The organism is Stenotrophomonas sp. YJH_SMC_127 (genome assembly GCF_059372445.1).
The window spans coordinates 109,924-498,252 of record NZ_JCAFVO010000003.1; the positions used below are offsets into that span (position 1 = coordinate 109,924).

General features: G+C 67.2%; 342 protein-coding genes, 4 tRNA genes and 3 pseudogenes (1 of these 349 only partly in view). 193 read left to right on the forward strand and 156 right to left on the reverse strand.

What is annotated here, in order from left to right:
- Positions 1-322, forward strand: the 3' portion of a protein-coding gene (locus AC5QAB_RS08875; protein ID WP_004151683.1) for a bacteriohemerythrin. Its footprint begins 140 nt before the window's first position; only the last 322 of its 462 coding nucleotides appear in the window; the start codon falls outside the window, past its left edge; it ends in the stop codon at positions 320-322.
- Here the strand turns inward: AC5QAB_RS08875 and AC5QAB_RS08880 are convergent.
- Together AC5QAB_RS08880 and AC5QAB_RS08885 are read right to left on the reverse strand one after the other, a co-directional pair.
- Entirely contained in the window at positions 303-1,604 is a 1,302-nt protein-coding gene (locus AC5QAB_RS08880; RefSeq protein ID WP_032961593.1) for an MFS transporter, read from the reverse strand. The genes AC5QAB_RS08875 and AC5QAB_RS08880 overlap by 20 nt on opposite strands.
- Positions 1,605-1,804: 200 nt before the next feature.
- Positions 1,805-3,301, reverse strand: coding sequence for an aldehyde dehydrogenase (locus AC5QAB_RS08885; RefSeq protein ID WP_241884755.1), 1,497 nt, complete (start codon positions 3,299-3,301; stop codon positions 1,805-1,807).
- Positions 3,302-3,404: 103 nt separating this feature from the next.
- Between AC5QAB_RS08885 and aptA the strand changes: the two genes are divergently transcribed.
- From aptA to AC5QAB_RS08915, 6 genes are all read left to right on the forward strand, one after another.
- Entirely contained in the window at positions 3,405-4,757 is a 1,353-nt protein-coding gene (gene aptA / locus AC5QAB_RS08890; protein ID WP_241884754.1) for an omega-aminotransferase AptA, read from the forward strand.
- A 62-nt stretch (positions 4,758-4,819) separates the two neighbouring features.
- Positions 4,820-5,698 carry a ParB N-terminal domain-containing protein gene (locus tag AC5QAB_RS08895; protein WP_014646555.1) on the forward strand — a complete coding sequence of 293 codons (879 nt, stop codon included), beginning with the start codon at positions 4,820-4,822 and terminating at the stop codon, positions 5,696-5,698.
- Positions 5,699-5,816: 118 nt separating this feature from the next.
- Positions 5,817-7,103 carry a DUF445 domain-containing protein gene (locus AC5QAB_RS08900; protein WP_049405926.1) on the forward strand — a complete coding sequence of 429 codons (1,287 nt, stop codon included), beginning with the start codon at positions 5,817-5,819 and terminating at the stop codon, positions 7,101-7,103.
- A gap of 246 nt (positions 7,104-7,349) precedes the next feature.
- The gene (locus AC5QAB_RS08905; protein WP_241884753.1) at positions 7,350-7,664 is read left to right on the forward strand and encodes a DUF3649 domain-containing protein; all 315 of its coding nucleotides are present in this window, start codon (positions 7,350-7,352) and stop codon (positions 7,662-7,664) included.
- Positions 7,661-9,298 carry a PepSY-associated TM helix domain-containing protein gene (locus AC5QAB_RS08910; protein ID WP_032961598.1) on the forward strand — a complete coding sequence of 546 codons (1,638 nt, stop codon included), beginning with the start codon at positions 7,661-7,663 and terminating at the stop codon, positions 9,296-9,298. The genes AC5QAB_RS08905 and AC5QAB_RS08910 overlap by 4 nt, the downstream gene beginning before the upstream one ends.
- Positions 9,295-9,624, forward strand: a complete 330-nt coding sequence (locus tag AC5QAB_RS08915; RefSeq protein ID WP_046429772.1) for a DUF3325 domain-containing protein — start codon at positions 9,295-9,297, stop codon at positions 9,622-9,624. Before AC5QAB_RS08910 ends, AC5QAB_RS08915 begins: the two co-directional genes overlap by 4 nt.
- A gap of 120 nt (positions 9,625-9,744) precedes the next feature.
- Here AC5QAB_RS08915 and rlmKL read toward each other — a convergent pair whose 3' ends face one another.
- Complete coding sequence (gene rlmKL, locus AC5QAB_RS08920) at positions 9,745-11,883, reverse strand: bifunctional 23S rRNA (guanine(2069)-N(7))-methyltransferase RlmK/23S rRNA (guanine(2445)-N(2))-methyltransferase RlmL (RefSeq protein ID WP_495233353.1); 2,139 nt, start codon at positions 11,881-11,883, stop codon at positions 9,745-9,747.
- Positions 11,884-12,028: 145 nt separating this feature from the next.
- Positions 12,029-12,556, reverse strand: a complete 528-nt coding sequence (locus AC5QAB_RS08925; protein ID WP_197561731.1) for a hypothetical protein — start codon at positions 12,554-12,556, stop codon at positions 12,029-12,031.
- 72 nt (positions 12,557-12,628) lie between these two features.
- Between AC5QAB_RS08925 and AC5QAB_RS08930 the strand changes: the two genes are divergently transcribed.
- Positions 12,629-13,195, forward strand: a complete 567-nt coding sequence (locus AC5QAB_RS08930; protein WP_049405919.1) for an N-acetylmuramoyl-L-alanine amidase — start codon at positions 12,629-12,631, stop codon at positions 13,193-13,195.
- A gap of 250 nt (positions 13,196-13,445) precedes the next feature.
- On the opposite strand, the gene AC5QAB_RS08935 is transcribed toward AC5QAB_RS08930, so the two are convergent.
- From AC5QAB_RS08935 to AC5QAB_RS08945, 3 genes are all read right to left on the reverse strand, one after another.
- Positions 13,446-14,348: a sulfurtransferase gene (locus tag AC5QAB_RS08935; RefSeq protein ID WP_032960239.1), complete on the reverse strand. Its 903-nt coding sequence runs from the start codon at positions 14,346-14,348 to the stop codon at positions 13,446-13,448.
- Entirely contained in the window at positions 14,345-15,148 is an 804-nt protein-coding gene (locus AC5QAB_RS08940; protein WP_053495261.1) for a CoA pyrophosphatase, read from the reverse strand. The genes AC5QAB_RS08935 and AC5QAB_RS08940 overlap by 4 nt, the downstream gene beginning before the upstream one ends.
- Positions 15,149-15,325: 177 nt before the next feature.
- Entirely contained in the window at positions 15,326-16,027 is a 702-nt protein-coding gene (locus tag AC5QAB_RS08945; RefSeq protein ID WP_014646545.1) for an FKBP-type peptidyl-prolyl cis-trans isomerase, read from the reverse strand.
- Between the two features lie 167 nt (positions 16,028-16,194).
- Here AC5QAB_RS08945 and AC5QAB_RS08950 point away from each other — a divergent pair, with 167 nt between their 5' ends.
- The 3 genes from AC5QAB_RS08950 to nth are packed head-to-tail and all read left to right on the forward strand — an operon-like array spanning position 16,195 to position 18,027.
- Positions 16,195-16,977: an enoyl-CoA hydratase-related protein gene (locus AC5QAB_RS08950; protein ID WP_197562210.1), complete on the forward strand. Its 783-nt coding sequence runs from the start codon at positions 16,195-16,197 to the stop codon at positions 16,975-16,977.
- Between the two features lie 4 nt (positions 16,978-16,981).
- A complete protein-coding gene (locus tag AC5QAB_RS08955) occupies positions 16,982-17,335 on the forward strand; it encodes a hypothetical protein (protein WP_049407490.1) in 354 nt (117 codons plus the stop codon).
- Positions 17,335-18,027 (forward strand): endonuclease III, encoded by a 693-nt coding sequence (gene nth, locus AC5QAB_RS08960; RefSeq protein ID WP_197562211.1) that lies wholly within the window; start codon positions 17,335-17,337, stop codon positions 18,025-18,027. The genes AC5QAB_RS08955 and nth overlap by 1 nt, the downstream gene beginning before the upstream one ends.
- Before the next feature lie 81 nt (positions 18,028-18,108).
- Here nth and AC5QAB_RS08965 read toward each other — a convergent pair whose 3' ends face one another.
- The gene (locus AC5QAB_RS08965) at positions 18,109-19,341 is read right to left on the reverse strand and encodes a porin (RefSeq protein ID WP_014646541.1); all 1,233 of its coding nucleotides are present in this window, start codon (positions 19,339-19,341) and stop codon (positions 18,109-18,111) included.
- 553 nt (positions 19,342-19,894) lie between these two features.
- On the opposite strand from AC5QAB_RS08965, the gene pstS (AC5QAB_RS08970) reads away from it, so the two are divergent.
- From pstS (AC5QAB_RS08970) to rnt, 11 genes and pseudogenes are all read left to right on the forward strand, one after another.
- Positions 19,895-20,911 (forward strand): phosphate ABC transporter substrate-binding protein PstS, encoded by a 1,017-nt coding sequence (pstS, locus tag AC5QAB_RS08970; RefSeq protein ID WP_014646540.1) that lies wholly within the window; start codon positions 19,895-19,897, stop codon positions 20,909-20,911.
- Positions 20,912-21,327: 416 nt separating this feature from the next.
- Entirely contained in the window at positions 21,328-22,416 is a 1,089-nt protein-coding gene (pstS, locus tag AC5QAB_RS08975) for a phosphate ABC transporter substrate-binding protein PstS (RefSeq protein WP_241884748.1), read from the forward strand.
- 79 nt (positions 22,417-22,495) lie between these two features.
- Positions 22,496-23,464 (forward strand): phosphate ABC transporter permease subunit PstC, encoded by a 969-nt coding sequence (gene pstC, locus AC5QAB_RS08980; protein ID WP_005412771.1) that lies wholly within the window; start codon positions 22,496-22,498, stop codon positions 23,462-23,464.
- Positions 23,464-24,327 (forward strand): phosphate ABC transporter permease PstA, encoded by an 864-nt coding sequence (gene pstA / locus AC5QAB_RS08985; RefSeq protein WP_014646538.1) that lies wholly within the window; start codon positions 23,464-23,466, stop codon positions 24,325-24,327. The genes pstC and pstA overlap by 1 nt, the downstream gene beginning before the upstream one ends.
- A 19-nt stretch (positions 24,328-24,346) precedes the next feature.
- On the forward strand, positions 24,347-25,177 hold the full coding sequence (gene pstB, locus AC5QAB_RS08990; protein WP_005408788.1) for a phosphate ABC transporter ATP-binding protein PstB: 831 nt from the start codon (positions 24,347-24,349) through the stop codon (positions 25,175-25,177).
- A 76-nt stretch (positions 25,178-25,253) separates the two neighbouring features.
- The gene (phoU, locus tag AC5QAB_RS08995) at positions 25,254-25,961 is read left to right on the forward strand and encodes a phosphate signaling complex protein PhoU (protein ID WP_005408787.1); all 708 of its coding nucleotides are present in this window, start codon (positions 25,254-25,256) and stop codon (positions 25,959-25,961) included.
- 236 nt (positions 25,962-26,197) lie between these two features.
- Positions 26,198-26,551, forward strand: coding sequence for an HvfA family oxazolone/thioamide-modified RiPP metallophore (locus AC5QAB_RS09000; RefSeq protein WP_014646537.1), 354 nt, complete (start codon positions 26,198-26,200; stop codon positions 26,549-26,551).
- Positions 26,538-27,413 (forward strand): HvfB family MNIO-type RiPP peptide maturase, encoded by an 876-nt coding sequence (locus AC5QAB_RS09005; RefSeq protein WP_164076948.1) that lies wholly within the window; start codon positions 26,538-26,540, stop codon positions 27,411-27,413. The genes AC5QAB_RS09000 and AC5QAB_RS09005 overlap by 14 nt, the downstream gene beginning before the upstream one ends.
- A complete protein-coding gene (locus AC5QAB_RS09010) occupies positions 27,406-28,161 on the forward strand; it encodes an HvfC family RiPP maturation protein (protein ID WP_495233354.1) in 756 nt (251 codons plus the stop codon). The genes AC5QAB_RS09005 and AC5QAB_RS09010 overlap by 8 nt, the downstream gene beginning before the upstream one ends.
- A gap of 24 nt (positions 28,162-28,185) precedes the next feature.
- Positions 28,186-28,705 (forward strand): annotated as a pseudogene (locus AC5QAB_RS09015) (HvfX family Cu-binding RiPP maturation protein).
- A 131-nt stretch (positions 28,706-28,836) separates the two neighbouring features.
- Complete coding sequence (gene rnt / locus AC5QAB_RS09020; protein ID WP_041863214.1) at positions 28,837-29,487, forward strand: ribonuclease T; 651 nt, start codon at positions 28,837-28,839, stop codon at positions 29,485-29,487.
- A gap of 162 nt (positions 29,488-29,649) precedes the next feature.
- Here the strand turns inward: rnt and AC5QAB_RS09025 are convergent, their stop codons facing one another.
- The 3 genes from AC5QAB_RS09025 to AC5QAB_RS09035 form a co-directional block, all read right to left on the reverse strand.
- A complete protein-coding gene (locus AC5QAB_RS09025; RefSeq protein ID WP_041864114.1) occupies positions 29,650-32,676 on the reverse strand; it encodes a ligand-binding sensor domain-containing diguanylate cyclase in 3,027 nt (1,008 codons plus the stop codon).
- A gap of 176 nt (positions 32,677-32,852) precedes the next feature.
- On the reverse strand, positions 32,853-34,262 hold the full coding sequence (locus AC5QAB_RS09030) for an ATP-binding protein (RefSeq protein ID WP_495233355.1): 1,410 nt from the start codon (positions 34,260-34,262) through the stop codon (positions 32,853-32,855).
- Positions 34,263-34,268: 6 nt separating this feature from the next.
- Positions 34,269-34,997: a response regulator gene (locus AC5QAB_RS09035; RefSeq protein WP_004151313.1), complete on the reverse strand. Its 729-nt coding sequence runs from the start codon at positions 34,995-34,997 to the stop codon at positions 34,269-34,271.
- 204 nt (positions 34,998-35,201) lie between these two features.
- On the opposite strand from AC5QAB_RS09035, the gene AC5QAB_RS09040 reads away from it, so the two are divergent.
- The 3 genes from AC5QAB_RS09040 to AC5QAB_RS09050 are packed head-to-tail and all read left to right on the forward strand — an operon-like array spanning position 35,202 to position 39,834.
- Positions 35,202-36,443 (forward strand): efflux RND transporter periplasmic adaptor subunit, encoded by a 1,242-nt coding sequence (locus tag AC5QAB_RS09040; protein ID WP_329855757.1) that lies wholly within the window; start codon positions 35,202-35,204, stop codon positions 36,441-36,443.
- Positions 36,440-38,398, forward strand: a complete 1,959-nt coding sequence (locus AC5QAB_RS09045; RefSeq protein WP_329855755.1) for a MacB family efflux pump subunit — start codon at positions 36,440-36,442, stop codon at positions 38,396-38,398. The genes AC5QAB_RS09040 and AC5QAB_RS09045 overlap by 4 nt, the downstream gene beginning before the upstream one ends.
- Positions 38,395-39,834 carry an efflux transporter outer membrane subunit gene (locus AC5QAB_RS09050; protein WP_164076951.1) on the forward strand — a complete coding sequence of 480 codons (1,440 nt, stop codon included), beginning with the start codon at positions 38,395-38,397 and terminating at the stop codon, positions 39,832-39,834. Before AC5QAB_RS09045 ends, AC5QAB_RS09050 begins: the two co-directional genes overlap by 4 nt.
- 77 nt (positions 39,835-39,911) lie before the next feature.
- Here the strand turns inward: AC5QAB_RS09050 and rlmB are convergent, their stop codons facing one another.
- The 3 genes from rlmB to rnr form a co-directional block, all read right to left on the reverse strand.
- On the reverse strand, positions 39,912-40,655 hold the full coding sequence (gene rlmB, locus AC5QAB_RS09055) for a 23S rRNA (guanosine(2251)-2'-O)-methyltransferase RlmB (protein WP_005408775.1): 744 nt from the start codon (positions 40,653-40,655) through the stop codon (positions 39,912-39,914).
- Positions 40,656-40,816: 161 nt separating this feature from the next.
- Positions 40,817-41,299, reverse strand: coding sequence for a GFA family protein (locus tag AC5QAB_RS09060; protein WP_014646528.1), 483 nt, complete (start codon positions 41,297-41,299; stop codon positions 40,817-40,819).
- Positions 41,300-41,383: 84 nt separating this feature from the next.
- On the reverse strand, positions 41,384-43,843 hold the full coding sequence (gene rnr, locus AC5QAB_RS09065; RefSeq protein WP_049442198.1) for a ribonuclease R: 2,460 nt from the start codon (positions 43,841-43,843) through the stop codon (positions 41,384-41,386).
- A gap of 128 nt (positions 43,844-43,971) precedes the next feature.
- On the opposite strand from rnr, the gene AC5QAB_RS09070 reads away from it, so the two are divergent.
- Positions 43,972-44,056 (forward strand) — tRNA-Leu (locus tag AC5QAB_RS09070).
- A gap of 207 nt (positions 44,057-44,263) precedes the next feature.
- Positions 44,264-44,348: transfer RNA gene (locus AC5QAB_RS09075), tRNA-Leu, on the forward strand.
- Between the two features lie 56 nt (positions 44,349-44,404).
- Here AC5QAB_RS09075 and AC5QAB_RS09080 read toward each other — a convergent pair.
- On the reverse strand, positions 44,405-45,151 hold the full coding sequence (locus tag AC5QAB_RS09080; protein ID WP_164166033.1) for a sulfite exporter TauE/SafE family protein: 747 nt from the start codon (positions 45,149-45,151) through the stop codon (positions 44,405-44,407).
- Positions 45,152-45,249: 98 nt separating this feature from the next.
- Between AC5QAB_RS09080 and AC5QAB_RS09085 the strand changes: the two genes are divergently transcribed.
- Together AC5QAB_RS09085 and AC5QAB_RS09090 are read left to right on the forward strand one after the other, a co-directional pair.
- Positions 45,250-46,149, forward strand: a complete 900-nt coding sequence (locus AC5QAB_RS09085) for a LysR family transcriptional regulator (protein ID WP_495233382.1) — start codon at positions 45,250-45,252, stop codon at positions 46,147-46,149.
- A 50-nt stretch (positions 46,150-46,199) separates the two neighbouring features.
- Positions 46,200-46,284 (forward strand) — tRNA-Leu (locus AC5QAB_RS09090).
- 153 nt (positions 46,285-46,437) lie between these two features.
- Here the strand turns inward: AC5QAB_RS09090 and emrB are convergent.
- Genes emrB through emrR form a run of 4 tightly spaced genes read right to left on the reverse strand, consistent with a single transcriptional unit; the run spans position 46,438 to position 51,158 of the window.
- Positions 46,438-48,024: a multidrug efflux MFS transporter permease subunit EmrB gene (gene emrB / locus AC5QAB_RS09095; RefSeq protein ID WP_005408769.1), complete on the reverse strand. Its 1,587-nt coding sequence runs from the start codon at positions 48,022-48,024 to the stop codon at positions 46,438-46,440.
- 7 nt (positions 48,025-48,031) lie between these two features.
- On the reverse strand, positions 48,032-49,213 hold the full coding sequence (gene emrA, locus AC5QAB_RS09100) for a multidrug efflux MFS transporter periplasmic adaptor subunit EmrA (RefSeq protein ID WP_032956867.1): 1,182 nt from the start codon (positions 49,211-49,213) through the stop codon (positions 48,032-48,034).
- An 11-nt stretch (positions 49,214-49,224) separates the two neighbouring features.
- Positions 49,225-50,718, reverse strand: a complete 1,494-nt coding sequence (gene emrC / locus AC5QAB_RS09105; RefSeq protein WP_046429738.1) for a multidrug efflux transporter outer membrane subunit EmrC — start codon at positions 50,716-50,718, stop codon at positions 49,225-49,227.
- Positions 50,715-51,158, reverse strand: a complete 444-nt coding sequence (emrR, locus tag AC5QAB_RS09110; protein ID WP_014646521.1) for a multidrug efflux system transcriptional regulator EmrR — start codon at positions 51,156-51,158, stop codon at positions 50,715-50,717. Before emrR ends, emrC begins: the two co-directional genes overlap by 4 nt.
- 172 nt (positions 51,159-51,330) lie before the next feature.
- Between emrR and AC5QAB_RS09115 the strand changes: the two genes are divergently transcribed.
- The 3 genes from AC5QAB_RS09115 to AC5QAB_RS09125 all read left to right on the forward strand — a co-directional run bounded on the left by AC5QAB_RS09115 (position 51,331) and on the right by AC5QAB_RS09125 (position 55,032).
- Positions 51,331-52,212, forward strand: a complete 882-nt coding sequence (locus AC5QAB_RS09115; protein ID WP_046429737.1) for a helix-turn-helix domain-containing protein — start codon at positions 51,331-51,333, stop codon at positions 52,210-52,212.
- A 60-nt stretch (positions 52,213-52,272) separates the two neighbouring features.
- Positions 52,273-54,516, forward strand: coding sequence for a DNA topoisomerase IV subunit A (gene parC / locus AC5QAB_RS09120; protein WP_288494573.1), 2,244 nt, complete (start codon positions 52,273-52,275; stop codon positions 54,514-54,516).
- Between the two features lie 216 nt (positions 54,517-54,732).
- Positions 54,733-55,032, forward strand: coding sequence for a hypothetical protein (locus AC5QAB_RS09125; protein WP_032956864.1), 300 nt, complete (start codon positions 54,733-54,735; stop codon positions 55,030-55,032).
- 512 nt (positions 55,033-55,544) lie between these two features.
- Here the strand turns inward: AC5QAB_RS09125 and bfr are convergent.
- Positions 55,545-56,033, reverse strand: a complete 489-nt coding sequence (gene bfr, locus AC5QAB_RS09130) for a bacterioferritin (RefSeq protein ID WP_005408763.1) — start codon at positions 56,031-56,033, stop codon at positions 55,545-55,547.
- 123 nt (positions 56,034-56,156) lie between these two features.
- Between bfr and AC5QAB_RS09135 the strand changes: the two genes are divergently transcribed.
- Positions 56,157-58,484 (forward strand): penicillin acylase family protein, encoded by a 2,328-nt coding sequence (locus AC5QAB_RS09135; RefSeq protein ID WP_495233356.1) that lies wholly within the window; start codon positions 56,157-56,159, stop codon positions 58,482-58,484.
- Positions 58,485-58,566: 82 nt separating this feature from the next.
- On the opposite strand, the gene AC5QAB_RS09140 is transcribed toward AC5QAB_RS09135, so the two are convergent.
- The gene (locus AC5QAB_RS09140; RefSeq protein WP_495233357.1) at positions 58,567-59,955 is read right to left on the reverse strand and encodes a cation:proton antiporter domain-containing protein; all 1,389 of its coding nucleotides are present in this window, start codon (positions 59,953-59,955) and stop codon (positions 58,567-58,569) included.
- A 101-nt stretch (positions 59,956-60,056) separates the two neighbouring features.
- The gene (asnB, locus tag AC5QAB_RS09145; protein WP_164109057.1) at positions 60,057-61,748 is read right to left on the reverse strand and encodes an asparagine synthase B; all 1,692 of its coding nucleotides are present in this window, start codon (positions 61,746-61,748) and stop codon (positions 60,057-60,059) included.
- 339 nt (positions 61,749-62,087) lie between these two features.
- Here asnB and AC5QAB_RS09150 point away from each other — a divergent pair, with 339 nt between their 5' ends.
- Positions 62,088-62,966: a tetratricopeptide repeat protein gene (locus tag AC5QAB_RS09150; RefSeq protein WP_032956859.1), complete on the forward strand. Its 879-nt coding sequence runs from the start codon at positions 62,088-62,090 to the stop codon at positions 62,964-62,966.
- Positions 62,967-63,086: 120 nt separating this feature from the next.
- Here AC5QAB_RS09150 and dapE read toward each other — a convergent pair whose 3' ends face one another.
- From dapE to map (AC5QAB_RS09180), 6 genes are read right to left on the reverse strand one after another with little or no spacing between them, the layout of a single operon-like run.
- Positions 63,087-64,214: a succinyl-diaminopimelate desuccinylase gene (gene dapE, locus AC5QAB_RS09155; RefSeq protein ID WP_495233358.1), complete on the reverse strand. Its 1,128-nt coding sequence runs from the start codon at positions 64,212-64,214 to the stop codon at positions 63,087-63,089.
- Positions 64,211-64,582 carry a Spx/MgsR family RNA polymerase-binding regulatory protein gene (locus AC5QAB_RS09160; protein WP_197602840.1) on the reverse strand — a complete coding sequence of 124 codons (372 nt, stop codon included), beginning with the start codon at positions 64,580-64,582 and terminating at the stop codon, positions 64,211-64,213. Before AC5QAB_RS09160 ends, dapE begins: the two co-directional genes overlap by 4 nt.
- A 31-nt stretch (positions 64,583-64,613) precedes the next feature.
- Positions 64,614-65,480 carry a hypothetical protein gene (locus AC5QAB_RS09165; protein WP_495233359.1) on the reverse strand — a complete coding sequence of 289 codons (867 nt, stop codon included), beginning with the start codon at positions 65,478-65,480 and terminating at the stop codon, positions 64,614-64,616.
- 2 nt (positions 65,481-65,482) lie between these two features.
- Positions 65,483-66,562: a 2,3,4,5-tetrahydropyridine-2,6-dicarboxylate N-succinyltransferase gene (gene dapD / locus AC5QAB_RS09170; protein ID WP_049403826.1), complete on the reverse strand. Its 1,080-nt coding sequence runs from the start codon at positions 66,560-66,562 to the stop codon at positions 65,483-65,485.
- The gene (locus tag AC5QAB_RS09175) at positions 66,562-69,171 is read right to left on the reverse strand and encodes a [protein-PII] uridylyltransferase (RefSeq protein ID WP_495233383.1); all 2,610 of its coding nucleotides are present in this window, start codon (positions 69,169-69,171) and stop codon (positions 66,562-66,564) included. The genes dapD and AC5QAB_RS09175 overlap by 1 nt, the downstream gene beginning before the upstream one ends.
- A gap of 20 nt (positions 69,172-69,191) precedes the next feature.
- A complete protein-coding gene (gene map / locus AC5QAB_RS09180) occupies positions 69,192-69,977 on the reverse strand; it encodes a type I methionyl aminopeptidase (RefSeq protein WP_005412748.1) in 786 nt (261 codons plus the stop codon).
- A 230-nt stretch (positions 69,978-70,207) separates the two neighbouring features.
- On the opposite strand from map (AC5QAB_RS09180), the gene AC5QAB_RS09185 reads away from it, so the two are divergent.
- The 24 genes from AC5QAB_RS09185 to AC5QAB_RS09300 all read left to right on the forward strand — a co-directional run bounded on the left by AC5QAB_RS09185 (position 70,208) and on the right by AC5QAB_RS09300 (position 98,355).
- Positions 70,208-70,738, forward strand: coding sequence for a Csu type fimbrial protein (locus AC5QAB_RS09185; protein WP_032956855.1), 531 nt, complete (start codon positions 70,208-70,210; stop codon positions 70,736-70,738).
- Positions 70,738-71,487 carry a fimbrial biogenesis chaperone gene (locus tag AC5QAB_RS09190; protein WP_134966233.1) on the forward strand — a complete coding sequence of 250 codons (750 nt, stop codon included), beginning with the start codon at positions 70,738-70,740 and terminating at the stop codon, positions 71,485-71,487. The genes AC5QAB_RS09185 and AC5QAB_RS09190 overlap by 1 nt, the downstream gene beginning before the upstream one ends.
- Before the next feature lie 7 nt (positions 71,488-71,494).
- Positions 71,495-73,864, forward strand: a complete 2,370-nt coding sequence (locus AC5QAB_RS09195; RefSeq protein WP_197561856.1) for a fimbria/pilus outer membrane usher protein — start codon at positions 71,495-71,497, stop codon at positions 73,862-73,864.
- Positions 73,861-74,898 carry a Csu type fimbrial protein gene (locus tag AC5QAB_RS09200; protein WP_032956852.1) on the forward strand — a complete coding sequence of 346 codons (1,038 nt, stop codon included), beginning with the start codon at positions 73,861-73,863 and terminating at the stop codon, positions 74,896-74,898. The genes AC5QAB_RS09195 and AC5QAB_RS09200 overlap by 4 nt, the downstream gene beginning before the upstream one ends.
- A 152-nt stretch (positions 74,899-75,050) precedes the next feature.
- Complete coding sequence (locus AC5QAB_RS09205) at positions 75,051-75,266, forward strand: hypothetical protein (RefSeq protein WP_041863203.1); 216 nt, start codon at positions 75,051-75,053, stop codon at positions 75,264-75,266.
- A complete protein-coding gene (locus AC5QAB_RS09210; protein WP_197561857.1) occupies positions 75,266-75,964 on the forward strand; it encodes a molecular chaperone in 699 nt (232 codons plus the stop codon). The genes AC5QAB_RS09205 and AC5QAB_RS09210 overlap by 1 nt, the downstream gene beginning before the upstream one ends.
- Positions 75,965-76,184: 220 nt before the next feature.
- Positions 76,185-76,991 (forward strand): 30S ribosomal protein S2, encoded by an 807-nt coding sequence (gene rpsB / locus AC5QAB_RS09215; RefSeq protein ID WP_005408748.1) that lies wholly within the window; start codon positions 76,185-76,187, stop codon positions 76,989-76,991.
- Between the two features lie 125 nt (positions 76,992-77,116).
- A complete protein-coding gene (gene tsf, locus AC5QAB_RS09220; RefSeq protein WP_032956847.1) occupies positions 77,117-77,992 on the forward strand; it encodes a translation elongation factor Ts in 876 nt (291 codons plus the stop codon).
- 258 nt (positions 77,993-78,250) lie between these two features.
- Positions 78,251-79,789, forward strand: coding sequence for a sensor domain-containing diguanylate cyclase (locus AC5QAB_RS09225; protein WP_032956845.1), 1,539 nt, complete (start codon positions 78,251-78,253; stop codon positions 79,787-79,789).
- A gap of 121 nt (positions 79,790-79,910) precedes the next feature.
- The gene (pyrH, locus tag AC5QAB_RS09230) at positions 79,911-80,639 is read left to right on the forward strand and encodes a UMP kinase (protein ID WP_014646500.1); all 729 of its coding nucleotides are present in this window, start codon (positions 79,911-79,913) and stop codon (positions 80,637-80,639) included.
- Between the two features lie 96 nt (positions 80,640-80,735).
- Positions 80,736-81,290: a ribosome recycling factor gene (frr, locus tag AC5QAB_RS09235; protein ID WP_014646499.1), complete on the forward strand. Its 555-nt coding sequence runs from the start codon at positions 80,736-80,738 to the stop codon at positions 81,288-81,290.
- Between the two features lie 5 nt (positions 81,291-81,295).
- Positions 81,296-82,063 (forward strand): polyprenyl diphosphate synthase, encoded by a 768-nt coding sequence (uppS, locus tag AC5QAB_RS09240; protein WP_032956844.1) that lies wholly within the window; start codon positions 81,296-81,298, stop codon positions 82,061-82,063.
- Positions 82,060-82,896 (forward strand): phosphatidate cytidylyltransferase, encoded by an 837-nt coding sequence (locus tag AC5QAB_RS09245; protein ID WP_495233360.1) that lies wholly within the window; start codon positions 82,060-82,062, stop codon positions 82,894-82,896. The genes uppS and AC5QAB_RS09245 overlap by 4 nt, the downstream gene beginning before the upstream one ends.
- Positions 82,897-82,898: 2 nt before the next feature.
- Positions 82,899-84,089: a 1-deoxy-D-xylulose-5-phosphate reductoisomerase gene (locus AC5QAB_RS09250; protein WP_049403801.1), complete on the forward strand. Its 1,191-nt coding sequence runs from the start codon at positions 82,899-82,901 to the stop codon at positions 84,087-84,089.
- Positions 84,090-84,144: 55 nt separating this feature from the next.
- On the forward strand, positions 84,145-85,503 hold the full coding sequence (gene rseP, locus AC5QAB_RS09255) for an RIP metalloprotease RseP (protein ID WP_032956841.1): 1,359 nt from the start codon (positions 84,145-84,147) through the stop codon (positions 85,501-85,503).
- 74 nt (positions 85,504-85,577) lie between these two features.
- The gene (gene bamA / locus AC5QAB_RS09260; RefSeq protein WP_049441550.1) at positions 85,578-87,941 is read left to right on the forward strand and encodes an outer membrane protein assembly factor BamA; all 2,364 of its coding nucleotides are present in this window, start codon (positions 85,578-85,580) and stop codon (positions 87,939-87,941) included.
- Between the two features lie 381 nt (positions 87,942-88,322).
- Positions 88,323-89,345 carry a UDP-3-O-(3-hydroxymyristoyl)glucosamine N-acyltransferase gene (gene lpxD / locus AC5QAB_RS09265; RefSeq protein ID WP_014646493.1) on the forward strand — a complete coding sequence of 341 codons (1,023 nt, stop codon included), beginning with the start codon at positions 88,323-88,325 and terminating at the stop codon, positions 89,343-89,345.
- Positions 89,342-89,800, forward strand: a complete 459-nt coding sequence (gene fabZ, locus AC5QAB_RS09270) for a 3-hydroxyacyl-ACP dehydratase FabZ (protein WP_005415845.1) — start codon at positions 89,342-89,344, stop codon at positions 89,798-89,800. Before lpxD ends, fabZ begins: the two co-directional genes overlap by 4 nt.
- Positions 89,801-89,816: 16 nt before the next feature.
- The gene (lpxA, locus tag AC5QAB_RS09275; protein ID WP_014646492.1) at positions 89,817-90,608 is read left to right on the forward strand and encodes an acyl-ACP--UDP-N-acetylglucosamine O-acyltransferase; all 792 of its coding nucleotides are present in this window, start codon (positions 89,817-89,819) and stop codon (positions 90,606-90,608) included.
- A 53-nt stretch (positions 90,609-90,661) separates the two neighbouring features.
- Positions 90,662-91,864: a lipid-A-disaccharide synthase gene (gene lpxB / locus AC5QAB_RS09280; protein WP_134967132.1), complete on the forward strand. Its 1,203-nt coding sequence runs from the start codon at positions 90,662-90,664 to the stop codon at positions 91,862-91,864.
- Positions 91,861-92,520 carry a ribonuclease HII gene (gene rnhB / locus AC5QAB_RS09285; protein WP_014646490.1) on the forward strand — a complete coding sequence of 220 codons (660 nt, stop codon included), beginning with the start codon at positions 91,861-91,863 and terminating at the stop codon, positions 92,518-92,520. Before lpxB ends, rnhB begins: the two co-directional genes overlap by 4 nt.
- Positions 92,521-92,757: 237 nt before the next feature.
- A complete protein-coding gene (gene dnaE, locus AC5QAB_RS09290; RefSeq protein WP_014646489.1) occupies positions 92,758-96,348 on the forward strand; it encodes a DNA polymerase III subunit alpha in 3,591 nt (1,196 codons plus the stop codon).
- Positions 96,349-96,412: 64 nt separating this feature from the next.
- Positions 96,413-97,282 (forward strand): hypothetical protein, encoded by an 870-nt coding sequence (locus tag AC5QAB_RS09295; protein ID WP_014646488.1) that lies wholly within the window; start codon positions 96,413-96,415, stop codon positions 97,280-97,282.
- Between the two features lie 113 nt (positions 97,283-97,395).
- Positions 97,396-98,355 carry an acetyl-CoA carboxylase carboxyltransferase subunit alpha gene (locus AC5QAB_RS09300; RefSeq protein ID WP_014646487.1) on the forward strand — a complete coding sequence of 320 codons (960 nt, stop codon included), beginning with the start codon at positions 97,396-97,398 and terminating at the stop codon, positions 98,353-98,355.
- Between the two features lie 139 nt (positions 98,356-98,494).
- Here the strand turns inward: AC5QAB_RS09300 and AC5QAB_RS09305 are convergent, their stop codons facing one another.
- On the reverse strand, positions 98,495-98,950 hold the full coding sequence (locus AC5QAB_RS09305; RefSeq protein ID WP_014646486.1) for a CopD family protein: 456 nt from the start codon (positions 98,948-98,950) through the stop codon (positions 98,495-98,497).
- A gap of 149 nt (positions 98,951-99,099) precedes the next feature.
- On the opposite strand from AC5QAB_RS09305, the gene AC5QAB_RS09310 reads away from it, so the two are divergent.
- Together AC5QAB_RS09310 and AC5QAB_RS09315 are read left to right on the forward strand one after the other, a co-directional pair.
- A complete protein-coding gene (locus AC5QAB_RS09310; protein ID WP_014646485.1) occupies positions 99,100-99,690 on the forward strand; it encodes a class I SAM-dependent DNA methyltransferase in 591 nt (196 codons plus the stop codon).
- A 93-nt stretch (positions 99,691-99,783) separates the two neighbouring features.
- Complete coding sequence (locus AC5QAB_RS09315) at positions 99,784-101,091, forward strand: polyhydroxyalkanoate depolymerase (RefSeq protein ID WP_142234457.1); 1,308 nt, start codon at positions 99,784-99,786, stop codon at positions 101,089-101,091.
- Between the two features lie 110 nt (positions 101,092-101,201).
- On the opposite strand, the gene AC5QAB_RS09320 is transcribed toward AC5QAB_RS09315, so the two are convergent.
- Positions 101,202-102,191, reverse strand: coding sequence for a sensor domain-containing protein (locus AC5QAB_RS09320; protein WP_014646483.1), 990 nt, complete (start codon positions 102,189-102,191; stop codon positions 101,202-101,204).
- The gene (locus AC5QAB_RS09325; protein ID WP_004150914.1) at positions 102,188-102,553 is read right to left on the reverse strand and encodes a PadR family transcriptional regulator; all 366 of its coding nucleotides are present in this window, start codon (positions 102,551-102,553) and stop codon (positions 102,188-102,190) included. Before AC5QAB_RS09325 ends, AC5QAB_RS09320 begins: the two co-directional genes overlap by 4 nt.
- Positions 102,554-102,689: 136 nt before the next feature.
- On the opposite strand from AC5QAB_RS09325, the gene AC5QAB_RS09330 reads away from it, so the two are divergent.
- Positions 102,690-103,592, forward strand: a complete 903-nt coding sequence (locus tag AC5QAB_RS09330; RefSeq protein ID WP_197561824.1) for a peptidylprolyl isomerase — start codon at positions 102,690-102,692, stop codon at positions 103,590-103,592.
- 588 nt (positions 103,593-104,180) lie between these two features.
- On the opposite strand, the gene AC5QAB_RS09335 is transcribed toward AC5QAB_RS09330, so the two are convergent.
- Positions 104,181-105,053, reverse strand: a complete 873-nt coding sequence (locus AC5QAB_RS09335) for a DMT family transporter (RefSeq protein WP_014646481.1) — start codon at positions 105,051-105,053, stop codon at positions 104,181-104,183.
- Positions 105,054-105,168: 115 nt separating this feature from the next.
- Between AC5QAB_RS09335 and AC5QAB_RS09340 the strand changes: the two genes are divergently transcribed.
- Positions 105,169-106,113, forward strand: coding sequence for a LysR substrate-binding domain-containing protein (locus tag AC5QAB_RS09340; RefSeq protein WP_014646480.1), 945 nt, complete (start codon positions 105,169-105,171; stop codon positions 106,111-106,113).
- A 68-nt stretch (positions 106,114-106,181) separates the two neighbouring features.
- Complete coding sequence (locus AC5QAB_RS09345; RefSeq protein ID WP_005408721.1) at positions 106,182-106,475, forward strand: hypothetical protein; 294 nt, start codon at positions 106,182-106,184, stop codon at positions 106,473-106,475.
- A 31-nt stretch (positions 106,476-106,506) separates the two neighbouring features.
- Here AC5QAB_RS09345 and AC5QAB_RS09350 read toward each other — a convergent pair whose 3' ends face one another.
- Entirely contained in the window at positions 106,507-107,322 is an 816-nt protein-coding gene (locus AC5QAB_RS09350; protein WP_197557382.1) for a DUF4349 domain-containing protein, read from the reverse strand.
- Positions 107,319-107,675, reverse strand: a complete 357-nt coding sequence (locus tag AC5QAB_RS09355; RefSeq protein WP_014646478.1) for a GFA family protein — start codon at positions 107,673-107,675, stop codon at positions 107,319-107,321. The genes AC5QAB_RS09350 and AC5QAB_RS09355 overlap by 4 nt, the downstream gene beginning before the upstream one ends.
- Before the next feature lie 112 nt (positions 107,676-107,787).
- Here AC5QAB_RS09355 and AC5QAB_RS09360 point away from each other — a divergent pair, with 112 nt between their 5' ends.
- Both AC5QAB_RS09360 and AC5QAB_RS09365 read left to right on the forward strand, forming a co-directional pair.
- Entirely contained in the window at positions 107,788-109,596 is a 1,809-nt protein-coding gene (locus AC5QAB_RS09360) for a DUF885 domain-containing protein (RefSeq protein WP_032956825.1), read from the forward strand.
- 145 nt (positions 109,597-109,741) lie between these two features.
- Positions 109,742-110,740: a polysaccharide lyase gene (locus tag AC5QAB_RS09365; RefSeq protein WP_197561823.1), complete on the forward strand. Its 999-nt coding sequence runs from the start codon at positions 109,742-109,744 to the stop codon at positions 110,738-110,740.
- A gap of 9 nt (positions 110,741-110,749) precedes the next feature.
- On the opposite strand, the gene agp is transcribed toward AC5QAB_RS09365, so the two are convergent.
- From agp to AC5QAB_RS09380, 3 genes are all read right to left on the reverse strand, one after another.
- Positions 110,750-111,973 (reverse strand): bifunctional glucose-1-phosphatase/inositol phosphatase, encoded by a 1,224-nt coding sequence (agp, locus tag AC5QAB_RS09370; protein WP_164109069.1) that lies wholly within the window; start codon positions 111,971-111,973, stop codon positions 110,750-110,752.
- 120 nt (positions 111,974-112,093) lie between these two features.
- Complete coding sequence (gene smrA, locus AC5QAB_RS09375) at positions 112,094-113,926, reverse strand: multidrug efflux ABC transporter SmrA (protein WP_032956816.1); 1,833 nt, start codon at positions 113,924-113,926, stop codon at positions 112,094-112,096.
- Positions 113,927-114,082: 156 nt separating this feature from the next.
- Positions 114,083-115,645, reverse strand: coding sequence for a serine hydrolase (locus AC5QAB_RS09380; protein ID WP_495233361.1), 1,563 nt, complete (start codon positions 115,643-115,645; stop codon positions 114,083-114,085).
- Positions 115,646-115,755: 110 nt separating this feature from the next.
- Here AC5QAB_RS09380 and AC5QAB_RS09385 point away from each other — a divergent pair, with 110 nt between their 5' ends.
- On the forward strand, positions 115,756-116,199 hold the full coding sequence (locus AC5QAB_RS09385) for a VOC family protein (RefSeq protein WP_014646472.1): 444 nt from the start codon (positions 115,756-115,758) through the stop codon (positions 116,197-116,199).
- On the forward strand, positions 116,196-117,071 hold the full coding sequence (locus AC5QAB_RS09390; RefSeq protein WP_197562126.1) for a DUF72 domain-containing protein: 876 nt from the start codon (positions 116,196-116,198) through the stop codon (positions 117,069-117,071). Before AC5QAB_RS09385 ends, AC5QAB_RS09390 begins: the two co-directional genes overlap by 4 nt.
- Here the strand turns inward: AC5QAB_RS09390 and AC5QAB_RS09395 are convergent.
- On the reverse strand, positions 116,992-117,606 hold the full coding sequence (locus tag AC5QAB_RS09395) for a Pr6Pr family membrane protein (protein WP_032956806.1): 615 nt from the start codon (positions 117,604-117,606) through the stop codon (positions 116,992-116,994). The two genes, AC5QAB_RS09390 and AC5QAB_RS09395, sit on opposite strands and share 80 nt — an antisense overlap.
- Before the next feature lie 79 nt (positions 117,607-117,685).
- Here AC5QAB_RS09395 and AC5QAB_RS09400 point away from each other — a divergent pair, with 79 nt between their 5' ends.
- A complete protein-coding gene (locus AC5QAB_RS09400) occupies positions 117,686-118,633 on the forward strand; it encodes a DMT family transporter (RefSeq protein ID WP_014646470.1) in 948 nt (315 codons plus the stop codon).
- Between the two features lie 30 nt (positions 118,634-118,663).
- Here AC5QAB_RS09400 and AC5QAB_RS09405 read toward each other — a convergent pair whose 3' ends face one another.
- The 6 genes from AC5QAB_RS09405 to AC5QAB_RS09430 form a co-directional block, all read right to left on the reverse strand.
- Positions 118,664-119,824, reverse strand: a complete 1,161-nt coding sequence (locus AC5QAB_RS09405) for an AAA family ATPase (protein WP_014646469.1) — start codon at positions 119,822-119,824, stop codon at positions 118,664-118,666.
- A gap of 142 nt (positions 119,825-119,966) precedes the next feature.
- Positions 119,967-121,037: a sensor domain-containing diguanylate cyclase gene (locus AC5QAB_RS09410; RefSeq protein WP_495233362.1), complete on the reverse strand. Its 1,071-nt coding sequence runs from the start codon at positions 121,035-121,037 to the stop codon at positions 119,967-119,969.
- Between the two features lie 144 nt (positions 121,038-121,181).
- The gene (locus tag AC5QAB_RS09415; RefSeq protein WP_014646467.1) at positions 121,182-121,904 is read right to left on the reverse strand and encodes a pseudouridine synthase; all 723 of its coding nucleotides are present in this window, start codon (positions 121,902-121,904) and stop codon (positions 121,182-121,184) included.
- 34 nt (positions 121,905-121,938) lie between these two features.
- Positions 121,939-123,603 carry a sensor domain-containing diguanylate cyclase gene (locus tag AC5QAB_RS09420; protein ID WP_075075649.1) on the reverse strand — a complete coding sequence of 555 codons (1,665 nt, stop codon included), beginning with the start codon at positions 123,601-123,603 and terminating at the stop codon, positions 121,939-121,941.
- 109 nt (positions 123,604-123,712) lie between these two features.
- Positions 123,713-126,136, reverse strand: a complete 2,424-nt coding sequence (locus AC5QAB_RS09425; RefSeq protein ID WP_049418832.1) for a putative bifunctional diguanylate cyclase/phosphodiesterase — start codon at positions 126,134-126,136, stop codon at positions 123,713-123,715.
- A 218-nt stretch (positions 126,137-126,354) separates the two neighbouring features.
- Positions 126,355-128,292 (reverse strand): DEAD/DEAH box helicase, encoded by a 1,938-nt coding sequence (locus AC5QAB_RS09430; RefSeq protein WP_046429684.1) that lies wholly within the window; start codon positions 128,290-128,292, stop codon positions 126,355-126,357.
- A 266-nt stretch (positions 128,293-128,558) separates the two neighbouring features.
- On the opposite strand from AC5QAB_RS09430, the gene AC5QAB_RS09435 reads away from it, so the two are divergent.
- The gene (locus tag AC5QAB_RS09435; protein ID WP_014036469.1) at positions 128,559-128,780 is read left to right on the forward strand and encodes an RNA-binding S4 domain-containing protein; all 222 of its coding nucleotides are present in this window, start codon (positions 128,559-128,561) and stop codon (positions 128,778-128,780) included.
- Between the two features lie 11 nt (positions 128,781-128,791).
- On the opposite strand, the gene ubiM is transcribed toward AC5QAB_RS09435, so the two are convergent.
- The 4 genes from ubiM to AC5QAB_RS09455 form a co-directional block, all read right to left on the reverse strand.
- Positions 128,792-129,970 carry a 5-demethoxyubiquinol-8 5-hydroxylase UbiM gene (ubiM, locus tag AC5QAB_RS09440; protein WP_197561983.1) on the reverse strand — a complete coding sequence of 393 codons (1,179 nt, stop codon included), beginning with the start codon at positions 129,968-129,970 and terminating at the stop codon, positions 128,792-128,794.
- 79 nt (positions 129,971-130,049) lie between these two features.
- A complete protein-coding gene (locus tag AC5QAB_RS09445) occupies positions 130,050-130,439 on the reverse strand; it encodes an MAPEG family protein (protein ID WP_046429692.1) in 390 nt (129 codons plus the stop codon).
- A gap of 11 nt (positions 130,440-130,450) precedes the next feature.
- Positions 130,451-130,996, reverse strand: a complete 546-nt coding sequence (locus tag AC5QAB_RS09450; protein ID WP_069117380.1) for a DUF4019 domain-containing protein — start codon at positions 130,994-130,996, stop codon at positions 130,451-130,453.
- A 58-nt stretch (positions 130,997-131,054) separates the two neighbouring features.
- Positions 131,055-132,218, reverse strand: coding sequence for a COG3904 family protein (locus AC5QAB_RS09455; protein WP_197561982.1), 1,164 nt, complete (start codon positions 132,216-132,218; stop codon positions 131,055-131,057).
- Positions 132,219-132,689: 471 nt separating this feature from the next.
- On the opposite strand from AC5QAB_RS09455, the gene AC5QAB_RS09460 reads away from it, so the two are divergent.
- The 3 genes from AC5QAB_RS09460 (at position 132,690) to AC5QAB_RS09470 (ending at position 136,011) form a co-directional block, all read left to right on the forward strand.
- Positions 132,690-134,168: a DNA-3-methyladenine glycosylase 2 family protein gene (locus AC5QAB_RS09460; protein WP_495233363.1), complete on the forward strand. Its 1,479-nt coding sequence runs from the start codon at positions 132,690-132,692 to the stop codon at positions 134,166-134,168.
- Positions 134,165-134,656 carry a methylated-DNA--[protein]-cysteine S-methyltransferase gene (locus AC5QAB_RS09465; RefSeq protein WP_197561981.1) on the forward strand — a complete coding sequence of 164 codons (492 nt, stop codon included), beginning with the start codon at positions 134,165-134,167 and terminating at the stop codon, positions 134,654-134,656. The genes AC5QAB_RS09460 and AC5QAB_RS09465 overlap by 4 nt, the downstream gene beginning before the upstream one ends.
- Before the next feature lie 104 nt (positions 134,657-134,760).
- Positions 134,761-136,011 (forward strand): alkaline phosphatase family protein, encoded by a 1,251-nt coding sequence (locus tag AC5QAB_RS09470; protein WP_100449663.1) that lies wholly within the window; start codon positions 134,761-134,763, stop codon positions 136,009-136,011.
- Positions 136,012-136,141: 130 nt separating this feature from the next.
- On the opposite strand, the gene AC5QAB_RS09475 is transcribed toward AC5QAB_RS09470, so the two are convergent.
- Positions 136,142-136,321 (reverse strand): 30S ribosomal protein THX, encoded by a 180-nt coding sequence (locus AC5QAB_RS09475; protein WP_004150462.1) that lies wholly within the window; start codon positions 136,319-136,321, stop codon positions 136,142-136,144.
- Positions 136,322-136,431: 110 nt separating this feature from the next.
- Positions 136,432-136,845, reverse strand: coding sequence for a MerC domain-containing protein (locus AC5QAB_RS09480; protein WP_008264835.1), 414 nt, complete (start codon positions 136,843-136,845; stop codon positions 136,432-136,434).
- Positions 136,846-136,981: 136 nt separating this feature from the next.
- Here AC5QAB_RS09480 and AC5QAB_RS09485 point away from each other — a divergent pair, with 136 nt between their 5' ends.
- The 5 genes from AC5QAB_RS09485 (at position 136,982) to AC5QAB_RS09505 (ending at position 143,414) form a co-directional block, all read left to right on the forward strand.
- On the forward strand, positions 136,982-139,192 hold the full coding sequence (locus AC5QAB_RS09485; protein WP_197561363.1) for a TonB-dependent receptor: 2,211 nt from the start codon (positions 136,982-136,984) through the stop codon (positions 139,190-139,192).
- A gap of 168 nt (positions 139,193-139,360) precedes the next feature.
- Positions 139,361-139,810 (forward strand): hypothetical protein, encoded by a 450-nt coding sequence (locus tag AC5QAB_RS09490; protein WP_197561362.1) that lies wholly within the window; start codon positions 139,361-139,363, stop codon positions 139,808-139,810.
- A gap of 201 nt (positions 139,811-140,011) precedes the next feature.
- A complete protein-coding gene (locus AC5QAB_RS09495; RefSeq protein ID WP_014646454.1) occupies positions 140,012-140,578 on the forward strand; it encodes a TetR/AcrR family transcriptional regulator in 567 nt (188 codons plus the stop codon).
- Positions 140,578-142,251 (forward strand): MFS transporter, encoded by a 1,674-nt coding sequence (locus AC5QAB_RS09500; RefSeq protein ID WP_197561361.1) that lies wholly within the window; start codon positions 140,578-140,580, stop codon positions 142,249-142,251. Before AC5QAB_RS09495 ends, AC5QAB_RS09500 begins: the two co-directional genes overlap by 1 nt.
- Before the next feature lie 8 nt (positions 142,252-142,259).
- On the forward strand, positions 142,260-143,414 hold the full coding sequence (locus AC5QAB_RS09505) for an HlyD family secretion protein (RefSeq protein ID WP_197561360.1): 1,155 nt from the start codon (positions 142,260-142,262) through the stop codon (positions 143,412-143,414).
- A 111-nt stretch (positions 143,415-143,525) separates the two neighbouring features.
- Here the strand turns inward: AC5QAB_RS09505 and AC5QAB_RS09510 are convergent, their stop codons facing one another.
- From AC5QAB_RS09510 to creB, 7 genes are all read right to left on the reverse strand, one after another.
- Entirely contained in the window at positions 143,526-144,017 is a 492-nt protein-coding gene (locus tag AC5QAB_RS09510) for a Fur family transcriptional regulator (RefSeq protein ID WP_004150412.1), read from the reverse strand.
- 34 nt (positions 144,018-144,051) lie between these two features.
- Positions 144,052-145,455 carry a glutamate--tRNA ligase gene (gene gltX, locus AC5QAB_RS09515; protein WP_197561359.1) on the reverse strand — a complete coding sequence of 468 codons (1,404 nt, stop codon included), beginning with the start codon at positions 145,453-145,455 and terminating at the stop codon, positions 144,052-144,054.
- Positions 145,456-145,609: 154 nt separating this feature from the next.
- The gene (locus AC5QAB_RS09520; protein WP_014646450.1) at positions 145,610-147,202 is read right to left on the reverse strand and encodes a M20/M25/M40 family metallo-hydrolase; all 1,593 of its coding nucleotides are present in this window, start codon (positions 147,200-147,202) and stop codon (positions 145,610-145,612) included.
- 154 nt (positions 147,203-147,356) lie between these two features.
- Positions 147,357-147,767, reverse strand: a complete 411-nt coding sequence (locus AC5QAB_RS09525; protein ID WP_014646449.1) for a hypothetical protein — start codon at positions 147,765-147,767, stop codon at positions 147,357-147,359.
- A gap of 10 nt (positions 147,768-147,777) precedes the next feature.
- Positions 147,778-149,097, reverse strand: a complete 1,320-nt coding sequence (gene creD, locus AC5QAB_RS09530) for a cell envelope integrity protein CreD (protein ID WP_197561358.1) — start codon at positions 149,095-149,097, stop codon at positions 147,778-147,780.
- 81 nt (positions 149,098-149,178) lie between these two features.
- On the reverse strand, positions 149,179-150,639 hold the full coding sequence (creC, locus tag AC5QAB_RS09535; RefSeq protein WP_197561357.1) for a two-component system sensor histidine kinase CreC: 1,461 nt from the start codon (positions 150,637-150,639) through the stop codon (positions 149,179-149,181).
- A 3-nt stretch (positions 150,640-150,642) separates the two neighbouring features.
- On the reverse strand, positions 150,643-151,368 hold the full coding sequence (creB, locus tag AC5QAB_RS09540) for a two-component system response regulator CreB (RefSeq protein ID WP_197561356.1): 726 nt from the start codon (positions 151,366-151,368) through the stop codon (positions 150,643-150,645).
- A 35-nt stretch (positions 151,369-151,403) separates the two neighbouring features.
- On the opposite strand from creB, the gene AC5QAB_RS09545 reads away from it, so the two are divergent.
- The 4 genes from AC5QAB_RS09545 (at position 151,404) to AC5QAB_RS09560 (ending at position 157,179) form a co-directional block, all read left to right on the forward strand.
- Complete coding sequence (locus AC5QAB_RS09545; RefSeq protein ID WP_134967354.1) at positions 151,404-152,261, forward strand: 23S rRNA (adenine(2030)-N(6))-methyltransferase RlmJ; 858 nt, start codon at positions 151,404-151,406, stop codon at positions 152,259-152,261.
- A gap of 95 nt (positions 152,262-152,356) precedes the next feature.
- Positions 152,357-152,902, forward strand: coding sequence for a GNAT family N-acetyltransferase (locus tag AC5QAB_RS09550; RefSeq protein WP_014646444.1), 546 nt, complete (start codon positions 152,357-152,359; stop codon positions 152,900-152,902).
- A 149-nt stretch (positions 152,903-153,051) separates the two neighbouring features.
- On the forward strand, positions 153,052-156,516 hold the full coding sequence (gene mfd, locus AC5QAB_RS09555) for a transcription-repair coupling factor (protein WP_164109811.1): 3,465 nt from the start codon (positions 153,052-153,054) through the stop codon (positions 156,514-156,516).
- A 45-nt stretch (positions 156,517-156,561) separates the two neighbouring features.
- Positions 156,562-157,179: an HD-GYP domain-containing protein gene (locus AC5QAB_RS09560; RefSeq protein WP_053494648.1), complete on the forward strand. Its 618-nt coding sequence runs from the start codon at positions 156,562-156,564 to the stop codon at positions 157,177-157,179.
- A 199-nt stretch (positions 157,180-157,378) separates the two neighbouring features.
- Here AC5QAB_RS09560 and AC5QAB_RS09565 read toward each other — a convergent pair whose 3' ends face one another.
- Complete coding sequence (locus AC5QAB_RS09565) at positions 157,379-159,472, reverse strand: M13 family metallopeptidase (protein ID WP_126411861.1); 2,094 nt, start codon at positions 159,470-159,472, stop codon at positions 157,379-157,381.
- Between the two features lie 137 nt (positions 159,473-159,609).
- Between AC5QAB_RS09565 and AC5QAB_RS09570 the strand changes: the two genes are divergently transcribed.
- Positions 159,610-160,071: a hypothetical protein gene (locus AC5QAB_RS09570; RefSeq protein ID WP_227863652.1), complete on the forward strand. Its 462-nt coding sequence runs from the start codon at positions 159,610-159,612 to the stop codon at positions 160,069-160,071.
- Positions 160,072-160,181: 110 nt separating this feature from the next.
- Here the strand turns inward: AC5QAB_RS09570 and gpmA are convergent, their stop codons facing one another.
- Positions 160,182-160,931 (reverse strand): 2,3-diphosphoglycerate-dependent phosphoglycerate mutase, encoded by a 750-nt coding sequence (gene gpmA, locus AC5QAB_RS09575; protein WP_014036448.1) that lies wholly within the window; start codon positions 160,929-160,931, stop codon positions 160,182-160,184.
- Between the two features lie 93 nt (positions 160,932-161,024).
- On the opposite strand from gpmA, the gene nfi reads away from it, so the two are divergent.
- The gene (nfi, locus tag AC5QAB_RS09580) at positions 161,025-161,699 is read left to right on the forward strand and encodes a deoxyribonuclease V (protein WP_014646440.1); all 675 of its coding nucleotides are present in this window, start codon (positions 161,025-161,027) and stop codon (positions 161,697-161,699) included.
- Positions 161,700-161,737: 38 nt separating this feature from the next.
- On the opposite strand, the gene AC5QAB_RS09585 is transcribed toward nfi, so the two are convergent.
- Together AC5QAB_RS09585 and AC5QAB_RS09590 are read right to left on the reverse strand one after the other, a co-directional pair.
- The gene (locus AC5QAB_RS09585; RefSeq protein WP_032958024.1) at positions 161,738-162,718 is read right to left on the reverse strand and encodes a cation diffusion facilitator family transporter; all 981 of its coding nucleotides are present in this window, start codon (positions 162,716-162,718) and stop codon (positions 161,738-161,740) included.
- Between the two features lie 183 nt (positions 162,719-162,901).
- Entirely contained in the window at positions 162,902-165,151 is a 2,250-nt protein-coding gene (locus AC5QAB_RS09590; protein ID WP_495233364.1) for a TonB-dependent siderophore receptor, read from the reverse strand.
- 287 nt (positions 165,152-165,438) lie between these two features.
- Between AC5QAB_RS09590 and AC5QAB_RS09595 the strand changes: the two genes are divergently transcribed.
- A complete protein-coding gene (locus tag AC5QAB_RS09595; RefSeq protein ID WP_032958025.1) occupies positions 165,439-166,854 on the forward strand; it encodes a GGDEF domain-containing protein in 1,416 nt (471 codons plus the stop codon).
- A 95-nt stretch (positions 166,855-166,949) separates the two neighbouring features.
- Here the strand turns inward: AC5QAB_RS09595 and AC5QAB_RS09600 are convergent, their stop codons facing one another.
- Entirely contained in the window at positions 166,950-168,152 is a 1,203-nt protein-coding gene (locus AC5QAB_RS09600; protein ID WP_495233365.1) for an MFS transporter, read from the reverse strand.
- An 89-nt stretch (positions 168,153-168,241) separates the two neighbouring features.
- On the opposite strand from AC5QAB_RS09600, the gene AC5QAB_RS09605 reads away from it, so the two are divergent.
- From AC5QAB_RS09605 to map (AC5QAB_RS09675), 15 genes are all read left to right on the forward strand, one after another.
- Positions 168,242-168,691 carry a winged helix-turn-helix transcriptional regulator gene (locus AC5QAB_RS09605; RefSeq protein ID WP_197561352.1) on the forward strand — a complete coding sequence of 150 codons (450 nt, stop codon included), beginning with the start codon at positions 168,242-168,244 and terminating at the stop codon, positions 168,689-168,691.
- Between the two features lie 73 nt (positions 168,692-168,764).
- A complete protein-coding gene (locus AC5QAB_RS09610; RefSeq protein ID WP_197561351.1) occupies positions 168,765-169,892 on the forward strand; it encodes a metallophosphoesterase in 1,128 nt (375 codons plus the stop codon).
- 133 nt (positions 169,893-170,025) lie between these two features.
- Positions 170,026-170,709 (forward strand): response regulator, encoded by a 684-nt coding sequence (locus tag AC5QAB_RS09615; protein ID WP_014646433.1) that lies wholly within the window; start codon positions 170,026-170,028, stop codon positions 170,707-170,709.
- Positions 170,706-172,085, forward strand: a complete 1,380-nt coding sequence (locus AC5QAB_RS09620; protein ID WP_049419408.1) for a sensor histidine kinase — start codon at positions 170,706-170,708, stop codon at positions 172,083-172,085. Before AC5QAB_RS09615 ends, AC5QAB_RS09620 begins: the two co-directional genes overlap by 4 nt.
- Before the next feature lie 80 nt (positions 172,086-172,165).
- Complete coding sequence (locus AC5QAB_RS09625) at positions 172,166-173,002, forward strand: alpha/beta fold hydrolase (RefSeq protein WP_197561350.1); 837 nt, start codon at positions 172,166-172,168, stop codon at positions 173,000-173,002.
- A gap of 1 nt (position 173,003) precedes the next feature.
- Entirely contained in the window at positions 173,004-173,363 is a 360-nt protein-coding gene (locus AC5QAB_RS09630) for an EamA family transporter (protein WP_032958030.1), read from the forward strand.
- Positions 173,360-173,758 (forward strand): DMT family transporter, encoded by a 399-nt coding sequence (locus AC5QAB_RS09635; protein ID WP_032958031.1) that lies wholly within the window; start codon positions 173,360-173,362, stop codon positions 173,756-173,758. Before AC5QAB_RS09630 ends, AC5QAB_RS09635 begins: the two co-directional genes overlap by 4 nt.
- 10 nt (positions 173,759-173,768) lie before the next feature.
- Positions 173,769-174,977, forward strand: coding sequence for a DegT/DnrJ/EryC1/StrS family aminotransferase (locus AC5QAB_RS09640; RefSeq protein WP_014646428.1), 1,209 nt, complete (start codon positions 173,769-173,771; stop codon positions 174,975-174,977).
- A gap of 168 nt (positions 174,978-175,145) precedes the next feature.
- The gene (locus AC5QAB_RS09645) at positions 175,146-175,862 is read left to right on the forward strand and encodes an MtnX-like HAD-IB family phosphatase (RefSeq protein WP_014646427.1); all 717 of its coding nucleotides are present in this window, start codon (positions 175,146-175,148) and stop codon (positions 175,860-175,862) included.
- A 63-nt stretch (positions 175,863-175,925) separates the two neighbouring features.
- Positions 175,926-177,326, forward strand: coding sequence for an aspartate aminotransferase family protein (locus AC5QAB_RS09650; protein WP_014646426.1), 1,401 nt, complete (start codon positions 175,926-175,928; stop codon positions 177,324-177,326).
- Positions 177,327-177,354: 28 nt separating this feature from the next.
- Positions 177,355-178,419 (forward strand): GNAT family N-acetyltransferase, encoded by a 1,065-nt coding sequence (locus AC5QAB_RS09655; protein ID WP_197562160.1) that lies wholly within the window; start codon positions 177,355-177,357, stop codon positions 178,417-178,419.
- A gap of 3 nt (positions 178,420-178,422) precedes the next feature.
- Entirely contained in the window at positions 178,423-179,307 is an 885-nt protein-coding gene (locus AC5QAB_RS09660) for an arginase family protein (protein WP_164109827.1), read from the forward strand.
- Positions 179,308-179,446: 139 nt separating this feature from the next.
- A complete protein-coding gene (locus AC5QAB_RS09665; RefSeq protein ID WP_197561611.1) occupies positions 179,447-179,806 on the forward strand; it encodes a bleomycin resistance protein in 360 nt (119 codons plus the stop codon).
- Between the two features lie 68 nt (positions 179,807-179,874).
- On the forward strand, positions 179,875-180,087 hold the full coding sequence (locus tag AC5QAB_RS09670) for a ParD-like family protein (protein ID WP_014646422.1): 213 nt from the start codon (positions 179,875-179,877) through the stop codon (positions 180,085-180,087).
- A 7-nt stretch (positions 180,088-180,094) separates the two neighbouring features.
- Positions 180,095-180,877 (forward strand): type I methionyl aminopeptidase, encoded by a 783-nt coding sequence (gene map / locus AC5QAB_RS09675; protein ID WP_032958075.1) that lies wholly within the window; start codon positions 180,095-180,097, stop codon positions 180,875-180,877.
- On the opposite strand, the gene AC5QAB_RS09680 is transcribed toward map (AC5QAB_RS09675), so the two are convergent.
- Positions 180,874-181,488 (reverse strand): LysE/ArgO family amino acid transporter, encoded by a 615-nt coding sequence (locus AC5QAB_RS09680; protein ID WP_014646420.1) that lies wholly within the window; start codon positions 181,486-181,488, stop codon positions 180,874-180,876. The two genes, map (AC5QAB_RS09675) and AC5QAB_RS09680, sit on opposite strands and share 4 nt — an antisense overlap.
- A gap of 106 nt (positions 181,489-181,594) precedes the next feature.
- On the opposite strand from AC5QAB_RS09680, the gene AC5QAB_RS09685 reads away from it, so the two are divergent.
- The 5 genes from AC5QAB_RS09685 (at position 181,595) to AC5QAB_RS09705 (ending at position 187,269) form a co-directional block, all read left to right on the forward strand.
- On the forward strand, positions 181,595-182,488 hold the full coding sequence (locus tag AC5QAB_RS09685; protein WP_100449648.1) for a LysR family transcriptional regulator ArgP: 894 nt from the start codon (positions 181,595-181,597) through the stop codon (positions 182,486-182,488).
- A gap of 78 nt (positions 182,489-182,566) precedes the next feature.
- The gene (locus AC5QAB_RS09690) at positions 182,567-183,967 is read left to right on the forward strand and encodes a TolC family protein (RefSeq protein ID WP_014646418.1); all 1,401 of its coding nucleotides are present in this window, start codon (positions 182,567-182,569) and stop codon (positions 183,965-183,967) included.
- The gene (locus AC5QAB_RS09695; RefSeq protein ID WP_049419414.1) at positions 183,960-184,973 is read left to right on the forward strand and encodes an HlyD family secretion protein; all 1,014 of its coding nucleotides are present in this window, start codon (positions 183,960-183,962) and stop codon (positions 184,971-184,973) included. The genes AC5QAB_RS09690 and AC5QAB_RS09695 overlap by 8 nt, the downstream gene beginning before the upstream one ends.
- Positions 184,958-186,145: an ABC transporter permease gene (locus AC5QAB_RS09700; RefSeq protein ID WP_197561612.1), complete on the forward strand. Its 1,188-nt coding sequence runs from the start codon at positions 184,958-184,960 to the stop codon at positions 186,143-186,145. Before AC5QAB_RS09695 ends, AC5QAB_RS09700 begins: the two co-directional genes overlap by 16 nt.
- The gene (locus AC5QAB_RS09705; RefSeq protein ID WP_014646415.1) at positions 186,142-187,269 is read left to right on the forward strand and encodes an ABC transporter permease; all 1,128 of its coding nucleotides are present in this window, start codon (positions 186,142-186,144) and stop codon (positions 187,267-187,269) included. Before AC5QAB_RS09700 ends, AC5QAB_RS09705 begins: the two co-directional genes overlap by 4 nt.
- Before the next feature lie 131 nt (positions 187,270-187,400).
- Here the strand turns inward: AC5QAB_RS09705 and AC5QAB_RS09710 are convergent, their stop codons facing one another.
- Together AC5QAB_RS09710 and AC5QAB_RS09715 are read right to left on the reverse strand one after the other, a co-directional pair.
- On the reverse strand, positions 187,401-187,769 hold the full coding sequence (locus AC5QAB_RS09710) for a glycine zipper 2TM domain-containing protein (RefSeq protein ID WP_014646414.1): 369 nt from the start codon (positions 187,767-187,769) through the stop codon (positions 187,401-187,403).
- 166 nt (positions 187,770-187,935) lie between these two features.
- A complete protein-coding gene (locus AC5QAB_RS09715) occupies positions 187,936-190,158 on the reverse strand; it encodes a methyl-accepting chemotaxis protein (RefSeq protein WP_197561613.1) in 2,223 nt (740 codons plus the stop codon).
- Between the two features lie 1,169 nt (positions 190,159-191,327).
- Between AC5QAB_RS09715 and AC5QAB_RS09720 the strand changes: the two genes are divergently transcribed.
- The 4 genes from AC5QAB_RS09720 (at position 191,328) to AC5QAB_RS09735 (ending at position 196,991) form a co-directional block, all read left to right on the forward strand.
- Positions 191,328-191,720, forward strand: coding sequence for a barstar family protein (locus AC5QAB_RS09720; protein ID WP_032958053.1), 393 nt, complete (start codon positions 191,328-191,330; stop codon positions 191,718-191,720).
- 135 nt (positions 191,721-191,855) lie between these two features.
- Positions 191,856-194,447, forward strand: a complete 2,592-nt coding sequence (mutS, locus tag AC5QAB_RS09725) for a DNA mismatch repair protein MutS (RefSeq protein WP_197561614.1) — start codon at positions 191,856-191,858, stop codon at positions 194,445-194,447.
- 189 nt (positions 194,448-194,636) lie between these two features.
- Positions 194,637-196,280: a catalase gene (locus AC5QAB_RS09730; protein ID WP_049404383.1), complete on the forward strand. Its 1,644-nt coding sequence runs from the start codon at positions 194,637-194,639 to the stop codon at positions 196,278-196,280.
- A gap of 108 nt (positions 196,281-196,388) precedes the next feature.
- On the forward strand, positions 196,389-196,991 hold the full coding sequence (locus AC5QAB_RS09735; protein ID WP_014646409.1) for a DUF937 domain-containing protein: 603 nt from the start codon (positions 196,389-196,391) through the stop codon (positions 196,989-196,991).
- Positions 196,992-197,029: 38 nt separating this feature from the next.
- On the opposite strand, the gene AC5QAB_RS09740 is transcribed toward AC5QAB_RS09735, so the two are convergent.
- Positions 197,030-197,437, reverse strand: coding sequence for an RNA-binding S4 domain-containing protein (locus tag AC5QAB_RS09740; RefSeq protein WP_014646408.1), 408 nt, complete (start codon positions 197,435-197,437; stop codon positions 197,030-197,032).
- A 9-nt stretch (positions 197,438-197,446) separates the two neighbouring features.
- Positions 197,447-197,686: a hypothetical protein gene (locus tag AC5QAB_RS09745; protein ID WP_197561615.1), complete on the reverse strand. Its 240-nt coding sequence runs from the start codon at positions 197,684-197,686 to the stop codon at positions 197,447-197,449.
- A 62-nt stretch (positions 197,687-197,748) separates the two neighbouring features.
- Between AC5QAB_RS09745 and AC5QAB_RS09750 the strand changes: the two genes are divergently transcribed.
- The gene (locus AC5QAB_RS09750) at positions 197,749-199,209 is read left to right on the forward strand and encodes an MATE family efflux transporter (protein WP_197561616.1); all 1,461 of its coding nucleotides are present in this window, start codon (positions 197,749-197,751) and stop codon (positions 199,207-199,209) included.
- 69 nt (positions 199,210-199,278) lie between these two features.
- Here the strand turns inward: AC5QAB_RS09750 and AC5QAB_RS09755 are convergent, their stop codons facing one another.
- The 10 genes from AC5QAB_RS09755 to ffh all read right to left on the reverse strand — a co-directional run bounded on the left by AC5QAB_RS09755 (position 199,279) and on the right by ffh (position 206,347).
- Positions 199,279-199,686, reverse strand: a complete 408-nt coding sequence (locus AC5QAB_RS09755) for a DUF1801 domain-containing protein (RefSeq protein WP_197561617.1) — start codon at positions 199,684-199,686, stop codon at positions 199,279-199,281.
- A 35-nt stretch (positions 199,687-199,721) separates the two neighbouring features.
- Complete coding sequence (locus AC5QAB_RS09760; protein ID WP_197557396.1) at positions 199,722-200,156, reverse strand: DUF1801 domain-containing protein; 435 nt, start codon at positions 200,154-200,156, stop codon at positions 199,722-199,724.
- Between the two features lie 79 nt (positions 200,157-200,235).
- Complete coding sequence (locus tag AC5QAB_RS09765; protein WP_032956354.1) at positions 200,236-200,616, reverse strand: DUF6404 family protein; 381 nt, start codon at positions 200,614-200,616, stop codon at positions 200,236-200,238.
- Positions 200,617-200,698: 82 nt separating this feature from the next.
- Positions 200,699-201,100: a 50S ribosomal protein L19 gene (gene rplS, locus AC5QAB_RS09770; RefSeq protein ID WP_005415736.1), complete on the reverse strand. Its 402-nt coding sequence runs from the start codon at positions 201,098-201,100 to the stop codon at positions 200,699-200,701.
- A gap of 154 nt (positions 201,101-201,254) precedes the next feature.
- The gene (gene trmD / locus AC5QAB_RS09775) at positions 201,255-202,013 is read right to left on the reverse strand and encodes a tRNA (guanosine(37)-N1)-methyltransferase TrmD (RefSeq protein ID WP_032956355.1); all 759 of its coding nucleotides are present in this window, start codon (positions 202,011-202,013) and stop codon (positions 201,255-201,257) included.
- An 8-nt stretch (positions 202,014-202,021) separates the two neighbouring features.
- Positions 202,022-202,534 (reverse strand): ribosome maturation factor RimM, encoded by a 513-nt coding sequence (gene rimM / locus AC5QAB_RS09780; RefSeq protein WP_005408595.1) that lies wholly within the window; start codon positions 202,532-202,534, stop codon positions 202,022-202,024.
- A gap of 44 nt (positions 202,535-202,578) precedes the next feature.
- The gene (rpsP, locus tag AC5QAB_RS09785; protein ID WP_005415733.1) at positions 202,579-202,839 is read right to left on the reverse strand and encodes a 30S ribosomal protein S16; all 261 of its coding nucleotides are present in this window, start codon (positions 202,837-202,839) and stop codon (positions 202,579-202,581) included.
- A gap of 97 nt (positions 202,840-202,936) precedes the next feature.
- The gene (locus AC5QAB_RS09790) at positions 202,937-203,749 is read right to left on the reverse strand and encodes an aminotransferase class IV (RefSeq protein ID WP_197561618.1); all 813 of its coding nucleotides are present in this window, start codon (positions 203,747-203,749) and stop codon (positions 202,937-202,939) included.
- Positions 203,746-204,822, reverse strand: coding sequence for an NAD(P)H-dependent flavin oxidoreductase (locus AC5QAB_RS09795; RefSeq protein WP_046429548.1), 1,077 nt, complete (start codon positions 204,820-204,822; stop codon positions 203,746-203,748). The genes AC5QAB_RS09790 and AC5QAB_RS09795 overlap by 4 nt, the downstream gene beginning before the upstream one ends.
- A 148-nt stretch (positions 204,823-204,970) precedes the next feature.
- Positions 204,971-206,347, reverse strand: coding sequence for a signal recognition particle protein (gene ffh, locus AC5QAB_RS09800; protein ID WP_014036403.1), 1,377 nt, complete (start codon positions 206,345-206,347; stop codon positions 204,971-204,973).
- A gap of 122 nt (positions 206,348-206,469) precedes the next feature.
- Here ffh and AC5QAB_RS09805 point away from each other — a divergent pair, with 122 nt between their 5' ends.
- The gene (locus tag AC5QAB_RS09805; RefSeq protein ID WP_014646399.1) at positions 206,470-207,264 is read left to right on the forward strand and encodes a cytochrome C assembly family protein; all 795 of its coding nucleotides are present in this window, start codon (positions 206,470-206,472) and stop codon (positions 207,262-207,264) included.
- Positions 207,265-207,364: 100 nt separating this feature from the next.
- Here AC5QAB_RS09805 and AC5QAB_RS09810 read toward each other — a convergent pair whose 3' ends face one another.
- The 4 genes from AC5QAB_RS09810 to radA form a co-directional block, all read right to left on the reverse strand.
- On the reverse strand, positions 207,365-207,829 hold the full coding sequence (locus AC5QAB_RS09810; protein WP_495233366.1) for a YqhG/Tai3 family protein: 465 nt from the start codon (positions 207,827-207,829) through the stop codon (positions 207,365-207,367).
- 92 nt (positions 207,830-207,921) lie between these two features.
- Complete coding sequence (locus AC5QAB_RS09815) at positions 207,922-210,228, reverse strand: tetratricopeptide repeat protein (RefSeq protein ID WP_049404403.1); 2,307 nt, start codon at positions 210,226-210,228, stop codon at positions 207,922-207,924.
- 48 nt (positions 210,229-210,276) lie between these two features.
- Positions 210,277-212,136 (reverse strand): ATP-binding protein, encoded by a 1,860-nt coding sequence (locus AC5QAB_RS09820; RefSeq protein WP_197562111.1) that lies wholly within the window; start codon positions 212,134-212,136, stop codon positions 210,277-210,279.
- 137 nt (positions 212,137-212,273) lie between these two features.
- Positions 212,274-213,650, reverse strand: coding sequence for a DNA repair protein RadA (gene radA, locus AC5QAB_RS09825; protein WP_014646395.1), 1,377 nt, complete (start codon positions 213,648-213,650; stop codon positions 212,274-212,276).
- A 149-nt stretch (positions 213,651-213,799) separates the two neighbouring features.
- Between radA and AC5QAB_RS09830 the strand changes: the two genes are divergently transcribed.
- On the forward strand, positions 213,800-215,857 hold the full coding sequence (locus AC5QAB_RS09830) for a putative bifunctional diguanylate cyclase/phosphodiesterase (RefSeq protein WP_049404407.1): 2,058 nt from the start codon (positions 213,800-213,802) through the stop codon (positions 215,855-215,857).
- 220 nt (positions 215,858-216,077) lie between these two features.
- On the opposite strand, the gene cyoD is transcribed toward AC5QAB_RS09830, so the two are convergent.
- The 4 genes from cyoD to cyoA are packed head-to-tail and all read right to left on the reverse strand — an operon-like array spanning position 216,078 to position 220,094.
- On the reverse strand, positions 216,078-216,419 hold the full coding sequence (gene cyoD / locus AC5QAB_RS09835) for a cytochrome o ubiquinol oxidase subunit IV (RefSeq protein ID WP_005415725.1): 342 nt from the start codon (positions 216,417-216,419) through the stop codon (positions 216,078-216,080).
- On the reverse strand, positions 216,419-217,057 hold the full coding sequence (gene cyoC, locus AC5QAB_RS09840; RefSeq protein WP_014646393.1) for a cytochrome o ubiquinol oxidase subunit III: 639 nt from the start codon (positions 217,055-217,057) through the stop codon (positions 216,419-216,421). Before cyoC ends, cyoD begins: the two co-directional genes overlap by 1 nt.
- Positions 217,054-219,051 (reverse strand): cytochrome o ubiquinol oxidase subunit I, encoded by a 1,998-nt coding sequence (cyoB, locus tag AC5QAB_RS09845; protein ID WP_032956371.1) that lies wholly within the window; start codon positions 219,049-219,051, stop codon positions 217,054-217,056. Before cyoB ends, cyoC begins: the two co-directional genes overlap by 4 nt.
- 2 nt (positions 219,052-219,053) lie before the next feature.
- On the reverse strand, positions 219,054-220,094 hold the full coding sequence (cyoA, locus tag AC5QAB_RS09850; protein WP_014646391.1) for a ubiquinol oxidase subunit II: 1,041 nt from the start codon (positions 220,092-220,094) through the stop codon (positions 219,054-219,056).
- A 355-nt stretch (positions 220,095-220,449) separates the two neighbouring features.
- On the opposite strand from cyoA, the gene AC5QAB_RS09855 reads away from it, so the two are divergent.
- Together AC5QAB_RS09855 and AC5QAB_RS09860 are read left to right on the forward strand one after the other, a co-directional pair.
- Positions 220,450-221,085: a GyrI-like domain-containing protein gene (locus AC5QAB_RS09855; RefSeq protein ID WP_053494910.1), complete on the forward strand. Its 636-nt coding sequence runs from the start codon at positions 220,450-220,452 to the stop codon at positions 221,083-221,085.
- Positions 221,086-221,098: 13 nt separating this feature from the next.
- Positions 221,099-221,434: a hypothetical protein gene (locus tag AC5QAB_RS09860; RefSeq protein WP_014646389.1), complete on the forward strand. Its 336-nt coding sequence runs from the start codon at positions 221,099-221,101 to the stop codon at positions 221,432-221,434.
- A gap of 93 nt (positions 221,435-221,527) precedes the next feature.
- Here the strand turns inward: AC5QAB_RS09860 and AC5QAB_RS09865 are convergent.
- From AC5QAB_RS09865 to AC5QAB_RS09890, 6 genes are all read right to left on the reverse strand, one after another.
- Positions 221,528-221,603, reverse strand: a tRNA-Thr gene (locus AC5QAB_RS09865).
- A gap of 116 nt (positions 221,604-221,719) precedes the next feature.
- On the reverse strand, positions 221,720-222,325 hold the full coding sequence (locus AC5QAB_RS09870; protein WP_197561600.1) for a hypothetical protein: 606 nt from the start codon (positions 222,323-222,325) through the stop codon (positions 221,720-221,722).
- Positions 222,322-223,296, reverse strand: coding sequence for an RHS repeat-associated core domain-containing protein (locus AC5QAB_RS09875; RefSeq protein WP_495233367.1), 975 nt, complete (start codon positions 223,294-223,296; stop codon positions 222,322-222,324). The genes AC5QAB_RS09870 and AC5QAB_RS09875 overlap by 4 nt, the downstream gene beginning before the upstream one ends.
- Before the next feature lie 7 nt (positions 223,297-223,303).
- The gene (locus AC5QAB_RS09880) at positions 223,304-228,691 is read right to left on the reverse strand and encodes a hypothetical protein (protein WP_495233368.1); all 5,388 of its coding nucleotides are present in this window, start codon (positions 228,689-228,691) and stop codon (positions 223,304-223,306) included.
- A 221-nt stretch (positions 228,692-228,912) separates the two neighbouring features.
- Entirely contained in the window at positions 228,913-229,914 is a 1,002-nt protein-coding gene (locus tag AC5QAB_RS09885) for a 2-hydroxyacid dehydrogenase (RefSeq protein ID WP_197561603.1), read from the reverse strand.
- Between the two features lie 97 nt (positions 229,915-230,011).
- Entirely contained in the window at positions 230,012-232,885 is a 2,874-nt protein-coding gene (locus tag AC5QAB_RS09890) for an autotransporter domain-containing protein (RefSeq protein ID WP_197561604.1), read from the reverse strand.
- Between the two features lie 232 nt (positions 232,886-233,117).
- Between AC5QAB_RS09890 and AC5QAB_RS09895 the strand changes: the two genes are divergently transcribed.
- Genes AC5QAB_RS09895 through AC5QAB_RS09915 form a run of 5 tightly spaced genes read left to right on the forward strand, consistent with a single transcriptional unit; the run spans position 233,118 to position 239,132 of the window.
- Entirely contained in the window at positions 233,118-233,651 is a 534-nt protein-coding gene (locus tag AC5QAB_RS09895) for an RNA polymerase sigma factor (RefSeq protein WP_075076110.1), read from the forward strand.
- A complete protein-coding gene (locus AC5QAB_RS09900) occupies positions 233,648-234,616 on the forward strand; it encodes a FecR family protein (protein WP_032956381.1) in 969 nt (322 codons plus the stop codon). Before AC5QAB_RS09895 ends, AC5QAB_RS09900 begins: the two co-directional genes overlap by 4 nt.
- A 14-nt stretch (positions 234,617-234,630) precedes the next feature.
- Entirely contained in the window at positions 234,631-237,426 is a 2,796-nt protein-coding gene (locus tag AC5QAB_RS09905) for a TonB-dependent receptor domain-containing protein (RefSeq protein WP_197561605.1), read from the forward strand.
- A gap of 45 nt (positions 237,427-237,471) precedes the next feature.
- Positions 237,472-238,428, forward strand: coding sequence for a hypothetical protein (locus tag AC5QAB_RS09910; RefSeq protein WP_046429530.1), 957 nt, complete (start codon positions 237,472-237,474; stop codon positions 238,426-238,428).
- Positions 238,425-239,132 carry a hypothetical protein gene (locus tag AC5QAB_RS09915; protein WP_049441217.1) on the forward strand — a complete coding sequence of 236 codons (708 nt, stop codon included), beginning with the start codon at positions 238,425-238,427 and terminating at the stop codon, positions 239,130-239,132. The genes AC5QAB_RS09910 and AC5QAB_RS09915 overlap by 4 nt, the downstream gene beginning before the upstream one ends.
- Positions 239,133-239,192: 60 nt before the next feature.
- Here AC5QAB_RS09915 and AC5QAB_RS09920 read toward each other — a convergent pair whose 3' ends face one another.
- The 10 genes from AC5QAB_RS09920 to murJ all read right to left on the reverse strand — a co-directional run bounded on the left by AC5QAB_RS09920 (position 239,193) and on the right by murJ (position 251,956).
- Positions 239,193-239,882, reverse strand: a complete 690-nt coding sequence (locus AC5QAB_RS09920; RefSeq protein ID WP_197561606.1) for a lysoplasmalogenase family protein — start codon at positions 239,880-239,882, stop codon at positions 239,193-239,195.
- A complete protein-coding gene (locus AC5QAB_RS09925; RefSeq protein WP_197561607.1) occupies positions 239,879-241,762 on the reverse strand; it encodes a M61 family metallopeptidase in 1,884 nt (627 codons plus the stop codon). Before AC5QAB_RS09925 ends, AC5QAB_RS09920 begins: the two co-directional genes overlap by 4 nt.
- A 178-nt stretch (positions 241,763-241,940) precedes the next feature.
- Positions 241,941-242,624, reverse strand: a complete 684-nt coding sequence (locus tag AC5QAB_RS09930; protein ID WP_197561608.1) for a hypothetical protein — start codon at positions 242,622-242,624, stop codon at positions 241,941-241,943.
- On the reverse strand, positions 242,624-243,496 hold the full coding sequence (locus AC5QAB_RS09935) for a hypothetical protein (RefSeq protein WP_197561609.1): 873 nt from the start codon (positions 243,494-243,496) through the stop codon (positions 242,624-242,626). Before AC5QAB_RS09935 ends, AC5QAB_RS09930 begins: the two co-directional genes overlap by 1 nt.
- Positions 243,480-244,247 (reverse strand): Fic family protein, encoded by a 768-nt coding sequence (locus tag AC5QAB_RS09940; RefSeq protein ID WP_197561610.1) that lies wholly within the window; start codon positions 244,245-244,247, stop codon positions 243,480-243,482. Before AC5QAB_RS09940 ends, AC5QAB_RS09935 begins: the two co-directional genes overlap by 17 nt.
- Positions 244,248-244,998: 751 nt before the next feature.
- Entirely contained in the window at positions 244,999-245,949 is a 951-nt protein-coding gene (gene ispH / locus AC5QAB_RS09945; RefSeq protein ID WP_005408565.1) for a 4-hydroxy-3-methylbut-2-enyl diphosphate reductase, read from the reverse strand.
- A gap of 27 nt (positions 245,950-245,976) precedes the next feature.
- A complete protein-coding gene (lspA, locus tag AC5QAB_RS09950; protein WP_014646377.1) occupies positions 245,977-246,501 on the reverse strand; it encodes a signal peptidase II in 525 nt (174 codons plus the stop codon).
- Entirely contained in the window at positions 246,501-249,332 is a 2,832-nt protein-coding gene (gene ileS / locus AC5QAB_RS09955; protein ID WP_197562088.1) for an isoleucine--tRNA ligase, read from the reverse strand. Before ileS ends, lspA begins: the two co-directional genes overlap by 1 nt.
- The gene (locus tag AC5QAB_RS09960) at positions 249,329-250,276 is read right to left on the reverse strand and encodes a bifunctional riboflavin kinase/FAD synthetase (protein ID WP_197562089.1); all 948 of its coding nucleotides are present in this window, start codon (positions 250,274-250,276) and stop codon (positions 249,329-249,331) included. Before AC5QAB_RS09960 ends, ileS begins: the two co-directional genes overlap by 4 nt.
- A gap of 75 nt (positions 250,277-250,351) precedes the next feature.
- Positions 250,352-251,956, reverse strand: coding sequence for a murein biosynthesis integral membrane protein MurJ (gene murJ / locus AC5QAB_RS09965; RefSeq protein ID WP_126412567.1), 1,605 nt, complete (start codon positions 251,954-251,956; stop codon positions 250,352-250,354).
- A 117-nt stretch (positions 251,957-252,073) separates the two neighbouring features.
- Between murJ and rpsT the strand changes: the two genes are divergently transcribed.
- Positions 252,074-252,343: a 30S ribosomal protein S20 gene (gene rpsT / locus AC5QAB_RS09970; protein ID WP_005408560.1), complete on the forward strand. Its 270-nt coding sequence runs from the start codon at positions 252,074-252,076 to the stop codon at positions 252,341-252,343.
- A 165-nt stretch (positions 252,344-252,508) separates the two neighbouring features.
- Here rpsT and cgtA read toward each other — a convergent pair whose 3' ends face one another.
- From cgtA to rplU, 3 genes are all read right to left on the reverse strand, one after another.
- Positions 252,509-253,561 carry an Obg family GTPase CgtA gene (cgtA, locus tag AC5QAB_RS09975; protein WP_014646373.1) on the reverse strand — a complete coding sequence of 351 codons (1,053 nt, stop codon included), beginning with the start codon at positions 253,559-253,561 and terminating at the stop codon, positions 252,509-252,511.
- 193 nt (positions 253,562-253,754) lie between these two features.
- Positions 253,755-254,018, reverse strand: a complete 264-nt coding sequence (gene rpmA / locus AC5QAB_RS09980) for a 50S ribosomal protein L27 (protein WP_005408558.1) — start codon at positions 254,016-254,018, stop codon at positions 253,755-253,757.
- A gap of 18 nt (positions 254,019-254,036) precedes the next feature.
- The gene (gene rplU, locus AC5QAB_RS09985) at positions 254,037-254,345 is read right to left on the reverse strand and encodes a 50S ribosomal protein L21 (protein ID WP_005408557.1); all 309 of its coding nucleotides are present in this window, start codon (positions 254,343-254,345) and stop codon (positions 254,037-254,039) included.
- A 318-nt stretch (positions 254,346-254,663) separates the two neighbouring features.
- Here rplU and uvrA point away from each other — a divergent pair, with 318 nt between their 5' ends.
- The 4 genes and pseudogenes from uvrA to AC5QAB_RS10005 form a co-directional block, all read left to right on the forward strand.
- Positions 254,664-257,657, forward strand: coding sequence for an excinuclease ABC subunit UvrA (uvrA, locus tag AC5QAB_RS09990; protein WP_197562174.1), 2,994 nt, complete (start codon positions 254,664-254,666; stop codon positions 257,655-257,657).
- The gene (locus tag AC5QAB_RS09995) at positions 257,657-258,064 is read left to right on the forward strand and encodes an acyl-CoA thioesterase (RefSeq protein WP_197562173.1); all 408 of its coding nucleotides are present in this window, start codon (positions 257,657-257,659) and stop codon (positions 258,062-258,064) included. The genes uvrA and AC5QAB_RS09995 overlap by 1 nt, the downstream gene beginning before the upstream one ends.
- Positions 258,065-258,161: 97 nt before the next feature.
- Positions 258,162-258,887 (forward strand): hypothetical protein, encoded by a 726-nt coding sequence (locus tag AC5QAB_RS10000; protein ID WP_049419389.1) that lies wholly within the window; start codon positions 258,162-258,164, stop codon positions 258,885-258,887.
- Between the two features lie 45 nt (positions 258,888-258,932).
- Positions 258,933-259,013: pseudogene (locus AC5QAB_RS10005) on the forward strand (enolase); the annotation flags it as partial.
- Between the two features lie 72 nt (positions 259,014-259,085).
- On the opposite strand, the gene AC5QAB_RS10010 reads toward AC5QAB_RS10005, so the two are convergent.
- Complete coding sequence (locus AC5QAB_RS10010) at positions 259,086-259,532, reverse strand: copper chaperone PCu(A)C (protein WP_041863160.1); 447 nt, start codon at positions 259,530-259,532, stop codon at positions 259,086-259,088.
- Between the two features lie 34 nt (positions 259,533-259,566).
- Between AC5QAB_RS10010 and AC5QAB_RS10015 the strand changes: the two genes are divergently transcribed.
- The 4 genes from AC5QAB_RS10015 to AC5QAB_RS10030 all read left to right on the forward strand — a co-directional run bounded on the left by AC5QAB_RS10015 (position 259,567) and on the right by AC5QAB_RS10030 (position 263,260).
- Positions 259,567-260,343 (forward strand): enoyl-CoA hydratase/isomerase family protein, encoded by a 777-nt coding sequence (locus AC5QAB_RS10015; RefSeq protein WP_014646368.1) that lies wholly within the window; start codon positions 259,567-259,569, stop codon positions 260,341-260,343.
- A gap of 87 nt (positions 260,344-260,430) precedes the next feature.
- On the forward strand, positions 260,431-261,351 hold the full coding sequence (gene tesB, locus AC5QAB_RS10020) for an acyl-CoA thioesterase II (RefSeq protein ID WP_005408551.1): 921 nt from the start codon (positions 260,431-260,433) through the stop codon (positions 261,349-261,351).
- A gap of 4 nt (positions 261,352-261,355) precedes the next feature.
- Positions 261,356-261,865, forward strand: a complete 510-nt coding sequence (locus tag AC5QAB_RS10025) for a pathogenicity-like protein (RefSeq protein ID WP_197562205.1) — start codon at positions 261,356-261,358, stop codon at positions 261,863-261,865.
- 177 nt (positions 261,866-262,042) lie between these two features.
- A complete protein-coding gene (locus AC5QAB_RS10030) occupies positions 262,043-263,260 on the forward strand; it encodes an RNA polymerase sigma factor (RefSeq protein ID WP_164109940.1) in 1,218 nt (405 codons plus the stop codon).
- 51 nt (positions 263,261-263,311) lie between these two features.
- Here the strand turns inward: AC5QAB_RS10030 and AC5QAB_RS10035 are convergent, their stop codons facing one another.
- A complete protein-coding gene (locus tag AC5QAB_RS10035) occupies positions 263,312-263,872 on the reverse strand; it encodes an EF-hand domain-containing protein (protein WP_014646365.1) in 561 nt (186 codons plus the stop codon).
- A gap of 156 nt (positions 263,873-264,028) precedes the next feature.
- Between AC5QAB_RS10035 and AC5QAB_RS10040 the strand changes: the two genes are divergently transcribed.
- A complete protein-coding gene (locus AC5QAB_RS10040) occupies positions 264,029-264,784 on the forward strand; it encodes an arginyltransferase (RefSeq protein ID WP_032961379.1) in 756 nt (251 codons plus the stop codon).
- A gap of 38 nt (positions 264,785-264,822) precedes the next feature.
- On the forward strand, positions 264,823-266,037 hold the full coding sequence (locus AC5QAB_RS10045; protein WP_197562186.1) for an endonuclease/exonuclease/phosphatase family protein: 1,215 nt from the start codon (positions 264,823-264,825) through the stop codon (positions 266,035-266,037).
- An 83-nt stretch (positions 266,038-266,120) separates the two neighbouring features.
- Here the strand turns inward: AC5QAB_RS10045 and purT are convergent, their stop codons facing one another.
- Entirely contained in the window at positions 266,121-267,308 is a 1,188-nt protein-coding gene (gene purT, locus AC5QAB_RS10050; RefSeq protein WP_164165390.1) for a formate-dependent phosphoribosylglycinamide formyltransferase, read from the reverse strand.
- Between the two features lie 137 nt (positions 267,309-267,445).
- On the opposite strand from purT, the gene AC5QAB_RS10055 reads away from it, so the two are divergent.
- The 5 genes from AC5QAB_RS10055 to AC5QAB_RS10075 are packed head-to-tail and all read left to right on the forward strand — an operon-like array spanning position 267,446 to position 270,144.
- Positions 267,446-268,327: an SPFH domain-containing protein gene (locus tag AC5QAB_RS10055; RefSeq protein ID WP_014646361.1), complete on the forward strand. Its 882-nt coding sequence runs from the start codon at positions 267,446-267,448 to the stop codon at positions 268,325-268,327.
- A gap of 45 nt (positions 268,328-268,372) precedes the next feature.
- Complete coding sequence (locus AC5QAB_RS10060) at positions 268,373-268,552, forward strand: type II toxin-antitoxin system antitoxin (protein ID WP_014646360.1); 180 nt, start codon at positions 268,373-268,375, stop codon at positions 268,550-268,552.
- Positions 268,549-268,728, forward strand: a complete 180-nt coding sequence (locus AC5QAB_RS10065; protein WP_014646359.1) for a DUF4177 domain-containing protein — start codon at positions 268,549-268,551, stop codon at positions 268,726-268,728. The genes AC5QAB_RS10060 and AC5QAB_RS10065 overlap by 4 nt, the downstream gene beginning before the upstream one ends.
- A gap of 3 nt (positions 268,729-268,731) precedes the next feature.
- On the forward strand, positions 268,732-269,325 hold the full coding sequence (locus tag AC5QAB_RS10070; RefSeq protein WP_014646358.1) for a PH domain-containing protein: 594 nt from the start codon (positions 268,732-268,734) through the stop codon (positions 269,323-269,325).
- Between the two features lie 9 nt (positions 269,326-269,334).
- A complete protein-coding gene (locus tag AC5QAB_RS10075; RefSeq protein ID WP_140222747.1) occupies positions 269,335-270,144 on the forward strand; it encodes a M15 family metallopeptidase in 810 nt (269 codons plus the stop codon).
- A 154-nt stretch (positions 270,145-270,298) separates the two neighbouring features.
- On the opposite strand, the gene AC5QAB_RS10080 is transcribed toward AC5QAB_RS10075, so the two are convergent.
- From AC5QAB_RS10080 to AC5QAB_RS10095, 4 genes are all read right to left on the reverse strand, one after another.
- Entirely contained in the window at positions 270,299-270,670 is a 372-nt protein-coding gene (locus tag AC5QAB_RS10080) for a DUF423 domain-containing protein (RefSeq protein ID WP_014646356.1), read from the reverse strand.
- Positions 270,671-270,774: 104 nt separating this feature from the next.
- On the reverse strand, positions 270,775-271,848 hold the full coding sequence (locus AC5QAB_RS10085; RefSeq protein ID WP_014646355.1) for a polyketide cyclase: 1,074 nt from the start codon (positions 271,846-271,848) through the stop codon (positions 270,775-270,777).
- A 234-nt stretch (positions 271,849-272,082) separates the two neighbouring features.
- Complete coding sequence (locus AC5QAB_RS10090; RefSeq protein ID WP_006424175.1) at positions 272,083-272,724, reverse strand: response regulator; 642 nt, start codon at positions 272,722-272,724, stop codon at positions 272,083-272,085.
- Entirely contained in the window at positions 272,724-273,920 is a 1,197-nt protein-coding gene (locus AC5QAB_RS10095) for a sensor histidine kinase (RefSeq protein WP_032961359.1), read from the reverse strand. The genes AC5QAB_RS10090 and AC5QAB_RS10095 overlap by 1 nt, the downstream gene beginning before the upstream one ends.
- Before the next feature lie 150 nt (positions 273,921-274,070).
- On the opposite strand from AC5QAB_RS10095, the gene AC5QAB_RS10100 reads away from it, so the two are divergent.
- From AC5QAB_RS10100 to AC5QAB_RS10120, 5 genes are read left to right on the forward strand one after another with little or no spacing between them, the layout of a single operon-like run.
- Complete coding sequence (locus AC5QAB_RS10100; RefSeq protein WP_014036357.1) at positions 274,071-274,667, forward strand: GNAT family N-acetyltransferase; 597 nt, start codon at positions 274,071-274,073, stop codon at positions 274,665-274,667.
- Positions 274,613-275,455, forward strand: coding sequence for a septum site-determining protein MinC (gene minC, locus AC5QAB_RS10105; RefSeq protein WP_197562017.1), 843 nt, complete (start codon positions 274,613-274,615; stop codon positions 275,453-275,455). Before AC5QAB_RS10100 ends, minC begins: the two co-directional genes overlap by 55 nt.
- Before the next feature lie 37 nt (positions 275,456-275,492).
- Positions 275,493-276,302 (forward strand): septum site-determining protein MinD, encoded by an 810-nt coding sequence (gene minD, locus AC5QAB_RS10110; protein WP_005415682.1) that lies wholly within the window; start codon positions 275,493-275,495, stop codon positions 276,300-276,302.
- A 2-nt stretch (positions 276,303-276,304) separates the two neighbouring features.
- The gene (gene minE / locus AC5QAB_RS10115; RefSeq protein ID WP_005408532.1) at positions 276,305-276,565 is read left to right on the forward strand and encodes a cell division topological specificity factor MinE; all 261 of its coding nucleotides are present in this window, start codon (positions 276,305-276,307) and stop codon (positions 276,563-276,565) included.
- A gap of 46 nt (positions 276,566-276,611) precedes the next feature.
- The gene (locus AC5QAB_RS10120; RefSeq protein ID WP_197562018.1) at positions 276,612-277,091 is read left to right on the forward strand and encodes a hypothetical protein; all 480 of its coding nucleotides are present in this window, start codon (positions 276,612-276,614) and stop codon (positions 277,089-277,091) included.
- Positions 277,092-277,162: 71 nt separating this feature from the next.
- Here the strand turns inward: AC5QAB_RS10120 and AC5QAB_RS10125 are convergent, their stop codons facing one another.
- From AC5QAB_RS10125 to AC5QAB_RS10135, 3 genes are all read right to left on the reverse strand, one after another.
- Entirely contained in the window at positions 277,163-278,407 is a 1,245-nt protein-coding gene (locus AC5QAB_RS10125) for a DUF819 family protein (protein WP_032961385.1), read from the reverse strand.
- A 140-nt stretch (positions 278,408-278,547) separates the two neighbouring features.
- Positions 278,548-280,626, reverse strand: a complete 2,079-nt coding sequence (locus AC5QAB_RS10130) for a prolyl oligopeptidase family serine peptidase (RefSeq protein WP_197562047.1) — start codon at positions 280,624-280,626, stop codon at positions 278,548-278,550.
- 241 nt (positions 280,627-280,867) lie between these two features.
- Positions 280,868-282,832 carry an OPT family oligopeptide transporter gene (locus AC5QAB_RS10135; RefSeq protein WP_241884125.1) on the reverse strand — a complete coding sequence of 655 codons (1,965 nt, stop codon included), beginning with the start codon at positions 282,830-282,832 and terminating at the stop codon, positions 280,868-280,870.
- Between the two features lie 276 nt (positions 282,833-283,108).
- Here AC5QAB_RS10135 and AC5QAB_RS10140 point away from each other — a divergent pair, with 276 nt between their 5' ends.
- The 3 genes from AC5QAB_RS10140 to AC5QAB_RS10150 all read left to right on the forward strand — a co-directional run bounded on the left by AC5QAB_RS10140 (position 283,109) and on the right by AC5QAB_RS10150 (position 286,755).
- Positions 283,109-283,651, forward strand: coding sequence for a hypothetical protein (locus AC5QAB_RS10140; RefSeq protein WP_234413132.1), 543 nt, complete (start codon positions 283,109-283,111; stop codon positions 283,649-283,651).
- A gap of 91 nt (positions 283,652-283,742) precedes the next feature.
- Positions 283,743-284,891 (forward strand): acetyltransferase domain-containing protein, encoded by a 1,149-nt coding sequence (locus AC5QAB_RS10145; protein ID WP_495233369.1) that lies wholly within the window; start codon positions 283,743-283,745, stop codon positions 284,889-284,891.
- A gap of 109 nt (positions 284,892-285,000) precedes the next feature.
- On the forward strand, positions 285,001-286,755 hold the full coding sequence (locus AC5QAB_RS10150; protein ID WP_014646346.1) for a peptide MFS transporter: 1,755 nt from the start codon (positions 285,001-285,003) through the stop codon (positions 286,753-286,755).
- 9 nt (positions 286,756-286,764) lie between these two features.
- On the opposite strand, the gene AC5QAB_RS10155 is transcribed toward AC5QAB_RS10150, so the two are convergent.
- The 3 genes from AC5QAB_RS10155 to AC5QAB_RS10165 all read right to left on the reverse strand — a co-directional run bounded on the left by AC5QAB_RS10155 (position 286,765) and on the right by AC5QAB_RS10165 (position 291,086).
- Positions 286,765-288,162, reverse strand: coding sequence for a hypothetical protein (locus AC5QAB_RS10155; RefSeq protein ID WP_197562050.1), 1,398 nt, complete (start codon positions 288,160-288,162; stop codon positions 286,765-286,767).
- Between the two features lie 136 nt (positions 288,163-288,298).
- Positions 288,299-290,287 carry an alpha/beta hydrolase family protein gene (locus AC5QAB_RS10160; RefSeq protein ID WP_032961341.1) on the reverse strand — a complete coding sequence of 663 codons (1,989 nt, stop codon included), beginning with the start codon at positions 290,285-290,287 and terminating at the stop codon, positions 288,299-288,301.
- Between the two features lie 163 nt (positions 290,288-290,450).
- Entirely contained in the window at positions 290,451-291,086 is a 636-nt protein-coding gene (locus tag AC5QAB_RS10165; RefSeq protein WP_005415673.1) for a LysE/ArgO family amino acid transporter, read from the reverse strand.
- Between the two features lie 137 nt (positions 291,087-291,223).
- On the opposite strand from AC5QAB_RS10165, the gene AC5QAB_RS10170 reads away from it, so the two are divergent.
- The 4 genes from AC5QAB_RS10170 (at position 291,224) to AC5QAB_RS10185 (ending at position 297,161) form a co-directional block, all read left to right on the forward strand.
- On the forward strand, positions 291,224-292,129 hold the full coding sequence (locus AC5QAB_RS10170) for a LysR family transcriptional regulator ArgP (protein WP_049406408.1): 906 nt from the start codon (positions 291,224-291,226) through the stop codon (positions 292,127-292,129).
- 185 nt (positions 292,130-292,314) lie between these two features.
- On the forward strand, positions 292,315-292,761 hold the full coding sequence (locus tag AC5QAB_RS10175) for a GNAT family N-acetyltransferase (protein WP_014646343.1): 447 nt from the start codon (positions 292,315-292,317) through the stop codon (positions 292,759-292,761).
- Positions 292,762-292,952: 191 nt separating this feature from the next.
- Entirely contained in the window at positions 292,953-294,641 is a 1,689-nt protein-coding gene (gene mqo / locus AC5QAB_RS10180) for a malate dehydrogenase (quinone) (RefSeq protein WP_046429482.1), read from the forward strand.
- A 327-nt stretch (positions 294,642-294,968) separates the two neighbouring features.
- Positions 294,969-297,161, forward strand: a complete 2,193-nt coding sequence (locus AC5QAB_RS10185) for a TonB-dependent siderophore receptor (RefSeq protein ID WP_049406405.1) — start codon at positions 294,969-294,971, stop codon at positions 297,159-297,161.
- Positions 297,162-297,287: 126 nt separating this feature from the next.
- Here the strand turns inward: AC5QAB_RS10185 and AC5QAB_RS10190 are convergent, their stop codons facing one another.
- Positions 297,288-297,608 carry a hypothetical protein gene (locus AC5QAB_RS10190; RefSeq protein ID WP_032960776.1) on the reverse strand — a complete coding sequence of 107 codons (321 nt, stop codon included), beginning with the start codon at positions 297,606-297,608 and terminating at the stop codon, positions 297,288-297,290.
- 153 nt (positions 297,609-297,761) lie between these two features.
- Here AC5QAB_RS10190 and AC5QAB_RS10195 point away from each other — a divergent pair, with 153 nt between their 5' ends.
- On the forward strand, positions 297,762-298,709 hold the full coding sequence (locus AC5QAB_RS10195) for a nucleoside hydrolase (RefSeq protein WP_197562044.1): 948 nt from the start codon (positions 297,762-297,764) through the stop codon (positions 298,707-298,709).
- Between the two features lie 4 nt (positions 298,710-298,713).
- Here AC5QAB_RS10195 and AC5QAB_RS10200 read toward each other — a convergent pair whose 3' ends face one another.
- From AC5QAB_RS10200 to AC5QAB_RS10225, 6 genes are all read right to left on the reverse strand, one after another.
- A complete protein-coding gene (locus AC5QAB_RS10200; RefSeq protein WP_197562043.1) occupies positions 298,714-299,973 on the reverse strand; it encodes an MFS transporter in 1,260 nt (419 codons plus the stop codon).
- Positions 299,974-300,051: 78 nt separating this feature from the next.
- Entirely contained in the window at positions 300,052-301,065 is a 1,014-nt protein-coding gene (locus tag AC5QAB_RS10205) for a hypothetical protein (RefSeq protein ID WP_197562042.1), read from the reverse strand.
- Positions 301,066-301,190: 125 nt separating this feature from the next.
- Positions 301,191-302,504 carry an ATP-binding protein gene (locus AC5QAB_RS10210; protein WP_197562041.1) on the reverse strand — a complete coding sequence of 438 codons (1,314 nt, stop codon included), beginning with the start codon at positions 302,502-302,504 and terminating at the stop codon, positions 301,191-301,193.
- A complete protein-coding gene (locus tag AC5QAB_RS10215; RefSeq protein ID WP_032960784.1) occupies positions 302,501-303,241 on the reverse strand; it encodes a response regulator in 741 nt (246 codons plus the stop codon). The genes AC5QAB_RS10210 and AC5QAB_RS10215 overlap by 4 nt, the downstream gene beginning before the upstream one ends.
- A gap of 57 nt (positions 303,242-303,298) precedes the next feature.
- Positions 303,299-303,844 (reverse strand): redoxin family protein, encoded by a 546-nt coding sequence (locus AC5QAB_RS10220; protein WP_049406394.1) that lies wholly within the window; start codon positions 303,842-303,844, stop codon positions 303,299-303,301.
- Positions 303,845-303,847: 3 nt separating this feature from the next.
- On the reverse strand, positions 303,848-304,636 hold the full coding sequence (locus AC5QAB_RS10225; protein WP_495233370.1) for an alpha/beta fold hydrolase: 789 nt from the start codon (positions 304,634-304,636) through the stop codon (positions 303,848-303,850).
- A 341-nt stretch (positions 304,637-304,977) separates the two neighbouring features.
- Here AC5QAB_RS10225 and AC5QAB_RS10230 point away from each other — a divergent pair, with 341 nt between their 5' ends.
- From AC5QAB_RS10230 to AC5QAB_RS10250, 5 genes are all read left to right on the forward strand, one after another.
- Positions 304,978-305,622, forward strand: coding sequence for an HvfX family Cu-binding RiPP maturation protein (locus AC5QAB_RS10230; protein ID WP_197556993.1), 645 nt, complete (start codon positions 304,978-304,980; stop codon positions 305,620-305,622).
- A 95-nt stretch (positions 305,623-305,717) separates the two neighbouring features.
- A complete protein-coding gene (locus AC5QAB_RS10235) occupies positions 305,718-306,194 on the forward strand; it encodes an HvfA family oxazolone/thioamide-modified RiPP metallophore (protein ID WP_197562039.1) in 477 nt (158 codons plus the stop codon).
- Positions 306,195-306,248: 54 nt separating this feature from the next.
- Positions 306,249-307,094 carry an HvfB family MNIO-type RiPP peptide maturase gene (locus AC5QAB_RS10240; protein WP_197562038.1) on the forward strand — a complete coding sequence of 282 codons (846 nt, stop codon included), beginning with the start codon at positions 306,249-306,251 and terminating at the stop codon, positions 307,092-307,094.
- The gene (locus tag AC5QAB_RS10245) at positions 307,087-307,821 is read left to right on the forward strand and encodes an HvfC family RiPP maturation protein (protein ID WP_197562037.1); all 735 of its coding nucleotides are present in this window, start codon (positions 307,087-307,089) and stop codon (positions 307,819-307,821) included. Before AC5QAB_RS10240 ends, AC5QAB_RS10245 begins: the two co-directional genes overlap by 8 nt.
- An 82-nt stretch (positions 307,822-307,903) precedes the next feature.
- Positions 307,904-308,542 (forward strand): ferric reductase-like transmembrane domain-containing protein, encoded by a 639-nt coding sequence (locus tag AC5QAB_RS10250; RefSeq protein ID WP_197562036.1) that lies wholly within the window; start codon positions 307,904-307,906, stop codon positions 308,540-308,542.
- 55 nt (positions 308,543-308,597) lie between these two features.
- Here the strand turns inward: AC5QAB_RS10250 and AC5QAB_RS10255 are convergent, their stop codons facing one another.
- From AC5QAB_RS10255 to AC5QAB_RS10275, 5 genes are all read right to left on the reverse strand, one after another.
- Positions 308,598-309,734, reverse strand: a complete 1,137-nt coding sequence (locus AC5QAB_RS10255; protein ID WP_049441145.1) for a metallophosphoesterase — start codon at positions 309,732-309,734, stop codon at positions 308,598-308,600.
- Between the two features lie 120 nt (positions 309,735-309,854).
- Entirely contained in the window at positions 309,855-311,396 is a 1,542-nt protein-coding gene (locus AC5QAB_RS10260; RefSeq protein ID WP_053494605.1) for a TerC family protein, read from the reverse strand.
- A gap of 43 nt (positions 311,397-311,439) precedes the next feature.
- On the reverse strand, positions 311,440-311,664 hold the full coding sequence (locus AC5QAB_RS10265; protein WP_012479411.1) for a helix-turn-helix domain-containing protein: 225 nt from the start codon (positions 311,662-311,664) through the stop codon (positions 311,440-311,442).
- Positions 311,664-312,131, reverse strand: a complete 468-nt coding sequence (locus AC5QAB_RS10270; protein ID WP_041864087.1) for a DUF2975 domain-containing protein — start codon at positions 312,129-312,131, stop codon at positions 311,664-311,666. Before AC5QAB_RS10270 ends, AC5QAB_RS10265 begins: the two co-directional genes overlap by 1 nt.
- 209 nt (positions 312,132-312,340) lie before the next feature.
- Positions 312,341-312,922, reverse strand: a complete 582-nt coding sequence (locus tag AC5QAB_RS10275; protein WP_032960801.1) for an NMCC_0638 family (lipo)protein — start codon at positions 312,920-312,922, stop codon at positions 312,341-312,343.
- 145 nt (positions 312,923-313,067) lie between these two features.
- On the opposite strand from AC5QAB_RS10275, the gene AC5QAB_RS10280 reads away from it, so the two are divergent.
- Both AC5QAB_RS10280 and AC5QAB_RS10285 read left to right on the forward strand, forming a co-directional pair.
- Positions 313,068-313,379, forward strand: a complete 312-nt coding sequence (locus AC5QAB_RS10280; RefSeq protein ID WP_004147836.1) for a metalloregulator ArsR/SmtB family transcription factor — start codon at positions 313,068-313,070, stop codon at positions 313,377-313,379.
- Between the two features lie 24 nt (positions 313,380-313,403).
- Positions 313,404-314,798, forward strand: coding sequence for a DUF2867 domain-containing protein (locus AC5QAB_RS10285; protein ID WP_197561536.1), 1,395 nt, complete (start codon positions 313,404-313,406; stop codon positions 314,796-314,798).
- Positions 314,799-314,836: 38 nt separating this feature from the next.
- Here AC5QAB_RS10285 and AC5QAB_RS10290 read toward each other — a convergent pair whose 3' ends face one another.
- Entirely contained in the window at positions 314,837-315,268 is a 432-nt protein-coding gene (locus AC5QAB_RS10290) for a pyridoxamine 5'-phosphate oxidase family protein (protein WP_126411823.1), read from the reverse strand.
- Positions 315,269-315,553: 285 nt separating this feature from the next.
- Here AC5QAB_RS10290 and AC5QAB_RS10295 point away from each other — a divergent pair, with 285 nt between their 5' ends.
- Positions 315,554-315,991, forward strand: coding sequence for a hypothetical protein (locus AC5QAB_RS10295; protein ID WP_049418964.1), 438 nt, complete (start codon positions 315,554-315,556; stop codon positions 315,989-315,991).
- 36 nt (positions 315,992-316,027) lie between these two features.
- Complete coding sequence (locus tag AC5QAB_RS10300) at positions 316,028-316,534, forward strand: PaaI family thioesterase (protein ID WP_197561535.1); 507 nt, start codon at positions 316,028-316,030, stop codon at positions 316,532-316,534.
- A 9-nt stretch (positions 316,535-316,543) separates the two neighbouring features.
- Here AC5QAB_RS10300 and AC5QAB_RS10305 read toward each other — a convergent pair whose 3' ends face one another.
- From AC5QAB_RS10305 to AC5QAB_RS10320, 4 genes are all read right to left on the reverse strand, one after another.
- Entirely contained in the window at positions 316,544-318,286 is a 1,743-nt protein-coding gene (locus tag AC5QAB_RS10305; RefSeq protein WP_197561534.1) for a GGDEF domain-containing protein, read from the reverse strand.
- A 164-nt stretch (positions 318,287-318,450) separates the two neighbouring features.
- Positions 318,451-319,476 (reverse strand): AI-2E family transporter, encoded by a 1,026-nt coding sequence (locus AC5QAB_RS10310; RefSeq protein WP_032961540.1) that lies wholly within the window; start codon positions 319,474-319,476, stop codon positions 318,451-318,453.
- 106 nt (positions 319,477-319,582) lie between these two features.
- Positions 319,583-320,635, reverse strand: a complete 1,053-nt coding sequence (locus AC5QAB_RS10315) for a sensor domain-containing diguanylate cyclase (protein WP_032961538.1) — start codon at positions 320,633-320,635, stop codon at positions 319,583-319,585.
- A gap of 138 nt (positions 320,636-320,773) precedes the next feature.
- Positions 320,774-321,781: a LacI family DNA-binding transcriptional regulator gene (locus tag AC5QAB_RS10320; protein ID WP_046429416.1), complete on the reverse strand. Its 1,008-nt coding sequence runs from the start codon at positions 321,779-321,781 to the stop codon at positions 320,774-320,776.
- A gap of 95 nt (positions 321,782-321,876) precedes the next feature.
- Between AC5QAB_RS10320 and AC5QAB_RS10325 the strand changes: the two genes are divergently transcribed.
- From AC5QAB_RS10325 to AC5QAB_RS10345, 5 genes are read left to right on the forward strand one after another with little or no spacing between them, the layout of a single operon-like run.
- Positions 321,877-322,929: a TIM barrel protein gene (locus AC5QAB_RS10325; protein WP_197561533.1), complete on the forward strand. Its 1,053-nt coding sequence runs from the start codon at positions 321,877-321,879 to the stop codon at positions 322,927-322,929.
- A gap of 27 nt (positions 322,930-322,956) precedes the next feature.
- Entirely contained in the window at positions 322,957-324,174 is a 1,218-nt protein-coding gene (locus AC5QAB_RS10330) for an MFS transporter (RefSeq protein ID WP_197561532.1), read from the forward strand.
- Positions 324,175-324,186: 12 nt separating this feature from the next.
- Positions 324,187-325,311 (forward strand): Gfo/Idh/MocA family oxidoreductase, encoded by a 1,125-nt coding sequence (locus AC5QAB_RS10335; RefSeq protein ID WP_197561531.1) that lies wholly within the window; start codon positions 324,187-324,189, stop codon positions 325,309-325,311.
- 19 nt (positions 325,312-325,330) lie between these two features.
- Positions 325,331-326,194, forward strand: coding sequence for a sugar phosphate isomerase/epimerase family protein (locus tag AC5QAB_RS10340; RefSeq protein ID WP_075076559.1), 864 nt, complete (start codon positions 325,331-325,333; stop codon positions 326,192-326,194).
- 18 nt (positions 326,195-326,212) lie between these two features.
- Positions 326,213-326,509: a c-type cytochrome gene (locus tag AC5QAB_RS10345; RefSeq protein WP_032961525.1), complete on the forward strand. Its 297-nt coding sequence runs from the start codon at positions 326,213-326,215 to the stop codon at positions 326,507-326,509.
- A 30-nt stretch (positions 326,510-326,539) separates the two neighbouring features.
- Here AC5QAB_RS10345 and AC5QAB_RS10350 read toward each other — a convergent pair whose 3' ends face one another.
- From AC5QAB_RS10350 to AC5QAB_RS10375, 6 genes are all read right to left on the reverse strand, one after another.
- Positions 326,540-327,298 carry a 3-keto-disaccharide hydrolase gene (locus AC5QAB_RS10350; RefSeq protein WP_164165340.1) on the reverse strand — a complete coding sequence of 253 codons (759 nt, stop codon included), beginning with the start codon at positions 327,296-327,298 and terminating at the stop codon, positions 326,540-326,542.
- The gene (locus tag AC5QAB_RS10355) at positions 327,298-327,873 is read right to left on the reverse strand and encodes a gluconate 2-dehydrogenase subunit 3 family protein (protein WP_197561530.1); all 576 of its coding nucleotides are present in this window, start codon (positions 327,871-327,873) and stop codon (positions 327,298-327,300) included. Before AC5QAB_RS10355 ends, AC5QAB_RS10350 begins: the two co-directional genes overlap by 1 nt.
- The gene (locus AC5QAB_RS10360) at positions 327,873-329,558 is read right to left on the reverse strand and encodes a GMC oxidoreductase (protein ID WP_197561529.1); all 1,686 of its coding nucleotides are present in this window, start codon (positions 329,556-329,558) and stop codon (positions 327,873-327,875) included. The genes AC5QAB_RS10355 and AC5QAB_RS10360 overlap by 1 nt, the downstream gene beginning before the upstream one ends.
- A 26-nt stretch (positions 329,559-329,584) precedes the next feature.
- Positions 329,585-330,481 carry a TIM barrel protein gene (locus AC5QAB_RS10365; RefSeq protein ID WP_197561528.1) on the reverse strand — a complete coding sequence of 299 codons (897 nt, stop codon included), beginning with the start codon at positions 330,479-330,481 and terminating at the stop codon, positions 329,585-329,587.
- Between the two features lie 210 nt (positions 330,482-330,691).
- Positions 330,692-331,474: an SDR family oxidoreductase gene (locus AC5QAB_RS10370; protein ID WP_049404956.1), complete on the reverse strand. Its 783-nt coding sequence runs from the start codon at positions 331,472-331,474 to the stop codon at positions 330,692-330,694.
- On the reverse strand, positions 331,471-331,797 hold the full coding sequence (locus tag AC5QAB_RS10375) for a nuclear transport factor 2 family protein (protein WP_049404957.1): 327 nt from the start codon (positions 331,795-331,797) through the stop codon (positions 331,471-331,473). Before AC5QAB_RS10375 ends, AC5QAB_RS10370 begins: the two co-directional genes overlap by 4 nt.
- Positions 331,798-331,895: 98 nt before the next feature.
- Between AC5QAB_RS10375 and AC5QAB_RS10380 the strand changes: the two genes are divergently transcribed.
- Positions 331,896-332,807, forward strand: a complete 912-nt coding sequence (locus AC5QAB_RS10380) for a LysR family transcriptional regulator (protein WP_049404958.1) — start codon at positions 331,896-331,898, stop codon at positions 332,805-332,807.
- 121 nt (positions 332,808-332,928) lie between these two features.
- Here the strand turns inward: AC5QAB_RS10380 and AC5QAB_RS10385 are convergent, their stop codons facing one another.
- On the reverse strand, positions 332,929-333,504 hold the full coding sequence (locus AC5QAB_RS10385; RefSeq protein WP_006423759.1) for a single-stranded DNA-binding protein: 576 nt from the start codon (positions 333,502-333,504) through the stop codon (positions 332,929-332,931).
- A gap of 291 nt (positions 333,505-333,795) precedes the next feature.
- Here AC5QAB_RS10385 and AC5QAB_RS10390 point away from each other — a divergent pair, with 291 nt between their 5' ends.
- The 3 genes from AC5QAB_RS10390 to AC5QAB_RS10400 all read left to right on the forward strand — a co-directional run bounded on the left by AC5QAB_RS10390 (position 333,796) and on the right by AC5QAB_RS10400 (position 339,456).
- A complete protein-coding gene (locus AC5QAB_RS10390) occupies positions 333,796-334,827 on the forward strand; it encodes a substrate-binding domain-containing protein (protein WP_197561526.1) in 1,032 nt (343 codons plus the stop codon).
- A gap of 129 nt (positions 334,828-334,956) precedes the next feature.
- Positions 334,957-335,859, forward strand: coding sequence for an ABC transporter ATP-binding protein (locus AC5QAB_RS10395; protein ID WP_069117470.1), 903 nt, complete (start codon positions 334,957-334,959; stop codon positions 335,857-335,859).
- Between the two features lie 12 nt (positions 335,860-335,871).
- A complete protein-coding gene (locus AC5QAB_RS10400; protein WP_197561525.1) occupies positions 335,872-339,456 on the forward strand; it encodes a M1 family aminopeptidase in 3,585 nt (1,194 codons plus the stop codon).
- A 115-nt stretch (positions 339,457-339,571) separates the two neighbouring features.
- Here the strand turns inward: AC5QAB_RS10400 and AC5QAB_RS10405 are convergent, their stop codons facing one another.
- The 5 genes from AC5QAB_RS10405 to AC5QAB_RS10425 all read right to left on the reverse strand — a co-directional run bounded on the left by AC5QAB_RS10405 (position 339,572) and on the right by AC5QAB_RS10425 (position 345,931).
- On the reverse strand, positions 339,572-339,889 hold the full coding sequence (locus AC5QAB_RS10405) for a hypothetical protein (protein ID WP_049404961.1): 318 nt from the start codon (positions 339,887-339,889) through the stop codon (positions 339,572-339,574).
- 142 nt (positions 339,890-340,031) lie between these two features.
- A complete protein-coding gene (locus AC5QAB_RS10410; protein ID WP_032960680.1) occupies positions 340,032-340,418 on the reverse strand; it encodes an SseB family protein in 387 nt (128 codons plus the stop codon).
- Positions 340,419-340,539: 121 nt separating this feature from the next.
- Positions 340,540-342,255, reverse strand: coding sequence for an alpha-amylase family glycosyl hydrolase (locus AC5QAB_RS10415; protein ID WP_046429396.1), 1,716 nt, complete (start codon positions 342,253-342,255; stop codon positions 340,540-340,542).
- Positions 342,255-343,742: an MFS transporter gene (locus AC5QAB_RS10420; RefSeq protein ID WP_164165326.1), complete on the reverse strand. Its 1,488-nt coding sequence runs from the start codon at positions 343,740-343,742 to the stop codon at positions 342,255-342,257. Before AC5QAB_RS10420 ends, AC5QAB_RS10415 begins: the two co-directional genes overlap by 1 nt.
- Entirely contained in the window at positions 343,739-345,931 is a 2,193-nt protein-coding gene (locus AC5QAB_RS10425) for a Six-hairpin glycosidase-like protein (RefSeq protein ID WP_164165324.1), read from the reverse strand. The genes AC5QAB_RS10420 and AC5QAB_RS10425 overlap by 4 nt, the downstream gene beginning before the upstream one ends.
- A 237-nt stretch (positions 345,932-346,168) precedes the next feature.
- Between AC5QAB_RS10425 and AC5QAB_RS10430 the strand changes: the two genes are divergently transcribed.
- A complete protein-coding gene (locus AC5QAB_RS10430) occupies positions 346,169-348,223 on the forward strand; it encodes a glycoside hydrolase family 97 protein (protein WP_164165322.1) in 2,055 nt (684 codons plus the stop codon).
- A gap of 275 nt (positions 348,224-348,498) precedes the next feature.
- Positions 348,499-351,255, forward strand: a complete 2,757-nt coding sequence (locus tag AC5QAB_RS10435) for a TonB-dependent receptor (RefSeq protein WP_164109883.1) — start codon at positions 348,499-348,501, stop codon at positions 351,253-351,255.
- Positions 351,256-351,465: 210 nt separating this feature from the next.
- Here the strand turns inward: AC5QAB_RS10435 and AC5QAB_RS10440 are convergent, their stop codons facing one another.
- Positions 351,466-353,079 carry an alpha-glucosidase family protein gene (locus AC5QAB_RS10440; RefSeq protein WP_014646287.1) on the reverse strand — a complete coding sequence of 538 codons (1,614 nt, stop codon included), beginning with the start codon at positions 353,077-353,079 and terminating at the stop codon, positions 351,466-351,468.
- Between the two features lie 214 nt (positions 353,080-353,293).
- On the opposite strand from AC5QAB_RS10440, the gene AC5QAB_RS10445 reads away from it, so the two are divergent.
- Positions 353,294-354,292, forward strand: a complete 999-nt coding sequence (locus AC5QAB_RS10445) for a polyprenyl synthetase family protein (RefSeq protein WP_014646286.1) — start codon at positions 353,294-353,296, stop codon at positions 354,290-354,292.
- Between the two features lie 173 nt (positions 354,293-354,465).
- On the opposite strand, the gene AC5QAB_RS10450 is transcribed toward AC5QAB_RS10445, so the two are convergent.
- Positions 354,466-355,257 carry a dienelactone hydrolase family protein gene (locus AC5QAB_RS10450; RefSeq protein ID WP_049404968.1) on the reverse strand — a complete coding sequence of 264 codons (792 nt, stop codon included), beginning with the start codon at positions 355,255-355,257 and terminating at the stop codon, positions 354,466-354,468.
- A 133-nt stretch (positions 355,258-355,390) separates the two neighbouring features.
- Here AC5QAB_RS10450 and AC5QAB_RS10455 point away from each other — a divergent pair, with 133 nt between their 5' ends.
- Complete coding sequence (locus tag AC5QAB_RS10455; RefSeq protein WP_164165320.1) at positions 355,391-355,984, forward strand: SMI1/KNR4 family protein; 594 nt, start codon at positions 355,391-355,393, stop codon at positions 355,982-355,984.
- Positions 355,985-356,061: 77 nt separating this feature from the next.
- Here AC5QAB_RS10455 and murD read toward each other — a convergent pair whose 3' ends face one another.
- The 3 genes from murD to AC5QAB_RS10470 form a co-directional block, all read right to left on the reverse strand.
- On the reverse strand, positions 356,062-357,471 hold the full coding sequence (gene murD, locus AC5QAB_RS10460) for a UDP-N-acetylmuramoyl-L-alanine--D-glutamate ligase (RefSeq protein WP_164165318.1): 1,410 nt from the start codon (positions 357,469-357,471) through the stop codon (positions 356,062-356,064).
- Entirely contained in the window at positions 357,452-358,804 is a 1,353-nt protein-coding gene (gene murL, locus AC5QAB_RS10465) for a UDP-N-acetyl-alpha-D-muramoyl-L-alanyl-L-glutamate epimerase (protein WP_164165316.1), read from the reverse strand. The genes murD and murL overlap by 20 nt, the downstream gene beginning before the upstream one ends.
- A gap of 76 nt (positions 358,805-358,880) precedes the next feature.
- The gene (locus AC5QAB_RS10470) at positions 358,881-361,475 is read right to left on the reverse strand and encodes a bifunctional aspartate kinase/diaminopimelate decarboxylase (protein ID WP_014646279.1); all 2,595 of its coding nucleotides are present in this window, start codon (positions 361,473-361,475) and stop codon (positions 358,881-358,883) included.
- A 75-nt stretch (positions 361,476-361,550) separates the two neighbouring features.
- Here AC5QAB_RS10470 and AC5QAB_RS10475 point away from each other — a divergent pair, with 75 nt between their 5' ends.
- A complete protein-coding gene (locus AC5QAB_RS10475) occupies positions 361,551-362,423 on the forward strand; it encodes a PhzF family phenazine biosynthesis protein (protein ID WP_014646278.1) in 873 nt (290 codons plus the stop codon).
- 130 nt (positions 362,424-362,553) lie between these two features.
- Positions 362,554-363,432: a PhzF family phenazine biosynthesis protein gene (locus AC5QAB_RS10480; protein WP_495233371.1), complete on the forward strand. Its 879-nt coding sequence runs from the start codon at positions 362,554-362,556 to the stop codon at positions 363,430-363,432.
- 166 nt (positions 363,433-363,598) lie between these two features.
- On the opposite strand, the gene AC5QAB_RS10485 is transcribed toward AC5QAB_RS10480, so the two are convergent.
- Positions 363,599-364,030: an OsmC family protein gene (locus tag AC5QAB_RS10485; RefSeq protein WP_014646276.1), complete on the reverse strand. Its 432-nt coding sequence runs from the start codon at positions 364,028-364,030 to the stop codon at positions 363,599-363,601.
- A 371-nt stretch (positions 364,031-364,401) separates the two neighbouring features.
- Between AC5QAB_RS10485 and AC5QAB_RS10490 the strand changes: the two genes are divergently transcribed.
- The 4 genes from AC5QAB_RS10490 (at position 364,402) to AC5QAB_RS10505 (ending at position 366,632) form a co-directional block, all read left to right on the forward strand.
- Entirely contained in the window at positions 364,402-364,800 is a 399-nt protein-coding gene (locus tag AC5QAB_RS10490; protein WP_010483539.1) for an HU family DNA-binding protein, read from the forward strand.
- Between the two features lie 254 nt (positions 364,801-365,054).
- Positions 365,055-365,363: a DUF3861 family protein gene (locus tag AC5QAB_RS10495; protein ID WP_014646275.1), complete on the forward strand. Its 309-nt coding sequence runs from the start codon at positions 365,055-365,057 to the stop codon at positions 365,361-365,363.
- A gap of 56 nt (positions 365,364-365,419) precedes the next feature.
- On the forward strand, positions 365,420-365,953 hold the full coding sequence (locus AC5QAB_RS10500) for a hypothetical protein (protein WP_032957813.1): 534 nt from the start codon (positions 365,420-365,422) through the stop codon (positions 365,951-365,953).
- An 82-nt stretch (positions 365,954-366,035) separates the two neighbouring features.
- Positions 366,036-366,632, forward strand: a complete 597-nt coding sequence (locus AC5QAB_RS10505) for a YceB family lipoprotein (RefSeq protein WP_014036282.1) — start codon at positions 366,036-366,038, stop codon at positions 366,630-366,632.
- Positions 366,633-366,704: 72 nt separating this feature from the next.
- Here the strand turns inward: AC5QAB_RS10505 and AC5QAB_RS10510 are convergent, their stop codons facing one another.
- Both AC5QAB_RS10510 and AC5QAB_RS10515 read right to left on the reverse strand, forming a co-directional pair.
- Complete coding sequence (locus AC5QAB_RS10510) at positions 366,705-367,247, reverse strand: type 1 glutamine amidotransferase domain-containing protein (protein WP_032957815.1); 543 nt, start codon at positions 367,245-367,247, stop codon at positions 366,705-366,707.
- Positions 367,248-367,409: 162 nt separating this feature from the next.
- Complete coding sequence (locus AC5QAB_RS10515; protein ID WP_057494206.1) at positions 367,410-367,877, reverse strand: SET domain-containing protein; 468 nt, start codon at positions 367,875-367,877, stop codon at positions 367,410-367,412.
- Positions 367,878-368,087: 210 nt separating this feature from the next.
- On the opposite strand from AC5QAB_RS10515, the gene AC5QAB_RS10520 reads away from it, so the two are divergent.
- The 5 genes from AC5QAB_RS10520 (at position 368,088) to AC5QAB_RS10540 (ending at position 373,389) form a co-directional block, all read left to right on the forward strand.
- Positions 368,088-368,543, forward strand: coding sequence for an SUF system Fe-S cluster assembly regulator (locus AC5QAB_RS10520; RefSeq protein ID WP_005408436.1), 456 nt, complete (start codon positions 368,088-368,090; stop codon positions 368,541-368,543).
- Positions 368,544-368,559: 16 nt separating this feature from the next.
- Positions 368,560-370,035: a Fe-S cluster assembly protein SufB gene (gene sufB, locus AC5QAB_RS10525; protein ID WP_495233372.1), complete on the forward strand. Its 1,476-nt coding sequence runs from the start codon at positions 368,560-368,562 to the stop codon at positions 370,033-370,035.
- A 74-nt stretch (positions 370,036-370,109) separates the two neighbouring features.
- Positions 370,110-370,874 (forward strand): Fe-S cluster assembly ATPase SufC, encoded by a 765-nt coding sequence (sufC, locus tag AC5QAB_RS10530; protein ID WP_032957818.1) that lies wholly within the window; start codon positions 370,110-370,112, stop codon positions 370,872-370,874.
- Positions 370,874-372,136: a Fe-S cluster assembly protein SufD gene (sufD, locus tag AC5QAB_RS10535; RefSeq protein WP_401732452.1), complete on the forward strand. Its 1,263-nt coding sequence runs from the start codon at positions 370,874-370,876 to the stop codon at positions 372,134-372,136. Before sufC ends, sufD begins: the two co-directional genes overlap by 1 nt.
- Positions 372,133-373,389 carry a cysteine desulfurase gene (locus AC5QAB_RS10540; RefSeq protein WP_032957821.1) on the forward strand — a complete coding sequence of 419 codons (1,257 nt, stop codon included), beginning with the start codon at positions 372,133-372,135 and terminating at the stop codon, positions 373,387-373,389. The genes sufD and AC5QAB_RS10540 overlap by 4 nt, the downstream gene beginning before the upstream one ends.
- 396 nt (positions 373,390-373,785) lie before the next feature.
- Here the strand turns inward: AC5QAB_RS10540 and AC5QAB_RS10545 are convergent, their stop codons facing one another.
- Positions 373,786-374,436, reverse strand: a complete 651-nt coding sequence (locus AC5QAB_RS10545; protein WP_164109867.1) for a transposase — start codon at positions 374,434-374,436, stop codon at positions 373,786-373,788.
- A gap of 208 nt (positions 374,437-374,644) precedes the next feature.
- Here AC5QAB_RS10545 and AC5QAB_RS10550 point away from each other — a divergent pair, with 208 nt between their 5' ends.
- From AC5QAB_RS10550 to AC5QAB_RS10610, 13 genes are all read left to right on the forward strand, one after another.
- The gene (locus AC5QAB_RS10550) at positions 374,645-375,184 is read left to right on the forward strand and encodes a GNAT family N-acetyltransferase (protein ID WP_495233373.1); all 540 of its coding nucleotides are present in this window, start codon (positions 374,645-374,647) and stop codon (positions 375,182-375,184) included.
- Complete coding sequence (locus tag AC5QAB_RS10555) at positions 375,181-375,513, forward strand: non-heme iron oxygenase ferredoxin subunit (RefSeq protein WP_014646265.1); 333 nt, start codon at positions 375,181-375,183, stop codon at positions 375,511-375,513. Before AC5QAB_RS10550 ends, AC5QAB_RS10555 begins: the two co-directional genes overlap by 4 nt.
- Before the next feature lie 202 nt (positions 375,514-375,715).
- A complete protein-coding gene (locus AC5QAB_RS10560; RefSeq protein ID WP_005408427.1) occupies positions 375,716-376,120 on the forward strand; it encodes a hypothetical protein in 405 nt (134 codons plus the stop codon).
- Positions 376,121-376,272: 152 nt separating this feature from the next.
- Positions 376,273-378,564 carry a TonB-dependent receptor gene (locus AC5QAB_RS10565; protein WP_495233374.1) on the forward strand — a complete coding sequence of 764 codons (2,292 nt, stop codon included), beginning with the start codon at positions 376,273-376,275 and terminating at the stop codon, positions 378,562-378,564.
- 68 nt (positions 378,565-378,632) lie between these two features.
- Positions 378,633-379,352: a tetratricopeptide repeat protein gene (locus AC5QAB_RS10570; protein ID WP_014646262.1), complete on the forward strand. Its 720-nt coding sequence runs from the start codon at positions 378,633-378,635 to the stop codon at positions 379,350-379,352.
- A 10-nt stretch (positions 379,353-379,362) separates the two neighbouring features.
- Complete coding sequence (locus AC5QAB_RS10575; protein ID WP_014646261.1) at positions 379,363-380,040, forward strand: Fe2+-dependent dioxygenase; 678 nt, start codon at positions 379,363-379,365, stop codon at positions 380,038-380,040.
- A gap of 162 nt (positions 380,041-380,202) precedes the next feature.
- Positions 380,203-380,604, forward strand: coding sequence for a hypothetical protein (locus AC5QAB_RS10580; protein WP_495233375.1), 402 nt, complete (start codon positions 380,203-380,205; stop codon positions 380,602-380,604).
- 145 nt (positions 380,605-380,749) lie between these two features.
- Positions 380,750-383,170 carry a TonB-dependent receptor domain-containing protein gene (locus AC5QAB_RS10585; protein ID WP_495233376.1) on the forward strand — a complete coding sequence of 807 codons (2,421 nt, stop codon included), beginning with the start codon at positions 380,750-380,752 and terminating at the stop codon, positions 383,168-383,170.
- A gap of 191 nt (positions 383,171-383,361) precedes the next feature.
- The gene (locus tag AC5QAB_RS10590) at positions 383,362-384,000 is read left to right on the forward strand and encodes a PepSY-associated TM helix domain-containing protein (RefSeq protein ID WP_014646258.1); all 639 of its coding nucleotides are present in this window, start codon (positions 383,362-383,364) and stop codon (positions 383,998-384,000) included.
- Between the two features lie 26 nt (positions 384,001-384,026).
- Entirely contained in the window at positions 384,027-384,545 is a 519-nt protein-coding gene (locus AC5QAB_RS10595) for a DUF2271 domain-containing protein (RefSeq protein ID WP_005408420.1), read from the forward strand.
- Positions 384,546-384,659: 114 nt separating this feature from the next.
- A complete protein-coding gene (locus AC5QAB_RS10600; RefSeq protein ID WP_495233377.1) occupies positions 384,660-385,463 on the forward strand; it encodes a DUF4198 domain-containing protein in 804 nt (267 codons plus the stop codon).
- A 52-nt stretch (positions 385,464-385,515) separates the two neighbouring features.
- On the forward strand, positions 385,516-386,487 hold the full coding sequence (locus tag AC5QAB_RS10605; RefSeq protein WP_495233378.1) for an FAD:protein FMN transferase: 972 nt from the start codon (positions 385,516-385,518) through the stop codon (positions 386,485-386,487).
- Positions 386,484-388,088 (forward strand): sulfite reductase subunit alpha, encoded by a 1,605-nt coding sequence (locus AC5QAB_RS10610; RefSeq protein WP_495233379.1) that lies wholly within the window; start codon positions 386,484-386,486, stop codon positions 388,086-388,088. The genes AC5QAB_RS10605 and AC5QAB_RS10610 overlap by 4 nt, the downstream gene beginning before the upstream one ends.
- 117 nt (positions 388,089-388,205) lie before the next feature.
- Here the strand turns inward: AC5QAB_RS10610 and AC5QAB_RS10615 are convergent.
- Positions 388,206-388,329: pseudogene (locus AC5QAB_RS10615) on the reverse strand (IS110 family transposase); the annotation flags it as partial.

Sequence of the window (388,329 nt, forward strand, 5' to 3'; positions counted from 1 at the left end):
CGACGAAGTGGTGGACTACACCATGTCGCACTTCGCGTTCGAGGAAGAACTGATGGAGGAAGCGGGCTATCCGTTCTGTGCCGCGCACAAGCGCGTGCATGAAGTCTTCATCAAGCGGGTATCGGAGTACCGCATGCGCTTCCAGGCCGGCGAGGACATCAGCGATGAACTACGCACCATGCTCTCGCGCTGGTTGTTCAACCACATCCGCGGCGATGACCAGGCCTACGCCGAACAGGTCAAGGCGCACTTGAACCAGTTCGCCCGCGAACACCAGGGCGGCGGTTGGCTGGGGCGCACGCTCAAGCGCTTCTTTGGCTGAGCCGCAGCGCGCGCCGGTGCAGGGCCACCAGCGCGCACAGGGTCGCTGCCGCAGTCAGGCACAGGTAGTAGCCGACCGCGACCAGGCCGAAGCGTTCGGCCAGCCAGGTGGCCAGGTACGGCGCCGGCGCCGCACCCAGAATGCCGGCCAGGTTGAATGACAGCGAGGCGCCGGTGTAGCGCACTTCCACCGGGTAGATCTCGGCCAGGAAGGTGCCGCAGGGGCCGTAGGTCAGCCCCATCAGGAACAGGCCCAGGCACAGGAACGCCGTGACCAGCCAGGGACTGTGCGGCTGGAACAGCGGAGCGAACAGCACGCCGAAGCCGATGATCAGCACGCTGGCCACGATCATCGTGCGACGCGTGCCCCAGCGGTCGCCATAGCGCGCCGACAACGGGATGCCCAGCGCGAAGAACAGCATGCCGGCCATCTGCATCAGCAGGAACTGCTCGCGGCTGTAGCCCAGCACGGCGGTGCCATGGCCGAGGCTGAACACGGTCATCAGGTAGAACAGCACGAAGGTGGCGAACGCCCCCAGCGTGCCCAGCAGCATCGCCACCGGATGGTCACGCAGCACCGTCCACATCGGCAGCCGCACCGGCGCCTTGCGCTCCAGTGCCTGCTTGAAGTCGGGCGTCTCATGGATGTTCAGGCGCACCCACAGGCCCAGGCCGACCAGCAGCGCGCTGGCCACGAACGGAATACGCCAGCCCCACTGCAGGAAGTCGTCCTGGCTCAGGCAGCGGCCGAGCGCCAGGAAAATGCCCGCCGACAACAGGAAACCGATCGGCGCGCCCAGCTGCGGGAACATGCCGTACCAGGCGCGCTTGCCCGGCGGCGCGTTCTCGGTGGCCAGCAGCACCGCCCCACCCCACTCGCCGCCCAGCCCCAGGCCCTGGCCGAAGCGGCACAGCGCCAGCAGCGCGGGCGCCCACAGGCCAATCTGCGCGTGGGTCGGCAGCAGACCGATCAGCACCGTAGACAGGCCCATGGTCAGCAACGCGGCGACCAGGGTGGCCTTGCGGCCGATGCGGTCGCCGAAATGGCCGAACACCGCCGAGCCGACCGGCCGTGCGATGAACGCCACCGCGAAGGTCGCCAGTGACTGCAACAGCGCCGCCTGTTCGCTGCTGTCCGGGAAGAACAGGTGCGGGAACACCAGCACCGCGGCCGTGGCGTAGATGTAGAAATCGAAGAATTCGATGGTGGTGCCGATCAGGCTGGCCAACAGGACGCGGCGGGGAGAGTTCACGGGCGGTGCGGCAGCGGTGATCGTCGACATCGGCAACACGGGTAACGGCGGATCGCCCGATTCTGCCACGGGCCGGTGGCCGCACGGGACGATGGTTTCAGCCGACACCGATGCCAATAAGGGTGCCAGGCGCCATTGTTCTGCAGGTCCTCGCCCCTGCTCGACCACATTCCACGAAATGCAGCCGAGCATCGGCTCGGCTCTACATGTGGGCGCAAGCCCCGGCGCTGTTACAGCTGGATCCAGGTGGCCTTGATCTCGCTGTACTTGTCGAACGCATGCAGCGATTTGTCGCGCCCATTGCCGGACTGCTTGTAGCCACCGAACGGGGCGGTCATGTCACCGCCATCCCAGCCGTTCACCCAGACGCTGCCGGCGCGCAGCTGGCGTGCGACGCGATGGGCGCGGCCCAGATCGCGCGTCCACAGGCCGGCGGCGAGGCCGTAGCGGCTGTCATTGGCCAGGCGCACCGCTTCGGCTTCGTCGTCAAAGCCGAGCACCGCCAGCACCGGCCCGAATACTTCCTCGCGCGCCAATGCCTGGTCGGGGCTCACTTGATCGAATACCGTGGGCTGCACATAACAACCGCCCGCCTCGACATCGGCGCGATGACCGCCCAGCAGCAGGCGGGCGCCCTCGCTTTCGGCACGCACGATATCCCCCATCACCTTGTCCAGATGCGCGGCATCCACCAGCGCGCCCATCGGTGCGTCGGCGTCAAGCGGGTGGCGCGGCTGCATGTGCTGGCCGTAGGCAACCACCTGGTGCACGAAATCCTCGCGGATCGAGCGCTGCACCAGCAGCCGTGACCCGGCAGTACAGACCTCGCCCTGGTTGAAGAAGATGCCCCGTGCCACCGCCTTCGCAGCGGCATCCAGATCGGGGGCATCGGCAAACACCACGTGCGGGCTCTTGCCACCACACTCCAGCCAGACCCGCTTGAGGTTGGACCGCCCTGAATACTGCAGCAGCCGCGCGCCGGTGGCCGTGGAGCCGGTGAACGCCAGCACGTCCACATCCATGTGCAGGGCCAACGGCTCACCGACGCGCGCACCGTGGCCCGGCAGCACGTTCAGCACGCCCTCCGGCAGGCCCGCTTCGGTGGCCAGCGCCGCCAGCCGCAACGCACTCAGGGGCGAGCGCTCGGAAGGCTTGAGCACCACCGAGTTGCCCATGGCCAATGCAGGCGCGATCTTCCAGCACGCCATCAGCAACGGGAAATTCCACGGCACGATCGCCGCCACCACGCCGGCGGGCTCGCGCGTGACCAGGCCCAGCTCATGCGGGCCGGTGGGCGCGACCTCACCGTACAGCTTGTCCACCGCTTCGGCCGTCCAGCGCAGGCAGCGCACCGCGCCGGGCAGGTCGATACGACGCGCATCACGCACCGGCTTGCCCATGTCCAGGGTTTCCAGCAGGGCCAGCTCGTCCGCGTGTTTTTCCACCAACGCCGCCAACGCCAGCAGCACGCGCTTGCGATGGGCCGGGCTGGCCTGTGACCAGTGGCCCGCATCGAAGGCACGCCGCGCCGCGCCCACTGCGCGCTCCACGTCCTGTGCATCGCAGTCGGCGACCACCCCCAGCACGCGACCATCAATCGGGCTGATGCAGTCGAAGCGCGCGCCGCTGGCAGCGTCGGTGTAACGACCCTCGACAAAGGCCTGTCCGGGTATCGAAAGCTGCTGGGCCAGCGCCTGCCAGTGGCTGCGGTCGGGAAAGTCGGCCATGTCGGGCTCCTCGGAACAGTTTCCCCGGTTATACCGGCGCGGCCGCGACTCCACCGTGACGTGGCTGCGCTACATTTCCCCCATCGGACCCGATGGAGCTGGCATGAAGCGTTCCGCGAGCGACCTGCACGATCTGGCCACCCAACGCCCGGAGTCATTGGAGGCGTACTGGATGCCGTTCACCGCCAACCGCCAGTTCAAGGCTGCGCCGCGTGTGCTGGTGCGTGCCGAGGACATGCACTACGAGGATGTCGACGGCCGCCAGATCCTCGATGGCACCGCCGGCCTCTGGTGCTGCAACGCGGGCCATGCACGGCCGCGCATCGTCGAGGCCATCGTCGAGCAGGCGCGCACGCTCGACTATTCGCCGGCCTTCCAGATGGGCTCGCCGCCGGCCTTCGCCCTGGCGCAGCGGCTGGCCGCACTGGCGCCGGGCCCGCTCAACCATGTGTTCTTCACCAGCTCCGGTTCCGAGGCGGTGGATACCGCGATGAAGATCGTGCTGGCCTACCACCGCCAGCGCGGCGAGGGCCAGCGCACGCGCTTCATCAGCCGCGAGAAGGCCTACCACGGGGTGGGTTTCGGCGGCATGGCGCTGGGCGGGCTGCCCAACAACCGCAAGCCGTTCGGCCTGCAGCTGGGCGGCGTCGACTACCTGCGCCACACCCTGGACCTTCCGCGCAATGCGTTCAGCAGGGGCCTGCCGCGCCAGGGCGCGGAGCTGGCCGATGACCTGGAACGGCTGATCGCGCTGCATGATGCCTCGACGATTGCCGCCGTATTCGTTGAACCCATTGCCGGCTCAGCCGGGGTGATCCTGCCCGCACCGGGTTACCTGCAGCGCCTGCGCGAACTGTGCGACCAGCACGGCATCCTGCTGGTGTTCGACGAGGTCATCACCGGTTTCGGCCGGGTTGGGATGCCCTTCGCCGCGCAGCGCTTCGGGGTCACCCCGGACCTGCTGACCTTCGCCAAGGCGGTCAGCAACGGCGCGGTACCGCTGGGTGGCGTGCTGGCCAGCGACGCCGTGCATGCAACCCTGATGCAGGCACCGCCACAGGCCATCGAGCTTTTCCATGGCTATACCTGTTCGGGGCACCCGCTGGCCTGCGCCGCGGCGCTGGCGACGCTGGAGGTCTATGCCGAGGAGCGTCTGTTCGAGCGCGCCATCGAGCTGGGCGAGTACTGGCAGGAACGACTGCATGCGCTGCAGGGCCTGCCCAACGTGATCGACATCCGCAACTTCGGCCTGGTCGGCGCGGTTGAGCTGGCGCCTCGCCGCGATGCGCCGGGCAGCCGGGGCTACGAGGTCTACCGGCGCTGCTTCCACGACGGCCGACTGCTGGTGCGCTGCACCGGCGACATCATCGCACTGTCGCCGCCGCTGATCGTGGACAAGGCGCAGATCGACCAGATCACCGGCACCCTGGGCGAGATGATCCGGGCCACCGCCTGAGCCGGGCCGATGGTGGCGAGCGGGTACAATGGGCGGTTCCGCTCCTGCTCGCTGCCGTGCCCATGGATATCGTCGTCAAAGAAGAACTCAAGGCCTACATCGACCCGCTGACCGCGGACGAACATGACGCGCTGGAGCGCAGCATCCTGGCCGAAGGCTGCCGCGATGCGCTGGTGTTGTGGGGGAATGTACTGGTCGATGGCCATAACCGTTTCGGCATCTGCCAGAAGCATGGCCTGCCCTTCAATACCGTGCAGAACACCCGCTTCCAGAGCATGGAAGACGTGCACCTGTGGATGATCGAACAGCATCTGGGCCGCCGCAGCGTGTCCGACTTCCAGCGCGGCGTGCTGGCGCTGCGCAAGCGCGACATCCTGGCCGCCCGCAAGCAGGTCGAGCAGGCGCAGCTGCAGCGCGAGAGCGATGGCACCGCCGACGTCGCCGATGAGACCGGTGAAGACAGTCCGCCGTGGGAACCGGCACCGAAGATCAGCCGCGCCGAGCTGGCGCGCGAAGCCAAGCTGAGCACCAGCCAGGTCGGCATGATCGAGCGCATCCACGCCCAGGCCGCCGCCGAGGTGGTGGAAGCGGTCAAGGCCGGCGTGATCTCGATCAGCGCCGCCGCCGCCGTGGCCGACCTGCCGGAAGAAGAGCAGCGCGCCGCCGCCGCCGGTGGCAAGGACGAGCTGAAGCAGGCCGCCAAGCGCGTGCGCGAGTCCAAGCGCAAGCCGCGCGCACCGAAGCCGGAAGCGGCCGAGATGGACTTCGAGGAACCGGACGAGGAGCAGATCGCCAGCCGCGACGCCGAGGTGCTGTCGGCGCTGGAACAACTGGGCGAGGATGCCCCGGCACTGCGCCGCCGCGTCGTCGCGCTGACCCGCGAGAACGACACCCTGCGCGCGCAGCTGGCTGCGTTGCGCAAGCAACTGGAAGCGCTCTGAACCAGCGGGTAGTGCCGGCCGCTGGCCGGCAACCCCATGAACGTTCCGCGTGCGTAGCGGATGCCGGCCAGCGGCCGGCACTACCAGATGCTCATGCCGTGCCGGTTAGACTTCCGGCATGACGCCTGCCCACGATCCGCGCCGCGCTCAGCTGCGACGCCTGAAAGCCCTCGCACTGGGCCTGCTGCTGTTGATGCTGGCCGGATTCGCGGTCAGCCACTGGCAGGGCGAACGCGGCATCTGGGCCTGGGTCTCGGCGTTCTGCGAGGCCGCAGCCGTGGGCGCACTGGCCGACTGGTTCGCCGTCGTCGCGCTGTTCCGGCGCCCGATGGGCCTGCCGATTCCGCACACTGCGATCATCCCGCGCAGCAAGGAACGCATCGGCGACAGCCTCGCCCTGTTCGTGCGTGACCAGTTCCTGGAACCGCAGGTGCTACTGGCCAAGCTGCAGGTGTTCGATCCGGCCAGCCGCCTCGGCAGTTGGCTGGCAGACCCGGCGCGCTCGCGGATGCTGGCCGACATGGCACGCGGCTGGGCCCTGCAGGCACTGGACTTCTTCGACGAGACAGCGGTGCGCCGGCAGCTGCATGCGTTCGTGGTGCAGCAGCTGCGGCAGTGGAATGCCGCCGCCACCGCCGGTGAGCTGCTGGCCCTGCTGACCGCCGACGGGCGCCACCAGCGCGTGCTGGACGAGGGCCTGCAGCGGCTCGGCCGCTGGCTGGAACAGCCAGAAGTGAAGGAACGCGCCTCGCAGCTGATCGTGCGCTACATCCAGCGCGAATGGCCGACGCTGTCGAGCACGGTGAACTGGGTGAAGCCGATCGATGAGATCGGCGACAGCCTGGCCGAGCGCCTGGCGCGGGCGGTGCTGGAAGAACTGCAGCAGGTACTGGCCGAGCCGCAGCATCCGCTGCGCCAGGACTACGAGACCTGGCTGCAGAACTACGTGCAGCGCCTGCGCGAGGACCCGGCCCTGGCCGAGCGCATCGAACAGCTCAAGCAGGAAATGATCGACCACCCCGCCCTGCAGGACTATGTGCAAGGGCTGTGGGCGCGCATCCACGCCAGCCTGCGTGACGACCTGCAGCGCGAGGACTCGGCGCTGGTCGGACACCTGCAGCGCAGCCTCGCCTCACTGGGCGCCAGCCTGCAGGCCGACCCGGCCCTGCGCGAGGCCCTCAACCAGCACCTGCTGGAAGGTGCGCAACGCCTGACCGGCCGTCTGCGCGAGGGTGTGACCACGCATATCGCGCAGACCGTGAAGGGCTGGGACGAGCGGCATCTGGTCGAACAGCTGGAACTGAGCGTGGGCCGCGACCTGCAGTTCATCCGCTTCAACGGCACGCTGGTGGGTGGGCTGATCGGCCTGTTGCTGCATGCGGCGACAGTGGTGTTCAGGTTCTAGGCCTCGGTGCGCCCCCGGATCATCATGCTTGATTCATAAAATGCGAATGCCTATCATTTACTGATCGGTTTGTACGCTTAGCCAAGCGGGCGCGGAAGACGCGCCCATCGCCCGTGTACATCCCCGACCTCTGGATTGCCCGCCTGCGCGGGCAGTGCTTCGTCGATGGGACACGCTGGGCGACATGCGCAGGGCGCAAGGGGGCCGCGGACGCGTTCCATCCCCTCCCCTACCTGCAGGAACGCCGTGGACCGCTCGCCCGCAACCGCCAGCCCCCGCACCTTCTTCTCCAATCCACGCTGGGGCGTGCTGTCACGCTCGCTGGCCGCGATCTTCGGCGGCTACGCGCTGGCTTCGGCCACCAGCGTGTTCTGCGCGGTGGCGCTGCCCGGTGCGCGCGGCCAGACCGTGCTGACCGGCATGCTGCTGGCCATCCTGGTGGCCGCGTGCGCAGCGCTGTGGGCGTTCGCGACCCGCAGCGCGCTGCGCGCCTGGGTGGGCATCCTCGCGCCCGCGCTGCTGATGGCCACCATTGCGCGCCTGCTGGGGGCCTGGGCATGAAGAACGGGTTCCGCCAATCGATGGCCTGGCTGCACACCTGGACCGGCCTGCTGGTCGGCTGGTTGCTGCTGCTGATCTTCATGGCGGGCACCGCCAGCTACTATCGCGAGGAAATCAGCCGCTGGATGCGACCGGAACTTCCGTCCAGCCAGGTCAGCATCGATGTCGCCGCGCAGCGCGCCGTGGATTACCTGCAGGCCAATGCGGCGCAGGCCGGGAACTGGTTCGTCACCCTGCCGCAGCCGCGCAACCCGGCCATGCAGATGTTCTGGCGGTTGCCACCGGAGCTGGCCGATCCCAGTCGCGGCCGTCGCGGTGGCTTCGGCGAAGCCACGCTGGACCCGAATACCGGCCAGGCACTGAAGGCACGCGAAACGCGGGGCGGTGATTTCTTCTACCGCCTGCATTTCGACCTGCACTACATCCCGGTGCTGTGGGCGCGCTACCTGGTCGGCTTCTGCGCGATGTTCATGCTGGTGGCGATCATCACCGGCGTCATCACCCACAAGAAAATCTTCAAGGACTTCTTCACCTTCCGCAAGGACAAGGGCCTGCGTTCCTGGCTTGATTTCCACAACGTCAGCGCGGTGATGGCCCTGCCCTACCACGCGATGATCACCTACACCGGCATCGTCACCCTGATGATCATGTACCTGCCGTGGGGGGTGAAAGTCGCCTACCCGCAGGACGAAGACAAGTTCTTCAGCGAAGCCTTCGGCGGCATGCCGGAGGTGACCGCGCCGGCCGAAGGACGCGCCACGCCGCTGCCGATCGCGCAGCTGCTGGACAGCGCACGTGCGCACTGGCACGGTGTGGAAGTGGCCGGCTTCACCGTGTCCAACCCGGGGGCGGCCAATGCGGTGATCGACATCCGCCAACGCGACGGCAAGCGCCTGTCCACCGACACTCCCGCCGTTCGCTACAACATGGTCAACGGCACGTTGCTGGAAGAGACGCCTCCATCCGGCGGCGCTACCGCCACCCGTGGCGTGCTGTACGGCCTGCACCTGGCGCGCTTCGCCGATTGGGGCCTGCGTGCACTGTTCTTCCTGTCCGGCCTGGTCGGCTGCCTGATGGTGGCCAGCGGCGTGGTGCTGTGGGCGGTGAAGGAACGGCCGAAGCATGCCAAGAGTGGGCGCACCGGCTTCGGCCTGCGCCTGGTCGATGCGCTGAACATCGGCACCGTGGCCGGCCTGCCGATCGCTTTCGCGGCCTACTTCTGGGGCAACCGCCTGCTGCCGCTGGACATCGCCGAGCGCGCGAGTGCGGAGGCCAACGTGTTCTTCTACGCCTGGGGCGGCGCGCTGCTGGCCGCCTTCATCTGGCCGAAGCGGATGATGTGGGCGTGGCAGCTGTACCTGGGTGCGGCTGCGTTCGCGCTGGTACCGGTGGTCAACGCGCTGACCACGCACGCGCATCTTGGCATCACATTGCGCAGCGGTGACTGGGTACTGGCTGGCGTCGATCTGTCGATGATCGCGTTCGGTGCGATGCTGGCGCTGTGCGGCTGGCGCATGCAGCGCTGGACGCCACCGCTGAGCGCGGCCGAGAAGAAGAAGCGCGCCGCCGCCGCAGCAGCACCCAGGGCCCCGGTGGACGCTGCGGAAACCGCCGAAGCGGAGGCCAGCGCATGATGCTGCTGGCACTGGCCCTGTCGTTCTCCGCGTTCACCGCGTTGTCGCTGGCGATGGAAAAGCACCAGCACGACCTGCACGGCAGCGCCGCAGCCACGCCCGCACGGCGCACCCAGTGGCGCGTGCTGGGCTGGGCCCTGCTGACGGTGGCGTTCGCGCTGTGCGTGATCGACCACGGCTGGGCGATGGGCCCGGTGCTGTGGCTGGGCACGATGACACTGGGCGGTCTGGCGCTGTCGTTCGGGCTGTACCCGTACCGGCCGAAGTGGATCGCGGCGTTGGCGATCGTGCTGCCGGTGCTGGGGCTGGTGGTGGCGGTGCTGTAGCCGGGCCACCGGGGTCGGATCCCTTTCGCGAAGCGCAAGGGCTCTGACCCCTGGTGCGTAGATCCGGATGGGGTCAGAGCCCCTGCGCTTCGCGCAGGGGATCCGAGCCCGGGCGTCGCGTTACCCCAACCGCTTCAATTCCCACGCGCGGTGGATGCGCGCGTTGCGCTCGAAGTCCGGGCCGATGGTGCGCGCGGTGATCTCGCGGCACTGGGCGAATTCGGCGATGGCGTTCTCTTCCAGCTTGAAGCGGCGGAAATTGTTGGAGAAGTACAGCACGCCGCCCGGCGACAGCCGCGCCACGGCTGCACGCAGCAGCTTGATCTGCTCGCGCTGCACGTCGAAGTCATCGGCGCGCGCGGAGTTGGAGAAGGTCGGCGGGTCACAGAAGATCACGTCGTACTGGCCACGGTCGCCCTCCAGCCACGCCATCGCGTCGGCCTGCACCAGCAGGTGCTGGTTGCCGCCCTGCCCGTTCAACGCCAGGTTGTCGTAGCACCACTGCAGGTAGGTCGCCGACAGATCGACGCTGGTGGTGCTGGCGGCACCGGCCACCGCCGCCTGCACGCTGGCCACGCCGGTGTAGCAGAACAGGTTGAGGAAGCGCTTGCCACGTACCTGCTCGGCCATCATCCGGCGCAGCGGGCGGTGGTCGAGGAACAGGCCGGTGTCCAGGTAGTCGAACAGATTCACCTGCAGCAGTGCATTGTTCTCGCGCACCACGATGAATTCGTCACGCTGCTCGAAGCGGCCGTACTTGCTGCCGCCCTTGCCGCGCTCGCGCGACTTCATCGAGACCTGCTCGGGCGGCACGCCGAACACTTCGCGCGCAGCGGCCAGCAGCTCGTTGCGGCGGCGGCGCACGTCGTTCTCGGGAATGGCAGCCGGTGCGGCGTATTCCTGCACGTGCAGGAAGGTACGGCGCTTGCCGCCGTCTTCCTCGTAGACGTCGATGGCGGCCGCGTACTCCGGCAGGTCGGCGTCATAGGCGCGGAAGCAGGTGATGTCTTCGCGGGCACGCCAGCTCTTGAACTTCTTCAGGTTCTTGCGCAGGCGGTTGGCCACCATCTGCGCGCCTTCGCTCAGCTCGCGCGGCTGCGCCGGGTCACGGCCCGGCACGGCAATCGGGTCGCAGACGATCAGCGCACATTCCAAGGCACCGTTGAACATCTGGTACTTCTTGCCGGCGCGCAGGCCGGTGGCGAAGGCCAGTTCGTCGTTGCCGCACAGCAGGCTGGCGCGCCACTGCGGCACCGCCTTCTGCAGGGCGTTGCCCAGCGCGCGGTACAGCGCCGGATCGGCGGCCAGGCGTTCGTCGTACGGCGGGTTGCAGACCACCGCACCGATCTCCTGTTCCGGCGCGGCCAGGTCGGCCACGTCGGCGCGGGTGAAACGGATCGCGTGGGCGACGCCCGCGACTTCGGCATTCTCGCGCGCCGCCTGGATCGCGGTCGGGTCGATGTCGCTGCCGTGGATGACCGGCTTCAGCGCGGCCAGGCCGGCCGCTTCGCGCTCACGTGCTTCGCTCTGGATGGACTTCCAGGCGGCCTTGTCGAAGCCCAGCCAGCGGCTCGGCGGCAGGCTGCCATGCCGCATCAGGCCAGGGGCAACGTCGGCGGCCATCAGTGCGCCTTCGATCAGCAGCGTGCCGCTGCCACACATCGGGTCCAGCAGGCCACCACCGGCGGCATGCAGGCGCGGCCATTGCGCGCGCAGCAGCAGCGCAGCGGCCAGGTTTTCCTTCAGCGGTGCCTCGTGGGCAGCACCGCGCCAGCCACGGCGATGCAGCGGGCCACCGCCGAGATCGATCGACAACGAGGCGCGGCCCTTGCGCAGCGACAGGTTGACGCGCACGTCGGGCAGATCGGTGTTGACCGAGGGACGTTCCAGGCCTTCATCGCGCATGCGGTCGACGATGGCGTCCTTGATCCGCTGCGCGGCGAAGCGGGCGTGGGTGATCTTGTCGCCGGACACGTGCGCGTCCACCGCCAGGGTCATCTCCGGCGTGATGTGCTCGTGCCACGGCAGCGCACGCACGCCGTCGTACAGGGCCTGCTCGTCCGGGCACTCGAACTCGTCGATGGGCCACAGCACGCGGCTGGCCAGGCGCGACCACATCACGATCCGCAGCGCCTGCGCCAGTTCGCCCTCGGCGTTGACGCCGGCAATGGTCGCAGTGGCCTTGCCAAGGCCCAGGGCCGACAGTTCATCGGCAAGCAGGTATTCCAGGCCCTTGGCGCAGGAGACGAAGAATTTCACGGGATCGGTTCGCAGGTGGTCGGGCGCGGCACAGGGGCCGGGCCGGTCGGAAAGGAGGGCCGTAGGCACGGCCGGCAGGCCCGCGCCGGGGGCGGCGGGGCTGCCATTGTAGTCAATGCGGGCGGGCGCGCCGTGCGCCCGGGCTTCACAGTTGCCGCAGCAGGCGCTCGAAGGCCTGCGCGGAAGCCTCCACGTGGCGCTCGAGGCGGTGGCCGTCGTCGACCAGCAGCAGCTGCGCCGAGCGCGCCTGCGCCCACGCGATCACTCCCGCTGCTGGCACCACGTCGTCATGCCAGGCCTGGACCACGGTGGTCGGCACGGCGGCGGCGTTCAGCGCCGGCATCGGGCCCATGGTGGTCGGCGGCACCATCAGGAACAGGCCGGCCACCGGTACCTGCAACGAGGCGATGGCGGAAATGTAGGCGCCCAGGCTGGAGCCGGCCAGCACCACCGGCCCCTGCCGGGCCGCGATGGCGGCGCGCTCGACCAGGCGGCGCAGGCGGGTCGGCACGTCGCCTACCCGGCTGACCTCGCTCATCGCGTCCAGGTCGGTGTAGTCCGGGCGCTCATGGGTCCAGCCCAGGCGCTGCGCCACGTCGGCCAGCGCGGTGACCTTGGTCGCCTCCGGGCCGCTCTCGAAACCATGGGACAGGATGCAGTGGCCGCGGCTCATGCGCGCGCTCCGTGGGAGCGGGTCGGCGGCGAAAGAGGAGGCAGGTTCATGCTGCAATGCTAGCATCGCCGGATGCCCAACCCGCTCCTGCCCGGCCTGCAGCTGCAGCCCCTGCCCTACCACGACCGACTGCCGCTGCGCGACCCGGCCACGCTGGAGATGGTGGTGATCCACTGCACCGAGCTGCCCGATCTGGCGATGGCCCGCGAGTACGGCGAGCGCGTGCTGTACGACAGCGGCGCCGGCAACAGCGGCCACTTCTACATCGACCGCGATGGCAGCGTGGTGCAGTACGTTGCACCGGAACGCGTGGCCCATCACGTGCGCGGCATGAACGCGCATACGCTGGGCATCGAGCTGGTCAATACCGGGCGCTATCCGGACTGGTTCGACAGCCGCCACCAGGCGATGGACGAGGCGTACACCGAGGCACAGCTGCAGGCGCTGGAACAGCTGCTGCTGGCGCTGGTGGCGCACTACCCGTCGCTGCGACGGATTGCCGGGCATGACCAGCTGGACCTGGAACGGGTGCCGGCCAGCGACGATGCGACGTTGACGGTGGCGCGCAAGCGCGATCCGGGGCCGTTGTTCCCGTGGGCGCGGGTGCTGGCGAAGGTGCCGTTGCAGCCGGTTGGGTAAGCGGCAGGGCTGCGCCCTGCACCCGCAGAGGCAACGGCAACGGCAAACGCTGGCATTCCGTGGGATGGCGGGGTGGGTCCGGTTGCGGACACCCCCGCAACCGGACCCACCCCGCCTTCGGCAGTTCTCCGCGGTCCTTCGAATCGACACGGGGTCGGATCCCGTTGCTACGCAACGGGCTCTGACCCGATTTTCGGTTGATGGGGTCAGAACCGTTCTCCGTTGGAAAACGGATCCGCCCCCGCGCGGCTCAGGCGCCGGTCGCCACCGGGCGGCTGCTGTCGCTGACCCACCCGCTCCAGGAGTCGGCGTAGATGCGCGCACCGGACAGGCCCGCCGTTTCCATCGCCAGCAGCAGATGGCAGGCGGTCACGCCGGAGCCGCACATCAGCACCACCTGCTGCGGATCGCGGTTGCCGATCACGCCCTGCAGTTCGGCGCGCAGCGCCTGTGGGTCGCGCAGGTGGCCATCGAGTACGTTCAAGGCGAACGGGCGGTTGACCGCGCCCGGCACGTGGCCGGCGACCGGGTCCAGCGGCTCGACGTCACCGCGGAAGCGCTCACCGGCGCGCGCGTCGACCAGCCAGCCCGGCGCGTGCTTCAGCCGTGCGCTGATTTCATCGGCGTTGGCGATCTGGGTGGTGTCGAAACGGCCCGGGTAGGCAGGTAACACCGTCACTTCAGTCGGCCCGCTCGCCAGCGCGTGACCGGCGGCCTGCCAGGCGGCAATACCGCCGTCGAGCACGGCCACCCGGGTGTGCCCGATCAGCCGCAGCAGCCACCACAGGCGCGAGGCGGCCATGCTGCCGTCGCTGCCGTCGTAGACCACCACCTGGGTTTCGGGACCGATGCCCCACGTACCGAGCTTCGCGGCGAACGCATCGCTGTCCGGCAGCGGGTGCCGGCCATGGCCGCTTCGGGTCAGATCCGACAGATCACGGTTGAGATCGGCATGCACCGCAGTCGGTATGTGCCCTGCCAGATACTGGCCGCCCGCCGCCTGCGGATCGGCCAGCGAAGCACGCGCATCGACCACGCGCACGGCGGTGCTGGCGGTGGCACGCGCGTCGACGACGCGCACGCCTGCGCCCAGCGCAGCGGCAAGGGTGGTGACATCGACCAGGGTGGTCCACGGCGGATCGATCGGCTTCATTGCACTTGCTCCAGGCGACGACGCAGGTTGTAGAGAATGGCAGCGGTCGCGCCCCAGATGCGCTGGCCCGGCCAGCCATACTCCAGGACGTGGCGGACCCGGCCGCGATGAGTGATTTCGACCTGGCGCAGGCTGTCGGGCGCCATCAGATAATCCAGCGGCACCTCGAACACTTCGGCCACTTCGCTGGGCTGCGGCACCGGCACGAAATCCGGATCCACCACCGCCACCACCGGCGTGACCCGGTAGCCGGTGATGGTGACGAAGGGATCGAGATACCCCAGCGCCTGCACCTGGCCGGGCGCCAATGCGATTTCTTCCTGGCTCTCGCGCAGCGCGGCCGCCAATGCGTCGCGGTCATCGGGCTCGGTGCGGCCGCCGGGAAATCCGACCTGGCCCCCGTGCGTGCGCAGGGTTTCGGTGCGGCGGGTCAGGATCACCTGTGCGCCGTTGGCGCGCGGGACGATGCCGGCCAGCACCGCAGCCTCCACCGGAGGCCCGGGCGGCAGCAGGTCGATCAGCTCACTGCGGTTCCAGCCGTCGCCGGCCGGCGGTTGGGCCAAGGGGTGCAGCGCGCGCATCAGTCGCTCGTGGTCGGCCAGCGAGCCACGCAGCGATTGCTGCAGTTGTTCGCGCAGGGGCTGCACGCGGTGCAGGATGCGGCTGCGTTCCTCGTTGCTCATCGACGACCACCGCGCGATCTCATCGATATGCCGCGCGCAGCCGGTGCATTGCCGGTGCGGATCCAGCGTGCACACTCCGATGCAGGGACTTGCGACAACACGCGCCGTTTCTTCCATTGTTTGCACCCGGCAACAGTAGCGCGATCGGGCTGAATTTGCGCGGGTGGCCCGGCCCAACGGTAGAGTCGACTGTCAGTCGACGCTCGCGCGCAGCGCGGGCGTTTCACCGCCAGGGGCTGCACAAACAGAAACGCGCCGGTGGGATCACCGGCGCGTTTCGTTTGCTGTTTCGATTTACTTGACGCTGACCAGCTTGATCTCGAACTGCACAGCCACGTTCGGCGGGAACGGGGTGCGCGGGTCGGCACCGTAGGCCTGGTCCGGCGGCAGGGTGACTTCCCACTTCGAGCCGGCCGGCATCTGCAGCAGGGTCTCGCGCATGGCCTTCATTTCAACTTCGCTGACCTTGATCGACGGGATCTGCTGGGCCGGGCGGGCTTCGGTCGGGCGCTGGCCGTACGGGAACGGACCGGCCACTTCCAGCTGCACGGTGCTGGCCTGGGTCGGCTTGGCGCCCTTGCCGGCTTCGATCACGCGGTACTGGACGCCGCTCGGCAGGGACTGCACGCCGGCCTTGGCCTTGTTCGCCGCGATGAACTGATCGCTCTTGGTCTTGTTTTCGGCAGCCGCCTTTTCGTACTCGGCCTTGGCAGCCTGGGCACGGCCCTGCTCGCGCTTCTGGAACGCTTCAACGGCCGGCTTCAGCTGCTCGGCGGTGATCGCCGGCTGCTTCTTGGCGTAGGCATCCTGCAGGCCCTTCACCACCGAGTTGATGTCCAGCTGCTCACCGCGACCGGTCAGCTCCGCCAGGTTGTTGCCGTAGTCGTAACCGAAGTAATAACTCAGCTTGCCCTTCTCGGACGCGATGTCCTGGGCGAAGGCATTGCCCGTCAGGGCCAGGGCCGCGACGGCGACCGCGATAGAACGCAACTTCATCAAACAGTTCTCCAGGGGTGGTAACTCAGGGACGTTCTTCGCCGCCCTGAGGCGACGGGTTAGGATAACGGGCGCAACGTGTAACCGCTACTCACGATGCAGGCTATGACCCGTCTGCGTTTGCAGAGTTCAATATCACTTTTTTTTAACGTTCCAGGAGTTTCCCCGTGGCCGATGCCCTGATCGCTGTTGCCGACGACGGCGCCATCCGCACCGTGACCGTCCAGCGCCCGGACAAGCTCAATGCCCTGAACGCCGCGACCCTGCAGGCGCTGGCCGATGCCTTCAGGGACGCCGCTGCCGATCCGGAGGTGCGCGTGGTGGTGTTGACCGGGGCGGGCCCGAAGGCCTTCGTGGCCGGTGCCGACATCGCGGAAATGAACACCCTCAGCGCCGTTCAGGGACGTGATTTCTCGCTGCTGGGCCAGGCCCTGATGCGCCAGATCGAACGCATGCCCAAGCCGGTCATCGCACGCGTGAACGGTTTCGCGCTGGGCGGCGGGCTTGAGTTGGCGATGGCGTGCCACCTGCGCATCGCCGCCGATACCGCCAAGGTCGGCCAACCGGAAATCAATCTCGGCCTGATTCCCGGCTTCGGCGGCAGCCAGCGCCTGCTGCGCCTGTGTGGCCGCGCCACCACCCTGGAGCTGTGCCTGCTGGGGGCGCCGATCAACGCCGCGCGTGCGCTGGAACTGGGCATCATCAACGAAGTCGTGCCGGCCGACGCGCTGGACAACCGCGTGCAGGACGTCGCCCGCCAGCTGGCACGCTCAGCACCGCTGGCCCTGCGTGGCCTGCTCGACGCGGTGCACGTGGGCGGCGAATGCAGCCTGGAGGCCGGGCTGGAATACGAAAGTGCGCAGTTCGGCCTGCTGTTCGCCACCGAGGACATGCGTGAAGGCACCAATGCCTTCCTGCAGCGCCGCCCGCCGGCCTTCCAGAACCGCTGACGCCATGGCATCCCGACCCAACCCCGCGCAGCTGTTCGCCCGGGTCCAGGCAGGCGATCTCGATGGCGCCCTGCAGGCGGGGCTGATGGACTACGTCGCCCGTGCCGGCGACGAACAGCTGCTGCCTGGCCACCCGGACCTTCCGCAGCGGCTGCAGCAGGCGCAGCAGCAACTGCGTACGGCCTGGGCCGCACGCGAACGCTATCGCGCCCGCGCGGTGCGCCTGGCCCGCCGCGAAGCCGAGCGCGATGCACGTCGCACCCCGCCCCCGGCACCGGACGTGAAGCCCCCCCTGCCCGCCGCGGCGGCCGCGATTCTCGCCCGGGCCAAGGCCCGCGTCACCGGCAAGGAGCCGTAATGGCCACCGCGAAGAAGACTGCCCACGCACCGGCGCGGCGCGGCGGCCGCATGCCGCGCGCCGACGTGGTGGAAATGTTCACCCGCCTGCGCGAGCTCAATCCGCACCCGAAGACCGAGCTTGAGTACAGCTCGCCGTTCGAACTGCTGGTGGCCGTGGCGCTGTCCGCCCAGGCCACCGACGTCGGCGTCAACAAGGCCACCCGCCGCCTGTTCCCGGTCGCCAACACGCCGGCGAAGATCCTCGCGCTCGGTGAGGATGGCCTGAAGCCGTACATCGCCACCATCGGGCTGTTCAACGCCAAGGCGAAGAACGTGATCGCCACCTGCGCGATCCTGCTGCAGAAGTACGGCGGCGAAGTGCCGCGCGACCGCGAAGCGCTGGAAGCGCTGCCCGGTGTGGGCCGCAAGACCGCCAACGTGGTGCTCAACACCGCCTTCGGCGAGCCGGTGATGGCGGTGGATACGCATATCTTCCGCGTCTCCAACCGTACCGGCCTGGCCCCCGGCAAGAACGTGCGCGAAGTGGAGGACACGCTGGTGAAGGTGATTCCGGCCGAGTTCCTGCTCGACGCGCACCATTGGCTGATCCTGCATGGCCGCTACGTGTGCAAGGCGCGCAAGCCGGATTGCCCGGGCTGCGTGATCGCCGACCTGTGCCGGTTCAAGGAAAAGACCACAGCCGAGACGTGACGCGGATCGTGTTGTGACGAAACGAAGACGGCGGGCACCAGGCCCGCCGTCCGCGTGTATGGACAAGGGTGCTTCAGGAGATCAGAACGACAGGTCGCCCCAGACGCCGAATTCCTTGGTCTTGTCGTTCTTCTTGTCGCTGGCGTTGGCCAGGTGCGTGTACTTGTACACGGTCGACAGCTTGAGGTTCTTCATGACCGGGAACTCGACGCCGACGTTCCAGTACTTGTCGCTCAGGGTCGGGTCCAGGGTCTTGCTGACGTCGGTGTCATCGTAACGACCGAACACGTTGATGCCGCCGTCGGTCACGCGCACGCTGCCCCACACCGACCAGCCACTGGTCTTGTCGGTGGCAACGGTCAGCACGTTGTTGAGGTTCTTGGCCTGGAAGTACTCGCCGCCGACGCGGAAGTTGCTGTCGGCGTAGGCCACCATCGCGTTGGCGCGGGTGTAGGTGTTCTCGGCGCTCTGGATGTCGGTTTCCTTGCCCAGCTTGCCGCTGTAGCCGCCGACGGCGACCACGAAGTTCTCGTTCGGGGTGTAGGCCACGCGGCCTTCCACGTCCATGCCCTTGCTGCGGGTCGGGTTCTTGTAGCCGGCGCCGGACACGACCGAGACGGCGTAGTTGAAGTTGTTGCCCAGGTTGCCGAAGCCATGCAGGCCCCAGTCGGACGAGTTGCCGTACTTCAGGCGGTCGGTCAGGGTGTTCTCGACATAGCGCATGCCGTAGAACTTCTCGACGTACGGGATCCACGGCATGTCGGCGGCACCGACGCGCAGGTTGAAGGCCGGGTCGAAGCTGCCCTGCACGTAGGCCTTCTTGACGAACAGTTCGGTGTTGCCGATGGCCGAGCTGTACTGGAAGTCGGTGGTCAGGTTGGCCGACCAGATGTCGTTGAACTTGTGGTCGACGGTCAGGTAGAAGCGCTTGACGTCCAGGCCGGTGCCGCTGGCGGCGGTGTCCTTGCCGTTGCTGGTCTTGTCGATGTTGGTCAGGTCGAAGAACATGCGACCGCCAATCTTGTTGTCATTGACCAGCTTGGCCAGCTTGTCGACGCTGGTCTGGGTCTTCTGCGCACCTTCCAGGGCCTGCGCCTGGGTGATGTTCACTTCGGACTGCGCGTCGGACTGCGCCTGCAGCGCCTGCGAATCGTTCTGCAACTGCTGGACCTGGGCCTGCAGCGCAGCGATCTGTGCCTGCAGCTGCTGCAACTGTGCCTGGGACACGCCCGAGCTGGCGGGGGCTGCGAAGGCGTCGGCGGAAACCAGACCGAGGCTTGCAACGACCGCGGCGGCGAGCAAATGGGAACGCATTTGGATTTCTCCAGAGGGTTGGAATGGCTTGGGCAGAACGCCACGCCGGCAGGCCGGTCAAGCGTTTTGCGAACGTTCCGTTAAAACCATGACAGCCGAATGACAGATTGAGCACCAACCCCAGATTTCTTCGTGCGGTCATGCGTACGACTCATTTGCGCGCACATGCTTATCGATCCGTTGCGCCCCATGGCGTGGTGTATCGGCACCGACACGCGGGCAAGCCGCCGGGTCACCCTGGTCCGCACCGCCCGGCTTCGCGCGGATGACGCGGAATCCCTGCGCAACGCCAGGCGACGACCGCGCGAAGGGAGGCAGCCGTCACCTCATCGGCCACCTATGCAAGGTGACCGCAACCGGCGCCGGCGCACCTCCCTTGTGCCCGCACGACCGCCTCAGCCGCTGCGCGAAACCTTCACGGCCCGCGCTGCGCAAGCGTCAGCCAGCGCTGTAACGGATGCGTCATACAACGGTCCCCGCGCTGTCATCGAACCGTTATGGAATGTGCGCCGGGCGGGTAACCCCGCATTCCAATCAACCCAGGAGCCACCCCGTGATCCACGCCTTCAAGTCGCGCGTTGCCGTTGCCGTCTTCGCAGCGTCGTCCGTGTTCGCCGCCAACGCCGCTGAAATCACCGGCGCGGGCGCCTCGTTCATCTACCCGGTGATGTCGAAGTGGTCGGCCGACTACAACGCTGCCACCAGCAACAAGGTCAACTACCAGTCGATCGGTTCCGGCGGCGGCATTGCGCAGATCAAGGCCAAGACCGTTGATTTCGGCTCTTCCGATGCACCGCTGAAGCCGGAAGAACTGGCCGCCTCGGGCCTGGCCCAGTTCCCGTCGGTGATCGGCGGCGTGGTGCCGGTGGTCAACGTGGCCGGCATCGCCCCGGGCGCACTGAAGCTGGACGGCACCGTGCTGGCCAACATCTTCCTGGGCAAGATCAAGACCTGGAACGACCCGGCCATCGCCGCGCTGAACCCGGGCGTGACCCTGCCGAGCGCCAAGATCACCGTCGTGCACCGCTCGGATGGTTCGGGCACCACCTTCAACTTCGTCAACTACCTGTCCAAGGTCAGCCCGGAGTGGAAGAGCTCGGTCGGTGAAGGCACCTCGGTCCAGTGGCCGGCCGGCATCGGCGGCAAGGGCAACGAAGGCGTTGCTGCCTACGTGAAGCAGATCAAGGGCGGCATCGGCTACGTCGAACTGTCCTACGCACTGCAGAACAAGCTGTCGTACACGGCGATGAAGAACGCTGCCGGCAGGTTCGTCCAGCCGAGCGATGCATCGTTCGCCGCCGCTGCCGCCAGCGCCGACTGGGCCAGCGCCAAGGACTTCTACCTGGTGATGACCAACGCCCCGGGCGCCGAGTCCTGGCCGATCACCGCCACCAACTTCATCCTGGTGCACAAGAAGCCGAAGAACGCTGCCAACGGCAAGGCCACCCAGGAGTTCTTCCGCTGGGTCTACAAGAGCGGCGACGCCCAGGCCCGCCAGCTGGACTACGTGCCGCTGCCGGACAGCCTGGTCCGCCAGATCGAGACCTACTGGTCGCAGAACCTGAAGTAAGCACGTTCCCCCGCAGGAACGGGGCCGGCGGGTCCTCTCTCCCCCGCCGGCCCCAACCGGGCGCGAGATCCTCGAGATCTCGCGCTCTTCTTGTTTTCGGGGATGCATGCATCTGCCTCTGCAGCGCCGAGCCCACGCTCGGCTGGGTGCTGGAGCGTGCGGACCGACGGTCCGCACCTACCGAGGGCAGGGAGCCGTCGAACATGGCTTGACTCCACAAGGGCCAACCGGCCGCCATACCGGTGCGCAGATCCGGGGTCTCCGGGGCTCTGCCGGATGGGGGCCAACCCGGTGAAACCCTTGTCAGAACGTGATCCAGGACACCTCTGTCATGGTCGTAATACGGCTGTAACAAAAACATCATTTCATAGCCGCATCCGCCGACCACGTCGGCTCTTCCCCGCTATGGAGTGACCATGAAACTGCACTCGGCCGGCCTTGCCGCCCTTTCCCTGGCCATCGCCCTGGGCCTGTCGGCCTGCGGTGGCGACAAGCAGGCCGCGCAGCAGCCGGCGGCCGACGGTGCCGCTGCCCCGGCCGCTGCCGGTGCCAAGGTGACCGCCGAAGTGTCCGGCGCGGGCGCGTCCTTCATCTTCCCGCTGGTCTCCAAGTGGTCGGCCGACTACAACGCCAGCACCGGTGCCAAGATCAACTACCAGTCGATCGGCTCCGGCGGCGGCATCGCCCAGATCAAGGCCGGCACCGTCGACTTCGGCTCCTCCGACAAGCCGCTGAGCAGCGAAGAGCTGGCACAGGCCGGCCTGGCACAGTTCCCGTCGGCCATCGGCGGCGTGGTGCCAGTGGTCAACATCGAAGGCCTGGAAGCCGGCAAGCTGCGCCTGAGCGGCGCCCTGCTGGCCGACATCTTCCTGGGCAAGGTCAAGACCTGGAACGATCCGGCCATCGTCGCCGCCAACCCGGGCGTGAAGCTGCCGGACGGCAAGATCACCCTGGTCCACCGTTCGGACGGTTCGGGCACCACCTTCAACTTCTCCAACTACCTGTCCAAGGTCAGCTCGGAGTGGAAGAGCAAGGTCGGCGAAGGCACCTCGGTGCAGTGGCCGGACGGCGTCGGTGGCAAGGGCAATGAAGGCGTCGCTTCGTACGTGAAGCAGATCAAGGGCTCCATCGGCTACGTCGAGCTGGCCTACGCGCTGCAGAACGGCATGCCGTACACCGCCATGCAGAACGCCGCCGGCAACTGGGTCGAGCCCAGCGCGGAAACCTTCGCCGCGGCGGCCGCCAGCGCCGACTGGGCCAGCGCCAAGGACTTCAACCTGGTCATCACCAACGCCCCGGGCGAGCAGGCGTGGCCGATCACCGCCACCAACTTCATGCTGATGCAGAAGCAGCCGAAGGACGCCAAGCGCAACCAGGACACCCTGGCCTTCTTCAAGTGGGCCTTCGAGAACGGCCAGGCCCAGGCCAACGAGCTGCACTACGTGCCGCTGCCGGCCGAACTGGTCAAGCAGATCGAGGCCTACTGGGCGACCGACCTGAAGTGACGGACTCGACGGTGCCCGCCCCGCGCGGGCACCGCTTCCACGCCGTGCCGCCCCGCCCCTTCCTGGCCCTGCCGTCCCCATGAATGCCATCGCCCAGCCTGTAGCCGCCCCGTCCACGCGTGATGCGCGTGATGCCCGCAACGACAAACTGTTCCGATGGGTGCTGGTCGGCACCGTCATCTTCGTCCTGATCGCCCTGGCCTGCGCCGCGCTGTCGATGCTGTGGGGCGGCCGCCATGCCCTGCAGATGCAGGGCCTGAGCTTCTTCTTCTCCGCCGACTGGAATCCGGTCGAGAACAAGTTCGGCGCGCTCGCCCCGATCTACGGCACCCTGGTCACCGCCGTCATCGCGATGGTCATCGCCGTGCCGGTCAGCTTCGGCATCGCCTTCTTCCTCACCGAAGTCGCGCCACGCTGGCTGCGTGGCCCGGTCGGTACCGCCATCGAACTGCTGGCCGGCATTCCCTCGATCATCTACGGCATGTGGGGCCTGTTCGTGCTGGTGCCGGTGATGACCGAGTACGTCACGCCGTTCCTCAACGAGACCCTGGGCGAATGGCCGATCATCGGCCCGATGTTCCAGGGCCCACCGCTGGGCATCGGCATGCTCACCGCCGGCTTCGTGCTGGCGATCATGGTCATTCCGTTCATCTCCTCGGTGATGCGCGAAGTGTTCCTGACCGTGCCGACCCGCCTGAAGGAATCGGCCTATGCGCTGGGCTCCACCAAGTGGGAAGTGAGCTGGGACATCGTGCTGCCCTACACCCGCTCGGCGGTGATCGGCGGCATCTTCCTCGGCCTCGGCCGCGCCCTCGGCGAGACGATGGCGGTGGCCTTCGTGATCGGCAACAGCGTGCGCCTGTCGCCGTCGCTGCTGGAACCGGGCACCACCATTGCTGCGCTGATCGCCAACGATTTCGGTGAAGCCACTGAAACCTACCGTTCGGCCCTGCTGCTGCTCGGCTTCGTCCTCTTCATCGTCACCTTCGTGGTGCTCGCCATCGCCCGCCTGATGCTGATGCGCCTGTCCCGCAAGGAGGGCAACTGATGTCCAGCACCGCTGACTCCCTGTACCTGCGCCGCCGCATCGGCAATGTCGTTGCGATCACCGCTTCCTGCGCCACCGCGCTGTTCGGTTTGTTCTTCCTGGGCTGGATCCTGTTCACCCTGGCCTCCAAGGGCCTGGCCGGCATCAACCTGGATCTGTTCACCAAGATGACGCCGCCGCCGATGCAGGAAGGCGGCCTCGCCAACGCCTTCTTCGGCAGCGCCGTGATGTGTGCGCTGGCGATCGGCATCGGCACCCCGCTGGGCGTATTGGCGGGCACCTGGCTGGCCGAGTACGGCAACGCCCGCAAGGCCGGCACCGTGGTCCGCTTCGTCAACGACATCCTGCTGTCGGCCCCGTCCATCGTGCTCGGCCTGTTCGTCTACACCCTGTACGTGATGCAGACCGGCGGCAACTTCTCGGCGTTCGCCGGTGCGCTGTCGCTGGCCTTCATCGTGCTGCCGGTGGTGGTACGCACCACCGACGAGATGCTGCGCCTGGTGCCCTCGCAGATGCGCGAAGCGGCCCTGTCGCTGGGCATCCCGCAGTGGAAGGTGATCGTGCAGGTGCTGTACCGCAGTGCCTCGGCCGGCATCATCACCGGCATCCTGCTGGCACTGGCCCGCATCTCCGGCGAGACCGCACCGCTGCTGTTCACCGCCTTCGGCAACCAGTACTGGAACAACAACATCTTCCAGCCGATGGCCTCGGTGCCGGTGGTGATGAACCAGTTCGCCGGCAGCCCGTATGAATCCTGGCAGGTGCTGGCCTGGGCCGGTGCCCTGGTGCTGACTGTCTTCGTGTTGCTGGTCAGCCTTGCCGCCCGCGGCATCCTGCTGCGCAACCGTATCTCCCATGACTGACCTTTCCGTGGATAACGCCATGAACGACCTTTCCAACGCCGTGCCGATGCAGCGCATCGCCGTGCCGTCCTCGCACGAGAGCCTGCACACGCCGTCGCCGGTGAAGCTGGCTGCGCGTGGACTGGACTTCTACTACGACAAGTTCCACGCCCTGAAGGGCATCAACCTGGAAATCCCGGAAAAGCGCGTGACCGCGCTGATCGGTCCTTCCGGTTGCGGCAAGTCGACCCTGCTGCGCATCTTCAACCGCATCTACGCGCTGTACCCGAAGCTGGAAGCGCGCGGTGAAGTGCTGCTGGACGGCGAGAACATCCTGTCGCCGAAGTACCCGATGAACCGCCTGCGCAGCAAGGTCGGCATGGTGTTCCAGAAGCCGGTGCCGTTCCCGATGACCATCTTCGAGAACGTGGCCTACGGCATCCGCCACCACGAGAAGCTGAGCAAGGCCGACATGGCCGACCGCGTCGAGCAGGCGCTGCGCCAGGGCGCGCTGTGGGACGAAGTGAAGGACAAGCTGGGGCAGAGCGCACTGGGCCTGTCCGGCGGCCAGCAGCAGCGCCTGTGCATCGCCCGTGCCGTGGCCCTGCGCCCGTCGGTGCTGCTGCTGGACGAGCCGACCTCGGCGCTGGATCCGATCTCGACCAGCCGCATCGAGCAGCTGGTGGAAGAGCTCAAGCACGAGTACACCATCGTCATCGTCACCCACAACATGCAGCAGGCCGCGCGCGTGTCCGACTACACCGCCTTCATGTACCTGGGCGACCTGATCGAGCACGACCGCACCGAAGTGATCTTCTCGCAGCCGTCGCAGCGGCAGACCGAGGACTACATCACCGGCCGCTTCGGCTGAAACGTCAGTCGAGCACGGCTCGACCCTGCAGACACCATCAGTCGAGCGTGGCTCGACTCTACAGAGTGGAACAACCATGAACCTTCCCAACGACCACATCGTCAAGAGCTACGACGAAGAGCAGCAGCGCCTGGTGGCCGAGATCGTGCGCATGGGCGAGATGGCCGTCGCCCAGCTCGAAGCGTCGATGGACGTGATCGAGAAGCGCGACGAGAACGCTGCCCATCGCATCATCGCCAACGACGAGGCGATCGATGCGCTGGAACAGCAGATCAGCCACGACGTGATGCGCCTGGCGCTGCGTGGCCCGATGGCGCGCGACCTGCGCGAGATCCTTGCCGGCCTGCGCATTCCGGCCGACATCGAGCGCATCGGTGACTACGCTGCCAACGTCGCCAAGCGCTCGATCGCGCTGGGCAAGGTGCCGCCGCTGCCGCAGATCCAGGGCCTGCGTGCACTGGGCCGCCTGGCCGCGCAGCAGGTCCGGCGTGCCATTGCCGCCTACCGCGACAACGATGCTGATGCCGCGCTGGAACTGCGTGAGGACGACGCCCGCCTGGACGCGCAGTACACCGCGCTGTTCCGCGAGCTGCTGACCTACATGATGGAAGACCCGCGCAACATCACCCCGTGCACGCACCTGCTGTTCATGGCCAAGAACCTGGAGCGCGTGGGCGACCACGCCACCAACATCGCCGAGAACGTATGGTTCCTGGTGCATGGCGAGCAGCCGCTGCCACCGCGTGAAAAGCGCGACGAGACCTCCAGCACCGGCCAGCCCTGACGCTGCACTGCAACACCGGAGTCGACTCCAAGGTGGCCGCTGTCCTGGTGACAGCGGCCTTCTTTTTTGGGGTGTTCCCCCGCATTGGGCGCGCCGGGCTTGCCCGGTGCGGACCTGCCGGATGCTTCTGTAACAGATCTCACGAAAATTTGAGTTCTTGGCGAGGATTCGTTGAGTAGGATCGCTGCACCATCGATTCACCCCGGGCACCTGCCCACCACCCAGGAGTAAGACCGATGAGCAGTTCCAACAAGACCCTGTCCCTGCTGACCGCTACCGCCCTGGCCGCCGGCCTGGGCATGACCGCCAGCGCCTCGGCGCTGAGCATGAGCGACCTCGCCCAGGGCTACCTGGTGGCCGGCCAGGCAGCCAAGGCCAGCACCGATGCCAAGGCCGCCGATACCAAGATGGCAGCCGACGCGACCAAGCACGCCGAAGGCAAGTGTGGTGCCGACGGCAAGACCGGCGAAGGCAAGTGCGGTGCCGACAAGGGCAAGGCTGCCGGCGCAGCGGGCGCCAAGGCCAAGACCGGCGACACGAAGTCGGCTGAAGGCAAGTGCGGCGAAGGCAAGTGCGGTGGCAAGCACTGACGTCCGCGCCAGCCTGGTCCACCCGCAGTCGCCGCTTCGCGCGGCGGCTGCAGGGTTGGGCCTGCGCCGGGCGCTGCTGCAGGATCTGCGTGACGCTCCGGCAGGCGACTTCGACTTCCTGGAATGCGCGCCGGAGAACTGGATCCATGTCGGCGGCCCGGCCGGTGATGCCCTGGCCGAACTGGCACACCGCCATCCGCTGAGCTGCCACGGCCTGTCGCTGTCGCTGGGCGGCAGTGCCGCCCTGGACACCCAGCTGCTGGAGCAGGTCGGCCGGTTCCTCGAAAAGCACCGCGTACCGCTGTACAGCGAGCACCTGAGCTACTGCAGCGACGACGGCCACCTGTACGACCTGCTGCCGATTCCCTTCACCGACGAAGCCGTGCGCCATACCGCGCAGCGCATCCGCCACGTGCAAGACCTGCTCGGCCGCCGCATCGCGGTGGAGAACGTGTCCTACTACCTGGCGCCGGAACCGGCGATGGACGAGCTGGCGTTCACCAATGCGGTGCTCGCCGAAGCCGACTGCGACCTGCTGCTGGACGTCAACAACGTCTACGTCAACGCCTGCAACCACGGCTACGATGCCGATGCCTTCATCGCCGGCCTGCCCGCGCAGCGCATCGTCTGCCTGCACGTGGCCGGGCACCTGGACGAGGCACCCGACCTGAAGATCGATACCCATGGCAGCGCGGTGATTGATCCGGTCTGGGAGTTGCTGGCGCGTACCTATGCACGCATCGGCCCACGCCCCACCCTGCTCGAACGCGATTTCAATTTCCCGCCCTATGCGGAACTGCAGGGCGAACTGCAGACCATCCGCCGCCTGCAGGCCGCACACGCCGGGGCTGCACATGGCTGACGCTATCGACACCCTGCGCGCGCAGCAGCACGCGTTCACCACGCACCTGCGCGATCCACAGGCGGTGCCTGCACCGGCCGGCCTGGATGCACGCCGGTTGGCGGTGTACCAGCACCTGCTGTTCAACAACCTGCTCGGGCTCCTGAGCAACGGTTTCCCGGTCTGCGTCCGCCTGCTCGGCGAACCGGCATGGAGCGCGCTGGTGCGCCACTACTTCGCCACCCATCGCTGCCAGACCCCCCTGTTCACCGAGCTGGCCGCCGAGTTCGTGCAGTGGCTGCAGGCACAGCCGCAGCTGCCGCACCCGGGGCTGGCCGAACTGGCCCACTACGAGTGGGTGGAAACCGCGCTGTACCAGTTGCAGGCCGAGCCACTTCCTGCGCCTGGCGATGTCGATCCGCTGCGGGTGCCGCTGCAGCGTTCGCCGCTGGCGTGGCCGCTGCTGTACCAGTGGCCGGTGCACCGTCTCGGTGCAGAGGATGCGCCGACCCAGCCCCTCCCAGAACCCACCGGCCTGCTGGTCCGCCGCGAAGCCGACGGTGAAGTGCGATTCGCCGCGCTCAGCCCCTTGGCGGTGCACCTGCTGTCCAGCATCGGTGAACAGCCTGGGCTGGAAGGCCGTACGTACCTGCAACGCCTCGCCACCACGCATGGGCTGGCCGAAGACGCGCTGGCCGGCCCCGGTGCCGCGCTGCTGCGGCAGTTCCTGCAGGCCGGCGTGATCGGCCCGCTCACCGCCCCGCCCTGACACCCCATTTGCGGAGATCCCCTGATGAACCTTCCGACCCTGGCCGCCGCGCGTGGCCAGCTGGACCGTCGCCCCCTGGTTGGCCCCGCTCGGCCTGCGCCTGCTGCTGGCCTGGGAATTCTTCGAATCCGGCCGCGAGAAGCTGCGCGGCCAGAACTGGTTCGCCGACCTGCAGGACGCCTTTCCATTCCCGTTCGACCAGTTGCCGGCCACCCTGAACTGGCAACTGGCGACCTGGTTCGAACTGCTCGGGGCGGCCTGCCTGCTGTTCGGTTTCGGCACCCGTTTCGCCGCCGCGAGCCTGCTGGTGCTGACCGTGGTGGCCACCTATGCGGTGCATTGGCCGATGGAGTGGAACTCGCTGGCCGACCTGGCCATGGGCTATGCGATCAGCGACCAGGGCTTCGGCAACTTCAAGCTGCCGGTGCTGTTCATGGCCATGCTGCTGCCGCTGATCTTCACCGGCGCCGGCAAGCTGAGCGTGGACGCGTGGCTGGCGCGGTGGTCTCCCTCGGCCACACCTGCGCGGCCAGCGGTTCGGTAGATGCCGACCTTGGTCGGCGCGTCATGTGCCAACCAAGGTTGGCACCTACCGGGTTCTGCGTTCGTGCCACCACGGTGGCTGGCATGGGCTGCGTGGCCGGGCGCTCAGGGCTGCTCTGATAGAATTCACGCATGACTGACCCCATCCCCGCACCTGCCGCCGTTCCCGATTCCGCAGTTCCCCAGGCGCAGCGCGCGATGTCACAACGCTTCCGCGGCTTCCTGCCGGTGGTGGTGGATGTGGAAACCGGCGGCTTCGACAGCCAGCGCAATGCGCTGCTGGAAATCGCTGCGGTGCCGATCGAGATGGACGAGAACGGCCTGCTCTACCCCGGCCAGACCGCCAGTGCCCACGTGGTCCCGGCCGAGGGCCTGGAGATCGACCCGAAGTCGCTGGAAGTGACCGGCATCATCCTCGACCATCCGTTCCGGCTGGCCAAGGAAGAAAAAGCGGCGTTGGACCACATCTTCACCCCGGTGCGTGCGGCGATGAAGAAGTACGGCTGCCAGCGCGCGATCCTGGTTGGCCACAACGCCCATTTCGACCTCGGCTTCGTCAACGCGGCCGTGGCGCGGACCGGCCACAAGCGCAACCCGTTCCATCCGTTCAGCGTGTTCGACACGGTCACCCTGGCCGGTATCGCCTACGGCCAGACCGTGCTGGCGCGTGCGGCCACTGCCGCCGGGCTGGGTTGGGATGCGAATGAAGCGCACAGCGCGGTATATGACACCGAGCAGACCGCGCGGCTGTTCTGCACCATCGCCAACGCCTGGCCGCGGTAAGACAGCGCTTTCTGTAGAGCCGAGCCATGCTCGGCTGCACCTTTTTCCGCGCTGCCGCGCGGTAGTCGAGCACGGCTCGACTCTACAGGCCGACGTCGTTCCATCGATGCATGGTGGCGAATCAATCGCCGCACAGTAGATCCACGCCATGCGTGGATGCGATCAACCAATGCTCGTACGATCGCGGCCGTCGCTCTTGGCGCGGTACAGCGCGCGGTCTGCGCGCTGGTACAGCAGCGCCGGGGTGCGGTCGTCGGCATCCAGCTCCACCAGCCCCGCACTGAAGGTCACGCGCAGGCCTTCCACACCGGCCCAGTCGGGGTGGTCATGGAACAGGCCGCGCAGGCGCGCGCACAGCTGCGCGGCTTCCTCCAGGCGGGTGTCGTTGAGCAGCAGCGCGAACTCTTCGCCGCCGGTGCGCGCCGGCAGGTCGGAGTCGCGGCTGGCGGCTGCGATCAGCGTCGCCACCTGCACCAGCACGGCATCGCCGATGCTGTGGCTGTGGCGGTCGTTGACGTCCTTGAAATGGTCGATGTCCAGCACCACCAGGCACAGTGGATGACCACTGCGCTGCGAACGGGCGAAGTCACGCGCCAGCGTCTCGTCGAAGCCGCGGCGGTTGGCCAGCCCGGTCAGCGCATCCTCGCGGGCCTGGCGCTCGAAGGCTTCGGCCTGGCGCGCTAGGCGCTCGGCCAGCTCGGTCTTTTCCTGGTTCAGCGCCTGCAGGTGCACGGTCTTGGCCTGCAGGTCGAAGGTCGCGTCGTCCACCCGCCGCGCCAGGCGCAGGTTGCTGGCCTTCAGCTGCTGCAGCAGCAGGCGGTACAGTGCCACCAGGCCGGCCAGCAGCAACAGCCCGCCCAGCGCCTGTACGCTGCGCCGCTGCCACCAGAACGGCTCGACGCTGAAGCTCCACACCGCCTCCTGTTGGCCCCAGCTGCCGCCCGGATGCGCCGCAGCCACATGCAGGGTGTAGTCGCCCGGCGGCAGGCCAACGAACTCGACGCTGCGCTGCGGGCCACGCTCGACCCAGCCGGCATCGAGGCCATCCAGCCGCGTGCGGTAGCGGATCCGGTCGGACATCAGGTAGCTCAGGCCGACATAGCTCACCGCCAACCGGCGGCCACCGGGAATGTAATTGCGGTCCGGTCCCTCCCAGTGCACCGGCGCACCATCCACCTGCACGCTCTCGATCGCCGCCGGCGGCGATGGCCGCTCGCGGAAACGCTGCAGGCGTTGCGGGTCGACCGTGCTCAGGCCACCGGCGGTGACCACCCAGAACGTGCCATCCTGGCGCAGGATCGCCGATGGACTGGAGCTGCCATTGGCCTGTGCATTGGCCATGCCGTCGATCTCGTTGTAGCGCTCCAGCACCACCCGCGGCGTGCGGCCATCGGCCACCGCATTGAGGGTGGCCATGTCGGTGCGCAGCACACCACGGTTGCTGCTGATCCAGACATTGCCGAGGCGGTCCGGCACCAGCTGGAACACCGCGTCCACCGGCATGCCCTGCTCCAGGCCGACCCGCGCCAGCGCACCGTTGCGCCAGCGGTACAGGCCACGATCACTGCTGATCCACATCGCATCGCCCAGCTGGTGGAAGCCGAACACGCTGCGGCCGCCCCCCAGCGGGGCCAGGTCGATCGACTGCACGTGGTCGCCACGCAGCACGCGGATGCCTTCGATGGTGCCGATCCACAGGTTGCCCTGGTGGTCATGCTCGAGCGCGGTAATCAGGCCGCCGGGCATACCCGGCACGTTCGAGACCTGCACCCGGTCGCCGTCGATGCGCACCACGCCCTTCTGCGTGCCGGCCCAGACCACGCCCTGCGGGTCAACGGTGATCGCACGGATGTTGCCGCCCGGCATGCCGTCAGCCGCCGCATAGTTGTGGCGCAGGCCCCCATCGCGACCCAGCCGGTAAACGCCGTCGCCGAAGGTTCCCACCCACAGGTCACCGTCCGGCCCCTGTGCCAGGCTCAGTACCGAGGGCGCCTTGCCGCCGCGGTTGTGCAGCGGTACCGCGCGGAAACGACCGTCGCGGGTCTGGAGGTCAAGGCCGCTGGCGCTGCCGACCCACAGCTGGCGGTCGCGATCCTCGAACACCGTGCGCACGTAGTCGCCACTGAGCCCATCGCGCTCGGTGAAGCTGCTGAACAGTGTTTCGCGCAGGCGGTACAGGCCCCCATTGGCTCCCACCCAGATGCTGCCTTCGGCATCCTCGCGCAGGCTGACCACGCGTCCGCCCGGCAGGTTCAGGCCGGCCGGCAGCCGCTCCAGGCCATGGGCGGAAATGCGCAGCAGGCCCTGGTTCTCGGTACCCAGCCACAGATCGCCATGCCGGTCCTGCAGCATCGAGGTCATGTGCAGCTGGCCCGGCAGGCGGTGCACCAGCACCAGCTGGTCGTCCTCCACCCGGTACAGGCGCTCGCCGGCGACGATCCACAGCGCGCCATCCGGTGCCCGGTACGGCCACGACAGGCCGCTGCCGGCGCCCAGCCCCCACGCGGCGGGCGCGCGCTTGAGCACGCCGTCGTTGTCGCGCAGCACCAGCCCGTCGAGCGTGCCGACCCATACCCGGTCCTGTGCATCGACCACCAGCTTGGTGAAGCTCATTGCCATCGGCAGGTCCGCCGCCGGTGCCTGGTAGACGATGCCGGCATCCGGCGTCAGGTAGCCGATGCCCTTGCCTTCGTACAGCAGCCACAGCCGGCCCTGGCTGTCCATCTGCATGGACTGGATCAGCACCTGCGGTGTACCGGCCTGGTGCTCCCAGACCCGCCATTGGCCGTCGCTGCCGCGGTGGCTGACGTTGCCGCGCGAATCGCTGATCCACAGCCCGCCCTGGCGGTCGACGAACAGTGCGCCGATGCCGTTGTCGCGCAGGCCCGGGCGCGTACTGCGGTCGAACACGGTGAAGTCCAGTCCGTTGTAGCGCACCAGCCCTTCCCAGGTGGCGAACCACAGATGGCCCTCCGGCGTCTGTGCGATGTCGCGCAGCGAGTTGTGCGGCAGGCCGTTGCGCGAGGTCCATACGTCGATGGCGTAGTCGCGCAGCGGGGGCGCGCCCTCCTGTGCCGCCAGCGGCAGCGCGAGGGCCAGCAGCAACCACAGCAGGCCCTGCCGCAGTGCCCGCCTGAATCCTGATGCGCGGCGCTCCACCCAGCGCCCCTCGTCCCCCTGCCCGCCCATCACCGCAGCAGCGGCGGCCAGGTGCGGCTGCAGGGCGCGGCAGCGTGCGGGAACAGCCGGGCAGCGCGCACTGGCATGCCGGCGGGAACGGGCTGGCTCATCGAGGGGAGACTGGGGAGATGGGCAGATGATAGGCCAAACCCCGGCCCCGGCGTCACCGTCCGCGGCCCGCCGGCTCAGCCGGCGCGGCCGGGCGCCACCACCTGGGCACTGGCCGGCCACTGCACCACCGCCTCCAGGCCACCTTCGGCCCGGTTGCGCAGCCACAGCCGCGCGCCGTCCTTCTCGGCCAGGGCGCGGGCGATGGTCAGGCCCAGGCCGGCCCCGCCGGTCTGGCGCGAACGCGAGGTTTCCACCCGCACGAACGGATCGAACACCGCCTCCAGCTGCGCTTCGGCCAGGCCGGGACCGTCATCGGCCACCACTACGGTGATCGCACCGCCGCTGCGCTCGACCCGTACCCGCGCCCGCTGCGCGTACATCACCGCGTTGTCCACCAGGTTGGAGAACAGGCGGTGCATGGCCAGCGGACGCAGCATCAGCACCGAACCACTGCCCCCCTCGAAGACCACGTCGGCGCCGCCTTCGGCGGTGTCCTCGACGATGCTCTCCAGCAGTGAATCCAGGTCGAGTGCGGCGCGCTGCTCGGCACTCTCGGCACTGCGGGCCAGTTCCAGGCCCTCGCGCACCAGCGCCTGCATCGCCGCCAGGTCACCGATCAGGCGCTCGCGCAGGGCTTCGTCGCTGACATTCTCCAGGCGCAGGCGCAACCGGGTCAGCGGCGTCTGCAGGTCATGGGTGATCGCCGCCAGCATCTGCGTGCGTTCGGCCAGGTGCCGCTGCAGGCGGTGCTGCATGGCGTTGAAGGCTTCGGCGGCGCGCTGCACTTCACGCGGCCCGCGCAATGGCAACGGGTCGCGCTGCAGATCGTCGCCGAGATCCTCGGCAGCGGCGGCCAGTTCCTGCAGTGGCGCACTGGCCATGCGCGCAACGATATAGGCCAGCACGGCAATCGCCAGCACCAGCAGGGTCAGGAACCACGGGTCCACGGCGAGGATGCCGTTGTGCGCCACCGCCGGCGAGTCCAGCGCCAGTTTCAGCAGCGTGCCGTCGTTGAGGGTCACGTCCACCGCGCGGCACTTGGGCGGGATGAACGCCGGGTCGCGTTCGCGCGGCGGCCGCCGGTGACCCGGCGGTGGCGGCGGCAGCAGGTCCTGCAGCTTGGGAATGCAGGAGCGGAACGAAGCGAAGTGCACATGCGCGCGCGACACCGGTCCGGGGCGGTCTTCCAGCACTTCCATCAGCGCCGTGTCGGCACGCCCGAGGCGGGCTCCGGGCTGCAGCGCGCGCACGCTCGGCCCGCCGATCGCCAGCAGGCGCTCGCGCAGCTCCGGATTGCCGTCCAGCAGGTTGACGTAGCCCTGCAGGCGGTCGGCGATGCGGTTCAGGTTCTGCCGCTCGAACTCCTGCTGGCGCTTGGAAGTGGCCAGCATGGTCGCGCCGATCGCAGCCACCGCCATGCCCAGCAGCAGGATCACGAACAACCGCCCGACCATCGAGGACAGGAAATGGCGCAGGCGCTTCATCGCGGCTTATTCCAGGTTGACCGCGGAGGCCAGCACGTAGCCCTCGTTGCGCACGGTCTTGATCAGTCCGTCCGGGCCACCGTCGTCGCCCAGCTTGTTGCGCAGGCGGCTGACCTGCAGGTCGATCGCGCGGTCCTGTGCCTCGTAGTTGCGGCCACTGCTGAGCGCGACCAGCTGCTCGCGCGACAGCACCTTGTTGGCGTGCGCGATGAACACCCGCAGCAGGCGGAACTCGGCGCCGGACAGCACCACCACGCGGTCATCCGGATCGACCAGGTGGCGATGCTCCAGGTCGAACACCCAGCGCGAGAAGCGCGCACGGCGCACCGCCAGCGGCTCCAGGTTGGCCGGCAGCGCCTCGGTCCGGCGCAGCACGTTGCGGATGCGTGCCAGCAGCTCGCGCGGTTCGAACGGCTTGGCCAGGTAGTCATCGGCGCCCATTTCCAGGCCCAGCACGCGATCGATCGGCTCGGCGCGTGCGGTCAGCATGATCACCGGCGTGTTCGAGCGCGCACGCAGGTCGCGGCACAGGGTCAGGCCATCCTCGCGCGGCAGGTTGAGGTCGAGCACGATCAGGTCCACGTGCTCGCGGTCCAGCAGCTGGCGCATGGCGGTGCCATCGGCGGCAGTGCTCACCTGGTAGCCGGCGCGGCCGAGCTGCTCGGCCAGCAGCGTGCGGATGTCGTTGTCGTCGTCGACGATCAGCAGTCGATGCATCGGGTTTTCAGTCTCCATGTCGCGATCATCCCGTGTCGGCAGCTGAACCGCATCCGGGGCAATGCGTACCAGTGTATCCACCCACGGGCGGGATACCTGTGGTTACGCGTATTCACCGACAGTGTTACATACAGACATACCCCGAGGATTGAGCCGTCCATCGCCCGGTCTTCACAATGCCCGCCAACGCCGCACGCGCGGCCCCGAGAGTGAAGCCACGACGTGACGTTCCGCCTGCTGCCCGCGACCCGCCGGAGTCGCCTGATACTGATCGCCCTGCTTGCCCTGATCGTCGCCGCGACCGCCTGGTGGCTGCTGCGCAAGCCCGCCGCGCCGGCGGTGGCCACCTCGCCGGTCAGCCGCGGTGACATCGAGCAGACGGTGGACGCCACCGGCGTGATCGATGCCTACAAGCTGGTCAGCGTCGGTGCGCAGGCCTCGGGCCAGATCAAGTCGCTGAAGGTGCAGCTGGGCGACACCGTGAAGGAAGGCGACCTGATTGCCGAGATCGACGCCACCACCCAGCAGAACCAGGTGCTCAACGCGCAGGCCTCGCTGGACCAGGTCACCGCCCAGCGCGCCGTCCAGCAGGCCACCCTGCGCCAGGCCGAACTGGAATTCGCGCGCCAGCAGCAGATGCTGGCCGCCGAGGCCACCTCGCGCCAGGAATACGATGCCGCCGAGGCGCAGCTGAAGACCGCCCGTGCCCAGCTGCAGTCCTACGAGGCGCAGATCAAGGGCCGCGAAACCGAGCTGGGCACCGCCCGCGCCAACCTGGCCTACACCCGCATCACCGCGCCGATGGACGGCACCGTGGTGGCGGTGGTGGCCGAGGAAGGCCGCACGGTGAACGCCAACCAGACCGCGCCGACCATCGTCATGCTGGCGCGGCTGGACGTGGTCACCGTCAATGCGGAGATCTCCGAGGCCGACGTGGTCAAGATCAAGGCCGGCATGCCGGTGTACTTCACCACGCTCGGCGACCCGGACCGCAAGTACCACGCCACGCTGCGCCAGATCAATCCGGCGCCAGCCTCGATCGCCAACGAGAATTCATCCAGCTCCAGCAGCTCCTCCAGTTCCAGTTCCAGCAGCGCGGTCTACTACAACGCGCTGTTCGACGTGGAGAACCCGGATGGCACGCTGCGCATCGACATGACCGCGCAGGTCTCGGTGCTGCTCAAGCAGGCCAAGGACGTGCTGATGGTGCCGGCAGTGGCGCTGGGGCCGAAGCGCCGTGGCGACGAGCGCATGGTGCGGGTGCTGGACGACAAGGGCCAGCCGCAGCCGCGCAAGGTCACGGTGGGCATCAACAATGGCGCCTCGGCCGAGATCCTGTCCGGGCTGAAGGAAGGCGAGCGCGTGGTGGTTGGAGAAGCGGGTGCGGCCGGTGCCAGCGCCGGCGGCGGCAACCGCGGCGGCATGCAGATGCGGGTTGGCGGCCCGGGCATGGGGCGCCGATGAGCACGACGGCGCCGCTGCTGCGCCTGCGCGACCTGCGACGTGAATTCCCGGCCGGCGATGATGTGATCGCCGTGCTGCGCGACGTCAATCTCGACATCCACGCCGGTGAGATGGTGGCCATCGTCGGCCAGTCCGGCTCGGGCAAGTCGACGCTGATGAACATCCTCGGCTGCCTCGATCGTCCCACCCGTGGCAGCTACCAGGTGGCCAGCCGCGAAACCGGGAAGATGCAACCGGACGAACTGGCCGAACTGCGCCGCGAGCATTTCGGTTTCATCTTCCAGCGCTACCACCTGCTCGGCGACCTGGATGCGCGCGGCAACGTGGAAGTGCCGGCGGTGTACGCCGGCAGCCCCGGCCCGGTGCGCAACGCGCGTGCCGAGCAACTGCTGCAGCGGCTGGGCCTGAGCGACCGCATGCATCACAAGCCGGGCCAGCTGTCCGGTGGCCAGCAGCAGCGCGTGTCGATCGCACGCGCCCTGATGAACGGCGGCGAGGTGATCCTGGCCGACGAACCGACCGGCGCGCTGGACACGAAATCCGGCGAGGAAGTGATGGCGATCCTCGGCGAACTGCATGCCGAAGGCCACACCATCATCATCGTCACCCACGACATGAGCGTGGCCGAGCACGCGCAGCGCATCATCGAAATCCGCGATGGCGAGATCATCGCCGACCGCGCCAACCCGAATGCGCCGACCTACCGTGCGCAGCGCGAGGCCAGTACCGGCGTCGCCCACGGCAACAGCTGGCGGGCCGCGCGCGACCGCTTCACCGAAGCGTTCCGCATGGCGCTGCTGGCGATGAACGCACATCGGCTGCGAACCTTCCTGACCATGCTCGGCATCATCATCGGCATCGCCTCGGTGGTCTCGGTGGTGGCGCTGGGCAATGGCTCCCAGCAGCAGATCCTGCAGAACATCAGCGCGCTCGGCACCAATACCATCGACGTCTATCCCGGCCGCGGTTTCGGCGACATGCGCTCGGCGCGCGTACAGACGCTCAAGGCCAGCGATGCCGATGCACTGGCAAGGCAGAGCTACGTGGACAGCGCCACCCCCAGCGTATCGACTTCGGTCACCGCGCGTTACCGCAACCAGTCGTCCACCGCCCAGGTCAGCGGCGTTGGCGAGCAGTTCTTCCGGGTCAAGGGCGTGACCCTGCTCAGCGGCAGCTTCTTCGATGCCGATGCGGTCAAGGGCCTGGGCCAGGTGGCGGTGATCGACGAGAACACCCAGTCCCAGTTCTTTCCCGATGTCGACCCGGTCGGCCAGGTGATCCTGCTCGGCAACGTGCCGGCGCGCGTGGTCGGCGTGGCCAAGCGGCAGAGTTTCGGCTTCGGCGGCAGCACCAGCCTCAGCGTGTGGGTGCCGTACACCACGGTGATGTCGCGCATGCTCGGCCAGAGCCACGTGTCCAGCATCACCGTGCGCGTGGACGATGACACGCCGATGGACGCCGCGCAGGAAGCGATCACCCGCCTGCTGACCCTGCGCCATGGCACCGAGGATTTCTTCCTCAGCAACAGCGCCGAGATCCGCGAGACCATCGAGCAGACCACGCGCACGATGACCCTGCTGATCGGTGCCATCGCCGCCATCGCGTTGCTGGTCGGTGGCATCGGCGTGATGAACATCATGCTGGTATCGGTGACCGAGCGCACCCGCGAGATCGGGGTGCGCATGGCCGTCGGTGCACGGCAGAGTGATATCCGCCAGCAGTTCCTGATCGAAGCGGTGCTGGTCTGCCTGCTCGGCGGCGTGCTCGGTATCGGCCTGGCCCTGCTGCTGGGCTCGATGATCGGCCGCTTCGCCAGCGACTTCCAGGTGCTGTTCTCCACCGCCTCGATCGTCGCCGCGTTTGCCTGCTCGACCCTGATCGGCGTTGCGTTCGGCTTCCTGCCAGCGCGCAACGCCGCGCAGCTCGACCCGGTGGAGGCCCTGGCCCGCGAATGAAGATGATGACCCGACTGCCCTTCCCCGCTCCCCGGCACCTGCTGCTGGCCGGTGCCGTTCTACTCGCCCTGTCCGGCTGCGCGTCGGTCGGCCGCTACCCGGTGCACGACCCGGCCGTGGCGGCGCAGTATGGACGTGGCGATGCCACCCTCAACGCGCCAGCCGATGACCCGCGCAGCAGCCTGGATACACCGGGCCGCGACATCCGCCAGGACACCTGGTGGACCGGCTTCGGCGATGAACGCCTGGACCGTCTGGTGGCGCAGGCGCTGGCCGCCAACAGCGATCTGGCCGCCGCCGGCCTGGCCGTGCAGCGTTCGCGCCTGCAGGCCGGCCTGGCCAGCAACGCACTGTGGCCGCAGCCCTCGTCATCCGGCGTGAGCGGCAGCGCCAGCCGCGCCACCGACCAGTCTGATGATTGGCGCCGCAGCTATTCCACCGGCGTCTCGCTGGGTTGGGAAGTGGACCTGTGGGGCCGCCTGCGCACCCAGCGCGACATCGCCCGCTGGGAAGCCGAGGCCAGCGAGGAAGACCGGCAGAACACCGCGCTGCTGGTGATCAGCGACACCATCACCCAGTACTGGAACCTGGCCTACCTCAACCAGTCGATCGCCACCGGCCAGGCCAACCTGGAGCGCCTGGAACGCACCCGCGAACTGGTGCAGGCCCGCTTCGACGCCGGTGCGGTATCGCGCCTGGAAGTGCGCCAGGCACTGCAGAACCTGCAGTCGCAGCGGTCCTCGCAGAGCGCGCTGGAACAGCAGCGGGTGGAGGTGCGCAACGCGCTGACCGTGCTGCTGGACGGCACGCCCTGGCCCCAGCAGGACGAACCACAGGACCTGCTGGGCGCACGCAGCCCAGCCATCAGCGAAGGCCTGCCGACCGATCTGCTCGGCCGCCGCCCCGATCTGCGCGCGGCCGAACTTCGCCTGCGCAACAGCCTGAAGACCATCAAGGTCACCGCCACCCAGTACTACCCTGCGCTGAGCCTGACCGGCAGCCTCGGTTCCAGCGCGACCTCGCTGGGCGATGTGCTGCGCAACCCGGTGGCCACGCTGGGCGCCGGCCTGTCGCTGCCGTTCCTCAACCTGCAGCGTGCGCAGCTGGATACCGATATCGCCGGCACCACCTACCAGATCGCCGCCAGCAACTTCCGCAAGACGCTGTATACCGCGCTCTCGGAAGTGGACAACGCACTGTCGGCGCGCGAGCAGCTGGCGCGCCAGGTGGCGGCCTCGCAGGCTTCATACGACGAAGCGGTGGAAGTGGAACGCGCGCAGGAAGTGCGTTACCGCGTGGGTGCCACCGATCTGCGCACCTGGCTGGAAGCGCAGCAGACCCGGCGTGATGCCGAACTGTCGCTGGCACGCGCGCGCCAGGGCCAGCTCAACAACGACGTGACGCTGTTCAAGGCGTTGGGCGGCAGCGCGGGGTGAGGCGGGACATGAAACGGGGTCAGATCCCTTTTCCCATTGGAAAAGGGATCTGACCCCGATCACATCGCGCTGGCCGATCAACCGCGCTGGCGCACGGCCTCGAACAGGCTGACGCCGGCGGCGACGGAGACGTTCAGGCTCTCGATCTCGCCCGGCATCGGGATCTTGACCAGGCCATCGCAGTTCTCGCGGGTCAGGCGGCGCAGGCCATCGGCTTCGCCGCCCAGCACCAGCGCGATGTTGCCCTTCAGGTCCAGCTGGTACAGCGAGGCCGTGGCTTCACCGGCCAGGCCGTAGATCCACACGCCCTGCTTCTGCAGGTCCTTCAGGCAGCGCGAGAGGTTGGTCACCGCCACCACCGGGATCAGGTCGGCGGCACCGGCCGAAGTCTTGCGCACAGTGGCATTGACCGTGGCCGACTTGTCCTTCGGGATGATCACCGCGGTCGCCCCGGCGGCAGCGGCCGAGCGCAGGCAGGCGCCGAGGTTGTGCGGGTCCTGCACCTCGTCGAGCACCAGCAGCAGGGCCTTGCCCTCGGCCGCGGTGACCAGCCCTTCCAGCTCGTTCTCGCTGTAGGTACGGGCGGCGGCGTAGCGCGCGGCCACGCCCTGGTGGCGCACCGAACCGCCAACACCGTCCAGCGCCTGGCTGTTCACCTTGCGCACATCGATGCCCTTGCGGCGGGCGTTCTCTTCGATCTCGGTCAGGCGCGGGTTCTTCGCACCGGCCTCGACCAGCACTTCGCGGACGTTCTCGGCGTCGTTCTCGATGGAGGAGGCGACGGCGTTGACGCCGACAATCCACTGGCTGTTCTTGCTCATGCGGGCGGGGACCGGAAAGGGGGTGGCTATGGTAGAGCATCGGCAGGCCGGGCGCTGCGACCGGCCGCCCCTCTGTAGCGCCGAGCCCATGCTCGGCTGGCGGGGGGCCGATGAAGCCTGAACCCGGAGCAGCCGAGCGTGGGCTCGGCGCTAGAGGGGCGTTACCGACTGCGCGGCGGCCAGTGCGGGGTGTCGTGGTCGGGGTGCTGGTGGGAGACGATGGTGGCCAGGAACTCCAGCGCGGCGACGTCGTCCTCGGTGCGCCGCGCCGGCAGGCCGGACAGGCTGTCGACGAACGGCAGCTTGCGCTCCACCCCGTACTGGATCGTCGGTGGCAGGCGTTCCGGCTCATCGAAGGCGCCGGCAGCCACGGCCACGCCATCCGGGGCTTCATAGGTCAGGGGTGTACCGCAGTCGGCGCAGAAACCACGCCGCACCACGTTGGACGACTGGAAATAGCGCGGCTGGCCGCGGGTCCAGCTGAACTGCACGCCGCGCACGGATACCAGCGGCGCGTAATAGGCACCGAACGCCTTCTGGCACATCCGGCAATGGCAGATCGAGCTGTCGGTGAGCTCGCCACGCGCCTGGAAGCGGACCGCGCCGCACTGGCAGCCGCCACTGTATTCGGGTTGGCCTTGCATGCTGGGGTTCCTCCGGAACGTCGTGCCAACCAAGGTTGGCACCTACCAGTTGCGGTAGGTGCCAACCGTTGGTCGGCACACCTTTCAATACTTCTTCTTGGTGCGCTTGGCCGGCTTGCCCCGCTCGGGCGGCGGCGGCAGGCCATCGCCCTCGTCCTCGCCCTTGTGCTCGACCAGGCGGAAGTCGATCTTGCGCTCTTCCATGCTGGCCTTCAGCACCAGGATCCGCACGCGGTCACCCAGCCGGTAGCTGCTGCCGCGGCGTTCGCCGGTCAGCGTTTTGCGGGTGGCGTCGAACTTGTAATAGTCCTGCGGCAGCTGGGTCACATGCACCAGGCCCTGCACCTTGGACTCGTCCAGTTCCACGAACAGGCCGAAGCTGGTCACGCCGCTGATCACGCCGTCGAACTGGCCGCCCACGTGCTTTTCCATCCACGCCGCGCGGTAACGCTCGTCGACCTCGCGCTCGGCTTCGTCGGCACGGCGCTCGCGCTCGGAACACTGCAGCGCCAGGGCCGCCATTTCGCGCGCGTTGTAGGTGAACTTGTCCAGCGGCTTGCCGGACAACGCATGCTTGATCGCACGGTGCACCAGCAGGTCGGGGTAACGGCGGATCGGCGAGGTGAAGTGCGCGTACGCCTCCAGCGCCAGGCCGAAGTGGCCGTGATTCTCCGGGCTGTAGATCGCCAGGCTCTGGCTGCGCAGCAACACCGATTCCAGCAGCGTGGCATCGGGGCGGTCGCGGATCTTCTTCAGCAGCTTGGTGTAATCGCCCGGGCGCACCTTCGACCACGGCGGCAGGCTCAGCTTGAACTCCTTGAGGAATTCCAGCAGGTCGGCGTACTTGGTTTCCGGCGGCTTCTCGTGGATGCGGTACGGCGCCGGCACATGGCGCGACAGCAGGTACCTGGCGGCCTCGACGTTGGCCGCGATCATGCACTCCTCGATCAGCTTGTGCGCGTCGTTGCGCACCAGCATGCCGGCCTGGGTCACTTCACCACGGTTGTCCAGCACGAAGCGCACTTCACTGCTTTCGAATTCGATGGCACCGCGCTTGGCGCGTGCCTTGGACAGCACCTTGTACAGCTGGTGCAGGCGCTGCACCTGCGGCAGCAGGTCGCCCATCCAGGCCTTGGTATCGGCATCGTCCTCGCCCACCGCCTTCCACACCTGGGTGTAGGTCAGGCGCGCATGCGAGTTCATCACCGCCTCGTAGAAGCGCGAATGCGTGACCAGGCCATCGCGGTCGATCTGCATGTCGCAGACAAAGCACATGCGGTCGACCTTCGGCATCAGCGAGCAGATGCCGTTGGACAGTGTCTCCGGCAGCATCGGCACCACGAAGCCCGGGAAGTACACCGACGTCGCACGCTTCTGCGCCTCTTCATCCAGCGGCGTACCAGGGCGAACGTAATTCGAGACGTCGGCAATCGCCACCACCAGGCGGAAACCCTCGGCATTCGGCTCGCAGTACACCGCGTCGTCGAAGTCCTTGGCATCCTCGCCATCGATGGTGACCAGCGGCGTGCTGCGCAGGTCGACACGGTCGCCAATCATCGCCGGCTCGACCACCAGCGGCACCGAGGCCGCTTCGTCCAGCACCTCCTGCGGGAACTCGAACGGCAGCTCGTGGCCATGGATGGCGGTCTCCACCACCAGCGACGCGGTCAGCTTGTCGCCGAGCACCGCGATGATGCGGCCGATCGGCGGGCGGCGGCTGTCCGGCGCCTGGGTCAGTTCACAGACCACCAGCTGGCCGTCGCGCGCACCACCGGTCTGGTCCGGCGGCACCTGCACGTTGCGCTGCACGCGCTTGTCGTCGGGCACCACGTAGTTGATGCCCATCTCGATGCTGAAGCGGCCGATCAGGCGGGTCATGCCGCGCTCCAGCACGCGGGCGATGCTGCCTTCGCGACGGCCACGGTGATCGATGCCGGTCACGCGGGCCAGCACCTTGTCGCCGTGCATGACCTTGCGCATTTCATAAGGCGGCAGGAACAGGTCGTCGCCGCCCTCGACCGGGCGCAGGAAGCCGAACCCTTCCGGGTTGGCGATCACCACACCGGTGACCAGGTTCAGGGTCTGGATCGGGGCGAAACCGCCGCGACGGTTCTGCACCAGCTGGCCGTCGCGGACCATCGCACCGAGCCGGCGCGACAGCGCCTCGGCCCGGTCCGGAGCGGTCAGGCCCAGGCGCGCGCCCAGTTCCTCGGCGGTCTGCGGCCCTTCGCAACGCTCCAGCAGGGCCAGGATGGCCTCGCGGCTGGCGATGGGCTGTTCGTACTTCTCCGCTTCGCGAGCGGCATAGGGATCGTCGATCACCTTGCCGGCCGGCGGCAGCTTGCGGCCCGGGGCCGGGCCCGGTGCATCGGTACTGCGGACCTTGCGGCCGCGTGGCGGTGCACCGCCTTCATTCAATTCGGGGAACCAGCCCGGCAGCGGCTTGCCCGGCTTGGTGGTGCGGGCTGCACCCGCCTTGGCGCCCTTGTTCGGGGCCTGGCTGCGGGACTTGCTCCCGCCCTTGCTTGGTTTTTTGGTAGTCATCGCCCTACATGGTAGCCGCTGGCGGCGTGCAGAACGGGTCAGCGGTCGCCTTCAAGCGATCGCGTCAAAAACATTCAGGAAGTCGTTGACAGCCTGCGGATTCATCTTCACAATTGCGCCTCTGGAACGCCCAGGTGGCGGAATTGGTAGACGCACTAGTTTCAGGTACTAGCGGGTAAAACCGTGGAGGTTCGAGTCCTCTCCTGGGCACCAACGAAAAAACTCCTCGCTTCGGCGGGGATTTTTTTTGCCTGTGATCCGGCAGCCGGGGTCGGATTCCTTTCCAGAGGAAAGGGCTCTGGCCCCAAGCGAGTGAGATGGGGGGCAGAGCCCGTTTCGCATGCGCAACGGCAACCGACCCGGGATCAGCAAAAAGTGTTGACACCCCCGTCACGGCACCCCATAATCTCGCTCCTCGACGCCCAGGTGGCGGAATTGGTAGACGCACTAGTTTCAGGTACTAGCGGGTAAAACCGTGGAGGTTCGAGTCCTCTCCTGGGCACCACGTCGAGAATGAGAAAAACCCGCGAAAGCGGGTTTTTTCATGCCCCGGATCCGGCATCAGAACAACGGCCGCAGCACCAGTTCCAGCCCGAGCAGCAGCAGGAACCCCAGGAAGCAGGCGCGGAACACGCGGGCACTGATGCGCTGCCGGATCACCTGGCCCAGCCACATGCCCAGCAGCGCCGGCAGCACCGCCAGCGCACTCAGCCCCAGCTGCTGGATGCCGAACGCACCGTGCAGCACCAGACCGGTGGTCAGCGAAATCGTCGACACGGTGAACGCCAGCCCGAGCGCCTGCACCAGCTCCTCGCGCTGCAATCCCAGCGACTGCAGGTACGGCACCGCCGGCATCACGAACACACCCGTCGCCCCCGTCACCACGCCGGACAGCGCACCCACCAGCGGCCCCAGCCAGCGCTCGCGCCGCTGCGGCACGCGGAACACCGGCGCGAGCAACGCATAGGCGGCATAGACCACCAATGCCACGCCCAGCGCAATGCGCGACCAGGTGCGATCGACCCGCACCAGCAGTGCGGCCGAACCCAGCGTCACCACCACCACGGCAAGCATCATCGGCCACAAACGCCGCACGATGTGGCCCAGCGACGGCCCGGACAGCAGTTGCCACGCATTGGTGACGAAGGTTGGAATGAACAGCATCGACGCCGCCGCCACCGGTGACAGGGTGCTGCCCAGCAGGCCCATCGCCACCGTCGGCAACCCCATCCCTGTCACACCCTTGACCACGCCGGCCAGCACGAACACCACCACCAGCAGCAAATAGAAGTATGTCGATTCATGCATGGCTTCATTGGACCGGGCCCTCGCCAGGCGCACAATGCGGTCTTCCCGGCCCAGCCTTCGGCTGACCCGAAGGCGCCGGATCAGCAATGAGGCACGACATGCGGATGGACATCGCCGACCTGCGCCTGTTCCTGGCAATCGCCGAAGCCGGCAGCATCACCGCCGGCGCGGCACAGGCAAACCTAGCATTGGGTTCAGCCAGCGAGCGCCTGCGCACGATCGAAGCCGATGCCGGCACCGCGCTGTTGCACCGGCACCCACGCGGCGTCAGCCTGACCGAGGCCGGCGCCGCCCTCGCCCACCACGCACGCCTGATCCTGCAGCAGCAGGCACAGCTGCGTGGCGAACTACAGGCGTTCGCGCAGGGTGCGCGCGGCACCCTGCACCTGTATGCCAACACCGCCGCGCTGACCAACTACCTGCCCTCGCGGCTCGCGCCGTGGCTGGCCGGACGCCCACGCCTGCATGTCGAACTGCTGGAGCGCACCAGCCCTGAAGTCGTACGCGCGATCAGTGCCGGCCAGGCCGAAGCCGGCATCATCAGCGATGCGGTCGACGCTGCCGGCCTGCAGCAGCATGTGGTCGCCGAAGATCCCCTGGTGATGCTGCTGCCGGCCGACCACCGCTTCGCGACCCGGCGCAGCCTGGCTTTTGCCGAGGCTGCCGGAGAGACCTTCGTTGCCCTGGCCGACGGCAATGCACTGCAGACCTACATCGAGGACCAGGCGCGCGACATCGGGCGCCGCCTGGATGTACGCATCCGCATGAAGACCTTCGAAGGCGTGTGCATCATGGTCGGCCACGGCATCGGCGTCGGCATCGTGCCGCGGACCATCGCGCGCCAGCATCGGCGCAGCACGCACACCGTCGCCGTACCGCTCGCCGATGCGTGGGCGCAACGACGCCTGTGCGCGTGCTTTGCCGAGTGGACACGACTGTCATCGGCGATGCGCAGCCTGCTGCATCACCTGGGCGTGCAGCCCCAGAAAAAAGCGTGAAATGTTGTTGACACATCTTCTGTCGCTCCCCATAATTCATCTCCTGAGTCGCCCAGGTGGCGGAATTGGTAGACGCACTAGTTTCAGGTACTAGCGGGTAAAACCGTGGAGGTTCGAGTCCTCTCCTGGGCACCACGACTCAAGATGATCAAACCCGCGAAAGCGGGTTTTTTCGTTTCCGGGGCCTGGGAATTCACGCCCCGAGATCCACCCATGCGTGGCGTGGATCCACCAAAAGAAAAACCCCGCCTTGCGGCGGGGTTTCTGCGTTTCAACAGCAATGAGCGGTCAGTGCCCGCCACCGGCGGCAGCACCTGCACCCGCGCCGAACGGCGGCTTGGCCAGCCACAGGAACGTGATGATCGCCAGGAAGATCCAGCCCAGCAGGAAGAAGATGTCGTTGAAGCCCATCTGCGATGCCTGGTGGTTGATCATGTTGTTCAGTACCGCTGCACCGTGTTGCAGGTCGCCCTGCCCCATCGCCGTCACCTGGTCCTGCATGCCGGGCTGATAGGCCGAGATGTGCTCGGTCAGGTCGGCATGGTGCACCTGGGTACGCCGCGCCCACAGCCACGTCGTCAGTGACGCCGCGAAGCTGCCACCCAGCGTACGCAGGAACGTGGCCAGGCCGGAGCCCGCCGCGATCTCGCGCCCATCCAGGTCCGACAGCAGGATCTGCAGCACCGGCATGAAGAACAGCGCGACGCCGATGCCCATGATCAGCTGCACGCCGGCCACGTGCATGTAGTCCACCTGCAGGTTGAAGTTCGAACGCAGGAAGCTGGTCATCGACAGCACGATGAAGGCCACCGTGGCCAGCATGCGCATGTCGAAGCGCGATGCGTACTTGCCGACGAATGGCGTCATGATCACCGGCAGGATGCCGATCGGCGCGGTCGCCAGGCCTGCCCAGATCGCGGTGTAGCCCATGTCACGCTGCAGCCACTGCGGGATCAGCAGCGCCACGCTGAAGAACGCCGCGTAGGCCACCACCATCGCCAGCGTACCGGCGCGGAAGTTGCGGTGCCGGAACAGCTTCAGGTCAACGATCGGATCCTTGTCGGTCAGCTCCCAGATCAGGAACACCGTCAGCGTCACCACCGCCACGCAGGCCAGCACCACGATCTTCATCGACGAGAACCAGTCCTCGTCGTTGCCCAGGTCGAGCACCAGCTGCAGGGCACCGACACCGATCACCAGGGTGACCAGGCCGACGTAGTCCATCTTCGGCTTCTCGATCTGCTCCGGGCGTCCCTTCAGCTGGTTGCCCACCACCAGCGCGGCGAAGATGCCCAGTGGCACGTTGATCAGGAAGATCCATTCCCAGCTGTAGTTGTCGGTGATCCAACCACCGAGGATCGGACCGCAGATGGGCGCCACCACCGTGATCATCGCCAGCAGCGCCAATGCCTGTCCGCGTTTCTCGCGCGGATAGATCGAGACCAGCAGCGACTGCGTGATCGGGTACATCGGGCCGGCCACGAAACCCTGCAGCGCACGCGACAGCACCAGCATGCCCATGCTCTGCGCCAGGCCGCACAGCAGCGAGGTGATGACGAAGGCCAGCGTGGCCCAGACGAACAGCTTGCGCTCGCCGAAGCGACGGCTGAGCCAGCCGGTCAGCGGCAGCGCGATGGCCGTGCTGACCGCGAACGAAGTGATGACCCAGGTCGCCTGCTGCGAGCTGGCGCCGAGATTACCGGCGATGGTCGGCAGTGAAACGTTGGCGATGGTGGTGTCGAGCACCTGCATGAACGACGCCATCGCCAGGCCCACGGTGCACAGGGCGACGCTGGGTGGCAGGAACCCGGAGGCCGCACCCGGCGCCGCCGGTGCACCCGGAGCGCCGGGTGCGGCTGGAGCTTGTGCGGACATGGCGACCTCAGCCCACCTTTGCCTGTTGCTGCGGCAGGTTGCCCTGGATGATCGTGTGGATCACCTCATCGGCATCATGCAGCTGCTTGGCATATACGTCGGTGTCGAACACGGTGCCCTTGGCCGGGGTGCTCGGCAGTACTTCACCCTTCTGGTCGCGCAGGCTCACTTCGGCCTTCATCGACAGGCCGATGCGCAGCGGGTGTTCGGCCAGCTGCTTGGCATCGATGGCGATGCGCACCGGCACGCGCTGCACGATCTTGATCCAGTTGCCGCTGGCGTTCTGCGCCGGCAACAGCGAGAACGCCGAGCCGGTACCCAGGCCCAGGCTCTGGATGCGGCCCTTGTACTTCACGTCACCGGCATACAGGTCCGACTTCAGCTCCACTTCCTGGCCCAGGCGCATATGGCGCAGCTGGGTTTCCTTGAAGTTGGCCTCGACCCACATCTGCTCGGTCGGCACCACGGCCATCAGGGCATTGCCCGGCTGCACACGCTGGCCCACCTGCACCGAACGACGGGCAACGTAGCCGGTGACCGGCGCGACGATGCCGGCGCGGGCGTTGTTGAGGAAGGCCTGGCGCAGCTGCGCGGCGGCGGCCTGCACGTCCGGCTGGGTGGCGATCACGGTGTCGTCGACCAGCGCGCGGTTGCGCTCGACGGTCTCGCGCGAACCGGCAACGGCCGCTTCGGCCGCAGCCAGCTCGTCGCGGGCGTGGGCCAGTTCTTCGTTGGAAATGGCGCCAGTGGCGGCCAGATCCTTGCGGCGGGCGAAGTCCTCGCGCACGCGCTTCAGGGTCACCTGGCGGGCGTTCAGGTCCGCCTGCGCGCCTTCCACGCTGCGGTACAGGCCACGGGTCTGGCGCACGGTCTTGGCCAGGTTGGCTTCGGCCTGCTGCAGCGCCACCGAAGTGTCGGACGGGTCCAGCTGCACCAGCAGCTGGCCGCGCTCCACGCGCATGCCGTCATCGGCATTGATGGCGACCACGGTACCGGCCACCAGCGGGGTGATCTGCACCTGGTTGCCCTGCACGTAGGCATCGTCGGTCTCTTCGAACCAACGGCCGAACATGAAGTACCACAGCGCCAGGGCGGCAAGCAGCAGCACGACGATCACGAACAGGCCGCGCAGCAGGTTGCCGCGGCGGTTGGGGGCGGCCGGGGCCGCGGTGTCTTGGGTCTGGCTCATGGCGGGCGTCTTCAGGAATGCGAGGAATCGGAATGGGAGGCGATCGGTGCGCGGTCGGTGTCGGCGGGCTGGAAACCACCGCCCAGCGCCTTGCTCAGGCGCACCGAGGTCTGCACCTGCTGCGACTGCAGGCCGGCCAGCTGCTGCTGCGACTGCAGCAGGGTGGACTGCGCGGTCAGCACGTCCAGGTAGCTGCCGATGCCGGCGCGGTAGCGCTGCTGGGCCAGGTCGAAGGCCGAGCGTGCGGTGTCCACTGCCTGCTGCTGCGCGTGCGCCTGCTGCGCCAGCGAGCGCACCGCGTTGACCTGGTCGGCGACGTCGCGCAGTGCATCGAGCACGGCCTGGTTGTAGTTGGCCACCGCCAGGTCGTACTGCGCGTCGGTGTTGGCCAGGTTGGCGCGCAGCTTGCCGCCTTCGAAGATCGGCAGGCTCAACGCCGGGCCGATGTAGGCGAAGGTCGAGCTGCTCTTCAGCAGGTCACCCACGTTCGGGGCGACCACGCCGGCCAGCGCGGTCAGGTTGAAGCTCGGGTAGAACTTGGTCTTGGCGACCTTGATCTGCTTGTCGGCCGCTTCCACGCGCCAGCGCGCAGCCACGATGTCGGGGCGACGGCCGAGCAGTTCGCTGGGCAGTACGCCCGGCAGCTGCAGTGCCATCGGGTTCAACGGCTGCGGGCGCTGGATCGACAGGCCACGGTCCGGCCCCTTGCCGACCAGTGCAGCCAGTGCGGTGCGGGCGGCGTCGATGCGCTGCTGCGCGGCCAGCACCTGCTGCTGCGCGGCCGGCACGCGGGCCTCGGCCTGGCGCACCTGCAGATCGCTGTCGATGCCGGCGCTGCGGCGCTGGCGGGTCAGCTGCAGCGATTTCTGCGAGCGGGTCAGTTCTTCCTCGGCCACGTCGTTGAGCTGCCACGCGTAGGCCAGGTCGGCATAGGCCTGGGCAATGCCGGTGGACAGGTTCAGGCGTGCGGCCTGGGCTTCAACGGTGGCGGCATGCGCGCCATCCACGGCGGCTTCCCAGGCAGCGCGCTTGCCGCCCCACAGGTCCACGCCGTAGCTGAAATCGAAGGCGACCTGGCTGCTGCCGCCATAGCGGCCGCCCATCTCGCTGCCGACCATCGACTCGGGCAGGCGCAGGCCAGTGTAGCCGCCGGACACCGACAGGCTGGGCAGCTCGTCGGCGCGCGCGGTACCGACCTGGGCCTGGGCCTGGCGCAGGCGCGCGTCGGCGGCGTCCAGGCTCGGATGACCGGCCAGGCCTTCGGCGACCAGTGCGTCCAGCTGCGCATCGCCCAGTGCCTTCCACCAGTCCTGCGCCGGGAAGCCGGCGGCGCTCAGGTCGGTGTCAGCCAGGGTGCGTTCACTATGCAGGCTGTCCACGTCAAGCACGTGGCCCTGCGGGTTGAGGCCACGACTGCTGGCGCAGGCGGCCAGGGCCAGCGCCAGCGCTGACACCAGCAGCGCGCGCCCGGACCGGCGGAGAGTGGAATGCGGGATCGGGTTCATGGGGTCGTCAGTGAATCGCGGATTCGGGTAAGGAGGGACAGCAGCAGCGTGCGCTCGTCGGCGGAAAGATCACGCAGCGCGTAATCCATCACCGCGTCGCCGCGCAGCTTCAGCCGCGCCCACAACGCACGGCCTTCGTCGGTCAGCACGATCTGCAGTGCCCGCCGGTCCTGCGCATGCGCCTCGCGGCGGACGCAGCCCAGCGCCTCCAGCTTGTCCAGCAGGCGGGTGACCGCGCTGGGCACCTGGTCGATGGCCTGGGCCAGTTCGTTGGCGGTGCAGGGCGCCATGTGGGAAAGCACCTTCAACCCGATGTAATGGGTGAAGCCGATTCCCAGATCTTCTTCCGCCATGGACGCGTCGAGTTGGCGCACCAGGCCGTCGCGCACCTGGCGCAGCAGCAGGCCGAAGCTGGGGGGAGTGGTTGCAGGACAGATCATGGGGGAGCATTCTCTTCCAAAAAAAATATTTCTCAATGGAAATATTCGATCTGGCATCGAATGCTGTGTTGCAGCAGCGGGCTCGATCAGTGAAGGCGCCTACCTTAATGATCTGGTCAGGTGGCCCGGTAGTACAATCCAGCCAATGGATGTCACATTTCAGCCAGCGGACATGATGAACAAGGCAGAAATTCAGGTTCCCAAACGCCTGCTCAGAGATGAGGCACTGGACTGGTTCGAGCGCAACGACGGCCCGCCGGTCATCGCCTTCCGCTTCGACAGCCAGCAGGGTCTGGCCCGCGAGGTCGACTGGCACCACCACCAGCGTGCCCAGTTGATCTGCGTCGAACGCGGCCTGCTGACCACCCGCACCTCGCATGGCACGTGGTCGCTGGCGCCGGGCTCGGCCGGCTGGATGCCGCCGCTGGAACCGCACACCGTCACCCTCGACGGCCCGTTGCGCGGCTGGGGCATGGCATTGGCTGCACCGGCCTGCGCCACCCTGCCCGCCGACCCCTGCGTGCTGGGCCTGTCCAAGCTGGCGCAGGCGCTGGCCGACCGCATCTGCGAATGGCCGCTCGGCCATGACACCACGCCCGAGCGCCAGCACATCATCGACGTGCTGCTGGACGAGATCCGCACCGCGCCGCGCCAGCGCATGCACCTGCCGATGCCGCACGACCGGCGCCTGCTGAAGATCGCCTCGCAGTTGCTGGCCGACCCCTCCGACGAACGCAGCCTGGCCGAATGGGCGCATTGGGCCGGTCTGTCACCGCGCAGCCTGACCCGTCACTTCCGCGACGAGACGACGCTCAGCTTCGCCCAGTGGCGGCAGCAGGCGCGCCTGTCAGAGGCCCTGCGCCAGCTGACCGACGGCCGCAGCGTGGCCGACATCGCCCACGCGCTGGGCTTCAGCAGCGCCAGCGCGTTCGTTACCGTGTTCCGCCGCCACTTCGGGCTGCCGCCCGGTCGCTACCTGGCACGGGCCGGGCACGGCCTGGAAACCGGGCTGGACCCTGCGCGCGGCTTGGCATCCCCCGCCGCATCCGGATAATCACAGGATTGCGAGCGGCGACCGCCGTCGCCGCCTCCCGACAACAGGTAACAACGCCGCATGACCGAACTTGCCCGCCCCGTGTTCCACGGATTCGAACAACTGCCGCTGCGCGAGTACGCCGAACGCGCCTACCTCGACTACTCGATGTATGTGGTCCTGGACCGCGCCCTGCCGTTCATCGGCGACGGCCTGAAGCCGGTGCAGCGCCGCATCATCTATTCGATGAGCGAGCTGGGCCTGAATGCCGCGTCCAAACCGAAGAAGTCCGCGCGCACCGTCGGTGACGTCATCGGTAAGTACCACCCGCACGGCGACAGCGCGTGCTACGAGGCCCTGGTGCTGATGGCACAGCCGTTCTCGTACCGCTATCCGCTGATCGAGGGCCAGGGCAACTTCGGCTCCAGCGACGACCCGAAGTCGTTCGCGGCGATGCGTTACACCGAATCCAAGCTGACCCCGATCGCCGAAGTACTGCTGGGCGAACTGGGCCAGGGCACCACCGACTGGGCACCGAACTTCGACGGCACCCTGCAGGAGCCGACCTGGATGCCGGCACGGCTGCCGCACCTGCTGCTCAACGGCACCACCGGCATCGCCGTGGGCATGGCCACCGACGTGCCGCCGCACAATCTCAACGAGATCGTCAGCGCACTGCTGCACCTGCTGGACAACCCCGATGCCAGCGTGCGCGACCTGTGCGAGCACGTGCAGGGTCCGGACTACCCGTCCAGCGCCGAGATCATCACCTCGGCCAACGACCTGCGGAACATCTACGAGACCGGCAACGGCAGCGTGCGTGCACGTGCGACCTTCACCAAGGAGGCCAGCAACATCGTGGTGACGGCGCTGCCGTTCCAGGTGTCGCCGTCGAAGGTGATCGAGCAGATCGCCGCGCAGATGCGCGCCAAGAAGCTGCCGTGGCTGGAGGACATCCGCGATGAGTCCGACCACGCCAACCCGGTGCGCGTGGTGCTGGTGCCGCGTTCCAACCGCGTCGACGCCGACCAGCTGATGGGCCACCTGTTCGCGACCACGGACCTGGAGCGCAGCTACCGCGTCAACCTCAACGTGATCGGGCTGGACGGCCGTCCGCAGGTGAAGAACCTGAAGATGCTGCTCAGCGAATGGCTCACGTTCCGCAGCAACACCGTCACCCGCCGCCTGCAGCACCGCCTGCAGAAGGTCGAGCGTCGCCTGCACCTGCTGGAAGGCCTGCTGGTCGCCTTCCTCAACCTGGACGAGGTGATCCACATCATCCGTACCGAGGACGAACCGAAGGCGGCGCTGATCGCGCGCTTCGGCCTGTCCGAGGAACAGGCCGAGTACATCCTGGAAACCAAGCTGAAGCAGCTGGCCCGCCTGGAGGAGATGAAGATCCGCGGCGAGCAGGACGAACTGGCCAAGGAGCGCGAGAAGATCCTCGGCATCCTCGACAGCAAGGCCAAGCTGAAGAAGCTGATCCGCGACGAACTGACCGCCGACGCCAGGAAGTTCGGCGACGCACGCCGCTCGCCGCTGGTGCAGCGCCAGGCCGCGCAGGCCATCGACGAGACCGAGCTGGTGCCGAGCGAGCCGATGACCGTGGTGCTGTCGGAGAAGGGCTGGATCCGAGCGGCCAAGGGCCACGACGTCGATGCGTCCGCCCTGTCCTACCGCGACGGCGACGCCCTGCAGGGCGCAGTGCGTGCGCGCAGCACCCAGCAGGTCGCGTTCCTCGACAGCGAAGGCCGCGCCTACTCGACGCCGGTGCATACCCTGCCCTCCGCGCGTGGCAATGGCGAACCGCTGACCGGCCGCTTCTCGCCGGCAGCGGGTACCAGCTTCGTGACCCTGGCCAGTGCCGAGCCGGATGCCCGCTTCGTGCTGGCCTCCAGCCACGGCTACGGCTTCGTCACCCGCTTCGAGAACCTGATCGGTCGCAACAAGGCCGGCAAGGCGATGCTGAACCTGTCGTCCGGCTCGTCGGTGCTCACCCCGTCGATGGTCGCCAACGTGGCCACCGACCGCATCGTGGCGGTGACCAGCTCCGGCAACCTGCTGGCGATCGCCGCCAACGACCTGCCGGAACTGGACAAGGGCAAGGGCAACAAGATCATCGAGATCCCGAAGGCCAAGCTCGCCACCGAACGCGTGGTCGCCATCGTGGCGATCAGTCCGGGGCAGACCCTGCAGGTGCGCAGCGGCCAGCGCACCATGGGCCTGAAGTTCAACGAGCTCGACGCCTACCTCGGCGCCCGTGCCACCCGCGGCCACCTGCTGCCGCGCGGCTGGCAGAAGGTGGAAGGGCTGTCGGTGGAATGACCGCCGCGGGGGTCGGATCCCGTTCCGACGGAATGGGCTCTGACCCCGGACTATCGCTCCTGGTAGGTGTCAACCTTGGTTGACACGCCCTTGCGGGTAGACGCCAACTTGGATTGGCGTCAGTCGACGAACAAGGCATAAGCGACAATTGCTGACCAGTTGCACGCAAATAGCCGGGGAAATCCCGGCTATTTGCGTTTTTTGGATCACAATCAAATGATTGATGCCAACACAAACCACCAGATGATTCCTTCAACCATTCACGTTCAGGGCCTTGGCGAACTGCACATCGTTGGGGATCGCGATACCGGCTGGTTCGCCCAAGGACACCTGCCTGCCGGGGACGGCACTTTCTTCTCGATCCAGATGTCAGAAGACGGTCAGCTGATGGCTGGAGTCGGCTTCGTGATGGAACAGCTCTCTAAACTCCCAGTGCTGCAACAGTACGCATTGGATCATCTCGCCGCACACTTCCCAGTCGAAGCTTTCATCAGGGGAAGGCCCTCTGGCCTCTGAGCCAGAGATTACGTTCTGGGAGCTGGAAAGGTGGTCGATGCTCTTTGCAGAGGGACGGCTACCCATCTGCTACCCCTACGGAGTTCTGGTCGACTTCATTGGACTGACTCCCGTGGGATACCAGGATCTCTCCGATGCAGAGGAGATATGAAACCCCGTCTCTGACTTGAATCTCCGTCGTCGTGCCATGCATCCCGAGCGAGGGGTCAGAGCCGTTTTCGTCGAAAACGGATCTGACCCCAGGCACGAAAAAGCCGGGGCATTCCCCGGCTTTTTCGTTGTCGGCTGGCGGGCGGTGGAGCGGCTGGCGGGCGAAGGCTGGCTGGCGGTGCTCCGGTGCTGGCGGGCGACAGAACGCTGTGCTGCTGGTAGAGCCGACCGCTGGTCGGCTGCTTTTGGCTCCTGGTAGAGCCGACCGCTGGTCGGCTGCTTTCTGCAGAGCAGCCGACCAGCGGTCGGCTCTACCGGAAGGCAGCCGAGCATTGGCTCGGCTCTACAAAAACGATGCCCGCTCAGTGCGCCGGGGCGCCGTTGCCGTCGATCTTGCTCAGCTGGTACAGCTCCAGGCCGATGCGCTTGATCAGGCCCAGCTGCTGCTCCAGCCACCAGGCGTGGTCTTCCTCGGTGTCCTTCAGCTGCGCCAGCAGGATGTCGCGGCTCACGTAATCGCCCTTCTCCTCGCACAGCTTCATGCCGGCGGCGAGATTGTTCCGAACGGCGTATTCAGTATCGAGATCCTTCTGCAGCATCTCCTCCACGGTCTTGCCCGGCTCGGTGGCATGCGGGCGCATGTCCGGGTCGCCACCCAGGAACAGGATCCGGCGGAGCAGCGCATCGGCATGCTGGGTTTCCTCTTCCATCTCGTGGTTCAGGCGCTCGTACAGCGCGAACAGGCCCTGGTCCTCGTAGCGGCGGGAATGGATGAAGTACTGGTCGCGCGCAGCAAGCTCGCCGCGCAGCAGTTCCTTCAGGCAGGCGATGACGTCCGGGTTGCCTTTCATGGGGGGCTCCTGTGAATCGATGCGGCATAGGGTGCCGCATTTCAAAATACGGTGATCTAATCGGAATCAGTCGCAGTTGCGCCTGCGGCTACAATCGGCCCACGAGTTCGGAAAGGACGTGCGATGCGACGTACATGGCGTTGGGTGCTGGGCGTGTTGATCGCCATCGTGCTGGTCACCGCACTGGTGCTGTGGCTGCTGCTGCGCGGCAGCCTGGCCGACCTGGACGGCGAGCATGCGCTGCCGGGGCTGGCCCAGCCGGTCACCATCGAGCGCGATGGGCTGGGCGTGGTCACCATCACTGCCGGCAGCCAGACCGACGCGATGCGTGCGCTCGGCCGCGTACACGCGCAGGAACGTTATTTCGAGATGGACCTGATGCGCCGCAGTGCCGCTGGCGAGCTGTCGGCGCTGTTCGGGCCGAAGGCCATCGACGCCGACAAGCGCATGCGCGTGCATCGGCTGCGTGCACGCACCGAGGCGAATCTGCAGGCCGCACTGGGCGACAACGGCACGGCCGTGCGCGCCTACGTGGATGGCGTCAACGAAGGCCTGGCCGATCTCTCCGTGCGCCCATGGGCCTACCTGCTGCTGCGGCAATCACCACAACCGTGGCAGGCCAGCGACAGCGTGCTGACCGGGCTGGCCATGTATGCCGACCTGCAGGACCCCGGCAACCAGACCGAGCTTGCGCTCAGCCGCATCCGCGCAGTGGTGCCGCCGGCGCTGTACGCACTGATCGCCCACGACGGCACCGAATGGGATGCGCCGCTGTTTGGCGAACCCACCGGCAACGCCGCCCTGCCCGATGCCAGCCAGCTGGACCTGCGCACATTGAAGGGAAAAACGGGCACTGAGCAGGAAGAGGGCGACGTCATCGGCAGCAACAACTTCGCGGTGGCCGGCGCGCTTACCGCCGACGGCCGCGCCATCGTTGCCGACGACATGCACCTGGGCCTGCGTGCACCCGGCCTGTGGTTCCGCGTGCGCCTGCGCTACCCCGACCCGCAGGCCGCCGGCGGCCAGGTCGATGTCACCGGCTTCTCCCTGCCGGGCCTGCCGGCGGTGATCGTCGGCAGCAACGGGCACGTCGCCTGGGGCTTCACCAACAGCTACATCGACACGGCGGACTATCGCACGGAACCGGCCAGCGCCGCCGTGACCGTGCACGAAGAGCGCATCGCCGTGGCCGGCCAGGCCGACGTGCTGTTCGCGGTGCGCGAAACCGACTGGGGGCCGATCCTGCATACCCATGCCGATGGCAGTGGCGACGCCCTGCGCTGGGTCGCACACCTGCCCGGTGCCGTACGCCTGGATTTCGCTGACCTGGCCCGCGCCGGTGACCTCGACGGTGCACTGCACTTCGCCGACCGTGCCGGCATCCCCGCACAGAACTTGGTGGTCGGTGATCGCAGCGGGCGCATTGCCTGGCGCCTGATCGGCGCTCGCCCGGACCGCGGCCCCGGCTGTGCACCGGCCGGCTTCAATGCCGCCAGCAACCAGGGCTGCACGCCGTGGCCGATCCGCAGCGATGCCTCGCCGGCATTGATCGATCCCCCCAACCATCGCCTGTGGACCGCCAATGGACGCGTCCTCGACGGCGAGGCACTCGCCAGCGTCGGCAACGGCGGCTATGACCTGGGTGCGCGGGCGCGGCAGATCCGCGACCTGCTGGCAATCCAGGAGCGCTTCGACGAGCACGACCTTCTGGCGATCCAGCTCGACGACCGCGCGGTGTTCCTGCAGCGCTGGTGGGCTCTGCTGCACGACGTCATCGAACGCAGTGACGATCCTGCGCTGAAGCGTTTGAAGGAGGCCAGCCATCAATGGTGCGGGCGCGCCTCGGCCAGTTCGGTCAGCTACCGGGTGGTGCGTGAATTCCGCACGCAGGTCATGGCCACGCTGTCCGATGCACTGCTGGCCCCGGCCAACGCGCAGCTGGGCGATGCCTACCTGGACCCACGCCTGGCACAGCTGGAAGGCGTGGCCTGGCCGATGCTGGAACAGCGCCCGGCCAACCTGCTGCCACCGGCCTTCGACAGCTGGGATGCGCTGCTGATCGACGCCGCCCGCCGTACCGAGGGTGAGCTGGCCAAGCAGGGGCCGCTGGCCAAGCGCAGCTGGGGTGAACGCAATACCGCGGCGATCTGCCACCCCATCGCACGGGCGCTGCCGGACATCGCCAAGCGCTGGCTGTGCATGCCCGCCGACCGCCTGCCCGGCGACCGGGACATGCCGCGCGTGCAGACGCCGAACTTCGGCGCCTCCGAGCGCATGGTTGTCTCGCCCGGCCACGAGGCCGACGGCATCGTGCACATGCCCGGCGGCCAGAGCGGCCATCCGCTGTCACCGTACTGGGGTGCCGGCCACGAGGACTGGGTGCATGGGCGCCCGACACCGTTCCTGCCGGGCAAGACGCAGCACGTGATGACACTGGTGCCAGCGCGGTAGTGCCGGCCGCTGGCCGGCATCCATGCAGGTGTGTCCAGCATCACCAGGTTGCCGGCCAGCGGCCGGCACTACCGTTCAACGTTCAGGCCCTGCGCCGTTCGATCAGGTTCAGCAGCGGCCCGGTCATCGCCGTGGTCACCAGCGCCATGATCACCAGCACCGCGAACAGGCGGTCACCGAGCAGGCCCAGCTCATACCCCAGGTTGAGCACGATCAGCTCCATCAGGCCGCGGGTGTTCATCAGCGCGCCCAGCCGCCACGCTTCGCGCGTGGGCATGCCGGCACTGCGCGCGGCACTGAAGGTGCCCAGCAGCTTGCCCGTCGTGGCCACCGCGATCACCACCACGCACAGCACGATGTCGCTGGCCTGCAGCGCATCGGCGCGCATGCGCAGCCCGGTCATGGCGAAGAACAACGGCAGCAGCAGCGTGACCGCGAACGGCTCGACACGTGCCATCAGCAGGTCACGCAGCTGCGCGTTCGACGATACCGCGACACCCGCAGCGAACGCGCCGAACAGCGCGTGGATGCCCAGCATCTCGGTGACCAGCGCACTGCCCAGCGACAGCAGCAGGATGCCGAGCAGCCAGCGCCCCTCACGGCCCGGCGCAATCTGCCGGCGCGCGAACCACGGCTTCACCAGCCCCAGCATCAGCGCCACGAACGCGACCACGCACACCAGGTTGAGGCTGGCCGGCAACCAGCCGCTGGCCTGGGCGGCAGCCACGATCAGCGCCAGCAGGCACCACGCGGTGGCATCGCCCAAGGCAGCGCAGGCGATCGCGGTCTGCCCCAGCGGCGTCTGTGTGATCCCGCGGTCGGCCAGGATGCGCAGCAGCACGGGGAAGGCCGTGATGCTCATCGAGATGCCTACGAAAAGTGCGAATGCGGTGAAGCCCACACCCTGTGGGCCGTGCTGCGGATACAGCCAGATCGCCAAGGCGACGCCGAGCACGAACGGCACTGCAATGCCGGCATGGCCGACGGTAAACGCGAAACGCCGGCGGCCACGCAGCGCCGCCAGGTCCAGTTCGGCACCGGCCACCAGCAGGAACATCAGCACGCCCAGCTGGCTGAGCATGCCCAGCGGGCCCAGCGAACTGGCCGGGAACAGCGCACCATGCAGCTGCGGCAGCAGGCTGCCAAGCACCAGCGGCCCCATCATCAGGCCAGCGGCCATTTCGCCGATCACCGCCGGCTGTCCCATGCGCTTGAGCAGCGCCCCCGCGCCCTTGGCCACCAGCAGCAGTACCAGCAGCTGCAGCAGGAACAGGCCCAACGGAGACGCCAGATGCTGCACCCAGCCGCCTTCGGCGGCGACCGAGGCACGGGCAACCGCCTCGGGCGCCGCCGGCCCGGCATACCGCGCCAGCAGCACGCCAGCCAGCAACGGAACCCCGGCCCAGGCCAGGTAGCGCCATCCCCATTTCGTGTGCGGCGCGTTGCCGCCTGCCTGTACGTCCATGAACATTCCCCAATGTGCAGGGGGCGATCATACAAAAAGGGGACGGAGGGGATTAAGGCGTTAATGGCACAAACGACTTAATCCCCTCCGTCCCCTTTTGGGGGTGCTCAGGCCAGTGCCTGCTCGTGCACGCCGGCGATCGCGCGACCGGAGGGATCTGCCGCAGCGGCGAAGCTGGCGTCCCAGGCGATGGCCGCGGGCGACGAACAGGCGATCGACTTGCCTCCCGGCACGGTCTCGGCCGCTGCCCGGCTCGGGAAGAACTGCTCGAACAGGTGGCGGTAGTAGTACGCCTCCTTGGTCTGCGGCGGGTTGTGCGGGAAGCGCTTGTCGGCGGCCGCCAGTACACGGTCGCTCACCTGCGCCTCGGCATGTGCCTTCAGCCCATCGATCCAGCCATAGCCCACGCCATCGCTGAACTGTTCCTTCTGCCGCCACAGGATGCTGTCCGGCAGGTAGCCGTCGAACGCCTCGCGCAACACGGCCTTCTCGATACGGCGGCCGCCAAAACCGGCACCGACCATCTTGTGTGCGGCATCGAAGCGCATTGCCACATCGAGGAACTCACGGTCGAGGAACGGCACGCGCGGCTCCACGCCCCAGGCCATCATCGACTTGTTGGCGCGCAGGCAGTCGTAGTTGTGCAGGGCGTCGAGCTTGCGTACCAGCTCGTCGTGGAATTCACGCGCATCCGGTGCCTTGTGGAAGTACAGGTAGCCACCGAAGATCTCGTCGCTGCCCTCGCCGGAGAGCACCATTTTCACGCCCATCGCCTTGATCCGCCGCGCCAGCAGGAACATCGGCGTCGATGCGCGGATGGTGGTGACGTCGTAGGTCTCGATGTGGCGGATCACCTCCGGCAGCGCATCGAGGCCTTCCTCGAACGTGTACTCGAAACCGTGATGCACGGTGCCCAGCGCTTCGGCGGCGATCGCTGCGGCGGCCAGATCGGGCGAGCCCTTCAAGCCGATCGCGAACGAGTGCAGGCGCGGCCACCAGGCTTCGGTCTGTCCCCCATCCTCGATGCGACGACGTGCATAGCGCGCGGCCACCGCCGCCACCAGCGACGAGTCCAGGCCACCGGACAGCAGCACGCCATAAGGCACATCGCTCATCAGCTGGCGCTCCACCGCATGCTCGAACGCCTGGCGCAGTTCAGCCAGATCGGCCCGGCGGCCCTGCACGTCGGCGTAGTCGCGCCACGGTTGCTGGTAGTAGCGCACCAGCTCACCGCTGGCACTGTCGAAATAGTGGCCCGGCGGGAACTGCGCGACATCGGCACAGGTATCGACCAGCGCCTTCATTTCCGAGGCCACGCGCAAGCGCCCCTGGGCATCGTGGCCCCAGTACAGCGGCACCACGCCCACCGGGTCGCGCGCCACCAGCACGCGTCCACTGTCACGGTCCCACAGCGCGAAGGCGAAGATGCCGTTGAGCTGTTCCAGCCACTGCGCCGGCGCGCCGCCCTGGCGGTAGAGCGCGTTGATCACCTCGCAGTCCGAGCCAGTCTGGAAGTCGTAGGTGGTGGTCAGCGCCGCCTTCAACGCCTGGTGGTTGTAGATCTCGCCGTTCACCGCCAGCGCCAGCTGGCCATCGGCCGACAGCAGCGGCTGCGAACCACCGGCCGGATCGACGATGGCCAGCCGTTCATGGACCAGCAGCGCACCTTCGTCGAGGTACACGCCGCTCCAGTCCGGGCCACGGTGGCGCTGGCGTTGCGACAGTTCCAGCGCGTGCCGGCGCAGGGTGGGAAGATCGTCACCGGCCTGCAGGCCGAAGATTCCGAAGATCGAACACATGGGGGAGCTCCTGTTGGGGAATTTCACGGGTGGGAGGGTGTTCGACCGGCCATCCAGGCCCGGGTGGGACTACGCCCGGGCACAAAAAAACCCGCATCGACCGATGCGGGTTTTCTGGTGTCCGGGCGTGTGTTGCTGTCTATCTACCCAGGGCGCAGTCCCGCATCGGCCGCGCACGATTATTCGCGCGCAGATTATTGCGGTTGTTGTTATTGACGGCGGTGGCCAGGCGGATCGACATGGCATTGACCCTACCCCGCTTTCCGGCATGGTGCAACCGTTGCGTTGGCAACCACTCCCCGGCGCGCATAATGGCCGGCCGTGAAACGTGTAATGGAAATGCAACACCGCACTGGACGCAACGCGGCGCTGGCCGCCCTGTTCTGCCTGGGCCTGGCCGCCTGCCAGACCCTGGCCCCACCCTCGCCCCTGCCGCCGGCCCAGCTGCAGGGCCTGGAGCAACACGGCACCGACGGCAGCTTCGAGGGTGCCTTCAATACCGCGGAAACCTTCGAACGCTTCAACGATCCGCGCGCCATCGCCTACTACGAGCGCGCCGCCGCGGTCACACCCTGGACCTTCCACAACACCAAGGCGGAAGAAGCACTGGGACGGATCTTGATCTCCGGCACGCTGCGGCATGCCGACAGCCCCCACATCAATCCGGCGCCGGTGCTGCGTGCGTCCTGGCGACGCGGAGAACGCGCCTACCTGGCGGCGGCCTACCACGGCAATCCCTATGCGTTCTACGAACTCGCCAAGGCCTATCGTCAGCGAGGCGACGCGCAACAGGCGCTGCGCTGGGACCTGCGCGGAATGATCTACGAGCGCTACCCGAGTTCATCGTCACGGCTACCGGATGCGGTGGCCGCACAGGATGGCACCGTGCATCCACTGGTTGCGCAGATCCAGCGCCGCGCCGAGCGTGGCGATGCCGAAGCGCAGGTAGACCTGGGCGCGCTGCTGGAAAAGGGCATGGGACTGCCGCGCGATCCCGCACGTGCGCTGCAGCTGTACCAGCGTGCCGGCGAGAAGGGCAATGTGTTCGGCCAGTACTTCGCCGGACTGCTGCTGGGCCGCGGTGCACCGGGCGTGGAGAAGGACACCGACGCAGCCGCACGCTGGTTCGCCCGGGCCGAGACGCAGCACTTCTACATGGCGGCGCCGAGCTACTGGGAAAAAGCGGTCGAGCCGCCGTTCTTCATTTTTTCTGAGTAGAGCCGAGCCACGCTCGGCTGGGCATTCCCTGCAGAAGCAGCCGAGCATGGCTCGGCTCTACAGGAAAGCAGTGCCGGCGAAAGGCGTGCCGACCAACGGTCGGCACCCAGCGTCGCAGGTTCACGCCAGCAGCCGCTCCACCAGCCGCTGGTACAGCCCCGGCAATGCCTCCAGATCGGCCACGCGCACGTTCTCGTCCACCTGGTGGATGCTGGCGTTGACCGGCCCCACTTCGATGCACTGCGCGCCCAAGGGCGCGATGAAGCGTGCATCGGAGGTGCCGCCGCCGGTGCTTTCTTCCGGTGCACGGCCGATGTGCTCGGCCAGCACCGCACGCGCGGTGGCGCGCAGCGTGCCCTCCGGGGTGTAGAACGGCTCGCCGCTGCGGTGCCACTTCAGCGTGTACTGCAGGCCATACCGTTCCAGCAGCGCGGTGATCTCCGCTTCCAGCTTCGATGCATCCCAGTGCGGGTTGTAGCGGATGTTGAAATCCACCTCGAGCTCGCCGGGAATCACGTTGCTGGCACCGGTACCGGCATGGATGTTGGAGACCTGCAGGCTGGTCGGCGGGAAACTCTCGTAGCCGTCATCCCAGCGCCGCGCACTCAGCTCGGCCAGGGCCGGCGCCGCCTGGTGGATCGGGTTGCGTGCCTTCTCCGGATACGCCACGTGGCCCTGCACGCCCTGCACGCGCAGCTTGGCCGACAGGCTGCCGCGACGCCCCACGCGCAGCAGGTCACCCAGCGTCGCAGTTGAGGACGGCTCGCCGGTGATGCACCAGTCGATGCGCTGGCCGCGTTCGGCGAACAGGCGTGCGACGTGGCGCACGCCATCGATGGCGTCGCCTTCCTCGTCGCTGGTCAGCAGCACCGCCAGCGTGCCGGGATGATCGGGATGCGCGGCAACGAACTGCTCGGCGGCCACCACGAACGCCGCCACGCTGCCCTTCATGTCGGCGGCGCCACGGCCATACAGCACGCCATCGCGGATCTGCGGGCTGAACGGATCGCTGGCCCAGGCCTCACGAGGGCCCGTCGGCACCACGTCAGTATGGCCGAGCAGCACCAGTACCGGCGCGCCCTGGCCGTGGGTCGCCCACAGGTTGTCGACCTCACCCAGCCGCAGGTGATCGCACTGGAACCCGGCCTGCTTCAGGCGTGCCGCCAGCAGCGCCTGGCAACCGGCATCATCGGGCGTCACCGAGGGCCGCGCGATCAGCTCGCAGGTCAGGTCGAGCACCGCGCTCATGCGTCACCCACGCCGAAGCGGGCCTTGAAGCCGTTGTCGCTGAAGCCCTGGCTGACCGTGCCATCGGCCGTGACCACCAGCGGGCGCTTGATCAGCTGCGGGTACTCGCGCAGCAGCAGCTTCCATTCGGCCTCGGAATCGGCGGCCTTGCGGTTGTCCGGCAGCTGCCGCCAGGTGGTGGAGGACCTGTTGACCATCGCGGCCAGGCCACCCAGCTGCGCGGCCCACGCCAGCAGCATTTCCGGGCTGGGTTTGTTGTCGCGGTAGTCGACGAAGGTGTACGGCACGCCGAAGCGGTCCAGCCACTTGGTCGCCTTCTTGCAGGTATCGCAGTTCTTCAAACCGTAGACAGTGGTGCTCATGGCCATCTGTGATGCTGGAAAACAGAGGGCCAGAATCTCACAACAGGCGCTCGGACACGACCCGGAAAGGTACCCTTGGCAGCTGGAAGGCCAGCCCCTCGTGCAGCGCCACGCCCATCGCCTGCAGGCGCCGGCACTGCTGTTCGCCTTCCAGCTGCAGCGGTTGCAGCTGCGCGATGTCCACCGGCAGAGCAATGCGGGTGCTGGCCCAGCGCTGGTCGCAGGTGCGGGCGATGGCCTCGTCCTGGCAGGTCAGGAAGCGCAGCAGGGCCTGATGGCCGCCGAAGGCCGCCGCCCACCCGGCATCGTCCCAGCCCGCAGCGCCCTGCCACTGCAGGTGCAGCGCCGGCGCACTGCCCCGCCCGCCCTCGATCAGGGTGTACCCACCGCCATCGGCGCGCACCACGTGCGCGAAGCGCACCGACAGATGCGGCTGCATGGCATCGCTGAAAGCGCGCGCGCCGGCGACGAAGGCCAGCTGGTCCATCACGTTGCGATCAAACAGCACCACCGGCGTCCCGTCCCGATCGTCGTCACGACGCAGGTACCAGCGCCAGTTGCTCTGCCGGGGAGACGGCATCAGCGAGCGCAGCGGCCCGGCCAGCGCGGGCCCGAAGTGGCCGTGCCGGTAGCTGAGGATGGTGTAGGGCGTGCGTCCGGCATGGACCACGTAGTGATGGCCTGGTGGTGGCATCGGCGCTTGGCGTACGTCGACCCACCAGCTCACGTAGACCACGTCGCGCACATCGCTTACCAGCGCCGGCATCGGCCAGCGCCGCGACAGCGCGCGGCGCAGCCGGGTCCAGCGTGGAGCGTGCAGCAGGCGCGGCAGCATCCACCCGAACAGGGTGTCGGACGGATGCTGGTAGATCGCGGACTGCGCCAGATCCTCCGGCGCCGTCATCTTCAGTCAGCCAGGCCGCGCAGCAGGTCGTTGACGCTGGTCTTGCTGCGGGTCTTGGCATCAACCTGCTTGACGATCACCGCGCAGTACAGCGAGTGGGTGCCGTCCTTGCTCGGCAGCGAGCCGGACACCACCACGCTGTACGGCGGAATGTAGCCGTAGGTGACCTCGCCGGTGGCACGGTTGTAGATGCGGGTGCTCTGGCTGAGGAACACGCCCATGCCGATCACGCTGTGGTGGCCGACCACCACGCCTTCCACCACTTCCGAACGCGCACCGATGAAGCAGTGGTCCTCGATGATGGTCGGGCTGGCCTGCAGCGGCTCCAGCACGCCACCGATGCCGGCGCCGCCGGACAGGTGGCAGTGCTGGCCGATCTGCGCGCACGAACCGACGGTGGCCCAGGTGTCGACCATGGTGCCTTCGCCGACATGGGCGCCGATGTTGGTGAAGCTCGGCATCAGCACCACGTCCTTGCCGAAGTAGGTACCGCGGCGGGCGATCGCGCCCGGCACCACGCGCACGCCACCACGGCGGAACTTCGCTTCGTCATAGCCGGCGAAGCGCGATTCGACCTTGTCCCAGAACGGCGCCGGGCGTGCATCGACCACCGCCATGTCGTTGACGCGGAAATACAGCAGCACGGCTTTCTTCAGCCACTCATTGACCTTCCAGCCGCCCTGGCCGTCCGGCTCGGCGACACGGAACTCACCGCTCTCCAGGCCGTCGATCACGCGGTTGACCAGCGGCTTGGTCGACCCTTCCAGCTCGTGCAGGGTCAAGGTGGCGCGGCGCTCGAAGGCGCTCTCGATGCCGAACTTGAGTTCTTCCACGCCCGGTGCCGACGGCTTGCGCAGCGACTTGCGGGCGATGGTTTCGGCGCGGACGGCTTCGGCGCTCTTGGCCGGGGCCGGCTTCTTCACAGCACGCTTCACTGCAGCCGTTTTCTTCGCCGGGGCCTTCACCGCAGCGGCCTTCTTCGGCGCAGGGGTCTTCTTCGCGGCCGGTGCGGCAGCAGCGGGTTTCCGGGCCGCTGCGCTCTTGGGGGTCGCGGCGGTCTTCTTGGCGGGCTTGGTGGCCATCAGGCGGGGTCTCCGGCGTTTCGATCAGGGTCCAGGCAGGCCAGCATCGCGTCATGCAGCTGCTGCCGGGCAGGTTCAGTCAGGGGGAGGTCGTGTTCGTCACTGATCACGAAGGTGTCTTCGGCGCGTTCGCCGAACGTGGCAATGCGCGCATCATGCACGCGCAGGCCCTGGTTGCGCAGCACGAACGCCACATCGGCCAGCAGGCCGGGACGGTCGGGGGCGACCAGGGCAAATCGGGTTGCGCCCGGTTCATCGCGGAACTCGATGCGCGGGGCGAAGCGGAAGTGCCGCAGCTGCCGCGGTACCACCCGGCGCGACGGCCGCAGGCGCGACAGGTCACCGCTGAGTGCCTCGCGCAGCGCCGCTTCCAGGTTGGCACTGCTGCCATCGGCAAAGGTGTCGGCCGGGTTCACTTCGAAGGTATCGAAGATGGTGTCGGCCGGACCGTCCAGCACGCGCGCGCGATGGATGCCGTAGCCCTTGCGGTCCAGGGTCATCACGATCGCGGCAAACAGGCCATCACGGTCGGGCGAGTGCACGAACACTTCCAGCGCCGGGTCGTCGACGCTGATCCGGCGCACCTTCACCAGCGCCTGGCCCTGCTTCACCGGCACCAGTGCGGCGGCCTGCCAGGCCAGCTGCTCGGGGCGCAGGCGGATGAAGCCCTCATCCGGCATCACCGCGAACTGGCGGTCGATGGTGGCATCGTCGTAACCCTGCTCGCGCACCAGTGCGCGCACGCTGTCACGTGCCTCGGCCACGCGCTCGGCGGCCGGTACCGGGTGCTCCAGCCCCTCGCGCAGCGCGCGCCGGGTGGCAAAGTACAGATCGGCCAGCAGGCGGTCCTTCCAGGCATTCCACAGTTTCGGGCTGGTGCCGGCGATGTCGGCACAGGTCAGCAGGTACAGGTAATCCAGGCGGTCGCGGCTGCCGACCAGGGTGGCGAAGCGATGGATCACCACCGGATCGGCGATGTCCTGCTTCTGCGCGGTCACCGACATGCGCAGGTGCTGTTCGACCAGCCATGCCACCAGCTCGGTATCGGTGCCACTGAGCGCATGCGCCTGGCAGAACGCGCGCGCGTCCACCGCGCCCAGCTCCGAGTGGTCGCCGCCGCGGCCCTTGGCGATGTCATGGAACAGGCCGGCCAGCAGCAGCAGTTCCGGCTTGCGCAGGCGCGGCCACACTTCGTGCGCGATCGAGAAGCGCTCGTCGGCGCGGCTGCTGGCGAACTGGCCGATGTTGCGCAGGACCATCAGCGTGTGCTGGTCGACCGTATAGACATGGAACAGGTCGAACTGCATGCGCCCGCTGACCTGGGCAAACGCGGGAATCCACTGGCCAAGCACGCCCAGCCGCGCCATGCGCGAAAGCGTATCGACCGGACGCTGGCCGCGCAGCAGGGCCAGGAACTGCTCGCGTGCATCGGCATCGGCCTGGTCATAGGCCGGCAGCAGCGGCAGCGACTCGGCCAGTGCACGCGCAGTGAGCGAATGCAGGCCGCGTACCTGCGGGTTGTTGGCCCAGCTGGAAAACAGGGCGAACACCTGGCCGATGTCGCCGCGTGGCCAGTCGGCCTCGTTGGCGGCCAGGTAACCACGGCGCAGGGAAAAACCCACGGTCAGCGGCTCCGGCTGGGCCTCGCCGTCGAACTGTTCCTCGAAGCGCTGCAGCAGCCGGTCGCTGATCCGGCGCACCACCAGCGCGGCGCGGTAGAAGCCCTGCATCATCTTCTCGACGCCGAGGTTCTCGGCATCGTCTTCGAAGCCCAGCCGCGCGGCCAGGGTCTTCTGGTAATCGAAACGCAGGCGCTCTTCCGGACGGCGCGCGACCAGGTGCAGGCCGAAGCGCAACCGCGCCAGCACTGCACGTTCGCGCTTCAACGCCGCGGCTTCGTCGGCGCCCAGGTGGCCGAGCCCGACCAGGGCCTCCAGGTCGCGCACGCCGAAGGCACGCAACGCCATCCAGCCCAGCGTATTGAGATCACGCAGGCCACCGGGGCCATCCTTCAGGTCCGGCTCCAGGTTGTCGGCGGTATCGCCGAAGCGCTGGTGGCGGTTGCGCAGCTCTTCCAGCTTGGCCAGGAAGAAGGCGCGTGCCGGCCACAGTTCGCGGTCGTCGATCGCCTCGCGCAGCGCGCGGCGCGCAGCATCATCGGCCAGGATCGGGCGCGCCTCGATCAACGCGGTCAGCACGGTCTGGTCAGCCGCCGCCTCCCGGCACTGCAATGCAGAACGCACCGCATGGCTGACAGCCAATCCGCAGTCCCACAGCAGCGCGAACAGGCGCGCCAATGCCGCCTCGTGCGCCAGTTGTGCCGGCGGATCGCCGAACACCAGCAGGTCGATGTCCGAACGCGGGAACAGTTCACCGCGGCCATAGCCGCCGACCGCGAACAGCGACAGGCCGCTGTCGGCCGGCAGGCAGCGCTGCCAGGCCAGGCGGATCAGATGGTCGGCAGCGCGCGCGCGCAACGCCAGCAGGCGCTCGATGTTGTCGCCCTGGTCGAAGCGGCGGTACAGGCGCGCGTCGGCCTGCTGCAGCGCCTGGCGCGCGGCAGCAGCCCAATCCGGGTCGTCGAGCGACGCGGCCGGCGTGTCCAGCAGCGAACTCGCCGGCAGCATCTTCAGGAAACCTGCGACTCGCCTGGCGACAGGGTCAGCACGTCCACGCCGGTCTCGGTGACCGCGATCATGTGCTCCCACTGCGCCGACAGCTTGCGGTCCTTGGTCACCACGGTCCAGCCATCCGGCAGCACCTTGTTGTAGCGGGTGCCCTCGTTGATCATCGGCTCGATGGTGAAGGTCATGCCGGGCTGCAGCACCAGGCCCTGGCCCGGGCGGCCGTAATGCACCACCTGCGGCTCGTCGTGGTAGACCTTGCCGATGCCGTGGCCGCAGTACTCGCGCACCACGCTGAAACGCTCGCCTTCGGCGTAGCTCTGGATGGCATGGCCGATGTCGCCCAGGGTGGCGCCCGGACGCACCGCACGGATGCCGCGCCACATCGCTTCGTAAGTGGTTTCCACCAGGCGGCGGGCCATCACCGACGGGGTGCCGACGAAGTACATGCGGCTGGTGTCGCCGTGCCAGCCGTCCTTGATGACGGTGACGTCGATATTGATGATGTCGCCATCCTTGAGCACCTTCCCTTCACTGGGGATGCCGTGGCAGATGACATTGTTGACCGAGGTGCACACGGTCTTCGGGAAGCCGCGGTAGCCGACGTTGGCCGGAATGGCACCCTGCACGTTCACGATGTGGTCGTGGCAGATGCGGTCCAGTTCCTCGGTGGTGACACCGGGCTTGACGTGGGGGGTGACGATGTCGAGCACTTCGCTGGCCAGGCGGCCGGCGATGCGCATCATCTCGATTTCCTGCGGGGTTTTCAGATTCACGCTCATGGCACCCATTATCGCCGATCCGGCCGCAATCTGAACGAACGCCGCCCAACTGGCGATCCGGGCCATGCACGATTCCGGCAAGGAAAGTGAAAGCGTGATGGCCTCCACTCTTGCGCCTGCCTATTTATCACGGATTACAGACACTTACGCCTCCTAAGCTGGACCCACTGTCGTCAAAGCGGCGCCGAACGTGCCGTCTTCGCCTTGTTCAACGGACCTTCGGGTCAGGGAGGTTGTCCATGCGATCCCCAGTTCGATCCCCGCTGACATGGGTCATGGCCGGGCTGCTGCTTTCCAGCCCGGCGCTGGCCGCCGACACCACCACCTTCAACGTCACCCTGGTGGTCACCAAGGCCTGCACCATCACGGCGGCGGCCGCCACCAACGTCGACTTCGGCACGGCGGCCTCGACCACCGCCACGCCCACCCTGGGCCAGGGTACGGTGACCGCGCAGTGCTCGGCACTGACGCCCTACACGATTGCGCTGAACGCGGGCGCCAACGCCGGCACCGCCAACGACGTCACCACCCGGCGCATGAAGAACACCAATGCCGCGGTGACCGCCAACAACTATGTCGGCTACCAGCTCTACCAGGATGCCGCACATACCCTGGTCTGGGGCGCCACAACCGGCACCAATACCCAGGCCGGCATCGGCACTGGCCTGGCCGTGCCCTACATCGTCTATGGCCAGATCCTGAACCTGAGCACCAACAACCCGGCCACCGGTAACTACCTGGATACGGTTACCGCCACGATCACCTATTGATGGAGCACGCCCGCATGGCCGGACCCCGCCCGTGGCGCGCCACCGGCGTGGCGCTGCTCGCCCTGTACCTGCTGGCCCCCGCCGGTGCCGGCGCCACCAGCCTGCAGGTCGCCCCGACCAGCCTGCAGCTGGAAGCCCGCCAGCGTGCCGGCGAGCTGTGGCTGACCAACAGCGGCACCTCACCGGTGACGCTGCAGGTGCGCGTGTTCCGCTGGGTGCAGCAGGACGGCCAGGAACAGCTGCTGCCCACCGATGAAGTGATGGCCACGCCGCCGATGCAGGAACTGGCCGCCGGCCAGCAGCAGCTGGTGCGGGTGATGCGTCCGGACAGCGAGCCACCGCCTGCACAGCGGCACTACCGGCTGATCGTGGACGAGGTACCCGACCTGGCCACCCGTGCCGAGGGCATGCAGTTCGTGCTGCGCTATTCGATCCCGGTGTTCGTGCAGCCTTCGGCCGGCCGCCTGGCCCCACGACTGCAGGCGCGCCTGATGAAACTGGCGGACGGCCGCAATGGCGTGGAAGTCGCCAATACGGGCGACAGCTACGCACAGATCGCCGATCTTGCGCTGGGCAGCGCCGCGCGCCCGCGCATTGTCCATCCCGGGCTGCTGGGCTACGTGCTGCCGGGCCAGGTGATGCGCTGGCCGATCGAACGCACGGCGATCGACCGCGACAACGACCAGATCACGGCCAAGCTCAATGGCGAGTCGGAACAGACGCCACTGTCGCCCCCACCGGCTCGCTGAGGCGTTGATGGGCGCGCTGTTGGCGGCCCTGGCTCCCGCGGCGACCGAGGCCGCCGATGTGTCCGGCGTGGCGGCCGTTGATGTATCCGGCGTGTCGGCCGATGCCATCCTGCCTCCCCCGACCCCGCTGACCGCCAGCCAGGCGCTGTACCTGGATGTGTCGCTCAACAGCACCCCGCGCGGCCTGCTGCCATTCACCGAGAACCGCGGCCGGCTGCAGGCCAGCCCCGAAGTGCTGCGCCAGCTTGGCTTCAACGCCAGCGGCGATGCGCCGGTCTACCTGGACCAGATCAGCGGTGCGGTGGTGCGCTATGACGCGCACATGCAGACCCTGGCACTGGACGTGCCGCTGGACCAGCTCATCCTGCCCACCACCGTGCTCAGCCGCCCGCAGACGCGCGCGCCCACCGGCAACGCCTCGCCCGGCGCGCTGCTCAACTACGACGTCTACGGCAGCCGGGTGGACACGCTCGGCAACCTCAGCCTGAGCGCGGAGCTGCGCGTGTTCGGTATCGGCAACGGCACCTTCGAAAACACCGCCATCAGCCGCCGCTACCAGCAACCCGGCGACCGCCATTGGCGCGGCGAGAGCGTGCGCCTGGACACACGCTGGAGCCTGGATTTCCCGGACAGTGCAACCACGCTGGAGGTCGGTGACTTCTACAGCGGCTTCGTCGACTGGACCCGCCCGGTTCGCCTGGGCGGCCTGCAGATCGGCCGCAACTACGGGCTGCAGCCCTACCGCGTGCTCACGCCCACGCCCAGCTTCCTCGGCCAGGCGGTGGTGCCCTCCACGGTCGAGCTGTATGTCGATGGCCTGCGCCAGTACAGCGGCCAGGTGCCGGTCGGGCCCTTCCAGCTGGCGGCGCAGCCCGGCATCAGCGGCACCGGTAACGCGCAGGTGGTGGTGACCGATGCGTTCGGCCGCATGCAGACGCTGGATTTCAGTTTCTATGGCACCCAGCAGCTGCTGGCCAGGGGCCTGTCGGACTGGTCGGCCGGCGTCGGCCACCTGCGCGAGGACTTTGGCCAGCGCTCCTTCGCCTATGACGATCGCACGGTGGCCAGTGCCAGCTGGCGCGGCGGTGTCACCGACACGTTCACCGGCGAGGCGCATGCCGAAGGCGGCGGCGGCCTGGCCCAGGCCGGTGTCGGTGGCTGGTGGCTGCTCGGCGCCGCTGGCGTGTTCAATGCCGCCTATGCACACAGCGGCTACCACGGCCTGCAGGGCGGGCAATGGGCACTGGGCTACAGCTGGAACAACCGTCGTTTCAACGTCAATCTGCGCAGCGTACGCAGCCATGGCGATTACCGCGACCTGGGCGCACTGCAGGGCAACCTGCCGCCGAGCATCAGCGAGCAGGCCACGCTCGGTCTGGACCTGCTGCGGCTGGGCACGCTCAGCGCCAGCTATCTGCGCCTGCGCTACCCGGATGGAGACGACAACCGCTATGCCAGCCTGTTCTGGTCACGTACCTGGAGCCAGCGCTGGTCGGCCTATCTTTCGGTAAACCAGAACCTGGACCGCAGCGACGACCGCAGCATCTACCTGTCGGTGACTGCCAGCCTGGGCAACAACCGCCAGGCCAGCCTTTCGAGCCAGCGCAACGGCGACAGCCAGAGCTGGGTGGCGGACGTGACCCAGCCAGTGCCGGGCGATGGCAGCGCCGGCGGCGTCGGCTGGCGCGCGCAGCTGCGCCACGGCGAGGACGGCAACGGCGGCCTGGCCGAGGTCGGCATCCTCAACGATGTCGGTCGCTACTCGTTCGGCGCCTCGCGCCAGGGTGGACTCAACTATGCCTACGCCAGCGCCAGCGGCAGCCTGGTGTGGATGGGCGGGCACGCCTTCGCCACGCGCGAGGTGTCCGATGCGTTCGCGGTGATCAGCACCAATGGGGTCGGCGGCGTCCCGGTGCGGCTGGAGAACCGCCTGATCGGCGTCACCGATGATCGCGGCCTGCTGCTGGTCAGTCCGTTGCTGTCCTGGCAGCGCAACCGGGTCTCGATCGACACCCTGGACCTGCCCGAAGACATGCGCGCCGACCGCATCGAGGACTGGGTGACCCCGCGCCAGCGCGCCGGCACCCGCGTGACCTTCCAGCTGCGCTCGCGGCCGTCACTGAGCCTGACCCTGCTGGCAATGGACGGCCAGCCTCTGGAGGTCGGCAGCGAGGTGCGGTTGCCCGATGGCCGCCAGGCCACGGTCGGCTACGACGGCCTGCTCTATCTGGAAGACGTTGCCGCCGGCAGCGTGCTGTACGTCACCACCAGCCGCGGCCCCTGCCGCGTGAAAGTGCCGGACCTGCCCAAGGTGGTGGCGTCCGGCGCGCGGCCGAAGCCGGCGCCGCAGCAGTGCATCCCGGAGGTGGCGCCATGAGGGTGCTGCTGCTCGTCCTGCTGCTCTGCGTCGGCCTGCTGGCAGCGGCGCCCGCCGGTGCCACCGCGGTCTGCACGGCGGTCGCCAATCCGACCCTGCCGTTCGGCAACATCAACAGCAATGCACCCGGCCCGAGTACGGCCAACCTCAACATCACGGTGACCTGCACCACCGCCGCGCTGAGCCTGCTGGCCACCACCGGCGTGCGCGTCTGCGTGGGCATCGGCGCAGGCAGTGGCGGCGGCAGCAGTTCCACCTTCCGCACGATGGCCACCTCCAGCAGTGACACCCTGAATTTCCAGCTGTACAACAACGCCAGCTTCGGCCAGGTCACCGGACTGGTGCCGCGCGGCACGCCACCTGCGCAGGAACTGACCATGACCTACAACGTGCCGCTGGTGACGGGCGGCAGCGGTGCGCAGTCCATACAGCTGTTCGGGCAGATCCCGGCCAACCAGATCCTGGCCTCCGGCGCGTACAGCAGCACCTTCAGCGGGGCCAACGTGGTCCTGACCTGGGCCTGGAACGAAGTCCTGCTCGGTACCGCCACCGTGCCCGCCACCTGCAATGGCGGCGCCACCGGCACCAACAGCGCCAGTGCAGCCTTCAGCTTCACCGCCACCGCCAACGTGCTGCCGCAATGTGGCAGCTACGTCACCACCACCATGGACTTCGGCAACGTCACCGGCGGCATTCCGGCCAACATCGACCGGACCGCCACCCTCACCCTGACCTGCCTGAAGAACACTGCCTTCCAGGTCGGCCTCAACAACGGCCAGAACAATCCCACCGCCACCACCACCCGGCGCATGGCCACCACCCTCGGCGGAAGCACCTATTACCTCGCCTACGAGTTGTACCGGGACTCGGCGCGGAGCCTGCGCTGGGGCAATACCCTGACCGTCGACACGGCCAGCGGCACCGGTACCGGCAGCGCGCAGCAATTGACCATCCATGGCCGGGTGCCGCCGGTCAGTGGCCAGCCGCCGGCCGGCACCTACAACGACCTGGTGACGGTGACGATCACCTACTGACCGGCGTGCCGACCAACGGTCGGCACCCACCGGACGAAGGCCGTGCCGAGCGCCGGCTCGGCGCTACAGTTCCGGCACATCCCGCCGATACCGCGCAGCAAGTCTTTCAGCATGGTGGATGGCAGGTGGTTCGCACATTCCTGATCGGGGCGATGCTGGTCGCCAGCCTGCCGGCATGGGCCGAACCCAGCAGCCCCCTGCAGATCCGGCTGACCGTGGTTGAATCCTGCAGCGACGATGGCGGCGGCATCCGCTGCCCGGCACCGCACCAGCGCAGTGACGCACCCCAGGCGCCGCGCCAGGTCCGCGAGCTCGCACCACCGGCGACGGACGAGAACGCAACACCCTCCGTGACCCTCATCTACTGATGCGCGCGTTGCTGATCCTGCTGGCACTGCTGCTGGCACTGCCTGCCGCAGCGCTGGAGCTGTTGCCGACCACCCTGCAGCTGCCGGCCCAGGGCGGCAGCGCCGAACTGTGGTTGCACAACCCCGGGCCCGGCCGCTGGCAGGGCCAGGTGCAGGTGCTGGCGTGGGATCAGCAGCTGGACGCCGAACGACTGCACCCCAGCGATCAGATCCGGGTCAGCCCGGCGCGGCTGGACCTGGCCCCAGGCAGCACCCAGCGCGTCTGGCTGTTACCAGGCGATCCGCCAGCGACGGCCGCTGAACAGGCCTATCGGGTCGTACTGGCGCCGACGTTGCCGGGGTTGCCGCGCTATTCGCTGCCGCTGTTCCGCGGCCCAGCGGGGCCAGCACTGCAGGCCCGGCTGCTGGGCCGCGTCGAGGCCCACGGGTCTCTGGCCGTACTGCGACTCAGCAATGCCGGTACCCTGCACGGCCGCCTGCACGATCTGCGCTTCATCACGGGGGACGGCCAGGCAACGCTGCTGACGGCTGGCCTGGCCGGCTACATTCTGGCGGGCCATGAACGCCGCTGGCCCCTGCCTGCCCGCGCCGATGGCTATGCAGGCGGCCGCTTCCAGGCACGCCTGCAGGACGGCCGCGAGGTCGATCTGGCCGCAACTGACCCTGCAATTGCAGCAAGGGCCCCCAGCGGGCTATAATCGACCGGATTCCTGCCGCCAGCGTGCGCGGGAACCCGTCCACACCGGACGTCACCGGTGAATCCACACCTGCTGCCCCCATCCGTGCCGGGGTGCTCCGCAAGGAGTTCGGCCACGGAGGCAACAGGGAAGCCCAACCCCGGAACCGATCGCGCTTCCACGCGTCCCGCATACCTATCCCCGCGGGCGGAATCGCTGGTTCCATATCAGGAGTATTGCAATGCCCCAGGTCACCATGCGTCAGATGCTGGAAGCCGGCGTCCACTTCGGCCACCAGACCCGCTACTGGAACCCGAAGATGGCTCCGTACATCTTCGGCGCCCGCGGCAAGATCCACATCATCAACCTGGAAAAGACCGTCCCGCTGTTCAACGACGCGATGAACTTCATCTCGTCGGTTGCCCAGAAGCGCGGCACCGTCCTGTTCCTGGGCACCAAGCGCAGCGCCCGCGAAACCATCAAGGAAGAAGCCGAGCGTTGCGGCATGCCGTTCATGAACCAGCGTTGGCTGGGCGGCACCCTGACCAACTTCCGTACCGTCAAGCAGTCGGTTGCCCGCCTGAAGGAACTGGAAGCCGGTGAAACCGACGGCACCTTCGAGAAGCTGGTCAAGCACGAAGTGCTGGGCCTGCGTCGCGAGCGCGACAAGCTGGAAGCCTCGCTGGGCGGCATCAAGGACATGAACCGCCTGCCGGACGCCATCTTCGTGATCGACATCGGCCACGAAGACATCGCGATCAAGGAAGCCAAGAAGCTGGGCATCCCGGTCATCGCCGTGGTCGACACCAACTACAACCCGGAACTGGTTGATTACGCCATCCCGGGCAACGACGACGCCATCCGCGCTGTGCAGCTGTACGCCCGCGCCGCTGCCGACGCCGTGCTGGAAGGCAAGGCGGCTGCCCCGCACGCCGCTTCGGTGCGCGAGGAAGAATTCGCTGAAGCCGCTGCTGAAGGCGAAGAGAAGCCGGCCCGCCGCGCTCCGGCCAAGAAGGCTGCCAAGAAGGGCGACGACGCCCAGGCCTGATCCAGGCCCCGGGTGGACGCCCGGCGTCCACCCTCCCTGCACGCAGCCATCGGCGCGTGACAGGACCGTGTCACACGGGCCGGCCACCATGCCGGCCCAACCCCTTTCTTTCGTGAGGTAATCCCGTGGAAATCACTGCTTCCCTGGTCAAGGAACTGCGCGAGCGCACCGGCGCCGGCATGATGGAATGCAAGAAGGCGCTTACCGAAGCCAACGGCGACATCAACGCCGCTGCTGAAGCCATGCGCAAGTCCGGCGCCGCCAAGGCCGACAAGAAGGCCGACCGCGTGGCCGCCGAAGGCCGCCTGGGCCTGGCCCAGGACGGCGGCAAGGCCGTGCTGGTCGAAGTCAACTCGGAAACCGACTTCGTCGCCAACGATGACAACTTCAAGTCCTTCGTCAACGCCGTCGCCGCTGCTGCCCTGGCATCGGGCGCCAACGACGTCGAAGCCGTGAAGGCCGCCACGCTGGCCGACGGCCGTACCGTCGAGGAAGCCCGCGCCACCGCCGTGCAGACCCTGGGTGAGAACATCCAGATCCGCCGCATGGTCAAGGTCGACACCACCGGCAACATCGGCGCCTACGTCCACACCAACGGCAAGGTCGGCGTGCTGGTCGACCTGATCGGCGGCGACGTCGAGCTGGCCCGTGGCCTGGCCATGCACGTGGCCGCGCTGAAGCCGCCGCACAACAAGGCTGCGGACGTCCCGGCCGAGTTCGTCGAGAAGGAAAAGGAAATCGAGCTGGCCAAGATGACTGATAAGGACAAGGCCAAGCCGGCCGACATCCTGGAAAAGATCATCAGCGGCAAGATCAACAAGATCGTCAGCGACGTGACCCTGTACGGCCAGACCTACGTGCTGGGCGACACCACCGTCGAGCAGGTGGTCAAGGCCGCCGGCGCGGACGTGGCAGGCTTCAAGCTGCTGATCGTCGGCGAAGGCATCGAGAAGGTGGTGGAAGACTACGCCGCCGAAGTTGCCAAGGCGATGCAGGTCTGATTCCAGCCTTCCGGCTGTGAAGCGACCAGAAGGAGCCGCGGGAAACCGCGGCTCTTTTTTTATGCATGGGCCCAGGGATCAACCCATGGCCCACCGGTGGGTGCGCACCGTTGGTGCGCACAACCGGCACCTTTGCGTTGCGCGCGAATCAAGCCGATACTCGGCGCAGGGAATCCACAGTCATTTAGCAGGAACGAAAATCGCGGACTGTGATGCATTCCTAGGTATTCTTGTCCTAATGGAATTGAACGACCCGACATGCCTCCCGAGCTGACAGCTGCCCTGGCGCTCTGCCGCAACCTGCCTTCGCCACCCGGTATTGCCCTGCGCATCATCGAACTGGCCCAGGACCCGGAAGCGGACATCGCCACCGCTGCCGACATCATCGCCATCGACATGGCGCTGAGCGCTCGCATGCTGCGCATCGCCAATTCGCCGCTGTACGCCAGCCGCCGCCGGATCGAGAACCTCGGCCAGGCGCTGACCATGCTGGGCCTGAACGCCACGATCAGCCTCGCCCTCGGCTTCACTGTCACCCAGGGCCTGACCGGCGGCACCGGCGCCGACCACGACCTGCGCCAGCGCGCCTGGAAGCGCAGCATCCTCAGCGCCCTGGCTGCCAGCCAGCTGGGCCAGGCGCGCGGCCTGCGCCGGCTGGAAGAACTGATGCTGGCCGGCCTGCTGCAGGACCTGGGCGTACTGTGCCTGGCCCAGGCCGAGTCGGAGCGCTACCTGCCGCTGCTGCGCGAGGCACGCGACAACACCGACCTGGTCGCCCGCGAACGCGAGGAACTGGGCTGCAGCCATGCCGAGGTCGGCGCGTGGGTGGCCGAGCAATGGGGCCTGCCCCGCTACCTGGTGGAGAGCATCAGCCACAGCGAGGACGAGGACGTCGCCGAATCGCCGTTCCAGGCCTGCGTGCAGCTGTCCGGCGCGGTGGCCGACATCTGGCTGGACAGCGACGCCGACGCCGCGCGTGAGCGCGCCCTGCAGCAGGTGCACGACCGCCTGGAGCTGGACAGCGCGCGCTTCGACCAGGTCCTCGCCCGCATCAGTGAAGCCCTGCCCGACATCGCCAGCCTGTTTGATGCCGGCCTCAATTCACCGGCGCGGGTGCGCGAGCTGATCGATCACGCGCAGGAGCTGGCCACGCTGCGCAACCTGCGCGAACTGCAGGACGCCGACCAGGCACGACGCCGCGCCGACGAGTTCGAGGCGCGCGCCAAGCGCCTCGCCGACCAGGCCCATCGTGACGCGTTGACCGGCGTGCTCAACCGCCGCCAGCTGGAAGCGGTGCTGGAGCAGGAATTCCTGCGCGCCGGCCGCCAGGGCTGGCCGTTGTCGGTGGCCTTCATCGACCTGGACGACTTCAAGAAGATCAACGACGCCCACGGCCACCTGACCGGCGACGAGGTACTGCGCGCCTTCGCCGGCAAGCTGCAGGGCCAGCTGCGCAACAGTGACACCGTCGCCCGCTTCGGCGGCGAGGAATTCGTCGCGCTGCTGCCAAACACCAGCGAAAGCGTGGCCCTGGACGTGATCCGCCGGGTGCTGGCCAATATCGTCGCCACGCCGATGGCCGAGCTGGAGGGCGGGCCGCTGTTCGTCACCTTCTCCGCCGGCGTGGCCACCCAGGGTGGCTACGAGCGCTTCGCCGACGTGCAGGACCTGCTGCGCGCAGCCGACGACGTGCTGTACCGCTCCAAGAACCTGGGCCGCAACCGGGTGATCGCCCGCTCGCCAGGTGCCCTCGGCCACGACGAGCTGTCGGCCACCGCTGGCGCCGAGCTGGGCTGAACGGAAAGCCCCGTTTGACCGGGGCGAACGACCGGATTCTGCGCCGCAGTGCACAAAACACTTTGGCACGACGCCGCATGCGCGTAGAATCGCCCGCGATTTCCACGCACCCGAGGTCCTCATGTCCAAGCTCGCCTATCGCCGCATCCTTCTGAAACTGTCCGGGGAGGCGCTGATGGGAGACGAGGACTACGGCATCGACCCGAAGGTCATCAATCGCCTGGCCCGCGAGGTCATCGAAGCCCAGCAGGCCGGTGCCGAAGTGGCGCTGGTGATCGGCGGCGGCAACATCTTCCGCGGCGCCGGCCTGGCCGCCGGCGGCATGGACCGGGTCACCGGCGACCAGATGGGCATGCTGGCCACGGTCATCAACGCCCTAGCCATGCAGGATGCCCTCGAGAAGCTGGGCGCCAAGGCCCGCGTGATGAGCGCGATCAAGATCAACGACGTGTGCGAGGACTACATCCGCCGCCGCGCCATCCGCCACCTGGAAAAGGGCCGCCTGGTGATCTTCGCCGCCGGCGTCGGCAGCCCGTTCTTCACCACCGATTCCGGCGCCGCCCTGCGCGCGATCGAGATCGGCGCCGACCTGCTGCTGAAGGCCACCAAGGTCGATGGCGTGTACGACAAGGACCCGAACAAGCACAGCGATGCGGTCCGCTTCGACAGCCTGAGCTACGACGAAGTGATCCGCCGCGGCCTGGAAGTGATGGACACGGCGGCCTTCGCATTGGCCCGCGACAGCGACCTGCCGATGCGCGTGTTCGACATGGGCCAGCCGGGCGAGCTGCTGAAGATCCTCAACGGCGCGAACATCGGCACCCTGGTCCAGGGCCGCGACCCGGCCTGAGCCTGAGCGCGAAGCGGCGATCGGGCCGATTCAGGCCCGGCAGCGTCCCGTATTCGCCTATAATCGCCCGATTCCAGATACATCCAGGACCGGGCGATGCTCAACGACATCAAGAACAACGCGCAGACGCGCATGGCCAAGAGCATCGACGCTCTGAAGCACACCCTCACCTCCATCCGGACCGGGCGTGCCACGCCTGCCCTGCTGGACCGCGTGACGGTCAGTGCCTATGGCAACGCCAGCACCCCGCTGAACCAGGTTGCCTCGATCTCCAACGCCGACGCGCACTCGCTGCTGGTCACGCCGTTCGACAAGGGCATGATCAAGGAGATCGAAAAGGGGCTCTACAACGCCGAGTTCACCCCGAACACCCTCGGCACCGCGATCCGCATCAACATGCCGCCGCCGACCGAAGAGCGCCGCAAGGAGCTGGCCAAGCAGGTGCAGAAGGAAGGTGAAGGCGCCAAGATCGCGATCCGCAACATCCGTCAGGACGCGAACAAGGAAATCGCCAAGCTGGTCAAGGACAAGGCGATCAGCGAAGACGAGAAGAAGCGCGGCGAAGACGACATCCAGAAGCTGACCGACGCCAACATCAAGGACGTCGACAAGGTCGTCGCCGACAAGGAAAAAGAACTGCTGTCGGTCTGAAGTCGATGCCTTCAGCCCCGCCTCCGTTACCGGCCGCCCTGCCCCGCCACATTGCCATCATCATGGATGGCAATGGGCGCTGGGCACAGCAGCGCCGTCGCCCCCGCGTGATCGGCCACCGTGCCGGCGCGCGCGCGGTCAACCGCACCATCGAGCGCTGCCTTGAACTGGGCATTCCGGCGCTGACCCTGTTCGCCTTCTCCAGCGAGAACTGGGGCCGGCCGCAGGAGGAAGTGGATGCGTTGATGAAGCTGTTCCTCGGCGCGCTCGACCGCGAGGTGGACGAGCTGCACCGGCGCGGCGTGCGCGTACGCTTCATCGGCGAACGCGAGCGCTTCGGTGCCGGGCTGGTCAGCCGCATGCAGCTGGCCGAACAGCGCACCGCCGACAACACCACCCTGACCCTGTCGATCGCGGCCAGCTATGGCGGCCGCCAGGACATCGCCCGCGCCGCGCGCGCCCTGGCCGTCGAAGTGGCGGCCGGTCGCCTGTTGCCCGAGCAGATCGACGAATCGCTGCTGGGCAGCCAGGTCGCCCTTGCCGACCTGCCGCCGCCGGACCTGTTCATCCGCACCGGCGGCGACACCCGCATCAGCAACTTCCTGCTGTGGCAGCTGGCCTACACCGAGCTGTGGTTCACCGAGGCCCTGTGGCCGGACTTCGATGCCGGGCAGCTGCAGCAGGCGCTGGACGCCTATGCCGGCCGCGAGCGTCGTTTCGGCCTGACCAGCGCCCAGATTGCCGCACTGGCCACCGAGACTTCCAGCCCATGACCAAGACCCGAGTCCTCGCCGCGCTGATCATGGCGCCGGTTGCCATTGCGGCGATCCTGCTGCTGCCCACGCAATGGCTGGCCGCCGCCGCCGCTGCGGTGCTGCTGATCGGCCTGTGGGAATGGCTGAAGCTGGCCGGTATCGAAGACACCCTGGCACGCACCGTACTTCTGGTGCTGAACCTGCTGCTGATGGTGCTGCTGGTCTGGGCCGATGGCAGTACGCTGGTGCTGTTCCAGATAACCACGCTGGCCGGCGTTGCCTGGTGGCTGGCCGCGCTGGTCTGGCTGCGCTTCTTCAATTTCGGTGCACAGCCGTCGGCGCCCTCGCGCATCCTGAAGATGCTGGCCGGCACGCTTGCCATCGTGCCCGCCTGGGCCGCGCTGGTGCTGATCCATGCCGGTGGCGATCCGCCGGGCAAGCAGGGCCACCTGTGGCTGCTGGCTGCACTGGCACTGGTGTGGGCGGCCGACTCGGGCGCCTACTTCGCCGGCCGCCATTTCGGCAAGCACAAGCTGGCCCCGCGGATCAGCCCCAACAAGACCTGGGAAGGCCTGTTCGGCGGCCTGCTGGCCGGTGTCGCCGTGGCCGTCGGCCTGGGCTGGGTGGCCGGGATCGATACCGCACACCTGCCGGGCCTGCTGATCACCGCGGTCGTGGCCGTGTTCGCCTCGGTGCTGGGTGACCTGTTCGAGAGCCTCATCAAGCGCCACGCGGGCGCCAAGGACTCGGGCCACCTGATCCCGGGCCATGGCGGCGTGCTCGACCGGGTCGACGGCGTCCTCGCCGCCGTCCCGGTGTTCGCGCTGGGCAAGGAAATCTTCGGGTTCTGACCATGAATGCTGCTGCAGACCTGCGCCGGGTCGCCGTATTCGGCGCCACCGGCTCGATCGGTGCCTCCACGCTGGACGTGATCGCCCGCCACCCGCAGCGCTACCAGGCGACCGTGCTCGCCGCCGGACGCCAGGTGCAGGGGCTGCTGGCGTTGTGCCGCCAGCACAAACCCGCGCACGCGGTGATCGCCGACGAATCGCTGTTCGCCGAACTGCGTGACGGCCTGCGCGACGCCGGACTGGCCACCGAAGCCCATGCCGGCCATGCCGCGCTGGACCAGCTGGCCGCCAGCGACGCCTGCGATACCGTGGTCGCGGCCATCGTCGGCGCTGCCGGCCTGTCCTCGACCCTGGCCGCGGCCGCCGCCGGCAAGCGCATCCTGCTGGCCAACAAGGAATCGCTGGTGCTGGCCGGCGAACTGCTGACCCGTACCGCCGAACGTGCCGGCGCCGAAATCATCCCGATCGACAGCGAACACAGCGCGATCTTCCAGTGCCTGCGCTCGCGCGACGCCAGCGTCGACGGCGCCGGCGTGCGCCGGATCCTGCTGACCGCCTCCGGCGGCCCGTTCCGTGGCCGCAGCCGCGCCGAACTGGCCCAGGTCACCCCGGCCCAGGCCGTTGCCCACCCGAAGTGGTCGATGGGACCGAAGATCTCGGTCGATTCGGCGACGTTGATGAACAAGGGCCTGGAAGTCATCGAGGCCCACCACCTGTTCGGCGTGCCCGGTGAACGCATCGAAGTGCTGGTGCACCCGCAGAGCCTGGTCCATTCGCTGGTCGAGTTCGTCGACGGCTCGACCCTGGCGCAGATGGGCCTGCCGGACATGCGCACCACCCTCGCCGTTGGCCTGGGCTGGCCACAGCGCATCGAATCGGGCGTGGCCGGGCTGGACCTGCTGGCCCAGGGCCGGCTGGATTTCGAGGCCCCGGACACCGACGCCTTCCCCTGCCTGGCCCTGGCCTGGCAGGCCATGCAGGCCGGCGGCACCGCACCGGCGGTGCTGAATGCTGCCAACGAGGAGGCGGTTTCAGCGTTTCTTCAGGGCCGGATCGGTTTCCTGACGATCCCGGCGCTGGTTGCTAACGCTCTTTCAACACTGCCGACGCAAGCAGCCGATACACTGGAGGTCCTGTTGTCCGCCGACCAGCGGGCACGCCAGCTCACCCTGAACGCCATCGACGCCGCCTGAACGACCGCCTCGCCCAGCATGACGCCGCCGCCCCTGCCCGCCACTGTGAGCCTGCATGACTGACTTCATCGGATCGGTCTGGTGGATGATTGTCAGCCTCGGGCTGCTGGTCACGTTCCACGAGTTCGGGCATTACTGGGTCGGACGCCTGTGCGGGGTCAAGATCCTGCGTTTCTCGGTCGGCTTCGGCCAGCCGCTGTGGTCGCGCCGCGACCGGCATGGCACCGAGTTCGCCATCGCCGCCATTCCGCTGGGTGGCTACGTGAAGTTCCTCGACGAACGCGAGGTCGAAGTCCACCCGCACGAGCGCGGCCAGGCCTTCAACCACAAGACGGTCTGGCAGCGCATCGCGATCGTTGCCGCCGGCCCGATCGCCAACCTGCTGCTGTGCATCCTCCTGCTGTGGGCGATGTTCGTGATCGGCAAGCAGGATTACTCGCCCACCGTCGGCCGCGTCAGCGGCATCGCCGCCAGTGCCGGCCTGGCCAGCGGCGACCGCGTGCTGCGCGTGGACGACCGCCAGGTGGTCACCCTCGGCGAGGCCAGCATGGCACTGACCGCGGCCGCGATGGACCGCCGCGACGTGAAGCTGGAAGTGCTGGATACGGCCGACCAGGTGCGCACGCGCACCCTGCCGCTGTCGCAACTGCCGGCGGGTTTCGATGAGCGGCGGGTGCCGATCCTGGCTGGCATGTACTGGCAGTCGTGGCTGCAGCCCGCGCTGGTCGAGTCGCTCACCGCAGACTCCGTGGTGGCCGGGCAACTGCAGCCGGGCGACCTGATCGTGGCCATTGACGGCCAGCGCATCGACGGCGCCGACCAGGTGATCGGCGAGATCCAGGCGCTGGGCCGTGCCGGTGGCCCGGGCATGATCGAGGTCCTGCGTGGCGGCGAGCGCCTGGCGCTGGAAGTGACGCCACGCAAGGGCCAGGACGCCAAGGGCGGCCCCACGTGGCAGATCGGCGTTCAGTTCCCGACCAAGTTCAGCCCCCCCTACGACACCCTCCTGCGCTACGGCCCCCTGGACTCGGTCACCGTCGCGGTACGCGAAACCGGGCGCCTGGCGGCCGACTCGCTGGGCATGATGGGCCGCATCGTCACCGGCAAGGCCTCGCTGCAGAACGTTTCCGGGCCGGTCACCATCGCCCGCGTGGCCAATGTCTCGGCCAAGCGCGGCCTCGACTGGTTCCTGCAGTTCCTTGCCCTGCTGTCCCTCAGCCTGTGCATCATCAACCTGCTGCCGATCCCGATCTTGGACGGCGGCCACCTGCTGTATTACCTTATCGAGTTGGTCAAGGGCAGCCCGCTGAGCGAGCGTGCCATCGCCGCCGGCCAATACATCGGCCTGGCGTTGCTGGCCGGGCTGATGGGGTTGGCGTTCTACAACGACATCCTCGGCCTGGTCCCGCGATGAACTTTTCCATGTTGTTGCCGTCTACAGCGTCGGCATCCCGCACCAATGAAATCGACCTTCCTACCGGACGTGACATGACGCGACTCCCCAATCGCCGCCTGCTGGCCCTCGCCCTCGCCGCCGTCACCGGCGCTCCCGCCCTGGCCCAGGCAGCCGAGCCCTTCACTGTCAGCGACATCCGCGTCGATGGCCTGCAGCGCATCAGCTCGGGCACGGTATTCACCTACCTGCCGGTGGAACGTGGCGAGACGGTCACCGACAACAAGGTCGGCGAGACGATCCGCGCCCTGTACAAGACCGGCTTCTTCGAAGACGTGCAGCTGGACCGCCAGGGCACGATCCTGGTGGTGACCGTCAAGGAACGTCCGGCGATCAACAAGCTGACCGTGACCGGCAACAAGGACATCAAGTCCGACCAGCTGCTCAAGGGCCTGTCCGACATCGGCCTGACCGAGGGCGGCACCTTCGATCGCCTGAGCCTGGACCGCGTGACCCAGGAACTGCGCCGCCAGTACAACGACCGTGGCAAATACAACGTCGACATCACCCCGACGGTGAGCCCGCTTGACCGCAACCGCGTGGACATCGCCATCGCCATCAAGGAAGGCAAGGCGGCCAAGATCCGCCACGTCAACCTGGTCGGCACCGAAAAGTTCGAGAGCAAGGACATCCTGGAGACCTGGGAGTCCAAGGAGCACAACTGGGCGTCGTGGTACCGCCGTGACGACCAGTACTCCAAGGAAAAGCTGTCCGGCGACCTGGAAAAGCTCAACTCCTGGTATCTGGACCGCGGCTACGTCGATTTCAGCATCGATTCCACCCAGGTCTCGATCAGCCCCGACAAGCGCGACATGTTCCTGACCGCGGGCGTGACCGAGGGTGCGCAGTACAAGATCTCCGAGATCAAGGTCAGCGGCGACACCATCCTCCCGCAGGAGGACGTCGAGCGCATGGTGATCCAGAAGTCCGGCGACACGTTCTCGCGTGCCCTGCTGGAATTCAGCTCGGACACCATCACCAATTCGCTGTCCAACATCGGCTACGCGTTCGCCAAGGTGAACCCGATCCCGACCACCAACCGCGCCGAGCAGACCGTCGCCATCAACATGCAGGTCGTGCCCGGCCCGCGCGTGTCGGTGCGCCGCATCCTGTTCCGTGGCAATACCCGCACCTCCGATGAGGTGATGCGCCGCGAAATGCGCCAGTTCGAGAACAGCTGGTACTCGCAGGCCGCGATCGACCGCTCCAAGATCCGCCTGCAGCGCCTGGGCTACTTCGAATCGGTGGAAGTGGAGACCCCGGCCGTCAGCGGCAGCAACGACCAGGTCGACGTCGTCTACAACGTCAAGGAAACCACCTCGGGCAGCTTCGTGTTCGGCCTGGGCTACTCGCAGTCCTACGGCATGACCACCTCGGTGCAGCTGTCGCAGAACAACTTCCTCGGCGGCGGCAACCGCGTGTCGGTCGAAGCCTCGCGCAGCAGCTATCTGCAGCGCTACGGCTTCAGCTACACCAACCCGTACTTCACCGATGACGGCGTGTCGCTGGGCTATAACCTGTCCTGGCGCGAACTGGACTACTCCGACTTCAATACCGCGCAGTACAACAGCACCAATGGTTCGGCGCAGGTGGTGTTCGGCGTGCCGCTGACCGAGACCGATACCGTCTCGCTGATGTTCGGCATCGACAGCAACCAGATCACCACCTACCAGGGCTCGACCCCGCAGTCGATCATCGACTACATCAACGCGGTCGGTCAGCGCACTTTCCACGCCTGGCGCACCGAGCTGGGCTGGGCGCGCGACTCGCGCAACGACTACTTCATGCCGACCCGCGGCACCTACCAGCGCATCGGCCTGGAAACCACGCTGCCGGGTTCGACCATCGAGTACTACAAGCTGAACTACCAGATCAGCAAGTACTGGCCGATCATGCCGTCGCTGGTGATCAACACCCGCGCGGAAATCGGCTACGGCGATGCCTACGGCAACGACTACACCCGTACGCTGACCAATCCGGATGGCACCACCCGCACCGTTACCGCCAGCGGCCTGCCGTTCTTCGAGAACTTCTACGCCGGTGGCACCAACTCGGTGCGCGGCTTCGAGGACAACACCCTCGGCCCGCGCGAAGTCACCACCGGTTATCCGGAAGGCCAGCCGCTGGGTGGTTCGCTGAAGACCGTCGGTTCGGTCGAAGCCTACTTCCCGCGCCTGTTCGACAGCCCGTCGGCACGCGTGTCGGCCTTCGTCGACTTCGGCAACGTCTACAACGGCACCCAGAACTTCAAGGCCAACGAGCTGCGCGTGTCCACCGGCGTGGCCCTGCTGTGGCGCGCCCCGGTCGGCCCGATCTCGATCAGCTACGCCTTCCCGCTGAAGAAGGAAGACGATGACAAGATCGAGCGTCTGCAATTCACGTTCGGTGGCCAGTTCTGAGGAACGTTGTTCCCCAGAACTGATCCACCTCCGGTGAATTGCCCGCGCATTTCACCTATCCCCCGCGCCGCTGGCGCGCCCCCCTTAACAAAGGGGGGCTCTCCACCAGACGGGGTGCGAAGCGCCGGGCATTGCCCGGCGTTTTCGTTTTGCAGATGACACTGCACGGCACGGGCTTTTGGCCGCGCTCGCGGGAAATTGTCCAGAGGCGGCGGGTGGCCCTGGACAGGACCGTTGGCGCCATGAATGGCGCCATCGAGCACCATGGAGGGGGTTTTGCGTGTCCTGGCCAGGGCCACCCGCCGCCTCCCGCCCGTACCAGGCAGGCGCCAAGCCCTGCCCCCGCATGACCGAAATGGCGCCACACGTTAAACTCCCGCCGTGAATACTCCCACCTACACCGCCCAGCAACTCGCCGAGCAGTTCGGCCTGCAGGTCCATGGCGACCCCGCCACCGCCATCCATGGCGTGGCCACCCTCGCCCATGCCGGCCCTGGCCAGCTGACCTTCCTTGCCAACCCGCGCTACCGCGCCCAGCTGGCCGACAGCCAGGCCTCGCTGGTGGTCCTGCGTGCCGACGACGCCGAGGCCGCCCCGGGCACTGCGCTCGTCGCCAAGGACCCGTACACCGCGTTCGCCAAGATCGCCGCGCTGTTCGACATCGCGCCGACCCGCCCACCGGGCATCCACCCCAGCGCAGTCATCGACCCCAGCGCCCAGGTGGCCGCCAGCGCCCATATCGGCCCGTTCGTTTCGGTCGGTGCGCGCAGCGTGGTCGGCGAGAACTGCATCATCGGCACCGGCAGCGTGATCGGCGAGGACTGCAGCCTGGACGCCGGCTGTGAACTGATCGCCCGCGTGACCCTGGTCACCCGGGTCACGTTGGGCAAGCGCGTGCGCGTGCATCCCGGTGCCGTGCTCGGCGCCGACGGTTTCGGCCTGGCGATGGACGCTGGCAAGTGGATCAAGGTGCCGCAGCTCGGCGGCGTCCGCATCGGCGACGATTGCGAGATCGGCGCCAATACCTGCGTCGACCGCGGCGCGCTGGAAGACACCGTGCTGGACGAGGATGTGCGCCTGGACAACCTGGTGCAGATCGCCCACAACGTGCAGATCGGCGCGCATTCGGCCATCGCCGGCTGCACCGGCATCGCCGGCAGCGCCAAGATCGGCCGCTACTGCCTGCTTGGCGGCCACGTTGGCGTGGTCGGCCACCTCGAAATCTGTGACAAGGTCGTGATCACCGGCAAGTCGGTGGTCCGCAACTCCATCCATGAGCCAGGCGAATACTCGTCCGGCACCCCGTTGACCGACAACCGCACGTGGCGCAAGAACGCCGCGCGCTTCAAGCAGCTGGACGCATTGGCTCGCCGCGTCCTGGCTGCTGGCAAGGAGAAAGAATGAACGATTCGCTGCAGCTTCCGATCGATGTCTGCCAGATCCAGGAACTGCTTCCGCACCGCTACCCGTTCCTGCTGGTGGACCGGGTGCTTGAACTCGACGTCGAGGCCAAGCGCATCCTGGCGCAGAAGAACGTCAGCATCAACGAGCCGTTCTTCCAGGGCCACTTCCCGGGCCGCCCAATCATGCCCGGCGTGCTGATCATCGAAGCGCTGGCGCAGGCCGGCGGCGTCATGACCCAGCTCACGCTCGGCCGCGATGCGCAGTCCAAGCTGTTCTACATGGTCAAGGTGGAAAACGCCCGCTTCAACAAGCAGGTCGTGCCCGGCGACGTGCTGATGCTGGACGTGCAGATGAAGCGCCTGATCCGCAACATGGGCTGGTACTACGGCGAAGCCAAGGTCAACGGCGAAGTCGTCGCGTCGGCCGAGGTCATGTGCGCCGGCGCCAAGGGCTGATCCACTGGAGGCAGCAATGACTGACAACGCACCGCGGATCCACCCCACCGCCGTCATCGATCCGGCCGCGCGCCTGGCCGACGATGTGCAGGTGGGCGCCTTCACCCTGATCGGCCCCGATGTTGAAATCGGCGCCGGCACGGTGGTGGGCCCCCATTGCAGCATCCACGGCCCGACCCGGATCGGCCGCGACAACCGCTTCGTCGGCCACGCCGCGATCGGTGGCGAGCCGCAGGACAAGAAGTTCGCCGGTGAGCGCACCGAACTGGTGATCGGCGACCGCAACGTGTTCCGCGAGTTCGTCACGCTCAACCGTGGCACCGGCGGCGGCGGCGGCATCACCACCATCGGCAACGACAACTGGATGCTGGCCTACACGCACGTGGCGCACGACTGCCATGTCGGCAATTTCTGCGTGTTCTCCAACAACACCACCCTGGCCGGCCACGTGACCGTGGGCGACTACGTGATCATCAGCGGCTTCGCCGGTGCCCACCAGTTCTGCCGCATCGGTGCGCATGCCTTCCTCGGCATGGGCGCGCTGACCAATGGCGATGTACCGCCGTTCACCATGGTCGGTACCGATTCGCTGGGCCGCCCGCGCGGCATCAACAGCGAAGGCCTGAAGCGCCGCGGCTTCGACGCCGACCGCATCTCGGCCATCAAGCGTGCCTACCGCACGCTGTACGTGGCCGGCCTGCCGTTGGCCGAAGCCAAGCAGCAGCTGACCGAACAGGCGCGTGACAGCAATGACGTGAAGGCCATGCTGGACTTCATCGAGCACGCCGAGAGGCCCTTGCTGCGATGAGCAGCACGACCGGCCAGGCGGCGGCCGGCGCCGCGGTGATTCCGTTGGCCTCGATGGCCGGCAGCGTTCCCGCACAGCGGGTGCTCAGCGAGCGCCCGTTGCGGATCGCGCTGGTTGCCGGCGAAGCGTCCGGCGACCTGCTCGGTGCGGGCCTGGTGCGTGAACTGAAGGCGCGCTTCCCGAATGCCGAGTTCGCCGGCATTGGCGGCGATGCCATGCGCAGCGCCGGCTGCCAGACCTGGCACGATGCCAGCGAGCTGGCGGTGATGGGCCTGACCGAAGTGCTGCGCCACCTGCCGCGGCTGCTCAAGCTGCGCTCGGCGTTCCGCCAGCGCGCCCTGGAATGGCAGCCGGACGTGTTCATCGGCATCGACGCACCCGACTTCAACCTGGGCATCGAGCGCTGGCTGAAGCAACGCGGCGTGCGCACCGTGCATTACGTCAGTCCCTCGGTCTGGGCCTGGCGCGAGAAGCGCGCCGAGAAGATCGGCAGCAGCGCGGACCTGGTGCTGTGCCTGTTCCCGATGGAACCGCCGATCTATGCCAGGCACGGCATCGACGCACGCTTCGTCGGCCACCCGATGGCCGATGACATTCCGCTGCAGGGCAACCGCGAGGAAGCCCGTGCCGCGCTCGGGCTGCCGACCTCGGCCAAGGTGCTGGCGGTGTTGCCGGGCAGCCGCCTGGGCGAGATCTCGCGCCTGGGCGAACCCTTCTTCGAAGCCGCCTGGCAGGTCTCTGAACGCATTCCGGGCCTGCATGTGGTGGTGCCTGCCGCCAACCCGGCCTGCCGGCAGCTGATCGAAGAACAGCTGTCGCGCTCGGCATTGCCGGTGGCCTACTCGCACGTGCTGGATGGCCAGGCGCGCAACGCGATGATCGCCGCCGACGTGGTGGTGCTGGCCTCCGGCACCGCGACCCTGGAAGCCATGCTGGTGAAGCGGCCGATGGTCGTCGGTTACCGCGTCAACGAACTGACCTATCGCCTGGTCAAGGCGCTGGGCCTGATCAAGGTCGACCGCTTCGCCCTGCCCAACATCCTGGCCGGCCAGGACCTGGCGCCGGAGCTGATGCAGCACGACTGCACGCCGGACAGGCTGGCCGCGGCCATCCAGCAATGGTTCGACCACCCGCAGCGGGTGATCGACCTGCAGGACACGTACGTGCGACTGCACGAGCGCCTGCGCCGCAATGCTTCGGCGCGTGCCGCCGATGCCGTCGGCGAACTGCTGATGCGCGACCAGGCGCAGGCATGAGCCGCCGTCACGCCGCAGCGGCCAGCCTGGCCCTGTTCGACGGCGCGACGGTGGTCGAGCCGGAACGCCTGGTCGCCGGTGTCGACGAGGCCGGACGTGGCCCGCTGGCCGGGCCGGTGGCAGTGGCGGCGGTGGTATTCGATCCGTCACGGCCACGCATCAACGGCCTGGACGATTCCAAGCAGTTGACGGCGGCCCGCCGCGAGCAGCTGCATGACCGCATCATCGAGCGTGCCCTGGCCTGGCACGTGGTGCTGGTGGACGTGGACACCATCGACCGCCTGAACATCTACCAGGCCACCCTGCAGGGCATGCGTGACGTCGTTGCAGCGGTTGCCCATGTGGCCGGCTTCGCCCGCATCGATGGCAACGTGGTGCCCAAGGGCCTGGTGCTGCCGGCGCAGGCGCTGGTCGGCGGCGATGGCATCGACCGCGCGATCATGGCCGCCTCGATCCTGGCCAAGGTTTCGCGCGACCGTTACATGCAGGACGTGCATACCCGCCACCCGCAGTACGGCTTCGAACAGCACAAGGGCTATGGCACCCCGGCCCACCTGGCCGCCCTGCGCGAGCACGGCCCCTGCATGGAGCACCGGCGCAGCTTCGCCCCGGTGCGTGAGTGCCTGGGCCTGACGCAGGCGGCGGCCATCGCCTGAGCCTGCTGGAGTTGTAGAGCCGAGCCCATGCTCGGCTGCTGTGGACAGCCGAGCATGGGCTCGGCTCTACAGAAGGCGGCCTCCCGCACGCCTGAATCCGGCGCCACGCCGTGCCCCTGTCAAGCCTTGTGGCAACCCCCTGCCCTCGCTACCCTGACCGGGCATTCCAGCGCTTCCCGACCCCGGCGACGATCGTCCGTCAGCACCCGGGGCCCGCGCGCTCCAACCTGGTCCGGCATGTCCAACTCCCGCTTCGTACATCTCCACGTCCACACCGAGTTCTCGCTGGCGGACTCCACCATCCGTGTGCCGGCCAAACCGGACCAGGCGGACCCGAAGAAGGCCAAGCAGGCCAACCTGCTGTCGCGCTCGGTCGAACTCGGCCTGCCCGCGCTGGCGGTGACCGACCTCAACAACCTGTTCGCCCTGGTCAAGTTCTACAAGGCCGCCGAAGGCGTGGGCATCAAGCCGATCGCCGGTGCCGACGTGCTGATCGCCGAGGAAGGCCAGGACCCGTGGCGGATGACCCTGCTGTGCCGCGACCGCGAGGGTTACCTGAGCCTGTCGCGGCTGCTGACCCGCGCCTGGATGGAAGGCCATCGCCCCGAGGGCGGCGTGGCCGTGCACCCGGACTGGCTGAAGGCCGGCAACGCCAACCTGTTCGCATTGGCCGGGCGGCAGAGCCTGGCCGGGCGCCTGGCGCTGGACGGCAAGCATGAACTGGCCGAGCAGCAGCTGGCCGACTGGCAGCGCGTGTTCGGCGATGGCCTGCACCTGGAGCTGACCCGCACCGGCCGCGAGGGCGAGGAAACCTTCAACCAGTTCGCGCTGATGGCCGCGGGCCAGCGTGGCCTGCCGGTGGTGGCCAGCAACGACGTGCGCTTCCTGTCGCCGTCGGACTTCAGCGCGCACGAAGCGCGCGTGTGCATTTCCACCGGCCGCGTGCTGGACGACCCCAAGCGCCCGCGCGAATACAGCGACCAGCAGTACCTGAAGTCGGCCGAGGAGATGTGCGCGCTGTTCGCCGACATCCCCGATGCGATCGACAACACGCTGGCGCTGGCCGAGCGCTGCAACATCGAGATGCGGCTGGGCACCTACTTCCTGCCCAACTACCCGGTGCCGGACGACGAGACGCTGGACACCTGGATCCAGAAGATGTCGCGCGATGGCCTGGAAGAGCGCCTGGAGAAGAATCCGCTGGCGCCGGGCAAGACCCGCGAAGAGTATTTCGAGCGCCTGGAATTCGAGCTCAACACCATCATCAAGATGGGCTTCCCGGGCTACTTCCTGATCGTGGCCGACTTCATCCAGTGGGGCAAGAACCAGGGTATTCCGATCGGCCCCGGCCGTGGTTCGGGTGCCGGTTCGCTGGTGGCGTGGGCGCTGAAGATCACCGATCTGGACCCGCTGCCGTACAACCTGCTGTTCGAGCGCTTCCTGAACCCGGAACGCGTGTCGATGCCCGACTTCGACATCGACTTCTGCATGGACCGCCGCGACGAGGTGATCGACTACGTCGCCCGCAAGTACGGGCGCGAGCGCGTCAGCCAGATCATCACCTACGGCACCATGGCCGCCAAGGCGGTGGTGCGCGACTCCGGCCGCGTGCTCGGCTTCCCGTACGGCCTGGTCGACGGCGTCTCCAAGCTGATCCCGAACATCCTCGGCATCCACCTGAAGGATGCGCTGGGCAAGGGCAAGGAAGGCCCGAGCTCTGAGATGGCGTCGGCCGAACTGATCCAGCGCTACGAGACCGAGGACGATGTCCGCGACCTGATCGACCTGGCGCTGCAGCTGGAAGACCTGACCCGCAACGCCGGCAAGCACGCCGGTGGCGTGGTGATCGGGCCCGAGCCGCTGAGCGAGTTCTGCCCGCTGTACGCCGAACACGACGAGAACGGCCTCGGCAAGAACCCGGTCACCCAGTTCGACAAGAACGACGTGGAAGAAGTGGGCCTGGTGAAGTTCGACTTCCTGGGCCTGCGCACGCTGACCATCATCGACTGGGCGGTGAAGGCGATCAACAAGCGCCATGAGCGCGCCGGCATCCCGCCGGTGGACATCGCCGCGATCCCGCTGGACGACACGCCCACCTACAGGGACATCTTCGCCAACGGCAATACCGGCGCGGTGTTCCAGTTCGAATCCTCGGGCATGCGCCGCCTGCTGAAGGACGCGCGCCCCGACCGTTTCGAAGACCTGATCGCGCTGGTGTCGCTGTACCGCCCCGGCCCGATGGACCTGATTCCCTCCTTCAATGCGCGCAAGCACGGCCAGGAAGAGATCATCTATCCCGATCCGCGCACCGAAGCCATCCTGAAGGACACCTACGGCATCATGGTGTACCAGGAGCAGGTCATGCAGATGGCGCAGATCGTCGGCGGCTACTCGCTGGGCGGCGCCGACCTGCTGCGCCGCGCGATGGGCAAGAAGGTACCGGCCGAAATGGCCAAGCACCGCGAGATCTTCCGCGAAGGTGCAGCCAAGGGCGGCGTCGATGGCCCCAAGGCCGACGAAATCTTCGACCTGATGGAGAAGTTCGCCGGCTACGGCTTCAACAAGTCGCACGCCGCTGCCTACGCGCTGGTCAGTTACCAGACCGCCTGGCTGAAACGCCATTACCCGGCTGAGTTCATGGCGGCCACGCTGTCGTCCGATCTGGACAACACCGACAAAGTGGTCGGCTTCCTCGACGAGGTGCGCAACCTCGGCCTGACCGTGCTGCCGCCCAAGGTGAACCAGTCGGCCTTCATGTTCGAAGCGGTGACGCCGGACACCATCCAGTACGGCCTCGGGGCGATCAAGGGCGTCGGCCAGGGTGCCTGCGAGGCGGTGGTCGAGGAGCGGCTGAAGGGCGGCCCGTTCAAGGACCTGCTCGACTTCTGCACGCGCGTTGGTTCGGCCAAGCTCAACAGGCGCACGCTGGAAGCGATGATCAACTGTGGTGCGTTGGACGAGCTCGGCCGCAACCGTGCTTCGCTGATGCTGCAGCTGCCGGAGGTGATCAAGGCTACCGACCAGATGGCCCGCGAGCGGGCTTCGGGACAGAACTCGCTGTTCGGTGGCCCGGACCCGAGCGCGACCACGATCCAGCTGGACCTGCCCGAAGCCGAGGAGTGGCCGCTGCTGCAGCGCCTGAACGGCGAGCGCGACACGCTGGGCTTCTATCTCAGTGGCCACCCGTTCGATCCCTGGCGCGACGATGTGCGCGATCTGGTCGGCAACGACCTGGGTTCGGTGGAGAAGATCTGGAGCGCCAACAGCGGTGGTGGCGGCGGCGGCGAAAAGCGCTGGCGCCCGGAAGTGCAGACGGTGCTGGCCGGCCAGGTGGTCGGCGTGCGCCGCAAGGGCGAAAGCCAGATCTTCATCCAGCTTGAGGACGGACGTGGCCGCGTCGAGTGCAGCGCGTTCTCCGACGCGATGGCCGAGTTCGGCCACCTGATGACCAAGGACCGCATCCTGGTGGTCAAGGGCGGCCTGCGCGAGGACGAGTTCAACGGCGGCTTCGCGCTGCGCATCCGCCAGTGCTGGGACTTCGATGAGGTCTGCGCCAACTACGCCACGCGGCTGTCGCTGCGCCTGGACCTGCGCCAGCAGCGCCCGGTCTGGGAGCGCATCGATGCGCTGCTCGACCGCCATCGCCCGGGACGGACGCCACTGCGCCTGGACCTGCTGCTGAAGGGGCCGCACGGCGGCGTCGCCGGCATGCTCGATGTGTCCGGGCAGAGCGCGGTACGCATCGATTCCAAGCTGATGGAGGCGCTGCGCGCCGACCCGGCCGTGCGCACGCTGAAGGTGCGCTACAGCCCGCCATGGGCCAGCTGAGGCTGGCTCCCTGGCTGTGCTGTCTCCCCTGTTTCCCCGTTCCAAGTATCAAGGACGATTGCCGATGAAGACCCTGCTGTTCCCGTTCGCTGCCGCACTGGCCCTGGCCGCCTGCTCCCCGTCGAAGATCGAGTTCCAGATCGACAACCCGACCGACACGCCGCTGGCGTTGAGCATCGACGGCCAGGACCTGCCGGTGGCCGCACAGGGCTCGCGCCCGGTCTCGCTCGCTGTCGGCGAGCATCGCCTGCATACCGACAAGCTCGGTGATGTGCGCTTCATCGTCTACGTCGACGGTCGTGGCGGGCTGATCAATCCGACCCTCAGCGAGTATGTGATCGCCCGCGAGATCTACGTCACCGACGAGAGCAAGGTGAAGAACTTCGGCGTCGGCAACAGCGGTATCCAGCTCGGCGGCGTCGACTTCGAAGGCCCGTTCGAGAAGCGCCACGACCTGTTCATCGACAAGACCTGGACCTACGGCGTGCGCGAACCCTTCCCCAAGGAAAAGGTGGTGGCCCACGTTGATTCCAGCGGCGGCCAGATCGTGGCCAAGGTGTTCACCGCTCCCGACTTCATCGCTTACGTGGAAGAAGGCATGGGCGAGCCCGGCGCGTTCAAGCGCGAACAACCAGGTGGCTACGTGGCCCCGGCCTACAGCCTGGAACCGGCCCCGGCCAGCCTGCCGGCGCTGGTGCCGGCCTTCGAGGCCCACGCCGCGCCCCTGCGCGAGGTCTACGCGCGCTGGCTGAAGGCCACCACCGCCGATGAACAGAAGGCCCTGCGCAAGCAGGATTTCGCCGCGCAGATGGCCTTCACCTCGGCCACTGCCACCCTGGGCAGCGGCCTTGGCCGGGAAGCCAACGAGGCCTACAACGACTTCGTCTCCCAGCGCAGCCAGTTGATGGGCCGCAGCGCCCTGGTGGTGCCCTGAGCTGACTGGCGCCCCCTGCGCGGCTGCGCTACCGTCGCCTTCCAGACGAAGGCGTACGGGTGGTTTGCACGCATTCGGCTAGAATTCCCCCCTTCTTTACACGACGGCTTCCGATGAATCCGAACTACCTCGACTTCGAGCAACCCATCGCCGACCTGGAAGCCAAGATCCAGGAGCTGCGCAACGCCAGTGCCGGGCCGGCGGTCAATGTCGAGGCGGAAGTGCACGCGCTGCAGGACAAGCTGCGCATGCGCACCGCGCAGATCTTCCGCAACCTGACCTCGTGGCAGGTGCTGCAGCTGGCCCGCCACCCGTCGCGCCCGTACACCGCCGACTACCTCCGCGTCATGTTCGATGAGTTCCAGGAGCTGGCCGGTGACCGCGCCTTCGCCGACGACAAGGCGATCATGGGCGGCCTGGCCCGCATCAATGGCCGCGCGGTAATGGTGATCGGCCACCAGAAGGGCCGCGACACCAAGGAAAAGATCAAGCGCAACTTCGGCATGCCCAAGCCGGAGGGTTACCGCAAGGCACTGCGCCTGATGAAGATGGCCGAGCGCTTCGGCCTGCCGGTGCTGACCCTGATCGACACCGCCGGCGCCTGGCCGGGCATCGACGCCGAGTCGCGCGGCCAGTCCGAAGCGATCGCGCGCAACCTGATCGAGATGGCCGAGCTGAAGGTGCCGATCATCTGCACCGTGATCGGTGAAGGCGGCTCCGGCGGTGCGTTGGCACTGGGTGTGGGCGACCGCACCGTGATGCTGGAATACGCGGTGTACTCGACCATCACCCCGGAAGGCTGCGCCTCGATCCTGTGGAAGGACGCGGGCAAGGCCAAGGAAGCGGCCGAACAGCTGGGCCTGACCGCGCCGCGCCTGAAGAGCCTGGGCCTGGTCGACAAGGTCGTGCGCGAGCCGACCGGTGGCGCCCACCGCAACCCGACGCAGATGGCCAAGCGCCTGAAGGCCGTGCTGCTGAACGAACTGGACGCGCTGGACAAGCTGTCCACCGAACAGCTGCTGGAACAGCGCTACACGCGCCTGCGCAGTTACGGCACGTACGAAGCAGCCTAAGCCCGGTAGTGCCGGCCGCTGGCCGGCAACACGAGGTGATTGCAGAAATGAAAGAGCCGGGCATTTGCCCGGCTCCTTCGTTTGCGCCCTGACAGCATCCACGCATGGCGTGGATCTACCGGACGCAGGTGACCCCGCCTCAGAACGGCTTGGCCAGCACCAGCCACACGATCGGAATGAACGCCAGCAGCGGGATCTCGTTGATCCAGCGCAGCGCGCGCGACGACGGCAGCGCCCGGCCCTTGGCCACGCCCTTGAGCAGGCGGCCGGTCCAGCCGAAGTACACCAGCAGCACCACCACCAGCCCCAGCTTGGCGTGCAGCCAGCCGGCAGCTCCCGGAGCCACCATGGTCGGGAAATCGGGGATGACCTTGTAGCCCAGCCACAGCACCAGGCCGAGCAGGAACGCCAGGCCGAACATCGAGTGGCCGAAGCGGTACAGGCGCAGGCCCATCAGCTGCAGGCGCTCGGTCACCGCCGGCTGGCCCGCGGTCTCGGCCAGGTTCACCAGGATGCGCGGCAGGTAGAACACCGTGGCCATCCACGCCACCACGAACACGATGTGGAAGGTCTTGACCCAGTAGTAGCTCTGCATGCGCTCGCTCCGGCGGCTGGCGTAGGTTGGCGGCCATTCTCGCATGCCGTGGCGAAGCCGCCGCAGGCACGCGCGCCGCGACACATCGACGCATGGCGCGCCGCAACACCGTACGATAGGCGCCGTTTTCCCCGATCGCGCACCGCCCCATGGACAAGACCTACGACGCCGCCTACTTCCAACGCTGGTACCGCCGTGCCGACATCGGCGGCAGCGCCCGCCTGGCGCGCAAGGTGGCGTTGGCCGTGGCCAGCGCCGAGTACTACCTGGAGCGGCCGATCCGCAGCGTGCTGGATATCGGCTGCGGTGAAGGCGCCTGGCGCGCGCCGCTGCTGAAGCTGCGTCCGAAGGTCGAATATCTCGGCTTCGACAGCAGCGAGTACGCTGTGCGCCGCTACGGCAGGACCCGCAACCTGCACCTGGCCCGCTTCGGCGACTTCGCCTGGCTGCGGCCCTGCGCCCCGGTTGACCTGCTGGTGTGTTCGGACGTGATGCACTACGTGCCCGACCGCGAGCTGCGTGCAGGACTGGCCGGCGTGGCCGAGCTGACCGGCGGCGTGGCCTTCCTGGAGACCTTCGCCGCCGAGGACGCGTTCGAAGGCGACCACGACGGCTTCCAGGCCCGACCGGCGCGCTGGTACCGCCGCACGCTGGCCCGCCAGGGCCTGCAGCCGGTAGGGTCGCACTGCTGGCTCGGCCCCGCCCTGGCGGGCGATGCGGCCGCGCTGGAACGGATGTGAATCCGGATTCATTATTTTCAGCCGACTTAACCTGCGGGACACCTGGATGGGATATGCTGCGCGGCAACATATGACCATACATATTCGGTCGTCATGCTCTATCAACTGCACGAACTGACCCGCAACCTGCTCGCCCCCTGGGTGCACCAGGCCCAGGCCAACGCCAGATTCTTCGCCAACCAGGGCCATTGGTGGTCGCAGATGCCCGGTGCTGATCGCCTGGCGGCGGTCAATGAACTCTTCCACCGCATCGGCAAGGATTACGAGAAGCCCGAGTGGGGCATCAACGAAATCGACGTCGATGGCGAGCGCGTGCCGATCGTCGTGCACGAGGAAGTGAGCAAGCCGTTCTGCAAGCTGCTGCGCTTCAAGCGCCACAGCAATGAAGCCGACCAGCTGCACACCATGCTCAACCAGCCGTTCGTGCTGGTGGTGGCGCCACTGTCCGGCCACCACGCCACGCTGCTGCGCGACACCGTGCGCACGCTGCTGCGCGACCACCGCGTGTACGTCACCGACTGGGTCGACGCGCGCATGGTGCCGGCCAGCGAAGGCGAGTTCGGGCTGGATGACTACATCGCCTACATCCAGGAGTTCATCCGCCACCTCGGCGTCGAACGCCTGCACGTGGTGAGCGTGTGCCAGCCGACCGTACCGGTGCTGGCCGCGGTTTCACTGATGGCCAGCCGTGGTGAACCGACGCCGCGCACGCTGGTGATGATGGGTGGCCCGATCGATGCGCGCTGCAGCCCGACCGCAGTGAACAACCTGGCCACGCAGAACCCGCTGTCGTGGTTCGAGAACAACGTCATCCACACCGTGCCGGCCAGCTATCCGGGTGCCGGCCGTCGCGTGTACCCGGGCTTCCTGCAGCACGCCGGCTTCCTGTCGATGAACCCGAGCCGCCACTTCAGCTCGCACTGGGATTTCTACACCGACCTGGTCAAGGGCGACCTGGAAGACGCCGACGCGCACCGTCGTTTCTACGACGAGTACAACGCGGTGCTGGACATGCCGGCCAAGTACTACCTCGATACCATCCGCGTGGTGTTCCAGGACTTCCTGCTGCCGCGTGGCGAGTGGGTGGTCAACGGCGAGAAGGTCGATCCGTCGGCGATCCGCGATACCGCGCTGCTGAGCATCGAAGGCGAGCTGGACGACATCGCCGGCCTTGGTCAGACCGAAGCCGCGCAGGCGCTGTGCACCGGCATCACTGCGGACCGCCGTGAGCATTTCATCGTCGAAGGTGCCGGCCACTACGGCATCTTCAGCGGCCGTCGCTGGCGCGAGGTGGTGTACCCGAAGGTGCGCGACTTCTTCGCCGCGCATGCCGAAGCCCCGGCGGCGAAGGCCGCGAAGAAGAAGAGCAACGTCACCCCGTTGCGGCGCAAGGCGGGGTAATGCCCCGCCCGGGGTCGGATCCCTTTCCAACGGAAAGGGCTCTGACCCCAGCATGATGGGATCCGGGGTCAGAGCCCTGTTCTGCGAACAGGGATCCGACCCCTGGCCTGTTACAACCGCACCAGCAGGTTCTTGGCAATCAGCCCATGCAGCTTGCCGATGCCGCGTGCCAGGTGCATCGTCAGCACCAGCAGCAGTGCGCCCGCCGCAGCAACCGCGATCGCCACCAGCGGCGAGGCCGCCATCGGCAGCACATTCACGTCGTTGATGTACACGCCGGGGATGTCACCACTGAAGATCGCCGCGACCGGCGCCCAGATCAGGCTCAGCGACAGCGACAGCAGCGTCACCGCGATGGTGAAGTAGATCACGCCCAGCGGCAGCATCAGCACGAAGTACAACAGCGTCAGCCAGGTACGGCCATCGGTGAACATGTCGCCGATGCGCTGCAGCCAGGTGCGGCTGCGGTCGGTGTAACGCGGGCGGCGCGGCATGCGCTCGCCCAGCAGCGCTTCCACCAGCCGTCCTTCCAGCAGCGCCAGCCCGCGCACCGAGCCGAAGAACAGCACGGTCAGCGGAATGCCGATGATCAGGATCAGCAGGCCCAGCGACAATGACAGGCCGGTCACCACCCAGGTGAAGAAGAAGATGCCGGTGGCCAGCGACAGCAGCATGTAGAACAGCGCACCGTAGGTGTGCGGATCGGTCACCACGCCGAAGAAGCGCGCCAGCAGCGAACGCTGCACCGGCGCCTGCGGCGGTGAGGCCGGCTCGACGCCACTGGCTTCCGCCGCTGCACGCAGCACCGGCGCGGTATCCGCACGCGGCGTACGCAGCGCGCGGTTCACCGTCACTTCGGTCTCGCGGTAGATGTCGGCCACTTCATCCGGCGCGCCATAGCTGCCGGCAACGTCGGCGATCACCTCGGCCTCGCTGCGGCCGGGCTGCGCCGCCAGCTCCGAGCGCAGGTATTCCTCGGCGTCGTACAGCGCGTCCTGCACCATCGCCGGATCGGCACCTTCCAGCGCCGCGCGCAGCTGCGCCAGGTACTGCGGGATGGTCGTGGGCAGGGCGCGGCCTGCCAGGCTCGGGTCGTTCATTGCGGTACCCCCTCCAACACGGAATCGACGGAATCGCGGGTGGCCTGCCAGGCCTGGCGCCACTGCGCCAGCACCTCGCGGCCACGTTCGTTGATGCGGTAGTAGCGCCGCGGCGGCCCGCTGCTGGACGGCTCCACATGGCTTTCCAGCAGGCCGGCGCCCTCCAGGTTGCGCAGTACCGGGTACAGCGCGCTCTGCTTGCCGCTCAGCACGCCCTCGCCCACCCGCTCCAGTTCCTTGGCAATGAGGTAGCCGTACAGCGGCTCCCCGGCCCGGGCCAGCACCGCCAGCAGGGCCAGCGACACCGTTCCGGCGCTGAGCTCCTTCTGGAACTTCTTCAGGTGGACATCGTCCTCGGACATGACCGGCCCTCCACTACGTTGAAGTCCACAGTAGTGCGAAGTTCGGTATAGCGAATGTGTCGTTAGTCACTCTGCCGGTTGGCGCGGCTGCGCGGCTCGCGCAGAATCGAAGCCTTGTTCATGTTCCGGGGTTCCCATGCCGCACCGTCGTCGCCTTGCCCTGACCGCCCTCGCCCTGGCCTGCCTGCTGCCCGCCCTGGCCAGCGCGGCCACGCCCTACCGCAGCCCTCAGCAGATCCTCGACGCCTCGGCGGCCAGCGACTGGCGCACCCCGGACCCGGCCAACCTGCTGTACATGGACCTGCCGGCCGGTCGGGTCATCATCGAGCTGGCACCGCAGTTCGCCCCGCGCCATGTCGCCAACATCCAGACCTTCGCCCACGAGCATTTCTGGGACGGCACCAGCATCTACCGCTCGCAGGACAACTTCGTGGTGCAGTTCGGCGATGCCGACGCCGATGACGCAGGCAAGGCCAAGCCGTTCGGCAGCGCCGCGCGCAAGTTGCCGGCCGAGTTCGAGCGCGCCAGCGCCGGCCTGAAGGTCAGCGTGCTGCCGGACCGCGATGGCTGGGCCGCGCAGACCGGTTTTGTCGACGGCCTCCCGGTCGGCCAAGACCCGCAGGCCGGCAAGGCCTGGCTGGCACATTGCTACGGCATGCTGGGCGCGGGCCGCAGCAACGAGGAAGACAGCAGCATCGGTGCCGAACTGTACGTGGTGACCGGACAGTCGCCGCGCCAGCTGGACCGCAACATCACCCTGGTCGGTCGCGTGCTGAAGGGCATGGAGCTGCTCAGCGCAACGCCGCGCGGACCGGCGCCGATGGGCTTCTACACCGACCCGAAGCTGCGTACGCCGATCATGTCGATCCGCCGCGCCAGCGATGTGCCGGCGGCCGAGCGCACGCCGATCCAGGTACTGCGTACCGACTCGAAGACCTTTGCCGATACGGTGGAGGCGCGGCGCAACCGCGTGGATGATTTCTACAAGCGCCCGGCGGGGCATATCGATCTGTGCAATATTCCGGTGCCGGTGCGCTGATGGTTTCCTGCGCGTGACGCGTGCTGAAGGTGCTTCACTGTTCATGGGCGTTACTTTTCTTTGTACGCAAAGAAAAGTAACCAAAAGAAACGCGCCGCCAGGTCGCGAGCCGCCGTGCTTCGCACGCCGGTCCCCTGCGCTTCTCCGTGAATCAGGGGACGGTATGCAGAAGGCAGCCGACTAGCAGTCGGCTCTACAGGACATCGGCACCTCTTCGCCCCTGATTCCCCTGCGATGCTCGGGTCGCTCAAGGCGGACCCAGTTCAAAGGCCACAGCTGCACCCAGAAGATCCACGCAATGCGTGGATGCTTTTGCTGTTGATCTTGACCTTCCAGTCCGCCTTGAGCGAGCCGAGCACCGCAGGTCTGGCGAGGGCGAAGAGGCGCGGGTGTCTGAGCGCAGCGAGTTCCCGCGCCGTCCCTCGACGGGCCGAGGAGCGCAGGGCACCGGTGCGCAGCACCGGCTCGCGGCCTGGCGGCGTGTTTCTTTGGTTACTTTCTTTGCACGAGCAAAGAAAGTGACACCTCTCCGCAGGCGCGGAAAAGAGCTGCCGGGCAGCGCCCGGCACTACCAGTGCGTCGGCGCGCTCAGCCCTTCTGACTCACCGCCACGCTCCCCAGAATCAACACACCGGCAATCAACATCTGCAACGTCACCGGCTCACCCAGGAACAACCACGCAAACGCCGCACCGAACAGCGGAATCAGGTAGGTCACCGTCGACGCCCGCGACGGGCCGATACGACCGATCAGGCGGTAGAACATCAGGAACGCCAGCCCGGTGCAGGCCACGCCCAAGGCAATCGCCGCGCCCCACGCCTTCAGCGGAATCGCCGCCTGCGGCCAGTGGGTCACCGCCATCGGCAGCATCCACAGCGAGGCACACGACAGCGTTGCAGCAGCGGCCGCCGCCGAGGGCAGGCCGGTCATGTGCCGCTTCACCAGGTTCACGCCCAGGCCGTACAGCAGCGAGGCCGCCGCACCAGCCAGCACTGCAGTGCCGATGCTCAGGCCCGAGACTTTGGCCGTGGCCAGTACCACCACGCCGGCGAAGCCGACCAGCAACGCGCCCGCGCGGCGCATGCCGATCTTCTCGCCGAAGAACAGGAAGGCGATCAGCGCGGCAAACAGCACGGTCATCGCATTGCAGATGGCGCCGATCGCCGCAGGGGCTCGCTCGGCCGCGTAGGCGAACAGCACGAACGGCAGCGCCGAGTTGATCAGCCCGATCGGTGCGAGCCACAGCCAGCGCCGCGGTGGGAACTGCGCGCGGGCACGCCACAGGAACGGCAGCAGCACCAGCGCGCCCAGCACCAGCCGCACCTCGACCAGCGCGAACGGGCCGAACGACGGCACCGCCACCCGCATGAACAGGAACGAGCAGCCCCAGATGGCGCCCAGCAGGGTCAACTCCAGCGGTGTGCGCCAGTCGCGCTCGGCTGCCTGTGGGACCGCATTCATGCCTCGCCTCCGTCCATCGTCAATTCCTCGTCAAGGCAGACAGGATCGGGCGCAGACGCCTGCCGCACAAGCGCGTAGTATCGCTGCCAGCCACAAATATGGTTTGAGGCTCGACATGCAGCTACGCCCTTCCCTGCTCCCCGCACTGGCCGTGTTCGCGGTCGCCGCGCGCCACCAGAACTTCGCCCAGGCCGCGCAGGAGCTGCACCTGACCGCCAGCGCGGTCAGCCACCATGTGCGCCGGCTGGAAGAAGTGCTGGAAGTGCGCCTGTTCCTGCGCCACGCCCGCGGCGTGCGCCTGACCGCCGAGGGCCGGCAACTGGCCGACGCCGCCAGCGCTGCCTTCACCGATGTTGCGGCCGTCGCCCATCACCTGCAGCCGGATGCCGACAGCGTGCCGTTGCGGATCACCACGCTGCGCTCGCTCTCCTACTGCTGGCTGCTGCCACGGCTGCCGCGCTTCACCCAGGCCCATCCGCACATCCGCATCGAGCTGCACACCGGCAGCGGCCTGGATCGCTACGACGACAATGGGCCGGAAGTCGGCATCCGCTACGGTCTGGGCCAGTGGCCGGGCCTGCGTGCGCAGCACCTGATGGACGACTACCTGTTCCCGGTGGCCTCGCCGGCGCTGGCCGGGGTCGAAGCACTGGTCGATCCGGCGCGCATCGCCGACCTGCCGCTGCTGACCGACCTGTCGCCGCAGGGCTGGCGCGACTGGTTCCGTCATGCCGGCGTGCGCCCGCCCTCGCCGCTGCCGCCGATGCACACCTTCGCCGACAGCACCGATGCGATGCGTGCAGCGGTGTACGGCATGGGCGCGGTGCTGGCACGTACCCACATCGCGCAGCCCTACCTGCAGCGCTACGAGGTGGTACGCCTGCCCGGCCCGGCGCTGAAGGCGCGCTATGCGTATCACGTGGTGCACGCCGAAGGACAACCGCCGAGCCCGGCCGCACGCCTGTTCATCGACTGGTTGCTGGAGCAGGCGCAGGACGAACGCACGCCGATTCCCGCATTGCCGGACAGCCTGCTCGGACGCCCGGCCACACGCGCCTGACTGCGCCCTCACCCGTTCTTTGCCCGGCGCTGGCTAGGCTGCAGGCAACTCCACAACGTACCTACGCCATGGCCATGCTGCGACTGCGCATCACCGGAACCGAAGACGACGCCCGCGCCATCAGCGACCTGCTGCTCGGCCTGGAGGGCATCGAACATGTCGAGGAAACCGACGACCTGATGCCGCACATGGACGACGACGATTCCAGTTCGGCGGGGCTGTCCGATGACATCGGCCCGGGTATCCACGAGCTGGAAGTGGAAGTCGGCAATGAAAGCACCGCGCAGAAGGTGCGCGACGCGGTGCAGGAACTGGCGCTGGAGCTGGATGTGTTCGTCGAGTACGAGACCGACGAGGGCTGACGCCGGCTCCCTGCCGGCATCAGCCGTCACCTCAGCGGGTGGGCGGCAGCGTGCGACGGCGGCGACGCCACCACGCCCGCACACCCCAGGCCACGACCAGGGCCAGCACACCCACCGGCAGCAACGCGGCGACGGCGCGGATCAGGAACGCAATGCTGCCGCTGAGGATGCTGCCCGACTCGCTCAGCGCCTCGCCGATCTCGCTGCGGCTGCGCTGGCCCGAGGTGGTGTCGACGTGGATCGTCACCAGCTGGGTATCGATGCGCCGACGCTGCTGTGCGGCATCCTTGTTGGCCTGCTCGACGCCTGCTTCGATCTCCGACAGCCGCGTGGTGATCGCCATCAGGTCCTCGATCTTCAGGTCCTTGCGGTCCTGGTAGGACAACAGCCGCGCGTGTTCTTTCTCCAGCCGGGACTTGGTCAGCGCGGTGTCCGCTACTTCCTGCGCGAGGTCCTCCGCGCGCGTGTTGCGCGACTGCAGCGTGCCGCCCTCACCGGCCATCGCGATCAGCGGCTCGGTGCCCTTCGGCGCGATGCGCACCTTCACTTCACCGCTGGGCTGCTCGCCGCCGCGCTGGTCGACCTGCAACACTGCACAGTCGCCGAACTTCGCGCTCTGGCAGGCCTGGGCGATCTGCTGGATGCGCGGTGCGATCTGCGCCGCCTCCAGCTGCACCTGCACGTCATGTTCGTAGGCCAGGAATGCGCCTTCCGGCGAAGCAACAGCGGCATCGGCCGCGGTCGCGCCCGCCTCTGCAGCGCGCTCACCGTTCTTGGCGCAGGCTGCCAGTGCCAACAGCAGCACCGGCACTGCCAGCGTGCGCGTCCACGCGCACAGCGGCCTCACAGCGCGGCTCCGTTGTAGGAGGTCACCGAAAGACCGGCCAGATCGACCTGCGGCACGCAGCGAACGTTCACCGCCACCATCGGTGTGCCGGTACGCGGATCGATCGCTTCGCTGTAGGGGGCGATACCGCATTGGCGGCAGTGGTGGTGGTCGATATGCGCCTTGTTGAAGTGGTAGGTGGCAACGTCAGCCGGATCGGTGGCCAGCTGGAACGCCTCGCGCGGGGCGAACCACAGCAGGCTGCCGCGACGGCGGCACATCGAGCAGTTGCAGTCGATGACGTCGCTGATCGGCGCCTCGGCCTGTACGGTGAATGCGATCCTGCCGCAATGGCAGCTTCCCTGGTATTCCATGTCCTGCGCTCCTTTGGAGGGTCCTTGAAAATGCCCATGGTAATCCTATGGCACGGGGACAAAGCAGCGACGGGGCCCTATGCTCAGGGTTTGACCCCGTACAGGAATGCCGATGCGCCCGCATCTTCTTGCCCTCGCCCTGGTCGCTGCGCTGGCCGGTTGCCAGCCTGCCGACGCCCCGACCAACGCTTCCACCCCGGCCACCAGCCAGCAGGCCGGTGACGCGGCGGTCGATGCCGCCTTCGCCGATCTGTCCAAGCGCGCCCTGGACACCTGGATGCAGCTGTCGCCGGTCAGCGCCACCCAGATCGGTGACCACCGCTACGACAGCGAACTGGACGACCTGAGCGCCGCCGGCCAGCAGAAGACCGTGGCCGCCTACAAGGCGCTGCTGGGCGAGCTGGACAAGATCGAGGTGGCCAAGCTGGGCCGCGAGAACCAGGTGGACGCGGCGATCCTGCGCAACCAGCTGCAGTCGGAAATCTGGAACGCCGAGGTGCTCCAGTCCGGCAAGTGGGACCCGCAGCTGTACAACGGCATCGCCGGCAGCGCGATCTATGGCCTGATGGCCCGCGAGTTCGCGCCGCTGCCGGAACGCCTGAAGTCGGCGACCGCGCGCATGGAAAAGCTGCCGGCGATCTTCGCCCAGGCACGCGAGAACCTGGATCCGGCCCGCGTTCCGAAGATCCATGCCGAGACGGTGGCCAAGCAGAACAAGGGCATCCTCAGCATCGTCGATACCTTCATCACCCCGCACATCGGCGAACTGCCGCAGGCCGACCAGCAGCGCCTGCAGGCCGCCATCGACGGCCTGAAGAAGGCCGTGGACGAGCAGCAGACCTGGCTGGACAAGACCCTGGTGCCGAACGCCAAGGGCGACTTCCGCATTGGTGCGGAAAAGTACGACCAGAAGCTGAAGTTCGCGCTGAGCTCCTCGCTGTCGCGCCAGGAGATCGGTGAGCGTGCACGCGCCGAACTCAAGCGCGTGCGCGAGGACATGTACGGCATCGCGCAGACCGTACTGAAGGACAAGCCGGGTGCGCCGGAGATGCCGGCCCAGCCGACCGACGAGCAGCAGCAGAAGGCGATCGAGGCCGCACTGGAACTGGCCTACGCCGACAAGCCGGCGCGCGACAAGGTGGTCGATGATGCCAAGGCCGCGCTGGAGCAGTCCACCGCGTTCGTGCGCGAGCACGACCTGGTGACCCTGCCCGATGCGCCGGTGGACATCATCCTGATGCCGGAATTTCAGCGTGGCGTGGCCGTGGCCTACTGCGATTCTCCGGGCCCGCTGGACAAGAACCTGAAGACCTTCTACGCCGTGTCGCCGATTCCGGACGACTGGAACGAGAAGCAGGTCGACTCTTTCCTGCGTGAATACAACTCGCGCATGATCCACCTGCTGAGCATCCACGAAGGCACCCCGGGCCATTACCTGGAAGGCTGGCACTCGGCCAAGTTCCCCTCCACCCTGCGTGCGGTGCTGCGTTCGGGCCTGTTCGCCGAAGGCTGGGCGGTCTACACCGAGCGCATGATGCAGGAGCAGGGCTACCTCGACAACGACCCGCTGTTCCACCTGGTGCAGCTGAAGTTCTACCTGCGCACGATCTCCAACGCGATCCTCGACCAGGGCGTGCACGTGGACAACTGGGATCGCGAGAAGGCGATGCACCTGATGACCCACGACGCGTTCCAGCAGGAAAGCGAAGCGGCCGGCAAGTGGGTGCGCGCGCAGCTGACCTCGGCGCAGCTGCCGACCTACTTCGTGGGTGCGCAGGAACACTTCGACACCCGCAAGGCGGTGCAGGAAAAGCTGGGCGACAAGTTCAACCTGAAGGCGTACCACGACCAGGTACTGTCCTACGGCGCACCGCCGGTGCGTTTCGCACGCCAGCTGATGCTGGACCAGCCGATCGAGTGATCGAACCGGTGTGAGGTGAAACGGAGCGGCCCGGGCAAACCCGGGCCGTTCTGTTTGTGCAGCATCGCCACGCCATCGCCGCATCACATGCCGGCAACATGGCCGGGCGCATCGTTCGCCGGATTCCCCGTTCCGCCGGTTTCCAATGTCTCTCCCCTTGCTTCGCCTCGCCCTGCTGCCCACGCTGCTGGCCAGTGCGGGTGCCTTCGCTGCCTGCCCCCCGCCGCCGCCCGGCCAGCCGGAGATCCGCGCCCTGGGCTACTACACCGACAAGGCCGGTTCGGTGATCGACCCGGTACTGCACCAGCAGAACAAGGACGCCACCGCGCCGCTGGACCGCTATGCCGCGGATGTGGCGCGCATGAGCGATGACTACCTGCGCACCGGTGACCGGGCGGCGGCGCAATGCACACTGGCCTGGCTGGGTGCGTGGGCCGACGACGGCGCCATGCTCGGGCAGATGATCCGGGTCAACAACAACCAGTCGTTCTACATGCGGCAGTGGATGCTCGATGCGGTAGCGATGGCCTACCTGAAGGTGCACGACCAGGCAGATGCCCGGCAGCGCGCGCGCATCGATCCGTGGTTGCAGAGGCTGGCCCGGGCCAACCTGGCGTACTGGAACAATCCGAAACGGCGCCGCAACAACCACTACTACTGGGGCGGTCTGGGCGTGCTGGCCACCGGACTGGCCACCGACGACGATGCCCTGTGGCAAGCCGGCCACGCCGCCTTCCAGAAGGGCGTCGATGACATCCAGGACGATGGCAGCCTGCCGCTGGAGATGGCGCGCGGGCAACGCGCCCTGCACTACCACGACTACGCATTGGCGCCGCTGGTGATGATGGCCGAGCTGGCACGGCTGCGCGGCCAGGACTGGTACGCCAGCAGGGATCGCGCCATTGACCGCCTTGCCCGCCGCGTCATCGAAGGCAGCAAGGACCCTGCATGGTTCAACGAACACACCGGCGTTGCACAGCTGCCCCTGCAGGCCAGCGGCTGGGTCGAGTTCTACCGCTTGCGCTCACCCGATGGCGGCCTGTTCGATGCCGCGCATGCACGCGGACCGTTCCGTTCCCCACGGCTGGGCGGCGACCTTACGTTGATGGCTGCGCAGGGCATCGTGCGCACGCCGCTGCGATAGCCCCCTGTTTCAGCGACGGGCCCGCTGTAGCAGCTGCTGGAACTGCGCACGGCTGCAGCCCTGCCGGTCACAGCCCGGCAAGGGCAGTGCGACGCGCCCCGGCGGCTGTGCCTCGTTCAGCGGCACGGCATCGCGCAGCTGCGCGGTGATCGGATAGACGTAGGCCAGGCGGAAACGCTCGCCACCGCCTTGGCGGTCACGCCAACGCTCGAACTGCAGCAGGCCACCGATCGGCGTCTTCTCGAACTGGCCTGGCAGGCTGTAGTCACCGATTCCTATCGCCGCCAGCACCGAACCGATATTGGAATCATGGCCGACCAGCAGGGTCACCTTCGGCGACGCCGGATCACCGAACGACGCATCCACGCGCGCCAACAGCGGAGCGGCCACGTCACGCGCCACCGCGGGTGTTCCGAACAGGATGTCCTGGTAGCGGTTGCGGATCTGCGCCAACGCCATCCATTGGCCTTCCGTGTTCAAGCGGCCCCAACCTTCGCGCGGAACGCCACTTCCCTGGTAATGCTCCATCAGCAGGGCATCGACCAGACCGCTGGCCAGTGCCAGTGAACCCGAAGCGCGTGGCTCCTTGCCCGGCTCCGCATTGAAGGTCGTGTCGCCCAGCACCAGATGACAGTCGCTGCGCCCCGTACAGGCCGCCGACTGCGGGTAACGGGTAATTTCCTCCACCACGGACAGTGCGGGTGCCAGATCCGATGCTGTCAGCGCCTGCTGCATTGCCGCCAGCGCGCGCTTGCGGAATGCCGCGTCATCGTTGTGGATCACCGGGTCGAACAGCGGATCCATCGTCCCCAGCGCCATGCGCTGTTCGACCGCAACATGGCAGCCCGGAAACGCACCGGCAATGAAGAACTGCGCGGTGGCCTGGGTACGCTGCAGGCTGTTGGCATGGGCGTGGAAGTCAGCCGGCTGCGGGCAACCCGACGCCGGCAACAATTGCGCCTGGCGCAGCCACTGGCCGATGTAGCGCCCCATGTAGACCTCCAGCACGCCGCCCTTGGTGGTCAGCTCGCCGGGGCCTACATCCCAGCGTGGCCAGCGTTCCGGCGTGGCATGGGCAAGGGCGCCCGACGCCACCACCGGCGCGCGCAGGTTGTGGCGGCTGAGCAGGACGACCTGCTCGAGCTGGTCGCCTTGCACCGGTGTCGGTGCCGCGGCTGCGGCCGTGGTGGCCAGAATGAGTGCCAGCAACAAGGAGCGTACGGGTCGGATCATGCAGGTCTCCGGAAACACGCTGGGGTCAGAGCCCTTTCCTGCGGAAAGGGATCCGACCCCAAGGCATACGTGGCCAGGGTCGGATCCTGCTCGCAGAGAAGGCTCCGACCCCGAAAGCAATCATTGATCGGCGGCCACAAAACCACCGGTCTGCCGCGCCCACAGCCGCGCGTACAGACCACCGGCGGCGATCAGTTCGGCGTGGCTGCCGGTCTCGACGATGCGGCCCTGGTCCATCACCACCAGCCGGTCCATGCGTGCGATGGTCGACAGCCGGTGCGCGATCGCGATCACCGTCTTGCCGCCCATCAGCTCATCCAGGCTGTCCTGGATCGCCGCTTCCACTTCCGAGTCCAGCGCCGAGGTCGCTTCGTCCAGCACCAGGATCGGGGCATCCTTCAGCAGCACGCGGGCAATGGCGATGCGCTGGCGCTGGCCACCTGACAGCTTCACGCCACGCTCGCCGACATGTGCGTCGTAACCACGACGCCCCTGCCCATCCACCAGCGTGTCGATGAAGGCTTCGGCACGCGCCTTGGCCACCGCAGCGCGCAACTGCTCATCGGTCGCGTCCGGACGGCCGTACAGCAGGTTGTCGCGGATCGAGCGATGCAGCAGCGAGGTGTCCTGGGTGACCACGCCGATCTGCTGGCGCAGACTTTCCTGAGTGACGTAGGCAATGTCCTGGTCGTCGATCAGGATGCGGCCGCTTTCCAGGTCGTACAGGCGCAGCAGCACGTTGACCAGGGTCGACTTGCCGGCACCGGAAGGACCCACCAGGCCGATCTTCTCGCCCGGCTTCACCACCAGGTCCAGGCCTGCGATCACGCCACCCTTCTTGCCATAGTGGAAGTGGATGTCCTGGAAGTGCACGCCACCGCGGGTCACCTGCAACGGCACCGCGTCCTCGCGGTCCTGCACGGTCAGCGGCTGGGCGATGGTGGTGATGCCGTCCTGCACCGTACCGATGTCCTCGAAGATGCCATTGATGGTCCACATGATCCAGCCGGACATGTTGTGGATGCGGATCACCAGGCCGGTCGCCAGCGTGATCGCACCGACGGTGATGTGGCCGCCATTCCACAACCACAGCGCGAGCCCGCAGGTACCGGCAATCAGGAAACCGTTGACGATGGCGATGGTCAGGTCCATGCCGGTGGTCACCCGGGTCTGCGCGCGGTGCTTGACCGCCAGTTCCTGGATCGATTCGGCCACATAGGCCTGCTCGCGCCCGCCATGGGCGAACAGCTTCAACGTGGGAATGTTGGTGTAGCCATCGACGATGCGGCCCATCGCCTTGGAACGCGCTTCGGACGCAATCCAGGCCCGTTCCTTCGCGCGCGGCACGAAGTAGACCATGATCACCGCATAGGCCAGCAGCCACAGGATCAGCGGCACCATCAGCCGCCAGTCCGCCTGCGCGAACAGGTACAGCGCGGTGCCGGTGTAGACCACGATGTACCAGAGCGAGTCGACCATCTGCACCGCCGACTCGCGCAGCGAGGTACCGGTCTGCATCACCCGGTTGGCGACGCTGCCGGCGAAGTCATTCTGGAAGAAGCTCAGGCTCTGCCGCACCACGTAGTTGTGCATCAGCCAGCGCGAGCGGTTGCTCAGGCCGGGCACGATCGCCTGGTTGACCAGCAGGTTGTGAAGGCCGACCAGGATCGGCCGCGCGATGACCGTGATGAACAGCATCCAGCCCAGTTCATTGGCATGGCGCTTGAAGAAATCGGCCCCCGGTTGCTCGGCGACCATGTCGACGATGCGGCCCAGGTAATCGAACATCGCCACTTCCACCAGCGCCAGCAGCAGGCCGGCGATCAGGGTCGCCAGCAGCACCGGCCACACCGGGCGCAGGTAGTGCAGGTAGAACGGCAGCACCTTGCGCGGTGGCATGCGCCCATCCACGGGCGGGAACACCGGGATCAGGGATTCAAACCAACGGAACATCGCACTCCCTCGCCTCTTGCAAGCGGCGAAGTATCCCACGCCGGATGTGTACGCCAGCCGATGATCGCCGCCACTCCGGTAGTGCCGGCCGCTGGCCGGCACCCTTGCGGCATTTCGGAAGATCATGAGGTTGCCGGCCAGCGGCCGGCACTACCTTCATTCGTTGACCGGAGTGAACAGCAGGTCCTGGAAATCGAAGCTGAAATCAGTCAGGTCGGAGATCGACTGCATGCGCACCTCACGCACCTTGCCGTCCGGGTCCAGGCTGAAGTTCACGAATGCATCGGCGTTGAGCGAGCGGTCATCCCAGCGCACGATGAAGGTGTCGTGCTGCCAGTGCTCCAGGCGGCCGCTCAGCTGCGCGGTCTTCATGAAGCGCAGGCGCAGGCCCTTGTCCGCGGCACTGACCTGCATGTCGCCATACCAGCGGTCGCGGAAGGTGCCGGTGTAGCCGGCCAGCGGCAGCGACGGCCTGCTGCCCTTGTCGCGCGCGCTCTGATGCTTGGCCCAGGCCTCGTCGGCCTTGTCCTGGCCCTTGGCCACGGCCTTGGCATAGGCGTCCACCCAGTCGTGCTTGTCGCCGCCCAGATAGGCATCAAGCACGCTCAGGGTGATCGCGTTGAACGCCGCGCCCACTTCCTGGTTGGTCAGCACCACCACGCCCAGCTTCTCGCCCGGCACCAGGGTCAAGCGCGAGACCATGCCCGGCCAGCCACCGGTGTGCCAGACCAGTTTCCGGCCGCGATAGTCACTCAGGCTCCAGCCTTCGCCATAGCCGGCAAAGTTGGCCCGTGCCGGTGCCAGCTCCGGCACGCTCGGCGCCGGGATCGACTGCGGGGTGATCATCCGCCACATCTGCTGCTGGCTCTTTTCGCTGAACAGCGCAGTGCCGTCGGCCAGCTTGCCTTCGGCCAGCTGCACCTGCATCCAGCGCGCCATGTCGTGCGCACTGGAATAAATGCCACCGGCGCCGGCATTGTTCGACCAGGTCAGCGGTGCGACGGTGCGCAGGTCCTTGAAATCGTACTTGGCGTGGCCGACCGCCGCCGTGTCACCTGGCTTCAGGTGGTCGGCGTTGTAGCGCGTGCCGGCCATGCCCACCTTGTCGAAGATGCGGGTCTGCAGGAACTGCTGGTAGCTCACGCCCGAGACGTGCTCGATCACCTGCTGGGCGACCGCGTACAGGATGTTGTCGTAGGCATAGCTTTCGCGGAAGCCGCCCTTCAGCGGCACCTTGCCCAGCCGCTGCACCACTTCGGCGTTGCTGTAGGACGTGGTTGGCCAGAACAGCAGGTCACCGGCGCCCAGGCTCAGGCCGCTGCGATGCGACAGCAGGTCGCGGATCGTCATCTGCCCGGTCACGAACGGGTCGGACATGCGGAACGACGGCAGGTGGTCGATCACCTTGTCGTCCATCTTCAACTTGCCCTCTTCCGCCAGCAGGTTCAGCGAGGTGGCCGTGAACGCCTTGGTGTTGGACGCAATGGCAAACAGCGTATCGGCCTGCACCGGTTCCGGCTTGCCCTGCTCGCGCACGCCCCAGCCGCGCTCCAGCACCACCTCGCCATCCTTGACCACCGCTACGGCAATGCCGGGCACGTCGAACTGCGCGCGCACGCGCTCGACGGTCGCATCCAGGTCCTGCAGCGGCGGCGGGGTCGCCGCGCTCGCCATGGTCGTGCACGCCAGCAGCACGGCTCCTCCGATCCAGGGTTTCATCCAGCACGATCTCCGAACAGGGGTGGCGGCCATGTGCAGGCCGTCACCGGGGTTTCGCGGGATGGTAACGTCCGGCGGCGCATCCTGCCCTGTGCCATAGGAGGGGTGTCATGGGCGAGAACGGCCAACCCAGCAGCGGCTCCACGATCATTCCGTGCCTGCGCTATCGCGACGCGCAGGCCGCCATCGACTGGCTGCAGCGCGCCTTCGGCTTCCATGCCCAGGCCGTCTACGCCGATGGCGATACGGTCTTCCATGCGCAGCTCACCTTCGGCAGCGGCATGATCATGCTGGGCTCGGCCAGCAACCAGAGTGCGTGGAGCAAACACGCTGCCCTGCCTGACGAGGTCGGCGGACGCCAGACCCAGAGCGCCTGCGTGATCGTCACCGATGCCGATGCGCACTACGCGCGGGCCAAGGCCGCCGGTGCCCGCATCGTCATCGACATCGCCGACCAGGACTATGGCGGGCGCGGCTACGCCTGCGCCGACCCGGAAGGCTACCTGTGGTGGTTCGGCAGCTACGACCCGTGGCGCACGGACCACGGCCAGTGACCACGGCCGGCAGGCAGGCAGAGATCCGCTGCGGCATCGGCGGCTGGGTGTTTCCCGAATGGCGCGGCGGTGTGTTCTATCCAGCAGGCCTGCCGCAGCGGGAAGAACTGGCCCACGCCAGCCGTGCCCTGCGCTGCATCGAGATCAACGGCACGTTCTACCGCACGCCAACTGCGGCCCAGTGCGCGCAATGGGCTGCGCAGACACCCGACGGTTTCCGCTTCTCGATGAAGGCGCCGCGCTACCTGGTGCAGCGACGCGACCTGTCCAGCACCGTGGACGCGGCCACACCGTTCCTGCAGGCGTCACTCGCGCTCGGTGACCGGCTCGGCCCATTGCTGTGGCAGTTCGATCCACGGCATCCGGCCGACGCCGAAGCACTGGAACGGCTGATGGCACAGCTGCCTAAGCAGCTGGACGGGGTGCCGCTGCAGCATGCGCTGGAGGTCCGCAACGCCGAGGCACATGGCCCGGCACTGGTCGACGCCGCCCGCCGCCATGGCGTGGCGCTGGTGATCGAGGACAGCGACGAGGCGCCATTGCACGGTGATGTCAGTGCCGGTTTCGTCTATGCGCGGATCAAGCGCAGCCAGGCCCGCTTGAACGAGGGCCTGCCGGCGCCCGTGCAGCAACGCTGGGCCGAACGCGCACGCCGCTGGTCACGCGGTGAACCAGTGGATGACCTGCCCTGCCTGGCCGGGCCCGCTGCGGAGGCCCCGCGCGAGGTCTACCTGCTGTGCATCGGCGCAGGCAAAGCGCGCAACCCGGCGGCAGCGATGGCCCTGCAGCGCCTCATCGACAGCGCCAGCGGTCCAGCCCCCACAGCAGGGTCCACCCCACCACGAACACGCTCGCAACGCGCAGCACGTTGAGCAGGAACGCCGCCAGCCCCAGGCGTTGCAGTTCGAGGAACGGATACGGCGCCTGTCCTGTCACTTCGGCCACCAGCATCGCCCAGCCCAGGTACACCAGCGGTACCAGCAGCACCCCGCCCAGTGCGCGCCAGCGCAGCGCGCCATGCGGCAGCAGCCACCACCACCCCAGCAGGTACAGCGCCGGCACAGCGTAGTGCAGGCCGGCATCGACCCACCATTGCAGCCCGGTGGGTTGCCACAGCCCCTGCAACGCCAGCACGTAGATGCACGCGGTCACCCCGATGCACAACGCGATCGCCGCGGCGACAGTCGCGTTCAGCACACCCGCACGGATCAGCCGGACGCATCCCAGGCACACCGCCAGGTTGCTGAGAATCGTGAAGTAACCAACGAAGCGCAGCGTCGCCATGCCGACCCCGGCAGCCGCCCCGGGGCCATGCAGCAGCAACAGGTATTGCAGCAGCAACGAGGTGGCCGCCATCAGTGCAGTCAGCGCTGCCCATGCACGCTGGGCGGAACGGTTGGCAGCCATTGCGGGGTTCCCCTGGCGAGTTTCCGCGAGCATGCCACAGGCATCGCCGGCGGCCGTGCCATTGCCGCACAATAGGCGGATGAGCACACCCGACACCCGCAAAGCGTTGTGGCAGATTCACTTCTGTGTCCTGCTGTGGGGCGTCACCGCCATCCTCGGCAAGCTGATCACCCTGCCCGCACTGCCGCTGGTGTGGTGGCGCATGCTGCTGGTGACGGCGATGCTGGCGCTGCTGCCGCGGGTCTGGCGTGGACTGCGTACGCTGCCAGTGCGGCTGGTGGCCGGTTATGCCGGCATCGGCGCCCTGGTCGCCCTGCACTGGCTGACGTTCTACGGTGCGGTAAAGCTGGCCAATGCGTCGGTGGCCGCCACCTGCATCGCGCTGGCGCCGGTGTTCACCTCGATCATCGAACCGTGGGTGGCCAAGCGCCCATTCCAGCTGCGTGAACTGGCGTTCGGCCTGGCGGTGCTGCCGGGTGTCGCGCTGGTGGTCGGTGGCGTGCCCGACGGCATGCGCCTGGGTGTGCTGATCGGCGCGATCTCGGCGCTGCTGGTGGCAGTGTTCGGCTCGCTCAACAAGCGCATGGTCAGCCACGCAGATCCGCTCACGGTCACCGCGCTGGAGCTGGGTGCGGGCACCCTCACCCTGACCCTGCTGGCGCCGCTGATGCCCTACCTGCTGCCTGCGCTGGCCAGCCCGTTGTGGGTGGTCCCGGACCTGCACGACGGCATCCTGCTGCTGGTGCTGGCCGGGTTCTGCACGCTGCTGCCGTTTGCCCTGGCCCTGGTCGCACTGCGCCACCTGAGCGCCTACACGGTGCAGCTGGTGACCAACCTGGAGCCGGTCTATGCGGTGGTGCTGGCGGTGGTGCTGCTGCGCGAGCAGCACGAAGTCACCCCGTGGTTCTACCTCGGCGTGGCGATCATCGTAGGCGCCGTGTTCCTGCATCCGCTGCTGAACCGCCGCAAGCCGGTGCAGCATCCGGAGATTCTTGGCACGGCCGAGGCGCGCAACATCGCCGATTGAGTGCATCCACGCATGGCGTGGATGGCCGCATCAACGCTGCGGCCAATGCCAGGCCGGCGCATCCAGCAGGCCCTGCCCGCTCAACAGCGTGCGGCCCTGTTCCTTGTACAGATGCAGCGAATGGCACCCTGGCGCCTGTTCCAGCGCCGCGATCAGCCGGCTGGCGTGCGACACCACCCATACCTGGCTGCGCGCACTGGCTGCGATGATCAGCCGCGCCAGCGCCGGCAGCAGGTCCGGATGCAGGCTGGTCTCCGGCTCGTTGAGCACCAGCAGCGGCGGTGGACGCGGCGTGTGCAGCGCAGCGGCCAGCAGCAGGAAGCGCAGCGTGCCGTCGGACAGTTCGGCCATCGACAAGGGCCGCAGCAGCCCAGGCTGGTGGAAACGCAGCGCCAAGCGTCCATCCAGCTCCTCGAAGCCGACCGTGGCGCCCGGGAACGCATCGTCGACGCTGCGTGCCAACGCCACCGGGTCACCGATCTCGAGGATGGTAACCCAGGCCGCCGCCAGATCCCGGCCGTCGTGATGCAGCACCGGCGTGCGCGTGGCCATCGCCGGTTGCCGCGCCGGGGCATCGGCATCACTGCGGAAATGATCGTAGAAGCGCCAACGCCGGATGTACTCGCGCAGGGCGATGGTTTCCGGCAGGCGCTGCGGATCGCCGACCTGGGTGAACAGGCTGTCGAACAGCGACAACCTGTCATCCACCAGATCCCAGCCGCGCGCATGGCGTTGCCGCACCATCGCTCCACGACGGTCGACCAGCAGGTTGGCGCTGCGCAGGAACGGGCCGGCCCAGATCGCCTCGGCCTTGATCTGCGGGTCCAGTGCGAAGGCCGATCGACTGGGCGGCGGGTAGCCCAGATCGATGGCGTAGCCGAATTCGTCAGTGGCGAAGCCCAGCTTCAATCCCACCGATTCCTGGCGTGGGCCGCCCTGCAGGGGGATCTCGCCGGCCGCAACCCGACGGTCCATCTTTTCCGGACCCGCCCACAGCGCCGAGCCCAGCCCGCCTTCGCGGGCCAGCACCGCCGCGACGCCGCCCTGCGCGGTCTCTGCCAGCAGGCGCAGGGCACGGTACAGGCTGGACTTGCCACTGCCGTTGTCACCGGTCACCACGTTCAACTGCTGCAACGGCAGTACGAGCCCGTGCAGCGAACGATAGTGGGCGATGGCCAGGGTCTGCAGCATGGTCGGCGTCCGGGGAACCAGGGGATCATGCTGCCCGGTTCTGATCGCAGGAGCTGCGACGCGATGTGAATCGGTGACAGCATCCACGCGTCGCGTTGATCTACTGGAGCGGCATCCGTTTACCGCGCGGGTGGCAGATGCTTCAGCCGGCCACTTCCACCCGGTTGCGGCCATTGCCCTTGGCCCGGTACAGCGCCTTGTCGGCACGTGCCAGCGTGTCATCCACGCTTTCACCGGGCTGGTGCTGGGCCACTCCAATACTGATCGTGACCGGGAATCCCAGCGGCAGATCAGCCACGGCCAGGCGCAGGAACTCGCACTGCAGTTCGGCGGTGCGCAGGTCGGTAGCCGGCATCACCGCCACGAATTCCTCGCCGCCATAGCGCGCGGCCATGCCGCGACCGGCGAAATGCGAACGCAGCAGCGCGCCCAGTTCGGCCAGCACGCGGTCACCGGTGGCGTGGCCCTGGAAATCATTGATGTGCTTGAAATGGTCGATGTCCAGCAGCGCGACGCAGGCCACCCCGGGCTGGTCTCCGTTCACCGCCACCGCCTCTTCCAGCGCTGCCGCCATCGCACGGCGGTTCGGCAGGCCGGTCAACGCGTCGGTGCGGCTCTGCTCGGCCAGGTCGGCATTCTGCGCGAGCAGCACGTCCTGGTACTCAGACAGCAGTCGCTCGTAGTCATCGCGCTCCAGCATGTGTTTCTGGATGTCGAGCGCGAAGCGGCGCAGTTCCATCACCAGCATCACCTGCCGCGACAGCGCCGCCAGCGCTTCAGCCTTGTCGCTGGCCAGGTGCTGTGGCTGCGCATCGAATACGCACAGCGTGCCCAGCGGCAGGCCATCGGAGCTGATCAGAGGCGCGCCCGCATAGAAGCGGATGTGCGGATCGCCCACCACCACCGGATTGTCGTGGAAGCGGATGTCCTGCAGCGCGTCCTCGACCACCATGACCTGCTGCGGTTGCAGGATCGCGTGGCCGCACATCGATTCGCTGCGCAGGTTTTCTGCCGCATCGATGCCCTGGATCGACTTGAACCATTGCCGCTCGACGTCGATCAGGGTCACCGCCGCCATCGAGGTGCCGCAGACCGCCTTGGCGATCACCACCAGGTCGTCGAAGGATTTTTCACGCTCCGAATCGAGGATACGGTAGCGGTACAGCGCCTCAAGCCGAAGGGCTTCATTGGCAGGCTTGTCGGGCTTGATCATGCAGCGTCACGTTCCGGCAGGTCACCGCGAAGTCTAGCTGATGCCGGTGCGTAATCCGCACAACGGGTAGTGCCGGCCGCTGGCCGGCATCCCGCGCTCATTGGATGCCTGGTGCGGCCGGCCAGCGGCCGGCACTACCGCGCGTTACCAGTCCAGCTGCCTCGGCAGCAGGCCCTGCAGCTCCTGCTCGGTCAGGTTGCGCCACTGGCCCGGCTTCAGCGCACCGATCTTGATGTTGTCGATGCGCACGCGACGCAACTGGGTCACCCGATAGCCGAACTCGGCCGCCATCAGGCGGATCTGTCGGTTCAGGCCCTGCTGCAGGGTGATGCGGAAACCGAACTTGGCGATGCGCGAGGTCTTGCACGGCAGCGTCATCTGGTCGTGGATGCGAACGCCACGGGCCATGCCACGCAGGAACTCGTCGGTGACCGGCTTGTTCACCGCCACCAGGTACTCCTTCTGGTGGCCGTTCTCGGCGCGCAGGATCTGGTTGACGATGTCGCCGTTGCTGGTCATCAGGATCAGGCCTTCGGACTCCTTGTCCAGGCGGCCGATCGGGAAGATGCGCTGTTCATGGCCGACGAAGTCGACGATGTTGCCCTTGACCGAGGTCTCGGTCGTGCAGGTGACGCCGACCGGCTTGTTCAGCGCGATGTAGACATGGCGGCGGGCACCGGGCTTGCGGGCCACGCGCGCGCGCAGCGGCTGGCCGTCGACCAGCACCTGGTCTTCCTCGCCCACCACCGCGCCGGTGCCGGCCGGATGGCCGTTGACGGTGACCCGGCGGGCGGCGATCAGGCGATCGGCCTCGCGGCGGGAGCAGAAGCCGGTGTCGGCGATATGTTTGTTGAGTCGGGTGGTCATCGCCCTATTATCCGGCATCCCCGCCCGCTGCGCTTCATGCCGGAGGCGGCGGATCGAGTTCTTCGCCGTCGAATACCCGGTTGCGGCCGGCACGCTTGGCCACGTACATGGCGTGGTCGGCCCGGCGCAGCAGCGCGGCGAGATCGTCCTCGCCCGGCCGCCACTGCGCCAGGCCGATGCTGGCGGTGACCTCCAGACCGGGCACCTGCAGCGCCCGAGCCGCCTCGGTGAGGTGCTGGCGCAGGCGATCCAGGCGCGCCGATGCCGCCTCGCGCGGCATGCCCGGCATCAGCAGCAGGAACTCTTCGCCACCCATCCGCACCACCTGGTCCTGGCTGCGGACCGCGGCACGCAATGCACGTGCCACCGCCACCAGTACCTGGTCACCCACGGCGTGGCCATGGCGGTCATTGATGTCCTTGAACAGGTCGATATCGAGGAAACCGATCACCAGCGGGCCGCGCTCGCGATCGACCCGCTCCAGGTGCCGTGCCAGCTGCTGCAGCCCGGCACGGCGGTTGGGCAGCCCGGTCAGGCCATCGGTCTCGGCCAGCTGGCGAAGTTCATCGCGCTGCTGGCGCAGGCGGCCCAGCCGCTGGTTCAGCGCATAGGCAGCCATCATCAGCAGCCAGGTCACCGACAGTTGCAGTGCCTCCACGCGGTACTCCAGCAACCACGCAGCGCGGCAGGCGTCTGCCAGGATCAACACCAGCATCGGTGCCAGCGCCGCCAACCCCGCCTGCGCCCAGCGGTCGCCGCGCAGCCATGCCCACACCCCGGCCATCAATGCCAGGCCGCAGCCCAGCAGGTAGGACACCTGCAGGCCCTGCGCCACCCAGGCCAGGCTGTCCCGCTGCAGCCAGGGCACCCACGCGGCCAGCGCCAGCAATCCCCACAGCGCCAGCAGCTGCATCGGGCGCGATCGCGGCAGCAGGCGGTCGCCGCCGTTCAGTCGCCACAACGCGGGCAGCACCAGCGCCTGGGATGCAGCGGTCAACGACAGCAGCCACCACGCGCTGCGCTCACCCACCGGCAGCCATGGCTCGGGGTAGCCGCTCAGCCCGCCGAGAATGGCCTGCCACAGCACCAGCACGGTGGTACCGGCGATGTAGACCAGGAAACTGCGGTCGCGGGTGGTAAGGAAGGCCATCAGGGCCGACAACGCCAGTGCGATTGCCACGGCGATGCAGGCCGCGCGCACCAGCAGGCGGGCGGTATCGTTCTGCTGCACGGGACTGGGCGCGCCCAGCCGCAGGGTCGGTACCCAGCGCGCCTTCAGCGGCGTCTGCCATGACACCAGGAACGGTTCATGGCTGCCCGCCGGCGGCACCGCGACCAGGCCGATGCCTGCGCGGAACCGGGAATCACGGGTACGGGCATCGTGCATGTTGCCGCAGATTTCGCGATCCCCATGCTGCACGCGGACTTCGCCCGCGAACACATTGAACACGTCCAGTGCCTGCGGCTGGCCCGACCAGCCGCCCGCTGGCGCGGACACCTGCACCTGTTGCCGTGGCCCCGCCAGCATCTCCGGCGTGCATGCGCGATGCGGGGTGGGTTCATCGGTCGCCGCACCGACCAGCAGGTAGTCACGCCCGGCTTCGGCTACAGCCGCCGACAGCGGCCACGGCATTGCCAACCACACCAGCAGCACGACCAGCACCGCTCCCGTTCCGTACTGCCCCTGCCTGCCGCCCACGCCACGTCCTGTTCCTGCTTACGCCCGCGCCCACTGCGCGTCGCCCCTGCCGGGCATTATCGCAGCCGCGGCTGCAGCCCACGTGTAGACCAAAGTCGCCGACGGGCGTTCAGCCAGCGGCGGGCGGACCTTTCACCGCCACCAGGCGCACCGGCCGCAGGTCGGCCAGGGTCATCCGCTCCAGCGGTTGCGGCCGCTCGACCGCATAACCCTGCAGGCCCTGCACCCCAAGCCGGGTCAGCGCGGCGGCGACGTCGGCAGTCTCCACCCATTCGGCCACCACCTCCATCTGCAGCTCGCGCCCCAGTTCACTGATCGCGCGCACGGTGGCATGGCTGACCGGATCGGTATCCATGTCGCGCACGAAGGCCCCGTCGATTTTCAGGATGTCGGCCGGCAGCTGGCGCAGGTAGCCGAACGAGGACAGCCCGGAACCGAAATCGTCCAACGCCATCCGGCAGCCACGCGCCTTCACTGCATCGATGAAAGCACGCGCCTGGCTGAGGTTGCTGATCGCAGCGGTCTCGGTGATCTCGAAGCACAGCTTGGAGGCCAGCGCGCGGTTGCGCTCCAGCAGGTCGCAGACGAAGGCGAGGAAGCCGGGCTCGGCGATCGACTGCGCCGAAACGTTGACATTGCACAGGCCCAGCTGCCGCACGTGTGCCGGGCACACCTGCAGGTGCCGGAACAGCAGGCCAAGCACGTGCCGGTCCAGCGCCACGGCCATGCCATAGCGCTCCACCGCCGGCATGAACTGGCCCGGCAGGTGCAGGCTGCCATCGCTGCCACGCATGCGCACCAGTACCTCGTAGTGCAGGTAGGAGGGATCGCCGACGCGGGCGATGCGCTGCGCATACAACACCATGCGGTTTTCGGCCATGGCCAGGCTGACGCCCTGCAGCCGCTCGGCTTCCTGGCGCCGTTCCTCCAGCGCCATGCGGTTCTCGTTGAAGCAGTGCACGCGGTTGCGGCCGGCCTGCTTGGCCGCATAGCACGCGCTGTCGGCGGCGCTCATCAGCCAGTTCACATCCGGCGCATCGGCGCTGACCTCGACCACGCCGATGCTGCAGCTCAGCTGCGGGCTGCCTTCGCTGACCGGGAACGTCGCCTGCCCCAGGTTGCGGATTACCCGCTGCAGCACGCGCTTGGCCTCGTCCTGCCCGGCATGGGCCAGGAACACGGCGAACTCGTCCGCGCCCAGCCGGCCCACCCAGTCACCATCGCGCACCGCCGCCACCAGGTAGTCGGCGAAGCTGCGCAGCATCTGGTCGCCGGCGGCGTGACCGAAGCTGTCGTTGACCAGCTTGAAATGGTCCAGGTTGATGTAGCACAGCGCGTGCGTGCCACCTTCGCTGCGCACCTGCAGCAGCGCGCGTTCCAGCAGCCGTTCGATCTCGCGGCGATTGATCAGGCCGGTCAGCGGGTCGTGGCTGGCGTGGTGCTCGATCTCGCGCGCCAGTGCATGGTTCTGGCTGACGTCTTCGATGATGGCGAACACCGACAGGCCACCGCCGGTGCTGCGCACGCCGGTGCCGCTCCAGCGGCCCCAGACAAGGCTGCCATCGCGACGGCGGAAGCGCAGTTCGCTCGGGCGCAGCTGGCGGTCCCAATCGATGCGGCCCACCCCATCGATGACCAGCTCGCCGTCCATCAGCAGGTCGCCCAGCGACAGCTGCAGCAGCATGTCACGACGATGGTCGAGGATATCGGCCATCGCCTGGTTGGCCTCGATCACCTTGCCTTCGGCATCGAGCTTGAGCATGCCGACGTTGGCCTGGTAGAACGCCGCGCGGAAACGGCTCTCGTGTTCGGTCAGGTCCTTGCCGACGCGGCGCGCCAGGGCGACCGCCATCAGGCTGATCGCCAGCACCGACAGGCCCGCCACCATCAACGTGGCCAGCCTCACCAGCGTCGCCATCCGCAGCAGCGCCTGCGAGAACGCCTGGCTCTGCACCTTCATCCGCTGGTCCAGGTCACGCAGCTGCTGCAGGTAGTGGTCGCGTGCGGCAACGGGCACCAGGTTGCCGTCGTGCCGCAGCTGCAGTTCATCGATCAGTCGCTGCAGCGCCATCAGGTCGCCATCGGTCTGCCGCCACAACGCGCTCGCTTCGCGGAATGCACCGATGTCGCGCGCGTAGCGGAACGAGAACACCAGGCGTGGGATGTCGGCACGCGCATTGCCGCCCTGCAGGAAGCCCTGCCTGGCCTTCTCCTCGTCCGGTTCGGCCTGTTCCAGCGCCAGTCGCGCCTGCAGATCGCCCAACGGCACCTGCAGGGCCTGGCGTGCGTCGTCCAGGTCCTCGGCATCGCCACGCGCCAGGTAGCGACTGAGTGCGGCGGTGGCATCCTGCTGGCCACGCGACCAGTAGCCCTGGCCGGCGATCCAGGCAGTGGAGGCCGCCTGCAGTTCCTGGATCAGGGCGGACAGTGCGACCAGTCCGATCGCCATGCCGGTCAACAACGCAAATCGCAGTCCCAGCCCCCGGGTCATCGGCACCCGCCGGCTGTGTTGGTCCGTGCCACTCCTACCCATCCCGGATCCCCCTGAATGTGCTGCGGTGACAACCTCCTTAGGAACCGGCTCAGCCTAGGACCGGCAATGTGTGGGCCATGCGAAAAAGGGGACGGAGGGGATTAAGTCGTTCTTGGCACAGGCGCATGGCCAGCCAGATACGACTTAATCCCCTCCGTCCCCTTTTTCTGTCCGCCGGCCCGGGGGCTGGCGGTGGTGTGGACGGCTGCGGGTGCGGCTTAGAAGCTGCGCGGGCCGCGCGGCTTGAAGCCGTCACGACGCGGCGGGCGACTGTCGCGGTCACCGCCGCGGTCGCCACCATGGCCGCCCGGGCCGCCACGACGCGGGCCACCCGGACCGCCCGGGCCACGCTTGTCGAAGCGCGGCTTGAACGGGCGCGGGGCCGGGTTGGTGTCTTCACCCGGAGCCAGCGCACGCATCTGCAGCTGCTGGCCGGACACCCAGACCTTCTGCAGGTGCGACAGCACGTCCGGCGGCATCTGTGCCGGCAGGTCCAGCAGCGAGAAGTCGTCGTGGATGTCGATGCGGCCGATGAAGCGGCTTTCCAGGCCGGCTTCGTTGGCAATGGCGCCGACGATGTTGGCCGGCTTCACGCCATGCTGGTGACCGACCGAAATACGGTAGGTCTCCATGCCCTGCTCCGGTGCACCACGCGGCGGAACCTCACGGCGCGGACGCTGTTCAAAACCACCTTCGGCGTCGTCACGGCGCGGCCCACGCTCGAAGCGCGGACCCCGTTCGTTGCGGTCGAAGCGATCACCACGTTCCGGGCGGTCACCACGGTCGAAGCGCTCGCGCGGTGCGCGCTCTTCGCGCGGGGCACGCACCGGCGGCTGCAGCAGGAACGGGGTATCGCCCTGCAGCAGCTTGGCCAGCGCGGCAGCGATCTCGATGGCCGGCACGTTCTGCTCGTTCTCGAAGCGCTCCAGCAGCTGGCGGTAGAAGTCCAGGCCACCGGCGCCGAGGGTTTCGCTGATGCGCGAGGTGAACTTGTTGATGCGGGTGTCGTTGACCGCTTCCACGCTCGGCAGCTGCATCTCTTCGATCGGCTGGCGGGTGGCGCGCTCGATCTGGCGCAGCATGCCCTTCTCGCGCGGGGTGGCGAACAGGATCGCCTCGCCGCTGCGGCCGGCACGACCGGTACGGCCGATGCGGTGCACGTAGCTTTCGGTGTCGTACGGGATGTCGTAGTTCAGCACGTGGCTGATGCGCTCCACGTCCAGGCCGCGCGCGGCCACGTCGGTGGCGACCAGGATGTCCAGCTTGCCTTCCTTCAGCATGGCGATGGTCCGCTCACGCTGGGCCTGCTGCATGTCACCGTTGATGGCGGCAGCGGCCAGGCCACGCGCCTGCAGCTTGCTGGCCAGTTCTTCGGTGCCGGCCTTGGTCCGCGCGAAGATGATCATCGCGTCGAACGGCTCGACTTCCAGGATGCGGGTCAGCGCGTCCAGCTTGTGCATGCCGCTCACCCACCAGTAACGCTGGCGGATGTTGGCCGAAGTAGTGGTCTTGGCCGCGATGGTCACTTCCACCGGGTCCTGCAGGTAGGTCTGCGCGATGCGGCGGATCTGCGGCGGCATGGTGGCCGAGAACAGGGCCACCTGGCGCTGCTCCGGCAGCTTCTTCAGCACCGCTTCGACGTCGTCGATGAAGCCCATGCGCAGCATTTCATCGGCTTCGTCCAGCACCAGCGTCTTCAGCTCGGACAGGTCCAGGGTGCTGCGGTCCAGGTGATCGATCACGCGGCCGGGGGTACCGACCACGATATGCACGCCGCGGCGCAGGGCCGACAGCTGCTGGCCGTAGGGCTGGCCGCCGTACACCGGCAGCACGCGGAAGCCGGGGATCTTCGACGAATAGGACTGGAACGCCTCGGCAACCTGGATGGCCAGTTCGCGGGTCGGCGCCAGGATCAGGGCCTGAGGCTTGATCTGCTGCAGGTCGATGTTGGACAGTACCGGCAGTGCAAAGGCAGCGGTCTTGCCGGTACCGGTCTGGGCCTGGCCCAGCACGTCGCGGCCTTCCAGCATCGCCGGGATGGTGGCGGCCTGGATCGGCGACGGGGTTTCGTAGCCGATGGCGGTGACGGCCTGCATCACGGGCTCGGACAGGCCGAGCTGCGCAAACTGCAGCGGCGCTTGGGAATCTTGGGACATGGGGAACTCCGAAGGCACTGCCGTCTTCCTGGCAGTGCGATAAAAAAGGTGATGGTCCGCGCTTTGGGCGCCCTTCTTATCGCGTGCCCTGGCGCTGCTCGGTCGGAGGAGATTTCACTCGCTCAGAGCGGAATGATACCGCATTGATGCTGAACGAGGCATACAGCTTTCCTCACAGATGCCGTCGGGCCCGTGCTGGCGCACAATACGCGCCCTCTTCCCGGCCCGGCCGCTGGCCTGCGCCCTCTTCCCAGGAACCCCGCTCCATGCAGATTCTCGAATTCGACCTCGACGGTGACTACGTCGAACTCAAGCAGCTGCTCAAGCTGGCCGATCTGGTCACCAGTGGCGGCGAGGCCAAGATGGTCATCAGCGAGGGCCAGGTACGGGTGGACGGGGAAGTGGAACTGCGCAAGGCCTGCAAGATCCGCGCAGGCCAGGTGGTCGAATTCGCCGACAGCCAGATCCGGGTGCTGGCTGCAGGCTGATCTGAAGCTGTTCAGGCCACGCGCTGGGTCAGGTGCGAGGCAATCAGCTGCCTGAACGGTGCCACGCCCTGCGCCAGGCGCAGGCCGGCCGCACGCAGCAGGCGCGCCGGGCGACGGTCGTCGGTGTACAGGCTGGCGATCGCATTGGTGGCCTCGTACAGCGGCCGCGACGCCAGCCGATGACCACGCTGGTAACTGGCCAGCATGCCGGCGGCGGCAATGTCGGCACCACGGCGCTGCTGCGCGACGATGCCCTGCGCCAGCCGCTGTGCGCTGGCCAGGCCCAGGTTGAAGCCATGCGCGGTGACCGGATGCATGCCGACTGCGGCATCGCCGATCAGCGCAGAACGCTCGCCGACGAAGCGATCCGCGTACACACCCACCAGCGGATATGCCTGCGGCGTGGCCACCGGCTGCATCCGGCCCAGGCGGTGTTCGAAGCAGGCACTGATGGCCTCACCGAAGGCCACCTCGTCCATCGCCAGCAACGCCTCGATCTGCCGCGGCGGCAGCGTGATCACCGCCGATGCCTGGCCCTCGTTGAGCGGCAGCAGCGCCATCGTGCGGCCGTAGCCGAACCACTCCCAGGCGGTGTGGTGATGGTTGCGCTCGACCTGCATGCGGCACACCAGCATCGACTTGCCGAAGTCGCGCATCTGCGCACCGATGCCGAGTATGCGGCGGGTGGCGGAGAAGCGGCTGTCAGCGGCCACCAGCAGCCGCGCATGCAGTTGGCTGCCGTCATCGAGTTTGACCACGTGGCCTTGCGCATCGGCCTGCACGCCCAGCACCTTGCGCCCGTCGAACAGCTCCAGGCCGTCCTGGCCCTGCACGGCATCCCACGCGGCGCGACGGATCAGATGGTTGGGTACCAGCCAGCCCAGCGGCTGGCCGTCGACCTGGCTGCTGGCGAAGGTCAGCGCGAACGGCGAGCCGCCGTTCATCACCCTGGCATCGCGCAGATCAGCAATTTCAGCGTGCGGCAGGCGCTGCCACAGCCCCAGCTGCTCCATGCTCTGCCGCGAGGCATGGGTCAACGCGATCTCGCGGCCATCAAAGGCGGCCTCGGCCAGCGCCTGGCGCGGCTGCACTTCGACCAGCCCGACCTGCAGCCCGCTGCCGGCCAGCGCGCGCGCGAAGCACAGACCTGCCGGTCCGGCGCCGACCACCACCACGTCCATCCTGCGCATGCGCGCCTCCTGCCGTTGATCCAATCCGCGCCAGCATAGCGCCGCGCGCCTGAGCGGCCTTGATCTGGATCAGGCCGACTTACAGAAGTGCGAACACCAGCGCCAGGATCGACAGCAGCGACACCAGCCACACCAGGCTGCGCACGTAGGGCACGCCTGCGGCGTACAGGGGCAGATAGACCACACGCGCCCAGAAGTAGGCCTGCGCCGCCAGTGCAGTGGTGTCGTTGCCGCGACCGGCCACGACCACTGCGATGGCGGCGGCGGCGAAGAACGGAAACGTCTCCAGGAAATTGGCCTGCGCACGCTGCAGGCGACCGGCCAGCGGGCTGAGCGGCTTTGCATCGCCATCGCGTGCCGAAGCATTCCACTTCATCCCGCGCTCGCGGGTGACCACCGTGGAGGTGGCGAAGATGTACACGAAGCCCAGCAGTACCGACCAGGCCAGCATCGTCAGTTCAGTTGCCATCATTCACCTCCTCAGGGTGCCGACGCGCGCAGGCTGTAACCGGCCAGGCGCCACACCTGGTCCTCGTCGAAACGGAACGAGACCAGCTCGCGCACCGGCTGTGCGCTGTTGGCGAAACGGGTCGGGAAGCTGACGTTGATGTACAGCCCTTCCGGCACTGCTGCACCGGCGCTGTACTTGACCCGGGTGATGGTCGGCTGGCCACGCCCGGCCAGCGCACCCAGGCGCGTGCGCTCGGCGGCCAACTGGCTGACGAAAGCGGCCTTCGGCACCGCACGACGCGCGACGGCCGAAGCGCCATCCCACAATTCGCCGGCGCGGTTGGCGTCGACCAGTTGCGCTGCCTTCACTGCGGCGGCGCCCATTTCCGCGTCCTGTTTCTGCACCTGCGCCTGTTGAGCAGCGGTCAACGCAGGGGAACCGGCGGTAGCGGGCTTCGCAGCTGCCGGCGAGGCTGGTGCCGGGCGTGCCGGGGCCGGTGCAGGCGTGGCCGGCGCAGGGGCCTGCGCCAACACGGTCAGGGGCAGCAGGGACAGCAGCAGGAACGCGCGCTTCATGGACACCGCCGGTTTTCTGGAGAGAACCGCAGTCTACGCCAGCGCGGTGACTACGCCGTCAGCGTGCCGGAGCGTTGCCCTCCACCGCTGCCGCATCAGCTTGCGCGGCGGGCGCGGCGGTGTTCGCTGGCGGCTGCTCGGCCACCGGCGGCGGCTCCGACGGTGCCGGTGGCAGCGTCGCCACATCGATCTCCGACAGCGGGCTTTCGTCCGGGCATACCGCATCCGGGAAACCGAAGCGCTGCTTCAGGGCCTGGCCGCAGCTGTTGATCGATTCCATGTCGGCGCCGTCGCGCTTGCACTGCTGGTCGAAGGCGATCAGGAACGCGTCCTTGCGCTGCACGAAGTCATCGCCGCAGGCGCGCATCTGCTTGATCCGTTCCAGATCGTCCTGCACCGCGTTGGTGCCATCCAGGCCGTACTGGCGCAGCTCATCCGGCGTCAGCAGGCGCAGGCTGCGATTGGGCACGGTCATCATCAGATCGGCCACGCCCACCGCCACGCCATTGCGCTGCAGGTAATCCTTCACGTTGTCGTAGACTTCGTGCAGCTCGCGGTTGAGCTCGGCGCGCGAGGTGGCCTTGGAGCTGATCCGCATCATGCGGTGGATGCCGACCTTGCCCGACAGCAGGCGGTTGTCACCGGCAGCCAGCACGAACACGCAGGCGCTGTGGCAGATGGAGCCTTCGCGCACCCAGATGGTCCAGCCCGATTCACCGATGCTGTCACCGGCCACGATCGCCGACTCCACCTGGCCACCACTGGAGTCCAGGTCGAGGATGCGCTTGTGGATCTTCAGTTCGTCAGCGACCACCGCCAACCGCCACATCATTTCGGCGAAGCCCGGATTGATCTTGCCGGCGTAACGCACGCGCATCAGCCCACGCTCGGCACACGGCGCCAGGGCCTGGGTGATCTGCTCGCGCTGCAGCCCTTCCAGTTCGGCACCGTCGCCGGCATCGCCCGCATATTCCGTGCTGCAACTGACCCACGCACGCCCATTTTCCAGCTGCGCCTGCGGCCACGGCCGACCCGCCTGGCTGCGCGGTGGTGCCGGTGCCGGTGGCGCGTCGGCGGCATTGATCGAAACCATGTTCTCGCCATCACTGGCCGGCGCCCGCGCTGCCTTGTCGGCAGCGGTCACGTTGCCCGGATTCTCCAGCTGACTGCAGCCCGCCAGGGCCAGGCACAACAGGGGCAACCAGCGGAATTTGGCGAACATCGGGCAACCGGGATTCATGGGACCAAGAGCCACAGTCTACCCGTCCAGGCCGCGCATTCAGCGCGTGGCACTGAACCCCTTCTGACCCTTGGGAAAGCGTGTCGACCAAGGTCGACACCTACCAACAGCCTCAGGAACCTGTCGAAGGCGTGGTGGGTCCGGTGGCAGGGGTGCGAGCGGCATGGATGCCGTGACCAAGTCCCCAGGGGTGAGGGCGCTTTGCTTGCGAAGCACTGCTTCGCAAGCGCCCGAACGCACAGCCGCCAGCGGCTGGGCCGGTCTGGGGGGTTAACGGCGTCCCCTGCCACCGGACCCACCACGCCATCCCACAGGAATCCCGCTTCTGCTGTTGCTGTTGCCGGCCAGCGGCCGGCACTACCGCGGGTCCGGGCGCAGCCCGGCGTGACCCCCTTCAGCATCCATGTCCGAATGTGGCGAGTATCCCCGCCCGCACCCGCCTAGACTGCCGCCATGGACACCGCCCTCGCCCTCGACACCGCCGCCTGCGACCGCGCCCGCCTGGCCCGCGACGCACGTTTCGACGGCGTGTTCTTCACCGCCGTGCGCAGCACCGGCATCTATTGCCGCCCGGTCTGCCCCGCACCGCCCCCGAAGCCGCGCAACATCACCTACTACCCGACCGCCGCTGCTGCCGCCGCCGCCGGCTATCGCCCGTGTCTGCGCTGCCGCCCGGAGCTGGCACCACAGGCCCAGCAGGCACTGGCCGGGCAGACCGTACAGCGCGCCCTGGCCCTGATCCACGGCGGCTTCCTGCAGGAGCAGCCGGTGGCCGATCTTGCTACGAAGCTCGGCCTCAGCGCGCGCCAGCTGCAGCGCCTGTTCGTCGAACGCCTGGGTGCGACGCCCGGGCAGATCCACGCCACCCATCGCCTGCTGCTGGCCAAGCAACTGCTGACCGAGACCACGCTGGCGGTGACCGACGTCGCACTGGCCGCCGGATACAACAGCCTGCGCCGCTTCAATACCGCATTCCTGCAGGGCTGCGGCATGGCCCCCACCGCACTGCGCCGCCAGCATCAACCGCTGGCCGCCGACGATGGCGGCCTGGTGTTGCGCCTGGGCTACCGTCCGCCGCTGGACTTCCCGCGCATGCTGGCGTTCCTGCGCAAGCGCAGCCTGCCCGGCATCGAGCTGATTGGCGAGGACAGCTATCAGCGCGTGCTGGGCACGCCGGAGCGCCCCACCCTGCTGCGCGTCACTGCCGACCCGAAGCGCCCGGAGCTGCGCCTGCAGCTGGGTGCGGTGGATCCGCGCCTGATCCCGGACATCGTGCGCCGCGTGCGTCGCGTGTTTGATCTGGATGCCGACCTGCAGCAGGTGCACGCCGCATTGGGCGAGGAACCCTTGCTGGCGCGCGGTATCGCCGAACGCCCCGGGCTGCGCGTGCCCGGCGGCTGGGATGGCTTCGAAGTGGGCGTGCGCGCCGTGCTCGGCCAGCAGGTTACTGTTGCCGCCGCCACCACCTTCGCGCGGCGGCTGGTCGATGCCTATGGCGCGCACCTGCCGGGCATGTCGTCCGACTTTGATCGCCAGTTCCCGGCACCCGAGGTATTGGCCGAGGCGCCTCTGGAATCAATCGGCCTGCCGCGCAGCCGCGCCGCGACCGTGCGTGCACTGGCCACCGCCTGCGCCAGCGGCCAGCTCGACTTCGGGCCCGGCCAGGCGCTGGAAGAGTTTGTTGCCCGCTGCGTGGCACTGCCCGGCATCGGCCCATGGACCGCGCAGTACATCGCTTTGCGTGGCCTCGGCCAGCCCGATGCCTTCCCGGCCGGCGATCTTGTACTGCAGCAGGTCATCGGCCACGCGCAGGGCCAGCGCCTGAGCGAACGCGCAACCGAAGCGCGCTCGCAACCGTGGCGTCCCTGGCGCGCCTACGCCGTGCTGCACCTGTGGCACCTGTCCGGCACATTCGTTGGAGAACCGACATGACACTGTTGTTCGATCGTTTCGACAGCCCGATCGGCGTGTTGACCATCGCCGGCGACGAGCGTGGCGTGTCACACGTGCTGTTCCCGGAGAACCGCCACCCCGCGCGCGGGCGTGATGACTGGCATTACGCACCGGATGCCTTGCCGGAAGCACGCGAGCAGCTGCTGCAGTTCCTGCACGGCGAGCGCAACAGCTTCGACCTTGTGCTGGCGCCGCGTGGTACGCCGTTCCAGCTGCGCGTGTGGCAGGCGCTGGCGCTGATTCCGTTCGGCCAGACCTGGAGCTACCTGCAACTGGCGCAACACCTGGGACAGCCCAGCGCGACCCGCGCGGTGGGCGCGGCCAACGGGCGCAACCCGTTGCCGATCATCCTGCCCTGCCACCGCGTGATCGGCAGCAACGGTGCACTGACCGGTTTCGGCGGTGGCCTGGAAACCAAGGCCGCGCTGCTGCGGCTGGAACAACGCCAGGCCCCGCTGTTCGCCTGAACATCGGGGTCAGATCCCTTTTCCCGTGGAAAAGGGATCTGACCCCGGGCGATCCTGGCGCGTCATGTCTTGGGCCGGTAATTGCACCGGCTTATCATGCACGGATGACTTCCGTACGCCTGACCTGTTCGCTGGCGCTGCTGCTGCCATTGGCTGCCTGCACCACTGCGCCTGCCCCTACCGCCTCCGTTCCCACGTCCGTCGCATCGGCCGCACCGCCGAAGCTGCTGCTGATCTCCATCGACGGCCTGCGCGCCGATGCGCTGGACCGCGGGCTGACCCCGAACCTGCAGCGGATGATCGACGGCGGCGTGCGCGCCCGCTGGATGACACCGTCCTATCCTTCCCTGACGTTTCCCAACCACTACACCATCGTCACCGGCCTGCGCCCGGACCACCATGGCATCGTCAACAACAGCATGGACGATGAAGCGCTGGGCCGTTTCGAGCTGAGCAACCGCGAGGCCGTCACCACCAGTGCCTGGTGGGGCGGTGAACCGATCTGGGTCGGCGCCGAGAACGCCGGCGTGCGCACCGCCACGACGTCGTGGCCGGGCAGTGAATCGGAAATCCGTGGTGTGCGCCCCAGCCAGTGGCGCATCTACGACGGCAAGGAACCGCTGGAGCAGCGTGCCGGTATCGTGCTCGACTGGCTGGCACAGACCGACGCCGATGCCCCGCGACTGACCACGCTGTACATGGAGCACGTGGACAAGGCCGGGCACAACTACGGCCCCGGGTCGAAGCAGTACGCCGACGCCATCGCACGCGCCGACCTGATCGTCGGCCAGGTGCTCGACGGCCTGCAGCAGCGCGGCCTGGTCGCCACCACCAATGTGATCGTGGTGTCCGACCACGGCATGGCCAGCGTCGCCGACGGCCACGTGATCGCCACCGAATCGATGGCCGACCCGTCCATCGCGCGCAACGTCAGCCAGGGCCAGTCGGTGGGTTTCGCGCCAGTGGCCGGTCGTGAGGCTGAGGCCGAACGCGCCCTGCTCGGCCGCCATGCGCACTACGAGTGCTGGAAGAAGGAGAACCTGCCGGCGCGCTGGCACTACGGCACGCATCCGCGGGTTCCGGCCATCGTCTGTGCGATGGATGAAGGCTGGGATGCGCTGCACCGCGAGAAGATCGCCAAGCGCGCGAAGCAGGACCGTGGCTCGCACGGCTACGACAATGCCCTACCGTCGATGCGTGCGGTGTTCGTGGCCAGCGGCCCGTCGTTCCGCCAGGGCCTGGTGATCGACGGCTTCGACAATGTCGACGTCTACCCGCTGCTGGCCCACCTGCTGCAGGTGCCGGCCGCGCCGAACGATGGCAATCCGGAAACGCTGAAGCAGACCCTGCGCTGAATTCCCTGTAGAGCGAGCCCATGCTCGGCTGCATTACGCCAGCCGAACATGGGCTCGGCCCTGCAGGAACGCGCATAAAAAAACGCGGCGCCAGGCGCCGCGTTTTCCTTGGACCGGTCGGTCGGCCTGATCAGGCCTTGGCGACGGCCTTCTTCGCCACGGCCTTCTTCGCCGGAGCCTTGGCCACGGTCTTCTTGGCAACCGGGGCGGCGGCGCCTACGGCGACCTTGCTCGCGGTGTGCGAACGGGCGTTGCCGTAGCTGGCGTTGTAGCGCTTGCCCTTGGCGGTCTTGCGGTCACCCTTACCCATGTCTTCAACTCCTCAAGTGTGAAATCTGGTTACCCCGTACTGACACGGGTTCGGCGGGGCCGCCTTGCTGGGCGCCCCCGCGCACGATCGGAAATCCTATCACGGCGTGCCTAGTGCGCGCAGCTTGCGTCGTGCACGTGGCCGTGGTTGAGGCGCAGGTTGACCAGGTGGGCAACGCCCACCAGCAGGCCGCCGATGGTCATCACCACCGCATGCGGCACCGCATTGTGGTGCAGCGGGTCGTACAGCACGCCGGCCCACAGCGCGACCAGGCCGGGGATCAGGAAGCCGAGCGCACGCAGCGCACCGTGGCGGCGATAGCCCCAGACCAGGCTGAACAGCCCGAGCAGGGTCACGAACACCACCAGCGCCTGTTCCACGCCATCGCTCAGCCAGAACGACAGGCCCAGCGACGGCGCCGCCGCCAGCAGCACGGGGATCACCGCGCAATGCACTGCGCACAGCATCGAACCAGTGGCACCGAAACGGTCGAGCAGGTGGCGCAGGCGTGAGGACAGGGACATGACTTCCAGCAGGGTCGGCGAATCGTTATGGAATAATATAACATCCCTCTCCGAACCGCACGGTTTCCCCTCCCCCTGTCCCCTCGACGGGATTCGTGCGCCCTGCGATTGATACATTGTAACAAAGGACCTGCCCATGCCCGCCCACACCCCTCGGCTCAAGCCGCATTCCCTGGCCCTGGCCCTCGCCGCCCTGTTGCCGTCCGTCGCCTTTGCAGCCGGCCAGGACACCTCCCACCGTGACCGCCACCTGACCGAACTCTCCTCGGTACAGGTCACCGCGTCGCCGCTGCAGGGCGATGCCGAATCCCTGGCGCGCCCGGTGGACGTGCTGGCCGGTGAGCGCCTGGACGAGCAGAAGGCCGGCACCCTGGGCGATACCGTGGCCAAGCTGCCCGGCGTACAGAGCACCTTCTTCGGCCCCGGCGTCGGCCGCCCGATCATCCGCGGCCAGGAAGGCCCGCGCGTTGCCGTGCTGTCCAATGGCATGGGCAACATGGACGCCTCCACGGTCAGCGCCGACCATGCCACCAGCATCGAGCCGTTCCTGGCCGACCAGATCGAAGTGCTGAAGGGTCCGGCCACGCTGCTGTTCGGCAGCGGCGCCATCGGTGGTGCGGTCAATGTGGTGGATGGCCGCATCGCGCGCGAACTGCCGGAGCGCCCGCTCAGCGGCCGCGCCGAGCTGCGCGGCAACTCGGTGAACAATGAGCGCAGCGGCATGTTCCGCCTCGATGGTGTCAGCGGCAATGTCGTGCTGCACGTGGATGGCCTGGTGCGCAATGGCGACGACTACCGCATTCCCGGCTACGCGGTGATCGACAGCCTTGAAGACCACCATGACCACGATCACGACCATGATCACGATGCAGCCGAGGGCGAAGAACCGCGCCGCGGCCGCCTGGACAACAGTTCGATCCGCACCCGCGCCGGCGGCGTCGGCGCAACGTGGCTGGGCGACGGTGGTTACTTCGGTGTGTCGGCCAGCACCTATCGCACCAACTACGGCATTCCCAACGGCGCGCACGTGCATGCCGATGGTGATGACCATGGCCATGACCACGGTCACGACCACGGCGATGAAGAGGAAGGCGGCGACGAGCATGACGTGCGCATCGACATGGTGCAGAACCGCTTCGAGACCAAGGCCGGCATCTACAACCCGGTCTCGTTCCTGAAGAACATCAACGCACGCGTGGCTTACACCGACTACGAGCACGTGGAGCTGGAGGCCGGCACGCCGTCGACGCGCTTCACCAACCGTGGTATCGAAGCGCGCCTGGAAGCCGTGCAGCAGCAGATCGGCGGCTGGGACGGCGCGTTCGGCCTGCAGTTCGGCAACAGCGATTTCGGCGCCAAGGGCGAAGAGGCGTTCGTACCGGATACCGGCACCAGGAACATCGGCCTGTTCGTGCTGCAGGAAAAGCAGTTCGGCCCGTTCAAGCTGGAACTGGGTGGCCGCCACGACCAGGTCAAGCTGGACCCGACCGGTGACTACCGTCGCCGCACGTTCGGTGCCACCAACCTGTCTGCCGCCGGTATCTGGAAGCTCAACGATGCCGTTGACCTGCGCATCGGCGTGGACAGCTCAGAGCGTGCACCCACCAACGAAGAGCTGTACGCCGCCGGCGCGCACATCGCCACCCGCTCGCTGGAGATCGGCGACGCCAACCTGAAAACCGAGCGCGGCCAGCGCGTCGAACTGGGCATCCATACCCACAGCGATCGCCTGGACTTCTCCGCGTCGGTCTACCAGACGAAGTTCAAGGACTTCATCTACCTCGCCGACACCGGTGTTACCGAAGGCCTGCCGGTCCGCGCCTGGACCCAGCAGGACGCGGTGTTCCGCGGCGCCGAGGCCGAAGCGCTGGTGCACCTGTTCGAGGGTGGCGCCGGTGACTGGGATCTGCGCCTGTTCGGTGACTATGTGAAGGCCAAGCTGGATGGCAGCGGCAGCCGCAGCCTCGACATCGCCGTACCGCACGGCGACCACAACCACAATTACAACGTGGAGCTGGCCAACACCGGCTACCTGCCGCGTATCGCCCCGGCCCGCGTCGGTGCCGACCTGCGCTGGTCGAAGGACGGCTGGCGCGCCTCGGTCGGTGCGGTGCGTTACAGCCGCCAGAAGGACGTTGCCCAGAACGAAGCCCCGAGCGACGGCTACACCCTGGTCGACGCGCATCTGGCCTACCGCTGGGATCGCAACGCGGGCAACAGCTACGAGGTGTTCCTGGATGGCAGCAACCTGACCAACCGCGAAGTGCGCCCGCATACCTCGCTGCTGCGCGACTACTCGCCGCTGCCGGGCCGCGGCGTCGCATTCGGGATCCGCGCGTTCTTCTGATCTGCCTACGCCGTCGGAACATTACCTGAGGGGGCCGAAAGGCCCCCTTTTTTGTCGTATATGGCATGAACTGGTAGAAGCGGCGCACTACCGACGCGTCACCATCTGCTACGCGGCTAGACTCAGCCCGGTGTCAATCCAATAGATAAACTGAGCGGAAACATTTGCATGGCCCTGAGTCTCGATGCCGAACTGGAAGAACGCTTCCTTGCAATCGCCAAACGCGGGAGAACCGCTTGGCTGGCCGGCGACATTGCGGAGGCAGAGCATCGCTTCCTTGAAAGCTGGGACATGATTCCGGAGCCGAAATCTGCTTATGACTACGGCCAGATTACATCGTATGGAATAGCTGTCTTCTATCGCGATACCGCTCAGTTTGAGAACGCCAGAGCGTGGGCGATGGTCGCCAGAGGCATCTATGGAGAGGGCGAAGGCGCGACCGAGTACATGGACGAACTCGCCGCTACCATCCAGTTCGAGTCCGGAGACCTGGATGGGGCCTACACACTATTTGAACCGCAGTACCGGAAGTACGGCCGTCGTGTCTTTGAGGGCCACAAGAAGGGGTTCATTGATTTCATCAAGAGCAGGAAGAAAACTGGAAAGGTGGATCAGTGAGCTGCTAGCCAGCTCCCATCCGCTCCAGATACTCATCCACGCATGGCGTGGATCTACCGCCCCCTCCGGGAGCCAGGGGGTTCCTGCGTATCGCCGCGACACCATCACGCATCCGTCACAAAGATGTGCGTACGACAACAAGCGGACAATCCCGTCACTCAAAGTCTCGCCAATCGGACACTTTTGTCCGAAAATAATTCCATGACCGCTCAACGTGCCGATGCAGCTGCCCGCCGTGCCCTCATCCTCGACGCCGCCGATCATGTCTTCGGCCAACATGGCGTCACCGCCCCGCTGGATCTGGTGGTCGAACGCGCCCAGGTGGGCCGCGCCACCCTGTACCGCAACTTCCCCGACCGCACCGCGCTGATCCAGGCGCTGCTGCAGCGCACGGTCGACCGCATCCGGCGTCAGGTCGAACAGCTCGGCGACCGTGACGACGCCCTGTTCGAGGTGTTCGAGGGCATGGCCCAGCGCATCATCGATTCACCGGCGCTGGCCGATTACTGGCGTGCGGTTGATTCGGACGTGCCGTCCATGCGCGCCGCGCGCGAGACCGTGCGCGACCTGCTGGAGGAACCGATCGCGCGCGCCAAGGCCGCCGGGCTGTGCCGTGACGACCTGGAAAAGACGGATATTTCACTGATCTCGGGCATGCTGGGTGCGGCCCTGCGCGGCAAGACCCGCGACGAGCGCGCCCAGTTGGCCGGGCGTGCCCTGCAGCTGCTGCGTGGGGGTCTCCAGGGAGCTGCCAGCGAGGCCCGTTGATGGTCCAGCCGTATCTGAAGCCGGTTCCGGATTGGGAGGAGCATGAGAAGCCGACCATGCCCGGCTCGGCGTCGATGCCCTGGCACCCGCCGTACCGGCGCGCGGCCTATGCGCTGGTATCGTTGCTGGTGGCGATCACCGGCGGCCTCGGCAATGCGCTGGTCACCGCCAACCTGCCGTTCCTGCAGGGCCAGCTGGCGCTCACTCCGACCCAGGGCAGCTGGCTGGTGGCCGCGTATGCGATGGTGAATGTCACCGCCAACCTGCTGGCCTTCAAGTTCCGCCAGCAGTACGGCATCCGCCTGTTCGCCGAGATCGGCCTGGGCATGTATGCGGCGCTGGCGGTGCTGCACCTGTTCGTCGGCAGCTTCGAGACCACGATGCTGACCCGAGCCGCCAGCGGCTTCGCGGGTGCGGCCTGTTCTACGCTGGGCACGCTGTACATGCTGCAGGCGTTGCCACGGCGGTTCACCGGCAACCTGCTGGTGATCGGTGTCGGCCTGTCGCAGCTGGCGGTGCCGATTGCCTGGATCGTGTCGCCGGGCCTGGTCGATACCGGCCAATGGCACCAGCTGTACTCCTTCGAAGCCGGCCTGGCCCTGTGCGCGTTCGCGGCAGTGGTGGTGCTGAAGCTGCCGCCCGGCATCCAGGTGAAAGCCTTCGAGCCACTGGACTTCCTCACTTTCGCCCTGCTCGCGCCGGCGGTCGCGCTGCTGGTGATCGTGCTGGCGCAGGGCTACACCCGCTGGTGGCTCAACACCCCATGGCTGGGCTGGGCGCTGGTCGCCTCGATCGTGCTGTCCACCACCGCCTTCATCATCGAACACTACCGGCGCAATCCGCTGCTGCAGATCCGCTGGCTGTCGAAGTTGCCGGTGCTGCACTTCATCGTCGGCGCGTTCCTGATCCGCTTCCTCACCACTGAGCAGTCCTACGGCGTGGTCAACCTGATGCGCACGCTGGGCATGGGGCCTGACCAGATGCGGCCGTTGTTCGTAGTGATCCTGGCCGGGGTGATCGTCGGCATCGCCGGCGCCTCGCTCACCTTCGGACCGAAGCGGCTGATCGCGCAGCTGCTGATGGCGATCCTGCTGCTGGGCGCCGCCGCGTTCTTCGACCAGCACCGCACCAGCCTGGACCGGCCGCACGACTTCTACGCCAGCCAGTTCCTGGCCTCGGTCGGTGCCGGCATGTTCATGGGCCCGCTGATCATGCTCGGCATCTCCGCCGCGTTGAAACAGGGCGTCGACCACATGATCACCTTCCTGGTGACGCTGTCGATCACGCAGACCCTGGGTGGCCTTGCAGGTTCGGCGGTGCTGGGGACCTTCCAGCTGCATCGCGAGCAGCTGTATTCCAGCGCGCTGACCAGCCAGCTCGATCCGGCCGATCCGGTGGTCGCGCAACGGCTGCGCATCCAGCAGCAGCTGTACGCTGCGCAGATCACCGACCCGGTGCTGCGCAGTGCGCAGGGCAGCGCGCAGTTGGCGCAGACCACGCGCCGCGAAGCCAACGTGCGTGGCTTCAATGACGTGTTCACGCTGAGCGGCTGGCTGGCGATCGGCTTCCTGTGCTGGTTGCTGCTGCTGTCGCTGCGCACCGCCGTGCTCAAGCAATGGCGCAAGCGCCACCCCGCCCTTTCCACCGCGTCCACGCCGGCCGCGTCCCGTTGAGTCCTCCCATGCCTCCCGTCCCGCCCCGCCCCGACGACACCGACAACGTCACCCCACCGCCGCCGACCGACGCGGCGCCCGCGCCCACGCCGGTAGAACCCGCGGTCGCGCCGAAGTACCTCAAGCCCAGCGCCCGCAGCGTAGTGGTGATGGTGGTAGTGGCCTTGCTGGGCATTGCGCTGATCCTGCGCGCCTGGCACCTGTGGCCGTTCACCAGCAGCGTGATGGTGACCGACAACGCCTATGTACGCGGCCAGATCACGGTGATGGCGCCGCAGGTGAACGGCTATGTGACCGAAGTGCTGGTGAAGGATTTCCAGCATGTGAAGCAGGGCGAGCCGCTGCTGCGCATCGATGACCGCATCTATGCGCAGCGCGTGGCCCAGGCGCAGGCGACGCTGGACAGCGCGCGCGCGGCGCTGGCCAACTCGGACCAGTCACAGGCGCAGAACCGCGCACAGATTGCCTCCGCCCGCGCCACGCTGTCGGCTGGCCAGGCCGAACTGCAGCGTTCGCGCAATGAATTGAAACGCTACGAGGAACTGGCGGCGCAGCAGCTGGTGTCCATCAACGACCGCGACAAGTTCCGCACCACCCAGGCGTCGGCACAGGCCAGCGTGCAACAGTCGCAGGCGCAGATCCGCATCGCCGAGGAAACGCTGGTGTCGACCCAGGTCGCGCGCAAGAGCCTGGAAGCGCAGGTGGAAAGCGCGCAGGCGCAGCTGGAACTGGCCCGCATCGACCTGGCCAACACGGTGATCCACGCACCACGCGACGGCCAGATCAGCGAAGCCAGCGTACGCGTGGGCCAGTACGTCGCTGCCGGTTCGCAGCTGCTGTTCCTGGTACCTGACACGCTGTGGGTGGTGGCCAACTACAAGGAAGGCCAGACCTGGGGCATGGCGATCGGCCAACCGGCGACGTTCTCGGTGGACGCGTTCCAAGGCCAGGTGCTGCGGGGCCGCGTGCAGGAGATCGCCCCAGCCACCGGGTCGGAATTCAGCGTGCTGCGCCCGGACAATGCCAGCGGCAACTTCACCAAGGTGGTGCAGCGGCTGCCGGTGCGGATATCGATCAACAGGGATCAGAAGCTGGCAAAGCAGCTGCGGCCCGGCATGTCGGTGATCGTGCGGGTGGATACCCGGTCCAAGCCGATGGACTAGGACGCAGGCCCTGCCGCACCGGTATGAAACGGGGTCAGATCCCTTTGCCACTGGCAAAGGGATCTGACCCCGTTTCCAAAATGCCGGCCAGCGGCCGGCACTACCGTTGCGTTAGCCGGCGCAGCGCGCGCAGAGGCCATGCACTTCCAGCGTCTGTGCCTGCGGCTGGAAGCCCAGCTCCTTGGCGCGCTTCTCCAGCTGGGTGACGATCTCGCGGTCTTCCAGTTCCACCGCGCTGTGGCAGCTGTTGCAGATCAGGAACGGCACCGAATGCGCGGCACTGCTGGGATGGTGGCAGGCCACGAAGGCATTCACCGATTCCAGCTTGTGCACGAAGCCATTGGCCATCAGGAAGTCCAGCGCGCGGTACACGGTAGGCGGGGCATCGGCGCCCACGCCCTTGCCGTTGCGCACCCATTCCAGCAGCTCGTAGGCCTTGACCGGCTTGCCGGCCTCGGCGATCAGCTTCAGCACGTTGGCGCGGATCGGGGTCAGGCGCAGCCCGCGTTCGCGCGAGACACGCTCGACCACCGCCACGAAATCCGATGCGTCGTGGACGTGGTGGTGCGGGGCGGTACAGGCAGTGGCGGTCTTGGCGGGCATGCGTGTTCTCCGGTTCGGGCCTGGCAAGGATGCCTCAGGCCGTTGCTACCTTGGTGATGGCCACATCAATGCGTTTCAAGGCCTGCTCGCGGCCGGCCAGGTACACGGTATGGGAGATGTCAGGACTGACCTGGGTGCCGGTGATCGCCACGCGCAGCGGCTGGGCGACCTTGCCCATGCCGATTTCCAGCGCTGCGGCCGTGTCGTGCAGGGCGACGCCCACCGACTCGGCGGTCCACTCCGGCAGCGCCGCCAGCAGCTCGCGGGCCTTGCCCAGCGCCACCTCGGCACCGGCCTTGAGGTGCTTGGCCACCGCCGCTTCGTCGTACCCGGTCAGCGGCTGGTACCAGACCACGGCCTTCTCGGCCATTTCCTTCAGGGTCTGCACGCGTTCACGCAGGGCGATCACCACATCCTCCGGGGCCGGGCCGGCGGCCACGTCCAGGCCCAGCTTCTGCAGCTGGTAGACCAGGTGCGGCACGATGGCGGCCACGTCCTCGGTCTTCAGGAAGTGCTGGTTGACCCAACCCAGCTTGGCCATGTCCAGACGCGAGGCCTTGGAATTGCAGTCCTTCACGTCGAACAGGTCGATCAGCTCCTGGCGGCTGAACAGCTCCTGGTCACCGTGGGACCAGCCCAGGCGGGCCAGGTAGCTCAGCAGCGCATCGGGCAGGTAGCCGGCGTCCTTGTACTGCATCACGTCGGCCGCACCGGTGCGCTTGGACAGCTTGGCGCCCTGCTCGTCCAGGATCATCGGCATGTGGCCGAACTTCGGCACCGGCGCACCAATGCCCTCGTACAGGTTGATCTGGCGCGGGGTATTGTTGATGTGGTCGTCGCCGCGGATGACCTCGGTGATGCCCATGTCCCAGTCGTCCACCACCACCGCGAAGTTGTAGGTGGGGTAGCCGTCCGGGCGGAAGATGACCATGTCATCCAGCTCGCTGTTGGCGATCTCGATGCGGCCCTTGATCAGGTCGTCGAACACCACCGTACCTTCCAGCGGGTTCTTGAAGCGGATGACGCGGTTCGGGTCGTCCTTGTACGGCAGGCCCAGTTCGCGTGCAGCGCCGTTGTAACGCGGCTTTTCCTGCCTGGCCATGGCGGCCTCGCGCATCGCGTCCAGCTCTTCGCGGGTTTCGTAGGCGTAGTAGGCCTTGCCGTCGGCGATCAGCTGCTCTGCCACTTCCCGGTAGCGGCCGACGCGGTCGGTCTGATAGATCGGGCCTTCGTCGTAGTCCAGGCCCAGCCACTCCATCGCCTCCAGGATGGCGTCGATCGCGCCCTGGGTGCTGCGTTCACGGTCGGTGTCCTCGATGCGCAGCACGAACTCGCCGCCACGGTGGCGGGCCTCCAGCCAGCAGTACAGCGCGGTGCGGGCACCACCGATGTGCAGGTAGCCGGTGGGACTGGGGGCGAAGCGGGTGCGGCAGGTCATGGACGGCTCGAGGAACGGGAATCCCCCGATTTTACCAGCCCGCCGCCCCCGACGGAAAAAGGGGACGGAGGGGATTAAGTCGCGATTGCCCAGCCCGTGGGTACTGCAACCGGGAAACGGAGGGGAGATGCGACTTAATCCCCTCCGTCCCCTTTTACGGTTCCACCTTGCGCGGGAACGGCTGCTCGCGCATCGCGGCGTTGTAGGCGAACGAGGCGACGATGGCTGCGGCCTGCTTCAGGTCTTCCGGTTCGGCGTGGTCCCAGGTGTCCAGGTGGCTGTGGTGGACATTGGTGAAGTAGTCCAGCCGGTCCTGGATGAACTGGAAGCCCGGCAGGCCGATGCGGTCGAAGCTGATGTGGTCGGTGCTGCCGGTGTTGCGGGTCGCCACGGTGGTGGCGCCGACGTCATGGAACGGCGCCAGCCAGGCTTCGAAGATCGGCATCGCCGCCAGGTTTTCCTGGGCGTAGATGCCCCGGAAGCGGCCGGAGCCGTTGTCCATGTTGAAGTAGACCTGGAACTTGCTGTAATCGCGGGTCTTCTGCAGTGCACCGGTCGGCTCGCGCAGCGACGCCGGCAGCGCCTTCTGCGCCGGGTCGGTGGGCTCCGGGAACCGGCCGAAATGCTTGGCCACATAGGCCTGCGAGCCGATCAGGCCCTGCTCCTCGCCGCTCCACAGCGCCACGCGGATGGTGCGCTTGGGCCTGGCGCCGGTGGCCTTGAGGATGCGCATGGCCTCCATCATCACCGCCACGCCGGCGGCGTTGTCGGCCGCGCCGGTGCCGCTGTGCCAGGAATCCAGGTGCGCACCGATCATCACCACTTCATCGGGCCTGCTGCTGCCGCGGATCTCGGCCAGCGTGTTGTAGCCGGGCTGGTCGGCGTCATCGGTGAAGCGCGCGGCCACATCCACGCGCAGGCGCACGGTCTGCCCGGCCTTCAGCGCGCGCACCAGCGGGTTGAAGTGCTCGCTGATCATCGCCAGCTCGGGGATGCCGACCGGCTCGCCGGCCTTGCGCGAACCACCACCGGCAACGCGGATGATGCCGTTGTCCCAGCTGCTGATGCTGATCGAGGCCAGCGCCCCTTCTTCGACGAAGAACGCATTGACCCTGGTCGCCAGCTGCTGGCGTTCCTGGTACTCCTTGACCCGCTTGGCGCGCTCGGCGGTGGCGTCCTGGTCCTTGGGCAGGGTGAACGCCTGCAGCCCTTCCAGCGAGGTCGCGTCATGCCGATGGGAATCCGGCTCGGTGCCGCGCTTGTACTCGCGCGCCTCGCCCAGCAGCAGGATCTTGCCGCGCAGCTTGCCGCGGTACTTCTCGATGTCTTCGGGCTTCTTGATCTCGACCTGCACCAGCTCGCCTTCAACCGGCCCCTTGGTGCCCGGCGTCCAGGCCTTGGGCAGTGCATGCAGCGGCTGCACACGGTCGCCCAGCATTTCCACGCTGGCCGAGGTGAACTCCCAGCCACGGCCAAAGTCATCGAACGCTTCGTCGTGGACGTTGTCCAGCTTCCATTCGTTGAACTTGCCGCGGGTCCACGCGTTGGCGCGGCCCATCGCCGGGGAGTTGGTCAGCCGCGGGCCGATGCGTTCGGTGAGATAGCTGAAGGTGTCCATCACCTGCGAACGGTGGAAGGCCTCCTGGCGGATGCGGCTGACCATGTCCAGGTCCACTGATTCGCGCTGCTGCGCCGCTGCATTGCCACCCATTGCCAGCGCTACGGCCAGCACGCCCCACTTCAACACATCGCACCCCTGCCTTCCGGCCTGCTCATCAACCCATCGAGTCTAGCCAGCAGCGGCGCCGCGATACCGTCCCATCGGTCATGGGCGGGAGCGTGCGAACCAAGGTTCGCACCCACAACAGTACATCCACGCCATGCGTGGATGAACAGCCCAATCACCCGCTCCATCCCAACCACAACTGTGCCCGCTCCGGCAGCAGCAGCAACCAGTGCCGCCGGTCGATGCTGCTGCAGCCATACACCGCCGCATGCGCGGGCCAGTCATCGGGCAGGCCACCGATGCCGATTTCCGCAAGTGCTTCCGCCCCGGCCTTCCATGGCCGGTAGCGCGGCACCTTCCCCGCCAGCGCACCGCGTCCCTGCCGCGCGCCCTGCAACCAGGCCAGGCCCTTGCCCTGCAATCCCTCGCAGGTCACCGCGGCCAGCTGGAAGCGGACCAGGCCGGGGGCGATCCGTGCCCCCGGCAGGGCCGCCAGCACGCCATGTGCCTGCAGCAGTGCATCCACTTCCAGCAGGGCCGGAATGCCCTGCCGCGCCCGTTGCCGCAATCCCTGGCGCCAGCTCATGGCGTGCTCCTTACTTCAGGTCCGCGCCAAGCGCGTACCAGTCGACCCGGCGGGTCACCCACATCGCCAGCGCCAGGATCACGAACAGCAGCAGCGATCCCATCAGCAGTGCGTTGTTCTCCGACACCAGCAGGCCATACAGCGCGCCGTACAGCACGGTCAGCAGCGCAGCGAAGCCAAGGCCGCGCTTCCAGTGGCCCAGCACGTTGGCCAGGTACACCGCCTGCAGGCCGATGCAGGCCACGGCCGAGACCAGGTAGGCCTTCCAGAACGCGATGTGCTCGGACAGGCTGATCAGCAGCAGGAAGAAGATCGCCAGCGCCAGGCCGACCATCAGGTACTGCAGCGGATGGATGCGCAGCGACTTGATCAGTTCGAACAGGATGAAGCCGACGAAGGTCAGCACCACGAACAGCACGCCGTACTTCGAGGCACGGTCGGCCTGGGTGTAGGTATCGACCGGATCGACCAGCGACACCGTCACGGCCTGCGAATCGATCAAGCCCTCGCTGCGCAGCTGGCGCTGTGCATCGGAGGCCAGCGAGGACACCGCCCAGCGTGCTTCGAAACCCTGTGCATCGACACGCCGTTCGTTGGGCAGGAAGGCGCCGCTGAACGACGGATGCGGCCAGCTCGACCGCAGCGCGATCCGGGTGTCATCGCCCACCGGCACCACCGACAGCATGCGGCTGCCATCCAGGCGCAGCTCCAGTTCAACGGTGCTGGCGGCCAGCGCGCCGCCCTGATCCGCGGCGAAACCGCTCACCGGCGCATGCAGGCCACGTCCGATTTCGCTGGCCACGCCTACACCGGGCAGCAACCGCAGCTGCTTGCCGTCCACCCGCAGGTTCGGCGTGCCCACCAGGCCGCGCACATCGGAAACCCCCAGCGCCACATAGGGCTGGCCATAGGTGCGGCCGTTCTTCACCGGATAGTCGTCTTCGGCGAAGGTCGCCTTCAACTGGCCATTCCAGCTGTACACCGGCACCTTGAACAGGCCGACCTCGCGCTGGCTCGGCAGCATCTCGCCACCCACCTCCAGCGACGCCGGCATCTGCAGCCAGTGGCCCTCGGTCACCTGGATCTCGGTCTTCTTGACGCCCAGCGGGTCAACCAGTTCAACCTGCTTGCGTTCCACCCACGGCACCACCCGTACCGGGCCCACCAGCTGCTGCGTGCCGGCACGGCTGTCGGCCACCCGGGCAAAGGCCTCGTCGCGGTACTGGCTGCGCTCGGTGATGACCCCGCGGATCATCATCAGCGGCACCAGCAGCAACAGGATCAGCCCGCCGACAATGGCGAACCTCAGCAGCATCTTCAGGGATTTCATGGTCCATCCTCGTTGGAGAGGGCTGCAGGATGGACCGCTGCGGTGAGCAGGGTTTGTGGCGAAGTTGAAGCGAGTGTGAAGTCAGCGGCGCGGACGCTGGCCCGGCACTGACAACGGCAGCCAAAGGCTGGCCACGGTGCCACCGCCGTCGCGCGCGTCGAGGCTGGCGCGACCATCGTGCAGGCGCGCGACCTCCTGCACGAACGGCAGGCCCAGGCCGGAACTGCGCCGGCCGCTGCCCGGGCGGGCAAGCGAATAGAAGCGTTCGAACACCCGTTCGCGCGCGTAGTCGGGAATGCCGGTACCGCGATCCGCTACCTGCAGGCGCACGCCCTGCCCGTCCACCTCGGCCTGCAGTGCGATGTCCGCGCCGGGCGGTGAGAAGGCAATGGCGTTGTCGATCAGGTTGTGCAACGCCTGCCGCAGCAGATAGGCATCGCCCTGCACGCGCAGGTCGGGCGCGCTGCCGATGCTGACCTGCACGCCGGCCGCCTGCGCACGCACCTGCGCCGCCGCTGCCGCATCGGCCAGCAACGTTGGCAGCGCGATCGGATCGCGGGTCTGCAGCCAGCCGTGCTGTTCCACTTCGGCCAGTGCCAGCAGCTTGTCGATGGTCTCGGTCAGCCGCTCCTGCTGGTCGACGATGCTGCGCGCGAAATGCACGCGGTCGGCCTCGGGCAGCGGCTCCTGCAGCAGCTCGGCGGCACCGCGGATCGCCGCCAGCGGGCTCTTCATTTCATGCGTCAGTGACTGCACGTACTGTTCGACATAGGCCTTGCCCTCCAGCTTGCGGCGCATGGTTTCCAGCGCCTGGCCGAGATCGCCGATCTCGTCGCGACGGCGCCGTGGTGGTGGCACCGGTTCGCCCGCGCTGACCGCGCGTGCATAGCGGCTGAGCTGGCCGAGGCCAGTGGTCAGCCACATCGTCACCAGCACGCCGACCAGCGCCGACAATCCGATGAGCCAGGCACCGCGCTCGATGATGGCGCGCTGGCTGGCAGCGATGAACGGATCAATGCTGCGGTTGGGCTGGGCCAGGCTGAGCACGCCGATCAGGGTGCGGCCATCGGCCGGGTCGTATACCGGCGCCGCTACATGCATCACCGTATCGCCTTCCTCGCCCGGAATCTCGGGGCTGGAACGGGCACCGTACTCGCCACGCAGGGTGCGGTAGACATCATTCCAGCGCGAATTGTCGCGCCCAAGGTCACGGCCCAGCGAGTCGTAGATGACGATGCCCTTGGCATCGGTGATGGTCACCCGGTAATCCAGCGAGCGCTTCGGGAAACGCCAGACCATTGCCTTCAGGTCGCGCTGCCGTGCCTTGGCCAGGTTGCGGGTGAAGCTGCCGCTGCGGATGGTGCCGTCCTTGACGTCGGCGGCGGCCATCTCGGCCAGCACGTTGGCCGCATCGACCAGGGTCGATTCCATCGCCTGGCGCACACCGGGCTTCACCTCGTTGACGAATACGCGCATCACGAAGAACGCGGCGATGCCGGTGATCAGGAAGAAGCCGAGGAACAGCTTCAATACCAGGCGCATCGGCTAGACCTCCAGCGCGTAGCCAAGGCCACGGTGGGTGCGGATCGGGTCGTCGCTGGCACCAGCCGCACGCAGCTTGGCGCGCAACGTCTTTACATGGGTGTCGACGGTGCGGTCGGCACTGTCGGCGCTGCTGTCCCAGCCCCGGTCCATCAGCTGCGCGCGGCTGAGGATGGCACCGGGGCGCTGCAGCAGCGCTTCCAGCAACGCGTACTCGTATCGGGTCAGGTCCAGCGCATGGCCGCGGAAGCGGATACGCCGGCCTTCGCGGTCGATCGCGAACGCCCCGTGTTCCTGCCAGCCGGCGTCCGCGCGGGGCGCTGCGACGACCGCTGCCACGCGACGCAGGCGCGCGCGCACCCGCGCCACCAGCTCGCGCGGCGAGAACGGCTTGGTCATGTAATCGTCGGCGCCCAGTTCCAGGCCGAGCACGCGGTCCACTTCATCGTTGCGGGCGGTCAGGAAGATCACCGGCAGCTGCGCCGCCGGCCCGGGCTGCGCACGCAGCCGCCGGCAGACCTCGAAACCGCCCAGGTCCGGCAGGCCCACGTCCAGCACCACCACGTCGATATCGCCGGCCTGCAGCCGTTGCAGGGCCTCGCCGCCCAGCAGGCAGTGGCTGGCGGCATAGCCTTCGCTGCGCAGCGCATAGAGCACGGTTTCGGCGATGGCGGCTTCGTCCTCGACCACCAGGACATGGGCAACGGGAGCTGTCATGGCGCGCAGCATAGCCGCTGCGGCCGCCGCCCCGTACACTGCCGCCCATGAACTATCGCCACGCCTTCCACGCCGGCAACCACGCCGATGTGCTCAAGCACATCGTGCAGCTGGCCCTGATCGACAGCTTCAAGCGCAAGGACAGCCCGTTCTTCGTGCTCGACACCCACGGCGGTGCCGGCCGCTACCTGCTGGCCAGCGAAGAGAGCCGCAAGACCCTGGAGGCCGAATCCGGGATCATGCGGCTGATGGCCCAGCCCAGGCTGCCGGAGGTGGTCGAGCGCTACCTGAAGGCGGTGCAGGCCGACAACCCGGTGGGCGCGCTGACCAACTACCCGGGCTCGCCGCTGCTGAGCGCACAGGCGATGCGCGCGCAGGACCGCATGGCGGTCTGCGAGCTGCAGGAAGCCGAAACGGCCACGCTGAAGGCCCTGTTCGCCCATGACAGCCGCGTCGATGTGCGCGCTGGCGATGGCTATGCCCTGCTGCGCTCGCTGCTGCCGCCGAAGTTCAACGGCAGCAAGATCGGCCGTGGCCTGGTGCTGATCGACCCGCCGTACGAGGCCCAGGACGCCGAATACCAGGCCGTGCTGGGCGCTCTGGCCGAGACCCTGGCGCGCTGGCCGCAGGCGACCTGCGCGGTGTGGTTCCCGATCAAGCAGCGCCGCACCATCCTGCACTTCCTGCGCAAGGCCACCGCCCTGCCGGTGAAATCGGCGATGACGATCGAGTTCCTGGTGCGCCCGGACGACTCGCCGCTGCGCCTCAACGGCAGCGGCATGCTGCTGCTCAACCCGCCGTGGCAGTTCGACCGGGTGGTTGGCCCGGCCCTGCCGGCGCTGCGCCAGCACCTGGGCGAACCGGGGGCCAGCACCCGCCTGGATTGGCTCAAAGCCCCCGAATGACGGCCTTCACGAGGCTGTACCGCCGTGAGCCTTTCGTTCACGGAATGCAGCCCCGGTGATGCCACAATCGATGGACCACCAAGGAATCACCCGGTATGGCCACTCGCAACCGCATGCCGCCCTGGCATGAGATCTTCAAGGCTCCCAGCGGCCACGAGCTGCTGATCCGCCCCATCCGCCCGGAAGATGGCGCACCGCTGCAAGCGGCGTTCAGCCTGTTCGGGCCGGAAGAAATCCGTGATCGTTTCCTGCAGGCGGTGACCGAGCTTTCGCCGGAAACCACCCAGCGCCTGACCCACCCGAATCCCAAGACCGAGATCACCCTGGTCGCAGCCGAATCCCTGCCCGCTGGCGAAGCGGTGGTCGGCGCGGTCGCCCGGGCCTCGATCATCCCCGGCACCCGTGAAGCCGAGTACGCGATCCTGATCAGCCGCTTCCTCATTGGCCAGGGCCTGGGCCGGCAGCTGATGCGCAAGCTGGTGAAGTGGGGCCGCGGCAAGTACCTGGACCGCCTGTACGGCGACGTCGCCGCCGAGAACGAGCCGATGAAACAGCTGGCCGCCTCGCTGGGCTTCAAGCCGGTCCCGCACCCGGCCGGTGCCGAAGGCCTGGTGCGGATGGTGCTGGAGCTGGACAACTGACAGATGCGCCGGGCCCCGCCCGGCGACGCCTGCCGGTAGTGCCGGCCGCTGGCCTGAACTGCGTTACCCCAACGGCACATGAGGCTGCCGGCAATCGGCCGGCACGACCCACCGGGCTTCGATCGGGCTTCTGCTAAAATCCGGGGTCCATGTCGCGTACCTCATACCCCGCCCCGCCGCTGCCGCGCGCCGGCCAGCTCCGCGCCTGGTGGCGCGCCCCCGCCTCGCCGACCGCCCTGGCCTGGTACCTTGCCCAGGCCGCGCGTGCGCACGACGCCCCGCTGCTGGTGATCGCCCGTGACAACCACGGTGCCAACCAGCTCGAAGCCGACCTGCACACCCTGCTCGGCGGCGATCCGGCCCTGCCGGTGGTCGCCTTCCCGGACTGGGAAACCCTGCCCTACGACCGCTTCAGTCCGCATCCGGACATCATTTCGCAGCGCCTGGCCGCCCTGCACCGCCTGCCCGCGCTGAAGCGTGGCCTGGTGATCGTGCCGGTGCAGACCCTGCTGCAGCAGCTGGCCCCGCGCAGCTACGTGATCGGTGGCAGCTTCGACCTGAAGGTCGGCCAGCGCCTGGACCTGGAAGCCGAGAAGCGCCGCCTGGAAAGCGCCGGCTACCGCAACGTGCCGCAGGTGATGGACCCGGGCGACTTCGCTGTGCGCGGCGGCCTGCTCGACGTGTACCCGATGGGTGCCGACGAGCCGCTGCGGGTGGAACTGCTGGACGAGGACATCGACTCGATCCGTGCCTTTGACCCGGAAAGCCAGCGTTCGCTGGACAAGGTCGAGGCGGTGCACATGCTGCCCGGCCGCGAAGTGCCGATGGATGAAGCCAGCATCGCCCGCGTGCTGGCCACGCTGCGCGAGCGGTTCGATGTCGATACCCGGCGCAGTTCGCTGTACCAGGACCTGAAGTCCGGACTGGCGCCGGCCGGCGTCGAGTACTACCTGCCGCTGTTCTTCGAACGCACCGCAACCCTGTTCGACTACCTGCCCAGCGGCAGCCTGCCGGTGGTCTGTGCCGGTGCGTATGAAGCGTCCGTCGCGTTCTGGGCGCAGACCGCGGACCGCTATGAGCAGCGCCGCCATGATGTGGAGCGCCCGCTGCTGCCACCGTCGGCGTTGTACCTGTCGCCGGAGCTGCTGCGCGAGCGCCTGAACGATGCCCCGCGCATCGAGGTGTGGGCGGCTGACCATGCGCGCATCGCCGACGCGCACGCGCTGGGCGACCAGCCGCTGCCACCGCTGCCGGTGGCCGCGCGCGAAGCCCCCGCTGGCGATGCGCTGAAATCCTTCCTCGGCCATTATCCGGGCCGGGTACTGATCGCCGCCGATTCACCCGGCCGCCGCGAGGCGCTGCTGGAAGTGCTGCAGGCCGCCGAGCTGAAGCCGCCGGTGGTGGCCGACCTGCCCAGCTTCCTCGCCGATGATGCGCGCTTCGCGATCGCGGTAGCACCGCTGGAGGATGGCTTCGCGCTGGACGATCCGCGCATCGCGGTGCTGACCGAGCGCCAGCTGTTCCCCGAGCGCGCCGGCAGCACCCGGCGCACGCGCCGTGCCGGCCGCGAGCCGGAAGCGATCATCCGCGACCTCGGTGAACTGACCGAGGGCGCGCCGATCGTGCACGAGGATCATGGCGTCGGCCGCTATCGTGGCCTGATCGCGATGGACGTCGGCGGCATGCCCGGCGAGTTCCTCGAAATCGAATATGCCAAGGGCGACCGCCTGTATGTGCCGGTCGCCCAGCTGCACCTGATCAGCCGCTATTCCGGTGCGTCGGCGGAAACCGCGCCGCTGCATTCGCTCGGTGGCGAGCAGTGGAGCAAGGCCAAGCGCAAGGCCGCCGAGAAAGTACGCGACGTCGCCGCCGAACTGCTGGAGATCCAGGCCCGCCGCCAGGCGCGTGCCGGCCTGGCACTGCAGGTCGACCGCGCGATGTACGAGCCGTTCGCGGCCGGTTTCCCGTTCGAGGAGACCCCGGACCAGCTGGCCGCGATCGACGCCACCCTGCGCGACCTGGCCAGCAGCCAGCCGATGGACCGCGTGGTCTGCGGCGACGTCGGCTTCGGCAAGACCGAGGTGGCGGTGCGCGCCGCGTTCGCCGCCGCCAGTGCCGGCAAGCAGGTGGCCGTGCTGGTGCCGACCACGCTGCTGGCCGAACAGCACTACCGCAACTTCCGCGACCGCTTCGCCGATTACCCGTTGAAGGTCGAGGTGCTGTCGCGCTTCAAGACCACCAAGGAAATCAAGGCCGAGCTGGAAAAGGTCGCCGCCGGCACCATCGACGTGATCGTCGGTACCCATCGCCTGCTGCAGCCGGACGTGAAGTTCAAGGACCTGGGCATGGTCATCGTCGACGAGGAGCAGCGTTTCGGCGTACGCCAGAAGGAAGCGCTGAAGGCGCTGCGCGCCAACGTGCACCTGCTGACCCTGACCGCCACACCGATTCCGCGCACGCTCAACATGGCCATGGCCGGCCTGCGCGACCTGTCGATCATCGCCACGCCGCCGCCGAACCGGCTGGCGGTGCAGACCTTCATCACCCAGTGGGACAACGCGCTGCTGCGCGAAGCCTTCCAGCGCGAGCTGGCGCGTGGTGGCCAGCTGTATTTCCTGCACAACGACGTGGAAAGCATCGGCCGCATGCAGCGCGAGCTGTCCGAGCTGGTGCCGGAGGCGCGCATCGGCATCGCCCATGGGCAGATGCCCGAGCGCGAGCTGGAAAAGGTGATGCTGGATTTCCAGAAGCAGCGCTTCAACGTGCTGCTGTCGACCACGATCATCGAGTCGGGCATCGACATCCCCAACGCCAATACCATCATCATCAACCGTGCCGACCGTTTCGGCCTGGCCCAGCTGCACCAGCTGCGTGGCCGCGTCGGACGTTCGCACCACCGCGCCTACGCGTACCTGATCACGCCCGACCGCCGCGCGATCACCCCCGACGCTGAGAAGCGCCTGGAAGCGATCGCCTCGATGGACGAGCTGGGCGCCGGCTTCACCCTGGCCACGCACGATCTGGAAATCCGCGGTGCCGGCGAACTGCTCGGCGAGGACCAGAGCGGGCAGATGGCCGAGGTCGGCTTCAGCCTGTACACCGAGCTGCTGGAGCGCGCGGTGCGCAGCATCAGGCAGGGCAAGCTGCCCGACCTTGATGCCGGCGAGGAAGTGCGTGGTGCCGAGGTCGAACTGCATGTGCCGGCACTGATCCCGGAAGACTACCTGCCGGACGTGCATACCCGCCTGACCCTGTACAAGCGTATTTCCAGCGCGCGCGACAGCGATGCGCTGCGCGAACTGCAGGTGGAGATGATCGATCGCTTCGGCCTGCTGCCGGATGCGGCCAAGCACCTGTTCGCCATCGCCGAGCTGAAGCTGAAGGCCAACACGCTGGGCATCCGCAAGCTGGACCTGGGCGAAAATGGTGGCCGCATCGTGTTCGAATCCAAGCCGAACATCGACCCGATGGCGGTGATCCAGCTGATCCAGAAGCAACCGAACCTGTACGCCATGGAAGGGCCCGACAAGCTGCGCATCAAGCACCCGCTGCCGTTGCCGGAAGACCGCTTCAACGCGGCCCGCGCCCTTCTGACCACCCTCGCCCCGGGTTGATCGCCCCCCGAACACCCCGCACCGGTCCCCACCCGGTGCGGGCGGATGACCATGTTTCCTGACGCCGTACCCGCCCCCGACCTGCTGCACGCGCAGGCCTGCCTGATCGATGCCCTCTCGATGTCGCTGCAGATGCGCGACGCCTACACCCGCCATCACTGCGACCGCGTCGGCCTGTTCGCGCAGCGGCTGGCCGCGCACTGCGATCTCGACGACCAGGCCTGTGCGCAGGTCGGCCTGGCCGCGCGCTTCCACGACATCGGCAAGATCGGCATTCCCGACGACGTACTGCTGGCACCGCGCCGGCATACCGATGAGGAGCGCGCGATCATGCGCGAGCATCCGGTGCGCGGCGAGCACATCTTCCTGGCCACCGGCCGCAGCGACGCCGCGCCCGTGGCGCGGCTGATCCGCGCCCATCACGAAGCCTTCGATGGCAGCGGCTATCCCGATGGGCTGCGCGGCGAATCCATCCCGCTGGGCGCGCGCATCGTCACCATCGCCGATGCCTACGATGCGATGACCAGCGTGCGCCCGTACCGCGACGCGATGGAGCACGAAACCGCGTTGCGGATCATCGATTCGCAGTCTGGAGGGCTGGTGGATCCCTACGTGCTGCAGCGCTTCCATCGCATGCTGGCGCGGGAGCCGGAGCTGGCCTGAGATCTTCCGGAAGGTGAAACGACCCGTCGGTAGAGTCGACTGTCAGTCGACTGCTCTTCGTCCAGATCGCGAAAATCCCGCGCTGCGCGCGATAGTCGACTGACAGTCGACTCTACCAGTCGGCGCTGCGCTACCGGCCTGGAAGACAAAAGGCCCGGCATTCGCCGGGCCTTTCGCATCACGCAGTCACGGTGATCGATTACCAGATCACCACGCGCTTGTCGTCGGCACGCACCATCGCGTCGCCGGCCTTGCACTGGAATGCAGCGGCATAGGACGGCATGTTCGACGGTGCGCCGTTGGCACGGAAGTTGGCCGGGGCGTGCGGATCGGTGTTCAGGCGGACGCGCAGCTCACCATCGGTGAAGTTGCGGCGCCACACGGTGGCCCAGTTCATGAAGAAGCGCTGGTCCTGGCTGTGGCCATCCACTTCGACATTCGCCTTCGGGTCTTCCTTCAGCGCCATCTGCAACGCGTCGTAGGCCACGGTCAGGCCGCCGAGGTCGCCGATGTTCTCGCCCAGGGTCAGCTTGCCCTTCACGAACACGCCCGGCACCGATTCATAGCCGTCGAACTGCGCGACCAGCTGGTCGGTACGCTCGGTGAAGGCCTTGCGGTCGGCGTCGGTCCACCAGTTGTCGAAGTTGCCGTTGGCGGCGAACTGGCTGCCCGAGTCGTCGTAGCCGTGCATCATCTCGTGGCCGATGACCGCACCGATGCCGCCGTAGTTCAGCGCCGGATCGGCCTTGGCGTCGAAGAACGGTGCCTGCAGGATCGCCGCCGGGAACACGATCTCGTTCTTGGTGGCGTTGTAGTACGCGTTGACGGTCTGCGGGGTCATGCCCCACTCGGTCTTGTCCACCGGCTTGCCGATCTTGTCCAGCATGTAGCGGTAGTTGAACGCACGCGCCGCCTGCATGTTGCCCAGGTAGCTGTCGCCGTTGGTCTGCAGGCCCGCCCAGTCACGCCACTTGTCGGGGTAACCGATCTTCGGGGTGAAGCTGGCCCACTTCTCCAGGGCCTTCTTCCTGGTTTCTTCGCCCATCCACGGCAGCTGCTCCAGGCGCGCCTTCAGCGCCTGCGACAGGTTTTCCACCAGGTGCTGCATGGCGACCTTCGACTCGGCCGGGAACACGGCGTCGACGTACAGCTGGCCCAGGGCTTCGCCCATGCCACCGTTGACCGACTCCAGCACGCGCTTCCAGCGCGGCTGCATTTCCTTCTGGCCACGCAGGGTGGTGCCATAGAAATCGAAGTTGGCCTTCTCGAACTGGCTGCTCAGGTACGGCGAGGCGTCGTCGATGGTGTGGAAGCGCAGGTAGGCCTGCCAGGTGCTGGCCGGCACATCGGCCAGCATCTTGTCCATTTCACCGAAGAAGCCCGGCTGGGCCAGCGAGAACTTCTGCGCGGCCGGCACCTTGAGGGTCTCGAACAGCGCGGTCCAGCTGAAGTTCGGGGTCAGCTTGTCGGCCTCAGCCGCGCTGAGCGGGTTGTAGCGCTTGGCCGGGTCACGCATTTCGATGCGCGACATCGAGGCCTTGGCCAGGCGGGTTTCGAAGGCCATCACGGCCTTCGCCTGCTCGGCGGCCTGCGCCGCGTCCACGCCGGACAGGGTCAGCACCTGTGCGATATAGGCCACGTAGGCGTCGCGGATCTTGGCCTGCGCATCGTCGAAGTAGTAGCCCTTCTCCGGCAGGCCCAGGCCACCCTGGCCGACGTAGGCGATGACGTTGGCCGAATCCTTGTAGTCGGCATTGGCGAACAGCGAGAACAGCACGCCCTTGCCCTCGGCCTGGCTGTCGCGCAGGTACCGGGTGATGGCGGCGGTGTCGTTCAGCGCGGTGATCTTGTCCAGCTGCGGCTGCAGCGGCGCCAGGCCGGCAGCTTCGATCTTCGCTTCATCGTTGCCGGTCTTCCAGATGTCACCGATCTTCGCTTCCACCGAGCCCGCCTTGGCCTGGCTGGCGGCGGCCTGCTGCACCAGCGCGTGCTGCACTTCCAGCGAGCGCTCGCGCAGGATCTCGAAGCTGCCCCAGGTGGTCTGGTCGCCCGGCACCGGGTTGGCCTTCAGCCACTTGCTGTTGACGAAACCATTGAGGTCGGTACAGGCCGGAATGGCCGGATCGAGGTCGGCGCTGTTGAGCGAGATCAGCGGCGTCTTGATCTGCGACAGGTCGAAGGCCGGCTTGGCGTCGGCACTGGCCGCCGGGGCGGTTTCGTTCTTGCCACAGGCCGCCAGTGAGGCAGCGATGGCGATGGTCAGGCCCAGCGGGACCAGGTTGCGGACGTTCATGAGGCTCTCCTGCGGGTAATTTCACAGGGTAGCCGCGGGAGCGACGCTGGGGACCGGCCAAAGGTCACGAGCGCATGGCGCGGCTCCGTCTGCATGCCGCTATGCTCTGGCTTCCGCGATCACTGGACCTCATGACCATGGACGAAGCTGCGCTGCTGCAGGCCATCGACGCTTGTGAGTGTCTGTTCCTGGCGGGCATCGGCGAGCCGGAAGCGAATCGTCTGCGCCTTGTCGTCGAGGAAGGCCTGGTGGTCGGAAAGCCCTCCCGTGTGGAGCTCGCTCATGGACGTTCAATCGATGATGCGCGTGCGATAGAGGTGATGCCCCACTCGCAGCGTTTTGAGCTGATCTGGGACCACTACATCAGCTACGCCGTGCACAACGAGTCCTACCAGAGCTGGGACGACGCCGAAACCTGGAGCGGCAACCTGTTCCGCCGCTACAGCCGTTCGAAGTTCCTCGATTATCTGGACCATGCCACCTTTGCCGATGTCAGTTACCCGGGCCCATTCACGCACTATCAGGTGATATGCCAGGAACACGTCATCGACATTGCCGCGTTGCAGCCGCCGAAGGTGCGCCGCATGGATCCCTCGTAGCTGGCTGATGCAGCCCCCATGGGTTGGCTCTACCGGGTTGCGACAGCGCCGGCCGAGCGCGGGCTCGGCTCTGCAAAAGCGAAGGCCGGCTTGCGCCGGCCTTGTGCTTCTTACTTCGCCTTGCCCTGGTTGGCCACGGCTTCGGCAGCCTTGCGTGCTGCTTCCGGGTCGCCCAGGTAGCGGAACGACTGCACGGTCAGGTCGTCGTTCAGTTCGAACAGCAGCGGGATGCCGGTCGGGATGTTCAGCTCGAGGATCTCCTCGCGCGAGACATTGTTGAGGTACTTGTACAGCGCGCGCAGCGAGTTGCCGTGGGCGGTGACCAGCACGGTCTTGCCGTCCTTCAGCTGCGGCGCGATGGCGTCGTGCCAGTACGGCAGCACGCGATCCAGGGTGGTGGCCAGCGATTCGGTGCCCGGCAGCGCGTTGCGGTCCAGACCGGCGTAGCGGCGGTCATGGATCGGGTGGCCCGGATCTTCCAGGTCCATCGGCGGCGGCGGGATGTCGTACGAACGGCGCCAGACCTTGACCTGCTCTTCGCCGTGCTTGGCCGCGGTCTCGGCCTTGTCCAGCCCCTGCAGGCCGCCGTAGTGCCGCTCGTTGAGGCGCCAGGACTTGTTCACCGGCAGCCAGTCCTGCTCCAGCTCGGCCAGCGCACCCTGCAGGGTGTGGATGGCACGCTTGAGCACGGAGGTGTGGGCGACGTCGAACTGCAGGCCTTCCTCGCGCATCAGGCGACCGGCGGCGGCCGCTTCCCGGCGCCCCTGCTCGGTCAGGTCGACATCGACCCAGCCGGTGAAGCGGTTGTCCAGGTTCCACTGGCTCTGGCCATGGCGCAACAGTACGAGTTTACGGGTCACTGCAGGGTCTCCAACGCGAGGAAAGGCAGGCCGCCATTGTAGCCCGGCCGCCGCTCACCGGGCCGTGGCGCCGCCCGTGCGATGCTGTGACCGATGAATACGGTGATCGATCCCGGATGTTGGGAAGGCAGCGTCTCCGCGGCACGCGCGCAGCAGCTCCAGCTGGCCGGCCGCGTGGAGCGCCAGGACCGCCTGCCACGCGACGTCCGTTGGCTGGCCGGGCTGGATGTTGGCTTTGAAGACGACGGCGCCATCACCCGCGCCGCGGCGGTACTGCTGGACGTGGAGACGCTGAAGCCCGTGGCGCAGGAGATCGCGCGCATCCCCACGGTGATGCCCTACATCCCCGGCCTGCTCAGCTTCCGCGAGCTGCCGGCACTGCTGGCCGCGCTGGCGCTGCTGCCGCGCACGCCGGACCTGGTGTTCGTCGATGGCCATGGCATCAGCCATCCGCGCCGGCTGGGCGTGGCCGCGCATCTGGGCGTGGTCACCGACCTGCCCAGCATCGGCGTGGCCAAGTCGAAGCTGGTGGGCCGGTTCGTCGAACCGGGCGCCGAGGCCGGTGCACATGCGCCGCTGCAGGATGGCGACGAACAACTGGGCTGGGTGCTGCGCAGCAAGGTGCGCTGCAAGCCGCTGTTCGTGGCCGGCGGCCATCGGGTCAGTGCCGATACCGCGCTGGACTGGGTGCAGCGCACGCTGCGCGGTTACCGGCTGCCGGAACCGACCCGGCTGGCGGATCGGCTGGCCTCGCGGCGCGACGAATGACCGCACCGGGCATTCCCCGGTGCGGCTTCCATTTTCATTCAATGATGCACGTGGCCGCGATGGCCCTGCGCGTCCTCACCGTGGTCGTGGCCTTCATGGCCCTGCTGCGCGCCGCCCTTGGCCGACGCCGGTCCAGCGCAGGCTTCACCACAGTGGTCCGCTTCGATCTGCAGCGTCACGTGCTCGATGCCGAAGTCATCGTGCAGGCGCCCGCCCAGCTCACGGCGCAGCGCATCGGCGTCGGTGCCGTCGCGCATCACGATGTGCGCGGTCAGCGCCGGCGTGCTGGAGGCCAGCGCCCACACATGCAGGTCATGCACGTCCAGCACCGCAGCATGACCGGACAGGCTGTCGCGCACCTTGGCCACGTCCATGCCCTTGGGCACGCCTTCCAGCAGCACGTTGATCGCCTCGCGCATCAGCACGTAGGTGCGCGGCAGTACCCACAGGCCGATCAGCACCGCCAGGATCGGGTCGATCGGCTTCCAGCCGGTCCACTTGATCAACAACGCACCGGCGATCACCGCCACCGAGCCAAGCATGTCCGCCCACACTTCCAGGTAGGCGCCCTTCACGTTCAGGCTCTCGCCGCTGCCGGCCTGCAGCAGGCGCATCGAGATCAGGTTGATGACCAGGCCTGCGGCGGCGATCACCAGCATGCCCGAAGATGCGATCTCCTGCGGTTCGCGGAAACGACCGATCGCCTCCCACAGGATGTAGGCGGCGACCACGAACAGCATGGCGCCGTTGATCATCGCGCCCAGCGCTTCCAGGCGTGCATAGCCGTAGGTGCGGCGCGCGTCCGGCGGGCGTCGGCTCAACCGCACCGCGACCAGCGCAATCATCAGTGCCAGTGCATCGGTGGCCATGTGTGCCGCGTCGGACAGCAGCGCCAGGCTGTTGGTCCAGAACGCGCCCACCACCTCGATGACGAGGAAGGTGGAGGTCAGGCCGAGCGCCCACCACAAGGGTTTCTCGTGGCGGATCTGGGATGGCAGGTGATCGTGGTCGTGGCCCATGGCAACAGCTCCTTTGCGATGCGGTGCAGGCTACGCCGTGCTGGCGGGGGAGACTATTACGGTGTTTATAACATTGCAGGCACGCGGCGCCGGTGTCGCCGGGCAAGGCCCGGCGCTACCGGAGCGTGGCCGGCAGCGCCTGGCCTGGCCTGGCGACCGCAGCGGACCGGCGTCCGCGTGCGGTCAGAACCCGAAGCGCAGGCTGGCCCAGTAGGCGCGGCCCGGTTCGTTGTAGGTCGCCGCACCGGCATCGCTGCTGTTGGCCTCGCGGAACAGGCGCTTGTCGGCCAGGTTGTTCACGCCGAAGCCGAAGCTGACGGTCCCGGTCACCCTGTAGCGCGCGCTCACGCCCCAGATGTTGTAGGCACCGCGGTCCTGCAGCGCGATCGAGGGATCGCAGCTGCCGGTGCAGCGCGGATCATTGTTGATGTTGGCGGTGGCCGGTTCCTGCTTGCCGTAGAACGTGCCGGTCAGCAGCACCGACAGCTTGTCGGTGGCCTGCCAGTCCAGCATCGTGTTGACGGTGTACTTCGGGATCACCGACAGCGGCTGGCCGGTGCTCTTGTTCTCGTTTTCCACCATGTAGGTGAAGTTGTTGCTCCATTTCAGGCGGTTGCCCTGCTCGCCCAGCAGCGGGATCACCAGGTTGCCTTCAAGCCCCTGCACGATCGCCTTGGGCGCGTTCTCCCAGCGGAAGATGCGGCCCTTGGTGTCGGCGGTCAGGCCAACTTGGGTGTAGCCGGCCTGGATCTTGTCCTTGTAGTCGTTGTGGAAGTAGGTCAACGAGGCCTGCCAGCCGCTCTGCGGTGCCCACTCGATGCCCAGTTCCTTGTTCAGGCTTGTTTCCGCCTTCAGGTCCGCGTTGCCGCGCATGTAGCAACCGGCACCCAGGCTCGGCAGTGCATTCGGGCAGCCGTTGCCACGGGTGTAGTACAGATAGTCCGGATTGGACTGGTACAGGTTCGGCGCCTTGAACGCGCGGGCGATGCCGCCCTTCACCACCCAGTCGCTGTTGATGCGGAACTGCGCATTGAGGCTGGGGCTGGTGTTGTTGCCGAACTGGCTGTGGTGGTCGAAGCGCAGGCCCGGGGTGACGATCCAGCGCTCACCCAGGTAGATGTTGTCTTCGACGAACACTGCGGTGGTCTGCGCGTCGGCCTTGCCCCGCGCGCGATCGGCCGACAGCCCCGGGATGCCGCCGCCGCTGCTGCTGGACTGGCTCATCGAGTACGGGTCGGTCAGGCGGCTGTCCAGGTATTCAAAGCCCAGCGTCCAGATGTTCTCGGCGCTGCCCAGCGAGGTCGGGAAGCTCACTTCGCCATCCAGCTGGTAGTTGCGCAGGCGCGAGGTCGACCAGTCGGTGCCGTTGAAGCTGCCTTCCGGGCCACCGGCCAGGCCTTCATTGATGCGCGAGTTGTTGACCGCTTCCACCGCGGCGGTCACCCGCGAGGTCACGTCGCCCCAGCGGCCGCGATGGGTGATCGCGCCCGTGTTGCGGTACATGCGGTTGGTTTCCGCTTCGCCTTCGGCCAGCGCCGCCAGGTTAACGCCGGTCGAGGTACCGGTAGTGCTGACCGCGCGGTCACCGGCGTAGATGTTGCCCTGGCGGCTGGTGCCGGCTTCGAACTCCACCACCTGGTCGGTGGTGATGTCCCAGCGCAGCAACGCGTTGACGTCGCGGTTCTTGACACCCTCGCGGCCAGCCGGTGGCACCGCGTTCGGGTTGGTGGCGTACTGGCGGTTGAGGTCCAGTGAGTCGGCGTCGGTCTTGTTGACGTTGCCGTACAGGCGGAACGACAGGGTGTCGGTCATCGGCCCGCTCAGCTGCAGGCCGACGCGCTCGCTGCCGCCTTCGGCGCTGTGCTCGGGCACCAGGCCATACAGGTCGACCGCTCCGGTCAGGTCGCCGGTCGGGCGCTTGGTGATGATGTTGACCACGCCGCCGGACGCACCGGAGCCATAGCGTGCCGCCGCAGGGCCGCGCAGCACTTCGATGCGCTCGATCATTTCCGCCGGCACCCAGTTGGTATCACCGCGGGTATTGCGCTCACCGCTACGGCCCATGCGCACGGCGTCACGCGCACCGATGCGCTTGCCGTCGACCAGGATCAGGGTGTTTTCCGGCCCCATGCCACGCAGGTCGATCTGGCGGTTGTTGCCGTACTGGCCCGATGCGCTGTTGCCGGTGAGGTTGACGCCCGGCATGGTGCGCAGCAGTTCGGCGATGTCGTTGGCCGGCGGGCGCTTGGCGATGTCCTCGGCGGTGATGGTCGAGGTACCCAGTGCCTGGCGGGCAATCTGCGAGGCGGTGACATGCACCGTGTCGATATCGGTGGCATCGGTTCCGGCCTGGGCGGTCAGGGCGCTTCCCGCCAGCAGGGCGGCAACGGCGAGCGCCAGCGGGCGCGGCGAAAGGACAACGGCAGGAGACATGGTCTGGACCTTCTGGCAGGGCAACGGGGCCTCTGGCAAAGGGCTTGAGGCAACGACGAGGGGGGAGGCGGAGCGTCGCTGCAGTCGCCTGCGGGCCGATCCGTGCGCGCATTCTCCCATCAATGCGAGTGATTCTCAAATGCGTTCACTCATTGCCGCCGCGGCGCCGACGTGCTTTGCGCGCCGTGCAACCCTGCATCGCGCATAAACTGACCGGCCAACCCGCCATCAACCGTGCGCCACCGCGGCCGATACCCGTGGTTTGCCGTACGCAGTCAGAGATCGACGTGGAACCACCCCAACTGGACGATGCCAGCCAACCGCTGGCCGAGGCCTGGCAGCACTGCCTGCAACAGGCCGGCCCTGCCGCCACCGCGCTGCTGCACGCCGCCGCCGCCGATGCCCCGCCGGCGCTGGCCCAACGCTTCTACGAGGTACTGCTGCAGGACGGGCGTGCACGCCGCTTCCTGTCCCACGATCAGGTCAAGCAGCGCCTGCAGCCGGCCATGCAGCGCTGGCTGGTGCAGTTGCTGACCACCAATGCCGACGGTATTGCCGGCGCCGTTGCCTCGCAGCGGGTGATCGGCGATGTGCATGCCCGGGTCGGTATTCCGGTCGACCTGGTCACCCGCGGCGCGCGCGTGCTCAAGCACGAACTGTTCGTGCGCCTGCACGACGACGCGCCCGACAGTGCCACTGCGTTCGCCGCCATCGACTGCCTCAGCGCGATCATGGACATCGCCATGGAAGGCATGACCCTGGCCTATACCCATGCACGCGAGCGCTCGACCCGTGCCGATGCTGCGTACCGGCTGTTCTCGCTGGTGCAGAACGTCGGCACCGAACGCGAACGCCAGCGCGCACTGCTGCTGGACTGGGAGAACGCCCTGCTCTACGCGCTCGCTGGCCACGTACAGGCCAGCGACAGCGCCAGCCTGGCCACTTCCGAGTTCGGCCTGTGGTTCACCCACAAGGGCATCCCCAGCTTCGGCGAGAGCAGCGAGACCCGGCAGGTCGGCCAGCTGATGGCCCGCATCGACAGCAACCTGCAGCGGGCGAGCAACGATGCCCCGGCACAACGACTGGCGGTGCTGCCGGCCATCCGCGAGGACCTGGCCGCCATCCGCACCCTGATGACGCTGCTGTTCGAGCGCATCGGCGAGCTGGATGCCGGCAGCGATGCGCTGACCAACCTGCTCAACCGCCGCTTCCTGCCTACCGTGCTGCGCCGGGAGATCGAGCTGGCCACGCGCAACCGCACGCCATTCTCGCTGCTGCTGCTCGACCTGGATCACTTCAAGGCGATCAACGACGGCCACGGCCACGACGCCGGGGACCGCGCGCTGCAGCACGTCGCCGGCCTGCTCGGCCAGCTGACCCGCGGCAGTGACTACCTGTTCCGCTATGGCGGCGAGGAGTTCGTGGTGGTGCTGGTCGCGGCCAGCGAATCACAGGCCGCGGTGATCGCCGAAAGCCTGCGGCGGCAGATCGCGCAGTCACCGGTGGCATTGGCCAATGGCCAGGTACTGGCGCTGACCGCCAGCATCGGCGTAGCCGGCCATGACGGCCACCCGGACTACGAGCGGCTGATGGCACGGGCCGATGCGGCGATGTACGAGGCCAAGCGCAGCGGCCGCAACCGCGTGGTAGTGGCCAGCGCGGACCTTGAGGAAGCACCGGGACGGCGTGCACTGCAGCGATGACGACAGGACAGGTAGAGTCGACCGCTGGTCGACTATCGCGCGCAGCGCGGGATTTTTCGCACGCGGGGCGAAGAGCAGTCGACTGACAGTCGACTCTACCGACAGTCGGCTCTACCGGTCCGCGCGCCAGCCGATGCATTGGACGCCACCACCCGCCATGCTGCCCACCACAGCAGCGCCAGCGCCGCGATGCCTGCACCCAGCAGGCACACCGCAGGCCAGCCATGCCGGGCCTGCATCCAGGGCCCGGCAGCCGCACCGGCACCACTGCCCACTGCATAGAACAGCATGTACAACGCCACCAGGCGCCCATGCTGTTCTGCCGGTGCACGCAGCAGCAGCGCCTGGTTCGATACGTGCAGTGCCTGCCCACCGAGGTCGAGCACGATCACGCCCAGCAGCAGCAACGACAGCGACTGCGGCAGGCCCAGCAGCGGCCACCACGCGGCCAGCATCAGCAGCAACGCGCCAAGACTGACCCGACCGGCGAAACCGCGGTCCATCCAGTGCCCGACACGCGCCGCCATCAAGGCGCCCACTATGCCGGCCAGGCCCAGTGCGCCGATGGCCGCGGTGGACCACTGCAACGGCGGCGCCGACAACGGCAGCGGCACCGCCGCCCAGAACACGTTGAGGCCAGCAAACAGCAGCAATGCCAGCGGCCCACGCTCGCGCAGCGCGCGGTCCCGGCGCAGCATGCCCCGCATCGAACCCAGCAGTTCGCGCCAGCGCGGTGGTACCGCCGGCACCGGCACCGCCGGCAGGCGCCGCCACAGCAGCACGGCCAGTGCCGCCATCAGCGCTGCCGACAGCAGATAGACCGCCCGCCAGCCGACGGTGGCCGCGACCGCGCCCGATACAACGCGCGCCAGCAACAGGCCGATGAACACGCCGCCCTGCACCACGCCCACCAGGCGCCCGCGCTGCTCGGGCGGCGCAAGCGTGGCGGTATAGGCGATCAAGCCCTGGGTCAGCGCGGTGCCCAACAGCCCGGCCAGCAGCATGCCCGACAACAGCCAACCGGCCGTGCGTGCCGCTGCCAGCCACAGCAGGGCCAGCACCAGCGCCATCAACTGCATCCGCAGCAGGCGTCGCCGGTCACCGCGATCGGCGAGCGGCAGCAGGCCCAGCAATGCCAGCACACTGCCGGCCTGGGTTGCCGCCAACACTGCGCCCGCCACGGCACGGTCCAGTGCGAAGGCCTGTGCCAGCCGATCCAGCAGCGGTTGCGCGTAATAGACGTTGGCAACGCTGGCGCCGGCCGCGACCGCGAGCAGGGTCAGCAATGGGCGGGACATCGATGCGCTCATGATGTAGTTGCAATTTGAAACTTGATGCAGGCTATCGTCATTGGTTTTAAACTGCAACCACATTCGGAGGCGACAGCATGCACGCCAACAGTCCCTGCCCCGTTGCCCGCAGCGCCGACCTGCTCGGTGATCGCTGGGCACTGCTGGTGATCCGCGATGCCTTCGACGGCGTCACGCGCTTTGGCGACTTCCAGCGCAGCCTCGGCGCGGCGCGCAACATCCTCAGCGATCGCCTGCGCAGGCTGGTCGAGGCCGGCATCCTGCAACTGCAACCGGCCTCCGATGGCTCGGCCTACCAGGAATACGTGCTCACCCACGCCGGCCAGGAACTGTTCCCGCTGCTGGTCGCGCTGCGCCAGTGGGGAGAACGCCATCGCTTCAGCGCCGGTGAAGCCCATTCGCAGTTGATCGAATCCAGCACGCGGCGACCACTGCCCTACATGCAGCCACACGGGCGCGACGGTCAGCCGCTGCAGGCCGCCGCCACCCGCGTGCGCAAGCTCAAGGACGACCGGCGCGACGCCTGATCCGCCCATTCGCGCACACCACGATCCGGCCGCGCCGGTTAGCATCGGAGGTTTCCGCCGCCGGACGCCGCCGATGCCGCGCTATCGCCCTTCCCTGCTGACCGCCCTGCTGTTGCCGCTGCTGGCCTGCGCCACAGCCACCACGCAGGCCCGCGAGGTTGCCGCGCCCGCCGACCACGTGCAGGCCGATGGCCCCTATGTGTTCCGCCAGGGCGACCAACTGCAGGCCAAATGGATCTGCGACGACAAGGTCGAGTCGCGCTCGCTGGCCATCAACACGACGGGCACCGATATCGCGCCGCGCTGTGGCTACGAACACACCGTGCACGTGGCCGCGCCGAATGCTGCCTCGGTCTCCGTGCTGCCGGCCGCGCCGCGCATCGTCGCGCTGTCGGACATCCATGGCCAGTACGGGTTGCTGGTGCGCCTGCTGCGCGCCCACCAGGTCATCGACGCCCAGGATCGCTGGGCCCTGGGCAAGGACACGCTGGTCATCGCTGGCGATGTATTCGACCGCGGCCCGCAGGTGACCGAGGCGTTCTGGCTGCTGTACGGCCTGCAGCAGCAGGCCGCCGCCGCCGGTGGCGCAGTGCACTTCGTGCTCGGCAACCACGAAACCATGGTGCTGTACGACGACCTGCGCTACGTCAACCCGAAGTACCTGCGCAGCGCCCAGCTGCTGGGCCGCAGCTACCCGCAACTGTATGGCGCCGACTCGGTGATCGGGCAGTGGCTGCGCACCCGCCCGGTACTGCTGAAGATTGGCGATACCCTGTTCCTGCATGGCGGCATCTCGCCCGAAGCGGTGCAGCTGGCGCTGGACCCGGCACGCACCAATGCGGCCTATCAGGCCTCTCTGGGCCTGCCCAAGGCCGAAGTGAAGGCCGACCCGGCCACTGCACCGCTGTATGACGGCAAGACCAGCCCGATCTGGTACCGCGGCTACTTCGATGGCCGCCTCGACACAGCGGGGGTACAGACCGTGCTCGACCGCCTGCAGCTCAAGCGCATCGTGGTTGGCCATACCTCGATGCCACACGTCAGCAGCTTCCACGGCGACCGCGTGATCGCCATCGACAGCAGCATCAAGAACGGCGAGAACGGCGAACTGCTGTTCATCGAGGATGGCAGGCTCAGCCGCGGCCTGCTGGACGGCTCACGGGTGCCGCTGGTACTGGGTGAGCCGGGCCTGCAGGACTGAATGGCGGGACAGCGCGACGGCGTCGGGAGGTGCCGGCGCGCTCCACCTTCACCCCGTTTGCGGCTACCCTCGGCAGCCGAGAGGCCCACCCTGTCCATCCGCTGGGCCCGACCGTTACAGGAGCCTCCCGCGCATGCGCGTTCTGATTGCTGAAGACGACCCGGACATCGCCTCCGGCCTGTGCGCCTCGCTGCGCCGGCAGGGGCATGTGGTCGACCACGTCGACAACGGCGCGCACGCCGACGCCGCGCTGGGTTCGACCCAATACGCGCTGCTGGTGCTGGACCTGGGCCTGCCGCAGCTGGATGGCCGCGACGTGCTGCAGCGCCTGCGCCAGCGCGGCGATGGCCTGGCGGTACTGGTGGTGACCGCCCGCGACGGCCTGGCCGAACGCGTGCGCGTGCTCGACCTCGGTGCCGACGACTACCTGGTCAAGCCATTCGCACTGGACGAATTCGAAGCCCGCGTGCGCGCACAGCTGCGCCGCGTGACCAGCAATGGCAACCCGGACCTGCGCATCGGCCGCCTGCGCATCGATCTGGCCGGGCATCGGGTGTGGATCGACGACCAGTCGCTGGAACTGACCGCACGCGAGTTCGGCCTGCTGTCGGCACTGGCGGTACGCGCCGAGCGCATCGTCTCGCGCGCACAGCTGGTGGAGGCGCTGTGCGACTGGGGCCAGGACCTGACCGACAACGGCCTGGACATCGCCCTGCACCGCCTGCGCCGCAAGCTGCAGCCCGGCGGCATGGGCATCCGCACCGTGCGCGGACTGGGCTACATGCTGGAAGACGCGCAGGACGACAGCGCCCCGTGATCAGCGGCCCCCCCAGCCTGCGCCGGCGCCTGCTCGCCTTCCTGGCGTTGCCGATGCTGGGCCTGCTTACCTTCAATACGATCCTGGCCTATTACGTTGCGTTGGATTATTCCAACCGCATCCACGACCGTAACCTGATCGACGACACGCACTCGTTCGCGCAGATGCTGAGCACCATGCCGGTGACCAGCGACCTGTCTCCGCAGGCGCGCTTCCTGATCGAGTACGACCCCGACGGCCATCGCTATTTCAACGTCGACAGCAGCCGCAAGGGCACCCTCAGCGGCAATGCGGACTTCAGCCCGTATGCCCCTTCTCAGGACTGCACCGGCGTGCATCCGGCCCTGTACGACGGCAACCTCAATGGCCAGCAGGTGCGCATGGCCACCGTCTGCACGCAGGCGATGAACGATCCGCAGGACGAGCTGGCGGTGACCGTGGCCGAAAGCATGGCCGACCGCCGCCAGCGTGCGCGCGAGATCCTGATGATCATCATCCCGCTGATGACCATGCTGGCGCTGGGCACCGCAGCGCTGGTCTGGTTCGGCGTGACCTACGGCCTGCGCATCCTCACGCCGCTGAGGACCCGCCTGGCGCAGCGCCGTGGCGAACTGGCACCGATCTCCGACGCCGACGTGCCGGAGGAGATCCAGCCGCTGATCAGCACCATCGACGATCTGTTCGCGCGCCAGGCGGAAATGATCACGCTGCAGAACCGCTTCATCGCCGATGCCGCGCACCAGCTGCGTTCGCCGCTGGCCGGCATGGCCCTGCATGTGGACCAGGCGCTGGCCCATGGTGACCCGGACACGGTGCGCGAGGCATTGCAGCACATCCGCCGGCTCAACCAGCGCACCGCCCGGGTCAGCACCCAGCTGCTCGCACTGAGCCGGGCGCAGACCGTGCCCGATACCGTGGAGGCACTGGACCTGTGCGAGCTGGTGCCGCAGTGGGTCGGCATGCGCGTGCCCGAAGCGATCCGCGATGGCATTGATCTTGGCTACCGCGGCAGCCCCCACCCGCTGCGCGTGCTCGGCAACGGTGCCCAGCTGCAGGAAGCACTGGACAACCTGATCGACAACGCGCTGCGCTATGCCGGCCGCGATGCGACCGTCACGGTCGGCGTGCATGCGCTGGATGACAATGACGTCGAACTGTACGTGGAGGACAACGGCCCCGGCGTGCCCGAGGACGTGATGCCACGGCTGGGCGAGCGCTTCTTCCGAGCGCCTGGCACCGCAGCCAGCGGCACCGGCCTGGGCCTGGCCATCGCGCACGAAGCGGTGGAGCATTCCGGCGGCCGCCTGACCTTCCTCAACCGCGCCGGTGGGGGCCTGAAGGTCGCCATCACACTGCCGCTGCTGAAGGCCCCCTGACCCGTACCGGGGCGCTGAAAGGCTGGCGAAAATCGCGCTTGCGATCCTGACCATCCCCACTGCCGTCCCGGAGCCGCCAGGTGACCGAATCGCACGACTTCTTCCTCCCCGGTGGCCCGCAGGGCGTGCTGCTGGTCCACGGCCTGACCGGCACCCCGGCGGAAATGCGCATGCTGGGCAAGGGCCTGAACAACGTCGGCTTCACCGTACACGGCGTGCAGTTGCCCGGCCATTGCGGCACCGTGGATGACCTGCTGGCGACCACCTGGGAACAGTGGTACCAGGGCGTGGAAGATGCAGCGGCGAGCCTGCGTGGCAAGGTCGACCAGTTGTTCGTCGGCGGCCTGTCGATGGGCGCGGTACTGGCGCTGGCGCTGGCTGCACGCCGCCCCGAATGGGTGTCCGGCGTCGGCGTGTATGGCGCCACCTTCCGCTACGACGGCTGGAACATTCCCGCCGTGGCCCGCCTGTCGTTCCTGCTGCCCTGGTTCAAGCGCTTCAACATCGGCCGCGACCGCATGTTCATGGAAGAACCGCCCTACGGCCTGCGTGACGAGCGCCTGCGTGCGCAGGTCAGTGCCGCCATGCTGTCCGGCGACAGCGCCGCGGCCGGCCTGCCGGGCAACCCCTGGCACGCGCTGGCCGAGATGCGCGCCCTGAGCAACTGGACCCGCCGCCACCTGCACCAGGTCACCGCACCGTGCCTGGTGATGCACGCCCGCGAAGACGACGTGGCCAGCATGGGCAACGCCGAACTGGTGATGTCGAGGGTCAGCGGCCCGAAGGAACTGGTGGTGCTGGAAGACAGCTACCACATGATCACGATCGACCGCGAACGCCGCGAGGTGATCCGCCGCAGCGCGCGTTTCTTCACCGAAATCAGTGGACGCAGCGGCGTGCTCAAGGCGGTGGCCTGAGATGGGGGCACTCGCCACGCTGCTGTGGCTGGCCAATGTGGTGCTCGATACCGGTGGCCAGCTCGCCTTCAAGGCCGCCGCCAGCGACCCGCAGGATGGCGAAGGACTGCAACGCTGGAAACACATGCTCAGCCGCCCCTGGCTGTGGATCGGCATCGCCTGCTACGTGCTTGAGTTCGTTGCCTGGATCGCGTTCCTGTCATTGGTGCCGCTGTCCAGGGGCGTGCTGCTGGGCTCGATCAACATCGTTGCGTTGATGATCGCCGGCCGCATCCTGTTCCGCGAAAAGCTCACGCCATTGCGGGTGACCGGCATGCTGCTGGTCACGGCGGGCGTGGCGGTGGTGGGGGCCGGCTCATGAGGCGCCTGTATGTGATCGGCTTTCCCCTGCTGATGGCCTTCGACACGCTGGCCCAGCTGTGCTTCAAGTACGCCGGTGACGCCGCGCTGCCGGTCGAGGCCAACACCGCGTGGCTGTTGCGCGTGCTGTCGCAGCCGTGGGTGTACGGCGCGGTCCTCGGCTACATCGGCGCGTTCTTCACCTGGATGAGCCTGCTGCGCCATGCGCCGATCGGCCCGGCGTTCGCGGCCTCGCACCTGGAGGTGATCAGTGTGCTGCTGCTGTCGGCCTGGCTGCTGAAAGAGCCGCTCACCCTGCACCACCTTGTCGGTGCGGTACTGATCGTGGCTGGCATCGTCTGCCTCGGCCGCGCCGAAGCGGATGATCCGCACAGCCCCGCCGACAGCACTTCGTGAGCGGGCTGCGATGAGCCTGTTCGCGCGCGAACTGCCGCCGACCGCTGGCCTGCCGATGCAGGCCAGCGACTTCCTTCCCGGCGGCGGCGACCTGCGCGACATCCTGGCCACCCAGCTCGGCACACCGCCGCTGCAGCTGACCTGTTCCGGCACCCACGCGCTGCTGATCGCGCTGCGTACCCTGCGCAAGCGCGCGCCCAAGCGCGATACCGTGATCCTGCCGGCCTATACCTGTCCGCTGGTGCCGATCGCGGTGCACAGCCTCGGCCTGCGCGTGCAGCTGTGCGATACCCGGCGTGGCCATTTCGACTTTGATCCGGCACAGCTCTCGCGCCTGGCCGACGCACGGACGCTGGCAATCCTGCCCACCCACCTCGGCGGGCGCATCGCCGATGTCGAACGGGCCTGCGAGGTCGCACGCGGCGCCGGTGCCTGGGTGATCGAAGATGCCGCACAGGCGCTGGGCGCACGGGTCGGCAACAGCAGCGTGGGCCTGCGTGGCGACATCGGATTCTTCAGCCTGGCCGCCGGCAAGGGGCTGAGCCTGCATGAAGGCGGCCTGCTGGTCAGCCGCGATGACGAGCTGCGCGCCGCGCTGGCCGAACATGCCGCCGAACAGGTACGTTTCAGCCTGCGCTGGGAGCTGCTTCGCAGCGTGCAGCTGCTGGGTCTTGCCGCCTGTTACCGCCCCTCGCTGCTGTCGCTGGTGTACGGCAATCCGCTGCGCAGCGCCCTGCAACGCGGCGATCTGGAAGACGCGGTCGGAGACATTTTCCCGCTGGACATCCCGCAGCACCGGGTCAGCCAGTGGCGGCAGAATGTGGGCGCCCACGCTGCACGGCGGCTGCCTGCGTTCCTGCAGGCCGGGCGCCTGCGCGCACTGCAGCTGCGTGTGCAGCTGGCACAGCTGCCGGCGGTGGAGGTGGTCGATGGCCTGGCCGGCACCGGCGGCACCTGGCCGATGCTGATGCTGCTGCTGCCCAGCCAGCGCGCGCGCGATGCCGCACTGGACGAACTGTGGCCGCGCGGCCTCGGTGCCAGCCGCATGTTCATCCATGCCCTGCCCGACTACGCCTACCTGCGTGGCATCGTGCCGCAGGACGACATGCCGAACGCGCGCGACTTCGCCGCACGCATGCTGACCCTCGGCAACAGCGCCTGGCAGACCCGGGAAGAGACCGCGCAGATCCTGCGGGCGCTGGCCGCTGCGCAGCCCTGAAAGCGCGGTTTTCACGGCATCACGCCCATTCAGCACGCTCGATTCCTGAACACTTTCCCCACCCGGCGGTGCAGGCTTTCAACAGGAAAGGAACGAGAAAGGCTGCCTGCCTACATTGAGCCTGCCCCGGCATCGTGCCGGACGTTTCTTTCATCGACGGACCTGCCCATGCACTGGAGCATCCTGTGTGACTTCGATGGCACCATCAGCCTCGAAGATGTCATCGACTCGCTGCTGGAGAAGTACGGCCAGCCGGGCTGGCAGCAACTGGAAGACCAGTGGAAGGCGGGAAAGATCGGCTCGCGTGAATGCATGCAGGGCCAGGTGCGGCTGCTGAAGCTGGACCCGGCCACGCTCGACGCGCACCTGGACCAGGTGCAGATCGATCCGGGCTTCGCCGCCTTTGTCAGCCGCGCCGAACAGCTGGGCGTGCCGCTGCGCATCGTCAGCGACGGCCTGGACTATGCGATCCACCGCATCCTCGCCAACCACGGCCTGTCGCGACTGCCGGTGGTGGCCAACCACCTGCGCTGGTGCGAAGACCATTGGGAACTGGAGTCGCCCTACCAGGCCGAAGGATGCCGCAGTGGTACCTGCAAGTGCACCTGCGCCGCGCAGGCGCGTGCCGACGAAGCACCACGCGTGCTGATGATCGGCGATGGCAGCTCGGATTTCTGCGTCTCCGAAGATGCCGACTTCGTGTTCGCCAAGCGCCGCCTGATCACCCATTGCACGAAGGCCGGCATCGAGCATGCCGCCATCGATACCTTCCACGATGCAATCGCACTGTTGCCGCGCTTGCTCGATGGCAGCCTGCTGCAGCCACGTCGCCTCGACGCCAGCCCGCAGCCCGCCGCACTGCCCCTGCTGCTGGCCACCGCCTGAGCACTCCCTTCCAGGCGCGCTCCCCGTCACCCCTTTCGAACGTCCTTCACGGAACCGAACTGCATGAACATTTTTGACAAGAACGCCGACGCGGCTGCCTCCGACGCGCAGCTGCTGGCCGACGAAGCCCGCTACAGCTCCTTCGGCGACACCGTCCACTACGTCGACCCGCCGAAGATCTTCCAGCGCGGCGAAGGAAGCTACATGTTCGACGGTGCGGGCGTGCCCTACCTCGACCTGCAGATGTGGTACTCGGCCTGCAACTTCGGCTACAGCAACAAGCGCCTGAACGACGCGCTGAAGGACCAGATCGACACCCTGCCGCAGGTCGCCAGCCAGTACCTGCACCCGACCCGCGTGCAGCTGGCCAAGACCATTGCCGTGGACATGCACCAGAAGTTCGGCCTCGACGGCCGCGTGCACTTCAACGTCGGCGGCGCGCAGGCCATTGAAGATTCGCTGAAGATCGTGCGCAACGCGCGCGGCGGCAAGAGCCTGATGTTCGCCTTCGAAGGCGGCTACCACGGCCGCACCCTGGGTGCCTCGTCGATCACCTCCAGCTACCGCTACCGCCGCCGCTACGGCCACTTCGGCGAGCGCGCGATGTTCATCCCGTTCCCGTACCCGTTCCGTCGCCCGAAGGGCATGACCCCGGACGAGTACTCCGACCACTGCGTGTGGCAGTTCGAGCGCCTGTTCGAAAGCGAGTACAACGGCGTGTGGGATCCCAAGGTCGGCCAGGCCGAGTACGCCGCGTTCTACGTCGAGCCGATCCAGGGCACCGGCGGCTACGTCATCCCGCCGCGCAACTTCTTCACTGGCCTCAAGCGCGTGCTGGACAAGTACGGCATCCTGATGGTCGTCGATGAAATCCAGATGGGTTTCTGGCGCACCGGCAAGCTGTGGTCGATCGAGCACTTCGGCGTTACCCCGGACGTGCTGGTGTTCGGCAAGGCGCTGACCAACGGCCTGAACCCGCTGTCGGGCCTGTGGGCGCGCGAAGAACTGATCAACCCGACCGTGTTCCCGCCGGGCTCCACCCACTCCACCTTCAACTCCAATCCGCTGGGCACCCGCCTCGGCCTGGAAGTGCTGAAGCTGGGCAAGGAAATGGATTACGAGCGCACCGTGCCGGAGAAGGGCGCGTACTTCCTGGACGGCCTGCGTGGCCTGCAGAAGCGTCACCCGGAGATCGGCGACGTCGACGGCCTGGGCCTGGCCCTGCGCGCCGAGATCTGCCAGACCGACGGCTACACCCCCAACAAGGAACTGCTGGACCGCATGGTCGACATCGGCCTGGCCGGTGACCTCCTGCACGACGGCAAGCGCATGGGCCTCGTGCTCGACGTGGGTGGCTGGTACAAGAACGTGATCACCTTCGCGCCGTCGCTGGACATCAGCTACGAAGAGATCGACCTGGCGATCACCCTGCTTGACCAGGCGCTGACCAAGGCCAAGGGCTGAGGTCGATGCGCTACCGGTTCCCGTGCCGATGGAGATGACGTCACGCGCATCCAGCACCGCGCTGGAACCGGCCTCGCTGCTGGAGGGCTTCCTGGCCCACCCGCCGCTTGGATTCGAGGCAGGCCTGCTTCCCAGCGGCCTGCCGACCTTCCGTGCGCCGCTCGACCTGACCACCACGATGGACGACGACCTGCGCGGCAAGCTGCTTGGCTTGCCGCTGTCGCGCCTGTGGCGGCCCTGGATCACCTGGAAGACCCGCTTCGTCGGTGCCACCAGCACCGAGTACACCCCGTTGCCCGCGCACGTCGCACCAGAGGCATTGGCCGAGGACGTGACGCGTCACGCGATCGGCGATTCCCGGCTGCTGGTGGTCAAGGACCTGGCAATCGATTCGCCGCTGCTGGACGACGCGGCCAATGCACACAGCAGCGCCTTCCTGCAGGCGCTGCTGGCACGCGGCTTCGTCGAACTGGAAGGCATGCCGCTGGCCTGGGTGGCGATCGATTTCGATTCGATCGATGGCTATCTCGGACGCCTGTCGTCCTCGCGCCGCAAGAACATCCGGCGCAAGCTGCGCTCGCGCGATGGCCTGCAGGTCGACTGCATCGCCACCGGCGATCCGGCCCTCGCCGACCCGCGACTGCAGGCCGAACTGTACGCGCTGTACCTGGGCGTGTTCGCGCAGAGCGCGGTGCATTTCGACCAGCTCGACCTGCCGTACTTCCAACACCTGCTGGCCGACAGCCAGGGCCAGGGACGGATGTTCCTGTATCGCCACCAGGGCCAGTTGATCGGCTGGAACCTGTGCTACATCCACGCCGGAAAGCTGGTGGACAAGTACATCGGCCTGGCCTACCCGCAATCACGCGAGCACAACCTGTACGCGGTCAGCTGGATGCACAACCTCGAGTACGCGCTGCAGCACGGCCTGAGCCACTACGTGGCCGGCTGGACCGACTCGCGGATCAAGGCCGAGCTGGGCGCCCGCTTCACCTCCACCCGGCACGCGATCCACGCCCGCTCCCCGCTGCTGCGCGCTGCCCTGCGCAAGCTGGCACCGTACCTGCAGGGCGAACCTGATGGAGGCGGTTGAACGATGTCGTCGCGTTTTCCGCTGATCCTGGACCTGGACGGTGGCGTACTGCCGCTGCCACAGGCGCAGACCCTGGCGCTGCCGCAGTGGCACGATCCGCTGCGCTTCGCCTGCAGCACTTCAACCCTGGACCGTTTCGCCGTTGAAGTGCTGGCACCGCTGCCGGCCCAGCTCGGCACGGTGATGCTCGGCAGTGGCGACTTCCACCACCTCAGCCTGCCGCTGCTGCGTCGCATGCGCGCGCACCAGCCGTTCCAGCTGGTGGTGCTGGACAACCATCCGGACAACATGCGTTTCCCGTTCGGCATGCACTGCGGGTCGTGGGTGAACGCGGCCAGCAAGCTGCCGCAGATCTCGCACATCCATGTGCTCGGCATCACCTCCAGTGACATCGGCCTGGGCCACGCCTGGGAGAACCATTGGCGCCCGCTGATGGGCGGGCGCCTGACTTACTGGTGCATGGATGTGGACGTGGGCTGGGGCCACCGCCTCGGCAGCGGCCGTGCATTCCGACGGTTCGAGCACCCGGAGGCACTGGTTGCCGCGTTCGCCGCCGAGCAGGCCAAGTCGCCGCAACCGACCTACCTGTCGATCGACAAGGATGTGTTCGCCGAGGACGTCGCCCGCAGCAACTGGGACCAGGGCCGCTTCCAGCTGGAACACGCACTGGTGGTGATCGAAGCGCTGCGCGCCGGTGGCCTGGTCGGCAGTGACATCACCGGCGAAGTGTCGCTGGCCAATTACCAGAGCCGCTTCAAGCGCTGGCTGTCGTCGCTGGATGGCCAACCTGACGTCAGCGCCGAGGATCTGCCGGTGTGGCAGGCACGGCACCAGCAGGTGAATCGCGAACTGCTGGCGGCGATGGCCGCCGTGCCGACCGCCTGCTGACCGCGCCGGTCGTGCCGGCCGCTGGCCGGCGTGGCTTCGGTAGTGCCGGCCGCTGGCCGGCAACCTCATCGTTCCCAGGCTCGCCGGGATGCCGGCCAGCGGCCGGCACTACACTGGACTCCCGCCTCGGAGCCTCGCGATGCCCCAGACCGTCATCCCGCAACTGCGCATGCGCCATGCCGACACCACCCTGCCGTTCTACGTGCAGGGGCTGGGTTTCGTGGTCGACTGGGAACACCGCTTCGAACCCGGCTTCCCGCTGTTCGCCCAGCTCACCCGCGACGGCCAGACGATCTTCCTCACCGAACACAGCGGCGACTGCGAGGTCGGCGGCGCGGTGTACTTCGTCGTTGAAGACGTCGACGCCCTGCACCGCGCCTTCAGTGCCGCCAACGTACCGATCGAGCAGCCACCGCACGACACCGGATGGGGCAGCCGCGAGATGCTCCTGCGTGACCCGGACGGCAACCGACTGCGCTTTGCCACCCACGTGGACTGAACGATGCGGGCTTGAGGCGGATATACGGAACATATATGCTTCGTATATCCATTCCGCCAGGACCGCCCATGGGCATCGTCAACATCGATGACACCCTGCACGACCAGCTGCGCCGTGCCTGCACCGTCTCCAGCCGTTCGATCAACGCCCAGGCCACCTTCTGGATCCGGGTCGGCATGCTGTGCGAGATGAACCCCACGCTGAGCTTCCAGGACATCGTCGCCAGCGAACTGCGGGCAGCCGGGGTGCAGCCGCAGGCGCTGGCGCCCGGGCGGGCCTGACATGACGATGATCAAGCAGCCGCACGAAATCGCGTTGCTGGCCGAATCCGGGCGCCTGCTGGCGCAGGTATTCGCCGCGCTCGACCAGCTGCCGCTGCAGGGACGCAGCACGATGGAGATCAACGACTTCGTCGAGCGCATGATCGTCGATGAGCTGCAGGCGCGGCCGGCCAGCAAGGGCCAGTACGGCTTCCCGTATGTGCTCAACACCTCGATCGACAACGTGGTCTGCCACGGCGTTCCCAGCACCGCCGACGTGCTGCGCAGCGGCCAGATCGTCAACCTCGACATCACCCTGGAGAAGAACGGCTACATCGCCGACTCCAGCACCACCTACCTGGTCGGTGAGGTCGACTACGCCGCGCGCAGGCTGGTGCAGGCCACCTACCAGGCGATGTGGAAGGGCATCGCTGCGGTGCGCCCGGGAGCGCGCCTGGGCGATATCGGCCACGCCATCGCCCGCCACGCGCGCAGCCACGGCTACAGCGTGGTGAAGGAATACTGCGGCCATGGCATCGGCCAGCAGATGCACGAGGAACCGCAGATCCTGCATTACGGCCATCCCAACACCGGCATGGTGCTGGAAGAAGGCATGGTGTTCACCATCGAGCCGATGCTCAACCAGGGCAAGCCGGCCATCCGTCAGCAGCCGGACCAATGGCCGGTCTACACCCGCGACGGCAAGCTGTCGGCGCAGTTCGAGCACACCGTGGCGGTCACCCGCAGCGGCGTGCGCGTGCTGACCCTGCGCCCCGGCGAAACCCCGCAGTGCGCGGTGGACGCGGCCTAGAGCGGGCGCAACAGCAGCAGCGTGGCGAGGCAGGACATGAAGACCGCCACGGCGGCATCCAGCACCCGCCAGGCGCCCGGCCTGCGGAACACCGGCTGCAACAGGCGCGCGCCATAGCCCAACGTGCAGAACCAGGCCACGCTGGCGGCGCAGGCACCGGCGGCGAACGCCCAGCGCAGGTCACCGGGGTAGCGCGTGGACAGACTGCCCAGCAGCACCACCGTATCCAGATAGACGTGCGGGTTGAGCAGCGTGAACGCCAGGCAGGTCAGCAGTACCTGCCGTCCGCTGCCGCCCTGCGCCTCGGCGGCGGCCAGGGCACTGCCACCGCGCCACGCGCGCAGCCCCGCCCGCAGGCCATACCAGAACAGGAAGGCCGCACCACCGAAGCGCAGCACCTGCAGCAGCAGCGGCCACTGCAGCACCAGCGCGCCCATGCCGCCAACGCCAGCAAGGATCAGCGCGATATCCGCGCCGGCGCAGGCCAGCACTACCGTCCCCACATTGCGCTGCTGCAGGCCCTGGCGCAGCACGAAGGCATTCTGCGCGCCGATGGCGATGATCAGGCCGGCACCTGCGAACAGGCCGGCGGCGGTAGCGGCAATCCACATCGGGACAGGCCAGGCAGCGAGGGGACGCGCAGGGTGCCGCCAACCGCCTTGATTAGACAAACTGATTTTTCTTTATCCTGTGCAGGAAAACTGAAGAGGCACCGGCATGGACCTGGTACACCCGCAACTGGCCGCGTTTGCCGCGGTGCTGGAGGAAGGCAGCTTCGAGGCTGCGGCACGCCGCCTGTCGATCAGCCCGTCAGCACTGTCGCAGCGGATCAGGGCCCTGGAGGACAGGCTCGGGCAGGTACTGGTGGTGCGCCAAGCACCCTGCCGGCCGACTGCCGCGGGTGAAGCGCTGCTGCGCCGGGTGCGACCGATGCAGGCGCTGGAGGCCGAAGCATTGGCCGAGCTGCTACCCGAGCGTGGCAGCGACGCTGCGCGCAGGCCGATCCCGCTGGCGGTCAACGATGACTCGCTTGATACCTGGTTCGTGCCGGCCATCGCCGACCTGCACCAGCGCCACGGCTATCTGTTCGACCTGCGCATGGACGACCAGGACCACACCCTGCAGCTGCTGCGCGATGGCAGCGTGCTCGGCGCGGTCACCGCCGAAAGCCAACCGGTGAAGGGATGCAACGCGCACCCGCTCGGCGCGATGCGCTACCACGCCATCGCCTCGCCCGGCTTCGCCCGCCAGTACTTCCGCGATGGCATGCAGGCCGCAACCCTGGCGCACGCACCGATGCTGGTGTTCAACCGCAAAGATGAACTGCAGTGGCGCTTCGTGCGGCGCCTGACCCGCGCGCGGCTGCAGCCGCCGCTACACTACCTGCCCTCCTCCACCGGTTTCGTCGAAGCCGCCGCGTGCGGACTCGGCTGGGGCATGGCCCCAGAAACCCTGGTCGCGCCCGCCGTGCGCGCCGGCCGCGTGGTGGTACTGGAACCCCGCCGCTGGCTCGATGTGCCGCTGTACTGGCAGCATGCCGCCGTGCGCTCAAGCACGCTGCAGCACATCACCCAGGCGCTGCGCACTGCGGCCAGAGGCACCCTTCGTTGAGGACAAACCGATGATCGCAGACCCGGGCTTCACGCTGCACGCACTACCGTTTGCGCACTTCTTCACTACTGGGACGGCATGGGCGTGATCGGCCGACGTACAAGGATGCACCGCGCGAAGGCCGCGCTGGCGCTGGCAGCCTGCCTGCCATTCGCTGCCGCCGCGCAGCCCACCAGCAACGCACCGGCATTGGACTGGGAACAGGCACGGCAACGCCTGGAGCAGGTCTCCGATGCGTTGGCCGCTGCCGACGCCGCCGTGCGCAACAAGCAGGACCTGCAGGACGCGACCCGCCTGCTGCGCCTGCCGGAGATCACCGGCGAAGTGCGCCGGCTGCAGTTCCAGAAGACGCTCACCCTGCCCCTGGGTTCGCTGGCTCCGGTGGCCGAGGCCTTTGGCATCGACTCGCCGCTGTCGTTCACCGAACGCGACTGGCGTACCCGCCCGGTGGTGACTGCAGTGCTGCCGCTGTACACCGGCGGCGTGATTCCGGCCGCGCAACGTGCCGCCAGTGCCGCCCACGAACAGGCCAGTGCCGAGCGCGAAGCACAACGCCAATCGCTGACCGTACAGCTGGCCCAGGCCTATTTCGGCCAGCGCCTGGCCGAGCAGGCGGTGGACGTGCGCCGCGATGTGCGCGATGGCCTCAACCGCCACCTGTCCGACGCAGAGAAGCTGGAGCGCGAGGGCTTCGCCACCCGCGCGCAGCGCCTGCAGGCCACCGTGGCCCGCGACAAGGCCGAGCGCGAATACCAGAAGACAGTGAACGACCTGGCCACGCTGAAGGCCGCACTGGCCACGCTGCTGCGCAGTGGCGGCGAGGTGCAGCCGGTGTCGCCGCTGTTCGTGCAGCGCGTGCCACTGGAACCGGTGGCCAGCTTCGAACGCACCGCGCAGGCGCGGCAGCCGCAGATCGCGCGCCTGCGGGCGATGGTGGCGCAGGCCGAACAGGGCGTGCGCGTGCAGCAGGCCAAGCTGAAGCCACAGATCTTCGCCTTCGGCCAGTACGACTTCCGTCGCCGCGACGAGATGCTGACCGATCCGGACTGGGCGTTCGGCATCGGCCTGAAGTACACCTTCCTGTCGCCGAACTCGCGGCCGGCGCAGATCAGCGCCGCGCGTGCGCAGCAGGACCAGGCCGAAGCGGGCCTGCGCGAGGCCGAGAACCAGGTCGCGCTGGGTGTGCGCAAGGCCTGGAACGAGCTGGAAACCGCACGCCAGCAGTACGTGCTGCTCGACAGCAGCATCGCCCAGGCACAGGAAAACCTGCGCCTGCAGGAGCTGGCGTTCCGCGAAGGCCAGGCGACTTCGCTGGATGTGATCGACGCGCGGCTCGGCCTGGGTGGCGCCCGCGTCGAGCGCGCACAGGCCGCCTACCAATACGATATTGCGCTGGCACAGTTGCTGGAGATCAGTGGACAGATGGACCGTTTCGAAGAGTTCCGGCGGCGGGCGGACGAGGTGATCGACCATGAGTGATGTGCTGCACGACGATGCGACGACGCCCCCGGGCAAGCGCCGGTTGGGACCGATCCTGGTAGTGGTGCTGCTGGTCGTGGTGGTGCTCGGCCTGTGGCTGGCCTGGCGCAGCCCGGCCGACCAGATCCAGGGCATGGCCGATGCGGACACGATCAACGTGGCCGCCAAGATCACCGCGCGCGTGGCCGAACTGAAGGTGCGCGAGGGCGACCGCGTGCAGGCCGGGCAGGTGTTGTTCCTGCTCGACAGCCCCGAAGTGGCCGCCAAGGAACAGCAGGCGCACGGCGCTTTGGCCGCCGCACAGGCAGTGGCCGACAAGGCCGACGAAGGCGCGCGCAGCGAAGACATCCGCGCCGCCGAAGCGAACTGGAAGCGGGCCGAAGCCGGTGCGACGCTGGCTGAAGCCACTTACCAGCGCGTGCAGAACCTGTTCAACGAAGGGGTGATGACCCGGCAGAAGCGTGATGAAGCGCATGCCCAGGCCACCAGTTCGCGTGAACTGGCCCGTGCCGCGCGCGCGCAGTACGACATGGCCCTGGCCGGCGCGCGCGAGCAGGACAAGCGTGCCGCGCAGGGCCAGGTGCAACAGGCACAGGGCGCGGTGGCCGAGGTCAACGCCGCGCGTGTCGAAGTGGAAGGGCGCGCGCCGGTCGCCGGCGAAATCAACAAGCGCATGGCCGACCCGGGCGAGCTGGTGCCGGCCGGCTACCCGGTGTTCACCCTGGTCGACATCGACCGCATGTGGGTCGCCATGAACCTGCGCGAATCGCAGATGCAGGGCCTGAAGGTCGGCAGCAAGCTGCAGGGCAGCGTGCCGGCGCTCGGCCTGGACGGCGAATTCGAGGTCTACTTCATCAATCCGGCCGGCGACTATGCAACCTGGCGTACCACCCGCCAGTCGTCCGGCTACGACGTCCGCAGCTTCGAGGTGCGGGTGCGCCCGGTACGCCGCATCGAGGGCTTCCGCCCCGGCATGAGCGTGCTGTTCGCATGGCCCCAGCACTGAACCCCGGCCGCGGCGGCTTCGCCGCCAGCTGGCGGCGCGAGCTGCAGTCGCTGCGCGGCAACCGCGCCGACCTGCTGCTGGTCACCGTGCTGCCGCTGCTGATGCTGGTGGTGATGGCGTGGATGTTCACGCCTTCGGTGATGCGCGACATCCCGATCGCGGTGGTCGACCTCGACCACAGCAGTGACAGCCGCCTGCTGCTGCGCATGCTCGATGCCAGCCCCGGCGTGCGCGTCGCCAGCCAGCCGGTGGACCTGGAAGACGCACGTTCGCAGCTGCGTCGGCTGGATGTGTTCGCCATCGTACTGGTGCCGCGCGATGTCACCCGGCAGGCGCTGCGTGGGCGCCAGGGCACGGTGTTTGCCTATTACAACGCCACCTACATGACCACCGGCCAGTCGGCGTCGCGCGACATCGGCGACGCGGTTTCCGCATGGAACGCGCGCCTGCTGCGCGAGCGCATCGGCCTGCAGGTCGGCCCGGGCAAGCTGCGCGCGGCACCCATCGCGGTGCAGTCGGACATTCTGTACAACCCGGCACGCAGCTACGAGCTGTTCCTGCTGCCGTTGATCTTCCCGGCGGTATTGTCGCTGGTACTGGCACTTGCAGTGGCCGGCAGTCTTGGCCGCGAGATCCGCGACGGCACCCTGCCCGCCTGGCTGGGCCGCGCGCCGTGGGCGGCGATTGCCGGCAAGGTCGCGCCGTACATCCTGCTGTTCTCGGTGTATGGCGCGCTCGGCATCGGCTACCTGGCCTGGCTGCGTGGCGATGGCGTGGCGGGCAGCGTATTCCTGCTGCTGCTCGCACAGCCGCTGTTCTACCTGGCCACGGCCGCCTACGCATTGTTCTTCGTCGGCGTGACCCGCGACATGGGCACCGCGCTGTCGGCGGTCGGCCTCAGCATCGGCACCGCGCTGGCCTTCTCCAGTGCCACCTTCCCGGTCCTCGACGGTCCCTTGTTCACCCGCGTCTGGCATCAGCTGCTGCCCCTCAGCGCCTACATCAAGCTGCAGACCCAGCAGCAGTTCATCGGTTCGCCGCTGCAGGTTTCGGTGTGGGCGCTGGCCACGCTGTTGTTGATGGCGGTGGTGGCAGGAGGCGTCGGCGGCCTGCGCCTGATCGCCTTTGCGCGCACACCTGCCGCCGCACAGCCCGCAGGGGCCGACGCATGAGCGCACTCTGGCGCAGCCTGCGGCAGACCCTGATGGCAGTGCTCTGCGACCGCTACGCGATCGTGGTGATGGTCGGGGCGGTGATCCTGTACTCGTTCTTCTATCCAGCCGCCTACCGGCACCAGGTGGCCGGCAACCTGCCGGTGCTGGTGGTGGACGAAGACCACAGCGCGACCAGCCGCGAGCTGCTGCGCAAGCTCGACGCACTGCGCGTTGCGCGCGTGGTCGGTCAACCCGCGGACGTCGACAGCGCACGCCGGCAGCTGGAAGCCGGCCATGCCGAGGGGATCGTCGTGATCCCCGCCAATCTGGAGCGCGACATCCTGCGCGGCCACCCGGCCAAGCTGGTACTGCTTGGCAACGGTGCCTACCTGGGCCGCGCCAGCTGGGTGCTGGGCAGCGTGGCTGACGCGCTGGGTGCGTTCGGGCGTGATGCCGTGGTCGGCCAGGCCGCCTTCATGGGCGCACCGCAGGCACCGCCGGTCACGCTTGTGCAGCGCCCCCTGTACAACACGCAGGAAGGTTATGGCAGCGCCATCGTTCCCGGCGTGGCCGAGCTGATCGTGCACCAGACGCTGCTGATGGGCATCGGCGTCCTGCTCGGCGGCCGCCGCCTCGCGCTCGGCCGGCGCCTGCGCTTCGACCTGCCGACCCTGGCCGGCATGGCACTGGGCTTCGGCCTGATCGGCCTGTTCGGTCTGTTCTGGTATGCCGGGTTCACTGCCTGGGTGCAGGACTATCCACGCGGAGGCAACCCGCTGGGCCAGCTGCTGGGTGGCACGCTGTTCATCGCGGCGACGGTGGCCTTCGGCCTGTTCGTCGGCAGCTTCTTCCGCACCCGCGAACGCGCCTTCCAGTACATCATCGCCACCTCGATCCCGCTGTTCTTCCTCGCCAACCTGTCGTGGCCCTCGGTGATGACGCCACAACCGCTGGTCTGGCTGGCGCAGCTGCTGCCGACCACCTCCGGCATCAACCTGATGGTGCGCCTGAACCAGATGGACGCCAGCCTGGCCGAAGTCAGCCACGAACTGATCACCCTCACCGTCCTGCTGCTGCTCTACGGCAGCCTCGCCACCTGGCGCCTCCTCGCAAAAAAGGGGACGGAGGGGATTAAGTCGTAAGCGGCCGGTTGGGGGGGGATTGCGACTTAATCCCCTCCGTCCCCTTTTCCTGCAATGAAGAACGCCGGCGCGAGGCCGGCGTTCGAGTACTGCGATGTGGAAGGGGAAAAACGGGGGCCGTCGGCGATCGATCAGCGATAGACGCGTTCGCAGCGGCGCTCGACCACGCGGTCGCCATTCTTCTGCTGGCTGTTGCCCTGGATCTGGCGGCCCGCCGCACCACCGGCAACAGCACCGGCCACGGTAGCGAGCTTCTTGCCATTGCCGCCGCCCACCTGGTTGCCCAGCAGGCCGCCGATCACCGCGCCAGTGGCTGTACCGGCGATGCGGTTCGGATCGCGCGAGTTGCGCTGCACTTCCACGTTCTTGCAGACCACGCGGCTGCCATCGTTGAATCGGCGTCCCTCATCGCGCGGACCATAGGTCTGCGCGCCGGCCACCGACGAAGCCGCCAGCAGGGTGCCCAGCACAAGCAATCGGGTCGAGGTCTTCATGGCCATCTCCTAGGTTCCGGTATGGCGCAAGTGTCCTCCCGCGGCTGGCAACCGGAAGTGAAATGCGCGTGTCCGCGGCCTCATCGGCCATCGCGCGTTCAGGAAGAAAATCCGCGCCCATCACGATCAGCCATCGTGATGGACGCCGTCTCCCTGCCGGCTTTGCCCTCTGCTAGAACTCTTCCCAGCCACCGGCATTGGCCGCCAGTGTCGGCTCGATGCGCGGCGACAGCGCTGCCGCCCTGCGCATCGGGGTGACCGTCGCGGTCACCGCAGCCAGGGCCGGACGCACGGCTGCAGCCGCCGTTACCGCGCCGGTGCGGAACACCGAAACCGCCTCGGCCAGCAGGTTCGCCTGCTCCTCCATGGAACGCGCCGCAGCACTGGCCTCTTCCACCAGTGCCGCATTCTGCTGCGTGGTCTCGTCCATCTGCACCACCGCCTGGTTCACCTGTTCGATGCCCGAGCTCTGCTCCTGCGAGGCAGCAGAGATATCAGCCATGATGTCGGTCACGCGCTGCACGGAAGCAACGATCTCGCCCATCGTGGTGCCTGCCTGTCGGACCAGGGCCGATCCATCGGCGACCTTCCCAACCGAATCCTCGATCAGGCCCTTGATCTCCTTGGCCGCACCGGCCGAGCGCTGTGCCAGCGTGCGCACCTCACTGGCCACCACCGCAAAGCCCCTGCCCTGCTCGCCGGCACGCGCGGCTTCCACCGCCGCGTTCAACGCCAGGATGTTGGTCTGGAAGGCAATGCCATCGATGACCGAGATGATCTCGGCGATCTTCTTCGACGAGGCCTCGATGGCCGACATCGTGGTGACCACCTGGCCGACCACCTCGCCGCCCTGGGAGGCGACACCGTGCGCACCGATGGCGAGCTGGTTGGCCTGGCGGGCGTGCTCGGCGTTCTGCTTCACGGTGGAGGTCAGCTCCTCCATCGACGCCGCCGTCTCTTCCAGGTTCGCCGCCTGCTGCTCGGTGCGCCGCGACAGATCGGTGTTGCCCGAGGCGATTTCGCCTGCCGCCAGGGTGATGCTGGACGCGCTGGCCTGGATGCGCCCGACGATCTGCTTGAGCTGATCGACGGTCGCATTGCAGTCATCGCGCATGCGGGCGAACACGCCGTGGAAGTCGCCCTGCATGCGTACGGTGAGGTCACCGCGCGAGATCGCCTGCAGCAGGCTCGACACCTGCACCAGGTTCTGGTCGGTGGTCTGCATCAAGCGATTGAGCCCGGCCACCATGTCGCGGAAATCGTAGGCGAAGCGATCTTCATCGCCGCGCAGGCTGAAGTCGCCCGCCGCCGCGGCCGTCGCCAGCCGGCGGATCTCGCCGTTGATCGCCGACAGGCTGGTCTTGGTCTCGTCCATTGCCTGGGTGATCGCCGCCTTCTCGCCCGGCAGCGGATCCATGTCCACCGACAGGTCGCCACGGGCGTAATGCTTCATCACTTCGATCAGCCGGTTCTGTACCTGCACGTGTGAGCCGACCAGCGCGTTGGTCTCGTGCACCATGCGCCCGTAGTCACCAGGGAAGGCACTCTCGTCCATGCGATAGCTGAGGCTGCCCGCATCGTGCTGGCGGGCCAACTCGCCCTGCGCCGCCATCACCGACTGCAACTGCGCCTGCATGCGCTGCATCGACCTGAGCAGCTGCGTGACCTCATCGTTGCCGGAGGCGTCAATGCTGTTGTCCAGCCGCCCATTGGCGATGCCGTCGGCCAGCTTCACCGCGCCTTCCAGCGGGCGGGTCAGGCTGCGGGTGATGGCCCACGCGGCCAGCGAGCCCAGTACCAGGCTCAACGCGCCGAACACGATCGACAGCGTGCCGGTCCAGGATTCGGTTGAACGGTATTCCTCGCGGCTGCGCTCGGTCAGTGTCTCCTGATGCCGCAGCAGGGTCGAGATCGCTTCGTTCCACGCGGTTGCCAGCCCCTGCTCGGCAAGCAGTTCCTTGGCCGCGCCGTCGAAATCCCCGGCCTTCATGCGCTCGTGAAGATGCCGGGTGGAGGCGTCGGTGGCCTTGCGTGCCGCGTCGATTTTCGCCACCAGGGTATCGCCGGTCGCGTCGCGCGGAATCCTGATGTACCTGGCCCAGATACCGTCGTAGGTCTGCGACAGCTCCTGCGCCTTCTGATAATCCCTGTCAAAATCCTCGCCGCGCTTGATCACCATCAGGCGGCGGTGCATCAACACCGCGTTGTTGGTATCCAGCATGTCGTTCAACAGCCGCATCTTCACCATGTTGACGTCCACCACTTTCTCGAACTGGGCGGACTTCAGGTGATTTCCGTACAGCGCCAGGCCAACGATGGCCACGATGAACAGCAGCAGCAATCCAAACCCGGCACCCAGCCGGGATCCCACTCGGAGGTTGCGTAAGGCGAGCATCTCAATTCCCTTGATCATGGCCGTACGATCGATGGCGGCGCAGCACAGGGAAACTTTATGGGTCGATATTATTGTATCGATCCAAATCTATGGAACTGTGCAGACAGGTGTGAAGGAAACACTTAATGGAGGTGGTTATTCCTGCCGGGCATATCAATGCACGAGCACATCAATCGCAGTCATCACGCAGCGCTTGCGAGTCGTGACCGCAGAAACCGTCACTTGATGGACGGAGGGGGAGGATGAAGCCCATCGATCCCGGCACCCTCCTGTCCAGAGGAACAACGCGCTGCTTCGCGACTACCGTCAGGGCTGCAATCTGGCATCTGCCATCGCAGGGCCCCGACCCTTGAGTATTTCAACCCTGATGAAGGGGTCCAGACCCCATTGCAATCGACTGCCACTGATCTCCCACTTATTGACCTTCAAGTCAATAAAACTGCAGTCATTGAGATTTTCGTCGCTCTGGAAGTGGGAGACGGGAAGGTCACCCCATGCTGCACTGACCCACGCGCTGCGCTGAGGCAATACGGTCGAGGAGTGCATGGAAACTGCGTACTTTCTACTCATGCCTGTCCACGGAAATTGACTCCCAGGACCGCGCGACGGAAATTTCCTCAAGATACCGCTCAAGGTCTCTGAACGGAGAGACCCCTATAGCAGCGAAGGAGAACCACACGGCATCGCACTCGTCGCAGACAAATATCTGAACGCCGCGCTCCTTTACTTGAGCTTTCAACACCTCACCCTGCTCACAACGGGGACAGATCAAACTACCCCCACCGCACCGGAGATGCAGATACAAACTTACTGACCATCCCAGGAACAATTTCCCAGACCTTTCTTGCCGATGATACAGGAGGAGAATCTATTTCCATCACCCAGCCAGTCATCATTGACAGTGGAAGTTGAACGCGCCCGAGGGGGTCCTGCTGCCGATGGCACCAATCAATGAAGAAGAAGACTTCGGGCGAACTCTCTACCAGCTGATGGCCCTGCTATTGGCGATGGGTCACCTCGTTTTCTTCCCTGCAAACCGGCGCGCGCCACGACGGGAGTGCCGAGCACTTTGACTCAGCAAAGTAGTTTGCCAAACCCCAGCATGGGTCCGCAAAGCATCCGGCGCTCAGCCATGTCCAACGCACAGGGAACAACGCTACAGTCGACATATGACGCTCATCCTGCAGATCGAAGGCTGTGCCATTCACGACATCCCCAGCCTGTACGCGGAGATCAACCGCGTGTTCATGGCCGGCGAGGACTGGCAGCTCGGGCCAAGCCTGGACGCCCTGGATGATCTGCTGCATGGCGTCCATGGCGCGTTGGCCGGCCATGAGCGGGCCACGGTGATCTGGAGTGATATCGAGCACAGCCGCGCCGCACTGGGACGAACTAGCACATGCCAGTGGCTGCAGTCCAAGCTGGAAGCCCCGGGCACCTTCAACACGCGGACCATTGCGCGCCAGCTGGACGCCCTGCAACGGGGCGAGGGCCCAACCTACTTCGAGATCGTGATGGATATCTTCGCCAGCCACCGGCAGATCACCCTGGTCCCGGCCTGACCCCGTTGCTGTGCGGTACCCGCCTGCCACCGGTAGCCGCAGCCCTGTGCCCCAGCAGTTACCATGGACGGCCCTGTACCCGCTCCGTTGCCGCTGCCCTCCGGCGCGAACGGACGCCCCGGATTCACGAGCCCCATGTCCAAAGAAAAGTCCGCCGAACACACCCCGCTGATGAAGCAGTTCTTCGCAGCCAAGTCCGAGTATCCGGACCTGCTGCTGTTCTTCCGCATGGGCGACTTCTACGAGCTGTTCTACGACGATGCGCGCAAGGCCGCGCGCCTGCTCGACATCACCCTGACCCAGCGTGGCAGCTCCGGCGGCGCGCCGATTCCGATGGCCGGCGTGCCGGTACATGCCTATGAAGGCTACCTGGCGCGGTTGGTGGCGCTGGGCGAGTCGGTGGCGATCTGCGAGCAGATCGGCGACCCGGCGCTGGCCAAGGGCCTGGTCGAACGCAAGGTGGTGCGCATTGTCACCCCCGGCACCGTGACCGACGAAGCGCTCCTGGACGAACGCCGTGACACCCTGCTGATGGCGCTGTCGCGCACGAAGCAGGGCTACGGCCTGGCCTGGGCCGACCTGGCCGGTGGCCGCTTCCTGGTCAATGAAGTCGAGACCGACGACGCGCTGGAAGCCGAACTGGCCCGACTGGAACCGGCCGAGCTGCTGGTGCCCGACGAGGAGAACTGGCCCGACTTCCTGCGCCAGCGCACCGGCGTGCGCCGCCGTGCGCCGTGGCTGTTCGACGCGGACAGCGGCCGCCGCCAGCTGCTGAACTTCTTCAAGCTGCACGATCTGAGCGGCTTCGGTATCGATGACAAGCCACGTGCCACCGCCGCCGCCGGCGCCCTGCTCGGTTATGTCGAGGAAACCCAGAAGCAGCGCCTGCCGCACCTGACCTCGATCGCGATGGAAACCGCCGGCGAGGCGATCGCGATGAACGCCGCCACCCGCCGCCACCTGGAACTGGATACGCGCGTCGACGGCGATACCCGCAATACCCTGCTGGGCGTGCTCGACAGCACGGTGACGCCGATGGGCGGGCGCCTGCTGCGCCGGTGGCTGCACCGCCCGCTGCGCCTGCGCGAGGTACTGGTACAGCGCCACCATGCGGTGGCAACCCTGATCGATCGCGGCAGCGATGCCGACATCCGCGAACAGTTCCGCCGCCTCGGCGACCTGGAACGCATCCTGACCCGCGTCGCACTGCGTTCGGCGCGCCCGCGTGATTTCTCCACCCTGCGCGATGGCCTGGGCCTGCTGCCGGCGGTGCGCGAAGTGCTGGCGCCGCTGGATTCACCGCGCCTGCAGGCACTGCATGCCGCCTTGGGCGAGCACGACGCGTGCGCACAGCTGCTGGCCAGCGCCATCGCCGAAATGCCGCCACTGAAGCTGAGCGACGGCGGCGTGCTGGCCGATGGCTTCGATGAAGAGCTGGACGAGCTGCGCCGCCTGTCCACCCATGCCGACCAGTTCCTGGTTGACCTGGAACTGCGCGAGCGCGAGAGCAGCGGCATTCCCACCCTGAAGGTGGGCTACAACCGCGTGCACGGCTACTACATCGAAATCAGCAAGGGCCAGTCCGATCGCGCGCCGGTGCACTACACCCGCCGCCAGACGCTGACCAATGCCGAGCGTTACATCACCGAAGAACTGAAGGCATTCGAGGACAAGGTGCTGTCCGCGCGCGACCGTTCGCTGTCGCGCGAGAAGTACCTGTACGAGCAGCTGCTGGATACCCTCGGCGCGCAGCTGGAACCGCTGAAGCAGTGCGCCGCCGCGCTGAGCGAACTGGACGTGCTGGCCGCCTTCGCCGAACGCGCGCAGGCGCTGGACTGGTCGCGACCGGAACTTGAAACGGCACCGTGCCTGAAGATCGAGCGTGGCCGCCATCCGGTGGTCGAGGCGGTGCGCGAGCAGCCGTTCGAACCCAACGATCTGGATCTGCATCCGGACCGCCGCATGCTGGTCATCACCGGTCCGAACATGGGTGGTAAATCGACCTACATGCGGCAGAACGCGCTGATCGTGCTGCTGGCCCACATCGGCAGCTTCGTGCCGGCCAGCCGGGCGCTGATCGGCCCGATCGACCGCATCCTGACCCGCATCGGCGCCGGTGACGACCTCGCCCGCGGGCAGTCGACCTTCATGGTCGAGATGGCCGAGACCAGCTACATCCTGCACCACGCCACCGCGCATTCGCTGGTGCTGATGGACGAAATCGGCCGTGGCACGTCCACCTACGACGGCCTGGCGCTGGCCGACGCGGTGGCCCGCCACCTGGCCTACCAGAACCGCTGCTACACGCTGTTCGCCACCCACTACTTCGAGCTGACCGCGCTGGCCGACGAGCAGCACGAGGGCGGCCGCAGCGGCATCGCCAACGTGCACCTGGATGCCGTCGAGCACGGTGAAGCGCTGGTGTTCATGCACGCGGTGAAGGACGGCCCGGCCAACCGCAGCTTCGGCCTGCAGGTGGCCGCACTGGCCGGCCTGCCGCGCGCCACCGTGGCGCAGGCGCGCCGTCGACTGGCCGAGCTGGAACAGCGCGGCGGTGAGAGCCATGCCGCCGAGCTGGCGCCGCAGGCACTGGATGCACCGCAGCAGTTCGGCCTGTTCGCGGCGCCGTCGAACAAGGCACAGGAAGCACTGGCCGCCATCGATCCGGACGAACTGACGCCGAAGCAGGCACTGGAAGCGCTGTACCGACTGAAAGCACTGCTGTAACCGCAGCACGCACCCATGGCTTCCCGCCGCCACGCGGGAGGCCTATCGAAAGATCCGGCAAATCTAATTCTTCGTTTCAATTGACAGAAACTATCAAACTGAACGGATCATTCGATTATTCATTTCATCTGGCCCTAGCTAAAGTCGGGTGAAGATGTTCCATCCCGTCTTCACCCGCAGGAGCCAGCCATGAGCCAGTCCGATAACAACAGCCCGAAATGTCCGTATCACACCGCGCCGTCGCCTGCGGAAGGCGCCCAGCAGCAGCGCGAGCTGAGCACTACCCCGAAGCAGAAGCACGGCGATGAACCGGTCACGCCGATGACCACGGCCTTCGGCGCACCGGTGGTGGACAACCAGAACAGCAAGACCGCCGGCCCGCGTGGCCCGCTGCTGATGGAAGACGTGTGGCTGCTGGAAAAGCTGGCCAACCTCAACCGCGAGATCATTCCCGAGCGCCGCATGCACGCCAAGGGCTCGGGCGCATTCGGCACCTTCACCGTCACTCACGACATCAGCAAGTACACCCGCGCCAAGCTGTTCGAGAAGGTCGGCAAGCAGACCGAGATGTTCGCCCGCTTCACCACGGTGGCCGGCGAGCGTGGCGCCGCCGACGCCGAGCGTGACATCCGCGGCTTCGCCCTGAAGTTCTACACCGAAGAAGGCAATTGGGACCTGGTCGGCAACAACACGCCGGTGTTCTTCCTGCGCGACCCGCGCAAGTTCGCCGACCTCAACAAGGCCGTCAAGCGCGACCCGCATACCAACCTGCGCAGCGCACGCAACAACTGGGATTTCTGGACGCTGCTGCCCGAAGCCCTGCTGCAGGTGACCGTGGTGATGAGCGACCGCGGCATTCCGCGCAGCTTCCGCCACATGCACGGTTTCGGCTCGCACACCTACAGCTTCACCAACGCCGACAGCGAGCGCTTCTGGGTGAAGTTCCACTTCGTCAGCCAGCAGGGCATCGAATCGCTGACCGACGCGCAGGCGCAGATCCTGGTCGGCCATGACCGCGAAAGCCACGGCCGCGACCTGTTCGCCGCGATCGAGAAGGGCGACTTCCCGAAGTGGAAACTGTTCATCCAGGTCATGCCGGAACTGGAGGCGGAAACCTACCGCATCCATCCGTTCGACCTGACCAAGGTGTGGCCGAAGAGCGACTACCCGCTGATCGAAGTGGGCCAGTTCGAACTGAACCGCAACCCGGTCAACTGGTACCAGGACGTGGAGCAGTCGGCGTTCGCGCCGAGCAACCTGGTGCCGGGCATCGGCCCGTCGCCGGACAAGATGCTGCAGGCGCGCCTGTTCGCCTACTCCGATGCGCAGCGCTACCGGCTGGGCGTGAACCATCACCAGATTCCGGTGAACGCCGCGCGCTGCCCGGTGCACAGCAACCACCGCGACGGTGCGATGCGCGTGGACGGCAACTACGGCGGCCTGCCGCACTACGAACCCAACAGCTACGGCCAGTGGCAGGAGCAGCCGCAGTACCGCGAACCGCCGATGAAGATCCGGGGCGACGCCGACTTCTGGAACTTCCGTGAGGACGACGCCGACTACTTCAGCCAGCCCGGTGCGCTGTTCCGCAGCTACAACCAGGCACAGAAGGAGCGACTGTTCGCCAACACCGCCCGTGCCCTGGGCGATGCGCCGGACTTCATAAAGCAGCGCCACATCGACAACTGCAGCAAGGCCGACCCGGCCTATGGCGCTGGTGTTGCCGCGGCGCTGAAGTCGCTGGCCAGCCAGCCGACGGATCCGTTCAAGCCGGCCCAGCCGGAAGCGGACTTCCCCACCGCGACCCCGGGCGCCGAAGACATCGAGCTCTGATCGCCCCGCCCCGTGAACGCCACGCCGCCTCCCCGTGAGGCGGCGTCGCCGTTTTAACGGTCTGCGTCGTACCTTCTGCACGCCCAACCCCAATCAAGGATTCCGCAGATGAGCCTGACCGACGAACTTCTCGCCAAATTGCAGGGCGCCCCGCTGCAGCAGGTATCGCAGCAGCTCGGCATCAGCGATACCCAGGCCTCCGGTGCGATCAGTGCCGCGCTACCGGTGCTGATGGGCGCGCTGGGCAACAACGCCTCGCAGCCGCAGGGCGCACAGGCGCTGCTCGGTGCACTGCAGAACAACCACAGCGGCCTGGACCTGGGCAGCGTGCTCGGCTCGGTACTGGGCGGCGGTGGCGGTGGCGCCGCCAGCGACGGTGCCGGCATCCTCGGCCACATCTTCGGCGGCAGCCAGCAGAAGGTGGAAACCGGCCTGGCCCAGGCCACCCAGCTCGACAGCGGCCGTACCAGCCAGCTGCTGCAGATCCTCGCACCGATCGTGATGGCCTTCCTCGCCCAGCGCCTCGGTGGTGGCCAGGCCGATGCCGGCTCGCTCAGCCAGGCCCTCGGCCAGGAAAAGCAGCAGGTGCAGCAACAGGGCGGCCTTGCCGGCGGCCTGCTTGGCAGCGTGCTGGACCAGGACGGTGACGGCCAGCTCGGCGTGGGCGATCTGCTGAAGATCGGCGGCAGCCTGCTGGGCGGCAAGCGCTGAGCCAAGGGGGCGCCGGACCCGGTCTGGCGCCCTGCAACTTACAACGCGTCGATATCGCCGAGCGCGCGGATCAACCGCCGTGCGCGTTTGTCCGGCTTGTGCTCCGGCGGCTGGAAACCATCGCGTGCGGCGATGCGCAGCGCACGCTGCTCGGCGCGGCGGGCCCTGGAGGCCTCACTCTCGGCATACAGCTGCTGCGCCGCCGGCGCCGGCCCGCGCTGATCGCTCAGCCCCAGCACCTGGATCTCGAAATGCTCCTCGCCGCGATCCACCTGCAGCTGCTCGCCGACGCGCACCGCGCGTGAGGATTTCGGGCGCTGCCCAGCCACGCTGACCTTGCCGGTCTCGATGGCCTGCTTGGCCAGGCTGCGGGTCTTGAAGAAACGGGCCGCCCACAGCCAGATGTCCAGGCGGACACTGGGCGGCAGCGGGGAAAGCTCGGTCATCGGCAGGGACTACTCCGTTCGCTTGTTCAGGGGACGCGGGTTGTCGGGGTCGGTGCGGCAGCCGCTGCCCCCGATCAGGGTGGGTACGCCGGCAGAAAGATCCTGGCGCTGGCTGCCGACCAGGCACTCGGGCCGGTCGGTGGGCCGCACCTGGGTATCGCCCAGCCGGTCACCTGTCGAACATGCGGCCAGTACGACGCTGATCAAGGCCAGCGCCAGGCTCCACTCCACCTGCAGTCGTTGATGCATTGCCACATCCCGCAAACCGGCTTGGTGCTAGTGTGCGCCTCCCGGGATTCGATCACCACTCCATGGCCAAAGCGCCGCTTGACCTGACCTCCGGCCCGATCGGCCGCAATCTCCTGCTGTTTTCCCTGCCGATCCTGGCAGGCAACATCGCGCAGTCGCTGAACGGTTCGGTGAATGCGGTCTGGGTCGGGCGCTTCCTCGGTGAGGCGGCACTGACCGCCACCGCGAACGCCAACAACATCATGTTCTTCCTGATCGGCTCGGTGTTCGGCTTCGGCATGGCTTCGACCATCCTGATCGGACAGGCGATCGGCGCGCGCGACATCGCGCAGGCGCGGCGCGTGGTCGGCACCAGTGCCACCTTCTTCATCGGCCTGTCGGTGATCATCGCCATCGCCGGCTGGTTCATGGCCCATCCGCTGCTGGCGGCGATGGGCACGCCGGCCGCCTCGCTGCCATTGGCCGAGGCCTACCTGCAGATCATCTTCCTGGCGATGCCGACGCTGTACGCGTTCGCCTTCCTCACCGCCGCCCTGCGCGGTGCCGGTGATTCGCGCACGCCGTTCCGCTTCCTGATGGTATCGGTGGCACTGGACATCGTGCTGAACCCTGTACTGATCTTCGGCATGGGGCCCTTCCCCGCGCTGGGCATCGCCGGCTCGGCCTGGGCCACGCTGGTCGCGCAGACGCTGTCGCTGGCCGGCCTGCTGCTGTACATGCGGCACAAGCGCCACACCCTGTGGCTGGGCCGCGCCGACCTGCGCCTGTTCAAGCTCGACATGACCATCCTCAAGGCGCTGGTGGTCAAGGGCGTGCCGATGGGCCTGCAGATGGTGCTGATCTCGCTGTCGGTGATCCTGCTGATGACCATGGTCAACCAGTACGGCACCGACACCGCCGCCGGTTACGGTGCTGCCCTGCAGCTGTGGAACTACCTGCAGATGCCGGCGATGGCGATCGGTGCGGCGTGTTCTTCGATGGCCGCACAGAACGTCGGTGCGCAGCGCTGGGACCGCGTGCGCGGTACCGCACGCCAGGGCGTGCTGTTCAACTTCCTGCTGACCGGCGCGCTGATCCTGCCGTTGGTTGTGTTCGATCGCCAGCTGCTGGCGCTGTTCCTGCCGCCGGCCAGCCAGGCGCTGGACATCGCCCGCCACCTCAACCATGTGGTGATCGGCTCGTTCCTGTTCTTCGGCGTCAGCTTCGTGATCTCCGGCGTGGTGCGCTCCACCGGCGCGGTGATTCCGCCACTGCTGATCCTGGCCGGCTCGCTGTGGGGCGTGCGCGTGCCGTTCGCCGAACTGCTGCAGCCGTACTGGGGCGCCGATGCAATCTGGTGGAGCTTCCCGGTCAGCTCGCTGGTGTCGATGCTGCTGTCGCTGGCGTATTACCGCTGGGGCGGCTGGCGCAAGGCGAAGATGATGGGCAAGCCCTCGCATGCCGAAGAACTGGCGACGCCGTCGGAGATTCCGGCCTGTCCGCCGTCGCCGGTGGCCGACCCGGATGCCGCACCGCCACGGTAGTGCCGGCCGCTGGCCGGCAACCTCACACCTCTCCAGCAGCATCGCGCAACAGCCGGCCAGCGGCCGGCTCTACCGTTTCTTCTTCGCCGCGTTGAACGCCGCCGCTGCGCGCAGCAGCGCCTTGAACGCAGCGGCATCCGGCATCGCACCTTCATGGATGTCGATCGCACGCCGCGTGTTGCCCTCCAGGCTGGCGTTGAACAGGCCCTTCGGGTCCGCCAGCGCCGCACCGTTGGCGAAGGTCAGTTTCACTGCCTGCTTGTAGGTTTCGCCGGTGCACAGGATGCCGTTGTGCTCCCACACCGGTGTACCGCGCCACTTCCAGGCTTCCTGCACGTCCGGCAGCGCTTCATGGATCAATGCACGCACGCGTGCCAGCGTTTCGCCGCGCCAGTCTCCCAGCTCGGCGATGCGTGCATCGATCAGTTCGGTCGCCGGGGTTCCGGCATCGTCAGGGTTCGGAGCATGCATGGCCATCAGGGTCTCTCGGGAAAGGAATCGGAATGCCGGGCTTACATGCGCTCGCCGGGCAACGCGGCGGCCTGGCGCACCCAGTCGAGGAACTGTGCTTCATCCAGCACGCCATCCTGCGCGATATGCAGGTAGCGCGTATCGGCGCTCCTGGACGGCTCGGGTGGCACCGGCTTCAGCGCCGCGCCACGGAAGAACGCCACCTTGATGTAGCGGGTGAAGCAATGGAAGCTGAGAAACCAGCCTTCGCCCGGCGCCACCGCATACATCGGCGAGTTCCACTTCACCGCCTTGTGCACGCCGGGTACGGCCCGTTCGATCAACGCATCCAGCTGTGCGCCGACCGGGCGTTTCCAGTCCGGCATGGCGGCGATGTATGCCTGCACCGGAGCATCGCCCTCGCCCTTGGCGATCCGGGGGTTGCCGCCGGACAACAGCGTGGGCGCGGTGGAAGGTGCGGTTCGCTTGGCAGGCATCGCACGGCACGTCCATCGGGATGAAACCGCAGCCTAGCGCGGCCCGTAGCCAGCGGTCACGGCGCAGTGCGCCATCGGCTCAGTCCGCCTGCCGCGCCCGGAACTGGCGCCAATCCGGCAGCTTGCGGTGGCGGCGCAGCGAGCGCATCAGCGCCGCCATCACAAGGCCGAACAGCGCGCCGGCCACCAGACCGGCCACCAGCAACAGCACCAGCGGACGTTCGCTGCCCTGCCACAGCATCAGCCACATCAGCGCGGTCCAGAACAGCCCGAACAGCAGGCCCTGCACCAACGCGTTGGTGCCAAAGCCGGCCAGGATCGGTGGCGGCAGTGCGATGCCCAGGCGCCACAACAGGCGATGCAGCAACGGCGCCGATTGCACGCGTGCCAGCCCCTTGCCGTCGAGAAAGCGCAACGCCGACTGGATCACGGCCGGATAGCGAAGGTTGATGTCGTTCATCACCTGATCGTGGCCGACGCGATGCCGGAAACGCAAACGGCCACCCGAAGGTGGCCGTCGCGGCAACAACCGAAGTTGTTTATCAGGCCTTGTCGGCCAGACGGGCAGCCTTGGCGGCAGCAGCGGCAGCCAGGTCTTCCTTGATGCGGGCAGCCTTGCCTTCCAGGCCACGCAGGTAGTACAGCTTGCCGGCGCGGACCTTACCACGACGCTTCACTTCGACCGAGTCGATGATGGCGCTGTGGGTCTGGAAAACGCGCTCGACGCCGTAGCCGTGCGAGATCTTGCGGACGGTGAACGAGGAGTTCAGGCCGGCGTTCTTGGTGGCGATGACGACGCCTTCGTAGGCCTGCACGCGCTCGCGGCTGCCTTCCTTCACCTTCACGTTGACGACAACGGTGTCGCCCTGGCTGAACTTCGGCAGTTCACGGGTGATCTGGGCGGATTCGAATTCCGCGACGATGGACTTGTTCAGCTTGCTCATGGGTTACACCGATTCTTGTTCGGGTGGGCGTGTCGTATCGACAACGTAGGCTCATGCAGTCACCGGACTGTGCTGCACGTTTGTTTTGGGTACTGCGCGCGCCGACCAGGGCCGACGGGAATTGGCCATGATAGCCGATAAAGCCGACCCTGCGCTAGGGGCTGGCCTTCTGGTTGCGGGCCTGGCGGCCCTGCTCCAGCAGTTTGCGGTCGGCCTTGCCCAGTGCCTGTTCATCCAGCAGGTCCGGGCGCCGCTCGGCGGTCCGGAGCAGCGACTGCTGGCGGCGCCAGGAGGCGATGGCCGCGTGGTTGCCCGAGCGCAGCACGTCCGGCACGTCACCCAGCGGGTGCTGGGCCGGCTGGCTGTAGTGCGGGCAGTCGAGCAGGCCGAGGTCGCCCTCGAAGCTGTCCTGCGCCGCCGATTCGGCGTCGTTCAGGGCACCGTCCTGCAGGCGGGCCACGGCGTCGATGATCACCGCCGCGCCCAGTTCACCCCCGGACAGCACGTAGTCGCCGAGGGAGATCTCCTCGTCGACATTGGCCTCCAGGAAACGCTCGTCGATGCCCTCGTAGCGGCCGCAGAGCAGGACCACGCGCGGCAGCGCCGCCAGTTCCCGCACCTTGGCCTGGGTCAGCGGCGCCCCCTGCGGGCTGAGGTAGATCACCCGCGCCGGGGTCGGATCGGCCTCGCGGATCGCCTGCAGGCAGGCCTGCAGCGGCTCGATCAGCATCACCATGCCCGGGCCACCACCGAACGGACGGTCGTCCACGCGGCGGTAGTTGCCTTCGGCGTAATCACGGGGGTTCCAGCCGTGCAGGCTGAACAGCCCCTTCTCCTGCGCGCGCCCGACCACGCCCAGTCCGGCGGACTGGGCGAGGAACTCGGGGAACAGGGTGATGACGTCGAAACGCATGCTCACGCTCAGAACTCGGGATCCCAGTCGACCACGACCAGGTTGGCCTCGAAGTCGACCGACTTGACGAAGTCCGGCTGCACGAACGGAATCATCCGCTCGCGGTCACCACGGACCACCACCACGTCGTTGGCGCCGGTGCTGAACAGGTGCGAGACCTGGCCCAGGGCAACGCCCTCGGTGGTCTTCACGTCCAGGCCTTCCAGGTCCACCCAGTAGTACTCATCGGGCTTCGGCGGCGGCAATGCACTGCGGGCCACGTAGATCTCGGTGCCGCGCATCGCTTCGACGGTATCGCGGTCCTCGACGCCGGGGAAACGGGCGACCAGGTGCTTGCCGCTGTCGCGGCCACGCACACCTTCAATCGTGGTTTCCACGCCGGACGGGCTGCGCACGATCCACGGCTGGTAACGGAAAATGGCGGAACGTGGCTCGGTCCAGGACTCGAGCTTGATTTCGCCGCGCACACCAAAAGCGCCGACAACCCTGCCCAGCAGGATGCGGCGCTCGATATCTTTCATCTGCTTCAACCAAGAGGGCCACGCCGAAGCGTGGCCCGTCAGGATCAGGCCGCAGCGGCCTGGGACTTGGTCGCTTCCTTGATCAGGTTGCGGACCTTGTCGGTCGGCTGGGCGCCGTTCTTGACCCAATGGTCAACGCGGGCCAGGTCCAGCTCGATGCGCTTCTCGGCGCCCTGGGCAACCGGGTTGTAGAAGCCAACGCGCTCGATGTTGCGGCCGTCGCGCGCGCTGCGCACGTCGGTGACGATGATGTGGTAGAACGGACGCTTCTTGGCGCCGCCGCGGGTCAGTCGAATCTTGACCATGGTGTTTTTCCTATTGCCCAGTCGCCAGGATGGCGAGGTAAGCGGGCGATTATAGCGGCAGAGCCCGGCCGAGCCAACCCCGGGGGTCCGCTTGGGGTCAGATCCCTTTTGCGGCGCAAAAGGGATCTGACCCCAGCCCCTGCCAAGCCACCGCCGCCAGCACCGCCCTGCCCTGTTCAGCCAGCGTCTGCGAGCTTGGCAGGGCATGCCCGTCGATGGCGTCCAGCGCCCATAGGCCGCTGGCGTTGCAGGCAAAAGCGGCCTTCACACTGTCCAGTTCTGCCAGCGCCAACGGCCGCGTCAACTGTGCGCCGGGCCAATGCTGCTTCAGCAACGTTTCGGCGGTCCCGCGCAGGGCCGGCGCCTGCGGCCAGAGCAGCCGTTCACCATCGTGCACGGCCAGATTCCAGGTGCTCCCTTCACTCACGTCGCCATCGGCGGTCACGAACAGCACATCGTCGAATCCATGCGCCATCGCCGCGCGACGCGCGGCAAACAGGCCAAATGTGCCCACATGCTTGATCTGCGGCATTTCGCGCTGCCAGGCCACGCTGCGCACGCGCTTGGGCGCAGCCAGGGCCACCGGCGCTGAAACTGACACCAGCACGTCCACCGGCACGGTCGCCAGCGGATTGCGGAAATCGAAGCGGCGCGAGTACACCGTCACCCGCAGCGAGGCATCGGCCAGGCCGGCCTGCCGCAGCGCCTGCGACATCCACGCCTGCACCTGCACCGTGTCCAGTTCGCTGCCGAACAGTTCGCGCGTGGCCTGCGACAGCCGCGCCAGATGCAGGTCCAGCCCCTGCACTGCACCACCACGCACCTGCAGCGAGGTGAAGTGGCCGTAGTTCACCAGCGCCGGCAGCAGGTCCGCCACCTGCGCCGGCTGACCATTGCAGGTGACCCTCATCGCAGCAGGGCCTGCGCCTGTTCCCACATGCCGCGCAGCACGTCGGCGGCCGGCTGTGCAGGCGCCATCCACGCCGACTGCCCGGCCCAGGCCTGCATCGCCGCCAGGCGATTTTCCTGCACGGCCTGCTTGCGCATCGGCGCGGTCAGGCCACGCTGCACCGGGTACGGGCGCGGCGCAGGGGCGCCTTCGGCAGCAGCGGCGCGCACATACGCGGTCGCCAGGCCACGGCCAAGGCGGCCGCTGAACGCGCGCGTCGGCCAGGTATCTTCCGGTTCGCTGGCGGCCAGCCCATCGGCCCACGCCGATGCGATCGCCGCCTCGGGCGTGCGCAGGAAGGCGGTGCCGATCTGGACGGCGCTGGCCCCCAGGGTGAGTGCGGCAGCAATGCCACGGCCATCGGCGATGCCACCGGCAGCGATCACCGGAATCTGCAGGTGATCGGCCAGGCGCGGCAACAGCGCGAACAGCCCGACCAGCTGGCGTTCGGCCATTGCCGGATCAAACGCACCGCGATGGCCACCGGCCTCCATGCCCTGCGCCACCACGGCGTCGGCACCGGCGTCCTGTGCGGCACGCGCTTCGGACAAGGTGGTCGCGCAGGCGATCCAGGCAATGCCGGCGTCCTTCAGCTGCTGCACGTGGCGCGGCAGCAGCACGCCCATGATGGTCGACGCCACCGCCGGGCGTGCCGCAAGCAACGCAGCGAACTGTTCTTCGAAATCGGCAGGCGTGGCGTCGGCGGCGCTGGCCGGCACGTCCGGGCCCCACTGCGCGAGGAAAGCGCGGCTGGCGGCCTCGGCAGCGACATCACGGCTCGGTGCGGGGTCCGGCAGCCACAGGTTCACCTGCGCCGGGCCGGTGGAGGTCGCGCGGAAGTCCTCCATCCAGCGACCGATATCGGCCGACGACGACAGCACCGCGCCCATCGCCCCCATGCTGCCGGCATTGGCCAGCGCGGCGGACAACGGTACGGGGCAGGCACCGGCCATCGGTGCCAGCAGGATCGGAACGGAAATGCCAAAGCGCCGGCAGAACGCCTCGACGCGGGAAGTTACAGCGGAACTCTGCATGATGGCCCATCGTTTCGGACAGGCCCCCATGGTGCGCGCGGGACAGGGGAAGAGTCGAGCCTGCTGCCCGACCACCTGCTGCGGCGCTTGCGCGCCGCCGCCCGAGCGTGGGCTCGGGCGCTACATCACACTGCGGACGGGGCCGTCATCAACGGAACGGCATGCCGCGGCCGCCCATGGCGCCCATCATGCCCTTCATGCTGCGCAACATGCCCTTCATGCCACCGCCGGCCATCTTGCTCATCATCTTTTCCATCTGCATGTACTGCTTCATCAGCTTGTTGACGTCGGCCGGGGTCACGCCCGAACCCTTGGCGATGCGCGCGCGGCGCGAGCCGTTGAGCAGGTTCGGGTTGCGCCGTTCCTTCTTGGTCATCGAGCCGATGATGGCGATCATGCGCGGCACTTCCTTGCCCTGGCTGACCTGCTGCTTCAGGTGGTCGGGGATGTTGCCCAGGCCCGGCAGCTTGTCCATCAGGCCGCCGATGCCGCCCATGTTCTGCATCTGCTCGAGCTGGTCGCGCATGTCGTTCAGGTCGAACTTCTTTCCCTTCGCGACCTTCTCGGCCAGCTTGGCGGCTTTGTCCTTGTCGACCTGCTGCTCCACCTGCTCGACCAGCGACAGCACGTCGCCCATGTCGAGGATGCGGCTGGCGATGCGGTCCGGATGGAACACGTCCAGGCCTTCCGGCTTTTCGCTGACACCGACGAACTTGATCGGCTTGCCGGTGATGTAGCGCACGCTCAGCGCGGCACCGCCGCGGGCGTCACCGTCGGTCTTGGTCAGCACCACGCCGGTCAGCGGCAGCGCATCACCGAAGGCCTTGGCGGTATTGGCCGCGTCCTGGCCGGTCATGGCGTCGACCACGAACAGGGTTTCGGCCGGGTTCACGGCAGCGTGCAGGGCCTTGATCTCGGCCATCATCGCTTCGTCGATGGCCAGGCGGCCGGCGGTATCGACCAGCAGCACGTCGACGAACGACTTGCGCGCGTCGTCGATGGCGGCGCGGACGATGGCCTCCGGCTTCTGGTCGGCGCTGGACGGGAAGAACAGCACGCCGACCTGCTCGGCCAGGGTCTTCAGCTGCTCGATCGCGGCCGGGCGGTAGACGTCGGCCGAAACCACCATCACCTTCTTCTTGCGCTTTTCCTTCAGGTGCTTGGCCAGCTTGCCGACCGTGGTGGTCTTGCCGGCGCCCTGCAGGCCCGCCATCAGGATGATGGCCGGAGCGGGCACATTGAGGTTCAGGTCGCTGGCCTCGGCACCCATGACCGCGGTCAGCTCGTCGCGCACGACCTTGATCAGGGCCTGGCCCGGGGTCAGCGACTTCAGCACTTCCTGGCCGACCGCGCGCACCTTGATGCGCTCGATCAGGGCCTGCACCACCGGCAGCGCGACGTCGGCTTCGAGCAGCGCGATGCGTACTTCGCGGGTCGCCTCGCGGATGTTCTCCTCGGTCAGGCGGCCGCGGCCACGCAGGCGCTCGATGGTGCCGGAAAGGCGCTGGGTCAGGGACTCGAACATGCGGCGCAACCTGTCTGAAAGCGGGGGACAATAAGGCAGACAGTATAACGGGTCCGGCTGTCCGCCCGGACTGCGACCACCGGGCCGTCGCCAGCATCACAGGGGTATGCGAAACTGCAACGATGACAATCGTTCTCATCGCCGTCCTGCTCTACCTGGCTGCCAGTGCCCTGCTGGTGCGTGCGCTCGGCCGCGATGAAAGCACCGGCTCCCCCACCTGGCTGTGGCCGGCCCTGCCAGCGATGCTGCTGCATGGCGGTTACCACGTGATGGTGGCGATGCGCACCAACGGCGGGCCGGACATGCACTTCTTCGCCGCGCTGTCGCTGGTCGGCCTGGGCATGGCCTGGCTGACCTCGCTGGTGGGCGCGCGCGGCCGCATGTCGGCGCTGGGCGTGGTGGTGTTCCCACTGGCCGCGGTACTGCTTCTGGCCTATCACGGCTACGGCCACGAGCCGAGCAAGGTGCTGGGCTGGCGCCTGGCCAGCCATGCCTGGCTGGCGCTGCTGGCCTACGCCACGCTGAGCATCGCCGCGCTGCTGGCGATCATGCTGTGGCTGCAGGAACGCGCCCTGCGCCGCCGCGAGTTCCGCCCGTGGCTGCGCGCGCTGCCACCGCTGGCCGACCTGGAATCGCTGCTGTTCCGGGTGATCACGGTCGGCTTCGCGCTGCTGACCCTGACCCTGGTCACCGGCGTGCTGTTCGTCGATGACCTGCTGGCGCAGAAGCTGGTGCACAAGACCGTGCTGAGCGTGCTGTCGTGGATCGTGTTCGGCGTGCTGATGATCGGCCGTCGCCGCTACGGCTGGCGCGGCATGAAGGCGGTGCACTGGACGCTGGCGGCAATGCTGTTGCTGCTGCTGGCGTTCTTCGGCAGCCAGTTCGTGATCGAACTGGTGTTCGGGCATTCGCGATAAAGGCATGCCGACCAACGGTCGGCACCCACCCCAACATCACCGGGTAGTGCCGGCCGCTGGCCGGCAACTGGACCGCACCCTGCGCGGATGCTGCCGCCGATCAGGGAATCGACTGCGCCAGGATCTTCCGCACCGAGCGACCGCTGTTGGTGAGGATGTCATCGACCTGCCAGCAGCCCTGGCCCTGGCGCACCATCGGCAGACGGGTCACGTAGGCCTTCTTCCATACCGCATAGCGCATCTCGACCTGGCCGGCAGTGGCCGAGGCCTCTTTCCAGCGATAACGCACCGGGGTTTCAATGTCGCCGTCCTGCGCATCCAGCCACGGGTCGGAATCGATCGTGCAGATGCCCTCTTCGCGCTGCTGGCAGGCACGCTCGCCACGCAGTGCCTTGCCGAACGCCGGGCTGACCAGCGCGGGCAGTGGCTCCAGCAGGTCACCATTGCCGGTCGTGGCTTCGAAGAAGGCACGGGCAACGGCCATGGGTTCCTGGCAGGCCGGTGCGGCCTGCACGGTGGGGGCCAGCAGCAGCCCGGCGATCACGAACATCCCTGTCTTTCGCATGTATCTGTCCCTGAGGTAGTGCCGGCCGCTGGCCGGCACTACAGGATATCCCGGTGCTGCCGGCCAGCGGCCGGCACTACCCGATACCCGGCTTACAGCCCGTAACGCTCGATCACGTCCAGGTGCGGCTGGCGATCCTGGTCACAGGCTTCAGCCAGGCGCAGCCAGCAATGCGGATGCGGCCACGTCGCGGTGTGCTGCTGGAGGAAGCGGTGCAGCGCCAGCGGCGCATGGTCCTGCGGCTGGGCGACGGTGAACAGCAGGCCGGGCAGCGTGCCCTCCTCCCTACCGGGGTCGGTGACGGTGTAGTCCGGGCGGCTGTGCGACCACACCTTCCAACCCTGTGCTTCGGCCGCCTCGACGAAGGCATTCCACGCCTCTTCGCCCGGGTGCGCGCCATCGATCATCCAGCTGCGGGCGAAGCCGCCGCGCTCCAGCACATGCACCTGCGCATAGGTCGGGATGAAATGCTCGCGCGCTTCCTCCTCCTCAGGTGCCGGATGCACCAGTGCGGCATCGAACACCACCCAGTCGCCCACCTGCTGGGCGCGGTTGGACGGCGCATTCTCGACGATGCGCGCGGTCACCGGGCCGCTGCGACGGGCGTAGTACTCCATCGGCTCGCCGTTCTCTTCGCTGCGGATGATCACCCAGCCCCATGGCTCCTCGACCACACCTTCCTGGCTGGACAGCTCCATGCCGATCGCCGCGGCCGAGCGGCGCACCGCGTCCCAGTCGCGCGCCGCGCTGGCCGCACTCATGTGGTCCCAATGCGCGGCGTTCGGCTCGTCCAGCAGCTCCACCAACTGCGCATAGCAGGCCTGGGCCTCGCTGAAGCGGCCGGTTTCCATGTACATGCGCGCCAGCGTGCCGCGCGCGCCGTGCGAGCCCGGAGACAGCTCCAGAAGCGATCGGGCCGCCTGCTCCAGCGCCGGCCAGTCGGACACCCGGCGTGCGCGCTGCACGTCGCACCAGTGCGCGAACACCGGCACGCTGCTGCGGTAGACCTCGGCCAGCTGGCGCAGGCCGTCGTCGTCCCCCTGCTCGGCCAGCCAGCGCATCAGCGTGTAGGCTGCGGGACCATCGTTCTGCGCATGGCTGCGTACGAACCGCCACAACAGCGCTCGCGCCTCGGCCTGCGCGCCGCAGGCGCTCAGCGCCGAGGCGGCCATCTCGGCCAAGGCCTCGTCATCGGGCAGCTGCGCCTGCGCCTGCAGCAACCACTGCGCCTCGCGCTCGGGGTCGCGCGCCTGGTTCTGTTCACCCTGCGCGTCCAGCCATGCCAGCAGCTCGCCGGCCGGCACCGGCAGCTGTGCGACATCCGGCAATGCATCGATGCGTGCCGCCAGGCCGGCCACCAGCGCTGCCGCCCCCCGGTCCTGGCGCAGCTGCGCCAGATGGGTGCGGGCCAGTTCCAGCTGGCGCAGCGCCACCCAGCGCGCACCACGCTGCAGGGCAAGCTCCAGGCTCAGCGCTGCCACTTCGATCAGCAGGCGATGCGATCCGACCCGGGCGAAGTGCTCGATGATCGTGTTGAAGCGCGTGCCCAGGTCCCACGTATTGCGCGCAGGGTCACGCTGGCACAGCGCTGCGGCGGTGTTCGCCCACAGCCGCCAGTAGTTCGGGGTCAGCTCGCTCCACGGCACCAGCTGCTGCAGCGCTTCTTCGTCGCGGCCCAGCTGGGCCAACGCCCATGCCTTGGACAGGCGACGCGGCACCGTGCAGTTGGCCGGCTCGTACTCCCCGGAGGCGGCCACTTCGGCTTCGCGCTTCTCGATCAGCGCCAGTGCCTCGTCGGCGCGGCCGACAGCGAGCAGGATCTTGATCTGCATCTCCGGGAAGCTGTCGAACACTTCCTTGCCACAGGCCTCCACGGCGTCGGCCTGCGCCTGCAGGTAATCCAGCGCCTCCTGGCCACGGCCATCGTCGAGCAGCGCATCGGCTTTCTCGCAGCTCAGGCACTGGAAGCAGGCCCAGCTGGGATCGATGCGGCCGAGGGTCTCGTCGCACACCTCGATGCGCTCGGGCACCCAGCCCGGGCCATCGATGTTGCCGTAGCAGGCGGCCAGGTCCTGGGTCACGCAGATCGACTGCGGGCATTCCAGGGTGTCTTCGCGGTGTGCCCGCTCGAACAGCGAAACGGCTTCGCCAAGCGCGCTCTCGCCTTCAACACGGTTGCCGACGCGGTTGCGCAGCGCCCAGTGGCCGACGTAGACGTCGACCCAGGGGTTGTCGAGCGCCTTGCCCAGTGCGCGTGCTTCGGGCAGCAGTGCATCGACGCGGTCGATCTGCAGTTCACTGACCTCGTCGGCGAGGCGGTTCAGCAGGTGCGCGTTCTGCGCCTGGCCGGCCTGGCGCAGGTCGCCCTGCAGTTTTTCGACCCAGTTCCAGATGTCCATGGGGTAAGTACTCCTGTCTAGCGAAGGCTGGATGAGAGGGCGCGGTGCTCAGCGCAGCATCTGCTGCAGAGCACCGGCGATATCGGTAAAGGCGCCGTTGAGATCCGGGCCCTGCGTGGCGGTCGTTGCCCGGGCCAAGGGACGGCCCTGCGCAGCGACGATGATCTTCAGCGAGCGCAGCAGGCGCGCCGCCGCTTCGGCCTGCGGGTGGCCCTCGCGCTGGGCGCGCAGCAGCGCCTGCACCGCCGGGTTGTCGAGGTTGAGGTACAGCCGCGAGGGTGCGCGCGATTCGATGCGTGCGGTGAACTGGCGCGCCAGGCGCAGCGCCGCCATCGAAACGCGCTTGTCGTTCTCGTCGTCTTCCAGGCGCTGCTTCAGTTCGGCCTCGCGGTCGGGCACCACCACCACCGGCAGTGCTTCCGGGCTGAAACGCGCCGGCAGCAGCTGCTCGCCATCACCCAGCTGTTCGCGCAGCCAGGCCAGCTGCGCATCGTCGAGGCTGTCATCGCTGCGGAACAGTGCGCGATTGCCCTGCTCGGTACCGAGTTCAACCAGGCGCAGGCCCTTGGCCTGGGCCCAGCGCCGCAGGAACGGCACCACGGCGTAACGATGGCCATGCGCGACCGGCACCCCCATCGCGCGGAACAGCATCTCTTCGAAGCCACCGCCATTGTCGAGGATGACATGCACGGCACCGCGCGCCGGCAGGGCACTGGCCGGCAGGTCGCCTTGCGAGGTCGGCACGCGCACATGCTCCATCAGCAGGTCGAACAGGCGGTCATCGCACAGCGCCGCGCCCAGCAGCGCCTCGTTGTGGCGGCTCAATACGCGTCGCCACGCCTCCGGCTGCTGCCGCGCAACGTCGGCCAGACCATCGATCAGCGCCTCCAGCAAGGCATGTTGCACAGCGCGGTACTGGTCATCGCGCTGCAGGTCTTCGCGGCTGGCGGTGGGAGTCAGCCGCGAGGATTCGATCACCCCGCCGATGAAGCCAGCCCACGGCGGCAGCAGGTCACGGGCATCGTCATCCAGCAGCATGCCGCGCACGAACACCGACAGGTTGCGGTTGTCGCTGGTGCCATAGGTGGCACCATCCTGCACCCACAGCAGGCCGGTGGCATCGCTGTTGCCGTCGGCACGCAGCGGCACGGTGACGATCGGCTCGAAATCGTGCTCGAAGCGCGCGGCGAACTGCAGTGCCTGGCGGCGTGCCTGCACCGGGTGCACGGCCACGTCACCCTGCCCCCGCCACGGCGGCGGCTCGGGGTTGAGCGCTTCGGTCGCAGCACCGATGAAGATCGGTTCGGACAGCAGCGCGCAGTAGCGGCCCAGCACCTCGTGCAGGCGCGCCTCGTTGGCCAGCGGCAGGAAGTCCGGATGCAGCTCCAGTTCCACCTCGGTGCCGACCGCACGTGCCGGCACTTCGCTGACGGTGTACTGCTCGGCATTGCTGGACACGTACAGATGGCCCAGCTCCGGCGTCTGGTACGAGGTGGTACGCACGCTGACCCGCCGCGCCAGCACGAAGGCCGACAGGAAGCCGAGGCCGAACATGCCGATCAGGCCTTCATCATCCTCGCCGCCCTGGCGCAGGCCACGGGTATAGCCGACACCGACGGTGGCCAGGTAGTCGTGGATCTCCTGGCGGGTCAGGCCGGCACCGGTATCGGTGATGCGCAGCACGCCGGCACCGGCATCGACCTGCACCGAAATGCGCGAAGGCACCTGGGCGCCGGGCTGCTCGATGCGGCGGCGGATGATCGAGTCGTGCGCGTTCTGCACCAGCTCGCGCAGCGCCACCACCGGGGTGGAATACAGGTGCTTGCCCAGCACCGTCATCAGTCCATTGAGATCGACCCCGGCACGACGGATCTCGGCGTTGGGGGCGGTGAGCGCGGTGTCCTGCATGTAATCGTTTACTCCTGGGCACGGAAAGGCGCCAGAGGGCGCCTTCGTCGAGCGGGAAAAACTAGCACAGCCAGCCTGACCGTTGCCGTATATGACGTATGTAGAGGCAGGCCCCGCAGCAGTCCCCCCACCGTGCCTCACGCCGCGTCGATGGCCTCGGACAGGCGCTCCACCGCGATCACTTCCATGCCTTTCACCGATCCGCCCTTGGGTGCATTGGCCTTGGGCACGATGGCGCGCTTGAAGCCATGGGTGGCGGCCTCGCGCAGGCGGTCTTCGCCATTGGGCACCGGCCGGATCTCGCCGGACAGCCCCACCTCGCCGAACGCAATCGTCTTTTCCGCCAGCGGCCGGTCCTGCAGCGAGGACAATACGGCCAGCAGCACCGGCAGGTCGGCGGCGGTTTCCTGCACGCGGATGCCACCGACCACGTTGACGAACACGTCCTGGTCGCCGACCAGCACGCCGCCGTGGCGATGCAGTACCGCCAGCAGCATGGCCAGGCGGTTCTGCTCCAGGCCGACCGCGACACGGCGCGGATTCGACAGCGGCGACGCATCGACCAGCGCCTGCACCTCCACCAGCAGCGGCCGGGTGCCCTCGCGGGTGACCATCACGCAGCTGCCCGGCTGATGGGTGCTGCCGCCGGACAGGAAGATCGCCGATGGGTTGGAGACCTCCTTCAGGCCCTTGTCGCCCATCGCGAACACGCCCAGTTCGTTGACCGCACCGAAGCGGTTCTTGAACGCGCGCAGCAGGCGGAAGCGGCTGCCGCTCTCGCCCTCGAAATACAGCACTGCATCGACCATGTGCTCGAGCACGCGCGGGCCGGCGATGCCGCCCTCCTTGGTCACGTGGCCGACCAGGAACACGGCCGTGCCGGTTTCCTTGGCAAACCGGACCAGCCGCGCCGCGCTCTCGCGCACCTGGCTGACCGAACCGGGCGCGGCGGTCAGGCTCTCGGTCCACAGGGTCTGCACGGAGTCGGCCACGATCAGCCGCGGGCCGGCCTTGGACGCATGCTGCAGGATCGATTCGACCCCGGTCTCGGCCAGTGCGTTGACCCCGTCCAGCGGCAGCTCCAGGCGGTGCGCGCGGCCGGCGACCTGCGCCAGCGATTCCTCGCCGGTGACGTACAGCACCGGCAGTTCGGCCGCCATCTTCGCCACCGCCTGCAGCAGCAGGGTCGACTTGCCGATGCCCGGATCGCCACCGACCAGCACCACCGCGCCCTCGACCAGGCCACCGCCCAGCACCCGGTCGAACTCGCCGATGCCGGTGGAGACCCGGCGATGCTCGGTCTGCTCCACGTCCTTCAGGGCGGTGATCTTCGGCGGGTCGATCTTGCCGGCCCAGCCGGCCCGGCGCGAAGCCGGCGCCTTGGCCGCCGCCGCGCTTTCCAGCACGATTTCCGACAGCGAGTTCCAGGCGTTGCACTCGGTGCACTGGCCCTGCCACTTGCTGAATTCGGCGCCGCATTCATTGCAGACGTAGGCGGTGCGGGCTTTTGCCATCGGATGATTTCCAGCAACGAGAACAGGCGTGGCAGGATAGCCGAGCCGGGTCGCAGGTGCTGCGACCACTCAAGTCCTGCCCACCTGCGCCGATAGGGGTCGCGGGCGTGCGCCTTGCGGGCGCCCCTCCCTCCCCCACTGGATTCATCATGACTGGCAGCTACAGTCAGAGCCTGGTCATCATCTCCCTGCTGGTGGCCATTCTTGCTTCGTACACGGCACTGGACATGGCCGGGCGCCTGGCCACGGCCGAGGGTCGCGTGGCCCGCTGGTGGCTGGCCGGGGGGGCGGCGGCCATGGGCCTGGGCATCTGGTCGATGCACTTCATCGGCATGCTCGCCTTCGACCTGCCGATTCCGGTGGGTTACGACCTTGGCATCACCCTGTACTCGCTGGCGGTCTCGATCGGCGCCTCGGCCTATGCGCTGTGGCTGGTGTCGCGGCCCAGCCTGCCGTGGCGCCGGCTGCTGGCCGGGGCCGTGCTGATGGGCCTGGGCATCGCCACCATGCATTACCTGGGCATGGCGGCGATGCGCATGCAGCCCGGCATCGACTACCACCCGGGCTGGTTTGCCGCCTCCATCGCGGTGGCCATCGGTGCCGCCGGCGCCGCACTGTGGATCGCCTTCCGCCTGCGCGCCGAGCGGCGCAACACCCTGCTGCTGCGCGCGCTCGCTTCGCTGGTGATGGGGCTGGCCATCGTCGGCATGCATTACACCGGCATGGCGGCGGCGCGCTTCCCCGAAGGCAGCATCTGTGGCGCCGTCGGCAGTGGCGGCATCGACACGCGCTGGCTGGCAGTGCTGGTGATCGTCACCACCGTGGCCACGCTGGGCATCGCCCTGGTCGCCTCGCTGTTCGACCGGCAGATGCGCGTGCGCACCGGGCTGCTGGCCGATTCGCTGGCGCACGCCAACGACAAGCTGATCCAGGCCGCGCTGCACGACCCGTTGACCCAGCTGCCCAACCGCATGCTGCTGCAGGACCGCATCGAGCAGGCCATCGAGAAGGCGCGGCGCCGCAACCATGCAGTGGCGGTGATGTTCTGCGACCTGGACGGCTTCAAGGCGGTCAATGATGCGTACGGCCACCAGCTCGGCGACCGCCTGCTGGTGGCGGTGGCACAGCGCATCGGCGGCCAGCTGCGACCGCAGGATACCTTGGCCCGCCTCGGCGGCGATGAGTTCGTGATCGTGCTGGCCATCGACATTCCCGACGATGCGGTGGTGGTGGCCGAGCGCATCATCGCCGCGGCCGGCGAACCGTTCCTGCTGGATGCGGCCGAACTGCAGGTCAGCGCCAGCCTGGGCATTGCCCTGTACCCGGATGACGCCGGCAACGAGCGCGAGCTGATGGCCCACGCCGATGCGGCGATGTACCACACCAAGGAAACCGGGCGGAACGGCTACACCTTCTTCACCCCGTCGATGCAGCTCAGTGCCAACCGCCAGCTGCGCCTGCTGCAGGACCTGCGCAAGGCCATCGCCCGCGACGAACTGATCCTGCATTACCAGCCCAAGTTCCCTGCCGCCGGCGCACCGGCCACCGGGGCCGAAGCGCTGCTGCGCTGGCAGCACCCGGAGCTGGGACTGCTGGCGCCGGACGTGTTCATCCCCATTGCCGAGCGCAGCGGCCTGATCCTGCCGATCGGTGACTGGGTATTGGACCGCGCCTGTGCGCAGCTGCGGGCATGGCACCAGGCCGGGCATACGGAATGGACAATGGCGGTGAACCTCTCGCCGCTGCAGTTCGCCTCGCCGGCACTGCTGGACAGCGTGCGCGAGGTGCTGCACCGGCACCGGATCGAACCGGCGCGGCTGACCCTGGAGATCACCGAGACCACGGCGATGAAGGACGTCGATGCCAGCCTCGCGATTCTCAACGACCTGACCGCGATGGGCGTGCACATCGCCATCGATGATTTCGGCACCGGCTATTCCAGCCTGCTGTACCTCAAGCGCATGCCGGCCACCGAACTGAAGATCGACCGTGCGTTCGTGCACGACCTGGAGCGCAATGACGAGGACGCCGCCATCGTCTCGTCGATCATCGCGCTGGGCCGCACCCTGCAGCTGCAGGTGGTGGCCGAGGGCGTGGAGACGCAGGCGCAGCGCGAGTACCTGAGCGAACTGGGGTGTGACCAGTTGCAGGGTTACCACCTGGGCCGACCGATGGACGCCGAGGAATTCCTGCGCCGGGTGGGGTGAAGCGCCAGGTCCGGGGTCGGATCCCTTGCCGCAGGCAAGGGCTCTGACCCCATCCACGCATGGCGTGGATCTCCTGGTAGAGCCGGCCGCTGGCCGGCTTCGCGTAATTGCCGGCCAGCGGCCGGTACTACCAGCCTGGTGGGTGCACGAAACGCGCAACCACAGCAAACAGAAAGGCCGCCCGAGGGCGGCCTTTCTGCGTGGCAACGTCGCGAGGACGTCAGTGCATCATGTGCACGTTCATGTTGTGCATGACCCACAGGGTGCCGATCACGATGATGCCGATCACCACAACGGTGAAGGCCGCAGCGTTGACGTTCCAGCGGCTTTCCGAAGAGCGGTCCAGGTGCAGGAAGAACACCAGGTGGACCAGCATCTGCAGCACCGCGGTGACCGCGATCACCACACCGTTGACGGTGCGCGAGAAATCACCCGACATCACCATCCAGAACGGGATGACGGTCAGCACCACCGCCAGCACGAAGCCGATCAGGTACGACTTCACGCTGCCGTGGCTTTCGCCGCCGGTGCCGTGGTCGTGTGCGTGGTTGTCATGTGCCATTACAGCGCTCCATTGAGGTAGACGACGGAGAACACGCCGATCCAGATCAGGTCCAGGAAGTGCCAGAACAGGCTCAGGCACGCCATGCGGGTCTTGTTGGTCGGGGTCAGGCCGTACTTCTTCAGCTGCACGAACATCACCAGCAGCCACAGCAGGCCGGCGCTGACGTGCAGGCCGTGGGTACCGACCAGGGCGAAGAACGCCGACAGGAAGGCACTGCGATCCGGACCGTAGCCCTGATGGATCAGGTGCTGGAACTCATAGACTTCCATGCACATGAAGCCGAAGCCCAGCAGCCAGGTAACCGCCAGCCACAGGAACATCTGGCCAACCTGCTTGCGGTGCATGGCGATCATGCCCAGGCCGAAGGTCAGCGACGAGGTCAGCAGCAGCGCGGTTTCCCACGCCACGAACGGCAGTTCGAACAGGTCCTTCGCGGTCGGGCCACCATCGGTACCGCCTGCCAGCACCACGTAGGTGGCGAACAGCGAGGCGAAGATGAGGCAGTCGCTCATCAGGTACACCCAGAAACCGAAGACGGTGTTGCCGCCGGTGTCGTGGTGCTCGTGGTCGTCATGGCCATGGGCCGCCGCGTGCGCGGCGTGCCCGTGGCTCAGGGTCGAGGTATTGGTGCTCATGCCTTCAGCTCCGACTTCACCAGGCCCTGGGCTTCCAGGTGCTTGCGGTGTTCGTTCTCGATGCGTTCCACCTCGGCGGCCGGGACCCAGTAGTCCACGTCCTGGTCGAAGGTGCGGTAGATGAACGTGGCGATCATGCCGACGAAGCCGACGATGGCCAGCCACCAGATGTGCCAGATCATCGCGAAGCCGAACACCAGGCTGAAGGCACCGATGACAACGCCCGTGCCGGTGTTGCGCGGCATGTGGATGTCGGTGTACTTGGCCGGCTTCGGCCAGGCTTCACCACGCTGCTTGCGCTCCCAGAAATCGTCCAGCTCGGTGACTTCCGGCAGCGTGCCGAAGTTGTAGAAGGCCGGCGGCGAAGAGGTTTCCCACTCCAGCGTACGGGCATCCCACGGGTCGCCGGTCAGGTCGACGGTCTTCTTGCGGTCGCGGATCGAGACGGCCACCTGGATGATCTGGCACAGGATGCCGGCGCCAACGATGAAGGCACCTGCGGCGGCGATCAGCAGCAGCGGCTCATAGGCCGGGTTGACCGTGCTCTGCAGGCGACGGGTCATGCCCATGAAGCCCAGCACGTACATCGGCATGAAGGTCACGTAGAAGCCGATGAACCAGCACCAGAACGCGCACTTGCCCCAGAACTCATTGAGGCGGAAGCCGAACATCTTCGGCCACCAGTAGGTGATGCCGGCGAACATGCCGAACACCACGCCGCCGATGATGACGTTGTGGAAGTGGGCGATCAGGAACAGGCTGTTGTGCAGCACGAAGTCGATGGCCGGGATCGCCAGCATCACACCGGTCATGCCGCCGATGACGAAGGTGACCATGAAGCCGATGGTCCACAGCACCGGGGTGGTGAAGTGCACGCGGCCGCGGAACATGGTGAACAGCCAGTTGAAGATCTTCACGCCGGTCGGGATCGAGATGATCATCGTCGTGATGCCGAAGAAGGCATTGACGTTGGCACCGGAACCCATGGTGAAGAAGTGGTGCAGCCACACGATGAACGACAGCACGCCGATGCAGGCGGTGGCGTAGACCATGCCCTTGTAGCCGAACAGCGCCTTGCGCGAGAAGGTCGCGATGACTTCGGAGAACACACCGAACGCCGGCAGGACCAGGATGTACACCTCCGGGTGACCCCAGATCCAGATCAGGTTGATGTACAGCATGGCGTTGCCGCCACCGTCATTGGTGAAGAAGTGCGTACCCAGGTAACGGTCCAGGGTCAGCAGCACCAGGGTGATGGTCAGCACCGGGAAGGCAGCGACGATCAGCACGTTGGTCACCAGGGCGGTCCAGGTGAACACCGGCATCTGCATCAGCTTCATGCTGGGGGTACGCATCTTCAGGATGGTGATGAAGAAGTTGATACCGCTCAGCGTGGTACCCAGGCCTGCGACCTGTAGACCCCAGATGTAGTAGTCCATGCCGACGCTTGGACTGTATTCGATGCCCGACAGTGGCGGGAATGCCAGCCAGCCGGTGGCAGCGAACTCACCGATCCACAGCGACAGCATGATCAGCACCGCACCGGACACGAACAGCCAGAAGCTGAGCGAGTTGACGAACGGGAACGCGACGTCGCGCGCACCGATCTGCAGCGGCACGGCCAGGTTCATCAGGCCGGTGATCAGCGGCATCGCCACGAAGAAGATCATGATCACGCCGTGGGCGGTGAAGATCTGGTCGTAGTGGTGCGGCGGCAGGTAGCCCTCGGAGCCACCGACGGCGATGGCCTGCTGGGTACGCATCATGATGGCGTCGGAGAAACCGCGCAGCAGCATGACGAAGGCGACGATGAGGTACATCACGCCGATCTTCTTGTGATCCACCGAGGTGAACCACTCCTTCCACAGATAGCCCCACAGCTTGAACTTGGTGATCAGGGCGACGACGCCCAGGCCACCAAGAACCGCGCCGATCAACGTCGTCAGGACGATCGGATCGTGGGGGATCGACTCAAGAGAGAGTTTTCCCAACATGTTCATTCTCCCGAACCCGCGTGGCCGGCATGGCCTGCGTGTTCGTGTTCGTTGGCATCCAGGTTTTCACCCGATTCCTTGGAATCATGCGCGTCACTGGGGGCATGGCCCTCGTGCGCTTCATGCGTGGCGGCATCGGCAGCGGCGGCACCGGCATGCGAGTGCTTCATGCCGTAATGCTTGTTGTCGCCCATGTGCTTGGCGATGACCCAGTCGAACAGGCCTTCTTCGGTCTTGCCGAAGTAGGTGACCGGATACCACTCGGCGTTGCGTGCTTCACCCAGCGCCTTGAACGAGGCCTTGTCCAGGGTCTGCTCACCGGCGCGGACCTGGTCCAGCCACTGGCGGTATTCGGCATCGGTGACCGAGTAGGCGGTGAAGTGCATCTTGGCGAAGCCCGCGCCGCTGTAGTGCGAGGACATGCCCGGGAATTCGCCGGTCTCGTTGGCGATCAGGTGGAGCTTGGTCTCCATCGCAGCCATCGAGTAGATCATGCTGCCCAGGTGCGGGATGAAGAACGCATTCATCACCGAATCGGACGTGATCTTGAAGTTCAGCGGCGTGTTGACCGGGAACTTGATTTCGTTGACGACCGCCACCTTCTCTTCCGGATAGATGAACAGCCACTTCCAGTCCAGCGAGATCGCCTCGATGGTGACCGGCTTGACGTCCGAATCCAGCGGACGATACGGGTCCAGTGCGTGCGACGAACGCCAGGTCAGGACCGCCAGCACCAGCACGATCATGCAGGGAATGGACCACACCACCACCTCGATCGCCGTCGAGTGGGACCACTTCGGCTCGTAACGGGCCTTGGTGTTGGAGGCGCGATACTTCCACGCGAACGTCAGGGTCATGATGATGACCGGGATGACGACCAGCAGCATGAGCACGGTGGCCGTGATCAGCAGGGTCTTCTCATCCTGGCCGATCTGGCCCTTCGGACTGAGGATGGCCACCGCATCGCAACCGGTGAGCATCACCAGCAACGACAGCAGCAGGCCCGGGCGCAACCAGCGCCCAAGGGTTTTCAACGGAATCATCGGTCGATCCAATTGCGAGGGAATGCCGTTCCCCGTCCCTGCCTGTTCCGGCCAAAAGCCGGTCCCACCGGTCCGGAAGACAGGCAGGGAGGTGGGGTCGAGTCAGCCTTTCAATTTTAGGCCGTCACCCACCATTTAAGAAAGGCATTGACATTGATCGAGCGCAGGAAAGGCCCGATTCTGGCTGCGACACGTTGTCGCACCGCGCAGGTGTGACGGGCGCATGACCCAGGACTGCGTCGCGGCCCCGCGCGCTCGTGGGGCCATTCGCCCTCGTTCGGCAAAGTCACCTGAACCGGTTCAGCGTACTGGCGGGTGCCTGGCGTGGGATGCTCTGCACAGGAGGAAGCCCCCGATGGACAAGATCGACTTCAAGAAGCGCGACCGGGCGCTCTATCAACCGCCCGCCGGCAGGTTCGTACCGGTCGATGTGCCGCCCCTGCCCTACGTGATGGTCGATGGTCGCGGCGACCCGAACACGGCCCCCGCCTACCTGCAGGCCGTGCAGTGGCTGTATTCGGTGAGCTATGCATTGAAGTTTGCGCTGAAGGCCGAAGGGCGCGACTACGTGGTGCCACCGCTGGAGGCGCTGTGGAGCGCCGAGGACCCGGCCAGCTTCATCGCGCGACGCAAGGACGAGTGGGCCTGGACCGTAATGATCCGCACGCCCGAGGGCATCGGTCCTACGCAGTGGCAGGCCGCGATCAGCAAGGCGCGCGCGAAGCTGGGGGATGCGCCGCCCAGCCTCCGCAATGAAATCCTTGCCGAGGGCCCCAGCCTGCAGACCTTGCACGTGGGCGCCTACGACGACGAAGGCCCCGTCCTGGCGCATCTGCATGACGAAGTGATGCCCGCACTGGGTTACACCTTCGCCGGCCCCCATCATGAGATCTACCTGAGCGACCCGCGCAGGACCGACGCGGCGCGGTTGAAAACCGTGCTGCGGCAGCCGGTGCGGCCGATCAAGCCTGATGAGGATTCCGGCACATGACACAAGGAATGCCATGCACCTGATCAACCGACTGCTGCACTGGACCACCCTGCCCGCCGGGCGCCGCCTGATGGCCGTGCTGGGTGCCGCGCTGGTGATCGTGCTGGCCTGCAATCCGGATCTGCTGCCGTTGTTGCCGGTGGTGGATGCGCTGGGCCTGGACGTACTGATGCTGTTGCTGGGTGCGCAGGTGGTGGCGGTCCTGCCTTGGGTGCGGGAGCGGGCCGCGCGTGGGATCAGGGTGCTCGCACACCTGCTGATCGGTGCATCGGCGGGAGCAGCGGGTGGTTATCTCCGGCAGCTCGCGTGGTGGCTGGCACGGGATGCGGGGATGACGAGACGTTGCTGAAGGCTTGCAGCCTTCAGTGAGGTGACCATCCAATGATCACCGGCGAGCGCAAACAAAAAGCCCCGACCAAAGGCCGGGGCTTTTCACTACAACTGGTGCCGGAAACAGGAGTCGAACCTGCGACCTACGCATTACGAATGCGCCGCTCTACCAACTGAGCTATTCCGGCCTAGCGGGCCATTGTAGTGTGTGTCGGAGACTGCGGTCAATTGCCGGACGGCACTCCAAGGACGGCCTGCGGACACTACCGACGAGAACCGTTCCTGCTGCAGGCCCGACACGTCGTCACACTTTGCCTTGTAGTCGCTCCAACCGTCGCATCCTCTTCACTTCCTTGCCCAGCACAGGGTCAGAACGAAGCTCGTTCAATAGCATCTTCGCTCTGGGCTTGCGGGATTTTTTTAAGGCGAGCAACAGCAATACACGCTTGGAGCCACCGTTGCGATCACTCGCCAGCCTAATGACGTCATCAATGACGGTGTCGTCGGCCGCAGCGGACAGAACGCCACCGATTAGATAATCCATCTCTGGCGATAGAGCTAACGTGTCACTTTCATACATTTCAAGGATGTCTGGCCACCACTTGCGGACACCGGGTGTCGTCAAGGCGCGTACAATTCCCTCCCGAACGCGCTCAGGATAGGGGAGCGGCGCGTGCGCAAGAAGTACGCGCAGGGCAGCATCATTGTCACCATTCCAGCCCACAAGATCCCAGACTGAATCGACATTCAACCCAGCGCCCCGAAGTTCACGGACCAGCCCGGCCTCCGCCTTCGCCAAGATCTCGGCGGTTCTAATTCGTTGCGCTTCTCTCTCCTGTTCCCGCCGTACGAACTCCGGATCGGACATCAGTCTGTCCATCAATTCCGCCGCTGTAATTTTATCCTTCATGGGATGTACCTCAACGCCACATCCCCTTCATTAATTGCATTCAACAAAGGCCTGGAAAGCACGGTATCTCGACGAACATAAAGGTCAAATCTTCGTCCGGAGCTCTTTGCAAATTGAGAATAATCCCTCAGCTGACTAGTATAACTCAATGTCTTCACATTCTTTACCTCGCTAAGAGTACTACTCGTCATCCCATCGGGAAATCTCAATCTCCACCCTGTCCAGAAATATCCTCTTGATCCAATATTGTAAGTGCCGCGCACCGCGTCCTCACCCGCCCTCCCGATCTTGACGACCAAAAGCCCCCCCGCCTTCAGCGGAACCCCCTCCGGGGTATCCATTAACGGATAGAATATGTCGTGGGCAAGTGCTTTGTAATCAAGAATGTTTCCATTCTTGGTCAAGTCCCCCTTAAGACCAAGTCTACTCTGCAGCTCGTCCCAGCGCCCAGCCGAACTCGTCGCAACAGACTGACCGCTGGCTGCACGAGGAATATTGCCTATGCTTCCTCCAGCATCCCCTTGAGCAAGACGGCAGCCCGTATCCTTGCCGCAGGCTTGACGACCATCTGGGTCAAAGTAGCTATATGGATTTTGGTTTGCATAGACGTATCTCCCAAACGAACTTATTGGATCGCTCAGCGCATCAATGGGATCCACACTGAGAAACACACCCAGCTCTGGGTCCATGTACCGCTGCTGCATGTAGCTCAAGCCCGTTGCAGCATCACTCACATGCCCGGTATAGCCCGGTCCATCAGTCACTTCCCCGCTAACGACGGCTCCATAGGGCTCATAGGCGAGTCGTTTGATGACGTTGCCGGATGCATCGGTCTCGGCCACCGGCGAGCCCAAAGCATCGGTGTGGATATAAGTGACCGTTTGGGCTGTCGCAGTCCCTACAAACGTCACCACAACCATGGCGATGGCAGCCAGCCACTTGGGTAGCTGCTTTGTCTTCCGTGTGTTCATATCCACCTCAGTTCGACCAGGCCGAGCACGCCTGCGCATTGCAGGCCCGCACCTTGTAGCCACCCTGGCAGCGTGTATCGAGGTCGTACCCGATGCCATCCGCCCTATAGGTCGCGCCGCCGCTGCTTGAACGCATGTTGTAGTAGGTGGCACCCGGCGACGCATTCCAGATGACCGAGCAGATGTTGGGGCCGCTCTTTACGATCCTCACACCCGTGGGTACGGCCGGCGCACTGGAAATCGCAACCAGGCCAGCAGCAGAACTGGGGCTGCAGCCCGCGGGATTGCAGGCACGACCACGGTAGTAGAAGTTGCCTCCGCCGCCCTTATTCAGGGAGACGGTTCGATCCCCCGCAATCAGCGACCAGTTGGCGCCGTCAGTACTTTCGTCGATTTCATAGCGCGTCGCGTCCGCCACTTCCAGCAGGGAGATCGAGTAAGCCGCGCCGATTCCCACCCCATCCGGCACGCGCAGGACCGGGGTCGCCGGAGGACCAATCACGCGCACGCCCGCTACCGCTGACCACGGTCCGCAACCGGCGACATTGCAGCCACGCACCTGGTAGTCCCACTGCCCCGGCCAGCGACCGCCTCGGGCCACGGCGGTCGCGCCGTCTTCCTGGGCGAGTCCGAAGCCACCGCCATTGAGCTGTTCCATCAACTGGTAACTCGTCGCGGCGGGGATTGCGCCCCACCACATGCTCACGGTTGAACTGTAGCTCACACCGCCGAGATTGATTCCCGTGGCTTGGACCGGTGGCAATGTCACGACGATCGCGCCTACGGCGCTTGACGCGCTGCACCCGGCGTCATTGCATGCAAAGGCACGATAGGTGTAACTGCCCGCGATTCGTCCACTAATGGCCAGTTGATTCCCACTGATCCGGTTGATCTCAGTCCATGCTCCCCCGTTGAACTGTTCTTCAATGCGATAGCTGCTGGCCTGGGCCACGCTCGAAACAGAGACGGCGTAGCTGCCGTTGTAGCTCGCAGCGGGTACCGACAGTGCGGGTACGGATGGGGCATACAGCGCGGTAATCGCCGCTTCGGCCGAGTAGGCGCCGCAGCCCTGTGGATTGCATGCTTTGACCCGATAGCGGTAGGTGCCTGCAGGCTTGCTGGTCACTTGATAGGTTCGGCCAGAGCCATCAAAGGCCACATTCCAACCACCACCCACGGCCTCCTCAAGCACAAAGCGGGCGGCCCCCTGCACCGCTGACCAGCTCAGGGAATAGGTTCCGTTGATACCTTGCGCCGGTGCAGTGATCACCGGCGCAGCGGTGGGAGCAAGCTCCACCTGGATGGAGGCTTCCACACCCCAAGCGCCGCAGACAGTGCCATTGCAGGCACGGCCACGATAGCGATAGACGCCGGAGCTTCGCCCGGCCAGCGAAACGTTCAGCGCAGGCCCTTGATAGACAGCCTGCCAGTCACCGCCACTCGACTCCTGCACCTCGTAACGCTGCGCACCGGCAACGGCTGTCCACTGCACCGCAAACGCACCGTCCGCGCTGTAACCCGGAACCGTTACGACCAATGCTGCAGGCGCGATATCCACGGCACGCTTGGCAACGAGGCTGCCGTTGAGCTGGATGTAGTCAAAGCCCTTGGCCTGGCGCTGGTCGTGCTGATAGCGCAGCACGCCATCCTGCCCATAGAGGGAACGAATGTTGCCATTGGTTGCGCTGGCCAAGGTACGACGGCCATGTGCATCGTACTGATAAGCCTCCTTGCCATCGACCTCGCGCAGGCGATTGCCGTAGTCGAACCGGAACACGACGCCATTGCGGATCTTCAGGTTACCCTGGCTGTCATAGCCAAGCCCGGTGACGGTCGCACCACTGCCGACATCCCGCACGTTCGTCAACCGATTGTTGAAGTCGTACTCAAAGGACTGCCGTCGTGCGCCGACGTTGGCGGTGACGATATTGTCCAGAACGTTGTACGCATAGCTTGCGTTTCCGAAGCTGGCCGCCGTCACCGTGGTCAGACGATCCAGGCCGTCGTAACGCATGTCGCGGTTTCCAGGGGCTGCCGGCAGGCCGTCACTGATGGCCGCCACATTGCCATTGGCATCGTAGTCGTAGCCGTCATCGATGACCTTGCCACCTGCACCACTGTCGGTGCTGCGATCAGGCAGGCCGCGCGCGTTCTGCGTCATCTGATGCACGACGCCGTTGCCATAGGTGAAGCCGCTCATGCCGCCGTTCGCGTAATAGCGCACGTTGATGGCGAAGGCTCCGGCTCGCGTCGGCTGCCCCAGCGCATTCGGGCCGTAGTCGATCGTCAGGCCGGACGGCTGCACATGGGTTGCCAAGGCGCCGTTTGCATCGTAGCCATAGCCCAGCGCCCAGGCCTCGCCACCGTCGTAGGCCACGCTCTCGGACGTGGGCAGTCCACGCAGGTTGTAGGTGTAGTCGTTGGTGGTGATGGCGCCGTTGTTGCGGGTCTGCACACGCTTCACTTTCCCGCCAGGCCAATAGTTCCAGTCCTGATCACCCTGGCCATCCGAGAAGCGCAGCGTCAGCAAGCGATTCATGCTGTCGTAGGTCCGGTCAGCCCGCGAAGGCGACGCATAGGCAGCTTCGCTCTCACATTGAGGGCCCAGCAACGTCAGGCCCGAGGCAGACCAGAGCAGATTGCCTGCGGCGTCGTAGCCCATGCCGGTCGCACCGGTCTCAGGCTCCATGCTCTTGCACAGGCGCTGGGCGCCGTCATAGACATACTGCCGCCGCACACTGACGCTGCCATCGTAGTTGCGCCGCAGGATCGACAGCGGCTTGCCCAGCGTGTCGCGCTGAATCTCCGTCACCACTCCCTCAGCGTGGAAAATCCGGATGGGCGTGTCCTGGCTGGGCTTGCCATACATCAGGTAGTCGGTGGTGGTGGCAATGCCGCGCGGATTGGTCACCTTTACGCTGCCTCCGCCAAGTTGCTCGGTGGTCGTGACAAGCCGCCCCAGTTCGCTGTCCTGCTCGCTGCGATTGGGGCGTCCGAGCGCGTCATAGCCGGTATAGGTGCCGGGCAGCGCGGAGCGGAAGTCGGACGCCGTGCGCGTCGGATAGGAGGTGAAAACCGGGCGCCCATTGCTGTCATAGCGGGTCACCGTCTGGCGCAATGTACCGCCACGGTCCGCAGCGTCGAACGACTCTTCCAATACTGGGCGCCACAACCCGTCGTAGTACGTCACCGCGCATGCGTTGCCGGTACTGGACTCGCGCTTCCAATGGCCTGCTTCCAGCCCGATCTCCGCGCCCGGCACCTGGAAGAATTGCGTTGTAGAAGGATTCCAGGCCACGCTGTCATTGGCGGCCTGGGTCGCCAGTACGATCCGGCCCATCCCGTCGTAGTCGAAACTCCGGCTGGCACCATTGGGCTCCACTGCCGCGCGCACCCAGCCATTGTCATCGACCTGCAGCGAGGCACTGCTGCCGTCCGGGTACGCAACACTCTGCGGCAGGCCACGCTTCCAGCTGCCCAGCGCAATGGTATTGCCCTTGCCATCGGCCACGGAGGCGAGCGTGCCATCGGCGTGATAGCCCAGCGTCTGCTGCAGCACGCCGAAGGCGTAGGTACGTTGCGGGCGCGCCATCGAGTCGAACTCGGTACGCTCGGTCTCGATCTCAACGCCGCCAACGCTCTGTGTGCTGCGCCCGACCTGGCCGAGTATCCAGCGGCCGGTGTCGTCGAAGTAGGTGGTTCTCAGCGTCCGCGAGCGTCCCAACGAGTTACTCTCGGTCTGCACCACCGGCCGCACATGCGCGTCGAACTGATCGGTCGTGTTGACGAAGTTGACGCCATCCTGGCTGAGCACAGATTGCTTCAGGGGACGAATCTTGACGGCGAAGGGATCATCGGCTGCGGTCATCGAACCGTAGCTGTCCGGGAACGGTCCGGCCTGGACCTCGTCCGAACTCATATAAGTATTGGTGGTGACCTGGACGATCTGACCGTCCGGAGCACGCACTGCCTCCTGCAACAACTGCCCTTCGTTCTCATCGAGTTTTCGTCCGAACACACTGTGACGGCGCGTACCATCCGGTTCCACGATCGTCGACACTGCGGAGTTGGCCAGGCCCGAGTCATATCCACCCGACTCGTACGTCCAGGTCAGATTGCCCAACCCGGGCCCCGTCAGCGTCTTGCTGGTGATCGCGAAGAGGTCGAACGCATTGGAGGCGCGTTGCGCGTAGCGCCCACCGCCCATGTCTGCGCAAGCGGTACTTTTTACACCCAGGCGGGTGCGGCGCAGGTACTTGAACTCAAACTGTCCACGCGTTCCAGATGGGTGGGTCGCGATCAGGCTGAATCCAGACTGCTCGAACGTGGGCTTGGTGCAGAGCTTCGGTTCGCCATCCCAGCTCTGATATTCCGGATTCAGGCCACCGAACCCGCCGTCCTGCCAGCTGTACTCGTAGCCCAAGCGCGCGCCATCAGGCTGCTGGACTGCGCGCAGCGAGGGCCAGCGTGCAAATCCCATCCCACCGGAACCTTCGTTGTACTCGTAGCTCCAGGTACGGCCATTGGCTGCCGCACTGGCAATGCGGTCCCCCGCATAGGCAATGGAGATGGCGCGGCCATCACTGCCGCGAATGCCAACCAGCTTGTCGCCCGAATAGTCATAGGCAACCCAGTTGCCATGACGGTCTTCGACCCGGCTGGCCATCAGCAGAACACGCACCAGCTTGGACCCCATGCCTTGGCCCAGCTCCATGAAACCCGCTGTTCGCTCAATGCCTACATTGAAGAAGTAGCGATTCCCCGATGCATCCACGCCCAGGAATCCCTCGCCGGGATAGCCATTGGCCGTCGAGCCCAGGCAACTGAGGCGCATGTTGCCCCGAGTACCCCAGCGATAGGTTTCACCATTGGTGGGTTTCGGGTTGGAGGCGTTGGCAATCAGCAGCATCTCCTGCTCGCCCTGGTCGGGGACACGCACCTGCACGCCGGTCCATATCTCGAAGGTGCCCACGCCGGTACGCGTCTTGGGGTAGAAGGTCTGCGAGCAACGCTGGGTAGCGCCGTTACCCGACTCGTTCCACTTCCAGATGGAGTCGAAGGTGGCGTGCATGTAAGGGACTTCGATGTCCCAGCTGCCGAATCCCCCTAATGGTTGCCGGTCCTTGAAGGACTGCACAGCGAGACGACGTTGCAATCGCACCGGCAGTGCATTGTTGCCTGGCAGGTCAATGTCAGTAACGACAAATTCGGTCGACCCCGAGCTGGGGCTGATGCTATCCCCGAACAGGCTCGAGGTCAGCGGTGCCAGCCCCTCACCGCTCTTGATCTTTTTGTAGTACTCGGTATGCGGGGTGACCGGGCTGCTCGCCCAGCTCCCCCCGGATGACATTACCAATGCTGCGCCGAACAACGCCTGCCACTGCCAGATACGCATGGAACATCCCTTTGTCCAAATGCGTCGGCAATCACCAGACGTTCGGTAATCCACCGACGTGTGCTGGCGTCATGTTCCGGCCGAAAAGCAGCTGCGCCGTCCCTTGCGCCCCCCTGTACCTTCAGGGGCCCAAGCCCCTTCACGTCAGCTTCATATAATACTCACCCAAAGTAAATAGCCGAGGTGCGGACTGGGCGAGGCCCATTTCCGCAGCGTGTCTACTACGCCTCCACCCGGTTCGCACACGCCCGCCCCTCGGCGAAATCCCGCAGATTCCTCAGCGTGATCGCCGAGATCTCCTGCAGCGCCTCCACGGTGAAGAAGCCCTGGTGCCCGGTCACCAGCACGTTGGGGAAGGTCATCAGGCGTTGGAAGGCCTCGTCGTCGATGATCTCGCCGGAAAGGTCCTGGAAGAACAGCGCGCTTTCCTGCTCATAGACGTCGATGGCCAGGTGGCCGAGCCGCCGCGACTTCAGCGCGCGGATCGCCGCATGGGTATCGACCAGCGCTCCGCGTGACGAGTTGACCAGCATCGCGCCGGTCTTCATCCGCGCCAGCGAGGCGTCGTTGATCAGGTGCTGGGTATCGGGCGTCAGCGGGCAATGCAGCGATACGATGTCGGCCCGCGCCAGCAGTTCATCCAGACCAACCCTGTCGCCCACGCCGGCGAAGGCCGGCGACGGATACGGATCATGCCCCAGCACGGTGCAGCCCATGCCCTTGAAGATGCGCGCGGTGGCCAGGCCGATCTTGCCGGTGCCGACGATGCCGACCGTGCGCCCATGCAGGGTGCGCCCGAGCAGGCCATCGAGCATGAAGTTGCCCTCGCGCACGCGGTTGTAGGCGCGATGGGTCTGCCGGTTGAGCGTCATCACCAGCGCCAGCGCGTGCTCGGCCACGGCTTCGGGGGAATAGGCCGGCACCCGTGCGACGAACAGGTCCAGCGCTTTCGCGGCGGCCAGGTCCACATTGTTGAAACCGGCACAGCGCAGCAGGATGGCGCGTACGCCCAGCGCATGCAGCGCGTGCAGTACCGGCGCGTCGAGGCGGTCATTGACGAACACGCAGACGGCGGCGCAGTCCTGTGCCAACGCAGCGGTATGCACGTCCAGCGCGGCATCGAAGTACACGAACGCAAAGCCCTGCCCGGCCGCATCGCGCTGGTTGGCCTCGTCGAGGAAACGACGATCGTAGGGGCGGGCACTGAAGACGGCGATCTGCATGACGGGGCCTGGCTGGAGTTCCCTGCCGACCATACCGCAGCACCTGCCCTGATGGGATGGCCCCGGCGATACGGATATCGCCGGGGCCGGGTACCGCTTAGAACCGGTAGCCCAGGCCCAGCATCACGCCGTTCCGGATCTGCCCGTCGCGGCGCTCACCCACGTAGTCGGCCATGATCGACAGGCGCTCGCTGGCGCGACTGGTCACGCCCACGTTCCAGGCCAGTACCTGCTCGCCCACGGCCTGGCTGCTGGCACCAAACACCAGGTCCGGGGCCGCAGCAAAACCGGTGCTGTAGCGCGCCTGTGAATCGCCCAGCTCCTTCTGCCAGACCACGCGGGCACGCGGGGTGATGCGCTCGCCGTTGTTGCCCTCGAAGGTCTTGAACAGCTGCAGGCCTGCACCCACGCGGATGCTCTCCAGGCTGCCGCTGCGCCCCACCAGCGCGCCAGCGCTCTGCCCTTCGTTGAAGCGGGTGGCCGAGGTCCGCGCGTAATCCACCACCGGCAGCAGCGGCTGGATCACCAGTCCCTTGCCGGTGGTGAAGGAGAACGCGTGTTCGACCCGCGCCGAGATCGCATCGTTGCTGTATCGGGCACGCAGCGGCTGTTGCAGGCCATCGATGGCCGAAAGGCTGCGGCGGGTATCGTGGCGCAGGTCGGTGTAGCGCACGGCCGCCGACAGGTAGCCACGCGAATAGATCGCATCCAGGTAGCCGCCCACATCCAGCGCGCGCACGTCGCCACTGAAACCGGAGCCATCGCTGGCCTTGGTCGACATGTCCGCAGCGGCCACGCTGACGCCGAGGGTGACGCGGTCATCGGCCACGCGCGTGTCGGCACCGACCACGATGCCGCCGATGTTATGGCTCAGGCCGGCCACGCCACCGTCGGCGTCGATGCGGCCATGGCTGGCGAAACCGCGCGCCCACAGGCCACGGCTGCCACCCGCCGCGCGGCTGTCGCCAGCAGCCTCGCCGGCCGGCTCGACCAGATGCATGGCCAGCTGGTTGAACAGGCTGCCATGGCGCATGCCCGGCCGCGCCGACACCGACTGCGCCGCCTGCAAGGCCAGGCCATCGGCATCGCCGCCACTGCGCATCGCCGCCTGGTGCTGCTGCACCACGTTGCCGATGCTGCCCAGCAGTGCATTGTCGGCCAGGCGCAGGCTGGCGTGTGCATCACCGCGCAGGGCGCCGGCCTGCTGTGCGATCACATCGCGGTCGGTGAACTGCAGCGCGCCGAGCAGCGACTTCAGGCCGCTGTCCTGGCGATCCGATGCGGCTGCCAGCGCGCGCCCCAGTCCATCGCCGGAGGTGCCGTTGGCAAACAGGCCCAGCTGATCGAAGCCCGGGTTGACGGTCAGCCACAGCCCGTCGGCGGTCTGGTTGACGTTGAAGCTGAGCAGCGAATTGTGGCGCGGGCGGAATACTTCGCCCGCGGTGATGCTGGCGCTGTAGCCGGTGTCGCCCAGTCGCACGGCATCCTGGAAACCGCCCTGGTAGATCGGCCCTTCCACCAGGTCGCGGCGGTAGCCGCCGGCATAGAAGCCCTGGGCGACGTTCAACGCCAGGTGTGCGCCCTGCGCGATCACCAGCGCCCCCTCTTCGGCACCGCCATCGTAGAAGCTGCCGACGCGCAGGCGGCCACTGCCGGTGCCACCGGCCTCGGTAACATCGAACAGCACCTGCCCGCCGGGCATGATGTTGACGTAGCCGTGGGTCACCAGATCACCGCCACGCGGCATCAGCGTGCCGAACACGCGCAGGCGGTTGAAGCCGTCTTCGCGGTAGGACGGGCCGGTGCCATCCAGCAACGCATCGCTGTCGGTGCCGACCGATGCGATATCGCCATGGCCAACCACGATGCTGCCCGGCATCACCCGCAGCTCGGGGGTGCGCAGCGCGCCGCCCTCCAGCGCGATGGTGCCGTTGTCGACCAGCATGAAATCGGCGCCGGTGGTTTCGGCGGTGCGCCAGGTGGCGCCATTGCTGACACGGATCACGCCCGCCGAACTTGCCAGGGTGGACGCATCCAGATCGGCCAGCCGCAACTGGCCGCGCAGCTCATCCTGGAGGTCGGGGTCGGCAAGCAGCTGCTGCAGCGACTGCGTGCCGATGCCGTTCGGCCCCCGCGTGGAGACGTTGTACAGGCTCACCGCGTAGTTGATGTAGGTGCTGGCCCAGTCGGTGTTCCAGCGCGCGAAATCGTCGTCGACGAAGGCCTGCAACTGGCGCGCGGTGCGCAGGTAGCCCGGATTGATGTCGCCGCTGACGTTGCTGGTGACACGCAGGGTGTCGCCCGGATCGCGATAGCCTGCCGTGTTGATGATGTTGTTGCCGCGGATGTCCTGGCCAGGGAAGGACTCCAGCTTGCTGCCGCTGCCATCCGGATCGAAGGTGACCGAGGTACCCGTGGTGCGCGCCGGGTCGCGGAACACCAGCAGGCCATTGGGCCGCACCACCTCATACATGGCCTTGTGCAGCAGGCCGGCATCCATGCCGCCGCCATAGTTGCCGGTGTAGATCTGGGTCATGCGCGGCGACGGTGCGTAGGTGATCCTGCCACCACTGCTGGCGGCATGGATCTGCACCGAATCGACCAGTGGCAGGTCGCCGCCGAGATAACGGTTGACGCCGCCGGACTGCATGATCGAGCAGGACGAAATGCAGTGGCCGGACACGATCGTGTCCAGGCCCTGGGTGCGGATTACCGCCTGCAGCCACTCGCCGGCGATCAGCGCGCCACCGTTGGACGTGCGCAGCACGACTTCGTGGATCGGGCGTCCTTCGGCCTGCGCCTTGGCCAGCAGCGCGGGCAGCGCCACCACATCGGCAACGGTTACGCCGCCACTGAGGAAGACGCGATCGTCCCGCACGTGATAATTCATTGCCATGACGTCATCAACCGCCGCCATGGCGGTGATGCCCAGCAACGCTGCCAGGGCCAGGCTCAACTTCGAATGCTTCATGTGTTCTCTCTCTCCACCCGCAACGCACGGGTCGAAAGTTCAACGTCCGGACGGTGCGCCCTCCCCCAGTGCAGCGCCCCTCGAAACATGAACGCATTCACAATGGATTCGTGGGCCACGCACACTCTTCCCCATCCGGTCATCGTCGCGTAAAACTCGAAGACGTACCCGCCACCGACGTCCGAGGCCAGCCCTGTCCGCCCCCTCTCCTCTGATCCATCGCGCGCCGGACCTGTCCGCGCCGGCGGACGCGTTCATTGCGTTCGTGCGGGAGGAACGCGCGCCGTTGTGTGCGTTCCTGCGCACGCGCGGTGTCGGGCCGGAGGATGCCGAGGACATCGCGCAGGACTGCATGGAGCGGCTGATCCGCTATCGCGCGCACAGTGCCGACGAGCTGCGGCTGCTGCTGTATCGTATCGCCCGCAACCGCCTGGCAGACCGCGGCCGTTCGTCGCAGTCGCGGCCGCATCTGTCCCTCGCCGAACATGATGGCGGGAACGAGCCTTCCAGCACGTCGCCCGATCCATTGCGCCAGGCCGAGTCCGGGCAGATGCTGTCCCTGCTGCGGCAGGCCCTGTTCAAGCTGCCCGAGCGCGCGCGCGAGGTGTACCTGCTCAACCGGATCACCGGCATGAGCTACACGCAGATCGCGCGGCACTGTGGAATTACTGCCAAGACCGTGGAAAAACACATCGCCCGCGCCCTGCAGGGCCTGCGCCAGGAACTCGGAACGGATCCGCTGCACAACGACAGGGACAACGGATGAGTCACGCCAGGCCCAGGGAAGATACGCAGCTGTTCGAACGCGCCAGCGCCTGGGTGGCGCGGCTGGAGGCTCCGGACTGTACGCCGGGCGAGCGCGAGACGTTCGAGGACTGGTTGGCCGAGGACCCGGCCCATGTTACTGCCTGGATCCAGGCCGAGACCCTGTTCCAGCAGGGCGAGGAACTGGCCGCCGACCCGTGGCTGCGCACCGCCGCGGCACGTGCGGCACGGCCGGCGCCGCGTCGCTGGCTGCCGGCAGTGGCCGCTGCCGCAGGCGTCTGCCTGGCCATCGGGATCGGCTGGATGATTGCCGTCGACGGCAACCCCACGCCGCTGCGCTACGCCAACGATTCCCACCAGCCCCGGCTGCAGACGCTGGCCGATGGCAGCGTGGCCACGCTGGATGCGGGCACCACCCTGCACGCCCGTTTCGGTTGGCGCCATCGCAACCTGGTGCTGGAACGTGGCCGCCTGCAGCTGCAGGTCGCACCGTCGGGCAAGGCCCTGCAGCTGCGCGCCGGCGACAGCACCATCCGCGACATCGGCACCACCTTCCAGGTGGAACGCCTGCATGATGGCCTGGTCGAAGTCGCACTGCTGGAAGGTGCGGTGGAAGTCAGCAGCGGGGGCACCCAGCACACCCTGGCGCCTGGCCAGCAACTGCAGGTACTGCCGAGTGGCCGCATCCAGCCCGGTCCGGCACTGTCGTCCAATGCCGCCGCTGAAGGCTGGCTGCAGGGACAGCTGGTGTTCGATGCCACACCGCTGTCGATCGTGGTCGAACGCATGAACCGCTACGGCCACACGCCGCTGGTGATCGCCGATCCGGAGATCGCCAGCCTGGCGGTAAGCGGCACCTTCCGTGCCGGCGACGCGCAGGAACTGCTGTCGGCACTGGAACTGGGCTGGTCGGTGGCTGGCCAGACGCGATCGGATGGCGCGCTGGAACTGCGCCGCACGTACTGAGGAGGCCTGCGGGGATGGCAGTACCGGGCGCGCTGCAGGGGGGGCTGCTCCGCACCCTGTTCTGCCTCGCGTTGGGCATCCCCGCGCTGCCGTCTGCCGCTGCGGCCGAGCAAGCGGGCACCCTGGAGGTCGATGTTGGCTCAGGCCCGCTGGCGCCGGCCCTGCAGCAATGGGCGCGCCAGAGCGGCATTGCCCTGCTGTTCGATGCGCGTGAGCTGGATGGCCTGCGCACGGCCGGCACCCATGGCCACCGCGATGCGGCCGCGGCCCTGAAGGAACTGGTCGCGGGCATGCCGGTGAACATCCTGCGTACGCCCGCTGGCGGATTCGTCGTACGCCGTACCCACCCCGCGCTCCCATCGCGACCTTCGGTCGCGGCACGCGCCACGCCCGCAGCACCTTCGCCACACAAATCCGCCGACGCGCCGCCGCAGGTGGAACTGGCGCCGATCCATGTCACCGGCAGCCGGCTGCCGCGCACCTCCGTGCAGACCACGCTGCCGGTCACCATCATCGACCGCGATGACATCCTGCGCAGCGGCTACGGCAGCCTGTTCGACCTGCTGCGGCACTTGCCGGGCATGAACGGCCACCCGGCGATGAGCACCTCGCGCAGTGGCGATTCGCAGTACCTGCCGGTGGGTGCGGCCACCACCACCAGCCTGGACGGCATGGGCCCGCGTGCGACCCTGTTCCTGGTCAATGGCCGTCGCCTGCCACGCTATCCCATGGTGTCGCTGGAACAGGGTGGGCTCACCGATCTTGGGGGAATTCCGCTCAGCTTCGTCGAACGCATCGAGCTGGTACGTGGCGGCGCCTCGGCCATCTATGGCGCCGACGCGATGTCCGGCGTGGTCAACATCATCCTGCGCGACCAGGCTGACGGCCCGGAAGCCATGCTGCAGACCGGCCTGAGCGGGCGCGGCGACGCTGGCCAGTATCGCGTGCAGGCGGCCACCGGCGGCGTGCGCGACGGAGGGGACCGCTGGTTCGCCGGCATCGACCTGCACCGCATCGACCACGTGGCCGGTGATCGCCGCCAATGGCATGCGGAAACCTCGCAGTACCTGATCGGCGCGTTCCGCGATGGACGCTACTGGCCGGCAGAACGCTGCGAAGGCCCATTGACGCGGCGCGATGGTGCCTGCTGGTTCGACAGCGCCCGACCACGCTCGCTGCAACCGGCCTCGGATACCGCCTCGACCTACCTGCGCTACCGGCATGAGCGCGGCGAAGGTCGCTATGCCTACGCCGAGGCGCGGGCCAGCCACAACCGGCAACGCTTCGACCTTGGTCCAACCGCCGTTGCCATCGGCCTGTACGGGTTCACCTTCAACAGCGTGCTGCGCGAAGCCGGCAACGTGCGTCCGCATGTACGTGCCACCGACGCCGACGTCACCTTCGGCATTGGCCGCGACCAGGGCCGGCGCAGCTGGGATGCCGGCATCAGCGCACAACGCAGCGATGTCAGCCTGTCCACGTCGGGCACCGTGCGCGCCGAGCCCCTGCTGCGGGTCGCCGAGACACTGGATTTCCTGCCCGGCTTCACCTCGTTGCCGGCGGGCGCGGCCGAGCAGTTGTTCCCGTCGATCCGCAATCGCGGGCGCACCGAGCAGTGGCAGGGCTGGTGGGGCATGCAGCGGGAGCTGATGCCATTGGCCGGCGGTGCTGCACAGCTGGCCACCGGCATCGACCTGCGCCAGGAGCGCTGGACCTCGCATCCCGACGCCCTGCTGAGCCAGGGTGACCTGGCGCTGGGCCTGCCGCAGGAGCAGCGCCACCTGGCGCGCCGCAGTGGCGGCGCCTACGCCGAACTCGGCCTGCCCCTGGCGCACACGCTGCGCATGGACCTGGCAGCACGCTGGGACCGCGATGGCGACTACCAGGCCTTTTCACCCCGTGTTGGCCTGCGCTGGAGCCCCACGCCCCGGTGGTCCTTCCTGCTTGCCAGCGGGCGCGGCTACCGTGCGCCCAGCCTGTTCGAGCAGCGGCGCCCCCCGGGCTATTTCGGTGCGATCGAGCTGCCGGCCTCCAGCGCCCTGCCCGACTGCGCGCAGAGCAGCGGCAACGGGCGCTGCAGCGTCACCGTGGACGTGGTGGAGAACGATGCGTTGAAGGCCGAGCGGTCGCGCAGCCATTCCCTGGCCGCGACCTGGACGCCGACCGATACGTTCTCGCTGTCACTCACCCACAACATCGTCGAACTGCGCAACGAGATCCTGGCCCTGCAACCGGCCGACGCGGTGTGGAACCCCGGCACCTGGGAGCTGGACGAGGACGGCCACCTGAGCAACCTGCGCCTGTCCTTCGACAACATCGGCCGCACCACCTCGCGCAACTTTGTACTGCGCGGGGAGTACCACATCGATACCGGCAGCACCGGCCAGTGGCTGTTCTCGCTCGATGCGCTGAAGCAGCAGGAACTGCGCCGCGAACGTGGCCATGATGCAACGGTGGACCTGCGCGGCCATGTCACGCCGACGATGGCCGCCGTGCTGAACGTGCAGTGGCAGAACAGCAACTGGGACATCGCCCTGCGCGGCAACCAGGTGGGGCGCACGCGCGCCTGGCTGCCCGGTGCGGAATGCCCGGAGGAACAGCGCGAGCAGAACCACTGCATGAACCCCCGGCAGCTGCGCTGGAACCTGCATCTCGCACGACGCCTGGGGCCGCGCGTGGTCGCCGCGCTGGACGTGCACAACGTGCTCGACACGCAACCGGTGAACTATCTGGTCGGCAACGGTGGCCAGATGCCGGGGCTGGACGATCCGCTCGGCCGCTACTTCCTGCTGACCCTGCAGATCCGCTGAGCGTAGTACCCTACGCGCCCTGTTCCATCGGTTCCCCACCACCCCATGAAGGCCTATCTCTGGTTCTGGGGCGCGTTCCTGCTGTTCTTCGCGTTGCCCTTCCCCTGCATCCTCTATGTCGGCACGTCGTGGCCGGTGCAACTGGCCGACCGCAGCGCGCCCTGGCTGGCCCTGCTGCTGCTCGCGCTGTCGGTGATCCTGTGGCTGGCCCTGCTGCTCGCCTTCCTGCACTACCTGCTGCTGGGCCCGCCGCGCGCGCTGCATCGGGTGCGCACCATCCTGGCCGGCGGTGAGCCGCGCGACGCGTTGATCGAACAGGCCGAGCAGACCGGCGTGCACGTGCGCGGCTTCGCGCAGTGGAAGCTGCAGCTGGGCTTCCAGAACCTGTCCGGCACGCCCATCAACGAACAGATGCTGGTGGTGGACAGCAAGCCGCAACTGCAGCGTTTCGTTGCCGGCCAGCGTATCGAGGTACGCCTGAGCCGGATGCCGGGCGCGTTCCCCAACGTGGTGCTGGAGGGGGCGCAGCCCGAACTGGATGTCGCCAGCCTCTGGCGTCGTGGTGTCGGCGCAGCGATCGGCATCGTGGCGGTGGCCAGTGCCTATGTGGCCGCCTATCGGCTGCAGAGTGAGGGGCTGGGCTGGACCTTCCTGTCGCTCGGTCATCCGCTGCTGGTGTGCCCGCTGGTGTTGTGCGGCTACGCGCTGGGCCTGCGCCTGCTCGGCCGGCTGCTGCAGGCCGACGCCCGCGGTGACGCGCTGAAGTATCGCGGCATCGGCGTGGATGCGAAGGTGCTGAAGCTGCGCCAGACCGGCACCTATCTCAACGAGCAGCCGCAGGTGGAGTTCCAGCTGGAATACATCGACCGCGAAGGTGGCGTGCAGCAGGTGAGCGTGCGCCGCTTCATCCCGTTGATCGAGCTGGCCAATCTTCCGCGCGAGCGGGTCACGCTGTTGTACGACCCGGAAGATCGCCGCAACGTTCGCCTGGAGGGTGTATGAAGCAGCCGCCCTCGACCCGGCTGGTGTTCTCCGTGGTGTTGCTGGTGCTGGCCGGCGTCGCCGTGGCTGGCGGAGCCCTGCAGACGCTGGGCGAAACACTGGGCCATTCGGTGCAGGCCAACAGCGCAAGCGCGCCGATCGCCATGCCGCCAGCGCGCGAGAGGCCCGCTTCGCTCGCGCCGATGACCGAGCCGCGGTTGCCGCCGGTGCCCGAACGCAACAACCGGTTGTTCGATGCGGACTACCTGCTGGCCGCCCGCCAGGCACTGGAACAGATGCCTGCGCTGGCCGGGCACCGGCTGACGGTGTTCCACAGCATCCACTTCTACGACGATGGCCGGATCAATCTGGACCTGGTGGATCCGCAGCAGCCGTCACGCGTGGACAGCTACCACTTCGAACGCGGCCAGTGGCGCAAGGGCGACCCGGTCAATCCGCAGCGCTTCGCGCCCACCATCACCCTGCGCCGCAGCAGCACGGCGCTGGCCAACATCGATTTCGAGGCGGTGCCGCGCGTGGCCCAGGCACTGCAGGCACAGCGCAACGCATTGATGGGCACTCCCGGTGAAGTCGGCCACGTCTATGTGATCGTGCGCAAGGGTGGCACTCTGGTCTGGCTGCCGGACGAGGTCGCCGGTGATCGCCAGTCCGCACGCCTCTCGTTCGACGCACAGGGCCGTTCCGGCAACGCGACCCTCCGATAGTCAACGCAAAAAAGGGGACGGAGGGGATTAAGTCGTTTGTGCCTTGGTGCCGTCTGCGACTTAATCCCCTCCGTCCCCTTTTTGCTGTTTCACGGAGCGGGCGATGGCGTACTGCGCGCCGTAGTAGGTGGACAGCACCAGCAGGCTGGCCAGTGGCAGGCCGCCGGCGAAGCGGTCCCAGGCCAGCAGCGAGTCGCTGGCGACGAACAGCAGCGCACCGGCGGCCGCCCAGCGGGAGCTGCTGGCATCCACGGCATCGGACTTCGGGCTGCGCCACTGCCGCGCCAGGGCCAGCACCGCCATCGATGCCAGCACCAGCACGTATGCCAGCACCGGAATGCGCATCGGTGCGGGCAGGTGCGGCCACAGGCCAAGCACGTTGAGTACAGCGAACGCGCCGAGCAGGACGCTGGCGGCAAGCAGGCCACGTCCGGCACGCAGGCCATCGCGGAAGGCGACGATGTAGCAGAGGTGCGCCAGCAGGAACGCGACCAGCCCCGGCACGAACGCATCCACCGGCAACATCAGCGCGATATCCCCCACGCACGACAGCAGCATGCCAGCCAGCACCGCGCGGCGGTAGAACGGCTGTGCGGGATCATGCACTCGCCAGGCGATGGCAGCGATCAGCAGCGTGGTGATCGGCTTGGCCAGCCAATGCAGCCAGCGCCCGTCGCCGTGCAGGAACGCACCGTGGATGGCGAGGATCGCCATCAACAGGATCACGCCATCGCGGGCGCGCGGTTTCATCGTGCCTTCCACAGGTCCGCAAGGCGGTCAGGCTTGCCGGCGATACGCTCCAGCACCGGGTACTGCAGGCCACCGTGGTAGGCGATGTTCATCGTTTCGATGCGGTCGAACTGCTTCACCAGCAGCACGATCGGCGCCTTGTCCTTCCCCGCCGCAGCTACCGCATCCTTCAAGCGCTGGCTGCTGTACTCGCGTCCGCCAACGGCAATCACCTTCATGCCAGGCGCCAGGCCGGCGTTGAAGGCCGGGCTGTCCCAGATCACGTCGCCGACCGTACCGTTGTCGAGCACCGTCGCACCCAGCGAGTACGCCAGCAATGCGGCCTTGGCGCGCTTCTCCTGCGCCTTGTAGGCATCGTTCGGCGTATCGCGGTAGACCAGCTTCCAGCCCGCCAGTTCCAGGCCGCCGGTCAACGAACCGTGGCCGTCCAGGCGTCCGCGCAGGAACGTCGCCCAGTCGTACGGCGCGATGCCGTTCAAGGTCGCAACCACGTCATCGAAGGTGTACGGGTTGACGTCCCAGTCACCGTTGCCAACCCCGAAGAAGGCGCGCGCGAAGTCATCCAGGCTGCGCCGGTTGCCGCTCAGTTCGCGCAGCTTGCCCTCCACTTCCAGCCACAGCATCTGGCCGCCGGAGTAGTAGTCCTCGCTCATCTGATAGTTGCGGTAAGGCAGCGTGCGGCGCTGCGCGATGGTCGGGTCATTGGTGGTGTCCTGCAGCGGCCGCCAGGCCAGGCCCGGGCGACCACGGTCATAGGTCGCGGCCACGTTGGCCAGCATGTCGCGCGCCTGCGCGGTCGACCACAGCCCTGAACGCGCCGCCAGCACCTGGCCCCAGAACTGGGTCTGGCCTTCGTAGACCCACAGCAGACTATCGCCCATCGGCGTGTTGAAGTTGGCGGTGGCCAGATCGGCGCCGCGACGGTACTTGCCATTCCAGGAATGGGTGTACTCGTGCGGCAGCAGATCGCGCATCCACGCGTTGTTGTCCCACTCGGTGAAGTAGCCCGGGTCGGCACTGTTCTCGCTGGAACGGTGATGCTCCAGGCCGATGCCACCGAGGCGGTCGGTCAATGCCAGCAGGAACTCATAGTGGTTGTAGTGCCGCGCGCCGTAAAGCTTGTCGGCCTGCTGCATCAGCGCGCGGTGCATCGTGATCTGCGCCTCGCTCGGCTTCAGCGACTTGGCGTCGTCGGCAAACACGTTGAGGTGCACCGGCACCTTCGCGCCCGGATCGAGATCGATGCGCTGGTAGTGCTCGCCGGCAAACAAGGGCGAATCGACCAGATGGTCATAGGAGATCGGCTTGAACACCACGGTGTCACCGTCGCGGCGCGCGGTCTCCAATGCAGTGGCGAACGACCAGCCCTTGGGCAGGGTCACGCTGGCCTGTGCCTGCAGGTTGCGTGCATCCACCCCGGCCGGGTACAGCGAGTTGGCGTTCCACTGCAGGTTGAGCATCTCCGGGGTCATCACCACCCGGCCCTGGCTGCCGCCCTGCGAGGACAGGAAGTCGAAGTGGGCGACGATCTCGCTGGCGCCCTCGGGCACGTCCACCTTGAACGCATAGACGTTGTACTGGTCACGCTGCCAGGCCAGCGGCTTGCCGTTGGCGGTCACGCGCAGGCCGGCCAGCTTGTCGATCGGGCCGGTGGGCGAATGGTTGCCGGGAATCCACTGCGGGTACAGCAGGGTCATCGGGCCGGGCTTGGCCGGCACGGTGGCGGTCACCTTGAAGATGCGCCGGGCCAGATCGCGCGCGTCTACATCGATGCGCAGCAGGCCGGGAGCTGCGGCATCACCCGGCGGCGGGGCCTGCGCCAGCGCGGGCGTTGCGGCCAGCGCCAACAGCACGGACATCACCAGGGCACGGGTTTTCATAGGGAAGTTCCAACAGCGGCAGAGGTACCGATGCTAGGCCTGTGTGGCGTGTGGCCCTATGGCCGAAGGTCATGGTTGCGCCATCGGCTATTCGCGATGGCAGAATGCCGCGCCGCCACTAGATAGCTGACAGCACGGATCTGCCAAGACCATTGTCGGGTGGCCAAAGGGATGAACTCTAGTCTTGTGGACGTGGATCTCTCAACTGTTCGCCCGCATATCCACTGAAGAGATGGGACGCGCGTTTGTCTGCCGCAACCAGTTCCGCAGATGTAAGCCGCATCTTTGCAATTTCCAGAGCCGCCCTATCGTCCCCCAGCATGTATGCCATTCGGAGGTAGGCTGCTGTATCGACTAGACTCGGCGGACTGCCGTTGGCGCTGACAGCAGCCAGACCATAGTAGGCAAATATGTTGCCCGATTGAGCCTGTTCACGCAGAACGATCTTGCCATCCAGCATGTTCTCCTCCAGCGCCAGCCGACGACCGTATTCAACAGCGCCTGGAAGGCTTCCTGACTCAACCTCCTGCCTAAGAGCATCGCGCGAAAGAGATTCCAGCCTGAACTTCTCCGCCGCGCTTGGATAACCGTGCTTTATCAACCATGCAGCCTCCTTGGGTGATCCGGCCTCTAGCGGTCCGGCCTCACTGCAGTTCATTCCGCACAGATAAGTCTCGACTTTCGCTCGATCCACCAGTCCTTCAGCCCTCTGCAGAGGCAGACCGACGCCAGGCGAATTCAACAGATCTTCGCTTACGGAATCGCTGCCTGCCTGCTGGTCACTACCCTGCTCGTGATCCGCCGGATTGCCGCATGAGCAAATCAGCAACGCAATACCTATCAGGATGATATTACGGTTCATCACGGCACCTCGCAGACGTTGACCTTGAAATCATCCCACCATCGCGAGCATGTTGAATCCTCCGTCACCCTTCTCCACTTCTCACCGATCGAGTTTTTCGCATCCTCCATTGTCAATATTCCATAAGGAACATAGGAGTCCAACGGTATACCAGTTGACCTTGAATAATCAGCAAACCAAGCAATGAAGCTCTTCTCATCATTGGCCTCGGAATCAAAAGACTTCAGCATCTCAAAACAAAATTGCTCTGACTTGGTCGGAACTATGCTATTTCTATTATAGCTATCTGCCGCAACTTGTTGATTACAAGCCATTGCAAGGTGAGTTCTAAATCGCGCATTTGCATCTACCAAGCTCATTCCTGCCGCGAAGTTCTCCGTCTGCTCCTTCAATGCTGCCTCCAGAAACATCCTTGCGCCTTCATTGGGCTCAATCGTTACGCCGTTCCAAGGTGCATTTCGCTTGGAGAAACCAATAGCCATTCGAATGGATGATGAATGGAACACCGTCGAGCCCGGAATGGAGTCTTCTCCATAGTATGCGCCCTGAGGCAATGCAATTGGATTGGGGCAGGCATTGGGACGAGAAGCGAGAAGCTCTGCGCATCTCGGCGTTGGCGGCTGCTGATTGCCTTCGCCGCCATCACCACCCCCACCCCCCTCGTGACCCGGTTGGTCGGGTGGTTCTCCAGGTGAAGGCTCTCCTTCGGGCGGCAAAGCTTGAACTGGTGGCAGGTCACTCGTCCCCGTCGTGTCGAATGGAGTGGCGCCCCAACGGGGTGTTTCACTCATCCAATGCGCGCTTGCGTTACCGCCAGAAAGCAACACGGCCACGGCCAGTACTCGTCCAATGGACTTATTCAATACAGTCATCGATCTCACACTCCCTTGAATTGACAGAAGACTTCATGGACGAAATTATTTCGCCCAACGCTGCAAAAGCACCTCCCTGATCGCGCTCAATCCACACATTCCAACCATCGACGATTCGCCTCGCAGTAGCTCTACCAAGCCCCCCATCACAAGCCCTGACTGACGCCTCAGAAACTTCACCGTGCAAGCACAATGCGACCACCGCTTGCCTGGCCATTCCAGAACGGATCAGCCTATCGAACCCTTCATTGAGCAAGACGGCCTTCTCGCACCAGTCAATAAATGAATCTTCGAGGCTGTCATTCACACCAGCCAAGCGGGCGAGCTTCCATTGATCGAACATGACTCGCTTACCGAATTTCAGACGCCAGAAAATGTAGAGCGCCTCCACCGAACCGAATCTTCGATGGAATCCGATCATCACTGCCCGAATTGCGCGACCATTGCCATCCGACAAGGGATGGATCATGAAGAGCTGATATGCGATGGCTTCCGCACGCCATGCGGAGAAATATCCGCCGGACTCATCAATGAACTGCTGAAGATCCGCCAACTGCTCGGGAATCCGCTCGGCGGGACCGAATACACATTGTGAGCCCACAGGCCCGGAGTTTCCCAGCCAGCATAAACTTGAACGACGTTCGCCGCGACAACCCAGCGCTCGTGCGAGTTCAAAGTAGCGCGCCGCAACGCCCGTTAGCGCTGCCGGAGCGAGAATGTCAGCGATTCTTAGCCTCCCAGGATTACTCATTTTTTCGAGCAACCCGCCCCCATCTGCCTGTGAGTTAAACCTGTGCGAAAGTAGCTCTACCCAGCGGAGATTCCCTGAAGAACAGAACTCAGGTCGTAGCAGTTCACTATCGGGGGGTTTAATTCCAGCGAGGGGGCTCGGCACTTCAACACGAAGACGATGAGCTCCCCACGTGGAATCGCTTGCGCACTCCATTCGCGCGGTGGGCGGACAAAAGAAATGTGTAACGGACGATCTTTTAAGCGTGGCTCCTTTAATTTCAAATCCACCATCCATACCCGCCTCGCGCTCGGAAAGTTCGCAATGCTAGTCAGGCAATGATTTTCAGGAATGCGCGCCACTTCAAACAATTGAGAATCACGCTTCAGACAATGCCGATTGCGCTATCTACTGATTGATCCGGACCGGAGACATCAACATCTGATCGGCGCTGATCAGGAAAACAAACGTTCGCTGATTTCAGCATCGCTCCGTAGAGCGCAGACTGCGACATGCCCCGCTTCAGGGGAACACATGCAGACCCAGAAGCTGGGCACAACTTCGACGCACAGGACACCGTCACTTGCATGGCAACGATACATCTCCATCGAAAGCGTCGTCAGCAGATCCGCGTCATGCGTGGATGGCGCACACCCGGCAGCAGTGCGAACCAAGGTTCGCACTAACCAAGAGCGGCATCATTAGATCCACGCCATGCGTGGATGCAGCGCAACCGTAGCGCCGGGCCATGCCCGGCGAACGACCCGACCGCTCAGTCGACCAGGCGCAGGCGCAGTTCCTTCGGCAGCGCGAACACCATCGATTCCGGTTCGCCGTCCAGCTCGCCCACGCCGGTGGCGCCCAGCTCGGCCAGGCGCGCCAGCACGCCATCGACCAGCACCTGCGGCGCCGAGGCGCCGGCGGTCACGCCGATGTGCTGCTTGCCTGCCACCCATGCCGGGTCGATCTCGTGCGCACCATCGATCAGGTACGACTCCACGCCTTCGCGGCGGGCCAGCTCGCTCAGACGGTTGGAGTTGGAGCTGTTCGGCGAACCGACCACCAGCACCAGGTCGCAGCGCTTGGCCAGGTCGCGCACAGCATCCTGGCGGTTCTGCGTGGCGTAGCAGATGTCGTCGTTCTTCGGGCCCTGCATCGCAGGGAACCGCTCGCGCAGCGCATCGATGATGCCGCGCGTGTCATCCACCGACAGCGTGGTCTGGGTGGTGTAGGCGAAGTTTTCCGGCTGGTTGATCTGCAGCGTCGCGACCTGCTCGACATCCTCGACCAGGTAGATCTGCCCGGTCCCGGCTTCGCGGTTCCACTGGCCCATGGTGCCCTCCACTTCCGGGTGACCGGCGTGGCCGATCAGCACCACGTCACGGCCGGCACGGCAGTGGCGCGCGACCTCGAAGTGGACCTTGGTCACCAGCGGGCAGGTGGCGTCGAACACCTTCAGGCCACGGCGCTCGGCTTCCTGGCGCACGGCCTGGGACACGCCATGCGCGCTGAAGATCACGGTGTTGTTGTCCGGAACCTCGTCGAGCTCTTCGACGAAGATCGCGCCGCGCTGCTTCAGGTCGTCGACCACGAAGCGGTTGTGCACCACTTCATGGCGGACATAGATGGGCGCGCCCAGCGTTTCGATCGCGCGCTTGACGATCTCGATCGCACGATCGACACCGGCACAGAAACCACGCGGGTTGGCGAGCAGCACATCCATCAGTTCAGTCTCCCGGCGGCAGCCGGCTTACGGTTTCGGGTTGGCATTATCCGCCTTTTTGGCGGACTTGCCGTCGAACAGGCCAAACAGCGCGATGCCGATGGCACCCACCACGATGGCCGAGTCGGCGATGTTGAACGAGGGCCAGGTGTAGCTGCCCACGTACCACTGGATGAAGTCGACCACGTGGCCGTGCACCTGGCGGTCGATCACGTTGCCGATGGCGCCACCGATGATCAGCGCATACGGCACCGCGGCCTTCCAGTTGCCGCGGGCGGTGCCGCGCAGCCACCACGCCATCAGCCCGCTGATGGCGATCGCCAGCGCGGTGAAGAAGTACTTCTGCCAGCCACCGGCGTCGCTCAGGAAACTGAATGCCGCGCCGGTGTTGTAGGTGCGGTACCAGTTCCAGAAGCCGTCGATGACCACCACCGGCTGGAACTCCGGCAGGCTGGACAGCACCCAGGCCTTGGACCACTGGTCCAGGCCGATGATGGCCACCGACAGCAGCAGCCAGACCAGGGCGTTCGGATGCGGACGGGGCGCGGCCATCAGAACCAGCTCCGCACTTCGCCGGCGCCGGTCACGTTGCTCACGCAACGGCCGCACAGCTCGGGATGGTCGGCGTTGCTGCCGACGTCGGCGCGGTGGTGCCAGCAGCGCACGCACTTGGCCTTGGTGGTCGGCTGGGCGCTGACGAACACCTCGTCGGTGGTCGCCGGGCGCACCTGCACGTCGCCACTGATGAACAGGAAACGCAGTTCATCGGCCAGCGGCTGCCAGCGCGCGGCCTGTTCTTCGCTGGCGGCGATGGTGATCTCCGCTTCCAGCGCCGCACCGATCGCACCGTTGGCGCGCATCGGCTCGAGCACCTTGGCCACCTGCTCGCGCACGGCCAGCAGCTGGTCGAAGTCGGCGGCATTGAGCTGGGCATCGGCCGGCAACGGCGCCAGGCCGTCATACCAGGTGGTGAACAGCACGTGGCCGGCGCGTTCGCCCGGCAGGTAGCCCCACAGCTCGTCGGCGGTGAAGGTCAGGATCGGCGCCACCCAGCGGGTGAATGCTTCGGCGATGTGGTACATCGCGCTCTGGGCCGAACGGCGACCGTGCGAATCGGTCGGCATGGTGTACAGCCGGTCCTTGGTCACGTCCAGGTACAGCGAGCCCAGGTCCACACTGCAGAAGTTCAGCAGCAGCTGCACGATCTCGGCCATGTTGTAGCCGTCGTAGGCCGCCTTGATCTTCTCCTGCAGCTCCCACGCGCGATGCACGATCCAGCGGTCCAGCGCGACCATCTGCTCGAGCGGCTGCAGGTGCAGCGCCGGGTCGAAACCGTCCAGGTTGCCGAGCAGGAAGCGCGCGGTGTTGCGCAGGCGGCGGTAGGCGTCGGCGTTGCGCTTGAGGATCTCCTGCGACAGCGACATCTCGTTGCTGTAGTCGGCCGAGGCGATCCACAGGCGCAGGATGTCCGCGCCCAGCTTGTTCATGATGTCCTGCGGCTCGATACCATTGCCCAGCGACTTGGACATCTTGCGGCCGTGCTCGTCCACGGTGAAGCCGTGGGTCAGGCACTGCTTGTACGGGGCGCGCTTGTCGATCGCCACGCCGGTCAGCAGCGAGGACTGGAACCAGCCGCGGTGCTGGTCGGACCCTTCCAGGTACAGGTCGGCCGGCTTGCCGAAGCCACGCGCGGCGAGAACGCCTTCATGGGTCACGCCCGAATCGAACCAGACGTCGAGGATGTCGGTGACCTTCTCGTAGTCGGCCGCGTCGGCACCGAGCAGTTCGGCGGCGTCCAGCGAATACCACACGTCGATGCCCTCGGCTTCGACGCGGTCGGCGACCTGCTGCATCAGCTCCACCGAACGCGGATGGATCTCGCCGGTCTGGCGGTGGGTGAACAGTGCGATCGGCACGCCCCAGGTGCGCTGGCGCGAGATGGTCCAGTCCGGGCGACCGTCGACCATGCTCTGGATGCGCGCCTTGCCCCAGGTCGGGAACCAGCCGACGGTGTCGATGGCGGCCAGCGCATCGTTGCGCAGGTTGCCCTTGTCCATCGAGATGAACCACTGCGGGGTGGCGCGGAACACCACCGGCGTCTTGTGGCGCCAGCAGTGCGGGTAGCTGTGGCGGATCGGATGGAACGCCAGCAGCGAACCGTTGTCGCGCAGCACGCCGACGATGGCCTCCTGCGCCTTCCACAGGTGCTGGCCAGCCAGCACCACGTCACCGGCCGGCGGGGTCGATTCCAGGTACACGCCGCGGCCGTCGATCGGAGTGACCTGGCCAGCGTTGTACTTGTCCAGCAGGCCGTACTTCTGGCTGACCACGAAGTCTTCCTGGCCGTGGCCGGGGGCGGTGTGCACCGCACCGGTACCGTCCTCGTCGGAGACATGGTCGCCATTGAGCACCAGGATCTCGCGCTCCGGGTAGAACGGATGCGCCAGCAGCTGGTTTTCCAGCGCAGCGCCGGCGGTTTCACCGTGCAGCACCACTTCGTCCACGCCATAGCGCTGCAGCGCGCGCTCGGCCAGGGCCGCGGCCAGCACCAGCCAGCGGCGCTTGCCGTTGTGGGCCGGGCCTTCGGCCAGCACGTAGCGGATCTCCGCGCCCAGCGACACCGCCAGCGAGGCCGGCAGCGTCCACGGGGTGGTGGTCCAGATCGGTACGGCCACTTCGACGTCGGCCGGCACGCTCACGCCGAACGCCTGGCCGATGGCCTGCGCATCACGTGCGGCGTAGGCCACGTCGATCGCCGGCGATTCCTTTTCCTGGTACTCGATCTCGGCCTCGGCCAGCGCCGAGCCACAGTCGAAGCACCAGTACACCGGCTTGGCGCCGCGGACCAGGTGGCCGTTGGCCACGACCTTGGCCAGCGCGCGGATCTCGTTGGCTTCGAAATCGAAGCTCAGGGTCTTGTACGGGTTGTCCCAGTCACCGGTCACGCCCAGGCGCTTGAAGTCCACGCGCTGGATGTTGATCTGCTCTTCGGCGAACTCGCGGCACTTCTGGCGGAATTCGACGGCGTCAAGCTTGGTGCCGACCTTGCCCCACTTCTTCTCGACCGCGATCTCGATCGGCAGGCCATGGCAGTCCCAGCCCGGCACGTAGGGCGCATCGAAGCCGGCCAGGTAGCGCGACTTGACGATGATGTCCTTCAGGATCTTGTTGACCGCGTGGCCCAGGTGGATGCGGCCGTTGGCGTATGGCGGGCCGTCATGCAGCACGAACAGCGGGCGGCCGGCGGCGTTGTCGCGCAGCTGCTGGTAGAGCCCCTGCTCTTCCCACCGCGCCAGAATGCCCGGCTCGCGCTTGGGCAGGTCGCCGCGCATCGGGAATTCGGTGGCTGGCAGGTTCAGGGTGGTCTTGTAGTCCTGGCTCACGCAGTGGCTCGCAATCTATGTTCGGAAAGGATGGCGCGCGCCTGTTCGGCGTCGCGGTGCATCTGGTCGGTCAGCGCCGCCAGATCATTGAATTTCTCTTCGTCGCGCAGCTTGGCGACGAACTCCACGTCGATGTGGCGGCCGTACAGGTCGCCCTGGAAATCGAACAGGTGGGCTTCCAGCAGCGGCTCCACGCCCTCCACCGTCGGCCGCGTACCGAAGCTGGACACCGAAGGCCAGGGCTGGTCGAACACGCCGTGCACCCAGGTCGCGTAGATGCCCGACAGTGCCGGGATCTTCGGGAAGCGCAGGTTGGCGGTGGGGAAGCCCAGCGTACGGCCGAGCTGGCGCCCGCGCACCACTCGCCCGCTGATCGCGTAGGGGCGGCCGAGCAGGTCGTTGGCGCGGGCGAAATCGCCCTCCTGCAGCAGCTGGCGGATGCGGGTGCTGGAGATGCGCTCGCCGTGCAGGTCCACCGCTTCGATCTCGCCCGCGGTGAAGCCGAGTTCGGCGCCCATCTCCTGCAGCAGTGCCAGACCACCGCGGCGGCGGTTGCCGAAGCAGAACTCCGGCCCGATCCAGACTTCGCGGGCGCCCAGCCGGTGCACCAGCAACCGGCGCACGAAGGTCTCGGCCGGCATCGCCGCCATCGCCGCGTCGAAACGCAGCAGGCCGATCGCATCGACGCCGAGCTCGCGCAGGATCTCGACCTTGCTGCGCGCCAGGGTCAGCCGCGGCGGCGGCGTGCCCTGGGCGAAGAATTCACGCGGCAGCGGCTCGAATGCCACGGCCACTGCGGCCACGCCCAAGGCGCGCGCGCGGGCAACCGCGTGGCGGACCAGCGCACGATGGCCCAGGTGGAGGCCATCGAATGCACCGATACAGACCACGCTTCCGTTGGGGAACAGCTCCCCGCCCTCGACGCTTCTGAACAGCCTGCTCATCAACTCTCGTTCCGGCCCGACCGGGGCCGCCGCTTCAATGGTGTAACCCTGAAGTATAGCCGCCACGGACCGCGATCAATGCCCGCGCAGGTCGCGCGGGCGGAAGCCCATCGCCAGCATGGCCACCGCGTAGGTCGCGCCGCCGCCGCCGACCAGCAGCATCAGGCCACCGATACGGTGCCATTTGTCCATGCCGGTGAAGTCGGGAACCCAGTGCAGCAGGGCCAGCAGCACGCCGACCATGGCCACGCAGGCCACCCCCAGCCGCACCAGATAGCCGCCCCAGCCCGGCCGCCGCTGGTAGACATCGGTCTTGCCCAGCCAGTACCAGAGCAGGCCCAGGTTCAGGTAACTGGACAGCGCACTGGCGATGCCCAGTGCCAGGTGCAGGCCCGGCTGCTTGCCGATGGCCGCCATCACGCCCTGTGCCTTCAGCTCGTCCGGCACCATCACCTGGTACAGCACGGCCAGCAGGGCGAAGTTGAACACCATGTTGGCCACCAGCGCGGCAACACCGGCGCGCACCGGGGTCTTGGTGTCCTGGCGGGCGTAGAAGGCCGGCAACACCACCTTGAGCAGGGCGAACGCCGGCAGGCCGAAGCTCAGGCCGTACACCGACAGCGCGGTCATGCGGGTATCGAACGCGGTGAACTGGCGGTACTGGAACAGGGTGGCGATCAGCGGCTCGGCCAGCAGCACCAGGCCCAGCATCGCCGGCACCGAGATCAGCAGGGTCATGCGCAGGCCCCAGTCCAGCGAGCGCGAGAAGCCCTCGCGGTCGGTGCTGACGTGGTGGCGGGCCAGCGCCGGCAGGATCACCGTGCCCAGCGCCACGCCGAACACACCCAGCGGCAGCTCCAGGAAGCGATCGGCCAGCGACAGCCAGGACTGCGAGCCGTCGGTCAGCTTGGCCGCGATGAGGGTATCCAGCAGCAGGTTGATCTGCGCCACCGACGAACCGAACAGGGTCGGCACCATCAGCGTCAGCACCTTGCGCACGCCCGGATGGTTCCAGCCCCAGCGCGGCAGGGTCAGCAGGTTGATGCCCTTCAGCGAGGGCAGCTGGAACAGCAACTGCAGGAGGCCGGCCGCCAGCACCGCCCAGCCCAGCGCCAGGATCTGCTTCTCCGGGGTGCCGCCCAGCCGCGGCGCCAGCCACAGCGCACCGGCGATCATGCACAGGTTGAGGATGACCGGGGTCAGCGCCGGCATCGCGAAGCGCTGGAAGCTGTTCAGCGCACCGCCGGCCAGCGCGGTCAGCGACACGAACAGCAGGAACGGGAAGGTCAGGCGGAACAGGTCGACCAGCAGGGTCTGCTTGACCGGGTCGGTGTCAGCACCACTTGAGAATGCCACCGCCAGCTGCGGCGCGAAGATCAGCGCCAGGGCGGTGACCAGCATCAGCACCCCGCCCAGGGTGCCGGCGGTCCGGGACATCAGCTCACGCAGTTCGGCGTGGCTGCGGGTCTCCTTCACCTCGGTGAACACCGGCACGAAGGCGGTCGAGAAGGACCCCTCCGCGAACAACCGGCGCAGGAAATTGGGTATCCTGAAGGCAACCCAGAACGCATCGGTAACCGCATTGGTGCCGAACGTGGTAGTGATCACCTGATCCCGGACAAGTCCGAGAACCCGCGAGACCATGGTCATGCTGCTGAACGACAGCAGGCCCCGCAACATCTTCGGTGAACTCACTCAGCGTCCCTCTTGACAATCGACTTGACGTGCATTTCTCGGGCCATCATACTAGCTAGCTTGCTGTTCCCATAACACCGATTTTTTCAGGAAACCACCACCGTGGCCAATATCAAGTCCGCCAAGAAGCGCGCCAAGCAGACCGTCGTGCGCAACGCGCGCAACGTGGCTCAGCGCTCGATGCTGCGCACCGCTGTCAAGAAAGTGATCAAGGCGCTGGACGCCAACGATGCCGCCGGCGCCGAAGCCGCCTTCGCCGTTGCCCAGCCGATCCTGGATCGCTTCAGCGCGCGTGGCCTGATCCACAAGAACAAGGCTGCTCGCCACAAGAGCCGCCTGAACGACCGCATCAAGGCCCTCAAGGCCGCCTGATCCGGCGTTGCCGCCCTGCCCTTCGGGGTTGGGCAGCAGACAAAAGCCCGGCCCCGGCCGGGTTTTTTGTTGCCTGCGGTTCACCGGGATTGCCGGCCAGCGGCCGGCACTACCAAATGAAAAACCCGGCCGAAGCCGGGTTTTCCGCATGGAACCACAACGGCATCACTGCGCGTTGCGGGCTTCCAGCTCGTCTTCCTTCTGGCGATCGAAGAAGGCCATGATCCGGCTCATGATCGGGAAGGTACCTTCGCGGCCCAGCGCGGAAACCAGGAACCACGGCTCCTTCCAGCCCAGCTCGGCGACGATCTGCTCGGCCGCGGCCTGCGCCTCGTCTTCGAACATCAGGTCAGCCTTGTTCAGCACCAGCCAGCGCGGCTTGTTCAGCAGCTCCGGATCGTGCTTCTCCAGCTCGCGTTCAATCGCACGCACCTGCTCCACCGGCGAAATGCCCTCCACGCCGCCTTCCATCGGCGAGATGTCCACCAGGTGCAGCAGCAGGCGGGTGCGCTGCAGGTGGCGCAGGAACTGCGCACCCAGGCCGGCGCCGTCCGCAGCGCCTTCGATCAGGCCCGGAATGTCGGCGATCACGAAGCTGCGGTGGTTCTCCACCTTCACCACGCCCAGGTTCGGGTACAGCGTGGTGAACGGGTAATCGGCCACCTTCGGCGTTGCCGCCGAAACGGCACGGATCAGGGTGCTCTTGCCGGCGTTGGGGAAGCCCAGCAGGCCGACATCGGCCAGCAGCTTCAGCTCCAGCTTCAGCGTGCGCTCTTCGCCCGGCTCGCCCGGCAGCGCCTGGCGCGGCGAGCGGTTGGTCGAGCTCTTGAAGTGCATGTTGCCCAGGCCACCGCGACCGCCCTTGGCCACCAGCAGGCGGTCGCCGTGCTGGGTCAGGTCGCCGATGACTTCATCGGTGGCAACGTTGATGACCACGGTGCCGACCGGCACGGTGATGGTCAGGTCTTCGCCGCCCTTGCCATAGGCCTGGCGGCCCATGCCGTTCTCGCCGCGCTGCGCCTTGAAGATACGCTCATGGCGGAAGTCGACCAGGGTGTTCAGGTTTTCGTCGGCGCGGATGTACACGCTGCCGCCCGCACCGCCGTCGCCGCCGTCCGGGCCGCCGAGCGGAATGAACTTCTCGCGACGGAAGCCAATGCAGCCGTTGCCGCCGTTGCCGGCGAACACTTCGATTTCTGCTTCGTCTACCAGTTTCATTGTTTCGATGCCTGCGATGGGCGCGACCTGTTGGCCGCCACCTTGAATGTCATGCCGGCCGCGGGCCGGCAACCCGGCCCAGCCGGTCTTGCTTCAACTCTAACGAAAAGCCCCGCCGAAGCGGGGCTCTCCATGCAGCGTGCTCTTCATCCAGCACGGCCATGCCGCGGCACGGGTGCCGGCGATGCCTGGATCAGGCGTCGGCCGAGACGATGCTGACGGTGCGACGCTTCTTGGCGCCCTTGACCGAGAACTCCACCTTGCCGTCCACGAGGGCGAACAGGGTGTGGTCACGGCCCAGGCCAACGCCGGTGCCCGGGTGGAACTGGGTGCCGCGCTGACGCACGATGATGTTGCCGGCTTCGATGGCCTGGCCGCCGAAGATCTTGACGCCCAGGTACTTCGGGTTGGAGTCGCGACCGTTGCGCGAGGAGCCTACGCCCTTTTTATGTGCCATGACTGCTTCTCCTGATGCTTAGCCGGCGATGCCGGTGATCTCGATTTCGGTGTAGTACTGACGGTGACCCTGACGCTTCATGTGGTGCTTGCGGCGACGGAACTTGATGATCCGGACCTTGTCAGCACGACCCTGGGACAGGACCTTGGCGGTGACGGCAGCGCCCTTCAGCGCATCGCCCAGCTTCACGCCGTCGCTGTCACCCAGCATCAGGATGTTGTCAAACTTGATCTCGCTGCCGACTTCGACTTCGAGCTTTTCAATGCGGAGCTTTTCGCCCTGCGCCACGCGGTATTGCTTACCGCCGGTGACCAGTACTGCGTACATGACCAGGCCTTCCTCTGTAGTTATTGTGGTCTGAGCTGCCGCCATCGAGGGCGGACAGGAGCGGAATTGTACGCAGATCAGCGGGCGCGGGTCAAGTCAACCCCCGAACGCCGCGGGGGGACGGCTCCGGAACGGGGTCAGATCCCTTTTCACCCCGTGAAAAGGGATCTGACCCCTGCCTGACGGCCTGTCTCACCAGATGAGACATCGGGCTGGCATTGTCGCCCATTGCCCCCATCTGGTCACCTCGGTAGGCTGACCGATTGCCGTTCCCTGCTGGCCCGGCACCCAGCCAACGCCCCCACAACCGGATCCCCCATGGCGATGGATTTCATCCGCATCCGCGGCGCGCGGACGCACAACCTGAAGAACCTCGACCTCGACCTGCCCCGCGACAAGCTGATCGTGATCACCGGCCTGTCCGGCTCGGGCAAGTCCTCGCTGGCGTTCGACACCATCTATGCAGAAGGCCAGCGCCGCTATGTCGAGTCGCTGTCGGCCTATGCGCGCCAGTTCCTGAGCGTGATGGAAAAGCCGGACCTGGACCACATCGAGGGCCTGTCCCCGGCGATCTCGATCGAGCAGAAGTCGACCTCGCACAACCCGCGTTCGACGGTCGGCACGATCACCGAGATCTACGACTACCTGCGCCTGCTGTACGCCCGCGTCGGCACCCCGCGCTGCCCGGACCACGGCTATCCGCTGGAGGCGCAGACGGTCAGCCAGATGGTCGACCAGGTGCTGACCCTGGACCCGGAACAGCGCTACATGCTGCTGGCCCCGGTCATCCGCGACCGCAAGGGCGAGCATGCCCAGGTGTTCGACCAGCTGCGCGCGCAGGGTTTCGTGCGCGTGCGCGTGGACGGCGAGCTGCATGAAATCGATGCGGTGCCGCCGCTGGCGCTGCGCCAGAAGCACACCATCGAGGCGGTGATCGACCGCTTCCGCCCGCGCGAGGACATCAAGCAGCGCCTGGCCGAGAGCTTCGAGACCGCGCTGAAGCTGGGCGACGGCATGGCCTCGGTGCAGAGCCTGGACAGTGCCGACGCTTCGCCGACGCTGTTCTCCTCCAAGTACTCCTGTCCGGTCTGCGATTACTCGCTGCCGGAGCTGGAACCGCGCCTGTTCTCGTTCAACGCACCGATGGGCGCGTGCCCCGGCTGCGACGGCCTGGGCATGGCCGAATTCTTCGATCCTTCGCGCGTGGTGGTGCATCCCGAGCTGTCGCTGGCCGCCGGCGCGGTGCGCGGCTGGGACCGTCGCAACGCCTATTACTTCCAGCTGATCGCCTCGCTGGCCAAGCACTACCGGTTCGACGTCGACGCGGCGTGGAACTCGCTGCCGGCCAAGGTGCAGCAGGCCGTGCTGTACGGCAGCGGCGATGAGGCGATCACCTTCACCTACTTCACCGAAGCCGGTGGCCGCACCCAGCGCAAGCACCGCTTCGAGGGCATCATTCCCAACCTCGAGCGCCGCTACAAGGAAACCGAGTCGCCGGCGGTGCGCGAAGAACTGTCCAAGTACATCAGCGAGCAGCCGTGCCCGGAATGCCATGGCGCGCGCCTGAACAAGGCGGCACGCAACGTGTTCGTGGCCGACCGCCCGCTGCCGGAGCTGGTGGTGCTGCCGATCGACGAGGCGCTGAAGTTCTTCAGCGAACTGAGCCTGCCGGGCTGGCGTGGCGAGATCGCCGCGAAGATCGTCAAGGAAATCGGTGAGCGCCTCGGCTTCCTGGTCGATGTGGGCCTGGATTACCTGACCCTGGAACGCAAGGCCGACACCCTGTCCGGTGGCGAGGCACAGCGCATCCGCCTGGCCAGCCAGATCGGCGCCGGCCTGGTCGGCGTGATGTACGTGCTCGACGAGCCGTCGATCGGCCTGCACCAGCGCGACAACGAGCGCCTGCTCGGCACCCTCACCCGCCTGCGCGACCTCGGCAACACGGTCATCGTGGTCGAGCATGACGAGGATGCGATCCGCCTGGCCGACTACGTGCTGGACATCGGCCCGGGCGCGGGCGTGCATGGTGGCGAGATCGTCGGCCAGGGCACCCTGCAGGACATCCTGGAGGCACCGCGCTCGCTGACCGGCCAGTACCTGTCGGGCAAGCGCGCGATCGAGATCCCCGCGCGCCGGCACAAGCCGAACCCGAAGATGACCCTGCACCTGCGCGGGGCCAGCGGCAACAACCTCAAGGGCGTGGACCTGGCGATTCCGTCGGGCCTGCTGACCTGCGTGACCGGTGTATCCGGCTCCGGCAAGTCCACCCTGATCAACGACACCCTGTTCTCGCTGGCCGCCAACGAGATCAACGGTTCCTCGCACCCGATCGCCCCGTACAAGGAGATCGATGGCCTGGACCTGTTCGACAAGGTGGTGGACATCGACCAGTCGCCGATCGGCCGCACCCCGCGTTCGAACCCGGCCACCTACACCGGCCTGTTCACCCCCCTGCGCGAACTGTTCGCACAGGTGCCCGAAGCGCGTGCGCGTGGCTATTCGCCGGGCCGTTTCAGCTTCAACGTGCGCGGTGGCCGCTGCGAAGCCTGCCAGGGCGACGGCCTGATCAAGGTGGAGATGCACTTCCTGCCGGACGTATACGTGCCCTGCGACGTCTGCCATGGCAAGCGCTACAACCGCGAGACGCTGGAGATCCTGTACAAGGGCTTCAACATCAACGACGTGCTGGAAATGACTGTCGAGGATGCACTGAAGCTGTTCGAACCGGTGCCGTCGATCGCACGCAAGCTGGAAACCCTGGTCGACGTCGGCCTGAGCTACATCAAACTGGGCCAGAGCGCGACCACGCTGTCCGGTGGTGAAGCACAGCGCGTGAAGCTGTCCAAGGAACTGTCGCGCCGCGATACCGGCCGCACCCTGTACATCCTCGACGAACCGACCACCGGCCTGCACTTCCACGACATCGAAGCGCTGCTGGGCGTGCTGCACAAGCTGCGCGACGAAGGCAACACGGTGGTGGTGATCGAGCACAACCTGGACGTGATCAAGACCGCCGACTGGATCGTCGACCTGGGCCCGGAAGGCGGCCACCGCGGTGGCACCATCCTGGTCACCGGCACGCCGGAAGACGTGGCGGCCTGTCCGCAGTCGTATACCGGCCAGTTCCTGGCGCGCATGCTGCCGTCCACCAGCGCGCGCCCGGAACAGCCGGCTGCCGTGGCCAACAAGCCCGACGCCCGCCCGCCACGCAAGGTGAAGCCTGAGAAGCCGGCCAAGGTTGCCAAGAAGGCCGCGGCCGCCAAGAGCACCGGCAAGGCCAGCAAGAGCACATCGAAGAAGAAGGACGCCTGATGAGCAGCGAACACAAGATCCTGGCCCGCATCCCGATCAGCGTGCGCTGGCGTGACATGGACAGCATGCGCCACGTCAACAACGCCAAGTACATTTCCTACCTGGAAGAAGCGCGCGTGCGCTGGATGCTGGGCGTGGACGGCGTATCGATGACCGACCGCATCGCACCGGTGGTGGCCGCGACCAACGTCAATTACCGGCTGCCGATCGTGTGGCCCAACGACATACTGGTCGAGCTGTTCGTCGAGCGCCTGGGCAACAGCAGCGTGACCATTGGCCACCGCATCGTCGACCAGCACGACGCGTCGAAGCTGTACTCGGACGGCAACGTGGTGGTGGTGTGGATGGATACGCAGACCGGCAAGAGCGCGCCGCTGCCGGAGGCGATCCGCAGCGCCTCCACTTGACGCGCCCTGGTAGGTGCCGACCTTGGTCGGCACGCTTTGGCTGCAATGAGGTTGCCGGCCAGCGGCCGGCACTACCGATCCCATTCAATGGACTGACATGATCCACCAGACTGAACTGCGCGACCTGCTGCCCGGCATGGTCCCCTTCCCCACCGACGTCTTTCCCGCCGACCAGGCCTGGCTCGGCCAGCACCTGCTGCCGCTGCTGAAGATCGACCTGGGCGTGCTGCGGCCGGAACTGGCCGGCCAGGTGGCGACGATGCTGTGCCCGATCGAGCCGTACGACGGCTGCATCGGCGAGACCACCGAAGAACACCACAACGATTTCACCGGCACCAACTGGATCGCCTTCGAACTGACCGCCGGCAACCAGATGCGCTTCCTCGGCAATGAGGGCTATTTCATCGGCGAGGCGGTGCAGGACAAGGATGCGCAGGAGCACATCGCGCAGATGCGCGACAGCTACGCCAAGGCCCGCGATTACCATGCCGCGCACGGTCGTCTCGCCTGCTACTCGCGCTACGGCAAGGGTGAGGCCAGCGAACGCGACTACCTGGATACGCTGGGCGGACCGATAGGCTTCGGCAACTGGACCGAGACCGCGGAGATTCCCGCGGCCTTCGAACTGGGCTTCACCGACGCTGCCGATGACCCAAACGCTGCGGACGATGCCGAAACGGTGATCATCACCCGCAACGGCAACAAGTTCTTCGCCGTGGCCGGCGTAGCCGGCTACAACTGGTGCGCCACAGGCGCCGATGCGATCGTGATGCTGTACGAGCCGGAAAGCCGCACCGTGCTGTTCTCGTACGACTGGTCGTAAGGCCCTTTGATCGTGCCGGCCAGCGGCCGGTACTACACGATCCTCTGCGCCACCGGCGCCGACGCGGTCGAGGTGCTGTACGAGCCGGAAAGCCGCACCGTGCTGTTCTCGTACGACTGGTCGTAAGGCCCTGCGGTAGTGCCGGCCGCTGGCCGGCATTTCCTGTGCTGCCGGCCAGCGGCCGGCACGACCATCCCGCTACGGCGCAGCCTTGCGTACGGCCAGCGTCGCACTTGCTTCGCCGCCGCCTTCCAGCTGCAGCCGTAGCGGCACCGCCTGCCCCTCCTTCAGCGCGCCCTTGCCCTGCATCAGCATCAGGTGCAGGCCACCGGGCTTGAGCTCGGCACGTGCACCCGGCGCCAGCGGCAGGCGCTCGATCGCGCGCATCCGGCTGACCCCATCCGTGATCGTGGTTTCGTGCAGCGACACATCATTGAAGCTGCTGCTGGTCGCGCCGGTGATCACCACCGCCTTGCCGCAGCCGTTGTGGATGACGCCGTAGCCAGCGGTCATCGGCATTGCCGGATTCGGTGGCAACCGCGCCCAGCCCTGATCCACCGTGACGCAGCCCGATTCCGCCGCCGAGGCCGATGCTGCGGCCGCACACAGAAGCCACAGTACGCCAACGAATGGTTTGGTTATCATCGCCCAGGTTCCTTCTTCGCAACGAGACCGCAGCATGACGACGCTCATCGAGGTGATCAACCATGGCCCCATCCGCGAACTGCGCCTGGCGCGGCCGCCGGTCAACGCACTGGACACCGACCTGTGCCGGCAGTTGATCCATGCCATCGAGCTGGCCATGGCCGAAGACGCGCACGGCATCGTGCTGTCGGGCAGCGAGCGCATCTTCACCGGCGGCATGGACGTGCCGCACCTGCTCTCGCATGGCGATGACAAGCACAAGCTGCTGGACACCTGGAACGCCTTCTTTGGCGCCGTACGCACGCTGGCCGAGAGCCGCATCCCGGTGGTCGCGGCGATCACCGGCCACGCCCCGGCGGGCGGCTGCGTGCTGGCCCTGTGCTGCGACTACCGGGTGATGGCCCGCAGCGCCGATCCGTCGCGGCCATATGCCATCGGCCTGAACGAGGTGCAGGTGGGTCTGATCGCGCCGGAGGGCATCCAGCGCCTGCTGCGCCGTGCGGTGGGCGTGCACCGCGCCGGCGTGCTGCTGACCACCGGTTCGCTGGTACCGGCCGAACAGGCGGTGCAGATCGGCCTGGTGGATGAACTGGCGGAGGGGGACCTGGTGGTGGCACGCGCGATTGCCTGGCTGCAGGACCTGCTCAGGCAGCCGCGCCAGCCGATGCTGCTGACCCGCGCCATCGCCCGCGCCGACCTGCACGTGGCGCTGCAGCCGGACCTGATCCAGCTCGACCGCTTCGTCGAGGCCTGGTTCGCCCCGGATGCGCAGAACGCCCTGCAGGCCCTGGTAGCCCGGCTGGGCAAATAGCGGTTGCCCCGCCCGGGGTCAGATCCCTTTCGCCGGGCGAAAGGGATCTGACCCCTGACCGGTATAATCAGGCCCTCTTTCACTGCTGTGGCCGCCCCCTTGAACGACACGCCCGAACCCGTCGTCTCCGAGCTGATAGACCTGCTCACGCTGGAGCGGCTGGAGGACAACCTGTTCCGCGGGCAGAGCCGCGACATCGGCACCAAGTACGTGTTCGGCGGGCAGGTGCTGGGCCAGGCGCTGGCCGCGGCACAGGCCACGGTCGACAACGGCCGCCACGTGCACTCGCTGCACGCCTATTTCCTGCGCGCCGGCAACATCGACCACCCGATCGTCTACGACGTGGACCGTACCCGCGACGGCGGCAGCTTCTCGGTGCGCCGGGTCACCGCGATCCAGCACGGCAAGGTGATCTTCTTCTGCGCGGCATCGTTCCAGCAGGCCGAGACCGGCGCCGAACACCAGCACAAGATGCCCGAAGTGCCGCAGCCGGAAGACATCGAACCGAACCGGCCGCTGCCGGCCGAAGTGCTGGAGCGGCTGCCGATCAAGGTGCAGCGCTGGCTGTCGCGCGGCGGCCCGTTCGAATTCCGCCACGTCTACCCGCGCGACGAACTGAACCCGCCCAAGCGCCCGCCCTACCACCAGGTGTGGCTGCGCCTGAGCGAGCCGGTCGGCGATGCTCCGGAACTGCACCAGGCCCTGCTGGCCTATGCCTCGGACTTCCACCTGCTGGGCACGGCGACGTTCCCGCACGGCATCAGCTACTACCACCCGCACGTGCAGATGGCCTCGCTCGACCACGCGATCTGGTTCCACCGCCCGTTCCGTGCCGACGACTGGCTGCTGTACTCGCTGGACAGCCCCAGCGCGCAGGATTCGCGCGGCCTGGCCCGCGGCCAGTTCTTCACCCGCAATGGCGTGCTGGTGGCCAGCACCGCGCAGGAAGGCCTGATCCGCGTGGTTCCCGACCAGGCTGCCGCGGCCGCCGTGCCGGCCAAGGAGTAAACCCATGCGCCAGATCTTCAGCAGCCAGCGCGTGGAAACCGTCGAAGGCGTGGCCGAGCTCCTGCGCGGGCATGGCATCGACGTCAAGGTGACCAACGGGCGCTCGTACAAGACCCGTCGCCGCGGCCAGTTCAGCTATACCGACCTCGGCAACGCCAACGCCTACCCGGCGGTTTGGATCGTGCGCGCCGACGACCAGCCGCGTGCACGCGAGATCCTGCGTGAGGCGCGCCTGCTCGACACCACCCGCCGCGACCATCCGACCGCCGAGTTCGCCTTCCGCGACACGCCGGAACAGGGCAGCGGCGGCCGCAGCTGGGCCTGGCGCATCCGCATCGCCCTGCTGGTGGTGATCGCCGGCGTGGCGCTGGTGATCGGCCTGCGCCATCGCGATGCCCCGGCCCCGGCAGCACCGGCCCCTGCCCCGCAGGCCCAGCCGCAGCAGGCGCAACCGGCCCCGCAGGCCGCACCGGAAGAGGATGAAGTCCGGGTCCGCATCCAGCCATCGAAATAACCCACGGGTCGTACCCGCCGCTGGCCGGCAACTGCAAAAAGGGGACGGAGGGGATTAAGTCGTTTGTGGCACAAACGACTTAATCCCCTCCGTCCCTTTTTTGTCAGCACAGAAAGTCGGTCACATTGGGCGCGCGGCTCCGTCATGGGACACAATCCCAGCAGGAGAGCCGCCGCCATGACGACGTTCGCCGCATCGATCGACCAGACCCTGGAACGCGAACTGCCCGCCGCCGCCAGCGGTTGCCAGCACGCCTACGGCCGTATCGTGCTGGCCTGCCAGAACACGGTCACCGCCATCGCCCTGGCCATCACCCGCGACCGCCAGGCCAGCGAGGACATCGCCCAGGAGGCCTTCGTGAAGGGCTGGCAGCAGCTGCACCAGCTGCGCAGCGCGACCAGCTTCCTGCCCTGGCTGCGGCAGATCACCCGCAACCTGGCCCGCGACTGGCTGCGCGCCCAGCGTGGGCGGCCGCTGACCGGCGAGGCGGCCGAGGTAGCGATGGGCATGGCCGCCGACCCGTCGCCGGGCGCGGCTGACCGCCTGCAGCGGGTGGAGGAAGAGATCGCCGCCGAGGACATCATCTCCACCCTGCCCCCCGACAGCCGCGAAGTGCTGTTGCTGTACTACCGCGAGGGACAGCGCTCGCAACAGGTCGCCGATCTGCTCGGGCTCAGCGATGCAGCCGTGCGCAAGCGCCTGTCGCGTGCACGTGCCCTGGTGCGCGAAGGCCTGCTGCAGCGCTTCGGTGAATTCGCCCGCAGCAGCGCGCCGAGCGCTGCATTCGCCACCGCCGTGGTGTCGATGGTGCTGGTGGCCGCACCCGGCACCGCCAGTGCCGCGATCCTGATCGGCACCGGCGTCGGCGTCGGTGGCAGCAAGCTCGGTCTCGGCGGCGCCAGCGTTGCCGGTGGAACCGCGATGGGCTCGTTGACCGCCACCCTGGGCCAGCTGCATGTGCTGCCGGCCGAAAGCTGGGGGGCGGTGATCGGCGGCGTGGTGGGTGGCGCGATCGGCAGCTACCTCGGCGGGCGCTTCCTGATGTCGTACACCGAAACTGCGGCAGAGCGAGCCGATGTGCGCCGCTTCCTCTACCTCAACATCACCACCGGCATGTTCTGGTGCCTGGCGATCCTGCTGGCTGTGGTGCTGCAGGCACCGGTCTGGACGCAGCTGACGGTGCTGGCGGTCGGGTTGGGCGTGGTCAACTACCAGTGCCTGGTGACGCTGCAGCGGGTGATGGCGCCGATGATCGCGCGCGATTCGGCGCGGCGCGGGCGAACCGGCATCAACTGGAAGTTCGAATCGATGTACGGCCGCACCGCCATCATCGCCATGAACCTGATGGTCATTGCGCTTGTGGCGTACTCGCTGATGCGCAGCGGCCGCTTGTAACGGACAACGCCGGCAGTGCCGCCGGCGTTGTCGTCATCACTGCATTGACCCTCAGCGCTGCGGCTTCGGTGCGCCGCCGTCGCGCGGACCGCCATGGCGCGGGCCACCATGCATCGGGCCCTTGGCCGCATCAAACTCGGCCTTGCTCAGCTGGCCGTCCTTGTTGGTGTCGGCGGCGGCGAACCAGGCATCACGATGCTGCTTCATGCGCAGCTCGCGGTCGGCCTTGTCCAGGTAGCCGTCCTTGTTCAGATCAAGCTGGTCGAAGCGCGCGGCCAGGCGCGGATCGGCCTTGGCTTCCTCGCGGCTGATGCGGCCATCCTTGTTGACGTCCAGCGCGGCCCAGCGCTCACCGCCGTGGCCACGACGGCCATGCTGCCAGCGCGGCAGCTCGTCGCGCGAGAGCTTGCCGTCCTTGTTCTTGTCCAGCTCGTCGAACTTCGCGGCCAGGCGCGGGTTGGCGGCCGCCTCGCTGCGGTCGATCACGCCGTCACCGTTGGTGTCCAGCTTGGCCGGGCGCGGTGCCGGCGTGGCCGGGGTGTCGGCCGCCAGCGCGATACCGGATGCGGAGGTGCCGAGCAGCAGGGCCAGCAGCAGGGGGGTACGGATCATGAGGTCACTCCTGGGGATGGGAACAGCGTCGGGGTGATCACTTCACCCTCGGGGGACAACAACGCCCGGGCGCGACGTCGGTTGACGCTACTGCCGATTCCATTCATCCGGCGGACAGTCGCCGCCACTGCGACAACCTGGGGCTATGCTGTGCCCATGGCGATACATGGCGACAGAGACGACGAACTGCGACTTTTCCAGACCGGCGAGCACCCCTGCGGGTACTGGTCGGACCGGGTGGCACGCGACCTGGTGCTGGACCCGAACGACCGCCGCCTCGGCGCACTCTATCCACTGGCACTGAGCTGGGGCTTCCGTCGCAGCGGCGACCTGGTCTACCGGCCGCATTGCGCGCACTGCCAGGCCTGCGTGGCGGTGCGCATCCCGGTGGCCCGCTTCGCCCCGGACCGCAGCCAGCGCCGCTGTGCCACCCGCAATGACGACCTGGAGGTGCGGATCACCGCCGCCACCGCCCGCGATGACCTGTTCGCGCTGTACCACCGCTACCTCACCCACCGCCATGCCAACGGCGGCATGGACGACCACGGCCCGCACGAGTTCGAGCAGTTCCTGATCGGCAGCTGGTCGCACACCCGCTTCATGGAGATGCGCCTGCCCGGCCACGACGGCCAGCCCAGCCAGCTGCTGGGGGTAGCGGTGACCGACGTCACCGAGCACGGCCTGTCGGCGGTCTACACCTTCTTCGACCCGGACCACGCCGCGCGCGGGCTGGGCACCTTCGCGATCCTGCAGCAGATCGAGTGGGCGCGCCGCGAGGGCCTGCCGCACGTGTATCTGGGCTACTGGATCCGCGGCCACCAGAAGATGGACTACAAGCGCCGCTTCCATCCGCTGGAAGCCTACGATGGCCGCCGCTGGCACGATTTCGACAAGGATCTGGACGGGCGCTGACAAACCGCTGACACCGGGCCGGGTGCACAATACGGCCCATGAACATGACCCGCCGCCATCCCCTGATCCTCGCCCTGGCCCTGCTCTGCGGCGCCACCGCCCCTGCCTTCGCCACGTCCCCTGCGATGACCGAAAAGCCGTCCGCTGCGCTGCGCCTGGCCACCTACAACACCTCGCTGTACTCCGATGACGCCGGTGGCCTGATCAAGGAGCTGGAAGGCGACAGCGAACACGCGCGCAAGATCGCCGCAGTGCTGCAGCAGGTGCGCCCGGACCTGGTGCTGCTGAACGAATTCGACTTCGACGACGCCCATCGCGCCGCCGACCTGTTCCAGAAGCGCTACCTGGAGGTCGCCCAGCCCGGTGGCGGCAAACCGCTGCACTTCGCCTACCGCTATCTGGCACCGGTCAACACCGGCGTGCCCAGCGGCCTGGACCTGGACAACAACGGCGTGGTCGGTGGCGAAGGCCGCAGCCGCGGCAACGATGCCTGGGGCTACGGCCTGCACCCGGGCCAGTACGGCATGCTGGTGCTGTCGCGCTACCCGATCGACGAAGCCAGGGTGCGCAGCTTCCAGCTGCTGAAGTGGAGCGCGATGCCCGGCGCGATCCGCCCGATCGACCCACGTACCGGCCAGAGCTTCTACAACGACCATGTGTGGTCGCAGCTGCGCCTGTCGTCGAAGTCGCATTGGGACGTGCCGGTGAAGACCCCGGCCGGCGTGGTGCACGCGCTGGTCTCGCACCCGACCCCGCCGGTGTTCGACGGCCCGGAAAAGCGCAACGCGGCACGCAACCATGACGAACTGCGCCTGTGGCAGGAATACCTGTCCAAGGGTGACAAGCCATGGCTGTGCGACGACAAGGGGCAGTGCGGCGGACTGGCCCAGGACGCGCGCTTCGTGATCCTCGGCGACCTCAACAACGACCCGGTCGATGGCGATGGCCGCCATGAGGCGATCGTCGAACTGATCGAGAACGCCCGCGTGCTGCGCTACCCCACCCCGCGCAGCGTCGGTGGCGAGCAGACCAGCCTGGCCTATGCGGCCAAGGGCATCGAGCGCAAGGGCGCACCGTTCCATGCCACCGGCGATTTCGGCCCGAAGTCCGGCACGATGCGCCTGGACTACGTACTGCCCTCGACCGGTTTCGAGTTCGTCGGCAGCGGCATCTTCTGGCCGGCCAATGAAAGCCCGGAAGCGAAGATCGCCGACGGCAGCGACCACCACCTGGTGTGGGTGGACGTGCGGTAGAGTCGACGGCCATGAAAAGGGGACGGAGGGGATTAAGTCGTTTGTGGCACAAACGACTTAATCCCCTCCGTCCCCTTTTTGCTTTACAGGCGCAGTTCGACGCCGATGGCGTCGGCGGCATCTCGCGCGATGGCGCGCGCCTCGTCGATGGTTTCCGCGCGCGCCAGGGTGACACCGACGCGGCGATGGCCATGCACGCTCGGCTTGCCGAACAGGCGTACGGCAGTATCCGGCACCTGCAATGCAGCGGCGACGTTGTTGAAGTACGGCACGCCCTCGCCGTGTGCCAACAGCGCGCACGACGCCGACGGGCCGCTCTGGCGGATCACCGGGATCGGCAGGCCGAGGATGGCGCGCGCATGCAGCGCGAACTCGCTCAACTCCTGCGATACCAGCGTCACTAGGCCGGTGTCGTGCGGGCGCGGCGACACTTCGCTGAACCACACTTCGTCGCCCTTCACGAACAGCTCCACGCCGAACAGGCCCCAGCCGCCGAGGTCATCGGTGATCGCGCGCGAAATCTCTTCGGCACGCGCCAGTGCCGCGCTCGACATCGGCTGCGGCTGCCAGCTTTCGCGGTAGTCGCCGTCCTTCTGCAGATGGCCGATCGGCGCACAGAACGAGGTGCCACCGGCATGGCGGACGGTCAGCAGGGTGATCTCGTAATCGAAATCGATGAAGCCTTCGACGATGCAGCGGCCGGCACCGGCGCGGCCACCGGTCTGCGCGTAGTCCCAGGCCGGGGCGATGTCCGCCTCGCTGCGCAGGGTGCTCTGGCCCTTGCCCGAGGACGACATCACCGGCTTGACCACGCACGGCAGGCCGATGGCGGCGACGGCAGCACGGTATTCGGCCTCGGTATCGACGAAGCGGTACGGCGAGGTCGGCAGGCCCAGGGTTTCGGCGGCCAGGCGACGGATGCCTTCGCGATCCATGGTCAGGCGTGCGGCGCGCGCGGTCGGGATCACCCGCAGGCCCTGCTCCTGTTCCAGCTGGACCAGGGTCTCGGTGTGGATGGCCTCGATTTCCGGCACCACCAGGTGCGGCTGCTCCTGGGCGATCAGCGCCCGCAGCGCCATCGCATCGAGCATGTCGATCACGTGCGAGCGGTGCGCGACCTGCATGGCCGGGGCGTCGGCATAGCGATCGGCGGCGATCACCTCCACGCCCAGCCGCTGCAGCTCGATGGCCACCTCCTTGCCGAGTTCGCCCGAGCCCAGCAGCAGCACGCGGGTGGCGGAGGGGGACAACGGCGTTCCAAGCTTGGCCATGGCGGTTCCAGCAGCGATGTGAAGGCGGGAGGGCATTCTAGCCGGCCGGGCACCCCGACCATGGCATCCGACGAACGGTAGTGGACAGGTGATATCACTTTGATATCTTAAATTTGAACCCTCAAGGACGTACCGCCATGAAAGAGAAGTCGCTGTCTTCCCTCAACGGCCTCGGCACGCTGGTCGGCGCCCTGCTCGTCGGCCTCGCCGGCGCCGCCCTGTTCGTGGTGGGCGTGGCAGCCAAGGCCAGCACCGGCTCGCCCAGCCTGCTGCTGATGCTGCTGGGCGCCCTGCTGGTGGCGCTGGGCGTGTTCATCCTGGCCGGTCTGTACACCATCCAGCCCAACCAGGCGGCGGTCCTTAGCCTGTTCGGCAAGTACGTGGGCACGGTGAAGGACAACGGCCTGCGCTGGAACAACCCCTTCTTTGCCAAGCGCCGGGTCAGCCAGCGCGTGCGCAACTTCGAGAGCGGCAAGCTGAAGGTCAACGAGCTGGACGGCAGCCCGATCGAGATCGCCGCGGTGATCGTCTGGCAGGTGGTCGACGCCTCCGAGGCCGTCTACAACGTGGACGACTACGAGAGCTTCGTACACATCCAGTCCGAATCTGCGCTGCGTGCGATGGCCACCAGCTATCCCTACGACCAGCACGAAGACGGCCAGCTGGCCCTGCGCAGCCATGCCAGCGAGATCTCCCAGCACCTGAAGAACGAGCTGGCCGAACGCCTGGCCGACGCCGGCGTGCAGGTGATCGACGCACGCATCAGCCACCTGGCCTACGCCGCCGAAATCGCCCAGGCGATGCTGCAGCGTCAGCAGGCCAACGCGGTGATCGCCGCACGCACGCGCATCGTGGCCGGTGCGGTGGGCATGGTTGAAATGGCCCTGGCCGAACTGCAGAAGAACGGCGTGGTGCAGCTGGATGAAGAACGCAAGGCGCACATGGTCAGCAACCTGCTGACCGTGCTGTGCTCGGACCGCGGTACCCAGCCGATCGTCAACGCCGGTTCGCTGTACTGAACCACCCTCGCAACGGGGTGCCCCACCACCCCGCCAGGAGCTTGCATGAGTGAGAAGAAAGCCTACCCGCTGCGCATCAATGCCGACGTCCTGGCCGCCGCGCAACGCTGGGCTGACGACGAGCTGCGCAGCCTCAACGCACAGATCGAATACGTGCTGCGCGACGCCCTGCGCAAGGCAGGACGCCTGCCGAAACCCACGCCATCTTCGGGGGACAAGGAATGAGCAAGCGCTGGAGCTACCAGACGATCGAGGTCAAGACGTCCATGATGGGCCAGCTCAAGGCCGAGGACATCCAGAGCGAACTGAGCCGCCAGGGCCAACTGGGCTGGGAGCTGGTCAACATCATCATCCCCGCACCGATGCGCCCGGCGATGCTGGTATTCAAGAAGGAGGCCTGAGCCATGGGTGCCAGCGATCCAAAGCAGTACGAGGTGGCCGAGAGTTCGCCGTTGCGCGTGCTGTGGATCGTGCTGCCCCTGCTCGCCGCCTTCGTGGCCTGCCTGTATGCGCAGCTGTACAAGGCACCGGCCACGGCGCCCTGGATCGAAGTGACGCTGTCGCCGCCCTGGTTCCGGATGGGCGGCAGTGCCGCCTGGAGCCTGCTGGTGATCGCCGCGCTCGGCATCGGGTTGGGCGCGGCGTTCTTCCGCCGCCGGGTGGAACTGGCCGACGACGTGCTGGACGTGCGCTCGACGATGTACCGCCGCCGCGTTCCGGTGGCACAGCTGCGGCTGGACCAGGCCGAGGTGGTCGACCTGCAGCGTGACCGCCGCTATGGCATTCGTTTCAAGACCAATGGCTATGCGATGCCGGGCTTCTATTCCGGCCACTTCCGCCTGCAGGGCGGCGGCAAGGGGTTCGCGCTGGTCACCGACCGCACGCGCGTTCTCGCCCTGCCGGTCAGCGATGGCAGCACGCTGCTGCTCAGCCTGGAGCGGCCGCAGGTGCTGCTGGACGCACTGCGCAAGGTGGCCGCACCGGCGCCTCGGCGGTAAGCTGCGGCGATGCAACGACGCGCCCCCCTGCTGATCAATACCGAGGCCATCGAGCTGTGGCCCGCCCACCTGCTGCGCGCACGAAGCAACCTGGATGCCCGCCTGCTGTCGCAGGCACAGTGGGTGCTGCGGCGCAAGCGCGATGGCCGCTACCTGGCGGCGGTAACGACGCATGGCGTGCATTCGCTGGTGCCACGCCTGCCGCGCGAGCCCGGGGCCGAGGACGCACTGGCGCTGCTCGATGCAGCGGCGGCACGTCCGTTCGGCGCTGCGCTGCAGGAACAGTGGCTGCCGCTGGCCGGGCTGCAGCAGCGCCTGCAGCAGCTCGGCCTGGACCCGCAGCGCTACGCCGACGACAGCGGCCTGCCGCTGGAGCCCGAACCGTGCCTGCTGCATTTTGCCGGCCGCGACCGCTTCGCCCGGCCGCTATGGCTGCGCCGTGGCGCCGCGCAGGGCTGGCGACGGATGCGACTGCACGCGGCACGGGATGGCATTGCGCTGGACGCGATCTCCGGCTTCCGCAGCCATGCCTACCAGCTGGGCATCTTTGAACGGAAACTGGCGCGCGGCCTGAGCGTGGCGGAGATCCTGAAGGTCAATGCCGCCCCGGGTTTCAGCGAACACCACAGCGGCCACGCGCTGGACATCGGCACACCGGGCGACGCCCCGGCCGAGGAATCATTTGAAGCCACCGACGCGTTCGCCTGGCTGCAGGTGCATGCCGGCGGGCATGGCTTCCATCTGAGCTACCCACGCGACAACCCGCACGGCATCGTCTACGAACCCTGGCACTGGTGCTGGAGGCCGGCCAACAGCTGAGCCCCTCGTGGCGCCCGCACGCGGAATGGAACGAGAGAGCGAAGACAAAAGCGGGCCGCTTCGCTCGAAGCCGAGCATGGCTCGGCTCTACAGCAGCTGCCGCGCAACGCCCCCATGTAGTGCCGAGCCATGCTCGGCTGTACCCGGATTGCCGTCACCGCCTCAACGCATTGATCGCCAGCACCACCCAGCCGGCCATCATGCTGGTGCCACCGATCGGCGCCATCCGCGTCGGCCACTGCCACAGCGCCCCGCCCACCAGGCTGCCTGAAAACAACAGCACACCCAGCAGCAGCACGTACAGCGCCAGGTGTGCGATCGCCCCGTGCGCGCGTGGCCCCAGTGCCACCAGTACCGCACCATGCGCAAACGCGTACAGCGCCGCCATGTTCAGGTGCTGCTGCGCCAGCGGATCGGCCACGCCATGCGAGGCGTAGGCGGACAGGCCGATCGAGGCGGCGGCCAGCAGCGCCCCCAGGCAGGCGAGCAGGGACGGCTTACGTGCACGACGTTCGAGATTGAACATGGGGGCTCCTTGCGCAGCGCCCCTTGCCGGGCGCCGGATCAAAAAAAACGCGCCGCAATGAGCGGCGCGTTTTCGTGTCCAACACTACATGGGTCAGCCGAGGCTTACTTGACGGCCCAGTAGATGTCGTAGGTCGCTTCCGGGGTGAACGACTTGTCGATGCCGTCCTTCCAGGTTTCGTACGGGCGGTCGATGACTTCGTTGCCCGAAGTCACGGCCCAGGCACGCAGGCCGTTGCGGGCCACGTCCAGACCCGCCATGTGGCCGGTGTAGGCCGCATGCGCCGAACGGTGCGGAGCAACGTGCACGTACTTGACCGGAGCGCCGCCGTCGATCTTGACGGTCAGCTCGTCGGCAGCAGCACCTTCAGCACCCTTCTTCTTCACCGGCTGGGCGATGTCGAAGGCGTACTTCTCCTGGCCGAAGTCGGTGGTGATGATGCGGAACGGGCCGGCGGCTTCAAGGCCATTGGCCTCCATCACGCGCTTGATCCACTCCTGGTTGTCCTTGATGGACTTGGTGATGGTGTCCTGACCGCGGTCCACGTTGCCGGCGTTGACCACCAGCAGGTTCTCGGCCGGCACTTCAACGATGGCCAGGTCGGTCAGCGGGGCTTCCGGCGTGCGGTAGTCCACGTTCGGCACGGTTGCGAGCATGTTGGCGATGCGCGACAGGCCCAGCTTGATGTCGTCGCCGATCTGGCGGCTGACATACAGGCCGGCGTAACGGCCGAACAGGTCGAAGCCGTACTTCACCGAGTAGTCCTGGGTGATCTTGACGTTGCGACCGCCCTTGCCGGTCGGCTCCAGGTTGAAGGTGGTGACCTTGTCGTGACCCTTGGTGGCGTCTTCGATGGCGATCACAACACGCTTGTTCTCTTCGGCTTCGGTGATCTTCCAGGAACCGGTGCCCAGGTCCTTGGAGGTGAAGTCGAGGGTGGCACCGGTACCGGAGGCCGGGCCGGACAGCTTCAGTTCAACGGCGGGATCGCGCAGTACCAGCGGGTTCCAGTCCTTGAAGCGGCGCAGGCTGCTGACCGTGTCGTACACGATCGTCATCTTGCGGTTGGTCTCGATGCTTTCGGTGATGTGACGCTCGCCCGGCAGACATACGCCAATGATGACGAACAGGCCAGCCACGATCCCCAAGGCGATCAGGAACTCGATAATACGGGTCATTCAGAGAGTCTCCGGGGCCGATCCCACGGCCGGGTTGATTGAAGCGAAGCGCCAATCCTAGCAGGCTTCGCGGGCATTGTTTATCGGGATTGGCGCACCGGTTTCCCTGCCGGCTGCGTATTTGTATGGACAAAGAATTCGAAGGGTAACGCATACCGCTACCCGGCAAGTAGGGGGCAACCTTGGCAGGAACCCGCAACTACAACCCAAGTCTTTGTACTTGAACGATTTTCTTCAGACCAGCTGGAGTTCGAACGCCTTCAGTACGGCACGCGTACGGTCGCGCACGCCCAGCTTGGACAGGATGTTGGACACGTGGTTCTTGATGGTGCCTTCGGCCACGCCCAGCGAATTGGCGATCTCCTTGTTGGAGAAGCCGCTGGCCATCAGCCGCAGGATCTCGGTCTCGCGGTCGGTCAGCGGGTCCGGGCGGTCCAGGCTGACGAACTCGTTGCGCATGTGCTCCAGGCCGGACAGCAGGCGCTGGGTCACCGCCGGCTGCACCAGCGAACCGCCGTCGGCCACGGTACGGATGGCACCGACCAGCTGCGCCAGGGTGACATCCTTGAGCAGGTAGCCCTTGGCACCGGCCTTGAGCCCGGCCAGCACCAGCTGGTCATCATCGAACGTGGTGAGGATGATGGTCGGCGGCAGCTGTTCCTGCCGCGACAGCACCTGCAGTGCCTCCAGACCGGACATCACCGGCATGCGCATGTCCATCAGCACCACGTCGGGGCGCACCTGCGGTATCAGCTCGACCGCCTGCCGGCCGTCGCCGGCCTCGGCCACCACCTCGATGCCGTCGTCGAGCGCCAACAGGGAGCGGATTCCCTGCCGCACCAGGGTTTGGTCGTCGACCAGGCAGACGCGAATCATCAACGCACTCCTTCAGGAACCTTGGTAAGGGCCGCCACCAGCACCGTTGCCGGCACCGTCGCCCGCAGCCGGAAGCCTTCTCCGGGACGGGTTTCGATCTGCAGCTGGCCACCACATTGTTGCAGGCGCTCGCGCATGCCGCGCAAGCCATTGCCTACATTGACCATATCCGCGCCGACGCCGTCGTCGCGGGCCTCCACCACCACCCGGTCGGGGGCTTCACGATACACCTTGATCCACAGGTGGCGGGCGCCGGCGTGGCGCACCGCGTTGGTAATGATTTCCTGGGTACAGCGCAGCAGCACGTGGGCCCGCTGCGGGTCTTCCACGTTCAACGGATCCTCGATCTCCAGCTGGATATCCAGCGAGGGCACGTTCTCGGTCAGCGGGCGCAGCGCCGCGGCCAGATCGATCGCGCCGGTCTCGCGCAGCTGGCTGACCACCTCGCGCACATTGCCCAGCAGCAGCTTGGCCAGCGCGTGCGAGCGCTTCACGTGGTCCAGCGCCTGGCCCTCGGCCAGGTGGCCGGCGACCTCCAGGTTCAGGGTCAGCGCAGTCAGCTGGTGGCCCAGCAGGTCGTGCAGCTCGCGCGAAATGCGGGTGCGCTCGTTGACCCGCGCGCTCTCGGCCAGCAGGGCGCGGGTGGCACGCAGCTCCGAATTGAGCCGGCGCTGCTCGTCGCGGGCCTCGGTCTGCTGCCGTGCAACCAGGCTGGTCACGAAGATGAACATGGAGAAGCCGCCGTACAGCAGCGACTGCATCACCGCTTCGAACAGCGGGAAGCGCAGCAGCAGGTAATAGACCGGCGCCACCGCCAGCTGGCTGACCAGCAGCCACAGCACCCCCAGCCGAACCGACAGCATCCACGGAATGACCCCGGCGGCCACCATCATCAGGATGCTGCCCAGGCCCGAACCGCTGAGGAAACTGACCCCCAGCGCCGAGACCGTCAGCAACAGCAGCAGGCCGCGGTCCAGCCAGCTGGTGTGGCTGTCGCTGCGCAGGATACGGGTCAACCAGTAGTAGGCCGTGCCGAAGGACAGGTAGGCGACGAACAACAGGATCGCCCAGCCACCCATGTCACCGCGGCTGTGCAGGTTCTCGAACTGCGAGTACGCCAGGGGCAGGCCGACCATGACCCAGGTGAACAGGCCGGCCAGGCGGAGGACGCGGGTATGGCTGAGGACTCCCAACATGCCAGCACTCTACGGGCCGCGCCTGCGCACCGCACCCCACGGAAGTCATGCCTGCCCGGTCGCCTGTTCATGCCGCAGCCCACCCCGGGCATGCAATAATCGTGCGCAGGGTCCCTTGATGGACCAACCGCGTTACCCCACGGAGTCACAATGTCGATTGTCATCCGCGACGTGCGCGAGCACGAGCTCGATTCCGTCCTGGCTTTGAACAACAACGCTGGCCTGGCCATCCTTCCCCTGGATGCGGCACGCCTGCGCCTGTTCTATGAAACCGCTGAGTATTTCCGCGTCGCCGAGCGCGACGGCAACCTGGCCGGCTTCCTGATCGGCTTCGGCAGCGACAGCCAGCACGACAGCAGCAATTTCGCCTGGTTCAAGCAGCAGCTGGACACCCCGTTCTTCTATATCGACCGCATCGTGGTCGCCAGCCGCCGTCGTGGCGGTGGCGTCGGGCGTGCGTTCTACGCCGACGCGCAGAGCTTCGCCGAGCTGCGCTACCCGCAGATGACCTGCGAAGTCTTCCTCGACCATGGCGCCGATGCCGCCCTGCTCTTCCACGGCAGCTTCGGCTTCCGCGAGCTGGGCCAGAACACCATGCCGCAGGTCGATGTGCGCGCCAGCATGCTGGCCAAGGAACTGTGCAGCTACCCATGGGTCCAGGAGACCTACGGCGACAAGCTGCCGGATGTGGCATGGACACGCGCCCGGCAGCTGCCGGCGCAGGCACAGCGGCCGACGGGGACCTGAGCGTGGCGGTGAATTTCGATTACGAACAGGCCGGTGAACTGAAGATCGGCCAGGTGGGCATCGCCAACCTGCGCATCCGTACCCTTGATGTCGAACGCCTCGTGCAGGAAATGCGCGAGCGCGTGACCCGCGCACCGAAGCTGTTCGGCCGCGCCGCGGTGATCCTCGACTTCGGCGGCCTGAGCCAGGTGCCGGACGTGGCCACCGCGCAGGCGCTGGTCGACGGCCTGCGCAGCGCCGGGGTGCTGCCGGTGGCGCTGGCGTACGGCACCAGCGCGGTCGACCTGCTCTCCCAGCAGCTCGGCCTGCCGCTGCTGGCCAAGTTCCGCGCGCAGTACGAGCGTGCCGAGGGCGAACCGGCCCCGCCGCCCGCACCGGAACCTCGCCGGGCAGCCCGTGCCGAACCGAAGCCAGCCCCGGCGACGCCGGTGGCCAAGGTGGCCGACGCCGCTGCACCGCAGCCGGGCCGCATGCAGCTGGGCAACGTGCGTTCGGGCCAGCAGCTGTACGCGGAAAACTGCGACCTGACCGTGATGGCCACCGTCGGCGCCGGCGCCGAGGTCATCGCCGATGGCAGCATCCATATCTACGGCACCCTGCGTGGCCGCGCGCTGGCAGGGGCCCAGGGCAACACCGCGGCACGCATCTTCTGCCGTGATTTCCATGCGGAACTGGTGGCCATTGCCGGCCACTACAAGGTACTGGACGATGTTCCGGACAACCTGCGCGGCAAGGCCGTCCAGGTGTGGCTGGAACAGGACCAGATCAAGATCGCTGCGCTGGACTGACGCAGCACCAAACTCATGCAGAACCAGGAGAAGTCCTTTGGCTGAAATCATCGTAGTCACCTCCGGCAAGGGCGGCGTCGGCAAGACCACTTCCAGCGCGAGCCTGGCCTGCGGCCTGGCGCGGCGCGGCAAGAAGGTGGCGGTGATCGACTTCGACGTCGGCCTGCGCAACCTCGACCTGATCATGGGCTGCGAACGCCGCGTGGTGTACGACTTCGTCAACGTCGTGCACGGCGAAGCCACCCTCAAGCAGGCCCTGATCAAGGACAAGCGCTTCGACAACCTGTACGTGCTGGCGGCCTCGCAGACCCGCGACAAGGACGCACTGACCCAGGAAGGCGTGGGCAAGGTCCTGAAGGACCTGGCCGCCGACGGCTTCGACTACATCATCTGCGACTCCCCGGCCGGCATCGAGAAGGGCGCCTTCCTGGCGATGTACTTCGCCGACCGCGCGGTGGTGGTGGTGAACCCGGAAGTGTCGTCGGTGCGCGACTCCGACCGCATCATCGGCCTGCTCGATTCGAAGACCCACAAGGCCGAATCCGGCCAGGACGTGCCGGCCTTCCTGCTGCTGACGCGCTACACCCCGCTGCGCGTGGAAAGCGGCGAGATGCTGAGCATCGCCGACGTCGAGGAAGTCCTCGGCCTGAAGGCGATCGGCGTGATTCCGGAATCGGGCGACGTGCTCAACGCCTCCAACAAGGGCGAGCCGGTCATCCTGGATGTCGAATCCGCTGCCGGCCAGGCCTATGAAGACGCCGTCGCGCGCATCCTCGGCGAAGAACGCCCGATGCGCTTCACCAACGTCGAGAAGAAGGGCTTCTTCAGCAAGCTGTTCGGAGGGTAAGCATGGGCCTGTTTGATTTCCTCAAAGCGAAGAAGACCACCGCCGAAACCGCCAAGAACCGCCTGCAGATCATCATCGCGCAGGAACGCAGCCACCGTGGTGGCCCGGACTACCTGCCGCTGCTGCAGCGCGAGCTGCTGGAAGTGATCAAGAAGTACGTGAACATCGACGTCGATGCGGTGAAGGTCGACCTGGTGAAGGATGGCCAGCACGATGTGCTGGACATCTCCGTGGCGCTGCCGGAAGGCCCGGACAAACCCTGATCCCCTGCCCCGCCCGTGCCTGCATGGGCGGGGCTGCCTGACCCGCATGACCGATACGACAACCGCCGTGGGCATCACCTGCGTGGGCGACATCGCCTTCGCCGATGCGCAGTGCCTGCTCGCCGCGCATGGCCTGCGGCTGCACCACGTGGCCGCCGGCGAGCCGATTCCCGGCAGCTACTGGGGCGAGCCCGAGGCGGGCATCATCGCCAGCAACGTCTACGTGCGCGATGACACGCCCGTGCACTCGATGCTGCATGAGGCCTGCCACCTGATCGTACTGCCACCGGAGCGGCGGGCGCAGGTGCATACCGATGCCACCGACTCGGTGGCCGAGGAAGACGCGACCTGCTACCTGCAGATCGTGCTGGCCGGGCAGCTGCCCGGCGTCGGCAGCCAGCGGCTGATGGCCGACATGGATGCCTGGGGGTATACGTATCGGCTGGGATCTACGAAAGCGTGGTTCGAGCAGGACGCCGAAGACGCGAAGGCATGGTTGATCGAACGCGGGTTGCCGGTGGCGTGATTCACCGGGAACCGGGGTCAGATCCCTTTTGCGTCGCAAAAGGGATCTGACCCCATCACCCCGTCGCCGTATCAGCCCTGCCCGGCAAGCGCGCGCAGGGTGATGCCGACGATGTAGGCCAGGTAGGTGCCGGTGGCATAGCCCATCGTGCCCAGCAGCACGCCCACCGGCGCCAGGGCCGGATGGAACGCGGCCGCCACCACCGGCGCCGAGGCCGGGCCACCGATGTTCGACTGCGAACCGATGGCGAAATAGAAGAACGGCACCTTCAGCAGCTTGCCCAGGCACCACAGCAGCACGATGTGCACGGCGATCCAGATCAGGCCGAGCAGGAACAGCCACGGGCGATCCAGCAGCGCCAGCAGATCCATCTGCATGCCGATGCAGGCGATCAGGAAGTACAGCAGCAACGAACCCAGCCGCGATGCACCCGCCCCTTCCAGGTTGCGTGCGCGGGTGAAACTCAGGCTCAGGCCCAGCGTGGTCGACAGCACCACCACCCACACGAACGGCGCGTCCAGGCTGAACTGCGACGCCCAGCTGACGTTGGCCTTGAACCAGGCCGCCAGCGGCGCACCGATCGCATGCGACAGGCCTACGCCGCCGAAGGCCACCGCCACGATCAGCATCAGATCGGTCAGGCTGGGAATGCGTTCGTGCTCGGCCTGGAAGCGCGCGATGCGTTCCTTCAGTTCATCGATGGCCGAGGTATCAGCGCCACTGCGTGCATCGATCTTCGCTGCGCGCCCGGCCAAGAAGATCAGCGCGGCCATCCACACGTAACCGACACCGACATCGACCACCGCGAACTGGCCAAAGGTGGTCGCGTTGACGTCGAACACTTCGCGCATTGCCAGCATGTTGGCACCACCACCGATCCAGCTGCCGGCCAGTGCCGCCATGCCGGCCCAGGTATCGCCGGCCACGGTGTCGGGATGGATCGCGCGCATCACCAGGAACGCCACCACCGCACCGAGCATGATGCTGGCCGAGGCGCCCAGGTACATCAGTACCAGCTTCGGGCCGAGCCGCAGGATGCCCTTGATATCCACGGCCAGGGTCAGCAGGATCAGCGCCGCCGGCAACAGGATGTCGCGCGCGATCGGGTTGTAGAGCTTGGTGTTCTGGCCGTCGATCAGGCCGACGGTGTTGTAGATGCCGGGAATCAGGTAGCACAGCAGCAGCGCTGGCACGAACGTATAGAAGCGCTTCCACAGGCCCTGCTCGCGCGAGGCGGTCCAGAACACGGCGCCAAGAGTGGCGGCGATCAAACCGAAGACGACGATGTCGTTCTGGATCAGGGCAGTCGAAGGCATGCAGGCGCTCTGGTAGAGCCGGCCGCTGGCCGGCTGCTGGTGGCGGCAGATCAGGAAGGTGTGCCGACCAACGGTCGGCACCCACCGGTAAAGCAGATGGTGAAACAGAAGCGCCGCCCCGGAGGGCGGCGCCGCAACCATCAGTTGCCGATGTGCTGCTTCAGCCAGGCATTGACGGTGTCATGCCACAGGATGCTGTTGTTCGGCTTCAGCACCCAGTGGTTTTCATCCGGGAAGTACAGGAACTTCGATTCGATGCCCTGGCGCTGGGCAGCGGTGAACGCGGCCAGGCCCTGCTCGACCGGGATGCGGAAGTCCTGCTGGCCGTGGATGACCAGGATCGGCTTCTTCCAGTCCGCCACGTGGTTGACCGGGTTGAACTTCTCGTAGTTCGCCGCCTTCTGGTACGGCGTACCGCCCTGCTCCCACTCGGTGAACCACAGTTCTTCGGTGGCGTAGCCCATCATGCGCTGGTCGAACACGCCGTCATGGTTGACCAGGCACTTGAACGGGCTGTTCCAGTTGCCGGCGATCCAGTTGACCATGAAGCCGCCGTAGCTGGCGCCCAGCGCACAGGCCTTGTCACCGTTGAGGAAGGAATACTTCTTCAGCGCCGCGTCCCAGCCCTTCTGCAGGTCTTCCAGCGGGCGGTCGCCCCAGTGCTGGCTGATCGCATCGGTGAAGGCCTGGCCGTAGCCGGTGGAACCGTGGAAGTCGATCATCACCACCGCATAGCCCTGGCCCGCGTAGGTCTGCGGATTCCAGCGGTAGCTCCAGCCATTGCCGAAGCTGCCCTGCGGGCCGCCGTGGATCAGGAACGCGACCGGGTACGACTTGCCTTCCTGGTAGTTGTGCGGCTTGACCACGTAGCCATGCACGGTGTCGTTGTTCCAGCCCTTGAACTCGAACTGCTCGTAGTCGCCGAAGCTGACATCCTTGAGCACCTCACCAGCGGCCGGGGTCAGCGCGCGCAGCTCGCCGATGGCTTCGCCCGCGGCCGGCAGCAAGCCAACCAGCACCTGGTCGTTGCTCTTCAGGCTGTTGCGGGTGATCGCCACGCTGTTGCCGGCCACATCGACCGAGGTCACGCTGCCGTCGCCGATCAGCTTGGTGGCCTTGCCGCTGGCCACGTCGATCTGGAACAGCGGGTGTTCGCCGAGGTCATCGGCAGTGGTGTAGATGCTGGCGCCGTCGGCGGACAGGGTGATGCCGCCAGCCGAACGATCCCACTGCGGGGCGATCTCTCGGGTCTTGCCACTGGCCAGGTCCATCGCCATCAGGCCGAAGCGGTCAGCCTCGAAGCCCGGGCGCTTCATCGCGCGGTAGAACAGGGTCTTGCCGTCGGCACTGAACACCGGGCCGGCATCCCAGGCCGGGTTGGAGGCGGTCAGGTTGACCGGCGCCTGCTTGCCCGCCGCGTCGAAGCGGTACAGGTCGAAGTTGGTCGACCACGGCTCCTGCTTGCCGGCCACGCGGATGCTGGCGACCACGCTGGCGCCATCCGGCGACCACGCGAAATCATCATTGCCGCCGAACGGCTTGGACGGGGCATCACCGTCGATGGTGGCGCTCAGCGCGGAAGCGCCCTTGACCGGACCGGCCTTGGCTGCCGGCAGCGGCGCGACGAACAGGGTGTTGCGGCGGCCGTCGTTCCAGGTATCCCAGTGGCGCACGAACAGCGAATCGAAGACCTTGCCACTGGCCTTGGCGCCGGCGACGTCCTTGAGCTTCTTCTCGGTGCAGGCCAGGTCCGAGGCACAGGCCTGGAACACGCCGGCGCTGAACAGCACGCGGTCGTCCTGCGGCGACACGTGGTAGCTGTCCACGTCGACCGGGAAGTCGGTCAGCTGGCGCGGGGCGCCGCCGCTGACCGGCTGCGCGTACAGCTGCTGGCTGCCGTTCCTGGCGCTGAGGAAATACACGGTCTGGCCATCGGCCGATAGCGAAGCGGAATTGACGTTCCAGCCGGCCGGGGTGATCTGCTTCGGCGGTGCTGCGTCGCGGGTACGCAGGTTGCGCGCGTACAGCGCGGTGGAGGCCTTCAGGTTGGCATCCACGCTGCGCTTGGCGAACACCACGGTGCCGCCGTCAGCGGTCAGTACCGGCGCGGAGACGCGGTCCATGGCCACCATGTCGCGGACTTCCAGGCCACGGGCAGCGGCGACGCTGGGCAGGGCGGCCAGCAGGCTCAGTGGCAGCAGGGCATGACGCAGTTTCATCGGGGTCTCCGCAGGACGGCAAAAAACCGATGGTAGGCCCGTGCGGCCGGGGCTGCCAAGGCCATCGGTCATGGCTGCCGGTGGGGCGCGGCCCCGCCGCCAGAAAAAGCAAACCGCGCCGTGGCGCGGTTTGTGGGGACACCGGGGTCGGATCCGATTCCGACGGAATCGGCTCTGACCCCAGACGCTGTCAACCCGGGGTCAGAGCCCTTCCCTGCGGGAAGGGATCCGACCCCAACCCTTACGCCATGGCGCGCTTGCCGGTGCGGTAGATCAGCCAGCCGACCAGGAACAGCACGGCCAGGCCGATCCACTGTGCGCCCGGCAGGTGGAACGGCACGGCCAGCACGTCGGCGCGACTGCTCACCACGATCGGAATCGCGATGGCGATGCCCATCAGCGCTTCGCCGGTGATCAGGCCGGCGGCGAACAGCACGCCCGGCTTGTGCACGCGGTCGCGACCTTCTTCGTCATCGGCACGCACCTTGTGGAAGCGCTCGACCAGGTAGGCGATCAGGCCGCCGAGGAAGATCGGCACCATCAGTTCCAGCGGCAGGTAGATGCCGATGGCGGCGGCCAGCACCGGCACGCGGAAGCGGGCGTTGCGCGACTTCAGCCAGCTGTCGAAGGCGATGATGGCGGCACCGACCACGGCACCGATGCCGATGAAGGTCCACGGCAGTTCACCACCGAACAGGCCCTTGGCCACCGAGGCCATCAGGTTGGCCTGCGGCGCGGCCAGCGCGTTCGGGTGCAGCTCCGACTTCACGCCGATGCCGTAGGCAGTGGCCAGCAGGTTCAGCACCGGGGCCATGATCAGCGCGCACGAGAACGCACCGATGCCCAGCATCAGCTGCTGCTTCCACGGGGTGGCACCGACGATGTAACCGGCCTTGAGGTCCTGCAGGTTGTCACCGCCGACCGCTGCAGCACAGCACACCACCGCGCCGATCATGATCGCGGCCACCGCGCCCAGCGGCGCGCCGAAGGCGCCGACCGGCTGCAGGCCATCCTTGCCCAGCAGCACGACCAGCACGGCCGAGGCGAACAGGATGGTGGAGATGGTGATGCCCGAGACCGGGTTGTTGGACGAACCGATCAGGCCGGCCAGGTAGGCCGAGACCGACACGAACAGGAAGCCGGCGACGATCATGATGAGGGTCATCGGGATCGACACGTGCCACTGGCCGACAATGGCCTGGTACAGGGCCAGCAGCGGCAGCACGAACACCACCAGGGCGACCAGCATCCACTTCATCGGCAGGTCGCGCTCGGTGTGCGCCAGCACCGGGCCACCGCTCTTGCGGGCGGCGGCAAAGCCGCTCTTGACGCCGTTGAGCAGCGACTTGCGCAGCGAGATCAGGGTCCAGATGCCACCGATCAGCATCGCACCGACGCCCAGGTAGCGCATCTTCGCGCCCCAGATGGCGAACGCTGCCTCGGTGGACGAGGCAGCGGCAACCGACGCGGCCAGCGCCGGATCGGTGTTCATGAAGAACGCCTGGTAGATCGGAATGGCGATGTGCCAGGTCAGGATCGAGCCGGACACCACCACGATGCCGACGTTGAGGCCGACGATGTAGCCCACGCCCAGCAGTGCCGGCGACAGGTTGGTGCCGATGAAGGCGGTGACCTTGGAACTGCCGACGTAGGCCGAGGTGGCCCAGGCATCGGGAATCAGGCGCATGCCGCTTTCCGCGGCCAGCTTGACGAAGGCACCGATCACCGCCGACAGGCCGAGGATCTTCAGGCCCGGGCCCGGGTTCTCACCGGCCTTGAGCACTTCGGCCGCAGCCTTGCCTTCCGGGAACGGAAGCGGGTCTTCGACAATCATCGAACGGCGCAGCGGCACCGAGAACAGCACGCCCAGCAGGCCACCGAGGCCGGCGATGCCCAGCACCCACCAGTACTTGAAGTCCGGCCAGTAGCCCATGATCACCAGCGCGGGGATGGTGAAGATCACACCGGCGGCGATCGACGAACCGGCCGAGGCGCCGGTCTGCACGATGTTGTTCTCGAGGATGGAGCCACCGCCCAGCAGGCGCAGCACGCCCATGGAAATCACCGCGGCGGGAATGGCGGTGGCGATGGTCAGGCCTGCGAACAGACCGAGGTAGGCGTTTGCGGCCGACAGCACCACCGCCAGCACGATGGCCAGGGCCACTGCGCGGAAGGTGAGCTGCTTGGGCGCAGTGTCGTGGTTCATGGAAGCCCCTGCTGGCAAAAAATCCCTGCCACGCTAGCGTTCAGGGGGCGGCAAGTCCAGTGCGGTTCGGGAGGGTTGCGGCCAGGTCGGCAGTGAGATAGTCGCTTCTGGCCAAACTCGGCCAACGCATCAAGCGCATGGGGCACATCCCGGACGGCTGCCGGGCCTCGCGGTCTCTTGTCCTGCAGGGGCCAGGCCAACCAGTCCTGCAGCATTCCAGCCATCATCGTTTGAAGTGCCTCAACGCCCCGTGCATCGTGTTCATGATCTGAACCGATGACGCTGAGCCGCCCGATGAACAACCCACTGCGGATCCGCCCGATCAAATCACCGGTCGTGGCTCTCGTGACCCTGATCTGCCTGATGCCGCTTTGCGACTACGCATCTGCCTGGAGCCGCATTGGCGAAGTCGAGATCACCGACCACGCCGGCAAACCCTGTTTCGGACTACCCAAGAAAGAGCGCAAGCGTATCGGTAAAACTCCGGAGGTGTTTGGTGTGGAGGTGCATGACGCAATTGCTCCACCGCTGCGGCGGCAATGGTCTTTCTACTTTGCCCATCCCGCATCAATCCCACTTCCACCCGGAGCCTGCGTGGTCTACGGAGAAGTGCCAGTCAACGCCATTTCAAGGCAAGCGGCCATGCCACTGCAGCCCGGACGCCTGTACGACGTTTCGCTGTCGGCCACCAGGACCGGCGCCACGCAATACCACAGCGCCCGATTCTGCTTGAAGGCCAACCCCGACGGGAGCCTGCGAGCGATCCAGGTCCACTACGACGAGGCACTGGGCTGGAGCCCCTCGGTTTGCCTGCCCTGAGCCGACGCGCGCGCTCGTCGGAGCAGCCCAGCACGCGCTGGAAGTACGCAATTGTTATGTTATATCCTGTCACGCCGACCGAACCTCGTACGTGGCCCCTTCCCCCACTAACCGCCTGGCCTCCATCGACCAGCTGCGCGGCACCGTGATGCTGTTGATGCTGCTGGACCACGTGCGTGAGACCTTCTTCCTGCAGCACCAGGTGAGCGACCCGATGGACGCAGCGACGGTCTCCCCTGCGCTGTTCGCCTGCCGTCTGCTGGCCCACCTGTGCGCCCCCGTGTTCGTGCTGCTGACCGGGCTGTCGGCCTGGCTGTACGGCCAGCGCCAGGCGGATCCGCGCGGGGCCACAGCTGCGTTCCTGCTCAAGCGCGGGCTGGTCCTGGTGGTGCTGGAACTGACCCTGGTGAATTTCGCCTGGACCTTCCAGCTGCCGCCGGAAACGCTGTACCTGCAGGTGATCTGGGCCATCGGGCTGAGCATGATCGCACTGGCCGGGCTGCTATGGCTGCCCCGCCCCGTCCTGCTGGCGGTCGCGGTCGCGGTGGTGGCCGGGCACAACCTGTTCGACGGCTTACGGGTGCAAGGCAATGGCCTGCTGGCGCTATTGTGGAAAGTGCTGCACCAGCGCGACTGGATCGAGGCCGGCGCGCTGCGCCTGCGCACCTCCTATCCAGTACTGCCGTGGATCGGGGTGATTGCGCTGGGTTATCTGATGGGGCCCTGGTTCGGCCGCGCGCGCGCGCCGGAGCAGCGCCAGCGCTGGCTGCTGTGGGCAGGCGTCAGCGCGCTGGCCCTGTTCGCGCTGCTGCGGTTCGCCAACCAGTATGGGGATGCTCCCTGGTCGTACCAGACCACTACGCTGCGCACGTGGTTGAGCATCTTCAACGTCACCAAGTACCCGCCGTCATTGCAGTTCCTGTTGCTGACCCTGGGCGTGGGGCTGTTGCTGCTGCGCTTGTACGAATGGCCGCCCCTCGCGCGTGCGCTGCGCCCGGTGTCCGATATCGGCGCCGCGCCGATGTTCTTCTACCTGCTGCACCTGTACGTGCTGAAAGGGCTGTACCTGGCCGCGTTGGCGGCCTGGGGGCCGACCCATGGCGAACTGTATGCCCTGGATTCGGTCAGCGGCCTGCTGCTGGTGGCCTGTGCGCTGGCGGTGGTGCTGTACCCGCCGACGCGGGCCTTCGCGCGGTTCAAAGCGCGAAGGCGCGATCTGCCTTGGTTGCGATACCTGTGAGCGGTGGCCGCCGGGGGAGCGCCATCCCTGCATGGCGTGGATCCACCGGCGGCTGCCTGCCCAGGCCCAGAGGCCTATAATCGCGCCCTTTCCGCTGTCCCCGCCGTCGATGACCGTTGCCGCCTCTGCTTCCGACGACTTCCTGGGCCACCCCAAGGGCGTCTACGTCTGCTTCTTCACTGAAATGTGGGAGCGCTTCTCCTTCTACGGCATGAAGGCGCTGTTGCTGCTGTACCTGACCAAATACCACCTGTTCGGCGACAAGGCCGGCCTGGACCTGCTCGGTGCCTACGGTGGCCTGGTGTACTGCATCCCGGTGTTCGGCGGCATGCTGGCCGACCGCTGGCTGGGCATGCGCCGGGCAGTGCTGTTCGGCGGTATCCTGCTGGTACTCGGCCACCTCGGCATGGCCTTCGAGGGCCACGCCGCGTACCGGGTGAACGGCGAAGTGGTGCGCGACACCTCGGCGCTGGCGGTGACCTACCTGTCGCTGGCGCTGATCATCATGGGCGTCGGCTTCCTGAAGCCGAACATCTCCACCATTGTCGGCAAGCTGTACGCCAAGGACGACCCGCGTCGCGACTCGGGCTTTTCGCTGTTCTACGCCGGCATCAACCTCGGCGCGCTGTTCTCGTCCCTGGTGTGTGGCTTCCTCGGTGAGGCCTACGGCTGGAAGTACGGTTTCGGTGCGGCCGGCATCGGCATGCTGGCCGGCCTGGCGATGTTCCTGTGGGGCCAGAAGTACCTGCAGGGCCATGCCGAACCGCCGCAACCGGCGGCGCTGAAGCAGAAGGTGCTGGGCCTGCCACGCGAATGGCTCATCTATCTGTGCGCGGTGCTCGGCGTGCTGCCGGTGGCATGGCTGATGTGGGCCGCCGGCAACGGCGCGTTCGCGCTGGGCGGTGAAATCAGCCTGGCGCTGATGCTGATGCTGGTGGTGCTGGGCGGCGTGCTGGTCTGGTTCGCCTGGTTCACCGGCACGAAATGCACGCCGGTGCAGCGCCAGCAGATGATCGCGCTGATGGTGCTGATCTTCATGGCGCTGGTGTTCTTCACGATGTACGAGCAGTCCTACGGCTCGTGGGTGACCTTCACCGACCGCCTGCTGACCAAGGACATCGTGCCCTCGCTGGTGATCACCGGCGGCACGCCGCTGCCGTGGTCGATCCTCTCGCTGCTGCTGGCACCGCTCGGCTTCGTGGTCAGCGCGCGCCTGTCGGAACGGCGCCCGGGCTCGGCCGCGCCGCGCACGTTCTTCGCCGCCATCGTCGTACTGATGCTGGTGCTGCTGGTGCGCGACTGCCTGGTGATTCCGCAGACCGCCGGCTCGCTGACCTACCTCGGCGGCCTGTTCCTGGTGCTGCTGGCGCCTGCCTTCGCCGCGTTGTGGACGTGGATGGACCGCCGCGGCTGGGAACCGGGCAAGCCGGTGAAGTCAGCCTGGGGCCTGGTGATCGGCGCGCTGTCGTTCGTGCCGCTGGCGCTGGCCGCACAGCAGGTGGGCGCCACCGGCGAGATGGCCAGCGTGTGGTGGCTGGTGCTGGCCTACTTCCTGCTGGCCAGCGGCGAGATGTGCCTCTCGCCGGTCGGCCTGTCGGCGGTGACCCAGCTGGCCGTGCCGCGGGTGATGAGCCTGATGATGGGCACCTGGTTCCTGGCCACCGCATTCTCGGAAACGCTGGCCGCGCTGTTCGGCAAGCTGGCCGCGATCGAGGTGCCGGAAGGCGAATCGCTGGACATGGTGGCTGCCGCCGGTGCCTACGCGCACCTGTTCTGGCTGCTGATGTGGATCGGCCTGGGTTGCGCGTTGGCGGCCTTCATCGCCGCGCCGCTGCTGAAGAAGATGATGCACGGGGTGAAGTAAGTCCCGACGTCATTGCCAACCGCCACGCATGGCGTCGGCCATCTGCAGCCGCATGCTCTGGATTTTGTCGCGGGTATCTTCGTCCAGGGCTGAAGGATCGATGTTCTGCACGCGCAACACGTCCGGCAGGAAGCGGCTGATGTTGGACGGCTTGCCCCACTCGTCGACCACCGGCGTCGGCAGCAGCGTGCGCGCCTGCAAAGCCGCGTGCGCGCCGACGGGCAAGTCCCAACGCTGGGCATGCGCGCTCCAGCCGAGGGTGGTGAAGCCGATCAGGGTGGTACTTCCGACGCTGCCGATGGACGTGCGCAACGCCCCCAACACCTGCCGGTAGTGCTGTTCCAGCGCATCTTTTGGAAGGGATGCGGCCATTTCCGGCACCGCAATGGCATCCAGCGCCGGTACCGTGCATCGAACTTCCATGCGCGCGCGCCGGCCTTCTTCGTCGATGAGCTGTGCTCGCACCGGCTGACATTGCAGGGGCGAGACCGCTGCCGCGGCAACATAGGCCTCCACATCACTGCGCAGTGACTCGCGCAGAACGGGCGGTATCCATAGCAGGATCTGGGTGGTCAGCTCCTCCGAGGCCGGTTGTCCAAGGGCCTGTTCGCTGAAGTCTGCGAACAGCGCCTTCTGTGCGACTGCATCCACGGGCCGCACTTCGTCCATGGAGATCGACCGTCTGGCGAGTGTCTCGACCAGCCGCCGATCACCGGACCACGCGCGCCCCTTCCAGAACGAAAGCAGCTGCATGTCACCACCGTCTGCCCGGGGCCAGTGCCGATCACGCGCCATGCCCGCCTGCAGATCGGCAAGCAACTGCCCCGCTATCGGGCGGCGCCCCTGCTTGAGCACGTCTATCGCGGCCAACGCGAGAACCCTGTGAGCCGAAATGTAGGAGGTGATGCATCGGTATTGAACGTCGACAACCGTTGCATGAGCCGGCAGCGGGGTGTCCCCGAAGCGCTCCAACGCATAACCGTGCAGCGGCGCATTCTCCGGCTGTTCCTTGACGCCGTGCGCCATGCAGCGCGAAGCGCCAGCGCTGTTGGCGTCCGCCAGCAGTTTCCGCGCTGCCTGCGCTTCGGACCCCGCTGCTTCCACACCGTACAGCGCGTCAATCCAGCTGTCCGTCAGCCCGGTTGCCAATGCAATCGCGCGGGTCATCATCCTGACCTCGCGCTCAGCGTCCGCGGGCATGTCGACCGCGGCCCCCGTCAACCATCGATGCAGCTGCAACCCCTCCTCGTGGACCGCGCCGGTAGCGAGCAGCGAGCGTGCGACTTCATCGGCCTCGTAGCGTTCCCCCACCTCGGCTTGCACGTCCAGGACCAGCAAGCCGAGACAGGCGAATGCCAGCGTTCCGCACCGGGCAAGCACAGGTGTGCATCGATCAGGGAGGGCCATGGCAACACCGTATCGGGGAAACAAGCATGATCCCCACGCAGCAGGCACATATGCTATGCAACTTGTTTCAAATACGATCTGTGCGGTCATCGCACCTCAGTGCCTGCGGGGGACCACTCCCCCGCAGGCACTGGGCTCAGGGCGCCTTGTCCTTGCCGGCCACGGGCGCGGTCGTCGCGGTCTTGCCCCCCAGGCTGCGCGCCAGGAACGCCAGCAGCTTGTCGTAGTACTCGCTGCGATGCGCCTCGGTGTAGAAGCCGTGGCCTTCGGTCTTGTAGTACAGGCTTTCCACCGGCGTGCCGGCGCGCTTGAGCGCCGCTTCCATGCGCTCGGTATGCTGGATCGGCGCACGCTTGTCTTCGCCACCGGCCGCGAGGAACACCGGCACCTTGATCCGTTCGGCCAGGTTCACCGGCGACACCGCGCCCAGCTTGGCCGGATCACCCAGCCATTCGCGCAGGTAGGTCACGCCTGAGCCGCGGTCCTGGATATCGCCACGGGTGTACATCATCGGCAGGTCGTAGACCCCCACATAGCCGGCCGCGCACTGATACAGCCCGGGTTCGCGGGCCGCCCCCATCATCGCCGAGTAGGCCCCGTAGCTGGCGCCATAGATGCAGATGCGACGAGCATCGGCGATGCCTTCGCTGATTGCCCAGCGGGTGGCATCGGTGACATCGTCCTGCATCGCCGCGCCCCACTGCTGCGCACCGGCCTGGGTGTGGGCCCGGCCGTAATTGCCCGACCCACGGAAGTTGACCTGCAGCACGGCATATCCGGCGGCGGCCAGCATCTGGGTTTCGCGGTCGTACTGGCCGGAATCGAAGATGTCGAACGGACCGCCATGCGGCATCACCACCATCGGCAGGTTGCGGCCGTTGCTGCCGGACGGCAGGGTCAGGAAGCCATGCAACGGCAGCCCGTCCCGCGCCTTCAGTGCAATCGGCTTCACGCTGGCACTGCGGTCCACGTCAATCCAGTCGCTGCGGCTGATCAGGTGGTCAGCCTTGCGCGCCACCGTGTCGTAGACGTAGAAATCGCCCGGGTTCGAGCCCGACCAGGTTTCCACCAGCACGACACGGCCATCGCGGGTGCTGGAGGTGATGTAGACCGGCCCTCCGAAGGCGGCTTCCAGGCTGCGGTACAGGCGCGCCTCCGGCGACTTCTCGTCGAAGAACCGGGTACGCGGCGTGTCGCCCAGATAGAGCGCGCCCACCGGCACGTGGGTGCCGGGCCGATGGATGATGCGATACGGATTGACCACCTCGTCGCGCAGCAGCGTGGCACGCTCGCCTGTCTGCGGGTTCCAGCTGACGATCGCGTCCGGGCCCTGGGTCTGCTCGACGTTGAGGTAGGCCAGGCTGTCATCGGCCGAGAAGCCGAGGGCGGTTTCGATGCGCTTGCTGACGGCCTCGTCGTTGATCAGCTTCCAGCTGTCGCCACTGCGTTCGCGGAAGTACAGCTTGTTGATGTTGTCGCTGCCCGAGCCATGCACGAAGCGCACTTCGCCGGCGCCGTCGGTGGTGAACTCGCCGCGCCGTACCGGCGAGGACGCCACCCGCGAGCGACGACCCGTAGTCACATCCATGCGATCTACGCGGGTGTACGGATCCTCGGCCAGCGGCCATACGGTCACCAGCACGTTGCGCTCGTCGCCCGGCAGGTCGTCGGCCAGGAAGGCGGCCACTGCTTCGACCTTCTTCGGCTGGATGCGGGTCCCCGGGCCCTTGCTTTCGACGCGATAGCCGACCAGCAGTTCGCCGCGGTTGCCGTTGGCGTCGATGGCATAGAGTTCGCCGGTGGGATTGGGTTGGTCGAGCGAGCCCCACTTCTGGGCCAGGCCGATCAACAGGCGCTCGTTGCTGACCCAATCGAATTCCTGCGCGTGGTTGCGGCTGGGCGGCCAGAAACTGCCGACCACCTCCTTGTCCTTCAGGCGCAGGATCGCGATCGCGGTGCTGTCCTCCCTCGGCACCGTTGCCGCTACGTACTCGCCCCCCGGCGAGATCTTGATGTCGGTGAAGGTCTCCCGGCGCAGGTACTGCGTCAGCTCCACCGCCCCCGCGCTGCCTGCGGCAACGCCCCCGATGACGGCCAGTGCGGCCGCCAGAATCGTCCTGTGCATCCTTCCCCTGCTCCTGTGGACACCTTGTCCTGGTCTCCGATTCTAGGCAGGGCAATGGGTTTCCCGCCAGAGCCGGAAAAGACGACGGCACCGTTGCCGGTGCCGTCGTTGCCACTACCTTGGAGAGAGAGTCAGGACGTGGGTTCGGGGGGCGTGCGCCGGGTCAGTGGACCCCGCGCACCGCCAACATGAGGGCCAGGATGCTGAGGATCACGGCGATGGTGCCGTCGAGCACGCGCCAGGTGCTGGGCTTGGTGAACAGCGGCGCCAGCAGGCGTGCGCCAAGGCCCTGCGCGGTCAGCCACAGGCAGCTGGCCGTGACCACGCCCGCAGCGAAGGCCATGCGGGCATTGCCGAAGTTCTCGGCGATGGAGCCGATCACCATCATGTCCAGCCAGAAGTGCGGGTTGATCAGCGAGAAGCCGACCGCGGCCATCAGCACCGCGCGGCGGCTGCCGTCGTCGCTGTCGGCCTCGCCCATGCCACCGCCGCCGGCGATCGCGCGGCGTGCCGACTTCATCGCATACCAGGCCAGGAACGCGACACCGGTCCACAGCACGGCGGTGGTCAGCCACGGCAGCGCTGAAGTGAGCGTGCGCAGGCCGGCCACGCTGGCAAAGATGAAGATGGCATCGATGGCCGCGCAGGTGGCGACCACCGGCACGATGTGCTTGCGCAGGATGCCCTGGCGCAGAATGAAGGCGCTCTGGGCCCCGACCACGGCGAACAGGCCGATGCCGGTGGCTGCACCAGAGAACCAGGCACCGAGGCCGGTGCTGGCGGAGATGACCGAGAACATGGGATTCACTGCCTTGTATTGCTTGGGGGACGGTGCCTCGCGAAGGCGGACAGCACCGGAACGGGCGCCATTGTCGCGCCGCAACATGGAAAAGACGAGCTAAACTTCCTAAACCAACATTAGCGGAGCTTAATTCGATGCGCATCGATCACGCCCAGCTGCGCGCCCTGGCCGCGGTGATCCGCGAAGGCAGCTTCGACCGCGCCGCGCAATCGCTGAATGTCACGCCCTCGGCCATCTCGCAGCGGGTCAAGGCACTGGAGGACCGGATCGGCCGCCTGCTGGTCAAGCGTGGCACCCCGGCCACCGCGACCGCCGAGGGCCAGTTGCTGGTGCAGCTGGCCGAGCAGACCGCCCTGCTCGAACACGATGCGCTGCACCGCATGGGCCTGGCGGATGAGGACCTGCCCCAGGCCAGCATCCCGGTGGCAGTGAACCACGACAGTCTGGAAACCTGGTTTCCGCAGGCCGCGGCGCAGTTCGCGCAGGGCACCGGGACCACCCTGGACCTGCGCGTGGAGGACCAGGACCACACCGTCGAACTGCTGCGCCAGGGCACGGTGCTGGGTGCGGTGACCACGCTGGACGAGCCGGTGCAGGGCTGCCAGATCCACGCGCTGGGCAGCATCCGCTATGCAGCGACCTGCACCCCCGAATTCCGCGAACGCCACTTCGCCAAGGGCGTGACCGCGCAGGCACTGGCGCAGGCACCGGTTCTGGTGTTCAACCGCAAGGACGAAATGCAGTCGCGCTTTGCCCGGCGCATGGCCGGCGATGACCTGCCCAGCACCGCACCGACCTGGTGGATTCCCTCCACCCGCGCCTTTGTGCAGGCCAACCTGGGCGGCATGGGCTGGACGATGAATCCGCTGCCGCTGGTCAAGCGGCACCTGGACGCCGGCCGCCTGGTCTACGTACGCCAGCGCGCGTGGGAAGACGTGCCGCTGTACTGGCAGCACTGGAAGGGCGACGTGCAGACCATGGCCCTGCTGACCCGCGCCGTGCTGGATGCATCCTCGGCATTGATCCGGCGCAAGCGCTGACGCACAGCGCAAAAAGGGGACGGAGGGGATTAAGTCGCTTAAGGCCAATCCGACATCCAAGGCAAATACGGCTTAATCCCCTCCGTCCCCTTTTTCGGGGCTCCATCGGATCTCCATCAAGCCTACACACCGGGTCCATGCGCGATGCGGATACTGGCGGGCCGACCATTACAAGGATGTCCGGCATGCCCGTGTACCTGCGCGATGCCCGCCCCGAGGATGCCGCTGCCTGCATCGACCTGCGTGGGCGCACCCGCGAGAACGCCTTCAGCGCCGAGCAGCTGGCCCAGCTGGGCATCACTGTGGACAGCTGGGCGGCCGGCATCGCCCAGGGCGATTCGATCGGCCGCGTCGCCTGGGAGGGCGAGCGCATGGCCGGCTACTGCTTCGCCGACCGCGACAGCGGCGAGGTGCTGGTGCTGGCCCTGCTGCCGGACTACGAGGGCCGCGGCATCGGCCGCCAGCTGCTGCAGGAAGTGGTCAGCCTGACCCGCGATGCCGGCCACCGGCGGCTGTTCCTGGCCTGCTCGGCCGACCCGCGTTCGCGCTCGCACGGCTTCTACCGCCGCCTGGGCTGGCGCCCGACCGGCGGGGTCGATGAGGCTGGCGACGAGATCCTTGAGCTGGTCTGATCCCACCGTCGCCGGGCATCGCCTGCCGCCCATGTGGCAGCACCGCGAAACGTCGGATGCTGCGTTGCATCAAAAAAGGACCGGATCCGGTTAGAATCACCGATGGATGATGCAAGGCGTTGTTTCTTCACGCCCTTTCCCTGCCCCACGCGCATCCTGACCCCTTCCCCTCCGCCAACGATCCCGCCCCCATGAAGAAATTTGGCAAGGCTCTTCTCGCCCTGCTCGTGCTGCTGTTGCTGGCCGCCGCGCTGTTCCTGTACTGGCCGCTGACCCAGCGCTCGGTGCCCGCCGCCAGCAACGACAAGCCCGTCGATGTTGTGCTGGTCGGCGCCGGCATCATGAGCATCACCCTGGCCACCTACCTGCAGGAACTGCAGCCGGACTGGAACATCCAGGTCTACGAACGCCTCGACGGCGTCGCCGGTGAAAGCTCCGATGGCTGGAACAACGCCGGCACCGGCCACTCGGCGTTCGCCGAACTGAACTACACCCCGGAACTGCCCGACGGCAGCATCGAGACCAAGCGCGCGGTCGGCATCGCCGAATCGTTCGAGGTCTCGCGCCAGTTCTGGTCGCACCAGGTGAAGGAGGGCCGGCTGAGCCAGCCCAGCGACTTCATCAACCCGACCCCGCACATGAGCTTCGTCTGGGGCGATGACAACATCGCCTACCTGCACAAGCGCCAGCAGGCCCTGGTCAAGAACCCGCTGTTCTACGGCATGCAGTACTCCGAGGATCCGGCCCAGATCAAGCAGTGGGCCCCGCTGCTGATGGAAGGCCGTGACCCGAAGCAGAAGGTTGCCGCAACCTGGATGCCGCTGGGCACCGACGTCAACTTCGGCGTGATCACCCGCCAGCTGACCGCCGGCCTGCAGCGCAGCCCGAACTTCAGCCTGCACCTGAACCATGAAGTGAGCGCGCTGCGGCAGAACGCCGACAAGAGCTGGAACGTGACAGTGAAGGACCTCAAGGCCGGCACCGAATCCACCACCCACGCCCGCTTCGTGTTCATCGGTGCCGGTGGCGCCGCACTGAAGCTGCTGCAGATGTCGGGCATTCCGGAATCGAAGGACTACGCCGGCTTCCCGGTCGGCGGCCAGTTCCTCGCCTTCCAGGGGCAGGACGTGACCTCGCGCCATGGGGTGAAGGCCTACGGCATGGCCGAAACCGGTTCGCCGCCGATGTCGGTGCCGCACCTGGATGCACGCAAGCTGGACGGCAAGCCGGTGGTCCTGTTCGGGCCGTTCGCGCTGTACAGCACCAAGTTCCTCAAGCACGGCTCGTGGTGGGACCTGTATTCCTCGGTCACCCACAACAACGTTGGCCCGATGCTGGAAGTGGGCAAGGACAACCTGGACCTGGTGCAGTACCTGATGGGACAGGCGCGCCTGAACGATGCCGACCGCCAGGCCGAACTGGTCAAGTACTTCCCCAATGCCAAGCCGGGTGACTGGAAGCTGGTCACCGCCGGCCAGCGCGTGCAGATCATCAAGCGCGATCCGCTGAAGGGCCCGGTGCTGCAGTTCGGTACCGAGATCGTGACCGACAAGGACCACACCCTCGCCGCCCTGCTCGGCGCGTCGCCGGGCGCGTCGACCTCGCCGCCGATCATGCTTGACCTGATGGCCAAGGCCTTCCCGGAGCAGATGAAGGCCGGCTGGGAAACCCGCCTGCGCGAGATCGTGCCGTCGTACGGGCGCAAGCTCAACGACAGCGCCGCGCTGGTCAACGAGATCCGCACGCTGACCAGCCAGACCCTGCAGCTGCCCTACCTGGAGGTGCCGGTGGACGCGAACGCGGCATCGCCCGCTCCGGCCGCGGTTCCGGCGCCGGCCAAGGAAAAGCGCAACGCCAACGAGGAGCTGCAGGCGCTGTAAGCCCGCAGGTTCCTTTCGATGCAGACGGACGGCCACCTTCGGGTGGCCGTTTGCGTTTGGGCAGGCTACCGCCTGTAGAGCCGAGCCCATGCTCGGCTCCGGCAAAAAGCAGCCGAGCATGGCTCGGCTCTACAGAAAGCGATGCCCCGTGCCGGGAACCCTGCGCACAATGACGCGAATTGTAATGTTGTTAAGAATTATTTACATTTGCGTCCTGCGCAGTGACCGCGCCTCGCCCCCAGACGGACCTGACCGTGCCCGAAGCCGCCGCCCCGGGTGCTGGACGACTGTTGCCGCCCCTCCCCGCCTCCACGCTTCGAGCCCACCATGTGCCTGACCTTCGATAACCGCCTGCCCCGCCGCGCGCTGCTGCCGGCCGCCCTGCTTTCGTCGTTGACCCTGCTGGCCACGCCCAGCGCGTTCGCCGCCACTGATGGCGCAGCCGACGCCAAGACCCTGGACCGGGTGAGCGTGCGTGCCGAACAGTCGGCGCCGCCGGCCAGTACCACCCGCCTGCCGATCACCCTGCAGGAAACCCCGCAGTCGGCCACCGCGATCAGCCTGCAGCGCCTGCAGGACGAATCGCTGTTCAGCATCAACGATGTGATGCGCAACGTGACCGGGGTCAGCGTGTCCTTCTATGACACGCAACGCCCGCTGTACTACGCGCGCGGCTTCGCCATCACCGACTTCCAGGTCGACGGCATTCCCACCTACAGCGGCTCGACCAACCAGGAGTACGACACCGCCTTCTACGACCGCATCGAAGTGATCCGCGGTGCCAACGGCCTGCTCAGCGGCGCCGGCGTGCCGTCGGCCACGGTCAACCTGCTGCGCAAGCGCCCCGGCAAGGAATTCGACGCGTCGTTCGCGGTCAGCGCCGGCAGCTGGGACTACCGCCGCATGGAAGCCGACGTAACCGCGCCGCTGACCGCCGACGGCCGCTTCCGCAGCCGCGTGGTCGCCGCCTACACCGATCGTGGCCTGTATTACGACCGCTACAAGGAAAACAAGATGGCCGGCATGGCGGTGCTGGAAGGCGATGTCACCGACAGCACCACGGTCACCGTCGGCTACCAGACCCAGGACAACAACCCGACCGGTTCGACCTGGGGCACCGTGGCGTTCTTCGACAACCAGGGCAACTTCGCCCATCTGGCGCGCTCGACCAACCTGTCGCCGAAGTGGAGCTACTGGAAGCGCGAAAGCAATACCGCCTTCGCCAACCTGGAACAGCGTTTCGGCGACCACTGGCTGCTGAAGATCAACACCGCCTACACCCGCGGCAACGTGCAGAACGTGCGCCTGTACGGCACCGGCAACCCGGACCCGGTGACCGGCGCGGGCATCTACCTGCGCGCGGCCGCCGGTGATTCGAAGGACACCCGCCGCAATGTCGATGCCTACCTGACCGGCAGCTTCCCGCTGTTTGGCCGCGACCACGACCTCACCGTCGGCGCGCAGTGGTCGGACCTGGAAGGCACCACCAATACCGTGGCGCTGAACTTCCCGGGCGACTGGGCGACCTGCGGGCGTGAGCGCTGCTACTACATCCCCAACGTGTTCAACTGGAACGGCGACATCTCCGAAGTGACCTACACCCGCACCGGCGCACGCCGCGTGGCCAAGACCACGCAGAGTGGCGTCTACCTGGCCACCCGCCTGCGCCTGGCCGAGCCGCTGTCGCTGATTGCCGGTGCACGCCTGAGCCGCTGGGAAACGCTCAGCCGCTCGTACAACGCTGCCGGCGCCTATACCGGCACCAGCGGTGCATACAAGGTGAGCGATGAGGTCACTCCGTACGTGGGCCTGGTCTACGAGATCACCCCGAACGTGTCGGCCTATGCCAGCTACACCGAGATCTTCAATCCGCAGAACTACAAGGACCGCAACGAGAACCTGCTGGCACCGGTGCAGGGCTCGAACCTGGAAGCGGGCATCAAGACGCAGTGGTTCGATGGCCGCCTGACCGCCAATGCGGCGGTGTTCGAGGCCAAGCAGGACAACTACGCGGTGCGTGACATGAGCGTGCCGGAAGGTACGCTGAGCGACGGCAGCTCGGCCTATATCGGCATCAACGGCACCAAGGCGCGCGGTTGGGAGATGGACGTCAACGGCGAGATCCTGCCGGGCTGGACGGTCAATGCCGGCTACACCCGCGTCAAGGTGACCCGCGCCGCCACCGACCTGCTGTACGCCAATCCGCCCAAGGACCTGCTGCAGCTCAACACCCAGCTGCAGCTGCGCGGCGCGCTGGAGCGACTGAGCATCGGCGGTGGCCTGCAGTGGCAGAGCCGGGTACAGGGCTACAACATCGCCTACCCGCTCGGCGGCACGGTGACGGTGAACCAGCCGGCGTATTCGCTGGTGCAGTTCAACGCCAACTACCGCATCAGCGACAACTGGACCGCGACGCTGAGCGTGCGCAACGCGCTGGACAAGACCTACTGGGCCAACCTGGACTACAACAACTTCGGCGAGCCGCGCTTCGTGTCGGCCAGCCTGCGCTGGAAATTCTGAGGCAGGCGGGGTTGCCGGGCTATGCCCGGCACCTTGTAGCGTCGAGCCATGCTCGACTGCTTTTCGATCAGGCGTCGCGGCTGTGGAACGAAGGGCAGTCGAGCATGGCTCGACGCTACAGGGACCTCAATCGCCGCAGCTGCCGCCGTCCCCCCCACCACCATCACTGCTGCAGTCGGAGCTGCTGTAGCTGTGATGGCTGTGGCTGTCACCGGAATAGCCAACGGAGGTGTCATGGCTTGCGCCGCCATCCCCCCGGCTGCCCGAGCCATCGGCCGTGGCCACTGCCAGGCACAGGATGGCGCCGACCAGCGGCAGCAGCCAGACCAGCAGCAGCTGCACTGCGCGGCCACCCGCCGACAGGCCATCACGCCTGACGATCACCACGGTAGCCGCCACGTTCAGGCCCAGCACCAGCAGGACCAGCAGAAGGGCAACGATCAGCATTCGGTGGCTCCATGCCTGGACTGGAGGGCATTATGGGCCTGCCAGCCCGGCAATGGCCCTGCCCGTCATGAAGATGGGACAATGCAGGGCGCGCTGGCCTGCCCCGTGGCCGCCGGCGCCCCTCGCACCACACGGAAGAAGAAGAACAACAACATGCTGAAAGTCATTTTCGATACCGACCCGGGCGTCGACGACGCCCTGGCCCTGCTGTACCTGCACAAGCACGCCCAGATTGACCTGATCGGCGTCACCACCACCTTCGGCAATGCCTCGGTGGAGTCGACCACGCACAACGCGCTGTACCTGAAGCAGGCCTGGGGCTTCGCCGCCCCGGTCGCGCGCGGTGCCGGTGGCCCGCTGCAGCCGGAAGCCACCCCGGAAGCCTGGCCGGTGCACATCCACGGCCACAACGGCCTGGGCAACCACCCGGTGCCGGCCGAACTGGACGTGGCCGCCGACGCGCGCCCCGCTTACCAGCTGATCATCGACCTGGTCCGCGCCCATCCGGGCGAAGTGACCCTGGTCGCGGTCGGCCGCATGACCAACCTCGCGCTGGCCCTGCAGCAAGCCCCGGACATCGCCGGCCTGGTGCGCGGCGTGGTGATCATGGGCGGCGCCTTCCACGTCAACGGCAACATCACCCCGGCCGCCGAAGCCAACATCTGGGGCGATGCCGAAGCGGCCGACGTGGTGTTCACCGCCAGCTGGCCGGTGACCGCCATCGGCCTGGACGTGACCACCCGCGTGGAAATGGACCGTGACGGCCTGGATAAGCTGGCAGCGATCGGCGGTACCGACGCCGAGCTGGTGCGAGCGCTGTCGCAGGATTACGTGGACTTCTACCTGCAGGCCGGCCACAAGGGCATGGTCGTGCATGACTGCTGCGCATGCATCGCGCTGACCCGCCCGGAACTGTTCCAGTTCGAGCGCGCCAGCGTGCGCGTGGCCACCGACGGTGTTGCCCGCGGCATGACCATCCCCAAGCCGGAAGGCCTGGCGTTCGGCCCCAGCGTGTGGGACGGCCACGTGGTGCAGTCGATCGCCATCGGCGTGGATGCGGCCGCGGTACTGGCCGACATCGAGCAGACCCTCAAGGTCTGACCCGCTAGCGCTTGGCCCTGCCCGGGACCGTCTCGGGCAGGGTCCACAGCACCGGCAGCACCAGCACCGCCACCAGCGCGATCATCGCGCCTGGCGCTGCTGCCCAGCCGCTGCGTTCCACCCACCATTGCGCCAGCCATGGCGTTGCCCCGCCGAAGAAGGCCGTGGCCATGGTCACGCCCAGTGCCAGCCCACTCACCCGCCCTTCGCCGGGGAACTGCTCGGCCGTGGCCGGGGCCGCCACCGCGCTCACGCCACCGGCCACGCAGGCCAGCAACACCGCCGCCAGCGCGATGCCCAGCGGCGTCGCCTGCGCCATCCACGCGAACAGGGACAGCGGCAGCAGCGCTGCCAGCACGGTCAGGCCCAACAGCATCGGCCGCCGCCCGACGCGGTCGGACAATGCGCCGCACAGGGGCGTGATCGCGATCACCGCCACGGCCGCAATCGTCGACAGCCACAGCGCATCGCCCTCATCGTGGCCCCGCGCATGCAGGAATGCGGGCACATAGGTGATGCCCACGTAGTAGGTGATCGATCCCAAGGCCGAGATCGCGAAGGTGCGCGCCACCGCCAGCGGGTGGTGCTGCAGCACATGCCGCAGCGGCGTGGCAGGAATGCTGCCTTCGCGGCACTGGCGCTCGAACTCCGGCGATTCGTGCATGCCCGAGCGCGCGACCAGAATCACCAGTGCCAGCGCAGCGCCGACGAAGAACGGAATACGCCAGCCCCAGCTGTCCAGCTGCGCGGGCGCGAGCAGCGCCACGGTGACCGCCGAGATCGCTACCGCCAGCAGTGCGCCTACTTCACTGGCGGCCGAGGCCAGCGAGGTCACCAGGCCACGCCGCCGCGCCGGTGCGCTTTCCAGCAGGTACGCCACCACGCCGGTGTACTCACCGCCCACCGAAAACGCCATCACGCAGCGCAATACCAGCAGTAGCACGCCCGCCGTGGTACCTGCGGTGGCCGCGGTCGGCAGCAACGCAGTGGCCAGCATCGCCGCCGCCATCAACGCCATCGAAGCCAGCAGCATCCAGCGCCGGCCCAGGCGGTCGCCCAGGTGGCCGAAGCACAGCGCGCCCAGCGGGCGCATCAGGTAGGACACCGCGAAGCCGGCCAGCGTGACCAGCAGCGCCTGTTCGCCGCCGCCGAAGAACACCCGCGACAGCACCGTGGCGAAATACAGGTACAGGGTGAAGTCGTACCACTCCACTACCGTGGACAGGCCCGCCACCCACATCGAGCGCTGCCGCGCCGCGGTCATTGCGTGTTCGCCTTCAACAGCCTCGGTCCCGGTTGCGCAGGTTCGGGGCAGGATGTCATGGCCCGGGTGAAATACCGGTCATCGGCCATCCGCTGCCTGCATGTACTGGGTTTCATGGCCGGTGAAGCGCTCACCGTCAAAACCGAAGCAGAAGCGCCCTTCCTCGAACACGCGGTAGACCAGCAACGCGCCATCGAGGCAGAACTGCTGCCGGTCCACGCCCGTCTCCAGTGTCCCGTAGCCGGTAGCATCACCGCCCTTTCCCGCCGGCCCGGTGAAGGCATCGAACGGCAGTGGCGTCGCCCTGCCCGTGCGGGTATCGACCAGCACCAGCGTGCGCTGGAAATACTCCGGACGATCATCGACCTGTACCAGCAGGTAGTGCCGGTTGAAATTGGGTTTCTGATGCTGGAGGGCATCTTCGATGGCTGCGCGGTGCCGCGCATCGCAGAAGTCGACCGGGCTGTAGCGGTAACTGCAACCGTCGTGGTCGTAGGGGAGGTTCATGCCGGAATAGCTGATGCGTCCCTCGCTGTCCACGTCGTGGCCCAGTTCCGGGGTGCTGCACAGCAGCCACGAACGCTGCGCATCTTCGGGATCGGCCATCAGCTTCGGCTCGCGGCCCTCCTCGTAAGCCGCACCACCCGGGAAGTCCTGGCCGAAACGCTGGCGGACGATGGGACGTGCCTTCTCCAGCGGCAGGCCGATCCTGGCCCCACGGAACGAAACGAATGTCATCGTCGGCAGGATCACCTCTTCCACCGGCAGCCCCTTCCACTGCCCCTGCACGCAGAACGTGGCGATCTCGTTCTCCACGTCTTCCTTGCAGGGCTTCGGCGCGTTCGCCGCCAACCAGGGATGGGCCGGGCGCCCGGTCTGCTGATCGATGTACCAGCCGTCCAGCGCGCAGGTCGGCAAGGCGTCGAGCAGCGGAGAGAGATCTGTTGCGGTGGCCGGGGCGGCAGGCGGTGTGCCCGCTGCGGGTGCGTCGGTCGGTGCGTCCGGTGTGCGCTGGCAGGCCGCCAGCGCGAGCAGACCGACCAGCAGCGCGACGTGGCGCGGGCGCTGGATTGAATGCTGCGTTCCCTGCATTGCGTGCTTCCTGGTTTCGACACTCCCTGCAGATGATCGCCGATCCCAAGGCCGTGCAGGAACGTCACAGATCCCACATCGGGGTCAGAGCCCTTCGCTCCCGCAAAGGGATCCGACCCCGCCCGTTACCCCGGCAGCTGCAGCTCAGCCATCAGCCCGCCACCCTCGCGGTTGCGCAACCGCAGCGAGCCGCCCAGCGACTGCGCCAGCTGCACCGCGATGGCCAGTCCCAGGCCAGTGCCACCGGTATCGCGATTGCGCGAGCTTTCCAGCCGATGGAACGGCGCCAGCACTGCCTGCAGCTGGTCCTCGGGAATGCCGGGGCCACGGTCGGAAATTCCGATCCACACCCTTCCGGCCTCATCGCGGCCCGCCTCGATCTCGGCGGCACCGGCGTAGCGCAACGCGTTGTCGACCAGATTGCCGACCACCCGGCGCAGCGGCTGCGGCCAGGTCTGCACGACCAGTCCAGCGGGTGCTCCGCCACTGACCGGCTTGCCCATGTCCTCGTAATCGCCGACCACACTGGCCAGGAACGCGCCCAGGTCCATCGACACCGGCGCGCCACTGGCGACGTGGCTGCTGCGCGCATAGGCCACACCCTCGCGCACCAGTTGCCCAAGGTGGTCGAGGTCGGCCAGCAGCCGCTGCTGGGTGCTGTCTTCAGGCAGGGTCTCCACCCGGAGCTTCATGCGCGTGATGGGGGTCTGCAGGTCATGCGAGATCGCGGCCAGGATCTGCAGGCGTTCACTGACATGGCCACGAATACGTGCCTGCAGTGCGTTGAGTGCGGCTGCTGCGCCGCCTACTTCCGCAGGGCCATCTTCAGGCAGTTCGGGCCCGTCCTTGCCCGGCTGCAGATGCTCCACCGCATGCGACAGCTGCTGCAGCGGGCGCATGGCCAGGCGCACCGCCAGCCACGCGCACACCAGCAGCAGCGCCAGCTGCACCAGCAACACGGCGGGCAGCCAGCGCGCCAGCGGCAGGCCCGACGGGGTGACTTCGATGGTCAAGGGGGTGCCGTCGTGCAGGCGCAGTTCCACCTCGAACCGCTCCGGCAGGCGAGCCACCTGGCGCGCCTGCAACGGATAGCGGTGCTGCAGGCTGTCATCGATGATCGCCGTGACCTGGCGTGCACGATCGGTCTGCAGCCCCGGTCCGGCCGCGGCCGGGCGCAGCAGGTAACGGTAGGTGCGCCGCTCCAGCCGCGGCACCCAGGCATCGCGCTGGTCCGCGGGCAGGTGCTCCAGCAGCGCGACACTCACGGCCACGTCTTCGTCCAGGTTGCGCAGCATCATGCTGCGGGTGGACTGGTAGCGTTCGAAGAACAGCAGGCCGAAGGACAGTGCGTGGGCCAGCGCCAGTCCGCCCAGCAGCACCAGCAGCAGCCGCGCCGACAGCGTGCGCGGCCAGCGTGGGCGGCGTGCGGTGGCGTTCATTCGTCCGGCCCCAGCAACTGCACCGGCACGCTGAACACATAGCCTTCGCTGCGCACGGTCTTGATGTAGGTCGGCTCGCGTGCGTCGTCACCCAAGCGCTGCCGCACGCGGCTGACCAGCAGGTCGATCGAGCGGTCAAACAGTTCGGCATCGCGGCCCTGCGTGAGGCTGAGCAGCTGGTCGCGGCTGAGCACCCGATTGGCGTGATCGAGGAATACGCGCAACAGGCGGAATTCGGCGCCACTGAGTGGATACGCGGTGTCCTGTGCATCCAGCAGATGGCGTGCGGTGGTGTCCAGGCGCCACTCGCCGAAGGCCAGCTGGCGACCGGCTTCGCTCACCTGCAGATTCGGCGGCAACATCCGGGTGCGGCGGATCACCGCATTGATGCGTGCCAGCAGTTCGCGCGAAGAGAAGGGCTTGGTCACGTAGTCATCAGCGCCCATTTCCAGGCCGATGATGCGGTCGGTTTCGTCGTCGCGGGCGGTCAGCAGCACCACCGGCACCGCACGATGCTTGCCGGCGCGCAGGTTGCGGCACAGGCTCAGTCCGTCCTCGCCCGGCATCATCACGTCCAGCACGACCAGATCCACGGCATGGGTATCCATCAGCGCGCGCATGGCCCGGCCACCGTCGGCCTGGCTCACGCGCAGGCCGTTGCGTTGCAGGTAATCGGCCAGCATCTGGCGGATCTCGCTGTCATCGTCGACGACCAGGATGTGCGGTACGTGGTTCATTGCGTTCTCGATGAGGACGAAGGTCAAGGCCGCGCGGCGCGGCCATGGTAGCGCGGCTCAGGGGTTGGCCAGCAGGCGCTGGATCTCGCTTTCGGTACGTGCGTAGTCGCCCTCGCCGTAATGGCGGTAGACCACCCGCCCCTGCCGGTCGAGCAGGTACAGTGCGGGCCAGAAGCGGTTGCCCCAGGCGTTCCAGATCCGGTACTGGTTGTCCTGCACCACCGGCCAGGTGATGTCCAACCGTGCGATGGCCTTGCGCACGTTGCCAGGCAGCCCTTCATAGGCGAACTCCGGCGTATGCACGCCGATCACCCTCAGGCCCTGCGACGCGTAGCGTGCATGCCACTGGTGGACATACGGCGCCACGTTGAGGCAGTTGCTGCAGGTGTAGGTCCAGAACTCGACCAGCACCACCTGCCCCCGCAACTGCTCCAGTGTGAGCGGCGGGCTGTTGTGCCAGGGCCCGCCACCGTCGAACCCGGCGGCGGGAACGGCCTGTGCCGGCTGCGCATCGGCCTCCGGGCTGGGCCAGGCCATCAACAGCGCAGCCCCACCCAGCACGCCCATCAGCAACGGCAGCACGTACGCACGCAGGCCGGCCATCGCTCAGCCCCCCTGCTCGGCCAGTGGCAGTTCCGCCGGCTTCACCCCCGCCGCTTCCAGGATGCTGTCGGCCACCTGCGCCGGATGCGAGAGCAGCGACACATGGCTGCTGCCGATCGATTGCAGCTGCGCGCCAATGCGCTTTGCGGTGGCGGCCTGCAGCTGCGGCGACAGCATGCGATCGTCACGGCTGAGCACGTACCAGCTCGGCTTGCTGCGCCACGCCGCAACGTTCACTACTTCGCCCAGCGCGCTGGCCTTCAACGGGACCTGCGTGCTGTACAGCAGTGCGGCCGACTTCTTCATCACGTCCGGCGCGAAGTCCTGGGCGACAGCGTCAGCCGGCAACGTCAGGTAGCCATCCCTTTCCTGCAGGCGGGCCAGGCCCGGACCGACCGGGAAGCCTTCGCCCTGTTGCGCCGATGATTGCCCTACATCCGGTGCGAACGCCGCCACGTACACCAGCGCCTGCACCTTCGGGTCATTGCCCGCTTCGGTGATGACCGTGCCACCCCAGCTGTGGCCGACCAGCACCACCTTGCCAGGCGCAGCGGCAATCGCACGACGGGTGGCGGCGACGTCGTCGGCCAACGAGGTGAGCGGATTCTGCACGGCCACCGCCGGCAGCTTCCAGTCATGCAGGGTGCTGATGACCTTGCTCCAGCTGGAGCCATCAGCGAACGCGCCGTGCACCAGGATGACGGTGGGCGGTGCAGCGGTATCGGCCCGGGCAGCGAAGGCAGGGGCGGCGGCAAGGGCGAGAGCGGCGGCCAGCAAGCAGGTACGGATCATGGGGGCACTCCGGAGTTGGGAGTGGCCATTTCCGCCTGCCGGTGTATCGGCGCTGTTTCTCCGCAGCGCGGAGTTGTACCGGACTGTAGGGCGCAGGCGGGTTTCTACAGTGGGATACATTCGCGCGCCGGTCCTGGCCGGGCGCTTTCGGGTGGATATCGCTGCCCGCACGCGGGCGCGCAACGCCCCGATGCGCATCCGCGCATCGTCTTTGTATCTGACTGTACGAAACCCCGGCCGCGGCCACAGTCGCTGACAAAACCCCGGGCAACGGCACACGTTGCCGATACCTGCGCCGCCTGGAATGGCTTCCATCGACCACTGGCCCGCAGGACACCACCATGATCAGCATCGCTTCTTCCGTGTATACGCCCCGCCTGGACGCCGTCGGCCGCTGGCTCTCGCCGTTGGCGCTGCGCACCCTGCTGGCCTGGGAGTTCTTTGAATCCGGCCGCGAGAAGCTGGGCGGCCAGAACTGGTTCGCCGACCTGGAAGGCCGCTTCCCGTTCCCGTTCTCCACACTGCCCGCGTCGCTGAACTGGCAGCTGGCCACGTGGCTGGAACTGGTGGGTGCAGTGATGCTGCTGCTCGGCCTGGCCACGCGCTCGGTGGCCTACGTCTTCTGGGTACTCACCATCGTTGCCATCGCCGCCGTGCACTGGCCCGACCAATGGAACGGCCTGGGTGAACTCTGGCAGGGCTATGCGATCACCGACCAGGGCTACGGCAACTTCAAGCTGCCGTTGCTGTTCCTGGCCATGCTGCTGCCACTGATCCTCAACGGCGGTGGCGCACTCAGCGTGGACCGGCTGCTGGCCGGGTCCGGCCGTGCCACGGCACGCAATGACGGCCTGGGTTGGGGCGTCAGCCTGATCGCCCTGCTGCTGCCGGTTGCCGCGCTGTTGCCCGGCATCGGCTTCGGCGGTGCCCTGCTCGGCGGTGTGCTGCTGCTGGGCCATCTGCTGCGCTGTCGCCGCGCCGCCTGAGCAGACTCCCCTGTTCCCGCGCGTTTCGCTTTCCGTCGCCTCTTCGGCGGCGTCCATCCCGCACGCCCCGCGTGCTTTCCCAAGGAGTCACCACCATGTCCATCTCGACCAAGAACACCTCTTCCTCCCGCCTGCCGCGCATCGGTGCCATCGGCATCGCCCTGGCCGGTGGCTTGCTGCTGGCCGGCCAGGCCGCGGCGATCCAGCCGCTGACGATCAGCGCGGTGGCCATGAGCGCCGCCGCCGAAGGCAAGTGCGGTGAAGGCAAGTGCGGGGCCAACAAGGCCACCACCGGCACGCCCGCCGGCAAGGCCAAGGTGGCCGAGGGCCAGTGTGGCGAAGGCAAGTGCGGCGACGCCTCGTTTGCCCGCACTGATCGCGACCACGACGGCAAGGTCTCGCGTGCCGAATTCAACGCTGTGGCCGCCAAGCGTGCCGCCGAGTTCGACCGCATCGACACCGACCACGACGGTTACATCAGCGAGCAGGAAGCGCACGACTACCTGCGCAGCGTCTACACCGCCAACGGCAAGCCGATGCCGAAGGGCCTGTTCTCCCGCGTTGCCGATTGATCGACGTTCACCCGGCGCCGCCTTCAAGGCGGCGCTCTCTGTGGAGCATCCGCCATGTCCCTGCCCCTGCCCACCCATGCCGCCGGTCTTGGCCTGCGCCGTGGCCTGATCGACGAACTGCTGGCCATGCCGGCCGGTGCCATCGACTTCCTCGAAGTCTCCCCCGACAACTGGATCGGCGTCGGCGGTGCACACGGCGACGCGCTGCGCCAACTCAGCGACCGCCACCCCTTGACCTGCCACGGCCTGTCGCTGTCGCTGGGCGGTCCTGATCCGCTGGACCGCACCCTGCTGGCACAGACCCGTGCCTTCCTCGACCTGCACCAGGTGCAGCTGTACAGCGAACACCTGAGCTACTGCGCCGCCGGTGGCCATGTCTACGACCTGCTGCCACTGCCGTTCACCGCCGAGGCCGTTCACCATGTCGCCGGCCGTATCGCCCAGGTGCAGGACATGCTGGGCCGGCGCATCGCCGTGGAGAACATTTCCTACTACGCCGTTGCCGGCGCGGACATGAGCGAGATCGACTTCATCAACGCCGTGCTCGCCGAAGCCGACTGCGACCTGCTGCTGGACGTCAACAACGTCTTCGTCAATGCCTGCAACAACGGTTACGACGCCTTCGAATTCCTGGCCCACGTGCCGTCCCACCGTGTCGCCTCGCTGCACGTAGCGGGCCACTTCGATGAAGACGACGGCTTCAAGATCGATACCCATGGTGCGCCGGTGAAAGGCGTGGTCTGGGCCCTGTTGCGCGAGGCCTACATGCGGGTGGGCGTGCGGCCCACGCTGCTCGAACGCGACTTCAACTTCCCGCCGCTGGCCGGGTTGCTGGCCGAGATCGCGCAGATCCGCCAGGCGCAGGCTGAGGCACGTTGGCCGGAGGTGGCCCATGGCTGAGCCGCTGGCTACCCTGCAACGGCGCTGGGTCGATCATGTGCGGGACCCTGCAAAGACCGCACCCGATGGCGTGGAGGCGCGCAGGCTGGCGGTATACCGCCGCCTGTGCATCGACAGCCTGGACACCCTGCTGGCCGGCAGCCTGCCGCGCCTGCAACAGCAGTTGGGCACGTCGCGCTGGCGCGACACCGTGGCGCACTACTACGCCCACCACACCTGCCAGACCCCGTTGTTCCCACGGATCGCCGGCGAGTTCGCGGCCTGGCTGGCAGTGCAGGACACGCTGGCACTGCCGGGCTGGGCGGCGGAACTGGCGCACTACGAGAGCACGCAGCAGTCGCTGCACATTGAACCGCGTGGCGCTGGGTGTTTGCTGCAGCGCGTACCCGAGGACAGTGATGTGCTGGCGGTTTCGCCGCTGGTGCGGGTGCTTGGGCACCGGTGGCCGGTGCATGAGGACGAGGGGCTGGAGCCGGTGTTGGGCGCAGCTCCCACGCTGCTGGTGATCCAGCGCCGCGCCGATTTCAGCCTGAAGGTCGAGCAACCGTCACCGCTGGCCTACGCGCTGCTTTCGGTCTTCGGTGACGACGGCGCGCGTGTGGATGAGGCACTGCAGGCGCTGTCCGAAACACATGACGTGGCAACGGACGCATTGCGTGCTGCCTGCGTGCCCGTTCTGGGCGAGCTGTGCACGGCGGGGGTGCTGGTTGCATTGCCTGCTTTCTGAGGTGCCGGCCGGCGGCCGGCACTACCCGTTCATTGACCGGCAAGCGGCCGGCACTACCCGCCCCCTACTTCGAGGTCTCATCATGGCTGCTTCCAACATTTCCTTCCTGCACGGCTGGCGCCTGTTCGTAGCCATCGCCGTGGTCCTGATCGCGTTCGCACTGACCGCCTTCGCCCTGTATCCCGATGCAGCCGAAGGCAGCCGCGCGGCGATCCGGCTCACCGCCCGCACATCGCTCCTGCTGTTCCTGGCGGCATTCACGGCATCCTCCTTCGCCACCCTGCTGCCCGGCCCGTTCACCCGGTTCCTGCTGCGCGAACGGCGCATCATCGGTCTGTCCTTCGCGTTCTCGCACCTGCTGCACGCAGTCGCCATCACCAGTTTCGGCATCCTCAACCCGGCGTTCTGGCCAGCACGCTCCGCGCTGGCCAACCTCCCGGGCACGGTGGGCTACATCGCCATCCTGGCGCTGGCCATCACCTCGCACCGGGGGCTCGCCAAGCGCATGGGACCCACCGCCTGGCGTCGCCTGCACGTCACCGGCATGTGGATCATCGCGGCGGTGTTCACCTACTCGTACTTCAAGCGCGTGCCCGGCAACTTCTGGTATGCGGTGCCGTCGGCGCTGCTGTTCACCGCCTTCGTGGTGCGCTGGATCGCCAAGCGGGCGCAGGCCCTGCGTCGAAGTGCGCATGCGCGGCCGCCGCTGCGGGCGGCCTGACGGGCCGGGGTCAGATCCCTTTGCCAAAGGCAAAGGGATCTGACCCCACATCAGGTCAAGGCGCGCGGCGCAGCGTGATCAGGGTGATCTCCGAAGGCACGCCGATGCGCGCCGGGAAACCGGCCCAGAGGCCCGCGCCGTTGCCCACGTACAGCGTCATCCCCTCCACGTCGTAGCGGCCGGACACGAAACCGCCATTGGCCCGCTTCACCAGCTGGTCCATGCCAATGATCTGCCCGCCATGGGTATGCCCGGACAATTGCAGCTTCACCCCGCGCGCCGCCGCCTCGCGCGCGTTGCGCGGGCGGTGGTCAAGCAGGATCACCGGTGCAGAGGGATCGGCACCGGCCAGTGCAGCGTCCAGATCCGGCAGCGGCAGGCCGTAGCGTGCGGCCACCGGATCGGTGACACCGGCGATGGTCAGCGCCGCATCGCCGCGCCGCACCTGCAGGTGGCTGTTCTCAAGCACCTGCATGCGCAGCGCGCGGAACGCCTGCATCCATTGCTGATACTGCGCGTAGTACTCATGGTTGCCGGTGATGGCAATGACGCCGTCCGGCGCCTGCAGATCGGCCAACGGGCGCGCGTCGTCACGGCGGGCCTCGACGCTGCCGTCGATCAGGTCGCCAGTGATCACGATCAGGTCCGGCTTCAGCGCGTTGCTCTCGTCCACCACCCTGCGCACCCAGTCGCCGGTCAGCAGGCGGCTGGCGTGGATGTCGGTCAGCTGCAGCACGCGATAGCCGTCGAACGCAGCAGGCAGATCCTTGATCGCCACGTCGATCTGCCTGGGCTGGGGCACGGCCATGCCCTGGCTGACGCCATAGCCACTCACAAGCAGCGCCAGCAGGCCGGCCAACGGCCGCAGCTTCGAGGCGCGCAGGGCCGATACGATGCGCGGCCAACGCAGCAGGCGCGAAAGCAGCAGGCCCACATCCAGCACCAGCATCAGCAACGCCAGCAGCAGCACCGCCGTGGAGCCGGTGGCCAGGACGGCGATGGCCATCCTCGGGATTTCCGGTGATGCCATCGTGCCCCAGAAGGTGGCCACGATGCGCAGCTGCACGGCCATGGCCACCACCAGCAGCGACAGCACGACCTTCAACCCGATGGGCATGCGCAGCGGCCAGAACAGGCGCCAGGCCACATACAGGCCCATCAACAAACCGATCGTACTCAGCACTGCAACCATCCATGACAGAAAGCGGGCCCGCCATGGTGACGGCTGCGGGTCGTGTTGTGTAGAGCCGCGCCCATGCTCGGCTTCTCGACACGCAGCCGGGCATGGGCCCGGCTCTACAACAACAGGCGGTCAGGCCATTCCGTCGAGGCGCTCCACCCGCAGGCGGGCGATACGGCGCTTCTCCATTGCCAGCACGGTGATGCGCACGCCGGCCACCTCCACCGCGTCGCCGACGTCCGGCAGGCGGCCCAGCTGCTCCAGCACCAGACCCGAGATGGTCATGTAGTCGGCACTGCGGGGCAGCGACACGCCCGCCAAACGCTGCAGGTCGTCCAGGGTCAGCGCACCATCGGCCTCCCATTGATCCTCGCCCTGCGCCACCACGCCATAGCGCTCGTCCTGGGTATCGACCAGGTCACCGGCAATCGCCGCCAGCAGGTCGTTGGCGGTCACCAGGCCCTCCACGCTGCCGTACTCGTCCACCGCCACCGCCAGCGGCACCGGATGCTGGCGGATCAGTTCCAGCGCCTGCAGCGCACTGGCAGTGGACAGAACGTACTGCGGTTCGCGCAGGTTGCCCTCCAGCTGCAGTGGCTTGCCCTGCAGCAGGTCGGCCAGCACGTCCCGGCTCTGCACCACGCCACGCAGGCTGTCCAGGTCACCGTCGCCGACCAGCAGGCGCGTATGCGGCGAGGCCACCAGGCGCGCCACCACATCCTCCTGACCACGCGCCAGGTCGATCCATTGCACGTCGGCACGCACAGTCATCACGCTGGACACCGGACGATCGGCCAGGCCCAGCACGCTGCGGATCATTTCGTGCTCCGCCGGCTGCAGGCGCTCGTCGGCGTCCACCTGCTCGTCCACGCCTTCGTCCTCGTGGCCGTTCGCTGGACGCGCGCCCAGCATCCTCAGCACGGCATCGGCGGTGCGCTGGCGGAACGGCTGGCGGCGCTCGTTGCGCTCACGGTTGAAACGCACCCACTGGTTGAACGCCTCGACCAGGATCGAGAAAGCGATCGCTGCGTACAGGTAGCCCTTCGGGATCTTGTAGCCCAGGCCTTCAGCCACCAGGCTGAAGCCGATCATCAGCAGGAAGCCCAGGCACAGCACCACCACGGTGGGATGCTTGTTGACGAAGCGGGTCAGCGGCTTGCTGGCCAGCAGCATCAGCGCCATGGCGATGGTCACGGCCGCATACATCACGCCCAGGTTGTCGACCATGCCGACGGCGGTGATCACCGAGTCCAGCGAGAACACCGCGTCGAGCACCACGATCTGTGCCACCACCATCGCGAAGCTGGCATAGACCTTCTTGCCATCCTCGTGATGCTCGCGGCCTTCCAGCCGTTCGTGCAGTTCCATGGTGCCCTTGAACAGCAGGAACAGGCCACCGCCCAGCAGGATCAGGTCGCGCCCGGAGAAGCTGTGGTCGAACAAGGTCACCAGCGGCTCGGTCAACTTCATGATCCAGGCCAGCGCCGCCAGCAGCACCAGCCGCATCAGCAGTGCCAGCGCCAGGCCGATCACCCGCGCGCGGTCGCGCTGGTGCGGCGGCAGCTTGTCGGCAAGGATCGCAATGAACACCAGGTTGTCGATGCCGAGAACGATCTCCAGCACGACCAGGGTTGCAAGGCCCATCCATATCGAGGGGTCAGCCAACCATTCCATTTCAGGTCCGTTTCGTCAGTGGGTAAGGGAAGAGGGCGTCCACTCAGTCGGCATCCTGCGCCTGCGCCGGGTCATGCCCAAGCAGGTCGCCGGGCGTGCACTGCAGCTCGCGGCAGATCGCATCCAGCGTGGAAAAGCGGATGGCTCGCGCCTTGCCGGTCTTCAGGATCGACAGGTTCGCCAGGGTGATGTCGATGCGCCCCGCCAGCTCGGACAGGGTCATGCCCCGTGCCTGCAGCATGCGGTCCAGGGTGATGACGATCGCCATCAGATGACACCATCGAGGTCATCGCGCATCGCCGCGCCCACGGCGAACACGCGTGCGAGCACGAACAGCATCAGCACCGCCACCAGCCCGGTGATCGACATGCCGCCGCCCACCTCCATCCAGGTGAAATCCGGGCCCATCCAGGCCGCGTAGGCACCGATCAGGATCGACAGCAGTTCCATTGCCAGCATCAGCCAGGCCATGCGCTGCAGGCGCTGTGCATTGGCATGGGTGAACGGCCGCTCGCGCGCCGCCGACTTCAGCAGCCTCAGCAGATGGCGCAGGAACAGCAGGCACAGCACCAGCAGCGCGACGATCGCGCCCAGGCCCAGGCAGAAGTGCAGGAACAGGTCGTTGCCATGCGCGGCGGCGGCCTCGGCGTCATGCACGCTGTCGAGCAGCCAGCGGCGGTCATGGGCGACCAGGGGCACCGCCAGCAGTGCGGCCAGGATGCCCAGCCAGCACATCGCCCGGACGGCCTGTACGGCGGCCTGGGCCAGGGTGAACAAGCCTCGCGCGGGTCTGGCGCGGGCGGGACGAGCGGTCAAGCGGCCTCCGGCATTGGGGTGGCCTCGCCGCCCCAGGGTGGATTTATCGATAAACGATATACCACATCCTGCGTGAAAGGCTGAATCGCGAGCATGGTCCACCGGCTGGGCGCGGGCCCCGGCAGGCGTTATCGGGTGGGAGCCGCGGGTTCGAGCATCGCGTCCCCCGGCGTCACCGAGGCCATCGCCTGTACGCCGGCCTCGGCCGCCTGCCGCGTCACCAGCCGGAAGCGCACCTGCAGCTTGGCCTGCCCCGGCGTGGCCCAGCCGTATTGGATCGCCACCTGGTCGGCCGACAGCGGACCACGGCCCGGCAGCGAGCGCGCCTGCAATGGCTTCGGTGCCGCCTGCACCAGCCGTGCGAAGCCCTTCTGCACCACCGCCGCTTCGGCCTTTTCCGCATACACCGAGCAGGTGCCGTCGTCGGCCCAGCTGACCGCATAACGGCCGCTGGCCAGCGGCACCATCCAGGCCACGCCCGACTGCCCCTGCAACAACGTTGCCGCTTCGGCAGGCTGCAGCGGTGACAGCCCGTTGGATTCCATCAGCGACTGCAACCGCGCCGGCGCACCGATGTGCTGCATGCAGGCGGTATCGAACAACTCGCTGAAGGGATCCTGCGCCGGGGCCTTGGCCTTGGGAGTACGCGCGGGTTGCGCCACCGCCAGGGTGGGCAGCAGGGCCAAAGCCAGCCAGAACGCAGGACGCATCGGGATTCCACGCTACGGAAAACAGCAGGGAGGATGGCAAAGCCCGGGCGCGCCGCGCAATGGGTCATGGCTTGACAGTCTCATGGCTTGACAGTCTTAAGCTGCGGGAGCAACATTAATTAACGAATTAGTTAATTCCCTCGCCATGGACCGCATCTTCGAAGCCCTTGCCTCCACCGCCCGCCGGCAGATCCTGGCCTATCTCAGCGCCGGCGAGCTCAGCGCGGGCGAGCTGGCCGAGCGCTTCGACTTCAGCAAGCCGGCGTTGTCCAGCCACCTGCGCATCCTCGAGGAAGCCGGACTGATCGAACGCGAGAAACGCGGCCAGTTCGTGTACTTCAGGCAGGTACCCGACCGTTTGGCCAACACGTTGTTCTCGTGGGCGGCCGAAGTCTGCCCGGTCGGCGGCCCGCTCAAGCGTGAAGCCCGCGCCCGCCGCAAGTCCCCCGCCCGCTGATCCGCCCCGCCAAGGAGCATGACGATGCCTGGTTCGACCCGCGATCGCCGTTCGTTTCCAGCAGTGCAGCTTCCGGCACAGGACGGCGGCAGTCCGACCGAAGTCACCCTGATCGCGCAGCTCGGCATCGGTGCCGGCGACGCGCTGGTGAGTGACGCCGGCCAGCGTCAGCGCCACCACCCGGCCTTCATCGATGCGTTGGATGAACCTTCGGCGCGACTGGGTGGCATGCACCTGCAGCACGGGGATGCCTCCTCGCTGTACAGCTTCACCGTCGGTGCCGGTGGCCACCCGTTTCATCGCCATGCAGGCCCGCGCATGTTCACCGCCATCGCCGGCAGCGCGGGAGCCGAGCTGCGTTTCGCTACCGCCTCCGACGCGCAGCTGGCAGCAGGTCCTGGTGCCTTCGCGCGCACGCTTCGGCGCGTCCGCATCCCACCGGACTGCCTGTTTACGGTGCGCTTCGGCGGCGGCACCTGGCACCAGTTCGCGTCGAACCATCCTGCACATCCGGCGCTGTTTGCGCTGTCCTGCCACAGTGATGAACTGGCAGGCCGAATGAGCGAGCAGACCCGTGCGCAGGTGGAGCGCAATGCCGCCGATATCCCCAGCCTGACCGAGGTGCTTCCGGAATCGTACTGGCCTTCGTGCACCTCGCTTGCGGCGGCACCGCTGTTGCAGCTGTCGCTGCAGGCGGCACCTCCCAGCGTGTGCGCGCACCTGTGCGCGCGTACCCGTGCCCTGCTCGGCCCGCTGCGCCGCATCCCCATGCGGCCGCTGCGCGGGTTCGTCGAACGTGCCACACCGGCCTATCCCATCCATTCACGGCCCGCGCCCACCGATGGCCTGCTGACCACAGCGCTGCCGCACAGCCACTACCAGGACCTGACCACCCTATGCCTGGAACCCTCGCAGGTGCTCCACCGTTCCGCGTCGGCGCTGCTGGCCGATGTACTGGAGGGTTTCCTGCGCAATCCACCCAGCGGCGTAGGCCAGCTGATGGCGCTGCGAAACCGACTGGTGGCACCGCTGCGGTTGCGCACGTCGCCGCTGGGATGCCCGGTGTCGTCACTGCTGTCCACCGATCGCAGCCGGTTGTTCGCTGGTCGATTCCCGGTGCTGGATTCGCACATCGATACGCAGGACAACGACGCCGAAGTCCTGCTCGGCGCCGATGATCGGCACCTGCGTTTCCGCAGCAGCGTGCGCGTGCAGCGGCATCGCGGTGGACACGTCGAGATCAGCCTGGGCTCACGCGTGCAGACCCTCAATGCGTTCGGCGGCATGTACATGGCCCTGATCGACGCCGGGCACCGGCACTATGTCGCACCGGCACTGCTGCGGCGCGCGGTGGAGCACGCCTTGGCACCGGAACTGGCCAACCTTGAGGGTCCGGCAGCACACCCTGCGCACTGCTGACCCTGGAACGCGATGCGCCGGGCGCTGCGCGGTTCCGGTCAGATCACGATTTCGCCCTCGTCCTCGCCATCCCAGTAGTGGATGCGGCTGGCACGCACATGAATCAGTACCAGCCCCGGTGTATCCACGCCCTGTTCGAACCAGCGCTCCAGGTCCTTCACCCAGTGCTGGCTCATCGTGCCCCGGTCGCGCACCAGCACAGCCCTGCCCTGCACGTGCACGAACAGCGGCGGCTTGCCCAGCAGCGACTTGCTGCCGGAAAAACCCAGCGCAACGGCCGGGTCAGCTTCGATCTCTTTCACCATGTCGGTGTCTTCGGTGGTGAAGAACCAGCTGTCACCGTCATAGTCCACGTCGCCATTGTTGCTCATCGGACGGCCGGCAATCTCTCCACCGGCGTGGGTCTGCAGCAGGGTGAAATCAATGCCGGCCATTTTCCTGGCCAGTTCGGGCAGGGTGAGCTGGGTCATGGCGTCGTCCTTCATGGAATGGAATCCCAGCGTCTGCGCAGCGCGGTGACCTGGGCGTGGACGGGTAGTTGCGGCCTCTTCACAGGAAACGAGATAGAGCGCATGGCGCGTACGTGACGCATTCCTCACCACCACACTGGCGTTAACGGCAGATGGAGGAACGGCCCTGCAAGCCGCGACACGCCCCTAACGGCGTGCTGCCCCAGAATCGCGCAACCCCGTGGCGCGACCGGCATGGCTGCCGGTACAAACGCGGCCTTTCCTCCGCAACCGCATGGCCTCCACATGGACCTGTCCGCCTGGCTCGCGTTCGGCTGCTACCTGTTGGCGTTCTTCATTGTCTCCCTGTTTGCTGCGGCCTATCTGAAACGCTCCGACTTCATGCCCTACCACGGCCAGGCCGTGGACAGGCCGTGGGCACAGATCGACCCCCGCATGCAGGTGCTGCTGATGGCACTCATCCGCGTGGTGGGCGCTGCCTGGATCGCACTGGCCGGTGCCGGCGTGATGCTGGCCTGGTTGATCTTCTTCGGAGGTCACTTCGCACTGCCGCAGCTGCTGGCGTTCCAGCTGTTCTGCCTGGTCGCCACCCTGCCGCCGGTCCTGGTCGCTTCCGGCGTGCGGCGACGCACCGGTGCGCGTACACCGGTGCCCGCCGGCGCCGCGGTGGTGCTGCTGTCGGTCATCGGATTCGTGCTGGCCCTGTTGTCGCTACCGCAGTGAGTTCTTTTTCTCCCCTCTCCCCCGCGAGGCTCCACGATGAATCCCGAATCGATCTTCTACAGCGTGGTCAACGGTGATCTTCCACGCTCCCAGGCCGGCACCCTGCTCGGCTGGCGCTTCGTCGGTTACGACGATGCACTGCGCCGCATCCAGGTCGAGTTCGAGGCCGGGCCGGTGCTCACCAACCCGATGGGCGCCGTGCAGGGCGGTTTCCTGTCAGCGATGCTGGACGACTGCATGGGGCCAGCGATCTACGCCACCCTGCCTGCCAACCGCATCGCGGTCACGGTCGAATCCAAGACCAGTTTCGTCGGCCCCGCACGGCCCGGTCGGATCATCGGCTGGGGCGAAGTCGAGCACAGCGAGGGCAGCATCGCCTTCACCCGCGGCTGGCTGACCGACCCGGCCGGCAAGGTGCTGGCCACTGCCAGCGCCACCTTCCGCGTGGGTGCGCTGCGCTGGCGTGGACTCTCGGTGCCGCGTCCCATCGCGCGCCGGATGATTGCGCGCACGCTGCGGCGCGTGCATGCGCAGATCGGCTGATGGGTGCCGTCAACGTGCGTTGCGGCCGCCGCCAGCCACGCGCACGCGGTCGCGGCCCTGCGCCTTGGCCTGGTACATGGCCGCGTCGGCGGCACGCAGCAGGGTACGCCAGCCCAGCGCGTCGGTGCCGCCCTCGGCCACACCGAAGCTGGCGGTGACGCGCAGCACCTTGCCACCGACCAGGGCGATGTCCAGCCGCTGCAGCGCCACCCGCAGCGACTCGGCCAGCTGGCGGCCACCGGCCAGATCACCGTCGGCCAGCAACACGAGAAACTCCTCGCCACCATAGCGGGCAATGCTGTCGCTGCGGCGCAGGTGGCGCTGCAGCAGCTGCGCCACCTGCACCAGCACCTCGTCACCGGCGTCATGCCCGTGGCCATCGTTGATCGCCTTGAAGCGGTCCACGTCCAGCAGGATCACCACCGCGCTGTTGCCACCGTCGGCATGACGCTGCTGCACCAACTCGTCCAGCGCGCGCCGGTTCAACAGCCCGGTCAGCTCATCGGTGCCGGCCAGCTGGCGCAGCTCGCTGGTCAATGCCGAGCGCTCGCGCGACTTCTCGCGCAGCACTTCGATGGCATCGAACAGGCGCTGCATCTCGGCCAGCGGGTGGGTCACATGCTGCTCCGGGCCGGGCGCTTCCGAGGCGATCTGGATGACCTGCTTCTGCGCCTGCAGCAGCGGCCGCAGGATCTGAAGATGCGCGATGCGCAGCGCCACGCCCAGCACCACCAGCGTGCCCAGCACCGTCGCCACCAGCACCACCAGGCGCGTCGCTTCGCGATTGCGGGTGCGTTCGAAACGGGCGATGGACACGCTCAGGTAGCCGTCCCGCAGCGCTTCCAGCGACCGCAGGGTCGGCACGTAGCGGGTGGTGAATTCGGCGGTGGTCCACGGCGGCGGCACGCCGCGCCGGCCATCCTCGATCAACTGTTCGATCATCGGCAGCGATTCGCCGAAGAACTGCCGGCGCGCCATGTCCCAATGCCAGGACAGCGCTGGATCACTGCGGAACACCGCTTCATGGCTGCCTGCCAGCCGCCACAGCTCCAGCAGGCGGCCTTCGGTCTGCAATGCCGCCCGCACCTGTTCGTCACGCCAGGCCCCCGGCACCGCCACCGGCGCCATCACGTTCGAGGCCAGGCGGCCGCCATGCTCGCGAAGGTCGATCAGCACCTGGCCCTGCATCGCCGGAATCGCCGCTTCGCGGTCGGCGCTGACCAGCACGTTGATCTGCGCCGAGGTCAGCACGTGCAGGCGATCAACCACGGCGAACATGCTGCTGATCGCGCGCTCCACGTCCTCCACCTGGCGCGCGCCATGCGGCTGTGCCGCCACCCGGTCCACCGCGGCCCGCGCCGATTGCAGGCGACGTTGCGCATCGGCCAGCAGCCCGTGTTCGTCGACCACGCCCGGGTCAGCGTTGACCACGGTGTCCAGGCGTTGCAGGGCGGTATCGACCCGCTTGCGCGCGACTGCCAGCTCCGCCGCCAGCCGGGTCTGTTCGCCCGCATCGGCCGTGTTGGCCCCGAGCAGGCTGTTGGCGGGGCCGCGCTCGGCCGACACCAGGTTGGCCAGGTCGAAGGTCTGCCGCAGCTGGCGCAGGCTGACCAGGTTGTCCTCGGCTGCAGTGAAGCGCAGCGTGCCCTGCACCAGCGCGATGGCCATCAATGGCAGCGTACAGACTACGAACAGCCCGGCCAGGATCCAGACCCAGGTCCGCAATCCGATGGGCGACGCCTTGCGGGCCATGCACATTTCCCCTGTAGTGCACAACACTGTAGCGGCCGCCTGCACAGGCGCCAAGCCGCTACCGGATCAATCGTTGCCATGGGTATACCGCGCCCGCCGCGAACGCGCCGACAAAGGCCGCACGGGTTGTCGAATCGGGGCACATTACGTCATGCCCCGCCGCGTCAGATCCAGCGCTGGTCGACCAGTTCGCGCTTCACGTAGGCATAGAACACCGGTGCGGCGACCAGGCCCGGCAGGCCGAAGGCCGCCTCCATCACCAGCATGGCCAGCAGCAGCTCCCAGGCACGCGCCTGGATCTCGCCACCGACGATGCGCGCGTTGAGGAAGTACTCCAGCTTGTGGATCACGATCAGGTACAGCAGCGCCGCCACCGCCACATAGAACGAGACCGACAGCGCGACGATGGCGATGATCGTGTTGGAAATGATGTTGCCCACCACCGGCAGCAGGCCGGCCAGGAAGGTGATCAGCACCAGGGTCTTGGACAGCGGCAGGTGCACGCCGAACAATGGCAGCACGCCCAGCAGGAAGATGGCGGTGAACACGGTGTTCAGCAGCGAGATCTTCACCTGCGCGAACACCACCTGGCGGAACGCGGTGGCCAGGCGGCTGGTGCGCCCGACCAGCTCCTGCGCCAGCGGGCCCATCTTCGGCAGCGGCAGTTCGTCATACAGCGCGATCATCGCGCCCAGCACCATACCGATCAGTACGCGCACACCGACCTGTACCACCGAGGTACCGGCCACGCCCAGCTGCCGCTGGTGCTCGGCGGCCCAGTCGTTCAGCGCCGCGCGCAACGCCGGCATGTCTTCGGGAATGTAGGGTTGCAGCAGCGCCGGCACCTGGTGCCGCGAAGTGTTGAGGATCTCCATCAGGCGCGCCAGCAATGCGTCCGGGCCGCCGGTCTCGTTGCGGAAGAACGAGGCCACGCCGATGCCGGCCAGTACCAGCCCGCTGATGATGATCGCCGACAGCACGATCACTGCGATCGCCCGTGCCCGCCCCGGCGGCAGCTTGCCCTCCACGGTGGAGGCCAGCACGTGCGTCAGCTGGAACACCAGCAGGCCGGACAGCAGGGTCACCACCAGGCCGAGCTTCAGCGCCAGCCACATGCCCAGCAGCATCATCAGCCACGCCGCGATCCTTGGAATGGGGGGCTTGGGCTGGGCAACAAGAGCGTCTTGCATGGGAGCGCGTCCGGGCGGGGTGGCCCATGGTAGAGGATTGGCGTGCCGATTCCGCGTGCAGGATGAACCGGCATTTCACCCTCGTTCGGCGGCGGCCGTGCCGCACTCACTCGCCGTAGCTGGCCGTGTTCTTGCCCTGCCGCTTGGCGTGGTACAGCGCGCGGTCGGCCAGTGCCAACCAGTCCTCGACACTGCCGCCACGCGGTGTGGCGGCAATGCCGATACTGACGCTGAACTCCACGCCCGGCGTGGCCTGCTGCGCGGCCTCCAGCAGGTGCAGGCGCACCCGCTCGGCCACGTGCATCGCATCGACGGGTGCGCAGTCGCGCAGCAGCACCACGAACTCATCGCCCCCCAGCCGCGCGGGCGTATCACCGGGCCGGGCAAAGGTGCGCAATGTCGCCGCGACATGCCGCAGCACCTCGTCACCGGCGCGGTGGCCATGCGAGTCATTGATGCGCTTGAAGTCATCCACATCGAGCATCAGCAGGCAGGCAAAACCGCCCTGGCCCTGTGCCCGGTCCAGCGCCTGCTGCGCACGCAGGATCAGGAAGCCACGGTTGGCCAGCTCGACCAGCGGGTCCATCCGGCTGAGCCGCTGCAGCTGACGGTTCTGCGATTTGACCCGGCGCGCCAGCTGCCAGCTGAGAATGCTGAGGCCGATGCCATACACGAACAGGAACGGGACACTCAGCATGATCGTGCGCTGCGAGGTGACCGGCTGGAAAGGGAAGCCGAGCAGCCACCAGGCGAGAGCGAAACCCAGCAGCAGGGCCAGGGTGGCGCGCATCGCCAGGCGCACGCCACCGGCAGCGATCTTGTCGGCCACCAGCAGTGCGGCGAACAGTGCACTGGGCACCGCGCTCAACGCCATGAAGGCGATCCAGCCACCGCCGAAGAAGGAGTCGGCCACCATGCAGCGGAACTGGACGACCGCCGGCTGGCGCGAGCGCTGGGTCAGCCGCAGTGCCAGTGCCGGCCACGCCAGCGCATTGAGCAGCAGCAGGACCCAGGCCAGCCCGCCGTCCTGGCGTTCAAGCATGATCGAAGCGATGGGGATCGCCCCCAGCCCATTGCCGACGAAACGCATCCAGCCGATGCGACGTGCCGCGCCAATGCCTTCGACCGCGCCTTCCGCCGAATCGGTGAAGAATGGCATTGCCGACCCCCTTGCGCGATCGCACCTGGTGCTACGGCCCTTGCCGGGCTGCCTGCGATGAGTCTGACAGCTTTGCGTCAATTCGGGATCAAAGTTGCGCGATATCGCGCGGGCCGCTGCCCCTCCCGCTCCCCGTGGTTACCCGGGGCGGGGCGCAGCCGTCGAGCCACGCAGCTTGAAGCTGAACTCCAGCGTCTGCTGAAGCGGCACATCGACGTGCTCGATGATGGCGAGCAGCAGGTTGACCGCACGCTCGCCAATCTCCCGCATCGGCTGCCGGATGGTCGTCAGCGGGGGCGTGAGGTAGCGGGAGGACGCCAGATCATCGAAGCCGACCACGGACAGCTCGTCCGGCACGCGGATGCCCAGGTCCCGGCAAGCGGCCAGGGTACCCAGTGCCATCTGGTCACTGAAGCAGAACACCGCGGTCGGCGCGGCCGTGCCATCCAGCAGCGCCATCGCCGCTGCATGGCCGGATTCCACGGAAAAGTCACCCGGCACGATGCTCAGCTGGCGCAGGCGGCCACGCGCCTTGCCGGCCGCGCGGACCCCTTCCAGCCGTTGCTGGTGCAGGGGATTGTCAGGCGGCCCGCCGACCACCGCAATCCGTTCGTGTCCCAGCCCGTACAGATGCTCCATCACCGCGCGTGCGGCGGCGGCGTTGTCGATGTGGACGCTGGGGATGCCCAGCGCGGGGTCGAACTCGCAGCCGTTGACCACCGGTGCGGCGGCGCCGCGCTGCTCGACGATCTCGCGCGCGGTCGGTGGCAGGCGATGGCCCAGCACGATCATGCCGTCGGCCTCGTTGCGCCGGAGCATCTGCGCGTAGCGCTCCTCACGATCGGGTTGATGCTGGGTATCGCCCAGCAGGACCGCATAGCCCACCGCCTGCGCGGCCTCCTCCGCCCCCTGCAGGATCTGCGCGAAGAACGGATTGGCGATGTCCGGGACGGTGACGAGGATCTTGCCGCTGCGCTGGGTCTTGAGCGTGCGCGCCACCGTGTTGGGCACATAGCCCAGTGCGGCGGCGGCCTGCTCGATGCGCGCGCGGGTGGCCGGCAGCACCTTGTCCGGCCGGGAAAGCGCGCGCGACACCGTACCGGCGGACACGCCGACGTGTTTTGCGATGTCGTAGATGGTGGCCATGGCGTTAGTTCTCCTGCCCGCTGTGCACTGCACAACAGATCCTGCGTAAGCCCCTGCTAGGATAATGCAATCGATTGCATCGAGGGCGAATCACGTTGAAGACGCTCAAGGGTCCAGCGCTGTTCCTGGCGCAGTTCATCGGCGACACAGCTCCTTTTGATCGGCTGGACACGCTGGCCGGATGGGCCGCGGGTCTGGGCTATTCTGGCGTACAAGTCCCCACCTCCGCGCCCCACCTGTTCGACCTGGCGGAGGCGGCGCGCAGCCAGGCGTACTGCGACGACATTGCCGGCATGCTGGCCGGGCACGGCCTGCAGATCACCGAACTGTCGACCCACCTGCAGGGGCAGTTGGTTGCCGTCCATCCTGCCTACGACAGCCTGTTCGACGGATTCGCGCCACCGGACAAGCGCGGCAACCCGGCCGCCCGCCAGGCCTGGGCGGTGGAGCAGCTGCGGCTGGCGGCGCAGGCCAGCCAGCGCCTGGGGCTGGCCGCGCATGCCACGTTCTCCGGTGCATTGGCCTGGCCCTACTTCTACCCCTGGCCGCAGCGCCCGCCGGGACTGGTGGAAGAAGCCTTCGCCGAACTCGGCCGTCGCTGGCGCCCGATCCTGGATGCGTTCGATGCCTGCGGCGTTGACCTGTGCTTCGAGATCCACCCGGGCGAGGACCTGCACGATGGTGCGACCTTCGAGCGCTTCCTTGATGAGGTCGACCACCATCCCCGCGCGAAGATCCTGTACGACCCCAGCCACCTGCTGCTGCAGCAGATGGATTACCTCGGTTTCATCGACCGCTACCACGCGCGCATCGGCATCTTCCACGTCAAGGACGCGGAACATCGCCCCAGCGCAAGCAGCGGCGTGTACGGCGGCTACCAGGACTGGATCGACCGTCCGGGCCGGTTCCGTTCACCCGGTGACGGCCAGATCGACTTCAAGGCGATCTTCTCGAAGTTCGCGCAGTACGACTTCCCCGGCTGGGCGGTACTGGAATGGGAGTGCTGCCTGAAGCACCCGGAAGACGGCGCGCGCGAGGGTGCCGCCTTCATCCGCGACCACCTCATCCGCGTGACCGAACGCGCCTTCGATGACTTCGCCGACAGTGGCACCGACGCCGCATCACTGCACCGCATGCTGGGAATCTGAGCCAAGACCGCCCCGGGAGGGCAAGCCATGACGCACGCCATGTCGCGCCTGGGCGCGATGATGTTTCTGCAGTTCTTCATCTGGGGGGCGTGGTTCGTCACCCTGGGCACCTACCTGGTGCAGGGCCCGCTGCAGGCCAGCGCGAGCCAGGTGGCGACCGCGTTCCTCAGCCAGTCGGTCGGCGCCATCGTGGCGCCGTTCCTGGTCGGGCTGATCGCGGATCGCTACTTCGCGGCGCAGCGCATTCTTGCGGTACTGCATCTGGCCGGTGCCGCGCTGATGTGGCTGGCGTCCACGGCAACCAGCTTCAGCATGTTCTCTGCGTGCGTCATGGGCTACATGTTGCTGTTCATGCCGACCCTGGCACTGGCCAACAGCGTGGCCATGCGGCACATGCAATCACCCGAGAAGCAGTTCCCGCTGGTCCGCGTGGCCGGCAGCATCGGCTGGATCGTGGCGGGCGTGCTGATCGGCTGGCTGGGCTGGGAACAGGCGCATCGGCTTGAGCTGACCTTCCGGATGGCGGCGGCGGCGTCGCTGGTGCTCGGGCTGTATGCGTTCACCCTGCCGCACACACCGCCACTGGCGCAGCAGCGCGATGCCAGGCTGGGGCAGATCCTGGGGCTGGATTCGCTGCGGCTGCTGAAGTCGCGCGCCTACCTGGTGTTCTTCCTGGCCTCCATCGCCATCTGCATCCCGCTGTCGTTCTACTACAACTTCACCAATCCCTATCTCAACGACCTCGGCGTGCGCGGCGCGGCGGGCCTGCAGTCGCTGGGCCAGGTTTCCGAAGTGCTGCTGATGCTGGCCATGCCGTTCCTGTTCGTTCGGCTGGGGGTGAAAACCATGCTGGCGGTCGGCATGGCCGCCTGGGTGGTGCGCTACGCGCTGTTCGCCTTCGGCGATGCAGGTGGCGGTTTCCCGCTGCTGGTGATCGGCATCGTGCTGCACGGCATCTGCTACGACTTCTTCTTCGTCACCGGCCAGATCTACACCGATGCACATGCCGGCCCTGCCGCGCGCAGCAGCGCACAGGGGTTCATCACCCTGGCCACCTATGGCGTGGGCATGTTGATCGGCACCTTCCTGTCCGGCGCGGTGGTGGAGCACTTCACCACCGAGGCCGGTCCCGACTGGCAGCAGATCTGGCTGTTCCCGGCCGCTGTTGCGCTGGTGGTGCTGGTCGCCTTCCTGCTGCTGTTCCGCGACCGGCCGGCGGCTGCGGCCGCGCCCTCCACACCCTGAGGATCCCCGTCGATGCCCAAGCTTGGAATCGCCATCGTCGGCACCGGCATGATCGGCGCCGTGCACCGCCGCGCGGCCTTGCTCGCCGGCGCCGAGGTACGCGGCGTGGCCGCCTCGTCACCGCAGCGCGCGCATGAGGCAGCGCACTCCTGGAATGTCCCGCGCGCCTACCGGGATATCGAGGAGGTGATCGCCGATCCGCAGGTACAGGTGGTGCACGTGTGCACGCCCAACCATCTGCACCGCGCCATGGCACAGGCTGCGCTGGAAGCCGGCAAGCACGTGATCTGCGAGAAGCCGCTGGCGACGACGCTGGACGATGCGCAGGCGCTGGCGGTACTGGCCGCCTCGACCGGATTGGTTGCCACCGTCCCCTTCGTCTACCGCTACCACCCGGTGGTGCGCGAGGCGCGTGCACGCATCGGCCAGGGTGACCTGGGGCCGCTGCACCTGATCCATGGCAGTTACCTGCAGGATTGGCTGCTGGACCCGGCCAGCAACAACTGGCGCGTGGACCCGGCGCTGGGCGGCACCTCGCGCGTGTTCGCCGACATTGGTTCGCACTGGTGCGACCTGGTCGAATGGGTCAGTGGCGAGCGCTTCACCGAAGTGAACGCGGCGTTTGCCACGGTGATCGCCGAACGCAGCGCCGTCACCGGCCAGAGCTTCAGCACACCGGCAGCGAACGGCGCGACGCAGGCGGTCGCGAGCGAGGACGTGGCAACGGCGATGTTCAGGACCGGCGCCGGTACGCTGGCGTCGTTGACGGTGAGCCAGGTTTCGGCCGGACGCCGCAACCGCCTCTGGTTCGAGATCGACGGCGCCAACGCCAGCATCGCCTTCGACCAGGAGGACGCCGAGCGGCTGTGGATCGGCCTGCCCGACCAGCGCGAGGAAATCTTCGTGCGCGGGCCCGGCGCGGGCACTGCCGAGCAACGCCGGCTGTCGGTGCTGCCGGCCGGGCACGCGCAGGGCTACGCCCAGTGCTTCGAGGCGTTTGTCGCCGACACCTATCGCGCCATCGACGGCGAGCAACCGGACGGCCTGCCCACCTTCGAGGACGGCATGCGTTCGGCGCGGATCGTTGATCGTGTCATTGCATCGGCCAGGTCACGCGCCTGGACCACCATCGGTTGAATCCCGGGAGGATCTGTTGATGAAAGCCCTTGTCCGTCGAAGTGCAAGCCTCGTCCTGCTGCTCGCGGCGCTGCCCGCCTTCGCAGTCGAAGCCGCCAGCGCGCAGAAGCCGATAGCGGTGCAGATGTACACCCTGCGCAATGCCGGCTCGCTCGAGCAACAGTTGAAGATCGTCCACGATGCCGGTGTGCACGCGGTGGAAACCGTCGGCACGCAGAACGTCAGTGCCGCGGAACTGAAGCAGCTGCTGGACCGGTATTCGATCAAGGCCATTTCATCGCATGTGCCGCTGGCCGAGCTGCGCAGCAACCTGGATGGGGTGGTGACCTTCAACCGGTCGATCGGCAACACCACGCTGGTGGTGCCGTACCTGGACAGGAAGGAACGCCCGAGCGATGCCGCCGGCTGGACCGCCCTGGGGCAGGAACTGGGCCGGATCGCGAAACAGGTGCGCGGCAAGGGCATGCGCCTGGCCTACCACAACCACGACTTCGAGCTGGTCGACTTCGATGGCAGGACCGGGCTGGAACTGCTGTTCGCCGCCGCCGGCCCCGACCTGCAGACCGAGCTGGACCTGGCCTGGGTCGCGCGTGCGGGCCTGGACCCGGCGGTGATGCTGGGAAAGTTCCGCGGCCACGTATTCGCGGTACACGCCAAGGACAATGCGCCCAAGGGCCAGGCCGAAGACGAAGGCGGATTCGCTGCGGTCGGCCAGGGCGTACTGGACTGGAACGCGATCCTGCCTGCCGCGGCGGTCGCCGGCGTGCATTGGTACATCATCGAACACGACCAGCCACGCGAGCCGGCCAAGGTCGTCCAGGCCGGCGCCGACTATCTGCGTGAACACCTGACCACCAATACGCCTGCCCGTGCGCGGCGCTGACGCATCAAGGAGCCCCACATGAAAATGATCCTGGCAATGGCGGTGGCCCTGGGCGGCATGAGTGTTGCGACAGCCGCCTGGTGCAAGGGCGACCCGGCTGCGGGAGCAAAGCTCTACACCGCGAACTGCGTGGCCTGCCACGGCGCCGATCGCGCGGGCATGCCGGGCGCGTTCCCGGCACTCACCGACATCGGCAAGCGCATGGCACCTGCACAGATCAAGGAAAAGATCAGCAAGGGCGGCGGCCTGATGCCGCCCTTCTCCCAGCTGTCACAGCAGGAGATCGACGATATCGCCAGCTACCTGGCGAAGTAAGCGGCCGGCGACCACGCCGGCCGTGTTCGGCTACAGCTCGCGCACCCAGATGTTGCGGTAACTGACCCTGGAGTCATGCTCCTGCAGATAGAGCGGCGCACACGCATGGGGCGAATACGAGGGCGCCCCGATGTATTCGGTCTTGCCTGCCAGCACGGTGTCATCCTGCACCAGCACGCCGTTGTGCAGCACCGTGATGCGCGCGGGCGACACAAGCCCACCGCCCACCGAGAAGCGCGGTGCCTTCCAGAGGATGTCGTAGGCCTGCCACTGGCCCGGCGCGCGCGAGGCATTCACCCGCGGCATGGCCTGCTTGTAGATGGAGCCCGCCTGGCCATTGGCATAGGTCGGGTTGTTGTAGCTGTCGAGCACCTGCAGTTCATACAGTTCCTGCAGGAAGATCCCGCTGTTGCCCCGGTTCTGGCCGTCGAAGCCCTTCGTGTCAGTGGGCGTGCGCCACTCCACATGCAGCTGGACATCGCAGAAGCGTTGCCGGGTGCGGATGCCCTTGCTGCCCGGAACGACGGTCATGGCGCCCCCGGCAACCTTCCAGGGCACGCGTCCGCCCTGCTCCGATTCCCACGCGGAGACATCCTTGCCATCGAACAGCACGATCGCGTCGGAGGGGGCCTTGCCTGGCGGCGTGGCCACGACAGCGGGCACGGGGGTCCACACTTCGGTCTTCTTCGGGTCGCGCGCAGCGTCGGCACTGTCCTGCGCGAATGCAGATGCAGCGGCCAGCAGGCCAACAGTGATCAACGCAGGGCGGATCATCAGGGTGGTGTCCATCAGCTGGTCCCCCACGCGGGCGTACCGGGGACATAGGCGAGGTCGCCGTCGTAGCGGCCGGGCACCGCGACGTACTGCAGCACGCCGGTCGCCCCGACCTTGGAGGTGAAGAAGCCGAAGATGGCCAGCTGCTTGATCATCGTGAAGTAATGCGGCATCGCCTCGCCCTCTTCAGGCATACCGGTCTCGGTCACATCGGCAGAGCGCGCCTTGGCTTCGGCGTCCAGCGTTCGCAGCAACTGGGTGCGGGCTTCCGGCGCAAGCGCCACAAACCGGCCGCCGGCGCGCTTGTCGATATCGACCAGGCCTGCCCGGAACGTTGCCTGCTGCCGGGCGGTGTAGCAATCGCTGACGAAGGTCGCCATGAACAGGCCAGCGCCGGCATCCTTCGCCCCTGGCGTCCGGGTCCGCGGCAGGATGGTCTCGGCGATCTCGTCCAGCGTGCCGATGTCGGCATCGGAGAACAGGGTCTTCACCGGTGCCGCGGCGGCGTTTCCCTGCGCGAGCGCAGGCAGGCCGACCATGGCCGCGCCGGTGGCGGCAACGATCATCTTCAACAGTTCGCGGCGATCCATCAGAGGTTCCCCGCTTTCAGTTCGCGTACCGCGTGGTCGGCCGCGCGGGCCGTCAATGCCATATAGGTCAGCGAGGGATTCACGCAGGCGCTGGAGGTCATGCAGGCACCGTCGGTCACATAGACGTTGGGCGCATCCCATACCTGGTTGTGCTGATTCAGCACCGAGCTCTTCCGGTCACGTCCCATGCGTGCGGTCCCCATCTCGTGGATGCCCTTGCCCGGGGCATAGTCGTGGTCGTGCATCTTCACGTCCTTGACGCCGGCCGCCTCCAGCATCTCGGCGGCATCGGCGGCCATGTCCTTGCGCATCGCCAGTTCGTTGGCACGCATGGACACGTCCATCGCCAGCACCGGCAGCCCCCACTTGTCCTTGCGGTCGTGGTCCAGGCGGATCGTATTGTCGTGGTGCGGCAGCATTTCACCGAACCCGGTCATGCCGATGCGCCAGTCGCCCGGTACGGTCAGCGCCTCCTTCAGGTCGGCACCGATGTTCAGCTCGGCGATCTCGCGCGACCAGCCGGTGCGGCTGGCACCGCCCTGGTAACCGAACCCGCGCAGGTAGCCGCGCTTGTCGGCCGCGACGTTGCGGAAGCGCGGAATGTAGAAACCGCACGGACGGCGGCCGAAGTAGTACTTGTCTTCGTAGCCCTCGACCCGGCCCGAGGCGCCCGCACCGAAATGATGGTCCATCACGTTGTGCCCCAGCTCGCCCGACGAAGAACCCAGTCCCCCCTCCCACACATCGGTCGCCGAGTTCATCAGCAGCCAGGTCGAATTGAACGACGATGCATTGAGGAAGATGACCTTGGCGGTGTACTGGTAGGTCTGCCCGGTCTCGGCATCGATCACCTCCACGCCGCGCGCACGCTTGCGATCCTTGTTGTAGAGCACTTCCTTGACGATCGAGAACGGCCGCAAGGTCAGGTTGCCGGTCTTCATCGCCGCCGGCAGCGTCGCCGCCTGGGTCGAGAAATAGGCACCGAAGGGACAGCCCAGGATGCACTTGTTGCGGTACTGGCAGTTGACGCGCCCCTGCTCGGGCATCGGCTGGGTGATGTTGGCGGTGCGCGAGTGGATCATGTGCCGCGTTCCGCCAAAGGCCTTCTTGATCCGCGCGGCCACGTCCTTCTCGACGATGTTCAACGGGATCGGCGGCAGGAACTCGCCGTCCGGCAGCACGTCCAGTCCTTCGCGCGTGCCGGCGATGCCGGCGAACCTCTCTACATGGTCGTACCACGGCGCGATGTCGGAATAGCGGATCGGCCAGTCGGTGGCGATGCCATCCTTGAGGTTCGCTTCGAAGTCCAAGTCGGAAAACCGATAGCTCTGCCGGCCCCACATCAGCGAGCGCCCGCCCACGTGGTAGCCACGGAACCAGTCGAAGCGCTTGGTTTCGATGTAGGGTGAGTCCTGCTCGTTGGCCCACATTCCTTCCAGGTTCTCGGCCAGGCCGTAGTCGCGCATCAGCACCGGGAAGGCGGCCTTCATCGCCTGCGTCGGCCGGTTGCGATGCGGGAAGTCCCACGCTTCCTTCATCGCATTGACGTAGTCCTTGACGTGCTCGATGTTGCGCCCGCGTTCCAGCATCAGGACCTTCAGGCCCTTCTCGGTCAGCTCCTTCGCTGCCCAACCGCCACTGATTCCCGAGCCAACAACAATGGCGTCGTAGTGATTATCTGCCATGGTCTCTCACCTGGGTGGATATCGTTTCAGACGTCGCAGAGGCGGATCGCCTCGCGCAATGAGGCAACGGGATCGGGCGCTGCAGGCGTGAATTCCTGCGCCAGATACCCCTTGAAACCGGTGTCGCGGATCGCGCGACAGATGGCCGGATAGTGGAGTTCCTGCTGGTCTCCAATCTCGTTCCGGCCCGGCACGCCTGCAGTGTGGTAATGCTTGAAGCAGGCGTGATGCTTGCCGATGGTGGCGATGATGTCGCCCTCCATGATCTGCATGTGGTAGATGTCGTAGAGCAGGCCGAAATTGTCCGAGCCGAGCCGCTGGCACAGCTCCACGCCCCAGGCCGAGTGGTCGCACAGGTAGTCACGATGGTCGACTTTGGAGTTGAGCAGCTCCATCACCAGCACGACGCCGCGCTTCTCGGCATGCCCGAGGATGCGCTTGAGGCCCGCCTCGGCATTGGCCATGCCGTCCTGCGGGTCCATGCCGTTGCGATTGCCGGAGAAGCAGATGAGGTTGCGGTAACCGGCATCGGCGACCAGGTCGATGTGCCGCGTGTAGCGCTCCACCAGCGGGTCGTGGAATTCGCGGCCGGCAAAGCCCTTGGTCAGGCCCAGCTCCGCGCCATTGCACATCGAGCTGTAGACGCCATTCGCCTTCAGCGTGGGCCAGTCTTCTGGGCCGACCAGGTCGATGGCGGCGAAGCCGATGTCCTTCACCGTCGTGCAGAGCTGGGCGACCGACAGCTGCGGGAAGGTCCAACGCGCCACGGAGTGCTTCAAGTTGCTCCTGAGCGCTGCGGTGGCGGCGAATGCAGGCAACGCTCCCGCAGTACCCAGCGCTACGCCTCCAGCAACCGCCATGCGCAACGCATCGCGCCGCGTGAGGCCCGTCGCCGGGGCCGGTCTGATCGAATGGATGGACATCCACCTGCCGGCCTCCCAACCGGTATCAAACGCAACGATTCACAGCAATGCAATCGATTGCACCATAGGGGAGGAAATTGGATGCTTGCAAGTTGCGGTGCACGAAAATTGAATGCTGCGAGGCACAACTCCGCAACCGACCTGGAAAACAAAAGCCCCGCGTGAGCGGGGCTTTCCTTCTGGCGGTGGGAGCAGGACGACGCCTGTTGGCTACAGGGTCGAAACCGTGCCGCCGTCGATCCGATACTCCGTTCCGGCAATCGACGCCGACCGGGGAGACGCCAGGAACACAATCAGATCGGCCACCTCCTGCGGTGCCGCGGGCCGTCCCACCGGGATCCCGCCGAGCCAGTCCATGACCACCTTCTTGCCTCCTTCATAGTCGGTTCCCGCTTCCGCAGCGATCCGTTCTGCAAATTCCCTGGATGCTTCTGTCTCGATCCAGCCCGGCGCTACGCTCAGCACCCGCACGCCCTTGGGGGTGACCTCTCGTGAAAGCGACTTGCTGTAGGTCGTGAGTGCCGCTTTGGCGGCGGCGTAGGCGGTGGTGGACTCCGGCAGAGGCAGCATGCGCTGGATCGAACTGACGTGGATGATCACGCCAGCGCTCTGCGCGAGCATGGATGGCAGCAAGGCACGATCCAGGCGGACCGCCGGCATCAGATTCAGGTTCAGCTCGGCAAGCCAGTGCGCATCACTGATCGCTGCGAAGCCACCGGCAGGTGTCTTTGATCCCCCCAGCACATTGACCAGGATGTCTGCGCCGCCCCATGCCTGCAGCACGGCGTGGGCGAAAATGCCGGTGCCCTCGGCCGTCGACAGATCGGCGGCTACGTAGGCGACTCCTTCCACCGGGCGTGCCGGCAGGCTGCGCGCCGACGTCATTACCCTGGCCCCGGCCTCGGCGAAGGTCCTGACCACGGCCGCCCCCACACCGGCCGTGCCGCCGGTCACCACGGCCCGCAGGCCACCGAGTTGAAGATCGAAGCTCACGCCGTGATCTCCAGCGATGCGATCAGGCCCCGTTCCAGTTCGAAACGGTAGCTCAGCAGAATCGGACTGCCGGGGAAGTTGCCGCTCACGATGGCACGGACAACGTGGTGTTTCTCCTGCCGTTCGATGGCGCTCGGCACGCTGGTGGCGCTGTATTTGGCCGATGCCTCGGCCAGGAAGGCTTTGATGGCGTCGACGCCGACGAGGGTGTGCCCGTCGTCCTTCAGCACAGCCTGGGCGGCAAAACAACGCGCCAGCACTTCAGGGTCATGTTCGGCCGCGAAGTACGCGGCAATGGGTTCTGGGAGGGTCAACGCATTCATTCCTGGCTCCTGCAGTGGTCAGGCGCTCAGGATGTGCACGCAGGTCGGTTAAGTGAATGCCCTATAATCCGAATGGGTTATGTCAAGAATCTCACATAATGCGCGGATCCGAGTTCGCTGAACTGAAGGCCTTCGTGGCGGTAGTGGAACGCCAGAGCTTCGCGCGGGCGGCGGAACATCTGGGGGTATCGCCCTCGGCCCTGAGCCAGACCATCCGCCAACTGGAAGGCCGTCTCGGCACCCGCCTTCTCAATCGCACGACACGAAGCGTGGCGCCCTCGGCAAGCGGCGGGCGACTGTACGCGCGCATCGCGCCGCTGTTCCAGGAGTTGGCCGTCGCGGTCGCTGAAACCAGCGAAGCCAGCGGACGGATCAACGGGACCCTGCGAATCAATACGCTGGGCATCGCCGCGAGAACACTGATTGCCCCGCGGCTTGCCCGCTTCCACCAGGCCTACCCTGATGTCGTTGTCGACATCGTGGTCGACGACGCGCTCAGCGACATCGTCAGTGGCCGGTTTGATGCGGGCATCCGCGTGGGTGGTCAGCTCGAGAAGGACATGGTGGCCATCCGCCTCACCCCGGACCTGAACATGGTGGCCGTGGCGTCACCGGATTACCTGGCACGCCGCGGAACACCGCGAACTCCGGCGGAACTGCAGGATCACGCCTGCATCAACTGGCGGCTGCAGAGCGATGGCAGGCAGTACCGATGGGAGTTCAAGAAGCGAGGTCGCCACCTCGAGGTCGCCGTGGACGGTCCTGTCGTCACCAATCACGCTGACATCGGGATTGCGTCGGCCCTGGCCGGCCTTGGAATCGCCTATCACTTCGAACAGGATGGTGTGGGCGAACTGTTGGCACAGGGACTGCTGGTGCGGGTACTGGCGGATTGGTCGGTCTCGCGGCCCGGGCTTTTTCTCTACTACCCGAACAGGCGGCATCGCCCCGCCCTGCTGGGCGCGTTCATTGACTGCCTGCTGGACCAGGGAATGTTCGGCAATCGGTGACGAGGTCGACGAACGTCCGCATCCTGCCGCCGGGCAATGGGATCCTGCCACGTCGCCTGTAACGAGAAGGGCCCCGGGCACGCGTGCCAGGAGCCCTTGTCGGGATAAACGGAAGGTACGCTTAGAACGGAATATCGTCGTCAGCGAAGTCGTCCATCGGCGGCGCCTGCTGCGGCTGCGGGCGCTGGTTGCCACCCTGGTTGCCGTAACCCCCGCCCTGGTTGCCGCCCTGGTTGCCATAGCCACCGCCCTGGCCACCACGCTGGCCACCGCCGCCACCGCCATACTCCTGGCGCGGCGCCTGCTGGCGCTGCGGACGATCGCCGCCGTAATTGCCACCACCGCCACCGCCGCCGCCTTCACCGCGGCCGCCCAGCATCTGCATTTCATCGGCGATGATGTCGGTGGAGTACTTCTCCACGCCGTCCTGGCCGGTGTACTTGTCGTAGCGCAGGCTGCCTTCGACGTAGACCGAGCTGCCCTTGCGCAGGTACTCGCCGGCGATCTCGCCGAGCTTGCCGAAGAACACCACGCGGTGCCATTCGGTGCGCTCCTGCTGGTTGCCATCCTTGTCCTTGCGGACGCTGGTGGTGGCCAGGCTGATGCGGGTGATCGCCATGCCGCCCTGGGTGTACTTCACGTCCGGGTCGTTGCCGAGATTGCCGACCAGGATGACTTTGTTGATGCCGCGCGCCATAGGTACCTTCGTCCGTTGTCCAGGGGCAGACCGCCAGTGATAGCACAGCCCCGGGCGGGGTGCAGTACGCTGGGCCGCCCCTGGTGAAATTTGGGGGAATGCGAGAACGACGCATCTTACCATTGCCGCCGCCTTCCGCCCGGTCAGGAGACCCCGACCGCACCGAAGGATCACGCTGATTTCCTTGTCCGGCAATAACTTACCTGCGCCAAGGCCGACGCCCGGAGGGGCATTCGCGTCTGCGCATGGCATCATGCCCGGGCACCTCCCACCTGCCCGCTCCGCCCACACATGACGATCAAAGGCAAAGCCACCTCCCTGGACATCGCCCACCTGGCCGGGGTCTCCCAGCCGACCGTGTCGCGGGCCCTGCGTGGCAGCCCGATGGTCAACGCCGAGACCCGTGAGCGCATCCTGCGCATTGCCCGCGAGCTGAACTACAAGGTCGACAAGAATGCCTCCAGCCTGCGCCTGCGCAATGCCGGCACGCTGGCCCTGCTGTTCTTCGAGGACCCGACCAACGACGACTCGCTGATCAACCCGTTCTTCCATTCGATGCTGGGCTCGATCACCCGCGCCTGCGCCCTGCACGGGCAGGACCTGCTGGTCTCGTTCCAGCAGCTGTCCACCGACTGGCAGGCCGATTACGAGGACAGCAACAAGGCCGACGGCATCATCCTGCTCGGCTACGGCGACTATCACGAATCGCGCGACCGCCTGCAGCGGCTGGTCGAACAGGGCACGCACTTCGTGCGCTGGGGCGCCGCCCTGCCCGGCCAGCCCGGTCTCTCGATCGGCAGCGACAACTTCCAGGGCGGGCATGACATCACCACCCACCTGCTGCAGCAGGGCTGCCGCCGCATCGCCTTCCTCGGCCATGCCTCCAGCCACTACCCCGAATTCCAGGAGCGCTACCGCGGCCACGTGGCGGCCCTGCAGGACCACGGCCTGGCCGCCGAACCGGCGCTGCAGCACGATGCGATCACCACTGAAGCCTCCGGCCAGGAAGCCTGCCAGGCCCTGTTGGCGCGCGGCGAGCCGATCGATGCGATCTGCGCGGCCAGCGACCTGATCGCCATCGGTGCGATGCGCGCCCTGCGCGAGGCCGGGCTGCGGGTGCCGCAGGACGTGGCGGTGACCGGCTTCGACGACATCCCGCTGGCCGCTTCGGTGTCCCCCGCGCTGACCACGGTGCAGCAGGACACCAAGCAGGCCGGCCAGCTGCTGGTCGAGCGCCTGCTGGCGCTGATCGGCCGGCAGCCGGTGGACAGCCAGAGCATCCCGGTGAAGCTGGTGGTGCGCGAATCATCCCTGCGCGGGTAAGCGCCGCTGGGCCGGCGCGCTGGCCAACGCACGACGGCGGGATTCTCCCCCCATGACCAACGGCGGATGCGCACGGAGGCGGTTGCGCGGATAACGCGCAGACATTGCCCATGGAAAGGTGTACGTCGCATGCTGAAGATCGATTCGCTGTCCAAGACGTACGCCAACGGCGTGCATGCCCTCAACAACGTCACCCTGGACATCCCGCGGGGCATGTTCGGCCTGCTCGGCCCGAACGGCGCCGGCAAGTCCTCGCTGATGCGCACGCTGTCCACCCTGCAGGAGGCCGACAGCGGCACGGTGACGCTCAGCATTCCGGGCGAGGCGCCGATCGACGTGCTGCGTGACAAGGACGCCGTGCGCCGTCGGCTGGGCTACCTGCCGCAGGATTTCGGCGTGTACCCGAAAGTCAGCGCGCTGGACCTGCTGGAGCATTTCGCAGTGCTCAAGGGCCTGACCCAACGCGCGCAGCGCCGCGAGGTGGTCGATGGGCTGCTGCAGCAGGTGAACCTGTGGGATGCCCGCAAGCGCAAGCTGGGCACCTACTCCGGCGGCATGCGCCAGCGCTTCGGCATTGCCCAGGCGCTGCTGGGCGACCCGCGGCTGGTGATCGTCGACGAGCCCACCGCCGGCCTCGACCCGGAGGAACGCAACCGCTTCCTCAACCTGCTGGCGGCGATCGGCGAGAACGTAGCGGTGATCCTGTCCACCCACATCGTCGAGGACGTGACCGACCTGTGCCCGACGATGGCGATCATGAACAAGGGCCAGGTGCTGCTGACCGGCCGCCCCAGCGAAGCGATCGACGCCCTGCAGCACCAGGTCTGGCGCAAGCAGGTCGATCCTTCGGAGCTGGCCGACCATGAAGCGCGCTACGTGGTGCTGTCGACCCGTCTGGTCGGTGGCCGCCCGGTGATCCATGTGCACAGCGCCAACGACCCCGGCGACGGCTTTGCGGCCGTGGCTCCCGACCTCGAAGACGTGTACTTCCAGCGCCTGCGCCTGCAGGCCCGTGCTCGCGCGGCAGCCTGAGCGGAGCACGCCATGATCCTCGATTTCTTCCGTTTCGAGCTGCGCGAGCAGCTGCGTTCCCCGCTGCTGTGGCTGCTGGCCGGGCTGTTCGCCCTGCTCGCCTTCGCCGCTGCGTCCAGCGACGCCGTACAGATCGGTGGTGGCAGCGGCAACGTGCACAGCAACGCGCCCACCGTGATCGCGCAGATGCTGGGCATCTTCACCCTGCTCGGCATGCTGGTCACCGCCCTGTTCGTCAGCAATGCGCTGCTGCGTGACTTCGAACTGGGCACCGCCGAGCTGATCTTCGCCAGCCCGGTGAAACGCCGCGATTACCTGGCCGGCCGCATCGCCGCCGCCCTGGCTACCGGCCTGCTGTTCTACCTGCTGGTCGCTTTCGGGCTCTGGCTGGCACCGTTCATGCCCTGGGTGGACGCCGAGCGCATGGGGCCGATCAGCTGGCAGGGCTATGCCTGGAGTTTTGCGGTCATCGTCATTCCCAACCTGTTGTTCACCACCGCGCTGCTGTCACTGCTGGCAGCGGTCACGCGTTCAATCCTGTGGGTCTACATCGGGCTGGTGGCCTACCTGGTCCTGTTCGGCGCCAGCGCGGCGGTGCTGCGCGACATCGACAACACTTGGCTGGCGGTGCTCAGCGAGCCTTTGGGCATGCGCGCCCTGTCACGCACCATCCGCTACTGGTCCACCGCCGAGCACAACAGCGGCGTTCCCGGCCTGGCCGGCTACCTGCTGGCCAACCGTGCCCTGTGGCTGGGCGTGACGGCGCTGCTGTTCGCCGCCACGTTCGCCCTGTTCCGCACCGAGCGCAGCGGCAGCGGCCGTCGTCGCTGGGGCCGCCGGCAGGCGCAGCCGGTTGCCGACGCCGCCGCCCTCCGGCCCAACCGCAACCCGTTGCCGCGCGTGGTACCGGCATTCAGCGCGACCACCGCGTGGCAACAGTTCCTGCGCCAGGTGCGCTTCGACACGCGCGGCGTCCTGCGCAGCGTGCCGTTCATCGTGCTGCTGGTGCTGGGCCTGGCCAATTTCCTGCCCAACGCGCTGTTCCGGCAGACCCTGTACGGCACCTCGATCTGGCCGGTCACCTCGCAGATGATCATGGGCCTGCAGGGGGCCTTCAGCTGGCTGCTGGTGATCATCGTGCTGTTCTTCGCCGGTGAGCTGGTGTGGAAGGAACGCAGCGCGCGCATCAACGAAGTGACCGATGCCATGCCGGTGCCGAACTGGGTACCGCTGCTGGCCAAGTTCACCGCACTGCTGGCAGTGATCATCTGCTTCCAGGCCGCCGGTGCACTGGCGGCGATGGGCGTGCAGCTGGTCAAGGGCTACACCCACCTGGAGCCGCTGCTGTACCTGCGCAGCCTGGCGCTGGATTCGGTGATCTACATCCTGATGGGGGGCCTGGCACTGGTGCTGCAGGTGCTCACCAACAACAAGTTCGTCGGTTACGCGCTGCTGATCGTGGTGATGATCGGCCAGGGCGTGCTCGGCATGCTGGACTACACGCAGAACCTGTACACCTTCGGTGGCTGGCCCAACGCTCCCTATTCGGACATGAACGGCTACGGCCACTTCCTGCCGGGGCAGCTGGCATTCCAGGGCTACTGGGCGCTGTTCCTGCTGACCCTGATGTGCCTGGCATCGGCGCTCTGGGTGCGCGGTGTCAGCCAGGGCCTGCGCCAGCGCCTGGTCCTGGCCGGCCGCCGCCTGCGCGGCCCGACCGGCGTCTTCGCCGGACTTGCGGCATTGGCCTTCGCCGGCGTGGGCAGCTGGCTGTACTGGAGCACCAATATCCGCAACGAGTTCATCTCGCCCGACCAGCAGCTGGACCTGCAGGCCCGCTACGAGCGCGAGCTGTCGAAGTACCGCACCCAGCCGCAGCCGCGCATCGTGGCGGTGGACAACCGCGTGGACCTGTTCCCGGAATCGCAGTCGATGGTGATCGATGCGAACTGGACGGTGCGCAATACCCATGCCACGCCGATCCAGGACGTGCATGTCTCGATAGGCGATGACAAGCAGCTGGTCGACGTCGACCTGGGTGGGCAGACGCTGTCGTTGCACGATGCCGATCTCGGCTACCGCATCTACCGCCTGCAGAAGCCGCTGCAGCCGGGCGAAACCCGCAGCGTGCATTTCCGGGTGGTGCAGAAACCCAACGGCATCACCGCCGGGCCGGCGCCGAGCAACATCGTGGACAACGGCACCTTCTTCAACAGCCGCGTGCTGCCCTCGTTCGGCTACAACGAGGGCGCCGAGATCAGCGACCGCAACGAGCGGCGCAAGCGCGGCCTGGGTGAGCCGCGGCGCATGCCCAGGCTGGAGGACGAAGCGGCGCGCGCCAACACGTACATTGCCAACGATGCCGACTGGCTCGACTTCCGCACCACGATCTGCACCGCACCGGACCAGGTGGCGCTGGCCCCGGGCTACCTGCAGCGCGAGACCACGGTCAACGGCCGGCGCTGCTTCAGCTACGCCATGGACCGGCCGATGCTGAACTTCTATGCCTATCTATCGGCACGCTGGGAGGTGCGCAAGGCGAAGTACAAGGACATCCCGATCGAGGTCTACTTCGATCCGGCGCACGGCTACAACGTGAACCGGATGATCGAGGCGGTGCAGAAGTCGCTGGCCTATTACGAGGCGAACTTCACCCCGTACCAGCACCGCCAGGTACGCATCATCGAATTCCCGGGCTATGCCCGCTTCGCGCAGTCCTTCGCCAACACCATCCCCTATTCCGAGGCCATCGGTTTCATCGCCGACCTGCGCGACCCGGACAAGGTGGACTACGTGTTCTACGTGACCGCGCACGAGATCGCGCACCAGTGGTGGGCGCACCAGGTGATCGGCGCCAACGTGCAGGGCGCGACCGTGCTGTCCGAATCGCTGTCGCAGTACTCGGCCTTGATGGTGATGGAGCAGGAATACGGCCGCCAGCACATGCGCCAGTTCCTCAAGCGCGAACTGGACGGCTACCTGTCCGGCCGCGGTGGCGAAGCCATCGAGGAACAGCCGCTGGAACGCGTGGAAAACCAGCAGTACATCCACTACCAGAAGGGTTCGCTGGTGTTCTACCGCCTGCGCGAGGAAATCGGCGAGCAGGCGCTGAACCGTGCGTTGAAGCGCTTCCTGCAGGACAAGGGCTACCAGCAGCCGCCGTACACCACCTCACGCGAGCTGCTGGGCTACATCCGCGCCGAGACCCCGGCCGACCGCCAGCAGCTGGTCACCGACCTGTTCGAGAAGATCAGCTTCTACGACAACCGGGTGATGGCCGCCAGCGCCCGCAAACGTGCTGACGGCCGCTACGACGTGACCCTGGACCTGCATGCCGCCAAGCAGTACGCCGATGGCAAGGGCAAGGAGAGCGAGGCGAAGATGGATGACTGGGTCGAGATCGGCGTGTTCGCCACCGGACCGTCGGGCAAGGAGCGCGACCAGAAGGTGCTGTACCTGCAGCGCCACCACATCACCAGCGCCGCGCCGAAGATCACGGTGACGGTGGATGAAAAGCCGGACGAAGCAGGCTTCGATCCCTACAACAAGCTGATCGACCGGGTGAGCGATGACAACCGGCGCAAGGTGACGATGTGAAGCAACGGGGCGCCGGCCGATGTGCCGGTGCTCCGCGCGACGCGTGCGGGCTTGGCTTGGCCTTGCTGTAGTGCCGAGCCCTGCCCCGCACACCGTCCACGACAACCGCGAAAGTTCAGCGCACCGGGGCCTTCGGCCCCAGCAACGCCAGCAGCACGAAGACCACGATCGAGGCGACGGTGCCAAGCACCGCCGGCAACCCGAATGCCCACGCCGGACGGCCCTGCTGGCGCGCCCACTGGCCCAGATGCCAGGCCGCCCCCAGGTTGATCAGCCAGGCAATGGCGAACACCGGCCACAGCACCATGCCCACCGCACGCAGAACAGGCATGGACACCAGTGCGGCGACGATGGCCGCGATCAGGAAGACCAGTGCGGAGCGGGAATGGCGTGATCGTGCCGGTGCGTCGGCGGGTGATTCGCTGAATTCCATGGAGAGTGCCTCGATCCCGATGTAGTCCAAAGGGGATCACGTACGGTGCCCGAAGGGAAGCTCTCTGTAGTATCGAGCCGTGCTCGACTGATCCGGCATTGCGCGAACGGCAGCCGAGCATGGGCTTGGCTCTACATGACAATCAACCCTGGGCGAAGTCCTTCAGGATCTCGCCGACGCCGCTGGGCGAGATCTCGAAGCCCAGGGAAGTGCCCGGGTTGATCACCACGCCGTAGCCACCCGGCACGCGGCGCAGCACGTCCAGCATCCGCCAGCGGATCTGGTGTTCGGCCTGCTGGCTGTAGATGCCCACCCGCGACGGATCGGTGAACACGGCCACGTGCAGGGTGCCCTGCTTGTCGAACAGCAGCGGGTCGAAGCCGCTGCCATCGGGGGTCACCAGGCTGCCGGTCAGCAGTACCACCTCGGAGGCGACGAAGGCCTCCATGAAGGCGCGGATCGGCACCGACCCGTCCATCGCCGCCTTCAGCAGGGTTTCGATCGGGGTCTGCGGGGCGAGGTCGGTCATGGCGATACGGCGGGGCGTGAGGGGGGCCTATTGTGCCGGATATGGTCACCCCGGTAGTGCCGGCCGCTGGCCGGCACCTGAAGGTGCCATGGATTCATGGGTTGCCGGCCAGCGGCCGGCACTACCGCCCCAGACGCACGTCCCGCGCCCGCTGGTCGGCCATCGCCTTGTCCAGCTCGGCCTGCAGCGCCGGCTGCTGCACGGCGGCATCGAGCACGTACACCTTCACCCCGTGCGCCGGCACTTCGGCCTTCAGGGAAGCATCCACCTGCAACGAACCGCCGTCCAGCGCATCACGCCAGCGGCCCGCCTGGACGTACCGCGCCACGGTGAAGGTCTTCGCACTGTCGCCCTTGTTCAGCAGCACCAGCGCGGTCTGCGCCACCTCGCCATGCTGCAGCACGCGGAAGAACACCGCCTCATCACCCTGCAGGCGCTCGTTCACCTGCAGGCCGCGCTGCAGCGCCGGAGTGGCTGCGCGCAGCCGGGCGATACGCTGCAGCGGCGCGAAGATCGGACTCTTCGGCGCAGCATCCACACGCGGCTGGCCGAAGTAAGCGCGATTGCCGGCATGCTCGGCACGGCCACGCATGAAGCCCGTCTCCGAGCCGTAATAGACCACCGGAATGCCGCGCGCGGTGAACAGCCAGTTGTGTGCATCAATGAAGCCACTGTCGCTGGCCTGCAGTCGTGGCATGTCGTGGTTGTCGTAGAAGCTCATCAGCTCATACGGGTTGGCATACGGCCCACCGCTCAGATGCAGCGGCTCGGCCAGGGTCTCGAAACCCTTGCCGGCGGTGCCGAAGGTCTGCTCCAGTGCACCGCGCAACGGGAAGTCGAGCACGCTGACGTTGGCGTTGGCCGGCCAGGTGTGCTCTGCAATGCGCGCGGCATCGTAATCGAACGCTTCGCCGAACATGAACATGCCCGGGTGCTCGGCGCGGATACGCTTGACGAAGGCATGCCACCACGGGTGCGGCAACCAGCCGATGGTGTCGATGCGCAGCGCATCCACGCCCTGAGCGGCCCATTGCAGGTAAGCACCGACCAGGTAGTCCATCACCGCCGGATTGTCCTGGTTGAAGTCGGACAGCTCGGCAAGGTTGCCATCGAAGATCGAGCCGTCCTTGCTGTCGACCGGTCCAATGCTGTTGTAGAACGCGTGCAGCGGGTTGTGCTTCGGATCCAGTTCCTGCGGCGGCAGGTTCTGGTGGTCGGCGATCAGTTTTCCGTCCTTGTCGAAGATCTGCCCGAACTGCGGCTGCCGTGTCGGCATGGTCCAGGCCGGCGAACCGTGGTTGCCTACGATGTCCAGCACCACCTTCAAGCCGGCACCGTGCAGGCCCTTGGTCAGCCCGGCGAAATCCAGGTCTTTGCTGGGCAGGTGCTCATCGAGCTTGTAGAAGTTGATGCCCCAGTAGCCGTGGTAGCCGGTCTTGCCGCGGTCGGTCAGCGTGCTGGTGCAGCTGATCGGCTTGCTGCCGGTAAAGGCCTCGTCCGGGTTGTCGACGATGGGCGTGATCCACACCGCGCCGAAGCCGAGGTTGCGGATGTACTGCGCATTGTCGAGCACGCCGCGGAAGTCGCCGCCGAGATAGCCGATGTTGCCGTCCACCTTGTCCGGGCATGGCACCGGAATATCGAAGGTGCGGTGCACGCCGCCCTGGTCACGGTGATCGTTGGACGGATCACCGTTGACGAAGCGGTCGGTGACCACGAAGTACACCGCATCGCTGGCGAACGGTTCGGTGGTGCCCACATAGTCCGGGCGCGGCGCGGCCGCCGCATGGCCGGCCAGCAGCATCAAGGAAACAGCAACAGACAACGCAGCACGCATCACACCACCTCCGGACGGGACGGAACCCACAACACGCACAGGCCGGCAATGAACAGGCTGCAGCCGCCCAGCACCAGCACATGCATCGGCTGGCCGCCCAGCAACGTGCGCAGGGCGAAGCCGAGTGCACTGGCCGCCACCAGCTGCGGGATCACGATGAAGAAATTGAAGATGCCCATGTACACGCCCATCTTCGACGCCGGCACGCTGTCGGACAGCAGTGCATACGGCAGCGAGAGGATGGACGCCCAGGCGAAGCCGACGCCGACCATCGACAGCAGCAGCCAGTGCGGGTCGCGGATGAACATCAGCGAGACCAGGCCGGCACCGCCCAGCCACAGGTTGACCAGGTGGCTCCAGCGCAGGCCGATCGCACGCACCATGAGTGGAATCAGCACCGCCGCCAACGCGGCGAACCCGTTGTAGGCGCCAAACAGCACGCCCACCCAGTTGGCGCCCTCGTTGTAGGCCGCCGACTCTGGTTCAGTCGAACCGAAATGGGCGCCAGCCACCGCGGCGGTGGTGTAGATCCACATCGCAAACAGCGCGAACCACGAGAAGAACTGCACCCACGCCAGGCGACGCATGGTGACCGGCATCGCGCGCAGGTCGCCGACGATGGCGGCCAGCATGTGCGTGGCCGGCAGCGTACGCGCGAGCGCCAGCAGCAGGCCATAGCCGGCACACAGGCCGGCCAGCACGTACAGCATCCGGTCGCCCTGCCGCCAGGTGATCAGCAGCGCCAGCAGTACGCCCAGCCCCAGCCATGCAGCCACCTGCACCCAGGGCGCCGGGCCGCTGATCGGCGCCGCTGCGTGATGTGCCGGAGGTTCGGCGTCATCGAAACCGGCCAGCTCCGCCGGTGAGTATTCGCGGGTGCTGACCACCGTCCAGGTGATTGCCGCCAACAGCACCACCGCGCCGAAGTAGAACGCATAGCGCACGGTATCAGGCACCTCACCTGCGGCGGCCGTATTGGCGACCCCGAAGTGGGCCAGGATGAACGGCAGGAAGCTGGCGACGATGGCGCCCACGCCGATGAAGAAGCTCTGCATGGCATAACCGGCCGGACGCTGGCGCGGCGCCAGCTGGTCGCCGACGAAGGCGCGGAACGGCTCCATCGACACGTTGATCGAGGCATCGAGTACCCACAGCGTGCCGGCGGCGATCCACAACGTCGGCGAGTTCGGCATCATCAGCAGCGCCAGCGTGGTCAGCACCGCTCCGATCATGAAATAAGGACGGCGGCGCCCCCAGCGCGTCCAGGTGCGGTCGGACAGGTAACCGATCACCGGCTGCACCAGCAGGCCGGTCAGCGGCGCGGCGATCCACAACCCGGGCACCGCGTCGATGTCCGCGCCCAGCGTCTCGAAGATGCGGCTGGCATTGGCGTTCTGCAGGGCGAAGCCGAACTGGATGCCCAGGAAGCCGAAACACATGTTCCAGATCTGCCAGAACGACAGCTGCGGCTTGGCGGAACGATTCATCGTGCGCCCTCTGCCGCGGCCACCGGCGCCACCATCAGCGCCTGCACCTGGGCCTGGTTGAGCACGCCATCGTGCCCGCCCTTGCCCCCGGTGTAGTGCGCGAAGTGCTGCAGCGCGCTCATGTTGAAGCCTTCTTCAAGCGTGACCGTGCATCGGCCCTTGGGCACCGTGAATGTCGCCGAGGTCGAGTCCTGCATGGCCACGCTGTGCGGCAGGGTGACGGTGTGCCGCTGCAACGGCTGGCCCGGGCACTGCAGCACCAGCTGCTTCACCGCAGCGGTGACGCCGGTGTTGATCGGCCCGTTCGGATTGCGGTACTGCAGGCGCAGGCGCACCTGCCCGGCCCTGGCGGAGGTGAACTGCCAGCGCTGCGTACCCTTCAGTCGCTGCTGCGGACCGACGCAGACCATCGGGCTGTGCAGCGATTCAATTGCACCGTCGCGCCGGGTCAGGCTGAGGCAATGCTGCAGGCCATCGTCACCGATGCGTGCCAGGCCATTGCTGGCGGCGAGCGCCCGGCCGTCCTGCCACAGCACCTGGCCGGCAGCGACCACGACATTCCAGCCCCTGCCCTTGCGTTGCACCTGCGGTGCGGCCGGCGTGGCCGGTGCGCGCGCATCTGCGTCGGCCGTCGTCGCCGCGCTGCGTGGCGCGGCTGCGGCGGGCACCAGCTGCACGGTGGTGGTGGCGCCACGGGTCTTCACCTTGCCCGCCACCAGCAGGCCATCACCCACCTGCTTCGGTCGCTCCAGCACATAACGCCTGCCATCGGCCTCCAGGGAGATGCGGCGCTGATTGCCGAACAGTTCGGGCACCAGCACGGCCGGCAGCTTGGGCTGCACGCGGCCATCGTCCTGCACGCCGAACACGCCCTCGACCACCATCGACAGATAGCCGGCCACCGACCACAGCTGGCGTTCGGAGTTGACCACCGGGCCGCTCAGCACGCCCTCGTCAACATGCACCGCCTGGCTGACCAGCTCGTAGTTCTCCATGTTGGAACCGGCCAGCGCGGCGCCCTGCATCAGCGAGCGGATCTCGGCGGCGATGCGCGGTGCATCGTCCAGCTGGCGCGCCGCGCGCAGCGAATAGGCACTGACGAACGGCCAGATCGCGCGGTTGTGGTAGATCGGCTGCTGCGCCTCCTGCGGCCACACCACCGGGCTGCCGGCCGGCCCCATCGGATAGGCGGCCAATGCACGGCGCGCCCGCTCGGGTGGCAGCACTTCGGCCAGGATGCCCAGCGACAGGCCAAGCAGATCGACCTTGGCGTACGGCACCGGGTGCGCGGCCTCGCCGATGTAGCTCATGTACTGGCCGATATCCTCGCGCCAGAAGCGCGCATTGATCTGCTGCGCCAACGCATCGGCCCAGGCCCTGTAGTCGGTCGCGCGGGCATCGCCGTGCTGCCCGGCCAGGCGTTCGGCCAGGCGCAGTGCCTGGTAGTGCAGCACGTTGGTGGACAATGCGTAGGAGTCACCGATGAAGCGCACGTCCTCGCGGGTCCAGTCTGGATAGGTCTGCTCGCGCCAGTCCAGGAACGAGGTCTCTCCGCGGTACAGGCCCATCTGCGCGTCGAACACCATCGCGCGGTCCTGCGCCAGCGTGCCCTGCAGCGCCTGCCAGACCTGATCGGCAAACGCTCGGTCCTCCAGCAGGTGGCGTGCCGCCAAGAACCACACCACGCGATCACTGCTGATCGGCCAGCTGCCGCCGGAACCGGTGTCCTGCGCCACGAACAGGCCGGGCGTGTGGCCATCGCGCGCCGCCGACAGCTTGAACTGCAGCGACTGCCGGGTACGCTGCGGATCCAGCCGCGCCAGCGCCAGGTCGGCGGCGAAGCTGACATCACGGGTCCACACATAGGGCCAGCGTGCACCGGTCTGGAAGCACTCGCACGGGACCGGCCGGCCCTCGTCGAACGCCGGATCGCGGATCGCGTCCACGCGGTCCTGGGACATCTCCTGCTGGGTCAGCGCGAACAGGGCATCGAACATCACGCTGCCGGTCTGGCTGCGCATCGGTGCGGCTGCGATCTGCACTGCGCCCTTCGGCGCATGCAGCACGAAGCTGCCCTTGGCAGCGGCTTCGGCGCGCGCATGGCGACCGTCGAATTGCAGGTCGGCCGCCTGCGCGGTCGATCCCAGCGCTGCCCCCAGGGCAGCGGTCAGGCAAATGATCTTCAGCATCGAAGCGGCGGACCGGCTTGCGCCCGTCGGCCTCCCTCCCTCTCTGCACGCGTTGTAGGTCCGCACCGTCGTTGCCGGCGGGCGGGCGCGGCCCCTCCCTCAAGGTGCCTGGGCCCCATGGTAGACGCGGGGCTGTCGGCTGCGTCCAGTTGCATACGTATTCATGGCATCGCGCGGTGGCGCGCCCGCCGCGCTGGCTTATGGTCCGGGTCTGCCAACGGCGCCTTGGGAGGGGAATTGCCGATGTCATCCACTGCTGTACGCGCGGTGTTCGCGCACATGCTTGGGCTGGCCCTGATCGGGTGGGCCACGCTGGTACAGGCCACGCCGCAGGTGGCCAGCGTCGAATCGCCGGGCAAGGTATTGAAGGTCAGTCTGCTGCTGGACGGCGGCACCGCCCGCTACCGTGTCGAGCGCCTGGGCGACACCGTGGTGGAGGATTCGAAGCTGGGCTTTGCCCTGCGCGACGGTCGCCTGGACCGCGATTTCGCCCTGCTGGGCCAGCAGCGGCGCAGCGTCGATGACACCTGGGAGCAGCCGTGGGGCGAGCGCCGGCTCACCCGCAACCACTTCAACGAGCTGACCGTGCAGCTGGCTGAAACCACCGGCCGCAAGCGGCGGCTGGATGTGGTGTTCCGCGTCTACGATGATGGCCTTGGCTTCCGCTATGTGTTCCCTGAGCAACCGAACCTGCGCGAAGCCATCATCGATGACGAACTGACCGAGTTCGCCATCGCGCCCGAATCAACCGCCTGGTGGATTCCCGCCGGCGAACCGATCCACTACGAATACCTGTATCAGCGCACGCCGCTGCGCGAAGTGCCGCTGGTGCATACGCCGATGACCCTGCGCAGCCGCGATGGCCTGCACGTGGCGATCCACGAGGCAGCGCTGGTGGACTATGCCGGCATGTGGCTGCGGCGCACCGAGGGGCAGCGCCTGCGCGCGCAGCTGTCGCCCTCGGCCGAAGGCTGGAAGGTACGCCGCACCCTGCCCTTCGCCACGCCGTGGCGCACGCTGCAGATCGCCGATCGTGCCGGTGGCCTGGTCGAATCGGACCTGATCCTCAACCTCAATGAACCCAACGCGCTGGGCGATGTCAGCTGGGTGAAGCCGGCCAAGTACCTGGGCGTGTGGTGGTCGATGCACCTGGACAACGAGAGCTGGGCAACCGGACCGAAGCACGCGGCCACCACCGCCAAGACCAGGAAGGTGATCGACTTCGCGGCCGCGCACGGCTTCCGCGGCGTGCTGGTGGAAGGCTGGAACCCGGGCTGGGATGGCATGTGGGTGGGCAATGGCTACGACTTCGATTTCACCCGCGCCACGCCTGATTTCGACATTGAAGCGCTGACGGCGTATGGCCTGAAGAAGGGCGTGCACCTGATCGGCCATCATGAAACCGGCTGCGCCATCGAGCACTACGAGGACCAGCTGGGTGCCGCGCTGGACCTGTATGCACGGCTGGGCGTGGACCAGTTCAAGACCGGCTACGTCTGCGACGACGGCCAGGTCGACCGCCGCAATCCGGCCGGGGGCCCACTGTGGCGCGAGTGGCACGACGGGCAGTTCATGGCCCGCCACCACCTGAAGGTGGTGCAGGAAGCCGCGCGCCGGCACCTGTCGGTCAACCCGCATGAGCCGATAAAGGATACCGGCCTGCGCCGCACCTTTCCCAACTGGATCTCACGCGAAGGCGCGCGCGGCATGGAGTACAACGCCTGGGGCCAGCCACCGAACCCGCCCGAGCACGAGGTCAACCTGGTGTTCACCCGCATGCTGGCCGGGCCGATGGATTACACCCCCGGCATCCTCAGCCTGAAGGGCCGCCACGGCCAGGCCATTCCCAGCACGCTGGCCCGCCAGCTTGCCCTGTACGTGGTGCTGTACAGCCCGATCCAGATGGCCGCGGACCTGCCCGAACACTACCTGCAGCATCGCGAGGCGTTCCGTTTCATCGAGGACGTGGCGGTGGACTGGGAGCAGAGCCGCGTGCTCGATGGCGAAGTGGGTGACTACGTGACGATCGTGCGCCGCGACCGCAACAGCCGCGACTGGTTCCTCGGCAGCATCACCGACGAACACGGCCGCGTGCTGCCAGTACCGCTGGGCTTCCTGGAGCCAGGCGTGCGCTATCGCGCCGAGATCTACCGCGATGGTGAAGGCGCTGATTTCCGCAGCAACCCGTTCGCGTTCGCACGCGAAACCCGCGAGGTGACCAGTGCCGATGCACTGACGCTGGTGCTGGCACCGGGCGGTGGGCAGGCCATTCGCTTCACGCCCATCCACTGAACGTTTTCCTACCTGCGCTCCCGTAGCGCCCGAGCCCATGCTGGGGCGGCGGTGCGTAGCACCGAAACGCAGCCGAGCATGGGCTCGGCTCTACCGAACAAGGCACCTGAAAGCGATTACAACCCTGCAGACGCCATTGAATACGTATGCAGGGTGATTCCCGCGAAGAACGCGCTGCCTACCATAGCGGCGACGACAGCGGCCACCGCGTCGCACGTTCACGGCCCCGCCGGAACGCTCACAAATCGATCTGCAACATTGCCTGGGAGGGGAAAATGTTGAACCACAAGCGCAGCGCGCTGAGCATCGCGCTGGCCGTTGTCCTGGCGCCGACGCTGGCGTCGGCACAGTCCACGCAGAACACCACCACGCCGGCCGGCACCGCCGCCACCAACCTGGATACGGTGCAGGTCACCGGCATCCGCCGCGGCATCGAGAGCGCGATCGCGGTCAAGCAGGACGCCACCTCGGTGGTCGAGGCAATCTCCGCTGAAGACATCGGCAAGCTGCCCGACGTCAGCATCGCCGAATCCATCTCGCGCCTGCCCGGCCTGGCCGCCCAGCGCGTGGCCGGCCGTGCGCAGGTGATCAGCGTGCGCGGCCTGTCGCCGGACTTCGCCACCACCCTGCTCAATGGTCGCGAAGTGGTCAGCACCGGCGACAACCGCGGCGTCGAGTTCGACCAGTACCCGTCCGAGCTGGTCAACGGCGTGACGGTGTACAAGACCCCGGACGCGGCGCTGGTCGGCCAGGGCCTGTCGGGCACCATCGACATGCAGACCGCGCGCCCGCTCAGCTTCGGCGAGCGCGTGATCGCGGTCAGTGGCCGCTACCAGAAGAGTTCGCTGGGCCGCGCCGCCAATGTCGATCCGTACGGCAACCGCTTCAGCGCCAGCTACATCGACCAGTTCCTGGACAAGACCCTGGGCATCGCCATCGGCTATGCGCACAGCGACATGCCGATCCAGGAGAACCAGGTCGGCCTGTACGAGCCGTGGACCACCGAGCACACCGACAAGGGCGACCGCCCGGGCGTGGGTGCCGGCACCTACTTCTCCGATGGCATCAAGGCGCTGCGCCGCACCGGCAACAACAAGCGCGACGGCGTGATGGCCACGATCCAGTTCCGCCCGAACAACAGCTGGACCAGCACCTTCGATGCCTTCCACACCGAAGCCGAGCAGATCGACACCGCCAACCAGTTCGAGCTGAACCTCAGCAACTACAACGGCAACTACACCCCGGGCCTGCTGGTCAGCAACCCGCAGGTCAACGCCAACGGCTCGTTCACCGGCGGCACCGCCAGCGGCGTGTATCCGCTGGTGCGCGGCATGTACAACAAGCGCAAGGACAAGATCGATGCGTTCGGCTGGAACAACGAGTTCAACTTCGGCGGCGTCAAGCTGGTCGCCGACCTGAACTACTCCAAGGCCACGCGCGACGAGCTGAACCTGGAAAACAACCTGCAGCTGACCCCGATGCCGCAACTGGATACGGTCGGCGTGTCGATCCGCCAGGACGGCTTCTCGCAGATCACCCCGGGCCTGAACTACTCCAACCCCGATGCGCTGTTCCTGACCAACACGATCTACGGCTCCGGCTACGGCAAGGTGCCGCAGGTGGAAGACCGCCTGAAGGGCGGCAAGCTGGCTGCCACCATCGCCCTTCCTGATGCCATCGCCTCGTGGGCACCGGACATCGACATCGGCGTGAACTATGCCGACCGCCGCAAGGTGAAGACCCAGTCCGAAGGCAACATCCTGCTCGGCGCACAGGGCGATGCCAACATCGCCTCGGACCTGCAGTACCGTCCGGTGGACCTGGGCTTCGCCGGCCTCGGCACCATCCCGGCCTGGAACGTACCGGCCGCTGTGGGTCGTTACATGACCTTCAACCCGGTCGACAACCTGGACTACCTGATCCCCAAGTCGTGGACGGTCGAAGAGAAGATCACCACCGCCTGGGCGCGCCTGAACATCAACACCGACATCGGTGAAGTGGGCGTGCGCGGCAACATCGGCGTGCAGATGCAGCACACCGACCAGAGCTCGGATTCGCGCTACTGGGACAGCTCGCAGTCAGCCGGCAACAACGTGCAGCCGTATTCGAACGGCCGCACTTACAACGACTGGCTGCCGAGCTTGAACCTGGCCTTCATGTTCCCCCACCAGCAGACGCTGCGCTTCGCCGCCGCCAAGCAGGTCGCGCGCCCGCGCGTGGACCAGATGCGCGCCGGCCTGGAGTTCGGCGTGGATACCGGCACCGGCCGGCCGGGCGGCAGTGGTGGCAATCCGCTGCTGGATCCGTGGCGCGCCACCGCGCTGGACCTGTCCTATGAGAAGTACTTCGGCGAGAAGGCCTACGTGGCTGCCGCGATCTTCTACAAGGACCTGAAGAGCTACGTCTATACCCAATCGGTGGACAACTACGACTTCACCGCGCTGCTGGGCAGCTACGTGCCGCCGCCGGGCATGACCGCGCCGGTGCTGACCACCGGCACCTTCTCCGCGCCGCAGAACGGCAAGGGCGGCACGTTGAAGGGCCTGGAACTGACCGCATCGTTCCCGCTGGACATGCTGACCGACAGCCTGCGTGGCTTCGGCCTGCAGGCCAGCGCGACCTTCAACAAGAGCGACATCACCATCCTGGATCCGGAGAGCGCCTCCAGCGTGGGCAGTGACCCGATCAGCCTGCCGGGCCTGTCCAAGCGCGTGTACAACTTCACTGCCTATTACGAGCGCAGCGGTTTTGAAGCACGCGTCAGCCAGCGCCGCCGATCGGACTTCATCGGTGAGATCGGCAACTTCAACGGCAACCGCAGCCTGCGCTATGTCGTCGGCGAAAACGTGACCGATGCGCAGGTCAGCTACACCTTCAGCGACAGCAGCGCCCTGCGTGGCCTGACCCTGCTGCTGCAGGGCAGCAACCTGACCAACGAGCCGTACCGCACCTACGCCGGCAGCAAGGACCGCCCGCTGGAGTACATCGAATGGGGCCGCACTTACATGCTGGGCGTGAACTACAAGTTCTGAGGCAGCGCCGGGCCCTGCCCGGCAGCCGGACCCGGTAGTGCCGGCCGCTGGCCGGCAACAGAAAACAGGGAGCAGGACCGGAAACCCGCTGCGCAGGCAGCGGGTTTTCCTTTGCGCGGATGCCGGCCGCTGGTCGGCAAGGCCCAGCCACAAAAAAGGGACGGGGCGCTTCGGCCCCGTCCCCGCAAGTACCGCCACCGGAGAAAACGGTCAGCTGCGTCGGGCGCAATACACCGCGCGTGGCGGCAGCTGGAGTTCATTGCCCTGCACCGTGCCCGCATCCGGGCCCGGTACCACCACCTGCTGCCAGTTGCCCGGCGGCAGCGGATGGCTCACCGCTTCGGCCGACAGGTTGAAGGCCAGCAGGAGGGTTTCATCTGCAAGCATACGCTCGAACAGCAGCACGGGCTCGGCGCTTTCAAGAAATCTGATGCTGCCATGCAGGAGGGCCGGCTGGGTATGCCGCCAGGCCAGAAACGCGCGGAACGCCGCCAGCACCGAATGCGGGTCGCGCTCCTGCACGGCGACCGCCGCGGCCCGGTGTTCGGCCGGGATCGGCAGCCAGGGCTGGCCAGTGGTGAAGCCGGCCAGCGGTGCATCGGTCCACGGCAGCGGGGTACGGCAGCCGTCACGGCCCTTGAAATTCGGCCAGAAGGTGATGCCATAGGGGTCCTGCAGGGCCTCGAACGGCACCTCGGCCTCGGCCAGGCCCAGCTCCTCGCCCTGGTACAGGCAGACCGAACCGCGCAGCGAGCACAGCATCGCCACCAGCATCCGCGCCAGGCGCGGGTCGGCGGGGTGGCCGCCCCAGCGGCTGACCGCGCGCTCCACATCGTGGTTGGACACCGCCCAGCATGGCCAGCCTTCGGTCATCGCTGCTTCCAGGCGCGAGACCGTATCGCGGATGTAGGCCGCACTGTAGTCGTCCACCAGCAGCTCGAAGCTGTAGCCCATGTGCAGGCGGCCATCGCGGGTGTACTCGGCCGTGGTGGCCAGCGAGTCTTCCGAAGAGATCTCGCCCAGGCTGACCGCCCCCGGGTAGTCGTCCAGCAGCGCGCGCAGGCGCTCCAGGAACGGCAGGTTCTCCGGCTGCGTGTTGTTGTAGTAGTGGTACTGGTAGGCGTACGGGTTGTCCGGGCTGAAGCCGCGCCCCACCCGCTTGTCGGCGGGCTTGGCCGGGTTGTCGCGCAACTGTGCGTCGTGGAAGCAGAAGTTGATCGCATCCAGGCGGAAGCCATCCACGCCGCGGTCGAGCCAGAAGCGCACGTTGTCCAGGGTCGCCTGCTGCACGTCCGGGTGATGGAAATTCAGGTCCGGCTGGTCGACCAGGAAGTTGTGCAGGTAGTACTGCTCACGGCGCGGCTCCCACTGCCAGGCGCAGCCGCCGAACAGCGACAGCCAGTTGTTGGGCGGGGTGCCATCCTCGCGCGGGTCGGCCCAGACGTACCAGTCGGCCTTCGGATTGCTGCGGTCCTGGCGGCTCTCACGGAACCACGCATGCTCGATCGAAGTGTGGCTCAGCACCTGGTCGATCATCACCTTCAGGCCCAGGCCGTGGGCCTTGGCCAACAGGCGGTCAAAGTCGTCCAGGCTGCCGAACAGCGGGTCGACATCGCGGTAATCGGCGATGTCGTAGCCGAAGTCGGCCATCGGCGACCTGAAGAACGGCGAGATCCAGATCGCATCCACGCCCAGCGCGGCAATGTGGTCCAGGCGCTGGATGATGCCGGGCAGATCGCCCACGCCATCGCCGTTGGCATCGAGGTAACTGCGCGGGTAGATCTGGTAGATGACGGCTCCGCGCCACCATGGATAGTGCGACATCGACAGCCCCCCTCCGGGCATGCGGGACCCGCTGGCAGCGGGCCGAAATCCTGATCCGGCAAGCTTAGCGGCGGGCTCCCAGGCATGGCGCAACCTGCATACGTATTCACGCGGAGGGCCGCGCAGGCCGGGCTGGAATTGCCGCTCGGGCCGGTTTGCGCCCGAATTCACGGCCAGCGCCTATAATCGGTGGTGAGCCTGAAAGCCTGATCGCATGACCATCACCGAAGACACCCGTCCCGCCCTGGGCCTGCCCCAGATCCAGTCGCTTGCCGCGGCCGACATGGCCGCCGTCGACGCCCTGATCCGGCGCCGGCTGTCCTCGGACGTCGTGCTGATCAACCAGATCGCTGACCACATCATTTCCGCCGGCGGCAAACGCCTGCGCCCGATGCTGGTGATGCTGGCCGGCCATGCGGTCGGCCAGGCCGGTCCGGAGCACCACCAGCTGGCGGCGATCATCGAGTTCATCCACACCTCCACCCTGCTGCACGACGACGTGGTGGACGAATCCAGCCTGCGCCGCGGCCGCAGTACCGCCAACGCACTGTGGGGCAACGCGCCCAGCGTGCTGGTCGGCGACTTCCTGTACTCGCGCAGCTTCCAGCTGATGGTCGAGCTGGAGCGCATGCCGGTGATGCAGATCCTGGCCGACGCCACCAACCGCATCGCCGAGGGTGAAGTGCTGCAGCTGCTGCACGTGCACAACCCGGACACCGACGAAGCCGCCTACCTGCGCGTGATCGAGCGCAAGACCGCGGTGCTGTTCGCCGCCGGCACCCGCCTGGGCGCGCTGGCCAGCGGCGTGGATGAAGCGACCCAGCAGGCCTTGTTCGACTACGGCATGCACCTGGGCTACGCGTTCCAGATCGCCGACGACGTGCTGGACTACTCGGCCAACGCCGAGGAGCTGGGCAAGAACCTGGGCGACGACCTCGCCGAGGGCAAGGCCACGCTGCCGCTGATCCACGCGATGGCCCACTCCGACAACGCCACCCGCGAGCGCCTGCGCACCATCGTGCAGGACGGTGACGCCTCGGCGATGCCGGAAGTGCTGGCCGCGATCCGCGCCACCGGCGGCCTGGAGTACAGCCGCGCGCGTGCAGAGGAATATGCCGAAGCCGCCGAGCGCGCGCTCGATGGCCTGGGCGACAACGATGCCGTGGCCGCCCTGCGCGGCCTGGCCCGCTACGCGGTGCAGCGCTCGCATTGACCGGCTGAGGTGTGCCGACCAACGGTCGGCACCCACCAAACCGGCATTCCGGTGGGTGCCGACCGTTGGTCGGCACTGAAGCATCGGTAGTGCCGGCCGCTGGCCGGCATTCCCGATGACATCCGCAGCATCATGAGGTTGCCGGCCAGCGGCCGGCACTACCACTGCACGAATCAACGTTTCTCGAAGCGTTCCTCGAAGAACTCATCCAGCGCCTTCCACGCGCGCTTGGCCGCCCGCTCGTTGTACTGGCACCCCGGCGGACTGTTGGCATCGCGCTCGGCGAAGCAGTGCACCGCCCCGCTGTAGTTGGTGAACTCCCAGTCGACCTTGGCCGCGTTCATTTCCCTCTGGAAACCAGCGATGTCCTCGGCAGTCACGCTCCTGTCGTCTGCGCCGTTGAGCACCAGCACCGACGGATGGCTGCCACCGGCCTGCGCCGGCAGCGGTGAACCCAACCCACCGTGCAGGCTGACCACACCGGCCAGCGGCGCACCGGCACGAGCCAGTTCCAGCACCGTGGTGCCGCCGAAACAGAAGCCCACCGCGCCGATCCGGCCGGCATCGAGCGGCACCTTGCCCGCCTGCGCCCTGAGCACGTTCACCGCCTCCAGCGCACGTGCGCGCAGCAGCGGCCTGTCATTGCGCAGCTTGGTTGCCACCGGCCCGGCCTCGGCATCGGTCTTCGGTCGCACGCCCTTTCCGTAGACATCGGCCACCAGCACCACGTAGTCATCGCCGGCCAGCTGCTTGGCCTTTTCGACCGCCGATTCGTTCACGCCCTTCCAGTTCGGCACCATCACCAGGCCCGGGCGCTTGTCGTTGTCGCCGTCGTCATAGACCAGCACGCCACTGAAGGTCGTGCCCTGGTGTTTCCATTCCACCGGCTGGGTCTTCATCGCCGCCCACGCCGGCATCGCCGCCAGCCCCAGGATCACCGCCACACCGCATCGCCAACGATTCATGCGCCTGCTCCGCAAGAAAAAGGGGACGGAGGGGATTAAGCCGCATTTGCCCCTCCCGCGTCGCATTCTGCATTGGCGACGTGACGCAGGTGTGGTTGGATACGACTTAATCCCCTCCGTCCCCATTTTCCGTATGAACATTGTTGACCGCTTTCTGTCTGGCCTGAACCCGCGCCTGCCTGCTGATGACGCCTCGCAATGGATCCACGTCCAGGGCGCCAGCGCCGAAGACCTGCAGCGCCTGCGTGTGCAGTGGCCGCAGGTGCCGGACAGCCTGGTCGAACTGCTGTCGCGCGTGGATGGCACCCACTTCCGCGAGTACCCCGGCGGCGAGGTCTGCGTGCTGATGCTCGGCTCGGACGTGGAGGACGGCGGCTATCCGTACTACCTGCGCTCGGTCGCACAGATCTTCGAGGACCAGCGGCAGTGGCACGACAGCATCCGTTCCATCTATGAAGAGTGGCTGGATGACGAACCGGAGATCCTCGGCGAGGGCATCGACGCGGATCTGCCGATGAGCCGTCGGCTGTGCTTCTCGCACTGCATGAACAATGGCGGCACCTCGATGCTGTACCTGGATTTCGATCCCGCACCGGGTGGCACGGTTGGACAGGTGGTGCGCTACCTGCATGATCCGGACAGCTACGCGGTGATCGCGCCCAGCTTCGATGCCTACCTGCAGCAGCTGATTGACGGCGATTACGCGTTCATCGACGAAGATCTGTAGATCCACGCCATGCGTGGATAGCTGCACAGGATCCCGCCGGGGTCAGAGCCCTTTCCTGCGGAAAGGGATCCGACCCCTCACCCGATACCCAGCCCGGAAATCGCGCTGATGCTGTCCGGATCGAAGCCGGCCAGCTCGGCGAAATGACGTCCGCGCGCCACGTAGTCGCGGTATGCACCAAAGCTCGGTGCACCCGGCGACAGCAGCACCACCCCGCCCTGTTCGCCCAGCGCGGCGCGCGCCAAGGCCATCGCCTCGGCGAGATCGCCCGCCGCATGCAGGCCGAAGCGACCGGCGTCGGCCAGCGGCTGCAGCATCGCGTGGATGCGCGGGCCGTTGCTGCCCATGGTCACGATCTCCACCGGCGGCACATCGTGCGCCATGTGCTGCATGAAATCGGTCCAGTCCAGGCCACGGTCGTGCCCGCCCACCAGCAGCGCGATGCGCTGGCCGGCGAAGCACTCCAGCGCAGCCAGGCTGGCATGCGGCGTGGTGCTGATCGAATCGTTGACGTAGGTCAGGCCATCGGCCACGCCGATGCGCTGCAGGCGGTTGGGCAGCGGACGGAAGTCCTGCACCGCCGGCGCAAGCGCCGCGCCATCCAGCCCCAGCGCTTCCAGCGCGGCCAGCACCGCGCACAGGTTGCCACGGTTGTGGCGGCCCGGTAGCGGCGTGTTGCGGGTATCAAACACGGCCTGCTCACCGCGATGCACGATGTCGCCGCGCATGTGCCAGCCCTGCGGCTGGTTGAACCAGACCACTTCGCTGTCAGGCAACGACAGCGCGGCAAGACGCGGATCGGCGGCATTAAGCACGGCGATGCGCGGTGCGGCTTCAGTCACCAGCCGCAGCTTGTCTTCGATGTAACGCTGTTCGCTGCCGTGCCAGTCCAGGTGTTCCGGGAACAGGTTAAGCACCACCGCCACCTGCGGGCGGGCGCCACTGCGTGCCACCTCACCGGTCTGGTAGCTCGACAGTTCCACCGCCCAGTACTCGGGCGCGGGCTGGGGATCCAGCACTTCCAGCAGCGGCAGGCCGATGTTGCCGACCAGGCCGGTGCGGTGGCCGGCCGCGCGCAATAGATGCGCGACCAAGGCGGTGGTGGTGCTCTTGCCCTTGGTACCGGTCACGCACACGGTGTCGTGCACGATGCCATCGTCGGCCGCGTGTTCGGCGAACCACAGCGCGGTGCCACCAATGAAGCTGGTGCCCTGCCCTGCAGCCGCCAGCGCGATCGGCTGGTAGGGGCTGATGCCGGGCGATTTGATCACCACGTCGAACGCGGCCAGCGCTTCAGCGGAAGGCTCGCCACGCACGTCCAGCGCGCCCTTCGTTTCCGCACGCGCCGCCTCGACCTCGGACGCCGGGCAGAACAGGCTCAATGCCAGCGTGGGCAGGCGCGCGCGCAGCACCGCAAACGCGGCGCGGCCCTCACGGCCCCAGCCCCACAGCGCGACGCGCTTTCCTTCAAGCTTCGAAATCTTCACGCACCCGTTCCCACAGCGCAGCTGGAACACGGTGCTCACCCTGCAGCTGCAGCAGCGGTGCCAGTTCCAGTTCGGCGGCATCCAGCTGCGGCTGGATCTCGTTGCAGAAGCGCTTCACCAGCACGTCTTCCTTCCACTCCGGGCGCTGTGCCAGGGTCGCCATCGCCGCACGCGATTCGCGGCCTTCGCCCACGCACTCGAACGGCTTGTGGTCCTGGAATTCAAGCAGCGCATCGAAGCCAGCGGCCTGCTCGGCATCGTCCAGCAGGTTGCGGCCGAAGATGCGCACCAGGCGCGTCTTGGGCATGAATGGGGCCAGCGCCAGGAACACGAAATGGCATTTCGGGCAGACGCCGCACCAGCGGTTCACCGGGCGCTCGCCGAGGATGTGGAAGTTGCGGTTGCAACTGGAGAAATGCGCGTCGTAGAAGTCACTCTTGGCGAACTGGCGGGCCACCGCCAGCTCGGACATCGGGCGCAGCAGCGAGTAGTACTGCAGGTCCGCCGCCACGTACTTCTGCACATGGCTACCGAAGGCCTGCTCGCAGGCCCACCCCTTGGACCACTGGTGGTTCACTTCGCCGGTGCCTGGAATCTGGCTGCCGTAGCTGGCCGAGCGCTCGTTGGAGAACACGACCTGGTCCACGCCGTGCAGCAACGCGGCCAGCACCATGATCGCCGAGTTCACCACCGTCACCGGGATATGGCCGTTCCAGGCGCCCTGGCGGTTCAACTCGAACAGTTCCGGTGCCAGCGTGCGGCCCAGGTTCAAGGTCGGCAGGCCAGTGCGCTCGGCGCACGCACGGATCAGCTGCGAGCCACCGATCCAGGTCACGGTCTCGTCCACGCCGGCACGGCGCAGCGCTTCGATGCTGACCAGCGAATCCTTGCCGCCGCCGATGGCCACCAGCGCATGCGGCTGCAGGCCCAGCGCCGGCGCCTGCACGGCCTCGCCCTGCACCGGCAACCGGAAGCGGCCGCGCAGGTTCAGGCCGTTGCGGTAGGCGAATTCGCCCAGGCCGTTGAGGTAAATGGTCTCCACCAGCGCGGCGGTATCGGCATCGATGCTGTAGCTGTCGATGCTGACCGTATCCGGTACGCCGGCCTTGTAGTAGCTGACACCGGCGATCAGGTGCAGCAGCTGCAGCGCGCGCTGCACGGCGGCGCTACGCGCTTCGTCCAGCACGAACGGGGCGCCCGGCACGGTGATGGTTTCCACCATCTCCGGGCCGTCATCAAAGGCGTAGACCAGCTTGGCCACGCCGGTATCCGCGGCGAATTCGCAGCGGACGAAGCGGAAGCGGGAAACCTGGTGTTTGTCGAAAGCAGTCATGGTGTATCCGGTCAGGCACGGGCCCGCGCGATGGCGCGGGGCGTGTCGGTGGGCGATTGCAGGGCGCGCGCGGTGGTCATTCGATCACGTCTTCGCGCGGCAGCATCCGCTGGTTGTAGGTGTTGGCCATCACATAGCCGTACGCGCCGGCGTCGGCGATCAGCATCACGTCGTCCGGCGCAGTTGACACCGGCAGCTTGCGGCGCTTGCCGAACACATCGCTGGATTCGCAGATCGGCCCGACCACATCGAACGCCGCTTCGGCATAACCGCCCTGGCGGCTGAGGTTCTCGATGTCGTGCCAGGCGTCGTACAGGGCCGGGCGCATCAGCGTGTTCATGCCGGCATCCAGGCCCACGCGGCGCACGCCGTCCTTTTCCACCACCTGGGTGGCATGGGTCAGCAGCACACCCGATTCGGCCACCAGGTAGCGGCCCGGCTCGATCGCCAGGCGGAACGCCGGGTGCAGCGCCTTGACCTCGGCCAGGCCCTCGGCCCAGGCGTCCAGGTCGAACGGCTCGTCTTCGTCGCTGTACGGAATCGGCAGGCCGCCACCGATGTCGATGGTGTGCACGCTGCCGATGCGGCGGGCGAAGCCGGCCAGCTCATCGCACATCAGGCGCCAGTGCTGCGCGGTTTCCACGCCACTGCCCAGGTGCGCATGCAGGCCGACCACGCGGCTGCCCAGCTCGGTGGCCGCGCGCACGAACTCGTCCACGCGGGCGATCGGCAGGCCGAACTTGGACTCCTTGCCGCCGGTGCGGACCTTGGCATGGTGGCCTTCGCCACGCCCCAGGTCGACGCGCAGCCACAGCTCGCGGCTGCGGAACAGGTCCGGCCAGCGCTGCAGCGCTTCGACGTTGTCGACGGTGACGGTCACGCCAAGGGCGAACGCCGCCTCGTACTCGCTGCGCGGGCAGAAGCTGGGAGTGAACAGCACGCGCCGCGGCGACAGCTCCGGCAGGTGCTGGAACACATGCTTCAGCTCGCCGTACGAGACGCACTCCAGCCCGAAGCCTTCGGCTTCCAGCAGCTGCAGGATGGCCGGGTGGCTGTTGGCCTTGATCGCGTAGTAACGCTGGTCGATCGGCTTGATCGCGGCCAGCGCGCGGGCGCGGGCGCGCACCGTCGGCAGGTGGTAGACATAGCGCGGCGTACCGGCATCGGCCAGTTGCAGCAGGTGCGCACGCTGGCCGCGCCACCACGGCGTGCCGCGCGGGCGCACGGTGCCGGCAATCTCGCGCCAGCGCGGGCCGAACACTTCGGTTTCTTCCACCGGCATCGCACCGCTGTCGATCAGCTCGGCATGCAGGATCGGCAGCAGGCCATCGGCATCGGCCTCGTCGATGACGAAGGTCAGGTTCAGGTCGTTGGACGACTGCGAAATCATGTGCACGCGCTCGCGGCCGAAGGTGGCCCACACGTCCGACAGCTTGTGCAGCAGCGAACGCATGCCACGGCCGACCAGGGTGATCGCCGCGCACGGCACGATCACCTTCACCTTGCAGATCTGCGACAGGTCGGCCGACAGCGCGGCCAGCACATCGGTGTTGACCAGGTTCTCGGACGGGTCCAGCGACACGGTGACGTTGGTCTCGGCCGAACCGATCAGGTCCACCGACAGGCCATGCTTCTTGAACAGGTTGAACACATCGGCCAGGAAGCCGACCTGCTGCCACATGCCGATGCCTTCCATCGACACCAGCACGATGCCGTTGCGGCGGCTGATCGCCTTGACGCCTGGTACCGGTGCAGCACTGCCGTCAATGCTGGTGCCCGGCAGTTCCGGACGCTCGGTATCGAGGATGGCCATCGGCACGCCTGCATCGCGGCACGGCTTGATCGAGCGCGGATGCAGCACCTTGGCACCGGTGGTGGCGATTTCCTGCGCCTCGTAGTAGTCCAGGCGGGTCAGCAGGCGCGCGTCCGGCACATCCTTCGGGTTGGCACTGAACATGCCCGGCACATCGGTCCAGATTTCCACGCGGCTGGCGCCGAGCAGCGCGCCGAAGTACGCCGCCGAGGTATCCGAGCCACCACGGCCGAGGATGGCGGTACCGCCATCAGCATGACGCGAGATGAAACCCTGGGTGATCAGCAGGCGGGTCGGCTGCGCGCGGAAGCGCTGCATCCACTCCGCGTCGGCACGCCACTGGCAGTTCACCGACAGGCGCTGTGACCAGTCGCTCTGGTTCGGCTGCGGCGGCATCGCGTCCAGCCACTGGCGGGCATCCATCCAGCCCATGTCCAGGCCCGAGGCGTGCAGGTAGGCCGCGCCCAGCGTGGACGACAACAGTTCGCCCTGGCCCAGCACTTCGGCCTGCCACTGCAGCGGACGGGTGGCCGCACGCGGGTCGTCGAGCAGGCCCTGCAGTGCCGCCAGGCGCTCGGCCAGTACTTCGCGGCCCAGGCCCAGTTCGGCCAGGAAGCCTTCATGGCGTTCGACCAGCGCGGCCACGCGATCACGGCTGTCCGGCGCGCCATCGGCGATCGCGGTCAGTTCGTTGGTGACCCCGGACAGCGCCGACACCACCACCAGCACGCGCGAGCCGGTCTCTTCCGCGCGTTTTTTCGCCAGCTTCCCGATCGTGTCCCAGCGGTGACGACGCGACACCGAAGTGCCGCCGAACTTCAGTACGATCCAACGATCGACAAGGGGGGAAGCTGACATGGATTGGCTATGTAGAATGTGGGGAAGCCGCCCTTGGGGGCGGAACCTTTGATTCTAAGCGCAATATCCCCGTAGATGGCCCTCCTCCGTTACCTGCAGCTCGATGTCTTCGCCTCCCGCCCCGGAACCGGGAATCCACTGGGTGCCCTCCTGGACGCCGATGCGCTCTCCGGCGAGCAGATGCAGGCCCTGGCCGCCTGGCTGAACCTGTCCGAGACGGTGTTCTTCCTGCGCCCCAGCGCGCCCGGCGCCGACTACCACATCCGCATCTTCACCCCGACCCGTGAGCTGGCCTTCGCCGGCCACCCGAGCGTCGGCGCGGCCTGGGCGGCGGTGAGCTGCGGCCTGGCCCAGCCTCGCGACGGCGCCCTGCTGCAGCAGTGCGCGGCGGGGGTGCTGCCCGTGCGGGTGAGCGGCCCGGCCGAGGCACTCCAGATCCAGCTGGCCAGCCCACCGGCGCGGCAGCTGGCGACTGGCGCAGATGCGGCACCCGAAACACTGCTGGCCCTCGCCGCCAACGGGCACGTGCCCGAACTCTGGGACAACGGCGCGCGCTGGTGGCTGCTGCCGCTGCGCGATGCCGCCGCTGTGCGCGGCCTGGCGCCGGACATGGCCGCCCTGCGTGACTGGAGCCTTGCCACCGAGGCCACCGGCGTGGCCGTATTCGCCGACGAAGCCGGTACCGACCACACCCGTGTGGTGCGCGCATTCTGCCCCGCCGATGCGGCCAGCGTGCCGGAAGATCCGGTCACCGGCAGCGCCAATGCCCTGATCGCTGCCTGGCTGCGGCAGCGCAACGCCCTGCCCGGCCGCGAGGGCCACTACGTGGCCAGCCAGGGCCGCGAAGTCGGCCGCGATGGCCACGTGCAGGTGCAGGTCGACGCGCAGGGCACGGTCTGGATCGGCGGCCAGGTGCAGCCGGTCATCGACGGCCACCTTCGCTGGTAGCGCACGAAAAAAGGGGACGGAGGGAATTAAGTCGCTTATGGCACTTGGGGCACAAGCGACTTAATTCCCTCCGTCCCCTTTTTTGTGCCCCGCGCTACGCTATGCCGCCTGTCTACTGGAGTCCCGCCCGATGTCCACCCGCCGTTTCCTGCAGCTGGATGTGTTCTCCCCGCGCGCCGGTGCCGGCAATCCGCTGGCCGTGGTGCTTGATGCCGAAGGCCTGGACGATGCCAGCATGCAGGCCATTGCGCGCTGGACGCGCCTGCCCGAGACCACCTTCGTGTTCCCGCCGCAGGTCGCAGGCGCCAGCTACCGGCTGCGCATGTTCAGCCCGCAGAAGGAGGTCCCGTTCGCCGGCCATCCCAGCGTCGGCACCGCGCATGCGGTGCTGCAGGCGGGCCTGGCCGCGCCAGTCGACGGCGTGCTCGTGCAGGATGGCATTGCCGGTGCGCTGCCGCTGCGCGTGAACGGCGAGGGCGCGCAGCAGCGCATTGCCATTCGCACCCCGCGCGCGCAGCTGGCGGAGATCGCCGAGGCCACCGACCCGCGCCTGCAGGCGGCGCTGAAGAATTGGCCGCTGGGCTCGCTGCCGCCAGCGCGCATGCAGGGCGGGCGCAGCTGGTGGGTGGTGCAGGTGGCCGATGAAGCGGCACTGCGCGCACTGCGCCCGGACTGGGACGCGGTCGCGGCTCTGGCCGAATCCACCGACAGCATGGGCGTGTTTGCCTACGCCTTCAGCGATGGCAACAAGGGCTTCGATCTTGCAGTACGTGCCTTCGTCGGCAATGGACGCCGCTTCGAGGACGCCGCCTCCGGTGCTGCCAATGCAGTGCTGGCCGCGTGGCTGGACCTGCGCGATGCGCTGCCCCGAGGCCGTGCACCGTTCGAAGTCAGCCAGGGCCGCGAAGTCGGCCATGACGCGCGCCTGACCCTGCGGGTCGATGAAGACGGCGAGGTCTGGTCGGGCGGGCAGGTGCAGACGGTGATTACCGGCACCCTTGATTGGTGATCGCGCTGGCGGGTGGTAGAGCCGAAGGCAGCGGCAGGAGCCGCTGCCAACGTCGGACGCGACGGCCCGGAGGGTGGCGGCCAGGAAGGCCGCCATAATGCTGGCCGGCTGTTACATGGGCCTCGGCATCATGCGGTTGCCGGCCCGCGGCCGGCACTACCGTGGCTCAGCCCAGTTCGGCTTCCAGGCTGATCGGCACCGCGCTCAGCGCCTTGGACACCGGGCAGTTCTGCTTGGCGTCATCGGCAATGGCACGGAACTGTGCGGCGTCGATGCCCGGCACCACGGCCTTCACCTTCAGCCGGATCTGCGACAGCTGCGGCCCGCCCTCCAGGGACAGATCGACCTTGGCCTCGGTGTCCAGCGAGGTCGGGGTGAAGCCGGCCTCACCAAGCTTGGCCGACAGCGCCATGGTGAAACAGCCGGCGTGCGCGGCGGCGATCAGCTCCTCCGGATTGGTGCCCTTCTCGTCGCCGAAGCGGCTGTTGAAGCCGTAGCGGGTCTTGTCCAGCAGCCCGCTCTGCGGCGTGCTCAGCTGTCCCTTGCCCGACTTCAGATCGCCTTCCCAGTGCGCGGTGGCGTGTCGCGAGATTCCCATGTGCTGCTCCTGCGTGGCGGTGATGAACGGCCACTCTCGCACGGGACGCGTTAGCCCTGCGTCGCTCCGCCGCATGCCGCACGTCCGCCGGACATCGGACAGCTGGTCACTTCTTCGCCAGACCGACGTGGACTTTTCCCTTGTTTTCAGTGGTTTCGCACATTCCAGCAACGGGCAGGCAGCAGCCATCGCGCACGCTGCAGCGCCCCCGTCCCCCACCGCCGGCCATGTACTGAATCGGCCTGGATATGAAAAAACATGCACTTTCCGCGCTTCGGGCTATTGGCGGCGCCCGAGAGTTGCCCTACATTGCGCTTGCCGACGGGGTTCGGCGCCGACCAAACAACCAACCGTTCACGGAACAGGAAACCATGGCAAAGACCGCTAAGAAGGCTGCCCCGAAGAAGGCAGTGAAGAAAGTCGCGACGAAGGCAGCCGCCAAGCCGGCCGCTCCGAAGCCGATCAAGGAAGTGCTGACCAAGTCCGGCCTGGTTGCACACATCGCTGAAGCCTCCGGCGTCATCGCCAAGGACGTCCGCGCTGTGCTGGCCTCGCTGGAAAGCGCCGTCGCCTCCTCGGTGCACAAGAAGGGCGCTGGCTCGTTCACCCTGCCGGGCCTGCTGAAGATCACCACCGTCAATGTGCCGGCCAAGCCGAAGCGCAAGGGCATCAACCCGTTCACCAAGGAAGAGCAGTGGTTCGCTGCCAAGCCGGCCACCACCAAGCTGAAGGTGCGTCCGCTGAAGAAGCTGAAGGACGCCGCGCTGTAAGCGCGCGCCCCAACGCGGATTCCGACGGGACGGCTCTGGCCGTCCCGTTTTTTTTGTCCGCACCACACCCCGCAACACAGCGTTGCCGCGGCCCCGGCAATCCCCGTACAGGCCCGCCAGCATTGGCTGCCGGTGCTCCGCAAAGGGCGCGGAACGTACCGGGTGGAACACTGCGTGCAGCGCCGGCCGTCGCCGCCAGCCGTGGCCTTGCCTATGGTGGGCACATCCTCCACAGCTACGGCGAGCACACCCTCATGGCCAGCCCCTCCACCCGCTACCGGATCTCGGTAACCCCGATCGAAAAGGACGGGCTGCAGTGCACCGGGCGCTGCACCATCGAACTCGAACACCGCGCCGGCCGCGACCTGATGCGCCTGCTGGAAGCGGCCCCGCGTACCGCCGGCATCAGTGGCGACGAGCGCGCGACCCTGGTGATCGCCACCCAGCTGCTGCGCGACATCGTACAGCGCCACGCCGAGACCGACGGCCACGCACTGGCCGCCATCGCCGGCCAGGTCCTGCCGGCGCTGGACGCGCTGGAGCAGCTGCCCTCCTCCCGCTGATAGCGGCGCAACCGATACACTGCCGCCCTCCAGGTTGCCTCGGGGAGGAGGCGGGCATGCGCAGGATCCTGTTCCTGATCGCACCACTGGTGCTGCTGGGTTGTTCACGCCCGGCGGCACAGACGAATGATCACATCACGGCAGCGTCCGCTCCCGTCGCCGCAGCAGCGGACACCGGTACCGGCCCCGGTCCCGCAGCATTGCAGGCGAGCGATATGACGCTGCTGTCCGCCGTCGACGACGGCGCAGAGCCGCCGTCGACGATGCTCAACCGCTACGTCGCCGCACTGCTCAACCGCGACCGCGCCGCCAGCGATGCTGCCTGGACGATCCCACCCGGCGACCCGCGGCATGCAGACGACGCCGCGCTGCGGCAGCTGCAGGACCTGCGCACGCTGCGCCTGCACAGCGATACCCCGATCGCCCGAGATGACCGGCAGCCACCGCGGCTGCTTGAAGTCCCTGTGCAGATCCGTGCGGTCACCGCCAATGGCACGTTCCGCTTCGGCGGCTGGTACCGCGTGCAGCCCAGCAGTGACGGCAGCGCCTGGCAGATCCAGTCGGCACAGCTGCGTCCAACGCTGGACTGAACCGTTGCAGCGGCATGCACGCGCGATTCAGCCTGCGCGGCTACTCTTTGATCCATCCATCTGCTTCCCACCGGTCACCGACATGCGCCTGCGTTCCCTGATGACCCGCCTCGCGGCCTCCACCGTGCTCATCGCCGCTGCGATCGGTGCTCAGGCGGCTCCCTCCATTTCCGGCCGCGAACTGTCGGTGGGCGCCAGCGACGTGCAGCAGTACCTCGATGGCAGCTTCCCGCGCACCCAGGACGCCCTCGGCGGCCTGATCGCCCTGACCATGAGCCACCCGCAGCTGAGCCTTCCGGCCGGCGAACGGTTGAACCTGGGCATGGACGTCGCGCTGGCCACCGCCGGCGGCAACCCGGCCCGACTGGGCACGGTGAAGCTCAGCAGCGGCCTGCGCTACGACGCGCAGACCCAGGGCTTTCACCTGCAGCAGCCGAGCGTGGATGACTTCACCCCGGCCAACCAGGGCGGCCGCCTCGACTCGCGCACCCGTGGCCTGCTCAATGCGTGGCTGAGCGACTACGCCCAGCGCGAACCGATCTACAAGCTGGACCCTGCCGTGGCCGGGGTGCTCGGCGCCCTGCAGGTGCAGTCGGCACAGGTGAAGAACGGCAAGCTGGTGGTCACTTTCAACCAGAACCTGGGCAACCTGGTACCGGCAGGCGTGCTGGGCAAATGAGGTGGTGCCGGCCGCTGGCCGGCAGCACGTCACTGCATCTGCCGGCCAGCGGCCGGCACTACCGGTAGCGCATCAGGCGGCAAGCGCTTTTACCACCGCCTCGCTGAAAGCCGGAATGTCATCCGGCTTGCGGCTGGTGATGACGTTGCCGTCGACCACCACCTCGGCATCGCGCCATGTCGCACCCGCGTTCGCCAGATCCTGCTGCAGGGAAGGCCAGGAGGTCAGCTCGCGGCCATCGGCCAGGCCGCTGTTGATCAGCAGCCACGGGCCATGGCAGATCGCCGCGACGGGCTTGCCGGCTTCATCCACTGAACGGATGAAGGCCAGTACGGCATCATCGGTGCGCAGTGTGTCCGGATTGATGACCCCGCCGGGCAGAACCACCGCATCGAAGCGTGCAGGATCCGCCTCATCCAACGGGATATCCACCGCGACGGCGTCGCCCCAGTTCTTCTCCTTCCAGCCCTTGATCGTCGCTTCCTTTGCGGGCGAGACCACGCTGACGCGCGCCCCTTCCGCTTCCAGCAAACGCTTGGGTTCGATCAGTTCAGACTGTTCGAAGCCGTGGGTGGCAAGGATGGCAATCTGCTTGCCCTTCAATCGCTCTGCCATGGAGGCACTCCGGTTGGGGGAGCCCACAGAATGGAAGAACGGCCCTTGCGCGGCGGTGACCCTGTCGTGCACGGCAGGTGGAGAGCCGCCGGGTGGTGCCGGCCGCTGGCCGGCACCTGGATTGCGCCTTGCCGGCCAGCGGCCGGCACTACCCGGTACCGATCAGCGCTTGGGCTGCAGCATCGTGCCGGTGCACTTGGGCGAGCCGCAACGGCACTCCCAGATCTTCTTCAGCTTGGCGGTGTGGCGCTCGGCCAGGGTGATGCCGTAGTTGTAGGTCAGCTCCTCGCCGGGCGTGATGTCGCGCAGCGCCTCGATGAAGACCTTGTCGCCGCGGCTGTCGCCGTCCTCGTCTTCCTCGATCACGGCCTCGCAGTTCGGGTCGCAGCTATGGTTGATCCAGCGCGCTTCGTTGCCCTTGTAGTTGGCATCGATCACCCAGTCATCGTTGAGGGTGAACAGGAAGGTATGGCCGCTTTCGACGTCGCCGCTGTCATCGGCATCAACGTCGCCGTGGCTGCGCAGCAGGCCCTTGTACTGGATCACGCGCTCGCCCTGCTTGATCGGGGCCACGGCGAACACACCGTTGCCATGGATGGCGGACTTGCGGGCTTGGATCTTCTTCGGCATCGGCACGGGCTGTTTGCAGCGGATGGAACCTTGATTCTCGCCCATTCCGGGTGATTTGCGAAAATCACCCCGTTGGCGCAGGATTGCGGCCCGGCAACGGCCCCGGCGTGTCCTCCCCGCCCGGCCCCAGCGCCGGCTGAATGCCCGGGTTGGATGGTGGCGAATAAAAGCGTACAATTTCAGTCCGCTTTAAGAACCACTCGCATCCCCATGTTGCGCGTCACCAAGCTCACCGATTACGCCACCGTCGTGCTGACCGTGCTCGCCGCCCGTCCGGGCGAAGTGCTCAGTGCCACCGAGCTGGCCGAATTCACCGGTCTGGAGCCGCCCACCGTCAGCAAGGTGCTCAAGCCACTGGCCCAGGCCGGCCTGGTCGAAGGCCTGCGTGGCGTCCGTGGCGGCTACCGCCTGACCCGCCCGGCCATCGAGATCTCGCTGTTCGAAGTGGTCGAAGCGATGGAAGGGCCACTGGCCCTGACCGAATGCAGCCACGACCACCACCAGTGCGGCATGGCGCCCAAGTGCGGCGCGCGCAGCAGCTGGCGGCTGATCAACGACGTGGTCTCCGAGGCCCTGCGCGATGTCACCCTCGCGCAGATCCTGCCCCCTCTCCCCCTTGCCGATGACGAACAGCGCCGCACCATCGCTGTCGACGTCGTCTCCTGATCCGTAGGCAGCCCCCATGGCCACCGAAACCATCGAAAACGTCGCCCACGACGACACCCCCAACCGCGAGATCCACGAGCAGCTCGGCCGCAAGTATTCGGCCGGCTTCATCACCGAGATCGAGTCGGACTCCCTGCCGCCGGGCCTGGACGAGGACACCATCCGTGCCCTGTCGGCCAAGAAGGACGAGCCGGAGTGGATGACGCAGTGGCGCCTGGATGCCTACCGCCACTTCCTGACCCTGCCGATGCCGGACTGGGCCAAGCTGGAGATCGCGCCGATCGACCTGCAGACGCTCAGCTACTACTCCGCGCCGAAGGGCCCGAAGTACGCCTCGCTGGATGATGTGCCGAAGGAACTGCTCGACACCTACGACAAGCTGGGCGTGCCGCTGCACGAGCGCGCCAAGCTGGCCGGCGTGGCGGTGGATGCGGTGTTCGACTCGGTATCCGTGGGCACCACCTTCCGCAAGGAACTGGCCGAGAAGGGCGTGATCTTCTGCTCGATGTCCGAGGCCATCAAGGAACACCCGGCGCTGGTGCGCCAGTACCTGGGCACCGTGGTGCCGGTCGGTGACAACTACTTCGCCGCGCTCAACTCGGCGGTGTTCTCCGACGGCAGCTTCGTGTTCATTCCCAAGGGCGTGCGCTGCCCGATGGAACTGAGCACCTATTTCCGCATCAACGCCGGCCACACCGGCCAGTTCGAGCGCACCCTGATCGTGTGCGAGGACAAGGCCTACGTCTCCTACCTGGAAGGCTGCACCGCGCCGATGCGCGATGAGAACCAGCTGCACGCCGCGGTGGTCGAGCTGGTCGCGCTGGAAGATGCGGAGATCAAGTACTCCACGGTGCAGAACTGGTACCCGGGCGACGAGAACGGCGTCGGTGGCATCTACAACTTCGTGACCAAGCGTGCCGAATGCCGTGGCGCGCGCAGCAAGGTCACCTGGACCCAGGTCGAGACCGGCTCGGCGATCACCTGGAAGTACCCGTCCTGCGTGCTGCTGGGCGACGATTCGGTCGGTGAGTTCCACTCGGTCGCGCTGACCCATCACCGCCAGCAGGCCGACACCGGCACCAAGATGATCCATGTCGGCAAGCGCACCAAGAGCAAGATCGTCAGCAAGGGCATCAGCGCCGGCCGTGGCCAGAACACCTACCGCGGCCTGGTGCGGGTGGACCGCAACGCCGAGGGCGCGCGCAACTACACCCAGTGCGACTCGCTGCTGATCGGCAAGCAGTGCGGCGCGCACACCTTCCCCTACATCGAGGTGAAGAACCCGGGCGCCACCGTCGAGCACGAGGCGACCACTTCCAAGATCTCCGATGACCAGCTGTTCTACTGCCGCGCCCGTGGCATCAGCCAGGAAGACGCGGTGTCGATGATCGTCGACGGCTTCTGCAAGCAGGTGTTCCGCGAACTGCCGATGGAGTTCGCGGTGGAAGCCAAGAAGCTGCTGGAAGTCTCGCTGGAAGGTTCGGTGGGCTGACCGCCCGCCCCTGCCCCTCGCAAACGCATTCTCTTTACCGGCGGGCCCTGGCCCGCCCCACGGAAACCCCCACCATGCTGAAGATCGAAAACCTCCACGCCCGCATCGGCGACAAGGAAATCCTCAAGGGCCTGTCGCTGGATGTGAAGCCCGGCCAGGTGCACGCCATCATGGGCCCGAACGGCGCCGGCAAGTCCACCCTGGGTAACGTCCTGGCCGGCCGCGACGGCTACGAAGTGACCGAAGGCAGCGTGCAGTTCGACGGCGTCGACCTGCTGGAGCAGGACCCGGAAGCACGTGCCGCCGCGGGCCTGTTCCTGGCGTTCCAGTACCCGGTGGAAATCCCGGGCGTGAACAACACCTACTTCCTGCGCGCGGCACTGAACGCCCAGCGCAAGGCGCGCGGCGAAGAAGAACTCGATTCCATGCAGTTCCTCAAGCTGGTGCGGCAGAAGCTGGCCGTGCTGCACCTGAAGGACGAACTGCTGCACCGTGGCGTCAACGAAGGCTTCTCCGGCGGCGAGAAGAAGCGCAACGAGATCTTCCAGCTGGCCGTGCTGGAACCGAAGCTGGCGATCCTGGACGAGACCGACTCGGGCCTGGACATCGACGCGCTGAAGAGCGTGGCCGACGGCGTCAACGCACTGCGCGGCGCCGACCGTTCGTTCCTGGTCATCACCCACTACCAGCGCCTGCTGGACTACATCAAGCCGGACGTGGTGCACGTGCTGGCCGATGGTCGCATCGTCAAGAGCGGCGGCCCCGAGCTGGCGCTGGAGCTGGAAGCGCACGGCTACGATTTCCTGAAGGACCGGGTCGTGCCCGAGGCGGCGGTCTGATGAGCGCCCTGCTTGACTCCATGGCCCAGGCCTTCTGTGGCAGCGATGCGCGCCGCGAAGTGCTGGATGCGGTCCTGCGCGACGGCCTGCCCGCCGCCCGCAATGAAGCCTGGAAGTACACCTCGCTGCGCCAGCTGGAACGCCGTGCGTTCGCTGCAGCGCCGCTGCAGGGCCCGGCGCTGGACGCCGCGCTGCTGGACGACATCCCGGCGCCGCGCCTGGTGTTCGTCAACGGCCGCCTGGATGCCGCGCTGAGCGATGTGCAGGCCCTGCCGTCCGGCGTGCAGCTGCAGCCGCTGTCGGCCGCGCTGGCCGCTGGCGAAGACGCCTTGCGTTTCCTTGGCCGTCGCTACGAGCGCAGCGAAGAGATCTTCGCCCGGCTCAACGCCGCGCTGGCCGATGAAGGCGTGGTGCTGCGCGTGGATGAAGGCGTGCAGGTCGAAACGCCGCTGCAGCTGGTATTCGCCAGCGTCGCCGGCGAAGCCGACCTGGCCTGGCACCATCGCCACCTGATCGAACTGCGCGCCGGCGCCAGCCTCGGCGTGGTCGAGCACCGCTTCAGCGTGGGTGACTCCGCCCACCTGGACAACACCGTGCTGCATGCCCACGTCGCCCGCGACGGCGTACTCAAGCACGCCCGCGTGCAGGCCGGCAGCGCCCGCCAGACCAGCTTCCTGCGCACCGACGCGGTGCTGGCCCGCGACGCGCAGTACCACCGCGTGGACCTGGAACTGGGCGCCGCGCTCAGCCGCCACGAACTGAACGTGCGCCTGGAAGGCGACAACGCCCGGCTGACCGCCAACGGCGTGCTGCTCGGCAATGGCCGCCGCCACGTCGAGACCCGCCTGGGCATCGACCACATCGCGCGCGATACCGCCTGCGAGCTGCTGTGGCGCGGCGTTGCCGCCAACCGCAGCCGCGTGGTGTTCCATGGCGGCATCCAGATCCGCGAAGGCGCCGACGGCACCGACGCGAACCTGTCCAACAAGAACCTGCTGCTGTCGGCCGATGCCGAGATCGATACCCAGCCGACGCTGGTGATCGACGCCGATGAAGTGAAGGCCGCGCACGGCGCGACCGTCGGCCAGCTCGATGCCAATGCGCTGTTCTACCTGCGCTCGCGTGGCCTGCCCCAGGTCCAGGCGCAGGCACTGCTGAGCGCTGCGTTCTGCCATGAACCGCTGAAGATCCTGCCGGACGCGTTGCGCGAGCAGCTGGCACGCCGCCTGGACAAGGCCCTGGCCGAGGCGGGTGTGGCATGAACCTGTCCACGCCACGCCCGATCGAAGAACGCACCGGCGCCCCGGACTGGGATCGCGTCCGCCTCGACTTCCCGCTGCTGATGCGTGAAGTGCACGGCAAGCCGCTGGTCTATTTCGACAACGCCAACACCGGCCAGAAGCCGGTACAGGTGATCGGCGCGGTGGATGAGTTCTACCGCCGCTACAACGCCAACGTCAGCCGCGCGGTGCATGCACTGGGCAGCGAAGCGACCGACGCCTACGAAGGCGCACGCAACAAGCTGGCACGCTTCCTCAACGTGCGCGCCAGCGACCTGGTGCTGTGCAGCGGCACCACCTTCGCCATCAACCTGGTGGCCTACTCGTGGGCGCTGCCGCGATTGAAGGCCGGCGACGTGATCCTGATCACGCGCATGGAACACCATGCCAACATCGTGCCGTGGCAGCTGGTCGCGCAACGTACCGGCGCCACCATCCGCGTGGCCGAGATCACGCCCGATGGCGCGCTGGACCTGGATGCGCTGCGCGCGGCGATGACCCCGGAGGTCAAGCTGCTGGCGGTCACCCATGTCTCCAACGTGCTGGGCACGGTCAATCCGGTGCGCGAGATCTGCCGTGAAGCGCGCAAGCGCGGCATCATCACCGTGGTCGATGGCTCGCAGGCGGTGCCGCACCGCAAGGTCGACGTCGCCGCGATCGGCTGCGACTTCTACGCCATCACCGGCCACAAGATGTGCGGTCCGACCGGCACTGGTGCGCTGTGGGCGCGCCGCGAGCACCTGGACGCGATGCCGCCGTTCCTCGGCGGCGGCGAGATGATCAAGGAAGTCAGCTTCGACGGCACCGTGTTCAACGATGCCCCGCACAAGTTCGAAGCCGGCACCCCGAACATCGCCGGTTTCATCGGCCTGGGCGTGGCCGCCGACTACCTGCAGCAGCTCGGCCAGGAGAACGTGGAAGCCCGCGAAGCCGAACTGCTGGCGCACTTCACCGAGGAGCTGCGCCGCGTCGACGGCCTGCGCATCATCGGCGAAGCGCCGGAGAAGGCCGCCGTGGTCTCGTTCCTGATCGATGGCGCGCATGCGCACGATCTGGCCACCCTGCTCGACCTGGAAGGGGTGGCCGTGCGCTCGGGGCAGCACTGCGCACACCCGCTGCTGCAGTACTTCGGCGTCGCCGCCACCTGCCGTGCCTCGCTGGCGTTCTACAACACGCACGCCGAGATCGAGCGCTTCATGACCGCGCTGACCAAGGTGCGCAAGCTTCTGGGCTGAGCCGGCACACCGGGGTCAGATCCCTTTCGCGACGCGAAAGGGATCTGACCCCACCAGTATTCCCGACAGCCGCCGCTGCGACCGCAATGCCCGCCGGATCGCGACCAGATGAACGCGGCATACCGCCCGCAGCACACCGGGGTCAGATTCCTTTCGCCACGCGAAAGGGATCTGACCCCACCAGCATTCCCGACAACCGCCGTTGCAACTGCAATGTCCGCCGGATCGCGACCAGATGAACGCGGCATACTGCCCGTAGCACACCGGGGTCAGATCCCTTTCGCCACGCGAAAGGGATCTGACCCCACCAGCATTCCCGACAACCGCCGTTGCGACCGCAATGCCCGCCGGATCGCGACCAGATGAACGCGGCATACCGCCCGCAGCACACCGGGGTCAGATCCCTTTCGCCACGCGAAAGGGATCTGACCCCACCAGCATTCCCGACAGCCGCCGTTGCGACTGCAATGCCCGCCGGATCGCCAGCAGATCCCCCGCCGGAATACCCGCCTCGATGAACTCCACATAGCGCCTGCACCGTTCATCCGCATCAGAACCCATCAGCTCAAATGCCGAATGCGGCTCGAGCAGCGCATTGGGCCTGCCACGCGCATTGGCACGATAGCTCGACCAGCGATAGTCACCGGGATGCGCCACCTTCCCCGCCCGAACCGGGTTGAGCTCGATGTAGCGCTGGCAGGCCAGCAGATAGCGATCCGTATCCACCACCGTGGAGTGGAAGCGCCCTTCCCATAACGTGCCGGTGCGGCCCTGCCGATCATTCACCCGACGTACGTAGGTCCGGTTCACGGCCTGCATCATCCGCGACAGCCCGCCGCAGAGATCAGGCGTTGCCAGAAGATGGACGTGATTGTCCATCAGCACATAAGCGTGGACCCGGCAGTGCTGCTGGTCTGCGTGATGACACAGCAGACGCAGGTAGGCCACGCGGTCGTCATCCGTGAAGAACACGGGCTGGCGATTGTTGCCGCGGTGGACGACATGTTGCGGGTATCCGGGCGCATCGATGCGCCGTGGCCTTGGCATGGGCTGCTCCTGGTAGCAGGGGGTCAGGGCCCTTCGCTGCGCAAAGGGATCTGACCCCGAGCATCTGCCGATTCCGCACCCGTGCCAGTCGGTCCATCGCCTGCCGTTGAGTCAGTAGATACCGGGGTCAGATCCCTTTCGCGTTGCGAAAGGGATCTGACCCCACTCCCCCATTTGCGCCCGCCCACGCCCCACCTAGAATGGGGCCATGAGCACCCTGACCTTCCGCGCCGCCACGCCGGCCGACATCCCCGCCCTGATCGCCCTCGTCACCTCGGCCTACCGTGGCGACGCCAGCCGCGTGGGCTGGACCACCGAAGCCGACCTGCTGGATGGCGCCCGCATCGACGCCGAAGGCATCCAGGCCGACCTCGACCGCCCGCGATCGGCCATCCTGCTGGCCGAGCGCGAAGGCGTTCTTGTGGCCTGCGCCCACGTTGCCGACGTCGACGGCAAGGGCTACTTCGGCATGTTCTCGGTCGATCCGGCCCAGCAGGGCGGCGGCGTCGGCAAGCAGCTGATGGATGCCGCCGAAGCACACGCCGCGCGCGAATGGAACGTACCGGTGATGCAGATGACCGTCATTGACGTACGCGACGAACTGATCGCCTTCTACGAGCGCCGCGGCTACCAGCGTACCGGCATCAAGAAGCCGTTCCCATATGGCGACGAACGCTTCGGAATCCCCAAGCGCGACGACCTGCGCTTCGAGGTCCTGGAAAAGCCACTGGCCGGAGCCGCCGCGTGAGCGATACCTGGACCTTCGTGTGTGCCGGCAACGAGCTGCTGCCCGGTGAAATGAAGAGCGTGTTCGACGAAGTGACCGGCACGCCGATCGTGGTGTTCAACCTCGACGGCGAGCTGTACGCGCTGGAAGACCAGTGCACGCATGAGGAGTTCGAGCTGTCCTCGGGCGAGTTCAACACCGACGAAGGCAGCGTGGAATGCGTGCTGCACGGCGCGCGCTTCGACGTGCGCGATGGCCGCGCCCTGTGCGCCCCGGCCTATACGCCGGTACCCAAGTTCCCGGTGAAGCGCGAACACGACGCCGTCTGGACCCGCGACGACCGGGATTGAGGCGGCGCTCGGCCCGGAGAGCCCCCCAGAGGGCGCCTGGCGGAGAGCATCCACCCGTGAGGTGGAATCTACTGGAGTGCACTGAGGGGCCCTCCAAGGCCCTTCCAGGCCATCCAGATCGGCAACCCGATTGCGCATATGCGAATCATTATCGTTGATGTTATTCTACGTAACATCTTCGTAACGACATCGCCCCTGCGCCATGGCTTCGCCCGCGCCCACCGCCACGCTGTGCCAGCTCGCCCGCCAAGGGTGGCCACTGCTCGTGGCCGTGCTGCTGACGTTGCTGCTGGGCTGGTCGGCCTTGCACGAAGGGCGTGGCGGCGATCCGGCTGCGCACGGCTGGCAGGCACACGCTGAAGATCTGCTGCAGGCGATGCCGCTGCCGCAACCGCCAGCCGACGAATGCCCGCAGCACGCCGCACCAGCACCGGAGCCTCCGTTCGATGGCGAGGGCACCTCGCCCTGCACCGGTCTGGTCCCTGCACGCGCCGCTCTGGTCGCGCGTATCCCGCTGTGGCGCTCCGATGCCCTGCGCTGGCAGTTGCATGATCCCGCGCTGCGGTTGAACCCCGGCCACGCACCGCCCGCACCGCACGCCAGCTGAGGCGCCCTGCGGCCGTTGCCGTGCGCCTGATTGCGTTTCCCGCCAGCCGAGCCTGGCTCGGCTCTACAGCACCCACTTCCCGCCTGTCGCCGCATGCCCATCTGCGCCGGCTCGCGCTCGCCCTTTCCCGATCCAAGCCACTACCCACAGTCATGACCCACATCACGTCCCGCAAGCACGCCCCGCGCGTTTCCCTGCTCGCCACCGCCACCCTGGCCGCGGGCTTTGCTCCGCTGGCTGCGCAGGCTGCCGACGGCGCCGACGCCGGTTCCCGCAACGCCACCGAGCTGGACAAGGTGCAGGTGCGCGGCAGCTGGTTCAATCCGTCCTCGCCGAAGTTCACCGCTGAACTGCTGGACACCCCGAAGTCGGTGTCGATCGTCTCGGAGAAGCTGATCGCCGAAACCGGTGCGACCAACCTGCAGGATGCGCTGCGCATGGTGCCGGGCATCACCTTCGGTGCCGGCGAAGGCGGCAACCCGACCGGCGACCGTCCCTTCATCCGTGGCTTCGATTCGCAGAGCAACGTCTTCGTCGATGGTCTGCGCGACGTCGGCTCGCAGACCCGCGAGATCTTCGACCTGGAGCAGGTGGAAGTAGTCAAGGGCCCGAGCTCGGCCTACGGCGGCCGTGATTCCGGCGGTGGCAGCCTGAACCTTGTGAGCAAGACGCCGAAGCTGAAGAACGAGACCAGCGCCAGCATGGGCATCGGCACCGACAGCTACGCGCGCGGCACCGTGGACGCCAACTACGTGCTGGGCGATGGCATCGCCGCGCGCCTGAACCTGATGAAGCACGAATCGGACATCGCCGGCCGTGACGCCGCCAATGTCAGCCGCTGGGGCATCGCGCCGTCGATCGCGTTCGGCCTGAACGGCCCGGCCCAGCTGATCGCCAGCCACTACCACATGCAGAGCGATGACCTGCCGGACGCGGGTGGCTTCCCGTATGGCAACCCGAACGGTGCGCCGGCCTCGAAGTGGGTCGACGGCCGCCCGATGGTGCCGGACCGCAACAACTACTACGGCCTGGTCGACCGTGACTTCCAGCGTACCCGCGCCGACATCAGCACCCTGGATGCCAGCTACGACTTCGGCGGCCACAAGCTGCGCAACATCGCGCGCCTGGGCAACACCAGCAACGACTACCTGTGGACCCAGCCGGACGACAGCCAGGGCAACCCGAACAACTACGGCACCCTGTGGCGCCGGACCAACAGCCGTGCCGTCGACGTCAAGAGCTTCGCCGACCAGCTGGGCCTGACCGGTGCCTTCCAGACCGGTGCGCTCAAGCACAGCTACAGCGCGGGCGTGGAATACAGCGACGAGAAGATGACCCGCGGCAGCTATCTGATGACCCCGGGCACCAGCAACCCACTCACCGGCAACAGCAAGTGCCCGACCACCGGCGCGGCCACCGGCTACAACTGCACCGATTTCGCCAATCCGAACCCGCGCGATCCGTGGGCGGCCACCCATTCGGTGTACCGCAGCGACAAGGCACTGGACGTAGAGCAGCGCACCAGGACCACCTCGGCCTACGTGTTCGACACCATCGAGCTCAATGAGCAGTGGATGATCAACCTCGGCCTGCGCTACGACGACTTCCGCACCACCCTGACCACCCCGGTGGCCGGCAAGGCACCGACCCGCGTGCGCAACAGCAACGACTTCCTGAACTACCAGGCCGGCGTGGTGTTCAAGCCGGCCGCCAACGGCAGCATCTACCTGTCGTGGGGCACCTCCTCGACTCCGCCGGGCATGGACGGTGGTGACGGTTCGGACGGCCTGAGCGCCGCCGTGGCCGACCTCAAGCCGCAGGATACGAAGAACCTCGAGCTGGGCACCAAGTGGGACCTGTTCGACCAGCGCCTGAACCTCACCGCGGCGATCTTCCACACGGTGATGAACAACGCGCGCGTGACGGTCGACAACGGCACCAGCCAGAATGCCGGCAAGAAGGAAATCAACGGCTTCGAGCTGGGCTTCACCGGCCAGCTGACCGACGCCTGGAGCCTGTACGGCGGCTACACCTACCTGGACTCGGAACTGAAGGACAACGGCTTCGTCTGTGGTGCACCGGTCGGCCGCACCTGCCCGTCCAACGTCTACGTGCCCTCGCCGTACAACGGCAACGTATTCCCGAACACCGCCAAGCACAGCGCCAACCTGTGGACCACCTACCGCTTCCCCATCGGCCTGACCGTCGGTGCCGGTGCGTTCTACTCGGACAAGCAGTACGGTGACGTCGCCAACACCAAGTGGATCGCCAGCTACACCCGCTTCGACGCAATGGCCAGCTACGCGATCCAGGACAACATCAGCCTGCAGCTCAACGTGCAGAACCTGACCGACAAGACCTACTTCACCAAGGCCTATGCCTCGCACTACGCGAGCATCGCCCCGGGTCGCTCGGCCACCCTGGCACTGAACGTGAAGTTCTGATGTAGCTTCGCTCCACCACGGCGGCAGGCTCTCCTGCCGCCGTTTTTGTTTCCGGCGATACTCACCCCATGGCAACCCGTACCCCCATCGACAGCGACGCCCTGGCCGAGCTGCTGCAGCACGATCCGCAGGCCGCGTTCGCACGCGTGCGCGACGCCGCACAGGCTGGGCAGGTCGATGCACAACTGCTGCTCGCGCAGATGCACATGGAAGGCAAAGGGACCGCACAGGACGCTTCGGCGGCGCTGCTCTGGTACGAAACCGCCGCCAACAACGGCGCGCCGATGGCGATGAACATGCTCGGCCGCTGCCATGAGCTGGGCCACGGCACGGCGGTCAACCTGGCGCTGGCGGCGGTGTGGTACCGGCGCGCGGCCGATACCGGCCTGGACTGGGGCCTGTACAACCTGGCCAACCTGCTGGCCACCGGCCGCGGCATTGCGCAGGACCGCGCGCAGGCACTGGCCCTGTACACCCGTGCCGCGCACCTGGGCCACGCCAAATCGATGAACCTGCTGGCCCGCCACCTCGAAGACGGGCTGGATACCGCACCCGATCCGCAGGCGGCGCTGGCCTGGTACCAGCGCGCGGCCGAGGCCGGTGATTTCCGCGGCCAGGCCAACTACGCCTCGATCCTGCTGCAGGCCGGCCAGGTCGAGCAGGCCGTGCACTGGCTGCGGCTCGCACTGGCGCACGGCAGCCCGGCATTCATGGCGCACATCGTGCCGGAGCTGGCCGCGTCACCGCATCCACAGGTGCGCGCCCTGGTCGCACCGCCGTCCCTCTGAGGAGTCCCGCATGCTGCTGCACATCCCCGACATTCTCAGCGCCGACCAGGTCGCCGACTTCCGCCGCCGCCTCGACGCCGCCGACTGGACCGATGGCCGCGAAACCGTGGGGCATCTGGGCGCACAGGCCAAGCACAACCAGCAGCTGCCCGAGGCCTCGCCGCTGCGCCGCGAACTGGGCGAGATCATCCTCGTCGCGCTGGCCAGGCATCCGCTGTTCTTCAGTGCCGCGCTGCCGCTGAAGTACCTGCCACCACGCTTCAACCGCTACAGCGGTGGCGGCACCTATGGCTACCACGTCGATGGCGCGGTGATGAACCTGGCCAACGGCGAACAGCTGCGCTCGGACATCTCCTGCACCCTGTTCCTGTCGGCGCCGGACGAATACGAGGGTGGCGAGCTGATCATCAGCGACACCTACGGCGAGCACGAAGTGAAGCTGCCGGCCGGCGACCTGATCGTGTACCCGTCCAGCAGCCTGCACCAGGTGCGGCCGGTTACCCGCGGCGCGCGCGTGGCCTCGTTCTTCTGGGTGCAGAGCATGATCCGCGACGATGTGCAGCGCCGCCTGCTGTGGGAAATGGATGGCGCGATCGAGCGCCTGCGGCAGACCGGCGGCGACGCCGAGGCGGTCCTGCAGCTGACCGGCGTGTACCACAACCTGCTGCGGCGCTGGAGCGAAGTCTGAGCCTTGCCGGGCCGGCCTGCGACATTTGTCAATAATTCTCATTTGCAACGGCTAACAGCTCTCATTACAATCACGCCCCGTTGATGCCGGCCGCTGCCGGCAGCCCCAGGGGACCCCCGCTTGCTGCGCCCGCTTCGCCCTCGCCCACTCATCCATCGCAAGATGGGCACCGCCATGCGCGGCCAGCGTCCCGCGCTGGCCAGTCTGCTGGCGTGGGTGGCGATGCTGGCGTTGCTGCTGGGCACCCTGCCGCTGCTGCCACAGGCCCACGCCGGCATGGCCGTGCAGGTGCCGTTGGAGGAGCGCGGAGGCGAAGCGCCCCTGCAGGAAGAGGCGCCGGCCAAGCTGCGCCGCTGCGCCTCCGCTCCGGTGAAGTCGGCCGAGAAGGCACGCCCGCCGTTGCTGCTGGCCAGCCACTGGCTGCGCACTGAGCTCGACCTCGTACCCGCCATGCCGGCCATGCCCGGCGTGCGCCCGGACTGGCCGCTGGCCGCTCCGGACACGCCCTGGGCCGATGCGCCCGGGCGCCGTCAGCAACGCGGCCAGGCGCCGCCGCTCGCCTGATCCACGGCCCGACGTGACCGCCTGCGCGGTCGCGCCTGCACGCCGCTGCCTGCTTCATTCCTGCCGCCCCTGACCGGGCCTTCCGTGCCTGCCGCGCCCTTCGCGCACGGCACCGCGCCACCCTGCATCCTTCGAGGTAACTGCCATGGCCCAGCGCCATCGTGTCCGTTCGTCCCTGTCCCGTACCCTGCTGACCAGCGCCGTGCTGGCGGCTTTCGCCAGCCCTGCCTTCGCCCACGGTGACGCCGCAGGCGCGCCGCAGACGCTGGACAAGGTGGTGGTCACCGCCGCCGGCTTCGAGCAGAAGGTGATCGATGCCCCGGCCAGCATCAGCGTGGTCAGCCGCGAGGAACTGAGCAAGCGCCCGTACACCAGCCTGGTCGATGCGCTGCGCGACGTCGAAGGCATCGACGTCGGCCTGGAAGCGACCGACAAGAACGGCCGCGCCACCGTGTCGATGCGCGGCCTGCCGTCCGAGTACACCCTGGTGCTGATCGACGGCCGCCGCCAGAGCAATGTCGGCCAGATCTATCCGAACAACTTCGGTGGCGGCCAGTTCGCCTACCTGCCCCCGCTGGACGCGATCGAACGCATCGAAGTCGTGCGCGGGCCGATGTCCACACTGTACGGTTCGGACGCGATGGGCGGTGTCATCAACATCATCACCCGCCGCAACCAGGACAGCTGGCACGGTTCGGTCAGCCAGGGCTTCACCGTGCAGCAGGACGACCAGTTCGGCGATGCACGCACCACCGACCTCTACCTCAGCGGCCCTTTGCTGAAGGAGCGCCTCAGCCTGGCAGTACGCGGCAGCTACTACGACGCGAAGGCTTCCAACCCGGAATGGGATGCGTTGTCCCTGCCCGACGGCACCCTGTGGGAGCGCAGCATCGGCTTCGGCGGTGGTGGCAAGTCGGTGGCCAACACCAACTGGAACAGCGGCGTGCGGTTGGACGTCCGCATCAACGACGATCACGAACTGTGGCTGGACTACGACGTGTCGCGGCAGAAGTTCGACAACAGCGATGGCCAGACCGGCACCCTCGACAGCCTGGCCAGCCTGTGGCGCGTCGGCAATGCCGTCATTCCCAACCCGAACGGCAGCGGTACCGTCACCCGTCGCGTGGTGCAGCCGCGCGTGGGCTACACCGCCTACCAGCGCTACGAACGCGACCAGTTGTCGCTGACCCATCAGGGCCGCTACAGCTTCGGTACCTGGCAGACCTCGCTGACCCACAGCAAGAGCAGCAACCTGGGCCGTTCGCTGCCGCTGACCCTGGAAGAGCGCGCCAACCTGCAGACGCTTTGGAATGACGTCTGCCGCCGCACCGGTGCTGCCAACAACTGTGCGGCCGGCCGCGGCAACGCCCTGGCTGCCCTCAACCCGAGCGAGATGGCGCGCCTGCAGGCGTTCCTGCCGCGCCCGCTGCGCACCATGGAACTGGAAGGCTACGTGCTCGACACGATGCTCGACCTGGACTTCGGCGCGCACACGCTGACCGTGGGCGGCCAGTACAACGACACTGACATGGTCGACGGCGTGTTCGGCATGGATGGCGCCGGCTACCGCAGCAACGTCAAGCAGACGCACCGCATGTGGGCGCTGTTCGCCGAGGACAACTGGGCGCTGACCGACACCCTCACCGCCACCTTCGGCCTGCGCTACGACGACCACAACGTATTCGGCAGCCATGTCAGTCCGCGTGGCTACCTGGTGTGGAATGCCAGCGATGCGTGGACCTTCAAGGGCGGCGTCAGCACCGGCTACAAGACCCCGCGTCCGGACCAGCTGTTCCCGGGCATCACCGGCTTCGGTGGCCAGGGTGTGCTGCCGCTGGTCGGTTCGCCGAACCTCAAGCCTGAAACCAGCACCAACTACGAGCTGGCCGCTTACTACGAAGGCCAGCGCTGGGGCTTCAACGTCACCGGCTTCTTCAACACGTTCGAGGACAAGATCGCCAGCGGCGGCACCTTTGCGAACTGCGAAGTGGCCCGCGCCGGCAGCGGCTACTGCGTGGACATCGGCCCGGGCTGGGCGGCACTGGGCTACAGCACGTTCACCCAGAGCGTGAACATCGACAAGGCCGAGACCCGCGGTGCCGAACTGGCCGCGCATGTCGACCTGCTCGACACCCTGCAGCTGCGCGGCAACTACACCTGGACCAGGAGCGAGCAGACCAGCGGCGCGCAGAAGGGCCTGCCGATCAGCGGCACGATGCCGGCCAAGCACATGGCCAATGCCAGCCTCAACTGGCAGGTCAACGAAGCGATCAGCCTGTCGCTGATCGGCGAAGGCCGCTACGACCGCTACCGCGACACGCTGCTGGACGCCAACGGCGCCAGCCACACCCGCTACTACGAGGACTACACCATCTTCCATCTCGGTGGCAGCTGGAAGGCCACGCCATGGCTGACGGTGAACGCACGCGTCAACAACCTGTTCGACAAGGACTTCGTTTCGCAGTCGTGCCTGCTGATCAGCCAGAGCGAGTTCAACTGCGTGGACGACTACGCGACCAAGGACCAGCGCCGCAGCTACTGGATCTCGTTGAACGCGAAGTTCTGATCGCCGCGCCCGGCCCCGGTGGGTGCCGACCTTGGTCGGCACCGCTTCATCCACGCGTGGCGTGGATCTACCGATCGGTAGTGCCGGCCGCTGGCCGGCAATCGCCCTCCAGCGATACAGAACGACACGCAATTGCGAGCTATTCTCATCAATGATGTAATGGGCAGTCCCCGTCCGCCTCGAACCGTGCCGTGAGCCGTCCTGCCTCTTCCACCGTGGCGCAGCAACAGAACCGTGGCTTCTGGCTGCGGACGCTGCACCAGTGGCACTGGATCAGCTCGGCGGTGTGCCTGATCGGCATGCTGCTGTTCGCGGTGACCGGCCTGACCCTCAACCACGCCGCGAAGATCGAAGCCAAACCCCAGGTGCAGAACCAGCATCTGGAACTGCCGGCCGATCTGCTCGGCCAGCTCGGCACGCGCGAAAACGGCAATGCACCGATTCCGCGCCCGGCCCGGCACTGGCTGGACACGCAGCTGGGCATCGCCATCGGCGGGCGCCCGGCCGAGTGGTCGGCCGAGGAGATCTACCTGTCGCTGCCGCGCCCCGGCGGCGACGCCTGGCTGAGCATCGATCGCGGGACCGGCGCGGTGGAGTACGAATCAACCTCGCGCGGCGCGGTGTCCTACCTCAACGACCTGCACAAGGGCCGCAACGCGGGCCCGGCGTGGGGCTGGTTCCTGGACCTGTTCGCCGTGGCCTGCCTGGTGTTCTGCATCACCGGCCTGTTCCTGCTGCACCTGCATGCACGGCAGCGGCGCATGACCTGGCCGCTGGTCGGCCTGGGCCTGATGATTCCGCTGCTGATCGCCCTGCTGCTGATCCACTGACTTTCCTTCGTTTCCGGAGCCGCCCCATGCGCGTCACCCTGACCATCGCCCTCAGCGGCCTGCTGGCCACCTCGCCGGCGTACGCCACCACCCTCGACATCAACGTCGAAGTGCCCAAGCTCAACGTGGCCGAGTACCACCGCCCGTACGTGGCGGTGTGGCTGGAAGGCGCCGACCAGAAGGTCGCGGCCAACCTGTCGGTCTGGTACCAGCAGACCAGCAACAGCGAAGGCCACGGCACCAAATGGCTGCCGGACCTGCGCCAGTGGTGGCGCAAGAGCGGCCGCACCCTGCAGGTGCCGGTGGACGGCGTGACCGGCCCGACCCGCCCGGCCGGCAAGCACGCGCTGTCGTTCAACGACAGGCAGCCGGCACTGAAGCAACTGGCCCCGGGCAACTACACCCTGGTGGTGGAAGCGGTGCGCGAAGTCGGTGGCCGCGAACTGCTGAAGATCCCCTTCACCTGGCCGGCCACCGCCGCGCAGAACGGCAAGGCGCAGGGCGCCACCGAACTGGGCCAGGTCACCCTCGCCGTCAAACCCTGACCGCTCATCCGGGTCAGAGCCCTTCCTGCGGAAGGGATCCGACCCCGGGGTCGGATCCCTTTCCCGCGGAAAGGGCTCTGACCCCACCCATCCGCATCCACTGGAGTCTTCCGCATGAAGCGCACGCTCGTCCTCGCCGCCGCCCTGGCCGCTGCCCTTCCCTTCTCCGCCCTGGCCCACAAGGCCTGGCTGCTGCCCTCGCAGACCGTGATCGCCGGCAACGCGCCGTGGATCACCATCGACGGTGCGGTCTCCAACGATCTGTTCTACTTCAACCACGTGCCGCTGCGCCTGGAATCGCTGGTGATCACCGCGCCGGACGGCAGCACCGTGCAGCCGCAGAACGCGTCGACCGGCAAGTACCGCAGCGTGTTCGACATCGAACTGAAGCAGCCGGGCACTTACCGCATCGCGTCGGTCAATGACGGCCTGTTCGCCACGTACGAGCAGAACGGCGAGCGCAAGCGCTGGCGCGGCAGCGTGGCTACCTTCGGTGAACTGCCGAAGGATGCGAAGAAGCTGGAAGTGAGCCAGTCGATCGGCCGCGTGGAGACCTTTGTCACCAACGGTGCGCCGAACGACACCGCGCTGAAGCCGACCAACCGTGGCATCGAGCTGGTCGCAGTCGGCCACCCGAATGACCTGTTCGCCGGCGAGGAAGCCACCTTCCGCGTGCTGGTCGATGGCAAGCCGACCGCCGGCCTGGAGTTCGAGATCGTGCGTGGCGCCACCCGCTACCGCAACGCGCAGGACGAGCTGAAGCTGACCAGCGATGCCAAGGGCGAGATCAAGGTGACCTGGCCGGAAGCCGGCATGTACTGGCTGGAGACCGGCACCGAGGACAACAAGACGTCGGTGAAGCAGGCCGCCAAGCGCCGCCTGAGCTACGTCGCCACGCTGGAAGTGCTGCCGCAGTAATGTGGACCGCGATGCCGGGCATTCCCCGGCATCGCCACCGCAACGCATCACCATGACCGATTCCCATCTCGACATCGCCCGCCTCGGTGGCACCACCATGGGCACCACCTGGAGCGTGTCGCTGGTCGCGTCGCGCCAGCGCGACCTGCACCCGCTGCACGCCGGCATCCAGGCGCGGTTGGACGACGTGGTCGCGCAGATGAGCACCTGGGAGCCCGGTTCGGACCTGAGCCGCTACAACCGCGCCGGCGCTGGGCAATGGTGCGCGCTGCCGTTCGAAACCCGCCACGTCCTGGCCTGCGCACAGGCCATCGCCGCCGCCAGTGACGGCGCCTTCGATCCCACCATCGGTCCGCTGGTTGCACTGTGGGGCTTCGGTGCACATGCCGGTGAACGCCGCCAGCCCGACGCCGCTACCCTGCAGGCCACCCGTGAGCGTTGCGGTTGGCAGCGCCTGCAGTGGCAGGGTGATGCGCTGCTGCAACCGGGCCGGCTGGAACTGGATCTCTCTGCGATCGCCAAGGGCTTCGGCGTCGATCACGTCGCCGCTTGGCTGCGCGCGCAAGGCATTGCTGCAGCATTGATCGAAGTCGGCGGCGAACTGGCCGGCTACGGCCGCAAACCGGACGGCCAACCGTGGCGCGTGCTGGTGGAATCCGCACCGGAGGAGGATGTGCACACCGAAACCCCGCCACGGGTGCTGGCGCTGGACGGCAAGGCGGTGGCCACTTCGGGCGATCGCTGGCACCAGTACCAGGCCGATGGCGAGGCCTACAGCCACAGCCTCGACCCGCGTACGGGCAGGCCGGTGCAGCAGGTCGCCGCAGCGGTCACCGTCGTGGCCGACGACGCCATGCACGCCGATGCCTGGGCTACCGCACTGACCGTGCTGGGTCGCGAACAGGGCATGGCGCTGGCCGAGCGCGAAGGACTGGCCGCGCGCTACCTGCAACGCAGCGCAGACGGCCCGCAGGAATTTCTCAGCAGCGCCTTCCAGCGCCTGCTCGACGGGCAGGACGCATGAGCACTCGGCCATCGCGTGCGTGGCTCGGCAACACACTTGTACTGATCGTACTGGCGCTGATCGCCTGGGCGCTGCTGCGCCTGCACCTCGGCGAAGCCTGGTGGCAGGGCGCACCGCCGGCACGGCAATCGCAGATCGCCATCATCGCCACCGCGCTGTACGCGCTGGCCTGCGCAGCCCTGTGGTGGCGCACTCGTCCGCGCGATGATGCGGCGTCCGCCGATACCGCGCCGCTCCTGCTGGTCTGGTCCAGCCAGACCGGCTTTGCCCGCGAACTGGCCGAACGCAGTGCCGAGGCCCTGCGTGGTGCCGGCATGCCGGTGCGTGTGCGCGGACTGCACGAGGTGGATGCAGCGTTGCTGGCCGACAGCCAGCGCGCGCTGTTCATTGCCAGCACCACCGGCGAAGGCGATCCGCCCGACCACGCCCTGCCGTTCCTGCGCGGGGTGATGGCCACGCCGCCTCCGTTGCAGCATCTGCAGTACGGCGTGCTCGCGCTGGGCGACCGCAGCTATGGCCACTTCTGCGGATTCGGCCACCAGCTGGACCAGTGGCTGCGCCAGCACGGCGCGCACCCGCTGTTCGATGCGATCGAGGTCGACAATGCCGATCCGGCGGCGCTGCGACATTGGCAGCAGCTGCTGGGACAACTTGGCGGAGGCGCCACTGAACTGCCCGACTGGAGCCCGGCCGAGTATCAGCCGTGGACGTTGCTGCAACGCCAGCATCTGAATCCGGGCAGCCCCGGCGGCCCGGTGTACCGGGTGCGCCTGCAGCCACCGCCTGGCGTCGATGTGCAGTGGCAGGCCGGCGACATCGCCGAGATCGGCCCGCAGCACCCACGCCACAGCGCGCGCGCCTGGCTCGATGCACAGGGCTTCAATGCAGACACCATGCTGGATGACGGGCAGGCGTTGCTGGCCCGTATCGAGCGCTCGCATCTGCCCTCGCTGGTTCCTCCGGGTGATCTGCCCGCACTGCTGGCAACCCTGCAACCGCTGCCGCATCGCGAGTACTCGATCGCCTCGGTGATGGCCGACGGCGCGGTGGAGCTGCTGGTGCGCCGCCAACTGCGCGCCGACGGTACACCCGGCATCGGCAGCGGCTGGCTGTGCGACCACGCGGCCATCGGCGAACCGGTGCAACTGCGGCTGCGCCGCAACGACAATTTCCATGGCGTGCCCGCCGATGTCCCGCTGCTGCTGATCGGCAACGGCACCGGCATCGCCGGCCTGCGCGCGCACCTGCACGAACGTGCCCAGCGTGGCGCGCGCCGCACCTGGCTGCTGTTCGGCGAGCGCACCGCCGCGCACGACTTCCATTTCGGCGAAGAACTGCAGGCGATGCTGGCCAGCGGCACGCTGGCACGGCTGGATGCAGTGTTCAGCCGCGACGGCGGCGCGCATCGCTATGTGCAGGACCGGCTGCAGGCCGAAGCGGCGACGCTGCGGCAGTGGGTCGATGAAGGCGCGACGATCCTGGTCTGCGGCAGCCTGCAGGGCATGGCCCCGGGCGTGGATGCAGTGATCGAGCGGGTGCTGGGTACCGCAGGCAGGGAAGCGATGCTGCTGGCCGGTCGTTACCGGCGCGATGTGTATTGAACGAACCGTCGGGGTCGGATCCCTTTCCGCAGGAAAGGGCTCTGACCCCAACCACAGCCGCACCATGACGGCGTGCCCAGGCATGGTGGCAACCGCACAGCAGTAGCAACTGTCTTGTCAGGGGCAGCCGAGGGCCACCTCGGCGTCCCGCTTACGGGCGTTTAGGATCACCAGCATTTTGCGCATGACCGCCACGAGCGCCACCTTGCTCGCTTTGCCTTTGGCCTTCAGGCCAGCGTAA

Bases quoted from the DNA above. Each gene is read 5' to 3' on its own strand.
- ubiM (WP_197561983.1), bottom strand. From the start codon at position 129,970: ATGCGCAGGATGGACGTGGTGGTGGTCGGCGCCGGACCGGCAGGTCTG.
- AC5QAB_RS09300 (WP_014646487.1), top strand. From the start codon at position 97,396: ATGAATCCGAACTACCTCGACTTCGAGCAACCCATCGCCGACCTGGAA.
- purT (WP_164165390.1), bottom strand. From the start codon at position 267,308: ATGGCCAAGCTTGGAACGCCGTTGTCCCCCTCCGCCACCCGCGTGCTG.
- creD (WP_197561358.1), bottom strand. From the start codon at position 149,097: ATGAAATCCCTGAAGATGCTGCTGAGGTTCGCCATTGTCGGCGGGCTG.
- AC5QAB_RS10015 (WP_014646368.1), top strand. From the start codon at position 259,567: ATGACGACGCTCATCGAGGTGATCAACCATGGCCCCATCCGCGAACTG.
- AC5QAB_RS10010 (WP_041863160.1), bottom strand. From the start codon at position 259,532: ATGATAACCAAACCATTCGTTGGCGTACTGTGGCTTCTGTGTGCGGCC.
- AC5QAB_RS08900 (WP_049405926.1), top strand. From the start codon at position 5,817: ATGACGCCTGCCCACGATCCGCGCCGCGCTCAGCTGCGACGCCTGAAA.
- AC5QAB_RS09450 (WP_069117380.1), bottom strand. From the start codon at position 130,996: ATGAAGCGCGCGTTCCTGCTGCTGTCCCTGCTGCCCCTGACCGTGTTG.
- AC5QAB_RS10160 (WP_032961341.1), bottom strand. From the start codon at position 290,287: ATGCACAGGACGATTCTGGCGGCCGCACTGGCCGTCATCGGGGGCGTT.
- AC5QAB_RS10135 (WP_241884125.1), bottom strand. From the start codon at position 282,832: ATGAACCACGACACTGCGCCCAAGCAGCTCACCTTCCGCGCAGTGGCC.
- map (WP_032958075.1), top strand. From the start codon at position 180,095: ATGATCAAGCAGCCGCACGAAATCGCGTTGCTGGCCGAATCCGGGCGC.
- AC5QAB_RS10260 (WP_053494605.1), bottom strand. From the start codon at position 311,396: ATGGAATGGTTGGCTGACCCCTCGATATGGATGGGCCTTGCAACCCTG.
- AC5QAB_RS09600 (WP_495233365.1), bottom strand. From the start codon at position 168,152: ATGTCCCGCCCATTGCTGACCCTGCTCGCGGTCGCGGCCGGCGCCAGC.
- smrA (WP_032956816.1), bottom strand. From the start codon at position 113,926: ATGTTCCGTTGGTTTGAATCCCTGATCCCGGTGTTCCCGCCCGTGGAT.
- AC5QAB_RS08885 (WP_241884755.1), bottom strand. From the start codon at position 3,301: ATGGCCGACTTTCCCGACCGCAGCCACTGGCAGGCGCTGGCCCAGCAG.
- AC5QAB_RS10595 (WP_005408420.1), top strand. From the start codon at position 384,027: ATGCGCGTCACCCTGACCATCGCCCTCAGCGGCCTGCTGGCCACCTCG.
- nth (WP_197562211.1), top strand. From the start codon at position 17,335: ATGGCCACCGCGAAGAAGACTGCCCACGCACCGGCGCGGCGCGGCGGC.
- AC5QAB_RS09165 (WP_495233359.1), bottom strand. From the start codon at position 65,480: ATGACGGCGCCGGAGGATCTGGCGCAGTCCGCGATCTACCAGCATCCG.
- AC5QAB_RS09330 (WP_197561824.1), top strand. From the start codon at position 102,690: ATGCCGCACCGTCGTCGCCTTGCCCTGACCGCCCTCGCCCTGGCCTGC.
- AC5QAB_RS09860 (WP_014646389.1), top strand. From the start codon at position 221,099: ATGCACCTGATCAACCGACTGCTGCACTGGACCACCCTGCCCGCCGGG.
- AC5QAB_RS09890 (WP_197561604.1), bottom strand. From the start codon at position 232,885: ATGAAGCATTCGAAGTTGAGCCTGGCCCTGGCAGCGTTGCTGGGCATC.
- AC5QAB_RS09900 (WP_032956381.1), top strand. From the start codon at position 233,648: ATGAGTCACGCCAGGCCCAGGGAAGATACGCAGCTGTTCGAACGCGCC.
- AC5QAB_RS10475 (WP_014646278.1), top strand. From the start codon at position 361,551: ATGGCCCTCCTCCGTTACCTGCAGCTCGATGTCTTCGCCTCCCGCCCC.
- AC5QAB_RS09720 (WP_032958053.1), top strand. From the start codon at position 191,328: ATGACGCTCATCCTGCAGATCGAAGGCTGTGCCATTCACGACATCCCC.
- AC5QAB_RS10080 (WP_014646356.1), bottom strand. From the start codon at position 270,670: ATGTTCAATCTCGAACGTCGTGCACGTAAGCCGTCCCTGCTCGCCTGC.
- AC5QAB_RS09510 (WP_004150412.1), bottom strand. From the start codon at position 144,017: ATGCCCGCCAAGACCGCCACTGCCTGTACCGCCCCGCACCACCACGTC.
- AC5QAB_RS10575 (WP_014646261.1), top strand. From the start codon at position 379,363: ATGCTGCTGCACATCCCCGACATTCTCAGCGCCGACCAGGTCGCCGAC.
- phoU (WP_005408787.1), top strand. From the start codon at position 25,254: ATGAACCTTCCCAACGACCACATCGTCAAGAGCTACGACGAAGAGCAG.
- mutS (WP_197561614.1), top strand. From the start codon at position 191,856: ATGTCCAAAGAAAAGTCCGCCGAACACACCCCGCTGATGAAGCAGTTC.
- AC5QAB_RS10210 (WP_197562041.1), bottom strand. From the start codon at position 302,504: ATGAACGCCACCGCACGCCGCCCACGCTGGCCGCGCACGCTGTCGGCG.
- AC5QAB_RS09445 (WP_046429692.1), bottom strand. From the start codon at position 130,439: ATGGCAACTGAACTGACGATGCTGGCCTGGTCGGTACTGCTGGGCTTC.
- murL (WP_164165316.1), bottom strand. From the start codon at position 358,804: ATGACTGCTTTCGACAAACACCAGGTTTCCCGCTTCCGCTTCGTCCGC.
- AC5QAB_RS09485 (WP_197561363.1), top strand. From the start codon at position 136,982: ATGCCCGCCCACACCCCTCGGCTCAAGCCGCATTCCCTGGCCCTGGCC.
- emrA (WP_032956867.1), bottom strand. From the start codon at position 49,213: ATGAGCCAGACCCAAGACACCGCGGCCCCGGCCGCCCCCAACCGCCGC.
- AC5QAB_RS10410 (WP_032960680.1), bottom strand. From the start codon at position 340,418: ATGACCGACCTCGCCCCGCAGACCCCGATCGAAACCCTGCTGAAGGCG.
- AC5QAB_RS10310 (WP_032961540.1), bottom strand. From the start codon at position 319,476: ATGCAAGACGCTCTTGTTGCCCAGCCCAAGCCCCCCATTCCAAGGATC.
- rpmA (WP_005408558.1), bottom strand. From the start codon at position 254,018: ATGGCACATAAAAAGGGCGTAGGCTCCTCGCGCAACGGTCGCGACTCC.
- cgtA (WP_014646373.1), bottom strand. From the start codon at position 253,561: ATGAAACTGGTAGACGAAGCAGAAATCGAAGTGTTCGCCGGCAACGGC.
- AC5QAB_RS10270 (WP_041864087.1), bottom strand. From the start codon at position 312,131: ATGTGCTGGCTGGGCATCCTGGCCGCACTGCTGGCGGTGCCCCTGGTC.
- AC5QAB_RS09685 (WP_100449648.1), top strand. From the start codon at position 181,595: ATGGACCTGGTACACCCGCAACTGGCCGCGTTTGCCGCGGTGCTGGAG.
- AC5QAB_RS09820 (WP_197562111.1), bottom strand. From the start codon at position 212,136: ATGCAGGACACCGCGCTCACCGCCCCCAACGCCGAGATCCGTCGTGCC.
- AC5QAB_RS09125 (WP_032956864.1), top strand. From the start codon at position 54,733: ATGATTGATGCCAACACAAACCACCAGATGATTCCTTCAACCATTCAC.
- pstA (WP_014646538.1), top strand. From the start codon at position 23,464: ATGTCCAGCACCGCTGACTCCCTGTACCTGCGCCGCCGCATCGGCAAT.
- AC5QAB_RS10520 (WP_005408436.1), top strand. From the start codon at position 368,088: ATGTTGCGCGTCACCAAGCTCACCGATTACGCCACCGTCGTGCTGACC.
- AC5QAB_RS10040 (WP_032961379.1), top strand. From the start codon at position 264,029: ATGGCGATACATGGCGACAGAGACGACGAACTGCGACTTTTCCAGACC.
- rplU (WP_005408557.1), bottom strand. From the start codon at position 254,345: ATGTACGCAGTACTGGTCACCGGCGGTAAGCAATACCGCGTGGCGCAG.
- murJ (WP_126412567.1), bottom strand. From the start codon at position 251,956: ATGTTGCGGGGCCTGCTGTCGTTCAGCAGCATGACCATGGTCTCGCGG.
- AC5QAB_RS09495 (WP_014646454.1), top strand. From the start codon at position 140,012: ATGACCGCTCAACGTGCCGATGCAGCTGCCCGCCGTGCCCTCATCCTC.
- AC5QAB_RS09610 (WP_197561351.1), top strand. From the start codon at position 168,765: ATGCCGCGCTATCGCCCTTCCCTGCTGACCGCCCTGCTGTTGCCGCTG.
- rpsB (WP_005408748.1), top strand. From the start codon at position 76,185: ATGCCCCAGGTCACCATGCGTCAGATGCTGGAAGCCGGCGTCCACTTC.
- pstC (WP_005412771.1), top strand. From the start codon at position 22,496: ATGAATGCCATCGCCCAGCCTGTAGCCGCCCCGTCCACGCGTGATGCG.
- AC5QAB_RS09195 (WP_197561856.1), top strand. From the start codon at position 71,495: ATGGGCGCGCTGTTGGCGGCCCTGGCTCCCGCGGCGACCGAGGCCGCC.
- AC5QAB_RS10570 (WP_014646262.1), top strand. From the start codon at position 378,633: ATGGCAACCCGTACCCCCATCGACAGCGACGCCCTGGCCGAGCTGCTG.
- AC5QAB_RS10100 (WP_014036357.1), top strand. From the start codon at position 274,071: ATGTCGATTGTCATCCGCGACGTGCGCGAGCACGAGCTCGATTCCGTC.
- AC5QAB_RS08965 (WP_014646541.1), bottom strand. From the start codon at position 19,341: ATGCGTTCCCATTTGCTCGCCGCCGCGGTCGTTGCAAGCCTCGGTCTG.
- AC5QAB_RS09190 (WP_134966233.1), top strand. From the start codon at position 70,738: ATGGAGCACGCCCGCATGGCCGGACCCCGCCCGTGGCGCGCCACCGGC.
- AC5QAB_RS10280 (WP_004147836.1), top strand. From the start codon at position 313,068: ATGGACCGCATCTTCGAAGCCCTTGCCTCCACCGCCCGCCGGCAGATC.
- AC5QAB_RS09565 (WP_126411861.1), bottom strand. From the start codon at position 159,472: ATGAACGTCCGCAACCTGGTCCCGCTGGGCCTGACCATCGCCATCGCT.
- AC5QAB_RS10445 (WP_014646286.1), top strand. From the start codon at position 353,294: ATGACCATCACCGAAGACACCCGTCCCGCCCTGGGCCTGCCCCAGATC.
- AC5QAB_RS09310 (WP_014646485.1), top strand. From the start codon at position 99,100: ATGGACAAGACCTACGACGCCGCCTACTTCCAACGCTGGTACCGCCGT.
- AC5QAB_RS09500 (WP_197561361.1), top strand. From the start codon at position 140,578: ATGGTCCAGCCGTATCTGAAGCCGGTTCCGGATTGGGAGGAGCATGAG.
- AC5QAB_RS09150 (WP_032956859.1), top strand. From the start codon at position 62,088: ATGCAACACCGCACTGGACGCAACGCGGCGCTGGCCGCCCTGTTCTGC.
- AC5QAB_RS09340 (WP_014646480.1), top strand. From the start codon at position 105,169: ATGCAGCTACGCCCTTCCCTGCTCCCCGCACTGGCCGTGTTCGCGGTC.
- dapD (WP_049403826.1), bottom strand. From the start codon at position 66,562: ATGGCCACCAAGCCCGCCAAGAAGACCGCCGCGACCCCCAAGAGCGCA.
- AC5QAB_RS10450 (WP_049404968.1), bottom strand. From the start codon at position 355,257: ATGAATCGTTGGCGATGCGGTGTGGCGGTGATCCTGGGGCTGGCGGCG.
- cyoB (WP_032956371.1), bottom strand. From the start codon at position 219,051: ATGTTGGGAAAACTCTCTCTTGAGTCGATCCCCCACGATCCGATCGTC.
- AC5QAB_RS10290 (WP_126411823.1), bottom strand. From the start codon at position 315,268: ATGACCCAGCTCACCCTGCCCGAACTGGCCAGGAAAATGGCCGGCATT.
- AC5QAB_RS10070 (WP_014646358.1), top strand. From the start codon at position 268,732: ATGGGTGCCAGCGATCCAAAGCAGTACGAGGTGGCCGAGAGTTCGCCG.
- AC5QAB_RS10600 (WP_495233377.1), top strand. From the start codon at position 384,660: ATGAAGCGCACGCTCGTCCTCGCCGCCGCCCTGGCCGCTGCCCTTCCC.
- AC5QAB_RS10175 (WP_014646343.1), top strand. From the start codon at position 292,315: ATGCCCGTGTACCTGCGCGATGCCCGCCCCGAGGATGCCGCTGCCTGC.
- AC5QAB_RS09045 (WP_329855755.1), top strand. From the start codon at position 36,440: ATGAGCACGACGGCGCCGCTGCTGCGCCTGCGCGACCTGCGACGTGAA.
- AC5QAB_RS09960 (WP_197562089.1), bottom strand. From the start codon at position 250,276: ATGAGCAGGCTGTTCAGAAGCGTCGAGGGCGGGGAGCTGTTCCCCAAC.
- AC5QAB_RS08945 (WP_014646545.1), bottom strand. From the start codon at position 16,027: ATGAAGTTGCGTTCTATCGCGGTCGCCGTCGCGGCCCTGGCCCTGACG.
- AC5QAB_RS09160 (WP_197602840.1), bottom strand. From the start codon at position 64,582: ATGGCCATGAGCACCACTGTCTACGGTTTGAAGAACTGCGATACCTGC.
- AC5QAB_RS10340 (WP_075076559.1), top strand. From the start codon at position 325,331: ATGAAAGCCCTTGTCCGTCGAAGTGCAAGCCTCGTCCTGCTGCTCGCG.
- AC5QAB_RS10140 (WP_234413132.1), top strand. From the start codon at position 283,109: ATGACGCTGAGCCGCCCGATGAACAACCCACTGCGGATCCGCCCGATC.
- cyoC (WP_014646393.1), bottom strand. From the start codon at position 217,057: ATGAGCACCAATACCTCGACCCTGAGCCACGGGCACGCCGCGCACGCG.
- AC5QAB_RS10510 (WP_032957815.1), bottom strand. From the start codon at position 367,247: ATGGCAGAGCGATTGAAGGGCAAGCAGATTGCCATCCTTGCCACCCAC.
- AC5QAB_RS09400 (WP_014646470.1), top strand. From the start codon at position 117,686: ATGAGCACACCCGACACCCGCAAAGCGTTGTGGCAGATTCACTTCTGT.
- AC5QAB_RS10170 (WP_049406408.1), top strand. From the start codon at position 291,224: ATGCGCATCGATCACGCCCAGCTGCGCGCCCTGGCCGCGGTGATCCGC.
- AC5QAB_RS09660 (WP_164109827.1), top strand. From the start codon at position 178,423: ATGTCGTCGCGTTTTCCGCTGATCCTGGACCTGGACGGTGGCGTACTG.
- rlmB (WP_005408775.1), bottom strand. From the start codon at position 40,655: ATGAGCAAGAACAGCCAGTGGATTGTCGGCGTCAACGCCGTCGCCTCC.
- rnt (WP_041863214.1), top strand. From the start codon at position 28,837: ATGACTGACCCCATCCCCGCACCTGCCGCCGTTCCCGATTCCGCAGTT.
- aptA (WP_241884754.1), top strand. From the start codon at position 3,405: ATGAAGCGTTCCGCGAGCGACCTGCACGATCTGGCCACCCAACGCCCG.
- AC5QAB_RS09380 (WP_495233361.1), bottom strand. From the start codon at position 115,645: ATGAAACCCTGGATCGGAGGAGCCGTGCTGCTGGCGTGCACGACCATG.
- AC5QAB_RS09855 (WP_053494910.1), top strand. From the start codon at position 220,450: ATGGACAAGATCGACTTCAAGAAGCGCGACCGGGCGCTCTATCAACCG.
- AC5QAB_RS09525 (WP_014646449.1), bottom strand. From the start codon at position 147,767: ATGAGCTGGCGCCAGGGATTGCGGCAACGGGCGCGGCAGGGCATTCCG.
- AC5QAB_RS08880 (WP_032961593.1), bottom strand. From the start codon at position 1,604: ATGTCGACGATCACCGCTGCCGCACCGCCCGTGAACTCTCCCCGCCGC.
- AC5QAB_RS10285 (WP_197561536.1), top strand. From the start codon at position 313,404: ATGCCTGGTTCGACCCGCGATCGCCGTTCGTTTCCAGCAGTGCAGCTT.
- nfi (WP_014646440.1), top strand. From the start codon at position 161,025: ATGAATACGGTGATCGATCCCGGATGTTGGGAAGGCAGCGTCTCCGCG.
- AC5QAB_RS10345 (WP_032961525.1), top strand. From the start codon at position 326,213: ATGAAAATGATCCTGGCAATGGCGGTGGCCCTGGGCGGCATGAGTGTT.
- AC5QAB_RS10045 (WP_197562186.1), top strand. From the start codon at position 264,823: ATGAACATGACCCGCCGCCATCCCCTGATCCTCGCCCTGGCCCTGCTC.
- AC5QAB_RS10035 (WP_014646365.1), bottom strand. From the start codon at position 263,872: ATGATCCGTACCCCCCTGCTGCTGGCCCTGCTGCTCGGCACCTCCGCA.
- AC5QAB_RS09415 (WP_014646467.1), bottom strand. From the start codon at position 121,904: ATGACCACCCGACTCAACAAACATATCGCCGACACCGGCTTCTGCTCC.
- AC5QAB_RS09875 (WP_495233367.1), bottom strand. From the start codon at position 223,296: ATGAACACACGGAAGACAAAGCAGCTACCCAAGTGGCTGGCTGCCATC.
- AC5QAB_RS09710 (WP_014646414.1), bottom strand. From the start codon at position 187,769: ATGGCCATGAAGACCTCGACCCGATTGCTTGTGCTGGGCACCCTGCTG.
- AC5QAB_RS09920 (WP_197561606.1), bottom strand. From the start codon at position 239,882: ATGAAACCGCGCGCCCGCGATGGCGTGATCCTGTTGATGGCGATCCTC.
- AC5QAB_RS09755 (WP_197561617.1), bottom strand. From the start codon at position 199,686: ATGGCCATGCATGCTCCGAACCCTGACGATGCCGGAACCCCGGCGACC.
- AC5QAB_RS10350 (WP_164165340.1), bottom strand. From the start codon at position 327,298: ATGGACACCACCCTGATGATCCGCCCTGCGTTGATCACTGTTGGCCTG.
- AC5QAB_RS09765 (WP_032956354.1), bottom strand. From the start codon at position 200,616: ATGAACGACATCAACCTTCGCTATCCGGCCGTGATCCAGTCGGCGTTG.
- AC5QAB_RS09550 (WP_014646444.1), top strand. From the start codon at position 152,357: ATGGCCACTCGCAACCGCATGCCGCCCTGGCATGAGATCTTCAAGGCT.
- AC5QAB_RS09425 (WP_049418832.1), bottom strand. From the start codon at position 126,136: ATGGGTAGGAGTGGCACGGACCAACACAGCCGGCGGGTGCCGATGACC.
- frr (WP_014646499.1), top strand. From the start codon at position 80,736: ATGCTCAACGACATCAAGAACAACGCGCAGACGCGCATGGCCAAGAGC.
- AC5QAB_RS10150 (WP_014646346.1), top strand. From the start codon at position 285,001: ATGACCGTTGCCGCCTCTGCTTCCGACGACTTCCTGGGCCACCCCAAG.
- AC5QAB_RS10000 (WP_049419389.1), top strand. From the start codon at position 258,162: ATGATCCACCAGACTGAACTGCGCGACCTGCTGCCCGGCATGGTCCCC.
- AC5QAB_RS09715 (WP_197561613.1), bottom strand. From the start codon at position 190,158: ATGCTCGCCTTACGCAACCTCCGAGTGGGATCCCGGCTGGGTGCCGGG.
- AC5QAB_RS10505 (WP_014036282.1), top strand. From the start codon at position 366,036: ATGCGCCTGCGTTCCCTGATGACCCGCCTCGCGGCCTCCACCGTGCTC.
- AC5QAB_RS08925 (WP_197561731.1), bottom strand. From the start codon at position 12,556: ATGAGCCGCGGCCACTGCATCCTGTCCCATGGTTTCGAGAGCGGCCCG.
- AC5QAB_RS09760 (WP_197557396.1), bottom strand. From the start codon at position 200,156: ATGCCTGCCAAGCGAACCGCACCTTCCACCGCGCCCACGCTGTTGTCC.
- creB (WP_197561356.1), bottom strand. From the start codon at position 151,368: ATGCTGCGCGCCATGACAGCTCCCGTTGCCCATGTCCTGGTGGTCGAG.
- AC5QAB_RS10330 (WP_197561532.1), top strand. From the start codon at position 322,957: ATGACGCACGCCATGTCGCGCCTGGGCGCGATGATGTTTCTGCAGTTC.
- AC5QAB_RS10380 (WP_049404958.1), top strand. From the start codon at position 331,896: ATGCGCGGATCCGAGTTCGCTGAACTGAAGGCCTTCGTGGCGGTAGTG.
- dnaE (WP_014646489.1), top strand. From the start codon at position 92,758: ATGTCCAACTCCCGCTTCGTACATCTCCACGTCCACACCGAGTTCTCG.
- AC5QAB_RS09635 (WP_032958031.1), top strand. From the start codon at position 173,360: ATGAGGCGCCTGTATGTGATCGGCTTTCCCCTGCTGATGGCCTTCGAC.
- AC5QAB_RS09030 (WP_495233355.1), bottom strand. From the start codon at position 34,262: ATGAAGCGCCTGCGCCATTTCCTGTCCTCGATGGTCGGGCGGTTGTTC.
- AC5QAB_RS09250 (WP_049403801.1), top strand. From the start codon at position 82,899: ATGAATGCTGCTGCAGACCTGCGCCGGGTCGCCGTATTCGGCGCCACC.
- AC5QAB_RS09730 (WP_049404383.1), top strand. From the start codon at position 194,637: ATGAGCCAGTCCGATAACAACAGCCCGAAATGTCCGTATCACACCGCG.
- AC5QAB_RS10515 (WP_057494206.1), bottom strand. From the start codon at position 367,877: ATGCCGAAGAAGATCCAAGCCCGCAAGTCCGCCATCCATGGCAACGGT.
- bfr (WP_005408763.1), bottom strand. From the start codon at position 56,033: ATGAAAGGCAACCCGGACGTCATCGCCTGCCTGAAGGAACTGCTGCGC.
- AC5QAB_RS09470 (WP_100449663.1), top strand. From the start codon at position 134,761: ATGACTTCCGTACGCCTGACCTGTTCGCTGGCGCTGCTGCTGCCATTG.
- AC5QAB_RS09880 (WP_495233368.1), bottom strand. From the start codon at position 228,691: ATGCGTATCTGGCAGTGGCAGGCGTTGTTCGGCGCAGCATTGGTAATG.
- lpxA (WP_014646492.1), top strand. From the start codon at position 89,817: ATGACTGACAACGCACCGCGGATCCACCCCACCGCCGTCATCGATCCG.
- AC5QAB_RS10190 (WP_032960776.1), bottom strand. From the start codon at position 297,608: ATGCTGATCGTTGCCCTTCTGCTGGTCCTGCTGGTGCTGGGCCTGAAC.
- AC5QAB_RS09655 (WP_197562160.1), top strand. From the start codon at position 177,355: ATGGAGATGACGTCACGCGCATCCAGCACCGCGCTGGAACCGGCCTCG.
- AC5QAB_RS10550 (WP_495233373.1), top strand. From the start codon at position 374,645: ATGAGCACCCTGACCTTCCGCGCCGCCACGCCGGCCGACATCCCCGCC.
- AC5QAB_RS10580 (WP_495233375.1), top strand. From the start codon at position 380,203: ATGGGCACCGCCATGCGCGGCCAGCGTCCCGCGCTGGCCAGTCTGCTG.
- AC5QAB_RS09680 (WP_014646420.1), bottom strand. From the start codon at position 181,488: ATGTGGATTGCCGCTACCGCCGCCGGCCTGTTCGCAGGTGCCGGCCTG.
- AC5QAB_RS09870 (WP_197561600.1), bottom strand. From the start codon at position 222,325: ATGAAGGATAAAATTACAGCGGCGGAATTGATGGACAGACTGATGTCC.
- emrC (WP_046429738.1), bottom strand. From the start codon at position 50,718: ATGAACCCGATCCCGCATTCCACTCTCCGCCGGTCCGGGCGCGCGCTG.
- AC5QAB_RS10250 (WP_197562036.1), top strand. From the start codon at position 307,904: ATGGCTGCTTCCAACATTTCCTTCCTGCACGGCTGGCGCCTGTTCGTA.
- lspA (WP_014646377.1), bottom strand. From the start codon at position 246,501: ATGGCCGCGCCCCGTCCGCATCCGAACGCCCTGGTCTGGCTGCTGCTG.
- AC5QAB_RS09205 (WP_041863203.1), top strand. From the start codon at position 75,051: ATGCTGGTCGCCAGCCTGCCGGCATGGGCCGAACCCAGCAGCCCCCTG.
- mfd (WP_164109811.1), top strand. From the start codon at position 153,052: ATGTCGCGTACCTCATACCCCGCCCCGCCGCTGCCGCGCGCCGGCCAG.
- AC5QAB_RS10335 (WP_197561531.1), top strand. From the start codon at position 324,187: ATGCCCAAGCTTGGAATCGCCATCGTCGGCACCGGCATGATCGGCGCC.
- map (WP_005412748.1), bottom strand. From the start codon at position 69,977: ATGGGTGCCATGAGCGTGAATCTGAAAACCCCGCAGGAAATCGAGATG.
- gltX (WP_197561359.1), bottom strand. From the start codon at position 145,455: ATGACCTGCCGCACCCGCTTCGCCCCCAGTCCCACCGGCTACCTGCAC.
- AC5QAB_RS10155 (WP_197562050.1), bottom strand. From the start codon at position 288,162: ATGGCCCTCCCTGATCGATGCACACCTGTGCTTGCCCGGTGCGGAACG.
- trmD (WP_032956355.1), bottom strand. From the start codon at position 202,013: ATGCGTTTCGACGTCATCACCCTGTTCCCCGAGTTCCTCGCCCAGTCC.
- AC5QAB_RS10440 (WP_014646287.1), bottom strand. From the start codon at position 353,079: ATGTCGCACTATCCATGGTGGCGCGGAGCCGTCATCTACCAGATCTAC.
- AC5QAB_RS10385 (WP_006423759.1), bottom strand. From the start codon at position 333,504: ATGGCGCGCGGCATCAACAAAGTCATCCTGGTCGGCAATCTCGGCAAC.
- rseP (WP_032956841.1), top strand. From the start codon at position 84,145: ATGACTGACTTCATCGGATCGGTCTGGTGGATGATTGTCAGCCTCGGG.
- AC5QAB_RS10065 (WP_014646359.1), top strand. From the start codon at position 268,549: ATGAGCAAGCGCTGGAGCTACCAGACGATCGAGGTCAAGACGTCCATG.
- AC5QAB_RS10415 (WP_046429396.1), bottom strand. From the start codon at position 342,255: ATGCGTGCTGCGTTGTCTGTTGCTGTTTCCTTGATGCTGCTGGCCGGC.
- AC5QAB_RS09545 (WP_134967354.1), top strand. From the start codon at position 151,404: ATGAACTATCGCCACGCCTTCCACGCCGGCAACCACGCCGATGTGCTC.
- AC5QAB_RS09210 (WP_197561857.1), top strand. From the start codon at position 75,266: ATGCGCGCGTTGCTGATCCTGCTGGCACTGCTGCTGGCACTGCCTGCC.
- AC5QAB_RS10480 (WP_495233371.1), top strand. From the start codon at position 362,554: ATGTCCACCCGCCGTTTCCTGCAGCTGGATGTGTTCTCCCCGCGCGCC.
- parC (WP_288494573.1), top strand. From the start codon at position 52,273: ATGACCGAACTTGCCCGCCCCGTGTTCCACGGATTCGAACAACTGCCG.
- AC5QAB_RS09335 (WP_014646481.1), bottom strand. From the start codon at position 105,053: ATGAATGCGGTCCCACAGGCAGCCGAGCGCGACTGGCGCACACCGCTG.
- AC5QAB_RS10435 (WP_164109883.1), top strand. From the start codon at position 348,499: ATGTTGAACCACAAGCGCAGCGCGCTGAGCATCGCGCTGGCCGTTGTC.
- AC5QAB_RS10495 (WP_014646275.1), top strand. From the start codon at position 365,055: ATGGCCAGCCCCTCCACCCGCTACCGGATCTCGGTAACCCCGATCGAA.
- AC5QAB_RS09365 (WP_197561823.1), top strand. From the start codon at position 109,742: ATGTCTCTCCCCTTGCTTCGCCTCGCCCTGCTGCCCACGCTGCTGGCC.
- rplS (WP_005415736.1), bottom strand. From the start codon at position 201,100: ATGAGCAAGCTGAACAAGTCCATCGTCGCGGAATTCGAATCCGCCCAG.
- AC5QAB_RS10500 (WP_032957813.1), top strand. From the start codon at position 365,420: ATGCGCAGGATCCTGTTCCTGATCGCACCACTGGTGCTGCTGGGTTGT.
- AC5QAB_RS09670 (WP_014646422.1), top strand. From the start codon at position 179,875: ATGGGCATCGTCAACATCGATGACACCCTGCACGACCAGCTGCGCCGT.
- AC5QAB_RS09885 (WP_197561603.1), bottom strand. From the start codon at position 229,914: ATGCAGATCGCCGTCTTCAGTGCCCGCCCCTACGATCGTCGTTTCCTC.
- rpsP (WP_005415733.1), bottom strand. From the start codon at position 202,839: ATGGTCAAGATTCGACTGACCCGCGGCGGCGCCAAGAAGCGTCCGTTC.
- AC5QAB_RS10225 (WP_495233370.1), bottom strand. From the start codon at position 304,636: ATGATCCGTACCTGCTTGCTGGCCGCCGCTCTCGCCCTTGCCGCCGCC.
- AC5QAB_RS10455 (WP_164165320.1), top strand. From the start codon at position 355,391: ATGAACATTGTTGACCGCTTTCTGTCTGGCCTGAACCCGCGCCTGCCT.
- AC5QAB_RS09225 (WP_032956845.1), top strand. From the start codon at position 78,251: ATGCCTCCCGAGCTGACAGCTGCCCTGGCGCTCTGCCGCAACCTGCCT.
- AC5QAB_RS09000 (WP_014646537.1), top strand. From the start codon at position 26,198: ATGAGCAGTTCCAACAAGACCCTGTCCCTGCTGACCGCTACCGCCCTG.
- AC5QAB_RS10405 (WP_049404961.1), bottom strand. From the start codon at position 339,889: ATGGAATTCAGCGAATCACCCGCCGACGCACCGGCACGATCACGCCAT.
- AC5QAB_RS10205 (WP_197562042.1), bottom strand. From the start codon at position 301,065: ATGCAGGGAACGCAGCATTCAATCCAGCGCCCGCGCCACGTCGCGCTG.
- mqo (WP_046429482.1), top strand. From the start codon at position 292,953: ATGAAGAAATTTGGCAAGGCTCTTCTCGCCCTGCTCGTGCTGCTGTTG.
- emrB (WP_005408769.1), bottom strand. From the start codon at position 48,024: ATGTCCGCACAAGCTCCAGCCGCACCCGGCGCTCCGGGTGCACCGGCG.
- pyrH (WP_014646500.1), top strand. From the start codon at position 79,911: ATGTCCAAGCTCGCCTATCGCCGCATCCTTCTGAAACTGTCCGGGGAG.
- AC5QAB_RS10585 (WP_495233376.1), top strand. From the start codon at position 380,750: ATGGCCCAGCGCCATCGTGTCCGTTCGTCCCTGTCCCGTACCCTGCTG.
- AC5QAB_RS10605 (WP_495233378.1), top strand. From the start codon at position 385,516: ATGACCGATTCCCATCTCGACATCGCCCGCCTCGGTGGCACCACCATG.
- ffh (WP_014036403.1), bottom strand. From the start codon at position 206,347: ATGTTCGAGTCCCTGACCCAGCGCCTTTCCGGCACCATCGAGCGCCTG.
- AC5QAB_RS09560 (WP_053494648.1), top strand. From the start codon at position 156,562: ATGACCATGTTTCCTGACGCCGTACCCGCCCCCGACCTGCTGCACGCG.
- radA (WP_014646395.1), bottom strand. From the start codon at position 213,650: ATGGCAAAAGCCCGCACCGCCTACGTCTGCAATGAATGCGGCGCCGAA.
- AC5QAB_RS09915 (WP_049441217.1), top strand. From the start codon at position 238,425: ATGAAGCAGCCGCCCTCGACCCGGCTGGTGTTCTCCGTGGTGTTGCTG.
- emrR (WP_014646521.1), bottom strand. From the start codon at position 51,158: ATGATCTGTCCTGCAACCACTCCCCCCAGCTTCGGCCTGCTGCTGCGC.
- AC5QAB_RS09025 (WP_041864114.1), bottom strand. From the start codon at position 32,676: ATGGGCGGGCAGGGGGACGAGGGGCGCTGGGTGGAGCGCCGCGCATCA.
- AC5QAB_RS10300 (WP_197561535.1), top strand. From the start codon at position 316,028: ATGAATCCCGAATCGATCTTCTACAGCGTGGTCAACGGTGATCTTCCA.
- AC5QAB_RS10395 (WP_069117470.1), top strand. From the start codon at position 334,957: ATGCTGAAGATCGATTCGCTGTCCAAGACGTACGCCAACGGCGTGCAT.
- AC5QAB_RS10365 (WP_197561528.1), bottom strand. From the start codon at position 330,481: ATGTCCATCCATTCGATCAGACCGGCCCCGGCGACGGGCCTCACGCGG.
- AC5QAB_RS10545 (WP_164109867.1), bottom strand. From the start codon at position 374,436: ATGCCAAGGCCACGGCGCATCGATGCGCCCGGATACCCGCAACATGTC.
- AC5QAB_RS09925 (WP_197561607.1), bottom strand. From the start codon at position 241,762: ATGAAAACCCGTGCCCTGGTGATGTCCGTGCTGTTGGCGCTGGCCGCA.
- AC5QAB_RS10090 (WP_006424175.1), bottom strand. From the start codon at position 272,724: ATGATTCGCGTCTGCCTGGTCGACGACCAAACCCTGGTGCGGCAGGGA.
- AC5QAB_RS08910 (WP_032961598.1), top strand. From the start codon at position 7,661: ATGAAGAACGGGTTCCGCCAATCGATGGCCTGGCTGCACACCTGGACC.
- rnhB (WP_014646490.1), top strand. From the start codon at position 91,861: ATGAGCCGCCGTCACGCCGCAGCGGCCAGCCTGGCCCTGTTCGACGGC.
- AC5QAB_RS09135 (WP_495233356.1), top strand. From the start codon at position 56,157: ATGCGACGTACATGGCGTTGGGTGCTGGGCGTGTTGATCGCCATCGTG.
- minE (WP_005408532.1), top strand. From the start codon at position 276,305: ATGGGCCTGTTTGATTTCCTCAAAGCGAAGAAGACCACCGCCGAAACC.
- AC5QAB_RS09830 (WP_049404407.1), top strand. From the start codon at position 213,800: ATGACTGGCAGCTACAGTCAGAGCCTGGTCATCATCTCCCTGCTGGTG.
- bamA (WP_049441550.1), top strand. From the start codon at position 85,578: ATGACGCGACTCCCCAATCGCCGCCTGCTGGCCCTCGCCCTCGCCGCC.
- AC5QAB_RS09395 (WP_032956806.1), bottom strand. From the start codon at position 117,606: ATGGCTGCCAACCGTTCCGCCCAGCGTGCATGGGCAGCGCTGACTGCA.
- AC5QAB_RS09705 (WP_014646415.1), top strand. From the start codon at position 186,142: ATGAGCGCACTCTGGCGCAGCCTGCGGCAGACCCTGATGGCAGTGCTC.
- rimM (WP_005408595.1), bottom strand. From the start codon at position 202,534: ATGAAAGATATCGAGCGCCGCATCCTGCTGGGCAGGGTTGTCGGCGCT.
- AC5QAB_RS09060 (WP_014646528.1), bottom strand. From the start codon at position 41,299: ATGCAAGGCCAACCCGAATACAGTGGCGGCTGCCAGTGCGGCGCGGTC.
- AC5QAB_RS10265 (WP_012479411.1), bottom strand. From the start codon at position 311,664: ATGGCGATCGTCATCACCCTGGACCGCATGCTGCAGGCACGGGGCATG.
- AC5QAB_RS09140 (WP_495233357.1), bottom strand. From the start codon at position 59,955: ATGTTCATGGACGTACAGGCAGGCGGCAACGCGCCGCACACGAAATGG.
- AC5QAB_RS09345 (WP_005408721.1), top strand. From the start codon at position 106,182: ATGGCCATGCTGCGACTGCGCATCACCGGAACCGAAGACGACGCCCGC.
- AC5QAB_RS09790 (WP_197561618.1), bottom strand. From the start codon at position 203,749: ATGAGGGTCACCTGCAATGGTCAGCCGGCGCAGGTGGCGGACCTGCTG.
- AC5QAB_RS09935 (WP_197561609.1), bottom strand. From the start codon at position 243,496: ATGACTGTATTGAATAAGTCCATTGGACGAGTACTGGCCGTGGCCGTG.
- AC5QAB_RS09360 (WP_032956825.1), top strand. From the start codon at position 107,788: ATGCGCCCGCATCTTCTTGCCCTCGCCCTGGTCGCTGCGCTGGCCGGT.
- AC5QAB_RS10075 (WP_140222747.1), top strand. From the start codon at position 269,335: ATGCAACGACGCGCCCCCCTGCTGATCAATACCGAGGCCATCGAGCTG.
- AC5QAB_RS09200 (WP_032956852.1), top strand. From the start codon at position 73,861: ATGAGGGTGCTGCTGCTCGTCCTGCTGCTCTGCGTCGGCCTGCTGGCA.
- AC5QAB_RS08935 (WP_032960239.1), bottom strand. From the start codon at position 14,348: ATGAAGCCGATCGATCCGCCGTGGACCACCCTGGTCGATGTCACCACC.
- AC5QAB_RS10245 (WP_197562037.1), top strand. From the start codon at position 307,087: ATGGCTGAGCCGCTGGCTACCCTGCAACGGCGCTGGGTCGATCATGTG.
- AC5QAB_RS09295 (WP_014646488.1), top strand. From the start codon at position 96,413: ATGAAGACCCTGCTGTTCCCGTTCGCTGCCGCACTGGCCCTGGCCGCC.
- AC5QAB_RS10125 (WP_032961385.1), bottom strand. From the start codon at position 278,407: ATGCCTTCGACTGCCCTGATCCAGAACGACATCGTCGTCTTCGGTTTG.
- AC5QAB_RS10375 (WP_049404957.1), bottom strand. From the start codon at position 331,797: ATGAATGCGTTGACCCTCCCAGAACCCATTGCCGCGTACTTCGCGGCC.
- AC5QAB_RS09930 (WP_197561608.1), bottom strand. From the start codon at position 242,624: ATGAACCGTAATATCATCCTGATAGGTATTGCGTTGCTGATTTGCTCA.
- AC5QAB_RS09645 (WP_014646427.1), top strand. From the start codon at position 175,146: ATGCACTGGAGCATCCTGTGTGACTTCGATGGCACCATCAGCCTCGAA.
- AC5QAB_RS09115 (WP_046429737.1), top strand. From the start codon at position 51,331: ATGATGAACAAGGCAGAAATTCAGGTTCCCAAACGCCTGCTCAGAGAT.
- AC5QAB_RS09650 (WP_014646426.1), top strand. From the start codon at position 175,926: ATGAACATTTTTGACAAGAACGCCGACGCGGCTGCCTCCGACGCGCAG.
- AC5QAB_RS09605 (WP_197561352.1), top strand. From the start codon at position 168,242: ATGCACGCCAACAGTCCCTGCCCCGTTGCCCGCAGCGCCGACCTGCTC.
- AC5QAB_RS09665 (WP_197561611.1), top strand. From the start codon at position 179,447: ATGCCCCAGACCGTCATCCCGCAACTGCGCATGCGCCATGCCGACACC.
- AC5QAB_RS10185 (WP_049406405.1), top strand. From the start codon at position 294,969: ATGTGCCTGACCTTCGATAACCGCCTGCCCCGCCGCGCGCTGCTGCCG.
- AC5QAB_RS10200 (WP_197562043.1), bottom strand. From the start codon at position 299,973: ATGACCGCGGCGCGGCAGCGCTCGATGTGGGTGGCGGGCCTGTCCACG.
- AC5QAB_RS09435 (WP_014036469.1), top strand. From the start codon at position 128,559: ATGCAGATTCTCGAATTCGACCTCGACGGTGACTACGTCGAACTCAAG.
- AC5QAB_RS10540 (WP_032957821.1), top strand. From the start codon at position 372,133: ATGAACCTGTCCACGCCACGCCCGATCGAAGAACGCACCGGCGCCCCG.
- AC5QAB_RS09940 (WP_197561610.1), bottom strand. From the start codon at position 244,247: ATGAGTAATCCTGGGAGGCTAAGAATCGCTGACATTCTCGCTCCGGCA.
- AC5QAB_RS10215 (WP_032960784.1), bottom strand. From the start codon at position 303,241: ATGAACCACGTACCGCACATCCTGGTCGTCGACGATGACAGCGAGATC.
- sufB (WP_495233372.1), top strand. From the start codon at position 368,560: ATGGCCACCGAAACCATCGAAAACGTCGCCCACGACGACACCCCCAAC.
- AC5QAB_RS09475 (WP_004150462.1), bottom strand. From the start codon at position 136,321: ATGGGTAAGGGTGACCGCAAGACCGCCAAGGGCAAGCGCTACAACGCC.
- AC5QAB_RS09745 (WP_197561615.1), bottom strand. From the start codon at position 197,686: ATGCATCAACGACTGCAGGTGGAGTGGAGCCTGGCGCTGGCCTTGATC.
- AC5QAB_RS09385 (WP_014646472.1), top strand. From the start codon at position 115,756: ATGGGCGAGAACGGCCAACCCAGCAGCGGCTCCACGATCATTCCGTGC.
- AC5QAB_RS10095 (WP_032961359.1), bottom strand. From the start codon at position 273,920: ATGTTGGGAGTCCTCAGCCATACCCGCGTCCTCCGCCTGGCCGGCCTG.
- AC5QAB_RS10085 (WP_014646355.1), bottom strand. From the start codon at position 271,848: ATGACCCGTATTATCGAGTTCCTGATCGCCTTGGGGATCGTGGCTGGC.
- ispH (WP_005408565.1), bottom strand. From the start codon at position 245,949: ATGGATGTGCTGCTCGCCAACCCGCGTGGTTTCTGTGCCGGTGTCGAT.
- AC5QAB_RS09700 (WP_197561612.1), top strand. From the start codon at position 184,958: ATGGCCCCAGCACTGAACCCCGGCCGCGGCGGCTTCGCCGCCAGCTGG.
- AC5QAB_RS09910 (WP_046429530.1), top strand. From the start codon at position 237,472: ATGAAGGCCTATCTCTGGTTCTGGGGCGCGTTCCTGCTGTTCTTCGCG.
- AC5QAB_RS09080 (WP_164166033.1), bottom strand. From the start codon at position 45,151: ATGCATGAATCGACATACTTCTATTTGCTGCTGGTGGTGGTGTTCGTG.
- AC5QAB_RS09465 (WP_197561981.1), top strand. From the start codon at position 134,165: ATGACACTGTTGTTCGATCGTTTCGACAGCCCGATCGGCGTGTTGACC.
- AC5QAB_RS10565 (WP_495233374.1), top strand. From the start codon at position 376,273: ATGACCCACATCACGTCCCGCAAGCACGCCCCGCGCGTTTCCCTGCTC.
- AC5QAB_RS09995 (WP_197562173.1), top strand. From the start codon at position 257,657: ATGAGCAGCGAACACAAGATCCTGGCCCGCATCCCGATCAGCGTGCGC.
- AC5QAB_RS10360 (WP_197561529.1), bottom strand. From the start codon at position 329,558: ATGGCAGATAATCACTACGACGCCATTGTTGTTGGCTCGGGAATCAGT.
- AC5QAB_RS10425 (WP_164165324.1), bottom strand. From the start codon at position 345,931: ATGCTGAAGATCATTTGCCTGACCGCTGCCCTGGGGGCAGCGCTGGGA.
- AC5QAB_RS10295 (WP_049418964.1), top strand. From the start codon at position 315,554: ATGGACCTGTCCGCCTGGCTCGCGTTCGGCTGCTACCTGTTGGCGTTC.
- AC5QAB_RS09050 (WP_164076951.1), top strand. From the start codon at position 38,395: ATGAAGATGATGACCCGACTGCCCTTCCCCGCTCCCCGGCACCTGCTG.
- AC5QAB_RS09405 (WP_014646469.1), bottom strand. From the start codon at position 119,824: ATGCTGCAGACCCTGGCCATCGCCCACTATCGTTCGCTGCACGGGCTC.
- AC5QAB_RS09585 (WP_032958024.1), bottom strand. From the start codon at position 162,718: ATGGGCCACGACCACGATCACCTGCCATCCCAGATCCGCCACGAGAAA.
- AC5QAB_RS10025 (WP_197562205.1), top strand. From the start codon at position 261,356: ATGCGCCAGATCTTCAGCAGCCAGCGCGTGGAAACCGTCGAAGGCGTG.
- AC5QAB_RS09085 (WP_495233382.1), top strand. From the start codon at position 45,250: ATGCGGATGGACATCGCCGACCTGCGCCTGTTCCTGGCAATCGCCGAA.
- AC5QAB_RS09305 (WP_014646486.1), bottom strand. From the start codon at position 98,950: ATGCAGAGCTACTACTGGGTCAAGACCTTCCACATCGTGTTCGTGGTG.
- AC5QAB_RS09315 (WP_142234457.1), top strand. From the start codon at position 99,784: ATGCTCTATCAACTGCACGAACTGACCCGCAACCTGCTCGCCCCCTGG.
- AC5QAB_RS09905 (WP_197561605.1), top strand. From the start codon at position 234,631: ATGGCAGTACCGGGCGCGCTGCAGGGGGGGCTGCTCCGCACCCTGTTC.
- AC5QAB_RS08895 (WP_014646555.1), top strand. From the start codon at position 4,820: ATGGATATCGTCGTCAAAGAAGAACTCAAGGCCTACATCGACCCGCTG.
- AC5QAB_RS09815 (WP_049404403.1), bottom strand. From the start codon at position 210,228: ATGGACATCTGGAACTGGGTCGAAAAACTGCAGGGCGACCTGCGCCAG.
- agp (WP_164109069.1), bottom strand. From the start codon at position 111,973: ATGATCCGACCCGTACGCTCCTTGTTGCTGGCACTCATTCTGGCCACC.
- AC5QAB_RS09640 (WP_014646428.1), top strand. From the start codon at position 173,769: ATGAGCCTGTTCGCGCGCGAACTGCCGCCGACCGCTGGCCTGCCGATG.
- rnr (WP_049442198.1), bottom strand. From the start codon at position 43,843: ATGACTACCAAAAAACCAAGCAAGGGCGGGAGCAAGTCCCGCAGCCAG.
- AC5QAB_RS10055 (WP_014646361.1), top strand. From the start codon at position 267,446: ATGAAAGAGAAGTCGCTGTCTTCCCTCAACGGCCTCGGCACGCTGGTC.
- AC5QAB_RS10235 (WP_197562039.1), top strand. From the start codon at position 305,718: ATGTCCATCTCGACCAAGAACACCTCTTCCTCCCGCCTGCCGCGCATC.
- AC5QAB_RS10240 (WP_197562038.1), top strand. From the start codon at position 306,249: ATGTCCCTGCCCCTGCCCACCCATGCCGCCGGTCTTGGCCTGCGCCGT.
- AC5QAB_RS09410 (WP_495233362.1), bottom strand. From the start codon at position 121,037: ATGATCAAGCCCGACAAGCCTGCCAATGAAGCCCTTCGGCTTGAGGCG.
- AC5QAB_RS09430 (WP_046429684.1), bottom strand. From the start codon at position 128,292: ATGTCCCAAGATTCCCAAGCGCCGCTGCAGTTTGCGCAGCTCGGCCTG.
- AC5QAB_RS09460 (WP_495233363.1), top strand. From the start codon at position 132,690: ATGGACACCGCCCTCGCCCTCGACACCGCCGCCTGCGACCGCGCCCGC.
- AC5QAB_RS09795 (WP_046429548.1), bottom strand. From the start codon at position 204,822: ATGCAGAGTTCCGCTGTAACTTCCCGCGTCGAGGCGTTCTGCCGGCGC.
- AC5QAB_RS09185 (WP_032956855.1), top strand. From the start codon at position 70,208: ATGCGATCCCCAGTTCGATCCCCGCTGACATGGGTCATGGCCGGGCTG.
- AC5QAB_RS09010 (WP_495233354.1), top strand. From the start codon at position 27,406: ATGGCTGACGCTATCGACACCCTGCGCGCGCAGCAGCACGCGTTCACC.
- AC5QAB_RS10305 (WP_197561534.1), bottom strand. From the start codon at position 318,286: ATGGCCCGCAAGGCGTCGCCCATCGGATTGCGGACCTGGGTCTGGATC.
- AC5QAB_RS10220 (WP_049406394.1), bottom strand. From the start codon at position 303,844: ATGGCCGGCCTGCGTGCGTACGTGCTGCCGTTGCTGATGGGCGTGCTG.
- AC5QAB_RS10130 (WP_197562047.1), bottom strand. From the start codon at position 280,626: ATGAAACTGCGTCATGCCCTGCTGCCACTGAGCCTGCTGGCCGCCCTG.
- cyoD (WP_005415725.1), bottom strand. From the start codon at position 216,419: ATGGCACATGACAACCACGCACACGACCACGGCACCGGCGGCGAAAGC.
- AC5QAB_RS09505 (WP_197561360.1), top strand. From the start codon at position 142,260: ATGCCTCCCGTCCCGCCCCGCCCCGACGACACCGACAACGTCACCCCA.
- AC5QAB_RS10030 (WP_164109940.1), top strand. From the start codon at position 262,043: ATGACGACGTTCGCCGCATCGATCGACCAGACCCTGGAACGCGAACTG.
- AC5QAB_RS09325 (WP_004150914.1), bottom strand. From the start codon at position 102,553: ATGTCCGAGGACGATGTCCACCTGAAGAAGTTCCAGAAGGAGCTCAGC.
- dapE (WP_495233358.1), bottom strand. From the start codon at position 64,214: ATGAGCGCGGTGCTCGACCTGACCTGCGAGCTGATCGCGCGGCCCTCG.
- lpxB (WP_134967132.1), top strand. From the start codon at position 90,662: ATGGCCGGCAGCGTTCCCGCACAGCGGGTGCTCAGCGAGCGCCCGTTG.
- AC5QAB_RS09695 (WP_049419414.1), top strand. From the start codon at position 183,960: ATGAGTGATGTGCTGCACGACGATGCGACGACGCCCCCGGGCAAGCGC.
- AC5QAB_RS09245 (WP_495233360.1), top strand. From the start codon at position 82,060: ATGACCAAGACCCGAGTCCTCGCCGCGCTGATCATGGCGCCGGTTGCC.
- AC5QAB_RS10120 (WP_197562018.1), top strand. From the start codon at position 276,612: ATGACCGATACGACAACCGCCGTGGGCATCACCTGCGTGGGCGACATC.
- AC5QAB_RS09320 (WP_014646483.1), bottom strand. From the start codon at position 102,191: ATGAACGACCCGAGCCTGGCAGGCCGCGCCCTGCCCACGACCATCCCG.
- uvrA (WP_197562174.1), top strand. From the start codon at position 254,664: ATGGCGATGGATTTCATCCGCATCCGCGGCGCGCGGACGCACAACCTG.
- AC5QAB_RS10490 (WP_010483539.1), top strand. From the start codon at position 364,402: ATGGCAAAGACCGCTAAGAAGGCTGCCCCGAAGAAGGCAGTGAAGAAA.
- AC5QAB_RS09690 (WP_014646418.1), top strand. From the start codon at position 182,567: ATGGGCGTGATCGGCCGACGTACAAGGATGCACCGCGCGAAGGCCGCG.
- AC5QAB_RS10355 (WP_197561530.1), bottom strand. From the start codon at position 327,873: ATGGATCGCCGCGAACTGTTGAAGATGATCGTTGCCGCCACCGGCGCG.
- creC (WP_197561357.1), bottom strand. From the start codon at position 150,639: ATGCGCCTGGTATTGAAGCTGTTCCTCGGCTTCTTCCTGATCACCGGC.
- AC5QAB_RS08940 (WP_053495261.1), bottom strand. From the start codon at position 15,148: ATGGAAGAAACGGCGCGTGTTGTCGCAAGTCCCTGCATCGGAGTGTGC.
- AC5QAB_RS10060 (WP_014646360.1), top strand. From the start codon at position 268,373: ATGAGTGAGAAGAAAGCCTACCCGCTGCGCATCAATGCCGACGTCCTG.
- AC5QAB_RS10230 (WP_197556993.1), top strand. From the start codon at position 304,978: ATGATCAGCATCGCTTCTTCCGTGTATACGCCCCGCCTGGACGCCGTC.
- AC5QAB_RS10470 (WP_014646279.1), bottom strand. From the start codon at position 361,475: ATGTCAGCTTCCCCCCTTGTCGATCGTTGGATCGTACTGAAGTTCGGC.
- AC5QAB_RS10560 (WP_005408427.1), top strand. From the start codon at position 375,716: ATGGCTTCGCCCGCGCCCACCGCCACGCTGTGCCAGCTCGCCCGCCAA.
- AC5QAB_RS09750 (WP_197561616.1), top strand. From the start codon at position 197,749: ATGGCCAAAGCGCCGCTTGACCTGACCTCCGGCCCGATCGGCCGCAAT.
- AC5QAB_RS09810 (WP_495233366.1), bottom strand. From the start codon at position 207,829: ATGCGAAAGACAGGGATGTTCGTGATCGCCGGGCTGCTGCTGGCCCCC.
- AC5QAB_RS09570 (WP_227863652.1), top strand. From the start codon at position 159,610: ATGGACGAAGCTGCGCTGCTGCAGGCCATCGACGCTTGTGAGTGTCTG.
- AC5QAB_RS10315 (WP_032961538.1), bottom strand. From the start codon at position 320,635: ATGCCATTCTTCACCGATTCGGCGGAAGGCGCGGTCGAAGGCATTGGC.
- AC5QAB_RS09035 (WP_004151313.1), bottom strand. From the start codon at position 34,997: ATGGAGACTGAAAACCCGATGCATCGACTGCTGATCGTCGACGACGAC.
- AC5QAB_RS09480 (WP_008264835.1), bottom strand. From the start codon at position 136,845: ATGTCCCTGTCCTCACGCCTGCGCCACCTGCTCGACCGTTTCGGTGCC.
- AC5QAB_RS10400 (WP_197561525.1), top strand. From the start codon at position 335,872: ATGATCCTCGATTTCTTCCGTTTCGAGCTGCGCGAGCAGCTGCGTTCC.
- AC5QAB_RS08955 (WP_049407490.1), top strand. From the start codon at position 16,982: ATGGCATCCCGACCCAACCCCGCGCAGCTGTTCGCCCGGGTCCAGGCA.
- AC5QAB_RS10320 (WP_046429416.1), bottom strand. From the start codon at position 321,781: ATGGCCACCATCTACGACATCGCAAAACACGTCGGCGTGTCCGCCGGT.
- AC5QAB_RS09590 (WP_495233364.1), bottom strand. From the start codon at position 165,151: ATGTCTCCTGCCGTTGTCCTTTCGCCGCGCCCGCTGGCGCTCGCCGTT.
- pstB (WP_005408788.1), top strand. From the start codon at position 24,347: ATGAACGACCTTTCCAACGCCGTGCCGATGCAGCGCATCGCCGTGCCG.
- uppS (WP_032956844.1), top strand. From the start codon at position 81,296: ATGCCTTCAGCCCCGCCTCCGTTACCGGCCGCCCTGCCCCGCCACATT.
- AC5QAB_RS08915 (WP_046429772.1), top strand. From the start codon at position 9,295: ATGATGCTGCTGGCACTGGCCCTGTCGTTCTCCGCGTTCACCGCGTTG.
- asnB (WP_164109057.1), bottom strand. From the start codon at position 61,748: ATGTGTTCGATCTTCGGAATCTTCGGCCTGCAGGCCGGTGACGATCTT.
- AC5QAB_RS09615 (WP_014646433.1), top strand. From the start codon at position 170,026: ATGCGCGTTCTGATTGCTGAAGACGACCCGGACATCGCCTCCGGCCTG.
- AC5QAB_RS08930 (WP_049405919.1), top strand. From the start codon at position 12,629: ATGCCCAACCCGCTCCTGCCCGGCCTGCAGCTGCAGCCCCTGCCCTAC.
- AC5QAB_RS09355 (WP_014646478.1), bottom strand. From the start codon at position 107,675: ATGGAATACCAGGGAAGCTGCCATTGCGGCAGGATCGCATTCACCGTA.
- sufD (WP_401732452.1), top strand. From the start codon at position 370,874: ATGAGCGCCCTGCTTGACTCCATGGCCCAGGCCTTCTGTGGCAGCGAT.
- AC5QAB_RS10165 (WP_005415673.1), bottom strand. From the start codon at position 291,086: ATGTTCTCGGTCATCTCCGCCAGCACCGGCCTCGGTGCCTGGTTCTCT.
- AC5QAB_RS10390 (WP_197561526.1), top strand. From the start codon at position 333,796: ATGACGATCAAAGGCAAAGCCACCTCCCTGGACATCGCCCACCTGGCC.
- AC5QAB_RS09740 (WP_014646408.1), bottom strand. From the start codon at position 197,437: ATGACCGAGCTTTCCCCGCTGCCGCCCAGTGTCCGCCTGGACATCTGG.
- AC5QAB_RS10485 (WP_014646276.1), bottom strand. From the start codon at position 364,030: ATGGGAATCTCGCGACACGCCACCGCGCACTGGGAAGGCGATCTGAAG.
- AC5QAB_RS09455 (WP_197561982.1), bottom strand. From the start codon at position 132,218: ATGTTCGCCAAATTCCGCTGGTTGCCCCTGTTGTGCCTGGCCCTGGCG.
- AC5QAB_RS09630 (WP_032958030.1), top strand. From the start codon at position 173,004: ATGGGGGCACTCGCCACGCTGCTGTGGCTGGCCAATGTGGTGCTCGAT.
- AC5QAB_RS10420 (WP_164165326.1), bottom strand. From the start codon at position 343,742: ATGAATCGTTCCGCCAAGCCGCAGCTGTCGTTCTGGCAGATCTGGAAC.
- AC5QAB_RS10255 (WP_049441145.1), bottom strand. From the start codon at position 309,734: ATGGTTGCAGTGCTGAGTACGATCGGTTTGTTGATGGGCCTGTATGTG.
- cyoA (WP_014646391.1), bottom strand. From the start codon at position 220,094: ATGATTCCGTTGAAAACCCTTGGGCGCTGGTTGCGCCCGGGCCTGCTG.
- AC5QAB_RS09805 (WP_014646399.1), top strand. From the start codon at position 206,470: ATGACAATCGTTCTCATCGCCGTCCTGCTCTACCTGGCTGCCAGTGCC.
- AC5QAB_RS09735 (WP_014646409.1), top strand. From the start codon at position 196,389: ATGAGCCTGACCGACGAACTTCTCGCCAAATTGCAGGGCGCCCCGCTG.
- AC5QAB_RS09490 (WP_197561362.1), top strand. From the start codon at position 139,361: ATGGCCCTGAGTCTCGATGCCGAACTGGAAGAACGCTTCCTTGCAATC.
- AC5QAB_RS10275 (WP_032960801.1), bottom strand. From the start codon at position 312,922: ATGCGTCCTGCGTTCTGGCTGGCTTTGGCCCTGCTGCCCACCCTGGCG.
- pstS (WP_241884748.1), top strand. From the start codon at position 21,328: ATGAAACTGCACTCGGCCGGCCTTGCCGCCCTTTCCCTGGCCATCGCC.
- fabZ (WP_005415845.1), top strand. From the start codon at position 89,342: ATGAACGATTCGCTGCAGCTTCCGATCGATGTCTGCCAGATCCAGGAA.
- AC5QAB_RS10195 (WP_197562044.1), top strand. From the start codon at position 297,762: ATGCTGAAAGTCATTTTCGATACCGACCCGGGCGTCGACGACGCCCTG.
- sufC (WP_032957818.1), top strand. From the start codon at position 370,110: ATGCTGAAGATCGAAAACCTCCACGCCCGCATCGGCGACAAGGAAATC.
- minC (WP_197562017.1), top strand. From the start codon at position 274,613: ATGGACACGCGCCCGGCAGCTGCCGGCGCAGGCACAGCGGCCGACGGG.
- AC5QAB_RS10610 (WP_495233379.1), top strand. From the start codon at position 386,484: ATGAGCACTCGGCCATCGCGTGCGTGGCTCGGCAACACACTTGTACTG.